Annotated in this window: 464 protein-coding genes, 3 tRNA genes, 1 other RNA gene, 1 riboswitch and 4 other annotated features (2 of these 473 cut by a window edge); of the genes, 338 read left to right on the top strand and 130 right to left on the bottom strand. The window is 49.1% G+C overall.

The features are described 5' to 3' along the window. The 7 genes from ACZ5FK_RS04350 to ACZ5FK_RS04320 form a co-directional block, all read left to right on the top strand. Positions 1-162 carry the end of a replication initiation and membrane attachment family protein gene (locus tag ACZ5FK_RS04350; RefSeq protein ID WP_464806687.1) on the top strand. 1,212 nt of this gene lie to the left of the window's left edge, so 162 of the gene's 1,374 nt are visible here — the last part of the coding sequence; its start codon lies beyond the left edge, outside the window; its stop codon occupies positions 160-162. Position 163: 1 nt separating this feature from the next. After that, positions 164-1,108: a primosomal protein DnaI gene (gene dnaI / locus ACZ5FK_RS04345; protein WP_464806686.1), complete on the top strand. Its 945-nt coding sequence runs from the start codon at positions 164-166 to the stop codon at positions 1,106-1,108. A gap of 345 nt (positions 1,109-1,453) precedes the next feature. Beyond that, positions 1,454-3,391 carry a threonine--tRNA ligase gene (gene thrS / locus ACZ5FK_RS04340; protein WP_464806685.1) on the top strand — a complete coding sequence of 646 codons (1,938 nt, stop codon included), beginning with the start codon at positions 1,454-1,456 and terminating at the stop codon, positions 3,389-3,391. 370 nt (positions 3,392-3,761) lie between these two features. Continuing rightward, on the top strand, positions 3,762-4,268 hold the full coding sequence (gene infC, locus ACZ5FK_RS04335) for a translation initiation factor IF-3 (RefSeq protein ID WP_464807358.1): 507 nt from the start codon (positions 3,762-3,764) through the stop codon (positions 4,266-4,268). Positions 4,269-4,300: 32 nt separating this feature from the next. Next, positions 4,301-4,501: a 50S ribosomal protein L35 gene (gene rpmI, locus ACZ5FK_RS04330; protein ID WP_464806684.1), complete on the top strand. Its 201-nt coding sequence runs from the start codon at positions 4,301-4,303 to the stop codon at positions 4,499-4,501. A gap of 54 nt (positions 4,502-4,555) precedes the next feature. After that, complete coding sequence (gene rplT, locus ACZ5FK_RS04325) at positions 4,556-4,915, top strand: 50S ribosomal protein L20 (protein WP_464806683.1); 360 nt, start codon at positions 4,556-4,558, stop codon at positions 4,913-4,915. A gap of 125 nt (positions 4,916-5,040) precedes the next feature. Next, positions 5,041-5,331: a DUF1294 domain-containing protein gene (locus ACZ5FK_RS04320; RefSeq protein WP_464806682.1), complete on the top strand. Its 291-nt coding sequence runs from the start codon at positions 5,041-5,043 to the stop codon at positions 5,329-5,331. A 12-nt stretch (positions 5,332-5,343) separates the two neighbouring features. On the opposite strand, the gene ACZ5FK_RS04315 is transcribed toward ACZ5FK_RS04320, so the two are convergent. Further along, the gene (locus ACZ5FK_RS04315; protein ID WP_464806681.1) at positions 5,344-5,730 is read right to left on the bottom strand and encodes a sigma-w pathway protein ysdB; all 387 of its coding nucleotides are present in this window, start codon (positions 5,728-5,730) and stop codon (positions 5,344-5,346) included. A 94-nt stretch (positions 5,731-5,824) separates the two neighbouring features. Here ACZ5FK_RS04315 and ACZ5FK_RS04310 point away from each other — a divergent pair, with 94 nt between their 5' ends. From ACZ5FK_RS04310 to ACZ5FK_RS04290, 5 genes are all read left to right on the top strand, one after another. Continuing rightward, positions 5,825-6,310: a dUTP diphosphatase gene (locus ACZ5FK_RS04310; protein WP_464806680.1), complete on the top strand. Its 486-nt coding sequence runs from the start codon at positions 5,825-5,827 to the stop codon at positions 6,308-6,310. Between the two features lie 86 nt (positions 6,311-6,396). After that, positions 6,397-6,888, top strand: coding sequence for a helix-turn-helix domain-containing protein (locus ACZ5FK_RS04305; RefSeq protein WP_464806679.1), 492 nt, complete (start codon positions 6,397-6,399; stop codon positions 6,886-6,888). Between the two features lie 133 nt (positions 6,889-7,021). Then, a complete protein-coding gene (locus ACZ5FK_RS04300; protein WP_464806678.1) occupies positions 7,022-8,008 on the top strand; it encodes a zinc-binding dehydrogenase in 987 nt (328 codons plus the stop codon). Between the two features lie 40 nt (positions 8,009-8,048). Continuing rightward, entirely contained in the window at positions 8,049-9,728 is a 1,680-nt protein-coding gene (locus ACZ5FK_RS04295; protein ID WP_464806677.1) for a formate--tetrahydrofolate ligase, read from the top strand. A 181-nt stretch (positions 9,729-9,909) separates the two neighbouring features. Further along, positions 9,910-11,403, top strand: coding sequence for a GGDEF domain-containing protein (locus ACZ5FK_RS04290; RefSeq protein WP_464806676.1), 1,494 nt, complete (start codon positions 9,910-9,912; stop codon positions 11,401-11,403). A gap of 45 nt (positions 11,404-11,448) precedes the next feature. Here the strand turns inward: ACZ5FK_RS04290 and ACZ5FK_RS04285 are convergent, their stop codons facing one another. Then, on the bottom strand, positions 11,449-13,146 hold the full coding sequence (locus ACZ5FK_RS04285; RefSeq protein ID WP_464806675.1) for a M3 family oligoendopeptidase: 1,698 nt from the start codon (positions 13,144-13,146) through the stop codon (positions 11,449-11,451). A 176-nt stretch (positions 13,147-13,322) separates the two neighbouring features. On the opposite strand from ACZ5FK_RS04285, the gene ACZ5FK_RS04280 reads away from it, so the two are divergent. After that, a complete protein-coding gene (locus ACZ5FK_RS04280; RefSeq protein WP_464806674.1) occupies positions 13,323-13,625 on the top strand; it encodes a DUF6509 family protein in 303 nt (100 codons plus the stop codon). A gap of 74 nt (positions 13,626-13,699) precedes the next feature. On the opposite strand, the gene ACZ5FK_RS04275 is transcribed toward ACZ5FK_RS04280, so the two are convergent. Further along, on the bottom strand, positions 13,700-15,388 hold the full coding sequence (locus ACZ5FK_RS04275; RefSeq protein ID WP_464806673.1) for a methyl-accepting chemotaxis protein: 1,689 nt from the start codon (positions 15,386-15,388) through the stop codon (positions 13,700-13,702). A gap of 366 nt (positions 15,389-15,754) precedes the next feature. Here ACZ5FK_RS04275 and ACZ5FK_RS04270 point away from each other — a divergent pair, with 366 nt between their 5' ends. Next, positions 15,755-16,738, top strand: coding sequence for an NAD(P)/FAD-dependent oxidoreductase (locus ACZ5FK_RS04270; protein ID WP_464806672.1), 984 nt, complete (start codon positions 15,755-15,757; stop codon positions 16,736-16,738). A gap of 61 nt (positions 16,739-16,799) precedes the next feature. Here ACZ5FK_RS04270 and ACZ5FK_RS04265 read toward each other — a convergent pair whose 3' ends face one another. Beyond that, positions 16,800-18,290, bottom strand: a complete 1,491-nt coding sequence (locus tag ACZ5FK_RS04265; protein ID WP_464806671.1) for a polysaccharide deacetylase family protein — start codon at positions 18,288-18,290, stop codon at positions 16,800-16,802. 384 nt (positions 18,291-18,674) lie between these two features. Here ACZ5FK_RS04265 and trhO point away from each other — a divergent pair, with 384 nt between their 5' ends. The 3 genes from trhO to ACZ5FK_RS04250 all read left to right on the top strand — a co-directional run bounded on the left by trhO (position 18,675) and on the right by ACZ5FK_RS04250 (position 22,241). Further along, positions 18,675-19,652: an oxygen-dependent tRNA uridine(34) hydroxylase TrhO gene (trhO, locus tag ACZ5FK_RS04260; RefSeq protein WP_464806670.1), complete on the top strand. Its 978-nt coding sequence runs from the start codon at positions 18,675-18,677 to the stop codon at positions 19,650-19,652. Between the two features lie 179 nt (positions 19,653-19,831). Beyond that, entirely contained in the window at positions 19,832-21,280 is a 1,449-nt protein-coding gene (locus ACZ5FK_RS04255) for a VWA domain-containing protein (protein ID WP_464806669.1), read from the top strand. Positions 21,281-21,422: 142 nt separating this feature from the next. Further along, positions 21,423-22,241, top strand: coding sequence for a DUF368 domain-containing protein (locus ACZ5FK_RS04250; protein ID WP_464806668.1), 819 nt, complete (start codon positions 21,423-21,425; stop codon positions 22,239-22,241). 59 nt (positions 22,242-22,300) lie between these two features. Here the strand turns inward: ACZ5FK_RS04250 and ACZ5FK_RS04245 are convergent, their stop codons facing one another. Further along, positions 22,301-22,642, bottom strand: a complete 342-nt coding sequence (locus tag ACZ5FK_RS04245) for a DUF5658 family protein (RefSeq protein WP_464806667.1) — start codon at positions 22,640-22,642, stop codon at positions 22,301-22,303. Positions 22,643-22,765: 123 nt separating this feature from the next. Between ACZ5FK_RS04245 and ACZ5FK_RS04240 the strand changes: the two genes are divergently transcribed. Further along, positions 22,766-23,287 carry a GNAT family N-acetyltransferase gene (locus tag ACZ5FK_RS04240; protein ID WP_464806666.1) on the top strand — a complete coding sequence of 174 codons (522 nt, stop codon included), beginning with the start codon at positions 22,766-22,768 and terminating at the stop codon, positions 23,285-23,287. A 115-nt stretch (positions 23,288-23,402) separates the two neighbouring features. Here ACZ5FK_RS04240 and ACZ5FK_RS04235 read toward each other — a convergent pair whose 3' ends face one another. Then, positions 23,403-24,890, bottom strand: coding sequence for a catalase (locus ACZ5FK_RS04235; RefSeq protein WP_464806665.1), 1,488 nt, complete (start codon positions 24,888-24,890; stop codon positions 23,403-23,405). Positions 24,891-25,211: 321 nt separating this feature from the next. Between ACZ5FK_RS04235 and ACZ5FK_RS04230 the strand changes: the two genes are divergently transcribed. From ACZ5FK_RS04230 to ACZ5FK_RS04215, 4 genes are all read left to right on the top strand, one after another. Further along, on the top strand, positions 25,212-26,966 hold the full coding sequence (locus ACZ5FK_RS04230) for an ABC transporter ATP-binding protein (RefSeq protein WP_464806664.1): 1,755 nt from the start codon (positions 25,212-25,214) through the stop codon (positions 26,964-26,966). A gap of 29 nt (positions 26,967-26,995) precedes the next feature. Further along, complete coding sequence (locus ACZ5FK_RS04225) at positions 26,996-28,738, top strand: ABC transporter ATP-binding protein (protein ID WP_464806663.1); 1,743 nt, start codon at positions 26,996-26,998, stop codon at positions 28,736-28,738. Positions 28,739-28,813: 75 nt separating this feature from the next. After that, positions 28,814-29,311 (top strand): hypothetical protein, encoded by a 498-nt coding sequence (locus ACZ5FK_RS04220; protein ID WP_464806662.1) that lies wholly within the window; start codon positions 28,814-28,816, stop codon positions 29,309-29,311. A gap of 176 nt (positions 29,312-29,487) precedes the next feature. Beyond that, positions 29,488-29,988 carry a hypothetical protein gene (locus tag ACZ5FK_RS04215; protein WP_464806661.1) on the top strand — a complete coding sequence of 167 codons (501 nt, stop codon included), beginning with the start codon at positions 29,488-29,490 and terminating at the stop codon, positions 29,986-29,988. Between the two features lie 149 nt (positions 29,989-30,137). Here ACZ5FK_RS04215 and ACZ5FK_RS04210 read toward each other — a convergent pair whose 3' ends face one another. Both ACZ5FK_RS04210 and asd read right to left on the bottom strand, forming a co-directional pair. Then, on the bottom strand, positions 30,138-30,629 hold the full coding sequence (locus tag ACZ5FK_RS04210) for a DedA family protein (RefSeq protein WP_464806660.1): 492 nt from the start codon (positions 30,627-30,629) through the stop codon (positions 30,138-30,140). Between the two features lie 39 nt (positions 30,630-30,668). After that, the gene (gene asd / locus ACZ5FK_RS04205) at positions 30,669-31,451 is read right to left on the bottom strand and encodes an archaetidylserine decarboxylase (RefSeq protein ID WP_464806659.1); all 783 of its coding nucleotides are present in this window, start codon (positions 31,449-31,451) and stop codon (positions 30,669-30,671) included. A gap of 53 nt (positions 31,452-31,504) precedes the next feature. Between asd and pssA the strand changes: the two genes are divergently transcribed. From pssA to recQ, 4 genes are all read left to right on the top strand, one after another. Then, a complete protein-coding gene (gene pssA, locus ACZ5FK_RS04200; RefSeq protein WP_464806658.1) occupies positions 31,505-32,038 on the top strand; it encodes a CDP-diacylglycerol--serine O-phosphatidyltransferase in 534 nt (177 codons plus the stop codon). 136 nt (positions 32,039-32,174) lie between these two features. Then, a tRNA-Ser gene (locus tag ACZ5FK_RS04195) sits at positions 32,175-32,265 on the top strand. A gap of 152 nt (positions 32,266-32,417) precedes the next feature. Continuing rightward, positions 32,418-32,831 (top strand): hemerythrin domain-containing protein, encoded by a 414-nt coding sequence (locus ACZ5FK_RS04190; protein ID WP_464806657.1) that lies wholly within the window; start codon positions 32,418-32,420, stop codon positions 32,829-32,831. A gap of 66 nt (positions 32,832-32,897) precedes the next feature. Beyond that, positions 32,898-34,673 (top strand): DNA helicase RecQ, encoded by a 1,776-nt coding sequence (gene recQ, locus ACZ5FK_RS04185; protein ID WP_464806656.1) that lies wholly within the window; start codon positions 32,898-32,900, stop codon positions 34,671-34,673. A 54-nt stretch (positions 34,674-34,727) separates the two neighbouring features. Here recQ and ACZ5FK_RS04180 read toward each other — a convergent pair whose 3' ends face one another. Further along, on the bottom strand, positions 34,728-35,879 hold the full coding sequence (locus tag ACZ5FK_RS04180; RefSeq protein WP_464806655.1) for an MFS transporter: 1,152 nt from the start codon (positions 35,877-35,879) through the stop codon (positions 34,728-34,730). A 166-nt stretch (positions 35,880-36,045) separates the two neighbouring features. On the opposite strand from ACZ5FK_RS04180, the gene ACZ5FK_RS04175 reads away from it, so the two are divergent. The 3 genes from ACZ5FK_RS04175 (at position 36,046) to argF (ending at position 39,396) form a co-directional block, all read left to right on the top strand. Further along, entirely contained in the window at positions 36,046-37,032 is a 987-nt protein-coding gene (locus ACZ5FK_RS04175) for a diaminopimelate dehydrogenase (RefSeq protein WP_464806654.1), read from the top strand. Between the two features lie 88 nt (positions 37,033-37,120). Beyond that, complete coding sequence (locus ACZ5FK_RS04170) at positions 37,121-38,209, top strand: M42 family metallopeptidase (protein WP_464806653.1); 1,089 nt, start codon at positions 37,121-37,123, stop codon at positions 38,207-38,209. A 221-nt stretch (positions 38,210-38,430) separates the two neighbouring features. Further along, entirely contained in the window at positions 38,431-39,396 is a 966-nt protein-coding gene (gene argF / locus ACZ5FK_RS04165) for an ornithine carbamoyltransferase (RefSeq protein WP_464806652.1), read from the top strand. 11 nt (positions 39,397-39,407) lie between these two features. Here argF and ACZ5FK_RS04160 read toward each other — a convergent pair whose 3' ends face one another. Together ACZ5FK_RS04160 and sspI are read right to left on the bottom strand one after the other, a co-directional pair. After that, entirely contained in the window at positions 39,408-39,704 is a 297-nt protein-coding gene (locus tag ACZ5FK_RS04160; protein ID WP_464806651.1) for a hypothetical protein, read from the bottom strand. 100 nt (positions 39,705-39,804) lie between these two features. Next, positions 39,805-40,020, bottom strand: a complete 216-nt coding sequence (gene sspI / locus ACZ5FK_RS04155) for a small acid-soluble spore protein SspI (protein ID WP_464806650.1) — start codon at positions 40,018-40,020, stop codon at positions 39,805-39,807. A gap of 90 nt (positions 40,021-40,110) precedes the next feature. Between sspI and ACZ5FK_RS04150 the strand changes: the two genes are divergently transcribed. The 3 genes from ACZ5FK_RS04150 (at position 40,111) to pheT (ending at position 44,699) form a co-directional block, all read left to right on the top strand. Beyond that, positions 40,111-40,884, top strand: a complete 774-nt coding sequence (locus ACZ5FK_RS04150) for a TrmH family RNA methyltransferase (RefSeq protein WP_464806649.1) — start codon at positions 40,111-40,113, stop codon at positions 40,882-40,884. Between the two features lie 82 nt (positions 40,885-40,966). Further along, positions 40,967-41,196: a binding site (T-box leader), on the top strand. 39 nt (positions 41,197-41,235) lie between these two features. Next, positions 41,236-42,273, top strand: coding sequence for a phenylalanine--tRNA ligase subunit alpha (gene pheS, locus ACZ5FK_RS04145; RefSeq protein WP_464806648.1), 1,038 nt, complete (start codon positions 41,236-41,238; stop codon positions 42,271-42,273). 14 nt (positions 42,274-42,287) lie between these two features. Continuing rightward, positions 42,288-44,699, top strand: a complete 2,412-nt coding sequence (pheT, locus tag ACZ5FK_RS04140; RefSeq protein ID WP_464806647.1) for a phenylalanine--tRNA ligase subunit beta — start codon at positions 42,288-42,290, stop codon at positions 44,697-44,699. 208 nt (positions 44,700-44,907) lie between these two features. Here pheT and ACZ5FK_RS04135 read toward each other — a convergent pair whose 3' ends face one another. Then, complete coding sequence (locus ACZ5FK_RS04135) at positions 44,908-45,471, bottom strand: hypothetical protein (protein WP_464806646.1); 564 nt, start codon at positions 45,469-45,471, stop codon at positions 44,908-44,910. Positions 45,472-45,515: 44 nt separating this feature from the next. Then, positions 45,516-46,454, bottom strand: coding sequence for a ribonuclease HIII (rnhC, locus tag ACZ5FK_RS04130; RefSeq protein WP_464806645.1), 939 nt, complete (start codon positions 46,452-46,454; stop codon positions 45,516-45,518). A gap of 213 nt (positions 46,455-46,667) precedes the next feature. Here rnhC and zapA point away from each other — a divergent pair, with 213 nt between their 5' ends. From zapA to uvrC, 12 genes are all read left to right on the top strand, one after another. After that, on the top strand, positions 46,668-46,928 hold the full coding sequence (zapA, locus tag ACZ5FK_RS04125) for a cell division protein ZapA (RefSeq protein ID WP_464806644.1): 261 nt from the start codon (positions 46,668-46,670) through the stop codon (positions 46,926-46,928). A gap of 9 nt (positions 46,929-46,937) precedes the next feature. Further along, entirely contained in the window at positions 46,938-47,477 is a 540-nt protein-coding gene (locus ACZ5FK_RS04120) for a CvpA family protein (RefSeq protein WP_464806643.1), read from the top strand. Positions 47,478-47,535: 58 nt separating this feature from the next. Next, positions 47,536-49,242 carry a DNA polymerase/3'-5' exonuclease PolX gene (gene polX / locus ACZ5FK_RS04115; protein WP_464806642.1) on the top strand — a complete coding sequence of 569 codons (1,707 nt, stop codon included), beginning with the start codon at positions 47,536-47,538 and terminating at the stop codon, positions 49,240-49,242. A gap of 16 nt (positions 49,243-49,258) precedes the next feature. After that, positions 49,259-51,613, top strand: coding sequence for an endonuclease MutS2 (locus ACZ5FK_RS04110; RefSeq protein WP_464806641.1), 2,355 nt, complete (start codon positions 49,259-49,261; stop codon positions 51,611-51,613). A gap of 66 nt (positions 51,614-51,679) precedes the next feature. Beyond that, positions 51,680-52,093, top strand: coding sequence for a DUF350 domain-containing protein (locus ACZ5FK_RS04105; RefSeq protein ID WP_464806640.1), 414 nt, complete (start codon positions 51,680-51,682; stop codon positions 52,091-52,093). 218 nt (positions 52,094-52,311) lie between these two features. Beyond that, positions 52,312-54,012 carry a long-chain-fatty-acid--CoA ligase gene (locus ACZ5FK_RS04100; protein ID WP_464806639.1) on the top strand — a complete coding sequence of 567 codons (1,701 nt, stop codon included), beginning with the start codon at positions 52,312-52,314 and terminating at the stop codon, positions 54,010-54,012. Positions 54,013-54,101: 89 nt separating this feature from the next. Continuing rightward, on the top strand, positions 54,102-54,683 hold the full coding sequence (locus ACZ5FK_RS04095; RefSeq protein WP_464806638.1) for a TetR/AcrR family transcriptional regulator: 582 nt from the start codon (positions 54,102-54,104) through the stop codon (positions 54,681-54,683). A 55-nt stretch (positions 54,684-54,738) separates the two neighbouring features. Further along, positions 54,739-55,512 carry an enoyl-CoA hydratase gene (locus tag ACZ5FK_RS04090; protein ID WP_464806637.1) on the top strand — a complete coding sequence of 258 codons (774 nt, stop codon included), beginning with the start codon at positions 54,739-54,741 and terminating at the stop codon, positions 55,510-55,512. A 23-nt stretch (positions 55,513-55,535) separates the two neighbouring features. Further along, positions 55,536-56,309, top strand: a complete 774-nt coding sequence (locus ACZ5FK_RS04085; RefSeq protein WP_464806636.1) for an electron transfer flavoprotein subunit beta/FixA family protein — start codon at positions 55,536-55,538, stop codon at positions 56,307-56,309. Positions 56,310-56,343: 34 nt separating this feature from the next. Further along, positions 56,344-57,318: an electron transfer flavoprotein subunit alpha/FixB family protein gene (locus tag ACZ5FK_RS04080; RefSeq protein ID WP_464806635.1), complete on the top strand. Its 975-nt coding sequence runs from the start codon at positions 56,344-56,346 to the stop codon at positions 57,316-57,318. 170 nt (positions 57,319-57,488) lie between these two features. Next, entirely contained in the window at positions 57,489-57,803 is a 315-nt protein-coding gene (gene trxA, locus ACZ5FK_RS04075) for a thioredoxin (protein ID WP_464806634.1), read from the top strand. A gap of 58 nt (positions 57,804-57,861) precedes the next feature. Continuing rightward, a complete protein-coding gene (gene uvrC, locus ACZ5FK_RS04070; RefSeq protein WP_464806633.1) occupies positions 57,862-59,658 on the top strand; it encodes an excinuclease ABC subunit UvrC in 1,797 nt (598 codons plus the stop codon). 58 nt (positions 59,659-59,716) lie between these two features. On the opposite strand, the gene ACZ5FK_RS04065 is transcribed toward uvrC, so the two are convergent. Further along, positions 59,717-60,139, bottom strand: coding sequence for a YslB family protein (locus ACZ5FK_RS04065; protein ID WP_464806632.1), 423 nt, complete (start codon positions 60,137-60,139; stop codon positions 59,717-59,719). 211 nt (positions 60,140-60,350) lie between these two features. Here ACZ5FK_RS04065 and ACZ5FK_RS04060 point away from each other — a divergent pair, with 211 nt between their 5' ends. From ACZ5FK_RS04060 to ACZ5FK_RS03950, 23 genes are all read left to right on the top strand, one after another. Beyond that, positions 60,351-60,962, top strand: a complete 612-nt coding sequence (locus ACZ5FK_RS04060; protein WP_464806631.1) for a succinate dehydrogenase cytochrome b558 subunit — start codon at positions 60,351-60,353, stop codon at positions 60,960-60,962. A 50-nt stretch (positions 60,963-61,012) separates the two neighbouring features. Further along, the gene (gene sdhA, locus ACZ5FK_RS04055) at positions 61,013-62,767 is read left to right on the top strand and encodes a succinate dehydrogenase flavoprotein subunit (protein WP_464806630.1); all 1,755 of its coding nucleotides are present in this window, start codon (positions 61,013-61,015) and stop codon (positions 62,765-62,767) included. A 6-nt stretch (positions 62,768-62,773) separates the two neighbouring features. After that, positions 62,774-63,571: a succinate dehydrogenase iron-sulfur subunit gene (sdhB, locus tag ACZ5FK_RS04050; protein WP_464806629.1), complete on the top strand. Its 798-nt coding sequence runs from the start codon at positions 62,774-62,776 to the stop codon at positions 63,569-63,571. A gap of 138 nt (positions 63,572-63,709) precedes the next feature. Next, on the top strand, positions 63,710-64,168 hold the full coding sequence (locus ACZ5FK_RS04045) for an acyl-CoA thioesterase (RefSeq protein WP_464806628.1): 459 nt from the start codon (positions 63,710-63,712) through the stop codon (positions 64,166-64,168). Between the two features lie 73 nt (positions 64,169-64,241). After that, positions 64,242-64,454: a helix-turn-helix domain-containing protein gene (locus ACZ5FK_RS04040; RefSeq protein WP_464807357.1), complete on the top strand. Its 213-nt coding sequence runs from the start codon at positions 64,242-64,244 to the stop codon at positions 64,452-64,454. Between the two features lie 161 nt (positions 64,455-64,615). Further along, positions 64,616-65,023, top strand: a complete 408-nt coding sequence (locus tag ACZ5FK_RS04035; RefSeq protein ID WP_464807356.1) for a MarR family winged helix-turn-helix transcriptional regulator — start codon at positions 64,616-64,618, stop codon at positions 65,021-65,023. 9 nt (positions 65,024-65,032) lie between these two features. Next, positions 65,033-65,848: a glutamate racemase gene (gene racE / locus ACZ5FK_RS04030; protein ID WP_464806627.1), complete on the top strand. Its 816-nt coding sequence runs from the start codon at positions 65,033-65,035 to the stop codon at positions 65,846-65,848. A gap of 75 nt (positions 65,849-65,923) precedes the next feature. Continuing rightward, positions 65,924-66,679 (top strand): ribonuclease PH, encoded by a 756-nt coding sequence (gene rph, locus ACZ5FK_RS04025; RefSeq protein WP_464806626.1) that lies wholly within the window; start codon positions 65,924-65,926, stop codon positions 66,677-66,679. Then, complete coding sequence (locus ACZ5FK_RS04020; RefSeq protein WP_464806625.1) at positions 66,679-67,284, top strand: XTP/dITP diphosphatase; 606 nt, start codon at positions 66,679-66,681, stop codon at positions 67,282-67,284. Before rph ends, ACZ5FK_RS04020 begins: the two co-directional genes overlap by 1 nt. Then, complete coding sequence (locus tag ACZ5FK_RS04015) at positions 67,263-67,775, top strand: metallophosphoesterase (RefSeq protein ID WP_464806624.1); 513 nt, start codon at positions 67,263-67,265, stop codon at positions 67,773-67,775. Before ACZ5FK_RS04020 ends, ACZ5FK_RS04015 begins: the two co-directional genes overlap by 22 nt. A gap of 77 nt (positions 67,776-67,852) precedes the next feature. After that, positions 67,853-67,926, top strand: a tRNA-Arg gene (locus ACZ5FK_RS04010). 539 nt (positions 67,927-68,465) lie between these two features. After that, complete coding sequence (locus ACZ5FK_RS04005) at positions 68,466-69,437, top strand: tetratricopeptide repeat protein (protein ID WP_464806623.1); 972 nt, start codon at positions 68,466-68,468, stop codon at positions 69,435-69,437. Between the two features lie 124 nt (positions 69,438-69,561). Further along, on the top strand, positions 69,562-70,848 hold the full coding sequence (gene tig, locus ACZ5FK_RS04000) for a trigger factor (RefSeq protein ID WP_464806622.1): 1,287 nt from the start codon (positions 69,562-69,564) through the stop codon (positions 70,846-70,848). Between the two features lie 186 nt (positions 70,849-71,034). After that, a complete protein-coding gene (gene clpX / locus ACZ5FK_RS03995) occupies positions 71,035-72,300 on the top strand; it encodes an ATP-dependent protease ATP-binding subunit ClpX (protein WP_464806621.1) in 1,266 nt (421 codons plus the stop codon). A gap of 119 nt (positions 72,301-72,419) precedes the next feature. Continuing rightward, positions 72,420-74,738 carry an endopeptidase La gene (gene lon / locus ACZ5FK_RS03990; protein ID WP_464806620.1) on the top strand — a complete coding sequence of 773 codons (2,319 nt, stop codon included), beginning with the start codon at positions 72,420-72,422 and terminating at the stop codon, positions 74,736-74,738. Next, a complete protein-coding gene (yihA, locus tag ACZ5FK_RS03985; RefSeq protein WP_464806619.1) occupies positions 74,735-75,316 on the top strand; it encodes a ribosome biogenesis GTP-binding protein YihA/YsxC in 582 nt (193 codons plus the stop codon). Before lon ends, yihA begins: the two co-directional genes overlap by 4 nt. A gap of 197 nt (positions 75,317-75,513) precedes the next feature. Then, the gene (gene hemA / locus ACZ5FK_RS03980; protein ID WP_464806618.1) at positions 75,514-76,854 is read left to right on the top strand and encodes a glutamyl-tRNA reductase; all 1,341 of its coding nucleotides are present in this window, start codon (positions 75,514-75,516) and stop codon (positions 76,852-76,854) included. Between the two features lie 89 nt (positions 76,855-76,943). Beyond that, entirely contained in the window at positions 76,944-77,774 is an 831-nt protein-coding gene (locus ACZ5FK_RS03975) for a cytochrome C assembly family protein (protein ID WP_464806617.1), read from the top strand. Positions 77,775-77,806: 32 nt separating this feature from the next. Continuing rightward, entirely contained in the window at positions 77,807-78,736 is a 930-nt protein-coding gene (gene hemC / locus ACZ5FK_RS03970) for a hydroxymethylbilane synthase (RefSeq protein WP_464806616.1), read from the top strand. Continuing rightward, positions 78,729-79,484, top strand: a complete 756-nt coding sequence (locus tag ACZ5FK_RS03965) for a uroporphyrinogen-III synthase (protein WP_464806615.1) — start codon at positions 78,729-78,731, stop codon at positions 79,482-79,484. Before hemC ends, ACZ5FK_RS03965 begins: the two co-directional genes overlap by 8 nt. A 6-nt stretch (positions 79,485-79,490) precedes the next feature. Continuing rightward, positions 79,491-80,471: a porphobilinogen synthase gene (hemB, locus tag ACZ5FK_RS03960; protein ID WP_464806614.1), complete on the top strand. Its 981-nt coding sequence runs from the start codon at positions 79,491-79,493 to the stop codon at positions 80,469-80,471. Beyond that, positions 80,472-81,764 (top strand): glutamate-1-semialdehyde 2,1-aminomutase, encoded by a 1,293-nt coding sequence (gene hemL / locus ACZ5FK_RS03955; protein ID WP_464806613.1) that lies wholly within the window; start codon positions 80,472-80,474, stop codon positions 81,762-81,764. Between the two features lie 125 nt (positions 81,765-81,889). Next, on the top strand, positions 81,890-82,729 hold the full coding sequence (locus ACZ5FK_RS03950; RefSeq protein ID WP_464806612.1) for a hypothetical protein: 840 nt from the start codon (positions 81,890-81,892) through the stop codon (positions 82,727-82,729). Here the strand turns inward: ACZ5FK_RS03950 and ACZ5FK_RS03945 are convergent. After that, positions 82,709-82,900: a hypothetical protein gene (locus ACZ5FK_RS03945; RefSeq protein WP_464806611.1), complete on the bottom strand. Its 192-nt coding sequence runs from the start codon at positions 82,898-82,900 to the stop codon at positions 82,709-82,711. The two genes, ACZ5FK_RS03950 and ACZ5FK_RS03945, sit on opposite strands and share 21 nt — an antisense overlap. 93 nt (positions 82,901-82,993) lie before the next feature. Beyond that, positions 82,994-83,215 (top strand) — a binding site (T-box leader). A 66-nt stretch (positions 83,216-83,281) separates the two neighbouring features. On the opposite strand from ACZ5FK_RS03945, the gene ACZ5FK_RS03940 reads away from it, so the two are divergent. Then, complete coding sequence (locus ACZ5FK_RS03940) at positions 83,282-85,924, top strand: valine--tRNA ligase (RefSeq protein ID WP_464806610.1); 2,643 nt, start codon at positions 83,282-83,284, stop codon at positions 85,922-85,924. 333 nt (positions 85,925-86,257) lie between these two features. On the opposite strand, the gene ACZ5FK_RS03935 is transcribed toward ACZ5FK_RS03940, so the two are convergent. Both ACZ5FK_RS03935 and ACZ5FK_RS03930 read right to left on the bottom strand, forming a co-directional pair. After that, positions 86,258-87,046 (bottom strand): ATP-grasp domain-containing protein, encoded by a 789-nt coding sequence (locus ACZ5FK_RS03935; protein ID WP_464806609.1) that lies wholly within the window; start codon positions 87,044-87,046, stop codon positions 86,258-86,260. Beyond that, positions 87,043-87,906 carry an ATP-grasp domain-containing protein gene (locus ACZ5FK_RS03930; RefSeq protein WP_464806608.1) on the bottom strand — a complete coding sequence of 288 codons (864 nt, stop codon included), beginning with the start codon at positions 87,904-87,906 and terminating at the stop codon, positions 87,043-87,045. Before ACZ5FK_RS03930 ends, ACZ5FK_RS03935 begins: the two co-directional genes overlap by 4 nt. Positions 87,907-87,969: 63 nt before the next feature. Here ACZ5FK_RS03930 and ACZ5FK_RS03925 point away from each other — a divergent pair, with 63 nt between their 5' ends. From ACZ5FK_RS03925 to ACZ5FK_RS03730, 40 genes are all read left to right on the top strand, one after another. After that, positions 87,970-89,202 carry a bifunctional folylpolyglutamate synthase/dihydrofolate synthase gene (locus tag ACZ5FK_RS03925; protein ID WP_464806607.1) on the top strand — a complete coding sequence of 411 codons (1,233 nt, stop codon included), beginning with the start codon at positions 87,970-87,972 and terminating at the stop codon, positions 89,200-89,202. Between the two features lie 666 nt (positions 89,203-89,868). Then, positions 89,869-91,008 carry a sensor domain-containing diguanylate cyclase gene (locus ACZ5FK_RS03920; RefSeq protein ID WP_464806606.1) on the top strand — a complete coding sequence of 380 codons (1,140 nt, stop codon included), beginning with the start codon at positions 89,869-89,871 and terminating at the stop codon, positions 91,006-91,008. A 12-nt stretch (positions 91,009-91,020) separates the two neighbouring features. Next, entirely contained in the window at positions 91,021-92,751 is a 1,731-nt protein-coding gene (locus ACZ5FK_RS03915; protein ID WP_464806605.1) for a sensor domain-containing diguanylate cyclase, read from the top strand. 132 nt (positions 92,752-92,883) lie between these two features. Then, positions 92,884-93,321, top strand: coding sequence for a type IV pilus modification PilV family protein (locus ACZ5FK_RS03910; RefSeq protein WP_464806604.1), 438 nt, complete (start codon positions 92,884-92,886; stop codon positions 93,319-93,321). A gap of 29 nt (positions 93,322-93,350) precedes the next feature. Continuing rightward, a complete protein-coding gene (locus ACZ5FK_RS03905) occupies positions 93,351-93,836 on the top strand; it encodes a prepilin-type N-terminal cleavage/methylation domain-containing protein (RefSeq protein WP_464806603.1) in 486 nt (161 codons plus the stop codon). 5 nt (positions 93,837-93,841) lie between these two features. Continuing rightward, complete coding sequence (locus ACZ5FK_RS03900) at positions 93,842-95,488, top strand: hypothetical protein (protein WP_464806602.1); 1,647 nt, start codon at positions 93,842-93,844, stop codon at positions 95,486-95,488. A 35-nt stretch (positions 95,489-95,523) separates the two neighbouring features. Then, on the top strand, positions 95,524-96,939 hold the full coding sequence (locus tag ACZ5FK_RS03895) for a hypothetical protein (protein WP_464806601.1): 1,416 nt from the start codon (positions 95,524-95,526) through the stop codon (positions 96,937-96,939). Between the two features lie 22 nt (positions 96,940-96,961). Continuing rightward, positions 96,962-98,620 (top strand): GspE/PulE family protein, encoded by a 1,659-nt coding sequence (locus ACZ5FK_RS03890; RefSeq protein WP_464806600.1) that lies wholly within the window; start codon positions 96,962-96,964, stop codon positions 98,618-98,620. Positions 98,621-98,630: 10 nt separating this feature from the next. Then, positions 98,631-99,671 (top strand): type IV pilus twitching motility protein PilT, encoded by a 1,041-nt coding sequence (locus ACZ5FK_RS03885; protein ID WP_464806599.1) that lies wholly within the window; start codon positions 98,631-98,633, stop codon positions 99,669-99,671. Continuing rightward, positions 99,671-100,882, top strand: a complete 1,212-nt coding sequence (locus ACZ5FK_RS03880; RefSeq protein ID WP_464806598.1) for a type II secretion system F family protein — start codon at positions 99,671-99,673, stop codon at positions 100,880-100,882. Before ACZ5FK_RS03885 ends, ACZ5FK_RS03880 begins: the two co-directional genes overlap by 1 nt. A 109-nt stretch (positions 100,883-100,991) precedes the next feature. After that, complete coding sequence (locus ACZ5FK_RS03875; protein WP_464806597.1) at positions 100,992-101,426, top strand: competence type IV pilus major pilin ComGC; 435 nt, start codon at positions 100,992-100,994, stop codon at positions 101,424-101,426. A 319-nt stretch (positions 101,427-101,745) separates the two neighbouring features. Continuing rightward, complete coding sequence (gene pilM, locus ACZ5FK_RS03870) at positions 101,746-102,702, top strand: type IV pilus biogenesis protein PilM (RefSeq protein WP_464806596.1); 957 nt, start codon at positions 101,746-101,748, stop codon at positions 102,700-102,702. Beyond that, positions 102,702-103,349, top strand: a complete 648-nt coding sequence (locus ACZ5FK_RS03865) for a PilN domain-containing protein (protein WP_464806595.1) — start codon at positions 102,702-102,704, stop codon at positions 103,347-103,349. The genes pilM and ACZ5FK_RS03865 overlap by 1 nt, the downstream gene beginning before the upstream one ends. Beyond that, a complete protein-coding gene (locus ACZ5FK_RS03860; protein WP_464806594.1) occupies positions 103,342-104,034 on the top strand; it encodes a pilus assembly protein PilO in 693 nt (230 codons plus the stop codon). The genes ACZ5FK_RS03865 and ACZ5FK_RS03860 overlap by 8 nt, the downstream gene beginning before the upstream one ends. Further along, entirely contained in the window at positions 104,031-104,783 is a 753-nt protein-coding gene (locus tag ACZ5FK_RS03855) for a prepilin peptidase (protein ID WP_464806593.1), read from the top strand. The genes ACZ5FK_RS03860 and ACZ5FK_RS03855 overlap by 4 nt, the downstream gene beginning before the upstream one ends. Positions 104,784-104,875: 92 nt before the next feature. Beyond that, positions 104,876-105,541 (top strand): hypothetical protein, encoded by a 666-nt coding sequence (locus ACZ5FK_RS03850; RefSeq protein WP_464806592.1) that lies wholly within the window; start codon positions 104,876-104,878, stop codon positions 105,539-105,541. Positions 105,542-105,651: 110 nt separating this feature from the next. Then, the gene (locus ACZ5FK_RS03845) at positions 105,652-106,239 is read left to right on the top strand and encodes a Maf family protein (protein WP_464807355.1); all 588 of its coding nucleotides are present in this window, start codon (positions 105,652-105,654) and stop codon (positions 106,237-106,239) included. A gap of 28 nt (positions 106,240-106,267) precedes the next feature. After that, positions 106,268-106,939, top strand: a complete 672-nt coding sequence (gene radC / locus ACZ5FK_RS03840) for a RadC family protein (RefSeq protein WP_464807354.1) — start codon at positions 106,268-106,270, stop codon at positions 106,937-106,939. Between the two features lie 89 nt (positions 106,940-107,028). Further along, positions 107,029-108,045: a rod shape-determining protein gene (locus ACZ5FK_RS03835; protein WP_464806591.1), complete on the top strand. Its 1,017-nt coding sequence runs from the start codon at positions 107,029-107,031 to the stop codon at positions 108,043-108,045. Positions 108,046-108,063: 18 nt separating this feature from the next. Continuing rightward, entirely contained in the window at positions 108,064-108,975 is a 912-nt protein-coding gene (mreC, locus tag ACZ5FK_RS03830; RefSeq protein ID WP_464806590.1) for a rod shape-determining protein MreC, read from the top strand. After that, complete coding sequence (mreD, locus tag ACZ5FK_RS03825; RefSeq protein ID WP_464806589.1) at positions 108,972-109,493, top strand: rod shape-determining protein MreD; 522 nt, start codon at positions 108,972-108,974, stop codon at positions 109,491-109,493. Before mreC ends, mreD begins: the two co-directional genes overlap by 4 nt. A 22-nt stretch (positions 109,494-109,515) precedes the next feature. After that, complete coding sequence (gene minC, locus ACZ5FK_RS03820; RefSeq protein WP_464806588.1) at positions 109,516-110,190, top strand: septum site-determining protein MinC; 675 nt, start codon at positions 109,516-109,518, stop codon at positions 110,188-110,190. 1 nt (position 110,191) lies between these two features. Beyond that, positions 110,192-110,989 carry a septum site-determining protein MinD gene (minD, locus tag ACZ5FK_RS03815; protein ID WP_464806587.1) on the top strand — a complete coding sequence of 266 codons (798 nt, stop codon included), beginning with the start codon at positions 110,192-110,194 and terminating at the stop codon, positions 110,987-110,989. Between the two features lie 1,073 nt (positions 110,990-112,062). Further along, the gene (locus tag ACZ5FK_RS03810; protein ID WP_464806586.1) at positions 112,063-112,620 is read left to right on the top strand and encodes a hypothetical protein; all 558 of its coding nucleotides are present in this window, start codon (positions 112,063-112,065) and stop codon (positions 112,618-112,620) included. Beyond that, positions 112,610-113,224, top strand: a complete 615-nt coding sequence (locus ACZ5FK_RS03805; protein WP_464806585.1) for a metalloprotease — start codon at positions 112,610-112,612, stop codon at positions 113,222-113,224. Before ACZ5FK_RS03810 ends, ACZ5FK_RS03805 begins: the two co-directional genes overlap by 11 nt. 39 nt (positions 113,225-113,263) lie before the next feature. Continuing rightward, positions 113,264-113,338: a sequence feature (ribosomal protein L21 leader region), on the top strand. Positions 113,339-113,351: 13 nt separating this feature from the next. Beyond that, the gene (gene rplU, locus ACZ5FK_RS03800) at positions 113,352-113,660 is read left to right on the top strand and encodes a 50S ribosomal protein L21 (RefSeq protein WP_464806584.1); all 309 of its coding nucleotides are present in this window, start codon (positions 113,352-113,354) and stop codon (positions 113,658-113,660) included. Between the two features lie 6 nt (positions 113,661-113,666). Then, on the top strand, positions 113,667-113,993 hold the full coding sequence (locus ACZ5FK_RS03795) for a ribosomal-processing cysteine protease Prp (protein ID WP_464806583.1): 327 nt from the start codon (positions 113,667-113,669) through the stop codon (positions 113,991-113,993). 13 nt (positions 113,994-114,006) lie between these two features. Next, the gene (gene rpmA / locus ACZ5FK_RS03790; RefSeq protein WP_464806582.1) at positions 114,007-114,297 is read left to right on the top strand and encodes a 50S ribosomal protein L27; all 291 of its coding nucleotides are present in this window, start codon (positions 114,007-114,009) and stop codon (positions 114,295-114,297) included. A 124-nt stretch (positions 114,298-114,421) separates the two neighbouring features. Beyond that, positions 114,422-114,940: a Spo0B domain-containing protein gene (locus tag ACZ5FK_RS03785; RefSeq protein WP_464806581.1), complete on the top strand. Its 519-nt coding sequence runs from the start codon at positions 114,422-114,424 to the stop codon at positions 114,938-114,940. Positions 114,941-114,952: 12 nt separating this feature from the next. Beyond that, positions 114,953-116,242: a GTPase ObgE gene (gene obgE / locus ACZ5FK_RS03780; RefSeq protein ID WP_464806580.1), complete on the top strand. Its 1,290-nt coding sequence runs from the start codon at positions 114,953-114,955 to the stop codon at positions 116,240-116,242. A gap of 23 nt (positions 116,243-116,265) precedes the next feature. After that, positions 116,266-116,721 (top strand): ACT domain-containing protein, encoded by a 456-nt coding sequence (locus ACZ5FK_RS03775; protein WP_464806579.1) that lies wholly within the window; start codon positions 116,266-116,268, stop codon positions 116,719-116,721. An 18-nt stretch (positions 116,722-116,739) separates the two neighbouring features. After that, the gene (pheA, locus tag ACZ5FK_RS03770) at positions 116,740-117,624 is read left to right on the top strand and encodes a prephenate dehydratase (protein WP_464806578.1); all 885 of its coding nucleotides are present in this window, start codon (positions 116,740-116,742) and stop codon (positions 117,622-117,624) included. Between the two features lie 149 nt (positions 117,625-117,773). Next, complete coding sequence (locus ACZ5FK_RS03765; RefSeq protein ID WP_464806577.1) at positions 117,774-118,868, top strand: LysM peptidoglycan-binding domain-containing protein; 1,095 nt, start codon at positions 117,774-117,776, stop codon at positions 118,866-118,868. After that, positions 118,837-119,754 carry a phosphotransferase gene (locus ACZ5FK_RS03760; protein WP_464806576.1) on the top strand — a complete coding sequence of 306 codons (918 nt, stop codon included), beginning with the start codon at positions 118,837-118,839 and terminating at the stop codon, positions 119,752-119,754. The genes ACZ5FK_RS03765 and ACZ5FK_RS03760 overlap by 32 nt, the downstream gene beginning before the upstream one ends. Before the next feature lie 166 nt (positions 119,755-119,920). Further along, positions 119,921-120,526, top strand: a complete 606-nt coding sequence (gene ruvA / locus ACZ5FK_RS03755) for a Holliday junction branch migration protein RuvA (RefSeq protein WP_464806575.1) — start codon at positions 119,921-119,923, stop codon at positions 120,524-120,526. Between the two features lie 22 nt (positions 120,527-120,548). Beyond that, a complete protein-coding gene (gene ruvB, locus ACZ5FK_RS03750) occupies positions 120,549-121,550 on the top strand; it encodes a Holliday junction branch migration DNA helicase RuvB (protein WP_464806574.1) in 1,002 nt (333 codons plus the stop codon). Positions 121,551-121,580: 30 nt separating this feature from the next. Next, on the top strand, positions 121,581-122,633 hold the full coding sequence (gene queA / locus ACZ5FK_RS03745) for a tRNA preQ1(34) S-adenosylmethionine ribosyltransferase-isomerase QueA (protein WP_464806573.1): 1,053 nt from the start codon (positions 121,581-121,583) through the stop codon (positions 122,631-122,633). Then, positions 122,633-123,772: a tRNA guanosine(34) transglycosylase Tgt gene (gene tgt, locus ACZ5FK_RS03740; protein ID WP_464806572.1), complete on the top strand. Its 1,140-nt coding sequence runs from the start codon at positions 122,633-122,635 to the stop codon at positions 123,770-123,772. The genes queA and tgt overlap by 1 nt, the downstream gene beginning before the upstream one ends. Positions 123,773-123,837: 65 nt before the next feature. Beyond that, a complete protein-coding gene (gene yajC, locus ACZ5FK_RS03735; protein WP_464807353.1) occupies positions 123,838-124,083 on the top strand; it encodes a preprotein translocase subunit YajC in 246 nt (81 codons plus the stop codon). Between the two features lie 130 nt (positions 124,084-124,213). Then, complete coding sequence (locus tag ACZ5FK_RS03730) at positions 124,214-124,855, top strand: DUF421 domain-containing protein (protein ID WP_464806571.1); 642 nt, start codon at positions 124,214-124,216, stop codon at positions 124,853-124,855. Here the strand turns inward: ACZ5FK_RS03730 and ACZ5FK_RS03725 are convergent. Continuing rightward, the gene (locus tag ACZ5FK_RS03725; protein ID WP_464806570.1) at positions 124,849-126,366 is read right to left on the bottom strand and encodes a putative polysaccharide biosynthesis protein; all 1,518 of its coding nucleotides are present in this window, start codon (positions 126,364-126,366) and stop codon (positions 124,849-124,851) included. The two genes, ACZ5FK_RS03730 and ACZ5FK_RS03725, sit on opposite strands and share 7 nt — an antisense overlap. A gap of 99 nt (positions 126,367-126,465) precedes the next feature. Here ACZ5FK_RS03725 and ACZ5FK_RS03720 point away from each other — a divergent pair, with 99 nt between their 5' ends. The 7 genes from ACZ5FK_RS03720 to dtd all read left to right on the top strand — a co-directional run bounded on the left by ACZ5FK_RS03720 (position 126,466) and on the right by dtd (position 135,628). Next, the gene (locus tag ACZ5FK_RS03720) at positions 126,466-126,768 is read left to right on the top strand and encodes a post-transcriptional regulator (RefSeq protein WP_464806569.1); all 303 of its coding nucleotides are present in this window, start codon (positions 126,466-126,468) and stop codon (positions 126,766-126,768) included. A 192-nt stretch (positions 126,769-126,960) separates the two neighbouring features. Beyond that, positions 126,961-129,231 (top strand): protein translocase subunit SecDF, encoded by a 2,271-nt coding sequence (secDF, locus tag ACZ5FK_RS03715; protein ID WP_464806568.1) that lies wholly within the window; start codon positions 126,961-126,963, stop codon positions 129,229-129,231. Between the two features lie 75 nt (positions 129,232-129,306). Next, positions 129,307-129,639: a LapA family protein gene (locus ACZ5FK_RS03710; RefSeq protein ID WP_464806567.1), complete on the top strand. Its 333-nt coding sequence runs from the start codon at positions 129,307-129,309 to the stop codon at positions 129,637-129,639. Positions 129,640-129,768: 129 nt separating this feature from the next. Further along, positions 129,769-132,096: a single-stranded-DNA-specific exonuclease RecJ gene (recJ, locus tag ACZ5FK_RS03705; RefSeq protein WP_464806566.1), complete on the top strand. Its 2,328-nt coding sequence runs from the start codon at positions 129,769-129,771 to the stop codon at positions 132,094-132,096. Between the two features lie 149 nt (positions 132,097-132,245). Then, positions 132,246-132,758 (top strand): adenine phosphoribosyltransferase, encoded by a 513-nt coding sequence (locus ACZ5FK_RS03700; protein WP_464806565.1) that lies wholly within the window; start codon positions 132,246-132,248, stop codon positions 132,756-132,758. Positions 132,759-132,957: 199 nt separating this feature from the next. After that, entirely contained in the window at positions 132,958-135,153 is a 2,196-nt protein-coding gene (locus ACZ5FK_RS03695; RefSeq protein WP_464806564.1) for a RelA/SpoT family protein, read from the top strand. A gap of 34 nt (positions 135,154-135,187) precedes the next feature. Further along, on the top strand, positions 135,188-135,628 hold the full coding sequence (gene dtd, locus ACZ5FK_RS03690; RefSeq protein WP_464806563.1) for a D-aminoacyl-tRNA deacylase: 441 nt from the start codon (positions 135,188-135,190) through the stop codon (positions 135,626-135,628). Between the two features lie 51 nt (positions 135,629-135,679). Here dtd and ACZ5FK_RS03685 read toward each other — a convergent pair whose 3' ends face one another. Then, positions 135,680-137,224 (bottom strand): SH3 domain-containing protein, encoded by a 1,545-nt coding sequence (locus tag ACZ5FK_RS03685; RefSeq protein ID WP_464806562.1) that lies wholly within the window; start codon positions 137,222-137,224, stop codon positions 135,680-135,682. Positions 137,225-137,354: 130 nt separating this feature from the next. Then, positions 137,355-137,597: a binding site (T-box leader), on the top strand. 64 nt (positions 137,598-137,661) lie between these two features. Here ACZ5FK_RS03685 and hisS point away from each other — a divergent pair. The 5 genes from hisS to ACZ5FK_RS03660 all read left to right on the top strand — a co-directional run bounded on the left by hisS (position 137,662) and on the right by ACZ5FK_RS03660 (position 142,871). After that, complete coding sequence (gene hisS / locus ACZ5FK_RS03680) at positions 137,662-138,933, top strand: histidine--tRNA ligase (RefSeq protein ID WP_464806561.1); 1,272 nt, start codon at positions 137,662-137,664, stop codon at positions 138,931-138,933. Between the two features lie 15 nt (positions 138,934-138,948). Next, positions 138,949-140,718 carry an aspartate--tRNA ligase gene (gene aspS, locus ACZ5FK_RS03675; protein WP_464806560.1) on the top strand — a complete coding sequence of 590 codons (1,770 nt, stop codon included), beginning with the start codon at positions 138,949-138,951 and terminating at the stop codon, positions 140,716-140,718. Between the two features lie 68 nt (positions 140,719-140,786). Further along, a non-coding RNA gene (ssrS, locus tag ACZ5FK_RS03670) (6S RNA) lies at positions 140,787-140,967 on the top strand. Positions 140,968-141,036: 69 nt separating this feature from the next. Further along, positions 141,037-141,801 (top strand): tRNA threonylcarbamoyladenosine dehydratase, encoded by a 765-nt coding sequence (locus ACZ5FK_RS03665; RefSeq protein WP_464806559.1) that lies wholly within the window; start codon positions 141,037-141,039, stop codon positions 141,799-141,801. Positions 141,802-141,965: 164 nt separating this feature from the next. Next, positions 141,966-142,871, top strand: a complete 906-nt coding sequence (locus tag ACZ5FK_RS03660) for a chemotaxis protein (RefSeq protein ID WP_464806558.1) — start codon at positions 141,966-141,968, stop codon at positions 142,869-142,871. A 49-nt stretch (positions 142,872-142,920) separates the two neighbouring features. Here ACZ5FK_RS03660 and ACZ5FK_RS03655 read toward each other — a convergent pair whose 3' ends face one another. Further along, positions 142,921-144,204 carry a replication-associated recombination protein A gene (locus tag ACZ5FK_RS03655; protein WP_464806557.1) on the bottom strand — a complete coding sequence of 428 codons (1,284 nt, stop codon included), beginning with the start codon at positions 144,202-144,204 and terminating at the stop codon, positions 142,921-142,923. A 199-nt stretch (positions 144,205-144,403) separates the two neighbouring features. Here ACZ5FK_RS03655 and cymR point away from each other — a divergent pair, with 199 nt between their 5' ends. The 15 genes from cymR (at position 144,404) to mtnN (ending at position 159,132) form a co-directional block, all read left to right on the top strand. Next, entirely contained in the window at positions 144,404-144,826 is a 423-nt protein-coding gene (gene cymR / locus ACZ5FK_RS03650; protein WP_464806556.1) for a cysteine metabolism transcriptional regulator CymR, read from the top strand. Between the two features lie 24 nt (positions 144,827-144,850). Then, a complete protein-coding gene (locus ACZ5FK_RS03645) occupies positions 144,851-145,993 on the top strand; it encodes a cysteine desulfurase family protein (RefSeq protein ID WP_464806555.1) in 1,143 nt (380 codons plus the stop codon). Between the two features lie 19 nt (positions 145,994-146,012). Then, on the top strand, positions 146,013-147,134 hold the full coding sequence (gene mnmA, locus ACZ5FK_RS03640) for a tRNA 2-thiouridine(34) synthase MnmA (RefSeq protein WP_464806554.1): 1,122 nt from the start codon (positions 146,013-146,015) through the stop codon (positions 147,132-147,134). Between the two features lie 14 nt (positions 147,135-147,148). After that, a complete protein-coding gene (locus ACZ5FK_RS03635; RefSeq protein ID WP_464806553.1) occupies positions 147,149-147,820 on the top strand; it encodes a tetratricopeptide repeat protein in 672 nt (223 codons plus the stop codon). A 29-nt stretch (positions 147,821-147,849) separates the two neighbouring features. Continuing rightward, complete coding sequence (gene recD2, locus ACZ5FK_RS03630) at positions 147,850-150,333, top strand: SF1B family DNA helicase RecD2 (RefSeq protein ID WP_464806552.1); 2,484 nt, start codon at positions 147,850-147,852, stop codon at positions 150,331-150,333. Between the two features lie 313 nt (positions 150,334-150,646). Next, positions 150,647-153,283 (top strand): alanine--tRNA ligase, encoded by a 2,637-nt coding sequence (alaS, locus tag ACZ5FK_RS03625; RefSeq protein ID WP_464806551.1) that lies wholly within the window; start codon positions 150,647-150,649, stop codon positions 153,281-153,283. 125 nt (positions 153,284-153,408) lie between these two features. Beyond that, positions 153,409-153,681: an IreB family regulatory phosphoprotein gene (locus tag ACZ5FK_RS03620; protein ID WP_464806550.1), complete on the top strand. Its 273-nt coding sequence runs from the start codon at positions 153,409-153,411 to the stop codon at positions 153,679-153,681. Further along, complete coding sequence (gene ruvX / locus ACZ5FK_RS03615) at positions 153,678-154,097, top strand: Holliday junction resolvase RuvX (protein WP_464806549.1); 420 nt, start codon at positions 153,678-153,680, stop codon at positions 154,095-154,097. The genes ACZ5FK_RS03620 and ruvX overlap by 4 nt, the downstream gene beginning before the upstream one ends. A 9-nt stretch (positions 154,098-154,106) precedes the next feature. Continuing rightward, positions 154,107-154,400, top strand: a complete 294-nt coding sequence (locus tag ACZ5FK_RS03610; protein WP_464806548.1) for a DUF1292 domain-containing protein — start codon at positions 154,107-154,109, stop codon at positions 154,398-154,400. A 90-nt stretch (positions 154,401-154,490) separates the two neighbouring features. After that, complete coding sequence (mltG, locus tag ACZ5FK_RS03605; protein WP_464806547.1) at positions 154,491-155,624, top strand: endolytic transglycosylase MltG; 1,134 nt, start codon at positions 154,491-154,493, stop codon at positions 155,622-155,624. Between the two features lie 24 nt (positions 155,625-155,648). Next, a complete protein-coding gene (locus tag ACZ5FK_RS03600) occupies positions 155,649-156,284 on the top strand; it encodes an O-methyltransferase (RefSeq protein ID WP_464806546.1) in 636 nt (211 codons plus the stop codon). Between the two features lie 35 nt (positions 156,285-156,319). Further along, positions 156,320-156,958, top strand: a complete 639-nt coding sequence (gene udk, locus ACZ5FK_RS03595; protein WP_464806545.1) for a uridine kinase — start codon at positions 156,320-156,322, stop codon at positions 156,956-156,958. 112 nt (positions 156,959-157,070) lie between these two features. Continuing rightward, the gene (greA, locus tag ACZ5FK_RS03590; protein WP_464806544.1) at positions 157,071-157,547 is read left to right on the top strand and encodes a transcription elongation factor GreA; all 477 of its coding nucleotides are present in this window, start codon (positions 157,071-157,073) and stop codon (positions 157,545-157,547) included. A gap of 140 nt (positions 157,548-157,687) precedes the next feature. Beyond that, positions 157,688-158,425 carry a YrrS family protein gene (locus tag ACZ5FK_RS03585; protein WP_464806543.1) on the top strand — a complete coding sequence of 246 codons (738 nt, stop codon included), beginning with the start codon at positions 157,688-157,690 and terminating at the stop codon, positions 158,423-158,425. Positions 158,426-158,439: 14 nt separating this feature from the next. Continuing rightward, a complete protein-coding gene (mtnN, locus tag ACZ5FK_RS03580; protein ID WP_464806542.1) occupies positions 158,440-159,132 on the top strand; it encodes a 5'-methylthioadenosine/S-adenosylhomocysteine nucleosidase in 693 nt (230 codons plus the stop codon). 276 nt (positions 159,133-159,408) lie between these two features. Here mtnN and sigK read toward each other — a convergent pair whose 3' ends face one another. Beyond that, on the bottom strand, positions 159,409-160,110 hold the full coding sequence (gene sigK / locus ACZ5FK_RS03575; RefSeq protein WP_464806541.1) for an RNA polymerase sporulation sigma factor SigK: 702 nt from the start codon (positions 160,108-160,110) through the stop codon (positions 159,409-159,411). A gap of 203 nt (positions 160,111-160,313) precedes the next feature. Here sigK and ACZ5FK_RS03570 point away from each other — a divergent pair, with 203 nt between their 5' ends. The 11 genes from ACZ5FK_RS03570 to ACZ5FK_RS03520 all read left to right on the top strand — a co-directional run bounded on the left by ACZ5FK_RS03570 (position 160,314) and on the right by ACZ5FK_RS03520 (position 168,897). Then, a complete protein-coding gene (locus tag ACZ5FK_RS03570) occupies positions 160,314-160,829 on the top strand; it encodes a YqeG family HAD IIIA-type phosphatase (protein WP_464806540.1) in 516 nt (171 codons plus the stop codon). Positions 160,830-160,832: 3 nt separating this feature from the next. After that, positions 160,833-161,933: a ribosome biogenesis GTPase YqeH gene (gene yqeH, locus ACZ5FK_RS03565; RefSeq protein ID WP_464806539.1), complete on the top strand. Its 1,101-nt coding sequence runs from the start codon at positions 160,833-160,835 to the stop codon at positions 161,931-161,933. Positions 161,934-161,950: 17 nt separating this feature from the next. After that, positions 161,951-162,781 carry a shikimate dehydrogenase gene (aroE, locus tag ACZ5FK_RS03560; RefSeq protein WP_464806538.1) on the top strand — a complete coding sequence of 277 codons (831 nt, stop codon included), beginning with the start codon at positions 161,951-161,953 and terminating at the stop codon, positions 162,779-162,781. Then, positions 162,775-163,062 (top strand): ribosome assembly RNA-binding protein YhbY, encoded by a 288-nt coding sequence (gene yhbY / locus ACZ5FK_RS03555; protein WP_464806537.1) that lies wholly within the window; start codon positions 162,775-162,777, stop codon positions 163,060-163,062. Before aroE ends, yhbY begins: the two co-directional genes overlap by 7 nt. Positions 163,063-163,073: 11 nt before the next feature. Then, a complete protein-coding gene (locus ACZ5FK_RS03550; protein WP_464806536.1) occupies positions 163,074-163,643 on the top strand; it encodes a nicotinate-nucleotide adenylyltransferase in 570 nt (189 codons plus the stop codon). Continuing rightward, positions 163,633-164,199 carry a bis(5'-nucleosyl)-tetraphosphatase (symmetrical) YqeK gene (yqeK, locus tag ACZ5FK_RS03545; RefSeq protein WP_464806535.1) on the top strand — a complete coding sequence of 189 codons (567 nt, stop codon included), beginning with the start codon at positions 163,633-163,635 and terminating at the stop codon, positions 164,197-164,199. The genes ACZ5FK_RS03550 and yqeK overlap by 11 nt, the downstream gene beginning before the upstream one ends. 20 nt (positions 164,200-164,219) lie before the next feature. After that, positions 164,220-164,567 carry a ribosome silencing factor gene (gene rsfS, locus ACZ5FK_RS03540; RefSeq protein ID WP_464807352.1) on the top strand — a complete coding sequence of 116 codons (348 nt, stop codon included), beginning with the start codon at positions 164,220-164,222 and terminating at the stop codon, positions 164,565-164,567. Continuing rightward, on the top strand, positions 164,564-165,307 hold the full coding sequence (locus ACZ5FK_RS03535; RefSeq protein WP_464806534.1) for a class I SAM-dependent DNA methyltransferase: 744 nt from the start codon (positions 164,564-164,566) through the stop codon (positions 165,305-165,307). The genes rsfS and ACZ5FK_RS03535 overlap by 4 nt, the downstream gene beginning before the upstream one ends. Before the next feature lie 215 nt (positions 165,308-165,522). Next, the gene (locus ACZ5FK_RS03530; RefSeq protein WP_464806533.1) at positions 165,523-166,020 is read left to right on the top strand and encodes a helix-hairpin-helix domain-containing protein; all 498 of its coding nucleotides are present in this window, start codon (positions 165,523-165,525) and stop codon (positions 166,018-166,020) included. A gap of 19 nt (positions 166,021-166,039) precedes the next feature. Next, positions 166,040-166,609 (top strand): ComE operon protein 2, encoded by a 570-nt coding sequence (locus tag ACZ5FK_RS03525; RefSeq protein ID WP_464806532.1) that lies wholly within the window; start codon positions 166,040-166,042, stop codon positions 166,607-166,609. Positions 166,610-166,830: 221 nt separating this feature from the next. Next, positions 166,831-168,897, top strand: coding sequence for a DNA internalization-related competence protein ComEC/Rec2 (locus ACZ5FK_RS03520; protein ID WP_464806531.1), 2,067 nt, complete (start codon positions 166,831-166,833; stop codon positions 168,895-168,897). A gap of 52 nt (positions 168,898-168,949) precedes the next feature. Here the strand turns inward: ACZ5FK_RS03520 and ACZ5FK_RS03515 are convergent, their stop codons facing one another. Next, positions 168,950-169,084 (bottom strand): YqzM family protein, encoded by a 135-nt coding sequence (locus ACZ5FK_RS03515; RefSeq protein ID WP_464806530.1) that lies wholly within the window; start codon positions 169,082-169,084, stop codon positions 168,950-168,952. Between the two features lie 153 nt (positions 169,085-169,237). Between ACZ5FK_RS03515 and holA the strand changes: the two genes are divergently transcribed. After that, the gene (gene holA / locus ACZ5FK_RS03510) at positions 169,238-170,263 is read left to right on the top strand and encodes a DNA polymerase III subunit delta (RefSeq protein WP_464806529.1); all 1,026 of its coding nucleotides are present in this window, start codon (positions 169,238-169,240) and stop codon (positions 170,261-170,263) included. Positions 170,264-170,321: 58 nt separating this feature from the next. Here holA and rpsT read toward each other — a convergent pair whose 3' ends face one another. Then, the gene (rpsT, locus tag ACZ5FK_RS03505; RefSeq protein WP_464806528.1) at positions 170,322-170,573 is read right to left on the bottom strand and encodes a 30S ribosomal protein S20; all 252 of its coding nucleotides are present in this window, start codon (positions 170,571-170,573) and stop codon (positions 170,322-170,324) included. A 163-nt stretch (positions 170,574-170,736) separates the two neighbouring features. Between rpsT and gpr the strand changes: the two genes are divergently transcribed. The 25 genes from gpr (at position 170,737) to recO (ending at position 195,756) form a co-directional block, all read left to right on the top strand. Beyond that, a complete protein-coding gene (gpr, locus tag ACZ5FK_RS03500; protein WP_464806527.1) occupies positions 170,737-171,780 on the top strand; it encodes a GPR endopeptidase in 1,044 nt (347 codons plus the stop codon). A gap of 43 nt (positions 171,781-171,823) precedes the next feature. Continuing rightward, positions 171,824-172,657: a stage II sporulation protein P gene (gene spoIIP / locus ACZ5FK_RS03495; RefSeq protein ID WP_464806526.1), complete on the top strand. Its 834-nt coding sequence runs from the start codon at positions 171,824-171,826 to the stop codon at positions 172,655-172,657. 119 nt (positions 172,658-172,776) lie between these two features. Then, the gene (gene lepA / locus ACZ5FK_RS03490; protein ID WP_464806525.1) at positions 172,777-174,600 is read left to right on the top strand and encodes a translation elongation factor 4; all 1,824 of its coding nucleotides are present in this window, start codon (positions 172,777-172,779) and stop codon (positions 174,598-174,600) included. A 218-nt stretch (positions 174,601-174,818) separates the two neighbouring features. Continuing rightward, positions 174,819-175,952, top strand: coding sequence for a radical SAM family heme chaperone HemW (gene hemW / locus ACZ5FK_RS03485; protein WP_464806524.1), 1,134 nt, complete (start codon positions 174,819-174,821; stop codon positions 175,950-175,952). Between the two features lie 94 nt (positions 175,953-176,046). Further along, entirely contained in the window at positions 176,047-177,114 is a 1,068-nt protein-coding gene (hrcA, locus tag ACZ5FK_RS03480; protein ID WP_464806523.1) for a heat-inducible transcriptional repressor HrcA, read from the top strand. Continuing rightward, on the top strand, positions 177,114-177,698 hold the full coding sequence (gene grpE / locus ACZ5FK_RS03475; RefSeq protein ID WP_464806522.1) for a nucleotide exchange factor GrpE: 585 nt from the start codon (positions 177,114-177,116) through the stop codon (positions 177,696-177,698). The genes hrcA and grpE overlap by 1 nt, the downstream gene beginning before the upstream one ends. A gap of 73 nt (positions 177,699-177,771) precedes the next feature. Beyond that, positions 177,772-179,601 carry a molecular chaperone DnaK gene (gene dnaK / locus ACZ5FK_RS03470; RefSeq protein ID WP_464806521.1) on the top strand — a complete coding sequence of 610 codons (1,830 nt, stop codon included), beginning with the start codon at positions 177,772-177,774 and terminating at the stop codon, positions 179,599-179,601. Between the two features lie 206 nt (positions 179,602-179,807). After that, complete coding sequence (gene dnaJ, locus ACZ5FK_RS03465; protein ID WP_464806520.1) at positions 179,808-180,953, top strand: molecular chaperone DnaJ; 1,146 nt, start codon at positions 179,808-179,810, stop codon at positions 180,951-180,953. 14 nt (positions 180,954-180,967) lie between these two features. Further along, the gene (gene prmA / locus ACZ5FK_RS03460) at positions 180,968-181,912 is read left to right on the top strand and encodes a 50S ribosomal protein L11 methyltransferase (RefSeq protein WP_464806519.1); all 945 of its coding nucleotides are present in this window, start codon (positions 180,968-180,970) and stop codon (positions 181,910-181,912) included. Positions 181,913-181,915: 3 nt separating this feature from the next. After that, on the top strand, positions 181,916-182,665 hold the full coding sequence (locus tag ACZ5FK_RS03455) for a 16S rRNA (uracil(1498)-N(3))-methyltransferase (RefSeq protein ID WP_464806518.1): 750 nt from the start codon (positions 181,916-181,918) through the stop codon (positions 182,663-182,665). A 16-nt stretch (positions 182,666-182,681) separates the two neighbouring features. Continuing rightward, positions 182,682-184,022: a tRNA (N(6)-L-threonylcarbamoyladenosine(37)-C(2))-methylthiotransferase MtaB gene (gene mtaB, locus ACZ5FK_RS03450; RefSeq protein ID WP_464806517.1), complete on the top strand. Its 1,341-nt coding sequence runs from the start codon at positions 182,682-182,684 to the stop codon at positions 184,020-184,022. Positions 184,023-184,128: 106 nt separating this feature from the next. Next, the gene (gene deoC / locus ACZ5FK_RS03445) at positions 184,129-184,800 is read left to right on the top strand and encodes a deoxyribose-phosphate aldolase (RefSeq protein ID WP_464806516.1); all 672 of its coding nucleotides are present in this window, start codon (positions 184,129-184,131) and stop codon (positions 184,798-184,800) included. Positions 184,801-184,940: 140 nt separating this feature from the next. Beyond that, positions 184,941-185,114: a 30S ribosomal protein S21 gene (gene rpsU / locus ACZ5FK_RS03440; RefSeq protein ID WP_076757758.1), complete on the top strand. Its 174-nt coding sequence runs from the start codon at positions 184,941-184,943 to the stop codon at positions 185,112-185,114. A gap of 182 nt (positions 185,115-185,296) precedes the next feature. After that, entirely contained in the window at positions 185,297-186,643 is a 1,347-nt protein-coding gene (locus tag ACZ5FK_RS03435) for an NfeD family protein (RefSeq protein WP_464807351.1), read from the top strand. Then, the gene (floA, locus tag ACZ5FK_RS03430) at positions 186,643-187,653 is read left to right on the top strand and encodes a flotillin-like protein FloA (RefSeq protein ID WP_464807350.1); all 1,011 of its coding nucleotides are present in this window, start codon (positions 186,643-186,645) and stop codon (positions 187,651-187,653) included. Before ACZ5FK_RS03435 ends, floA begins: the two co-directional genes overlap by 1 nt. 37 nt (positions 187,654-187,690) lie before the next feature. Continuing rightward, positions 187,691-188,227: a hypothetical protein gene (locus tag ACZ5FK_RS03425; RefSeq protein WP_464806515.1), complete on the top strand. Its 537-nt coding sequence runs from the start codon at positions 187,691-187,693 to the stop codon at positions 188,225-188,227. A 48-nt stretch (positions 188,228-188,275) separates the two neighbouring features. Beyond that, a complete protein-coding gene (locus ACZ5FK_RS03420) occupies positions 188,276-188,524 on the top strand; it encodes a hypothetical protein (protein WP_464806514.1) in 249 nt (82 codons plus the stop codon). Then, on the top strand, positions 188,521-189,606 hold the full coding sequence (locus ACZ5FK_RS03415; RefSeq protein ID WP_464806513.1) for a sporulation protein YqfD: 1,086 nt from the start codon (positions 188,521-188,523) through the stop codon (positions 189,604-189,606). The genes ACZ5FK_RS03420 and ACZ5FK_RS03415 overlap by 4 nt, the downstream gene beginning before the upstream one ends. Before the next feature lie 16 nt (positions 189,607-189,622). Continuing rightward, complete coding sequence (locus ACZ5FK_RS03410; RefSeq protein ID WP_464807349.1) at positions 189,623-190,567, top strand: PhoH family protein; 945 nt, start codon at positions 189,623-189,625, stop codon at positions 190,565-190,567. Between the two features lie 82 nt (positions 190,568-190,649). Next, on the top strand, positions 190,650-192,776 hold the full coding sequence (locus ACZ5FK_RS03405) for an HD family phosphohydrolase (RefSeq protein ID WP_464807348.1): 2,127 nt from the start codon (positions 190,650-190,652) through the stop codon (positions 192,774-192,776). Positions 192,777-192,797: 21 nt separating this feature from the next. Further along, the gene (gene ybeY / locus ACZ5FK_RS03400; RefSeq protein WP_464806512.1) at positions 192,798-193,268 is read left to right on the top strand and encodes an rRNA maturation RNase YbeY; all 471 of its coding nucleotides are present in this window, start codon (positions 192,798-192,800) and stop codon (positions 193,266-193,268) included. Beyond that, positions 193,265-193,627: a diacylglycerol kinase family protein gene (locus ACZ5FK_RS03395; protein ID WP_464806511.1), complete on the top strand. Its 363-nt coding sequence runs from the start codon at positions 193,265-193,267 to the stop codon at positions 193,625-193,627. The genes ybeY and ACZ5FK_RS03395 overlap by 4 nt, the downstream gene beginning before the upstream one ends. Before the next feature lie 18 nt (positions 193,628-193,645). Continuing rightward, positions 193,646-194,056: a cytidine deaminase gene (locus tag ACZ5FK_RS03390; RefSeq protein WP_464806510.1), complete on the top strand. Its 411-nt coding sequence runs from the start codon at positions 193,646-193,648 to the stop codon at positions 194,054-194,056. Next, positions 194,040-194,954 (top strand): GTPase Era, encoded by a 915-nt coding sequence (gene era / locus ACZ5FK_RS03385; RefSeq protein ID WP_464806509.1) that lies wholly within the window; start codon positions 194,040-194,042, stop codon positions 194,952-194,954. Before ACZ5FK_RS03390 ends, era begins: the two co-directional genes overlap by 17 nt. Before the next feature lie 16 nt (positions 194,955-194,970). Beyond that, positions 194,971-195,756, top strand: coding sequence for a DNA repair protein RecO (gene recO / locus ACZ5FK_RS03380; RefSeq protein ID WP_464806508.1), 786 nt, complete (start codon positions 194,971-194,973; stop codon positions 195,754-195,756). 33 nt (positions 195,757-195,789) lie between these two features. Here the strand turns inward: recO and ACZ5FK_RS03375 are convergent, their stop codons facing one another. Continuing rightward, on the bottom strand, positions 195,790-197,169 hold the full coding sequence (locus tag ACZ5FK_RS03375) for a glycine--tRNA ligase (protein WP_464806507.1): 1,380 nt from the start codon (positions 197,167-197,169) through the stop codon (positions 195,790-195,792). Positions 197,170-197,562: 393 nt separating this feature from the next. On the opposite strand from ACZ5FK_RS03375, the gene ACZ5FK_RS03370 reads away from it, so the two are divergent. From ACZ5FK_RS03370 to ACZ5FK_RS03330, 9 genes are all read left to right on the top strand, one after another. Then, on the top strand, positions 197,563-198,201 hold the full coding sequence (locus tag ACZ5FK_RS03370; RefSeq protein WP_464806506.1) for a helix-turn-helix transcriptional regulator: 639 nt from the start codon (positions 197,563-197,565) through the stop codon (positions 198,199-198,201). A gap of 27 nt (positions 198,202-198,228) precedes the next feature. Beyond that, entirely contained in the window at positions 198,229-199,053 is an 825-nt protein-coding gene (locus ACZ5FK_RS03365) for a pyruvate, water dikinase regulatory protein (RefSeq protein WP_464806505.1), read from the top strand. 227 nt (positions 199,054-199,280) lie between these two features. Further along, positions 199,281-201,092 carry a DNA primase gene (gene dnaG, locus ACZ5FK_RS03360; protein ID WP_464806504.1) on the top strand — a complete coding sequence of 604 codons (1,812 nt, stop codon included), beginning with the start codon at positions 199,281-199,283 and terminating at the stop codon, positions 201,090-201,092. A 35-nt stretch (positions 201,093-201,127) separates the two neighbouring features. Continuing rightward, complete coding sequence (gene rpoD / locus ACZ5FK_RS03355) at positions 201,128-202,315, top strand: RNA polymerase sigma factor RpoD (protein ID WP_464806503.1); 1,188 nt, start codon at positions 201,128-201,130, stop codon at positions 202,313-202,315. 93 nt (positions 202,316-202,408) lie between these two features. Then, entirely contained in the window at positions 202,409-202,960 is a 552-nt protein-coding gene (locus ACZ5FK_RS03350) for a hypothetical protein (protein WP_464806502.1), read from the top strand. 193 nt (positions 202,961-203,153) lie between these two features. Continuing rightward, positions 203,154-204,299: an acyl-CoA dehydrogenase family protein gene (locus tag ACZ5FK_RS03345; protein ID WP_464806501.1), complete on the top strand. Its 1,146-nt coding sequence runs from the start codon at positions 203,154-203,156 to the stop codon at positions 204,297-204,299. Between the two features lie 197 nt (positions 204,300-204,496). Then, positions 204,497-204,871, top strand: coding sequence for a cytochrome c550 (gene cccA / locus ACZ5FK_RS03340; RefSeq protein ID WP_464806500.1), 375 nt, complete (start codon positions 204,497-204,499; stop codon positions 204,869-204,871). A 126-nt stretch (positions 204,872-204,997) separates the two neighbouring features. Continuing rightward, on the top strand, positions 204,998-205,696 hold the full coding sequence (locus ACZ5FK_RS03335) for a tRNA (adenine(22)-N(1))-methyltransferase (RefSeq protein WP_464806499.1): 699 nt from the start codon (positions 204,998-205,000) through the stop codon (positions 205,694-205,696). Further along, positions 205,693-206,811, top strand: a complete 1,119-nt coding sequence (locus ACZ5FK_RS03330; RefSeq protein WP_464806498.1) for a Nif3-like dinuclear metal center hexameric protein — start codon at positions 205,693-205,695, stop codon at positions 206,809-206,811. The genes ACZ5FK_RS03335 and ACZ5FK_RS03330 overlap by 4 nt, the downstream gene beginning before the upstream one ends. 45 nt (positions 206,812-206,856) lie before the next feature. On the opposite strand, the gene ACZ5FK_RS03325 is transcribed toward ACZ5FK_RS03330, so the two are convergent. Next, positions 206,857-207,834: a 4-hydroxy-3-methylbut-2-enyl diphosphate reductase gene (locus ACZ5FK_RS03325; RefSeq protein ID WP_464806497.1), complete on the bottom strand. Its 978-nt coding sequence runs from the start codon at positions 207,832-207,834 to the stop codon at positions 206,857-206,859. A gap of 64 nt (positions 207,835-207,898) precedes the next feature. Continuing rightward, a complete protein-coding gene (vrrA, locus tag ACZ5FK_RS03320) occupies positions 207,899-208,396 on the bottom strand; it encodes a VrrA/YqfQ family protein (protein WP_464806496.1) in 498 nt (165 codons plus the stop codon). 111 nt (positions 208,397-208,507) lie between these two features. Between vrrA and ACZ5FK_RS03315 the strand changes: the two genes are divergently transcribed. Together ACZ5FK_RS03315 and ACZ5FK_RS03310 are read left to right on the top strand one after the other, a co-directional pair. Continuing rightward, positions 208,508-209,806 (top strand): DEAD/DEAH box helicase, encoded by a 1,299-nt coding sequence (locus ACZ5FK_RS03315; protein WP_464806495.1) that lies wholly within the window; start codon positions 208,508-208,510, stop codon positions 209,804-209,806. After that, positions 209,803-210,690: a deoxyribonuclease IV gene (locus tag ACZ5FK_RS03310; protein WP_464806494.1), complete on the top strand. Its 888-nt coding sequence runs from the start codon at positions 209,803-209,805 to the stop codon at positions 210,688-210,690. The genes ACZ5FK_RS03315 and ACZ5FK_RS03310 overlap by 4 nt, the downstream gene beginning before the upstream one ends. 46 nt (positions 210,691-210,736) lie before the next feature. Here the strand turns inward: ACZ5FK_RS03310 and ACZ5FK_RS03305 are convergent, their stop codons facing one another. Next, positions 210,737-210,979 (bottom strand): hypothetical protein, encoded by a 243-nt coding sequence (locus ACZ5FK_RS03305; RefSeq protein WP_464806493.1) that lies wholly within the window; start codon positions 210,977-210,979, stop codon positions 210,737-210,739. Between the two features lie 133 nt (positions 210,980-211,112). Between ACZ5FK_RS03305 and ACZ5FK_RS03300 the strand changes: the two genes are divergently transcribed. From ACZ5FK_RS03300 to ACZ5FK_RS03290, 3 genes are read left to right on the top strand one after another with little or no spacing between them, the layout of a single operon-like run. Continuing rightward, positions 211,113-211,886, top strand: coding sequence for a metal ABC transporter ATP-binding protein (locus ACZ5FK_RS03300; RefSeq protein WP_464806492.1), 774 nt, complete (start codon positions 211,113-211,115; stop codon positions 211,884-211,886). Continuing rightward, the gene (locus ACZ5FK_RS03295) at positions 211,883-212,749 is read left to right on the top strand and encodes a metal ABC transporter permease (protein ID WP_464806491.1); all 867 of its coding nucleotides are present in this window, start codon (positions 211,883-211,885) and stop codon (positions 212,747-212,749) included. Before ACZ5FK_RS03300 ends, ACZ5FK_RS03295 begins: the two co-directional genes overlap by 4 nt. Beyond that, positions 212,746-213,162: a Fur family transcriptional regulator gene (locus tag ACZ5FK_RS03290; RefSeq protein ID WP_464806490.1), complete on the top strand. Its 417-nt coding sequence runs from the start codon at positions 212,746-212,748 to the stop codon at positions 213,160-213,162. Before ACZ5FK_RS03295 ends, ACZ5FK_RS03290 begins: the two co-directional genes overlap by 4 nt. Before the next feature lie 38 nt (positions 213,163-213,200). On the opposite strand, the gene ACZ5FK_RS03285 is transcribed toward ACZ5FK_RS03290, so the two are convergent. The 4 genes from ACZ5FK_RS03285 to ACZ5FK_RS03270 all read right to left on the bottom strand — a co-directional run bounded on the left by ACZ5FK_RS03285 (position 213,201) and on the right by ACZ5FK_RS03270 (position 215,877). Continuing rightward, on the bottom strand, positions 213,201-213,785 hold the full coding sequence (locus ACZ5FK_RS03285) for a 5' nucleotidase, NT5C type (RefSeq protein ID WP_464806489.1): 585 nt from the start codon (positions 213,783-213,785) through the stop codon (positions 213,201-213,203). Next, complete coding sequence (gene ispG, locus ACZ5FK_RS03280; protein WP_464806488.1) at positions 213,782-214,906, bottom strand: flavodoxin-dependent (E)-4-hydroxy-3-methylbut-2-enyl-diphosphate synthase; 1,125 nt, start codon at positions 214,904-214,906, stop codon at positions 213,782-213,784. The genes ACZ5FK_RS03285 and ispG overlap by 4 nt, the downstream gene beginning before the upstream one ends. 90 nt (positions 214,907-214,996) lie before the next feature. Further along, positions 214,997-215,323 carry a tail protein X gene (locus ACZ5FK_RS03275; protein WP_464806487.1) on the bottom strand — a complete coding sequence of 109 codons (327 nt, stop codon included), beginning with the start codon at positions 215,321-215,323 and terminating at the stop codon, positions 214,997-214,999. Between the two features lie 50 nt (positions 215,324-215,373). Then, on the bottom strand, positions 215,374-215,877 hold the full coding sequence (locus ACZ5FK_RS03270; RefSeq protein WP_464806486.1) for a DUF1189 family protein: 504 nt from the start codon (positions 215,875-215,877) through the stop codon (positions 215,374-215,376). Positions 215,878-216,105: 228 nt separating this feature from the next. On the opposite strand from ACZ5FK_RS03270, the gene ACZ5FK_RS03265 reads away from it, so the two are divergent. From ACZ5FK_RS03265 to ACZ5FK_RS03250, 4 genes are all read left to right on the top strand, one after another. Continuing rightward, a complete protein-coding gene (locus tag ACZ5FK_RS03265; protein WP_464806485.1) occupies positions 216,106-217,737 on the top strand; it encodes a Na/Pi cotransporter family protein in 1,632 nt (543 codons plus the stop codon). Between the two features lie 19 nt (positions 217,738-217,756). Beyond that, positions 217,757-218,242 (top strand): DUF456 domain-containing protein, encoded by a 486-nt coding sequence (locus ACZ5FK_RS03260; RefSeq protein WP_464806484.1) that lies wholly within the window; start codon positions 217,757-217,759, stop codon positions 218,240-218,242. A gap of 84 nt (positions 218,243-218,326) precedes the next feature. Beyond that, positions 218,327-218,935 carry a superoxide dismutase SodA gene (gene sodA, locus ACZ5FK_RS03255; protein ID WP_464806483.1) on the top strand — a complete coding sequence of 203 codons (609 nt, stop codon included), beginning with the start codon at positions 218,327-218,329 and terminating at the stop codon, positions 218,933-218,935. A gap of 110 nt (positions 218,936-219,045) precedes the next feature. Then, positions 219,046-221,217, top strand: coding sequence for a peptidoglycan D,D-transpeptidase FtsI family protein (locus ACZ5FK_RS03250; RefSeq protein WP_464806482.1), 2,172 nt, complete (start codon positions 219,046-219,048; stop codon positions 221,215-221,217). A gap of 51 nt (positions 221,218-221,268) precedes the next feature. Here ACZ5FK_RS03250 and ACZ5FK_RS03245 read toward each other — a convergent pair whose 3' ends face one another. Both ACZ5FK_RS03245 and ACZ5FK_RS03240 read right to left on the bottom strand, forming a co-directional pair. Beyond that, positions 221,269-221,733, bottom strand: a complete 465-nt coding sequence (locus ACZ5FK_RS03245) for a hypothetical protein (protein ID WP_464806481.1) — start codon at positions 221,731-221,733, stop codon at positions 221,269-221,271. Beyond that, positions 221,730-222,089 carry a hypothetical protein gene (locus ACZ5FK_RS03240; RefSeq protein WP_464806480.1) on the bottom strand — a complete coding sequence of 120 codons (360 nt, stop codon included), beginning with the start codon at positions 222,087-222,089 and terminating at the stop codon, positions 221,730-221,732. The genes ACZ5FK_RS03245 and ACZ5FK_RS03240 overlap by 4 nt, the downstream gene beginning before the upstream one ends. Positions 222,090-222,293: 204 nt before the next feature. Here ACZ5FK_RS03240 and rpmG point away from each other — a divergent pair, with 204 nt between their 5' ends. The 5 genes from rpmG to ACZ5FK_RS03215 all read left to right on the top strand — a co-directional run bounded on the left by rpmG (position 222,294) and on the right by ACZ5FK_RS03215 (position 226,454). Next, entirely contained in the window at positions 222,294-222,443 is a 150-nt protein-coding gene (gene rpmG, locus ACZ5FK_RS03235) for a 50S ribosomal protein L33 (protein WP_060210366.1), read from the top strand. A gap of 61 nt (positions 222,444-222,504) precedes the next feature. Further along, positions 222,505-223,095 (top strand): 5-formyltetrahydrofolate cyclo-ligase, encoded by a 591-nt coding sequence (locus ACZ5FK_RS03230; RefSeq protein WP_464806479.1) that lies wholly within the window; start codon positions 222,505-222,507, stop codon positions 223,093-223,095. Then, positions 223,079-223,267, top strand: coding sequence for a YqgQ family protein (locus ACZ5FK_RS03225; protein WP_464806478.1), 189 nt, complete (start codon positions 223,079-223,081; stop codon positions 223,265-223,267). Before ACZ5FK_RS03230 ends, ACZ5FK_RS03225 begins: the two co-directional genes overlap by 17 nt. A 176-nt stretch (positions 223,268-223,443) precedes the next feature. After that, positions 223,444-225,333, top strand: a complete 1,890-nt coding sequence (locus ACZ5FK_RS03220) for an LTA synthase family protein (RefSeq protein WP_464806477.1) — start codon at positions 223,444-223,446, stop codon at positions 225,331-225,333. Positions 225,334-225,404: 71 nt separating this feature from the next. Further along, positions 225,405-226,454, top strand: a complete 1,050-nt coding sequence (locus ACZ5FK_RS03215; protein WP_464806476.1) for a YqgU-like beta propeller domain-containing protein — start codon at positions 225,405-225,407, stop codon at positions 226,452-226,454. Positions 226,455-226,498: 44 nt separating this feature from the next. On the opposite strand, the gene ACZ5FK_RS03210 is transcribed toward ACZ5FK_RS03215, so the two are convergent. Beyond that, on the bottom strand, positions 226,499-226,678 hold the full coding sequence (locus ACZ5FK_RS03210; protein WP_464806475.1) for a DUF2759 domain-containing protein: 180 nt from the start codon (positions 226,676-226,678) through the stop codon (positions 226,499-226,501). Positions 226,679-226,835: 157 nt separating this feature from the next. Here ACZ5FK_RS03210 and ACZ5FK_RS03205 point away from each other — a divergent pair, with 157 nt between their 5' ends. After that, on the top strand, positions 226,836-227,471 hold the full coding sequence (locus ACZ5FK_RS03205; RefSeq protein WP_464806474.1) for an MBL fold metallo-hydrolase: 636 nt from the start codon (positions 226,836-226,838) through the stop codon (positions 227,469-227,471). A 51-nt stretch (positions 227,472-227,522) separates the two neighbouring features. Here ACZ5FK_RS03205 and ACZ5FK_RS03200 read toward each other — a convergent pair whose 3' ends face one another. Then, positions 227,523-227,765, bottom strand: a complete 243-nt coding sequence (locus ACZ5FK_RS03200; RefSeq protein ID WP_464806473.1) for a DUF2626 family protein — start codon at positions 227,763-227,765, stop codon at positions 227,523-227,525. 292 nt (positions 227,766-228,057) lie between these two features. Between ACZ5FK_RS03200 and comGA the strand changes: the two genes are divergently transcribed. The 10 genes from comGA (at position 228,058) to gcvPB (ending at position 236,643) form a co-directional block, all read left to right on the top strand. Beyond that, positions 228,058-229,056, top strand: a complete 999-nt coding sequence (comGA, locus tag ACZ5FK_RS03195) for a competence type IV pilus ATPase ComGA (RefSeq protein WP_464806472.1) — start codon at positions 228,058-228,060, stop codon at positions 229,054-229,056. Continuing rightward, the gene (comGB, locus tag ACZ5FK_RS03190; protein ID WP_464806471.1) at positions 229,053-230,102 is read left to right on the top strand and encodes a competence type IV pilus assembly protein ComGB; all 1,050 of its coding nucleotides are present in this window, start codon (positions 229,053-229,055) and stop codon (positions 230,100-230,102) included. Before comGA ends, comGB begins: the two co-directional genes overlap by 4 nt. 13 nt (positions 230,103-230,115) lie before the next feature. Continuing rightward, positions 230,116-230,445, top strand: coding sequence for a competence type IV pilus major pilin ComGC (gene comGC, locus ACZ5FK_RS03185; protein ID WP_464806470.1), 330 nt, complete (start codon positions 230,116-230,118; stop codon positions 230,443-230,445). Beyond that, positions 230,429-230,884: a prepilin-type N-terminal cleavage/methylation domain-containing protein gene (locus tag ACZ5FK_RS03180; protein ID WP_464806469.1), complete on the top strand. Its 456-nt coding sequence runs from the start codon at positions 230,429-230,431 to the stop codon at positions 230,882-230,884. The genes comGC and ACZ5FK_RS03180 overlap by 17 nt, the downstream gene beginning before the upstream one ends. Next, complete coding sequence (locus ACZ5FK_RS03175) at positions 230,874-231,167, top strand: hypothetical protein (protein WP_464806468.1); 294 nt, start codon at positions 230,874-230,876, stop codon at positions 231,165-231,167. Before ACZ5FK_RS03180 ends, ACZ5FK_RS03175 begins: the two co-directional genes overlap by 11 nt. Continuing rightward, positions 231,152-231,595, top strand: a complete 444-nt coding sequence (comGF, locus tag ACZ5FK_RS03170) for a competence type IV pilus minor pilin ComGF (RefSeq protein ID WP_464806467.1) — start codon at positions 231,152-231,154, stop codon at positions 231,593-231,595. Before ACZ5FK_RS03175 ends, comGF begins: the two co-directional genes overlap by 16 nt. 161 nt (positions 231,596-231,756) lie before the next feature. Next, entirely contained in the window at positions 231,757-232,281 is a 525-nt protein-coding gene (locus ACZ5FK_RS03165; protein WP_464806466.1) for a shikimate kinase, read from the top strand. A gap of 175 nt (positions 232,282-232,456) precedes the next feature. Continuing rightward, positions 232,457-232,549, top strand: a riboswitch (glycine riboswitch). Positions 232,550-232,695: 146 nt separating this feature from the next. Next, a complete protein-coding gene (gene gcvT / locus ACZ5FK_RS03160; RefSeq protein WP_464806465.1) occupies positions 232,696-233,796 on the top strand; it encodes a glycine cleavage system aminomethyltransferase GcvT in 1,101 nt (366 codons plus the stop codon). 20 nt (positions 233,797-233,816) lie between these two features. After that, entirely contained in the window at positions 233,817-235,166 is a 1,350-nt protein-coding gene (gene gcvPA, locus ACZ5FK_RS03155) for an aminomethyl-transferring glycine dehydrogenase subunit GcvPA (RefSeq protein ID WP_464806464.1), read from the top strand. Then, positions 235,159-236,643 carry an aminomethyl-transferring glycine dehydrogenase subunit GcvPB gene (gene gcvPB / locus ACZ5FK_RS03150; protein WP_464806463.1) on the top strand — a complete coding sequence of 495 codons (1,485 nt, stop codon included), beginning with the start codon at positions 235,159-235,161 and terminating at the stop codon, positions 236,641-236,643. Before gcvPA ends, gcvPB begins: the two co-directional genes overlap by 8 nt. Before the next feature lie 83 nt (positions 236,644-236,726). Here the strand turns inward: gcvPB and ACZ5FK_RS03145 are convergent, their stop codons facing one another. Then, positions 236,727-237,056, bottom strand: coding sequence for a rhodanese-like domain-containing protein (locus ACZ5FK_RS03145; protein ID WP_464807347.1), 330 nt, complete (start codon positions 237,054-237,056; stop codon positions 236,727-236,729). A gap of 157 nt (positions 237,057-237,213) precedes the next feature. Here ACZ5FK_RS03145 and ACZ5FK_RS03140 point away from each other — a divergent pair, with 157 nt between their 5' ends. Further along, on the top strand, positions 237,214-238,050 hold the full coding sequence (locus ACZ5FK_RS03140; protein WP_464806462.1) for a lipoate--protein ligase family protein: 837 nt from the start codon (positions 237,214-237,216) through the stop codon (positions 238,048-238,050). A 44-nt stretch (positions 238,051-238,094) separates the two neighbouring features. Here ACZ5FK_RS03140 and ACZ5FK_RS03135 read toward each other — a convergent pair whose 3' ends face one another. After that, on the bottom strand, positions 238,095-239,084 hold the full coding sequence (locus ACZ5FK_RS03135; protein ID WP_464806461.1) for a DUF1385 domain-containing protein: 990 nt from the start codon (positions 239,082-239,084) through the stop codon (positions 238,095-238,097). Between the two features lie 163 nt (positions 239,085-239,247). On the opposite strand from ACZ5FK_RS03135, the gene ACZ5FK_RS03130 reads away from it, so the two are divergent. The 26 genes from ACZ5FK_RS03130 to ACZ5FK_RS03005 all read left to right on the top strand — a co-directional run bounded on the left by ACZ5FK_RS03130 (position 239,248) and on the right by ACZ5FK_RS03005 (position 260,810). Further along, the gene (locus tag ACZ5FK_RS03130) at positions 239,248-239,676 is read left to right on the top strand and encodes a hypothetical protein (RefSeq protein WP_464806460.1); all 429 of its coding nucleotides are present in this window, start codon (positions 239,248-239,250) and stop codon (positions 239,674-239,676) included. Positions 239,677-239,738: 62 nt separating this feature from the next. Next, positions 239,739-240,185, top strand: a complete 447-nt coding sequence (aroQ, locus tag ACZ5FK_RS03125) for a type II 3-dehydroquinate dehydratase (RefSeq protein WP_464806459.1) — start codon at positions 239,739-239,741, stop codon at positions 240,183-240,185. Continuing rightward, positions 240,182-241,240 carry a M24 family metallopeptidase gene (locus ACZ5FK_RS03120; RefSeq protein WP_464806458.1) on the top strand — a complete coding sequence of 353 codons (1,059 nt, stop codon included), beginning with the start codon at positions 240,182-240,184 and terminating at the stop codon, positions 241,238-241,240. Before aroQ ends, ACZ5FK_RS03120 begins: the two co-directional genes overlap by 4 nt. Positions 241,241-241,262: 22 nt before the next feature. Then, on the top strand, positions 241,263-241,820 hold the full coding sequence (gene efp / locus ACZ5FK_RS03115) for an elongation factor P (RefSeq protein WP_464806457.1): 558 nt from the start codon (positions 241,263-241,265) through the stop codon (positions 241,818-241,820). 121 nt (positions 241,821-241,941) lie between these two features. Next, the gene (locus tag ACZ5FK_RS03110) at positions 241,942-242,151 is read left to right on the top strand and encodes a SpoIIIAC/SpoIIIAD family protein (RefSeq protein ID WP_464806456.1); all 210 of its coding nucleotides are present in this window, start codon (positions 241,942-241,944) and stop codon (positions 242,149-242,151) included. Continuing rightward, positions 242,130-242,528, top strand: coding sequence for a SpoIIIAC/SpoIIIAD family protein (locus tag ACZ5FK_RS03105; protein ID WP_464806455.1), 399 nt, complete (start codon positions 242,130-242,132; stop codon positions 242,526-242,528). The genes ACZ5FK_RS03110 and ACZ5FK_RS03105 overlap by 22 nt, the downstream gene beginning before the upstream one ends. Positions 242,529-242,542: 14 nt before the next feature. Beyond that, positions 242,543-243,442 (top strand): stage III sporulation protein AE, encoded by a 900-nt coding sequence (locus ACZ5FK_RS03100; RefSeq protein ID WP_464806454.1) that lies wholly within the window; start codon positions 242,543-242,545, stop codon positions 243,440-243,442. Positions 243,443-243,455: 13 nt separating this feature from the next. Then, positions 243,456-243,623 carry a hypothetical protein gene (locus ACZ5FK_RS03095; RefSeq protein WP_464806453.1) on the top strand — a complete coding sequence of 56 codons (168 nt, stop codon included), beginning with the start codon at positions 243,456-243,458 and terminating at the stop codon, positions 243,621-243,623. Positions 243,624-243,687: 64 nt separating this feature from the next. Further along, the gene (locus tag ACZ5FK_RS03090) at positions 243,688-244,095 is read left to right on the top strand and encodes a hypothetical protein (protein ID WP_464806452.1); all 408 of its coding nucleotides are present in this window, start codon (positions 243,688-243,690) and stop codon (positions 244,093-244,095) included. Then, complete coding sequence (locus tag ACZ5FK_RS03085; RefSeq protein WP_464806451.1) at positions 244,082-244,618, top strand: SpoIIIAH-like family protein; 537 nt, start codon at positions 244,082-244,084, stop codon at positions 244,616-244,618. The genes ACZ5FK_RS03090 and ACZ5FK_RS03085 overlap by 14 nt, the downstream gene beginning before the upstream one ends. Before the next feature lie 144 nt (positions 244,619-244,762). Continuing rightward, positions 244,763-245,290, top strand: coding sequence for an acetyl-CoA carboxylase biotin carboxyl carrier protein (gene accB, locus ACZ5FK_RS03080; protein ID WP_464806450.1), 528 nt, complete (start codon positions 244,763-244,765; stop codon positions 245,288-245,290). A gap of 13 nt (positions 245,291-245,303) precedes the next feature. Continuing rightward, complete coding sequence (gene accC / locus ACZ5FK_RS03075) at positions 245,304-246,650, top strand: acetyl-CoA carboxylase biotin carboxylase subunit (protein WP_464806449.1); 1,347 nt, start codon at positions 245,304-245,306, stop codon at positions 246,648-246,650. 58 nt (positions 246,651-246,708) lie between these two features. Beyond that, the gene (locus ACZ5FK_RS03070; protein WP_464806448.1) at positions 246,709-247,110 is read left to right on the top strand and encodes an Asp23/Gls24 family envelope stress response protein; all 402 of its coding nucleotides are present in this window, start codon (positions 246,709-246,711) and stop codon (positions 247,108-247,110) included. Positions 247,111-247,258: 148 nt separating this feature from the next. After that, on the top strand, positions 247,259-247,651 hold the full coding sequence (nusB, locus tag ACZ5FK_RS03065) for a transcription antitermination factor NusB (RefSeq protein ID WP_464806447.1): 393 nt from the start codon (positions 247,259-247,261) through the stop codon (positions 247,649-247,651). A gap of 65 nt (positions 247,652-247,716) precedes the next feature. Next, entirely contained in the window at positions 247,717-248,577 is an 861-nt protein-coding gene (gene folD / locus ACZ5FK_RS03060) for a bifunctional methylenetetrahydrofolate dehydrogenase/methenyltetrahydrofolate cyclohydrolase FolD (protein ID WP_464806446.1), read from the top strand. A 97-nt stretch (positions 248,578-248,674) separates the two neighbouring features. After that, positions 248,675-250,030 carry an exodeoxyribonuclease VII large subunit gene (xseA, locus tag ACZ5FK_RS03055; protein ID WP_464806445.1) on the top strand — a complete coding sequence of 452 codons (1,356 nt, stop codon included), beginning with the start codon at positions 248,675-248,677 and terminating at the stop codon, positions 250,028-250,030. After that, positions 250,031-250,273, top strand: coding sequence for an exodeoxyribonuclease VII small subunit (locus ACZ5FK_RS03050; RefSeq protein ID WP_464806444.1), 243 nt, complete (start codon positions 250,031-250,033; stop codon positions 250,271-250,273). Continuing rightward, on the top strand, positions 250,266-251,150 hold the full coding sequence (locus tag ACZ5FK_RS03045; RefSeq protein WP_464806443.1) for a polyprenyl synthetase family protein: 885 nt from the start codon (positions 250,266-250,268) through the stop codon (positions 251,148-251,150). Before ACZ5FK_RS03050 ends, ACZ5FK_RS03045 begins: the two co-directional genes overlap by 8 nt. Before the next feature lie 106 nt (positions 251,151-251,256). Next, a complete protein-coding gene (dxs, locus tag ACZ5FK_RS03040; RefSeq protein WP_464806442.1) occupies positions 251,257-253,158 on the top strand; it encodes a 1-deoxy-D-xylulose-5-phosphate synthase in 1,902 nt (633 codons plus the stop codon). Further along, on the top strand, positions 253,155-253,985 hold the full coding sequence (locus ACZ5FK_RS03035; RefSeq protein WP_464806441.1) for a TlyA family RNA methyltransferase: 831 nt from the start codon (positions 253,155-253,157) through the stop codon (positions 253,983-253,985). The genes dxs and ACZ5FK_RS03035 overlap by 4 nt, the downstream gene beginning before the upstream one ends. A gap of 59 nt (positions 253,986-254,044) precedes the next feature. Continuing rightward, on the top strand, positions 254,045-254,494 hold the full coding sequence (gene ahrC / locus ACZ5FK_RS03030) for a transcriptional regulator AhrC/ArgR (RefSeq protein ID WP_464806440.1): 450 nt from the start codon (positions 254,045-254,047) through the stop codon (positions 254,492-254,494). A gap of 44 nt (positions 254,495-254,538) precedes the next feature. Beyond that, positions 254,539-256,242 (top strand): DNA repair protein RecN, encoded by a 1,704-nt coding sequence (recN, locus tag ACZ5FK_RS03025; RefSeq protein WP_464806439.1) that lies wholly within the window; start codon positions 254,539-254,541, stop codon positions 256,240-256,242. Positions 256,243-256,429: 187 nt separating this feature from the next. Then, on the top strand, positions 256,430-257,392 hold the full coding sequence (locus tag ACZ5FK_RS03020; RefSeq protein ID WP_464806438.1) for a SpoIVB peptidase S55 domain-containing protein: 963 nt from the start codon (positions 256,430-256,432) through the stop codon (positions 257,390-257,392). Between the two features lie 197 nt (positions 257,393-257,589). After that, positions 257,590-258,387: a sporulation transcription factor Spo0A gene (spo0A, locus tag ACZ5FK_RS03015; protein ID WP_464806437.1), complete on the top strand. Its 798-nt coding sequence runs from the start codon at positions 257,590-257,592 to the stop codon at positions 258,385-258,387. A gap of 151 nt (positions 258,388-258,538) precedes the next feature. Continuing rightward, a complete protein-coding gene (locus tag ACZ5FK_RS03010) occupies positions 258,539-260,110 on the top strand; it encodes a DUF342 domain-containing protein (RefSeq protein ID WP_464806436.1) in 1,572 nt (523 codons plus the stop codon). After that, positions 260,103-260,810 (top strand): glycerophosphodiester phosphodiesterase, encoded by a 708-nt coding sequence (locus ACZ5FK_RS03005; protein WP_464806435.1) that lies wholly within the window; start codon positions 260,103-260,105, stop codon positions 260,808-260,810. Before ACZ5FK_RS03010 ends, ACZ5FK_RS03005 begins: the two co-directional genes overlap by 8 nt. 55 nt (positions 260,811-260,865) lie before the next feature. Here ACZ5FK_RS03005 and ACZ5FK_RS03000 read toward each other — a convergent pair whose 3' ends face one another. After that, entirely contained in the window at positions 260,866-261,102 is a 237-nt protein-coding gene (locus tag ACZ5FK_RS03000) for a DUF2627 domain-containing protein (protein WP_464806434.1), read from the bottom strand. Between the two features lie 126 nt (positions 261,103-261,228). Here ACZ5FK_RS03000 and ACZ5FK_RS02995 point away from each other — a divergent pair, with 126 nt between their 5' ends. The 12 genes from ACZ5FK_RS02995 (at position 261,229) to ACZ5FK_RS02940 (ending at position 276,813) form a co-directional block, all read left to right on the top strand. Next, the gene (locus tag ACZ5FK_RS02995; protein WP_464806433.1) at positions 261,229-263,244 is read left to right on the top strand and encodes a sigma 54-interacting transcriptional regulator; all 2,016 of its coding nucleotides are present in this window, start codon (positions 261,229-261,231) and stop codon (positions 263,242-263,244) included. Between the two features lie 16 nt (positions 263,245-263,260). Further along, on the top strand, positions 263,261-264,172 hold the full coding sequence (yqiS, locus tag ACZ5FK_RS02990) for a phosphate butyryltransferase (RefSeq protein WP_464806432.1): 912 nt from the start codon (positions 263,261-263,263) through the stop codon (positions 264,170-264,172). 24 nt (positions 264,173-264,196) lie between these two features. After that, a complete protein-coding gene (gene bcd / locus ACZ5FK_RS02985; RefSeq protein WP_464806431.1) occupies positions 264,197-265,294 on the top strand; it encodes a branched-chain amino acid dehydrogenase in 1,098 nt (365 codons plus the stop codon). 33 nt (positions 265,295-265,327) lie between these two features. After that, on the top strand, positions 265,328-266,410 hold the full coding sequence (buk, locus tag ACZ5FK_RS02980; protein ID WP_464806430.1) for a butyrate kinase: 1,083 nt from the start codon (positions 265,328-265,330) through the stop codon (positions 266,408-266,410). A gap of 27 nt (positions 266,411-266,437) precedes the next feature. Then, on the top strand, positions 266,438-267,865 hold the full coding sequence (lpdA, locus tag ACZ5FK_RS02975) for a dihydrolipoyl dehydrogenase (protein WP_464806429.1): 1,428 nt from the start codon (positions 266,438-266,440) through the stop codon (positions 267,863-267,865). Positions 267,866-267,911: 46 nt separating this feature from the next. Beyond that, positions 267,912-268,919, top strand: coding sequence for a thiamine pyrophosphate-dependent dehydrogenase E1 component subunit alpha (locus ACZ5FK_RS02970; protein ID WP_464806428.1), 1,008 nt, complete (start codon positions 267,912-267,914; stop codon positions 268,917-268,919). Continuing rightward, positions 268,919-269,902 (top strand): alpha-ketoacid dehydrogenase subunit beta, encoded by a 984-nt coding sequence (locus ACZ5FK_RS02965; protein ID WP_464806427.1) that lies wholly within the window; start codon positions 268,919-268,921, stop codon positions 269,900-269,902. The genes ACZ5FK_RS02970 and ACZ5FK_RS02965 overlap by 1 nt, the downstream gene beginning before the upstream one ends. Before the next feature lie 21 nt (positions 269,903-269,923). Continuing rightward, positions 269,924-271,246, top strand: a complete 1,323-nt coding sequence (locus ACZ5FK_RS02960; protein WP_464806426.1) for a dihydrolipoamide acetyltransferase family protein — start codon at positions 269,924-269,926, stop codon at positions 271,244-271,246. A 149-nt stretch (positions 271,247-271,395) separates the two neighbouring features. Then, the gene (locus ACZ5FK_RS02955) at positions 271,396-273,078 is read left to right on the top strand and encodes a methylmalonyl-CoA mutase family protein (RefSeq protein WP_464806425.1); all 1,683 of its coding nucleotides are present in this window, start codon (positions 271,396-271,398) and stop codon (positions 273,076-273,078) included. Then, positions 273,065-275,221 carry a methylmalonyl-CoA mutase gene (gene scpA / locus ACZ5FK_RS02950; protein ID WP_464806424.1) on the top strand — a complete coding sequence of 719 codons (2,157 nt, stop codon included), beginning with the start codon at positions 273,065-273,067 and terminating at the stop codon, positions 275,219-275,221. Before ACZ5FK_RS02955 ends, scpA begins: the two co-directional genes overlap by 14 nt. Positions 275,222-275,241: 20 nt before the next feature. Next, entirely contained in the window at positions 275,242-276,297 is a 1,056-nt protein-coding gene (gene meaB / locus ACZ5FK_RS02945; protein WP_464807346.1) for a methylmalonyl Co-A mutase-associated GTPase MeaB, read from the top strand. A 75-nt stretch (positions 276,298-276,372) separates the two neighbouring features. Beyond that, positions 276,373-276,813 carry a BrxA/BrxB family bacilliredoxin gene (locus tag ACZ5FK_RS02940; protein ID WP_464806423.1) on the top strand — a complete coding sequence of 147 codons (441 nt, stop codon included), beginning with the start codon at positions 276,373-276,375 and terminating at the stop codon, positions 276,811-276,813. 56 nt (positions 276,814-276,869) lie between these two features. Here ACZ5FK_RS02940 and prli42 read toward each other — a convergent pair whose 3' ends face one another. After that, positions 276,870-276,965, bottom strand: coding sequence for a stressosome-associated protein Prli42 (gene prli42, locus ACZ5FK_RS02935; protein WP_464806422.1), 96 nt, complete (start codon positions 276,963-276,965; stop codon positions 276,870-276,872). 114 nt (positions 276,966-277,079) lie between these two features. Here prli42 and mce point away from each other — a divergent pair, with 114 nt between their 5' ends. Genes mce through rnz form a run of 6 tightly spaced genes read left to right on the top strand, consistent with a single transcriptional unit; the run spans position 277,080 to position 282,865 of the window. Continuing rightward, positions 277,080-277,493, top strand: coding sequence for a methylmalonyl-CoA epimerase (mce, locus tag ACZ5FK_RS02930; protein WP_464806421.1), 414 nt, complete (start codon positions 277,080-277,082; stop codon positions 277,491-277,493). Position 277,494: 1 nt separating this feature from the next. Beyond that, entirely contained in the window at positions 277,495-279,042 is a 1,548-nt protein-coding gene (locus tag ACZ5FK_RS02925; RefSeq protein WP_464806420.1) for an acyl-CoA carboxylase subunit beta, read from the top strand. 23 nt (positions 279,043-279,065) lie between these two features. Beyond that, the gene (locus ACZ5FK_RS02920) at positions 279,066-280,199 is read left to right on the top strand and encodes a M20/M25/M40 family metallo-hydrolase (RefSeq protein WP_464806419.1); all 1,134 of its coding nucleotides are present in this window, start codon (positions 279,066-279,068) and stop codon (positions 280,197-280,199) included. A 2-nt stretch (positions 280,200-280,201) separates the two neighbouring features. Then, a complete protein-coding gene (locus tag ACZ5FK_RS02915; protein WP_464806418.1) occupies positions 280,202-280,678 on the top strand; it encodes a chemotaxis protein CheW in 477 nt (158 codons plus the stop codon). Between the two features lie 39 nt (positions 280,679-280,717). After that, the gene (locus ACZ5FK_RS02910; protein ID WP_464806417.1) at positions 280,718-281,920 is read left to right on the top strand and encodes a DNA polymerase IV; all 1,203 of its coding nucleotides are present in this window, start codon (positions 280,718-280,720) and stop codon (positions 281,918-281,920) included. A 3-nt stretch (positions 281,921-281,923) separates the two neighbouring features. Next, positions 281,924-282,865 (top strand): ribonuclease Z, encoded by a 942-nt coding sequence (gene rnz, locus ACZ5FK_RS02905; protein WP_464806416.1) that lies wholly within the window; start codon positions 281,924-281,926, stop codon positions 282,863-282,865. 91 nt (positions 282,866-282,956) lie between these two features. Here the strand turns inward: rnz and namA are convergent, their stop codons facing one another. The 4 genes from namA to ACZ5FK_RS02885 all read right to left on the bottom strand — a co-directional run bounded on the left by namA (position 282,957) and on the right by ACZ5FK_RS02885 (position 287,422). Further along, positions 282,957-283,913 carry an NADPH dehydrogenase NamA gene (gene namA / locus ACZ5FK_RS02900; protein ID WP_464807345.1) on the bottom strand — a complete coding sequence of 319 codons (957 nt, stop codon included), beginning with the start codon at positions 283,911-283,913 and terminating at the stop codon, positions 282,957-282,959. A gap of 113 nt (positions 283,914-284,026) precedes the next feature. Beyond that, positions 284,027-284,836: a pyrroline-5-carboxylate reductase gene (proC, locus tag ACZ5FK_RS02895; protein ID WP_464806415.1), complete on the bottom strand. Its 810-nt coding sequence runs from the start codon at positions 284,834-284,836 to the stop codon at positions 284,027-284,029. Between the two features lie 316 nt (positions 284,837-285,152). Continuing rightward, a complete protein-coding gene (locus tag ACZ5FK_RS02890; protein ID WP_464806414.1) occupies positions 285,153-286,286 on the bottom strand; it encodes a hypothetical protein in 1,134 nt (377 codons plus the stop codon). Then, the gene (locus ACZ5FK_RS02885; RefSeq protein ID WP_464806413.1) at positions 286,283-287,422 is read right to left on the bottom strand and encodes an SPFH domain-containing protein; all 1,140 of its coding nucleotides are present in this window, start codon (positions 287,420-287,422) and stop codon (positions 286,283-286,285) included. Before ACZ5FK_RS02885 ends, ACZ5FK_RS02890 begins: the two co-directional genes overlap by 4 nt. 162 nt (positions 287,423-287,584) lie before the next feature. On the opposite strand from ACZ5FK_RS02885, the gene ACZ5FK_RS02880 reads away from it, so the two are divergent. From ACZ5FK_RS02880 to ACZ5FK_RS02850, 7 genes are all read left to right on the top strand, one after another. Beyond that, positions 287,585-288,529, top strand: a complete 945-nt coding sequence (locus tag ACZ5FK_RS02880) for an MBL fold metallo-hydrolase (protein ID WP_464806412.1) — start codon at positions 287,585-287,587, stop codon at positions 288,527-288,529. Beyond that, complete coding sequence (locus ACZ5FK_RS02875) at positions 288,516-289,274, top strand: SDR family NAD(P)-dependent oxidoreductase (RefSeq protein WP_464806411.1); 759 nt, start codon at positions 288,516-288,518, stop codon at positions 289,272-289,274. The genes ACZ5FK_RS02880 and ACZ5FK_RS02875 overlap by 14 nt, the downstream gene beginning before the upstream one ends. Positions 289,275-289,416: 142 nt before the next feature. Next, the gene (locus tag ACZ5FK_RS02870; RefSeq protein ID WP_464806410.1) at positions 289,417-290,517 is read left to right on the top strand and encodes a PfkB family carbohydrate kinase; all 1,101 of its coding nucleotides are present in this window, start codon (positions 289,417-289,419) and stop codon (positions 290,515-290,517) included. After that, entirely contained in the window at positions 290,514-291,422 is a 909-nt protein-coding gene (locus ACZ5FK_RS02865; RefSeq protein WP_464806409.1) for a pseudouridine-5'-phosphate glycosidase, read from the top strand. Before ACZ5FK_RS02870 ends, ACZ5FK_RS02865 begins: the two co-directional genes overlap by 4 nt. A 167-nt stretch (positions 291,423-291,589) precedes the next feature. Then, on the top strand, positions 291,590-292,279 hold the full coding sequence (locus ACZ5FK_RS02860) for a YwaF family protein (protein WP_464806408.1): 690 nt from the start codon (positions 291,590-291,592) through the stop codon (positions 292,277-292,279). A gap of 57 nt (positions 292,280-292,336) precedes the next feature. Further along, positions 292,337-292,519 carry a hypothetical protein gene (locus ACZ5FK_RS02855; protein WP_464806407.1) on the top strand — a complete coding sequence of 61 codons (183 nt, stop codon included), beginning with the start codon at positions 292,337-292,339 and terminating at the stop codon, positions 292,517-292,519. Between the two features lie 79 nt (positions 292,520-292,598). Further along, the gene (locus ACZ5FK_RS02850) at positions 292,599-293,024 is read left to right on the top strand and encodes a glycerate kinase (RefSeq protein ID WP_464806406.1); all 426 of its coding nucleotides are present in this window, start codon (positions 292,599-292,601) and stop codon (positions 293,022-293,024) included. A gap of 53 nt (positions 293,025-293,077) precedes the next feature. Here the strand turns inward: ACZ5FK_RS02850 and ACZ5FK_RS02845 are convergent, their stop codons facing one another. Continuing rightward, positions 293,078-293,260: a KGG domain-containing protein gene (locus tag ACZ5FK_RS02845; protein ID WP_464806405.1), complete on the bottom strand. Its 183-nt coding sequence runs from the start codon at positions 293,258-293,260 to the stop codon at positions 293,078-293,080. A 253-nt stretch (positions 293,261-293,513) separates the two neighbouring features. Here ACZ5FK_RS02845 and ACZ5FK_RS02840 point away from each other — a divergent pair, with 253 nt between their 5' ends. Next, positions 293,514-294,155 carry a TetR/AcrR family transcriptional regulator gene (locus ACZ5FK_RS02840; protein WP_464806404.1) on the top strand — a complete coding sequence of 214 codons (642 nt, stop codon included), beginning with the start codon at positions 293,514-293,516 and terminating at the stop codon, positions 294,153-294,155. A gap of 114 nt (positions 294,156-294,269) precedes the next feature. On the opposite strand, the gene ACZ5FK_RS02835 is transcribed toward ACZ5FK_RS02840, so the two are convergent. The 3 genes from ACZ5FK_RS02835 to ACZ5FK_RS02825 form a co-directional block, all read right to left on the bottom strand. Beyond that, on the bottom strand, positions 294,270-294,725 hold the full coding sequence (locus ACZ5FK_RS02835) for a CoxG family protein (protein ID WP_464806403.1): 456 nt from the start codon (positions 294,723-294,725) through the stop codon (positions 294,270-294,272). A 29-nt stretch (positions 294,726-294,754) separates the two neighbouring features. Continuing rightward, entirely contained in the window at positions 294,755-296,422 is a 1,668-nt protein-coding gene (locus ACZ5FK_RS02830; RefSeq protein WP_464806402.1) for an FAD-binding protein, read from the bottom strand. A gap of 469 nt (positions 296,423-296,891) precedes the next feature. After that, entirely contained in the window at positions 296,892-297,722 is an 831-nt protein-coding gene (locus tag ACZ5FK_RS02825) for an STAS domain-containing protein (protein ID WP_464806401.1), read from the bottom strand. 174 nt (positions 297,723-297,896) lie between these two features. Here ACZ5FK_RS02825 and ACZ5FK_RS02820 point away from each other — a divergent pair, with 174 nt between their 5' ends. From ACZ5FK_RS02820 to ACZ5FK_RS02805, 4 genes are all read left to right on the top strand, one after another. Next, positions 297,897-298,352 carry a DIP1984 family protein gene (locus ACZ5FK_RS02820; RefSeq protein WP_464806400.1) on the top strand — a complete coding sequence of 152 codons (456 nt, stop codon included), beginning with the start codon at positions 297,897-297,899 and terminating at the stop codon, positions 298,350-298,352. A gap of 488 nt (positions 298,353-298,840) precedes the next feature. Next, positions 298,841-300,877 (top strand): catalase, encoded by a 2,037-nt coding sequence (locus ACZ5FK_RS02815; RefSeq protein WP_464806399.1) that lies wholly within the window; start codon positions 298,841-298,843, stop codon positions 300,875-300,877. Positions 300,878-301,145: 268 nt separating this feature from the next. Beyond that, complete coding sequence (locus ACZ5FK_RS02810; RefSeq protein WP_464806398.1) at positions 301,146-302,654, top strand: malate:quinone oxidoreductase; 1,509 nt, start codon at positions 301,146-301,148, stop codon at positions 302,652-302,654. A 250-nt stretch (positions 302,655-302,904) separates the two neighbouring features. Next, positions 302,905-303,243 (top strand): hypothetical protein, encoded by a 339-nt coding sequence (locus tag ACZ5FK_RS02805; RefSeq protein ID WP_464806397.1) that lies wholly within the window; start codon positions 302,905-302,907, stop codon positions 303,241-303,243. Position 303,244: 1 nt separating this feature from the next. Here the strand turns inward: ACZ5FK_RS02805 and ACZ5FK_RS02800 are convergent, their stop codons facing one another. After that, positions 303,245-304,162: a catalase gene (locus tag ACZ5FK_RS02800; RefSeq protein ID WP_464806396.1), complete on the bottom strand. Its 918-nt coding sequence runs from the start codon at positions 304,160-304,162 to the stop codon at positions 303,245-303,247. 131 nt (positions 304,163-304,293) lie between these two features. Between ACZ5FK_RS02800 and ACZ5FK_RS02795 the strand changes: the two genes are divergently transcribed. The 3 genes from ACZ5FK_RS02795 (at position 304,294) to ACZ5FK_RS02785 (ending at position 305,940) form a co-directional block, all read left to right on the top strand. Beyond that, positions 304,294-304,515, top strand: coding sequence for a DUF2829 domain-containing protein (locus tag ACZ5FK_RS02795; RefSeq protein ID WP_464806395.1), 222 nt, complete (start codon positions 304,294-304,296; stop codon positions 304,513-304,515). Positions 304,516-304,526: 11 nt separating this feature from the next. Further along, on the top strand, positions 304,527-305,285 hold the full coding sequence (locus ACZ5FK_RS02790) for a 3-oxoacyl-ACP reductase (protein ID WP_464806394.1): 759 nt from the start codon (positions 304,527-304,529) through the stop codon (positions 305,283-305,285). A 145-nt stretch (positions 305,286-305,430) separates the two neighbouring features. After that, positions 305,431-305,940, top strand: coding sequence for a QueT transporter family protein (locus ACZ5FK_RS02785; RefSeq protein WP_464806393.1), 510 nt, complete (start codon positions 305,431-305,433; stop codon positions 305,938-305,940). Between the two features lie 76 nt (positions 305,941-306,016). Here the strand turns inward: ACZ5FK_RS02785 and ACZ5FK_RS02780 are convergent, their stop codons facing one another. Then, positions 306,017-306,184: a hypothetical protein gene (locus tag ACZ5FK_RS02780; protein ID WP_464806392.1), complete on the bottom strand. Its 168-nt coding sequence runs from the start codon at positions 306,182-306,184 to the stop codon at positions 306,017-306,019. A gap of 134 nt (positions 306,185-306,318) precedes the next feature. Beyond that, positions 306,319-308,028: an ABC transporter ATP-binding protein gene (locus ACZ5FK_RS02775; protein WP_464806391.1), complete on the bottom strand. Its 1,710-nt coding sequence runs from the start codon at positions 308,026-308,028 to the stop codon at positions 306,319-306,321. Positions 308,029-308,364: 336 nt separating this feature from the next. Between ACZ5FK_RS02775 and ACZ5FK_RS02770 the strand changes: the two genes are divergently transcribed. The 3 genes from ACZ5FK_RS02770 (at position 308,365) to ACZ5FK_RS02760 (ending at position 310,156) form a co-directional block, all read left to right on the top strand. After that, entirely contained in the window at positions 308,365-308,877 is a 513-nt protein-coding gene (locus ACZ5FK_RS02770) for a DUF2512 family protein (protein WP_464806390.1), read from the top strand. Between the two features lie 109 nt (positions 308,878-308,986). Next, the gene (locus tag ACZ5FK_RS02765; RefSeq protein WP_464806389.1) at positions 308,987-309,157 is read left to right on the top strand and encodes a hypothetical protein; all 171 of its coding nucleotides are present in this window, start codon (positions 308,987-308,989) and stop codon (positions 309,155-309,157) included. 144 nt (positions 309,158-309,301) lie between these two features. Then, positions 309,302-310,156 carry a YitT family protein gene (locus tag ACZ5FK_RS02760; protein ID WP_464806388.1) on the top strand — a complete coding sequence of 285 codons (855 nt, stop codon included), beginning with the start codon at positions 309,302-309,304 and terminating at the stop codon, positions 310,154-310,156. Positions 310,157-310,282: 126 nt separating this feature from the next. On the opposite strand, the gene ACZ5FK_RS02755 is transcribed toward ACZ5FK_RS02760, so the two are convergent. Both ACZ5FK_RS02755 and ACZ5FK_RS02750 read right to left on the bottom strand, forming a co-directional pair. Then, entirely contained in the window at positions 310,283-311,737 is a 1,455-nt protein-coding gene (locus ACZ5FK_RS02755; RefSeq protein WP_464805533.1) for an IS1182 family transposase, read from the bottom strand. A gap of 286 nt (positions 311,738-312,023) precedes the next feature. Continuing rightward, positions 312,024-313,010, bottom strand: coding sequence for an LCP family protein (locus ACZ5FK_RS02750; protein WP_464806387.1), 987 nt, complete (start codon positions 313,008-313,010; stop codon positions 312,024-312,026). A 184-nt stretch (positions 313,011-313,194) separates the two neighbouring features. Between ACZ5FK_RS02750 and ACZ5FK_RS02745 the strand changes: the two genes are divergently transcribed. Both ACZ5FK_RS02745 and ACZ5FK_RS02740 read left to right on the top strand, forming a co-directional pair. Then, on the top strand, positions 313,195-313,518 hold the full coding sequence (locus ACZ5FK_RS02745) for a hypothetical protein (RefSeq protein ID WP_464806386.1): 324 nt from the start codon (positions 313,195-313,197) through the stop codon (positions 313,516-313,518). An 18-nt stretch (positions 313,519-313,536) separates the two neighbouring features. Beyond that, entirely contained in the window at positions 313,537-314,622 is a 1,086-nt protein-coding gene (locus ACZ5FK_RS02740) for a mechanosensitive ion channel family protein (protein ID WP_464806385.1), read from the top strand. Here the strand turns inward: ACZ5FK_RS02740 and ACZ5FK_RS02735 are convergent. Beyond that, positions 314,600-314,788 (bottom strand): hypothetical protein, encoded by a 189-nt coding sequence (locus ACZ5FK_RS02735; RefSeq protein WP_464806384.1) that lies wholly within the window; start codon positions 314,786-314,788, stop codon positions 314,600-314,602. The genes ACZ5FK_RS02740 and ACZ5FK_RS02735 overlap by 23 nt on opposite strands. 133 nt (positions 314,789-314,921) lie before the next feature. Between ACZ5FK_RS02735 and hprK the strand changes: the two genes are divergently transcribed. Then, a complete protein-coding gene (gene hprK, locus ACZ5FK_RS02730) occupies positions 314,922-315,842 on the top strand; it encodes an HPr(Ser) kinase/phosphatase (protein WP_464806383.1) in 921 nt (306 codons plus the stop codon). Positions 315,843-315,892: 50 nt separating this feature from the next. Here hprK and ACZ5FK_RS02725 read toward each other — a convergent pair whose 3' ends face one another. Further along, positions 315,893-316,564, bottom strand: coding sequence for a hypothetical protein (locus tag ACZ5FK_RS02725; protein WP_464806382.1), 672 nt, complete (start codon positions 316,562-316,564; stop codon positions 315,893-315,895). A 52-nt stretch (positions 316,565-316,616) separates the two neighbouring features. Further along, positions 316,617-316,994 (bottom strand): SLAP domain-containing protein, encoded by a 378-nt coding sequence (locus ACZ5FK_RS02720; protein WP_464806381.1) that lies wholly within the window; start codon positions 316,992-316,994, stop codon positions 316,617-316,619. 100 nt (positions 316,995-317,094) lie between these two features. Between ACZ5FK_RS02720 and ACZ5FK_RS02715 the strand changes: the two genes are divergently transcribed. From ACZ5FK_RS02715 to ACZ5FK_RS02705, 3 genes are all read left to right on the top strand, one after another. Then, on the top strand, positions 317,095-317,757 hold the full coding sequence (locus ACZ5FK_RS02715; RefSeq protein ID WP_464806380.1) for an MOSC domain-containing protein: 663 nt from the start codon (positions 317,095-317,097) through the stop codon (positions 317,755-317,757). Between the two features lie 385 nt (positions 317,758-318,142). Then, positions 318,143-319,945 (top strand): glutamine--fructose-6-phosphate transaminase (isomerizing), encoded by a 1,803-nt coding sequence (glmS, locus tag ACZ5FK_RS02710; protein WP_464806379.1) that lies wholly within the window; start codon positions 318,143-318,145, stop codon positions 319,943-319,945. A 257-nt stretch (positions 319,946-320,202) separates the two neighbouring features. Then, entirely contained in the window at positions 320,203-321,303 is a 1,101-nt protein-coding gene (locus ACZ5FK_RS02705; protein ID WP_464806378.1) for a DUF4145 domain-containing protein, read from the top strand. Positions 321,304-321,421: 118 nt separating this feature from the next. Here the strand turns inward: ACZ5FK_RS02705 and ACZ5FK_RS02700 are convergent, their stop codons facing one another. From ACZ5FK_RS02700 to ACZ5FK_RS02685, 4 genes are all read right to left on the bottom strand, one after another. Then, complete coding sequence (locus tag ACZ5FK_RS02700) at positions 321,422-321,847, bottom strand: hypothetical protein (RefSeq protein WP_464806377.1); 426 nt, start codon at positions 321,845-321,847, stop codon at positions 321,422-321,424. Between the two features lie 25 nt (positions 321,848-321,872). Beyond that, entirely contained in the window at positions 321,873-322,067 is a 195-nt protein-coding gene (locus ACZ5FK_RS02695; RefSeq protein WP_464806376.1) for a helix-turn-helix transcriptional regulator, read from the bottom strand. Positions 322,068-322,196: 129 nt separating this feature from the next. Beyond that, the gene (locus ACZ5FK_RS02690; protein ID WP_464806375.1) at positions 322,197-322,295 is read right to left on the bottom strand and encodes a multicopper oxidase domain-containing protein; all 99 of its coding nucleotides are present in this window, start codon (positions 322,293-322,295) and stop codon (positions 322,197-322,199) included. A 418-nt stretch (positions 322,296-322,713) separates the two neighbouring features. Further along, complete coding sequence (locus tag ACZ5FK_RS02685) at positions 322,714-324,210, bottom strand: glycine betaine uptake BCCT transporter (RefSeq protein ID WP_464806374.1); 1,497 nt, start codon at positions 324,208-324,210, stop codon at positions 322,714-322,716. Positions 324,211-324,375: 165 nt separating this feature from the next. Here ACZ5FK_RS02685 and ACZ5FK_RS02680 point away from each other — a divergent pair, with 165 nt between their 5' ends. Beyond that, positions 324,376-324,912 carry a D-glycero-alpha-D-manno-heptose-1,7-bisphosphate 7-phosphatase gene (locus tag ACZ5FK_RS02680; RefSeq protein WP_464806373.1) on the top strand — a complete coding sequence of 179 codons (537 nt, stop codon included), beginning with the start codon at positions 324,376-324,378 and terminating at the stop codon, positions 324,910-324,912. 223 nt (positions 324,913-325,135) lie between these two features. Continuing rightward, the gene (locus ACZ5FK_RS02675) at positions 325,136-325,525 is read left to right on the top strand and encodes a four-helix bundle copper-binding protein (RefSeq protein WP_464806372.1); all 390 of its coding nucleotides are present in this window, start codon (positions 325,136-325,138) and stop codon (positions 325,523-325,525) included. A gap of 263 nt (positions 325,526-325,788) precedes the next feature. Here ACZ5FK_RS02675 and ACZ5FK_RS02670 read toward each other — a convergent pair whose 3' ends face one another. After that, positions 325,789-326,076, bottom strand: a complete 288-nt coding sequence (locus ACZ5FK_RS02670) for a DUF2653 family protein (protein WP_464806371.1) — start codon at positions 326,074-326,076, stop codon at positions 325,789-325,791. Beyond that, the gene (locus ACZ5FK_RS02665; protein WP_464806370.1) at positions 326,064-326,504 is read right to left on the bottom strand and encodes a hypothetical protein; all 441 of its coding nucleotides are present in this window, start codon (positions 326,502-326,504) and stop codon (positions 326,064-326,066) included. Before ACZ5FK_RS02665 ends, ACZ5FK_RS02670 begins: the two co-directional genes overlap by 13 nt. A 712-nt stretch (positions 326,505-327,216) precedes the next feature. Between ACZ5FK_RS02665 and thrS (ACZ5FK_RS02660) the strand changes: the two genes are divergently transcribed. Beyond that, positions 327,217-328,413, top strand: a complete 1,197-nt coding sequence (gene thrS, locus ACZ5FK_RS02660; RefSeq protein WP_464806369.1) for a threonine--tRNA ligase — start codon at positions 327,217-327,219, stop codon at positions 328,411-328,413. 130 nt (positions 328,414-328,543) lie between these two features. On the opposite strand, the gene ACZ5FK_RS02655 is transcribed toward thrS (ACZ5FK_RS02660), so the two are convergent. The 9 genes from ACZ5FK_RS02655 to ACZ5FK_RS02615 form a co-directional block, all read right to left on the bottom strand. After that, a complete protein-coding gene (locus ACZ5FK_RS02655; protein WP_464806368.1) occupies positions 328,544-329,758 on the bottom strand; it encodes an MFS transporter in 1,215 nt (404 codons plus the stop codon). A gap of 153 nt (positions 329,759-329,911) precedes the next feature. After that, entirely contained in the window at positions 329,912-330,202 is a 291-nt protein-coding gene (qoxD, locus tag ACZ5FK_RS02650; RefSeq protein ID WP_464806367.1) for a cytochrome aa3 quinol oxidase subunit IV, read from the bottom strand. Position 330,203: 1 nt separating this feature from the next. After that, positions 330,204-330,800 (bottom strand): cytochrome aa3 quinol oxidase subunit III, encoded by a 597-nt coding sequence (gene qoxC, locus ACZ5FK_RS02645; protein WP_464806366.1) that lies wholly within the window; start codon positions 330,798-330,800, stop codon positions 330,204-330,206. Next, positions 330,797-332,743, bottom strand: coding sequence for a cytochrome aa3 quinol oxidase subunit I (gene qoxB, locus ACZ5FK_RS02640; RefSeq protein ID WP_464806365.1), 1,947 nt, complete (start codon positions 332,741-332,743; stop codon positions 330,797-330,799). The genes qoxC and qoxB overlap by 4 nt, the downstream gene beginning before the upstream one ends. 44 nt (positions 332,744-332,787) lie before the next feature. Beyond that, on the bottom strand, positions 332,788-333,675 hold the full coding sequence (gene qoxA, locus ACZ5FK_RS02635) for a cytochrome aa3 quinol oxidase subunit II (protein ID WP_464806364.1): 888 nt from the start codon (positions 333,673-333,675) through the stop codon (positions 332,788-332,790). 366 nt (positions 333,676-334,041) lie between these two features. Then, a complete protein-coding gene (gene glnA, locus ACZ5FK_RS02630) occupies positions 334,042-335,376 on the bottom strand; it encodes a type I glutamate--ammonia ligase (RefSeq protein WP_464806363.1) in 1,335 nt (444 codons plus the stop codon). A 144-nt stretch (positions 335,377-335,520) separates the two neighbouring features. Continuing rightward, complete coding sequence (locus tag ACZ5FK_RS02625; RefSeq protein WP_464806362.1) at positions 335,521-335,676, bottom strand: DUF1540 domain-containing protein; 156 nt, start codon at positions 335,674-335,676, stop codon at positions 335,521-335,523. 162 nt (positions 335,677-335,838) lie between these two features. Further along, positions 335,839-336,051, bottom strand: a complete 213-nt coding sequence (locus ACZ5FK_RS02620; protein WP_464807344.1) for an alpha/beta-type small acid-soluble spore protein — start codon at positions 336,049-336,051, stop codon at positions 335,839-335,841. 102 nt (positions 336,052-336,153) lie between these two features. Next, positions 336,154-336,975, bottom strand: coding sequence for a S1C family serine protease (locus tag ACZ5FK_RS02615; RefSeq protein WP_464806361.1), 822 nt, complete (start codon positions 336,973-336,975; stop codon positions 336,154-336,156). Positions 336,976-337,089: 114 nt separating this feature from the next. Here ACZ5FK_RS02615 and ACZ5FK_RS02610 point away from each other — a divergent pair, with 114 nt between their 5' ends. The 3 genes from ACZ5FK_RS02610 to ACZ5FK_RS02600 all read left to right on the top strand — a co-directional run bounded on the left by ACZ5FK_RS02610 (position 337,090) and on the right by ACZ5FK_RS02600 (position 338,613). Continuing rightward, positions 337,090-337,392: a YunC family protein gene (locus ACZ5FK_RS02610; RefSeq protein WP_464806360.1), complete on the top strand. Its 303-nt coding sequence runs from the start codon at positions 337,090-337,092 to the stop codon at positions 337,390-337,392. Between the two features lie 229 nt (positions 337,393-337,621). Next, on the top strand, positions 337,622-338,047 hold the full coding sequence (locus tag ACZ5FK_RS02605) for a DUF948 domain-containing protein (RefSeq protein ID WP_464806359.1): 426 nt from the start codon (positions 337,622-337,624) through the stop codon (positions 338,045-338,047). 14 nt (positions 338,048-338,061) lie between these two features. Further along, positions 338,062-338,613 (top strand): DUF948 domain-containing protein, encoded by a 552-nt coding sequence (locus ACZ5FK_RS02600; protein WP_464806358.1) that lies wholly within the window; start codon positions 338,062-338,064, stop codon positions 338,611-338,613. A 61-nt stretch (positions 338,614-338,674) separates the two neighbouring features. Here the strand turns inward: ACZ5FK_RS02600 and ACZ5FK_RS02595 are convergent, their stop codons facing one another. Beyond that, positions 338,675-339,133 (bottom strand): DUF948 domain-containing protein, encoded by a 459-nt coding sequence (locus tag ACZ5FK_RS02595; RefSeq protein WP_464806357.1) that lies wholly within the window; start codon positions 339,131-339,133, stop codon positions 338,675-338,677. 6 nt (positions 339,134-339,139) lie between these two features. Next, positions 339,140-339,652, bottom strand: coding sequence for a DUF948 domain-containing protein (locus tag ACZ5FK_RS02590; protein WP_464806356.1), 513 nt, complete (start codon positions 339,650-339,652; stop codon positions 339,140-339,142). 243 nt (positions 339,653-339,895) lie between these two features. Here ACZ5FK_RS02590 and ACZ5FK_RS02585 point away from each other — a divergent pair, with 243 nt between their 5' ends. Then, positions 339,896-341,350 (top strand): alanine/glycine:cation symporter family protein, encoded by a 1,455-nt coding sequence (locus ACZ5FK_RS02585; protein WP_464806355.1) that lies wholly within the window; start codon positions 339,896-339,898, stop codon positions 341,348-341,350. A 39-nt stretch (positions 341,351-341,389) separates the two neighbouring features. Here ACZ5FK_RS02585 and ACZ5FK_RS02580 read toward each other — a convergent pair whose 3' ends face one another. The 4 genes from ACZ5FK_RS02580 to ACZ5FK_RS02565 form a co-directional block, all read right to left on the bottom strand. Beyond that, entirely contained in the window at positions 341,390-342,358 is a 969-nt protein-coding gene (locus ACZ5FK_RS02580; RefSeq protein WP_464806354.1) for a polysaccharide deacetylase family protein, read from the bottom strand. Positions 342,359-342,516: 158 nt separating this feature from the next. After that, positions 342,517-343,803, bottom strand: coding sequence for an L-lactate MFS transporter (locus ACZ5FK_RS02575; protein WP_464806353.1), 1,287 nt, complete (start codon positions 343,801-343,803; stop codon positions 342,517-342,519). A gap of 232 nt (positions 343,804-344,035) precedes the next feature. Beyond that, positions 344,036-344,824, bottom strand: a complete 789-nt coding sequence (gene fdhD, locus ACZ5FK_RS02570; RefSeq protein WP_464806352.1) for a formate dehydrogenase accessory sulfurtransferase FdhD — start codon at positions 344,822-344,824, stop codon at positions 344,036-344,038. 1 nt (position 344,825) lies between these two features. Next, positions 344,826-345,176 carry a Na-translocating system protein MpsC family protein gene (locus ACZ5FK_RS02565; protein WP_464806351.1) on the bottom strand — a complete coding sequence of 117 codons (351 nt, stop codon included), beginning with the start codon at positions 345,174-345,176 and terminating at the stop codon, positions 344,826-344,828. A 294-nt stretch (positions 345,177-345,470) separates the two neighbouring features. Between ACZ5FK_RS02565 and fdhF the strand changes: the two genes are divergently transcribed. Continuing rightward, entirely contained in the window at positions 345,471-348,407 is a 2,937-nt protein-coding gene (gene fdhF, locus ACZ5FK_RS02560; protein WP_464806350.1) for a formate dehydrogenase subunit alpha, read from the top strand. 6 nt (positions 348,408-348,413) lie between these two features. After that, positions 348,414-348,896, top strand: coding sequence for a helical membrane plugin domain-containing protein (locus ACZ5FK_RS02555; protein WP_464806349.1), 483 nt, complete (start codon positions 348,414-348,416; stop codon positions 348,894-348,896). 41 nt (positions 348,897-348,937) lie between these two features. On the opposite strand, the gene ACZ5FK_RS02550 is transcribed toward ACZ5FK_RS02555, so the two are convergent. Together ACZ5FK_RS02550 and ACZ5FK_RS02545 are read right to left on the bottom strand one after the other, a co-directional pair. Then, on the bottom strand, positions 348,938-349,789 hold the full coding sequence (locus tag ACZ5FK_RS02550) for an MBL fold metallo-hydrolase (protein WP_464806348.1): 852 nt from the start codon (positions 349,787-349,789) through the stop codon (positions 348,938-348,940). 48 nt (positions 349,790-349,837) lie between these two features. After that, positions 349,838-350,029 (bottom strand): hypothetical protein, encoded by a 192-nt coding sequence (locus ACZ5FK_RS02545; RefSeq protein ID WP_464806347.1) that lies wholly within the window; start codon positions 350,027-350,029, stop codon positions 349,838-349,840. Between the two features lie 156 nt (positions 350,030-350,185). On the opposite strand from ACZ5FK_RS02545, the gene ACZ5FK_RS02540 reads away from it, so the two are divergent. After that, positions 350,186-350,935: a polysaccharide deacetylase family protein gene (locus ACZ5FK_RS02540; protein WP_464806346.1), complete on the top strand. Its 750-nt coding sequence runs from the start codon at positions 350,186-350,188 to the stop codon at positions 350,933-350,935. Positions 350,936-350,980: 45 nt separating this feature from the next. On the opposite strand, the gene ACZ5FK_RS02535 is transcribed toward ACZ5FK_RS02540, so the two are convergent. Next, positions 350,981-351,053 (bottom strand) — tRNA-Arg (locus ACZ5FK_RS02535). 115 nt (positions 351,054-351,168) lie between these two features. Continuing rightward, positions 351,169-351,429, bottom strand: coding sequence for a hypothetical protein (locus tag ACZ5FK_RS02530; RefSeq protein ID WP_464806345.1), 261 nt, complete (start codon positions 351,427-351,429; stop codon positions 351,169-351,171). Between the two features lie 177 nt (positions 351,430-351,606). Between ACZ5FK_RS02530 and ACZ5FK_RS02525 the strand changes: the two genes are divergently transcribed. The 7 genes from ACZ5FK_RS02525 (at position 351,607) to ACZ5FK_RS02495 (ending at position 356,938) form a co-directional block, all read left to right on the top strand. Then, the gene (locus ACZ5FK_RS02525) at positions 351,607-352,383 is read left to right on the top strand and encodes an amino acid ABC transporter substrate-binding protein (protein WP_464806344.1); all 777 of its coding nucleotides are present in this window, start codon (positions 351,607-351,609) and stop codon (positions 352,381-352,383) included. Positions 352,384-352,450: 67 nt separating this feature from the next. Further along, positions 352,451-353,110 carry an amino acid ABC transporter permease gene (locus ACZ5FK_RS02520; protein ID WP_464806343.1) on the top strand — a complete coding sequence of 220 codons (660 nt, stop codon included), beginning with the start codon at positions 352,451-352,453 and terminating at the stop codon, positions 353,108-353,110. 17 nt (positions 353,111-353,127) lie between these two features. Further along, the gene (locus ACZ5FK_RS02515; protein ID WP_464806342.1) at positions 353,128-353,886 is read left to right on the top strand and encodes an amino acid ABC transporter ATP-binding protein; all 759 of its coding nucleotides are present in this window, start codon (positions 353,128-353,130) and stop codon (positions 353,884-353,886) included. Between the two features lie 95 nt (positions 353,887-353,981). Further along, a complete protein-coding gene (locus ACZ5FK_RS02510) occupies positions 353,982-354,878 on the top strand; it encodes a carbon-nitrogen hydrolase family protein (protein ID WP_464806341.1) in 897 nt (298 codons plus the stop codon). Further along, on the top strand, positions 354,862-355,533 hold the full coding sequence (locus ACZ5FK_RS02505; RefSeq protein WP_464806340.1) for a GNAT family N-acetyltransferase: 672 nt from the start codon (positions 354,862-354,864) through the stop codon (positions 355,531-355,533). The genes ACZ5FK_RS02510 and ACZ5FK_RS02505 overlap by 17 nt, the downstream gene beginning before the upstream one ends. Positions 355,534-355,554: 21 nt before the next feature. Further along, positions 355,555-356,226: a GNAT family N-acetyltransferase gene (locus tag ACZ5FK_RS02500; protein ID WP_464806339.1), complete on the top strand. Its 672-nt coding sequence runs from the start codon at positions 355,555-355,557 to the stop codon at positions 356,224-356,226. A 157-nt stretch (positions 356,227-356,383) separates the two neighbouring features. Then, positions 356,384-356,938: a DUF420 domain-containing protein gene (locus ACZ5FK_RS02495; RefSeq protein WP_464806338.1), complete on the top strand. Its 555-nt coding sequence runs from the start codon at positions 356,384-356,386 to the stop codon at positions 356,936-356,938. Positions 356,939-357,222: 284 nt separating this feature from the next. On the opposite strand, the gene ACZ5FK_RS02490 is transcribed toward ACZ5FK_RS02495, so the two are convergent. Further along, positions 357,223-357,705 carry a general stress protein gene (locus ACZ5FK_RS02490; protein WP_464806337.1) on the bottom strand — a complete coding sequence of 161 codons (483 nt, stop codon included), beginning with the start codon at positions 357,703-357,705 and terminating at the stop codon, positions 357,223-357,225. 212 nt (positions 357,706-357,917) lie between these two features. On the opposite strand from ACZ5FK_RS02490, the gene ACZ5FK_RS02485 reads away from it, so the two are divergent. Then, entirely contained in the window at positions 357,918-359,219 is a 1,302-nt protein-coding gene (locus ACZ5FK_RS02485) for a purine/pyrimidine permease (protein WP_464806336.1), read from the top strand. A 34-nt stretch (positions 359,220-359,253) separates the two neighbouring features. Here ACZ5FK_RS02485 and mnmH read toward each other — a convergent pair whose 3' ends face one another. Both mnmH and selD read right to left on the bottom strand, forming a co-directional pair. Beyond that, positions 359,254-360,300 carry a tRNA 2-selenouridine(34) synthase MnmH gene (gene mnmH, locus ACZ5FK_RS02480; protein ID WP_464806335.1) on the bottom strand — a complete coding sequence of 349 codons (1,047 nt, stop codon included), beginning with the start codon at positions 360,298-360,300 and terminating at the stop codon, positions 359,254-359,256. Positions 360,301-360,321: 21 nt separating this feature from the next. Next, the gene (gene selD / locus ACZ5FK_RS02475) at positions 360,322-361,371 is read right to left on the bottom strand and encodes a selenide, water dikinase SelD (protein WP_464806334.1); all 1,050 of its coding nucleotides are present in this window, start codon (positions 361,369-361,371) and stop codon (positions 360,322-360,324) included. A gap of 162 nt (positions 361,372-361,533) precedes the next feature. On the opposite strand from selD, the gene ACZ5FK_RS02470 reads away from it, so the two are divergent. Together ACZ5FK_RS02470 and dacB are read left to right on the top strand one after the other, a co-directional pair. Next, a complete protein-coding gene (locus ACZ5FK_RS02470) occupies positions 361,534-362,952 on the top strand; it encodes an NAD-dependent succinate-semialdehyde dehydrogenase (protein ID WP_464806333.1) in 1,419 nt (472 codons plus the stop codon). A 144-nt stretch (positions 362,953-363,096) separates the two neighbouring features. Continuing rightward, a complete protein-coding gene (gene dacB / locus ACZ5FK_RS02465) occupies positions 363,097-364,575 on the top strand; it encodes a D-alanyl-D-alanine carboxypeptidase/D-alanyl-D-alanine endopeptidase (protein WP_464806332.1) in 1,479 nt (492 codons plus the stop codon). 128 nt (positions 364,576-364,703) lie between these two features. Here dacB and ilvA read toward each other — a convergent pair whose 3' ends face one another. Together ilvA and ACZ5FK_RS02455 are read right to left on the bottom strand one after the other, a co-directional pair. Next, positions 364,704-365,975: a threonine ammonia-lyase IlvA gene (gene ilvA, locus ACZ5FK_RS02460; RefSeq protein ID WP_464806331.1), complete on the bottom strand. Its 1,272-nt coding sequence runs from the start codon at positions 365,973-365,975 to the stop codon at positions 364,704-364,706. 149 nt (positions 365,976-366,124) lie between these two features. After that, positions 366,125-367,021 (bottom strand): diacylglycerol/lipid kinase family protein, encoded by an 897-nt coding sequence (locus ACZ5FK_RS02455; RefSeq protein WP_464806330.1) that lies wholly within the window; start codon positions 367,019-367,021, stop codon positions 366,125-366,127. 383 nt (positions 367,022-367,404) lie between these two features. On the opposite strand from ACZ5FK_RS02455, the gene ACZ5FK_RS02450 reads away from it, so the two are divergent. From ACZ5FK_RS02450 to ACZ5FK_RS02440, 3 genes are all read left to right on the top strand, one after another. Continuing rightward, positions 367,405-368,847 (top strand): amidase, encoded by a 1,443-nt coding sequence (locus tag ACZ5FK_RS02450; RefSeq protein ID WP_464806329.1) that lies wholly within the window; start codon positions 367,405-367,407, stop codon positions 368,845-368,847. Between the two features lie 192 nt (positions 368,848-369,039). Further along, a complete protein-coding gene (locus ACZ5FK_RS02445; RefSeq protein WP_464806328.1) occupies positions 369,040-370,752 on the top strand; it encodes a methyl-accepting chemotaxis protein in 1,713 nt (570 codons plus the stop codon). A gap of 151 nt (positions 370,753-370,903) precedes the next feature. Beyond that, the gene (locus tag ACZ5FK_RS02440) at positions 370,904-371,878 is read left to right on the top strand and encodes a proline dehydrogenase family protein (protein WP_464806327.1); all 975 of its coding nucleotides are present in this window, start codon (positions 370,904-370,906) and stop codon (positions 371,876-371,878) included. A 39-nt stretch (positions 371,879-371,917) separates the two neighbouring features. On the opposite strand, the gene ACZ5FK_RS02435 is transcribed toward ACZ5FK_RS02440, so the two are convergent. Both ACZ5FK_RS02435 and ACZ5FK_RS02430 read right to left on the bottom strand, forming a co-directional pair. Next, complete coding sequence (locus tag ACZ5FK_RS02435) at positions 371,918-372,931, bottom strand: DUF1646 family protein (RefSeq protein WP_464807343.1); 1,014 nt, start codon at positions 372,929-372,931, stop codon at positions 371,918-371,920. 113 nt (positions 372,932-373,044) lie between these two features. Further along, positions 373,045-374,535 (bottom strand): peptide MFS transporter, encoded by a 1,491-nt coding sequence (locus ACZ5FK_RS02430; RefSeq protein ID WP_464806326.1) that lies wholly within the window; start codon positions 374,533-374,535, stop codon positions 373,045-373,047. 517 nt (positions 374,536-375,052) lie between these two features. On the opposite strand from ACZ5FK_RS02430, the gene ACZ5FK_RS02425 reads away from it, so the two are divergent. The 7 genes from ACZ5FK_RS02425 (at position 375,053) to ACZ5FK_RS02395 (ending at position 381,745) form a co-directional block, all read left to right on the top strand. After that, entirely contained in the window at positions 375,053-376,933 is a 1,881-nt protein-coding gene (locus ACZ5FK_RS02425) for an ABC-F family ATP-binding cassette domain-containing protein (RefSeq protein ID WP_464806325.1), read from the top strand. Positions 376,934-376,947: 14 nt separating this feature from the next. Next, on the top strand, positions 376,948-378,069 hold the full coding sequence (locus ACZ5FK_RS02420; RefSeq protein WP_464806324.1) for a conserved virulence factor C family protein: 1,122 nt from the start codon (positions 376,948-376,950) through the stop codon (positions 378,067-378,069). A gap of 33 nt (positions 378,070-378,102) precedes the next feature. Continuing rightward, positions 378,103-378,540 (top strand): BrxA/BrxB family bacilliredoxin, encoded by a 438-nt coding sequence (locus tag ACZ5FK_RS02415; protein WP_464806323.1) that lies wholly within the window; start codon positions 378,103-378,105, stop codon positions 378,538-378,540. Beyond that, positions 378,537-379,316, top strand: coding sequence for a class I SAM-dependent methyltransferase (locus tag ACZ5FK_RS02410; protein ID WP_464807342.1), 780 nt, complete (start codon positions 378,537-378,539; stop codon positions 379,314-379,316). The genes ACZ5FK_RS02415 and ACZ5FK_RS02410 overlap by 4 nt, the downstream gene beginning before the upstream one ends. A 278-nt stretch (positions 379,317-379,594) precedes the next feature. Then, positions 379,595-380,197 (top strand): YpjP family protein, encoded by a 603-nt coding sequence (locus ACZ5FK_RS02405; protein ID WP_464806322.1) that lies wholly within the window; start codon positions 379,595-379,597, stop codon positions 380,195-380,197. Between the two features lie 98 nt (positions 380,198-380,295). Beyond that, positions 380,296-381,237, top strand: a complete 942-nt coding sequence (locus ACZ5FK_RS02400; protein ID WP_464806321.1) for a thymidylate synthase — start codon at positions 380,296-380,298, stop codon at positions 381,235-381,237. Positions 381,238-381,253: 16 nt separating this feature from the next. After that, complete coding sequence (locus tag ACZ5FK_RS02395) at positions 381,254-381,745, top strand: dihydrofolate reductase (protein ID WP_464806320.1); 492 nt, start codon at positions 381,254-381,256, stop codon at positions 381,743-381,745. Here ACZ5FK_RS02395 and trhA read toward each other — a convergent pair. Further along, the gene (trhA, locus tag ACZ5FK_RS02390) at positions 381,736-382,371 is read right to left on the bottom strand and encodes a PAQR family membrane homeostasis protein TrhA (protein ID WP_464806319.1); all 636 of its coding nucleotides are present in this window, start codon (positions 382,369-382,371) and stop codon (positions 381,736-381,738) included. The two genes, ACZ5FK_RS02395 and trhA, sit on opposite strands and share 10 nt — an antisense overlap. A 72-nt stretch (positions 382,372-382,443) precedes the next feature. Between trhA and ACZ5FK_RS02385 the strand changes: the two genes are divergently transcribed. The 10 genes from ACZ5FK_RS02385 to ACZ5FK_RS02340 all read left to right on the top strand — a co-directional run bounded on the left by ACZ5FK_RS02385 (position 382,444) and on the right by ACZ5FK_RS02340 (position 390,295). Continuing rightward, complete coding sequence (locus ACZ5FK_RS02385) at positions 382,444-383,283, top strand: DegV family protein (protein WP_464806318.1); 840 nt, start codon at positions 382,444-382,446, stop codon at positions 383,281-383,283. Between the two features lie 42 nt (positions 383,284-383,325). Next, positions 383,326-384,147: a GDSL-type esterase/lipase family protein gene (locus ACZ5FK_RS02380; RefSeq protein WP_464806317.1), complete on the top strand. Its 822-nt coding sequence runs from the start codon at positions 383,326-383,328 to the stop codon at positions 384,145-384,147. 6 nt (positions 384,148-384,153) lie between these two features. Further along, a complete protein-coding gene (locus ACZ5FK_RS02375; protein ID WP_464806316.1) occupies positions 384,154-384,729 on the top strand; it encodes a YpmS family protein in 576 nt (191 codons plus the stop codon). A gap of 14 nt (positions 384,730-384,743) precedes the next feature. Beyond that, positions 384,744-385,274, top strand: a complete 531-nt coding sequence (gene msrA, locus ACZ5FK_RS02370) for a peptide-methionine (S)-S-oxide reductase MsrA (RefSeq protein ID WP_464806315.1) — start codon at positions 384,744-384,746, stop codon at positions 385,272-385,274. Further along, positions 385,271-385,696 (top strand): peptide-methionine (R)-S-oxide reductase MsrB, encoded by a 426-nt coding sequence (gene msrB, locus ACZ5FK_RS02365; protein ID WP_464806314.1) that lies wholly within the window; start codon positions 385,271-385,273, stop codon positions 385,694-385,696. Before msrA (ACZ5FK_RS02370) ends, msrB begins: the two co-directional genes overlap by 4 nt. Positions 385,697-385,708: 12 nt before the next feature. Beyond that, positions 385,709-385,930, top strand: a complete 222-nt coding sequence (locus ACZ5FK_RS02360) for a YozE family protein (protein ID WP_464806313.1) — start codon at positions 385,709-385,711, stop codon at positions 385,928-385,930. A gap of 73 nt (positions 385,931-386,003) precedes the next feature. After that, positions 386,004-386,705, top strand: a complete 702-nt coding sequence (gene deoD, locus ACZ5FK_RS02355) for a purine-nucleoside phosphorylase (RefSeq protein WP_464806312.1) — start codon at positions 386,004-386,006, stop codon at positions 386,703-386,705. Between the two features lie 118 nt (positions 386,706-386,823). Further along, on the top strand, positions 386,824-388,329 hold the full coding sequence (locus tag ACZ5FK_RS02350) for a lmo1851 family serine protease (RefSeq protein WP_464806311.1): 1,506 nt from the start codon (positions 386,824-386,826) through the stop codon (positions 388,327-388,329). Positions 388,330-388,386: 57 nt separating this feature from the next. After that, positions 388,387-389,295 carry a CobW family GTP-binding protein gene (locus ACZ5FK_RS02345; RefSeq protein WP_464806310.1) on the top strand — a complete coding sequence of 303 codons (909 nt, stop codon included), beginning with the start codon at positions 388,387-388,389 and terminating at the stop codon, positions 389,293-389,295. A 184-nt stretch (positions 389,296-389,479) separates the two neighbouring features. After that, entirely contained in the window at positions 389,480-390,295 is an 816-nt protein-coding gene (locus tag ACZ5FK_RS02340) for a CAP domain-containing protein (RefSeq protein WP_464806309.1), read from the top strand. 32 nt (positions 390,296-390,327) lie between these two features. Here the strand turns inward: ACZ5FK_RS02340 and ACZ5FK_RS02335 are convergent, their stop codons facing one another. Continuing rightward, complete coding sequence (locus tag ACZ5FK_RS02335) at positions 390,328-391,686, bottom strand: MATE family efflux transporter (protein WP_464806308.1); 1,359 nt, start codon at positions 391,684-391,686, stop codon at positions 390,328-390,330. Between the two features lie 156 nt (positions 391,687-391,842). On the opposite strand from ACZ5FK_RS02335, the gene ACZ5FK_RS02330 reads away from it, so the two are divergent. From ACZ5FK_RS02330 to ACZ5FK_RS02305, 6 genes are all read left to right on the top strand, one after another. Continuing rightward, a complete protein-coding gene (locus ACZ5FK_RS02330) occupies positions 391,843-392,919 on the top strand; it encodes an undecaprenyldiphospho-muramoylpentapeptide beta-N-acetylglucosaminyltransferase (RefSeq protein WP_464806307.1) in 1,077 nt (358 codons plus the stop codon). 254 nt (positions 392,920-393,173) lie between these two features. Continuing rightward, positions 393,174-395,984 carry a 2-oxoglutarate dehydrogenase E1 component gene (locus tag ACZ5FK_RS02325; protein WP_464806306.1) on the top strand — a complete coding sequence of 937 codons (2,811 nt, stop codon included), beginning with the start codon at positions 393,174-393,176 and terminating at the stop codon, positions 395,982-395,984. 99 nt (positions 395,985-396,083) lie between these two features. Further along, positions 396,084-397,328: a 2-oxoglutarate dehydrogenase complex dihydrolipoyllysine-residue succinyltransferase gene (gene odhB, locus ACZ5FK_RS02320; protein WP_464806305.1), complete on the top strand. Its 1,245-nt coding sequence runs from the start codon at positions 396,084-396,086 to the stop codon at positions 397,326-397,328. A gap of 69 nt (positions 397,329-397,397) precedes the next feature. Then, a complete protein-coding gene (locus ACZ5FK_RS02315; RefSeq protein ID WP_464806304.1) occupies positions 397,398-397,595 on the top strand; it encodes a DUF6501 family protein in 198 nt (65 codons plus the stop codon). A gap of 84 nt (positions 397,596-397,679) precedes the next feature. Continuing rightward, positions 397,680-398,573 (top strand): ATP-binding protein, encoded by an 894-nt coding sequence (locus ACZ5FK_RS02310; protein WP_464806303.1) that lies wholly within the window; start codon positions 397,680-397,682, stop codon positions 398,571-398,573. Then, positions 398,570-400,462: a vWA domain-containing protein gene (locus tag ACZ5FK_RS02305; protein WP_464806302.1), complete on the top strand. Its 1,893-nt coding sequence runs from the start codon at positions 398,570-398,572 to the stop codon at positions 400,460-400,462. Before ACZ5FK_RS02310 ends, ACZ5FK_RS02305 begins: the two co-directional genes overlap by 4 nt. Positions 400,463-400,478: 16 nt before the next feature. Here the strand turns inward: ACZ5FK_RS02305 and ACZ5FK_RS02300 are convergent, their stop codons facing one another. Beyond that, on the bottom strand, positions 400,479-401,684 hold the full coding sequence (locus ACZ5FK_RS02300; RefSeq protein WP_464806301.1) for a toxic anion resistance protein: 1,206 nt from the start codon (positions 401,682-401,684) through the stop codon (positions 400,479-400,481). Continuing rightward, positions 401,671-402,333, bottom strand: coding sequence for a 5-bromo-4-chloroindolyl phosphate hydrolysis family protein (locus ACZ5FK_RS02295; RefSeq protein ID WP_464806300.1), 663 nt, complete (start codon positions 402,331-402,333; stop codon positions 401,671-401,673). Before ACZ5FK_RS02295 ends, ACZ5FK_RS02300 begins: the two co-directional genes overlap by 14 nt. Positions 402,334-402,564: 231 nt before the next feature. On the opposite strand from ACZ5FK_RS02295, the gene ACZ5FK_RS02290 reads away from it, so the two are divergent. After that, the gene (locus ACZ5FK_RS02290) at positions 402,565-402,870 is read left to right on the top strand and encodes a DUF1033 family protein (RefSeq protein WP_464806299.1); all 306 of its coding nucleotides are present in this window, start codon (positions 402,565-402,567) and stop codon (positions 402,868-402,870) included. A 194-nt stretch (positions 402,871-403,064) separates the two neighbouring features. Further along, complete coding sequence (locus ACZ5FK_RS02285; protein WP_464806298.1) at positions 403,065-403,265, top strand: cold-shock protein; 201 nt, start codon at positions 403,065-403,067, stop codon at positions 403,263-403,265. A gap of 43 nt (positions 403,266-403,308) precedes the next feature. Here ACZ5FK_RS02285 and ACZ5FK_RS02280 read toward each other — a convergent pair whose 3' ends face one another. The 5 genes from ACZ5FK_RS02280 to ACZ5FK_RS02260 all read right to left on the bottom strand — a co-directional run bounded on the left by ACZ5FK_RS02280 (position 403,309) and on the right by ACZ5FK_RS02260 (position 406,889). Next, a complete protein-coding gene (locus ACZ5FK_RS02280) occupies positions 403,309-403,980 on the bottom strand; it encodes a hypothetical protein (protein ID WP_464806297.1) in 672 nt (223 codons plus the stop codon). A 98-nt stretch (positions 403,981-404,078) separates the two neighbouring features. Further along, positions 404,079-405,692, bottom strand: a complete 1,614-nt coding sequence (locus ACZ5FK_RS02275) for an ABC-F family ATP-binding cassette domain-containing protein (RefSeq protein ID WP_464806296.1) — start codon at positions 405,690-405,692, stop codon at positions 404,079-404,081. A gap of 103 nt (positions 405,693-405,795) precedes the next feature. Beyond that, positions 405,796-406,050, bottom strand: coding sequence for a hypothetical protein (locus ACZ5FK_RS02270; RefSeq protein WP_464806295.1), 255 nt, complete (start codon positions 406,048-406,050; stop codon positions 405,796-405,798). A 99-nt stretch (positions 406,051-406,149) separates the two neighbouring features. Beyond that, positions 406,150-406,683: a peptide-methionine (S)-S-oxide reductase MsrA gene (msrA, locus tag ACZ5FK_RS02265; RefSeq protein ID WP_464806294.1), complete on the bottom strand. Its 534-nt coding sequence runs from the start codon at positions 406,681-406,683 to the stop codon at positions 406,150-406,152. A gap of 104 nt (positions 406,684-406,787) precedes the next feature. Beyond that, the gene (locus tag ACZ5FK_RS02260; RefSeq protein ID WP_464806293.1) at positions 406,788-406,889 is read right to left on the bottom strand and encodes a YjcZ family sporulation protein; all 102 of its coding nucleotides are present in this window, start codon (positions 406,887-406,889) and stop codon (positions 406,788-406,790) included. A 156-nt stretch (positions 406,890-407,045) separates the two neighbouring features. Here ACZ5FK_RS02260 and ACZ5FK_RS02255 point away from each other — a divergent pair, with 156 nt between their 5' ends. Further along, the gene (locus ACZ5FK_RS02255; protein ID WP_464806292.1) at positions 407,046-408,005 is read left to right on the top strand and encodes an LCP family protein; all 960 of its coding nucleotides are present in this window, start codon (positions 407,046-407,048) and stop codon (positions 408,003-408,005) included. Positions 408,006-408,016: 11 nt separating this feature from the next. Next, positions 408,017-409,228, top strand: coding sequence for an AI-2E family transporter (locus ACZ5FK_RS02250; RefSeq protein WP_464806291.1), 1,212 nt, complete (start codon positions 408,017-408,019; stop codon positions 409,226-409,228). 256 nt (positions 409,229-409,484) lie between these two features. On the opposite strand, the gene ACZ5FK_RS02245 is transcribed toward ACZ5FK_RS02250, so the two are convergent. Beyond that, positions 409,485-410,435, bottom strand: a complete 951-nt coding sequence (locus ACZ5FK_RS02245; RefSeq protein WP_464806290.1) for a substrate-binding domain-containing protein — start codon at positions 410,433-410,435, stop codon at positions 409,485-409,487. A 201-nt stretch (positions 410,436-410,636) separates the two neighbouring features. Between ACZ5FK_RS02245 and modA the strand changes: the two genes are divergently transcribed. Genes modA through ACZ5FK_RS02230 form a run of 3 tightly spaced genes read left to right on the top strand, consistent with a single transcriptional unit; the run spans position 410,637 to position 412,789 of the window. Continuing rightward, a complete protein-coding gene (gene modA, locus ACZ5FK_RS02240) occupies positions 410,637-411,416 on the top strand; it encodes a molybdate ABC transporter substrate-binding protein (protein WP_464806289.1) in 780 nt (259 codons plus the stop codon). Between the two features lie 22 nt (positions 411,417-411,438). Further along, the gene (gene modB, locus ACZ5FK_RS02235; protein ID WP_464806288.1) at positions 411,439-412,131 is read left to right on the top strand and encodes a molybdate ABC transporter permease subunit; all 693 of its coding nucleotides are present in this window, start codon (positions 411,439-411,441) and stop codon (positions 412,129-412,131) included. A 4-nt stretch (positions 412,132-412,135) separates the two neighbouring features. Further along, entirely contained in the window at positions 412,136-412,789 is a 654-nt protein-coding gene (locus ACZ5FK_RS02230) for an ATP-binding cassette domain-containing protein (protein WP_464806287.1), read from the top strand. Between the two features lie 50 nt (positions 412,790-412,839). Here ACZ5FK_RS02230 and ACZ5FK_RS02225 read toward each other — a convergent pair whose 3' ends face one another. Then, positions 412,840-413,241, bottom strand: coding sequence for a hypothetical protein (locus ACZ5FK_RS02225; RefSeq protein ID WP_464806286.1), 402 nt, complete (start codon positions 413,239-413,241; stop codon positions 412,840-412,842). A 191-nt stretch (positions 413,242-413,432) separates the two neighbouring features. Between ACZ5FK_RS02225 and fni the strand changes: the two genes are divergently transcribed. Beyond that, complete coding sequence (fni, locus tag ACZ5FK_RS02220; protein ID WP_464806285.1) at positions 413,433-414,461, top strand: type 2 isopentenyl-diphosphate Delta-isomerase; 1,029 nt, start codon at positions 413,433-413,435, stop codon at positions 414,459-414,461. A gap of 613 nt (positions 414,462-415,074) precedes the next feature. Here fni and ACZ5FK_RS02215 read toward each other — a convergent pair. From ACZ5FK_RS02215 to ACZ5FK_RS02205, 3 genes are read right to left on the bottom strand one after another with little or no spacing between them, the layout of a single operon-like run. Further along, entirely contained in the window at positions 415,075-415,971 is an 897-nt protein-coding gene (locus ACZ5FK_RS02215; RefSeq protein ID WP_464806284.1) for an ATP-binding cassette domain-containing protein, read from the bottom strand. 24 nt (positions 415,972-415,995) lie between these two features. Continuing rightward, a complete protein-coding gene (locus tag ACZ5FK_RS02210) occupies positions 415,996-417,189 on the bottom strand; it encodes a hypothetical protein (protein WP_464806283.1) in 1,194 nt (397 codons plus the stop codon). Next, the gene (locus tag ACZ5FK_RS02205; RefSeq protein ID WP_464806282.1) at positions 417,189-418,337 is read right to left on the bottom strand and encodes a hypothetical protein; all 1,149 of its coding nucleotides are present in this window, start codon (positions 418,335-418,337) and stop codon (positions 417,189-417,191) included. The genes ACZ5FK_RS02210 and ACZ5FK_RS02205 overlap by 1 nt, the downstream gene beginning before the upstream one ends. A 425-nt stretch (positions 418,338-418,762) precedes the next feature. On the opposite strand from ACZ5FK_RS02205, the gene ACZ5FK_RS02200 reads away from it, so the two are divergent. After that, positions 418,763-419,901 (top strand): IS3 family transposase gene (locus ACZ5FK_RS02200; RefSeq protein ID WP_464805248.1). Its coding sequence is split into 2 segments (ribosomal slippage): positions 418,763-418,988 and positions 418,988-419,901, totalling 1,140 coding nucleotides; the frame shifts between segments, so codons are not numbered across the junction. A gap of 460 nt (positions 419,902-420,361) precedes the next feature. Here ACZ5FK_RS02200 and ACZ5FK_RS02195 read toward each other — a convergent pair. The 8 genes from ACZ5FK_RS02195 to parE form a co-directional block, all read right to left on the bottom strand. Then, complete coding sequence (locus ACZ5FK_RS02195; protein ID WP_464806281.1) at positions 420,362-421,276, bottom strand: hypothetical protein; 915 nt, start codon at positions 421,274-421,276, stop codon at positions 420,362-420,364. 264 nt (positions 421,277-421,540) lie between these two features. After that, a protein-coding gene (locus tag ACZ5FK_RS02190; protein WP_464805249.1) for an IS3 family transposase occupies positions 421,541-422,676 on the bottom strand; the annotation gives its coding sequence in 2 pieces (ribosomal slippage) (positions 421,541-422,391 and positions 422,391-422,676; 1,137 coding nt in all). A gap of 539 nt (positions 422,677-423,215) precedes the next feature. Continuing rightward, a complete protein-coding gene (locus tag ACZ5FK_RS02185) occupies positions 423,216-424,220 on the bottom strand; it encodes an ATP-binding protein (protein ID WP_464806280.1) in 1,005 nt (334 codons plus the stop codon). Between the two features lie 24 nt (positions 424,221-424,244). Then, positions 424,245-426,155 (bottom strand): hypothetical protein, encoded by a 1,911-nt coding sequence (locus tag ACZ5FK_RS02180; RefSeq protein WP_464806279.1) that lies wholly within the window; start codon positions 426,153-426,155, stop codon positions 424,245-424,247. Beyond that, a complete protein-coding gene (locus ACZ5FK_RS02175) occupies positions 426,136-426,795 on the bottom strand; it encodes a TnsA endonuclease N-terminal domain-containing protein (RefSeq protein WP_464806278.1) in 660 nt (219 codons plus the stop codon). Before ACZ5FK_RS02175 ends, ACZ5FK_RS02180 begins: the two co-directional genes overlap by 20 nt. Before the next feature lie 243 nt (positions 426,796-427,038). Further along, positions 427,039-428,268, bottom strand: a complete 1,230-nt coding sequence (locus ACZ5FK_RS02170) for an MFS transporter (RefSeq protein ID WP_464806277.1) — start codon at positions 428,266-428,268, stop codon at positions 427,039-427,041. A gap of 96 nt (positions 428,269-428,364) precedes the next feature. Further along, positions 428,365-430,794: a DNA topoisomerase IV subunit A gene (gene parC / locus ACZ5FK_RS02165; protein ID WP_464806276.1), complete on the bottom strand. Its 2,430-nt coding sequence runs from the start codon at positions 430,792-430,794 to the stop codon at positions 428,365-428,367. Then, positions 430,791-432,734 carry a DNA topoisomerase IV subunit B gene (gene parE / locus ACZ5FK_RS02160; protein ID WP_464807341.1) on the bottom strand — a complete coding sequence of 648 codons (1,944 nt, stop codon included), beginning with the start codon at positions 432,732-432,734 and terminating at the stop codon, positions 430,791-430,793. The genes parC and parE overlap by 4 nt, the downstream gene beginning before the upstream one ends. A gap of 250 nt (positions 432,735-432,984) precedes the next feature. Here parE and plsY point away from each other — a divergent pair, with 250 nt between their 5' ends. The 3 genes from plsY to ACZ5FK_RS02145 all read left to right on the top strand — a co-directional run bounded on the left by plsY (position 432,985) and on the right by ACZ5FK_RS02145 (position 435,469). Next, complete coding sequence (gene plsY, locus ACZ5FK_RS02155; protein WP_464806275.1) at positions 432,985-433,587, top strand: glycerol-3-phosphate 1-O-acyltransferase PlsY; 603 nt, start codon at positions 432,985-432,987, stop codon at positions 433,585-433,587. A 34-nt stretch (positions 433,588-433,621) separates the two neighbouring features. Beyond that, entirely contained in the window at positions 433,622-433,915 is a 294-nt protein-coding gene (locus ACZ5FK_RS02150) for a HesB/YadR/YfhF family protein (RefSeq protein WP_464806274.1), read from the top strand. A 192-nt stretch (positions 433,916-434,107) separates the two neighbouring features. Continuing rightward, a complete protein-coding gene (locus ACZ5FK_RS02145; RefSeq protein WP_464806273.1) occupies positions 434,108-435,469 on the top strand; it encodes an NlpC/P60 family protein in 1,362 nt (453 codons plus the stop codon). A gap of 30 nt (positions 435,470-435,499) precedes the next feature. On the opposite strand, the gene ACZ5FK_RS02140 is transcribed toward ACZ5FK_RS02145, so the two are convergent. From ACZ5FK_RS02140 to ACZ5FK_RS02125, 4 genes are all read right to left on the bottom strand, one after another. Next, a complete protein-coding gene (locus tag ACZ5FK_RS02140) occupies positions 435,500-436,882 on the bottom strand; it encodes a Mur ligase family protein (protein WP_464806272.1) in 1,383 nt (460 codons plus the stop codon). 5 nt (positions 436,883-436,887) lie between these two features. Next, the gene (locus ACZ5FK_RS02135; RefSeq protein ID WP_464806271.1) at positions 436,888-437,913 is read right to left on the bottom strand and encodes a YheC/YheD family protein; all 1,026 of its coding nucleotides are present in this window, start codon (positions 437,911-437,913) and stop codon (positions 436,888-436,890) included. Between the two features lie 33 nt (positions 437,914-437,946). After that, positions 437,947-438,381 carry a hypothetical protein gene (locus ACZ5FK_RS02130; RefSeq protein ID WP_464806270.1) on the bottom strand — a complete coding sequence of 145 codons (435 nt, stop codon included), beginning with the start codon at positions 438,379-438,381 and terminating at the stop codon, positions 437,947-437,949. A 100-nt stretch (positions 438,382-438,481) separates the two neighbouring features. Beyond that, complete coding sequence (locus tag ACZ5FK_RS02125) at positions 438,482-439,861, bottom strand: Mur ligase family protein (protein ID WP_464806269.1); 1,380 nt, start codon at positions 439,859-439,861, stop codon at positions 438,482-438,484. Between the two features lie 184 nt (positions 439,862-440,045). Between ACZ5FK_RS02125 and ACZ5FK_RS02120 the strand changes: the two genes are divergently transcribed. Continuing rightward, a complete protein-coding gene (locus tag ACZ5FK_RS02120; protein ID WP_464806268.1) occupies positions 440,046-441,269 on the top strand; it encodes an ATP-grasp domain-containing protein in 1,224 nt (407 codons plus the stop codon). Positions 441,270-441,533: 264 nt separating this feature from the next. Here ACZ5FK_RS02120 and ACZ5FK_RS02115 read toward each other — a convergent pair whose 3' ends face one another. From ACZ5FK_RS02115 to acnA, 6 genes are all read right to left on the bottom strand, one after another. Next, positions 441,534-443,702 (bottom strand): YheC/YheD family protein, encoded by a 2,169-nt coding sequence (locus ACZ5FK_RS02115; protein WP_464806267.1) that lies wholly within the window; start codon positions 443,700-443,702, stop codon positions 441,534-441,536. Between the two features lie 94 nt (positions 443,703-443,796). Further along, positions 443,797-444,198, bottom strand: a complete 402-nt coding sequence (locus tag ACZ5FK_RS02110; protein WP_464806266.1) for a hypothetical protein — start codon at positions 444,196-444,198, stop codon at positions 443,797-443,799. Positions 444,199-444,212: 14 nt separating this feature from the next. Continuing rightward, entirely contained in the window at positions 444,213-445,403 is a 1,191-nt protein-coding gene (locus ACZ5FK_RS02105; protein WP_464806265.1) for an ATP-grasp domain-containing protein, read from the bottom strand. A 121-nt stretch (positions 445,404-445,524) separates the two neighbouring features. Further along, positions 445,525-445,824, bottom strand: coding sequence for a hypothetical protein (locus ACZ5FK_RS02100; protein WP_464806264.1), 300 nt, complete (start codon positions 445,822-445,824; stop codon positions 445,525-445,527). After that, positions 445,824-446,249 (bottom strand): acyl-CoA thioesterase, encoded by a 426-nt coding sequence (locus ACZ5FK_RS02095; RefSeq protein ID WP_464806263.1) that lies wholly within the window; start codon positions 446,247-446,249, stop codon positions 445,824-445,826. The genes ACZ5FK_RS02100 and ACZ5FK_RS02095 overlap by 1 nt, the downstream gene beginning before the upstream one ends. Positions 446,250-446,349: 100 nt before the next feature. After that, positions 446,350-449,064, bottom strand: a complete 2,715-nt coding sequence (gene acnA / locus ACZ5FK_RS02090) for an aconitate hydratase AcnA (protein WP_464806262.1) — start codon at positions 449,062-449,064, stop codon at positions 446,350-446,352. A gap of 340 nt (positions 449,065-449,404) precedes the next feature. Here acnA and ACZ5FK_RS02085 point away from each other — a divergent pair, with 340 nt between their 5' ends. Beyond that, a complete protein-coding gene (locus tag ACZ5FK_RS02085; protein ID WP_464806261.1) occupies positions 449,405-449,950 on the top strand; it encodes a cysteine hydrolase family protein in 546 nt (181 codons plus the stop codon). A gap of 39 nt (positions 449,951-449,989) precedes the next feature. Here ACZ5FK_RS02085 and ACZ5FK_RS02080 read toward each other — a convergent pair whose 3' ends face one another. Both ACZ5FK_RS02080 and ACZ5FK_RS02075 read right to left on the bottom strand, forming a co-directional pair. Then, positions 449,990-451,591, bottom strand: a complete 1,602-nt coding sequence (locus ACZ5FK_RS02080; protein ID WP_464806260.1) for a M56 family metallopeptidase — start codon at positions 451,589-451,591, stop codon at positions 449,990-449,992. Beyond that, positions 451,588-451,971 carry a BlaI/MecI/CopY family transcriptional regulator gene (locus ACZ5FK_RS02075; protein ID WP_464806259.1) on the bottom strand — a complete coding sequence of 128 codons (384 nt, stop codon included), beginning with the start codon at positions 451,969-451,971 and terminating at the stop codon, positions 451,588-451,590. Before ACZ5FK_RS02075 ends, ACZ5FK_RS02080 begins: the two co-directional genes overlap by 4 nt. Before the next feature lie 242 nt (positions 451,972-452,213). Here ACZ5FK_RS02075 and ACZ5FK_RS02070 point away from each other — a divergent pair, with 242 nt between their 5' ends. After that, entirely contained in the window at positions 452,214-452,468 is a 255-nt protein-coding gene (locus ACZ5FK_RS02070; protein ID WP_464806258.1) for a GlsB/YeaQ/YmgE family stress response membrane protein, read from the top strand. A 38-nt stretch (positions 452,469-452,506) separates the two neighbouring features. Here ACZ5FK_RS02070 and ACZ5FK_RS02065 read toward each other — a convergent pair whose 3' ends face one another. Then, on the bottom strand, positions 452,507-453,172 hold the full coding sequence (locus ACZ5FK_RS02065; RefSeq protein ID WP_464806257.1) for a lytic transglycosylase domain-containing protein: 666 nt from the start codon (positions 453,170-453,172) through the stop codon (positions 452,507-452,509). 17 nt (positions 453,173-453,189) lie between these two features. Then, complete coding sequence (locus tag ACZ5FK_RS02060) at positions 453,190-453,789, bottom strand: SCO family protein (protein WP_464806256.1); 600 nt, start codon at positions 453,787-453,789, stop codon at positions 453,190-453,192. Between the two features lie 204 nt (positions 453,790-453,993). Between ACZ5FK_RS02060 and ACZ5FK_RS02055 the strand changes: the two genes are divergently transcribed. Next, positions 453,994-454,404, top strand: coding sequence for a DUF2621 domain-containing protein (locus tag ACZ5FK_RS02055; protein ID WP_464807340.1), 411 nt, complete (start codon positions 453,994-453,996; stop codon positions 454,402-454,404). A gap of 46 nt (positions 454,405-454,450) precedes the next feature. On the opposite strand, the gene ACZ5FK_RS02050 is transcribed toward ACZ5FK_RS02055, so the two are convergent. From ACZ5FK_RS02050 to ACZ5FK_RS02025, 6 genes are all read right to left on the bottom strand, one after another. Beyond that, positions 454,451-454,978, bottom strand: a complete 528-nt coding sequence (locus ACZ5FK_RS02050) for a CcdC family protein (protein ID WP_464806255.1) — start codon at positions 454,976-454,978, stop codon at positions 454,451-454,453. Continuing rightward, complete coding sequence (locus ACZ5FK_RS02045; protein ID WP_464806254.1) at positions 454,965-455,300, bottom strand: thioredoxin family protein; 336 nt, start codon at positions 455,298-455,300, stop codon at positions 454,965-454,967. The genes ACZ5FK_RS02050 and ACZ5FK_RS02045 overlap by 14 nt, the downstream gene beginning before the upstream one ends. 20 nt (positions 455,301-455,320) lie before the next feature. Continuing rightward, positions 455,321-456,031 carry a cytochrome c biogenesis CcdA family protein gene (locus tag ACZ5FK_RS02040; protein ID WP_464807339.1) on the bottom strand — a complete coding sequence of 237 codons (711 nt, stop codon included), beginning with the start codon at positions 456,029-456,031 and terminating at the stop codon, positions 455,321-455,323. A 556-nt stretch (positions 456,032-456,587) separates the two neighbouring features. Next, on the bottom strand, positions 456,588-458,381 hold the full coding sequence (locus ACZ5FK_RS02035) for an ABC transporter ATP-binding protein (protein WP_464806253.1): 1,794 nt from the start codon (positions 458,379-458,381) through the stop codon (positions 456,588-456,590). After that, the gene (locus ACZ5FK_RS02030) at positions 458,381-460,135 is read right to left on the bottom strand and encodes an ABC transporter ATP-binding protein (RefSeq protein WP_464806252.1); all 1,755 of its coding nucleotides are present in this window, start codon (positions 460,133-460,135) and stop codon (positions 458,381-458,383) included. Before ACZ5FK_RS02030 ends, ACZ5FK_RS02035 begins: the two co-directional genes overlap by 1 nt. 87 nt (positions 460,136-460,222) lie before the next feature. After that, a complete protein-coding gene (locus ACZ5FK_RS02025; protein ID WP_464806251.1) occupies positions 460,223-460,555 on the bottom strand; it encodes a YolD-like family protein in 333 nt (110 codons plus the stop codon). Positions 460,556-460,653: 98 nt separating this feature from the next. On the opposite strand from ACZ5FK_RS02025, the gene ACZ5FK_RS02020 reads away from it, so the two are divergent. Beyond that, positions 460,654-460,836: a hypothetical protein gene (locus tag ACZ5FK_RS02020; RefSeq protein WP_464806250.1), complete on the top strand. Its 183-nt coding sequence runs from the start codon at positions 460,654-460,656 to the stop codon at positions 460,834-460,836. A gap of 153 nt (positions 460,837-460,989) precedes the next feature. Here the strand turns inward: ACZ5FK_RS02020 and ACZ5FK_RS02015 are convergent, their stop codons facing one another. Further along, on the bottom strand, positions 460,990-461,373 hold the 3' portion of the coding sequence (locus tag ACZ5FK_RS02015; protein ID WP_464806249.1) for a Y-family DNA polymerase. Its footprint extends 867 nt past the window's final position; the window shows 384 of its 1,251 coding nt (coding positions 868-1,251); its start codon lies beyond the right edge, outside the window; its stop codon occupies positions 460,990-460,992.

The raw sequence follows: 461,373 nt of genomic DNA, 5'->3' as shown, positions 1-461,373 counted from the left end.
AAACCGGTCCGCGAAGAGAAAGTGCCTGAATGGTTCAATGACAAGAAAGAGCCGGGTGCGAATGGCAAGAAACAGGAAACTGCCGAATCCAGCACGGCAATAGAGGAACGGCGTCAGGAATTGCTTGCAAAACTGAACGCCATGAAGAGTGAGGTGAAATAATATGGAGCCGATTGGAAATACGATGAAACGGGTCATCAATGCCCCAGCTCTTGCGGAACGGTATGACCGGCTGCGAAATGAAATCCTTGAAGACGAAGGCGTGCAGCGGTTTTTAGATGACAACTCGCAGACTGTCGATAAACAGGTTGTCGACAGAAGTCTAGGAAAACTGTATGAATACGTCACCGCTTCGCATAAATGCGGTAAATGTCCGAATCTGGACGATTGCATCAATGTCATGAAAGGGTTTGAACCGAAGCTTGTATTTACCGGCAGCTTCATCGACCTTGACTATATCAAATGCCCGAACAAGCAGGTTGACGATGAAAAGCGGCAAGTAGCCAGAATGATTGAAAGTATGCATATGCCGAAGGATGTCTTGGCAGCGCGCCTTCATGATATCGATCTTCTGCACGATGACAGCAGACTGAATGTCGTCGATGCTGCCGCACGCTTCGTCAATGAATATGTGGAAACCGGTGAGCTTCCGGCAAAAGGGTTATATATACACGGACCGTTCGGCACAGGAAAATCCTATATTCTCGGTGCTCTTGCGAACGAGCTAGCAAATCGGCAAGTGCGCACAGTCATCGTCTATATTCCTGAGTTCCTCAGGGAGATGAAACAGTCCATCCAAGATCAGACGTTGAACGAGAAGATCGATTTTGTAAAGAAGGCGCCTGTCCTCATGCTTGACGATTTTGGTGCAGAATCGATGTCGGCATGGTCGCGGGATGAAGTGCTTGGCACCATTCTTCAATATCGCATGGCCGAAGGATTGCCGACATTCTTCACGTCCAATTTCACGCCGGATGAATTGCAGCATCATCTGACGTACTCCCAGCGCGGCGAAAAAGAGGAAGTGAAAGCCGCCAGACTGATGGAACGGATTCGGACTGTCAGTGTGCCGATTGTACTTCGCGGAAAAAACAGGAGACGGAACTAATCGACAAGAACCCTTGATTTTCGCTGATGGATTCCTTATACTAATGAATAATCACTTAATACGAAATGCATGGAAGAGGACAACTTGCGACTTATCACCTTACAGAGAACGGGGTCATCGGCTGGAAGCCCCGCAGGATTGATATTCGCTTGACCGCCTTGGAGCAGCAGCGGTGAACATCAGTAACCGTTGACGGTACCGGCCCGTTAGCCGATCGAGAGCTTCGTCTTTCTGTGTAATGCGGGAGGAAGGAAGAAGGGTGGAACCACGAGCTGCAGCTTCGTCCCTTTATAGGGACGGGGCTTTTTTGCGTTCCGGAAAATTACTGAAAAGGAGTGTCGTACTATGTCTGAACAAATCGCATTAAAATTCCCTGATGGGGCTGTTAAGGAATTCCCGAAAGGCACAACGACAGAAGAAGTGGCCGGGTCCATCAGTCCTGGCCTTAAAAAGAGCGCACTTGCCGGTAAAATCGGCGACAAGCTGATCGACTTGAAAACACCGATTGAAGAGGATGGAGACATTGCGATCATCACACCACAATCACCGGAAGCGCTTGAAATTTTGCGTCATAGTACTGCCCACCTTCTTGCGCAGGCTGTAAAGCGCAAATTCCCGGATGCGAAGCTTGGGATTGGTCCGGTCATTGATAACGGGTTCTATTATGATATTGATTCGCCGGTTCCGATCACTGCAGAGGACCTGCCGGAACTCGAGAAGGAAATGAAAAAGATCATCGGCGAAAACTTGCCGGTCGTCCGCCACGACGTCTCCCGCGTGGAAGCGGAGAAACGGTTCAAGGAGATTGACGATCCTTATAAAATTGAACTTCTGGAAGCCATTCCGGAAGGGGAGCAGGTATCCATCTATGAGCAAGGCGAATTCTTTGACCTGTGCCGCGGCGTCCATGTCCCATCCACCGGGAAACTGAAGGAGTTTAAGCTGCTCAGCATCGCGGGTGCCTACTGGCGAGGCGACTCGGACAACAAAATGCTCCAGCGGATCTATGGAACTGCCTTCTTCAAGAAAGACGAGCTGCAGGAACATCTCCGCCTTCTGGAAGAGGCGAAAGAGCGCGATCACCGGAAAATCGGCAAGGAGCTCCAGCTCTTCACAAACTCGCAGAAAGTCGGACAGGGACTTCCGCTCTGGCTCCCGAAAGGCGCAACAATCCGCCGCGTGATCGAGCGCTACATCGTCGACAAAGAAGAGAAGCTCGGCTACGACCACGTCTATACGCCGGTTCTCGGCAGCGTCGAATTATATAAGACATCCGGCCACTGGGATCACTACCAGGATGGCATGTTCCCGGTCATGAGCATGGACAATGAGGACCTGGTGCTGCGTCCCATGAACTGCCCGCACCATATGATGATCTATAAGAACGGCATCCACTCATACCGGAATTTGCCGATCCGGATTGCTGAGCTTGGCACTATGCACCGCTATGAGATGTCTGGAGCCCTTTCCGGCCTTCAGCGTGTCCGCGGCATGACGTTGAATGATGCGCATATCTTTGTCCGGCCGGATCAGATCAAAGAGGAATTCCAGCGCACTGTCCAGCTGATCATCGATGTCTACAAAGATTTCAATATCGATGATTACTCCTTCCGGCTCTCTTACCGTGACCCGGAAGATACAGAGAAGTACTATGATGACGATGAAATGTGGGAAAAGGCGCAAAGCATGCTGAAAGAAGCGATGGACGACATGGGGCTCGAATATGTCGAGGCGGACGGCGAAGCTGCATTCTACGGTCCGAAACTTGACGTGCAAGTGAAGACAGCGATTGGCATGGAAGAGACTCTGTCAACAGTCCAGCTTGACTTCCTGCTGCCTGAGCGCTTCGATCTCACTTATATCGGAGAAGATGGCAAACAGCACCGTCCGGTCGTCATCCACCGCGGAGTCGTTTCCACTATGGAACGGTTCGTCGCTTTCTTGATTGAAGAATATAAAGGCGCATTCCCGGCATGGCTCGCACCGGTCCAAGTGGAAGTCATCCCTGTCTCGCCGGAAGCCCATTTCGACTATGCCATTGAAGTGCGCGAGAAACTCGTCAATGCAGGATTCCGTGTCGATCTCGATAGCCGTGACGAAAAAATCGGCTACAAGATCCGCGAAGCGCAAGTCCAAAAAGTGCCATTCATGCTCGTTCTCGGCGACAAAGAAGTCGAATCTGGTGAAGTGAATGTCCGGAAATACGGCGAACAGAATTCTGAAAGCATGCCTTTCGAGGACTTCCTCGCGCAGCTGCGGGATGTTGTGGAGAATAAGAAGTAACAATGAAGGCAAGCGATTAAAAAGAGCGCCAACTTGAATTAGAGTAGATTATGAAATAAACAATTGACCTTTAAAAAGAATCGTGGTACTATTAATAAGGTTAATGAATACAGGTTGTGGTGGAAGAAGAGGCTGCCCGCTTCTCACCTGAACGACGCTATCCTAGCTGTTGTCAGGTAAGACACAAAGTGAACGTGCCGCGCATGCGGATGCGCGTACACATATGCGGGCAGACGATCGGTTCTCCGGTTTGTCTGCCCCTTTTTTGTGCCGGCCCTTCCGGCGCTTTTCCGAAGCCTGTTCAGGCGGCAAACCCAAAATCGTGTATTCGCGAGACAATATCCGGAGGTGGATTACTATTAGCAAAGACATGTACGTAAACGAAGGCATCCGTGCCCGCGAGCTTCGCCTGATTGACCACAACGGTGATCAGCTTGGAATCAAATCGCGCAACGAAGCGCTTGATATCGCAGCCCGTGCGAATCTGGACCTCGTCCTTGTCGCTCCGCAAGCCAAGCCCCCAGTAGCTCGTGTAATGGACTATGGGAAATTCAAGTTCGAACAGCAGAAGAAAGAGCGTGAAGTCAGACGTAACCAAAAGGTCATCAACATCAAAGAAGTGCGGCTCAGCCCTACGATTGATGAACATGACTTCCAGACGAAGCTTCGCAACGGCATCAAATTCTTGCAAGCTGGCGACAAAGTGAAGGCATCCATCCGTTTCCGCGGACGTGCGATCACGCACAAGGAAATCGGGCAGCGGGTACTTGACCGTTTCGCTGAAGCATGCAAGGAAGTTTCTACGGTTGAGGTCAAGCCAAAGATGGAAGGACGGAGCATGTTCCTTATACTTGCACCGACCGTAGACAAGAAGTAACGAACGATTGAACGATTTAGGAGGAACAGATCATGCCAAAAATGAAAACTCACCGCGGATCCGCAAAACGTTTTAAGAAAACTGCATCCGGTAAAGTGAAACGCGGCCGTGCTTACACTAGTCACCTTTTCGCGAACAAGTCGACAAAAGCGAAGCGTCATCTTCGCAAAGCAGCACTTGTCTCTTCCGGCGACTATAAACGCATCCGTGAAATGATCACATACATGAAGTAAGACTCCCTAAGCGGGAACCAACATTTTTAGAGGAATCTCAGGAGGTAATGAACTATGCCACGCGTAAAAGGTGGAACAGTGACGCGCAAGCGCCGTAACCGAGTATTGAAACTAGCTAAAGGCTATTTTGGATCGAAACATAGACTATACAAAGTCGCAAACCAGCAGGTCATGAAGTCTTGGAACTATGCATACCGTGACCGCCGCCAGAAGAAACGCGACTTCCGCAAACTTTGGATCGCTCGTATCAATGCAGCTGCACGCATGAACGGCCTTTCTTACAGCACAATGATGCACGGCCTTAAAGTGGCTGGCGTTGACGTGAACCGTAAGATGCTTGCAGATCTTGCAGTAACAGATGCTGCTGCATTCGCTCAGCTTGCAGATACAGCTAAGAAATCTGTAGCAAAATAATAATTTTGCCTAACAAAAGCGCCTTCCCCCGGCTAGCCGGATGGAAGGCGCTTTTGTCGTAGATGATAAAAATTTTCCTTTCGCACCCGCCTTATAAACAGTACTATAGGAAAGGGGGGATATGTATGGAAGAATTATTACTGACATGGATTGCATTCTGTTCCATTTGGACATTTTTTTTGATGGGTTACGACAAACGGCAGGCGAAACGAAAGAAGAGAAGGACTCCGGAAAAGACACTTTGGCTGTTTGCCATAGCCGGCGGCGGGATCGGTGCATATTTTGGAATGCAGATGTTCCGCCACAAGACATTGCACACGTCTTTCCGGGTCGGTTTCCTGATGCTCGCTTTACTAGACCTCGCGTTGATATTCTACCTAGCCGGTTTTTTTATGCCAGGCCGCCTCAATAGTTGAGGCCCGCTCGGCTTACGGGTTTTTCATCAATGTCTCAATTGGATTCTTCCAGTTGATCTCGGCATTTGGATAATTGGATTTGATTTCGGCTTCAAGAAAACGAAAGTCGTCTTTCGTGAATCCTTGAAGTTTTGATTCATCCTTCACCCATGCAAAGATGGAGACGACATCAAAGGAATCGGCAGTCGTTCCGAGATACTTCTCCCCTTCAAACAGGGCGCCTTTATATGTGATGAAAAAGTTTTTCCTGACATTCTTCACGTCATCATAGAAATAATATTGTTCCTGCTCAAACGCATCATCAAGCTTGCGCTTCGGATCCGTCAAATAGCGGATCCCGCGATAAAATAGATAGATGATCAATAAGATGACGACAGCTCGAATCAATAGCATTACCATGGCTTGCAACCCCTTATGCATAGAAGTAGTCCCTCTTATACGGATGAGAGGGAAGTTTGGTTTCAAGATAAATTAAAATTCCGGAGGTTTTATTATGGAACTGACATCTTTATTCGAAAAACAGCGTGAACTGGATGCATATATCCAATCTAACCATGAACCTAGCGCTAACCGATTTTTAGATAAAGGACTTGCCTTGCTTGTAGAACTGGCGGAACTCGCGAATGAGACGCGGTGCTTCAAGTTTTGGAGCCATAAAGGTCCGTCGCCCGCTCATATTATAAAAGAGGAATATGTGGATTCCATCCATTTCCTTCTGTCGCTGGGAATTGAAAAGGGATTTGACGATATGAAAGAATGGCCGGCAGGTGAACAGGAAGGAACTTTAACAGAAATCTTCCTCAAAACGAATAAAGCAATCCATCTATTTCTGGAGAATCCGACGTTGGAAAATTATGAAGACGTGTGGATATATTATGGTGCTATAGCTTCAAAATTATCTTTTTCTGCCGATGATATAGAGGAAGCATACTGGAAGAAAAACAAGAAGAATTACATACGCCAACAGGAAGGATACTAATTACTTAATAGAAAAATAAATTAAGATTGACAGACAGGCCTAATTGAAAATATGATATAGGTATGTAAATAGGAGGAGGCATCACCGTGAACGAATGGAGTAAAGAAGACTTTGGTATTAGGCTGAAGGCTTTACGTGAGCAAAGGGGATTATCGATGATGGCATTCGGGTCTGCAATCGGTACTTCTGCAAGCCGTATTAAAGACTGGGAGAAAGGAAAGAATGCTCCGTCAGCCGCGTGGATTGCAAAAATTTCGGAACGATTCAATGTATCGACAGATGAATTGATCTTAGGCGATCCGCGGACTTCCAAGGCTTTTACCGGTAATACCGCATCCACCGACTCGTTGTATGAGCGGTTGCGTGAGCAATTGGCGATTGATAAGGAAGAAGAGTCGGCTTCTGACGCTACGGTTGCCCTTTACACGCAAATCGACGCTGAAAATAAGGAGCGCTACCGGAGCGGCAGAGGAAGAAGGCTCGCGGAACGAGAACTTCTTTCGTTAGTTGTCGATTTGCCGAAAAAAGATTTATTGGAACTTGTTGAATTAGCGAAGATTAAGAAGCGCTGGTTGTGATTTTACGAACTGTCCTTTCTCCCATCAGGGAAGAAAAGACAGTTTTTTTGCTAATTACAACAATATGAAATTGGCAGACGATGAGGTATGATAGGGATAGGATGAGGATCTATATAAGAAAGGGGATGTGGCTGTGAAAGCGTACATACACGGAAAAGACGGACTTCATGTGGAAGAGGTCGCTGAACCTGAAGCACGCCGGGGGGAAGTGGTAGTCGCACTCAAGGCAGCGGGACTGAACAGGCGAGATCTGTATATACCTGCACGGAGAGGGTCCTCCCAAGAAACGCTAGTTCTCGGATCGGACGGGGCGGGAATCGTTGAGTCGGTCGGGGAAGAAGTGAGTGGCTGGAAAGCGGGTGATGAAGTCATTATCAACCCGTCTCTCAATTGGTTCGAAAAAAGTGATGCGCCTCCGGATGGGTTCGATATTCTAGGGATGCCGGACGACGGAACATTTGCCGAAAAGATCGCCATCTCAGCTGAACAGCTTGAAAGGAAGCCGGCAAATTTGGACTGGAAGGAAGCTTCTGTCGTTGCGCTGTCTGCGCTGACCGGGTACCGCGCGATGTTCACGCAGGGGGGTCTCCAGCAAGGCCAGACCGTGTTTATTCCTGGGGCGGGAAGCGGAGTGGCCACGTATTTGATCCAGTTCGCAAAGAAGGCTGGCGCCCGTGTGATTGTTACGTCAAGAAGTGAAGAAAAACGGCAGCGCGCTTTGAAAATCGGAGCAGACCGGGCCATTGACACATCTTCCGATTGGCCTCGCGATCTGAAAGACGAAAAAATCGATCTGGTCATCGAAAGTGTTGGACGGGCGACATTCAACCGTTCGCTTGATGTGCTGAAAAAGGGAGGCCGTATCGTTGTTTTCGGAGCAACGACGGAAGACCATGTGGATTTGAATCTGCGTTCTTTTTTCTATGGCCAGTACAAACTGTTCGGCTCAACGATGGGGAGCCGGGAAGAGCTGCGGGAAATGCTGAAGTTCATGGAAGCACATTCGATCCGCCCCATTCTGGATCGGGCATATCCTCTTGAAAAGGCAGAGGAGGCATTCGAACGCCTTCAGCAGAACGAACAGTTCGGTAAGATTGCGCTTGTAATGCCGGAAGCATAAGAAATTACTATAAAGTCACAGTGGAAGGGTGGAAATGGGAATGACTGAAAAAACGATGCCATTGACTGATTTGACAATCGCTTCCCAAGCGATCATGAAACCGATTGCAGAAATAGCGGAAGAGGCGGGAATCCCGGCAGATGCGGTGGAGCCGTATGGCCGTTACAAAGCAAAAATCGATATCAACAAACTAGGAACGAAGACAGCTGCTGGAAAAGTCGTGCTTGTCACAGCGACAAGCCCGACACCGGCGGGAGAGGGTAAATCGACAGTGACAGTTGGTCTAGCCGATGCTTTAGGCAGGCTTGGCGAAAGATCCATGGTGGCACTCCGGGAGCCGTCCCTAGGGCCAGTAATGGGCATCAAAGGCGGGGCAGCCGGCGGCGGTTATGCCCAAGTTCTCCCGATGGAAGAGATCAATCTTCACTTCAATGGCGATATTCACGCGATCACCACTGCGAATAACGCCCTCAGTGCGCTGATCGACAACCATATCCATCAAGGGAACAAGTTGAACATAGATCCTCGTCGGATCACCTGGAAGCGCGCACTGGATATGAATGACCGGGCTCTCCGTCATGTGACAGTCGGGCTTGGAGGCCCAGCCCAAGGCGTTCCGCGTGAAGATGGATTTGATATCACCGTCGCTTCCGAAATCATGGCCGTATTCTGTCTTGCGACAAGCCTGCAAGACCTGAAGATGAAGCTATCCCAAATGGTCATCGGCTATACGTATGACAAGGAAGCGGTCACAGTAAGGGATCTTGGCGTGGAAGGGGCTCTTGCGCTGCTGCTGAAAGAGGCGTTCAAGCCTAATCTTGTGCAGACGATCGAAGGAACACCTGCATTGATCCATGGCGGTCCTTTCGCGAATATTGCGCACGGGTGCAATTCACTCATCGCGACAAATACTGCCCGGCAGCTTGCGGATGTCGTCGTGACGGAAGCTGGTTTCGGATCTGATCTGGGTGCAGAGAAATTCATGGATATCAAGGCGAGGAAAGGAGGCTTTGCGCCTGACGCAGTAGTCCTCGTCACTACAGTGCGAGCGCTGAAAATGCATGGAGGTGTCGCAAAGCAAGACCTCGCCTCGGAGAATGTCAAAGCGCTTGAATCGGGAATCGTCAATTTGGAAAAGCATCTTGAGACAGTCAGGACATTCGGCGTTCAGCCTGTCGTCGCTCTGAACCGTTTCATCACAGATTCGAAAGCGGAGCTGGACTATATCCTTTCTTGGTGCAAGGTGCGAGGGGTCAGAGCTGCTTTGACAGATGTCTGGGGGCAAGGCGGCCAAGGCGGACTCGATCTAGCCAAAGAAGTGATGGCCATTCTGGAGGAGCCGAATGATTTTGCGCCGATCTATGAAGTGGAGCAGCCGGTTCTTGATAAGATCACTGCCATTGTACAGAAGGTATATGGCGGGAGTGGCATCATCCTAACGGATAAGGCAGTAAAAGACTTGAAGGCGATTGAACAGAACGGCTGGGACCTTTTGCCGGTCTGTATGGCGAAGACCCAGTATTCCTTCTCGGATGATCCGAAGAAGCTCGGACGCCCATCCGATTTCAGCATTACCATCCGGGAGATCATCCCGAAACTTGGAGCGGGCTTCCTTGTATGCCTGACAGGCGATATTATGACGATGCCGGGACTGCCAAAACAGCCTGCTGCGCTCAATATGGGAATCGATGAGAACGGCAATGCGGTTGGCTTGATGTAACAGTGAAATAGGAAAAGAGGTGCGCGAGTAATTGGCGCACTTTTTTTCTGCACTTTCATGGCGATTTTGTGAAGTGTTATGCCGTTTTGCAACGTAATAGGTCCATATGCATAGTGTTACTCCTTCAATTGGTCTATAATGGAATTTGAATACATAGTTCATTGTTAGGGGAGATGGAAGTTTGGCGAGGAATTTCAGGACAAAACTGACTGTGATCCTCATCCTGTTCTCATTATTGCTTTCCTTTATCATCGCTGCGTTCGATTACAAGAAACTACGGGAAAACGTCCTGCTTGGACAAGCGACCCAAATCGCGATGGCGGAAGATAAAATCATCGGCAGCCTTTCGGCCATTGACAAAGCATACGGCCTGTTTGAGGATGATATGGCTGGGATGATGAAGGATATATCTTTGAGACTGGTTGATCAGTATGAAAAACAGAATGACTTCTCATTATGGGATTTTGAAAAGCTCAGCAGCGACACGGGATTGGATATTTTCATTCTGGACGATCAGAACACTGTAATTTACAGCAACTTGAGTTACGATGTCGGACTGGACTTCAATGAATGCTGCAGCAAGTTTGCCAAGCTCTTGGATGAGAGAAGGAATGGGGATGCTTTCAGCCATGACGGCATGGATATCCAATCAAAGACAGGAGAAATTAAAAAGTTTAGCTACATGCCGACTCCTGATCATGCTTATCTAATTGAATTGGCCGTTTCGCTGGAAGACCAGGACATCTTCAAGACATTCAATTTTTTGGGCGAGAGCCGGAAGCTTGTAACCGAGTATGACATCATTGAAAACATCAGTGTATACAATTCAGGGGGATTTTTACTTGGCCATCGTACTCAGAACTTTGACCATAAGAAAATAGAAGAACCTTTCCTCTCCATGTTCAAGGAAGTGAATTCAAGCGGGATTCCGCAAGAGATGCCAGTTACAAAAGATGGCCATGATTTGACATATCGATACATACCTTATAAAGCGGAAGAGAAAAGGGGCTACTCGACAAACCGGGTTGTGGAAATTGTCTACAACAACTCGGCGCTGGAAGGCTTGCTGAACTCCTATAAAAACCAGTTCATTTCCCAGCTCGCAATCATCCTTGCAGCATCGGTCTTTCTATCGTTTGTAATCGGGAAACTTGTCGCACAGCCGATACATCTTGCCTTCCATGACAGCATGACCGGCCTGAGGAACCGGGCGGCGTTCGAGGCCGAATTCAACCGTGCAAGAAAGCGCGGCACACCTATGGCATTGCTGATGATCGACCTGGATAATTTCAAAAACGTGAATGATAAGCTTGGTCATCGGGAAGGTGACCGAATCTTGAAGCTGGCAGCCTTGTCTATTGAGGAGGTTGCGTGTCATCCGCATGTTGCAGCCCGCGTGGGAGGAGATGAATTCTTGATACTTCTCAAAACGGGAGAAGATGACGTTGTGCGGAAAAAAGCAGAAGCAATCCTTTACGAGGCAAATGAGCGATTGAAGGAGTTTACGGCGGCCAATGATATCGGTCTTTCCGTCAGCATCGGCGTCGCCCATGCAGAACAAGGTGATGACTTCGCAACGTTATATGAAAAGGCGGATAAGGCGCTTTATATATCAAAGGAAAACGGTAAAAACAGGTTTAGTATCTTTCATAAAGACCAATGTGTAACGATGTAAAAGATGCCATGCTGATCCGGACGGCGGACAGCATGGCATTTTCTTTTAAAGTGCTTTGTCGTCTACATTATCAAGCCAAGTGCGTGCCGCCCCGACGACTGATTCCACGCAGCCATCTTCGAACGGGGAAATGAGATTCGCTTCCTTGACGAGTTCTGTAAAGGATTTGGATCCGCCAAGTCTGCAAAGATGCAAATAATCTTTCCATGCATCTTCCCGGTCCTCCAGGGAGCGTTTCCAGAATTGGAATGCGCAGATCTGGGCAAGTGTATAGTCGATATAATAGAACGGGGACTCGTAAATATGTCCTTGACGCTGCCAGACGCCGCCTGCCTCGAGATACGGGATGCCGTCATAGTCGCGCTTCGGCAAGTAGGTCTTCTCCAGATCCTTCCACGCGGCTTTCCGCTCATCCGGCGTCATTTCCGGATTCTCATAGACGATATGCTGGAATTCATCGACTGCCACGCCGTATGGCAAGAAGAGAAGACCGCTTGAGAGGTGGGCGAATTTGTATTTCTCCGTCTCCTCTTTAAAGAACAGTTCCATCCAAGGCCATGTGAAGAATTCCATGCTCATCGAGTGGATTTCCGCACCTTCATGGGTAGGCCACATGTACTCAGGAATGCCGATGTTCCGGCTGGAATAGACTTGGAACGCATGGCCCGCTTCATGTGTCAGCACGTCGATATCTCCGGACGTCCCATTAAAGTTCGAGAAGATGAAAGGCGAATCATAGTTATCGATGAATGTGCAGTAGCCGCCCGATTCCTTCCCTTTTTTCGCTTCCAGGTCAAGCAGATGCTTGTCAGTCATGTATTTGAAGAACTCAGCCGTTTCGGGCGACAGTTCGTCATACATTTTTTTGCCGTTTTCAAGAATCCAGTCGGCGGATCCTTTCGGCTTTGCATTCCCCGACAGGAAATTCAGTGACTGATCATAGAATTTCAGCGAGTCCACGCCAATCCGCTCTGCCTGGCGGTCATACAGCTGATTGGCTAGCGGCACAAGATGATCCCGCACCTGATCCCGGAAGTTCTTGACCATCGAAGCATCGTATCCGATCCGGTTCATCCGTGCGTAGCCTAGTTCCACGAAGTTTCTGAAGCCGAGCTTCGTTGCGATTTCATGGCGCAATTTCACAAGATCATCATAGATGCGGTCGAATTGTTCGCCATGGCCTTCATAGAACGAATAGTTCGCTTCCATGGCCGCTTTTCGAACATCACGGTATGTCGATTCCATGTAAGGTCCGAGCTGTGCGAGTGTCAGTGTCTTGCCGTCAAATTCGATCTGCGCGGAGGCGACTAGCTTCGCATATTCGGATGTCAATTTGTTTTCCTTCTGCAAGAGCGGGAGCACTTCCGGCGAAAATGACTTGATGGCGTTATCCGCAAGGGCGAAAAGCTGGGAGCCCCATTTTTCCTCCAATTGCTTGCGGAACGGTGTTGAGACAAGCTCCTTGTAATAGGCCGTCTCCAGCTCCTGGAATTCTGGGCTGATATGGTCGAAATAATCACGTTCCGCCTGATAGAATTCATCGTTTGTATCAATCGAAGCACGGATATAGACAAGGTTTGCCTGTGTCGAGTAATCGCTTCCAATTGCGTTGATCTTCTCCATTACATCATTCTGTTCTTCGTATGATTGTGCGTTGCGGAACTGTTCCAGCAATGCATGGAACTCTTTCTTCACGTCATCCATTTCAGGACGGGTGTATTGGTATTCTTCAAATGTCAGCATGGACGCATCCCCCGTATTGTCATAATGTTATACTCCTTTCTTATTGTTCACCAACTTCAATGAAATTGCAAAAGAAAAATGTCACCGGCTGCGTATTTCTGCGTTCTGCAATTTACGGCTGTTTCGTGTACGATAGGGGAAGGTGAATACTATACGATAGGTGAGGCGGTTACAGTATGAACATAACGGAATATACAGTCGAAAAACTGGTGGATCCAACAGGGATTCTGAGCGGGGAGAGATATGAGTTCCACCTGTACGTCATGATGGATGAAGAGGATGAACTATATGATGAAAAAGGGACCGGACTTCGGGTGCTCTATTCCGTCGATCGTCCGGAACCGGGCAGGATTGCATCCTATCACTTCTTTGACCGGGCGACAGGCAAAGTGCTCGATTTTGAACTGGAAGAGGATGAAGAAGCGGAAGTCTTGATGTTTTGCACGTCACATGCCGGCGAGGCGGAAGACCAGGAGTAATGCTGCTTATATCAAAAGAAAGCGTACAGGAGATGGCCGTTCCGCCCTATACCTGTACGCTTTTTCATATCAGATTAAAATGTGAACCGGCTGACTTCTTTTTGCAAGTTTTCCGCTAGATTGGCAAGCACTTGTGAACTTGAGGATATTTCCTCGTTCACTGCAAGCTGTTCTTCCGTCGCGGCCCCCGTCTCTTGGGCAGTGGAGGCGGCCGATTCAGCTAGGGAACGCAACTGTTCCGATGATCCGTTGATAGATTTTGTCATCGTCCGGATTTGCTCGAGTGCTGCAGAGACGCTATTGACATTACCGCCTACCTCATGCACAGCGTTCTCTATCTGCTTGAAAATTTGATTGGAGTCGGTTGCTTTCGCTTGGCCGCTCTCCACGCTGGCACTGCCTTCTTCTATTGCGACTACAGCCTTTTTGGTTGCCAGCTGGATGGAACCGATCATCTTTTCAATATCGATGGCAGAAGTCTTAGACTGCTCCGCCAGCTTTCGGACTTCCTCCGCTACTACGGCAAAACCTTTCCCGTGTTCACCCGCACGTGCCGCTTCTATTGCTGCATTCAGTGCAAGCAAGTTTGTCTGATCGGAGATGGCGGTGATCAGTGATGTCACATTCTGGATTTCAACAGATTGCTTTGCCATCGTGCGGATCATCTCCGCTGCTTCCTGGATCGTGTTATGGATTTGCCCCATCTGCCCCGACATTTCGCTCATCGTATCAGAACCGGCTTCCACATAGGAAATGACCGACCGCATGGAAGTGAGCATCTTATCATTATTGGCCGAAATCTCATCCACGTCATGGGATAAAGCCCCGACTGAATCGGCTGATTCGTTGACGAGATGTGTCTGCTGTTCGCTTTCTCTCATATTCTTTTCAGATGCGGCCGCGACCATTTCACTCGATGCGAGGCTTTCTTCAGCACTTGCGGATAATTGTTCAGCCTGGGCAGCCAGCTGCTGGGATGAAAGACGGATCTGCTCGAGCAGCTGCCTCAAGTCGATATTCATCTTATTAAGCGCTTCTGCCATATCACCGATTTCATCATTGCTTGTGACCTTCACTTCCCTCACGGCCAGGTCCCCTGCTGCGATTTTTTGCAATGTCATTGTCATCGCTTTTACCGGCATGCCGATTTTCCGGTTGATCAAATATGTAACGATGATGGATAGAATGATGGCTGCTGCAATCAAAGAGAAGATGATGATTTTGATGACTGAAGTCATTTGCGCGAGTTCCTCGCGTGCATTCTTCATCTCAAGGAGCTGCCGCTGTTTCAGCTCATTCGCTTTATCCATCATCAAGCTGTTCAAACCGCTTGCTTCGCGGAGTGCTACCCGGTTTTGTGCATCGTTGCTCCGCATAAGCATATAGCTGATCGATTCCACCATTCCGCTGAATTCCTCATGCATGGCGATAATTTCTTCGACAAGCCCATTATCTTTATCCTTTTGAAAGGCTTTCTGCATTTCGCTGATTAGCTGTTCGGCTTGAGCAGTTGAATCATCCCGCATGGCTACGAAATCGCTCGTTTTGAACATGACGTATCCGCTGATTGCATTGTATCGGTCTTTTTGGGCAATGATCAGTTCATCCGCCAGATTCACCTTATGCATTCGATCGTCAAGCATCCGGTTGAATTCGGTGTTCATTTTTACAGTGGATAGGTAAGCTGCTGTTCCCAGCAATAACATGAGCAGTAAAAGGATTGAAAAACCGGCCCAAATCTTTTTTGATACAGAAAATCTCATATGCATTCTCCCCCAGTGTTGCGACTTTTCTCATATCTAAAAGTACTTAAATACTATTATACGTATTTGGGGAAATAATACTATAGGTAAAATTAAAAAAAATATCCGGTTGGGTGAGGACATCTGAATTACCATTAGAATTGACCCGCTTGTAGCAGTCAGAAGGAAATTACGCAAGTTTTGATTGGCTTACTTCCTTTTTCGGTGATGTTAAGTAAAGCGTTAAAAGGGGAAAAAACCAATGAATATGAAGGCGGATTATGTGTATTTTATTGAAAAATGATAGATAATGTGTAGAGTAGGAAAGAGACGGATGGCACTTCTATCCGGCCTCTGAATAGACTAACGAAAATGGAGTGTTCATAGATGACCAATGAAGTTGTCGATATTACGATTATTGGCGGAGGGCCGACTGGTCTTTTCGCATCGTTCTATGCAGGTATGCGTGAAATGTCAGTGAAAATCATCGATAGTCTGCCGCAGCTCGGCGGACAGTTGATTGAACTGTATCCGGATAAATATATTTATGATGTCGGTGGATTCCCGAAAATTCTGGCGAAAGACTTGGTGGCCAATCTTGTGACACAGGCTCACTATTCGAACCCTGAAATCCATCTTGGCGAAACGGCGGTCTCCTTGGAGCGTGACGGCGACCATTTCGTCCTTACGACGGACAAAGGAGTTCATTTGACTCGCACGATCTTGCTGACAGCCGGCATTGGTGCATTCCAGCCGCGTAAAATCGGCTTGGCGGAAGAGGCCGATTTTGAGGAGAAGACGCTGCACTATGGCATTAAAGATCTGTCGATGTTCAAAGATCAGAAAGTCTTAGTATGCGGAGGCGGCGACTCTGCGGTGGACTGGGCGCTGATGCTCGAGGATATAGCTGGAGAAGTCTCGCTTGTCCATCGCCGGGAACGGTTTACAGCGCATGAGACGAGTGTCAATCAATTGATGGATTCAAAAGTGAATGTGCTCACATCCCGCTCGGTTAAGTCGATCAACGGGGAAGAGGGCATTGTCCGTGATGTGGTCATTGCGCAGAAAGACGGCACAGAAGAGATCGTGGAAATCGATCATGTCATTGTCAACTATGGCAACATCTCTTCACTCGGACCGATCAAGGAGTGGGGTCTTGAGATGGACCGCAATTCCGTGCTGGTGAATTCCCGGATGGAGACAAATATTGAAGGGATTTATGCGGCAGGGGACATCACGAATTATGATGGTAAAGTGAAGCTGATTGCTGTTGGCCTCGGCGAAGCTCCGATTGCCGTCAATCATGCAAAAGCACATATCGACCCGAAAGCGCGCTTGCAGCCGCTTCATAGTACAAGTGTATTCAGCTAAACAGAAAAAGCGACGGAAAACAAGTTGGTTTCCCGTCGCTTTTTTCTATGTCTTTTTCTCATCAATCAAGCTCTGAAACTGTCACGAATGTATAGCCTTGACTCTCCAAATAAGAGAGCACATCATCGAGTCCATCCGCGGTCGCCTGATGGATATCATGCAGGAGAATGATGCTTCCGTCTCTTGTATGTTCTTTCACTTTGGAGAGAATCTGAGATGGATCGTGGTTTTTCCAGTCTTGTGTGTCAACGTTCCAAAGGATGACCGGCAAGTCAGACAAGCTTCGCACCCGCTCATTGACTGCACCGTACGGCGGACGGAATACAGTCGCTTTTCCGCCTGTGACTTGTTCAATGATCGCAGATGTATTTTTGATTTCCCTGAGGATCCGGTCGCTTTTCAATTTAGGCAAGCTGGCGTGATTCCATGTATGGTTCCCGAGTTCATGGCCCGCTTCTTTTACGGACTTAGCTATGTCTGGATAGTATTCTACCCGGCTGCCGAGCATGAAGAATGTAGCTTTCGCATTATGCTTCTCTAATGTCGCGAGGATTTGCGGCGTCACTTTCGGGTCCGGGCCGTCATCAAATGTCAACGCGACCTTCTTGGTGGTATCCTCATTAGTATCCGTCTCTTCAGCAGACTCTTCATTTGTCTGTTTGTTTTCGTGCGTTGGTTTTTCCTTTTCAACAATCTCATCCGCCGACTCGTTCTCGCCGCCCGTCTCTCCAGTCTTCTGTTGTTCTATAAGGGGGCGATAAGCGCTTTCCAGCAGACTTTCTAGCGATTGGAGTGGCAGTGAAATAATAGCCGGTCCATTTTTGGCATCCATTACGATAGAAGGATGAAGGTAAAAGATCATCTCCTCATCGGTAATGGCATAGTCACTGAAATTTTTCCATACAGGGGAGAGGTGTATATTCATCTTATCCTCTGACAACTTACCGGAAATCGACTGATCCGCCCGCAGTGCTTCTTCCACTAGAGTAGATACTGTTTTCAAATGTTGAGGATTCCGTCCGAATACATCTGCAATGGACGGCATCGCGCCGGTCACAGGGTCCAAATGGAACGAGCGGATTGTAAATGTAAAGGTGCTGTCACTGAAGTTGCTGCTTGTGACAATGACGAAAGAATATTGTCCGGAATGTTGTTTCATCGTCTCAAAGGAGATATTCAGTTCACCAGTGCCATCGGGCTTTTTGTCTTTAAGAATTGCCATCGAGTTTAGGAACTTATTACGTTGACCGCTAATATAAGTTTCCACTTCCTTATTGAATTCCGCATGCTCGCTTTGCGGGTATTGGATGGCGTATGGCATCTCCGCCTCGTTCGATGTCTCGGTAACGATCTTAATCCCTTTATAGGAGGAATTGGTCGACTTGACCTTTGCGGCGGCAGTCTTATGTACGCTTTGCGGGGCTTCAGCCGTTTCATGCGCCGGCCCGGTGGAAGCAATTATGTATATTGCGGCGATTGTCAATGAAATGATGGCGATTGAAAATGCGAAATCGATCCAGCGCATCCGCATTTTCCGCCGATGTTTTCTCATACTTTCATTCTCCTTTTCTTTATTCTAATAGGTAGACGGGCAAGCGTGTCGAATAGTTTCGAAATGGTGATATGTATTCAAACTATTTTTTGCATGAAAGTAGTTTTATCTAGTAAATTCACCAATCAACTGTTATTCATTATACCGCATACGAACCTCATAGAGTGAAAAAGATAGGAGCGAGCGAAAGAATATTACAGGGAATTTTGAGAGCGGAATCCAGCATAAGCCTCTTTTAAAAATGCGTCAAATGTGCTATACTGTTTGACGGCCTGGATCTTGCAAATGCAGGTTAGCTGTTATGTGTTTACAATCGAATATTGTTAAACCGAACCGGCTGTTATCCCTATTGCAAAGAGAATAAACAGAAGGTGGTTACACGTGATGGAAAAAGGAAATTACCGAGTATTATTGTTTTACAAGTACGTGGAAATTGAAGATCCCGAGACATTTGCCGCAGAACATTTGGCATTCTGCAAAGAACTCGGATTGAAAGGCCGTATTTTGGTCGGCGCGGAAGGCATCAATGGCACTTGTTCGGGTACTGTCGAACAGACGGATGCGTACATGGCGAAAATGCATGCCGATGAGCGGTTCCATGACCTTTGGTTCAAGATCGACGAGGCGGATGGACATGCATTCAAGAAGATGCACGTACGCCACCGTGAGGAAATTGTAAATCTTAGCCTTGCGGATGATATCAATCCAAATGAATTGACCGGAGAATACTTGAACCCTGAAGAATTTTATAAGCAAATGCAAGATGAAAATACAATTGTCCTTGATGCACGGAATGATTATGAATATGATCTCGGCCATTTCCGCGGTGCCATCCGTCCGGATATCGAGACATTCCGCGAACTTCCGGAATGGATCGAAGAGAACCGTGAGATGTTCGAAGGCAAGAAGATTCTCGCGTATTGTACAGGCGGAATCCGCTGCGAGAAATTCACAGGCTGGCTGAAACGTGAAGGTTTCGACGATGTTGCGCACTTGCATGGCGGCATTGTCTCTTACGGGAAAGACCCTGTCGTGAAGGGTCAGCTATGGGATGGCCAGTGCTATGTATTCGATGAAAGGATCTCTGTCCCGATCAACCATGTAGAGCATGTCGTTGTCGGAAAAGACCATTTCGACGGCACGCCTTGTGAACGGTACGTCAACTGTGCGAACCCTGAATGCAATGCGAAAATCCTTTGCTCCGAGGAAAATGAAGAGCTATATATGAGAAGCTGCTCAGATGAATGCCGCACGCATCCTAGAAACCGGTACATGGTCGAGCATAACCTCTCCCGTGAGGAATTCAATGCAAGACTTGAAATGATTGAGAAACACCGCGAGCAATCTTCGGCAACTGTATAAGTGAGTGAGAAAGCATCGATGCAAATGGCATCGGTGCTTTTTTTGAGGACTTTGCTCACTAATACATCCTAGTTAACTGGGAATACACTTGTAGATTCGGGTCATATTTTGGTGGATCAGAAACTCTTTCTGTGTTGCCTCGTATACAACTTATGACGATCAAACAGGAGGGGACTGGCATGAAAATGAGGATGGCAATGCTTCTCTTCGCCACTTGCCTGGCGGCAGCAGGCTGTTCAAATGACGGAAAGGGCGAAGCGGAGGAGACGAATCCTGCAGCTGAACAGGAAACGAAAGAAACGGATGCTGCATCGGCAAATTCGCTGGAGAAGGAGGAGGCCGGCAAAGAGGAGGCGGCTGTTGAAACCCTCTCTTTACCTGCTAGGGAGCGAGCAAATTCAGCGGAGGAACTAGCGGAGTTTCCGCCGGGAGAACTGACGGAGGAATTCTCGCTTGAACGTGAAACGTCCATGTGGATCGGCAAGGAAGTACATTCTGACATACGCAGCCAATTTTTAGAGCAGATGGAGCCGATCACCGCAGAGACTTCGGATCCTGAGGAGCTATATGGCGCTCTGCTTCATTTCCTTGCAGGAGCGAGATATGAGGAGTCGGTCAAACCGCTGCTTGAATATACGCCGAATTTCAAGGAGCCGATTTTGCCGGAACCATATGAAATTACGGAAGACGGGAAGCCGTCTGAAACACCGAAAAATGCGGTCATTCTGCTGGATGCGAGTTCCAGTATGCTGCTCATGGCGGACGGCAGGCTGAAAATGGAAACGGCGAAGAATGCAGTGAAAGGATTCGCACAGACGATAGGCAGTGAAAGTGATGTCTCGCTGTATGTGTATGGCCATGCAGGCACCCAGAACAAATCCGATAAAGAGCTGTCCTGCACGACGATCGATGAAGTGTATCCGCTGAATAAATATGTGGAAAAGGACTTCGACAAAGCCGTGAACGATGTGAAAGCGGCCGGCTGGACACCTCTTGCTGGAGCCATCCGGAAAGCCCATGAAGATCATGAAGGGACAGATGACGACATCACGTTGTACATTGTCAGTGATGGAGCCGAAACATGTGACGGAGACCCTGTCGAAGAAGCAAAGAAGTTTGCGGAACTGTCTGCAGACCGGCATGTGAACGTGATTGGCTTCCAGGTGGATTCCACCGCGGAAAGCCAGTTGAAAGCAGTGGCGGAAGCGGGGAACGGAACGTATCTGGCAGCGGATACACTGGATGAGATGTCGACAGGTATATCGAAGATGTGGATTCCATCCGAACTTGATCTGGTAGGGCTGATGTATACGAAGGCGGATGCATGGCCGAAAACTATGGCGCTCGATGAAGTACGCCGGATGCATGATTCAGCAAATAGCACGGTCCGCATCGAAAGCGACCGGCTGGAAGGGGCAGCGAATCTGCTGGAGCGGGAAAAAATGATCGATACGGAGACGAAAGAAAAGCTTTTGGCGATCATTGAAGAACACCGATCCGCATACAAGGGAATGGTGGATGGCCTGAAAGAAGAGAAGAGGCGAATGATCGATGATGAGATTCAGCGCATTGATTCGAAAATCGACGATTATATCGAGCGGATGCGCAATCTGAAGAAAGGTAAATAGTTGTAAGGACGCCAAGCACGACGTAGAGTGAGCTTGGCGTTTTCCACTTGCTGAAAACGGACAACAACAAAATATACCTTCTTCCCGCTTTCAGATGGTATACTACAAAGAGTGAAATTCAGCATTGGAGGATTTAGAACGGATGGAATGGAAAAATATATACCGCGGCCTCTTAATGGGGATCAGCGATTTGATACCAGGCGTGAGCGGGGGTACAATCGCCTTCATACTTGGCATCTATGACCGGCTGCTGGATTCGATCAGCGGCTTCTTCAGCCGGAATTGGAAAAAGCATATCGGCTTCCTGCTGCCGCTTGCGATTGGCATCGGCTTGACACTAGTCTTCTTCAGCAAGGTGATCGCCTATTTACTGAAAAACTACGAACAGCCGACACAATTCTTTTTCCTTGGCCTCATCATCGGCATCCTGCCGTTCATATCCAAGCAGGCAGGTGTACGCAGGAATTTCAAAGCTGGACATTATCTGCTGCTTCTCATTGTCGGGGCCTTGCTCGCAATGACAGCATTCATTAAACCGGCAGACTCAGCCGTCATTACGTCTCTCAATGCTTCGAACGCACTCGGCCTCTTTTTTGCCGGGTGGGCAGGCAGCATGGCGATGCTCTTGCCGGGAATCAGCGGCTCTTTCATCCTGCTGTTGCTGGGCGTCTATCCGACGGCCATCAATGCGCTGTCGACATTGAACCTCCCATTAATAGCGGTCATCGGTGCTGGCGTGGCAGTCGGGTTCATTGTGAGCAGTAAAGCAATTTCGTATTTGCTGCATCATTTCACGCATGTGATGTTCGCCATTATCATTGGCCTGATCCTCGGGTCGGTATTTGTCATTTATCCTGGCGTCCCGGAAAGCGGTACCCCGTTTGTCATGAGTATCGTCGCGCTGATCACAGGGCTGATCGTCGCAAATATGTTCAGCATTTCTGAACCTGCAGGCAAGTGAATGGGAATGAGAAAGGCGCACGTTTCATATTACTTGAAACGGCGCCTTTTTAGTTTGATTCATGCAAGCTGGAGAGCCAGAAGCACAATCCAGGTGATATGGTACACGACGACAACTACATATATAAGCAGGGCAGAAGTCAGCAGGATATGCAGAAGGGTCCGGTGGGGCATCTTTGTCACTAAAATCAAGAGAATAACGGGCAATGAAAACTTAATGAAATAGAATCCGAAAACGTTAGCTTCATACAGATATCGCATAATTGGATTCAATTCATAAATAAATCCCTGGCGCAAGCCTAGGTCCGTAAAGATCGCGTCAATCAAGCTTAAACATAATAGAAGAAAACTGGCGTGCCACAATCTGTTTCTTGTATGGGGCAATGTTTTGGCTGTTTCCATCAACTCACACTCCCTGCATGATTCACTTTACACATACGCCTCGGATAGTTAGAATGTGGAGAAATCACATTATTTATTCATCTATCGCATGAAAAAAGTTTCTGGATGAATGGGGGGATCAACATGGCACTGCAAATGAGAAAACCTGCTTTGAAATATGAACAAGCATATAAATCATTTCACGAGGAATGGAAGAGAGGCGGCGAAATCTATACACCATCCTTCATTAGGCGGGATGATAATGATTTTGAACACTTGGTGAAACGTTGTTCAGATGCGGAAATGGGGATCGGTCTGCCGGAAGGATGGCTGCCGTATTCAACCTATTGGCTCATGGAAGAGGAGACGGTTATCGTTGGCGCAGTCATCCTGCGCCATGGATTGACGGAAGAGCTGTACAAGTCGGAAGGCCATATCAGCCTTGGGATCAGACCTGGCGAGAGAGGGAAGGGGTATGGTTCGATGATGGTGAAAAGGTCTCTGGAGGAACTTGGAAAGTTGCGGATCGATCGTGCGCTTGTTGTTTGCGAGGCAGGAAATACTGTCTCGGAAAGGATGATAGTACGTGCGGGCGGCATGCGAGATGTCGATTTTACAGAAGAGGATGGAACAGTACTCAAGAGATATTGGATCAGCACTTCCTGACAACTGAGATTGTTATTATGTTATGCGTGTTCAGCCTCTTTTTTGACGCTACACGGTACGTATGCAAAACAAGCAGCAGCCACTCGAAATGAGCGGCTGCTGCTTTTAATATATATTACCCGACGGGCTGTTCTTCTAGTACGTCATCCATAGAGATGTTCATCGCTTTTGCGACGCCTTCCCCATATGCAGGATCCGCTTGGAAACAATGGCAGATATGGCGCTTCTTGATCTCGATTGGCGCATCCCCCATATTGCGCGCCGTGTTGCCAAAGAGCCTTTCCTTCTCCTCATCACTCATTAAATTGAAGAGTTTCCCGGGTTGTGTGAAGTAGTCGCTGTCATCTTCGCGGAAATCCCAGTGAGCGGCATCGCCATAGATTGTAAGCGGCGGCTCTTTGAAATCAGGCTGCTCTGTCCACTCGCCGAAGCTGTTCGGCTCGTAGGATGTCCGGCTGCCGTGGTTTCCATCGACACGCATCGCACCGTCCCGGTGGAAGCTGTGGAACGGGCACTTCGGAGCATTCACGGGAATTTGGTGGTGATTCACGCCAAGACGGTAGCGCTGTGCATCTCCATAGGAGAAGAGACGGGCCTGCAGCATCTTATCTGGTGAGAAGCCGATGCCTGGTACAACATTTGCAGGTGTAAATGCTGCTTGTTCCACTTCTGCAAAATAGTTGTCCGGGTTGCGGTTCAGCTCGAATTCGCCCACTTCAATCAATGGGAATTCGTCTTTGTACCACACTTTCGTCAAATCGAACGGGTTGTACGGCATATTTTGCGCCTGCTCTTCAGTCATCACTTGGATATACATCTTCCATTTCGGGAAATCCCCGTTGTCAATGCTGTCAAGAAGATCGCGCTGGTGCGTCTCGCGATCCGTTCCGATCAATTGCACTGCTTCTTCGTCCGTCAAATTCTCGATTCCCTGCTGCGAACGGAAATGGAATTTTACCCACACGCGTTCATTGTCGGCATTGATCATGCTGTACGTATGGCTTCCGAAACCGTGCATATGACGGTATGTCTTCGGAATCCCGCGATCGCTCATGACAATGGTGACCTGGTGGAGCGCTTCGGGAAGGGACGTCCAGAAATCCCAGTTGTTTGTCGCGCTGCGCATATTCGTGCGCGGATCACGTTTGACGGCATGGTTCAGATCCGGGAACTGCATGGGATCTCGGAAGAAGAAGACGGGCGTATTATTGCCCACCAGATCCCAGTTGCCCTGCTCTGTATAGAACTTCAAGGCGAACCCGCGGATATCACGCTCGGCGTCTGCCGCTCCGCGCTCGCCGGCAACCGTGGAAAAACGTGCAAACATCTCTGTCTTCTTACCGACTTCGGAGAAGAGTTTTGCTTTCGTATACTTTGTAATGTCATTTGTGACAGTGAATGTTCCATAAGCGCCAGATCCTTTTGCGTGCATGCGGCGTTCCGGAATCACTTCCCGGTCAAAATGAGCAAGTTTCTCAATCAGCCAGACATCTTGCAGAAGAACCGGGCCGCGGGGGCCCGCAGTCATGGAATTCTGATTGTCCACAACAGGAGCACCAGCCGCTGTCGTTAATTTTTGAGAACGATTATCATTGATTGTCATTGTCAAAGCCCTCCTTTGGTAGATGAAACGTTATGTTCCACTACACTATAGCAAACAAGAAAGCATTTTACTAGATATTTGTTTAGAATCATTATCGAAAAGTAATCTTTATCAAGAAATCATCATTATTCGACAAGGATTTTCTTTGGATGACAAAGAGGAACCTGCACGAAAAAAGAACAAGGGACCGAATCGTCATCGAAATGGACGCAATCAGCATATCGTCTTGCGGGTGAAAGCGCTTTTCGATAAATTCAATATAAGTTATTCGTGTTTTTTCAGAAATATTGAACTGTTGCTTAAACGAGTGGGGGGAAATTAATGGCTTCAATTATTAGAAAAAAAGACAAACGAGCCGAGAAAGGGATTTGGAAAGCGTATCTTCGGCTGATGTTCAAAGCGAAGCTGCCATGGGGATGGATGATCTTCGTTACCGTACTCTATTTGATATCCACAACACTTTCTTTACTATTCCCGGATTTCGCTTCAAAAGTAGCTACTGGTGTGCTAAAACCTGAAATCATAACCGGTTTGCTCATTATTATCACAGCCGATGTGCTCTTTTCGGGTATTTTGCGTTTCTTCAATAAGCTACTCATCATTAAAATCGATGTCCGTTACAGGTCATTGGTATGGGAACGGCTAGTTCGCTCGCCGCTTCGTTTCTTTGACAGTATGAAGCCGAATACGATGATCAGCCGGATCACGACAGATGCGGCGACAATCAGTATGGTGCTTGGATCACAACTGCCATCCATGCTTGCGCTGATTTACGGTACGGTTGGTATCGTAGCAGTCATATTCAGCTATAATTGGCGTCTCGCGGTGCCTGTTGTAGTATTCTACGTTCCACTTTACTTGCTGTTCAACTATTACTACGGTAAATGGAGTTATCGTACATATAAAGAGACCTATAATAGACTGTCCACCTTAACTCAGTTCCTCTCAGAACGTCTAGTGAGTGTGCCGCTGATCAAAACTTTCGTCACTGAAAAGAAAGAAGACGAGCTGGGTCAGCAAAACCTGACCTACTACTTCAAGGCGAACTTGCGCAGGCACTTAGTCATGTGGGTAGAAAATCCGATCGGATCCCTTTTGAACTTGGCGGCGGATATCATGATGATCGTATATGGTGGTTATCTCGTTAAAGCCGGTTATATCACCATTCAGGAATGGGTTGCGTTCTTCATGTATATCGGAATGCTGTGGGGCATGCTCACTTCGTACCTCATGATGTATATGGAACTGAAGAAAAGCCAAGGAGCTACCGACCGGATTGCGTTGCTCATGGAAGGTGAATTGGAGAAGTATGATCGTGAAAAAGGCATCAGCAAGCTGGAAGATGATATCGTTTTCAAGGAAGTTGCTTTCAGCTATGATGATAAGCCTGTTTTGGGACATGTCAATTTCACAATTCCTAAAGGAAAAATGACAGCGCTTGTCGGACCGAGCGGCAGCGGAAAGTCGACGATCTTCTCGTTGCTCCAGCAATTTTACAATCCATCAGATGGTGTGATTTCGGTAGGCGGTACGCCAATCTCCGAATACCATCTAAAAGATTGGCGGAACCTGTTTGCGATTGTTGCGCAGGACAGCCCGATGATTACCGGCACGATCCGTGAGAACATTTTATACGGCGTAGACCGGGAAGTATCTGATCTGGAGCTGGCGCAAGCAGCTGAAAAAGCGAACGCTTTAGACTTCATTAAGAAATTCAAGGCCGGCTTTGATATGTATGTCGGCGAAAGTGGATCAAACTTATCTGGCGGCCAGCGCCAGAGAATCGCGATTGCACGGGCTATCCTGCGGGATTCGGATATCTTGCTGCTTGATGAGGCGACAGCAAGCCTTGACAGCCAGTCAGAACGGGTTGTACAGGATGCTATGGATACATTGATGAAGGGCAGGACGACTGTTGTCATCTCTCATGATCTGTCAAATGTCAAACACGCCGATCAGATTGTCGTGCTCTGCGGTGGAACGATTGATGGTACCGGCACACATGAACAATTGATGAAGTCGAACGAGTTGTACCGCAATCTGGTGAGACTTCACACCGGGCCGAACGCAGGCTGATACTTGCGACCGCAAAAGGGGGCAATTATATGGAACAGACAAAAAAGAGGGGTTGGAAAGAGTTTTTTGGGCTGATTTTCAAATCAAAGCTGCCCTGGACTTTATACATCCTTGGGACATTATTCACAATTGGTTCAACCGCTATTTCCTTGGCGATGCCGAAATACGTAGGATCGCTTTTTGAAGGTAACATTTTCGACGACACTGTCGTCCGGAATTATATCCTTCTGAGTATTTCATCCACCATTGTCATTGCGATTGCAACATTGTTCTTCTCAATAACTCCAGCAGTCACAAAGCGTAATGTGCAAAGGACTGTCTGGACGAAAATCATTAATATGAAAATGAAGGATTATTCACGGCAGCCTTCCCAGCAATTGATCAGCCGTGTAACGGAAGACCCGCGTTTCATTGATAATGTCCTGCAATGGCTGAAGACGGTATTGACGTCGACCATATCATTAGTCGGCTCATATCTGATCATGTACAGCATGAATCCAAAGCTGACATTTGCATTATTGCCGGTCGTTCCATATATCTTGATCGTCTCGGCGATAGTCGGACACTTTACACAAAAGACACAAGCGGGCGTTCAGGCGCAATTTTCAGGAATAACGGCTTTCTTCGCTGAGCGCTTGCCCCGTATTAAGATGTTAAAGTCTTTTACTAAAGAAGAAGAGGAAATGGAAAATGGCCGGGCCGTATTGGTCGAGCAATATAAGGCTGAAAGAAAGAGGGCGGTTGTCGACCTGTATGCCGAACCTTTGATGCAAAGTACGAGAGCGATTGTAATTGGAATTGTTCTGGTGTACGGAAGTTACTTGCAATCAATCGGAGAGTTAAAGGTCAGCCAGGTCATATCTTTCTATCTGTATGTCCAGTTCATTCATACTCACGTGCTTCAATACGGTCTGTTCTGGCAAAACCTGAAGGCTTCTAAAGGAGCTTCGGATAAGATTGCCGACATTCTGGACTCGGAAAGTGAGAAACTTGAACGGGAACAGCCGATCAAAGATGAGGCGTACCATGATATCTCCTTTGAGAATGTATCATTTGGCTATGGCGAAGAGCCGGTTCTTACGCACCTGAATTTCACGATACCAGCAGGTAAAACGACTGCCCTTGTAGGGCCAAGCGGATGCGGTAAATCGACTACGTTTAAATTGATAGAACGTTTCTACGAGCCGGATGCAGGCAGTATGAAAATTGGTAATCTGGATACGAAAAATATCCATTTGGATGATTGGAGACGTTCCATCGCTTCCGTTTCTCAATCAAGCCCGTTGCTATCCGGTTCAATTCGGGATAATATCACTTATGGGCTTGATCGGGAAGTGACGATTGAAGAATTGCGCAATGCTGCACAGCTGGCAGATGCACTTACATTCATTGAAGAATTCCCGGAAGGTTTTGAGACGGAAGTCGGGGAGTTCGGTACTAAATTGTCGGGCGGCCAAAGACAGCGGATTGCTATTGCCCGTGCATTTATACAGGATGCACCGATCTTACTTCTCGACGAAGCAACTTCCAGTCTGGATGCCGAATCTGAAGATCGGATCGAAAAGTCGTTGAAAATTTTGATGGAAGGCAGAACGACAGTCATCATCTCGCACGACATGAATTTCATACGCGAGTCAGATCAGATTGTCGTCATCGACCAAGGATCCGTCAATGGGGTCGGTACACATAAGGAACTTTACGAAACGAATGAGTTGTATAACATTCTTGTGACCATCCAATCAGACAAAGATAATAATTTGTCTCACATTTGATCCAGGGCAGTTATTGGATGCCCGATTTTAGGGGCATCCAGTTTCTCAATATAAAAATTTCAGGAGGTAACGAAAATGAAAAAATGGATGATGTTGTTAATGGTTCTTGTTCTCAGCACTGCGCTCGCAGCTTGCGGAGATGACAATGAGAAGGCAGGAGACAATAACACTGGAAACGGAACGGATAAGACAGAAGGTAATTCAACAGATACGGACGCAGGTGCTGAATCCTCGGATATCACCCTTGACAATGAGATGTTCCAAAAGAATGAAAAAGGTTTTGAAATGAAAGACCTAGGACCAGATCAGGAAGAACAGCTTTTGCTTGATGTTGTGGAAGATCGCCGTGTAGAAATCAATGGAGAAGACATGCTTCCTCTTCAAATGTTCGAAGTGGAGCCTGATAGTGAATTTCTAGATGATGCTCATAAAAATGGCGAATGGGTAATGGAATACGAAGGTGAACGCGCTCCTTTGCCAGTCAAAGTGGTAGGGGATAACTATTTGTTCTTCCTAGGTGAGGGACACCCTGATTTCGACAAAGTGATGGAAGCATTGGATGAATTGAATTAATCAGAAAAACGGGGCGGAGACGCTCCGTTTTCTTTTGAGCAAAAAACCTATTAAACTGATAGAGTTACATAACATTGAATCCGGACTTTCTTTTCTGTATAATTTAATATATAGTAACAGCAGAATACGATTGTGTTTTTGACGGGAAGCGCTAGGGCAGGTAGGTGGATTGGCTTATGGATAATTTCTTATTTCTTTTAAGCGGGCTGAAAATTACTGTGCAGCTTTGTACGGGCATCCTGATCGGCTTGACATTAGCAGGTGCATCACCGGCCAGACGGTTGAAATGGTTTTTTTTCATCTCGGCTGCTGCTGGGTTATCGGTTTCTGCTATGCAGCAATTCCTGAATCCAGGTATTCCTGCAGCGCTTGGATACCTGCTGGTGTTTCCTTTTCTGCCACTCCTGCTTCGAATCTCGTACAGGCAGTCATCGATTGCCATGCTTCTTGCGATGTTTTACGATTTATTGATCGTCTCCCTTGTGGGATATAATCTCTTCGATGTAATGCTTGTCCATAACGGAATATCGATGGACATCGGAGCGCAAATCTCCATTGACTTGTTTATCAGCTTGACCAATATCTTTATAGCCATTGTGCTTGTTTCGAGATCTGCCGCTCTGTTTCCGGCATCTTTGTTCGAGCTGCCGCTTGGCTACGGTAGAACTGGAGGGTGATCAAACGCAAATTCCGCTGAGCCGGACCAATTACAATGAGCTCAAAGCGCTGCTTCAAGCAGAGGCGGGCGGACTTGCGATCCATTGATGTGAAAGTGCACGTATAAAAGCCGCCTCAGAAGAGTCGACACTCTTCCGAGGCGGCTTTGTCATTGCCAGAACGGCAATCTGAACAAGTAGCCGATCGTCAAGCAGATGATCGAAGAAACAGTGGTGCCGATTGAGGCGAATAGCAGATATCGTTTCATGTCCATACCGCTGGAGCCGGACAAGTAGCAAATCAAATGGCGCATGCCGGGTACAAAGTAGCCCAGCGTCACTGCCCAAGGACCGTATTTTTCAAACCAGTGATCGACTTTCCTGAGCCGTTTGGGCGAAAGGCTGACCCATTTGCCGTACTTATGAAGCAGTGGCTGGCCTACTTTCCGCCCAATCGTGTATGTGAATACGGTTCCCGACATCACACCGACAATCGTAATTCCCATGGCAAGAAGGTAATTGAACAACCCGATGGACGACAGATGACCGACAAAAGCGACCACCACTTCATCAGGCACCGGCAAGCCGAAAATGCCGAGTGCGAGAAAGAGAAACACAGCATAGTAGCCGTAGTGAAAAAAGAATTCTTGAAATTGCAACATACACGTTCCCCATTTATTGTATATTCTAAAGATGTGACGTCAAGAAATGTTCCAATGGCCGACAGCTTCTCCTACGCGCACTTCGGTGCCTGGCTGTAAAGAGGGATGGAATCCTTTGTGTCCCTCGACAAACAGGATGACGGTAGAGCCGAAAGAAAAGAAACCGAACTCCTCGCCTTTCTTGCATTCCTTAGAGGAATCACGGATTTGGATGCTATTGACGTTCAGCGCACCGACTTTGACGATGGCAATCTTTCCGTGATCCGTGTCCATTTCCGAAATTAGCCGCTGGTTCGTCGCAAACGGCCTGTCGCCAAGACGCTGTCCCAGGTCATTGACAGGAAATGATACGCCGCCAAGCGCATACCTTGTTATAAGAGTTCCGTCGATCGGATAGTGGAAATGGTGATAATGGCTCGGTGATAAATAAAAAATATAGTAGAAACCGCTTTTATAGGCCGATGCCACCTTTTCATCGCCGAGAATGTCGTTTATACTATAAAGATGATCTTTGATTAAAAATGATTGATCATCTTGGATTCTGCCGCATGCGCTCAGGCAGCCGTCCACAGGAGAGACGAGCGCATTCGGAGATGAATCGACGGGGCGGATGCCCTCTTTCAAGTTCCGTGTGAAGTAGGCTTGCAGGCTTTCGTATGTTTCCAAGGGGTATTCTGCTTCCCCCTCATTAATACGATATGCTGACGCAAACGGACGTATCAGCGGTTTGCTTACTTTCGAGCCGGATATAAATTTGAGCAGTGAGGAAGAGACAGGATGGCCTGTCAGTTCCACGAAATATTTAAATAGAGTCCGTTTCATTGGATCGTCTCCTATGCGTATGAAATAAAAATTGAATAGTAGGAGGAACAAAAATGTTTTTATCAAGATACCTTGATTATACTAAAATCAAAGCCCAACTTGCTAATGCCATTACATTGATGAACCTTAGCCTTGGTGTCATCGCTATCATTCTTATAACAAAAGACCTCAGCCATATGAGCCTTGTCTTCATTTTCCTGGCAGCGCTGTTCGACCGGTTTGACGGGATGGTGGCGCGCCACTTCCACGCGGAATCCCTTTTCGGCAAGGAGCTCGATTCTTTGAGCGATTTGATCTCATTCGGTGTGGCTCCTGCGCTGCTGATCTATCATACCGACCTTTCCGCAATGCTGTGGGTCGGAATGGCAGCGACGATCTTCTTCATTATAACAGGTGCAGTGCGTCTTGCGCGTTATAATGTGAAGGAATTTGATGGAGCATTTGTCGGAGTGCCGATCACTGCGGCAGGTGTAATCCTTACGTTGAGCTATTTCCTCAGCCCGTATGTCGGTCCTGCGTTCTTCGTCTTTCTGATGGGGATCCTCGGTGTGCTGATGGTGAGCAACATCCGGATTGCAAAAGTGTAATTGGAAAGTGGAAGGCGCGCAGCAAGTTGCTGCGTGTCTTTTCTATGGTATGGAAGGAAGGATCAGGCCATAAAAAAATCTGTTTCCCTGTTTACAAGCTTTCCGATTTTGTGTATACTGTTTATTGTTCCATTACGGAGATGTACCCAAGAGGCTGAAGGGGACTGACTCGAAATCAGTTAGGGCGTTCACGCGCCGCGGGGGTTCAAATCCTCTCATCTCCGCCATACATAGAATATTTAAACGACAGTGCCAAAAGAAGTCCGCTTCTTCAGGCGCTGTCTTTTTATATACCACAATGCCGGTCCCTTTCAGTTTATCGATTCCCTTTCTTCTGGTATTCTAGTAGGTAGAAGAACGAGGACAAGGAGTGGTGGGAATGTCAGGACCTGCATTAAAACAATTGCAAGCGCACCGAGCCATCCATGATGGCGGACTATCAGGAGCTGTCGAGAAGACGGACCAGCTGATCGGATTCCTGGAGAAAGGGGACCGGGATCTAGCGGACCGGGCGGCAGATGCGTTAGTCGATTACTGGAAGACGCGCGTCATCAGCCATGCAGACGCAGAGGAGCAGGGGTTCTACCGGGAAGTCGAACAGGAGAATCCGGAGCTCCGGGATGCGGTCATCCAATTGACACGGGACCACGACCTGCTTCGGATCATTGTTGCAGATATCGAGGATCTTCGTGAGAAAGAGGGACTCAGTCCATCTGTTCTCCAGAAGTTCTATGCGTTGCTTGTCGTCAATGAAATCCATAGCCGGGATGAAGAACGGATGCTGTTGGAATGATAGGGAATTACGGACGTAAAGCGCCTTGGCGGGTGCTTTTTCCATGTGTAGAAGGGGGTGTGGACATTGGATGAGGCGCTGCAAGCCCTGAATACGTACTTTGGCTATCCCGGTTTCCGGACAGGTCAGGAGCAGGTGATCCGGAATGTGCTTGCCGGGAATGATACGCTTTGCGTCATGCCGACAGGAGGCGGGAAATCGATCTGCTATCAGGTGCCGGCTCTCGTCTCGGAAGGCACCGTCCTTGTCATATCCCCGCTGATCTCGTTGATGAAAGACCAAGTTGACGCTCTGTACCAGCTTGGAATTCCAGCTGCATACATCAACAGCACTTTGTCATCTGAAGAGTATTTCGGGATCATGGACAATGCGCTGGAAGGGAAATACCGGCTGCTCTATATTGCTCCTGAGCGGTTTGATTCCCCTTCATTTACCGAGCAGGTGGCCAAAATGGATATTTCCATGATTGCGATTGATGAAGCACACTGTATCTCTCAGTGGGGCCACGATTTTCGGCCGAGCTACCGGATGATCAACCGGGTCATTCCGTTATTTCAGAAACGGCCGGTCGTACTAGCGCTGACCGCGACGGCGACGCCTGCTGTACGTGATGATATTTGCAGCCAGCTCGACATTGATGAAGAGAACACGGTTATGACAGGATTTGAAAGAAGCAACCTGACCTTCTCGGTGATAAAGGGGCAGGACCGCGACCGATTCGTCAAAGACTATGTGATGAAAAACAAGGAAGAGGCAGGCATCATCTATGCGGCGACGCGGAAAGCGGTCGATCAGCTGCACCTGATGCTGAACCGATCGGGAATCAAGGCTGAGAAATATCATGCTGGCCTATCGGATGTGGAGCGGCAGACTGGGCAAGAACGGTTCCTGATGGACGAAGCGACAGTGATGGTCGCGACGAACGCTTTCGGGATGGGGATCGATAAAAGCAATATCAGGTATGTGATTCACTATCAGATGCCGAAGAACATGGAGAGCTACTATCAGGAAGCGGGTCGTGCCGGCCGTGACGGTCTCGATAGCGAATGTACATTGCTTTTCTCCTCGCAGGATGTCATTACCCAGCGGTTCCTGATCGATCAGTCGCAAGATGCGGGACGGATGCCGGCAGAACTCGAGAAGCTCCAGTCGATGATCGATTATTGCCATACGGAATCTTGTCTGCAGAAATTCATCATTTCCTACTTTGGCGAAACAGAAGCGTCCGATTGCGGAAGATGCGCGAACTGTACGGATACGCGGGAGAAGAATGATGTGACTGTGGATGTGCAAAAAGTGCTGTCATGCGTGATCCGGATGGGACAAAGGTTTGGCAAGACGCTCATTGCGCAGGTGCTGACAGGCTCGAAAAACAAAAAAGTGCTGGAATTCGGTTTTGACAAACTGTCCACATATGGATTGCTGAAAGACCGGAACACAAAAGACATCTCCGATTTCATCGAATTCATCATCTCCGAAAATTATCTCGGCGTCGAAAATGGGCAATTTCCGATCATCTATGTCACAGAGCGCGGAAAGGATGTCCTGACCGGAAAGGTGACTGTCTACAGAAAGGCTGCCGTCGTGGTGACAAAACAGATCGCGGCGGAAGATCCGCTGTTCAATAGGCTGCGTTCCTTACGCCTGGAACTGGCACAGGAAGCAGGCGTCCCTCCGTTTGTCGTTTTCTCGGACAAGACGCTGCGCGACATGGCCGCCAAAATGCCGAAAACAGAAGAAGAGTTTCTTGAAGTCAACGGCGTGGGTGCTGCGAAGCTTGAACGCTACGGCGACGCATTCATCGAAGCGATCAAATCATTTCGAGCGGAAACAGTCGGATAAATTGTTATAAACGAAAAGACAGAGGTCTCAAGGAACCTCTGTCTTTTTGCCTTCTCATATTGGTTTCGTGACACGCCTTGCTCTCATGCCGAAAATGGTGTAAATGGAGACTGCCAGCAAGATGAACCCTGTTACCATGAATCCTCCTTTGAATGACAGATCCAAGTACCCGATGACACTTGAGCCCGCGACTACGCCAATTGAGAAGAATGCATAGAAATAGCCGTATGCCTTCCCGCGGTATTCGGGTTCCGACGAATCGATGAGCAGCGAATTGATTGACGGAAACAGGAATGAAAAGCCGACCCCGTAACAAGCCATGGCAGCAAACAGCAGGCTGAGTTCCTCCACCTGGCTGAGGAACAAAAGGCTGACCGCCATCATCAGCATACCGAAAGCGAGCGTGACCATCGGCGCCGCCCTGTCAAAAATCCGGTTAATGGGAAGCAGGAAAATGAGGATCGCTACAATGCCGAATGTGCTCAGCAAAATACCGCTCATTTTCGTGTCATAGCCGAGCGCCTCCACTTTCAGAGGCAGGATCAGTGCAAGCACTCCTTGGGAGAACATTAGGAAAAAGGCGCCTGCAAATGCCCGCACCATGCCAGGGTTCTGAAATAGCTGCCGGACGCGGAACTGGACGGCATCCGCTTTTTCCTTCTTCTGATACGTGAAAGAACGAAGCAGGAAAAATGCAGCTGCTGCCAGTATGAACATAATGACCCCGTTCACCGCCATGATGAACGGCGCGCCGGTTTTCGCAGCAACGATACCGCTGTAGGCAGGCCCTATGATTGCGGCCATCCCGACAAACGCACCAGACACAGCGACGCTGCGTCCGCGCTTTGACTTTTCCGCACGGTTTGCAAGGAATGTGAACGCGGCAGGCACAATCAGCCCTTCCATGAAACCGTGGATAAAACGGACGCCGAGTAATATGTAGGGCCCATCTGCAATCATGTAAAGAAGCAGCGCAATGCCTGAAGCAAAAAGGCCCGTCAATAGAACAAGGAACGGCCCCCGCTTATCTGTCACGAAACCGGAGATGACGTTGCCGATTGTATTGGAAAGGGAATACATGCCGACCACGAGTCCGGTGACAAAAGAGCTTGCGCCGAGCATGGAGGCGAACGGGCTCATGATCGGTAGCTGTGAAAACAGATCGAAAAAGGAGAAGAAGACAATCAAGTAAACAAAAAATCGCATGTGAAAGCCTCACTTTGACTAGATATCATTAGTACTACTCTACCATCTTTTCGATAGTTCGGGGAATGAATTGTTCCTGCGGAATTAGAATATGCATGTTGTCTCATCATGTATTCACGCGCTACAATGTAAGAAGTAAATGAATTGCTAGAGGATGGTGTCAATTATGGAAAAGAGAATTAGAGTCGGAATTGCCGGCTACGGGAATTTGGGAAGAGGCGTGGAGGCTGCCATCTCTTTGAATGATGATATGGAGCTGATCAGTGTATTCACAAGAAGGGATCCCCGGTCGGTCGAGCTGCTTGATCAAACCGTACCGGTCCGCGCGCTCGCTGAAGCCTCATCGTTCACAGATGAAATTGACGTCATGATCCTGTGCGGCGGCTCCAAGAATGACTTGCCGGAGCAAACGCCTCAGCTGTCTTCACTTTTCAATACGATTGACAGTTTTGATACGCACGCGAAAATCCCCGAGCATTTTGCGGCAGTAGATGAAACTGCGAAAAAGGCGGGGAAAGTCGCAATCATTTCGGCCGGCTGGGACCCAGGCCTCTTCTCCGTCAACAGGCTTATGGGCGAAGCCATCCTGCCTGCGGGTGAGACGTATACATTCTGGGGAAAAGGACTAAGCCAAGGACATTCCGATGCGCTGCGCCGAATTGAAGGGGTCAAAGGGGCAGTCCAATATACGATTCCGGTGGATACCGCAGTCGATCGTGTCCGCAGCGGCGAACAGCCTGAACTCAGCACCCGTGAAAAACATACCCGGGAATGTTTCGTTGTCCTTGAAGAGGGGGCCGATGCGAAAAAGATCGAGCAGGACATCATCGCAATGCCTGATTATTTTTCTGACTACGACACCACTGTCAACTTCATAACCGAAGAAGAGCTTACAAGGAACCACTCCGCAATGCCTCATGGCGGGTTTGTCATCCGCAGCGGAAAGACAGCTGAACAGAATGGTCACGTGATGGAATTTTCGCTGTCGCTGGACAGCAATCCGGAATTCACGTCGAGTGTGCTTGTTGCGTATGCACGCGCGGCATACCGCTTGCATGAAAAAGGGGAATCAGGCGCCAAGACGGTCTTTGATATCGCTCCGGGTCTTCTATCGCAAAAGAGCGCCGCTGAACTTCGCAAAGAGCTTTTATGAAAATTTGTAAAAGGTTTGCGAATCGTTATGAAAAAAGGCGAGTTTGGATTATACTAGTTCTGTAAATTTATTTTGGGGGTCGAAATAATTGGCGAAATTAGATGAAACAGTAACTATGCTGAAAGATCTCACAGACGCAAAGGGAATTCCCGGCAACGAGCGGGAACCGCGCGAAGTGATGAAAAAGTATATCGAGCCGTATGCGGATGAAATTGAATACGATGGCCTCGGTTCTTTGATCGCGAAGAAAACGGGCAAGGAAGACGGCCCTCGCATCATGGTGACAGGCCACTTGGATGAAGTGGGCTTCATGGTGACAAAAATTGACGACAAAGGGTTCATCTCCTTCCAGACGGTCGGCGGATGGTGGTCCCAAGTGATGCTCGCGCAGCGCGTTACGATCGTGACACGCAAAGGGGACACTGTGACAGGCGTCATCGGTTCAAAGCCGCCGCATATCCTCACTGCAGAAGCTCGCAAGAAGCCGGTCGACATTAAAGACATGTTCATCGATGTCGGTGCGGAAACTAAAGAAGAAGTGATGGAATGGGGCATCCTCCCAGGAGATATGGTCGTTCCGCATTTTGAATTCACTGTGATGAATAACGACAAGTATCTGCTTGCGAAAGCATGGGATAACCGAATCGGCTGTGCGATCGCTATAGACGTCATGAAGAAGTTGAAAGACGAAAACCACCCGAACGTCGTATTCGGTGTGGGCGCTGTTCAGGAAGAGGTCGGACTTCGCGGCGCGAAGACGGCTGCTGCGACAGTCAAACCCGATATCGGCTTTGCGGTCGATGTAGGGGTTGCCGGTGATACGCCAGGCGTTACATCGAAAGAAGCGATGGGGAAAATGGGCGATGGCCCGCAAATCCTGTTGTTCGATGCTTCGATGGTTTCGCATAAAGGCCTCCGGGACCTTGTCGTCGATACAGCTGAAGAGAATGGCATCCCGTACCAATTCGAGGCGATTCCTGGCGGCGGCACGGATGCAGGTTCCATCCACCTGAGCAACAACGGCGTTCCATCTCTCGCCATCTGTATCGCAACCCGCTATATCCATAGCCACGCGGCGATGCTGCACCGGGATGATTATGAAAATGCTGTAAAACTCATCGTCGAAGTCATCAAGAAGCTTGACCGCGACACTGTGAACCGCATCACATTTGAATAATTTGAGGAAGGGATTGCACTGACTCTAGTGCAATCCCTTTTTTTTTGATTAACCGGCTGCTAATGAGGGTAGATGGGTAGTTGCAACGGTAAACGGCCTTCCAACGGGTCCGGTCAATATATGGATATAAAAAATATTTATAATAATTCATTTGACTTCATAAATATTCATATATATACTGAACTACACAAACCATCTTAAAGGAATGGAGAGGGTTCATAATGGTACGATTACACAAGAGTGTTCCTGATGTCGAAAGTAATTTAAAGGGGTGCGATATGCTGTCGCTGCTCGATTATACAAGTGAGGAGATTGCATACTTATTGCAAAAAGCCTATGACATGAAACGGGCGGCTTTAAAAGGGGTGCTTCCCCCGCTGCTTGCGGGGAAGACGCTCGGGATGATTTTCGAGAAGCATTCGACTCGCACGCGGATTTCTTTTGAAGTGAGCATGATCCAGCTGGGAGGGCAGGCAATGTTCATGAATTCCCGTGATCTGCAAATCGGCAGAGGGGAGTCTGTCCACGACACAGGGCATGTGCTAAGCGAGTATCTGGACGGCATCATGATTCGGGCGAACTCCCATCAAATGGTGAAGGAACTGGCGGAACATGCGTCCATCCCGGTCATCAACGGGCTGACAGACCTTTATCATCCATGTCAGGCTCTTGCTGATCTGCTGACTGTCAAAGAAGAGAAGGGAAGCCTTGCAGGATTGAAGCTGGCGTATGTAGGAGATGGAAACAATGTGGCGCATTCGCTCATTATCGCGGCGGCCCATATGGGGATGCATGTGTCGGTTGCAACGCCGAAAGGCTATGAATGCAACGGGTATATCCTGGAGAAAGCGAAGTTGCTTGCGAGCAGGAATAGCGGCAGCATCCTGGCAATGCATGATCCGGCAATGGCAGCGGAAGGAGCCGATGTAATCTACACCGATGTGTGGGCGTCGATGGGGCAGGAGGCTGAGACAGAGAAACGGCTTGCTGATTTTGCCGGCTTCCAGATCAATGAAGATCTCGTCTCCCTCGCGAAGCCGGACTATATGTTCCTGCATTGCCTGCCAGCGCATCGCGAAGAGGAAGTGGCGGCTTCTGTCATAGACGGACCGAATTCGTTTGTGTTCCAGCAGGCGGGCAACCGGCTTCACGCCCAAAAGGCGGTTCTTGCAGTCCTGCTTGGTTGACAAAATCCTCTTCAAAAAGGATTATACCCTTTCAAAAAAGGGGCTGCTGTGACCAGAATGGCAGCAAATGTCGCTATCCAAAAGTATCCTGAGTAGATGCGGGGGCCAGGATTCTTCCTCCAAGCTGTTTTTGCGATAGTGGAAACGCTATAACACAAATAAGTTATGCCGAACCAGTTGACCCAGACGTTTCCTGTGAAAGCGATATTCCTTGCCTCTAGTGCGGGCTGTAAAATATATATTGTGATGGCGAGTCCGATGGCAAGGTAGATGCAAACTTTCATCATAGTTGCCGCAATATCTCTCATTATGTCTCTGCACTCCTTTGGGGTATATTTCCATTAGCATAACATAGAAAAAAGGGCTTTTCAAAGCGGCGATTGACTCGCTTTGAAAAGGCCCTTTTTCTCATTGCTGCATTGTGAATGATTGTGCAATCTGCTGCGTCATCCGTTCTTTCTCCTGTTCATCAGAACGATTCCACAGGTTTTCAAAAAACACGCCTAAACCAGGAAGAAGTTGTTCCTCTCCCTTTGTCATTGCGTCGTCTACGATGCCTCTGATCTCCGCTGCGCTGTTATTCTGCATGTTTGCGGAAATCGCTTGTCGTATTTGAAAATTCATAGTTACCAGCCTCCTGCCCGTATTGTGTGCAAACCATCGCTAATCATACCCATTTTTGCTACACTGAAAAGAAAAAGGCGGGCATTTAAGATGAAACGTATTGAATCAAGACAGAATGCATTAGTGAAACATTGGATCAAACTGAGCACGACGCGTAAAGAACGAGAGAAAACAGGAGAATTCATCGTGGAAGGGTTCCATTTGGTAGAAGAGGCTCTTAAATCAGAAGGAACTGTCCTGCATCTGATTGTCAGGGACGATCTGTCGCTGCCGGCTTCTTTCCCCCTGGAAGGTGTGCAGCTCATTGAAATACCATCGCAAATCGCGAAGGATCTGGCGGAAACAGAGCAAACGCAGGGAATCTTTGCCCATTGCAAGCAGCAGGCTTATGACGAGGCGTCGTTCAGCGATTGGAAAAAGATACTATTGATCGACTCGGTACAAGATCCAGGGAATGTGGGAACGATGATACGGACGGCAGATGCTGCAGGAATGGATGCCGTCATCCTCGGGAAAGGTTCTGCAGATCTATATAATCCGAAAACGCTCCGATCCTCGCAAGGCTCGCATTTTCATCTGCCCGTTGTCAAAGGGGATCTTGAAGAATGGACGGACCGCGTCAAACGGGATGGCTTGCGCCTGATCGGGACAGGCCTGACAGACTCGGTTGATTATGGAAGTGTCGAATGTGCTGGTCCCTTTGCATTGCTTGTTGGAAATGAGGGGAGCGGGGTTGATCCGCTGCTGCTTGGCAAAGCGGATGATATCGTAAAAATACCTCTTCATGGGAAAGCGGAATCTTTGAATGTGGCGGTCGCGACCGGCATTCTGCTCTATGCGTATGCTGCTTCCGGAAGCAGATAAAGGGAGTTTGGATTTATCACGTGATTACCCCTAGTATTGCCCGAACGTTGCAGGTTATGTATAATACAACTAGAATAATGATTGAAAAGCGATGACCGGGAAAAGTAGATGGCAAATGGGCTGACAGGGAATCCGCACCTTGACTGGAAGTGCGGGTGGGCGCATGGCGATTGAAATTCACCCCGCGAGCTGCCGCCGGGACCAGGAAACTGTAAAGGCGTGCCGGGCATGGACCGTTATCCAGAATGAAGTGATTATGCGCGTTTTGCATAATAATCAGGGTGGTACCGCGAACTCGTCCTCGTCCCTTTTATAGGGGCGGGGCTTTTTTATTTTGAAAGGAGAATGGCAATGGAACTTGAGTTGCAGCAATTGAAGGAAGAAGCGCTGGCGAAGATCGCTGACAGCGCCGATGTGAAAGCGTTGAATGATGTCCGGGTCGCCTACCTCGGTAAAAAGGGGCCGATCACGGATCTCTTGAAAGGCATGGGCAAACTGCCTGCTGAAGAACGGCCGAAGATGGGTGCGCTTGTCAATGTCGTCCGTGAAGAAGTGACGAACGCCCTGGAAACACGGATGGCGTTGCTGGAAGAGGAAGCGATCAATGCGAAACTTGCGAAAGAAGCGATAGATGTAACACTTCCAGGCCGGCCCGTTAGGACTGGCAATCACCATCCTCTCACGCGCGTGGTGGAAGAGATCGAGGATTTCTTCATCAGCATGGGGTATGAAATCGCTGAAGGGCCTGAAGTCGAGAAGGATTATTACAATTTTGAGGCGTTGAACTTGCCGAAAGGCCATCCGGCGCGCGATATGCAGGACTCCTTCTACATCACCGAAGACGTCCTTCTCCGCACGCACACATCCCCTGTCCAGGCACGTACAATGGAGGCGAAAAAAGGTGATGCCATCAAGATCATCTGCCCGGGCAAAGTGTACCGGCGGGATAACGACGACGCCACGCATTCCCATCAGTTCACTCAAATTGAAGGCCTCGTCGTTGGCGAGGATATCCGCATGAGCGATTTGAAAGGGACGCTTGATCTGTTCGCGAAGAAGATGTTCGGCGCTGACCGTGAAATCCGCTTGCGCCCAAGCTTCTTCCCGTTCACGGAACCGTCTGTTGAAATGGATATCTCCTGCTTCAAATGCGGAGGCAGCGGATGTAATGTCTGCAAGAAGACAGGCTGGATTGAAATTCTTGGGGCGGGTATGGTCCATCCGAACGTTCTGGAGATGGCTGGATATGATCCGGCGGTATTCACAGGGTTCGCTTTCGGAATGGGTCCTGAGCGGATTGCGATGCTGCGGTACGGCGTTGAGGACATCCGCCATTTCTATACGAATGATGAGCGGTTCTTATCACAATTCCATCAGGCGGAAGCGTAAGGAGGAGAAGGTCAATGTTAGTATCATTAAATTGGTTGAATGATTATGTGAACATACATGGGATCGAACCTGCCGATCTCGCTGAAAAAATTACGAGGGCGGGAATTGAAGTCGATTCCATTATGGATCGCGGCCTAGGGATGACAAATGTCGTCGTCGGCCACGTGAAGGAGTGCGTCAAGCATCCGGAAGCGGACAAGCTCAATATTTGCCAGGTGGATGTCGGCGAGGAAACGGTGCAGATCATCTGCGGGGCGCCCAATGTCGCAGCTGGCCAGAATGTTATCGTTGCGCGTCCAGGTGCTGTTCTGCCTGGAGGCATGAAAATCAAAAAAGCAAAGCTTCGCGGCGAGGAGTCGTGCGGCATGATTTGCTCGCTGCAGGAACTCGGCATTGAAGGGAAGCTCGTTCCGAAAGCGTATGCGGAAGGGATCTATGTCCTGCCAGCTGGCTCGCTCCCGGGCGAAAACGCTTTGCCTTTGCTTGGGCTTGACGATACTGTCCTGGAATTTGATCTCACACCGAACCGGTCAGACGCCCTCAGCATGCTTGGGGTTGCCTATGAAGTGGCGGCCATCCTGTCCCAAGGGATCGCCCTGCCTGAAATCACACTTACAGAAAGCGATGAGAAGGCGGAAGACGTGCTGAAACTCCGTGTCGAAGCGGAGAAAGACAATCCGATGTATGTGGCGAAAGTCGTGAAGAACGTCAAGGTCGCTGAATCACCGATGTGGCTGCAAAACCATCTGATGGCTGCAGGCGTCCGCCCATTGAACAATGTCGTCGATATCACAAACTTTGTTTTGATGGAGTACGGCCAGCCTTTGCATGCTTTTGATTATGACCGGCTTGAGACGGGCGAAATTGTCGTCAGACATGCAGAAGCCGGGGAGAAGATGACGACGCTTGATGACGTGGATCGTGAACTGAAAAGCCATCATCTTGTCATCACGAACGGCAAAGAGCCGGTCGCACTTGCAGGCGTCATGGGCGGTGCGAACTCCGAAGTGCATGATGGCACGACAACTGTTGTAATCGAATCCGCTTACTTCGCGCCAGGCTCCGTGCGGCAGACATCGAAAGACGTCGGACTCCGAAGTGATGCGAGCAGCCGTTTCGAGAAAGGCGTCGATCCGAACCGTGTTCAGGAAGCGGCAGACCGCGCCGCGCAGTTGATCGCTGAGATCGCAGGCGGGGAAGTGCTTGCGGGTTCTGTCGTATTCGATCAGCTTGAAAAGACTCCGGAAAGGATCATCGTCTCGCCGGATTATATCAATAGCCGGCTTGGCATGAAAATTTCTATGGATGAAATGATGACGATTTTAAAGCGCCTGCGAATTCCAACGGATGCTGTGAATGGCCAACTCGTCATTGATGCGCCGACAAGACGCCAGGATTTGAGGATCAAAGAGGACATCATCGAAGAGATCGCTCGGATGCATGGCTATGATGAAATCCCGATGACATTGCCCGTGACCGAATCGAAACCGGGAGGCTTGACGCCGTACCAGGCGAAGCGCCGCATCGTCAGGAATTTCCTTGAAGGAGCCGGGCTGTATCAAGCGATCACCTACTCTTTGACATCAAGTGGACAGGCGCAAGCCTTCGCACTGGAAACTGCAGAAACGACCCGTCTTCTCATGCCGATGAGTGAAGAGCGGAGCACACTGCGGCAAAGTCTGATCCCGCATTTGCTTGAAGCGGTCACATACAATGTGGCGCGCCGCACGGATTCGGTCGCCTTGTACGAAACGGGCTCTGTCTTCCTTGGCACAGAAGAGGATGGATTGCCGAAGGAAGTCGAGCATTTGGCAGTCGCGATGACAGGTAAATGGGTGGATCATGCATGGCAAGGAGAAACGAAAAAAGTTGATTTCTTCGTTCTGAAGGGGATTGTCGAAACGCTCATCCACCGGCTTGGCCTGTCGAGTGAGCTGTCGTTTGCAAAAGCGGAAATTGCAGGTCTCCACCCTGGCCGTACAGCCGACATCTTCCTCGGCGAAAAGCGCATCGGTTTCCTTGGACAGCTGCATCCTTCCGAGATGAAGCAGCGTGACTTGAAAGAGACGTATGTCTTGGAGATGAATCTAGCAGAGGTTCTGACAGCGGATACTGACGAACTCGTCTACAAGCAAGTACCGCGATTCCCGTCCATCAGCCGCGATATCGCGCTCGTCGTAGAGAGTGGAAAAGCTGCCGGTGAACTGGAGCAGATCATCCGGAAAGCAGGCGGCAAGCTCCTGAAAGGCGTAAAGCTGTTCGATCTGTATGAAGGGGAGAACGTCGAGGAAGGAAAGAAATCCATCGCCTTCTCGCTTACCTACTTCGATCCGGAGCGCACACTCACTGATGATGAAGTCGTGAAAGCGCATGACAAAGTGCTTGCGGCACTGACAACAGAAGCGGACGCACAGCTCCGCGGATAAAAGAAACGGCTGTCCAGAAAAGTATAAATTTTATTGCAACGATGCTGAAGAAATACTTTTCAAGAGGATGTAGAAAATCGCCAGAAACGGCCGACTCCTGCGGGAACAGCACGAGTCTCAAGACCCCGCAGCGAAGCGAGGAGGCTTGAGCCGTGCCCGCGGAAAGCGTGCCGGTTCTGGCGATTTTCGTCTTTAGGACAACCCATTTTCATTTCACCTGGAAACCGATCGTCGATTGCATGTCATATTCTACTGCCATGTCACCCGGGGCAACGCCTGCAAGGAAACGGGCGCGGCCATTCATGACATATTCGCCTTGCGGAAGGCCGCCGCCATGATCGACGATGGACTGGACGAAAGCGGCATACTCCGCTGAATCACGGTCGCTGAACCCTCCTGCAAACCTGTAAGTCTCCCTGTAAGGTTCTCCTTTTTTAAGCGTTGTGACCAGCAGCGGATCATCCATCGCATAATCGATTTCATACCCACGCGTCTTTTCCGTAATCGGGAAATAGAAGGGAGAGGCGCTGTGGGAGATATCGATGGAATCCTCTTCTCCTATGTATAGGAGCTCCCCGTATATCGCAGGCACTTCAAATTCTCCATAGGACGGCCTTTCGGACACAAGGCGGAAAATAAAATCCCCTTGCTGCACTTCGGCTGTCTGACTGATAACTTCCTTGACCGTGGAAGTGCTCACGGTTTTCTCTGACCAGGCATCGCAGCCGCAAAGCAGCATGAACAGGATTGCAAGGAAAGCGATTTTCTTCATGATCAACACCTCTTTCAAAGTAGTACGTTTTGAGAGAGGGGAGGTTACCTGTATTTCTTCTCGGCAAGTCTTTTTGCTTTGCTTGTATTAGCGAAGTGATGTTTCGTCATGCTTCGAAGGAAGTCATCTCCCTTAGCGAGCAGGATCTTCGCAGCCGCCTCATCGACTTTTGGCCCCGCCCCTTTCGGAAGCGGAAAGCCTGCGATGCGGCTGAGCCGATCCATCTCTTCAAGGAATGCGAAGCGGGCGATGATCGACGCGGCTGCAACAGCAACGTGCAGCCCTTCCGCTTTAGTGGAAAACAGTACATTTTCACGGATGATCTCCTTTTGTGCTTTTACGTGATTGTAATAGACCCCTCTTTCTGCAAATTGGTCGATTAGGATATAATTCGGCTGTTCGCCGCCTAGCTTTTTCAGCACTTGACGGATCGCCTGGTTATGAAGAAGAGCTTTGATTTTCCCGGCGGAATATCCTTTGCCCTGCACTTCGTTGTATTTCACGTTAGGCAGCGTCAGGACGCTATGCACAAGGGCTGCCTTCAAATCAGGAGCAATCTTGCGCATATACTCATCATTCAGCAGTTTGGAATCTTTGACACCAAGTTCCTGGACGAGCGGAATCTGCTCCTTGCGTACATAACAGGCGCAGACAGTGACTGGTCCAAAGAAATCGCCGGTCCCCGTCTCGTCAGATCCGATGACAGACAGGGTGGCAAGGTCTTCCGGCAATGTTTCACCGGCCGGCTTTTTCGCTGTTACACGGGCAGCTGATACCACCCCTCCTCCCCACTTTGCCGCTTCCCGCGCTGAGCCGGCTCCTTGGAACAGCACTTTTCCTGATTTATAAGCAGTGACCGCGACATCCGGCAATTTGGCTGCAAACACGACGCCCGGCGCTTTACGGTCGACCTGGTGGCCCGCGTAATGAGATGCGACCTTTTTAAGGCCATCTGCATCCGTTGTAATGACTTGTTGGCTCATTGAAACACCCTTCCCCTCGTTGTACTGCTATTGTACAATACAATCACTAGGCTTAAACCATGAAAATAGCGGGTATGCATCATTGCGGCCGGGCGGGGAGTACGGCCACGCGAATCGGCGGCTATTTTTTTCACAATGAAAACAGTTTCATGGTATGATGGAGCATAGGGTTCCCGCGGTCAGGGAGCAAATCAGGCATAGGAGGTCGGTTCCATGGCAGACGAGCAGAAAACTCGGGTTTCGGTTGATATTTTCGGACAGACGTATACGATCGTCGGCGGCGAACCGAGCAGCCATGTCCGGCTCGTCGCTTCGATGGTCGATGACAGGATGCGGGAGATCAGCGAGCGCAATCCATATTTGGACAGCGCAAAAATCGCGGTGCTTACCGCAGTCAACACAGTCCATGATTATTTGAAACTGAAAGAGAAAATTGAACAACTGGAAGAAGAATTGAATAAGTTGAAGGGTTGACGGTCTTTTATGTTAGATTTACTTATCGTATTCCTCCTCCTAGGAGGGCTGATTACAGGATTCAGGCGCGGCCTGATTGTTCAGGTGATCCATATGGCGGGTTTTCTCATCGCCCTTATTGTAGCTTACATATATTACAAACCGCTTGCGGAAAAATTTGTCCTCTGGGTGCCTTATCCGGGTGTAACGGCAAATCTAAAGATAGGCTGGGCAGTGGAGCAGCTTGATCTTGACGAGACATTTTATCGGCTTCTTGCTTTCGTCCTCATCTTCCTTGTCGTCAAGTTCGCTTTGCAGCTGATCGCATCCATGTTTGATTTCCTGAAGTTCATGCCGATTCTCGGATTCGCTTTCCGTTTTGCCGGAGCTGCACTCGGGTTTGTAGAGTTCTATATTGTGATTTTCCTGCTGCTCTATGTCGCTGCGATGATTCCGGTAGATATGGTGCAGACGACCATCCATAATTCCATCTTGGCGAATGCGATGTTCGACCATACGCCGATCATTTCAGAAACGGTGAAGAAATGGTGGTATATTTATAAAAACTGATTGCTTCCCCTTTTTAAGAGGGAAGCTTTTTTTACAGTGATGCAGAGGAGGGGTTACCATGAATAAAAAGACGATCATCAGGACATTTGAAAAGATTGCGCTCTATATGGAACTTCTAGGGGAGAACCCGTTCAAGGTCGGGGCATTCCGGAAAGCTGCAAATGTGCTCGAGCTCGATCCGCGCAGCCTGTCTGAGATGGACGATATCCTGAAACTGAAAGGGATTGGAAAAGGGACAGGCGCTGTCATCACCGACCTGCTCGAGAAAGGGGAATCCGATCTTCTGAAAGAGCTGGAGGAAACGGTTCCGAAAGGGTTGATCCCCTTGCTTAAAGTTCCGGGACTTGGCGGAAAACGGATCGCCAAGCTGCGGGAGGCGCTCGGAATCGATTCTGTGGAATCGTTAAAGGAAGCGTGTGAAACGCATGAAGTGAGCAAGCTTCCCGGCTTCGGAAAGAAAACGGAAGAAAAACTGCTGAATGAATTGAAGCAGATCGGCATGAAAAAGGAGAAACTGCCTGTATGGCAGATCGAAAGTTTCGTTCAGAGCGTTCAAGAAGAGCTTGCCGCAATTCCGGAGATCAAACGTTACCAGGTCGCCGGAAGCTTCAGAAGGGTCGAAGAGGAGAGCAGCGACCTGGATTTCATCATTGTGACAGACGAGCCTGGAATTGTGCGAGAGAAGATCCAGCATGCATTGCCGATTGAGGAAATCATTGCGGCAGGAGACTCCAAACTGTCCATCACGCTCGATTTCGCGGAGCTTGTAGATGCGGATTTCAGGTTCGTAGCGGAAGACCAATTTGCGACCGCTCTGCACCATTTTACAGGATCCAAAGAGCATAACGTGCGGATGCGACAGCTTGCGAAGTCGAAAGGCCAGAAAATCAGTGAATATGGCGTCGAATCGGAAGATGGTTCGGTTCGCACTTTTGAAACGGAAGAACAGTTCTTTGCCCATTTCGGATTGCCATTCATCCCGCCGGCGTTGCGTATGGATGGGACGGAAATCGACAAGGCGGATCAAATCTCCGGTATCATAATGCCTGATGATATCCGCGGGGATTTCCATATGCATACGACCTGGTCGGACGGAGGTTATTCCATCCGTGAAATGGTGGAGGCTTGCCGGGAAAAAGGGTATTCACATATGGTGATCACAGACCATACCCACTACCTGAAAGTAGCAAACGGCCTTACGCCGGAACGGCTGCGGCAGCAGATCAAGGAAATCAGGGAATTGAACGAGGAATATGACGATATCGAAGTGTTCGCGGGAACGGAGATGGACATCCTGCCGGACGGAAGCCTTGATTTCGAAGATGAATTGCTGGCAGAACTTGATTTTGTCATCGCCTCGATCCACTCGAATTTCAGCCAGCCGCGGGAGAAAATCATGAAAAGGCTGCATTCCGCCATATCGAATCCTCATGTCGACATGATCGCGCATCCGACTGGGCGAATTGTCGGGCAGCGGGAAGGCTATGATCCTGACGTGCTCCAGCTCATCGAATGGGCGAAGGAATACGGTAAGGTGCTGGAAATGAACGGAAGCCCTCACCGTTTTGATTTGAATTATCATTATTTGGCGAAGGCTCAGGAGGCCGGCGTCCATATCGCCATCAACACAGATGCCCATGCCATCAATCAGCTCGAATACATGCAGATGGGTGTGCAGTACGGCCAGAAAGCCTGGCTGAAAAAAGAGACGGTCATCAATACATGGCCGCTCGAACGATTCATCCGTGAAATAGTGCGGAAATGAAAGGAAGTGCAGGACATTGGAAAACCGTGTCTTGAAAACTCTCGAATTTGATAAAATCCGTGCCATCGTGGCGACGCACTGTACGTCGTCCGCCGGCAGGGCTTATATAGAAAAACTTGTCCCGAGCAGCGAATACGGAGAGGTCGCCCGTCTTCTTGAAGAGACGGACGAGGGACTTGCCATCCTCCGGATCCGCGGCAACGTGCCGATGGGAGGGATCAGCGACGTCAAACCCCATGCGAAACGGGCGCAGATCGGCGGCATGCTCAGCGCATATGAATTGATGGAGATCGCAAATACGATCCGGGCAAGCCGTGTCCTTCGTCAATTCATCGAAGCGGTGCATGAAGACGGTGAAATCGAAATACCCCACTTCCTGGGGAAAAAGGAAGCTATGCCGGTCCTTACCGGTCTTGAGCACGAGATCAATCACGCAATCGATGATAACGGCTATGTGATGGACAGTGCCTCATCTGCCCTCCGGTCCATCCGGCAGAGCCTGCGCACGCAGGAAAGCAGGGTGCGTGAGAAGCTTGAGGGGTACACAAGGGGCCGGAATGCGGCGAAGATGCTGTCGGACTCGATTGTCACCATCCGGAACGACCGCTTCGTCATCCCCGTCAAAGCGGAATATCGTTCTCATTTCGGCGGTGTCGTCCATGATTCCTCTTCATCCGGCCAGACGCTTTTCATCGAGCCGGACGCAGTCGTGCAGGCGAATAATGAAATCAGAGCCTTGAAATCAAAGGAACATGACGAGATTGAAAAGATCCTGATCGCACTTTCCGCGGATGTGCAGGAAGTCGCCCATGATCTGTTTCTACTTGTAGATGTGCTCTCGGAAATCGATGTAATCTTAGCGAAGGCGAAGTATGGCACTGCGAATAAATGCTCGAAGCCTGCAGTGAACGAAGAAGGCTATATCCGGCTTGTGAAGGCCCGCCATCCGCTCCTTCCGATGGAAGATGCTGTCGCGAACACGATCGAATTCGGCAAGGAGATCACGACGATTGTCATCACGGGTCCGAATACAGGCGGAAAGACGGTGACACTCAAAACGGTCGGCTTGTGCACGCTCATGGCGCAGGCGGGTCTGCCAATTCCTGCGCTCGATGGCTCGGAAATCGCCGTCTTTGACTCAGTCTACGCGGATATCGGTGACGAGCAGTCCATCGAGCAGAGTCTCAGTACCTTCTCGTCCCATATGGTCAATATCACTGACATCCTGAATAAATTCGATTCCCGGTCTCTACTCATCTTTGACGAGCTCGGATCTGGAACTGATCCACAGGAAGGGGCGGCGCTCGCGATTGCGATCCTTGACGAAGTACATGGCACAGGAGCACGAGTCATGGCGACCACGCATTATCCAGAACTGAAAGCGTACGGCTACAACCGTCCGGGTGTCGCGAATGCAAGTGTGGAATTCGATATCGACACACTCAGCCCGACGTATCGTCTTCTGATCGGCGTGCCAGGGCGGAGCAACGCGTTCGAGATCTCCAAACGCCTCGGGCTCGGCGGGCATATCATCGACCGTGCGAAAGGCTTTACGGGCTCCGATCGCGGAGAGGTCGATTCGATGATCGCTTCCCTTGAATCGAGCCGGGTACAGTCAGAGAAAGACGCGGAACGGACACATGAGCTCCTGCAGGAGACCGAGTCGCTGAAAAAGGAGCTGGAAAGCAAGCTTTCCGAATACGAAGAGCTGAAAGACAAGCTGGTTGACCAGGCGAAGGAGAAGGCGAAGAAAATCGTTGAGGACGCAAGGCGGGAGTCCGAAGCTGTCATTTCCGATTTGCGGGCACTGCGCCTGAACGCTGGCGCAAGTGTGAAAGAACACGAGCTGATCGAAGCGAGAAAACGACTGGAAGGCGCTGCCCCAGCAGAGAAAAAGAAGGCGGTGAAGGCGAAGACCGGTCCTCGGCCTCTCGCGGTCGGCGACGAAGTCAAAGTCATCACTTATGGCCAGAAGGGCACGCTTCTTGAAAAGGTTTCCGATAAGGAATGGGTGGTCCAGATCGGAATCCTGAAAATGCGGCTTGATGAATCCGTGCTGGAATACAGCAAACCAGAGAAGATGAAGGAGCCGGTTTCATCCGCATCACTGCGCGGCAGGGATTCCTATGTGAAACTGGAGCTTGATCTTAGAGGGGAAAGATATGAAGATGCCATCCAACGTACGGAAAAATATCTGGATGACGCACTCCTGTCCAATTACCATCAAGTATCGATCATCCACGGTAAAGGGACAGGTGCTTTAAGACAAGGAATCCAGACCTACTTGAAGAGCCACCCGCGCGTTAAAAGCTTCCGTTTCGGCGAAGCAGGAGAAGGCGGGCATGGCGTAACTGTTGTGGAATTAAAATAAAGTGAAACCTTTTTTCGTCAGCGCCGTATAAGGTAGGATGATTGAACGGTAAAGGAGCAGTCCAACATGTCGAAAACTGGTTTTTGGAGCCACCCGCTCGTGGAGACCGCCGGCTATTTCAGTGTCGTTGTCCTCTGTCTCATCCTCGCGATGGTCCTGTTCGAACTAGTGACCAAATATCGGAACTGGGAGGAAATCCGGAAAGGGAATGTGGCTGTTGCCCTTGCGACCGGCGGAAAGATATTCGGTGTCGCTAATATTTTCCGCTATTCCATTGAGCAGCATAACTCGTTGCCGCAGATGATCGGATGGGGGTTATATGGCTTCGTCCTATTGATCTTCGCCTATTTCCTTTTCGAATTCCTGACACCCAAATTCCACATTGACAAAGAGATAGAGAAGGACAACCGCTCTGTCGGCTTCATCTCGCTGACCATTTCTGTAGGTCTTTCATTTGTCATCGGAGCCAGCATCTCATAGGAGCGAAAGCAATGGAAAAACTATCGAAAATATTGATTGTCGTCTGCGTCGTATTCATACTCGTAGGAGTCTACTGGATGCTCAAACATACGCCTTGACCCGTCGCCGGGCAAGGCATTTTTTCTGTCCGCGCAAAATATATTGATTGAAAGCGTATTCATTTACAGATATAATTGATTAAATAGGGAATTTTCTAAGAATAAAAGGGGGTTTTCATGATGACAGCAAGGCCTTGGCTGGATCTTTATCCACCCGAGATTGCGAAGACGATCGACTATGACCGGATTCCGATCCAGGAATTTCTGACAAATTCTGCGGAGAAGTATCCGGAAAAAGCGGCGATCCATTTCATGGGGAAGGAAATTACGTTCAAGGAATTCCATGAGTCGGCGCTCAAATTCGCAAACTACCTGATTTCGCTAGGCATCGAAAAGGGGGACCGGGTGGGGATCATGCTGCCGAACTGCCCGCAAAGCGCTATCGCTTATTACGGCATACTGTATGCTGGAGGGATCGTCGTCCAGACGAATCCGCTCTATACGGAGAGGGAACTGGCCTATCAAATGGCGGATTCAGGAGCGAAAGCTATTATCGGGCTGGATATCTTATACCCGCGCATCACAAAAGTGTTAGGTGAGACATCTCTTGAGAATGTGATCATCACGGGAATCAAAGATTATTTGCCATTCCCTAAAAACGTGATCTATCCGTTCATCCAAAAAAGGGAGCATGGCATTTCGGTAAAAGTCGAGCACCGGGGCGTCAATCATCTGTTCACCGAAATCATGAAGTCGGCAAAGGCGGAGCCTATCGAGTACGATTTCAATTATGATACGGATGTTGCGCTTCTCCAATATACAGGAGGGACGACCGGACCGCCAAAAGGCGTCATGCTGACCCATAAGAACCTTATCTCCAATACGCAGATGTGCCGAGAATGGCTGTACCGGTGCAAAGATGGAGAAGAGACGGTCATGGGCATCCTGCCATTTTTCCATGTATACGGGATGACGACAGTCCTGATTCTTTCTGTTATGCTTGGAAATAAGATGGTCCTCGTGCCGAAGTTCGATTTTGAAACGGCTCTTAAGACAATCGACAAACAGAAACCGACGCTATTTCCGGGCGCTCCAACCATCTATATCGGTCTGCTGAATCATCCGAAGCTTGCTAGTTTCGATCTGTCTTCGATCAAGGCCTGCATCAGCGGTTCCGCCGCGCTGCCAGTCGAAATCCAGGAAAAGTTCGAGAGAATCACGGGCGGCAAGCTTGTTGAAGGTTACGGCCTCACGGAAACGTCTCCGGTCGCCATTGCGAACTTCGTTTGGGACGGTGAGCGAGTGAAAGGCTCGATCGGTGTTCCTTGGCCTGATACCGACGCATGCATACTTGGACCTTCAGGAACTGAACCGCTGGCGCCGGGTGAAGTCGGGGAAATCGCTGTAAAAGGGCCGCAAGTGATGGAAGGGTACTGGAACCGGCCTGAAGAGACAGCCGGAACGTTCCGGGACGGCTGGCTGCTGACGGGGGACCTCGGTTATATGGATGAAAAAGGATACTTCTATGTAGTGGACCGCAAGAAAGACATGATCATCGCAAGCGGGTTCAACATTTATCCCCGCGAAATCGAGGAAGTCCTCTATGAACATGACGCGATTCAAGAATGTGTCGTTGCAGGTGTGCCCGATCCGTACCGCGGAGAAACAGTGAAAGCATATATTGTCCTGAAAGAAGGAAAAACGGCCACCGAGGAAGAACTGAATGAGTACTGCAGAAAGCATCTCGCAGCTTATAAGGTTCCAAGGAAATATGAATTCCGCAGTGAACTGCCGAAGACGGCGGTCGGTAAAATCCTGAGACGCGCACTTGTGGAAGAGGAGAAACAGAAAGCCGGAAAAGAAGTGCAGCCGGCTGGTTGAAATGCTTGACGGAAATTGAATAAACGATTAATATGGAAATATGAATGAACCATCATTCATATTTCCTTTTTCGTGGTGGTGATAAATAATTGAAGCGGGATAAACCGAAATACAAACAGATCATCGATGCGGCGGTCGTCGTTATCGCAGAGAATGGTTACCACCAGGCGCAAGTTTCTAAGATTGCCAAAGAGGCAGGTGTTGCGGACGGGACCATCTATCTTTATTTCAAAAATAAAGAGGACATCCTCATTTCCGTATTCCGTGAGAAGATGGGCATCTTCGTACATAAGCTCGAGGAAATTCTGAAGAGGGAAATATCGGCATCGGAAAAGCTGCTCAAAATGATTGAAAACCACTTCAAGGTCATCCATGACGACCGGCACCTCGCCATCGTCACGCAGCTTGAATTGCGACAATCAAACAAAGAGTTGAGATTCCGGATCAACGAGGTGCTGAAAGAGTATCTTGGACTGCTCGATTCCATCCTGAAAGAAGGAACGGAGAGCGGGGAGTTCGATCCGCAGCTCGATATCCGGCTCGGACGGCAGATGGTATTCGGCACAATCGATGAGACGATCACCTCATGGGTGATGAATGAGCAAAAATATGATCTTATGAAACTTGCCCCGGAAGTGCATCGTCTACTGATGAACGGAATGAAAGCGTAATCATCCTTGAAATGGTATGATAATGTAGAGTCATAGATGGGAAGGACGGGAGATTATGGAGTATATCAACGTACAACATGATGAAGGGGTCGCTGTGCTGACAATTGACCGCCCCCCTGCGAATGCACTTGCAAGCGGCGTCATCAAGGAAATCGGCGAAGCAGTCGAAAATCTCCGGGAAGACAATTCCGTGCGGGTCATCGTTCTCAAGGGAGAGGGTAGGTTCTTCTCAGCTGGAGCTGATATCAAGGAATTCACATCTGTCACATCCGGGGAAGCGTTCTCCAAACTTTCCGCTGAAGGACAGGAAGTCTTCGAAAAGATTGAGAGCTTCCCGAAACCAGTCATCGCTTCCATTCATGGAGCGGCGCTGGGAGGGGGCCTTGAACTCGCCATGAGCTGTCATATCAGGCTCGTCACTGAAAAGGCGAAGCTCGGCTTGCCAGAACTTCAGCTTGGCCTGATTCCAGGCTTTGCAGGCACCCAGCGTCTGCCTCGCTATGTCGGTTTTGCAAAGGCGGCCGAGATGCTGCTGACAAGCGATCCGGTGTCCGGGGAAGAAGCAGTGCGGCTTGGTCTTGCAAACCACGCCTATCCGGAAGAGGAACTTTCCGGCAAGACGATGGAGCTGGCAAAGAAAATTGCGGGGAAAAGCCCGGTGGCGATGAAAGCCGCACTGCGTATGCTCCAGTATGCGAAACATGAGGCGTACTATGAGGGAGTGAAGGCAGAAGCGGATTCGTTCGGTGAGGTCTTTGTCTCCGAAGACGCCAAAGAGGGGATCCAGGCGTTTATTGAAAAAAGGGAACCTGATTTTAAAGGGAAATAATACTAGCCAGGGAGGTCTGTAAAATGAACATTTACGCATTAGTGAAACGTACATTTGACACAGAGGAGAAAATTTCGGTAACAAACGGAAAAATCGCCGAAGATGGCGCGGAATTCATCATCAATCCGTACGATGAGTATGCGGTTGAAGAAGCGATCCAGCTGCGTGACGCGCACGGCGGCGAAGTGACAGTCATCACAATCGGCGATGAGGAAGCGGAAAAGCAGCTTCGTACAGCGCTTGCAATGGGGGCTGACAAAGCGGTCCTCATCAATACGGAAGATGATCTTGATGAAATGGATGAATTCACAGTCGCCAAAATCCTGGCGGAGTATTTGAAAGATAAAGAAGCCGATATCATCCTTGCAGGCAACGTAGCGATTGACGGCGGCTCCGGACAGGTCGGTCCCCGTGTCGCTGAGCTTCTCGGCATCAATTATGTAACAACGATCACAAATCTGGAGGTCGATGGCACGAACGTGAAAATCGTCCGTGACGTCGAAGGGGATTCTGAGAAGATCGAGACGTCCCTTCCGTTGCTGATCACTGCGCAGCAAGGCTTGAACGAACCGCGTTACCCATCCTTGCCGGGCATCATGAAAGCGAAGAAGAAGCCGCTTGAAGAACTTGAACTCGATGATCTTGATATCGATGAGGATGACGTGGAAGCGAAGACGGAGACAATCGAAGTCTTCTTGCCGCCTGCAAAATCAGCAGGACGCGTCCTTGAAGGGGATCTTGGCGATCAAGTGAAAGAGCTGGTAGACTTGCTGAACAAAGAAGCGAAAGTTCTATAATCGTATTTTCATATCGTAATAGGAGGGACTCTATATGTCTAAAAAGGTATTAGTACTCGGAGAAGCCCGTGAAGGGGCTTTACGTAATGTATCGTACGAAGCGGTCGCTGCGGCAAAAAAAGTGTCCGGAGGCGGAGAAGTTGTCGGCGTTCTGATCGGAGATTCGGTGCAATCGCTTGCCGGCGACATGATCGCATACGGAGCAGATCGCGTCATCACGGTGGAGCATCCGCATCTTAAACATTATACATCTGACGGTTACGGCCAGGCGTTCATGGCTGTCTACGACCAAGAGAAGCCTGAAGCGATCGTCTTTGGCCATACAGCGAACGGAAAAGATCTTTCGCCGAAGATTGCCAGCAAGATCGGCTCTGGACTGATCTCAGATGTCACTTCGATCGAAGGAGAAGGGGACGATTCGGTATTCATCCGTCCGATCTACTCCGGTAAAGCGTTCGAAAAGGTGCAGAATAAGGAAGGTTTGCTGTTCTTCACAATCCGTCCGAACAATATCGAGCCGCTTGAAAAAGACGACAGCCGGACTGGCGACGTTTCTTCCGTCTCAGCTGATATCACTAACCTTCGTACAATCATCAGTGACGTTGTCCGTAAATCGACGGAAGGCGTGGATCTTTCCGAAGCGAAAGTCATCGTAGCTGGAGGACGTGGCGTAAAGAGTGCGGAAGGCTTCGAACCTCTCGAAGAACTCGCGAAGCTTCTCGGCGGCGCAGTCGGCGCTTCCCGCGGAGCGTGTGATGCAGATTACTGCGATTACTCCCTGCAGATCGGACAGACGGGTAAAGTCGTCACTCCTGACCTTTATATCGCAGCGGGTATCTCTGGAGCGATCCAGCACTTGGCCGGCATGTCGAACTCCAAGGTGATCGTCGCGATTAACAAGGACCCTGAAGCGAACATCTTCAAAGTGGCCGACTATGGCATTGTCGGCGATCTGTTCGAGGTTATCCCGATGATGATCGAAGAGATCAAAAAAGTGAAGACGAACTGATTTCAAAAATGAAAGGCTGCCCGAAGAGCTAGGAAAACTAGCCTCTGCGGCAGCCTTTTCGATTGATCAGTGTCTGACGGGTTTTCATGTGTAAGCATAACTTTAGCCCCTGATATTAGGGCATGCTATAATTCAGACAGAGTTGTATATTTAAAAGGAGGAATTTGAACATGGCTATCATTCACGCAACTGATGCGGACTTCAAAGATCAAACAAAAGAAGGTCTCGTTCTTGTGGACTTCTGGGCTACTTGGTGCGGACCATGCAAAATGATCGCTCCGGTTCTTGAGGAACTTGACGGCGATCTGGATGGCAAGGCGAAAATCGTGAAAGTGGATGTCGATGAAAACCAATCGACTGCCGGAGAATACGGCATCATGTCGATTCCGACTCTTGTCCTTTTCAAAGACGGAGAAATCGTCGACAAAGCTGTCGGTTTCCAGCCGAAAGAGCAGCTTGCTGAAATGATTGAAAAACACGCGTAATGACAACAGGGAACCGGGAACCTTCAGAGGGACCCGGTTTTTTAATAGGTGAGAGACTATGAATGAATTAATAGAACAGAAACTTGCACTGCTTCCGGACTTGCCGGGCTGCTATCTCATGAAGGACCGGCAAGGGACTATCATCTACGTAGGGAAGGCGAAGGTGCTGAAGAACCGGGTCCGCAGCTATTTCACCGGCAGCCACGATGCGAAGACGCAGCGGCTTGTCGGTGAAATTGAGGATTTTGAGTATATTGTCACCTCTTCCAATATTGAAGCGCTCATACTTGAGCTGAACCTCATCAAAAAGCATGACCCGAAATATAACATCATGCTGAAAGACGACAAGACATACCCATATTTGAAAATCACATCAGAACGAAATCCGAAGCTGATCGTCACCCGGCTGCTGAAAAAGGACAAAGGGAAGTATTTCGGACCTTATCCGAACGCCACTGCCGCGCATGAGACGAAGAAATTGCTGGATCGCCTATATCCATACCGCAAATGCCACACCTTGCCGGACAGGGTCTGCCTCTACTACCATCTCGGCCAATGTCTCGCTCCATGCGTGAATGAGGTTTCACCGGAAACATATAAGGAGATGGTAGACAGTATAACGAGATTTCTGAATGGCGGTTACAAGGAAGTGAAGGCGGAGCTGACCGAAAAGATGAATACAGCCGCTGAAAACCTTGAGTTTGAGCGTGCGAAGGAATACCGCGATCAAATCGTCAATATCGAGGCTGTCATGGAAAAGCAGACGATGATGATGAACGACTTTACAGACCGGGATGTCTTTGGCTATGCGGTGGAAAAAGGCTGGATGTGTGTCCAAGTATTTTTCGTGCGTCAAGGCAAACTGATCGAACGGGACGTATCGATTTTTCCGCTGTATCAAGACCCGGAAGATGAATTCCTCACCTTCATTGGGCAGTTCTATGGGAAATCAGGCCATCTCCTGCCAAAGGAAGTACTGCTCCCGGAACGTACGGATCTTTCGATCATCGATCAGCTACTTGAGACATCCGTGCATATTCCGCAACGTGGGAAAAAGAAGGACCTTGTCAAATTGGCGACGAAGAACGCAGGCATTTCACTGCGCGAGAAGTTCCAGCTGATCGACCGCCAGGAACAGCGGACAATCGGGGCATGCGAGGATTTGGGCGATGCGATGAATATCTATCCGCCATTCCGCATCGAAGCTTTCGACAACTCCCATACGGGGGGCGTCGATCCCGTATCCGCGATGGTTTCGTTTGTTGACGGAAAGCCGAACCGCAAAGATTACCGAAAGTATAAAACGAGGACGGCCGCTGCCCATGATGATTACGGCGCCATGCGTGAAGTGGTGCGCCGAAGATACACACGTGTATTGAAAGAGGATTTGCCTCTGCCTGATCTTATCATCATCGATGGAGGAAAAGGGCAGATGGAAATCGCGAGGGAAGTGATCGAGGATGAACTCGGACTATCCATACCGATCGCGGGATTAGCGAAAGATGAGAAGCACCAGACCGCTCAGCTCCTCTACGGGACGCCTCCAGAAATCGTTCCGCTGAAAAAGACGAGTGAAGCCTTCTATCTCTTGCAGCGGATCCAGGATGAAGTCCACCGTTTTGTCATCACATTCCACAGAAAGCGGCGCGATGCGGGATCGCTGACCTCTTCGCTCGATAATATACCGGGAGTCGGGGAGAAGCGGAAGAAGCAGCTGCTGAAACACTTCGGCTCCGTCAAGAAGATCAAAGCGGCCAGCATGGAGACGCTGAGGGAAGCCGGGCTGCCCGCAAACACTGCCAAAGCTGTGTTCGACCACTTCCATGCGGAAAATAGTGAAGGCGGCGGCTCCTGAGCAGGAGCTGCACCGCCTTTCCCGCAGCAGGCCTCTTAGGCCCGCTGAATATGTTTGATTATACTTTTGTCTTTGCATCCCATTTGACGATGAACCGTATCTGTTCGCGATCCGGCTCCTTTTCTCCATAGCATTCTGTCAGGAAACCATTCAATTTCTGGAACTGTTCAGCTATGAATCCGGCTTCGAGCTGATAGGAACGGTTTTCCACAAGCACTTTGTCGATGGGGCCCAGTATGAACTCCGTTCCATCTTTTTGCGGCTTACTATTTACATTCATCAGAAGAGGCCCCCAGCCAGCTTCTGAAAAGAAGCCTGGCAGCTCATCGCTGCTGAAGATCGGAAACTTGCGGGCGATGTCCTTGCCTGCCCAGTACAAGATGTCATCTTCGTGCTTGCCGAGGATGGAGGGAAGGACGTGGTCACGCAAAAGATCGTAGCCGAGGCGTGTCGGTGTTTCGTATGTAAGGTTCGTGTCCACTAGCATGCAATCCTTTCGCTGAAATCTCGTTGTAAGTGAGCAAGGTCTTTGGCAGGGGCTAAAAAGTCCACATCGCCTTGACCTCCTCATATGTGAGGAGTACAATGATACATGTTATTATATTGTACCATGAAGGGCCAAGCCGTTAAAGGCTATCCGGCAATGCCGGACAACTTTCGGCCGACCCAAAAAATAAGGGAGGGTAAAAGACTTGTCGAGAGAATCAGATTTTTACGTGCGCAGACTGCATTCATTGCTCGGAGTCATTCCAGTCGGGATTTTCGTGACCCAGCACTTGATCGTCAACCATTTTGCAACGCACGGTGAAGAAGCATTCAACAAAGCATCCAACTTTATGGGGAACTTGCCGTTCGTCACCTTCTTGGAATGGTTTATCATTTATATCCCTTTGATGTTCCATGCGTTCTACGGCATCTACATAGCATTCACTGCCAAACCAAATGTACAGCGCTATGGGACATTCCGTAACTGGATGTTCCTTCTTCAACGTATCACTGGCGTGTTCCTGGTCATCTTCATCGCATGGCATGTGTATGAGACGCGGATCCAGAAAGCGCTTGGCACCGAAGTGGACTTCGACATGATGGCGAACATCCTATCGAACCCGTTCATGGTTGCGTTCTATATCGCCGGAATCCTCTCCGCGACGTTCCACCTGGCGAACGGACTATGGTCATTCTGCGTTTCTTGGGGACTTACACAATCTCCTCGTTCGCAGACAGTTGTTTCTTACGTAACAATCATCGCGTTCCTTGTGCTTTCGGTCATCGGAGTTCAAGCATTGCTTGCATTCGTGGTCTGAGGACAGAAGGAAATATAGTGAATATGTAAAATTTGAGGAGTGAAAAAATAATGGCTAAAGGCAGATTGATTGTCGTTGGTGGCGGTCTTGCCGGCTTGATGGCGACCATAAAAGCGGCAGAAGAAGGAGTCGCAGTCGACTTATTCTCGCTTGTTCCGGTTAAACGCTCCCACTCCGTATGCGCGCAAGGCGGCATTAACGGAGCAGTAAATACAAAAGGGGAAGGCGACTCGCCGGATATCCACTTTGACGATACAGTATACGGAGGGGACTTCCTTGCGAACCAGCCGCCGGTAAAAGCGATGGCGGAAGCGGCTCCTGGCATTATCCGTTTGATGGACCGCATGGGTGTCATGTTCAACCGTACGCCGGAAGGTCTTCTGGATTTCCGTCGTTTCGGGGGAACACTCCACCACCGTACGGCTTTCGCCGGTGCGACAACAGGGCAGCAGCTTCTGTATGCGCTGGATGAGCAAGTGCGCCGCCACGAAGTGGATGGGCTAGTCCAAAAGTATGAACACTGGGAATTCCTCGGTATCATCATGGATGACGAAGGCATTTGCCGAGGCATCAAAGCGCAGAACCTGAAAACGATGGAAATCAAAGCGTTCCCTGGCGACGCGGTCATCATGGCGACTGGCGGACCTGGGATCATCTTCGGTAAATCGACGAACTCTGTCATCAATACAGGATCGGCAGCATCGATTGTTTATCAGCAGGGCGCAAAATATGCGAACGGTGAATTTATCCAGATCCACCCGACAGCAATCCCTGGAGACGATAAACTCCGTCTCATGAGTGAGTCTGCGCGTGGTGAAGGCGGACGTATCTGGACATATAAAGACGGGAAACCTTGGTACTTCCTTGAAGAAAAATATCCCGATTACGGAAATCTTGTGCCACGTGACATCGCGACACGTGAAATTTTTGATGTCTGCGTAAACCAGAAGCTCGGCATCAACGGCGAGAACATGGTATACCTGGACCTTTCCCATAAAGATCCGCACGAGCTTGATGTCAAGCTGGGCGGCATCATTGAAATCTATGAGAAATTCACGGGCGAAGACCCGCATAAAGTGCCGATGAAGATCTTCCCGGCAGTCCACTATTCAATGGGCGGACTATGGGTCGATTATGAACAGCACACAAGCATTCCTGGATTGTTCGCTGCAGGCGAGTGTGACTATTCACAGCACGGAGCGAACCGTCTTGGAGCGAACTCCCTCCTTTCCGCCATTTACGGCGGTATGGTAGCTGGCCCTGAAGCTGTCAAATATATGAGGGGCGTTAAACGCTCTGCGGATGATCTTCCTTCATCCCTATTTGAAACGGCTATTAAGGACGAGCAGCAGAAATGGGAAGCGACACTCAAGATGGATGGAACTGAGAACGCGTATGTCTTGCACCGCGAGCTTGGCGAAATCATGACAGAGAACGTTACGGTGGTCCGTTTCAATGACAAGCTTCAGAAGACGGATGAGAAAATCCAAGAGCTTCTTGAACGTTATGAAAACATCAATATCACGGATACACAGCAATGGTCAAACCAAGGCGCGACATTCACGCGTCAGCTGAAAAACATGTTATACTTGGCACGTGTCATCACTCTGGGAGCATTGAACCGGAACGAGAGCCGAGGCGCTCATTACAAGCCTGATTTTCCGAACCGTGACGATGAGAACTTCCTGAAGACGACAATCGCGGAATTCGACGGGAAGTCTGCGCCGATCCTTTCTTATGAAGACGTGGATGTTTCGTTGATTCCTCCGCGGGAGCGCAACTATTCCAAGAAGAAGGAGGATTGACGGTAAATGAGTGAGCAAACAGCTGTCAAAGAAGCGGCAGTCAGCAAAAAGACTGTACGCTTTGAAATACAACGTCAAGATACCCCGGATTCCCAGCCATACTGGGAAAAATTCGAGGTTCCCTATAAGGCGAACATGAACGTCATTTCCGCTTTGATGGAAATTCGCCGGAATCCGGTGAATGCGGAAGGCAAGAAAACGACGCCTGTCAACTGGGACATGAACTGCCTCGAAGAGGTGTGCGGAGCGTGTTCAATGGTCATCAACGGACGTCCGCGCCAGTCTTGTACGGCGCTGATCGACCAATTGACGCAGCCGATCAAGCTCGAACCGATGCGTACATTCCCAGTTGTGCGTGACCTTGTAGTCGACCGTGAATTCATGTTTGATTCGTTGAAACGGATCAAGGCTTGGGTTCCGATCGATGGCACGTATGACCTGGGCGACGGACCGCGTATGCCTGAGCGCAAACGCCAGTGGGCATATGAATTGTCGAAATGCATGACTTGCGGCGTATGTCTTGAGGCATGCCCGAACGTCAATGACAAAACGAACTTCATCGGACCTGCATTGTTGTCACAAGTCCGTCTGTTCAACTCCCACCCGACAGGTGCGATGAACAAAGACGAGCGTCTCGCGACAATCATGGCGGACGGCGGAATCGGCGAATGCGGCAACTCGCAAAACTGCGTTGTCGCTTGTCCAAAAGGTATTCCGCTTACAACGTCCATTGCAGCGATGAACCGTGCGACAAACATCCAGATGTTCAAAAACTTCTTCGGAAGCGACCATATGGTGGACTAATTAGTCTACAGAGCCCTCTCCACATGCAGTGGAGGGGGTTTTTAGTTACACCGGGAAACTCTTCTGTCGTTTCTGACAATCATCTGCTATACTAAGAGAATGAATGTTCATTCATTATTAGTGAGGGGGAGAAATCATATGAAGACAAGCTATATTGGGGAAGATCCGCAAAAATGGGAGGCGGAATTTGATTTTTATGTGCCGGTCACTGTCCGTTTTTCCGAAACGGATATGTATGGGCATTTGAATAACACAGTGACGTTCGCGTATTTTGAGTATGCACGCATCGAATATTTAAAGACAATCGGGGAGATGGAAGACTGGCTTGATCCGAAGGGCACAACAATTCCAGTCGTCGCTGATCTTGTATGTGATTACAGGAAGCAAGTGTTCTTCGATGAAACGTTATCAGTCTACGTGAAAGCGGCTTCAATCGGTACGAGTTCTGTTGATATCCATTACATGTCGAAAAATGCCAAAGGTGAGATCGTGTTCACCGGAAGAGGGACAATTGTCCAAGTGAGCAGGGAAACGGGAAAACCTGCCAAATGGACTGATGAACAGAAATCACATTTCATGAAGAAAGTCTCCATCTAGCCGGCACAGCTCTTATCCTCTTCACATATTGTAAAGTGAACGTGGATAGGAGGGGCGCGTCTTGACAGGAGAAATGAACAACCGTTCTTTGCTGACAGCAAGGGAACGAGAAATCTTCGACCTTCTGGTGGAAGATCATACGACGAAAGAGATCGCAGGACGGCTCGGCATCAGCGAAAAGACAGTACGGAACCACATATCGAATACGATTCAGAAACTCGGTGTTTCCGGCAGGGCTCAAGCGATTGTCGAATTGTTGCGGTTAGGGGAACTGAAATTGAACTAATGCAAGCATGTTTAGGCAGGCCGATTGACCAAGATTACGAAAAATGTTGCGCTTGCCGTAAAAAAAGGCGACAATAGGAACACAGTATTGTTTTGTGGGAGCTGGTAAACGTGACAGGTCACGAACATCTACGTCCGAATGTAACGGATGATGTCGCCCGTATGGAAAAAGAGCTGCGATACATCTCAGCCATCATCAAGCACCAGGGGCGCAAATTACTTAGCAATTATACGATCACACCACCACAATTCGTCGCGCTGCAATGGCTGTTTGAGCATGGCGATATGACAATCGGTGAATTGTCGACGAAAATGTATTTGGCATTCAGTACGACAACGGATCTTGTCGATCGGATGGAAAACAATCATCTTGTGAAACGGTTCCGCGATGAGCAGGATCGCAGGGTAGTCCGCATCCACTTGCTGAGCGAAGGTGAACGGGTCATTGAGGAAGTCATCAATAAGCGGCAGGATTATTTAAATTCTGTGCTTGTCGATTTCTCGCCGGAAGAACTGAACGAGTTTTCAAGATTATTGACAAAACTGCATGAAGAAATGCTGAAGGATTGAGGGGTTCGCGTGGAAGCACCAATCGGAGTGATCGATTCGGGTGTCGGCGGTCTGACTGTCGTAAAAGAAATGCTCAGCCGCCTGCCCGGCGAACCGATCGTATATATAGGCGATGACGCCCGCTGTCCTTATGGTCCGAGGCCTGCAGCGGAAGTCATCCAGTTTACACATGAAATGGCGGAAACACTTGCGGACATGGGGATTAAGATGCTTGTCGTCGCATGCAATACCGCCACTGCGGCTGCGCTCGACTCGTTGCGGGCATCTTTTTCATTCCCCGTCGTCGGTGTGATCGAGCCTGGTGCGAGAGCAGCGGTAAATGAGTCGAAAACAAGCGAGATCGCCGTTTTAGGAACTGTCGGTACCGTGAAGAGCAACGCATATGTGGATGCCGTACTGGCACTGTCACCTCGCGCTTCCGTCATTCAGCTTGCTTGTCCTGATTTTGTGCCGATTGTTGAAAGCGGCAAATATAAGTCGGCGGCAGCATCCGAAATCATAGGCCGGACTTTGCGGCCTTTTGCGTCCGAAAGCTTTGATACGGTTATTTTGGGATGCACCCATTATCCTCTTTTGGAAGATCATATCAGAGCGAATTTGCCGCAAGGGACAACTATCGTATCTTCTGCCGTCGAAACTGTATTGGACGTAGAGCGGCAACTCGCGGCTGGCGGTTTAAACAGCATGTTAAGCAAGGCTTCTGGCCATGTATTCTATACAACAGGCAATGTGGAGGAATTCCGTTCTGTCGTCACAGATTGGCTATCTTCCGAAATGCCCGATGTCAGGCCTATAAAATTGCGGATGACCGGACACCCTTTATAGGGGGTCCGGTGTTTTGGATTGACGAAAAGGATTGTGATAAGATGAATGCTGTACATAACGACGGAGGTGACCGCCATGAGACATGACGGAAGAACGGAAGAGATGCTTAGGCCAATTACAATCGAGACGGATTACCTGATCCATCCGGAAGGTTCCGTACTGATTACGGTAGGCAATACGAAAGTGATCTGCACGGCATCCATCGAGGAACGTGTTCCGCCCTTTCTCAGAGGGAGCGGAACAGGCTGGGTGACAGCGGAGTACTCTATGCTGCCGCGGGCGACAGGCCAGCGGACACAGCGTGAGTCGTCCAGAGGGAAAGTGGGAGGACGCACAATGGAAATCCAGCGCCTGATTGGCCGTGCAATGCGTGCTGTCATCGATCTGCCGGCGCTTGGCGAGCGGACGATCTGGATCGACTGCGATGTCATCCAGGCGGACGGAGGCACGCGAACCGCTTCCATTACGGGTGCATATGTCGCAATGACAATGGCGGTCGCGAGATACGCAATGCAAAAAGGGCTGGCGGTATTTCCAATCAGTGATTACCTGGCTGCAACAAGTGTCGGGAAATCCGAAGAAGGCAGCCTGATTTTGGATCTTGATTATATCGAAGATTCTTCCGCCGCGGTTGACATGAATATCGTCATGACCGGATCCGGAGAATTCGTTGAAATGCAGGGGACTGGCGAAGAAGCCACGTTCACGCGGGACGAGATGAACGCCATGCTCAATCTTGCTGAAACGGGCATTCGTCAATTGGTCGATCTTCAACAGGAAGCGCTTGGCGACATGGCAGACTTGATTGGCCGAAAAGGGGAGGAAGCGTAATGAAAGAGATTGTAATCGCAACCAATAACAAAGGCAAAGCGAAGGATTTCGAAGCCCTTCTGAACCCCCTTGGCATACAAGTGCTGACACTTGCCGATCTGGAGCAGGACATCGATGTCGAAGAGACAGGAACGACTTTCGAGGAAAACGCAATCCTGAAAGCCGAGACGGTTGCAGCTATTTTAGGCAAGACGGTCATTGCAGACGACAGCGGGCTGGAAGTCGATAAGCTGGGCGGTGCGCCAGGCGTCTATTCCGCACGCTACGCAGGCCTTGCGAAGAATGATGACGCGAATATCGATAAACTGCTGAACGCGCTCTCCGGTGTCCCTGAAGAAGATCGTACAGCACGCTTTAGATGCGTGCTCGCCGTCGCAGGACCGGGCCTTGCGACAAAGACATTCTCAGGCAGCTGTGAGGGCAGGATCCTGACGGATAGGAAAGGGACAAACGGCTTCGGCTATGACCCTGTATTTTACGTGCCGGCGGAAGGGAAGGCGATGGCGGAATTGACGCCTGATGAAAAAGGGGCCATTTCGCATCGTGGCATGGCCATACGTGAACTTGAAAAGAGCCTGCCTGAATGGGTCTCAAAAGAGTCATGAAAATTGTCGTCATCAGTGATTCCCATGGAGACACGGAAACGGTTCAAGCCGTTTCCGCCATCTCTGCGGACGCTGTATTCCATCTTGGCGATAGCGAGCTCCAGGCGGATGATCCGCTTCTTCAAAACGTGATCCGGGTTGGAGGAAATTGTGATAGGGATGTACGCTTTCCGAAGAAAGCTGTCAAAGAAGTCGGGAACAAGCGCATCCTTGCAGTACATGGTCATGAGCATGACTGCAAACGGACACTGCTGCCTCTTCAGTACGCAGCGCTTGAGGAACAGGCAGACATCATCCTGTTCGGCCACTCGCATCTCTATGGTGCAGAGATGAAAGACGGGATCCTCTTCCTGAATCCAGGCAGCACAATCCTTCCCAGGGGCGGTAATCGCCCGACATATGCGGTCATCGAATGGGGACAGGACGCAACCGTCTCATTTTACACACCTGAACATGAATTGGTCGACAGCTTCCATATCAAGAACTTTTGAAAAAAAGCCGTTGACTTTTCAAGTTGGCACACCTATAATTAAATTTGTCCTTGGAGCTCTCTAGCAGCCAAGTACATGTCTCAGTAGCTCAGCTGGATAGAGCACACGCCTTCTAAGCGTGCGGTCGCAGGTTCGAATCCTGCCTGGGACGTATATATGCAAATAAAACCCCTTACTAAAATAGTAGGGGTTTTTCTTATTATATAGATAGATAAATTTTATGGCGATCATCAGTGAGCCCCCGATTATCGCCAGTAGTTCCCTCTATTTATTATGTAAGTTTCCCTGTTCCTCATCAAACTCCAAAATATCGACGAAGCACTCGATTGCCGCGTTGATAAATTGGTCATATTGGTAAGGTGAAGTTATGTATGCCGAGGCGCGTTCCATTAATTCTGCATCTATAAGAAGCGGACGCTCCTTTGAAAAGACTAATGACTTATAACGAATATTTGGCTTGTGATTCTTCTTGCTATTGTCTACGACTAGTTTTAACTGGACCATACATACCAACCCCATTGAATATTAGTAAGCTAAATGATTTTTGTAATATGATTGTAACATGCAATTATTGCCCTTTGAAGTGGAAGATGGTGGGAAGTATCTTGTCACTAAATGTGCAGGCATAATTCATTTCCGGTTGGAAAATGCTATATGGTATAGTGTAAGGTAAGGAAAGTGGGTGATCGTTTGAGGCGAAAATATGGAAGGCTTCTGAAAAAAGGGAATCTCGTCGTATTCCCGGGAACCTATGACCGGCTTGTGGAGGCAGGTCTTGCTGCGGTTGACGAGGAACGGTTTGACGAGGCGGTCGATCTTTTCGACCAGGCGATTATGTTGAATCCGGACAGCCAGGACTTCCTTGGTCCTTACGCGATTGCTTTATATGAACAGCGGGATTTCATCCGCGCGAAGGAGATATCCGCCCGTTTGCTCCATAGCGGGACTGCGGACTATTTGTCGGCGATGGAGCTGTATCTTGCTGTGAGCATCCAGCTGCAGCATTATGAAGAGGTGCGTGAGACGATCGATACCCTTCTAGAGGAAGGGATTGTTCCGGAGCATATGGTGAAAAAGTTCAACTATCTTCTGGAATTGAACGACCGCCTTTCGTTGCGCTATGACGAGCGGGAACCGGAGCCCTCGGAGGAGAAGTTCTCGTTCGAAGAATTCCTATCAATCGGCACGGAAATGCAGCAGGCGATGCTGGCGTCACTTGAAAATAGCGAACTGGAGGAAATGATCCCTGTCTTGCTGAAAATCGTTACGGGAGAGAGCTTTTCACCGGTTGTGATGACTTTCGCTTTATTGCTGTTGAAACAGTCTGGCTATGATGAACAGGTCGAGATCCACAAGTTCGGCAGAATCATTACGGTTATTCCGTCGCAGCTTGCCATGCCGGGAGAGGATGAGACGATCCTTGCTGTCGACCGTCTTCTTGAAGATACGTTTGAGAAAGACCCGTCGAAATTAGAAATGGCCAGAGCCATCCTTCGTAAATTCGGCATCGTCGCCTATCCGTTTTCATGGAACGGATATAGCCTTCTGGAAATCTCCACGGCCTATGAACAATACATAGATCATCTGATGACAGGATGTAAGATGCCTGAGACGGACCTGCATCAATTCATCCGGGAAGTCGATATGGAACTGGAAGGCTGAACCTCGGCGGAAGAGCACTAAAAATGTTGAAAGATAAGAAGACTATGATATACTGTAATGGTTGTAAATGACGTATATACGTGCGAAATATGCAATGTCCATAATGATTCGGAGGTATTTTTCAATGTCTGTTAAATGGGAAAAAGAAGAGGGGAACAAAGGTACCCTCACAGTTGAAATCGCTGCTGAAAAATTCGACGCGGCACTTGATCAAGCATTCAAAAAGGTAGTAAAACAAGTTCAGGCACCTGGTTTCCGTAAAGGGAAGATGCCGCGTAAAATGTTCGAACGCATGTATGGCGTAGAGGCGCTCTACAATGACGCACTCGACATCGTATTGCCGGAAGCATATGTAAACGCGCTTGACGAAGCGGACGTAGAGCCGATCGCTCAGCCGGACATCGATGTAGAGCAAGTGGAACAAGGCAAGCCGGTCATCTTCAAGGCGCATATCCAGCTCAAGCCTGAAGTGAAGCTTGGCGAGTACAAAGGACTTGAAGTCAAGCGTCAGGACGCTGAAGTCACTGACGAAGAGATCGAAGAGCAGCTAAAGGACCGCCAAAAAGCATTTGCTGAAATGGTGATCAAAGAAGACGGTGCCATCGAAAACGGCGACACTGTCAACCTTGATTTCGAAGGATTCTCTGAAGGCGAAGCGTTTGAAGGCGGAAAAGCGGAAGGATACGATCTTGAAATCGGATCCGGATCGTTCATCCCAGGCTTCGAAGAGCAGATGGTCGGCCTTAAACAAGGCGAAGAGAAAGACATCGAGTTGACGTTCCCTGAAGAATACCACGCAGCTGAACTTGCTGGTAAGCCTGCAGTGTTCAAAGTGAAAGTCAACGAAATCAAGACAAAGGAAATTCCTGAACTTGATGACGAACTTGCAAGTGAAATCGACGAAGAAGTGAAGTCACTTGACGAGCTTCGCACGAAAATGAAAGAACAGACAACGGAAGAAAAGAAATCCGCTGCTGAAACAGCCCTTCGCGACGACCTCGTCGAAGCAGCTGCTCGCAACGCAGAAATCGAAATTCCGGATGTTATGATCGAAAGTGAAATCGACCGCATGATGGAAGATTTCGGACGACGCCTTCAGATGCAAGGCATGAACCTTGACCTATACTACCAGTTCTCCGGCCAGGATGAAGCTGCGCTCCGCACTCAAATGAAAGACGACGCACTAAGCCGTGTCCGTGTTTCCTTGACGCTTGAAGCGATTGCTAAAGCTGAGGATATCCAAGTATCCGAAGAGGAAATCAACGAAGAACTTCAAAAGATGTCCGACCAGTTCGGCATGGAAATCGACCAGATCAAACAAACACTCGGCGGAACAGACGTCCTTGAAAACGATCTTCGCTTCAACAAGACGGTTGAGTTCCTTGTAGAGAACGCAAAAGTCACTGAATAATCATGTGTGTAAGCAGCATACTTACGTTAGGATCTGTATGTTGGCTTGCCGGCAGGTATCATACATGCAAATAAGACAAGGTACGGAAGACCGTACCTTGTTTTTCATACAGACAGAAAACAATCCAAATTAGTTGATTAAATCGGGGGAATCTTGTAAGATTGTCACTTGATAGGGGTGAGCTTGATGTTCAAATTTAATGATGAAAAAGATAACTTAAGTTGTTCTTTCTGCGGGAAGACACAAGACCAGGTACGTAAATTAGTCGCTGGTCAAGGTGTATATATTTGTGATGAATGTGTCGAATTATGTGCTGAAATCGTGGAAGAAGAAGTCGGTCTTGACGAAGATTTCGAACTGAAAGACGTTCCGAAACCGCGTGAGATCCAAAATATCCTCGATGAATATATCATCGGCCAGGACCGTGCGAAAAAATCGCTTGCGGTCGCTGTCTATAACCACTACAAGCGTGTCAATACGAACAGCAAGATCGACGAAGTGGAAATCGCCAAATCGAACATCGTGCTCATCGGACCGACAGGCAGTGGTAAGACGTTGCTCGCTCAGACGCTTGCGCGCATTTTGAACGTCCCGTTCGCGATTGCGGATGCGACATCACTTACGGAAGCCGGTTATGTAGGGGAAGATGTCGAGAACATCCTTCTCAAACTGATCCAGGCTGCCGATTTCGATATCGAACGTGCTGAAAAAGGGATCATCTATATCGATGAAATCGATAAAGTGGCCCGTAAAGCGGAAAACGCATCGATTACGCGTGACGTGTCTGGTGAAGGCGTCCAGCAAGCATTGCTGAAGATCCTGGAAGGGACGGTTGCAAGTGTTCCGCCGCAAGGAGGACGCAAACATCCTCATCAGGAATTCCTTCAAATCGATACGACGAATATCCTGTTCATCGTCGGCGGAGCATTCGACGGCATCGAAGATATCATTAAGCGCCGGACTGGACGAAAAGTGATTGGTTTCGGCACCGATGAGGAGAAAGAGGCGAAAAAAGAAGGGTCTGTGCTTGCGCAGCTTATCCCTGAAGATCTTCAAAAGTTCGGCCTCATTCCGGAATTCATCGGACGTCTGCCTGTCATCGCGACACTCGAGCAGCTCAATGAGGATACGCTGTATCAAATCCTCACTGTTCCTAAAAACGCGATCGTCAAGCAATACCAGAAGATGGTTGAGATGGATGGCGTTGAGTTGAAGTTTGAAGATGATGCGCTGATTGAGATCGCAAAAGAAGCGATCGAGCGGAAGACGGGAGCACGTGGACTCCGTTCCATCATCGAAAACATCATGCTCGATATCATGTATGAACTTCCATCGCTTGATGAAGTGACGGAATGTGTCATCACAAAAGACGCAGTTCTTGGCAAAGGGAATCCGCTTTTATTCCGCGAAGACGGCTCCCAGCTAGAACTGGATCAAGAAAAAACCGCATAAGTTCAGGGAGGAGAGGCTGACTCCGAAGATGCGAATCATTCGCTCGTCGGTTGTCGGCTTTTTCCACCTTATATGAATGAGGAAAGTTGGATATACATAACTATGGAGGTGACTTCCGTATGCCATCAAAGGAAAATATACCTGTATTGCCCCTGCGCGGAATGCTCGTCTATCCGGGGATGATTTTACATATTGACATCGGGAGAGAGCGCTCCGTTTTCGCAATCGAGCATTCGATTGCAAATGACCATCTCATCCTTCTCGTCGCGCAGCGTGATATCGCGCTAGAAAATCCGGAGGCGGATGATCTGTATGGGATCGGAACGCTTGCGACAGTCAAATCGCTGACCCAGCTGCCGAACGGCACACACCGCGTTCTCATCGAAGGCTTGGAACGTGCGAGGTGGTCGGATTATCGCGAAGCGGATTTATATCCGGTGGTCGACGTTCAAGGATTGCCGGATGACGAGACGCGTGACGCAGAGAGCGAAGCGCTGATGCGCACCCTTATGTCTTATTTTAAAAAGTTTGCAAAAGTGTCACGCCGTGTCTCGAAGGAGTCGCTAGTTTCATTCGAACAGATTGAAGAACCAGGAAGGCTTGCTGATACGGTCGCATCCCATATGCCGATCAATGTGACGACGAAGCAGGAAATCTTGGAGATGCTCGATGTGAAGGAACGGCTCGAGTGGATGATCAGTAAACTCCACAACGAGCAGGAAGTGATGAATCTCGAACAGAAGATTGCTGAGCGTGTACGGGAAGCGATGGAGCGCACCCAGAAGGAATTTTATTTGCGTGAGCAGATGAAGGCGATCCAAACAGAGCTCGGAGACAAAGATGGCAAAGGGCTTGAGGTAGCTGAACTGAAGGAACGGATCGAAGGCGCCTCCATGCCTGAAAGTGCCCAGGAAGCAGCGCTCCGCGAACTGGACCGCTATGAAAAGATCCCGTCCGCCTCTGCAGAAAGCGGCATTATCCGTAACTATATCGAATGGCTCGTGACGCTTCCTTGGTCTATCGCATCAAAAGATCAGCTGGATATCAAACGGTCGGAGGAAATACTCGACCGTGACCATGAAGGCCTTGAAAAAGTGAAGGAACGGATTCTGGAATATTTGGCAGTCCGCCAAGTGACGAAATCGCTCAGAGGACCGATCCTCTGCCTGGACGGACCGCCAGGAGTCGGGAAAACGTCCCTCGCCCGCTCAATCGCTGAATCACTCGGGCGTAAGTTTGTACGCATCTCGTTAGGCGGAGTGCGGGATGAGTCCGAAATCCGCGGTCACCGCCGGACATATGTCGGTGCGATGCCAGGCCGGATCATCCAAGGCATGAAGAAGGCGGGCACGATCAATCCAGTCTTCCTGCTCGACGAGATTGACAAGATGTCGAATGATTTTCGGGGCGATCCGTCTTCCGCGATGCTCGAAGTGCTTGATCCTGAGCAGAACAGCACGTTCAGCGATCATTATATCGAGGAGCCATATGACCTCTCGAATGTACTGTTCATTGCAACGTCGAATGATCTGAGTTCCATCCCGGGACCATTGCGCGACCGGATGGAGATCATCTCGATCGCCGGATATACAGAGCATGAGAAACAGGTGATTGCAAAAAATCACTTGATTCCAAAGCAGCTGAAAGAGCATGGATTGACGAAATCCCAAGTGAAAGTGACCGATGAAGCGATCATCGACGTCGTCCGTTATTATACCCGGGAGGCGGGTGTACGGAATCTGGAACGGGAAATTGCGAGGATCTGCCGCAAAGCTGCGCGGATGATCGTCTCCGGCGAGCGGAAGAGCATCACGGTGAATCCGAAGATGATTGAGACGCTCCTGGGCAAGCGGAAGTTCAAGCACGGCCAGGCGGAAGAGGAGAATCAGATCGGCGTAGCTACCGGCCTTGCTTATACCGTCGTCGGAGGGGATACGCTGCAGATTGAAGTTTCCTTGTCACCGGGAAAGGGTAAGCTCATTTTGACAGGCAAGTTAGGCGATGTCATGAAGGAGTCCGCACAGACCGCCATGTCCTATGTGCGTTCAAAAGCAGACGATTTTGGCATCGACGAAGATTTCCATGAAACGAAAGATATTCATATACATGTTCCGGAAGGTGCCGTGCCGAAAGACGGTCCATCTGCCGGAATTGCGATCGCAACAGCGCTTGTTTCTGCACTGACACGGCGGAGAATCCGCCGTGAAGTCGGCATGACGGGTGAAATTACACTTCGCGGACGGGTTCTTCCGATTGGCGGCGTAAAAGAGAAGACGCTCGGCGCGCACCGCGCTGGCATCACGACGATCATTCTTCCTGCCGAAAATGAGCGGGACATCGAGGACATCCCGAAAAGCGTACGCGAAGAGCTTACGTTCCACCTCGTGTCAGATGCGGAGGAAGTGCTGAAGATCGCTTTGGAGGCGAAAGAGAAATGAAAGTCAATAAGGCGGAAATAGTGATAAGTGCTGTAAAACCGGAGCAATATCCGGAAGATGGTTTTCCGGAATTCGCGCTAGCCGGCCGTTCAAATGTCGGCAAGTCATCTTTCATCAACAAGATGATTGGCCGCAAGAGCCTTGCGCGCACCTCCTCAAAACCAGGGAAGACGCAGACGCTCAATTTTTATAAGATCGAAGAACAATTATTTTTCGTGGATGTTCCGGGATATGGCTATGCGAAAGTGTCAAAGTCAGAACGCGAAGCATGGGGCAAAATGATCGAACGGTACTTGACGGGCCGGGAACAGCTGCGTGCCGTCATCCAGATCATCGACTTGCGCCATCCTCCGACTGAAGATGACCGGCTCATGTACGATTTCATCGTCCATTACAATCTGCCTGCCATCATCATTGCGACAAAGGCGGATAAGATTCCGAAAGGGAAATGGGCAAAGCATGCTAAAGTGATCAAGGAATCGCTCGGCATGCGCATAGACGATCCGCTCATCGTCTTCTCCTCAGAGAAAGGCATCGGCATGGAAGATGCCTGGCGGGAGATCGAAAGCAGGATGTAATGATGGAAGAGGTCCGGTAGGCTTTGCCTTTCCGGACCTTTATCGTAGTACTGCCGATTATCATGTAATAATCATTTTAAAAATAGCCTGTAAACCATTGGAATTCATAGCTTGTTCACAATTGATCCCTGAAATTCAGGGAGCCATATGTTATAATAGGAAGCGTGAATTAGAACGTGAGAGGTGTGAAGGACCTTATGCATACAATCGTAGTAGGCGTCAACCACCGGACGGCCCCAGTCGAAATTCGGGAGAAGCTTTCCTTCACGGAAGCTGAACTGCCTGAGGCGATGCGTAAATTGCAGCAAGAAAAAAGCATACTTGAGAATATCATCGTATCGACATGTAACCGTACAGAACTTTATGCAGTGGCGGATCAACTCCATACAGGGAGATATTACGTCAAGCGGTTTCTCGCGGATTGGTTCGGCCTTACGATCGATGAGTTGTCTCCGCACCTTTTCATTTATGAAAATGAAGATGCCTATGAGCATCTGATGCGGGTCTCAGCTGGCATCGATTCGATGGTTCTCGGCGAGACGCAGATCCTGGGGCAGGTGCGTACCAGCTTCCTGAAAGCACAAGAGATCGGGACGACCGGCACGATTTTCAATGAGCTGTTCAAGCAGGCAATCACGCTTGCGAAGCGTGCACACTCGGAGACGGCCATCGGTGAAAATGCGGTGTCTGTATCCTATGCAGCCGTGGAGCTTGGGAAGAAGATCTTCGGTTCTTTGAAAGACAAACATGTCGTGATCCTTGGAGCAGGGAAGATGGGAGAACTCGCCATCAAGAACCTGCACAGTAACGGGGCGGCAAAAGTGACGGTTGTCAATAGGACATTGTCAAAAGCGGAAGAGCTTGCCGGACCGTTTGGCGGTTCCGCAAAATCGATGCAGGAATTGCAGTGCACGCTGCTGGAAGCTGATATTCTGATCAGCTCAACAGGCGCCCAGAACTTCGTCATCGATGTTGAGCTTATGAAGCTTGTGGATAAATTGCGCAAGGGGAGACCGCTGTTCATGATCGATATTGCAGTTCCCCGCGACCTCGATCCGCGCATCGGCGATTTGCCGAATGTCTTCCTGTATGATATTGACGACATGCAGGATATCGTGGAAGCGAATCTTGCGGAACGTAAGAAGGCGGCGGATGAGATCGGCGTCATGATTAAACAGGAGATTGTACTTTTCAAGGAGTGGGTAGCAACGCTTGGCGTCGTGCCGATCATTTCCTCTCTCCGTGAAAAGGCGCTCGGCATACAGGCAGAAGCGATGGCGAGCATCGAGAACAAGATGCCGAACCTGACAGACCGGGAACGCAAACTGCTGAACAAACATACGAAATCGATTGTCAATCAGCTTTTGAAGGAACCGATCCTGCAAGCGAAGGAACTGGCAACCGACCCGGATGCGCTTGAGAAGCTTGCGCTGTTCGAGCAGATTTTCGGGCTTGCAGACCGAAAGCAGGAAGTAGTTCAAATACAGAAGGAAACAAAAACGGAAAATCCGAAGCTGGCGCCAGGACTTTCCTATTAAGGCTCGGGCGGCCTTCCTGTCTGCTCTTACAGCAGGCAGGCGGGCTGCATCCGGCCATATTTCTTTTTAGGAAAGGCAGAGACGGCATCATGGCTGAAATGACGTTGGCAAGATTCCATGAAGTGATTGTCATCCTGTATGCGGTGAGCCTTGTATTCTACTTCCTGGATTACTTGAATAAGGATACGATTGCCCATCGGAGCGCATTTTGGATCTTGTCGGCTGTTTATATAATGCAGAGCGGTTTTCTGCTCACTCAAATCATTGAAACTAAAAGATTCCCGGTGCTCTCCTTGTTTGAAGGCATCTATTTTTTTGCCTGGCTTTTGATCACACTGTCGATCATCCTGCATCTGTTTTATAAAGTCGGCTTCGCCGTCTTTTTCCTGAATGTGATCGGTTTCATCTTCATGGTGATCTACACATTCGCGCCGTACCGGCTGGAGCAGTCGCCGATCGGGGAATCACTTATCTCTGAATTGCTTTTCATCCATATCACCTTCGCGATTCTGTCTTACGCGGCGTTTGCCATGTCAGCCGTGTTCGCGATTTTATATTTGCTCGTTTATAATGTGTTAAAACGGAAGAAGTGGACGAAACAATTTGTCCGGCTGCCTTCGTTGAATCAGGCATGGATGGGGATGAAAGCGTCCGTGTTCATCGGCATTCCGCTTTTATTCATCAGCCTGGTGCTGGGCCTCCAATGGGCGATTGTGGCGCTGCCGGAATGGACGGTGCTTGACACGAAAATTATCGGCTCCTTTTTCCTGATTTTGCTTTATAGTCTTGTATTAGTTTTGCAGAGCCGTGGCAGACTGAAAGCGAATGATTATGCCTGGGCGAACGTGTTCGCATTTTTGATCGTACTCGTCAATTTCTTCCTCGGCAGCAGATTATCCCAGTTTCATTTCTGGGTCTGAGAGACATCCTCCATGGAAAGGAATGTGTTTAATTGAGAAAAATCGTTGTGGGTTCAAGACGGAGTAAACTTGCGCTTACGCAGACAAACTGGTTCATCGACCAGATGAAGGCAGCCGGCGCGCCGTTTGACTTTGAAGTGAAAGAGATCGTGACGAAAGGCGACCAAATCGTCGATGTCATGCTGTCAAAAGTGGGCGGCAAAGGGCTATTTGTCAAAGAGATCGAACAGGCGCTATTTAATAAAGAAATCGATTTTGCGGTACATAGCATGAAAGATATGCCGGCACGCTTGCCTGAAGGGCTGACGATCGGCTGCATCCCGAAGCGTGAGGATGCACGGGACGCCTTCATATCGAAAGGGCATGTCTTGTTCAGCGACTTGCCAGAAGGGGCTGTCGTCGGGACATCCAGCCTGCGCCGCAGCTCCCAGCTGCTGCTCATGCGGCCAGATCTTGAAATTAAATGGATTCGTGGAAATATAGATACTCGCCTGAAGAAAATGCAGGACGGCGAATACGATGCGATCATCCTGGCTGCCGCTGGACTTAAGCGGATGGGCTGGAGCGATGATATTGTGACGGAATTCCTGCCGCTTGAAAATTGCATCCCAGCTGTCGGCCAAGGAGCACTTGCTATTGAATGCCGGATTGATGACGATGAGCTTCTATCGGAACTGGCGAAACTGACAGATCAAAAGACGTGGAAAGAGGTCGAGGCGGAGCGTGTATTCCTTGCGGAGATGGATGGTTCCTGCCAGGTTCCGATTGCAGGGTTTGCGGTGACAGATGGTGAACAGACTGAGCTGACAGGCTTCATCGCCTCCCCTGACGCGCAGCAAGTGTTTAAAGAGACTGTCCGCAATGTAAGTCCGGCTGAAGCTGGCAAAGCTGTCGCGGCCAAGCTGAAAGTGCAGGGAGCTTCCGAGGTCATCGAGAAAGTGAAGGCGGACATGGATGCGTGACGTTCTTCCGCTAACCGGGGAAACGGTCATTTTCACCGGAACGAAGAAATCGCATGAAGCATTCGAGCTTGTCGAGACGTATGGAGGCACGCCTTTCCATGCGCCTTTGATCGAGACATCCGAACTGATTGCAGCTGATGATCAGGCGTGCTTGCGTGCTGCTGATGCGTACGACTGGGTTATTTTCACGAGCCAGTCTGCCGTCCGGTCATTCGGGGCTAAGATGGAGAGGGAGGGGATGCGCGCAGACCGCTTCTCCTCCAAGATTGCAGCTGTCGGAACGAAGACGGCAGAGGCGCTTGACCGGCTCGGTTTCCATGTCAGCTTTATTCCGACACGCTTTAGCGCGGATACATTCGTCCAAGAATTCAAACCGGATGGCGGCCGGAAGCTGGATGTCCTGTTTATTCGGGGAACACTTGCGGGTTCTTTGATCCGTGAGGAACTGCCATTCTCGGTCGATGAATGGACCGTCTATAAGACAGAGCCTTGCCTTGATTCGATAGGCAGATTAATTCCGAAGATTACGTCCGGAGAGCCTGTCTCCGTCCTGTTTGCGAGCCCATCTGCTGTCCGCGTCTTTGCGGAACACGTGGCGCCCCAGGCTGGATTTACCGGCTATACAATCGGTGCGATCGGCCATGTGACAGAGAAGGCGCTCCTTGAGGAAGGGGCGGCTGTCCATGCCATGCCGGACACCTATACATTACCCGAACTCGTCAATGCATTGGCGAAAACGAAAGGATGATACATGATGGACAATTTGCAATTCAGACGGAACCGCCGTTTGCGCACTTCTTCGGCGCTCCGCAGCATGGTGCGTGAAACGGAACTGAAGAAAGAGGATTTCATCTATCCGATTTTCGTAGCGGAAGGGGAGAACATCAAAAACCCGATCGCTTCGATGCCGGGTGTCTTCCAGTTTTCCCTTGATAAGCTTGGCGAGGAGCTCGATGAAGTCGTTTCACTTGGCATCCCGTCGGTCATCCTGTTCGGCATTCCGGCGGAAAAGGACGCTGTCGGCTCCGGGGCATACCACGATCACGGAATCGTCCAGGAAGGCATCCGCTTTGCGAAAGACCGTCATCCTGAGTTGATCGTCATTGCGGATACATGCCTGTGCGAGTACACAGATCATGGCCATTGCGGTGTCGTCGAAGGCGAGAAGGTGCTAAACGACCCATCGCTAGACTTGTTAGCGAAGACGGCAGTTGCCCAGGCGAAAGCCGGCGCCGATATCATCGCTCCGTCCAATATGATGGACGGATTTGTAGCGGCGATCCGGAAAGGCCTTGACGAAGCGGGATTTGAGGATATCCCGATCATGTCGTATGCCGTGAAATATGCTTCCGCCTACTACGGCCCGTTCCGGGACGCTGCGGAATCCGCGCCGCAATTCGGCGATCGGAAAACGTATCAAATGGATTATGCGAATCGTCTTGAAGCGCTCCGCGAAGCGGAGTCTGATGTGATGGAAGGCGCTGACTTCATCATCGTGAAACCTGCGTTATCGTATATGGACATCATCCGTGACGTAAAGAACAATGTTCTCCTTCCTGTCGTTGCCTATAACGTCAGCGGTGAATATGCCATGGTGAAAGCGGCCGCGCAGAACGGCTGGGTTGATGAGAAACAGATTGTACTTGAGACACTGACTAGTATGAAGCGTGCTGGCGCGGATATCATCATGACCTACCACGCGAAAGACGCAGCACGCTGGCTGGAGGGAAAGTAAATGGCTAGATCTTACGAGAAATCGAAAAGAGCATTCGCAGAAGCGGTCGACCTATTGCCGGGCGGCGTCAACTCGCCGGTCCGTGCATTCAAATCGGTGAACATGGACCCGATTTTCATGGAAAGCGGCAAGGGAGCTATCATCAAAGATATCGATGGCAATGAATACATCGATTACGTCCTGTCATGGGGGCCCCTTATTTTAGGGCATACAGACCCAGATGTAGTTGCAGGCATCAAGCGCGTAGCGGAAACAGGGACGAGCTTCGGCGCGCCTACACTTCTTGAAAACGAACTTGCAAAGATCGTCATCGACCGGGTGCCGTCAATCGAAATGGTGCGCATGGTCTCCTCCGGAACAGAAGCGACGATGAGTGCGCTTAGGCTCGCGCGCGGCTATACGGGTCGCAGCAAGATCTTGAAATTCGAAGGCTGCTACCATGGCCATGGCGATTCCCTTCTCATCAAAGCGGGTTCTGGCGTTGCGACGCTCGGTCTTCCGGACAGCCCCGGCGTTCCGGAAGGTGTTGCGAAAAACACGATCACCGTTCCGTACAATGACCTTGAGAGCGTCAAAGTGGCATTTGAACAGTACGGCGACGACCTTGCTGGTGTCATCGTAGAGCCGGTCGCGGGCAATATGGGCGTCGTCCCGCCTCAGCCGGGTTTCCTTGAAGGCTTGCGTGAACTCACAGAGAAGAACGGAACGCTGCTCATTTTCGATGAAGTGATGACAGGATTCCGCGTCGGCTACACTTGCGCGCAAGGCTACTTCGGCGTCACGCCTGATCTCACTTGCCTCGGTAAAGTGATCGGCGGAGGTCTTCCGGTCGGCGCATACGGCGGCAAGCGGGAAGTTATGGAACATATCGCTCCGGCAGGAACTGTCTATCAGGCGGGCACCTTGTCCGGCAATCCGCTTGCGATGACTGCGGGAATTGAAACGCTTAAAAAGCTGACCCCGGCTTCCTATGAATACTTTATGAAGCTCGGCGACCAGCTGGAAGCAGGGTTCCGCGAGGCGGCGAAGAAATACAATATCCCGCACACCGTCAACCGTGCAGGATCGATGATCGGCTTCTTCTTCACGAATGAGGATGTCGTTGATTACGATAAAGCAAAGACATCCGATCTGACATTGTTCGCGGAGTACTACCGCTTGATGGCAGAGGAAGGCATCTTCCTTCCGCCTTCGCAGTTCGAAGGAATGTTCCTGTCGACTGCGCATACGGAAGAGCTCATTGCGAAGACTGTGGATGCGTTCCACAAAGTATTTGAGAAATTGGCGAAATAATTTGCAGGCTCCCGTGAAAATGGGAGCCTTTTTAGTATGTAATAAGAGATGCATGGATCCGGCTAGTCTACTTCCTCCCTCGTGAGCATAGGATGACAAAGGAAAAGAGCGAGGGAGGGAGTCCATTGCGGAATTTACAATGGAAGATGGAAGAACTGTTTTATTTCCCGGGACATATCGGTGTTCCGGATGGTGCGCAGTCCGTTAAGGTGAAAGCGGGATTCACGGAGAAACGTACGAATGACGGTGTCCGGCTGACGGGTATCTATCATATTGCCGCAAACGTCAACTTCAAGGAAGGAGAGCGGGCGGAAGAGCAGCCGGAGAGCGCTTTGTATATCGACGACGTTGAACTGGATGGCACGTCAGGGTATTTTGAATATGCGGTGCCTCTTCATATCGATCTGCCTCCGGAAGTCGGAAACCCGATCCATATACAGGCGAAGGGGGCGGCGGCTGAAGCGGATGAGAACGGTGCGCTGAAGCTCTCGTGGAATGTCGATTGTGTATACGGAGACGCGGTGGCACAGGCAAAACCCGAATCGTCAAGCTTGGCGGCTGTAAAGACTGATGCAGCTCTTGATGCAGTGGTTAAAGCAGAGGCTCAACCTGTACAAAAGAAAGAAGCTGAAATTGCGAAGGAGGCTGCTGCTCAAGACACTGCTGTCGCGGAGAATACTAAACAACAAGAAGCAGCTGAAGCGTCACCAGTTGCCGAGGCTTCAGCACCTGCAGAGCCTGTCCAAGAAATTGCCATGGAAGCGGCAGAGGAAGCCTACGATGAAACAGTAGCACTGGAATCGACCTCCAGTTACATGGCGGCTGCCGAGACGCCAGCGATGTCGCATGTCGCAACGTATGACAGCTCGCCAGCGGATAATGGGGACGATATGCTGTCATACATCGCGTGCCTGGAAGATGAATGGACGACGACCACCTTCCGTTCAAATGATGTTTTTGTATAACAGGAAGGCGATTCCGACAAGGACGCAGAGAAGCAGGAAGTCGCCTGTCGTCGGAACGAACAGCAGCCGGAGCAACTGGAAGCAGCAGATCGGGATGATGATGCCTTTGCAGTAGAACCTGCATTTCCTGAGCCAAGGCGGCAGCAAGTATGGGTTATAGCCTCTTCGCATAAGAGCACTCCTTTCATATGATAGGTGAAGGCCGGAATGCCGGATCCATATTGACGTACCAATGCCTATCAGGTACAATATGGACAGCTGCATATTGATGCGTTGATCGGGTTTGAAGCAGACTGGACCATCCAAGAGAGGGCTCGCGCGGTGAGAGAGCCTATGGACGTTTGCCGAATGTCGCCCGGGAGCAGTTTTCGTGAAAAGTTATAAGTAGCGAAAGCCGGTTAGAAGCCGTTATCAGATGTTGAGGTGCATGGTTTCTTCATGCACGAATAAAGGTGGTACCGCGAATAATACTCCTTCGTCCTTTTTATGGCGAAGGGGTTTTTTTATTTTTCGGGTACTATCCGCATCTGACATTACAAAGGAGGAAATGGCATGACAGACAAACTTACGATGCCGACGAAATACGATCCGAACGCGATCGAGGCAGGCCGCTATGAATGGTGGCTTGAAGGTGAATTTTTCAAGGCGAATCCGGAAAGTGGGAAAGAGCCGTATACGATCGTCATCCCGCCGCCGAACGTGACAGGCAAGCTTCACCTCGGGCATGCTTGGGATACGACGCTTCAAGACATCCTGATCCGGATGAAGCGGATGCAAGGGTACGACGCGCTCTGGCTGCCGGGCATGGACCATGCGGGCATCGCGACACAGGCGAAAGTCGAAGAGAAGCTCCGCGCAGATGGCAAGACGCGCTATGATTTAGGCCGTGAAAAGTTCCTTGAAGAGACTTGGAAATGGAAAGAGGAATATGCCAGCCATATCCGCGCGCAGTGGGCGAAGCTCGGCCTCGCGCTCGATTATTCCCGTGAGCGGTTTACGCTTGACGAGGGACTTTCAAAAGCGGTCCGCGAAGTGTTCGTCAAGCTATATGAGAATGGGCTCATTTACCGCGGCGAATACATCATCAACTGGGATCCGGCTACAAAAACTGCCATCTCGGATATCGAAGTCATCCACAAAGATGTGCAGGGTGCATTCTATCATATGCGCTACCCACTCGCAGACGGAACTGGCAGCATTGAAATCGCGACAACGCGTCCTGAGACAATGCTTGGAGATACAGCGGTCGCCGTCCATCCGGAAGACGAACGCTATAAGCATCTGATCGGAAAGACAGTGAAGCTGCCGATTGTCGGACGCGAAATTCCGATCATTGCAGATGATTATGTCGATATGGAATTCGGAAGCGGTGCGGTGAAAATCACGCCGGCACATGACCCGAACGACTTTGAGATCGGCAATCGCCACGACTTGCCTCGCGTCCTCGTCATGAACGAAGACGGCACGATGAATGCGAAAGCGGGCAAGTATGAAGGGATGGACCGGTTTGATTGCCGGAAACAGATCGTCAAGGACCTCCAGGATATGGGTATCCTCTTCAAGATCGAAGACCACTTGCACGCAGTCGGGCATTCCGAGCGGAGCGGCGCGGTCGTCGAACCGTATTTGTCGACACAATGGTTCGTCAAGATGGCTCCGCTTGCAAAAGAAGCGATTGATCTCCAAAAAGGCGAAGGGAAAGTGAACTTCGTGCCGGAGCGTTTCGAGAAGACATATTTGAACTGGATGGAGAACCTGCATGACTGGTGCATCTCCCGCCAGCTCTGGTGGGGCCACCGAATTCCGGCCTGGTACCATAAGGAGACCGGTGAAGTGTATGTAGGCCATGAAGCGCCTGCAGATATCGAGAACTGGAACCAGGACAACGACGTCCTTGACACATGGTTCTCCTCCGCGCTGTGGCCATTCTCGACAATGGGCTGGCCCGATGCGGACAATGAAGAATTCAAGAAGTACTATCCGACAAACACACTCGTCACAGGCTACGATATCATCTATTTCTGGGTATCCCGCATGATTTTCCAAGGGATCGAGTTCACAGGGCAGCGTCCGTTCAAAGACGTTCTCATCCACGGCCTCGTGCGTGCGGAGGACGGACGGAAGATGTCCAAGTCGCTCGGCAACGGTGTCGACCCGATGGATGTCATCGACCAGTACGGCGCGGATGCGCTCCGTTACTTCCTCGCGACAGGATCATCGCCTGGCCAGGATCTCCGGTACTCTACGGAAAAGGTCGAAGCGATCTGGAACTTTGCGAATAAAATCTGGAACGCCTCACGCTTTGCGCTCATGAACATGGAAGGCATGACATTTGACGAGATCGATCTGACTGGCGAGAAATCCGTTGCGGATGCATGGATCCTGACCCGCTTGAACGAAACGATCGAGCAGGTGACTAGATTGTCTGACAAGTATGAGTTCGGTGAAGTCGGCCGTGCGCTCTACAATTTCATCTGGGATGACCTGTGCGACTGGTACATCGAGATGGCGAAGCTGCCGCTCTATGGCGAAGACGAAGCGGCGAAGAAGACGACGCGTTCCGTTCTTGCTTACGTACTCGATAACACGATGCGCCTCTTGCATCCGCTCATGCCGTTCATCACGGAAGAAATCTGGCAGAACCTTCCGCATGAAGGGGAGTCGATCACGACGGCTGCATGGCCAGTAGTAGACAGCGCGCTGACGGACGAGAAGAAAGCGGAGCATATGAAGCTTCTCACAGAACTCATTCATGCGGTACGTAACATCCGCGCTGAAGTGAACACGCCAATGAGCAAGAAAGTGCCGCTCTATCTGTCCGCGAAAGACGAAGAGACAGTAGGGGTGCTGGAAGCGAACCGCGCGTACATCGAACGCTTCTGCAATCCGGAAGGGCTTCAAATCGGAGTCGGCATCTCAGCACCAGGCAAGTCGATGTCCGCTGTCATATCGGGCGCAGAGCTGTTCATGCCGCTAGAAGGGCTGATCGATATCGGTGAAGAGATCCAGCGGCTCGAAAAGGAACTCGACAAGTGGAACGGCGAAGTGAAACGCGTTCAAGGCAAGCTTTCGAACGAACGCTTCGTCTCGAAAGCGCCGGAAGCCGTCGTAGCGGAAGAACGCGCTAAGGAACAGGATTATCTGGAGAAGAAAGCGGCCGTCGAACGCCGGATCGCTGAATTGAAAGACATGTAATAGATTGAATTGCCGCCCGGAATGGCTGAAAGAGCCGCGCCGGGCGGTTTTTTGGCTTGTCGAGAGGAACGCCCGTGGCCGTGCGCCTATTTACCGCCGCTGAACGCCCGTTTAGCCACTTCGAACGCCCTTTCAGCCACATTGGACGCCCATTTACCGCCACGGACGCCCTTTTAGCCACATTGGACGCCTATTTACCGCCCCGAGCGCCCGTTCAGCCATGCCGAACGCCTATTTACCGTCCAGAGCGCCCATTTAGCCACATGGAACGCCTCTTTATCCATTTCCAATAACAAAAAGACGCCAGCCATGACAGCTGGACGCCTTTAACACTCACTTCCATAATTCTTTTAAGATATGCTCCATGAGCAGACCGGCGACGGAAAAGCCGTGTGTCGCGTATAACGACCGGGCGCCGACGGGATCTTCGATTTCATTTAGCAGCCACCCGCCTCCGGACGGCAGGAAGTCGATGCCGATATAGTCGCTGCGCAGTGCTTCCGCGATACGCACAGCGTATGCAGCCAGTTCAGCAGGTGGTTCAAACGCCTCCACTTGTCCGCCAAGCGTGTAATTGGACTTGAAAGAATCACACCCCGTCCGCTTCACCGCGCCGACCACTTCTGTGCCGATCATGAAAACGCGGACGTCGGTGGATTTCGATTCGATATAGGGCTGGACGAGCAGCGGATGTCCTGGCAGCTGCTCTGCCGCTTGGTTCAACTCGGATTCATCCGTGCAAAGGAACACTTCGCCGCCGCCATGGCCGTTTGCGGTCTTGATGACAAACGGAAACGGGGGATGACCGGTTTCCGTCCATTTCCGCGTCGGAATCGCAGGGACGCCAAGCATGCTTGCCAGCTGGAATGTTTTCAGTTTGTCATTCGCCGCCTCGTTGACAGATGCCCGGTTGAACAGGCGGAACCCCCGGCTCTCGAACTTGCGGGCAAGCTGGGCATCGCGGCTGCGGTAGATCATGAAGTCCGCGTCTTGATCGGGCACTTCCTCATCCACTCGCAATGAAAGCGAAATGCCAAGCCTAGCTGACTGCTCCTTCAAGTCGCCAATAAAACCGATGTTTCGTTTAGCTTCTGCAGAAGGATAATAAACATGGCCCTTCATTTCAATACCTCGAGAATATATGCGATCATCCGGTCCGCCACATTGATGCCGGTGACATTGTAAATATTGCGGATATGCGCTGCGGCATTCACTTCGCAGACGAGCGGCCCGTTTTCTCCATACAGCAGATCGACGCCGGCAAATTCTGCACCGACCGCCTTTGCCGCCTTGAGTGCGATCTCTTCCTGCTCCTTAGAAAGATCAATGATGCTGGCGACTCCGCCGTTCGTTATATTAGCCCGGAAATCCGTCTCCGACTCACGGTGCATCGCCGCAATGATTTCGCCCCCCACAATATTCACCCGGATATCACGTCCGCGGCTTTCCTCAATAAATTGCTGGAACACATAATCGACCCCTCGCAGTTCCTCCACTTTTTCGAAAAACTGCTCCTCATTCTCTATCAGATACACTTTCATCCCGAAGGAACCGTGGCCTTCTTTAATGATCAACGGCAAGCCGAAACGCTGCAGCACACGCTCGTAATAGCCAGACTCCAAGATGGTGAACTTCGGATAGACTTTCGGCGCGATGACTGTCTCTGGCATAGGAATGCCTGCAGCCGCCAGCTTCAAATATTGTTTCGCTTTGTTGTCGCATGTCTCGATCACCTCCGGATCGTTGAAAACCGGAATGCCGAGTTGCTTTAAATATGTCGCTAGCAGAATATCCTTGTCCAGGAAGACAACGAAATCCGGCAGCTCTGCTGGCAATCCGGCTAGATCCATCATCACCTCATAGTTTTTCCTAATGAACGCCCGCGCGCCTGCCCGTTCAGCCGCCTCAGCAACTAGCTCCGCCTGATCCGAAAATTTATCACTCGTCAAACTTCCATTATAGATGACCCAACAACTTCTCATAGTAGACCCCTCCGGCCGTGATATACTTACGCTAACACGATTTTATCATATGGAGGGATTCAATTGATTCCGAAGTTGGATGAATATAAGGAACGTTTTCAAATAAAAAGTGAGGACTCGATCAAGCCGGGGCTGGAAGCGATGGAAAAAGCGCTCCGTCTTCTGGGGCATCCCGAAAAAGGGCTGCCGGTCATCCATGTGGCAGGGACAAACGGAAAAGGCTCCACTGTCGCTTTCATGGAAGCCATCTTGCAGTCACACGGCTTCACGACAGGCGTTTTTTCTTCGCCGGCCCTCATCGATCTGCATGACCAGATCCGACTGAACGGCAAACCGTCGTCAAAAGAGGAAATGGATGCGTCATTCAGGCATCTGGCAGAAGCGGGCATAAGCGGGATGCTGACGGATTTCGAACTGCTGACGGCTGCCGCCTTTTGCACATTCAAGAGGAATGCGCCGGATTATATACTGCTCGAATGCGGCATGGGCGGCACGCTCGACAGTACGAATGTCGTGACACCGCTTGTGTCGGTCATCACTTCAGTCGCACTGGATCATGTTGGATTTCTTGGTTCTACAGTAGGTGAGATCGCATCCCATAAGGCAGGCATCATCAAAGAGGGAGTTCCTGTCGCGACAGGCATATTGCCGGAAGAGGCGTCATTAGTTGTAGAAGCGAAGGCAAGAGCGGAAAAAAGTCCGCTGTATGTATACGGTAAAGATTTCATCATGAAACAGGAGGAAAGGTTTACTGAAACTTTCAAGGGGAATAGAGAGTTTGTACTACATGATAGAAGGATGAAAGGCCCTCATCAGGCGATCAATGCCGCAGTCGCAATCAAGGCCCTGTTGCTCGCGGGAATCAAGCTGGAAGAGTCTTATGTAACAGAGGCAGTCTCAATGACCCAGCTCCCTTTCCGCTTCCAGCAAGTGAGCAAAAATGTCTTCTTTGACGGGGCACATAACCCGGCCGCCGCGAGAATGCTGACCGAAACCATTCAAACGGAATTTCCCGGTGAGAAGGTGGACTTTGTGATCGGCATGCTGAAGACTAAAGACATGCAGCATACTCTCGAAGAACTGATGCCAGTCGCCGCATCCTTTACATTCATTGATTACCCCCACCCGGATGCTGCCTCAGCTGAACAGATGTCGTTAATATGTCGCCATTCCAAGAAAAGAGTGACAACTTACACGGATGATACTATAATACTAAGTAACGAAAACGGAAGAAAGAAAATAGTTGCAGGATCACTATACCTAATAAGTAGCCTTTTAGACTATCATGATCTATAATAAGGATACAAAAGACTATGTGTAATGATTTGGAAATGTTGTAAAATTGATTTGGACAATTTATTGTTTTTCAGGTATTCGATGAAATGGGGGGCGACATAATTGGGAAAAAGGGCTAAGGGGCTGGCTGTGCTTTTTGCTGCCTGGCTGTTAATTGTTCCTTTTGGTTTTATTTATACAATGAAACATTTCGCTCCTCAAGAAATCGATCCCTTTCGCTTGGCACTCTATATATGCCTAGCAATACTTGCCACCATCCTTGCCGTGAAATTCAACGGAAAACCAATCTCTCTCACTACTTGGGTGACAATGTCGGTCTTTTTGGAGTATGGGTTATTTTACGAAATGCTAATTATGCAGCTTTCCCTGTTTGTAATATTGTTCACGCAAAGGAACAATACAGGGGTAGTCAAACGCTTTGCAGTAAATTCGACTATGCTTTTTGTCGCTTCAATACTATCAGCGGCAGCTTTTTATTTGGCGGGCGGTAAAATCGGCAACCATAATTTCTGGCTCGTTATTTTTACTATGACGGTTTATCGTTTAGTACAGACCTTTATTAATCTCATGTACTTAAAAGTATACTTCAAATTGTCGGGATCCCAGCATAGTTATAGCATACGGGATGATGCCTTTGAATACGCAAGTATCATCCTGCTCCTCCCAATGTCCCTGACACTATACTTCCTGCTCGATACGATTGGAAATAGTGCATTTGCTTTGATTGGAATTCCATATGCAGTAACGGTTCTGATCATACGTTCCTACAGCAGATCGGAACGCGTGAACAGCGAATTGAAGGAAGCAGGCGTAATTGGAAATGAACTCGCGGGTTTGTCTGATGAACAAGAGATACATGATGAGCTGCTTGAAAGAACGAGCAAACTTTTCCATGCAGATTATGCTTATTTATATAAGAATGAAGATGGGTGGCTTGAACGCTGCCGCGGTTACGAACTAGGCAAGTTTATCGATAGCCGTTTTGGCCCTTTTACACCCGGCGAAGAAATCTCCAGGATGGTTGTGAAAGAGAAAAGGGCAATACTGTTCAACAATCGCCAGGAATGGGGCAAGGTAAGCTTACCAGGGGCCCAAGCTGAAGTAGAAAGCATCCTTTGCATTCCAATCGAACAGAATGCGGAAGTTGCATTCGTACTATTGCTCGGTGCGAAAAGAAGAAACGCATTCAAAGAGTACCAGTTGAAAATCCTTGATATGCTCAGCTCTTATTTCATTGTCTCACTCACAAAGGCAAGCCTTATGAAGGATGCAATCATGAAGAGCGAGAAATGTGCACTTACTAAGCTGTATAATTATAAGTTTCTTGAAGAACGGCTTGTTTCCGAGATGGAGAAAGTGCTTGAGGGGCACACGGATACACTTTCAGTGGTCATGCTGGATATCGATCACTTTAAGAAGGTGAACGACTCATACGGCCATCAGAGCGGCAATGATATCCTCGCTTCTTTTGCAAAGCTGCTCGAAAAAGCGTTGCCGGAAGGGGCGACAGTAGGACGCTATGGAGGAGAGGAGTTCCTGTTTCTGCTGCCTGGTTTCACAAAGGACAAAGCTCTCGACTTTGCTGAGAAAATGCGGAAACTGATCAGGCGGACACCATTTTCCATTCTGCCTGATTTGGACGGACAGTTGAAACAGATTGACGCCTATATCACTTCGAGCATCGGCGTCTCAACAGCACCGGATGATACCGATGAAGCGATGACGCTGCTCAGGAACGCAGACCGAGCTCTCTACATTGGAGCAAAGCAGGCAGGAAGGGATCGTGTCGCTGAATACATCAGATAAGGAGGGGTGGGAATGAAGCTCTCAAAAGGGCAAAAATTAACGATATTGGCTGCTTGGATGTTGCTTGTTCCTGCGCTCCTTTATATTGCGATAACATATTTTCCGGTTGGGGCCTTAAAACCTATCGATCTTACAATCAATCTTATTATTTTTGCAGTGATTATGGCGATGCCGATCCGTATGAGCAGTGTCTCGTTGACGCTTGAACGCTGGGTGCTCTTCTATGTATTCTTCCATTATGGAACAATTGTAGAAATGTTGTTCATCCAGCTGGGGATGTTGCTAATATTATTCAGCGACAAATCTTCCTCTGCTAAATTGACAAGGTTCGCTTCAAACTCATTGATATTTGCCATCGTTTCCGTCACAAGCGCCTCAGCTTATTACTTTCTTGGCGGTACCTTGATGGAACAGAGCGTCGGAAAGCTTGTCGCCTTAGGCTTTGTGTATGCCTCTGTCTATTCGATAGTAAACAATCTTTTATTGCTAGGCTATTTCAAATTCATCAATCACAAGCCGATCGGTTTCGGAGATTCATTCCTGAAGGACTACTGGATCACCATATTGCTGCTCCCATTCGCCATTATCCTTTGTTTCCTAGTAGAACCGCTGCAAAACAAAACGTTCTTTCTGATCGGCATCCCGTTCATCCTCGTTCTGCTCGCCACGCGCAAGTTCGTGAAAGAGGAAAGATTGAACGATGTCCTCACCTCAGGAACTGCAATTGGCCATCAATTGGCAGGAAACTTATTGGTACGTGATGTGCTGGATGCGTTCATTAAGAAACTTGGAACAGCGATTCCGTACACGAATGCCTATATCGTGGATTTACGAGCCGGAGGACAAGAACTTGTCCTATTGAAAGCCGTGGAAGGCGGGGTAGCTGTCAAGGAACCATCCTGTTTTAATTTCCCTGTGAATTGGTCAGAAAATGATGGAATTGACAGCGAGTCGGCGAATGTTTATTCACATCGCAAAAGCATTGAGCTTCTAAAGGGCTATACTTTTTCCTTGTCCACCCAAAGCGTGATGACTGTTCCGCTAAAGCGGGGAACTACGACAGAAGGATTCCTTTTCCTAACGTCGGATGAAAAATATACATTCACCGAATTACACTTGAAAACGGCAGAGCTATTAGGCGGGTATGTAACCGCCGCAATCGACAAGGCGAAATACTATGAAAAGACGATTGAAAAGAGCGAGCGTTGCGGACTTACAGGTCTCCATAATTTCCGATATCTAGAAAGACAAATTGAAAAAGAGACCACTAGATTTAAAAAACAAGACATATGCACTTTAGCTGCCATCATGATGGACATCGACCATTTCAAGTCGATTAACGACACATACGGCCATCAAAGCGGCAACGATCTGCTTTGCGCCTTTGCGGGCCTCCTTCGGAAATATGCAAAACATGATATGACATTAGCGCGATATGGTGGAGAAGAGTTTGTTCTCCTGCTGCCCGGTATGGACAAAAATCAGGCATTCAAAATGGCGGAAGATATCCGGAAAGAGGTGGAAGGGACTCTGTTCCGTGTAATTCCTGACCTCGGCGACAAGCGGGAGCCGATCGATGTGCGCATGACCATCAGTGCAGGTGTCGCTTCGGTGCCGGAAGATACGGAAAATCCAAAAGATGTACTTCGTAATGCAGACCGTGCGCTTTATATCGGAGGGAAACAGGCTGGACGGAATCGGGTTGGGGTGTATGGGGAAGAACAGATATATCTTGCGCAATAAAGGCTGGCGGCTGCCAGTCTTTTTTAATACTCTTTGAATAATAGTTGAATCGTCACAATACATTTCTATGCTATTCGTAATAAGAATGATAGAATTGAGAATAAAATGAGAGGCGAGGAGGTGACAAGAGTCGTGAATAGTCATATAGTGACATTAAAAAACGAACAGGGGCTGACTCTTGTAGAAATCCTTGCAGCTTTGGTTATTTTGGGAATCGTTTTCGTTGGTTTTATGACGGTTTTTCCGCAGATGACGAGTTTTAATACAAGAACAGAAAGTAAACTAGACTCTATGAATGAGGCAAGAAATATACTAGAGAGAATAAGGGGCAATTCTCTTCCCGAAGAGTGCAAGGAGAAAGATGGAATATGTACAATTTACTATGAGGTTTTGGATAAAGACCAAAAGGAAAAGTACAACGTTAAGTTAGATTACGTAACTAAACCCGACTTATACCCACTCGCTGATGCGCCCGAACAAACCACTTTGCATCAAGTTCACATTCAAGTCTTTGATGCTGTTGATAATAAAGTCCCTATAAGTGAAACATTTGGCTATGTGCATGATTAAGACAAATAAGAAGGGATCGAGGAAAGAGCATGTCAAAAAAAGAATCCGGCATGACTTTAATAGAGGTATTAGCCGCACTGGTTTTGTCTTCTTTAGTCATCCTTCTTATCTGGACAACAGTTGCAGTTAGTATGAAATACAATATAGTCGAAACAAGAAAATTACACATGCAGCAAGAGGCGAACTTTATTATTACTGATTTGCAGCGCATTCACAGAGGAGATTATATATGCTATGAAGTAAAAGATGAAGGAAATGGAAGATGGAGAATTATAGAATGTGAGACAAGAAAAACAATATCACACTATGAAAGCGACGAATACATATATACTCTTTCGGTCAACACTGGTAAAATTTATACAAAATGGATTGAAGGAGACGCCAATAAGAAAAGTGCTTATCTTCCCTCTTACCCATTGACTGTACGAATAACATCTAGGTCAGGTACTAAAGCCAATGTTGAAGTTGATACAACTATTTCAAGATATGACGAGCGAATTATGAATGAGAGGTGATTCCGATGTATGTTAAAAAAAATGAGAGAGGTTATGCATTGCTAATTGTACTTTTCTTGATTGTTTTCATACTAGTAATCACATCTGTATTTGTTAGGGGGTCCTTAAGTAATGCTAAACAAGAAATAAAAGTTGACCGTAAACAGGTATCCGTGATGCTAGCTGAAATGGGAGTTGACTATTACACGAACTTATATAACAATCACTTCCTGAGTGTAAGACAAGCAATATGGGATGAAGAATTCAGGAAATTCACAGAAGAAAGGACAAGTATTCTCAACGACAAAACAAAGAAAGATAAAGAAAAAGCAATTAAGGAAAGAGCGGACTATTATAGAGGACAGGTATATAAACAAATACTACAAGAGCTAAACACAGTTAATACGTCGTCACCAAATGCTTTATTTAATGTTGAAAAAAAAATGTCAATATCTAACTTTTATACTTCAGACGAGCTTTACATTAAAATTAGTGGTTCAATTGTCGGAATGTATAAAAATAACGTCAATTCCTATCTGGATATGAATTTGTTATTATTTATTCCTGACATGCTTAAACCTAAGGGAAACGGAACAACAGTTGATGATGAACCAATTATTAATTTTACTCCCGTAGATAAGATATCTGTGCCTCAAGTGAAAGAAAACAGCAACTGTGCGAAGAACAAACAATACCAACAAATGAATAATGTAGATATTAAGTGTTTAAGTTCGAATTTTGTTGGTGAACAGATACAGCAAAATAATTATGTTTCAATATCCAGTAATTTCAACTTCCAGTCGAAACAATTACAGCAAAATTATCAAAGTATTAGTCTAAACTCTTTAGGAACTTTTACTTCAGAACAAATTAGCAGTAACGGATCTGTTAATATCTTGGCGGGAGGAAAGCTTATCTCTAAACAAATACAACAAAATAAAGGAGTGAGCATTCATACGAATGAGGACTTTAACTCTGAACAAATAACTCAAAATACCATGTATCTCAGTATTACCGCGCTTGACGACATTAAAACAAAGCAAATACAACAAAATAATAATACAAACATAAAAACCAATGGAAACTTTGAATCTGAGCAAATACAGCAGAATAAAGGATTCATCACAATCGAAGCAGGAGCAAATTTCAAGTCCAAACAGATCGAACAAAACACTAATTTGAAGATAACATCAAAAGGCAACTTCAGTTCTGAGCAAATACAACAAAATAAAGGAGTAAATAATATTAAGGTTGGCGGAGAGTTTAAATCCAAACAAATCCAGCAAAACAGCAATATGAAAGTCGAAGTTAATGGCAAATTTGAATCAGAACAAATTAAACAGAATAACAATCTAACGATAGTAGCTAATGGTAACTTTTCTTCAAAGGAGATTGAGCAAAATGATAAGTTAAACCTGATAGTAGCAGGTGATTTAAATGCTGAAAAACTTAAAATAAGGTCTAACAGTCGGGTATGTGTTGGTGGTAATCTCGCTGTTAAATCAATAGAAAAAGACTCGACAAGTGTAATATATACAATCAAAGGAAATGGGGTAAATAACAAGAATGTTACGTTAATTGATAAAGAAAAATGGAAAGAGAAATGCGGGTCTAATATTCAGTCTGCAACTGAATTTGATTGGAAAGGACCATCTGTTCAAGTGGACTATTAAACTTTAATTAAGTCTATTAAGAAGCGGGGATGAGCATGAAGAGAATAATACTGATTACTACCTCTTTGGCAATAATATTATTATTTTTATCGACTGTTACTTTTGCGGCTGATTTTCGTTTTAAGAGAAGTTTTCAACATCACACGCTGGCAGGCCCGTATGATGTTTCTGGATTGACTGCCAATGAAGCAAAAGAAAAGCTGGCCAGTGATGTCACGGCATTACATGATGAGCTGGATTTGCAAATCGCTTACTTAGATAAAGCAATAAAAGTACCAAAAGAAATCGTTGCATTCAATGTAGAAAAAACTATAGAAGAAGCAGAGTCTGGTAAGGAAAATCCATTATACGCGACTATATCTCCGGAAGGCCTTGAAATGCTGATCGACCAGCAGTTTGACCCGCTCATGCTCTCAGACACTTCCATCCTATCTATTAAAGAGGGCATTGAGAAAGAGATGCAGAGTGGTGTGTTTCCCCAAGTTGTTCATCTGACTGATTATATAATCGCTGCAGATCAAAGGAAAGAGGTTGTGGCAGAGTCTATCATACCTGTTGACGGCTTATCTGCAGCATTGGCAGAAGCTGCTCATGTCTTGGACGGCTGGCGGATTGATGCTCATCAACTATTCTCGTTAACCAACGTTCTTGACGAGGGGATTCTGGCTCAGATGACAGACGAGGAACTGACCGTGCTTGCTTCAGGGCTTTACAGAGCTGTCCTGCAGACTAATTTCGTTATTGAAGAGCGGGCGATCAGCAATGAACTTCCTCTTGGAATCGATCCGGGTTTTGAGGCGGCGGTCAATCGTCGGGTTGGTATAGGTTTTTCTTACAGGAATCCAAATAAAGCTGTTTATACGTTGCATGCTGACGTATCTGGAGGTAAATTGCATATTTCGATTGAAGGCCTGCCGTTCATCCATACGTATGAACCGTATATTGAGCGATTGGATACCTTCCCGGCAAGGACAGTGAAACAGTTCAGCGCCTTTATCGGAACTGGCCAAGTCAATGTGAAAGAACAAGGACAAGACGGGCTGGAGGCGATTGTCCAGCGCTATGTACTGGAAAAGGGGTCAATTGTTGACACTGAATCGATATCAAAAGATTTTTATGCTCCTATGCCGCGCATAGAATTGCATCCGCTGCAAGACGAACGAAGCAGCGACTCTTCGCAAGGATCATCGCTAGATCCGAATAACAATCCTAATGATGACGACGGTTCCGCAATGGACCCAGGGGTTACGGCTCCACCAGCTGCAACTGGTGATGGAGTAAGCGGAAATGACGATAACGCGAATGAAGCAGATGGACAAGGGTCAACTTCGGCCGGCAGTTCGTCTGGTGTAGGTTCAAGTAATGATGCTAACACCGGCACAGAAAATACAGGCACTGATGCTGATAAAGCGCCGATCTATGATAAAAGCGGAATGCCGATAAAAAAGTGAAGAAAAGGTTGGTGATCGACTGATGGCGACCAAACGTAAACGGCTGGGGGACCTCCTTGTAGAAGCGGGCCTTATTACTGATGAACAGCTCGGAACGGCACTTGCAGAAAAGCCGCGCGAACAGAAACTCGGGGATGCCCTTTTGCAGCGCGGCTATATTACGGAACAGCAGTTGATCGAAGTGCTCGAGTTCCAGCTCGGCATTCCGCATGTCAATTTGTTCCGCTATCCGTTCGATCCGAAGCTATTTAATATTGTGCCTAAGGAATTCGCGAAGCGAAATCTGATTGTTCCGCTGAAAGCAGAAGGAGATCGGCTGTTTGTTGCGATGTCCGATCCGATGGATTATCTGTCAATCGACGACTTGCGCTTATCCACCGGCTTCCATATCGAGACGGCCATTGCTTCAAAAGACGATATTTTACGGACGATTTCCAAGTACTATGAGGACGAATTGCTGGAAGACTTTATGATCGAGCAGCCGGAGGATACACGGGAACAGCAGGATGAATTGACGGATCTGGACTCGCCGATCGTCCGGCTTGTGAACCAGATACTGACTTCCGCGATCACCCAGAAAGCGAGTGATATCCATATTGACCCTCAGGAGCATCAGGTCGTCATCCGTTTGAGGATTGATGGCATGCTGCATACGGAGCGGTATTTGCCGAAGCATATGCAGGCGATGCTGACTGCGCGGATCAAAATCATGGCACGTCTTGATATCACGGAGCAGCGTGTTCCGCAGGATGGACGCATTAAAGTGAACATCGATTTTCGGCCGATCGACCTCCGGGTTTCCACGCTTCCGACAGTTTTCGGAGAGAAGATTGTCATGCGTATTCTTGACTTGAGCAGTTCGCTGAACGACCTCGGGAAACTTGGATTCAGTGATTTGAACCTGCAACGGTTTTTACATGAAATCGAGCGTCCGAATGGGATTGTCCTGATTTCTGGTCCGACAGGTTCGGGTAAGTCCTCGACACTATACGCAGCGCTCAACAAGCTGAATCAGGAAGAAGTGAATATCATCACAGTCGAAGATCCTGTAGAGTACCAGCTGGAAGGGATCAATCAAATCCAAGTGAATCCACAAGTTGGTCTTACATTTGCGGCAGGATTGCGGTCCATTTTGCGGCAGGATCCCGATATCGTCATGGTCGGTGAAATCCGGGACCGCGATACGGTCGAGATTGCGATCAGGGCCTCGCTTACAGGCCACCTCGTCTTAAGCACCATCCATACGAATGATTCAATCGCTTCAGTGACGCGCCTTCTCGATATGGGCGTCGAGCCGTTTCTAGTCACTGCGTCAGTCAATGCGATTGTCGCCCAGCGCCTGATCCGCCGGGTTTGCCGTGACTGCGGAAGACCGATGCCTGCGTCGAACCGGGAGAAAGAGATTTTTGCAAAGCGCGGTAAAACGATTGAAACGGTTGTGCGCGGACCGGGCTGCGCGGTATGCAATATGACCGGGTACCGGGGACGGATCGCCATCCATGAAGTCTTGATTTTGACCGATGCCATGCGGGAAGTGATCAATAACGGCGGTTCGCCTGCACAATTGCGGGAGATCGCCATACAAAACGGCACCGTCTTCCTGATCGATGACGGTCTCGAAAAAGTGAAACAAGGCATCACGACAACTGAGGAAGTTTTACGAGTTTCACTGACGGAATAGGGGTAAGGATATGGAAGAGACAATCGATGGTTTATTGACAAAAGCATTTGAACTTGGCGCATCGGACATCCATTTGACCGTAGGCGTGCCGCCGGTGTTTCGTGTTCATGGCGATTTAAAACGCTACGGGACTGCAGAAGTGGACGGTGATTTTACGGGAATGGTCGCTAAGATGACCGTGCCAGGGAAACTGTACGAGGAGTTCAAGGAAAGCGGGCAGATCGACTATTCCTATGAGGTGCCGGGTGTCTCGCGTTTCCGCGTCAATGCGTTCCAGCAGCGCGGAGATGTATCCATTGCATTCCGGACAATACCGACGAAAATCCCGTCGATAGACGATCTGCAGATGCCGGGTACGCTTAAACAGCTGGCTGGAACCGCACAAGGGCTCATTCTAGTGACAGGTCCTACCGGCTCCGGTAAGTCCACGACGCTTGCTGCGATGCTCAGGTATATCAACGAGACGATGCGCAAGCATATTATCACTTTGGAAGACCCGATTGAGTACGTCCACTCGCATGGGACTTCGCTCATCGATCAGCGGGAGGTCGGGTTTGATACCGATTCCTTCGCTGCAGGGCTCCGTGCGTCGCTCAGGCAAGACCCGGATGTCATCCTGGTCGGTGAAATGCGGGATCTGGAAACGATCTCTACTGCCATTACAGCAGCAGAAACAGGCCATCTCGTGTTTGCAACCTTGCATACATGGAGTGCGGCATCCACGATTGACCGGATCATCGATGTCTTTCCGCATGGCCAGCAGTCTCAGATAAGGGTCCAGCTCGCTGGGGTATTGACCGCCGTCCTGTCCCAGCGTCTCTTTCAGACAGCAGACAGGAAAGGGAGACGTGCAGCTACAGAGCTGATGATCAATAACCCGGCAATTGCCAATCTGATCCGTTCAGAGAAAGTGCATCAGATCTCGAATGTCATCCAGACGAATCGGGCGATGGGCATGCATATGATGTCAACGTCAGTGAAGCAGCTTCTTGACCAAGGCATTATATCCTATGATGTAGCCATGCCGTATCTTGAAGGTGATGATTCCTAATGGCACGTTTCAAATATGAAGGTCGCGATGCACAGCAAATACGGACGGGCATCATTACGGCGGGTAATAAGCGGGAAGCCGCCATCAAGCTAAAAAGCCAGGGGATCCGGGTGAAGAACTTGCAGGAAGTTGCGGAAACTGCATTGACAAAAGATATTCAACTCGGGAAACCAGTGAAGCGCGCACAGTTCATCATGTTCCTTCGGCAGTTCTCCACGCTTCTCCGCGCCGGCGTTACAATCGTAGAATCGATCCGCATCTTATCCCTGCAAGTAGAGGGGAAGATGTTTCAAAAAATCCTTGTCTCGATCGGAGATGATTTGCGGGGCGGAGGATCCTTGTCTGCAGCGCTTGCAAAGCATCCGAAAGCGTTTGAACCGCTTGTCATCAATATGATTGAAGCGGGGGAGATGTCAGGAACCGTCGATGACTCGCTTGACCGGCTTGCGGACCATTATGAGAAAGCACACCGGACGAAGCAGAAAGTGCTGTCTGCTTTGTCATATCCGATCGTTGTCGGCATTGTCGCAATTGGCGTCGTCATTTTCCTGCTTACATTCGTTGTACCAATGTTCGTCGACCTGTTTGCGAGTGTCGGCGGGGAACTTCCATGGCTGACTCAATTTGTATTGAAGGCAAGTGACTTCATGGTCGACTACTGGTACTTGTTCATCTTGTTTGCGGCTGCCATTTTTGTTGCAATCGCCATGATGAGGGCGAACCCAAACGGAAAGTTCCTACTCGATACATTCCTATTGCGGCTGCCAATCTTCGGGGATATCATGAAGAAATCTTCACTTGCTACGTTGACGCGGACGCTTAGTTCGTTGTTCTCTAGTTCCGTGCCAATCTTGCAGTCTCTAGCAATGACGGAGCGGATTGTCGAGAACGAAGTCATTTCCCGCGTCATCGCCCAGTCAAGGGAAACCTTGCAGCGTGGCGGGTCGCTAACAGAACCGATGCTCGGCCACTGGGCATTCCCGCCATTGATTCCGCATATGATTGCGATCGGAGAACAGACCGGATCTCTCGATACAATGTTGGCAAAAGTCGCGGATTTTTATGAGAAAGAAGTCGACGCAGCAACAGACAGGCTGAAAGCGTTGATTGAACCATTGATGATTGTTTTACTGGCGGGAATAGTCGGGACTATAGTCTTGTCCATTTTACTGCCGATGTTTAGTATTTTTACACAGATTGATAACTTGTAAGACTATGAAAAAGAGTTAGAAAGAAACATAGGATAATAGTTTTAATTAGAATAGGAATTTGGTATGCTGAATATATACTAGAACTGATCTTTCAAAGGAGGAAGTTAGAATGAAGAAATTTTTGCAGAAGCGTTTGAAGAACGAAAAAGGCTTAACGCTTGTTGAGCTCTTGGCGGTTATTGTTATTTTGGGGATTATTGCTGCGATTGCGGTACCTTCGATTGGAGGAATTATTGACAATACAAGAATAAAAGCAGCAAATGCAGATGCACAAAATATAATTTCAGCCGGAAATTTGTATTTTGCTGATAATCCTGATAAGGAATCAGTTTCACTTGCAGACTTAAAGACTGAAAAATATATCGATGATTCTGGAACTTTTAAAGGTACGGCAACAGTTAACAAGGTTTCGGGTGGCAATACAATTACCGGTGATGCAACTTGGAAGACTGGAAAAACAGTCAAATATACTGCTGCTTCAATAGCAGATATTAATGCAGCTGGTTCAAAAGGAACTTCAGGAAAAGTGGACGTAACAAGATAAAATAAAGGAATGATGTTGTCAATAAAGATAACATCATTCCTTTAATGCTTTATGTAGGGCGTTCAGTAGGTATTATTGCAAGTACTTATAAGTGAATTCATCTTGGTTTCTATAAAACTAGTATATCTGTTTGTTTTATCTAAATAACTATAACTTATGACACTTTCCTGGTAATACTTCTATTGGATCTATGAAGTAGAGATATGTCTGTAGAGTCAAACATTAGAATTTATTCCCCATCCCTTTCCCCATCCCTCCCCATTTGCTATACTCATACTATCAACCTACTAACTTTCAATTTCCCTCAGGAGCTGACACAATGTCCATTTTTTCGCGACGTCCCAAAACGGTCTCGCTGACGATTGATGAAGAGGCCATCCGATACATAAAACTGAAATCAGCAGATCCTCTCGTCATCGAACAGGCGGAGGAGGTGCTGGTTCCCCCGAACACGATTGTCGAGGGGAAGATTGTCGATGCCGAAACGCTCACTGTCCTGCTGGAAGGCTTTGTGAAAGAGTGGGGCATCGCAAAGCGTGACGTGAGGTTCCTCTCCCCTGATACATATGTGCTCATCCGGAAAGTGGCGTATCCGAATGATGTGGAACTTGATGAACTGAAAAGCCATTTCTTCATTGAAATCGGTTCGACGATTTATTTGCCGTTTGATGATCCGGTGTTCGATGTCGTTCCTTATACACCGTCAACAGAGACGAACGAGGCTATTTTAATTGCATCAAAAGAGAGCGTCCTGAATGTTTACGAGAATGTACTGGAGGCGGCCAAGCTAAAGCCGGCGGTCTGTGATATCAGCCCGCTTGCGCTGTATCGCCTGGCGCACCGGCTTTATCAGTATGACGGCTCTGAACATGTGATGCTCGTGGATCTCGGCGCGGGGAAGATGACTGTCTCTATTTTCCACGATCATTATCCGCTTTTCGTGCGCCCGGTGGATCTTGAGCAGACCGCAGATTTGTCTGTCATCGGCACTGAGGAGGAAGGAGCTCCTGCCATTACTCCTTCTTCCATCGTCATGGAGCTTGAGAAACTGATGAATTTTTATCGGTACAATATGCTGAATGGCGCTGCGTCAATCACGCATTTGCTGATAAATGGCGAGTACGGCCGGATGGATGGGCTGCTGGCGCTTGCCCGAGAGCGTTTTAGCGTTCAGGCAAATAGCTTTAGCGAGACGCCTTTGACGCTTTCTGACGGCCAGCCGCTTCCTGCCCGCTTCCATCGCACATTAGGCCTCGCGCTGAAAGAGGTGCGCTGATGTTAGTCGATATTAACTTATTGCCTGAAAGAGAAAGGGAACGGTCGCAGCTTGTCGTCGGTGCTATCGCCATTCTGGCAGGCGCCTTGCTTGTCTATCTCATTTTCTCGATGCTTGCAGGCCGGCTTGAGGCGGACACCGAGCAGCTGGACAAGCAGATCATTACGCTTCAAGAGGAACAGCAAGCCCTTCAGGATGAGCGGCCCACCGGAATGATTGGACAGCGGACGGATCTTGCCGCAACTGTCCAGTTTGCCGAAGCGAATCGGTACGAGACGCTGCCGCTCATCCGCGATATGGTGGCATTGCTTCCGGAACGCGGCTTTTTCCAGGAGTTCGAATTCGAACAGCCCCATAACGCAACGGTCATGATCCAGTTCGATGATAAGCAGGAGGCCTCTTTCTATCTGGCGCGTCTGCTTGCAAGCGAGTCGGTCACTTCCGCCGCACTGGAGTCGGTCGTAGCTGTACCGCTCGAGTCGGATGATGGAAAACTACACTCTTACGAGATACCGAGATATGAAGCTACATATGTAATCGAATTCGCCGATAGTCGATCTGCTGAAATTGAAAATACAGGCGAGCCGCTTGATACGATGCCTGCTGGCGAAGAATTGACGGACGAAGGGGAGGGTGCGGATGAGTAGGTTCTCGAAACGGCAGAAAGAGCAGGCTTTGGTCGCACTTGCCGCTGTTTTCTTTATTGCACTTTCCCTCTATTCCTATTTCCGTATATACACACCTGCTAAAGATGCAAATGAAAATGCCCTCAGCACAATGACGAATGAGCGGAACGTGCTATTTGCACTGGAGAAGCAACAGGCGAAAATCGAGACATCCGCTACGTCCAGCTCCCGGCCGCTTCAGCAAAAAGTTCCCGTAAAACCACTGGATGATCTGATTCTGCTGCAAGTGAATAAGGCAGAGGTGAAATCAGGGACGATTGTTGAGGAAGTGAATTTTGAGCGGGAGGCATTAGTCATCGATCCGCCATCTGAAGAAGCCGGCCCCATGCAGTCGGTCGTGACGGAAGTGAAGCTTCATGCAGGCAACTATGCACAGCTTGACCGGTTTATAGAAGAAATTGAATCGATGGAACGGATCTTCATTGTCGACGCGCTTGAATTTGAAGTGCCCGAAGAGCTGCAGACGGTATTAGAAGATGAGGACCGGACCCTGAAACTGGCCGTCCGTTTTCATGCCCTCTACCGTCCGGATTTAACGGATCTTGCTGACGAGGCCCCTAAAGTCGATCCGCCGAGACCTGCAGAGAAAGACGATCCAACTCCGTTCAACTCTTCGGCTGGCATTGGGGAGGGGAATGAAGATTGACCACCGTCTATGTCATCCTCTTCTTCCTCTACGGCCTCCTCTTCGGCTCCTTCTTCAACGTCGTCGGCCTGCGGCTGCCGAAGAAGGAGTCGATCGTCCATCCGCCTTCGCATTGCACGAACTGCGGAAGGCGGCTTGGCGTCCTTGACTTGGTTCCTGTGCTGTCGTACGTGTTTCTCCGCGGCAAGTGCCGCGGGTGCGGGAGCCGGATCAGTGCGGTCTATCCGCTGATGGAGCTGATCACCGGCGTGCTGTTTGCGTTTTCGTTCTATCATTTCAGCTGGAGCGCCGAACTGCTTGTCGCGATCCTGCTCATGTCGATGCTCGTCATTATTACTGTTTCGGACCTAGCCTATATGATCATCCCCGACAAGATTACATTGCCGTTCGCAGCGGTATTCCTAGTCGCCCGCTTTTTCATTCCGCTGGATCCTTGGTGGGACAGCGTGCTTGGCGGCGCGGTAGGCTTCAGTATTTTATTCCTGATTGCAGTGTTGTCGAAAGGCGGCATGGGCGGCGGAGATATCAAGCTGTTTCTGGCGATCGGTTTCGCAATCGGTACGGTACATACACTCTTGACACTGTTCCTCGCCGCTTTGATTGGTTCCGTTATCGGGGTCCTCGTTTTGAAAAAGTCCGGTAAAGGGCGGAAGACGCCGGTGCCGTTTGGGCCAGCGATAGCGCTAGGTGCGGTCATTTCCTATTTTTTCGGGGCCGATCTTGTCGATTGGTACGTGAACCTCTTGTAAATGCTCGATAAGTTTTCAAGGACAAGACGACACATGTCTTGTTCTTTTTCATATGCCGTTTGATATGGTATGTAAAAACGGGGTGGACGGGCATGAATTTTAAGAAGCGTTATTCGAGAATAACCGTACTCATGGCGGTTCTGCATGGCGTCATTATAGGGGTCGCTGCAGTCGCTGTTGTCGGATTTGTCCTAACGATGGCGGGCAAGGGAAAGGACAAGGAGACCGCGGGCGAGGAAGTCGCGGCGCAAGGTCCGCCTCCTGTCGAAGCAAAAGCGGATGGGAGCGGTGGAGGCGGAGGGACCGGTGAAACGCTGACGCTTTACGCCAAGCAGCATGGCGTCTTTTCCTCAGCGGAATCGGCGTCCGGTTTCATCGCCCAAGACCCGGCGCTTGCGAAGGCGGCGGTCATCCAGGCCGGCAGCCAGTATTATGTCTGGAGTGCGATTGGCCTGAAAGAGTCGGAAATCGATGCGGACGCAGCGCAGGATACGTTCCGCAAGCCGTTCAAAGTGGCGGCGGGCGCTTGTAATGCACCTGGCTCTGGAAAACTGGCCGAGCTGCTGAAGGAGACGGACGCGGGTAAAATTAAAGATTTGGCGACTGGCGGAAAAGCCGCCGCAGGAGATACAAAAGCGGCCGAGTTCGCGCGCAACATCGCTGCTGTCATGGCGTTTACCAATGATCTGCAGCTGATCCGCCTGCATCTGTTATCATATTATTCACACGAGGATGACTGTGCGATAATCTCATTTTAAATGCGGAAACCATATTAAATCGGCGTTATCGCGTTTTCATGACAATTTTCATTCCTTCCCTTCTGGCGTATGATGTGGGGAAGGAGGTCATGCATATGTTTTTTGAATCAATTTTTCCATTCATCTTAGCGTCATCTTCACCAAGGAGGAAGGAACTGCTCGAGACGCTCGGCTTTGAATTCAGCATCCTGCCAAGTGATATTGACGAGGACATCGGGCTGCCGGGAGATGACTTTGGGGCATTCGCAGAAAAGCTGGCACGCGCGAAAGCGGAGGCGGTCGCAAGCGGCAGAGAAGATTCTGTTGTGATCGGGGCAGATACGATTGTCGTGAAGGACGGCCGTATTTTCCATAAGCCGAAAGATGCCCAGAAGGCGATTGATACCCTTTCCCATTTCTCAGGCGCGTCACATTCCGTCTATACGGGGGTTGCGGTCATCCACGAAGGGAAAACAGACTCGTTTGCCGTAGAAACCAAAGTGTTCTTCCGAAAGCCTGATGACGAATTGATCAAGGCCTACGTCGCTACCGGAGATCCGATGGACAAGGCAGGGGCATACGGCATCCAGACAGCTGGCGCGCTGCTTGTCGATAAAATTGAAGGCGATTACTACAATGTCGTCGGCCTGCCTGTTGCGGAGCTCGCTTCCCGCCTTCGCAAGCTCGGTCTCATCACCTTGAAAGCGGGTGAGGCTTGAATTGACGGTTACAACGAAGCCGCAGATGATGATCCGGGATGTCCATCAAGCGGACAGGCCTCGTGAGCGGCTCATCCGCCAGGGGGCGGGCAGCCTGTCGAACCAGGAACTGATTGCCATACTGCTGCGGACGGGGACGAAAGAGGAGTCTGTCTTGATGCTGGCGAACCGTATCCTGAAATCGTTCGATAAGATCCAGGACCTGAAGGACGCGACAATCGAGGAGATGACATCCGTCAAAGGGGTCGGACAAGCGAAAGCGGTCCAAGTGCTGGCAGCTGTCGAAATCGGCAAGCGGCTCTATCGCCAGCATTCCGAAGGCAGATATGCGATCCGCTCACCGGAAGACGCCGCCGCGTACTTGATGACGGATATGTCCTCTTTGGCCCAGGAGCATTTCGTCGCACTCTTTCTGAACGTGAAAAACGAAGTCCTGCATAAACAGACGGTATTTATTGGGAGCCTGAATTCGTCGATCGTCCATCCTCGGGAGATTTTCCGCGAGGCGGTGAAACGGTCTGCGGCGTCCATCATTTGTGCGCATAATCATCCGTCCGGCAACCCTTCGCCGTCTCCTGAGGACATCGAAGTGACGCGCCGGTTGGTCGAAGCGGGATCCATCATCGGCATCGAAGTGCTCGACCATGTCATCATTGGTGACCATCGTTTCATCAGCCTAAAAGAGAAAGGGTATATGTGACACTGTGATTTTGATCTGCTATCCGTTATAATGTGAGTTATGATTTCAACAAGACCTAGCTAACGGTCGTGCAGAAAGGAAGAACGTATGTGTTTGGAATAGGATCAAGAGATGTCGGGATCGACCTCGGCACAGCTAATACATTGGTATTCATCAAAGGGAAAGGGATCGTGCTCAGGGAACCGTCCGTTGTAGCGAAGAATACGGTGACGAATGATATCGTCGCGGTCGGAAGTGCAGCGAAGAACATGATCGGCCGTACGCCGGGCAGCATCATCGCAACTCGTCCGATGAAAGACGGCGTCATCGCGGATTTTGAGACGACAACTGCAATGATCGAACATTACATGAAAGAAGCGACAAAAGCGGCGGGCAGCGCGTGGAAGAAGCCGAATGTCATGATTTGCGTACCATATGGCATCACATCCGTCGAACAGCGTGCAGTCATCGATGCGGCGCGACAGGCGGGAGCGAAAGACGCGTTCACGATCGAAGAGCCGTTTGCTGCTGCGATCGGTGCAAATCTGCCAGTTTGGGAACCTACGGGCAGCATGGTCGTCGATATAGGTGGTGGTACGACAGAAGTCGCAGTCATCTCCCTCGGCGGCATCGTGACGAGCGAATCGATCCGCGTCGGCGGGGACTCGATGGATGGCGCAATCATCAGTTACATACGCAAGACATACAACCTGACGATCGGTGAACGGACAGCCGAAGCGATCAAGATTGAAATCGGCTCCGCACGTGTTTCGAACAAGGCGGAGAAGATGGAAATCCGTGGCCGTGACTTATTGACAGGTCTTCCGAAGACACTTGAAGTGAATTCGGATGAAATCGTCGAAGCGCTCCGCGAATCGATCGCTCAGATCATCGAAGGCGTCAAGAAGACTCTCGAAGCGACTCCGCCGGAACTGTCCGCGGACGTCATGGAGCGGGGAATCGTCCTTACTGGGGGCGGCGCACTGCTCGCAAACCTCGACAAAGTCATCTCCGACGAGACGAATATGCCTGTATTCATTGCGGAAGATCCGCTTGATTGCGTAGCGATCGGGACAGGCAAGGCGCTCGACAACATCGACGTCATCAAGAAGATGCAAGCTAGGTAATAGGGGAGGATAGTTGCAATGCCGCGCTTTTTTTCGAATAAACGATTGATATTACTGCTTGTGGGCGTCATCGTGCTTGTGGCATTGATTTCATTCTCCTTGAAGGATCGGCAGCATGCCAACATCCCTGAACAGATCGTGAAAGATGTCGTCGGCTTCGGACAGTCACTGTTTTCGAAGCCGGCGCATTCCATTACAGGGATGATCGACAGAGTTGACGGGATACTCAATACATATGAAGAGAACAAACAACTGAAATCTAGATTGCAAGAATACGCGGCGAACAAATCGCAGCTCACTGACCTCCAGGCGGAGAATAAGAGGCTCCGGAACGAACTTGGCAAGGTGGATGACCTCAGAAGTTACAACCCGATCCATGCGACCGTCATCTCGCGGAATCCCGATCAATGGGAAGAGAAGATCATTGTCGATAAAGGGTCGACGAGTGGTGTCGAACTCAATATGGCGGTTATGACGGCGGACGGCCTGATCGGGAAAGTGGTCCTTGTAACAAAAACGACGTCGACGGTCGAACTGCTGTCGACAGAGAACCGGAATTTCCGGGTGGCTGCTGTCATTCCTGGCGATACATCGATCTTCGGACTGATTGAAGGCTATGACACGGAGCGCCGCGAATTGATCATGAAACGGATCGATTCGAGCTTTGATGTGAAGGAAGGAACAAAGGTGCAGTCATCAGGACTCGGCGGCATATTCCCGAAAGGCCTTTATATCGGCGAAGTGACGGAAGTGTCGACGGATGATTATGGACTGACGAAACTGGCATACATCCGGCCAGCTGCGGATTTCTCTCTGCTTGACCATGTCATGATTGCAAAACGGAACTCGGTTATGGACAAGACTGGGACGGATTCATCCAATCCGGCAAATTCAGCTGACGAAGAGGAAGAGGGGGAGGATGAATCATGAAACGGTTCATCATCCCTCTCATTGCACTTATTTTATTTTTCCTCGAGCCTGTATTCAGCCTCTTCTCGCCGATTGAGGTCAAAGGGCTTGAATATGTGCTAGTTCCGCGTTTTGTCATCGTGTATCTTATTTTCACAGCTGTTTATTACAACCGGAAACGGGCAATCGTGATCGGTTTCGTACTTGGTCTCTTGTATGATATGTATCATATTGATATTATTGGAGTATATACGTTTTTATATCCGCTGGTCTGCTATCTCGGTGCGCTGCTCATACGCCAGATCCATCGCCATATCGCCACCGTGATGTTTTTATCTGTAGTTCTGATTATTATTCTGGAATTGCTATCGTATTTCTTTGCCAGTCTCATAGCTTTGACATCAATTGGGCTGGAGGAGTTCATCGCCAGAAGGCTCGTACCGACGACAATCGCAAACAGCGTCTATATCGGAATGTTCGGGTGGCTGTTTAAAAATGTGATGACCCGAATCGGACTTGAAGAACAGGCCGGATCATAACAACAAACTGTGGGGGACGGAAATGACTACGAAACAACAGTATGTAACGATAAAAGGGACAAAAGACGGCCTTGTCCTCCGGCTTGACGATAAATGCGCATATTCGGAAATGATCGAGGAGCTCAGACGTAAAGTGAGCGAGAACAATTTGGATGGTGTGGCGGAAGTGAAATTGCACACGGGGAACCGGTATTGTTCGGACGAGGAATTGAAGGAGATCATGGCCATCGTCCAGGAATCTCCACATCTCCGCGTTTCTAAAGTACAGAGTGACGTCATCTCGGTCGATGAATGCAACCGGAGGATTGTCGAAAGGCAGTCGGAGACGTACATAGGAATCGTCCGCTCGGGACAAGTGATCGAAGCGGAAGGCGACCTCGTCGTGATCGGCGATGTGAATCCGAACGGCAAAGTGCTCGCTGCAGGCAGCATCTATGTGCTGGGCCGGCTGAAAGGCATGGCGCATGCCGGCGCGAACGGTAATAAGGACGCGGTCATCGCGGCCTCGTGGCTTGAAGCGACGCATCTCATCATTGCCGATCAGATGGAAACGATGACTGACGAACTGACAATCCTTTCGGAACAGCCTGAAATGGAATGTGCCTATCTCCATTCGAACGGCTTCATCGCGATCGACCGTTTGCAGGAACTGCGGATCATAAGGCCTAATCTGTCGACTTTCAAAGGAGGAAGCTGATGTGGGGGAAGCAATAGTTATAACATCTGGTAAAGGCGGTGTCGGGAAGACGACAACATCTGCGAACCTTGGCACCGCTCTGGCCCTGCAAGGCAAAAAAGTGTGCCTCGTGGATACGGATATCGGCCTACGGAACCTGGATGTCATCCTCGGTCTCGAAAACCGCATCATCTATGATCTCGTCGATGTCATCAAAGGCCGCTGTAAAATACACCAGGCGCTCGTGAAGGACAAGCGGTTTGAAGACGGCCTCTATTTATTGCCGGCCGCCCAGACAACCGATAAGAACGCCATCTCGCCTGAAGAAATGAAGCAGCTGGTCACGGAACTGAAACGGGAATACGATTATATTCTGATCGACTGCCCGGCAGGAATCGAACAGGGCTATAAAAATGCGGTCGCAGGCGCGGACCGTGCGATCGTCGTCACGACGCCTGAAATCTCAGCCGTCCGCGACGCCGACCGGATCATCGGGCTGCTCGAAGCGGAAGATATCGAGCCGCCGAAACTGATCATCAACCGCATCAAGAGCCAGCTTGTAAGCAAAGGCGACGCTTTAGATGTAAATGAAATCACGACCCATCTGTCTATCGACCTGCTCGGCATCGTGCTGGACGACGAAAACGTCATCGCCTCCTCCAACAAAGGGGAGCCTGTCGTCATGGATCCGTCCAACCCGGCCGCGATCGGCTACCGCAACATCGCGAGGCGCATCCTCGGCGAATCGGTGCCGCTCATGTCGCTCGATACAGGAAGACCCGGCTTTTTCGGCAAACTGAAATCGCTATTTGCAAAATGATGATCTTCCGGCACCTGCCGGAAGGTTTTTTATATGGATTGCAAGTTTGTCAGTGGGCAAGTAAGCAATAATGGCTTGATAGGAAGCAATCAGCGGCAGTACGAAGCAGCCACCTGCCCGAAGCAAGCAACCAGCCTGCCGTGCGAAGCAATTAGCTGCCCGAAGCAAGCAACCCGTCTTCCAAACGAAGCAATTAGTCGGGGTGGGCATACGGCTGCCTGGGCGAACGGCGCAAAGAATGCTGAAAAGCAGCCGTCTAACTTCGAAATCTCCTCATCATGCGAGGATTATAGATAGATTGTCAACTTGGTAAGGAGCAAGTAAGCAATATAGGCCTCATAGGAAGCAACCGCCCGCAGTACGAAGCAATCACCTGCTCGAAGTAAGCAACCAGCCTGACGAACGAAGCAATCACACATCAATTCGGTGCAACACCGGCCCAAAACGAAGCAATCAGCCGCGGCCAGCATACGGCTCCCTAGGAGAACGGCGCCAGGAATGCTGAAAAGCAGCCGTTTAATTCGGAATCTCATCGTCACACGAGGATTCTAGATAGATTGCCAACTTGGCCGTGTGCAAGTAAGCAATAACGGCCTGATAGGAAGCAATCATCCGCAGTACGAAGCAATCACCTGCCCAAAGCAAGCAACCAGCCTGCCGATCGAGGCAATAACACATCAATTCGGCGCAACACCGGCCCGAAACGAAGCAATCATCCGCGGTGGGCATACGGCTCCCTGGGAGAACGGCGCCAGGAATGCCGAAAAGCAGTTGTCTAACTTCGAAATCTCATCGTCACGCGAGGATTATAGATAGATTGCCAGCCTGGCAGTGGAAAAGTAAGCAACACCGGCCCAAAACGAAGCAATCAGCCGCCATCAGCACTGGGGTGCATAGACGAACTGCACAAAGAAAATACCGAACCTCCTAAGATCCGTACGCCGCAAAGCGGCTGCAAACAGCTGCATAAACCTCACAGCCTCCCACTCTGCCGCCTTCGAAACTTCCTCTGGATCCGCCTATACTAATCTGCCTGTCCGCGTCATATACTGGGGCAAAAGGTGGTGCGGCGGATGAAATGGAAAACAAAATGGATGGCGGCTATCGTGCTCTCGATCGGAGTTATCGGCGTCGCGAAGCTCGAAGAGGCCGGGATTGTGCGGAAGCCGGTGACGCAATATGTGACGACCGGAAAAGATTTTATTGTGATGAAAAAGTGGGTTGCTTCGTGGATTGATAAAGATGAGGGGAATGCTATCACAGTTGCGGCTGACCCAGCGTTCGTCACGCCGTTTGCGTCATATGAATCGATGCAGCCGTATGAGAACGGCGTCATCGTCTCCTATACAAATCCGATGACAATCGAGGCGCGCGGGAACGGACTTGTTGTGTTTACAGGGTTTACCCGGCAGTCGGGGCGGACGATGACGGTTCTGTATGATGACGGTGATGAAGTGACGTACGGGTTTGTCGGGCCGATCGCGAAGCTGCCGTATACGTCTGTGAAAAAAGGGGACAGCCTTGCAGTCATGCAAGAAGAGACGATGTATCTGCAAGTGAAGAGGGAAGGCGTCTTGCTTGATGCCGCCATGCTGGCGACGTATTTTTCAGGTGGAACAAGTGCAGATTAGGCTCCATCCTATTTTGCTGCCATTCTTTCTATTCCTGGCCTTCACAGGCGGCCTATCCATGTATGTGCTTGTTTTTGTCTCGCTTCTCGTTCATGAGGCGGGGCATTTGTTTGCGGCGAAGCTGACGGGGATGCGCGTGCGTTCGTGCACGATTTTGCCGTACGGCGGTGAACTGTTCATCAGCGGACGCCATCTCCATTCGAAGTGGGAAAGGCTGGCTGTTGCGCTGGGAGGCCCTTTCATGACGGGTATCCTTTATATCACGGCTCTGCTGCTGGCCTTCCCGGGATCTGAGGAACTGGTGAGGATCCAAGCGGCCATCCTCCTGATCAATATGCTGCCGATCTTGCCGCTTGACGGCGGACAGGCCCTTTGCGCGCTGCTGGAAACGGCTGAAAAGAGACATGCCATCAAGTCTCTTTTTTTAGTTGGTTCGATTGCCGCCTTGCTTGCCATGACGATATTCCTGCTGAGCGGACTGCCGCAGACGGCGCTTTTCCTCTGCCTGGCCCTGTTTCTGCTCTTTCAGAACATCGGCTCCTACCGATACCGGAAATATGAATATGCATATGAGCGTCTTACAGAAAAACAGTTGACTCCTTGACGGATGCATGGTAGTATTTTAATGTTATTGATTGTAGCACCCGTGCTACAACCGCACTGATAAGGTACAAGCATCCAGAGAGGATCACCTTGGAGGGCGAGTCTGAGTCTATAGAGGAGGTGCAAGTATGTACGCAATTATTGAAACTGGCGGTAAGCAAATCAAGGTTGAGCAAGGCCAAGAGGTATACATCGAGAAATTGGTCGGTGACGCTGAAGAAACAGTGACATTCGACAAAGTTCTTTTCGTAGGTGGCGATAACGTGAAAGTTGGTGCTCCATTCGTGGAAGGCGCGACTGTCACTGGTAAAATCGTGAAACAAGGCCGCGGCAAGAAGATCACTGTCTTCAAATACAAGCCGAAAAAGAACTACCACAAAAAGCAAGGTCATCGTCAGCCTTACACGAAAGTTGTCATCGAAGGCATCAACGCGTAAGACGCCATGATCAACATCATCATTCGTGAAACGATGCCAGGCCGGATTGCATCTTTTGAGATGGAGGGCCACGCGGATTTTGCGGAGTATGGGAAAGATCTTGTTTGTGCGGGCGCATCTGCGGTCTCTTTCGGAGCCGTCAATGCGATCATCGCACTCACTGGCATCACTCCCCATATCGAGCAAGGATCCGGCGGAGGCTATCTGCGGGTCGACATACCGGAAACGGATAAGGACTCCGACATCCAGCTGATCCTAAGGGCGATGGTTGTTTCATTACAAACGATTGAGCAAGATTACGGGAACCATATACAGATTACGTTTGAGCAGTAAGGAGGTGGATTTCATGCTACGTTTGGATCTTCAGTTTTTCGCATCGAAAAAAGGAGTAGGTTCTACAAAGAACGGTCGTGACTCCGAATCGAAACGTCTTGGCGCTAAGCGTGCCGATGGACAATTCGTATCTGGCGGATCAATCTTGTACCGTCAACGCGGAACAAAAATTCACCCAGGTGAAAACGTTGGCCGCGGCGGTGACGATACACTATTCGCGAAAGTCGATGGCGTCGTTCGTTTTGAGCGTTTTGGCCGCGACAAGAAAAAAGTGAGCGTATACCCTGAAGCTCAGGAAGCTTAATGTACACGCAAACGGGACTGCATCTTACATGCAGTCCCGTTTTTTAATTGCTGAAAGCGGATGATGCATTTAAGACGGTTCTAGTGATATACTCAAACATATGACCAGATGGGCGGTGACCGTTGTGTCTGAGAACTTGACAGTCGTCGGTGCGCTGAAATACGCCCGGCATGATTTTTTGAATGAACTCCAATTGGTCCTCATGCATCTGGACCTTGGTAATACGAGCAGGGCCAAACAAGTAATCCAAGACGCGACAGAACGGTACAAGCAAGCGTCGATGCTTGAAAATCTTCGCATGCCCGAAGCCGAGACATGGCTGCAGACCGTTGAATGGCGCCATTCCGTATTCACAAAGCGTCTTGCATGCTCGCTTGTCCCGCGAAACAGGAAAGCTGACAGCGGACAGGTGGCCGCTTTTCTGGAAGATGCCGTCAAGCAGCTGATCGGTGAACTGGATCCTTATGAAGAGTATGAAATGAATATTGCCGTCACGGACGATGGAGAGGGCTGGCAAATCCGTTTGCAGCTTCCTGCCCTGCCAGGTGAAAAGAAGGTATTAATCCCGGCACCCACGCCCGGCTTTGAAGCCGCGGAGTCAATCGAGGATGGCTGCTGGGTACTCACAGTCCGCGGACGATAGGAGGAAGAAAATATGTTTGTCGATCACGTGAAAGTATATGTAAAAGGCGGCGACGGCGGCGACGGTATGGTTGCGTTCCGCCGCGAAAAATATGTGGCGTACGGAGGCCCTGCCGGCGGAGACGGAGGCAGAGGCGGCAATGTCGTGTTCATCGTGGATGAAGGCTTGCGTACATTGATGGACTTCAGATATCAGCGGCATTTCAAGGCGCCGCGCGGAGAGCATGGCATGAGCAAGAATAAGCATGGCCGTGGCGGTGAGGATCTTGTTGTAAAAGTTCCGCCGGGCACGGTCGTCAAGGACGCGGAGACTGATCAAATCATTGCGGATCTCGTCGAGGATGGCCAAACGGCTGTCATCGCGCGAGGAGGACGCGGAGGACGCGGCAACTCGCGGTTTGCTACGCCTCAGAATTCAGCTCCGGAACTTTCGGAGAAAGGCGAGCCGGGTGTTGAGCGCGAAGTGATCCTGGAGCTTAAAGTGCTTGCGGACGCAGGACTTGTCGGATTCCCGAGCGTCGGCAAGTCAACGCTGCTTTCTGTCGTTTCCGCAGCGAAGCCGAAGATTGCCGATTATCATTTCACGACGCTTGTTCCGAATCTTGGCATGGTCGAGACGGAGGATGGGCGTACATTTGTCCTTGCAGATCTTCCCGGCTTGATCGAAGGGGCGCATGAAGGGGTCGGTCTCGGCCATCAGTTCCTCCGCCATATCGAAAGGACACGCGTCATCATCCATGTCATCGACATGTCTGCAATGGAAGGCCGTGATCCGTATGAGGATTATCAGACGATCAACGAGGAGCTGGAGCAATACAATCTGCGTCTTACAGAGCGTCCTCAATTGATTGTCGCAAATAAGATGGATATGCCCGATTCGGAAGAGAACTTGCGGGTGTTCAAGGAGAAACTCGGCGACGAAACGATTCCTGTGTTTCCGATCTCTGCTATTACACGGCAAGGATTGGACGGGCTGTTATTCAAAGTGGCTGACCTTCTTGAGACGACACCTGAATTTCCGCTTCATGAGATTGCTGAAGAGGAAGAGCATTCCGTCTTGTACAAGCATGAGGCCGAGACGCCTGACTTTGAAATCAGCCGTGCTGATGATGGCGCCTATGTGCTTTCAGGCTATACGATCGAGCGGCTGTTCCGCATGACGGACTTCAATTTCGATCAATCCGTCCGCAAATTCGCACGCCAGATGCGCGGCATGGGCGTCGATGATGCGCTGCGTGAACGAGGAGCCGAGAACGGCGATATCGTCCGGATCCTCGATTTCGAATTTGAATTCATTGAATAGGGCTTGTCAAGGGGGTCATGATGATGAAGCCGTTTGGCGAAGGAAGATTTTATCTCGTCCGGGAAGACGTGCTGACAGAGTCGATGCAGAAGATGCTGGAGGCGAAACGTCTTCTTGCGTCGGGTGAAGAAAAGACCATTCAGGACGCAACAAGGCGGGTCGGCCTGTCGAGGAGCGCTTTTTACAAATATAAAGATACCGTCTTTCCGTTTGAGTCGATCGCCCGCGAACGGGTGCTTACTATCTTTATCCAGCTGGAAGACGTAAAAGGCTCACTCGCAACGATCATGCGGATCATCTCAGAAGCAAAGTGCAATGTGCTCACCATCCATCAGACGATTCCCATCCAAGGCCGTGCCAATATCACGCTTTCTCTTGACGTCACCGAAATGCCGATCAAGATGGACGAATTCATGCACGCGTTAAACGCGCCTGTATTCGTGGAATCGGTCCATCTTGTCAGCTCTGGCGCTTTGTAGAAAAGGGAGGGGAAAGAAGTGGGAGATTCCAATTACACGCCGCTTGTCGCTTATTTAGGGCCAGAGGCGTCATTTACACATGTGGCCGCCGTGGATTTGTTCGGGAATGAGGGCCTGATTGCACAGCCGACCATTCCCGATTGCATTGAAGCGGTCGCGGAGGGGCGCGTCAGCTATGCGATTGTGCCGCTCGAGAATGCGCTGGAAGGGTCGGTCCCATTGACGATCGATTACCTGTTCCACAGCAGCGATCTGTATATCAACGCGGAGACCGAAGCGCCGATCGAGCAGCATCTTATGGTGAATGAAGCACGGAAAGATGCACCGGAAACAATCGAATCCGTCCATTCGCATCCGCACGCGCTGGCGCAATGCCATAAGTACTTGCAATATACACGGCGGGGGACGCCGCTGATCCAGACGACATCGACAGCGGCAGCTGCAAAATTCGTCGCGGAACATCCTGAAGAGCCGATTGCCGCTATCGCGAACCGGCTTGCTGCTGAAACATACGGCTTACATATCGTGGAAGAAAACATCCATGACTTCCGGTTGAACCATACCCGTTTCGTCGTCCTTTCCACAAGAAAAGGAAAACTCGAGACGGAAGGCCATTCAAACACTGCCAAAACGACACTCATGGTCAAATTGCCGGAAGATGACCGGTCCGGTATATTGCATAAGATCCTGTCCGTCTTCGCCTGGCGCCGTCTTAATTTAAGTAAAATCGAGTCGCGGCCGATGAAGACGGGTCTTGGAAACTATTTTTTCATCATTGATGTGCTGGAAGACGAAACACATCCGATGATGACATGGGCTCTCGAGGAGCTGGCCGCCTTGAAATGCGACGTGCGCTCATTCGGTTCCTATTATACGTATAAGCAGAAGCCGTCAGGAGAATGATCCTGATGGCTTTTTAGACTTCCGCCATTCCGCATATTCGCCCATCCCTCGTCGTATACATAGTAAAAGAGGATGCCCTTGCTGAGATAGGCGTCACATCAGCGGGCGTTCGTTCATACGATGGATTGATGGAAGGGGGATTTTTTGTAGTGGATGTCCATGTTGTCGTTAAAGGTGATACATTATGGAAAATTGCAAGACAGTACGGTATCCCTTTTGAAGACTTAAAGAGGGTGAACGCACATTTGGCGAATCCCGACTATATCGTGCCGGGCATGAAAATCTTCTTGCCTGCGCGTACAGAAAAGCCGGGACAGATGAAACCGCCTGCCAAAGGGGAGCATGTAAAGCCGCTGCCAAGTCCAGAGAAGCCGCCGCAGGCAAAACCGCCGCAGATGGAAGTTCCGAAGCCGAAGCCTCCTCAGGCGAAACCGCCGGAAATGAAGCCGCCACAGCCGCCGCAGGTTCCGCAAAAGCCTGTCAAACCGGTGCCGATTCCGCCGCAAATGGAGTTGCCAAAACCGCCGGCAGTCCAAGCGCCGCCGACAATGCCGAAACCGCCATCGATCCAGGCGCCGCCAATTGTTAAGCCGATGCCGAAACCACCTCAGCCGAAGCCGCCGCAAATGGAAATGCCGCCACAGCAGCCGCCGTCCGCACCGCCGATCATGCAGCAGCCGCCGATGCATATTCAGATGCCGCCGCCAATCCAAGTGCCGGTTCCGTACCCGGTGCCGCATTACATTCCGGTGCCGTGCGGCTGCATGCCGATGCATGAATCCGGTCATCATCACATGCCTTCTTTTGATCATCATTTTAAAATGGATGAGGAATCCACAATCTGTCCTGGGCAAGCACCAGGAGGCTTGCCTCCGCAATATCCGGTCACCGGAGATTGGCAGATGCCCGAAACCAAGCCGATGGAGCAGATGCCTGTAAAGGACTGGAAAGAATCGTCGATGTACCGCCATGCGGATGAGGAGGATGTACATTGTCCGCCTGAGCAGGGGTATATTCCGCAGATGGTGTCGCCTGCCATGCAGCCGGGCCAGTTCGGTCCAGTGTATCCGATGAATCCGCAGCCATATCATTTCGGCTGCAGTCCGAACTGTGACTGCGGTTGCGGACAGCAGCAATGGAATCCGTGCGGCCATCAGCATATGATGATGCCGGCCATGCCTCAATACGGCCACTACCCACAAGGTTTCCCGCATGCAGGCATGCACGGATACGGTTACTATTGAGCGGCATATGATGCCGAATGAACAGGTTAAGCAGATTAAAGAGAATGTCTGGAAGGTGGAAGGGAAGGAAGGCTCTTTTTCCGTAAAGCAATACCGTTCAAATTCAACAGCGTATAAAGTGAAATCGGTGCATGAGGTGCTGGAGCAGCTGAAATTTCCTCACATTGTCCCGCTCTCTCCTTCGGGCGACCGGCTGATTGTCAAACAGCGCTGGCTGGAAGGGGCGAAATCGGTAAATTTCAAACGGCGGGCTGATCGGACAGATTCGCTGGCTGCACTTTGCCAACTGCATGAAACGGGAGACTTGTATGATTGGCAGGCGAGTCCCTTTCTGCACCGATATCCGCTGGTGGATAAATGGGAAATGCGTCTCGGTCGTTTTATTGACAGCAGGACGCTGCTCGAGCCTATGCTTGGCAGGAAGTCTGTTGACGAGATCATTTTTTATGCAACTGAAGCCCTGCCGGCCGTGAAGCAGGGGAGATGGATGGAGGGCCGGCAGACACTGCTGCATGGGGACGTGGTGCATCATAATATCATGAGGGATTCGGACGGAATCATCCGGTTCATCGACTTCGACCTCGCCTGCCTTGGGCCTCCCGGGCTGGAACTTGCCCTCTGGTGCCACAGGGTCCTGCCGCATGTCGATTATAATATTGCATTTCTCTCGGCTGAGCAGGACGCCGTCGGGAAGCTCGATGACAGAGCCAAAGCGATGCTTCTATATCCGAATGAACTGCTCCGGGAATGGCTGCACCTCTTATCAATGCCGGAGCAGTCAAGAAGCAGGCTCGCTGGACAGCTTGTTCCGTTCACAGAACATGCGCTGTCCAGCTGGCCGGGTCTCTGGTATGAAGTCGAACAGAGCATTTCGGGATCAGGTTGAAATAGCAACAGGAAAAGCCGCTGTCCAAGCGGTTTTTTCTGTTTGTCCGTAATCTGCCCGCCAAGCAGAATGCCGCAAATGCGGATTCGGAGTCTTGGCAGCACAACGATAGGTAGAAAACCCGTTCGTATGCTATAATCGGTATATGAAATAGGGGGAGAGTTTGTTGTACGATTACATAAAAGGCATTGTGACACGTGTGACGCCCGAATATATCGCTCTGGAACAAGGGGGGATCGGCTATCAGGTAATGACGCCGAATCCGTATGCATTCCATTTGACCGGAGAGCCTGAGCAGGTGTTCACGTATTTGCATATCAGGGAAGATGCACACCATCTGCTCGGGTTCAAGACGCTCGAGCAGCGGGAACTGTTCCGGAAACTGATCACCGTTTCGGGTATTGGGCCTAAAGGGGCACTAGCGATATTGGCAAGCGGCATCCCATCTCACGTTGTGAGCGCGATTGAAAGGGAAGATGAATCATTCCTCGTGAAATTCCCGGGTGTCGGGAAGAAGACGGCGCGGCAGATGATCCTTGATCTGAAAGGGAAATTGCATGACCTGTTCGACGAGATCGAAATGCCGGATGACGAGCCGTCGCTGCTGAAGGTAGCGGAGAACGATGAGCTGGAAGAAGCCCTTCTAGCCCTGGAGGCCCTCGGTTATTCCGCACGTGAAATCTCGAAAGTCCGTCCGCATCTCGAGAAAGAGGAACACGATACGGAAGGCTATATGAAACTTGCACTTCAGTTATTGCTGAAGCAGAAATAATTAGGAAGGGGGGATCCGCCGAATGGATAGGGTCGTTTCAAGTGAACATTCCAATTTTGACGAGGGTTTCGAGCAATCGCTGCGTCCGCAGACATTAAGCCAATATATCGGACAGGAGAAGGCGAAGGAGAATCTTGGCATCTTCATCGAAGCGGCAAGGGGCCGGAATGAAAGTCTGGACCATGTCCTGTTGTATGGTCCGCCGGGTCTTGGAAAGACGACGCTCGCTTCCGTCATTGCAAATGAGATGGGCGTCAATGTCCGGATGACTAGCGGGCCTGCGATTGAGCGGCCGGGCGATTTGGCTGCAGTCGTTTCGTCGCTTGAACCGGGTGACGTCCTGTTCATCGACGAGATCCATAGGCTGAACCGGGCGATCGAGGAAGTGCTCTATCCGGCGATGGAAGATTTCTGTCTAGACATCGTCGTTGGGAAAGGGCCGGCTGCAAAATCGATCCGCCTCGACCTGCCCCCTTTCACCCTCATCGGAGCGACAACACGCGCTGGTTCCCTTTCAGCCCCGCTGCGTGACAGGTTCGGTGTTCCGCTGCGTTTAGAATATTACGGAACGGACCCTCTCCGGGAGATCATCGTCCGAAGCGCCGGTCTTTTCGATGTAGCGATTGACGAAGAGGCGGCGCTTGAAATCGCCAGGCGATCCAGGGGGACGCCGCGGATTGCGAACCGCCTGCTGCGCCGGGTGCGCGACTATGCCCAGGTGCGCGGCAACGGAAGCATCACGTCAGCCATCGCGAAGGAAGCGCTTGAGATGCTGCAGGTTGACTCTCATGGACTTGACCATATCGACCATAAGCTGCTGCATGGCATGATCGGACGGTTTCGCGGCGGCCCTGTCGGCCTCGATACGATCGCTGCGAGCATCGGAGAGGAGTCGGTGACGATCGAGGATGTCTATGAGCCATACCTCCTTCAGATCGGCTTTATCCAGCGGACGCCGAGGGGCAGGATCGCGACTGGATTGGCGTACGAACATTTAGGCTATGCTTACCCTGAAGAAGGGTGACAGGATACTTATATAAGGAGTCTTGACGTTATGGATGTAAATGAATTTGATTTTGAACTGCCGGAGGAACTGATCGCCCAAACACCGCTTGCGGACAGGACAGCGAGCCGCCTTATGCTGCTCGATAAGGAATCAGGGAAGATTGAACATAGAACATTCCGTGATATTGTCCAGGAGCTGAATGCCGGCGACGTCATCGTGCTGAACGATACAAAAGTGCTTCCTGCGAGGCTGATCGGTACAAAAGACGAAACAGGCGCCTCCATTGAGGTCCTCTTGCTGAAAGAGACGGGCAATGATGAGTGGGAAACGCTCGTCAAACCTGCCAAACGGGTGAAGCCGGGGACCGTCGTCACATTCGGTGACGGGCGGCTGAAAGCGGAGTGTACAGAGGTGCTGGAGCAGGGAGGCCGCATTTTCAAATTCTCCTATGAAGGGATCTTCTACGAGATTTTGGATTCGCTTGGCCAGATGCCGCTCCCGCCGTATATAACGGAGTCTCTCGAAGACCAATCGCGCTATCAGACCGTCTTTGCGAAGGAACGCGGTTCTGCCGCCGCGCCGACTGCCGGCCTTCATTTCACGCAGGAGATCCTGCAGGAGATCAGGGATAAGGGCGTTGGGGTCGAATTCATCACACTGCATGTCGGTCTTGGCACATTCCGGCCGGTCAGCAGCGATACGATCGAGGACCATACGATGCACTCTGAGTATTACCAGGTGACAAAAGATGCTGCAGATGCGATCAACAGCGCCAAGGAACGGGGCGGCCGCGTCTACGCGGTCGGGACGACTTCCGCCAGGACGCTTGAAACGATTGCGAGCGCGAACGGCGGCAAAATTGTGCCCGCAAGCGGATGGACATCAATCTTCATCTATCCCGGCTATGAATTCAGCATTTTGGATGGCCTTCTGACTAACTTCCATCTGCCGAAATCGACGCTGATCATGCTTGTCTCAGCGCTAGCTTCAAAGGAAATCATCTTGAACGCCTACAATGAAGCGGTCCGCGAGCGATACCGGTTCTTCAGCTTCGGCGATGCGATGTTCATCAGACCTCCTAAAAGAAAGGACCAGCTATAATGCCAGCTATCACATACGAACATATTAAAACTTGTAAGCAGACCGGCGCGCGTCTTGGCATTGTCCATACGCCGCACGGCTCGTTTGAAACACCGACATTCATGCCGGTCGGAACACTGGCGACCGTCAAGACGATGTCGCCAGAAGAATTGAAGCAGATGGGCGCAGGCATCATCCTGAGCAACACGTACCATCTATGGCTCCGCCCGGGACACGAAATTATCAAGGAAGCGGGCGGCCTCCACAAATTCATGAACTGGGACCGTCCCATCCTGACCGATTCCGGCGGCTTCCAGGTATTCTCCCTGAGCGATTTCCGGAAAATCGAGGAGGAAGGCGTCCATTTCAGGCACCACTTGAATGGCAGTAAGCTCTTCCTGAGCCCCGAGAAGGCGATGGAGATCCAGAATGCGCTCGGCTCGGACATCATGATGGCATTTGATGAATGTCCGCCATACCCTGCGACATATGATTATATGAAGTCTAGCGTCGAGCGGACATCCCGCTGGGCGGAGCGCTGCCTTACGGCTCACGCTCGTCCGGAGGATCAGGGACTGTTCGGAATCGTGCAAGGCGGCGAGTTCGAGGAGCTTCGGAAACAGAGCGCACGTGACCTTGTCTCACTCGACTTCCCCGGCTACGCGATCGGCGGCCTTTCTGTCGGTGAACCGAAAGACGTCATGAACCGCGTGCTCGAATTTACGACGCCGCTTCTTCCGGCGGACAAGCCGCGGTATCTGATGGGTGTCGGCTCACCGGATTCGCTCATCGACGGCGCCATCCGAGGCGTAGATATGTTCGACTGCGTCCTGCCGACCCGGATTGCCCGCAATGGCACGCTCATGACGAGCCAGGGACGGCTTGTCGTCAAGAATGCCGCTTACGAACGGGATTTCGGCCCGCTTGACCCGGAATGCGACTGCTATGCATGCAAAAACTACAGCCGTGCATACATCCGCCATCTGGTGCGGGCTAATGAAACCTTCGGACTCCGCCTGACGTCTTATCATAATCTGTACTTTTTGCTTCGGCTGATGGAAAAAGTGCGGAACGCAATCCGAGAAGACCGTCTCGGCGACTTCAGGGAAGAGTTTTTTGAGCAGTATGGATTCAACAAACCAAATGCAAAAAACTTTTGAATCTTGTATAATGACTAATGAGTAGAGGGGGGATAGTTTTGGATGGACAATACAGCGGCATCATCATGCTTGTCGTGATGTTTGCAATCATGTGGTTCTTGCTGATCCGGCCTGCGCAGAAGAGACAGAAGCAGACGCGGACGATGCAGGACGCATTGAAACGAGGAGACAAAGTCATTACGATCGGCGGTCTTCATGGAACAATCGATGCAGTGGATGAAACATCCGTGTTCTTGAAAGTGAATGACGGTTCCACTTTGCAATTTGATAAACAGGCAGTTGGACGAGTTATCGAATCTGCCCAAGCGTGAAACTGAAAATGCCGCGGCTTGCATACAATGCAAGCTGCGGCATTTTTTATGGATACAGGCGGGCAGACAAAATGATGGTATAAGGGCATCTGCTGCTCGGGCATCCTTCATAAAGAGAGGAGGAGGCTACATGGGCGATTTGCTGCAGACCGGGTTCCGGACTGTATTCTTATATGTTTTAATTTTGATCGTACTCCGGCTGATGGGCAAAAGGGAGGTCGGGGAGTTAAGTGTCATTGATGTGGTCGTCTTCATCATCATGGCAGAGGTCGCCGTATTTGCTCTGGAATCACCTGATCAGCCTCTGATCGAGTCGATTATCCCGATCCTCATCCTTCTCGTCATCCAGCTGCTGACGTCATACCTTTCGATGAAAAGCAAAAAGTTCAGGGATGTGGTAGATGGCGATCCGACGGTCATCATCCAGGATGGACGAATTATGGAAGAGGAAATGCGGAAACAGCGCTATAACCTCGATGATCTATTCCAGCAGCTCCGTGAACAGCAAGTTGGTTCTGTCACGGATGTGACTCATGCCTTTCTCGAGCCTTCAGGCAATCTGTCAATCTTCACGAAAGAGAAGACACCGCCCGTCCTCGCCCTCATTTCAGATGGCGTCATCCAGGAACGGCATATCGAAAACATCGGAAAAGACAAAGACTGGCTGCTGTCGGAATTACAAGCGGCCGGCGTGGAAGATGCCGGCCATGTCTTTTACTGCTCCTATGAGAAAGGGAAGCTGCATTTCCAGCTGAAAGATGCTTATCAGTGAATTTTGACAAGACGGCCGATCATCTTGAAATCATTCTTTTTCACCTGTCCGAACAGCAGAAGGATCAACAGCAGGAAGCCTGTAGTGATGAGGCATTCCGACAGTAAATTGAAGTTGCCGACCGGAATGAAGATCGGCCGCATTACAGCTGTCATGATGAATGATACGTAGGGCAGCGCGAACATCGTGAATCCTGCTGCAGCGGCTTTGTTCCTGCGGAGAGTCGCGATATGCAGGAAAGAGGTGATCAGGACACCGAATCCGATTGCAAGGATTGCCCCGGTCACAGCCAGGCCAGGTTGTGAAGCGAGGACGAACATGACACCGAGCTTTGCGATCCCTCCGTATACCGAATTCATCATGCCGGCCTTCGCTTCCCCGGTCGCCTGTAAAATGGAATATAGCGGGCTCTGGATGTAGTAGAAGAAGAAGACTGGTGCGAGCAGCGCCATGTACTCGGATCCGTTCGTTACATGAAAGAGCTTTTCAGCTAGCGCCTGTCCGTGGACATAGAACACAGCGGCTGCGAACGCCCCTGTCAAAGCGGAAAGGCGGAGGGCCAAATGTACGCGCTCCTTCAGTTTATCCCGGTTGCTTGAAGCGGCGGCTCCGCTCACAGCTGGCACAAGGACAACAGACAAGGCGTAAGGAATGAACGACGGAAACAGAAGCAAAGGGATCAGCACCCCTGAGATGACGCCGTACAGCGAGGTGGCGGCGACTGCCCCAATACCTGCGAGTGACAGGGCGCGCAAGAAGATGATCGGTTCCAGAAACCATGTGAACGTGCCGAATAGCCTGCTGCCGGATGAAGGCAGGGCAATCGAGAGGAGAGGCTCCATCGGGAACCGTTCTCTCGTTTTGTTCGTGTTCTTCTCTTTCCGTTTGTGCTGAGAGTATTTGTAGAACAGGTAGAGGACGGACAGGGCTTCTGCAATCAGTGTGATGCCCATAGCATAAGCGGCGTTCATCGCATTATTTCCGTCGACCAGCATCTTCTGCAAAAGCCAAGTGATCAGCACGATGCGGCAGATCTGCTCGATGATTTGCGACCATGCCGTCTCTTCAATCCGGACGATCCCTTGGAAGTACCCGCGGATCAGGCCGCCGATTGCAGCGATCGGGATGATGGCGATTGCGACATAGAGAGCTGTCGAGGTGGCGCTATTGCCTAATAAAGTCGTGGACAAAAAGGGCACGAAAAGGACGGAAGCCGGGATGAAAACGACGCCCGCTAAAATCGTGATCACCGTAGCGGTTTTCATGACCGCAGGCAGTTTTGCAGTTTCGCCTTTCGCTTTCAATTCCGCGATCACTTTGGCCACAGCAATCGGGACGCCCAGCTGGACGAGGGAAAGGAAAAAGATAAATGCCGGATACGCAGTCATGTAGATGCCGACCGCCTCTTCACCGGCGACTCTCATAAATTGGATCCGATAGACAAAGCCGAGCAGCTTTGTCATGAGGGCGGCAATCATTAGGATGGCTGTGCCGCGTATGAATGTAGACATTGTCCAAACATCTCCTTCTCATTTCCAATCAATTCGTATAAACTGAATGTATGCGTGTGGATGAGCGTTTACGACTGTATAGGAAGGGACTGTTCGAGGATGGCAATGGAATTCAAGGAACTCTACGATCATGCGTTTCCGGCAATCGAGAGCAAAAAGGCCGAGCTTCATTTGTACGGGTATGATTCTGTGAAAGAATCCGATATTTGGATATTCTGCCTGCGGAAAAAGTGGCGGAAGAGAGACGTGGGGGCTATGCGAATCCATGAGATCATAGGCGATATCCTGTCACTTACGCCTGCTGAATTCATGACGTATACGCAGATAGAGGAACAGCGGGGGTCCGATTGGTTTTCTGATTTAAACCAGGAAGAGCTTCAGCTGCTTCTCGGTAAAAAATAATGAAAAATGCTGTAATCGTCGATTTGACATTTGCAAAACACTGTCTCATAATTGGAGTGTTGTATTTGCCTTTCTGCTAAATGGCATCGAACAAGCTGTGCCAGCAGCAGACAATGGGCAATCGCACACTGCATTCATTAACTGTACATAGCTAGATTCGCGCTGTTCCACGTACAGAGGGGGAATACCAACATGAAGAGAAGAGGACGCGTTGTCGCGTTTCTATTATTGCTAGTGTTATTCGGCTCGTTGATCGGAACGACAACGAAGCCAATTTTGAAGGATGTAAACCTGGGGCTTGACTTGCAAGGCGGATTTGAAGTCTTGTACCAAGTCGAACCGCTTAAAGACGGTGATAAAATAACGGAGGATGCCGTCAATGACACGCAGCGTGCATTATCAAACCGTGTCAACGTTCTAGGTGTCAGCGAGCCGAGCATCCAAATCGAATCCGGCAACCGGATCCGCGTACAGCTTGCGGGTGTAGCGGACCAGGAGTCTGCACGTGAGTTGCTTTCAACGCAAGCCAACCTTACGTTCCGCGACGTCAACGACAATCTGCTGCTTGACGGAACGGATTTGAAAGAAGGGAAAGCGAAGGCGAACTTCGGCCAAAATGGCAACCCTGTCGTCACACTGGAGATGAAGGACCCGAATAAGTTCGGCGAAGTTACGTCAAAAGTTTCCAAAATGGGACCAGGCAATAACTTGATGGTGATCTGGCTCGATTTTGAGGAAGGGAAGGACTCCTTCAAGGAAGAATCGGCTAAGCCGAATCCTAAGTTCATCTCCGCACCTCAAGTCAGACAGACAATCCAATCTCCTAACGTAGAAATTTCAGGAAGTTTCACAGTCGATGAAACGAAAAACCTTGCAGGAATTCTGAATGCGGGTGCACTTCCGGTCAAATTGAAGGAAATCTATTCCACTTCGGTCGGCGCACAGTTTGGGGAACAGGCGCTGGATAAGACGATTGTCGCAGGCATCATCGGCATCTCGCTCATTTTCCTGTTCATGTTCCTTTATTACCGCATTCCAGGTCTTGTTGCGGTCATCACGCTATCCATCTATATCTATCTGATCTTGTTAGTGTTCACACTTATCAACGGGGTGCTCACCCTGCCAGGCATTGCGGCGCTTATGCTCGGGGTCGGTATGGCAGTTGACGCGAACATCCTGACGTATGAGCGGATCAGGGAGGAGCTGCGGGTCGGAAAATCCATCAAGACGGCGTTTGCAATGGGGTCCAAGTCATCGTTCACTGCCATCCTTGATGCGAACGTCACGACATTGCTTGCGGCTGTCGTCCTGTTCATCTTCGGGACAAGCTCTGTTAAAGGGTTCGCGACAATGCTCATCATCAGCATTATCGTCAGCTTCCTGACAGCTGTCTGGGGATCCCGTCTATTGCTCGGCCTGCTTGTGCACAGCGGCATGTTTGATGGGAAAACGTCATTCTTCGGCATTCCGAAAAAGCGCGTCCATGCACCGGAAGAGAATGTGGACACGCTTGATCTTACGACAAAGTTCGACCGGTTCGATTTTGTTCATGCAAGAAAACGATTCTATGCAATTTCCATCGTATTGATCGTCGCGGGCATAGTAGTGCTCGGCGTCTTCAAACTGAACCTTGGCATCGACTTCTCCAGTGGTACGCGTGTTGAAGTCCTTTCTGACAGCCCGCTTACAACAGAACAGCTGAAAGCGGATCTTGAAAAGATTGGTCACCCGACAGATGATATCGTCATTTCCGGCGATACGAAAAACATCGGTGTCGCACGCTACAAACAGGAGTTCAGCCAGGACCAGGTCAATAAATTCAAAGCGGACGTCAAGAAAGACTACGGCCACGAGCCGAACGTCTCGACAGTCTCCTCACAGGTCGGAAAAGAACTCGTGAAAAATGCCCTCCAAGCGCTTCTTTACGCCGCGCTTGGCATCATCATCTATGTCGCACTGCGGTTCGAATGGCGGATGGGTGTTTCATCCATCATAGGATTGATCCATGATGCATTCTTCATGGTCGCCGTCTTCAGCATCACGCGGCTCGAAGTCGACATCACATTCATCGCGGCTGTGCTGACGATTGTCGGTTATTCCATCAATGATACGATCGTCACCTTCGACCGGATCCGGGAGAACATGAACAAGGTTGGACATATCGATGATGAAAACCATCTGGCAGATATCGTCAACAAATCCTTGCGTCAGACGCTCGGGCGTTCCGTCAACACGGTGCTCACCGTTATCTTTGTCGTCGTTGCATTGATCTTCCTTGGCGCTGAATCGATCCGTCCTTTCTCGATCGCCCTCTTGATCGGTTTGTTCGCGGGTACGTATTCGTCCATCTATATCTCGGCTCAGATCTGGTACGATCTGAAAAAACGGGAAATCAAGAAAGCTGGAAAGATCGATGTACGGAAAGAGAAGAAGCAATGGGGTTCGGACGAGCCTGTCGTGTAATGGCTTATCGAAGATTCAAACAGGGTATACGCTACTGTATACCCTGTTTTTATTTTTCAGAGGAGGCCTGACCTTATGAAAACGCAATGGGCTCTTATATTAGGAATCATTTTCGCGATCATCATCGCGGTATTTGCCGTGCTGAATGTAAGCAGCGTCGAAGTGAACTATTTGTTTGGCACATCGGATTGGCCGCTCATCCTTGTCATCCTCTTTTCTGCATTGCTGGGAGCAGCCATCAGCGGCTTTGCGGCCATGTTCCGGACGATCCGGCTGAACCGCAGAATCAGCGAACTCCAGAAAGAGATGACAATGAAGGAAAACCAGATCGCCGCCCAGCAAAATGAATTGAGTGAACACGGACATCCGGAGCAGCCCCGTCCGTTGAATGATGCCGATCTCCCGTGAGGCAAATAGGAAAGTGAACAGCGCTGTGCTGTTCGCTTTTTTAATGGCAAGTACTTGTATGGCGGGCAGATCATTGAAGCGACCCTCTCCTTCCGATATAATGTAGAGGAGATAAGGAAGTGATCCGTTTTGATTGAATCGATGAAAAATTGGACGGTGCGCCGTCCGGATGAACAGATTGTCAGCCAATTGACCGATGCACTTGGAATCCCTTCGATCCATGCGAAAATCCTCGCATCCAGAGGGATAACGGCTCCAGAAGAAGCACGGTCCTTTTTACATATGGATGAAACCTGCCTCCATGATCCATATATGCTCCACGATATGGAAAAAGCGGTCACCCGCATACGGAAGGCTGTTGAAAACAAAGAGAAAATCGTCGTATATGGCGATTACGATGCGGATGGCGTAACGAGTGTCACTGTCCTGACGACAGCGATCGAACGTCTAGGCGGGCACGTGGAATTTGCAATCCCAGACCGCTTCAAACACGGTTACGGACCGAACTCCGAGCTGTTCGGTGAATTGAAGGAGCAGGGGGCCGACCTGATCATCACCGTCGATAACGGGATTTCAGGCATCGAACAGATCGCCTATGCCAAATCACTCGGCATGGACATCATTGTGACAGACCACCATGAGATCGGAGAACAGCTTCCAAAAGCGGATGCGGTCATCCATCCTCGTCATCCTGAAGGGAACTATCCATTCGGTGAACTGGCGGGCGTCGGCGTGGCATTCAAAGTGGCATGTGCGCTGCTGGGCGAAGTGCCCGCTGATCTGTATGAGATCGCTGCGATCGGAACAGTGGCGGATCTTGTACCGCTGAGGGACGAGAACCGGTTCATCGTAAAAGAGGGGATCCGCCGTTTGCGCACGACAAGCCGCCCGGCGGTCAAAGCACTCATGAAAGTGGCGGGAAGCGAGCAGAAGGCCGTATCGGAAGAGACGATCGGCTTTGTCATCGGACCGCGCTTGAATGCCCCGGGCCGGCTGGGGAGCGCTGCGCCGGCTGTACAGCTTTTGAAGACGGAAGACCAAGCGGAAGCCTTTGCGCTTGCAGAGGAGCTGGACGCTCTCAACAAGGAACGGCAGGCGCTTGTTGCGGAAATCGCGAAAGAAGCGGAACAGATGATGGACGTGCTGTACGGTGACATGCTTCCTTTTGTCATTGTGCTAGACGGAGAAGGGTGGAATCCGGGGGTTGTCGGCATTGTCGCGTCCCGTTTGACGGAGAAATTCTACCGGCCGGCGATCATCCTTTCCCGCGACGAAGCGACGGGTCTTGCGAAAGGGTCTGCCCGAAGCATCGAAGGATTCGATCTCTACAAGGAGCTGTCTAAGAACGCGGATATCCTGCCGCATTTCGGCGGTCATACAATGGCGGCGGGCATGACACTGAATGCAGATGATGTTGCAGTGCTGCGTGAGCGGCTGAATGAACAGGGCAAGCACGCACTGTCAGCAGACCTCCTGATCCCCCGCCTGGAGATCGATGTGCCGGTCGCCATGGAAGAAGTGTCGGTCGAAACGATCGAATCAATGGAGCTTCTCCGGCCATTCGGCATTTCATTTGAAAAACCTGTTTACCTGCTAGAGGGTGTGGAAGCTCCGGCAGTCAGGAAAATAGGCACATCAAAAAACCACCTGAAGATGGATCTGGCGGATGGTGAATGCCGCCTGGACGCAATCGGTTTTGGCGTCGGGGAAATTGCGGACGAAATCAGTCCTGCTGTGAAGATTTCCATTGCAGGGGACTTGCAAGTGAATGAATGGAACGGCAGAAAAAAACCGCAGCTCCTGATCGAGGATCTTCTCTGCGAAGAATGGCAGCTGTTCGATCTGAGGGGGATCCGAGAGCCTGCAAGATGGCTGCCGCAAGTACCAAGGAAGCAATCAGCCTTTATTGCGTTCCAAGAAAAGACCGCACATCTTTTCCAGCACTCATTGAAAGAGGAGACCATCTATGTGCTTGGAAGGGATGAACTGCCGGAATCCGATTATCTTGTCCTTCTGGATTTGCCGGACAGCGGTGAGGCAATTGGCGTGTTGATGGAGGACATGCGGCCCAAGCGGATTTATGCCCATTTTCACGTCGATGAGTCCAAGTATTTCGAGGGGATACCAGACCGGAAGACGTTCGGGTGGTACTACAGCTTCTTGAAGAAACGCGGCAGTTTTGCGATTAAACAGCAGGCGGAGCAGCTGTCGAAACATAAAGGGTGGAAAACCGACTCAATTTATTTCATGACAAAGGTGTTTTTTGAACTTGGATTTGTTATGATAGAGAATGGTGTTGTTTCCGTATGCGAAACGGATGGCAAACGGGATCTCGAGGAAGCGCCTTCCTATCAGGAAAGGAAACGGCAGATCGAGATGGAACGGAAGCTTCTTTATGCGCCTTACACGGAATTGAAACAGTGGTTCGATTTGCAGGCAACTGTTCAGCACGTATAATGATTAGATGGATCGATTCATGCAAATTGCCTGCTTGCGTCAGCGGTATGATCGGCAGGCGTCACCCGGCGCCAGTTATTTGGCCCCGTACGGCATACCGTGCGGATAGGGATTGCTGAAGCGATCATGTCGATTTGGGAGGAACAATGATGGACTTACGTGAATTCGTTACAACTGTCCCTGATTATCCGAAGCCTGGAATCAGCTTCAAGGATATCACGACAATTATGGATAATGGAAAGGCTTACAAATATGCGACAGACCAGATCGTCGAATATGCGAAGGAAGTCGGCACCGACATCATCGTCGGTCCTGAAGCCCGCGGTTTCATCATCGGCTGTCCTGTTGCCTACGCGCTGGAAGTCGGCTTCGCGCCGGTGCGCAAGCCGGGCAAACTGCCTCGCGAGACCATCGCTGTCGAGTATGATTTGGAATATGGAAAAGATTCATTGACCATCCACCATGATGCCATCAAACCGGGCCAGCGTGTCCTGATCGTCGACGATCTGCTTGCGACAGGCGGCACAGTCGGCGCGACAGTGGAACTGGTTGAAAAACTGGGCGGCGTCGTAGCAGGCTGCGCGTTCCTCATCGAGCTGTCATACTTGAACGGCCGCGAACGCCTTAATGGCTACGATATCCGCACTTTAATCCAATATTAATGTTGAATGAAGACCCTCCGCGACGTTGCGGAGGGTCTTTTAATGTTATGCCGCATGACGAGCCGGCCAGCTAACCGGCGCCGCCTTGCGGCCAATCTGCAAAATATACGAAGAATCGACACTTTACATTCACATCTGTTTATACATACAATAGGAATACGATTATTTTTTTGGCGAATCGCATGAAAGGGGAAGCAAAATGGCGAAAAACCGTGACATGACAGCTGAAGATGTTTTTGAATTGGTCGCCTCCTATATGAACGATGAGCATGTCACGTTCGTCAAGAAGGCGTATGAGGCGGCGCTGGCTGCCCATGAAGGCCAGTTCAGAAGTTCCGGGGAACCGTACATCCTCCATCCGATCCAAGTCGCGGGCATCCTGGCCGAGTTGCAGATGGACCCGTCAACGGTCGCAGCCGGTTTTCTGCATGACGTCGTGGAGGACACGAATGTCAGCAGGGAGGACATCATACGCGACTTCGGAGAAGAAACGGCATTGCTCGTGGATGGCGTCACAAAACTCGAGAAGTTGAAGTTCAGGTCAAAAGAAGAAAAACAAGCCGAAAACCACAGGAAAATGTTTATCGCGATGGCGCAGGACATCCGTGTCATTCTGATCAAACTGGCGGACCGGCTTCATAATATGAGGACACTCAAACATGTGCCCGAGGAGAAACAGCGGAGGGTAGCGGCGGAAACGCTTGACATATTCGCACCGCTCGCCCATCGGCTTGGTATTTCCACAATCAAATGGGAGCTCGAGGATACTGCACTCCGGTATTTGAATCCGCAGCAATATTACCGGATCGTCAATTTGATGAAACGGAAACGGACGGAGCGGGAGAATTATCTGGAGAATGTCATGGAGATCATCCGGGAAGAAATCAAAGAGATGGGGATCGAGGCTGAACTATCCGGACGGCCGAAGCATTTATACTCGATTTATCGGAAAATGGTGCTCCAACAGAAGGAATTCAATGAAATCTATGACTTGCTGGCGGTCCGCATCATTGTAAGCAGCATCAAAGATTGCTATGCGGTGCTAGGCATCATCCACACATTATGGAAGCCGATGCCGGGCCGCTTTAAAGATTATATAGCGATGCCGAAGCAGAACTTATATCAGTCGATCCATACGACGGTTGTCGGCCCGGCCGGAGATCCGCTGGAAGTGCAGATCCGGACGGCAGATATGCATAAGATCGCCGAGTATGGGGTCGCGGCGCACTGGGCGTACAAGGAAGGCAAGTCGGTTGCAGAAGTCCCGTCGAATATTGATAATAAATTGACTTGGTTCAGGCAGATCCTCGAGTTCCAGAATGAATCTTCCAATGCGGAAGAGTTCATGGAGTCGCTGAAATTCGATCTGTTTTCCGATATGGTGTATGTATTTACGCCGGACGGGGATGTCATCGAGATCCCGAAAGGTTCGGTACCGATCGATTTTGCATACCGTGTCCACTCGGAAGTCGGCAACCGGACGATCGGTGCGAAAGTGAACGGGAAGATGGTTCCGCTCGATACCGAATTATTCACAGGCGATATTGTGGAAATCTTGACGTCAAAGCAATCGTTTGGCCCGAGCCGGGACTGGCTGAAAATCGCAAATACTTCGCAGGCGCGCAATAAAATCCGCCAGTTTTTCAAGAAGCAGCTTCGTGAGGAGAATATCATCAAAGGCCGGGAACTTGTCGAGAAGGAGATCAAGTTCCAGGAATACGATGTGAAAGAGGTCCTCACCCAGGAGAACATCCAAAAGGCGATCGAGAAGTTCAGTTTCACGTCGGAAGAGGATATGTATGCAGCCATCGGATCGAGCGGCATCACAGCCCAGCAAGTCGTCAACCGGCTTGCCGAGAAATTGCGCCGTCAGCGGGAACGCCAGGACACGATCGACAAGATTGTCTCTGAGATGAACACCGTGCAGAATCAGCCGGCAACGGAATCGGGCGTAATTGTCAAGGATATCGACAATATGCTCATCCGTCTTTCCAAATGCTGCAATCCGATTCCAGGCGACGAGATTGTCGGATTCATTACAAAAGGCCGGGGCGTTTCTGTTCACCGCACCGACTGCCCGAACGTGCATCATGCAGAAGAGGAAGACCGCCTGATGGATGTGGAATGGGGGATTGCCCCTACTAATTCCAAGAAGGAGTTCCAGGTGGATATCGAAATTTCGGCATTCGACAGGCAAGGTTTGCTGAATGAAGTGATGATGGTGGTAGCGGATACGAAGACGCCGATGGTCGCTGTGAGCGGAAAGGCGGATCGGGATAAGATCGCCCGCATCAATATGACGATCAAGATCACTGATAGCACGCATTTGCAGCGGATTGTCGATCGGATTAAGCAGATTGGGGAAATCTATTCCGTCCAGCGGACTATCCATTGATACAGCGAAAACGTCAGCCAGGAAGGTGTTAGAGATGAGGGTATTATTACAGCGCTCCGGACCTGCTTCCGTGAAAGTCGATGGCAGCGTGACCGGATCGATTAAGAAAGGGTATGTCCTCCTTGTCGGCATCACGCATGGGGATTCCGAGGATGATGCCAAATATATCGCGAAAAAGATCGCAGGACTCCGGCTCTGGGAGGATGAGGACGGCAAGATGAACCGCTCCATTGATGAAGTGGAAGGTTCCATCCTCTCCGTGTCCCAGTTCACGCTCTATGGAGACGTTAGAAAAGGGCGCAGGCCGAGCTTTATCGAAGCGGCGCGGCCGGAAGCCGCTAAACCGCTCTGGGAGTATTTTAACCGTTGCCTGGAGGAAGAAGGCCTATCCGTTCAGACAGGGATTTTCGGTGCGATGATGGATGTCGAACTCGTTAACGACGGGCCTGTCACCATTATGGTCGAATCGAAATGACAAAACGCCTTCTCATCCCATTCGGGGTGAGAAGGCGTTTTCCTGCTGATATCACTTTGCATCAAAATAGTCGAGCAGACCTTGGTAAATACCGAGTGTAGCCTGTTCTCTAAAGACCTCTGTCGTCAGGATGCTCTCCTCTGACGGATTTGACAGGAATCCGAGTTCAATGAGGATGGCATCCTGCATATTTTCACGGAGAACAAGATAGTTAGCCGGCTGGACGCCCCTGTTCCGCAGCGGTACTGATGAGCCGAGACTTCCGTTGATTGCGTCGGCAAGTGGTTTTTGGCCGTTCTTTGTATAATAGGTCGTGAAGCCGGTGATGCTGCTGTCGGGATTGGCGTCGTAGTGCAGGCTGATGAATGCGTCTGCTTGATACTGATGCCCGGTAGCCACGCGTTTCCGCAGCGAGACGTATGTATCCGAGTCGCGAGTCATGACCACGTCGGCTCCGCCGGCCCTCAGTTTGTCAGAAAGAAGTTCAGCCGTCATGAGGGTGAGGATTTTCTCATCTGTCCCCCTGGCACCGGTCGTTCCGCGGTCATTTCCGCCGTGCCCGGCATCTATTACGATTGTCAATCCGTTCAACGTACCCGGCATACGTTCTTTTTTCTTCTTTTCTTGCTGAACCGAGCTTGCGCCTGTATGCCTGCCGTCCTCCGAAACGACCCATTTTGCGACGTACGCAGATGGACCGCCCGGCATCTCGATCTCATACCAGTCCCCGGCATCCGCGATCACATTGAATCTCTCGCCTGCATTGGCACGCTTGACGATCTCAGATGATGTGCCAGCCGCCTGCCGGATGTTTGTACCGTCGGTGACAACGGTCACTTGCTTGTCCTTTTTCGTCCCGGCCGCCTCTTGTCGAACTTCTGACTGTCCGGAAAACGTGCCATGGAAAGAATAGACCCATCCTTCCTTCTTGCCGCCGAGCGACAACTTCACCCAATTGCCTTTGATCTCCAGAACATCAAATGTCTCGTTCTTATGGATCATACCGACCTTTTTCGAAGATTGGTCCGGATGCTTTCGCACATTGAGCGCGTCCACACCGACCGAAAAGCGTTTCGGCTCCTGCTTAGTCTGAGCGGAGACGGGAATGACATCTTCTGTTTTCGATATTTCGGTTATGTATTGCCGGTGGACCCAGCCTTTCGTCCCGTTCCATGTAATCTCCGCCCAATCACCGTCAATCCTGGATTGGACAGCCTCGTCGCCCGCATTCATCCGGCCGATGACAGCGGAACCGATCATAGGCGATGTCCGGACGTTCAAGCGATCTACTTTCGATACGATCGCTTTCTCGGATACGGTTTTCCCTTCAGCCGAAATGGTGAGCCAGGAAGCGATCCAGCCTTCCTGTCCGTTCCAATCGATTCCGAGCCAGTCGCCCTTCACCGCTTTATAGGTGACAGTCTCGCCCCTTTTCAGGGAACCGATGACCGGATACGTCAGCCCTGGACCGGAGCGGATATTCAATGAGTCCGTTCCAATTGTCGCTGTTGTCCCTTCTGCCTGGATCTGCTGCAGCGGGCTGAGCACCATGACCAGCACCATAAGGAGTGCTGTCCATTTTATTCGTTCTGGCAATCTGCAACACTTCCTCCCTTGTCCTTTTCCTTATTGTAGAAGGTAAGACGGCCGGTTTGCAAGCCGATGATGAAAAAAGGTTGACACTTTGGCGGGGTTTGATTAACATAATCAATAATCGAAGAAACCTTTGCAACCGATGACATGGCAAGTAGCGTTATCACTGGCTGAAAAGAGAGGGGAGGACGTGGCTGAAATCCTTCCTGCTGACCGGATACACGCGAACAACACCATCGAGGTTCCATGCTGAAACGGGGATCCCCCTCTTACTAGGCATGGACGGAGCCGGCCGTTACCCGGACACGAGTGGGCGCGGTAGCTAGCGCCAATTTGGGTGGAACCGCGGAAGCTTATGAAAGCTCTCGTCCCTTCTATAGGAGGGATGAGGGCTTTTTTCGTTGTTTACAGGAAAAGGTGGACTGGAAAGGGGAAGTCAAATGAATCTCAAAGTGCCAAGAGGAACACAGGACATACTGCCGGAGCAGTCGTGGAAATGGCAGCGTGTAGAATCGATCATCCGTGATGTATGTGACGTATACCGCTATAAGGAAATCCGCACACCGATTTTTGAGCAAACCGAATTGTTTCTCAGAACTGTGGGAGATACTACTGACATCGTCCAAAAGGAAATGTATACATTCACAGACCGCGGCGACCGTTCGATGACTCTGCGTCCTGAAGGAACAGCGCCTGTCGTCCGTTCGTTTGTCGAAAATAAGATGTTCGGCATACCGGATCAGCCGGTAAAGCTCTATTATCAGGGGCCGATGTTCCGCTATGAACGCCAGCAGGCTGGCCGGTACCGCCAGTTCGTCCAATTCGGAGTGGAGGCGATCGGCAGCGATGATCCAGCGATCGATGCGGAGGTCATCTCCCTAGCTCTTGAAGTGTACAAACGAGCTGGCCTGACGGACTTGAAGCTTGTGCTCAACTCGCTTGGCGATGCAGAATCGAGGAAGGCGCACCGGGAGGCGCTCGTCTCTCATTTCGAGCCGAATATCGGCGAATTCTGCGGGGATTGCCAGAAACGGCTTGAGAAAAATCCGCTCCGCATCCTTGATTGCAAAGTGGACCGGGAGCATCCTTTGATGGCGGCAGCCCCTTCGCTCGCCGATTACCTGAATGAGCCGTCCCGGCGTTATTTCGATCAGGTGAAGGGCTTTTTGGATGATGCGGGGATCGTCTACGAAATCGATCCGAATCTCGTCCGCGGCCTTGATTATTACAATCACACCGCGTTTGAGATCATGAGCACATCGAAAGGATTCGGAGCGATCACAACACTATGCGGCGGCGGCAGGTATAATGGTCTTGCAGAAGAGATCGGCGGTCCTGCTTCTCCGGGAATCGGATTCGGCATGAGCATCGAGCGTTTGCTTCTTGCGCTCGAAGCGGAAGGCAAGTCATTCGAACATGCGCCTGAACTTGATGTGTATGTCGTTACCCTAGGGGAAGAGGCGCACAGGAAAGGGTTCAAGCTGGTGCAAGAGCTTCGAAGAGCAGGCGTGAAAGCGGATATGGATTACATGGACCGGAAAATGAAAGCCCAGATGAAATCGGCAGACCGCTTTGACGCGGAAATCGTCCTCATCATAGGTGAAGATGAAGTGACCGAAGGAATTGTCCAGTTGAAACATATGACGGACGGAACACAGGAAAAAATCCAAGATGGACAAATAGTCGGGAAGATACAACAATCGTTGAGATAAGGAAGGTTGATTGAAATGCGACGGACAGCTTATTGTGGAGAATTGACGGAACAGGAAATTGGCAGGAAGGTGACATTGCAAGGATGGGTCCAAAAAAGACGTGACCTCGGAGGGCTGATCTTTATCGATATGCGCGACCGGACGGGGATCGTGCAAGTCGTCTTCAATCCGGACATTTCAAAAGAGGCGCTATCCATTGCGGATTCAGTGCGGAGCGAATTTGTCATCGAACTGACAGGAACAGTGGTGGAGCGGGAAGAAAAGCAGAAAAACGATAAATTGAAGACGGGTGGAATCGAAGTCCAGGCGGAATCGGTTGAAATCATCAATGACGCAAAGACACCTCCGTTTGTCATCGACGATGCGTCGGACGTCAACGAAGAGATCCGGCTGAAATACCGCTACCTGGATCTTCGGAGACCGCATCTGGCGAATGTCTTCAAAATGCGTTCAGACATCACGAAGACTGTGCGGAATTTCCTTGACGATGAAGGGTTCCTTGAAGTGGAAACCCCGATTTTGACAAAATCCACTCCGGAAGGCGCGCGCGACTATCTTGTGCCGAGCCGCGTGCATGACGGGGAATTCTATGCGCTGCCTCAATCGCCGCAGCTGTTCAAGCAGATGCTGATGGTATCCGGGTTTGACCGCTATTACCAGATCGCCCGCTGTTTCCGCGACGAAGATCTCAGGGCGGACCGCCAGCCGGAATTCACACAGATCGATATGGAGATGAGTTTCATGTCGATCGATGATATTATCGAGCTGAACGAGAGGCTCATGAAAAAAGTGATGAAGGATGTCAAAGGCATTGACATCGAGACACCGTTTAAGCGCATGCCGTACGATGAAGCGATGGGCCGTTTCGGTTCTGATAAGCCGGATACACGGTTCGGAATGGAATTGACAGATGTTTCCGGTCTCGTCAAAGACTCGGCTTTCAAAGTGTTTGCATCTGCGGTCGAATCGGGCGGCCAGGTGAAACTGATCAATGTGAAGGGAAGTGCAGACCGCTTCTCAAGGAAAGATATCGATGCGCTAGGAGAGTTCGCCTCCCGCTATGGCGCAAAGGGACTGGCCTGGCTGAAGGTCGATGCGGAAGGCGTGAAGGGGCCGATCGCGAAATTCTTTGAGGGCGAAGCGGCTGGATCGCTAGTTGCCGCGGCCGGCGCGGAAGACGGAGACTTGCTCTTGTTCGTAGCGGACAAACGGCAAGTCGTCGCCGATAGTCTTGGCGCGCTCCGTCTGAAGCTTGGTAAGGACCTGGGCCTGATCGACGAATCCAAATTCAACTTCCTGTGGGTCACAGACTGGCCGCTCTTTGAATACGACGAAGAAGAAGGACGTTATTATGCGGCGCATCACCCGTTCACCATGCCGGCTGATGTGGAAATGCTGGAGACAGACCCGGCAAACGTCAAGGCGCAGGCATATGACCTTGTGTTGAACGGCTACGAACTTGGCGGAGGATCGCTCCGCATCTATAAACGCGACGTTCAGGAGAAAATGCTCAAAGCGCTAGGCTTCAGCATGGAAGAGGCACGCAGCCAATTCGGCTTCCTGCTTGATGCGTTCGAGTACGGGACACCTCCGCACGGCGGCATCGCGTTCGGACTTGACCGTATTGTCATGCTCCTATCCGGCTCAACCAATCTCCGCGATACGATCGCATTCCCGAAAACGGCCAGCGCCAGCTGCCTGCTCACGGATGCGCCAAGCCCTGTCGCTGAAACGCAGCTTGCGGAGCTCGGAATCGACATCCGTGGAAAAGAGGAAATACAGTAAAGGTTCCGAGTTTTCCTGAAGGTTTTTTCTTGAACGGAAAATGAAAGTGTGATAGGATACAATTAATACGAATCCTGGAGTGTTCGTTAATGGCTATCAGTTTTGACCGAACATATTGATCGTAGGGAGACTCAATTCCGGCTTGGATGGCATGCCCTCTAAAGGGACGTCAGAAGGGATGGATTGGACACCCACCTGCAGAGTGCGGGTTCAAAGCGATTAAGCCATGACGGCACATTCGGGATTCGTCAACTTTACTTAAATTCCCCTCTTGCCTACAAGGCCGGAGGGGTTTTCAAATAGAAGGGCGGAGTCAGTTTGAAGCACCAATTCTCCAGAAACGAGCTCGCAATCGGCAGAGAGGGGCTCGATTTGATAAAAGGCAAAACCGTCGCAATCCTTGGAGTCGGAGGCGTCGGTTCATTCGCAGCGGAAGCATGCGCCCGTAGCGGTGTCGGCCGGATCATCCTAGTCGATAAGGACGATGTCGATATTACAAATGTCAACCGGCAGCTAGTCGCGACCCTTTCGACAATCGGCCGCTTAAAAGTTGATGTCATGATGGAACGGATCCACGACGTCAACACTGAATGTGAAGTGATTCCGCTCCATATGTTCTATACCGAAGAGACGTATGAGAAATTTTTCAGCTATCATCCAGATTACGTCATCGATGCATCTGATACGATCAGCTATAAAGTGCATCTCATAAAGGAGTGCCTCGAGAGGGGAATCAAGATCATCTCAAGCATGGGTGCCGCGAATAAGATGGATCCGACACGGTTCAAAATTGCAGACATTTCGAAGACGCATACCGATCCTGTAGCGAAAGTCATCCGGCACCGTTTGAAAAAAGAAGGCATCAAAAAAGGCGTGCCTGTCGTCTTCTCAGATGAGAGCCCGATTGTCATCCGGGAAGATGTGGTAGGTGCGGTCGGCAATCCGGATGCTGCCATCCGCAAAGCGAAAATGCCGCCAAGCTCCAATGCCTTCGTCCCATCCGCCGCGGGCCTTATATGCGCCAGCTGGGTGATCAATGACATGGTGAAAGACATTCCGATTGAACGTGTTAACAGCAAATGACGTATCAGCGTGCGGATTCCCGCACGCTTTTTCTTATTCTTTATAAAAATATTCAGCAGTTCGCCATATTTCATATAGCATGGTGCATTTGAACCATGTATAATAGTAGTAAATAGAGTGTAAGTCCGACATAGTTTGCGGGCTTAGCAGAGGGTGAGGACAATATGAAGCAACATGATGGTATTTTGCTTGAAAGTGGAACGAACGAGCTTGAAATCGTTGAATTTGAAATGGGGCATAACCGGTTCGGGATTAATGTGATCAAAGTGAAAGAGATCATTTTACCTACTCCGCTTGCACCGATCCCACACTCCCATCCGGCCATCGAAGGCATTATCCAGCTGCGCGGGGAAGTGATGCCGGTCATCAGTATGGAGAGGGTCATGGGCCTGCCTGAGACAATCGGTAAAAACGAAGGAAAATATATCGTCACCGCTTTCAACAAGCAGCAGGTTGTCTTCCATGTCCATGAAGTAAGCCAGATCCACAGGGTTTCCTGGAATCAGATCGAAAAACCGGCAGATTTGTACTCCGGAGATTCTGCCCAGGTGATTGGCGTCATCAAACGGGAAGCAGACATGCTTCTCCTTCTCGATTTTGAAAAGATTGTCATGGAGATCAACCCGGACAGCGGCATCCGTATCGAGGAACTCAAGAAGCTAGGCAAACGTGAACGATCCGATAAACGGGTATTGGTTGCAGAAGATTCGCCTTTGCTTCGTAAGTTATTGAACGATACGCTTGCGGAAGCAGGATACGGCAATGTCGAGTTTTTTGAGAATGGAAAAGACGCTCTCCATTACTTGGAAAGCATCACAGAGGAAGGAAAAGACGTGACGAAGGAGATTCAGCTCGTCATCACCGATATTGAAATGCCGCAGATGGACGGGCATCACCTGACAAAGCGCATCCGGGCGAACAGCAAGCTGGCGGCATTGCCTGTCATCATCTTTTCATCATTGATCACCGACGAATTGAAACATAAAGGGATCAGTGTCGGCGCGAATGATCAGGTGAGCAAACCTGAAATCACTGAACTTGTCTTGAAAATGGACGAGCATATCCTATAAACAGACAGGGTTGCTGATCGGCTTTTCGGTCGATCGGCAACCCTGTTTCTCATTTTTTCCGGAATTCCTTTAGCCGCTCATAAATGGCGGCCATCTTCTTCTCTTCTCCCGCAAGCACCGGCTCGTAAAATTCGGTCTTTCGGAGGTTTTCCGGCAGATAATCCTGATTGACCCAGCCTCCGAATGAGCCGATCGGGGTATCGTGGGGATATTGATAGCCGACATGGCCAAGTTCCGCAGCCCCAGCATAATGGGCATCGCGCAGATGCGGCGGGATTTCGGCGGCCTGGCCCGTGTGGAGCTGTTTCGATGCGGCATCGATCGCTTTGTAGGCAGAGTTCGATTTCGAGGCGAGACACATTTCAATGACTGCGTTCGCAAGCGGTATCCTTGCTTCCGGCATGCCGAGCCGGATGGCGGCGTCTGTCGCGGCTGCGACATGCGGGCCTACAGAAGGGTCCGCAAGGCCGACATCTTCATATGCCATGACAAGCAGCCTCCGGGTGACGGCGATCAGATCGCCTGTTTCCAGCAGGCTTGCCAAGTAATAAAGTGCGGCGTTTGCATCGCTCCCCCGGACGGATTTCTGCAAAGCGGACAATAAATTATAGTGATGCGAGCCCTTCTTGTCACCGAGAAGGGCTGAGCGCCCGACGAGGTTGTCAATGAGCCAGTCCTCGACGATGATCTTGCCATCTTCCTCGTCACTTGCTGAAACGACTGATTCCAGGACCGTCAGCGCTTTTCTCGCATCCCCTCCTACGCCTCCTGCAATCCGGGCGATCTGATCATCCGTTATTTCAATTGCCTGCCTGCCAAGCCCGCGGTCCTTGTCATCCAGCGCGCGGCGCAGCAACTGTTCGACATCTTCTTGCTGAAGGCTCTTCAGCTCAAGTATTTCGCCGCAGCGTGACCGGATGGCCGGATTGACATCATGGAAAGGATTCTCCGTCGTCGCCCCGATCAGTACGATCGAGCCGTTTTCGACATGGGGGAGCAGCGTGTCCTGCTGGAGTTTATTGAACCGATGGATCTCGTCGAGGAACAGGATCACTTTTCCTGTGATCCTCGATTCGTTCACGACATCCTCTACGTCTTTCTTCCCGGAAACTGTGGCGTTCAAGGCGATGAACGGCAAATCCGCGGTGCCCGCGATTGCATGGGCGAGAGAAGTCTTGCCGATGCCCGGCTTCCCGTATAGAAGCATGGAAGGGACATGGCCTTTCTTCACCATTCTGTATAATGGGGTCCTCTCCCCGATGATGTCCCGCTGCCCAGCGATTTCGTCGATGGTCCGAGGCCTCATCCGAAAGGCTAGTGGTTCGTTGTTCATTTCATCACTCCTCAAACATCCGTTCCACTCATTATACAGGAGGTGCCGGCTGAAGTCATATGGAGGAAGCGGCAGGCCATATATGCTATACTATTTGAAGCATTTTATCTTGCAGGCAAGGTCCTGCGGCCACTAGCCGGCCGCCGGGCGTGAAAAAAAGTGACGCAGCAGGCGTACTTGATAAAAAGGACGATGTGCAATGAGGATTTCTACAAAAGGCAGATACGGGCTGACGATTGTCGTGGAGCTCGGCAGGAAATATGGAGAAGGCGCTCCGATGCCTCTCCGGAAGATCGCGGAAGAGCAGAATCTTTCGGAAGCCTATCTGGAACAGCTCATCCCGCCGCTGCGCAACAGCGGGATTGTCAAAAGCGTACGCGGTGCGTATGGCGGCTATAAACTGGCGAAACCGCCAAAGGACATCACGGCAGGAGATGTTATCCGACTGCTGGAAGGACCGATACAGCTAGTCGAAGAGATTGATGAAGACGATGTGCCGCAGCAGGAGTTATGGCATCGCATCGGAGAAGCGATCCGAGGGGTGCTCGACAATACGACTATCGAAGATCTCATCGACCCAAAAAGGCCTGCGGAACCGGAAGGCTATATGTTTTACATTTAATTCAGATGCAAAAGGAGAAATCCGATGGAAACGATATATTTGGATCATGCGGCGACTACGCCTGCCCGTCCGGAAGTGATGCAGGCCTATATGGAAGCGATGGAATCGGTGTTCGGAAACCCTTCAAGCATCCATCAATATGGCAGGAGCGCGCGGAAATTGGTGGATTCCGCCCGAAAAACGATTGCACAGTCAATCAATGCGGAGCCATCCGAAATCATCTTCACTTCCGGCGGTACGGAAGCTGATAATATCGCTCTTTTCGGCACAGCGCGTGCGATGAGGGAAAAAGGCGATCATATCATCACGACTGTGATTGAACATCATGCGGTATTGAATTCATGCAAGGAGCTGGAACGGCAAGGTTTTAAAGTGACCTATCTGCCGGTTGACGAAAACGGCAGGATTACTGCCCGCCAGGTGGAAGAGGCGCTGACAGACCGGACCGTCCTTGTAACTGTCATGTACGGCAATAATGAAATAGGAACGATTCAGCCGATCAAGGAAATCGGCGAACTTTTGAAAACCCATCAGGCGATGTTCCATACGGATGCCGTCCAGGCTTATGGAATCGTTAATTTGGATGTGAAGAACTTGGAAGTCGATCTGCTGTCGGCCTCCGCTCATAAATTGAACGGGCCGAAAGGGATCGGGTTCTTGTACCAGCGGAAAGGCGCGAATACTTCACCCCTCCAATATGGCGGAGAGCAGGAGAGGAAGCGCCGGGCCGGAACGGAGAACGTGCCTGCGATGGCGGGTTTTGCGAAGGCTGTCGAGCTTGCGAAAGAAAGTCTTGCTGAAAACCAGTCCCGCTACCACAGATATGCAGAGATTGTCACCAGCGTGCTGGATGATCAGTCGGTGGATTACGAAGTGAATGCGGAGCTGGCGGAAAGGCTTCCCCATGTCCTGAACATCAGCTTTGCTGGAACGGACATCGAATCCCTTCTTGTCAATCTGGACATGGAAGGGATCGCTGTCTCGAGCGGTTCCGCCTGCACAGCGGGCTCCCTGGATCCTTCCCATGTGCTCGTTGCCACATGCGGAAAAGGGTCGCCGAAATTGAGGAATTCAGTACGCATCAGTTTTGGCTATGGACTTGATGAGAACGTGGTCCGGGAAGCTGCCGGACGGATTGCCTCTATCGTTAAAAGGCTTGCGAATTGAAACATAAAGGATGAAAACAATGACTACTCATAAACCAATTGAACAAACAAGGGTCGTTGTCGGCATGTCAGGCGGAGTCGACTCGTCTGTCGCGGCACTTCTTTTGAAGGAGCAGGGCTATGATGTAATCGGCATCTTCATGAAAAACTGGGATGATACCGATGAATTCGGCGTCTGCACAGCGACTGAAGACTACGAAGACGTCATCAGTGTCTGCAATGAAATCGGCATCCCGTATTATGCCGTCAATTTTGAACAGCAATATTGGGATAAGGTGTTCACCTATTTCCTTGATGAATATAAAGCGGGCCGCACGCCGAATCCCGATGTCATGTGCAACAAGGAGATCAAATTCAAGGCGTTCCTGGACCATGCGATGAGCCTCGGAGCGGATTACCTTGCGACAGGCCACTACGCCCGCATTGCGCGCACGGAAGACGGGGTCGCTATGCTTCGCGGCAAGGATGCCAACAAGGATCAGACCTATTTCCTGAACCAGCTGACGCAGGAGCAGCTCGATAAAGTGCTGTTTCCGATCGGCGAGCTTGAGAAAAGTGAAGTGAGGAAACGGGCGGAAGAGGCGGGCCTTGCTACAGCGAAGAAAAAGGATTCCACCGGCATCTGCTTCATCGGTGAGCGGAACTTCAAGGAATTTCTCGGCCAGTACTTGCCTGCCCAGCCGGGTCCGATGAAGACGATGGATGGCGAAACCGTCGGGAAACATGACGGACTTATGTATTACACGATCGGCCAGCGCCACGGCCTTGGCATCGGCGGAGCGGGTGAGCCGTGGTTCGTCATCGGCAAAGATCTGAATGACAATACTCTCCTGGTCGGTCAGGGGTTCCATAATGATGCTCTCTATTCGGATAGCCTGACAGCTGTGAACGTAAGCTTTGCGACAGCACGGGAACTTCCTGCTTCTTTCAAATGCACGGCGAAATTCCGATACCGCCAGCCGGATACGGGCGTCACTGTCGAACTGCTCGGCGAAGGCCGTGCTGCTGTCTCGTTTGATACGCCGGTGCGTGCAATCACGCCAGGACAGGCGGTCGTTTTCTATGACGGCGAGGAATGCCTCGGCGGAGGGACGATCGATACGGTCATCAAAGATGGGAAAGAACTTGATTACGTCGGGTAAGGAGTGGAAGATAGATGGATTATAACGCCATGGGCATCGAAGCCCTGCAAGAAGGGAATTACGAGAAAGCGATCGAGTCGTTCGTCAAAGCGGCAGAAGAGGATACCGAGAACCCTGTCGGCTATATCAATCTTGGGAATGTTTTCACTGCTGCGGGGGATGCGGAAAGGGCAGAGAAGTTCTTTCAGAAAGCGCTGACGCTGGACGCGGAGGCAGGAGCGGCTTTGTATGGCCTGGCGAACCTTTACTATAACAGCGAGCGGTACGAAGAAGCTGCGAAGCTGTACGAGAAGGCGATCCGCAGCGGCATGGAAACGGCAGCAGATCCGTATTTCATGCTGGCGAAAAGCCTGGAACGCTCCGGCAATGATAAGCTGTCGCTGCCGTATATGCAGCGTGCTTCGGAACTTGCGCCGGAAGATGTGGAGATCCAGCTCGCATATGGGATTCTGCTGGCGAAACTGGAAGTCTTCGAACCTGCTGCAGATGTGTTGGAAAAAGTCGCCTTGATGGATCCGGAGAACGCGGATGCCCATTACAACCTGGGCCTAGTCTACGCGGTTTCAACGGACCGGGCAGATGAAGCCGCCTCCCACCTGGAGAGGGCATTCACTATTGAACCTGAGCATGTCCAGGCCAGGTATATATATGACATGATCAAACTGGGCAATGAAAACGGAAAGTGAAATCTGTAACGACGGGACGGTGAAGAGCATTGGATGGATTGGCAGGAAATGAAGGAAAAGAGGAACTGTTTATCGTCGGCCGCCCTGTCGTCACTATTTTTCATAATCCCAAAAGTCTTTTCACCATCGCAAAGCTGAAGATCACAAAGACGAACTCCGGCTATGCTTCGAAAGAAATCGTTGTAAAAGGCAGTTTTCCGGAACTGACGGAGAATGAGGAATACAGGTTCACGGGACGCTTGATCAACCACCCGTCGTATGGCGAACAGTTCGATTGCGTGACATTTTCGAAGGAGATGCCGGAAACGGAAGATGGCCTCGTCCATTATTTATCGGGTGACCTGTTTCCTGGAATCGGCCGGAAGACGGCCATCCAAATCGTCAAGACGCTCGGAAAAGATGCGATCCGCAAAATTGTGGAAGATCCGGCGGCTCTGGATGCAGTCCCAAAACTTTCGGATGAACGGAAAGAGATCGTTTCGAGTGTTCTTCAGCAGAACCTCGGCCTTGAGAGGACGATCGTCCAGCTGAACGAATGGGGATTCGGCCCGCAGCTCGCCATGCGGATCTACCAGACGTACCGGGATGAGACTCTGCAAATGCTGCAGGAGAATCCTTACAGGCTGATCGAAGACGTGGAGGGGATCGGCTTCCAGCGGGCTGATGACCTTGGCAGGCAGCTCGGGATGACAGGCAATCACCCAGACCGTATAAAAGCGGCCGTCCTCCACTTCATCAACCAGGCCGTCCAATCGGCGGGGCATGTCTATCTGCTTGCTGATGCTGTGCTGCCAGACGTCAAGCGGATGCTTGAAACGAGCCAGCCCCAAAGAATCGAATTTAACGATATTTCGCAATCCATCATCCATCTCGTCGAGGAAGGGAAGCTATGTGCGGAAGAGAGGAAGCTGTATATCCCGTCCCTCTATTTCTCTGAAATCGGCATTGCATCCAAGCTTGAGAAGATCATGGATAATGATGCGAAAGACAGATTTCCCGCTTCGGAAATCCGAAAAGCGATCGGCGAAGCAGAGGAACGGCTCGGCGTGACATACGCAGAGACACAAGCCGCCGCCATCCAGACTGCGATGAATTCACCCGCCATGATTTTGACCGGCGGACCCGGCACCGGCAAGACGACAGTCATCCGGGGCCTTGTGGAAGTGTATGCTGAGCTGCACGGCCTCCCGCTCGACCCAAAAGAATACGCAAAGAAGCAGGAGCCGTTCCCGATCGTGCTGGCAGCACCGACAGGGAGGGCGGCGAAAAGGATGTCCGAATCGACCGGACTCCCAGCAATGACAATCCACCGTCTTCTCGGTTTCACAGGACAAGAGGATGATGATGCAGAGGGACGGGAAGTTGAAGGAAGGCTTGTCATCATCGATGAGATGTCAATGGTCGATACATGGCTTGCCCATCAGCTACTGAAGGCGCTTCCCGCGGATATACAAGTGCTGTTTGTCGGCGACCAGGATCAACTGCCGCCGGTCGGGCCCGGCCAAGTGCTCCGAGATATGCTGGCATCAGGCAAGCTTCCCGTCATTGAACTGACGGATATCTACCGGCAGAGCGCCGGGTCGACGATCATTGAGATGGCCCATATGATCAAACGGTCCGATTGGCGGGACGATATCATTAAAAAGACATCCGACCGCTCGTTTATACGGGCGGATGCCGAGCAGATCAAGAGTGTGGTTGAGCAAGTTTTGAAAAATGCCCTGGCGAAAGGGCATTCCATCAAGGATATTCAAGTACTTGCGCCGATGTATAAAGGGCCGGCAGGGATTGATGTCTTGAATAAGATGATCCAGGAGATGGTCAATCCTCCCGGCCCCGACCGGAAAGAGATCGTCTTCGGGGAGGTCACGTACCGGATCGGCGACAAGGTGCTGCAGCTGGTAAACCAGCCGGAGAGCAATGTGTTCAACGGAGATATGGGAGAAGTCATCGCTATTTTGCGCGCGAAAGAGACCGTCGAGAAGAAGGATATGCTTGTCGTCTCTTTTGATGGCATAGAAGTGACATATGAACGCAACGATCTGAACCAGATTACCCTCGCGTATTGCTGTTCTATCCATAAATCGCAAGGCAGCGAATTCTCGACTGTCATCATGCCGGTCGTCCGCAGCTACCGGAAAATGCTTCGCCGGAATCTCCTGTATACGGGCATCACACGGGCAAAGAACTTTTTGATCTTATGCGGTGAACCGAAGGAGTTCAAAGACGGCATCCAGCGGACGGACGAGCTGGAAAGGCAGACGACGCTGAAAAAAAGGCTGCAGGGCGACCTGCCGGAAGAAGCGGCTGAACCTTCAGCAGGCAATCGGGCGGGAGCGGCGGACAAAAGCCCAGGACCGGACGAAAAGGCCGCGGCCCGTCTGGAAGAAGTTCCGGGGGATACGGAAGCCGAGGGTCCACGGAGCCTTTCTGCAGACAATATCCTGCTCATCGACCCGCTGATTGGCATGCATGGCGTTACGCCGTACGACTTTTTGGAGGCGGCCGATTGACAGGCGGAGTTTTTTTACCTATAATCCAAACTATCATATATGCAACACGATGACGGAGACAGTACGCATCTCTTCCATGCCCAGAGAGGAACCCCTTCAGGCTGAAACGGTTTCCATGGAAAATGACGGAACGCTACTCCCGAGTGCAACTGATCATTGCCGTTTGCCGCGTTAAGGCCTTCTGAGATGCCGGCGGGACACGTGCCGGCGAATTAGGGTGGTACCGCGAATCTACACTTCGTCCCTTCCAAGGGGGCGGAGTTTTTTTATTTTCCGGAATATGCGGCCGGTAAAAAAACGGAGGTAAATACAGATGAAGAGATTGACTGCTGCACAAATCAGGCAACTGTTTTTGGACTATTTTAAAGAACATGGGCATAACCAGGAGCCTTCCGCTCCGCTCGTGCCGATTGACGATCCGTCACTTCTGTGGATCAACAGCGGAGTCGCTACGCTGAAAAAGTATTTTGATGGACGGGTGATCCCGGAAAATCCCCGGATCGTCAACGCACAAAAGTCGATCCGGACGAACGATATCGAAAATGTCGGCAAGACAGCGCGCCATCACACATTTTTCGAGATGCTCGGCAACTTTTCAATCGGAGATTATTTCAAAGAGGAAGCGATTGAACGTGCATGGGAATTCCTCACGGATGAAAAATGGATCGGATTCGATCCGGAAAAACTGTCTGTGACCGTCCATCCGGAGGACGAGGAGGCATACGGCATCTGGAAGGACAAGATCGGCGTGCCGGAAGAGCGGATCATCCGCCTGGAGGGCAACTTCTGGGATATCGGTGAAGGCCCGAGCGGTCCGAATTCGGAGATTTTCTATGACCGCGGTCCTTCTTATGGAGACGATTTTTCGGATCCTGAGCTGTATCCAGGCGGCGAGAACGAACGATATCTTGAAATCTGGAACTTGGTATTCTCCGAATTCAACCATAACCCGGATCATACGTATACTCCGCTCCCTAAGAAGAACATCGATACGGGGATGGGCCTCGAGCGGATGGCGTCTGTCATCCAGGACGTGCCGACAAACTTTGACACGGATCTCTTCATGCCGATCATCCATTCCGTCGAGAAGGCATCTGGAGAGACATACGGCAAAGATTCAGGGAAGGATACGGCATTCAAAGTGATCGCCGACCATATCCGGACCGTCGCATTTGCAATCGGGGACGGGGCGCTTCCTTCCAATGAAGGGCGCGGCTATGTCCTTCGCAGATTGCTGAGACGTGCGGTGCGCTATGCGAAACAGCTAGGCATCCAGCGCCCGTTCATGTATGAACTGGTTCCGGTCGTCGGCGACATCATGAAGGATTTCTACCCGCAAGTCGCGGAAAAACAAGACTTTATCATGAAAGTGATCAAAAACGAGGAAGAGCGGTTCCATGAGACGCTGCATGAGGGACTGTCCATCCTCTCAGGTGTCATCGAAAAAGCGAAGGAATCAGGTGAAGCGGTCGTCTCCGGAGCAGATGCGTTCCGTCTTTATGATACGTACGGCTTCCCGTTTGAACTTACTGAGGAATATGCGGAAGAAGCGGGCGTCACTGTCGACCTCAAAGGCTTTGAAACGGAAATGGAAAACCAGCGGAGCCGCGCACGTGCTGCCCGCCAGGACGTGGACAGCATGCATGTCCAGTCGGAAGTTCTCGGCGGATTGCACCAGGAGAGCCGGTTCATCGGCTATGGCCAACTGGAATGCGATGCTGAAATCCTGGCTCTCCTTCAAGGCGGACAGCTGGTGCAGCAGGCTTCCGAAGGGGATGAAGTGCAATTCATCCTCGACAAGACACCGTTTTACGCAGAAAGCGGCGGCCAGATCGCTGACAGAGGGATCATTACCAACGAGTCGTTTATCGCGGATATCAAAGATGTCCAGAAAGCGCCGAACGGCCAGAACCTCCACACGGCGACCATCCGCTCGGGCGAGATGCATGCAGGAGATGCAGTGCATGCGAAAGTAGAGAAAGATTCCCGTAAATTGACGATCAAAAATCATACAGCGACGCATCTTCTCCATAAGGCGCTGAAAGAGGTCCTTGGCGAGCATGTCAACCAAGCGGGCTCGTATGTCGGCCCTGACCGTCTCCGTTTCGACTTCTCGCATTTCGGGCAGATAACTGATGAAGAGCTTGAGACGATCGAACGGAAGGTGAATGAGAGGATCTGGGAGGACATCACTGTCGACATTGCCCAGAAACCGATTGACGAGGCGAAGCAGATGGGCGCGATGGCTTTATTTGGTGAAAAATATGGCGATATTGTAAGAGTCGTTTCGGTCGGAGATTATTCCATTGAGTTATGCGGCGGGTGCCATGTCAGCACGACAGCTGAAATCGGGCTTTTCAAAATCGAGTCTGAGAGCGGAATCGGAGCCGGCACGCGCCGGATCGAAGCTGTTACAGGCAAACAGGCATACGTTTCATTCAAGAAAGAAGAAGGGCTTCTTGAAGAGGCGGCACATCTGATGAAAGCGAACCCGAAGGATATCGTATCGAAGACGGGTGCTCTCCTTGCCGACCTTAAAGAGATGCAGCGCGAAAACGAATCCCTCTCAGCGAAGCTAGGAAACAGCCAGCTGGACGGCATCCTTGCGTCCAAGCAGGAGATCGAAGGCACAGCAGTGATTGCGGCGAAAGCGGATGTGAAAGACAATAACGGTCTGCGCCAGATGATCGACGAACTGAAACAGAAGATCGGCAGCGGTGTTGTCGTCCTTGGTACTAGTGTGGACGGAAAAGTGATGCTGGCAGCAGGTGTGACAGATGATTTGAAAAAAGGGAACTTGCATGCAGGCAAAATCGTCAATCACGTAGCATCCATTTGTGGAGGAAAGGGCGGCGGCCGGCCTGATATGGCTATGGCCGGAGCGAAGGACGCTTCTAAACTTGATGAAGCATTACAATCCGTGTATGATTATGTCAAATCGGAAAACTGATCGTCACGAGCAGCAAGTGGCGGCTCATATGTGAGATTGATTCGGAAATGGCATGTCGGGTATAATGGATACGGGAATCATATCCGGCTCCTAGAAACGGATGATTGGAAAGCGGGGTGTCGATTATGAATCCATACGACAAGACGATGAAATTCAACTTCCCTGAAGAATCGATGGAGCAGGAAGTGAAACAGGTCATGCTGCATGTTCACAAAGCGCTTCATGACAAAGGCTATAATCCGATCAATCAGATTGTCGGCTATCTCCTTTCAGGCGACCCAGCCTACATTCCTAGGCATGAGGATGCGCGCAACATGATTCGGAAGTTGGAAAGGGACGAGATCCTTGAAGAGCTTGTCAAATTCTATATCCGTGAAAACGGAGACCGCGAATCATGAGGACGATGGGACTGGATGTCGGATCCAAGACGGTCGGCGTCGCGGTCAGCGACGCCTTCGGCTGGACTGCGCAAGGCATCGAGACTGTCGCAATTGATGAAAGTGCCGGCCTTTTTGGAATCGACAGGATACGCGAATTGGCATCCAAGTATGAAGTCAGCGCTTTTGTCGTAGGCTACCCAAAGAACATGAACAATACGGTGGGACCCCGCGGGGAGGCATCGGAAAAGTATGCCGAATTGCTGAAAGATGAATTTGGCTTTCCGGTCACCCTATGGGATGAGAGACTCACGACAATGGCGGCCGAACGCATGCTGATCGATGCGGATGTGAGCCGCAAAAAACGCAAGGCTGTCATCGATAAGATGGCGGCAGTCATGATACTTCAAGGGTATCTTGATTCAAAAAATAGATGAGGTGATGTAATGGAACACGGACAGGAAACAATGACAATCGTAGACGAGCATGGGGACGAGCATGTATGTGAAGTGATCTTCACGTTTGACTCCGAAGATTTCGGAAAATCGTACGTCCTATATCATATCCTAGGCGAAAATGAGAATGTGGATGACGATGAAGAAATCGAAATCCATGCGTCAGCTTTCATCCCTTCGGAGAATGAGGAAGACGGAGAGCTTATGCCGATCGAATCGGATGAAGAGTGGGATATGATCGAAGAGATGCTGAACACATTCCTTGCTGAGGAAGACGAAGAATAATCATACATGCACGGGACGGAATGGTGCTCGCCATTCCGTCTTTCTTGTGATTGTTTGTGAAACCGTGCACGAAAAGAGGTGGCATGTTGGATGGGGAATGAGAACAGAGGCGGGAAAAAGGACGTCATGTTCGACCGGATGACGGAACATAAGAAAGAAGCGAAGATTGTCAGACGCATTGTTTTTGCAGTTGCACTTATTGTTCTTTTGATCGGACTCATCGGCGGACGTTCGGTCTACAAATACATAGTCGAATCGCTGCAGCCCGTCGATCCGGACTCCGAAAAAGTCATTGAAGTGGAGATTCCAATCGGTTCAGGTGTATCAGTGATCTCCAAAAAGCTGGAAGAGGCGGGTGTGATCAGGAATGCGCGCATCTTCAAATATTATGCAAAGTTCAAGAACGAATCGCAATTCCAGGCGGGGACATACGGCCTGACGAAGGCAATGACGCTGGATGAGCTGATCCAAAGTCTCAAGACGGGCAGGGTCTATCGTGAGCCGATATTCACGATGACTATACCGGAAGGGCTGACGCTTGATCAGATTGCGAAAATCGTCGAGAAGAAGACAGGCATCAAAGAACAGGATTTCATGGCCTATGTCGAAGATAAGAAGACGATTGAAGGTCTGATGGGCAAATATCCGAATCTGCTGACGGAAGAAATATTCAACGAAAATATAAAGCATCCGCTGGAGGGATATCTGTTCCCGGCGACCTATCCGTTCTATGAAGAGAAACCGACGCTTGAAACAGTTGTGACGGACATGCTTGACGCAACGGCTGCGAATATCACGCCGTATCTTGGGTATTTGGAGGAAAACAAAAAATCGGTCCACTGGCTCCTTACCTTCGCTTCGCTGCTCGAAAAGGAAGCGACAGCACAGGCGGACCGTGAGACAATTGCGAGTGTCTTCTACAACCGGCTTGAAAAGGGCATGCCGCTCCAGACTGATCCAACCGTGCTCTATTCTCTAGGCGTCCACAAAGACAGAGTGCTCTATTCGGACCTGGAAGTGCAAGACCCGTATAACACCTATCAGAACATGGGGCTGCCGCCAGGACCAATTGCAGGAAGCGGTCGTTCTTCCATCGAAGCTGTCATTGAACCGTCGCATACGGACTATTTATATTTCCTTGCGGATAAGCAAGGAGAAAACCATTTTGCAGAGACATATGACGAGCATCTGCGGAATCGGGCACTGTATCTTTCGGGAGATTGAATCGGATGATTGGAAGTGGGATGTATGAAGGACTATAATCAGTACATTGCTCATTTCAGCGGACCCGAAAATCCGCTGATAACCGAGATGGAAACATATGCGGAGCTAAATAGGGTTCCCATCATGGACCGCTCAGGCATCGATACATTCATCGGACTGCTGCGCATCCAAAAACCGGAGCATATCCTTGAGATCGGAAGCGCCATCGGCTATTCTGCGATCAGGATGGCTGAGGCTCTCAAAACAACGAGCATCACGACCATCGAACGTGACGAGGAAAGATATGCCCGGGCTGTCGAATACGTACAGAGAAGCGGCATGCAAAACCGTATACGGCTCATCCAGGGGGACGCACTTCTGCTTGAGGAGAGCGAACTGGAAGGCGGCTCGTTCGATGCGCTGTTCATCGACGCGGCGAAGGGGCAGTACCAGCGCTTTTTTGAGAAGTACTCAGCTTTCCTGAAGCCCGGCGGCATCGTTTATTGCGATAATATGTTCATGCATGGAGCGGTGCTCCTGGAAGATGCTGAATTGCCGAAACGCAACCGGACGATGATTCGCAATCTGAAGAGTTTCACCAGATGGGCGATGGAAAATGAAGCGTATGAAACTTTCCTGCTTCCTGTTGGGGACGGGATACTGATAGCAGTCAAGAAATAAAGAGAGAGGCATTCCTTGCTGAAGGAGGAAACGGGATGAAAGAAGGAAAACCTCTTGTGATCGGAATTGCAGGCGGTTCGGGTTCCGGGAAGACAAGTGTCACTAACCGGATCTATGACGTGTTCAAAGAGCACTCGGTCGTCGTGATTGAACAGGATTATTATTATAAGGACCAGTCGCATCTTGAATTTGAGGAGCGGCTTATGACGAACTATGATCACCCGCTCGCGTTTGATACCGATCTGCTGATCGAACATGTCGAAAAGCTGCTTGACCGCCAGCCGATCTCAAAGCCGGTCTATGATTACGCATTGCATACAAGGTCGGATAAAACGGTGCCGATCACGCCGAAAGACGTCATCATCCTGGAAGGGATTCTGGTGCTGGAGGATCCGCGGCTCCGAGAGCTGATGGATATCAAGCTGTTTGTCGATACGGATGCGGATCTCCGGATCATGCGCCGTCTTATGCGTGACATTAACGAACGGGGCCGGACGATCGAATCTGTTATCGAACAGTATCTGACAGTCGTGCGGCCGATGCATAACCAGTTCATCGAACCGACAAAAAGGTATGCTGATATCATTATTCCGGAAGGCGGGCACAATGAAGTGGCGATCGACCTGATGGTCACAAAAATAAAAACAATTCTTGAATCTGGAACCAAATTGTAATATGATGGATTCAGAATTTGACGTACTATTTTATATTTGAATGCTATGTCGCATACCTCTTGGAGGAGCGGCATAGTGTTTTTATGAACAGGATTATGAGGAGTGTTGTAAAATGGTTTCTGAAAAAAAATATCCAATGACAGCCGCTGGAAAAGCGAAGCTTGAAGAAGAACTTGATTATCTGAAAACGGTCAAACGGAAAGAAGTCGTAGAACGGATTAAAATCGCACGCAGCTTTGGCGACCTTTCCGAGAACTCTGAATACGATTCTGCAAAAGAGGATCAGGCGTTTGTAGAAGGCCGGATTTCCACAATCGAATCGATGATCCGCAATGCGGTGATCATCACAGAGGACGAGCTGACGAACGATGAAGTGCAGCTCGGGAAAACGGTTACATTTAAAGAATTGCCAGATGGCGAAGAAGAGACGTATACGATTGTAGGATCCGCGGAAGCGAACCCAATCGAAGGACTCATCTCAAATGACTCGCCAATTGCCAAAGGCTTGATCGGCAAAAAGAAAGGCGATGACGTGAAAATCATGACGCCTGGCGGAGAAATGGTCGTCACCATCATTGAAATCAAGTAATATATGAACTGAACGAAGCAGATGGAGGAGACGCAAGCGTTTCCATCCATCTGTTTTTGCATGTAGGCATTCAAGTGTGAAACCTCATGCAGAGTTATCAAGTCTTATAGACAATAGGTACTGGAAGGGAGAGACGGGACATGCCTGAGAGAGAACCTCAATTTTCGAGAGTAGGCCGAAAAAGGCAAAAAAACAAATCCAACCTTATATTGAATAGCCTGATTGGTATCGTTGTTGTGCTTATTATCATCGTTGGCGCCACTATTATCACAGGGGGGAATGACGATCAGGCGGACGGGGATAAGCAGTCCGCGATTGAAAAGAATGAGAAGACTGACAGCACTTCCGATAAAAATGCGGATTCTGAAGATACCGGGCAGAATGAGCCGGAAGGCGAAGGATCATTGAGCGAGGACCAGGATGATGACGGAGCTGCCATGAATCCCGAGGACGACAGTGAACTGTCTGGGGAATCGGGCAGCAATGATGAGAAACACGAAGTGGAGTCTCCGCAGCCAGAAGAAGGAGAACTCGTGAAGATTGAATCCCCTGATGATCCGGTTGTCAGCGAAACGGTCATCAATGAATCGTGGAAGCCGATTGGGACCGTGCAGACGGGGGAACATACTTCCCTATATGACGGCGAGTCCGATGATTGGAACGAAAAGAAGAAGGCGCTGGCCTATGCGACAGGATTGCCTGAGGACTCCATGATCTTCAAAAGGATCAAGAATGGAGGAAGCCCTCAGAAGTCAATTGGCATCGTCTCTTCCAGCGACGGCTCGGAAAAGTATCGGGTTTATCTCGAATGGGTTGACGGACAAGGCTGGAAACCTGTTAAAATGGATAAGTTGACCACATTGGATTTTGATTATTGAGCGGAGGGTAATGTATGAAAATCGGTATTATCGGTGCAATGGAGCAGGAAGTGGAATTGCTGCGAGAGCAGATGGAAAATAAGAAAGTGACCAACGTCGCGAACTGTGAATTCATCGAAGGTGATTTGGCCGGCCGCGATTGCGTGCTTGTCAAGAGCGGGATCGGAAAGGTGAATGCGGCAATAGCGACTACCTTGCTGCTGGAGCGCTATAAACCGGAAGCCGTCCTCAATACGGGCTCGGCTGGAGGTTTCCATGAAGACCTGGATATCGGTACAGTCGTCATCTCGGATGCGGTGAAACATCACGACGTGGATGCGACCGCTTTTGGCTATGAAATCGGACAAGTGCCGGGAATGCCGGCAGCTTACCAATCTGACGAAAAGCTTATGCGCATCGCCAAGGAAGCTGTCGAAGAGGTTGGCGAACATGCCCATTTTACAGGGCTCATCGCATCGGGTGATGTGTTTATGAGTGATCCATCGCGCGTAGAACTTGTCAGAGGCCAATTCGCTGATATGATTGCAGCTGAAATGGAAGCGGCGGCAGTCGCTCAAGTGTGCCACCAATTTGGCGTGCCGTTTGTCGTCATTCGGGCATTATCGGATATCGCAGGCAAGGAATCATCGGTGAGCTTCGATGAATTTTTGCCGATCGCCGCCAAACATTCTTCAGAAATAGTTGTGAAAGCGATATCGAAATTATAATACGGGTATGGTATGATATAGTGAAGCAACAATTGGTTAAAGGAGTGGATCTGCATGTTCTTCCTAATGACTGGAGTTTTCGTCGTAACTGCGGTAATCGCGGTCGTCATTATGCGCGAGGTAACGACAGATTAATTTTGTTATAGTGTACTGCCTGCCAAATGGTTCACCGCGATCCTTGGCGCATTTGATGAGGACACATCAACCCAAAAAGCGTTCCCGCACCGCATAGGTTATGCGGGAGGAACGCTTTTTTTGCCGCTTTTTTACGTTTGATCATTCGCTATATTCATGCTTGAATAACTGGTATAGTTTAACAATGGCCCGTTTCTCGATGCGCGAAACGTAGCTTCTTGATATGTTCAGCTGTTCTGCGATTTCTTTTTGCGTCATCGGCTGGTCGTCGAGCAGGCCGTACCTGCGCTGGATGATTTCCAGTTCCCGGCTGTCTAGTTTTCCTAGATGTCTGTAAAGCCGTTCGAATTGCTCTTTCTGTTCAACCGTTTCGATCGGCGCCTCGTCGTCCGTCTGCAATAGGTCCGCTATCTGCAGGGACTGGCCATCTTTGTCAGTGCCGATCGGATCGAAAAGGGAGACGTCCTTTTGCACTTTCTTCTGCGTCCTGAGGAACATGAGAATCTCATTCTCTATGCACCTGGCCGCATACGTGGCAAGTTTGGTCTTCCGGTCAGGTGTGAAGCTGTTCACCGCTTTCATCAAACCGATCGTCCCGATGGAAATGTAATCGTCGAGTTGTTCGTGTTTCGGATGGAACTTTTTCACGACGTGCGCAACCAGACGCATATTCCTCTCGATCAGTTCATCCCGGGCGCTTTCATCCCCTTCCGCAAGACGCCTAAGGCAATCGGCTTCTTCCGCTTTCGACAGAGGGCGCCGGAACGCCTGCCCGCGGATATAGCCGACCATCGCCGGAATTTCAAGCCACAGTTGGACTAGCGCCATGACGAATCCGCTCATTGGTCCACCTCCTGTGTCTAGTACAACAGCATATGCGTCCGATTTAGCGGATAACACTTGGAAGTGCGGGCAGTGCATCTTTCCGGCGATCCTGCTCGGCGACGGACGTACAATACGCGGCATTGTGATATAATCGTTGTAACCAGATTCCCGTAAATGCTCTAACGGGATGGTGTGTTATTTTCATATAGGGTGGAGATTGTTTGTATAACTTATTTTTACCAGATGAATATGTAAAGGACATCTTTCAGATCACTCCGGATACATTAAAGGAAAAAGGGATCAAAGGCATTGTGACCGACCTTGACAATACGCTTGTCGAATGGGATCGTCCCGAAGCGACCCCGGAAGTCCTCGAATGGATGCGTATGATGCGGGATGCGGGGCTGAAGGTGATCGTACTGTCGAACAACCATGAGCCGCGGGTCCGCGACTTTTGCCAGCCGGCAGGCATCCCATTCATCTTCGAAGGGAGAAAACCTCTTGGCAAGGGATTCAAGAAAGCGCTTGGCCAGCTGGGTCTTCCGAAAGACGAAGTCGTCATGGTCGGAGATCAATTGATGACGGACATTCTGGGCGGCAACCGGTTCGGGGTCCATACGATCCTTGTGGTGCCTGTGGCAAGCTCTGACGGCTTTTTTACTCGATTCAACCGCAAACTTGAAAGGAAGATCATGGCCCGCATGCGAAAACGCGGCCTGATCGATTGGGAGGAATAATCAGTGGAACAATTATTATGCATCGGCTGCGGCGTGCCGATTCAGACGGAGGACCCGAAAAAGGACGGATATGCGCCTGCTGCTTCGCTGGACAAGGAGACAATCCTTTGCCAGCGCTGTTTCCGGCTCCGCAACTATAATGAGTTGCAGCCGGTATCTTTGTCGGGAGACGATTTCCTTTCCATTCTGAATGGCATAGGGAGCAAGGATGGCCTTGTCGTGAAGATTGTTGACATCTTTGATTTTAACGGCAGCTGGATTCCCGGGCTTCACCGGTTTGTCGGCAATAAGGATATCATACTGGTCGGCAATAAGGCGGACCTGCTGCCGAAAGCTGTGAAGGAATCCAAGCTGAAAAACTGGATGCGGGAAGAGTCGCACAAACTCGGCCTCAAGCCGGCAGATATTCTCCTTGTCTCTGCCCATAAAGGCACAGGCATGCAGGAGGCTCTTCAGGTGATCGATGAAAGGCGGCGCGGTAAAGATGTCTACGTCGTGGGCTGCACGAATGTCGGCAAATCCACATTCATCAACAGGATCATCAAGAATGCGACCGGGGTAGGAGAGACGATTACGACCTCCCATTTTCCAGGAACGACACTTGATTTGATCGAGATTCCGCTTGACGACGGCAAGGCCATCTACGACACACCCGGCATCATCAATGACCATCAGATGGCACATTATTTGAGTGCTGAAGATCTGAAGGCCATCACGCCAAAGAAGGAATTGAAGCCGAAAGTCTATCAGTTGAACAGTGGGCAGACTCTGTTCATCGGCGGATTAGCCCGATTCGATTTTCTTCGGGGAGACCGGTCTTCCTTCACAGTGCACGCTGCGAACAGCTTGCCGATCCATCGGACAAAGCTTGAGAACGCAGACGCATTGTATGAAGAGCACCTCGGGGAACTGCTTTCTCCGCCTACTGGGGAATCGCTCGAAACGTTTCCGCCTCTCGTGCGGCATGAATTTTCGGTGAAGAAACCGAAGACAGACGTGGTCATATCCGGTCTCGGCTGGATCACTGTCCAGCACCCGGATGTGTCCATCTCAGTCCATGCTCCCCGGGGCGTCAATGTGGAATTGCGTCCTTCATTGATTTGAGAAAGGAGCGGGAGACGTTGAAAAAGTGGTTTGCGGTCATCGGAGATCCCATCGCACAGTCGATGTCTCCGTTCATGCATACGAAATGGTTTGAGGAAGCGGGCATGGATGCCGCATATATTCCGGTCCATGTCACGCAGGACAAGGTCGGGGAGGCGGTCCGCAGCCTGGCTGTATTAGGCTGCACCGGCTGGAATGTGACTGTGCCCCATAAGACAGCGATCATTCCGCATCTTGACAAAATCGACCCTTTCGCCGCAGCAATGGATGCGGTCAATACGGTTCATTTGCAGGACGGGGAGCTGCGCGGCTTTAATACGGACGGCATCGGCTTTGTCCGTTCCCTGGAAGAGCAATACGGGGAAGAAGGAAAGACCGGGGAAGTTCTCGTCATCGGCTCGGGCGGTGCTGCGAAAGGGATTGCCCATGCACTGCGCGAGAGCGGGTACGGCCCGATCACCATAACGAACAGGACGCCTGGCAAAGCAGAAATGCTCGCGCAAGAACTTGGCGCTTCAGCGATCCCTCTTCAGGCGGCGGAAACCCGGATTGGCAGCTACCGTCTAATTGTTCAGACGACATCCGTCGGCATGAATTATTCGGATGCAGGAATGCCGCTTGACCCATCTGGTGTGCAAAGCGGGACGATTGTCTGCGACATCATCTACAATCCGCTGGAAACGGAATTTCTCATGCGTGCGCAAAGCAGCGGCGCCAAGACATTGAACGGACTCGGGATGTTCGTCCACCAAGGGGCTCTTGCCTTCGAAACGTGGACCGGGGTCAAACCGGACACATCCCGCATGATTCGTGTATTAACAGAAAAGCTCGGAGGGAAAACATGCTAACAGGTAAACAGAAAAGTTATTTACGAAGCGAAGCGCATCATCTACAACCGATTTTCCAAATTGGGAAAGGCGGTTTGACCGATGCGATCATCAAACAGATCGAAGAGGCGCTGGAAGCCCGCGAACTGATTAAAGTGAGCATCTTGCAGAACTGCGACGAGGACAAGACCGACATCGCAGAAAGGCTTGAGGACGCGGGAGTCGAAGTCGCGCAGGTGATCGGCAAGATCCTTGTTCTATATAAAGAGTCGAAGGAAAAGAAACGGATCGAACTGCCGTAAGGGGGATTCGCATGAAACGGATTGGAATACTCGGCGGTACGTTCAATCCGCCGCACGCCGGTCACCTCATCGTCGCAAATGAAGTGCTTCATGCACTCTCCCTCGATGAGGTGCGCCTGATGCCCGCCTCCATTCCGCCTCATAAAGCAAAGCCGCAAGACGCCACGCCTGCGCAGCGTCTGCATATGGCGGCGCTTGCGACAGAAGGTGCTGACAGGATCTCCGTCTCGCCGTTCGAGGTGGAGCGGGGCGGCATCTCGTACACATATGACACGATGGAAGCGATGGTAAAGGCCGAGCCGGATTCCGAGTTCCACTTCATCATCGGCGGAGACATGATCGATATGCTGCCGAAGTGGCACCGGATCGATGAACTGATGAGACTGGTGAATTTCGTGGGAGTCCAGCGGCCCGGGACATTGGCAGAGACGGATTATCCAATCAGGATGGTCGGAATCCCGCAGATCGATCTGTCGTCCACATTGGTCCGGGAGAGGATCCGGGCAGGCGGGACTGTTACATTCCTCATCCCCGAATCCGTCGAAACGTTCATCCGTGAGGAGGGATTGTATGTTGAGTAAACGGCTTGAAGAGGAAGTGGAAAAGCGCCTTCCTCAAGGACGCGCGGCCCATGTGCTCAGGGTGCGTGATACCGCACTGGAACTTGCGGAGCAATATGGCGTCGATCAAGAGAAGGCTGAAATCGCTGCACTTTGCCATGATATTGCGAAAGCGATGGATCCTGGCAGCCTGCGGACCATTCTCACCGAAAACAACATGGATGAGCGCTATCTCGCATTTCATCATGAATTATGGCATGCCCCGGTTGGCGCATTTATCGCACAGCATGAATTCGGCATCAAGGATGAAGACATACTGAATGCAATACGATTCCATACGACGGGCAGGCGCGGAATGTCGCCGCTCGAGAAGCTCATTTATGTGTCCGACCTAATTGAGCCGGGACGCACTTTTCCGGGGCTGAAGGAACTGCAGGCTGCAGCCGGGCGTTCGCTGGATGAAGGCATGCGTGACAGTATAGCGCATACCATCGCTTATCTGGTCAGCAAGCGGAGCGCCATCTTTCCGGATTCCTTTGAATGCTACAATGAATACGCCGGGATACCCAACTATTAAGACATCATGAAAGGATGGAAATTATGCCAACATTATTAGAAACAGCATATAAAGCCGTAGATGACAAGCGCGGAGAGGATATCGTCGTCCTGAACATGGAAGGGATTTCGCTAATCGCAGATCAATTCATTATCACTCACGCCAATTCAGAGCGCCAAGTGCAGGCAATCGCACGGGAAGTCGCTGACAAGGCGTCAGAGAACGGCTATGAAGTGAAGCGGGTGGAAGGGCTGGATAATGGAAAATGGGTCCTTGTAGACCTGGGAGACGTTGTCGTCCATGTCTTCCACCGGGATGAACGGGACTATTACAACTTGGAAAAGCTTTGGGGCGACGCTCCGGCGCTTGATATGGCCGATCATCAATGACGGTGAGCTACAAAAGCTTCGCAGCCGTCTATGATGAATTGATGAGCGACATTCCGTATGACCGTTATGTCGAGCTCATTGAGGAAGCTTGCGGACAGCCGTTGAAAGGGCTGCGTCTGCTTGACGTCGGCTGCGGAACCGGGCTGCTGTCCGCGAAGCTGGCAAAGCGCGGGGCGGACGTGACGGGGATCGATTTGTCCCCGGATATGCTGAAGGTCGCCGAACGCCGGGCGGCCTCGCTAGGTTTCGAGATTAACTTCCATGTGCAGCCGATGCAGGAGCTTGATATGCCTGCGGAATTCGACGCGGCTGTCATCTCGATCGATTCCCTGAATTATGTGCAAGCGGAAGAGGACGTCGCAGAGACGTTCAAAAGGATCCACTCCGCGCTGAAACCGGGCGGTGTCCTGTTGTTCGACGTCCATTCGACTTTCAAGACCGATGTCATCTTCATGGAAGGCCCTTTTGTTTTTGACAACGGGGGCATATCGTATATATGGCAGGCGGAAGAAGGCGATGAGGAACATTCCGTCTACTCGGAGATCGCTTTTTTTGTGCGGGAACCGGGCGGTCTGTACAGACGGTTTGACGAAGTCCACTATCAGCGGACATTCGATGTGTTTACATATGTTGAGTTGCTGTCGGAAGCAGGCTTCACCGTGGAACGGATCTTTGCGGATTGGGAAGACGAACCGCCGGCTGAAGAAAGTGAGCGTATTTTCTTCCAAGTTAGAAAGTAGGCTTTGCGCTAAATGGGAAAGTGGGCTATAGTGGAGATGTCTCCATATGGATGCCAGGATGAAAGGGGAAGATTCCGTTTTTATCTAAAGTATCCGGCAAGTGGCGCAAACTTTTAACCCCATTAGCAGCAATCCTGATCATTTCCGCGATTGTGTTCTTTCCCCGAGGACAGGCCGGCAACGACACGCTGGCAAGCGGACAACTCCCATTTGAAATGAAACCTGGCTTAGAGCTGCCAGCTGAACCGGAACCGGCTGACGAACCACCACAGCCGGAGCCGATCATGGTCGACGTGAAAGGTGCGGTACTGCATCCAGGTGTGTATATATTATCTGAAGGCGACAGGCTCATCGATGCGATCAATAGTGCAGGAGGCTATAAGCCGGATGCCGATACGAGATCGATCAACCATGCGATGAGACTGAAGGATGAATTTGTCATCTATGTTCCGCTTGAAGGTGAAGTGCCGGAAGAGATGCCGGAGCTGCTCACAGGCATTCCTGCGGACAAGGAAGACGGCAAAGTGAATATCAACACAGCGATGGAAGCGGAATTGACATCGATTCCCGGAATCGGGCCGTCGAAGGCCGCCGCAATCATCGCCCATCGGGAAGAGAACGGCCCGTTTGACCGTCCCGAATCACTGATGGATGTCTCGGGCATCGGGCAAAAGACATTCGAAAAGCTCGAGCCATTCATCTCTGTAAAGTAATCAGAATGGAGGCAACCATATGGAGCGGATCACATGGGACCAATTTTTCATGGCACAGTGCCATCTGCTGGCGGTGCGAAGCACATGCACCCGGCTGTCTGTCGGTGCGACCATCGTGCGGGATAACCGGATTATCGCAGGCGGATACAACGGATCCATCTCGGGCGGCGATCATTGCATCGATCATGGATGCTATGTCGTTGGCAACCACTGCGTACGGACAATCCATGCGGAAATGAATGCCCTTCTGCAATGCTCTAAATACGGCATACCTGCTGAAGGCTCGTCATTGTACGTCACGCATTTCCCGTGCCTGCAATGTTCCAAGGCGATCATACAGTCCGGAGTGCGCCATGTGTATTATGCGAAAGACTATAAGAATGATGAGTATGCGCTAAAACTGTTCGCGCAGTCTGGCGTATCTGTCCAGCATATTCCATTCGATCCGGGTGCCATCGATTTCAGGATGGAGGAGAAAAGCAGCCTGATCGAAGAGCTGCTCGGAAAACTTTCAGCCGGCGGCACAACCCCTGAAGAATTGGCCCAGCTTAAACAAAGGGCTGATGGATTATTTGGCAAAACTTACTGAAAAGCAGACCTGTCTATATCGCTATACCGGTCGCAGTATCGGCGTTCGCCGCATACGGGCCGGTTCATCTATTATGGATCAATGCCCTGCTTCTTCCCATCTTCCTTTTGCGGAAGGATGATCTCCTTACTCCCCTGCTGGCGATTATCGCTGCGACTATTTCTTTTTTCCACTTCCAGACCTACATCCAGACCATCCTTGAAGCACCGGATTCCCATACCTTGACAGCCAGGTTCACGGATACTGTCAAAGTTGACGGAGCGAAAGTGAAAGGCTTCGCTAAAACTGAGGACGGCTTGACAATCTATATTTCCTACACACTCCATGATGAATTAGAAAAAGACCACTTTCTGGCAATGCATATACCGGCCTACTCTTTTACATTTTCAGGTGCATACGGCGAGCCGCCGGGTCCAGCCCATGACTATTCATTCAATATGGAAGCTTATCTGAGGATGAACGGTGCGGAACGGATCTTTGAGGCGGACGAAATCCTGTCCTTCTCGGAAGCTGCCGGCGTGAGAGTTACGCTGTCAAAATGGAGGCGGAAGGTCAAGGAGCATATTGCAAGCACATTTCCAAAGCCGCTGATCACAGAAGCGGAAGCGCTTATTATCGGGGACCGGAGCGGGATGGATGAGCAGCTTGCGGACGATTACCGGACGCTTGGCATCACGCACTTATTCGCGATATCTGGTTTGCATGTCGGTCTGCTTGCGTTCCTCTTGCGCCTCGTCCTCGTACGCATGCGGGTGCGGATTGAGACCGCGGATACGCTGCTCATAATCCTTCTGCCGATCTATGCTGTGCTTGCAGGCGGTGCACCGTCCGTTTGGCGTGCAGTGACCGTCACTGTCCTTTTGCTGCTTGCTTCGTCAGGACGTATTAAGATGCGGGCAGATGATGCGCTTTCGATGGTGGCGGCAGGCACGATTGTGCTGCAGCCGTTCATCGTCTTCCAGCCGGGCTTTCAGCTCAGCTATCTCGCCGCTTTCGCACTTGTGTATTCGTCTGGTATCATCCTGCGGAACCGATCTGCTCTGCTCGCTTCGTTTCTAGTCACTTCAATCACACAGATCGCCTTATATCCAGTGCTGCTGTATCATTTCCATGAGCTGTCAATCTCATCTTTCTTTGTGAATCTATTGTATGTCCCTCTCTATTCGGCTTTCATTCTGCCTATGAATATAGTTCTGTTGCTGCTTTCGGTCATGTTGCCGCAGGTAAGCGGCCTTCTATTTTCCGTCTACACGCCTGTGCGTGTTTGGCTCGGTGAGTTGACGACGTTCTTGGCTTCTTTACCGTATCAGCTTTGGACGCCGGGCAAACCGCCAGCGAGCCTCGCCGTTCTTGCGGTCATCGGTATGTTCCTGTTCTTCATCCTGCTTGAGAGAAAGGGAAAATGGCACCTTGCCTTGGCTTGCCTTCTAGTGCCGGCGCTGTCCATGCAACTCCGGCCGTATGCTGATCCGGCGCTCTATGTCACCTTCCTTGACGTAGGCCAGGGGGACGGAATTGTCATTGAACTGCCGCACCGGAAAGCGGTATATATGATAGATACGGGGGGAAGGGTCCAGTTCTGGGACAATGATTGGAAATCTCCTGAACAGCCATTTGAGATCGGAAGGCGCATCGTAGTTCCGTTCCTGAGGGGGAAAGGCATCCAGGCGGTCGATAAGATGCTCCTCACCCATGCGGATAGCGACCATATGGAAGCGGCTGATGAAGTGATGGAGGAAGTGCGTGTGAGGGAGATCCATATTCCGCCCGGCAGTGAAAAAGAGAAAACGATGGATCCAGTGCTTGCGATTGCAAAAGAGCAGAAGATCCCTATCATTTTCGGAATGGAAGGGCTCGGCTGGACTAAAGAGGGATTCGGGTTCACATACGTGGCGCCTGCTGAAGGGGAATATGAAGGAAATGACAGCTCGCTTGTGCTGTTCATGGTGCAGGATGGCCTGTCATTCCTTTTCACAGGGGATTTGGAGACGGAAGGGGAGCAGCGCTTCGTCCGTGAGTATGGAAACATGGACTTCGGAAAAGTTGTCCTCAAAGCGGGCCACCATGGCAGCAGGACCTCGAGCACAGACGGCTTTGTCGAGGCGGTTGCTCCTGTCATCTCTGTCATTTCCGCAGGCAAGAACAACCGATACGGCCACCCTCACCCAGACGTCTTGGAGACATTCAAGAAACATGGCATCCCGGTCATATCGACTGCCGAAAGCGGTTCCATCACGTTCAAGGTCAAAAATGGCGATTTTCAGCTGCATACATCAAGGGGGCAATAAAAACAGGCAGCTCCCGTTAAACGTGCCGGGTGCTGCCTGCTTTTCGCTTGTATTAGCGTGCGACGAAGTCGACGATTGTAGCAATAACGAAAATTGCGGAGAAAGCTACGAAAGATACTACAAATCCGACTCCTGAATCGATCAAATCATTGCGTTTTGACTGTACGTCTTTTTCAAACTCATTCATTGCTACACCTCCTGATTCCTTTCTAGTATAGTTGAATGGTGATAAAAAATCCATCCCAATCCGTATTTGTGCGGACGCTTTGCACAAACGACACAAATTGTCCATACATCATGGGTACTGTCGGGTATAATAGAGAGAGTGAGGAGGGATCGCATGGCGAATGCAGAATGGAAAAGGATCGGAGCAGGTGACGTGGAATCCGTCTACTTGGTGAGCGGTCCTGAACGCCATATTTTTGACGAAACGGTGAACAGGCTGATCGAAGCGATGCCTGATATAGAAGAAGATATGGTAATCAGATACGATCTGGAAGAAACGCCTGTTGAGGTTGTGCTTGAAGAGGCGGATACACTTCCATTTCTTGAAGAGCGGAAACTTGTAATTGCTGCGAACGCTTCATTCCTCAAAGCTCCTGATAAATCGAAAGAGAAGATCATACATAATATAGATCTGCTGCAAAAATGGCTGGCCGATCCGTCTCCGACGGCGGTCGTTGTCTTCCATGCGCCATATGAAAAATTGGATGGCCGGCTAAAGATCACGAAAACGATGAATGAGAAAGCGGCTGTCATCGAGGCATCCCGTCTGTCAGGACGCGACCTGACAGCTTGGATCCAGCAAGAGGCAAGCGCTTTTGGGGTCAAAATGGAGAGCGCACCGGCACAGCTGCTTGCGGACTGGGCAGGGGATGATCTGGTTATGCTGTCGAACGAGATTTCCAAGCTCGCCACATATCTCGGAGGAACCGGCGAAGTCACAGAAAAAACGATTGAACTGCTTGTTCCACGCACACCGGAGATGGATGTCTTCCGGCTGACGGATGCTTATTTGACAGGCAATGTAGAGGCGTCCATTTCAATTTACAGGGATCTCTTGCGTAACGGGGAAGAGCCGATCATGCTGACATCGCTCATTTCCGGGCAAATACGGCTGATGATTCATGTGACATCGCTGCGGAAAAAAGGCTATCACGCCCAGCAGATCGCTAAAATGCTGAATGTCCATCCATATCGCGTGAAATTGATGCTGGAAAACCGCAAGATCCCGTCCGCTGATAGGCTGCATCTGCTGCTGTCAAAACTTGCAGACATCGATTACCGGCTCAAGTCGGAAGGCGGCCGCAGAGAACGGATCCTTGAATTATTCTTCATGGAGCCGATCACTTCCTCGTCTTTGTAAAACGAAAAGGGCTGTCCCAATTGTCTGAGACAACGGGGACAGCCCTATTTTGCACTCATTATTGAGCTTTCTTTGTAAGACGAGCTTTTTGACGAGCTGCTGTGTTTTTGTGGATCAGGCCTTTGCGGGCAGCTGTGTCCAATTTTTTCACCGCGTCCTTCAAAAGTTCAGGAGCGTTCTCTTCTTTATTCAATAGCGCGAGGTCAGCTTTACGTACAGCAGTACGCATTGCAGACTTGACTTGAGAGTTTTGCTCGTTTGCAGCAGCGCTCTGTTTTACACGCTTGATAGCACCTTTAATGTTTGGCATTCCATTCACCTCCAATTTCAGGTAAGACAAGAGCTATTCCAAGTAGATACGGATTCTCTTTACAACATTAACATTTTAGCAAACACCCCGCCGGAACGCAATAAAAATATGCAAAGAATATTTCCTTTACACGACGAGCAAACTGTTTTTGAGGTGAATGAAAATGGGACAATTCGATTTTTACCGTACAGACCTTGTAGTGGAAAACGAGGAAATGGTACGGCATCAGACTGATTCCGAAAAAGACAAGCTGCAAAAGACGGACGATGTGGTATTCAACGAGACCCGCCACGGCAGCATTATGCTCACTAAAGTGAAGATCTTGCCTGAAGCGGAAGAGCGGATCGGTAAGAAAACAGGGACATATATCACTCTTACTTCCCCGAGCCTCCCGCCTGGCGATAAAGATGGCATTTCTGATATGACCGCCATGCTGATGGATCAGCTGGATGAGCTGCTCAAAGAACATAAGCTGCCCCAAGACGCTAAACTATTGTTCATAGGCCTTGGCAACAGGGAAGTGACACCTGATGCTGTTGGTCCGATGACAATGGATCGCATGACAGCGATCGTGCCGGATTATTTCTCGGAGGAAGGCGCCGAAGTATTCGTGTACGCACCCGGCGTCACCATCCAAACGGGCCTTGAGACGGCAGAATTCGTGCGCGCGATGGCCGACCAGATCAAACCTGATTTGCTCATCGTGGTGGATGCACTGGCTGCACGCGACAGTGCAAGGCTCTGCAGGACAATCCAAATGACTGATACGGGAATTCATCCAGGGTCAGGCGTTGGCAACAGCCGTAAAGAGCTCTCGAAAGAGACGCTTGGAGTGCCGGTGATTGCCATCGGGATTCCGACTGTCGTGGATGGCCCCGTCCTGATCGCCGATGCAATCGATACGATGTTCACATATATCGCTTCGAAAATCGAGGATGAGTCACGGCCATCTTCCAAACTGACGGTCTCCAATTGGCTATATGAAGCAAATGAGAATGCTGACCGCTCAAAACTCATCCCGATTTTCGGCGACTGGTCAAGCTGGCCGCACGAGGATCGTGTGCAGCTTTTCGAAGAAGTGCTCTCCAACCGTGAATTGAATACATTTATCTCCCCTAAAGAGATCGATGCATGGGTCGCCATGTATGCAGACTGTTTAGCTGATTCATTTTTCGGCTGGATCGATAACTTGAAAGCAAGTCATTGACGCATATCCCCCCGCATATAGTTGGAAAACGGGGGGATGTCTTTTGAAAAAATCACTGCAAATCTGGTTCACTGCGATACTCGCTCTCTTCCTATTCCCGATCATCATTCAATTCCTGCCATCTGAGACTCCAACACAAGCGCCAAAACTCATCAAGGACAATGCGTATATCGTCTATGCCGCAAATATCATGGAAGAAGAGGGTTCAGCTGCTGAAGAAGACGCAGCAGAAGAACCTGCTGCGCCTAGCGGGTCCGCAAATGTCCTGCTCTATTTCACGCATTCCGAAGAAGCGTATGAACCGGTGACAAAAGCGGCGGGAGGGAAAGCGACTGCTTCCCATCAAACGGAAAACATCATGAAAATGGGAGAAAAACTGAAAAGCCAATTACTCGTGAATGGGATCAACGCCACCACGCTGGATGTCCACAACGGCCTCGAAATGAAGAAGAAGGGCATCCATTACAGCAAGGCGTACCAAGCAATCCGTCCATATGTAAAGGAAGCGATCAGCGGACAGCCGTATGATCTGGTCATCGATATGCACCGCGATTCATTAGGCCATGACCGTACGACAATCTCCCATGAGGGGAAGGATTACGCAAAAGTGGCATTCGTCATAGGAACAGAGCATCCTGCATATGCCCAAAACCTTGAAATGGCAAAAAGGATCCGAAATAGCATGGAAACCATCGTTCCGGGAATCACCAGGGAAATCATCAAAAAAGGAGGCCCGGGCGTAGATGGTAAATACAATCAGGACCTGGACCCAGCCGTTATTCTCGTCGAACTTGGCGGGATCGGCAATACGGAAGATGAACTGAATCGTACGATCGCCATCATCGCTGAAGCGATCAATGGAGTTCTGAACGAATAAGCAAGACAGGGCCGGCCACACTGCGAACCGGCTCTTTTCTTTCGGCAAGAAAGTATTAGTAACATGTTGTGCAGTTATTTGCTATAATGCTTGTAGCTTAAATAGGAGTGAACTGCACAATGAATCATGAGGAAAGATTGGCACGCCAGAAGAACATACGGAACTTTTCGATCATCGCGCATATCGACCATGGGAAGTCGACACTGGCCGATCGGATCTTGGAGAAGACAGAGACTCTCAGTTCCCGTGAAATGAAATCCCAATTACTTGATTCGATGGATCTGGAACGCGAACGCGGCATCACGATCAAGCTGAACGCGGTCCAATTGAAGTATACGGCGAAAAACGGCGAGGATTATACAATGCATCTGATCGATACGCCGGGACACGTCGATTTCACATATGAAGTATCACGCAGTCTCGCAGCATGTGAAGGGGCGATCCTTGTCGTCGACTCTGCACAAGGAATCGAGGCGCAAACACTTGCGAACGTTTACTTGGCTCTTGATAACGACCTTGAGATTTTACCGGTGATCAATAAGATCGACTTGCCGGCAGCAGATCCGGAGCGGGTGAAGCAGGAAATCGAGGATGTCATCGGCCTTGATGCATCAGAAGCTGTTCTCGCTTCCGCGAAAGCCGGGATCGGAATCGAGGAAATACTTGAGCAGATCGTCGAAAAGGTGCCTGCGCCGGAAGGAGACCCGGAAGCTCCGCTTAAAGCGCTCATTTTCGACTCTCACTACGACCAATATAAAGGCGTTATCGTCAACATCCGGATCGTCGAGGGAACGGTCCGGCCGGGCGACTCCATCCGCATGATGGCGACGGGCAAGGAATTCGAGGTTCTGGAGACTGGCGTTTTCACGCCGCATATTTCCCAGCGCGATGAACTGACTGTCGGGGACGTAGGATTCCTTTCAGCATCCATCAAGAACGTCGGGGACACGCGCGTCGGGGATACGATCACGTCTGTCAATAACCCTGCCAGCGAACCGCTGCCCGGGTACCGGAAGATGAATCCGATGGTTTTCTGCGGCTTGTATCCGATCGATTCCAACCGGTATGTCGATCTTCGGGAAGCGCTCGAGAAACTGCAGTTGAATGACGCGGCGCTCGAGTTTGAAGCAGAGACTTCCCAGGCGCTAGGTTTCGGTTACCGATGCGGCTTCCTTGGATTGCTGCATATGGAAATCATCCAGGAGCGGATCGAGCGGGAATTCAAAATAGACCTGATCACAACGGCGCCAAGCGTTATTTACAACGTCGTCATGACGGACGGTTCCGAATTGAAAGTGGACAACCCGTCCATGATGCCGGCAGCACAGAAGATCGACCACGTGGAAGAGCCATACGTCAAAGCGTCCATCATGGTTCCGAATGATTATGTTGGATCGGTCATGGAGCTATGCCAGCGCAAGCGGGGGAACTTCGTAACGATGGACTATATCGACGCATCACGTGTCAACATCATCTATGAACTGCCGCTTGCGGAAATCGTCTATGACTTCTTCGATCAGCTGAAATCGAGCACAAAAGGATACGCTTCGTTAGACTATGAACTGATCGGCTATAAACAGTCCAAGCTAGTCAAAATGGATATCCTCCTCAATGGCGAGCAGGTGGATGCCCTCAGCTTCATCGTCCACCGTGACTTCGGCTACGAACGCGGAAAAGCGATTGTCGAGAAATTGAAATCGCTCATCCCTCGTCAGCAGTTCGAAGTGCCGGTCCAGGCGGCGATCGGCCAAAAAATTGTCGCACGCTCGACAATCAAATCGATCGGTAAAAACGTCCTGGCAAAATGTTACGGCGGGGACATCTCGCGGAAGCGGAAGCTTCTTGAGAAGCAAAAAGAAGGAAAGAAGCGGATGAAACAAGTCGGTTCCGTTGAAGTTCCGCAAGAGGCGTTTATGGCTGTATTGCGAATGGACGAGGAATAAGCACGGGCGAGGGGAAGGGCTTCCCTCGCCTTTTAACGTTCAGCATTGGCAGGCGAAGCCGGATTGCTCCGGCTGCTAAACGGATCGTACGCCTTGCCAAACCAACCGCTTCCTTAACCACCCATCACACTGCACTGTCACACCTGCCAGTATCGTTTGCGGTTTTGGCGGTGTTACAATAAACAGGGTCTTGTTTTTAATCGAAAGGAGGCAGTCCAATGCGTGGAGTTTACATCCATATCCCATTCTGCCATCAAATTTGCCATTACTGTGATTTCAATAAAGTCTTTTTCAAAAATCAGCCTGTCGACGAATACATTGAATCGATCGGACAGGAGTTTACCATAATGGAGAACGAAGGAATCTCTTTTGACCAGGTCGAGACTGTTTTTCTTGGGGGCGGAACACCGACGTCATTATCCGCCGCTCAATTGAAACGATTGCTGGAGATCATCCGAATGCATGTCAACACTGATCACCTGAAGGAGTTCTCGACCGAAGCGAACCCGGATGAACTGACGAAGGAGAAACTGCAAGTCCTCTTTGAGGGAGGAGTCCGGAGGTTGAGCATCGGCGTGCAGTCTTTCGATGAGGAACTGCTCCGTAGAATTGGAAGGACCCACGGCGGGGACGATGCGGAGCGCGTCATTGAAATGGCGAGGCAGACCGGCTTCCGTGATATGAGCATAGACTTGATCTACGCGCTGCCCGGCCAGACGGAAAAGGTATGGGAGCATACGCTGGATAAGGCGCTTGCACTGGACCTGCCCCATTACTCCGCCTATTCGCTCATCATCGAGCCGAAGACCGTGTTTTATAACCTGATGAATAAAGGCAGGCTGCCGCTGCCAGGGGAAGATGCTGAAGCGGCCATGTTCGGTATGGTGATCGACCGCATGGAATCGCGTGGTCTTCATCAATATGAAATCAGTAATTTCGCGATGCCCGGGCATGAATCTATCCATAATAAGATCTATTGGGAAAATGATGAGTACGCAGGAATCGGCGCTGGAGCACATGGGTATGTGGGCGGCGTCAGATATTCGAATATCGGGCCTTTGAAGAGATATATGAAAAAAACAGCGAACGGTGAACGCCCTGTCGCTGACAGTCATACTGTCACAGAGAAAGAGGCGATGGAAGAGGAAATGTTCCTTGGCCTCCGCAAGATTTCAGGGGTTTCCGAAGCATTTTTCGAAAAGAAATTTGGCAGACAGCTGGCCGGTATATACGGTAATGAGTTAGAGAAACTCATAGACGAAGGATTGATTGAGCGGTCCGGCGGGAATTACAAATTGACCAGACCTGGGGTTTTCCGGGGCAATGAAGTGTTCCAGCGGTTCCTTCTGTAAAACGAGCCGAATCGTTGACACGCCCGTTAGGATTTGATAAATTAAATGAAGTATTAGCACTCATAAACAAAGAGTGCTAACAGGAGTGATGAACATGTTGACAAACAGGCAATTGCTGATCTTGCAACTAACGGTTAACGATTTCATCGAATCCGCACAACCTGTCGGCTCAAGGCAGTTATCGAAAAAACCCGAAGCGCCTTTCAGTCCGGCAACCATCCGAAATGATATGGCGGACCTTGAAGAACTAGGTTATCTGGAAAAGCCCCATACGTCGTCAGGCAGGGTCCCTTCCGAAAAAGGATACCGGTTCTACGTCGATCATTTATTGAAACCTGAAAAACTGAATCTGGAAGACTCTTTGCAGCTGCGGTCCATTTTCAAAAATCGCGTCATGGAGACAGAGGAACTGATCCGCAACTCTGCGGTCATCCTGTCCGAACTGACAACGTACACGGCAGTACTGCTTGGGCCTGATGTCACTGCCCACTCGGTCAAACGGTTTTCCATCGTCCCTCTCGCTGACACGAAAGCGGTCGCGATCATTGTCACTGATGGCGGGCATGTGGAGAACAGGGTGTTTGACGTACCGGAAGGCATGACAGCATCCGATATCGAGAAGATGGTGAACATCTTGAACGAGCGCCTGGTGGGTACGCCGCTCAGCCTTCTGCAGAAGAAGCTGGCAAGCGAAGCGAGCCTGCTGTTTGAGAGGCATGTCCATAATGCCAGCCAGGTGTTCGCCTCCTTGCAAAAAGCGACGGAAGTCAAACCGGAGGAGCGGCTGTTCTTCGGCGGCAAGATGAACATGCTGAAACAGCCGGAGTTCCACGATATACAGAAAATGAAAATGTTCTACGAGCTGCTTGAAAACGGGATGCCGGCAATGGCATTATTCCAGGATGAAACGAAAGGGATCCATGTCCGTATCGGTTCCGAGCTGAACAATGACGCAATGGAAGACTGCAGTGTCATCACGGCGAGTTATTCCGCGGGCGGCAATACGTCCGGATCCATTGCGATCATCGGCCCGAAACGGATGGATTACAGCAGGGTGATCACGCTGCTTGATATTATTAGCGGGGATTTGTCCACCGCCCTTGCAAGTCTTACTGCCGGCAGCGGCACATCCGCTGAATCACCCGATAGGAGGAATGGATAATGACTGAAGAAGAAAAAGGACTTGAGACGGAAAACCTTGAGCAAGAGGAGCAGGCTGAAGGGAATTCTGCAGAAGCTGAACAGGAAGCTGCTGGAAGTACAGACAGCACACAGACTGAAGATCCTTCAGGCGAAGCTTCAGAGATTGAAACATTGAAAGCGAAGCTTGACGAGGAAGAAACGAGAAGGCTGCGCATGCACGCTGATTTTGAAAACTATAAGCGGCGTGCCAACCTTGACCGCGAAGCGGCTGAAAAATACAAGGCGCAAAGCCTTATGGTGAATCTGCTGCCGGTCCTTGATAACTTTGAACGTGCGCTATCCGTCGAGGTGAAGTCAGAGGAAAGCCAGTCCTTATTGACGGGGATGGAAATGATCCACCGAAGTCTGCTGGAAGCAATGAAATCGGAAGGACTCGTCGAAATCGAGGCCGAAGGAAAGGAATTCGACCCGAATTTCCACCAGGCCGTCATGACTGGGCAAGATGAGGAAAAACCGTCTGGAACCGTGCTTGATGAACTTCAGAAAGGGTATATGTTGAAAGATCGTGTCCTGCGGCCATCGATGGTCAAGGTGAACGAATGATACACTGGTTTTTGAAGAGGAATTAGCCATTGGTGAAAGTCGGAATGTCGCATATATTAGGAGGAATTTTAGTATGAGTAAAATTATCGGTATTGACTTAGGGACAACAAACTCTGTAGTAGCAGTATTTGAAGGCGGCGAAGCAAAAGTCATTCCAAACCCGGAAGGCAACCGCACAACCCCTTCAGTCGTAGCATTCAAGAATGGCGAGCGGCTCGTAGGTGAAGTCGCGAAGCGCCAGGCGATCACAAACCCGAATACGATCATGTCCGTGAAGCGCCATATGGGTACGGATTACAAAGAGCATGCGGATGGCAAGGAATATACACCTCAAGAAGTTTCCGCTATGATCCTCCAATACATGAAAGGGTACGCGGAAGACTATCTTGGCGAAAAAGTATCCAAAGCGGTTATCACTGTTCCTGCTTACTTCAATGACGCACAGCGCCAGGCGACAAAAGATGCAGGCACGATCGCGGGCCTTGAAGTTGAGCGGATCATCAACGAACCGACAGCTGCAGCCCTCGCTTATGGCATGGACAAGACGGAAGAGGATCAGACTATCCTCGTGTACGACCTTGGCGGCGGTACATTCGACGTTTCCATCCTTGAACTTGGCGAAGGCGTATTCCAGGTGCAGGCTACAGCGGGCGACAACAAGCTTGGCGGAGATGACTTCGATAATGTCATCATCGACTATCTTGTCCAGGAATTCCGCAAAGAGCACGGCATCGACCTCTCTAAAGACAAAATGGCGATGCAACGCTTGAAAGATGCTGCTGAGAAAGCGAAAAAAGATCTTTCCGGCGTGACGAACTCACAGATCTCATTGCCGTTCATCACAGCTGGAGATGCTGGCCCGCTCCACCTAGAAGTGTCGCTTTCCCGCGCTAAATTCGATGAGTTGACTGCTCATCTCGTAGAACGCTCGATGGTTCCGACTCGCCAGGCGCTAAAAGATGCCGGCTTGTCCCCATCTGAAATCGACCGTGTCATCCTGGTCGGCGGTTCTACGCGGATCCCTGCGGTTCAGGAAGCGATCAAGAAAGAAATCGGAAAAGAGCCATACAAAGGCGTGAATCCGGATGAAGTCGTAGCGATGGGTGCGGCAATCCAAGGATCCATCATCACGGGTGATGTGAAAGACGTCGTTCTTCTGGACGTAACTCCTCTATCTCTCGGTATCGAGACAATGGGCGGGGTCTTCACGAAGCTGATCGACCGGAATACGACAATCCCGACAAGCAAATCACAAGTCTTCTCGACAGCAGCGGACAACCAGCCGGCTGTTGACATCCATGTCCTTCAGGGTGAACGCCCGATGGCAGCTGATAACAAGACTTTGGGACGCTTCCAGTTGACTGACATTCCGCCAGCTCCACGAGGCATCCCGCAAATCGAAGTGACATTCGATATCGATAAAAACGGTATCGTTACCGTCAAAGCGAAAGATCTTGGCACACAGAAAGAGCAGAACATCACTATCCAATCGAGCTCCGGCCTTTCGGATGACGAGATCGATCGCATGGTGAAAGATGCTGAATCACACGCGGAGGAAGACAAACGCCGCAAAGAGGAAGCTGACCTGAAAAACGAAGCGGATCAGCTCGTCTTCATGGCAGAAAAGACGTTGAAAGACCTTGAAGGCAAAGTGGATGAAGCAGAAGTGAAGAAAGCGGAAGAAGCGAAGGATGAGTTGAAAGCTGCCATTGAAAGCGGCGACCTGGATGATATGCGATCCAAGAAGGAAAAACTTGAAGAGATCGTTCAGCAGCTATCCGTCAAACTTTACGAACAAGCACAGGCGGCATCACAGGCTCAAGGCGAATCAGCCGACGGCCAGCAAGATGATGGCGTAGTCGATGCTGATTTCGAAGAAGTGGACGATAACAAGAAAAACTGACAGTGACAGCTTGCATGAGAAAGTCAAAGTCCGAACTTTCGGCTTTGGCTTTTTCGTTTGTGCAGGTATCATGCGAACGGGAAGAAAGTGCAACGATCCATATTAATTAGTAACGCACTTCCTCTTCGCATGGTACACTAGAACGTATGTAAATACGGGCTGGCGAGCCCTGATATCACCATGTCAGAGTTTGGGAGAGTGGAATGATGAGTAAGCGTGATTATTATGAAGTGCTTGGCGTGCCGAAAACGGCCTCAAAAGAAGAGATTCGCAAGGCATACCGGAAATTATCCAAGCAATATCACCCCGATCTAAATAAGGAAGCGGGAGCCGAAGAGAAATTCAAAGAAATTACTGAAGCTTTCGAAGTGCTGAGCGATGAAACGAAACGTTCGCAATATGATCAATACGGCCATGCAGATCCGAATCAAGGATTTGGAGGCTTCGGAGGCGGCGGATTCGGCGGCTTTGGCGGAGGCGGAGCGGACAGTTTCGGTTTTGAAGATATATTCAGCACGTTCTTCGGGGGCGGATCGAGGCGCCGTGACCCGAATGCGCCGCGTAAAGGCGATGATCTGCAATACACCATGACAATCGATTTCATGGATGCGGTCTTCGGAAAAGAGACTGAAATAGAAGTGCCCCGTGAAGAAGAATGCGACCGATGCCATGGCACAGGAGCCAAAAAAGGCACATCCGTACAAACATGTCCGGAATGTGGAGGGGCAGGGCAGATCTCTGTCACGCAAAATACGCCGCTTGGCCAGATGGTCAGCCAGCGCACATGCCCGACATGTCACGGAACCGGCAAAATCATTCCTGAGAAATGCGAGAAATGCCACGGTGCAGGACGCGTGACAAAACGGGCGAAGATCAAAGTGACGGTTCCTGCAGGCATCGACGACGGGCAGCGCCTGCGCGTCGCAGGCAAAGGGGAAGCCGGTATCAACGGCGGACCGGCAGGCGATTTGTACATCATTTTCCGGGTGAAAGCTCACGAAAAGTTCATCCGTGAGGAAGATGATATTTACTTGGAGCTTCCGCTTACGTTCCCTCAAGTGGCGCTCGGCGATGAAATCCAAGTGCCGACAATCCACGGGAACGTCAAATTGAAGATCCCGGCTGGCACACAAACAGGCACCAACTTCCGTCTTCGCGGCAAAGGCGTGAAAAATGTGCACGGCCACGGCACAGGCGACCAGCACGTCATCGTGAAGGTCGTGACGCCGAAAAAGATGACGGAAAAACAGAAAGAGCTGCTTAGGGAATTCGCATCGATCGATGGCGGTGCACCTGACGAGTACTCCAGTTCACTATTTGATAAAATCAAGCGGACGATTAAAGGCGACTGAAAGGATGAACGATGATGAAATGGTCTGAGATTTCCATCCATACGACAAACGAGGCGACAGAAGCGGTTGCAAACATCCTGCATGAGGCGGGTGCAAGCGGAGTAGTCATCGAAGATTCCAATGAACCGGATCGGGAACATGAAGACCGTTTCGGCGAAATTTACGATCTGGATCGAAGTGACTACCCTGAAGAAGGGGTCATCGTAAAAGCTTATTTGCCCGTCAACAGCTTTTTGATCGAGACTGTCGCGGAAATCAAAGAATCGATCTCCAATCTTTCAAAGTTCGGCATCGAGACGGGTGCTGGCACGATCCGCACAAATGAAGTGGATGAAGAGGACTGGGCGACGTCCTGGAAGAAATACTACCATCCCGTCAAAATTTCCAACCGGTTCACGATCGTGCCGACATGGGAGGAATATGAACCCGTCGACTCTGACGGGCTGATCATTGAACTTGACCCGGGCATGGCGTTCGGTACGGGCACGCACCCGACAACAGTCCTTTGCCTGCAGGCACTTGAAAAGTATGTAAAGGAAGGCAGCGAAGTGATTGATGTCGGCACTGGATCAGGCGTGCTTGCGATCGGAGCCGCGATGCTCGGGGCTTCCAAAGTATATGCGCTTGACCTTGACGAAGTGGCAGTCCAGGCGGCAAGGGAGAATATTTCCATTAACGGCGCAGAAGACACGGTGACAGTCTCGCACGGCAACCTCCTGGAAGCGGTTGAAGGTCCTGCGGATATCATTGTCGCGAATATTCTTGCCGAAGTCATCCTCACCTTCACAGGCGACGCCCATTCCCAGCTGAAAGAAGGCGGACTCTTCATCACTTCCGGCATCATTTCCCAAAAACGCGACCAAGTCAGGGATGACCTCATAGAAAAAGGATTCGAGATTGTCGAGACTGTACTCATGGAAGACTGGGTTGCCATCATCGCCCGCAAGGAAGGGGCGTAAGGCGTGCAGCGCTATTTTTTAAAGCGCCCTTTTGATGACTGCGGCAAGGCGGCAATCGAGGGCGATGACGGAAAGCATATTGCACGAGTCATGCGAATGGAAGAAGGGGACCAGGTGATTGCGGTAAGCGACGGGGAAGCGTTCGCTGCCCGTATAGACAGGATTGGCACGGATGAAGTCCTGATCAGCAAAATCGCTGATCAGCAACCACCTCTTCCCGCTAACGAGATGCCTGTGCGCGTTGCAATCGCAAGCGGCCTGCCGAAAGGCGATAAGCTGGACCTGATCGTGCAAAAAGGGACGGAGCTGGGGATGGCGTCCCTCATCCCGTTTGAAGCGGAACGTTCCGTCGTCAAATGGGATGCGAAAAAAGGGGATAAAAAGACAGAACGGCTGCGCAAGATTGCGAAAGAAGCAGCTGAACAATGCCACCGGACGGCAATTCCGGAGATCTCCTCCCCTCTGTCATTCTGTCAGCTTATTGAAACCGCAAAAGAATTCGACATCCTCCTTGTTGCGGATGAGGAGGATGCAAAGAGTTCTGAACCGAATAAGATTGCAGACAGGCTGAAAAACGTGTATCATAGACAATCGATACTTATCGTTTTCGGGCCGGAAGGCGGACTCTCAAGGAAAGAAGCGGAACTACTTGCGGCAGCAGGTTTCCTTTCCGTCTCGCTCGGGCCGCGCATCTTGCGGACCGAAACGGCGCCGTTATATGCGTTGTCCGCCATGTCTTACGAATTTGAATGAAAGAGGTGAGCAGCTGATGTCTTCGGTCGCTTTCCATACATTAGGCTGCAAAGTGAATCATTACGAAACAGAAGCGATCTGGCAGCTTTTCAAGGAAGCCGGATACGATCGCGCTGATTTCGAAAAAAATGCTGACGTCTACGTCATTAATACATGCACGGTGACCAATACGGGAGATAAGAAAAGCCGTCAGGTCATCCGCAGGGCGGTCCGTCAGAATCCTGATGCGGTCATCTGCGTCACAGGCTGCTATGCCCAGACATCGCCCGCTGAAATCATGGCGATTCCAGGTGTGGATATTGTCGTCGGCACGCAAGACCGCACCAAGCTTCTCGGTTTGATCGATGAATACCGCACCATGCGCCAGCCGATCAATGCGGTCCGCAACATCATGAAGAACCGGGTATACGAGGAGCTCGATGTACCGGCGTTTACCGACCGGACCCGTGCGTCCCTAAAGATTCAGGAAGGCTGCAACAACTTCTGCACCTTCTGCATCATCCCTTGGGCGCGGGGACTTATGCGTTCGAGAGATCCTGAGGAAGTGATCCGCCAGGCGCAGCAGCTAGTAGATGCCGGCTACCTGGAGATTGTGCTTACAGGCATCCATACGGGCGGCTACGGCGAGGACTTGAAAGAGTACAATCTTGCCCGCCTGCTCCGTGATCTGGAAACGAAAGTGAAAGGCCTGAAACGTCTTCGCATCAGTTCAATCGAGGCAAGCCAGCTGACCGATGAAGTCATCGAAGTTCTTAAGGAATCCGAAATCGTCGTGCGGCATCTCCATATTCCGATCCAGTCCGGTTCCAATACCGTGCTCAAACGGATGCGCCGCAAATATACGATGGAATTCTTTGCAGAACGTCTCGACCGTCTTCGGGAAGCCCTTCCTCACCTTGCAATCACATCTGATGTGATTGTCGGGTTCCCTGGTGAAACAGAAGAGGAATTCATGGATACGTACAACTTCATCCGTAATCACCGTTTCTCCGAGCTGCATGTCTTCCCATATTCCAAGCGGACAGGCACGCCTGCCGCGCGGATGGAAGATCAGATTGACGAGGAAGTGAAGAACGAGCGGGTCCACAGGCTCATCGAGCTGAATGACCAGCTTGCGAAACAATATGCCTCGGAATTCGAAGGGGAAGTCCTTGAAGTGATTCCGGAAGAGAAGTACAAGCTGGACCCAAGCAGCGGGCTGTATGAAGGATATACGGACAACTACTTGAAGGTCGTCTTCCCCGCTGATGAATCAATGGTAGGAAAGCTTGTGAAAGTGAAAGTTGTAAAAGCCGGCTACCCGTACAATGAAGGTCAGTTTGTGCGAGTGATCGATCAGGAAGAAGCGCTTGTATAAATGATGAAGCTGTCTCCCCGGCCGCGGGAGGCAGCTTTTTCGTGCATCGTCAACTGTTGTTTGCTATAGTTGAGGAGGTACATACAACTGCAGGGAGGAATGGAACGTGAGCACGAATTTTGCCTCATATATTGACCATACATTGCTGAAGGCGGATGCAAGGAAGCAGGAGATCGAGACACTCTGTGCGGAAGCGAAGGAATACAACTTCGCATCTGTTTGCGTCAATCCTGCATGGGTTGAAATGGCAAGCGCTGAGCTGAAAGGGACGGACGTCAAAGTTTGCACAGTCATCGGTTTCCCTCTCGGCGAAACGACATCCAAGGTAAAAGCCTTCGAAACGGAGGATGCAATCCAGGGCGGTGCCGAGGAAGTCGATATGGTCATTAACATAGGAGCGCTTAAGAGCGGCCTGGATAATCTCGTCAAAGAGGATATCGAAGCTGTCGTCAAAGCGGCGGAAGGTAAAGCGATCGTCAAAGTCATCATCGAAACTGCCTTGCTCACTGATGAGGAAAAACGAAAGGCATGTGAATTATCCCGTGCGGCTGGAGCAGACTTCGTCAAAACATCAACAGGCTTTTCGACTGGCGGTGCGACGGAAGAGGATGTCAAGCTGATGCGAGGAGTAGTCGGGCCTGAGATGGGTGTCAAAGCTTCAGGCGGCGTCCGGAGCCTGGAAGATATGAAAAAGATGATAGCCGCAGGCGCGACACGCATCGGTGCGAGCTCAGGCGTACAGATCATGAATGGACTCAAAGCGGAATCTGATTATTGATTCCTCGAGATTGTTCCTGTTCAATATGATGGAATCTCGTAAAAGTTTTTTGTTGACCATACAGAAATTGTACGGTATAATTTTTCAGTACAAGGGCATCCGCCCTGTATGAAGTGTGCTCGGAGGGAGGGACAAGAGATATGACGAAAACTGTCGTTCGTAAAAATGAATCGCTCGAAGATGCTCTTCGCCGCTTCAAACGTACTGTATCCAAAAGTGGTACTATACAAGAGGTAAGAAAGCGTGAATATTACGAGAAACCAAGCGTAAAGCGGAAGAAGAAATCCGAAGCTGCCCGTAAACGCAAATACTGATTTCCCTTTAGGGCTCCTTTTGGGAACTTAACTTAACAATTACATGTAAACCGGATTGCTGAAAAAGGCAATCCGGTTTATTTACGCATAAAGCACTTTTTGCTGTTCTACGATTTCTTTTGTGAGAAATGAAACTTCCGGGTATTTCAAACGTATAAGAGATATAATTGAAGCAGGAAGAGGTGAAACGATTGCTGAGAAGAATGAAAGTGTTTGTATTGTTGTCGTTCTTCGTTCTCGCAGCCGCCATGCCTTTTGTACAGGCTGACGCGGATACGGTGAAAGTATATAAGGTTCCGGTTGACGACGATGTGGAGAAAGGGCTGTATGCCTTCCTGGACCGTTCTTTTAAAGAGGCAAGGGAAGCCGGTGCGGAAGCGGTGGTGCTGGAGGTCAACACACTCGGGGGATTCATTGATGCTGCCGGGCAGATCGGCAAGCTGCTGGACAGCCAGCAAGAGGAGATGGAGATCATCGCCTACGTAAACGACCGGGCCATAAGCGCGGGAGCTTATATCGCACTCCATGCTGATAAGATCTATATGGCGCCAGCAGGCAAAATGGGAGCCGGCCAGGCCGTGACTGGTGAGGGCACTGCTGCAGATGCAAAGATGCACAGTTTCTGGGTCGCCGAGATGTCGGGAGTTGCGGATGCCAAGGGCCGGGATGAAAGAATTGCAAAAGCCATGGCAGAGCCTGACATCGACCTCCCGGAGTACGATGCTCCTAAAGGCAAACTGCTGACGCTGACAGCGAAAACTGCTCTGGATGCGGGATATAGTGACGGGACGGTCCGTTCATTCTCTGAGGTGCTTGACAAGTCGGGTTACTCGGATGCCGAGGTCGTGTCCACAAAAGTGACGATCGCAGAGTCGATTGCCCGCTTGATCACCAATCCGGTCGTCGTTCCGATCCTGCTCTCGATTGCCGGGCTCGGACTTGTCGTCGAGCTCTATTCACCGGGATTCGGGGTCGCAGGGGCTATGGGACTTGTGTCGCTGGCGCTGTTTTTCTTCGGCCACCTGGTGGCAGGCCTTGCCGGTTATGAATCAATCCTGCTCTTTATTATCGGAGCCGGTCTGATCGTGCTCGAAATCTTCCTTTCTGGGGGCATCGCCGGGGTCATCGGCGCTGTCGCTATTGTGGCAAGTATCATTTTGGCGGGTGGCAACCCTATGTATATGGCGCTATCAGTGTTCATTGCAATTGCCATCGCGGTCATAGGAATGGTGATCATTATGAAATTCTTCGGAAGAAAATTGCACCTTCTCAATAAGATGGTGCTCATGGACGCAACGGACACGGAAAGCGGTTACGTATCAAATGTCAATCGCACCGATCTGCTTGGACAGATTGCTGTCACCGTGACCCCTCTCCGTCCTGCCGGAACAGTCAGGCTGAACGGGGAGCGGATCGACGTCGTCTCGGAAGGAAGCTATATCGGCAAAGGGAAAGATGTTATGATAGTGAAAACGGAAGGTTCCCGCATCGTTGTGCGGGAATGTCAGGAAAAGGGGGAAAATAAGTGATGGAGATTTTTGGAGGATTAGGAGCAATCGGCCTTGCTATTGCGGCTATTGTCATCATCATCGTACTCGCTGTGTTCTTTACGATGGTACCGGTGGCGCTGTGGATTTCCGCGATGGCGGCAGGAGTGCGCGTCAGCATTTTCACATTGATCGGGATGAGATTGCGCCGGGTTATCCCGAGCCGCGTCGTCAATCCGCTCATCAAAGCGCATAAAGCAGGTCTCACCGTCAGCATCAACCAACTGGAAAGCCATTATCTTGCAGGTGGTAATGTGGACCGTGTCGTCAACGCGCTGATTGCCGCGCACCGCGCGAACATCGAATTGACATTCGAGCGGGCTGCCGCAATCGACCTTGCTGGACGGGATGTCCTTGAGGCAGTACAAATGTCAGTTAATCCAAAAGTAATTGAAACGCCATTCATTGCGGGTGTTGCCATGAATGGTATCGAAGTGAAAGCGAAAGCGCGTATCACCGTACGTGCAAACATCGACCGTCTAGTTGGTGGAGCCGGAGAAGACACAGTCGTCGCACGTGTCGGCGAAGGTATCGTCTCCACGATCGGTTCTTCCGTGGACCATGCGAAAGTATTGGAGAATCCTGATTTGATCTCCCAGACAGTGCTAGCAAAAGGCCTCGATTCCGGGACAGCATTCGAAATTCTCTCGATCGATATCGCGGACGTTGATATCGGCAAGAATATCGGAGCGGAACTTCAGACGGAACAGGCGCTTGCGGATAAGAACATCGCACAAGCGAAAGCGGAAGAACGCCGCGCGATGGCTGTTGCGAACGAACAAGAGATGAAAGCGAAAGTACAAGAGATGCGTGCGAAAGTGGTCGGCGCGGAAGCGGAAGTGCCGCTTGCCATGGCGGAAGCGCTACGCACGGGCAATATCGGGATCATGGATTACATGAATTACAAGAACATCCAGGCGGATACGGGAATGCGCGACTCCATCAGCAAAATTGGCGGAGATCAGCAAAAGCCGGAGCAGACGAAAGAATGACGGTCTAGCACCCAGTTCCCGGAAAGGGGATGTATGAATGGAATCGCTGATTATCGTTGTCATCATGGCGATCATAAGCGCCGTTTTTGGCGGCGCTAAAAAGTCGCAGGAAAAGCAGGGTCAACAGCAAAAAAGACCGCCTGCTGCGGGGCCGAAGCCGTTCATGGAACAGCCGCGGCAGCCGGATCCGTTTAAAAAACTGAAAGAGATGTCCCAGGAGATGTATAAGGAAATCCAGCGGGAATTCCAAGAACCTCCTGAAGAGCCGCCAAGCCGCCAGCAGCCAGTCAGCCCTCCTCCGCGAAAAGAGCCCTCGCGAGAAAGGACGACTGCTGCGCCAAGGCCTGCAAGGAAGCCTGTGCAGGAACTGAAGCATGACCATCCCCAGCCTGCGCTGGATGCGATTAAAGCAGAGATGGAGCAGCAGCGGAAAGGACGATTGACGGCCCACGGCGGTAAACGACGCCAGCTGGATATGGAAGATGCGCAAGGTCTTATGCCTAGAACGGAAGAGGATCTATTGAAAGGGATCATCTTTTCGGAGATATTGGGACCGCCAAAAGCAAAACGTTAATCATCAGCCCCCTATTCTCGTCATACCATGAGAATAGGGGGTTTAGCCATGCGAAAATTATTCAAGATGGATCCTTCCGTCCTGATCGATAACTATTCCTCCATCCGGATCACCGGGCCATGCAGCCTTTTGAGGCTCAGCCCCGCTTCGTGCGCGATCAGGACTGGAGACTATGTGATTGATGTGGCCGGTAATGATCTCCATATCGAAACTCTTTCAGAAGAAGTGGCGGTTCTGCACGTAAGTTCTGTCGAGCTGATTTCCATCAGGCCCGCAGAAGAAGGAGCCCGGCCATGAAGCGCGGAAAATATGAGGTGACCTTGCGGGGGAATGGAGAAAATGCATTCCTTGCGAAACTTGCCTCTTCCGGCATCAAGGTGGTCTCCCTCTACAAAAGCGGAGATGGATCCTGCTTTGTCACGGACCGGAAAGGGATAAGCTTCATCCGTAAGAACAGAAGGGGATACCGTCTGCGGGTGACGATCGAGAGGATTGGAGAGGAATCAGTCGAGAGCCGGCTGTTTTCATCCGGTTTCTTTCTCGTCGCCTGTTTGATACCGGTTTTGGCGTCCCTGTTCCTATGGAAAGTGGAAGTCGATTCGCAAATGCCGGAAGTGGCTGAGCGGATTGAGGATAAGCTCTCAAAAGCTTCCATTACCAAGCTGCGGCCATTGTTCATGCTGCCTGACGAAGGGGAGATCCGCCAGCTCATCATGGCAGACGAACCGGAACTGTCCTGGGTGCGCTTCAACCGTTCAGGCACGACGTTACGCATCATTCCGATGATGTCCCCGCGAACAGGAGAGAAAGTGATTAAGGAGGAGGCTCTTTCGCATCTCTATGCACGTACAGGGGGCGTTATCACGAGCTTCAGGCTGAGCCGGGGAGAACGGGTCGCCCACCTACATCAGACGGTCAAGAAGGGCGATATGCTTGCGACAGGCATACTAGTGCAAGGGGATAAGACGGCGGTCGTCGGGGCGGACGGTGAAGTGTATGCAGATTATTGGTCCGAATATAATTTTTCGTTGCCGCGGGAGATCGACATGCAATTGATGGGGGAAGAGATTGTCGATTTCACATGGCGCTTGCCTTGGGACAAAAAGAAGGATAACCGGATAACCTTCCAATCGCCGCTTACAGTCAAGCAAAAACGCATGGACGAGAAGAGCCGCATCACCTTAACGGAGGGCATGGAAGAAACCATCATCCTGCCATTGCTCAAAAACAAGATCCAGCTGGAATCCTCCCCAAGTCTCACCATAAAAGATGAAAACATTTTACATGTGTCGTTCGATAATGATAAAGTTAGTGGGACTATATTGTTTTTAATGAATGACAATATTGCTGTAAAAAGACCGATATCCCAAGGAGACTGAAAAATTGAGCGAACAAATGATTCAACTTCATCTCGAGGAACCGAACGAAGCTATCATGCTGCTCGGCATATCCGACCAAAATATGAAATTGATTGAAGAGAATTTGGGCATCGCCATCTTGACCCGCGGGGAAACCATCTCACTTGCTGGCGAGGAACAGGCGATAATCCTCGGAAAGTCATTGCTTGAAGAATTGCTGAAAGTCATCCGGAAAGGAATCAACATAAACTTGCGCGATGTTTCGACGGCAATCGAAATGGCGAAAAGCGGAACACTTGAGTATTTTGCAGGATTGTATGATGAGGAGATCGCACGCAGCGCGAAAGGGAAAGCGATCCGGGCGAAGACGATCGGCCAGCGTGAATATGTACAGGCGATCCGTCGCAATGATCTGGTTTTCGCAATCGGGCCTGCAGGTACCGGGAAAACGTACCTTGCTGTCGTCCTGGCTGTTCAGGCGCTTAAGAACAGTTCCGTGAAACGGATCATCTTGACGAGACCTGCGGTGGAAGCTGGAGAAAGTCTTGGCTTCCTGCCTGGTGACCTGAAGGAGAAAGTCGATCCATACTTACGTCCCCTTTACGACGCACTGAATGATGTCCTCGGCGCCGAACAGACAGCACGCCTTCTGGAGAGAGGCGTCATAGAGATCGCTCCGCTAGCATACATGCGCGGACGGACTCTTGACGATGCGTTTGTCATTCTGGACGAGGCTCAGAACACAACAAAGGCACAGATGAAAATGTTCCTGACCAGACTCGGATTCGGGTCGAAAATGGTGATTACCGGGGATAAGACACAGATCGATCTGCCGCGGGGCGTTGAATCTGGACTCATCGCCGCTGAAATGATCTTGAAACGTGTCGGCGACATCCATTTCCAATTCCTTGAGCAAGCGGATGTCGTGCGTCATCCACTAGTTGCAAAAATTATTGATGCATATGAAAATGAGCAGTCATAATACATGACTGCTTTTTGTCTAACTTCCTGACGAATTGTGGCGGCAGCTATAGAAAAAAGGGAGAAAGGGACAGGGGGGAGTCATCTTGCGTTCCATTGTTAAACGCCTGAAACAGCTGAAGTTCACATATCTTGCACTATTCGTCATCATTATATCGTCTTTCATCCTGTACGCGTTCATGTACAGTGATGTGAAGCAGGAGACGTATGAACTGTCCGCATTCCAGATCTCACCGACGACGCTCAGGTCGCTCAAGACGGTCGAGGATACGGAAAAGACCGAGCAGGAAAGGGAGCGGGTAGCGAGGGAAGCGGCTCCCGTATATCAATTCTCGGAAGAGGTTGCGAAAACCAGAAAAGCGATTGCCGGAGACCTGTTTGATATCATCCTTGAGGCGAAGAAGCAGGAAGGGACAGGCGAGACAGACCCGGACAAGCCTGCTCCAAGTAACAAAGAGCGCCTGAAGCAGGTCCGCGAGAAGCTGTCGAAACTTGAAGAGGAAGAACCGAATCTCCGGCTGACGGATGAGGCGATTCTGAGTCTTCTTAGTGAGAATGCTGTCACTCTGGAAAAGATGAGAACAACAATTGTCAGTATGATCGGGGATGAACTCGCAAAACCGGTGAGGACCGGCGACCTGTCCACCGTCCGGTATGAAGTTGAACGTAAAATCAGGCTATCTGATTCCATACCGCCCAATGAATTGCAGACTGCCATCACCATCGCCCGCTCTTTGATCGTAGAGTCCGAGAAAGTGAACGAGGAGCTGACCGAAAAACGGATTGAGCAGGAGAAAAATGCGGTGGAACCGACCCGGATCCTGCAAGGACAAGTAATCGTACGTGAAGGGCAGTTCATCGACCAGGAGACCTACCGGCAGCTGGAACTGACCGGGCTGCTGACCAATCAGTCGTCGACCAAACCGCTGATCGCCCTGGCATTATTCGTCCTATTCATCTCTGCCATCATCTTTTTGCATTTCAGGACATCTGATGCTGACAGTGGCGTCAAGAAGAAATGGCTGCTGATCGTCTACTCGATTTTTTTCATTCTTATCATACTGATGAAACTGATTGGAATGATCGATAAGGAATTCGACGTGCAAGTCGCTTTCCTTTTCCCGACAGCACTCGCCCCGCTCCTTGTCAAACTGCTGACAAATGAGCGTCTCGCTTTACTGATGACATTTATCACAGCAGCTGCAGCCGGCATTATGCTGCAAGAAGGGTATGCTGCAATCATGCAGATGGAGATCGCCCTCTATATTCTGATGAGCGGGCTCATCAGCCTGTACTTCCTCGGTGATAATGGAAGAAGGTCGAACATCCTGCGGACCAGCATCGCAGTCGCTGTATCGAATATGCTTTTTATCGCATTCTATCTTTTGATGACCCAATCGACATATAACCTGACGGAATGGCTCTTCTATTTTAGTGCGGGGCTCGCATCGGGGATATTATCGGGGGCATTGACAATCGGTCTTATGCCGTTTTTTGAATCTGCATTCGGCCTTTTGTCCGATATGAGGCTCATCGAGCTTTCAAATCCAAATCATCCGCTACTGAAAAAAGTGCTGACAGAAGCACCAGGTACATACCATCACAGCGTCATGGTGGCAAATCTTGCGGATGCGGCTTGCGAATCCGTGGGAGCCAATGGCCTTCTCGCCAGAGTCGGCTGTTACTACCATGATATCGGCAAGACGGTCAGGCCAGGGTTTTTCATTGAAAACCAGCATGGAGGAGTGAATCCGCATGATTCATTGCCCCCTGAAAAAAGTCGTGATATCATTATTTCCCATGCTGTTGACGGAGCTGAAATGCTGAAGAAGCATAAGATGCCGAAAGAGATCGTCGACATAGCAATGCAGCACCATGGGACGAGCTTTCTGAAATTCTTCTTTGTGAAAGCGAGGGAGACTGAAGGGTCGGCGAACGAAGATGACTTCAGATATCCAGGACCCAAACCGCAAACGAAGGAGATTGCTATCATTTCAATAGCGGACAGTGTCGAAGCAGCCGTCAGGTCAATGAAAGAGCCGACGCCGGAAAAGGTCGCCGGACTCGTGAAGTCGATCATCAACGATAAATTGAGTGATGGGCAATTTGATGAATGCGATCTTTCAGTCCGCGAACTGAAGACTGTGGAAAAAGTCATTTGTGAAACGCTTAACGGTATTTTTCACAGCCGGATCGAATATCCAGAATGACCCGAAAGGATGACAGGACTAATGCTTGAATTTTATTTTGAAGATGAAACGGGCAGCACAACAGATGAGACGGAGCAGCTGATCCGCGGACTGCTGTCACATGCCGCAAAAATGGAGAAGTTGGAGGGCAACCCTGAAGTGTCCATCACATTCATGGATGACAGCGCGATACAGGAAGTGAATAAGGAGTACCGCGGAAAGGATGCTCCAACGGATGTGATCTCCTTTGCTTTGGAGGAAATGGGAGAAGGGGAAGTAGCGATCGTCCAGGAAGAAGGGATGCCGACCGCGCTTGGTGATATCATTATCTCTCTTGAGACGGCGAAACGTCAGGCGGCCGAATATGGTCATGATGAAAGCCGCGAAATCGGCTTCCTGGCGCTTCACGGTTTCCTGCATCTGCTCGGCTATGACCATATGGACGAGCAGGAGGAGAGAGTGATGTTCGGCCGGCAGGAAGAGATCCTCTCCTCCTACGGGCTCCAAAGATGAATTTCATCCGCAGTCTCGGCAAGTCGTTCGTCTACGCATGGAGAGGCATTGTCCACGGAGCCAGGCGGGAACGGAATGTCCAAATCCATTTGGCCGCCGCTGCCTCCGTACTGGCTGCTGGCATCTTGACAGGCCTCTCCCGCACCGAATGGATGATCGTGCTCATCCTTTTTGGCGGGATGATCTCTCTTGAACTGATGAACACGGCGATTGAACGGGTTGTGGATCTTGTGACGGATGAATACAAAACACTTGCGAGACAGGCGAAGGACACCGCTGCAGGAGCGGTTCTTGTATTCGCCATTATGAGTGCCATCATCGGCGGCCTTCTGTTCATACCTAAATGGTTTTTCAACTAATCAACTGAGGTGATACATATGGAAAAAGAACAATTGATCAATGAAGCGAAAGAGGCACGCAAGAAAGCGTATGTGCCTTATTCCAAATTTGCGGTCGGCGCAGCGCTCCTCACGGATGACGGCAAAGTCTACCAGGGATGCAATATAGAGAATTCGGCATACAGCATGACGAACTGCGCAGAACGCACAGCATTTTTCAAAGCGATTTCAGAAGGGGATACAACTTTCAAGGCACTGGCCGTTACTGGCAATACTGAACATCCTATTTCGCCATGCGGGGCATGCCGCCAGGTGATCGCTGAATTCTGCGATCCGTCCATGCCTGTGTATTTGACGAATCTGGAAGGAGCCGTCCAGGAAACGACAGTGGCAGAGCTGCTGCCAGGAGCATTCACGAAGGAGGACATGGATTATGGAGCAGGAGAATAATGGATTCAAGTCCGGCTTCATTTCCATCATCGGCCGGCCGAATGTAGGAAAGTCGACATTCCTTAACAGGGTGGTCGGCCAGAAAATCGCCATCATGAGCGATAAGCCGCAGACGACCCGGAACAAAGTGCAGGGGGTTGTTACGACTGACGCCTCCCAGCTTATCTTCATCGATACTCCCGGAATCCATAAGCCGAAGCATAAGCTGGGGGATTTCATGGTGAAGACAGCCCGCAATACGCTGAAAGAAGTGGATGTCATCATGTTCATGGTGAATGCGGACGAGCCTGTCGGGGGCGGCGACCGGTTCATCATCGATCTCCTGAAGGGAACGGAGACACCGGTGTTCCTCGTCATCAACAAGATTGACCTTGTTCATCCGGACGACCTCCTTACTATCATCGAATCGTACACGAAGGAATATGACTTTGCCGAAATCGTCCCTCTGTCAGCACTGAACGGAAATAATGTCGAGCGGCTGATGGAGACGCTGCAAACATACTTGCCGGAAGGGCCGAAATATTATCCGGATGATCAAGTGACTGATCATCCGGAACGTTTTATCATCTCCGAATTGATCCGCGAGAAAGTTCTTCATCTGACGCGGGAGGAGATCCCCCACTCTGTCGCTGTTGCCATTGAGAAGATCGCGCCGAATGAAGAGAAGAGCCTCGTCGACATCATGGCGACAATCGTTGTCGAGCGTGATTCCCAAAAGGGGATTGTCATCGGCAAACGCGGTGCTCTTCTGAAAGAGATCGGCACAAAAGCGCGCCATGATATCGAAATGCTTCTCGGCTCGAAAGTCTATTTGGAACTTTGGGTGAAAGTGCAAAAAGATTGGCGGAACAAGCCGGGGCAGCTCCGGGAGTTCGGTTTCCGGGAAGACGAATATTAAGCGGGGGTGATGGCTGGTGATGCACAAATGGGAAGGGATTGTCCTAAAGAGCATCCCATACGGCGAAACGAATAAAATCGTCACTCTTTTCACGAAAGAAACAGGCAAGATAACCGCGATGGCACGGGGTGCGAAGAAACCTGCCAGCCGTTTAGCCGCCATCACTCAGACGTTCACATACGGCTCCTATCTTGTCCGTTCGGGAAAGGGAATGGGATCCATTGAGCAAGGGGAAACGATCGATTCCATGCGGCATATCCGGGAAGACCTGGAAGCGACCTCCTATGCGAGCTATATCGTCGAATTGATCGACAAGCTTACGGAAGACCGGAGGGGCGAACCAGGGGTCTATCGTCTGTTGCACGCGGCACTCCATGCGATCAATGAGAAATATGATCCCGAAGCGATTTCCTTGTTTGTGGAGTGGAAGATGCTGCCGGTCGCAGGCATCCATCCCGTCCTGCACCAGTGCGCAAATTGCGGATCGACAGAAGGCGAGTTCGCTTTTTCATTTCAGGAAATCGGCTTTCTCTGCCATCAGTGTTTCCACACTGATCCGTATATCGTCCGTATTTCGCCTACACAGCTGCGTCTCATCCGTACATTTTATTCTGTGCCGATCGATCAGGTCGGTTCATTGGAATTAAAAAAAACGACAAAACAGTTCATGAAGAAATTAGTGCGCACCATCTATGATGAACAGGTCGGACTGCGCTTGAAGTCAAGGTCGTTCCTCGACCAGCTGGAACGGACGCCGGAACTGTCGGTGAAACGCGAAAAACCGGAACCGGAAGGTGATTGACCTTCCAGTTCCGGTTTTTAATTATATGGACTATTATAAAGTAAGTCGCTCAGCGATGTAGGACTGTACATCTTCGATCGGCATGCGGACTTGTTCCATCGAATCACGATGGCGGACAGTCACTTGCCGGTCTTCTTCGGAATCAAAATCATATGTGATGCAGAACGGCGTACCGATCTCATCTTGGCGGCGGTACCGTCTGCCGATTGATTGGGAATCATCATACTGGACTGCAAAGTGCTTGCTTAGTTCAGCAAATACGCCTTCCGCGCCTTCTGCTAGTTTTTTGGATAGCGGAAGCACAGCGGCTTTCACCGGAGCCAGCGCCGGGTGGAATCGTAGAACTGTGCGTGTATCGCCATCGTCAAGCTGTTCCTCATCGAATGCGTCACAGAGGAAAGCGAGAGTCACGCGGTCAGCACCTACGGAAGGCTCGATGCAATACGGGATGAATTTTTCGTTTGTGATCGGATCCTGATAATTGAAGTCCTCGCCTGAATGTTCCATATGGCGCTTCAAATCGAAGTCCGTCCGGTTCGCAACACCCCATAGTTCGCCCCAGCCGAACGGGAATTTATATTCGATATCGACAGTACCCTTTGAATAGTGGGACAGCTCCTCTTCGCCATGTTCGCGCAAACGGATGCTATCTTCTTTCAAGTTCAGATTAAGCAGCCATTGTTTGCAGAACTCGCGCCAATACGAATACCATTCCATATCCTCGCCAGGTTTGCAGAAGAACTCAAGTTCCATCTGTTCGAACTCGCGGGTCCTGAAAGTGAAGTTGCCGGGAGTGATCTCGTTCCGGAAACTCTTGCCGATCTGGGCAATGCCGAACGGAAGCCGTTTGCGCATCGACCGCTGGACATTTTTAAAATTGACGAAGATGCCCTGCGCCGTTTCAGGACGAAGGAATATTTCGTTTGCGGAAGAATCTGTCACGCCTTGGCTTGTTTTGAACATCAAGTTGAATTGACGGATTCCTGTAAAATCCTTTTCGCCGCACGATGGGCATGCGATATCATATTCCTTGATCAATTCTTCCATTTTATCAAACGGCAGGCCATCAACGACCATTTCGACCCCTTTTGCCTCAAGCGCATCTTCTATCAGCTTGTCCGCTCGGTGGCGCGATTTACACTTCTTGCAGTCGATCATCGGATCATTGAAGTTTCCGATATGGCCCGACGCCTCCCATACTTTCGGATTCATCAGGATGGCCGCATCGAGTCCGACGTTATGCTTGGACTCCTGCACAAACTTCTGCCACCATGCTTTTTTGACATTGTTTTTCAGTTCGATGCCTAGCGGGCCGTAATCCCATGTGTTCGCAAGTCCGCCGTAAATATCCGATCCAGGAAAAACGAATCCCCGCTGTTTTGATAAATTGACAATCTGATCCATCGATAACATATGGTTCCCTCCAAATAGAGTAATGACGTCCGGGGCAGGGGAGCGCATAATAAAAACACCCATCCCCGGACAAAATAGTCCGGGGACGGGTGCTGTAAGACCCGCGGTTCCACCCCGATTGGCCGTCTGCATTTTTGCAGACCGCCCGCTCTTGTTCGTTCCTTGCGGCTCCAGGCTGCCGTTTCATGCCGGTGCGGGCTTTCACTGTCCCCGCTCGCTTTGTGGCATTACTTATAGACCTTTCCTCACCGTTCAATTATGTGTACAAGTGTAGCATGATTCATATCCCGAGGCAATCCCTGCCCTGTTTTTCGGGCCGGCTTCATGATGTGTTAGGATTTCGTCTGTTAAAATGCTATACTAGAAAAGACTTATAATTGAACGCGCAGGACGGTGATCGAGTTGGAACTGAATAAGCGCCAGAATGAAATTTTGGATATAGTGAAATCGGAAGGGCCGATCACCGGGGAGCAAATTGCAGAACGGCTGCACCTCGCCAGAGCGACCATCCGGCCTGACCTCGCCATTTTGACAATGGCCGGTTATTTGGATGCAAGGCCGAGGGTCGGTTATTTTTATTCAGGGAAAAAGCCTGCTCAATCAGTCGCCGATGGAATGATCGGAATGAAAGTAGGCGATTTTCAGTCAAGGCCCGTCGTCGTTACAGAGAACATTTCTGTGTATGATGCGATCTGTCAGATGTTTCTAGAAGATGTCGGCACGTTATTTGTTATTGATAAAGATGCCCGGCTATCCGGAGTGCTCTCACGAAAAGATCTGCTCCGTACAAGTCTTGGCAATAACGATTTAGATAAGATCCCTGTCCATGTCATCATGACTCGCATGCCGAACATCACCTACTGTAAAAAACAGGATACATTGCTGTTCGCTGCGAAAAAGATGATTGAACAGCAAATTGACGCGCTGCCAGTCATTGTGGAGACAGATAAGGGACTTGAGGTCACCGGCCGGATCACGAAAACGAATATCACTTCTGTTTTCGTATCTCTTGCCGAGGACCATGAATTGTAACAGCTCATAACCATGGGAGTGAATCATATGGAAACTATTACATTGTTCATTGTTTCCGACTCGGTCGGGGAGACGGCAGACTTGGTTGCCAAAGCCGCCGCCAGCCAATTTACGCATGATCTTGAAACCGTCTCGGTGAAACGGTTTTCTCATATCGAAGACGAATCACAACTACAGGAGATTGCCATCCTGGCGAAACGGCAGAATGCAATCATCATCTATACATTGGTCAAAGGGTGTATGCGGAAAAAAATCTTGGAGGAGTGCAAAGTGCACAACTTGAAGTGTGTGGATCTTCTTGGCCCTGTCGTCGATCAGATCGGGGAGGTGCTTGGAGAACGCCCTTTTGAGGAGCCAGGACTCGTCCGGCAGCTTGATGATGATTACTTCAAAAAAATTGAAGCAGTTGAATTCGCCGTGAAATATGACGATGGCCGTGATCCGCGAGGCGTCATGAAAGCGGATATCGTCCTTGTCGGTGTCTCAAGGACATCAAAGACCCCTTTGTCCCAGTACTTGGCAAACCGCCGATTTAAAGTGGCGAATGTCCCTCTTGTCCCAGAAGTGGAACCGCCGTCGGAACTTTTTTCAATTGATCCGGAAAAGTGTTATGGCTTAGTGATCACGCCTGAGAAACTGAATTCCATCAGGAAAGAAAGACTGATCACGCTCGGGCTGAAGGACGACGCGAACTACGCCCGCATAGAACGCATCAATCAGGAGATTGCCCATTTCAATGATGTAGTCAGCAAGATCGGCTGTAAAGTCATTGATGTGACCAATCGCGCTGTCGAAGAGACGGCGAATGTCATATTGAGTGATATGGCGGCGAAAGGAAGAAGTTATAAATAAGAATATCAATTCCATAGTATTTCGAAGAAGAACCATCCGGGCAAAAAGGTTGGTTCTTCTTTTGCGGATTGTGTACAATAATAAATTGGCGACCCGGCCATAATAGCCGGCTGTCCGTGAATGTAATAGGCATCTCTGAAAATAGTTCAGACAGCAAGAAAATATTTTGTCGAATAAGCAGGATTTATGAATTTCATCTCGAATTCAGATGACAGAGGGAAATGGTGATGAACATGTCGAAAATCCCAGAGGAGACAATTGAGGAAGTCCGCTCGAAGACGGATATTGTAGACTTGGTCGGCGAATACGTCCAACTGACTAAGCGGGGGAGGAATTGGTTTGGCCTCTGCCCGTTCCACGGAGAAAGCACGCCATCCTTCTCCGTATCCGAAGACAAGAGCCTATTTCATTGCTTCGGCTGCGGAGCGAGCGGCAACTCGATCACCTTTGTCATGGATATCGAAAACCTCTCGTTTACAGATGCCGTCATAAAGCTTGCAGAACGGAGCTCAATTGAGGTCTCCCTTCCTGAAGGGGGCGGGCGTGAAAGCAGGCAAAAGAATCTGCATCAGCCGATGCAGGAAGCTCATGCACTTGCGGCAAGTTTTTACAGCCATCTTTTACTGAACACGGTGGAGGGGGAATCAGCTCTTCAGTATTTGGAGAAAAGAGGATTTACGAGGGAACGTATCGAAGAATATGGCATCGGCTGGTCGCTTAATGAGATGGATGCACTCACGCGTCTTTTGGAGCGCAAGGAATTTGATATGAAGGAAATGGAACAAGCGGGCCTCTGTATTATGAAAAATGATGGTACAGGCTACTTTGACAGGTTCCGGGGACGTATTATGTTCCCCTTACATGACGATAATGGGAACATCGTCGGCTTTTCCGCAAGGATATTGGCTGATTCCAAAGAGGAAGCGAAGTACTTGAACAGCCCCGAGACTCCGATTTTTGAGAAAAGCAAATTACTTTACAATTTCCACAGAGCTCGTCTTAACGTTCGGAAAACGGGTAAAGTAATAGTGTTTGAAGGATTCATGGATACGATTGCGGCAGAACGGGCGGGCGTCATGAACAGTGTCGCCGTCATGGGGACGTCGCTGTCTGAAATACATCTAATGAAACTGAAAAGGATTGCAAACCAGCTGATCATCTGTTGCGATGGAGATAATGCAGGATGGAATGCCGCCAAGCGCTTTGCTCTTTTAGCAATGGAAAAGGGACTGGATGTAAAAGTTGCTGTCCTGCCGGGCAAGATGGATCCCGATGAGTACATTTCAGTCCATGGAGAAGAGGCGTTCCGGGAGAAAGTTTTAGGGAATCCCCTGTCGTACATGTCATTCATCCTTGCCTATTCAAAGCGAGGAAAGAACCTGGGGCATGAGAACGACGTCCTGCAATACATTCACGAAGTGTTTGAGGACCTGGCGCAAAGGATTTCCCCGGTTGAACGGGACATGCTTTTGCGGCAATTGGAAGCAGATACGGGTGTATCTTCCGAAGCGCTGAATGAACAGCTTATGAAGAAAACCGGGAAACTTGCAAAGGCTGCAAAAGAAACGCAGCCAGAGCAGCCGCATTTGGCGGTGGAGAGGACTAGGAAAGATACTGGAGCTGATCGGGCAGAACGGATTTTGCTCTCCCATTTGCTCTACGATGGACATTTGTTTGACCGGCTTCGTGATGAGGGGACGGAAGTTTTTATCCGCGATGAATATAATGCCATTTTCATCCGGCTTGCCGGATTTTACGAGCAGCACGGGGAACCGGACTTCCATCGGTTCGCTGAAGCATTGGATGACCGGGAATTGCGTAAGATTGTCATGGAAGCTGCCATGATGGACCGTGATCCCGACCATGCTGAACAAGAGGCTCTGGATTGCCGGAAACATTTGGAGAAGCAGCGGGTCATCCGGAAGATAGAATCGATGATCAGCGAGTCAAGAGAAGCAGAAAAAGTGAACGATCATACCCGGGCGCTGGAGCTGGCCAGGGATATTATACAGCTCCGGAAATCATTATCGGCATTGTAAGCCAAATTCCGGTGTACTAAGGAGGAACGGGTATAATGGATGAAAAAAAGCGATCTGGAGAGATGGAAAACGATATGACGTTGGAAGAGATGAAAGCAAGTTTGCTGGAGACAGGGAAGAAGTCCGGAGAATTGACCCTCGAGGAAGTGACGGATAAACTTTCCGCCTTTGAAATGGAACCGGAACAATTTGAGGAATTTCTAGATCAGATCGAAGCTCAGGGCATTGAAATGGATCGGAAAGATGAAGAAGAAGCGGAACCTGGAAAAGCGGCTGCGGATGATGAGCAGTTCGACCTGAATGACTTGAGCGTACCGCCGGGCGTCAAGATCAATGACCCCGTCCGTATGTATTTGAAAGAGATCGGGCGTGTGGATCTTTTGACAGGTGACCAGGAAGTGAAGCTTGCGATCGCCATCCAGGAGGGCATGGAAGCAGAAGAGAAGCTGGAGGCCCTGGGAAAACCGGATGCATCCCTTCAGAAGACGATTTACGCGGGTGAAAATGCCAAGAAAAAGTTAGCTGAAGCGAACTTGCGGCTTGTCGTCAGTATTGCGAAACGGTACGTCGGCCGGGGCATGCTGTTCCTCGATTTGATCCAAGAGGGAAATATGGGCCTGATCAAAGCGGTTGAGAAATTCGACCATACGAAGGGATTCAAATTCAGTACGTACGCCACATGGTGGATCCGCCAGGCGATCACACGCGCCATTGCGGACCAGGCACGGACTATCCGGATTCCAGTCCATATGGTTGAAACGATCAACAAACTTATTCGTGTCCAGCGGCAGCTGCTCCAAGATCTCGGACGTGAGCCATCCCCTGAGGAAATTGGTGAAGAGATGGATCTTACAGCAGATAAAGTGCGTGAGATCCTGAAAATTGCCCAGGAACCCGTTTCCCTGGAAACCCCGATCGGTGAAGAGGACGATTCCCATCTTGGTGATTTCATTGAGGACTCGGAAGCGCAATCCCCTTCTGATCATGCGGCCTATGAATTGCTGAAAGAACAGTTGGAGGATGTCCTGGACACACTGACGGACCGGGAAGAGAATGTGCTTCGGCTTCGCTTCGGCCTGGATGACGGCAGGACCCGTACACTGGAAGAAGTCGGAAAGGTTTTCGGCGTCACTAGGGAACGGATTCGCCAAATTGAGGCAAAAGCGCTGCGAAAGCTTCGCCATCCGTCCCGCAGCAAACGTCTGAAAGACTTTCTTGAATAATACTACTTAATGCATCGGCAGGTAGCCGATGCATTTTGCGTACATACCGGCTTCGAACATAGGCCAAATTGATTCACGAAAGGTGAACATGGGATGAACCATAACCGGAAACAGATGATCATTACCGAGATAAAATACTGGAAGAGAAATAAACTGCTGCCTGAACATTACTGTGATTTTCTCATCACACTTTATGCCGGTGGAGAAGAAGAACGTATTCCGGATGAAGATTCGGTTCTTGTTAAAGAACGAAAAGGGAACAACAAACAGCTGATTCTGCTCAGCATCGCAGCGGCAGTTATATTCGGCACTATGTTTTTGCTCGATTCCTATCCAGGCTGGACTCTTTCACTAGCAGCGGGGCTCATAACGCTGCTGCTCGTGGTGCCCGCTGTCCGCAAGGTGAACAGCGGCGCTTTGGTTGCGACCTGCTATATATTGGCCGCATTCCTGCTGCTAGGCATTTCATTGAAAGTCTGGATGGCATTTTTTGACGATCAGACAATGATGCTTGTCGGCCTGCTCGTCATGAATTGCGCACTTTGGCTGTTTGCCGGCCGCATGCTAAAGTTGCTCTATTTCACAATTTCCGGAGCGGCCGGACTTCTGCTCGTCACCGGATTCATTTTTATGACGATGCGATAATAATACTTGCCGGCATCTTAAACTTTTGGAGAACGCTCTTAATAGGCTGCTTTCATAGGAAGATAGCCTATTTTGGCGTTTTTATATTTTTTTACGAAAAGTTTCTATTTCCCTAGTTGATGAATAGTTGAGAATGTACCGTTCAATTCGTTATACTATGAATGTAAGCGTTCACAACAAGGGGGAGAACCAGATGAATTTTGATTTGACAGATGAGCAGTTAATGATCAAACGGACAATGTGGGAATTTGCGGACCAGGTTGTCGCTCCAGGAGCCATTGACAGGGACCGTACAAATGAATTTCCAGTGGAAATCTTTAAACAGCTTGCTGATATGGGAATGATGGGATTGCCGTTTCCTGAAAAGTACGGCGGTGCCGGCGCAGATACAATCAGTTTCGCGATTGTCACAGAAGAATTGAGCCGTGCCTGCGCTTCTACAGGAATCACGTACTCTGCACATATTTCTCTTGGCGGAGCGCCGCTTAATCTATTTGGCACGGAAGAGCAAAAGGAGAAGTATTTGACGCCGATTTGCACAGGTGAGTCATTTGGTGCGTTCGGCCTCACGGAGCCGAATGCGGGCTCGGATGCAGGGGGAACCCAGACGACCGCGAAGGAAGAGGGAGACCAGTACATCATAAACGGTTCAAAAGTATATATAACAAATGCAAGTTATGCCAAACACCTAGCATTGACGGCGATCACCGGAATGAAAGATGGAAGGAAGGAAATCAGTGCCATCATCGTGCCGACCGATGCTGACGGTTTCACTATCATCGATAATTATGAAAAAATGGGGCTGCATGCTTCCAATACAACAGAGCTCGTCCTCGAAAATGTCAAAGTCCCGAAAGAGAATCTTCTTGGTAAGGAAGGCGAAGGTTTCCGTCAGTTCCTCGTAACACTGGATGGAGGAAGGATCGGAATCGGAGCGATGGCAGTCGGGATTGCACAGGCAGCGTACGACCGGGCATTTAATTATTCCAAAGAGCGCAAGCAATTTGGCAAGTCGCTTTCTGAATTCCAGGTGACACAATTCAAGCTGGCAGATATGGCGTTAAAGATCGAGCTTGCGCGGAACATGGTCTATAAGGCAGCGTGGCTGAAGGATCAGGGACGCAAGTTTACGAAAGAGGCGGCGATGTGCAAGCTGTACGCTTCTGAAATCGCTATGGAAGTCGCTGATCAGGCTATTCAGATCCATGGAGGCTACGGCTATATGCGCGAATATGAAGTGGAACGCTATATGCGTGATGCGAAGCTGCTAGAAATCGGTGAAGGGACTTCCGAAGTGCAGCGGATGGTCATCGCACGCCAGCTTGGCGTCATGCGATAATGCATGAGAGGACAGCCGTATCCATCGTTAAATTGAATGATTCGAAAACGAATGAAAAACATAGAAAGTTTGTCGAAATTGTCACAAACGGTGATTTGTTTATGGATAACTCTTTCAGTTTTCCCGCGGATACAGTACAATGTTAAGTGTGCACTGTATATAGTACAGAATAGATCCTGGTGAAGGAGGGTAATTCATTGAAAAACAATCCCGTAATACCTTATATTCTGATTTTTGCTCTTGGACTAGGACTCATTTTCTTTATGTCCCTTCATGGCATCGATCAGAAAAAAGAGATTGCCGGACCTGAAGAGGAAGGGAATCAAACCGAGCCAGCAGGTTCTGAAGCGGAAGATTTCGATCCGGAAAGCTTCACACAAGGAAAGTGCATCGGTTGCCACGGTGGAGATTTAACTGGCGGCATCGGCCCTAACCTTCATGGCCTGTCGGATGATAAAGACACGATCCATGACATCATTAAGAACGGCCAAGGCCAAATGCCAGCATTCGGCGGCCAGATCTCTGATGACCAGATCGATCAATTGGCAGACTACATCCTATCACTTAAATGAGAAAAGGCCGTCCGTATGACAAATCATACTGGACGGCTTTTTTACGTTCCAAACTGCTGCAGCATGACGTCTAAGTGCAAATAGGCAGGGCTTGGGGTACAATGAAATCGGAAAGGTGGAGTCCAGTTGAATCCATTGAAATTATCGGAGCGTTTGAATACGGTCGCATCATTTGTCCAAAGTGGTTCCGTACTAGCGGATATTGGCAGCGACCATGCGTACTTGCCTTGTTACTTGGCAAAACAAAATAAGATTACACTGGCGATTGCCGGAGAAGTTGCGAAAGGTCCTTATGAATCGGCAGTGCGCAACGTAAGGAAAGAGAAACTCGAAAATCGTATTGTTGTCCGGCTGGCGGATGGTTTAGACGCCATCCAAGACACAGACCAGGTAGACACAGTCTCAATCGCCGGGATGGGCGGTACACTGATCGCCTCCATTTTGGAAAAAGGCAAAGCGAAACTGAAGAATGTGCGAAGGATTATCACACAACCTAATATCCACTCGGTCGCCATCCGAAAATGGGGAGCTGAGAATGGGTGGGCTGTTTGGGATGAAGCGATTTTGAAAGAGGATGGCAAGCTATATGAGGTAGTGATCCTTGAAAAAGGGGATAGTTCCTACTCCGATTTGGAATTGCTTGTGGGCCCTAAGCTTCTAGCTGAAAAAAACGAGATATTTATCGAAAAGTGGCGAAGGGAAATCGAGGAATGGGAGCGCGTGCTTGAATCACTGGAAAAAGCGGAGACCACTAATGAGATAGAACAGAAAAAAGATCATTTGAGGACGTTAATCACAATTGTAGGGAAGGTGCTTCCAACGTGAAAAAAGTGAATGGCCATGAGATCATTTCATTATTTGAACAGTGGGCCCCCAAGCGGTTCGCAGAAGATTGGGATCCTGTAGGGCTGCATATCGGCAGACTGAACAGGGAGACTTCGAAAGTGCTTGTCACCCTGGATGTGAACGAAGAGGTTGTACAGGAGGCGGTAAGAACAGGAGCCAACTTGATCATTGCCCATCACCCGCCTATTTTTAGACCGATGAAGTTCATCTTGACCGATACGCCGCAAGGAAGGCTGGTCGAAACCTGCATTAAGAATGATATATCCGTTTATGCGGCACATACAAATCTTGATGTGGCGCCAGGGGGTGTGAATGATCTGCTTGCCGATCGGTTAGGCCTGCAGGGAACGGAAGTGATGACTCCTACATATTCGGATGCCCTCTATAAGCTCGCGGTGTTCTGTCCGGTCGACCACGCGGATCACTTACGTGAAGCGTTGGCAAAAGCCGGGGCGGGTGCCATCGGTGATTATGCGGGCTGCAGTTTCACGTCCGCAGGCATCGGACGTTTCACTCCGGTGGAAGGTGCAGATCCATTTATCGGATCAGTAGGAAAAATGGAGAAAGTGGAAGAAGAACGGATTGAAGTTGTCATGCCTGGTTCCATACGTTCAAGTGTCCTTAAAGCGATGCTAAAAGCCCATCCGTATGAAGAGCCTGCATACGATTTCTTCGTGCTTGATCAGCGGACGAATGAGTATGGTCTTGGCCGTGTTGGATCGCTAAAGGCCAGCATGCCGCTCGGTCAATTTGCTGATCTCGTGAAAAAGGCGCTCGATGTGCCGGCCGTCCGTTTTGTCGGAGATATGGACAAACCGATAAAAAAAGTCGCGGTATTAGGAGGGAGCGGCTCGAAATTTATCCGTGATGCGGCACGGAAAGGCGCGGATGTCTTTGTTACAGGGGATATGGATTTTCATTCAGCGCAGGATGCAGAGTCCCTCAATCTTGCTATCATCGACCCTGGACATCATGTAGAGAAGGTGATGAGTGCTGGCGTCGCTGGCCATATGCAAAAGCTGTGTGAGGAAAAAGGGTATGACGTCACTTTCCTGGCATCCGAAATTGACACGGAGCCATTTACGTTTACATGAAAACCAAAAAACGGAGGAACCAATCAGTTCCTCCGTTGCTTTTGCTCATAATGTGGCGTATGGCTCAATCCGTTTAACAGGCTCCGGATTTTTAATCTTCGGCAAAATCTTCTCAAGTTTGAACTTCCGCTCAGGATGATGTGTCGAAGGATCTTCCGGGTCGAATGCATCCAGGAATGCAATCACTTCCCGAACGACAATTGTCGGCGTCGAGGCGCCGGCCGTCACTGCAACTGTTTCGGCCCCTTTCAGCCACTCTATATCGATTTCCGATACGTCTGAAACACGGTATGCAGGAGTGCCTGCAATTTCAACGGACACTTGGGTCAGCCGATTTGAATTGTTGCTTTTCGGATCGCCGACAACGATCAATACATCCGCTTCTCCCGCCTGTTCTGCCACGGCTTCCTGTCTGACTTGGGTAGCCATGCAGATTTCCTTGTGAACTTCAATATGCGGGAATTTCTCTTTGAGAGCATCCATGATATGTGCGACGTCCCATTGGCTCATCGTCGTTTGATTGGTGACTAGCAACTTATCGTTCGTCAGCGTCATCTGATCGACATCTTCAAGAGATTCGATTAGGTGGACAGCATGCGGAGCGATTCCGATGGCGCCTTCGGGTTCGGGATGATACTTCTTGCCGATGTAGATGATATCATACCCTTCAGCGACTTTCTCTTCAATCAGGTGATGGGTAACGGATACATCCGGACAAGTTGCGTCGATGGAAACAAGGCCCTTCTTGCGTGCCAGCTCGCGAACTTCCGGCGAAACGCCATGAGCAGTGAATATGACGGTTCCTGTCTCGACCTTATTGAGAATGTCCAGGCGGTCTTTTCCGTCAAGGGTGATGATTCCATCCTCTTCAAAAGCATCGGTGACATGTTTATTATGAACAATCATGCCCAAGATATAAATGGGCCTTGGTAAGGACTTGTCGAGTGCCGCATTCCTTGCGATCACCATTGCATCGACAACCCCGTAGCAATAGCCTCTCGGGGATATCTTCAAAACTTTCATCTGAAACTCACTCCTCTAAAGTGATCTACATCCATTATAGATGCAGTGAGGAAGAGTTTCAAACTTATAATGCCGGCGGCTGGAAGATTCGCGGCACTGACGGTCCGGGTACTTGCGGCTTTGCTGCATTTGCTGCGGCTGATGCGCCGGCGCTCAGTCCGGCTGATGTCCCCGCATTTGCAGCAGTGGCACCCCCTGAAGGCAGTGATTGAAAACCTTTATACAGCTTCCACATAGCCGGCAAATTTTGCAGCATTGGTGCGAATTGCTGTACGAGCGGTGCGAATTGCTGTGCCGTATTCATGAAACGGTTTGCCGTCTGCATATACATTTCGATTTTTGATCCGCCTTGCTGCTGCTGGGGGAATTGACCGCCGCCTCCCGCGCCAGGCGGAAAACCTTGCATGCCGGGACCGAATGCTGAACGTCCTTGCGGCATCTGAGGACTTCCCATTTGCGGATTCGGGGGTTGCATATTTGGCGGTCCGAAACCCGGTTGTCTCATCGGCTGGAGCGGCTGTCCCGATTGCCGTGCGAACGGATAGAAGGATTGGTATCTCATCATGAACCCCTTTCTTTATAGTTGTTTTGCGCCTCGCGCTATATAGTATGCGAAATTACCTTACGACGGAACGAAAATCTGCTACAATAGAATGACGTTAGGAGGATTTCAATGTCCAAGTATACAGATTATCAATTTAAGCCCTTTTTGCGGGATGCGATCGAGCGTCTTGGTTTCAAAGAACCAACGCCGATTCAAAAAGAGATGATTCCGCTGATCTTGAAAGGGACCAGTGCAATCGGACAAGCCCACACCGGTACAGGCAAATCCCACAGTTTCCTAATCCCGATCGTGGAACGGGCGGATGAGGAAAATAACAGTGTGCAGGCAGTCATCGCTGCACCGACGAGGGAACTCGCTGCGCAATTGTCGACAGAGTTGAATAAATTGACGGAAGGGACAGGCATCAGATCTGCACTTTTGATCGGAGGAACGGATAAACAGCGCTCCATCGGGAAGCTGCAATCGGCTATTCCTCATATCGTCATAGGCACTCCCGGCCGATTACGCGACCTTGCCGAAACCGGATCACTGCCTCTCCATACAGCAAGTATCCTTGTCATTGATGAGGCGGATCTTGCATTCGATATGGGCTTCATCGAGGACATTGATCAATTTGCCTCCCGTATGCCGGATCACTTGGAGATGTATGTATTCTCTGCAACTATACCTGAAAGATTAAAACCGTTTTTAGCGAAATATCTAAGCAATCCAGTCCATATACAAATCGGCAAGCAAAAACCGCTTACAGAAGGCATGCGCTATTCATTGGTACCTGTGCGGAGTGCAAGCCGGAAAAAGAAGCTGCTGGCAGTGATGGAAGCCATAAACCCGTATTTGGCGATCATCTTTACGAATACAAAGCAGCATGCAGATGAAATTGCAGCTTTTCTCGCTGAAAATGGCGTCAAGGCTGGCAGGATCCATGGAGACTTGACTCCGCGTGAACGTACGCGGATGATGAAGCAGGTGCGCGATCTGGAGTTCCAATATATCGTGGCGACCGACTTGGCCGCTCGCGGAATTGATATCCCGGGTGTCAGCCATGTGATCAACTATGAACTGCCAGACGATCTCGAGTTCTTTATCCACAGAGTCGGAAGGACAGCGAGAGCGGGCCTTGAAGGCATCGCCATCACTCTTTACGAACCATCCGAGGACGATAAGATCGTTCAAATCGAGAAGATGGGCATTCCTTTCATCCATGAGGACGTGAAGAACGGCGAGTGGCAAGAAGTGAAGGAAAGGCATGCACGCCAGAAACGGGTTAAGGAAACGGATGAACTTGACCGTAAAGCTGCTTCATTTGTCCGCAAACCTGATAAGGTCAAGCCGGGTTATAAAAAGAAAATGACCCGTGAGATGGAAAGCTTCAAGAAGAGGGAAAGGAGATTGAACCGGAAAAAATGAGTGATGTCTTGTTAGGTTCCCATGTATCAATGAGCGGCAAGGATATGCTGCTCGGCTCCAGCATCGAGGCGGCGAGTTATGGGGCGGGCACGTTCATGATCTATACGGGCGCCCCGCAGAATACCCGCCGCAAACCCATTGAGGAACTCAATATTGAAGCGGGCCACCGCCATATGAAGGAAAATGGATTGTCGAACATCGTCGTTCATGCACCCTATATTATTAATATCGGAAATACAACGAAGCCCGAGACATTCAGGCTTGGCGTCGACTTTCTCCAAAAGGAGATCGAGCGGACAGCGGCAATCGGTGCGGATCAGATCGTCTTGCACCCAGGTGCCCATGTGGGTGCTGGAGCTGACGCTGGAATTGCGAAGATCATCGAAGGGCTGAATGAGGTTCTTACAGATGACACAGAGGTCAGGATCGCTCTGGAGACGATGGCGGGAAAAGGCAGTGAATGCGGCCGTTCGTTTAATGAACTTGCCAAAATCATTGATGGCGTGAAGAATAATGAGCGGCTGTCAATTTGCTTCGATACTTGCCACGTGCACGATGCAGGCTATGATATTGTCAATGACTTCGATGGCGTGCTTGACGAATTCGACCGGATCATAGGCAAAGACCGGATATCTGTCATCCATGTGAATGACAGCAAGAATGAGCGTGGAGCGGGGAAAGATCGGCATGAAAACATCGGTTACGGCCATATCGGTTTTGAACCGCTATGCTATATTGTCCACCATCCCGAATTCCTCTCCATCCCTAAAATATTGGAGACACCATTTATCGGTGACGATCCAAAAAAGAAAAAATCACCATATAAACGTGAAATTGAAATGCTCACATCTAAGACGTTCCAGAATGAACCTCTAGAAGTGTAAAAGAACGGCGGTCCCGCGGGAAACAGGGGGCCGTCGTCATTTTTTGTCACTCTAACATCTGTAAATATTGCTTTACTAATTCATCGCCTTTTTTCTCTCCTACTGCTTCTTTCACTTTGGCGATAAAACTTTCCGGCACACCGGAGAACAGCCAGTGGAAGGACACTTCTTCCAAAAGCGGACGCAGCTTCCGGATTTCCCCGATAGAAAGATGAACACCGTATTGTGCCGCTATTTCGCGTGCTTCCTCATCACTGCTCATCTTTATTTGATGGATGAACTGTAACATGGTCAATCATCACCATTCCTTCTTGAAAAGTTGTCTTCATTGCTGAAATCCGCTATACTTAGAAAGGTTGAAGCGTAACGGTTACGTTTAAGAGAGCCGATTCATGGCCTATCAGAAGGGCGGATTTCTCCCTATGGAAAAGAAGATTATTGAATGTACAGATGTCAGTTTCACGTACGGACAATCTAATGTCCTGTCACATATATCCCTTACAGTAAAGGAAGGGGAGTTTTGGGCTTTGATCGGCCCAAATGGTTCCGGCAAGTCTACTTTGTTAAAACTGATCTTAGGCTTATTAAAGCCGACGCATGGCTCTGTAAAGTTATTCGGAGAACCCGCCTCGTCGTTTAAGCAGCGGGAAAGGATCGGGTATGTTTCCCAAAAATCGAATGCATTCAATTCGGGATTTCCCGCAACGGTGCTCGAAGTCGTCCGAAGCGGCTTGACAAGAAAAGCAGGGCTGTTCAAGCGCTTTACACAGGAAGACACTGAATCTGCCATGAAAGCACTCCGGACAGTGGAGATGGAATCCTTCAGCACGAGAGCGATCGGTGAGCTGTCTGGAGGCCAGCAGCAGCGGGTGTTCATTGCCCGTGCCCTTGCAGCAGATCCCGACCTTCTTATCATGGATGAGCCGACTGTCGGGATTGATCAGCAAAATATCGCATCGTTCTACTCTATGCTGGAAACGCTCAATCGTGATTATGGAATTGCAATCCTTCTCGTGTCACATGAAATTGATATTGTCACTGGTCTTGCATCTCACGTTGCATGCCTGAACCGCACTATTCATTTTCATGGGATGCAGGAAGAGTATTATAAACTCGGGGACCGTGAAATTTCGAACTGGTACGGGCATCCCGTCAGGCGAATCCACCATGGATCCGGTGAGGGGGATCAATCATGATACATGCAGTGCTAACGTATGACTTCCTGCAGAACGCAGTTTTATCCGGTCTGATTATCGGATTGATTGCTCCTCTTCTTGGATTATTCATCGTCGTCAGAAGGCTATCGCTCATTGCGGATGCGCTGAGCCACGTTGCGCTTGCAGGCATTGCGGGAAGCTTATATATGAGCCAGCAATTTATCGTAATATCATCGCTCAATCCGGTCTATTTAGGTATGGGAGCGGCTGCGGTCGGATCTCTTTTGATCGAGAGGCTTCGTTCCGCTTATCGCCATTTTGAAGAATTGGCGATCCCGATCATATTGTCCGCAGGCATAGGCCTGGGCGCCATATTCATTTCTCTAGCGAAAGGATTCAGCACTGATTTGGTCGGATATTTATTCGGTTCTGTTTCAGCGGTCAGCCGTCAGGACTTGCTGGTCGTCTTGGTGATTGCGATTATCGTAGTCTTGTTCGTCCGGCTATTCTATAAAGAGCTCTTCGCGATTTCATTCGACCCTGAATATGCGAAAATTTCCGGTGTCCATGGAAAGCTTATTCAGGTGGCATTCATGATCATTGTCGCTCTTGTCATCGGTGCATCGATGAGGATTGTCGGGATCCTGCTTGTTTCCTCTCTTATGACATTGCCGGTCGCCTCTGCAATCCAACTGGCTAAAAGCTTTAAAGGTGCGATGTTCTATTCCATTGCAATCGGTGAGTTTTCCGTTATTTCCGGACTAGTGGCAGCTTATTATCTCGATATTGCCCCCGGCGGTACAATTGTCATCATCTCAGTACTTGTGCTGCTGTTCGTCTTATTGCTGAAAAAAATCCGTAATTTTGATGGCTTTAAACAAAGGGGAGGGGATCTGGCATGACACTCGACGAAGCATGGCGCATCCTGGCCGCTAATCAATTTAAACGGACAAAAAATCGAGAGACCATCCTAACGTATTTCTCGAAGCATGATAAATATATATCCGCGATGGAAGTGCGTAATTTTATGGCTCAGGACAATCCGGGCATCAGCTATGATACGATTTATAGAAATCTGGCGACCTTTTCGGAGCTTGGCATTCTGGAGGAGACGGAGCTTGGCGGTGAGTTGCATTTTCGCATGCAATGCGAAGCGGGGGTCCATCACCATCACCTGATCTGCACATCATGCGGTACATCGCGAAGCATTCCCTATTGCCCGATGTCAACGGTGAGCGGGGACTTCGGCGGTTTCGAGGTTGAGGGACATAAATTTGAAATATACGGCAAGTGTCCAAGCTGCCGGAAGAATTGAAAAAGGTGCGAACCCCTTGAACGGAGGTTCGCACCTTTTTAATTTGTCAGCTCACGGACAGGGAACAGCTTACGGATCCACTCGTCGGCTTCCGTCCAGCTTGTTACACGGATAACACCGTCCGGGATGCTCTTCCGGTTGTAAGGGGTATCGAATAGGAGGACGGGTATTCCAAGTTCCTCATGGATGTTGACCGCGTTATCATGCTTGTCTTCGAAAAAGCAATCGACACGGAATGACTTTGCCGCTTCGATCTTATGATGGCTGCCGATCAGCTCAATATGATCGTAAGGGATTTCTTCCCGGGCAAACCATTCTGCTGTACAGTCCTGAACCGAGGAACCGCGGGCGGAAATATAGTAGAGCTCATACGCATCATGCCAGGAATCCAGTATCTCTTTCACTTTTTCCTGGGCAGGTGAAGTCCTGTAGATCTCCTCTTCCGCTGTCAAATACCAATCGAAGAATTCCTTCTCATCCACGTCAAATGCCTTCGTCAGATCATACTCCGTAATATCATCGAGGCATAGATTGCATCCGAATCTGGAGTTGATATGCGGCAGGAGGGACGTGGGGCACGTCACCGTCCCGTCGATATCAATGCCGAACCGATATTTTCTCATTCAGCCGCTCCGCCTTGAAGAAGTAATTCCTCTTGGCGTTTTTTCTCGAAATACTCTTCGGCAAGTTTATCGATCTCTATCTTCAATTCATCGACCATTGTCTCTTCAGGCACTTTCCGGACTGTTTTCCCTTTCATGAATAGAAGGCCTTCCCCGCGTGCACCTGCAATTCCGATATCGGCTTCCCGTGCTTCGCCCGGACCGTTTACGGCGCAGCCGAGTACCGCGACTTTAATCGGCGCTTTAATTGTTGAAATATATTCTTCCACCTCATTCGCAATGGAGATGAGATCGATTTCGATCCGTCCGCATGTCGGGCAAGAAATGAGCGTCGCCGCATTCGAGGACAAACCGAATACCTTCAGCAGCTCTCTGGCAACCTTCACTTCTTGAACGGGATCCGCGCTCAATGAAACGCGGAGCGTGTTACCGATGCCCGCAGAGAGAAGGGCGCCAAGACCAGCGGCACTTTTGATGGATCCGGCGAATAATGTGCCGGATTCAGTGATGCCGAGATGCAGCGGATAATCGAATGCCGCTGCTGCCTTCTTGTATGCTTCGATCGCAAGGTTCACATCGGAAGCTTTCAGGGACACGATAATATCATGGAAGTCGAGATCCTCGAGGATCTTAATATGATGAAGGGCACTTTCGACCATGCCGTCCGCTGTCGGGTATCCGTATTTCTTCAGGATATGCTTTTCAAGAGATCCGGCATTTACACCGATCCGGATAGGAATGCCTTTCTCCTTTGCAGCGCGCACAACCGCCTCGACCTTTTCTTGGCGGCCGATGTTGCCGGGATTGATGCGGATCTTATCCGCTCCTTGTTCAATGGCGATCAATGCTAATTTATAATCAAAATGGATATCGACGACTAAAGGGATGTTGATACGTTCTTTGATGGCGCCGATGGAATAAGCGGCGCGCTCGTCAGGGCAAGCGACACGCACAACTTGGCAGCCCGCTTCTTCAAGGCGAAGAATTTCCGCGACTGTGGCTTCGACATCATGTGTCTTAGTCGTTGCCATGCTTTGGATGAACAGCTCGTCACTGCCGCCGATCGTCAAGTTGCCGACTTTGACAGGACGCGTCTTTGATCTGTGTATCATTTCACTCATGTAAATTCTCTCCTTAAAATCTCGTATCTGCGTAACCATTTTATCAATCAATCGGACAAAAGGAAAGGAACAGGTACTTGATTGTGAATATCATTCGCACTGACTGATGGTTTGACGGGGAACAGGCAATTTGACTTCAAGCCCGCCGATCATCTTCTGGTTCTGCAGATGGGGGTTCAATTCGTAGAACGACGAAAGCCGTTCCATGAATGTCTGGCCTGGATCAGGGTATAGGGAGAGCAGCGACTCGATCGTGTCGCCGTCGACTGTTCTAACCGTTATGCTTTTCAGCTTCTGCTCAGGACAGGACGTTTCAGTTTCAAAAAAGGATGCCATAGGGATTGTCCCATTTGTCAAGTCCTCTTTTACGATATGGAAAACGATGAATAAGAGTAGGGCGATCAGTAGAGTCCTCATTGCGGCATCCTCCTTTTTCCGCCACTCTATGCGGAGCCGGAGGCATCTATTCATCTATTCATCTTTGGATAATAGCGCAGTGCCAGTATCATATAGATGAGGTGGACCGCTGAAGACAGGTACAGCCCGATCCCTTCAAGCATGGGGATGAAGTCAAGCGCAAGCGTCATAAGGAGCGGAAATGTGATGGAGACGGCTGCCGTCCTCCAGACATGGCGGTATTCCGCGCGCCTTTTCATCAATTTCACGATCAGCAGGCCGATTGCCGCGAAAATGCTGACTCGCACAAAAATATAAAACGTCGAGATGACGACCTGGAAAACAAACGCAATCGGATAAATCAGGATGCCGATCGTCCTGCTGTATTCGATCAAGTCGGGGGACGCTTCAAATAGGGTTACATCCCCGAAGAGAAACCTGATGAATGACACAGCCGCGAACAGCCAGACGAACAAGAAGACATAGCTGATCACTTTGCCGATCGGCAGCAGACGGAACGCCGCAAGTTTCTTCGGTTCCCTGAAAGACGCCGCGAACAATTGCCGGTATTTCATCGGAGGGCCTCCTTTCTATTGACCGGTGTCCGGCAAGTTTGCACATACCATCTAGTCTACCACTTACAAGCAGACATTTGAGTTAGTATATTTTCGACAGAATGATGACAAATAGGAAGCCGATTGTTAAGGATATGTAAAGATTCCGCGGCTTCTATTTACAATCCATTCATAATCAAAAATAATGGGAGCGATACATATAATCAAAACATGGAGGTAGACCATTCGATGGGTGTTAATTGGCAAGAACTGATCTTCCAATTCGTCGGCGGACTTGGAATTTTCCTGTTCGCAATCAAGTATATGGGGGATGGCCTTCAAAAGGCGGCAGGGGACAGGCTCCGCTCCATTTTGGACCGCTTTACGACAAACCCGTTCATGGGTGTGCTGAGCGGGATACTAGTGACCGTTCTGATCCAGTCGAGCTCAGGGACCACAGTCATCACTGTGGGCCTTGTCAGTGCCGGATTCATGACCCTGCGCCAGGCGATCGGCGTCATTATGGGCGCTAACATCGGTACGACGGTGACCGCATTCATCATCGGGCTTGACGTCGGTGCGTATGCATTGCCGATCATGGCAGTCGGTGCGTTCCTCATTTTCTTCATCAACAAAAGTTCGGTTAAAAGCATCGGCGAAGTCGTGTTCGGCTTTGGGGGGCTCTTCCTTGGGCTTGAGCTCATGAGCAACGGGATGAAGCCGCTAAGTTCGTTGCAGGCATTTTCGGACTTTACCATGTCGATGAGTGAACATCCTGTGCTTGGAGTGCTTGCAGGCACCGTGTTCACAGTCGTCGTCCAAAGTTCAAGTGCGACTGTCGGGATCCTGCAGGGACTATATTCGGAACATCTGATTCCGCTTGAAGGCGCACTGCCGGTCCTGTTCGGGGATAATATCGGCACGACGATCACTGCGATCCTTGCTGCGCTTGGCGCGTCCGTCGCAGCACGCCGGGCCGCTGCTACGCATGTGCTGTTCAATGTCGTTGGCACCCTTGTCTTCATGCTGCTCCTGCATCCGTTCACGCTGTATGTCGAATGGATCAGTCATGTGCTGAATATCGAGCAGAAAATGCAGATTGCGTTCGCCCATGGCTCGTTCAACGTCGCGAATACGATCATCCAATTTCCGCTGATCGGCATGTGGGCATTCGTGGTCACCAAACTGATCCCAGGCAAGGATGTGGCTATTGAATATAAGCCGAAGCACCTGGACCCGAATTTCATCACCCAGTCGCCGGCTGTCGCAATTGGACAAGCGAAGGAAGAGATCATCCGGATGGGGGATTTCGCTGTGCAGGGGCTCGGAGAGACGTTCGAATACTTGAAGACGAGCAACAAGAAGCATGCGGTAAATGCCTATCAGATTGAAGACGCGATCAATAACCTCGACCGCAAGATCACTGATTATCTTGTCGACATATCAGCTGTCAATATATCCCCTGTTGAATCGGCGCGGCATGTCATGCTGATGGATGCGGTCCGTGATATCGAGCGGATCGGCGATCATTTCGAGAATATCATCGAATTGATCGATTACCGGGAGATAAATAAAGTGAAGCTTACGGATGACGCGATGGAGGACTTGTCCGAGATGTTCACGCTCACCATAGGGACAGTTGAAAAAGCGATGAATTCCTTGGATATGAACGACAGCCAGCTCGCGCGGGCAGTAGCGGAACAGGAAGACCTGATCGATAAGATGGAACGCAGATTCCGGAAGAACCATATCGTCCGGCTGAATGGCGGCCAATGCACCGCACAGGCTGGCATCGTATTTGTGGATATCGTCAGCAACTTGGAACGGATCGGGGACCATGCGGTGAATATCGCCGAAGCTGTGCTTGGAAAACGCATTTAAAATTGGAGGGTGATGCAGAATGGAATGGCTCGCCTGGATCCTTGCGATCCTTTGCTTTATCATAGCTTTCATAGGCCTGGTCTATCCGATCATTCCGTCCGTCGTTTTTATCATTCTTGGGTTTCTGGCATACGGCTTTACAATCGGCTTTGACGGGATGAACTGGTTCTTTTGGGTGGTAGAAGTCCTGTTTGTCGTGCTTCTGTTTTTTGCAGATACACTTGGCAATATTGTAGGCGTAAAAAAGTTCGGCGGTTCGAAGGCCGGCATGTGGGGGAGCACGATCGGTCTTCTGGCCGGACCTTTTGTCATCCCCGCTGCAGGCATTCTCATCGGCCCTTTTCTCGGCGCGGTTATCGCGGAACTGCTGATATCGCGTTCCGGTTTCAAGCAGGCCGTCCGGACGGGAATCGGTTCGCTGGTCGGTTTTTTCACTTCCATCTTTGCTAAAGGCGGAGTTATGCTCCTTATGATTGCCATTTTTGTCTGGTTCGTCCTTAGATAGTTCATTTCAATTGATTGGGATTCTTTAATTTGATAATGTTGAATACGAAGGATAAATAATCAATCAATTTAGGAGGAATGGACAATGGCTTATGAATTACCAGAACTGCCATACGCTTATGATGCGTTAGAGCCGCATATCGACAAGGAAACAATGAACATCCACCACACGAAACACCACAACACATACGTGACAAACGTAAACAAAGCGCTTGAAGGGCATTCGGATCTTGCTTCTAAATCCGTTGAAGACTTGATCTCCGACATGGATGCGATTCCAGAGGATATTCGTACTGCAGTCCGCAACAACGGCGGAGGCCATGCGAACCACTCATTCTTCTGGCAAATCCTTTCACCGAACGGCGGCGGAAAGCCGACTGGCGCGCTTGCAGAAGCGATCGACAAGAAATTCGGCGGCTTTGACGCATTCAAAGAAGAATTTGCGAAGGCAGCTACAACTCGTTTCGGTTCCGGCTGGGCTTGGCTAGTCCTGAACAACGGAGAACTCGAGATCACGTCAACACCTAATCAGGACAGCCCTCTCATGGAAGGCAAGACGCCTCTACTAGGACTTGACGTTTGGGAGCACGCGTACTACTTGAACTACCAGAACAAACGCCCTGATTACATCAATGCGTTCTGGAACGTAGTGAACTGGGAAGAAGTTGCAAAACGCTACGAAGAGAATAAATAATGCAACCCGGCATACATCTTGTTCGTCAAGATGTATGTTTTTTAGTTTATATAATGATATAATGATGCGTGGCCGGAAGAGGTCCGGCAACTATGGAAAGGAGGAGAAAGATGAGTAAGCAGATGCGCAAAGCGGATCAGGCGAAAGTAAGACAGCGGAAACATGTCGCATTCCGTATGAATTTCCTGTTTTTTTCGATCTTCGTCCTGTTTTCCATCCTGATCCTCCGGTTGGGCTATTTGCAGATTGTCAAAGGTGATGACTACAGACGTGAGCTCGAAAAGAAAGAGGAAATAGCCGTTAACACCAGTGTCCCCAGAGGCCGGATCTATGACCGGATGGGGAAGGTGCTTGTGGACAACGAGCCTAAAAACGCCATTACATATACGAAAACGACATCAACGACATCAGCGGAGATGCTGGAGATCGCAAAGAAGCTCGCAGATTTGATCGAGCAAGATACGAAAAGGGTCACACTCGGCGACAAGCGAGACTTTTGGATATTGATGCATCCTGATGAAGCGGCGGCAAAAGTGCCCGCTTCTGAGATCGCCAAAATTAGAAAAGCGGATGAAAAACTGACCGAAAAAGATATACAGCGGAAAGTCAACGGTCTGACGCGGGAGAGGATCACGGAAGAGGAGCTTGATTCCTTTACGAAGGAAGACCTAGAGATTCTCGCGATATATAGGGAGATGATGTCTGGCTACGCCTATTCGCCGCAGATCATAAAAAGCGGCGATGTATCTGAACGGGAATTTGCTGCCGTGTCTGAACGGCTGAGCGACCTGCCTGGCGTCAATACGACGACGGACTGGGAGCGCGTGAAACTGAGCGACAGCACATATATCGGCTCTACAACGACACCGGTTCAGGGGATTCCGAGAAGCCATCTCGACTACTTCCTGGCACGAGGTTATTCAAGGAATGACCGCGTCGGCAGCAGTTATCTTGAACAATATTATGAGGAACTGCTGAAAGGCCAGAAAGCGGTCGCGAAAAACATCAAAGATCGGACAGGTAAAGTGGTGGAAACGAAGACGGTGCGCGAAGGGGAACCGGGTAAAGATCTTGTCCTTTCCGTGGATAGCGAACTTCAAGAGTCACTTGAGACTCTAGTATCCGATACCTTGTTAAGGGAAAAGAAGCGCAGTACGGCGGGGCTTCTCGATCGTGCTTTCCTCGTCATGATGAATCCGAATAACGGAGAAGTCTTAGCTCTTGTCGGAAAAAAGCTCGTCAAAGATGAACAGACCGGAAAGTGGGAAATCCGCGATTATGCATTCGGAACATTCACTTCCGCATACGAAGTAGGTTCGACAGTCAAACTTGCGACTGTGCTCACTGGCTACAGCGAAGGGGTGCTGAACGTCGGGGAGGTAAAGATTGATGAACCGATCTACATCGGCACTACGGTAAAACGATCCCTATTCAACCAGTATGGACGTGTCGCAATCAACGATATCACCGCTCTCGGCAGATCCTCGAACGTGTATATGTTCCGGATCGCCATGGACCTCGGCGAAGCGAATTATCGTCCGCACAAACCGCTGCCGATCAACATTGCAGGCTTTGACCGGCTGCGGGAGTCCTATGCCTCATTCGGACTCGGTGCGAAGACGGGGATCGACCTGCCAGGGGAATATGCTGGGTATCCAGGCACTGAGACGATCACAGGTAAACTTCTTGACTTTGCGATCGGCCAGTTCGATACGTATACGCCGCTTCAGATGGCGCAATATGTCTCGACCGTTGCGAATGGCGGATACCGGGTGGCGCCGAAAATGCTGAAAGAGATACGGGAACCGTCACCTGACGGCAAGACGCTCGGACCGCTGATTCAAGAAACGGATATAAAAGTGCTGAATCGGATCAAAAACACAGACCGGGAAATTGAGCAAGTGAAGAAGGGTATGCATTACACGTACCATGGCCAGGGAGGAACGGCGCGCGGCCTGTTTGATGGCGTTAATTACACGGTAGCCGGAAAGACAGGAACAGCACAGTCGGCCTACTACGACGGTACAGACCGAAGCCTGTATGGCACAAAGACGGTGAACCTCACCCATATCGGTTTTGCGCCGGAAGAGAATCCGGAAGTTGCATTCTCGATTGTCATTCCAAACATCTCCACAGATCGAAGCAACTATCCGCATCCATCCAATGAAATCGCGAGAGCTGCGATGGATATCTATTTCAACTTGCAGAAGAAACGTGAAAAAGAGATCCGCTCCGATTCGACCGAACCTGAAATCAATCGTGTATCTGACTCGAAAGAGTGACCATGATAAAAGAGCGCCTCGTCCTGAACTTCATCTGGACTGGCGCTCTTTTCATTTCGTTTTCGTAATGAGGGAAGCGATCGTTTTAAGATCCATTGAGGAATCGACCTCATACTCACCGACTTGCAGGCGTCCTGCCAGTCCGTTGTCCGACAGGTACTTATCGAACTCGGATGCCTTCGGAATGACGCCTGCCCGTTCGAGCTGGGAGGAGATGGTCGTCGAAACTTCACCCTGCCGGATCGACAAGATCGTTTTGACGATCGGTTCTTTTCCAGCGCCCTTCGACTGGTCGCTTTCCGTTTCAATCTTCGCTTCAGACTTGTCAGCGGAAGATATTGTCTGCGCGGCGGCAAGTTCACGTTTTACGTTTTGCAGCTCTTCTGTCAGCCTGCTTACTTGGTCTTTATAAGATGCCTCGCTTGCCGGATCCGCCTTGCCGGCAGGAGCGAAATGAAGGATCCCTGCGGCGATAAGACAGCCGATGCCAATCGAACGCAATACATCACGGATCATACGCGTGCCCCTTTTTGCTGCAGCACATCAATTACTTCAGCGGGAGGAAGGGAGGAACGGGCGGAAATATCCTCGATCGGATAACCCTGAGCGTGCAGGGAGAGGATCTGGTTCACTATGATTTCATGCACAGGTTTCCGCCCGGTCTTTCCGGCGGCCGGAAGATCCGGCAGCGCGCCGATCATAAGCTCCTCTTCAACCGCTTTCAGCCGTTTTTTCAGTAGGTTGGTCTCTTGGTGGAGGCTGATGGAAATATTTTCGAGCTCTTCCTCCTGAGACTTCGAGGAACGGTTGAAAAAGAATGATAAAATGACACAGACGACTCCTATAGTAAGAAGTATGAGAGGTAAGTCCATTCTTGCATGCCTCCGGTCGGATATTGTTTCGGGCGGCAGACAATCTGCCGCAGCTTCTATTGCCTCTATCGTACCATATGGATGGCGTTAATGAAATTTCAAACTTTCTTCTGGACAAATGGATTGAATATGGTACAATGACATAGTCGTATAAATCATGCTCATGTTTTATCTATAAGTTTGTGATGAGTGGGAGGGACTACAATGCGCGTAAATATTACACTTGCTTGCACTGAATGTGGAGAGCGTAATTATATTACTAAAAAGAACAAGCGTAACAATCCGGAACGTCTTGAAATGAAAAAGTATTGCTCACGTGAAAAGAAACAGACTTTGCACCGTGAAACGAAATAATTGCTCAGGCCAAAACCTTCACGGGTTTTGGTTTTTTATTTTGAAAAGGGGGAATATGATGGTGAGTAAGTCACTGCAGCGCAAGCAGGTGCTTGCTATGTTAAGAAGCATGGACATCAACGAACACGCCGACGCTTCCTTGCGGATCGTCAAACGCTTTTTGCAGTCGGAGGAATACCTATCTTCCCGAACAATCGGAATCACGATATCACGGTTTCCAGAGGTAGATACGAGGCCGCTGATTGAAGCTGCATGGAAGAGCGGCAAAAGGATTGTTGTGCCGAGATGCTATCCTGCTGAGCGAAAGATGGACTTCAGGGAAATAACATCATACAATAGTTTGGAAACGGTCTATATGGATCTTCTCGAACCGATACTCTCTGCCACGGTATCTGTGCCGCAGGAAGAGATCGATCTGCAGGTTGTACCCGGGGTAGCGTTCTCGGCTGCAGGATATAGGGTCGGTTTTGGAGGAGGTTATTATGACCGGTATTTGTCGTGTTATAAGGGAGCTAAGATCTCTCTTGCGTTTGATTGTCAGACCGGGTTCCAAGTCCCTTTTGAACCACATGATATCCCGGTAGAAAGGATCTTCACAGAGCATCGGGTGATCGAATGCAGGATGGTGGACGAAAATGAAAACTTATTATGATGTACTCCAATTCCTGAAAGGCTACGGAACATTCATATACACAGGGGACCGGAAAGCGGATCTTGAATTGATGATAGCTGATACGCGGGAGATGTATGAGAACGGACTTATTGTAAAAGAGGATTATCTAAAGGCGATTATGATTTTAAAAGCTGAAATTAGGGAACTTTGACCTATTATACATGCGACTTCTGGTCTTATACTGGCTGTATATGAAACTTTTTGTCATCTCATCCGTCTAATAGATATGTATCGAACGAACTGAAATAATAACTGATTGGATCATGTGAATTGATGGTCCGGATGCTTGCGGGTTTACTTCATCGAGATTGGAAAGGAAGATTGCGAATGAAAAAAAGGTCATTACCCAAACATTCCGTACTCCTGATTGCCGTCGTCGCAACTTGGATTACCACATATGTCGGCTACCATACAAGCTTCAGCATGAAAATCGATAATGTTATGCAGGAGTTCATCCTGTTTATGAACCCACTCAGCTTTCTGTTATTTGTCTATGGAATCGCATTTTTCATCAAGAGCACAAAGCGGCGCAATGCGTATATCTTTGCTGTCAGCCTGATCACCTCGATCCTTATGTTCAGCAATGCCGTGTTTTACCGGTTTTTTAGTGATTTCATCACACTTCCTTTGTTATTCCAGACAAGCAACTTTGGCGATTTGTCGTCATCAGTGACCGCAAACTTGCATTGGACGGATATTTTCTTCTTTACAGACACGATTATCGTCCTGTTAGCCATCAAATTGCTTCCGGTCAAAGAACAGTCTATATCTTCCCGGAAAATGGGCAGGAAATTATACTTTGTTGTGGCAGCGACCATCCTTATGGTCAACCTCGGCCTGTCTGAGGCGCAGCGTCCGCAACTATTGACACGGAGTTTTGACCGTGAACTGCTTGTGAAAAACATTGGCACATACAATTACCATATCTATGACTTGTTCATCCAGTCGAAGACGCATGCGCAGCGGGCTTTGGCGGACGGCAGTGAATTGACAGAAGTAGGAAACTATATTAGCGCCAACTATGCTGAGCCGGATCCTGAAATGTTCGGAATTGCAAAAGGCCGGAATGTCATCATGGTCTCGCTTGAGTCGCTTCAAAATTTTGTCATAAACAATGAAATGGATGGCCATGTCATCACACCGTTCCTTAATGAGCTTACGAAAGATCCGGACACTTTCTATTTCAACAATTTTTATCATCAAACAGGACTCGGCAAGACATCCGATTCGGAGTTCATCCTGGAGAATTCGCTATACGGCCGCAATGGGGGTGCCGTGTTCTTTACAAACAGCGGTAACACATACCATTCCCTCTCTGAGCGGCTTGGCCAAAACGGTTACTTCACAAGCGTCATGCATGCGAACAACCGCAGTTTCTGGAACCGGGATATCATGTATCAAGCCCTCGGAGTCCAGAAATTCTATGATGTGGAAAGCTATACGATTGGTGAGGGGCAAGCCGTGAACTGGGGAATGAAGGATATCCCTTATTTTGAGCAATCGGTTGAACTGATGAAAGATATGCCGAAGCCATTCGCGACACGGATGATCACATTGACGAACCACCATCCATTCGACTTGGATGAAGAGGATATGCTGATTCCTGCATATACCTCCAATTCCAAAACGCTGAATAAGTATTTCCAAAGCGTCCGGTACATGGATGAAGCAGTGAAGACGTTCTTCGATGACTTGAAGAAGAGCGGTCTTTACGACAACTCGATCATCATCATGTATGGCGATCACTATGGGATTTCGGAAAACCACAATAAAGCGATGGGTATGTATTTAAATAAGGAAATCACACCTTTTGACAATGTGGAGTTACAGAAAGTGCCGATGTTCGTGCATATCCCTGGCTTCGGAAAAGGCAAAGTGATGGATGAACTTGCGGGACAAATGGATCTCCGTCCTACCATTCTTCATCTTTTAGGAATTGATACAAAAGAAGATATGCAGTTAGGTGCGGACGTCTTTTCGAAAGACCACGAGCCGTTTGTCATTTTCCGCGATGGTCGTTTTGTAACCGATGACGCCATCTATGCACACGAAGTATGTTACGATATCCACACGGGTGAACCGACTGACGCGTCGGTATGTGAGCCGTATGAGGAACGGGTAAATACGGAACTCAATTACTCGGATACGATCATCAACGGTGACTTGCTCCGTTTCACGGAAGAGGGGAAACGGGAAGCTCAATCGAAAGATAAGTAAAAAACCTATGTCTGCACGGGAAATTCCACCGTGCAGATTTTTTATATCATTGCCGGAGGAGGGCGGCTTTCTTGAGGAGAATAATCGTTGTAATAATCTTGTTGATGGTTCTGGCAGGCTGCTCAGAGGAAGAACCGCCTTCCGTCCAGCCTGATGTTGAACATATCCCGCCGAAAGAAGAGGAGACATTACAGCTGTTGCATATGCCTGAAGATCAATCCCATTACATCATAGGCTGGCAGTCGGATGAGAGCATTGCGTATGTCAAGGGGCATGATGTAATGTCCTTCAATCTAACTACAGGCGAGTCAAATATGATCTATACGGAAGCCACTGTCATTACGGATGCCCTTATTCATCCGGACAAACAATACATATTGCTTCATACTGGTGAAAGTGCCGACTCTGCGACCATCAAAATCATATCCATGGATGGCGTATTGCAAGACACCGTTGAACTTGCTTCGAATGAAGTCGAATTCGCCTGGAATGAAGACAACGACGACCAATTACTGTTCACTGCCTTCCAGGACGATTGGACATTCGATTTATTCCTTTATAATCGGGAGAAACAGGAGCTGGATCTCCTGGACCTGGATGATCCGTTTCCTAGCTGGCTTGGTGACAATCAAATCATTGCAACTGCAGAAGACAGAAATCTTGTCCTCCACATAGCGGATGATGGTCAACTCGAGGTGCAGATGGAAATGGAACAGACTCCGTATGTAGTAGTGGGCGGCAGAATGGTGACCATGCATGCAATTGGTAAGGGAACTGCCCATATGGGAGTCAGACATCCTGGCGGAGAAGAAGAATGGGGGTGGGAAATGCCAGTACAAGAAGGGCTTTACTCGGGTGCTGTTTTCCCAAGTCTGGCATCGATTGGAGACGATCGCCTTGTAGCAGGGATCGTAAACGAGGAGACATCGGGCGAAGTTCAATCCTCCATGCGGCTTGTGCTTCTTGAGGGAGGCGAAATGAGAGACGTAATGGACGGAATAGAGCCAGGCCCGCTTATTTGTTCCCCGTCTGGTGACAGATGTCTTGCGGGCTATGAAGGTGATTTGCTGATCGACATTCCGAAGAAGCGGAAAATCAGTTGGATCGTAAGCGGAAATTAAAAAAACATCTCCCGAAATGGGAGATGTTTTTTGGCTCGTCCGAATCAGTGAAGCTTCGGCGGATATCCTTGATAGATGATCGTTGCCACTGTGAATGCACCGAAAATGACGACAGCCACAAGATTGAATAGGATGCTTAAAATATTACGCTCTTTAAATCCCTGCACAGTACCGACCACTGCCAAAATAGCGACGAGGCCGAAAATAACCATTAATAGGTTCATGTAGTAGACACTCCTTTCTGAACGAAAAAATGAATGCCGATTAGCAATATTCCTTTTCTATTGTACTGTTTAATCGCCCTTTTGTCGAGGTTAATTCATGACGATTGTTTGAATTCGGCGCTTCTCTTCATTATGATGGGAAAAGGAGGTGGGAATTATGCTGAATGTGACAACATATCCGCTTGGACCTATTCAGACGAATTGCTATATCATCGACAATGGCAGTGAATGTCTCATCATTGATCCGGGCGATGAAGCCGGAAGATTAATCCGCATGCTTGAAAGGGACGGTTTGAGACCGCTTGCAATCCTGCTGACCCATGCGCATTTCGATCATATCGGCGGAGTCGAAGAGGTTCGAAATCATTTTACCATACCTGTCCATATCCACGAAGCAGAGTCTGACTGGCTGCAAACACCGGAACTGAACGGGTCGGCCAGATATCCCGGACTGCCTTTGATCAGCGGCAGACCGGCAGATCACTTAGTGCAGGCGGAAGGAGAAGCGGAAATCGGTCCTTTCCGTTATGAGATAAGACATACACCAGGCCATTCGCCGGGCAGCTTGACATATGTCTTTCCTGATGGCGGTTTCGCAATTGTCGGCGACACCCTATTTCGGCAAAGCATTGGCCGGACTGATCTGCCAGGCGGGGATACGGAGACGCTTCTCGAGTCTATCCATAATCGGCTATTGACCCTGGATGATGAATTTATACTTTACCCCGGACACGGGCCATCAACCACTCCAGGTGACGAGAAGGACACCAATCCATTTCTTAATGGCTTTTAACGACAAATAAAAAAACAGCCGAGAGGGCTGTTTTTTTGTTTCCGCATTTCCTTATTCGGCCATGCCTGGTACGTGGATGAATGTTGCATAATAGCTGAATCCGACCATGAAAATCATCAAGTACGCTCCGAACATGTACATGTACATACGCTCTGTCAGGTTCAAGTATCCAAGCAGCAGGAAGAAAACTGTGCTCGCAACAAAAATGAGCGATGCGGGCATCATGCCGCCGACAAAAAACATTACTGCGAAAACTCCTGTCCAAAAACCACATAGCTTGAACATGTTATCCATACGTGCGTCCCTCCTTACCATAAAACAATACAATGATCTCACACTCATTATAAATGATTGCATTTGCAAATGTAAACTTATATCCGTAAGTCTTGTGACAAAACAATGGACAAATGGTGAAACTGATGAGAATTCATGTTTTGAACGGAAAAGGTCTGTCTCGTTACCATTTTGCGAGGAAATCACATATGAAAATTCGAACTTGGCGGAACCTATTCACAATTTGATGCATTCATGTATACTTGGATATAGGCGGAAAACGGCCTTCCGCGCAAGGAAAGAGGGGTGTGGCATGAATAACGACGAAAATATGGTCGAGCTCAAATGTTTCCGTCTTTTAGAAGATGGCATCAGTCAAGATGCTACAGATATTCATCTTGTCCCAAAAATGAAAGGGTACGACGTGTTATTCAAGGTCGGTGTGAAACTGAGAAGGTCCGCAACAATCCCCGAACAACTGGCGGGCCGCATGATTTCCTTCTTTAAGTTCCTCTCCTCGCTCGATATAAGCGATCGGCGAAAACCCCAAAGCGGTTCATTCCATAAACGATTTTCCGATGATAATTATTCTTTCCGCGTTTCGACCATTCCATCCTTCCATATGAAAGAAAGTGTTGTCATCCGTCTGCAGAAGCATGACCGTATTGTACCGCTCAATGAGTTATGCCTGGATGCCAGGTGGGCTGAACAGCTTCGAAGGGCTGTCGCACAGCCGCAAGGTCTGCTGATGGCTACGGGTCCTACAGGCAGCGGGAAAACGACAACCATCTATTCACTGACAGCTCATTGTGTAAACGAACTGGACCGGCATGTCATCACGTTAGAAGATCCAGTAGAGAATGACCAGTCACATCTCTTGCAGATTCAAGTGAATGAACGGTCAGGCATGACGTATGCAGCTGGACTGAAAGCGATTTTACGCCATTCCCCTGATGTCATCATGATCGGTGAAATACGTGATGCCGAGACCGCTAAGACGGCCGTCCAGGCGGCGCTGACAGGCCATTTGGTCATTACATCCGTTCATGCAAAGAACCCAGTCGGCTGCTTTTACAGAATGGCGGATTTTGGTGTCACCATGGAAGAATTGCGGCAGACGGTCATCTGCGTTTCCGCGCAGCGGCTCATCCCTCGTGAAAACGGATCGCTGGGTGCGGTATTTGAAATTCTTGATGGGGGTTTGCTGGAAAAGGTGAAACATGATTTGTCAAATGGCGAACATGTAGAACTTCCAAAGAATCTTTCCTTAGAGTCTGCAATGCGAAAATATTCTTTGGTGAAGACACTATGAGTCTGTTCAAAAAAATGATTCCTCAAAAAGACGTAGTGGTCCAGAAAAAGTATTCGTTTTTAAAGAGGCTTGCTGAATTGCTTCGGGAAGGATATACATTCCACGACAGCCTGGTCATATTGATGCCGCATTATATGAAGCAATATGAGCCTATGCTGGATATGGCGGAAAGGGCTCTCCGCGGAGGCTTGAATGTGACACAGATTCTCGAAACACTCGGTTTTAAAAGGTCACACCTCCTGTCGATTGCTGTGGCGGAAGTGGATGGGACATTAACAGATTCGCTGGACTCATTGGCGGACCGTCTAAAACGAAAAGAGGAACGCGCCAAAAAGATTAAAGGGCTGCTTCTATATCCTGCAGTCCTGTTTGTTTTCATGGCGGTCCTGCTGCTTGTTTTCCGCCAGTATTTCCTGCCCAATCTGCAAATGCTTGCGTTCTCGCGGAAAGCTGAAGAAGGGATAGCTTCCCTTCTCCCCGTCCTCGTTTCCAGGCTTCCAGACCTGTTCCTCGGGATTATCGGCTTAGGTATAGGATTTTCCACAATTAGCATATTCCTTTACCGGAGCTGGCCGTCCGATAAAAAGATAAAGATCCTAGGTGCAGTGCCGTTTGCCGGAGCCTATTATATCAAGCTGAAAACGATGGAATTCTCCAGTGAATTGGGTTCGCTTCTCGGCTCAGGCCTGCCTATTCAAAGTGCGCTTGATATCTTGGAAGACCAGCAGCTGGATGATGTCATCGGACGGATTGCCGAAACATTGAAACACCATATTATTCACGGCGTGCCGCTTGAGCAGGCGGTTGTCCTGACGGAAGGACTGGTGAAAGGACTGCAGCCTTTTGTGAAGCACGGAGCTGATACAGGCCATCTGGCGAAAGAGTTGCTCCTTTATAGCGATCAGCTTAACGAAGAGATCGAGGCGGCGCTGTCAAAATGGATTTCCTTTGTCCAGCCCGCGCTCTTCAGCCTGCTGGCGGTCTGTATACTGGCTGCCTATCTTGCGATGCTGCTGCCGGTATATGGATTAATCGATACGATGTAAGGAGGATAACATGATGAAATGGTGCAACGAGAAAGGATTCACACTGATAGAAATGATGATCGTTTTACTGATCATCTCCGTACTCGTCCTGATTGCAATACCGAATGTGACCAAGCATTCCAAATCGATTGATGAAAAAGGATGCAGCGCGTTCGTTAAAATGGTCGAAGGACAAGTGGAAGCTTATAAAATGGATAAAAAAACACCTCCCAGCCTGATAGATCTGGAAAATGAAGGATACCTGCCAAAAGAATCAAAATGCCCCGATGGAAGTGAGATAGCGATAGACGCTGACGGCAAAGTGACCGCCGAGGGGTTGAATAAGAGTGCGGACCCAAACTAATAACAGGAATGAGTCCGGTTTTACATTCCTTGAGTTATTAATTGTACTGACGGTTGTTTCTGTAATCTCGGCTGTCATGCTGCCGCTCGCAGGAAGGATCTATGCTGAACAATCGGACGATCATGATCTGGAGGCATTCATCGCATCCGTCTATCATATGCAGGCGCATTCAATGGCGAATAATGTGATGACGTTTATGCAGACGCAGCGGGATGGTAAGACGTATATCGTCAAGGTGGGCCAAGGTTCCAGTGATGTATTGTCGAAGGTCGACTTTCCGGATGGCATGCGCATAGCGAGTTTCGGTTCGATGGAGCAGCTCGCTTTCAATAATGGGCAGATCTACCGTCCGGGAGCTATTATAATGCAGCAGAGGAGCCGGGTCGTAGAGCTTCGGTTCCAAATGCAGCATGGAAGGATATTGATCTATGAACGATAACGGATACTCATGGCCAGAGGCGATGCTTGTATTGTTCATCATAATGGTCATTTTTGGCACGCTGCTGCCACTTGGCTCCAAAATGACTTCAAGCCTGTCCGCTAAAAAAATAGGAATGCTCGCTTCCCGTGCCGCATATCAAGGGTCTATCCAACATGCGGCGTACGGGTTAATGGGAGGAGAGACCGAGACAGATGGCATGCGGTTCAGCTGGCAGGTCGAGGGGCGGTCCATATGTGTTGAATATAATGGTGATGGTGCTGTCCTATGCTTCGGCGAGTGAAAAATGAGAAAGGGTACACGCTTGCCGAATCATTGTTTCAGCTGCTGATCATGACACTGTTCCTGCATCTCTTTGTGCTATTCTTTTACTGGAAACAATCTTTGGGCAAGGAATTTATGGATGTCTCATTAATGGAATGGGAGCTGTTTTCAGCTGAACTTCAGAAACTGCTCGAAGAAGTGAGCGAAATCGAAGTGGTTCCTCACGGAAATGCCCTCCGCTTTGTCAACGAAAGAGGGGTGATTGAGGTGGAGAAGAGTGGAAATGTTATCCGGAAGAGGGTGGACGGCACGGGCCATGTTCCCCTTTATACAGGGGTTGAGCAAGTGCTGTTCACGTTCGATGAATACTCCGTCTGGCTGCGCGTCACAGACTTGAAAGGCGTTTCAAGGGAAAGGGGGTTTGCATTTGGGCTTGTTACGGAATGAAAGAGGGGCGATGTTCGCTGCGGTTCTTCCTTTCCTATTTTTCGTAAGCCTCTTTCTTTTCACCCTCGTTTCATGGCATAGTAGTTTATACAGGACATATGATTCCCTCGAGCGATATTACGAGAAGGAATTAATTAAGATGTTGAACAAGGTGGAGGAACATGAAACGAGTCTATTTAGTCGGATTCATGGGCAGTGGGAAGAGTGTGATCGGGAAACGGCTGGCATCACTTGCTAATATGCCGATTTACGACATGGATACGGAAATCGTGAAAAAGATGGAGATGACCATTCCTGAAATTTTTGAGACGTATGGGGAGGAGAAATTCAGGGAGCTCGAAACTGAATACTTGCGGCAGTATTCGGATGAGTGGGCGATTGTAGCGACAGGCGGAGGCGTCGCGATGAAGGCGGAAAATCGGCGGCTTATGAGGGAAACGGGTATTGTCTTTTTCCTGAATGCGCCTTTTAGGGATATTTGGCGCAGAATCGCTACGGACAAAAACCGTCCGATTGTTCAAAAGTCAACCAGGCAGGAGCTTGAAACACTCTATTATCGCAGGAAGCCTCTTTACTTGGAAAGTGCCCATTTCAAAGTGCAGACGGCCCACCGGTCCATTCAGGAAATCGCGGACTATATCAATTTTCAAATTACAAGAATGAAAGGCTGTTCAGAGAAGGATTAAATACATTTCACTCTCGAAAAACGAACATTAATATACTTCTTCAAGTAAACGTTCGTTAAAAACGGCTCAACTTAAAAGTGTTTGCCTATTTGTATCCGAAATGTTAAGATGTAAGGCGAAAGGGCTTTATTCGTCGGATTTTTTACATTTTACATGGTGCAGCTAAATATAGCGGATGATTGATCGGGGAGAGCACGCATGGGGCGTCGCCGAAGGAGCAAGTAACGGAAGTTATGAATCTCTCAGGTAAAAAGACCCGATCAGGACGCGTCTCTGGAGAGTGCCGGCTACGCGCCGGCCACCAAAGGGGTAAACCGCAAGGTCAAACTCTCAGGTACAAGGACAGAGGTTCTCTTACATGATAAGGGGACGTCTGTCTTTTTTTATACTAATTGACTAGGAGAGGATCTTTTTATGGTTCAGACGCTAAAACGCACCGCACTCTTTGATACATACGGAGAGTATGGTGGAAAGACAATCGACTTCGGCGGCTGGGAGCTGCCGGTACAGTTTTCAGGGATCAAAGCCGAACATGAGGCTGTTCGGTCACGGGCGGGCCTTTTTGATGTATCCCATATGGGAGAAGTATTTGTGACAGGTGAAGGCGCGCTTGATTTTCTTCAGCGGATCTCTACGAATGATGTTTCAAAGTTGAAAGACGGCCAAGCGCAATATACAGTCATGTGCTATGAGAATGGCGGGACTATCGACGATCTTCTCATTTATAAACGTGGGGAAGGAAGCTACCTTCTTGTTGTCAACGCGGCCAATATTGAAAAAGACGTTGACTGGATGAAAAAGCATGCAACCGAAAATGTGTTGATCGAAGATAAATCAGACGAGTATGGGTTGCTTGCATTGCAAGGACCTAAAGCTGAGACCATTTTGCAGAAATTGACGGATGAACCACTTAATGAAATCAAATTTTTCCGTTTTAAGGAGAATGTGAATGTAGATGGACACGAAGTCCTCATTTCACGCACTGGGTACACAGGAGAGGATGGTTTCGAGATTTACGGTTCACCGGAAGCAGTCAAAGCACTGTGGCCAGCCATCTTGAAGGCTGGAGAAGAAGAAGGCGTGGAGGCATGCGGCCTGGGCGCACGTGATACATTGCGCTTTGAAGCGGGATTGCCGCTTTATGGGCAAGAACTGTCCCAGGACATCTCTCCGCTGGAAGCGGGACTCGGATTTGTCGTGAAGTTGAACAAAGAAGCAGATTTCATCGGCAAAAGTGCACTCGCCTCCCAAAAAGAGAATGGACCTTCCCGCAAGTTGGCCGGAATCGAAATGGTGGATAAAGGTATCCCGCGTACAGGTTATAAAGTGTTTGCGGGCGGCAAGGAAATCGGATTTGTGACAACGGGTACACAATCACCGACCTTAAAAAAGAACATCGGTTTTGTATTGATTGACGCAGCACTTGCTGAAATTGGGACGGAAGTGGAAGTGGAAGTCCGCAACAAGATGCTAAAAGCGAATATCATTGCAACACCATTTTATAAAAGATCATAAAAGAAGAGGGGACATGGGCTATGAAGCATCGTTATCTTCCTATGACTGAGACCGACCGCCAGGAAATGCTGGACGCGATCGGCATCGAAACAGTGGATGAATTGTTTGAAAGTATTCCTGAAGAAGTCCGCTTTAAAGGCGAATTGAAGATCAAAGAAGCAAAATCGGAAACTGAGTTGAAAAAGGAGCTCGAAGCACTTGCGGCGAAAAATGCGGATTCCCTGCATTTCGCTTCTTTCCTCGGTGCTGGCGTCTATGACCACTTTAAACCGGTCATCGTCGATCATGTCATTTCCCGATCAGAATTTTACACGGCATATACGCCGTATCAGCCGGAGATCTCCCAAGGGGAATTGCAGGCGATTTTCGAATTCCAGACAATGATTTGCGAGTTGACAGGTATGGACTTGGCAAACTCCTCCATGTACGATGGCGGAACGGCTCTTGCTGAAGCGGGCATGCTCGCGGCAGGCCATACACGCAGGAAGAAGCTTCTCATCTCGGAAACAGTCCATCCGGAATCAAGGGACGTTGTCGAGGCATATGCATCAGGGCAATCTATCGAGGTCGTGACGATCCCGCAAAAAGATGGGAAGACCGATATCGATGAACTGAAGAATATGATTGATGGCGATACTGCCGCGGTCCTTGTCCAGTATCCTAACTTCTTCGGCCAGATCGAAGACATAGGAGCGGCTGGGGAAATTGCTCATGAAAAAGGCGGCTTGTTCATCGTCTCGTCAAATCCTTTGGCGCTTGGCGTATTGACGCCTCCGGGCGAGCTTGGAGCGGATATAACGGTCGGGGATGCACAGCCGTTCGGAATCCCGGAGCAGTTTGGCGGTCCGCATTGCGGATATTTCGCAACAACTACAAAACTCATGCGGAAAGTGCCAGGCCGTCTTGTCGGTGAAACGACAGATGAAGAAGGCCGCCGCGGATATGTGCTGACGCTGCAAGCTCGTGAACAGCACATCCGGCGCGATAAGGCGACCTCCAATATCTGTTCGAACCAGGCACTGAACGCACTTGCTGCTTCCGTTGCCATGACAGCTCTCGGAAAAAAAGGTGTCAAAGAAATGGCGTATCAGAACATCGTGAAAACGCGCTATGCAAAAGAAGCTTTCGAGAAAGCCGGTTTCGAAGTGAAATTTGCCGATGGACCGCATTTTAACGAAATTGTCGTGAATGCGAAGAAACCGGTCAAAGAAGTGAATGCGAAGCTGCTTGAAAAAGGGATGATCGGCGGTTATGATCTCGGCTTGACGTATAAGTCCCTTGATAACCATGCTTTGATCGCGGTCACGGAACAACGTACAAAAGAAGAAATCGATGCGCTTGTGCAGGAAATGGAGGCCCTTCATGCATAATTCAAATCAACCGCTTATTTTTGAAATTTCGAAAGAAGGCCGCATCGGCTACAGCTTGCCGGAGCTTGATGTTCCGGAGCTTGATCTGGCCGAACTTTTGCCAGGCGAATATATGCGTAAGCAGGAAGCAGAGCTGCCGGAAGTTTCGGAGCTTGATATCATGCGTCATTACACAGCGCTGTCCAACCGGAATCACGGCGTCGATACAGGATTCTATCCGCTTGGGTCTTGCACTATGAAGTACAACCCGAAAATCAATGAAGCAGTCGCACGCATGTCCGGATTTGCAAATATCCATCCACTCCAGGATGAGTCGACTGTGCAGGGCGCGATGGAAATGATGTATGACCTGCAGGAACATCTGTCTGAAATCACTGGCATGGATGAAGTCACTTTGCAGCCGGCAGCCGGTGCGCATGGTGAGTGGACGGCGCTTATGATGATCCGTGCATTCCATGAATCGAATGGTGACTTCAACCGGACGAAAGTGCTTGTCCCGGATTCCGCGCACGGTACCAATCCGGCTTCCGCAGCGGTTGCAGGGTTTGATACCGTTACTGTCAAATCGGGAGAAGACGGTCTTGTCGACATAGAGGACTTGAAATCAAAAGTCGGACCGGATACAGCTGCACTCATGCTCACCAATCCAAATACGCTCGGCCTTTTTGAAAAAGAGATCCTTGAAATGGCGAAAATCGTCCACGGAGTCGGCGGCAAACTGTATTATGACGGGGCGAACCTGAACGCTGTCATGGCAAAATCGCGGCCTGGTGACATGGGCTTTGATGCGGTCCACCTGAACTTGCATAAAACATTCACTGGCCCGCATGGTGGGGGCGGACCAGGTTCCGGTCCGGTCGGCGTTACAGCAGAGCTTGCGCCGTTCCTTCCGAAACCTGTGCTGATCAAAGAAGGGGACCGCTATACGTTCGATTATAACCGTGAGCAGTCGATCGGCCGGGTCAAGCCGTTTTACGGAAACTTCGGCATCTACCTGCGCGCTTACACATACATCCGCTCCATGGGTCCGGATGGCTTGAAGGCTGTGACAGAGTATGCCGTTCTGAATGCGAATTATATGATGCGAAGACTCGAACCGTATTTCGACCTTCCTTACAAACAGCATTGCATGCATGAGTTTGTCTTATCAGGCCGCCGCCAAAAGAAACTTGGCGTCCGTACGCTTGATATGGCAAAAAGGCTGCTGGACTTCGGCTTCCATCCGCCGACAATCTACTTCCCGCTCAATGTCGAAGAGGGAATGATGATTGAACCGACGGAAACGGAATCAAAGGAAACACTGGATTCGTTCATCGAGGCGATGATCCAAATTGCTAAAGAAGTGGATGAGACGCCTGAGATCGTCCAAGAAGCGCCTCACACGACAGTCGTCAATCGTTTAGATGAGACAAAAGCGGCACGCCAGCCTGTTCTTCGCTACAAGAAATCAGAAGAACAACAGCCCGTACACGCTTGACTAGCAGGAGGGGCGGCCGCCTCTCCTGCCGAAAAGTAAAAAAAACAAGTTCTCCCGATAGGGAAGAACTTGTTTTTATTTGCTTATTTGCTTCTGATTTTGCCTGTCCAAGTGCGGAATCCGCTTTGTAGATGGAAGAGCTGGGTATACCCTTTTTTCTTGAGAAACAATGCAGCACGTGCACTCTTGCCGCCATTCTGGTCGTACAGATAGACAGGCTTGTCAGGGCGGATTTCTTTGAATCGCTGGCGGAACTGCGAATATGGGATATTGCGCGCTCCGAGAATATGACCTGAATCGAACTCTTTGGGCTCTCTCACATCAATGAGCTGAGCTTTTCGGTAACCGGCAATGAACTCATCCTGCGTCAGATGTGTAACGGATTTCCGGACACGGAGCATCGTTACAACCATGTAAATGACGAGAATGAGGAGAACTGCCAACAGAATGTATAACTGCACTTCAATTTTCCCCTTTCTACCTATAGTTCTATTATAAAGATTACATGGCACTTGTTCAACGGGAATGATAAAATGAATTCCGTCAGCACTTGGAAAGGGGCTTGGATCAGTGGAGAAGAAGGTTTGGCATTTTGTGAATTCCGGGAAATGTTCCCCTTCGTACAATATGGCGCTCGATGAAGCATTGCTCGAATGGCATAGCGAAGGGAAGATAGGACCGGTGCTCAGATTCTATGAATGGGAACCGGCGACGTTATCGATCGGTTATTTTCAAAGCGTAGAGAAAGAGATTGACATGGAAGCGGTTGAACGTTACGGCCTTGGTTTTGTCAGAAGGCCGACGGGCGGCAGAGGAGTCCTGCATGAGCACGAACTTACATATAGCGTCATTGTGACGGAAGACTATCCCGGCATGCCAGAGACAGTGACAGAGGCGTACCGGGTGATCTCAGGCGGTCTGCTGGAAGGGTTCCGGAATCTTGGCCTGCAGGCGGAGTTTTCCGTACCGATGACCGAGGAGCAGAATGAGCGGCTCCGCAAACCGAAAAGCGCGGTATGCTTTGACGCACCGAGCTGGTATGAATTAGTGGTGGAAGGGAAGAAAGTCGCCGGAAGCGCGCAGACACGCCAAAAAGGGGTAATCCTGCAACATGGCGCCATTCTGCTTCACTTGGATGAAGAGAAGCTTGTGTCCCTGTTCAAATTTGAGACAGATGAGTCTCGTCAGCGAATGAGACGAAGTCTACCCAATAAAGCCGTCGCGATAGATCGCCTTGCGGGGAGAACGATAACCGCGAAGGAATGCGTGCCCGCTTTTTCGGAAGGGTTTGAGAAGGCGCTGGACATGACGCTGGTGCCGCTCGAGCTATCCACGGAGCAGTTGGCGTATGTAAAAGAGATCGAGCAACGGAAATATGCGAACGATGAATGGACTTACAAAAAATGAAAAACTGTCCGAAGTGAACTCTTGTTTCACTTCGGACAGTTTTTTTAGCCTGCCTGGACAGCTTGGCTTGGTGTGCTTTGCTGATCGGCCCTTTGGATATCGACATTATCAATGCCGACTTCTTCAATTTCGAGCAGTTTATTGAAAGAGGCGATGGCGACTTCCACTTGGTCGTCGTCCGGTTCTTTCGTTGTAAGCAGCTGGAGCCAAAGGCCAGGGTAGCCAAGGAACTTCAACACAGGAATATCTCTGAGCATATTCGTGAACTGGAGGACCTCAAATGAGATGCCCAGCACAACCGGGATCAGCAGGATCCGGTTGACGATGCGGAACCAGAACGGGTCCGCTGGCACGAAGAAGTAAAGGAACATCCCGACAATCACTGTGAACAGAAGGAAACTGCTGCCGCAGCGATAATGGAGCCTGGATTGCGCTTGAACATTTTCCACAGTGAGAGGCAGACCTTTTTCATACGCATTGATCACCTTATGCTCTGCGCCGTGGTATTTGAATACCCGCTTGATGAGCGGAGTCATGGATATGAGCGACACATACGTGAGCAGCAGCACAAGCTTGAAAAACGTCTCAATGAGCACCTGGGCTGTCCTTCCCTCGGCAATCGGTTCAAATAGCTTGGCAAGGAAGACAGGAACTAGTGTGAATGCAAATTTACCGAATAGGAAAGAGAGAATGCCGGCTGCTGCAACTCCAAGTACAAGCGCAAACTTTCCGGACGACTCTTCTTCTTCCGCTTTCACTTCCTCGCCCGGATCGACGCCATACCGCTCCTGGGCAAAATTCAAATGCCGTGAGCCAAGGCCAGCCGACTCGATCAAAGCGACAATTCCCCGGATAAAAGGGATTTTCTTAAGTTTTTGCGCTAGAGGCTTCTTTTCTTTGGGGACATAATAATAATCTATCGAATCGTCTTTCCGCCTGATTGCCGTCACTGTATGATCCCGGCTGCCGAACATGACGCCTTCAAGCAGCGCCTGTCCGCCGTAAGCAGGGGCGGATTGCTGTTTGTTTGCCATGGAAAGGGAACACCTTCTTTTCTCCTGGATACTGACGGCCAGGCCGTCAGTTCTTATTCCCCTATTGTACTAAAAAACAGCGCTGGCAACCACCAATAGGTTTAAATTTCTTCTGTTACCCTCACACTTCCTACTAAACGCAACTGTACTTGGAGGTACTTTTATGAAAATGAAAACAATGTTACTTACCGTTCTATTCGCTTCACTCGCTACGGTGCTTAGCTTGAAATTTTTACAGATCTTTCACTTTATCAAATGGTCGCCGATCGGCTGGGCTGATCGATGGCTTTTATTCGGCTCTTCACATGCCTTGTGGAAATGGACCATATTATTCATCGGCATCTTTATCATCAATGCCATTTTCTACTTCATCATCGGGCTGACAAGCAATATTCCCCCGACAGTGACCTCTATTATTATCGGTCTGATCGTGCCGCTTGCAATCGAGTGGGTCATCCAAGTGCCGGGTACGATGCGTGAAGCCTTTGGTGCCACGTCTTGGCCGTTTGTCGCCGTCCTTGCTGTCATAGTTCGTTTTATCACCGGAACAGCAGTCTATATGAAGAAACTTCCGGAACATACTGCGAAATAAGTTGCGACTATCGAACGATATGATAAAATGAGAAAGAAAAAGATGAGGGGAATGGTACGTCTGTGAAAGTGCTTGTCCTAAATGGGCCAAATTTGAACCGGCTTGGAAAAAGGGAACCCGGCATTTATGGAACGGTTACATTGTCTGATGTGGAAAGCCGTCTTCGCGATGCAGCTGAGAGATCACTTGTTGAAATCACGTTTTTCCAGTCAAACCACGAAGGAGCCCTTATCGATCGCATCCATCAGGCGGATGATGAGGCGCTGGACGGCATCATCTTCAATCCGGGGGCTTTTACGCATTACAGCATCGCTCTCCGGGATGCGGTCGCATCCGTGCGTGTGCCGGTCATCGAGGTCCATATTTCTAACATACATAGCCGGGAAGAATTTCGGCAAGTTTCCATGATCGCGCCGGTCTCGATTGGCCAAATGTCAGGCTTTGGCGTAGATGGATATGAACTAGCCCTGCAGGCGTTCCTTCTCCGAGGGAGAGGGGTACGAATATGAAACTAGGTAAACTAAGGGAACAGCTGAAGGAAAAAGGGATTGACGGCCTTCTTGTAACAAACCCGTTTAATCGCAGGTATATCACAGGATTCACTGGTTCAGCGGGCGTTGCGGTCATTTCGCAGAATGACGCCGTTTTCATTACGGATTTCCGCTACACCGAGCAAGCTGCGAAGCAAGTGCAAGGATTCCGGATTGTCAAACATGAAAAGACGATCGTGGAAGAAGTAGCTGAACAAGTCAAGCAGATGGGCCTCAACACACTCGGTTTTGAAAAAGACGACTTGACATTTGGCATGTATGAGCTTTATAAAGAGAAAGTCCATTCTGACCTTACGCCGGTTTCCGGTTTGATCGAAAAAATCCGAATCATTAAGACTGAGGATGAGATCGAGATCCTGAAACAGGCGGCTAAAATCGCCGATGATGCATTCGAACATATTTGCACATTCATCAAGCCGGGCGTGACTGAACTGGATGTCTCGAACGAACTCGAAATGTATATGAGAAAGCTTGGGGCGACTTCTTCATCGTTTGATATCATCGTCGCTTCCGGTGAGCGTGGAGCGTTGCCGCATGGCGTGGCGACAGATAAGGTCATCGAATCAGGGGAACTTGTCACGCTCGATTATGGCGCACTTTACAATGGCTACATTTCGGACATCACACGCACTGTAGCAGTTGGTGAGCCTTCCGACCAGATGAAGGAGATTTACGAAGTGACAAGAGCCGCGCAGCAAATGGCTTTGGAACAGATCAAACCGGGTATGACAGGTATAGAAGCGGATGCGATCGCCCGCGATTACATCAAGTCAAAAGGATATGGAGACGCATTCGGCCACTCGACCGGCCACGGAATCGGCCTTGAAGTGCACGAAGCGCCTGGCCTCTCTTTCCGCTCTGAGACGATCCTAGAGCCTAATATGGCTGTCACCGTGGAACCAGGCATCTACCTGCCAGGAATCGGCGGCGTCCGGATCGAAGATGATATCCTCATCACGGAGACAGGCAACGAGCGCCTGACGCACTCACCAAAAGAATTACGCATCTTATAATGTTCAAATTGGAGGAACCATCATGATTTCAGTTAACGAATTCAAAACAGGCCTTACGATCGAAGTGGATGGCGACATCTGGCGCGTCATCGACTTCCAACATGTCAAACCTGGAAAGGGAGCTGCGTTTGTGCGCTCCAAGCTTCGGAACTTGCGCTCCGGAAACGTCAATGAAAAGACATTCCGTGCTGGAGAGAAAGTGGAGAAGGCTCAGATCGACAACCGCCGCATGCAATATCTGTATGCAAATGGGGACGACCATGTTTTCATGGACAACGAATCATACGAGCAGATCGAACTTCCTTCCAAGCAGATCGAGGAAGAATTGAAATACTTGAAAGAGAACATGGAAGTCCATATCATCTCTTACAAGGATGAAGTGCTCGGCGTCGAGCTTCCTTCCACGGTTGTCCTGGAAGTCATCGAGACGGAACCGGGCATCAAAGGCGACACCGCTAGCGGCGGCTCCAAGCCTGCGAAGATGGAGACCGGTCTGACTGTGCAAGTGCCATTCTTCGTCAATACTGGCGACAAATTGATCATCAATACAGAAGAGGGAGAATACGTCTCCCGCGCATAATTTGTGAACCATGCGCAGCCCCGCATTCCTGAATCAGGAATGCGGGGTTTTTGCCGTCCCGGCTTTTTCCATCATAAACCGGCAGCCCTTTTCATACGTTAATGCAGGAGGGGGAACCCGATTGGAATTGAATGATCTGCTTCGTATTGCGGGGATAGGGCTTGTCATCGGTGTGCTGCATATCTTCTTTGAACAGACGGGCAAGAAGGAATTCTCCTTTTTCCTCTTTTTCATTGCATATATATATATCGCCGCTGAAATGCTTCGGTTTCTCAGAATTTTCTTCTCTGAAATCGCGGAATTCTTCAGATGGCTGTCGCTGTCAATGTAATGATGGCCCTGTTCCAGGTTGTTGCCGTGTTCCTTCTGCTGCTTGTCATCACTTATGCCGCACCCGGATTGAAACCGATCCTATTCGCTTTCATGTTCTTTGTGCTACTGCTCTTTATGTTCATTACCGTACTCTTGCCGTTCGGCCAGGGGATCAATGAGTTGTTCGGACGAATGCCCGGCCCTTATGTGAAGCTTCTTGTCGGCAGTGTGCTCCTGTTCATCCTGACCGAAGCGATTGCCCTTCATATCCGGGAGGAAGGGTATGCTTCTTTCGCATTCCTCGCGCAGCTTGCCGGCCGCGTCATGATCCTATCGCTTTGGCTTCCGCAATTGTCCGGAATGATCGGCATCCTATCCAAACTAATTACGAAATGATCGGAAGAAGGCCTATGCTGTCTATTATCCAATCCATAGCAGGATCCGTACTATCCGCATTTCTGATCGTCATCTTTGCCACGTTCCTCGTGCTGCTGCTCGATTTTTTGTTTCCGGCAGCCAAAAAATGGACGAGGCTCATGCTGTTCATCATCGCTGTCTCTATCGTACTTCAGCCGGCCTTTGAACAATTCGTCTTTATCCGTGATGTCACGCGCTCGATTGCAATGGCATTCATCGGCATCTATCCGGTGCTTGCGGCGAGCTTCGTCATCTCTGGCGGGGCGTTCAGCCTTCTCAATTTCCAGCCGGCGATGCTGCTGTTTGCGAACGGCGTTGTCGTCCTGTCGGAGAAAGTGCTGATTCCGATCCTTGCAACTGCGCTTTTGCTGGATATCCTGTCTCGCCTGCAGCCGGCCATGCCATTCTCTAAAATGTCGGACTTGCTGCGGACGACCCTGCTGGGGGCGGCTTCCGCGAGTGTGGCAGCATATGCAATCTTCATCACGACAGGAGGAACGATATCCTGGGCGATGTCCGGGGTCACGAGCGAGCCGATCAAAGAGCTGATCCGGCAAAACATTCCGCTGATCGGCGGTCTTCTGACAGACAGCATCGGAGCGGTCAGCTCTTACACATCGGGTGCGAGCATCTTCATCGGCGGCTGGCTCATCATCACGGTCTGGACAGTCGCGCTGCTACCGACACTCAAAACGCTTATCATCGGGTTTTTATACAGATGGACAGCGGCGCTGATCGAACCGTTCGCGAACGAAGATCTGACTGGTGTCCTCGATGATATCGGGAAATCGATGTTCGTCTTATGCGCAGTCTCCTTCCTCGTTGCGTTTGCATTCATTTACACTGCAATCTTTTCAATCATACTGATCAAACTGATGGCGGTCGCCAGATGAGGAGGAAGAGTGCATGATGGACTTCCTGCTTGGCGTCATCCTCCTTAGCGTCTTGTCCGTGGTGCTTCCTTTACTGGCACCCGAGGAATACGAAGATCTGATAATGGATTTAATGAAACTGGCGATGGGAATATGGATCATCCGATCATTTGCCTCATTTTTTGGTCATAGCTTGTTCTAACCGAGCATATTGTGAACCATAGATGACAACCCATATCCGGCTTAACGAAATGAATGGTGATCACATGAAGAATCCGAAGAGAACAACAATCCCGCTGCTCGTTGGCACGCTCGTCGTCATCGTCATCATCTTCATCAACACGGCGTCAGGATCGTTTGGGGGGGAAGGGGAGATGCGGGAATACGCGGAGCTGGAACAGGCTCTCATGCAAATGGAAGGCGTCGGGGAAGTCATCGTCTACTTCCATTATGGCCAGGGGGCTTCCCAAGATCCGCTCTCCGATTTATTAACAAGCCGTACAAGCAAGACGGGCGGTACACTTCAAGGGATTTTCGTCGTAGCGGAAGGCGCTGGGGATATACATTTGAGGAACAGGCTCGTACGGATCCTCTCATCGGTGCTCCAGCTTCCTGAACATCGGATCGTCATCGAAGAAATGAAGAAAAGGGGGACTCAAAATGAAAGCGAATAAGCGAACAGTGTGGTTTTTAACTTTACTCAGCCTGGTGGCGGTCATTTCGATCTATTATCTGAACCGGCAAGCGCCGATGCAGTTTGACGGCATCGCGATCTTCGGTGATAAGGACTCAGAGCAGGTCACGATCACAGGAAGCGACAATGAAACAAAACCGGTCTTTGCGGAGTCGGTCCTATTCGAAGAAATGCGGATGGAAGTCATGGATCAGCGCAGCAAATTGAAAGAGCAGCTCACAGCAAAGACATTTTCTCCGGATTTCTCGGTAGACGAGAAGAATGAAGCCTATAACGCCCTTGAGGAACTGACAAAACGGACTTCCAATGAAAATCTGATGGAAATGCAGATCAGAGCGCTCGGCTACCCGGAAGTTTTTGTGCGCTCGGAAGACGGAAGAGTGGAAGTGACAGTTCTTTCCGAGGACGGACATTCCAAACAGCTGGCAGATCAGATCTCCCAATATATCATGGCGAGCTGGGAAGATGCACGCACAGTCAAAGTCGATTTCAAAGGCAACTGAGAATAGAAGGAAATCTGGTGAAAAGACCCGGGACGATCGGGTCTTTTTTTAATTGACCCCCTTATCTATTTCTTTCTTACAGAAAAACGTCTAAAATAGTGGGGAAGGCAAGTATACAATAAAACGAGTCAGGAGAATCGAGTCATGTTGAAAATTCAAGAAATTCGCGAAATCATTAAATTGATCGATCAATCCTCCATCGAAAAATTCACATTCGAATCGGAAGGCACAAAAATTAAATTGGAGAAGGCTGGAGCCAATAAAAATAATGTCCAGACCGCATCTTTAGAAACAACGCTCCCTGCAGCGGCACCTGTGCAAGCGCCGTCAAACGTGCAGCAGCCGGCTCCGCAGCCAGAAGCTTCCGAACAGCCAAAAACTGAGGAACCTAAGGCAGAAGCGCAGCCGGCAGCTAAACTGGAAGATGAATCATTGCATAAGATCATCTCCCCGATGGTCGGCACCTTCTACAAAGCGTCCTCTCCGGACACGCCTGCATACGTGCAAAAAGGCGACACGGTCAAAGCGGATTCCATCGTCTGCATCGTAGAGGCGATGAAGCTGTTCAACGAGATCGAGGCCGAGGTTTCCGGCGAAATCGTAGAGATTCTTGTGGAAGACGGGCAACTCGTAGAATATGGCCAACCTCTCTTCCTCGTTAAAACGAATTAAGGAGGGGAAGGCAATGAAAAAAGTACTTATCGCGAACCGCGGGGAAATTGCGGTCCGGATCATCCGTGCATGCAAGGAACTTGGAATCGGCACGGTCGCTGTGTATTCGGAAGCGGACGCTGATGCGCTTCACGTTGAAATGGCGGACGAAGCATATTGCATCGGTCCAAAACTTTCGAAAGACAGCTACTTGAACTTTTCCAATGTGATCAGCGTAGCGAAATTGACCGGCTGTGACGGCATTCACCCGGGCTATGGATTTTTGGCCGAAAATGCGAGTTTCGCGGAACTTTGCGAAGAAGTGAATATTGAATTCATCGGTCCGACTGCCGAGGCGATTGCGAGAATGGGGACGAAAGACGTCGCCCGCGATACGATGCAGCAGGCGGGTGTACCGATTGTACCAGGTTCGGACGGCATCGTGGCAGATGAGACAGAAGGCCTCAAGGTAGCGAAAGAGATCGGCTTCCCGGTCATCATCAAAGCGACCGCTGGCGGCGGCGGGAAAGGGATCCGCGTCGCGCGCAATGAGGACGAGCTCGTCAAAGGCATCAAAATCACCCAAAAGGAAGCCGCCGCAGCTTTCGGCAATCCAGGCGTCTACCTGGAAAAGTTCATCGAGGAATTCCGTCATGTCGAAGTGCAGGTTCTTGCTGACAAGTACGGCAACACCATCTATCTTGGGGAACGTGATTGTTCAATCCAGCGCCGCATGCAGAAGCTCGTCGAGGAAGCACCGTCTCCAGCCCTTACTCCGGAGCTGCGTGCCGAGATGGGCGAAGCGGCGGTCAAAGCCGCACAGGCGGTCAATTACAGAGGTGCAGGCACAGTAGAATTCATTTTTGATCATATCAATAAGAAATTTTACTTCATGGAGATGAATACCCGGATCCAGGTGGAGCATCCGGTGACGGAAATGATTACCGGCATCGATCTCATTAAACAGCAATTGCTTGTCGCAAGCGGCGAGACGCTCAGCATCAAACAAGAGGACATCAAGCTGAACGGCTGGTCTATCGAATGCCGGATCAACGCGGAAAACCCGGCTAAGAATTTCATGCCGTCCCCTGGCCCTATCTCGATGTACATGGCTCCGGGCGGATACGGTGTCCGCGTAGACTCGGCTGCGTATCCGGGTTACACGATCCCGCCGTACTATGACTCGATGGTCGCAAAGCTCATCGTTCACGGGGACACCCGCGAAGAAGCTGTCTCCCGTATGAAGCGCGCGCTTGGTGAATTCATTATCGAAGGGGTTCATACGACAATCCCGTTCCATTTGAACTTGATGGACCACGAAGTTTTCAAGTCGGGAGATTTCGATACGAAGTTCTTAGAGCGGTATGATGTGATGAAGTGAACGGGCATGCCCGGCCCCTTGTCCACTGGCAGAATGTAAAACGAGGAGGGAACTCGATATGGCTGATAAGTCGAATCCTTCATTTGTCGGTACGGACCACGCGGGCAATGAACCGCTTGGCCGTGTACAGCTTGCTCCGGAAGTTTTGGAAGTCATCGTAGGGATAGCGACGAATGAAGTGGAAGGCGTAGCAACGATGAAAGGGAATTTCGCGACAGGTGTCGCAGAAAAATTCGGTAAGGTAATGCACGGCAAAGGCGTCAAGACGGAATGGGCGAATGAAGAACTGACCATCGACATCTACTGTGTTGTCGAATATGGCCGCCCGGTGCCGGAAGTCGCCCTCGACATTCAAAAACAAGTGCGGCATGCCATCTACCATATGACTTCACTTGAAACTAAGGAAGTGAACATCCATATTACCGGCATTGATTTTGATGCTGTCTCGGATGCGAAGTGATTGGTCTTGCGCAGCAGCCGGCAAAATATGGCCGGAACCGGAAAGCATCGTCTTCGGATGATGCTTTTCGGCTTGTTATGCTATATGAAACCGTGCGGAATATGCTATGATTAAGCCCGAGATATACAGTAGTGGAGGAGAAAACCATATGAAACGACGAGAAGCGCGCGAGAAAGCCATCCAAACCTTGTTTCAGCTCGACAGCGGAGCTATGGATGTGACCGAGGCGATCGGGTATGTGATGGACCACGAAGAGGATGGTCCGCTTACTATCGACCCATTTTATGAGAAACTGGTACGCGGTACGGTTGAACACATGAATGAGATTGACAAGGAGCTTGCGGGCAACCTTTCCAACTGGTCTCTTGAACGCCTTCCGAAAATTGAGCGCACCGTCTTGCGGATGGCATTATTCGAAATGCGTTATATCGATGATGTTCCGGAAAAAGTCGCCCTTAACGAGGCAATCGAGCTATGTAAGCTGTACGGCGATGAGAAATCTGGCCGTTTCGTCAACGGTGTGCTTTCAAAATTCAGCTGATAATACTATTTTCCAACTTAGCGAAACGTGATTGATCAAGACTGACAGTGTCTGGAGGAATGAAGATGACTGGCAAGATAATTGATGGACGTGCAATCGGAAAAGAAATCAGAAGTGAAATAAAGCAGCAGACAGGCAAGCTAAGTGAGCAAGGCTGCCAGCCGGGACTTGCGGTCATCCTGGTCGGGGAGGATCCAGCTTCGGCAACCTACGTGAAAAACAAGGAGAAATCGAGTGTCGAGGCAGGCATGAAGTCTGTATTGATCAAACTGCCAAGCGATGTATCTGCAGATGAATTGCTTCAGAAAGTGGAGGACTTGAACAATGATGATTCCATCCATGGCATCCTTGTCCAGCTGCCTTTGCCTCCCCATATTGATGAAAATCTCGTAATTGGGGCGATTTCACCCGCGAAAGACGTGGACGGTTTCCATCCAGTCAATGTTGGCAAGATGATGGTCGGCCAAGAGACATTCCTTCCATGTACACCGCATGGCATCATGGAACTCTTGAACCGCTCCCATGTTGACGTTTCGGGCAAGCATGCCGTCGTCATCGGACGCAGCAATATTGTCGGAAAGCCAATGGGACAGCTGTTGCTTCAAAAAAATGCAACTGTCACCTATTGCCATTCGAAGACTGAGGACCTCGCCAGCTTTACAAAACAGGCGGATATTTTGATTGTCGCGATTGGAATACCGAAATTCATAAAACAAGAACATTTGAAAAAAGGAGCCGTCGTCATAGATGTCGGAATGAACCGGGATGAAAACGGCAAGCTATGCGGGGATGTCGATTTCGATGAAGCGGTTCAGGTGGCGGATGCCATCACGCCAGTGCCTGGTGGAGTCGGTCCTATGACCATCACAATGCTTCTTAAAAACACATTGATCAGCGCGGAACGGGCATGCGGATCCAATTCATGACGCATCTTGTGTCTGGATGAGGATTGGATAGGGACGCTGCAGAGTTCCGACTGCAACGGAGTGCTGCAGCCAGCCGCTTATGAAGGGGGGACGCGTAATGCAAGAACAGACATACTTAACCGTGCAAGCACTGACAAAATACATACGACGAAAATTTGACGCAGACCCGCATTTGAGGAATGTCCTGATCAAAGGGGAACTATCCAATGTCAAACTCCATCCGAGCGGACATATTTATTTCACGCTGAAAGATGATAAAAGCAGGATCCAATCCGCTATGTTCCGTTCAAACGCGTCCCAGCTGAAATTCAAACCTGAAGAAGGCATGAACGTCCTGATCACCGGTGATGTCAATGTGTACGAGGCGACTGGCCAATACCAATTGTATGTTACAACGATGGAACCGGACGGAGTCGGCTCCCTTTTCCTTGCGTTCGAACAATTGAAAGCGACTCTTGGCAAAGAAGGGCTTTTTGATATGCGATGGAAACAGCCTCTTCCCGAACTTCCGTCCAAAATAGGAGTGATCACGGCTGAATCCGGCGCCGCAATCCGTGATATCTGTTCCACCATAGCAAGAAGATATCCGCTGGCTGATATCCTTCTATTCCCCGCAGTGGTCCAGGGACCGAAAGCCGCGCCATCGATTGTGAAAGCGATCAAACAAGCGGAGGAACACGGATCGATAGACGTCCTCATTGTTGGACGAGGGGGAGGTTCCATTGAAGATTTATGGGCTTTCAACGAAGAGATGGTCGCGCGGGCGATATTTTCTACCCGAATCCCGGTCATCAGTGCAGTAGGACATGAAACGGATACGACAATAGCGGATTTTGTTGCGGATAGGAGAGCGCCAACACCTACAGCGGCGGCTGAAATGGCCGTCCCTTCGAAAGAGGAATTGTTTGAAAGGATATTGGAACGGAAACGGTCCCTTTACATATCTTTCTCCAATCAGATCAAACACGAACGGAAGCGGCTGTCGGCTGCCCGTTCATCCTACCCGCTGCAGTATCCGGAGAGGCTGTACCGTCCCTTTATCGAGCGGCTTGGCTCGATGGAAGACAGGTTAGTCCGAAACGGAGCCGACATGACAGCGCGCAGGGGAGATGATTTGCAGCGGCTTGACAGAATGCTCGCCTTTTATTCACCAGAGAGGCGCATCGGGGAAGGAAGCCAGGCGATTGACCGGCTGGCGATGAGGATGACTAGAGCTGCAGGCCACGCGATCCGTGCTAAAAAAGATCGATTCACCTCTGCTTTGCGGATGATGCAGGCCCTCAATCCGTTATCTGTCATGGAGCGAGGCTTTTCAATCACATACAAAGGACATGACGTTATCCGATCAGTACAGGAGCTGGAGGAAGGGGAACGCATCCAGATCCGTCTCCAGGATGGTGTCGCGGAAGCGGATGTTCATGCGATAAGTCGAAACGAGAAGGGGGCTGATTGAATGGATACAGAAAATCTCCGTTTTGAAGAAGCGATGCGGCAGCTTGAGGAAATCGTCCAGAAGCTTGAGACTGGCGACGTGCCGCTTGAAGATGCGATCGCCTTATATAAACAAGGGATGAATTTATCAAAATACTGCCACGGCAAGCTGCAGGACGCTGAAAAGCAGCTGATTTCCGTCATAGATCAAGACGGGCAGCAAAAGCCGTTCCAACCGGAAAAAGGGGATAATTCCAATGACTGAACAATTGCAAGCGTTTATTGAGGAACGTCTTCCTCAGATAGATGAAGCCATGCTTTCCATGCTGGAAGAAGAAGGCGTGCCGCCAGTTCTGAAGGAATCAATGGCCTATTCGATACAAGCGGGCGGCAAACGGATCCGCCCGCTTCTTGTTCTGGCGGTCCTATCGGACATGGGCGTCCATAACAAGGATGCTGTCACCGTCGCCTGTGCAGTTGAAATGATTCATACATACTCTCTGATTCATGACGATCTGCCGAGCATGGACGATGACGATTTCAGGCGAGGCAAGCCGACCAATCATAAAGTGTATGGCGACGCTGTCGCGATATTGGCAGGAGATGCCTTGCAAGCGCTTGCCTTCAAGCAACTGTCTACGCTGACTGACACGGAACCAGTGAAAGTGCTTGAAATCATCCGCCATCTCGCAGACAGTTCGGGTCCTGCCGGCATGGTAGGCGGACAAGTGCTTGACATTGAAGGCGAACAGAAATCATTGACGCTGGAGGAGATGGAAAACGTCCACTCTCTGAAAACTGGGGCTCTCCTTTCATTTTGCATAGAAGCAGGGGCGATACTTGCTGGCGCAAATGAATCCGAGACCGCTTCCTTTAAAGAATATGCACGAAATATCGGCCTTGCGTTCCAAATCCAGGACGATATACTCGATGTCACATCGACGACAGAGAAATTAGGCAAAACGGCTGGCAGTGATGCGGAACGGGATAAATCGACATACCCAGCTTTGCTGGGACTGGACGGTGCGAAAGAACGGCTGGCGGAACATCACCGCCTGGCCGTCGAATCAATCTCATTCTTGCCCGATGAGCGTCCGCTTCTCGCCCAATTTGCGGACTACATCGTGAAGCGGGACGCCTGAAAACCGTCTGAATGGGTCAAACTGTTGTAATGGGGACCCTTCTTGGTATAATGAAGAAAGCACTGCGAGTATTGTGGCAATCAATTTATGAAGGTGCGTGATATTGATGGATCTAACTAAAATTAAAAATCCATCTTTCGTTAAGAATCTGAATCAAGAGCAGCTCCAGGAGCTAGCATCAGATATACGTAAATTCCTCATCGAACACTTATCAGTGACTGGTGGGCATATAGGGCCAAATCTTGGAGTCGTGGAATTGACAATCATGCTCCATCGTATGTTCAACAGCCCTGAAGATAAGATCATTTGGGATGTCGGCCACCAAGCCTATGTCCACAAAATCCTGACCGGCCGTGCCGGTGATTTCACAACCCTTAGGCAATTCAAGGGGTTGAGCGGCTTTCCGAAAATGCTGGAGAGCGAACATGACGTATGGGAGACAGGACATAGTTCCACATCCCTTTCCGCCGCGATGGGCATGGCCGCTGCGCGCGACATGCAAAAGGGCGGCAATTATGTCATCCCGGTCATCGGAGATGGAGCTCTTACAGGGGGCATGGCCCTTGAAGCGTTGAACCATATCGGTCACACAAAGACCAATATGACGGTCATCCTGAATGATAACGAAATGTCGATCGCCCCGAATGTAGGCGCTCTCCATGCTGTGCTTGGAAAGCTGCGGACAGCGGGTAAATACAATTCCGTCAAGGACGAGCTGGAATTCATCTTGAAAAAGATACCTGCTGTCGGTGGCAAAGTCGCATCTGCAGCTGAACGGGTCAAAGACAGCCTGAAATATCTACTCGTTTCCGGCGTCTTCTTTGAAGAGCTCGGCTTTACCTATCTAGGACCTATAGACGGCCATGATTTTAATGACCTTGAACGAAATCTTCAGTACGCGAAAAAGATGGAAGGCCCTGTCCTTCTTCACGTCATCACGAAGAAAGGGAAAGGATACCGGCCAGCTGAAGACGATAAGATCGGAACTTGGCATGGTACAGGACCTTATAAGATTGAAACCGGTGATTTCGTAAAGTCCGCATCCAAAGCGCCAGCCTGGAGCAGCCTTGTGTCCGAAACAGTTCGCAAACTGGCCAGAAAAGACCGGAGGATCGCGGCAATTACGCCAGCCATGCCGGTCGGCTCGAAACTTGAAGGGTTCGCCGCAGAATTTCCGGACCGTTTCTTTGATGTCGGAATTGCAGAACAGCATGCGGCTACCATGGCAGCGGGACTTGCGACACAAGGTATGAAACCGTTCCTTGCTATTTATTCGACCTTCCTTCAGAGGGCGTATGACCAGGTGCTGCACGATATCGCCCGGCAGAACCTGAATGTCTTCATCGGCATCGACCGGGCAGGCCTCGTCGGGGCAGATGGCGAGACGCATCAGGGTGTATTCGATATCGCGTTCCTTCGCCACCTGCCGAACCTTGTCATCATGATGCCGAAAGATGAGAACGAAGGGCAGCATATGGTGAAAACGGCGATCGACTATGATCAGGGGCCGATTGCAATGCGCTATCCACGCGGCAACGGACTCGGTGTTCCGATGGATGAAACGCTGCATGATATCCCGATCGGCACTTGGGAAGTACTCCGAAGAGGGACCGACGGATCGATCCTTACGTTCGGTACGACGATTCCGATGGCTCTTGAAGCCGCGGACAAGCTATCGGAGAAAGGTCTTGAAATCGAAGTGGTCAATGCGCGTTTCATCAAACCGCTCGATACAGCGATGCTCGACCGCATTTTTGCAAACGGGAAACCTGTAGTCACCGTGGAAGAAGCTGTACTCGCAGGAGGCTTCGGAAGCGCTGTCATCGAATATGCAAACGATAAACTTGAAAAAATTCCTCCAATCGAAAGAATGGGTATACCTGACCACTTCATTGAACATGGGAGCGTAGATAAATTGCTCGAAGAAATCGGCATGACTGCGGATCACCTTGCTTCTATGATGAAAACGTCCATAGAGAAACAGCGGACGGAAAGGGAAACGGTATGACGAAAGAACCGAAGGAACGGGTCGATGTCCTCCTCGTCCAGCGCGGATTGTCAGAAACGCGGGAACAGGCGAAACGGTCCATCATGGCAGGTCTTGTCTATTCAGGAGACCTGCGTCTTGATAAACCTGGGGAGAAGATCGCCCTTTCTTCGCCGCTCGTCATCAAAGGGAATGCGCTGAAATATGTGAGCCGCGGCGGCCTCAAACTGGAAAAGGCGCTAGAGGTCTTCGATGTGAGCGTAGATGGAAAAAACGTCCTGGATATCGGCTCTTCGACAGGAGGATTCACCGATTGTGCATTGCAGAATGGGGCAGCCCACTGCTATGCTCTTGATGTGGGTACAAATCAGCTCGCCTGGAAGATCCGGCAAGATCCACGGGTGACCGTGATGGAGAAGACTAACTTCCGGCATGTGGAAGCGGGGCAGTTTACAATGGGTACCCCTTCATTTGCGACAATTGATGTTTCCTTCATCTCTTTATCACTTATTTTCCCAAACTTGAAGTTGATTCTGGAAGAAGACGGCGATGTGATCGCTTTGGTCAAACCCCAGTTTGAAGCGGGCAAGGAAAAGGTGGGCAAAAAAGGGATCGTCAGGGACAAGGCTGTCCACCTGGAAGTGCTTCAGCGGGTTGCAGCCATGGCGGTCGAACAAGGGTTCACTCTGAAAGGCATTTCCTTTTCCCCTGTTACAGGCGGGGAAGGGAATATTGAATTCCTCTTCCATCTGCAGTCCGTCAAAGAAGCCGGCAATCCGTTTACGTCAGATGATTTTAAAGCATTGATCGCAAGCAGCCATGAGGAACTGACAGAACGCGCAAAATAATGCGCGTTTTTCAATGCAAATATAGAGAACTATATCTTTTTTTCAACGGAGTGATAGGATTGAATAAAGGACAGCGGCACATCCGCATCCGTGATATCATCACGGCCCAGGAAGTCGAGACACAGGACCAGCTCGTCGAAAAGCTAAAAAGTGCAGGCGTGGATGTCACACAGGCGACTGTGTCACGTGATATCAAAGAACTGCATCTTATCAAAGTGCCGCTACAAGACGGCCGTTATAAATACAGCCTGCCGCAAGTGAATAAATTCAACACAGAAGACAAACTCCGCCGTATGCTTTCGGATGCTTTTATCAGCATTGACAACGCGGGTCATTTTATTGTTTTGAAGACAATGCCGGGAAACGCCCATGCCGTCGGTTCGTTGATCGATAATCTGCCGTGGGAAGACATGCTCGGAAGCATCTGCGGTGATGATACATGCATGATCATTTGCCGAAATGAGCAAGTCGCGGCAGAAGTGAAGGAGAAGCTTCTCGCGATGATCTAGGTGTAAATGCCTGGCATCTCAAACGCGAAAGGGGGAAGACTTCAATGTTACGTGAATTATCTATTCGCAATTTCGCCATTATTGATCATCTTGAAGTGACATTTGAGGATGGTCTTACTGTATTGACGGGAGAGACCGGTGCGGGGAAATCCATAATCATTGATGCCGTCCAGCTGCTTGCAGGCGGAAGGGGATCGCAGGAATTCATCCGCCACGGAGCCCGGAAAGCTGAACTGGAAGGGCTGTTTACAGTCGAGGAGGCTAACCATCCTGTGCTTGAGAAGCTGCAGGAGTTCGGCATAGAACATGATGAGGGTACGCTGATATTGAGGAGAGACGTCAACAGCAACGGCAAATCCACTTGCCGTGTCAATGGAAAGCTGGTGACAATCGGCATCCTGCGTGAAATCGGCTCCCAGCTCATTGATATCCATGGACAGCATGATAATCAGGAACTGATGCTGGAAAAACGGCACATCAATCTTCTTGACCAATTTGCGGGGGAATCGCTTCGCCTTGCGATGGCAAGTTACACGGAGCTATATGATTCCTATATCAAGCTGAAACGGAAGCTCGATAATATGGCGGAAAATGATCAGCAAGCCGCTCAGCGGATCGATCTGTATACGTTTCAGTTAAACGAAATTGATGCAGCGTCTCTTGTTATTGGCGAAGAGGAGGAGCTGGAAGATGAGAAGCGCAAACTCCAGCACTTCAACCGCTTGTTCGAGCGACTGAATACGGCGTACGATTCCATAAGTGCTGACAATCATGCTCTTGACTGGGTCGGTTCCGCCATGAGCGATCTGGAAGACGCAGCTTCTATCGATACATCGCTTGGCGCCTACTCGGAATCAGTCGCCACAAGTTTTTATACGCTTCAAGATACAGCACATGAGCTGAAGAGTATTATTGATGGGATGGAATTTGATCCAGGCCGTCTGGATATCGTGGAAAGCCGATTAGCTTTACTTGTCTCTTTAAAAAGAAAATACGGCGCATCAGTTGAAGATATAATGATTTACAGAGATAAAATTGCCGATGAACTTGACCGTCTCCTGAATAGGGATGAACGCCTGGGAGAAGAGCAGGATAAATTCGAGCAGATCAAACAAGACTTGGACGTAGAGGCGAATGAGTTGTCCGTTATTCGCAAAGAAGCCGCAGAACGGTTAAAATCAAGCATCGCGGAGCAGCTGAAAGAGCTTTATATGGAAAAGTCGACATTTGATGTTCAGATCTTGCGTAAAGCGAACGGTGCATTTGATGCAAACGGATATGATGAAGTGGCCTTTTACATCTCAACCAACGTAGGGGAGCCGCTGAAGCCGCTTGTAAAAATCGCTTCTGGCGGAGAGTTATCCCGTGTCATGCTTGCGCTTAAGACAATATTTTCTAAACACCAGGGAGTCACATCGATCATTTTTGACGAGGTGGATACGGGGGTCAGTGGCCGGGTTGCCCAAGCGATTGCTGAAAAGATCGCAATGATTGCGACCCATTCCCAAGTGCTATGCATTTCGCATCTTCCGCAAGTCGCGGCGATGGCGGATCATCACTACCTGATCAAAAAAGATGTAAAAGATGACAGGACGCTGACAGACATAAATGAAATAACAGGCATGGACCGCATTAAAGAATTGTCAAGGATGCTGTCTGGCGCTGAGATCACGGAATTGACATTGCAGCATGCAGATGAATTGCTGAAGCTGGCGGAAAACAGGAAAAAAATATTCCGGCTTGCGTAGTTGGCGTACATACATTTTAGTATGTGCGTTTTTTATGTTTCAGACCATGTATGGTTGCAGCGAAAGGCCAGGATGTATTTTCCAAATCTATATACAGCACTGCAGTAAGCCGCTTTTGCTCGATTTACCTCTTATAACATTTCGGTGAACGGACATACCATTAGTACGTTAAATGAGGAGGTGAACTATGGAGCGGAATAGACGAAGTATGCTGACCGCAGTGCTGGCCGCGTTTTTCATTTTATTGCCGTTTGGACATGAGGCTGCAGCGGGCAGCGAATCAGTGATCCCGATGGGGCAATCCATTGGAATCCAAATGGATCTGACAGGTGTTTTCGTCACGAATGATGTGTCAGTCGGCGACAATGTCTGGCTCAGGGCTGGCGATTCGGTCCAAAAACTGGACGGCAAAGAGATAAAGGCGCTTAAGGATCTTGAGACAATTTTGCCTGAAGTGCAAAAAGATCAAGTACGCGTGATCGTTTCAAGCGGCGGTGAAGAAAACGCATTAGTGGCAGACACGAATGCCTTTAAACGTATCCTTCCGTTTCTGAAAGACCGGACGGAAGGGACAGGGACCTTAACATATGTGGATCCTCAGAAAGGGACGTATGGAGCACTAGGACATCAAATCGTCGACAGCTCATTAAAGTCTCCACCCTCCTTCAAGAATGGAGCCATCTATCTTTCAGAAATTGAACAGATCAAGAAAAGTTTGCCGGGCACTCCAGGATATAAGATTTCTTCAATTGTGAAGGACGAAGATTATTTGGGAACAATCCGATCGAATGGCGTGTACGGCATTTTTGGCGCATGGAATAGCGCTTACCAGAAAGTTTTAGCCGAACCGCTTGAGATTATGCAGCCAGCGGAACTAACTGTCGGCAATGCAGAGATCTATACGACGGTAAAAGGGACCGAAGTGGAATCCTTCCAAATCGAAATCACGAAAGTGGAGCCTGAACAATTCCAATTTATCTTGACGGATACCGCTTTATTGACGAAAACTGGAGGAATCCTCCAAGGTATGAGTGGCAGTCCGGTAATTCAAGATGGAAAATTTGTTGGGGCCGTCACCCATATGTTCGTCGATGAGCCGAAGAAGGGTGCTGGTCTCTTCCTGGTCACCATGCGCGGTGGCGAAAAATAAAACGAAAACATGAAGCCGATCCGATAAGGATTCGGCTTCATGTTTTTTATGTTCAGCGAAGTTAGTCGAAATATAGGGAAACCGTAATTCATAAGTTTCATTTTTTAGTTTTAGAAAGGAATTCCAGCGGTTTTGTCGAAAATCCTTTAAGAACAGTCGATAAACTATAAGAAGGTAAATTATTGGAGGTTAAAGGAATGGAAAAGGTGAAAATCGCAATTGCTGACGATAACAAGGAACTCGTCCGCACCATGCAGGCTTTTTTGGAACAGCAGCAGGAATTCGAAGTCATCTGGACGGCGCATAATGGAAAAGTCTGTTTATCGATGCTGAGCGAAAAGAAACCCGATATCTTGTTGCTTGATATCATCATGCCGCATCTTGACGGGATTGCTGTCCTGGAGACAATTCAGTCGGATTATAACTTATCGGGAATGCATGTCATCATGTTAACTGCATTCGGACAGGAAGATGTCATGAGCCAGGCGGCGAGTCTCGGGGCATCCTATTTCATGTTGAAGCCGTTTGAACTTGACCGGCTCGTCACGCAGATCTTCCAAGTGGCGGGGACAAATAAGCCCGTCGGCCAGCAGCTTCAAATGAAAACCCAAACAGTATCCGAAGAAGGGGTAATGAACCAGAAGATGCTTGATACGACAATCACCTCCATCATCAAAGAAATCGGAGTCCCAGCTCATATAAAGGGGTATGCCTTCCTCCGCGAAGCAATCCAGATGGTCTATACGGATGTTGAGCTTTTGGGCTCAGTTACAAAAATCCTATATCCAGATATCGCTGAGAAATATAAAACAACACCATCACGCGTCGAGCGGGCGATCCGGCATGCGATCGAAGTGGCGTGGAACCGTGGAAATTACGATGTCATCTCAAAAACATTTGGCTATACGGTACATCACTTAAAGAGCAAGCCGACGAATTCAGAATTCATTGCAATGATCGCCGATAAAATCCGAATTGAACATATGGCTTGCTAATACTGCTCAAAGCTCTGTTTTACGCATCGCGGCGTGAAGGGGAGCTTTTCTTTTTGGCAAGGTTCCTGCTAGCATCATTGCATCCTTCCGCCTATCCAAATAGTCGTATAAATAGACTATAATGAAAAGAGCGATAGGAGGTGGAGCTGTCATGCTTGTCCAAAATGATTTTTTTGATGTGTACATCACAGAGGAACAAATAGTGTTCCTTCGTTTAAAAAAAGGCGGCTACCCGATGAAATCCTTCGACCTGATCACAAGGCAGCACCCTCGTTTGAAGATTGAATCGTTTCCTGCTCTTAGGAAAGCGCTTACGGAAGTCGGGGAAGAGCATCAAATCGGAATATACATCCCGGAAATTGAAATTGACATATCACCAGATAAATTAAAAGCGGAAATCACCTTCAATGTGACGTTGGAGGATTTCCTATCCCGACGCGAAGAGATCCTAGCGCAAGCTTCTTACGAACTAGACGAAAGAGGGATCGCTTTCGGCAGGCAAGACCTAAGCGAAGTCACTTTCCTGCCTGGATCAGCCATCACAGCTGCTGTTGGCCGTGAACCGTTACGAGGGGAAGATGCCGTCATTACCTATATCGAAAAGCCGGAACGGAAACCCTTGATCAAGGAAGACGGTTCTGCAGATTATTATGATATGAATTTTGTGACCCCGATCGAGCAAGGACAATGGCTTGGTGAAAAAGTGCCTCCGCAAGAAGGGATCCCAGGAATTGATGTGTTCGGGCACGAAATACCAGCCCAGCGGGGAAGTGATGCGTTCCTTGAATACGACAGGAAGTCCGTCTTTGAAGTGCAGGAGGGCCAAAAAATTGTTCTGAGGGCAAGCCGGGGCGGGGCGCTTGACTTTATTGAAGGAAATCTTGTGAGTGTCAACCCTCAGCTCGTCATTAATGGTGATGTCGGACCCGAAACAGGTTCCATCACGTTTGACGGTGCCGTCCGGGTAATGGGAACAGTGCTTGCTGGTTATTCTGTCAAAGCTACTGGAGACATTTCAATCGAAGGAAGTGAAGGAGTCACCAATTCAAAGGAGATCTGCTCGTCTGATGGAGATCTGTATATCAAAGGCGGCGTGTTTGGCGGGGGAATGTCGATTATTGAGGCGAAAGGCGATATTTATATCAAACATGCAAATGACTGTAAAATGTTCGCCCAAACCATTCATGTAGGCCTTTATATTTTCGGATCCCATGTTGTTGCAGAAAGAGTGGCTGTGGATACCAATCAAGGTAAAATTATCGGCGGCCGCATCGAAGCGCTGTATAGTATCGAATGCGCATATGCCGGCAATCAGCACGAACGGCTGACACATCTCTCAGCATCCGGGATTGACAAGGACTTGATCTACAAAGAGATCCAGCATCTAGCTATAGAATTGAAAGAGGTTCAAGGGACAACGAGCCAGCTGGAGAAACATGTTTCGAAATTCGAAGGGGTCAATCCAGCTGGTTTGAAAGCTGAACAAAGGGACGCGTTGGAAAAAATGCAGGAATCGATTGGCGCGGCTTATGAGAAAATGTTCGAACTCGACAGGGAAATCCAGCATGGAATGAGAAAGATGCGAGATGCCGAGCCTCCGAAGATTTTTATTTCTAAAGAGGCCTATCCTGGAGTTGTGCTGTCTATAGGACAAAAATCGACCACTCTTACTAAAATTGCAACCGGAACATTCGAAATGATAGATGATGTGCTCAATGTCTAGACCTCTCGTCTTTGCGCATCGCGGTGCTTCGGCCAAATGTTTCGAGAATACGCTGGCGGCTTTTCAGAAAGCTGCAGACGTGCAGGCGGACGGTATTGAACTTGATGTACAACTGACTTCTGATGGTGTTCCTGTTGTACTGCATGACCCGACTTTGCAAAGGGTTGCAGGGAAACCGATTGAAGTTTCCCGGCTGACCTGGGAAGAACTTACGCTTATCCGGGTTGGCAAGCGGTTCGGAAGGCGTTTGTTCGGCAGCAAAATCCCGTCGCTGCAGGAAGCGGTCTCTTTTTGTCTGTTGCACCACTTGGCACTCAATATTGAGTTAAAAGAAGGGGTGGCGGAGAGGCCGGACTCTCTTCCGGCAATCCTTCACTTAGCAAATTTGCTGGATGAAGTGCATATTTCTTCGTTCGACTACTGCCTTCTTGAGCAGGTAAAGGAACTTGATCAAGCAATGGAGACGGCTCTCTTGCTGAAAAAGAAGCAGCTGGAATCTGTAAGGGAAGGTGTATTTACGGCGGCGGACAGTCTGCACTTCCATAAACGCCTATGGAAGGACGGTGCGAGGGATATTCTGATCAGCAGCGGCAAGCCGCTCCGTATGTACGGGGTCAATGGGAAGGAGGGGTTCATTCCGGATGCAAAATCGTTCGTATCCGGCTGGATCACCGATTATCCTGAACGTTTTTTGGAATAGATTGAAAAGGACATGACAAGCAAAAGCTTGTCATGTCCTTTTTCAGTACGTTAGATCATTTATCTTTGAAGCGCTCTGCTACCCGTCCCTTCCGACGATCCCGTCGAAGCAAAAAACCGGCGAAAAACCCTAGTCCTGCCGCAAACAACAAAAAACCGACGAGGAATTGAAGCCAAATAAAAGGGAATGGCTTAAAAAGAATACCGAAAAGAGAATCTCTCATCAATTTTATGCCTGTAGCAGCTGCAATTCCGGGAATGAGAAGGACGATAAATGCCGCTAATCGGGCCATTATGAACAACTCCTTACCGAGTTCAATTTTACAGCGTCAACAATTATTGTCAAGGTGCGAAGAATGGTGTATGATGAATATGGATTTGCAAAAGATTGCATTCATATTAAAGGAGTTTGAACATCCTTGCAAAACGTTCTTATCGTCGGGGCTGGCGAAGGAGGCTCCGTCTTATTGGATCTATTGGACAGATCGGAACTCATGACCGTAAAGGCCATTGTCGATAAAGACGCAAACGCTCCTGGGCTCGTCTCCGCAAAACAAAAAGGTATTTCTTGCGGATCCGACTGGACGGAGTTCCTTGCAGAAGACATTCAAATTGTATTCGATGTCACAGGAGACCGTGCTGTGTTTCCGGAGCTGATGAAAAAGAAAGCGGAAGGTACACTGATCATACCTGGAACAGTCGCAAATCTTCTCGTCCGTTCGCTGGAAGAGAACAATCGGTTTTTTGACCAGATCAAAAACCAGATACATAAACAGCGGCTGATCTTCGATTCACTCGATGAAGGGATGATTGGGATCAATAAGTCCGGAGCTATTGATTTCATCAATGAAAGCGCTTGCAGGATGCTTGGTGTGCTCGCGGGGAATGCTATCGGCAGGCCGATTGCCGAACTGATTCCCGATAGTAAACTCGTCCGGGTATTCGAAACGGGCGAACCGGAATTGAATAACGAACTCACACTTCCGAACGGGCTTAAAATTGTCAGTTCCCGTTTTCCGATCCTTACTGAAAAAGGAGAAAGGATTGGGGCGTTTGCCGTTTTCAAGGATATTTCGGAAGCTGTAAAACTGGCGGAAGAAATTACCGATTTGCGGCAAGTGAAAACGCTTCTGGAAGCGATCATCCATTCGAGCGATGATGCGATTTCTGTAGTCGATGAAAAAGGGAACGGCATTCTGGTGAATCCGGCATATACGCGAATCACCGGGCTTTCAGAAGACGAAGTGATCGGAAAACCTGCGACCGTCGATATCAACGAAGGTGAAAGTATCCATATGAAAGTACTGGAGACAGGTAAGCCGGTCCGTGGCGTGAATATGCGGATCGGGGAAGGAAACCGTGATGTGATTGTCAATGTTGCTCCGATCATCGTCGGGAAAGATCTAATCGGAAGTGTCGGGGTGATCCATGATATCACTGAAATGCGATCACTGATGCGGGAACTTGATTGGGCGCATTCAATCATCCGCAAGCTTGAATCGACGTATACGTTTTCAGACATTAACGGAACTTCATCTGAAATCATCCTTGCGGTTGAACAGGCGAAAGTCGCATCGAAATCCGAAGTGCCCGTTCTCCTCAGAGGCGAGCAGGGTGCGGGCAAAGAGTTGTTCGCCCATGTAATCCACTCTGGCGGAAAGCGGAAAGAGAAAGAATTCATCCGGGTGAATTGCAGTGTAATCGATCCGGATCTTATGGAAACGGAACTGTTTGGCAATGCCGAGGAAACACATTCCGGCTTGCCCGAAGAAGGGTTGCTCGCAGGGAGCGGTACTCTATTCCTCGATGAAGTGACGGACTTGCCGGAATATGTCCAGGCTGAACTTGTCCGCTGCTTAAGAGAAGGAATATGCAGAAACGGGAAAAAAATTGCCGTCCGCCTGATAGCAGGTAGCTCCATGAACCTTGAAAAGGCGATGGCTGATGGTTTCTTCAATGAAGAGCTCTATTACCAATTGAATCGGCTTTCCATCCACATACCGCCGCTCCGTGCTCGTAAAGAAGATATACCGGAGATCGCAGGACGCCTGCTCGGAAAGCTGAACCAGGAATTCGGGATGAGCGTGGAGCAAATTTCGGAAGGCGCTTTGGAGAGCCTCTGTCAATACGATTGGCCTGGTAATGTGCGGGAGCTTGAAAATGTCCTGAGCAGGGCGATGATCTATATGAAATCAGGAACGACGGTCATAGAAGAAAACGACATCCGAAAATCACTGTTTTCAAATACCGCCAAACAGGAGACCGAGAAATTGCCTGAAAAGAGTACTCTCGCCTCCATTATGGACGAATATGAAAAATCTGTGCTTGGAAAGGTGCTTGAAGAAAACGGAGGCAACAAATCACTTGCCGCAAGACGGTTAGGCATTTCCCTTCGTTCCCTTTATTACAAGCTGGAAAAGCACAAATTGATATGAGAGGGGGATCCCGGCAGTGCAGACTTTGGATTCACTTCTAGAAAAGGCAGTTTGCCCAGATGCAAGACCAGTTGTTGCGGTAGCCGCGGCAACTGATCCAGAGGTACTCGGAGCCGTTCACCTGGCACTTGAAAAGGAACTTGCGTCATTTCTCCTTTTTGGCGATGAAACGGAAATCACGCGGCTGATCGATGCAGCCTTCACAGAACTAAAGCAAAACGATTCAGTGAAGATATTGGACAGCAAAAGTGACAAGGAAGCAGCGGAGAAGGCCGTGAAAGCTGTTTCCGCAGGAAAGGCGCATGTTCTTATGAAAGGGAACTTGCCGACCGCCGTGATCCTGCGGGAAGTTCTCCATAAGGAATATGGATTGCGCAAGGAGAAAACTTTGTCACATGTTGCCGCGTTCGAAGTGCAAGGGTATGACCGGCTGCTGTTCGTAACGGATGCAGCCATGAATATTGCGCCAGATCTTACGGAGAAAGCGCAAATTGCGCGGAACGCGGTACGGGTAGCCCATGCATGCGGAGTTGATAAGCCGATTGTTGCACCGCTTGCCGCAATTGAAACTGTCAATCCTGCCATGCAGCCTACAATGGATGCAGCAGCACTGGTCGTCATGAACCAGCGAGGCCAAATCACAGATTGCATCATCGATGGCCCGCTTGCTCTCGATAATGCGGTTTCCGTTGAAGCGGCAAGCCATAAAGGGATTGAAAGCGTTACAGCAGGAAATGCCGATATTCTTCTTGTCCCGGACATCGAGGCTGGAAACATCCTCTATAAATCACTGATGTACTTTGCGAACGCAAAAGTCGGCGCTGTCATTGAAGGGGCCAGAGCACCCATTGTGCTTACATCGCGTTCGGATAGTATGGAAAGTAAACTGTACTCACTTGCACTGGCGATTCTTTGCTCAATAAAATAAACACCATCTTAGGAGGAATTACAAATGGAACTATTCAAGTATATGGAAAACAGCGATTACGAACAACTTGTCATCTGCCAAGATAAGACATCCGGACTTAAAGCGATCATCGCGATTCACGATACAACTCTCGGACCTGCGCTTGGCGGTACGCGCATGTGGACTTATGCTTCGGAAGAAGAAGCGATCGAGGACGCACTTCGCCTTGCAAAAGGCATGACATATAAGAATGCGGCAGCAGGCCTTAACCTTGGAGGCGGAAAGACAGTCATCATGGGAGATCCGAAGAAAGACAAGAACCCTGAGCTGTTCCGTGCATTCGGACGTTTCATCGAAGGCTTGAACGGCCGTTATATCACTGCTGAGGATGTTGGTACAACTGAAGAGGATATGAACCTCATCCACCTTGAGACGGATTATGTAACAGGCGTCTCCGCTGAATTCGGTTCTTCGGGCAATCCGTCCCCGGTAACGGCATTCGGCGTATATCGCGGCATGAAAGCGGCTGCGAAAGAAGCGTTCGGCAGTGATTCCCTAGAAGGGAAGACTATTGCGGTACAAGGCGTAGGAAATGTCGCTTATACACTTTGCGAGTACTTGCATGAAGAAGGCGCGAAATTGATTGTCACAGACATTAACAAAGAAGCTGTCCAGCGTGCAGTGGATGCATTTGGCGCGGAAGCTGTTGAAGTCGACGAAATCTATTCACAAGAAGCGGACATCTTCGCTCCATGTGCCCTTGGTGCCATTATCAACGATGAAACGATTCCACAATTGAAAGCAAAAGTCATTGCGGGATCAGCAAACAACCAATTGAAGAATCCAGAACATGGCGATCAGATCCATGAAATGGGTATCGTCTATGCGCCGGACTATGTCATCAACTCAGGGGGCGTCATCAATGTTGCCGATGAGCTTGACGGCTATAATCATGACCGTGCTATGAAGCGTGTAGCAGGCATCTATGAGACGATCGAGCAGATTTTTGCAATTTCGAAACGTGATGGCGTGCCATCGTACGTAGCGGCAGACCGCCTTGCGGAAGAGCGTATCGCACGAGTAGCTAAATCGCGAAGCCAATTCTTGCAAACGGAAAAAAGCGTTTTATCACGCAGAAAATAAAAAAAGCAGTCAAGCACAAAGGACGGTATGGGCATGCCAGAACAAAATTATCATGTCCTGGTGATCAATCCAGGATCCACATCAACGAAAATTGGCGTCTATGCCGCCGGAACTCTTGTAATGGAAAATACTATGCGGCATCCAGCAGAAGTGATTGCACGCTATCCTTCCATTATTGATCAATACGCATTCAGAAAGGAAGCCATTCTCGCAGCACTTGAAGAAAACGGCATTGAAACATCGAGCCTAGATGCGGTTTGCGGACGGGGCGGCCTGCTCCGCCCCATATCCGGCGGGACATATGCGGTTAACGAAGAGATGATCGCTGATTTGCGCAAAGGATATTCAGGGCAGCACGCTTCGAATCTCGGGGGCATTTTGGCTGATGAAATCGCATCGGAATTGTCCATCCCGGCGTTCATTGTCGATCCGGTCGTCGTGGATGAAATGCAGCCGGTTGCCCGCATTTCCGGATTTCCGCTAATTGAACGGAAATCGATCTTCCATGCCCTGAACCAGAAGGCAGTCGCAAGGCGGTACGCCAAACAGGCGGGAAAGCGCTATGATGAGCTGCGTCTGATCGTGGTGCATATGGGCGGCGGTATAACCGTCGGCGTCCATGAATATGGCCGTGTCGTAGATGTCAACAACGGTCTGCATGGTGACGGTCCTTTCAGTCCAGAGCGCGCGGGGACAGTTCCGGCTGGAGATTTGATCGACTTATGTTATTCCGGCATGCATTATAAGGATGAGCTGATGACGAAACTCGTCGGCAAAGGAGGCCTTGTCGGCTATCTAGGCACAAACGATGCGGTAGCTGTTGAAAAACGCATTGCAAAAGGTGACGAACAGGCAGCCCTCGTTTATGAGGCCATGGCGTACCAGGTTGCAAAAGAGATTGGCAGTGCGGCCGCTGTACTAGGCGGGAAAGTGGATGCGATCCTGCTGACAGGCGGACTTGCGTACGGTAAAGACTATATCGACTCGATCATTGAACGAATCGGCTGGATTGCGGAGGTCGCCGTTTTCCCTGGTGAAGACGAACTCCAGGCGCTGGCGGAAGGAGCCATGCGGGTCCTTTCCGGTGAAGAACAAGCAAAAACCTATCCATCGTGATGGATAGTCGAAGGAGGCCATCTATCTATGGCACAGGAATATGACGTAGTGATCCTCGGCGGAGGCACAGGTGGATATGTAGCTGCAATCAGATCAGCTCAACTCGGCTTGAAAACTGCTCTTGTCGAAAGAGAGAATCTAGGCGGAACTTGCCTGCATAAAGGATGCATACCGAGCAAGGCATTGCTGAAAAGTGCGGAAGTATACCGTCTCGCGAAAGAAGAGGCAGCCGGTTACGGAGTAGATACATCAGGTGCCACACTTAATTTCGCCCGGGTCCAGGAACGCAAAGGGAAAATTATTGAGCAGCTGCATAATGGCGTGAAGGCTCTTATGAAAAAAGGAAAGATCGATGTATATGAAGGGACAGGACGCATGCTTGGCCCATCCATCTTTTCACCGATGCCGGGGACAATCTCGGTCGAGATGAACAACGGTGAAGAGAATGAGATGCTGATCCTTAAGAACCTTGTCATTGCAACAGGTTCGCGTCCGCGCACCTTGCCCGGCCTGGAACTTGATGAGAAACAGATCATGTCGAGCGACGGTGCCCTTCAGATGGAGAGCTTGCCGAAGTCGATCATCATTGTCGGCGGCGGCGTCATCGGAATCGAATGGGCATCGATGCTGCATGATTTCGGTGTGGAAGTGACTGTCATTGAATATGCCGATCGGATTCTGCCTACCGAAGACGCGGATATCTCTAAGGAAATGAAAAAACTCCTTACAAAGAAAGGGATCAACTTTGCGGTCGGAGCGAAAGTGATGCCGGAAACGCTTCAGAAAGCGGAAGGTTCTGTAACAATTTCTGCAGATATCAATGGCGAAACAAAGGAATTCACAGCAGAAAAAATGCTTGTTTCCGTAGGGCGGCAGGCGAACATCGAAGGCATCGGACTTGAGAATACGGAAATTGAAACTGAAAAAGGCTACATCAAAACAAAGCCGACCTACCAGACGAAAGAGAGCCATATTTATGCGATCGGCGATTGTATAGGCGGCCTCCAGCTCGCACATGTCGCTTCACACGAAGGGATTGCAGCTGTTGAGCATATCGCAGGACATGATGCGCATCCGCTTGATTATGTCAACATTTCTCGTTGCATCTACTCGAGTCCCGAGGCGGCAAGCGTCGGCCTCACGGAAGCACAGGCGAAAGAGCGCGGCTTTGAATTGAAAGTCGGCAAATTCCCGTTCGCTGCGATCGGCAAGGCACTCGTCAATGGGAATGCCGATGGTTTTGTGAAAATCATTGCAGACAAGAACGCGGATGACATACTCGGTGTACATATGATCGGGGCGCATGTCACAGATTTGATCTCAGAGGCAGGTCTTGCCATGGTTCTGGATGCAACTCCGTGGGAGGTCGCTATGACTGTGCATCCTCACCCATCTTTATCCGAAATTATGGGAGAAGCGGCGCTGGCCGTTGACGGAAAAGCGATCCATATGTAAGCAATGCCGGAAAATCGGCATCAGTTAGAAGGGGGATATTGAAAAAATGGCTAAATCTCGTCATGAAGAGCTTGGACTTTCTAATGAAGACGTTCTTCACATGTATGAAACAATGCTCATGGCTCGCAGGCTTGATGAGCGTATGTGGCTTCTGAACCGTGCAGGAAAGATTCCGTTCGTCATCTCTTGCCAGGGGCAGGAAGCGGCACAAATCGGCGCAGCATTCGCGCTTGACAATAAAAAGGACTGGATTGCTCCTTACTACCGTGATATGGGTGTCGTCCTGCATTTCGGCATGACGCCAAAAGATCTTATGCTCTCTGCATTCGCAAAAGCGGAAGACCCGAACTCCGGCGGTCGGCAGATGCCAGGCCACTTCGGTCAACGGAAAAACCGGATCTTGACCGGATCCTCGCCTGTTACGACCCAATTGCCTCATGCAGTAGGAGCAGCGCTTGCAGCGAAAATGAAAGGCGAAGATTTCATCACATTCGTGACACTTGGCGAAGGTTCTTCCAACCAAGGTGATTTCCATGAAGGAATGAACTTTGCAGGCGTCCATAAATTGCCGACTGTCGTCATGGTTGAAAACAATAAGTATGCGATTTCCGTACCTTTGGAAAAGCAGCTTGCGTGCGAGCATGTGGCAGACCGGGCTGTAGGTTATGGCATGCCGGGTGTCACGGTGGACGGAACAGATCCGCTGGAAGTGTACAAAGTCGTGAAAGAAGCGGCTGACCGTGCACGAAGCGGCGAAGGCCCAAGCCTTGTGGAAGCGGTGTGCTACCGTCTGACAGCTCATTCCTCCGACGATGACCACCGTCTATATCGGGATCCTGAGGAGCTGGCGGAAGAACGTAAGCTGGACCCGCTTCCAAAATTCGCGGTCTATTTGAAAGAAGCCGGAGTGATGGATGAAGAGAAAGCGAAGGAAATTGATGACAGAGTCATGAAATCCGTCAACGAGGCGACAGAATATGCGGAGCAGGCGCCGTATGCGGAACCTGACTATGCGCTTCTCCATGTATATAAAGAGGAAGGGGGAGACAAGTGATGGCAGTCCTTTCATATATTGATGCGATCACCCTCGCGATGAAGGAAGAGATGGAGCGGGACGAGAATGTCTTTGTTCTAGGGGAAGATGTCGGCCGCAAGGGGGGCGTCTTCAAAGCGACGACAGGTCTGTATGACCAATTTGGCGAATACCGTGCGCTTGACACGCCGCTTGCAGAATCTGCGATTGCCGGTGTTGCAATCGGTGCAGCCATGTACGGCATGCGGCCTATCGCCGAGATGCAGTTCGCAGACTTCATCATGCCTGCTGTCAATCAGATTGTCTCCGAAGCGGCAAAGATCCGTTACCGTTCCAATAATGACTGGTCTTGCCCGCTGACAATCCGTGCCCCATTTGGAGGCGGTATCCACGGAGCACTGTACCACTCGCAGTCTGTTGAAGCTATGTTCGCCAGCACACCTGGACTCAAAGTCGTCATCCCATCGACACCATATGACGCGAAAGGTCTTTTAAAAGCGGCAATCCGCGACGACGATCCGGTTCTATTCTTCGAGCATAAACGTGCATACCGGCTTATCAAAGGCGAAGTGCCTGAGGAGGAGTATGTCCTGCCAATCGGCAAAGCCGATGTGAAACGCGAGGGCGAAGATATTACAATCATCACCTACGGACTTTGCGTCCACTTCGCATTGCAGGCAGCTGAGCGCCTGGCGGAAGATGGGATTTCCGCGCATATCCTCGATCTGCGGACAGTTTATCCACTCGACAAGGAAGCGATCATCGAAGCTGCATCCAAGACAGGAAAAGTGCTCCTCGTGACAGAAGACAATCTGGAAGGAAGCATTATGAGCGAAGTATCCGCCATCATCGCGGAACATTGCCTGTTCGATCTGGATGCACCGATCAAACGTCTTGCCGGCCCGGATATCCCTGCTATGCCTTACGCTCCGACAATGGAGAAATTCTTCATGGTGAATCCGGACAAAGTTGAAAAGGCTGCCCGCGAACTAGCGGAATTCTAAACCGGAAGGAGTCCGATCCAAATGGCTGTTGAAAATATTGAGATGCCGAAACTCGGTGAAAGCGTCACCGAAGGCACAATTGAAAAATGGCTCGTCGCACCAGGCGACCATGTAAATAAATACGATCCGCTTGCTGAAGTCAATACAGATAAAGTGACAGCGGAAATCCCTTCATCTTTCGAAGGGACAATTAAGGAAATCATCGTTAAAGAGGGAGAAACCGTTGAAGTCGGCGTCATTGTCTGCACGATCGAAACGGAGGGCGGCGGTGAAGCAAAGCCAGAAGCTGCTCCTGCCAAGGAAGAGCCAGCTAACGAAATGCCGGCAGCAGGATCTAAAAAGCCAGCCTCTCCTTTGAAACAGCAGAAAGGGGCGGCTTCGGGACGCTTCTCCCCAGCCGTCTTGCGCCTGGCTCAAGAAAATGATATCGATCTTTCACTTGTTTCAGGTTCTGGAAAAGACGGTCGCATCACGCGGAAAGATCTGATGCAAATCATTGAAAGCGGTGAAATTCCGGCTGCTCCAGCGCAAGAGGAATCTTCGTCCAGCTCTTCGTCCAGCTCAACAGCGCAACCGGTCCAAAGTGCTGCACCGGCTGCAAGTCCTGCGAAGAAGGAAGCTGCGCCGGTTCCAGTGTCTCCGGGAGATGTGGAAATTCCTGTAACAGGCGTCCGCCGTGCAATCGCTGCAAATATGCTGCGTTCGAAACACGAGGCGCCGCATGCATGGACGATGGTGGAAGTGGATGTGACCAATCTGGTCAGCTACCGCGATTCACTAAAAGGAAATTTCAAACAGAAGGAAGGCTTCAACCTGACCTACTTCGCATTCTTCGTGAAAGCGGTCGCGCAAGCGCTTAAGGAATTCCCGATGATGAATTCCATGTGGGCGGGTGACAAGATCATCCAGAAGAAAGACATCAACATCTCAATTGCTGTTGCGACGGAAGACGCCCTCTACGTGCCAGTCATCAAGCATGCCGATGAATTGACGATCAAAGGGATCGGACGTGAGATCAATGAGCTGGCAACTAAGGTGCGCACAGGTAAGCTGAAGTCGGACGAGATGCAGGGAGGAACATTCACTGTCAATAATACAGGGTCATTCGGTTCTGTACAGTCAATGGGGATCATCAACTACCCGCAAGCCGCAATTCTGCAGGTGGAATCGATCGTCAAGCGTCCTGTCGTCATGGAAGGCGGCATGATCGGCGTACGGGATATGGTCAATCTTTGCTTATCTCTTGACCACCGCGTACTCGATGGGCTTATCGCTGGACAATTCCTTGCTCGAGTCAAAGGAATTCTTGAAAATACCACAAAAGATAACACATCGATCTATTAAGCAGAAAAATCCCCATGGCAATCATCGTCATGGGGATTTTTCATAGATCCTCTTCCGATAAGGGCGCAAGTCATGTAAACTAGTGAATATAATTATACTTTTCTGAGATAAAAGAGAAGATAAAAATACATTGCAGGAGGAATCCCAAATTGCCGGTACATATGATGAAAAATGCGAAGTTTCCTGAAGGCGACCTCGGCAAGTGGAAAGATCTTGTGGAGCAATCATTGAAAGGGCAATCGTTCAATACACTGATCACCCCAACTTGGGAAGGGATCGAGCTGCAGCCATTATATACAGAGCCGTATGATTCCACGCAATCCGAATCCATCCGGGAAGGAAAGAAGACGGCTGGCTGGACAGTTGCACAGCAAACGTTCGCGCAAAGTGGAACCGAATTCGTACAACAGCTTGAAGAGTCTTTAAGACAAGGCAATGAGTCGATCGTCTATAGCGGAATGCAACCGTTCGAATGGACAGATCAGGACCTTGTTGCGCTCGCTAAATTATTATTGCAATATCCTTTTCAGTTCACGGAAATGGAAAAAGACGATCCCATCTGGAAAGCGCTCGATTTCATTGAACATGCGGACCGGCATAAAGCACGCGGCATCGTGCAGGCAGGCGACTGGATCGTACCGCCGGGTTACCAGCATATCAGGACCAATGGAGCGGATGTCAGAAAGGTTCACTACGAGGGAGCAGACGCGGTTACTGAATTAGCTGCCGCCCTTTCCATAGCTGCAGGCAAGGCAGAAAAGGCAGAATCATTCAGCGCGTTTTCCTCTGGGTTTTATGTGCATTTCTCAATTGATACACACTTTTTCATGGAGATCGCTAAACTGCGGGCATTCCGGCTGTTATGGAAAGCGTTTGCAAGTGCGTATGGGGAAGAAGCACAACCTATTCCGGTTCTTGCGGAGACATCTTTGCGCTCCTATTCAAAAATCGATCCCTATGTCAACCTTCTGCGTGCGGGCAATGAGGCTTTCTCCGCCATACTCGGCGGGGCAGATTCGATCACAGTCCATCCGCATGATATGTTGACGGGACCTTCGACAAGTTCAATCCGGTATGCACGCAATATCCAATTCGTATTGAGAGATGAGACACATATTGAAAAAGTCGATGACCCTGCGGCTGGCTCTTATTTCCTCGAGAGGCTGACAGAGCAGTTAGTGGAACAGGCGTGGGATAGATTCCTCGCAATTGAACAAGCCGGAGGATATGAACAATATTTTGCGGCTACTAGCCTCCAAGATTCATGGAAATCAAGAGAAGAACGGATCAGGAAAGCAGAAACGCCGCTCGTCGGTACGAATATGTATGCAGATGCTTCCTCTTACCCGCTTATGGATGATCCCGGCAATCCGGCAGTGAGACGTTTCGCGGAGCCTTTCGAAGATATACGATCGAAATTCGCAGCTGCCCGGCCTGAAGTTGTGCTTCTCATGTTCGGTGATTTGAAACATGTGAAACCGAGAGCTGATTTCGTCAGCGGTTTCCTAATGACCGGCGGGCTGGAAAGCGAATGGAGCCCTCTATTCCAAGATGCTGCTGAAGCAGTCCAGTGGCTCGCGGACAAAAAGCCGGATTATGCAGTGATCTGTGCTCCCGCCGGCTTGGCAGAACAAGTCATTGGTCAGGTCCTCGAAGAAAAGCCAGCCGGTATCATGCTTGATGCAGCAGGCGCTTATGATCGAGATCTGATGGACGCATGGGTAGCTGCAGGTCTTAACGGATTCATAACAAAGGGGCAGGACCGGATTGCGAAACTCCAGGACATCTATGACAACTGGAAAGGGGGAGGCATGCACAATGAAAAGGCCTGACTTTAAAACAGTAGACATCCAAAAGTCCATGCATTTGTCCATGAAAGGTTCCGAACACTCAGAGGCATTCCTGACAAATGAAGGAATCGAAGTGAAGCGCAACTATTCCGAAGAGGATATCAAAGAGGCGGAGCATTTGAGGGACTTGCCTGGAATCGCCCCAAACACGAGAGGGCCGTATCCGACAATGTATGTCGCCCGCCCATGGACTGTCCGTCAGTATGCTGGGTTCTCAACTGCTGAAGAGAGTAACGCTTTTTATCGCAGGAATCTTGCGATGGGACAAAAAGGCCTCTCTGTCGCATTCGATCTTGCTACGCATAGAGGCTATGATTCCGATCATCCCCGCGTCAAAGGGGACGTTGGTAAAGCGGGTGTAGCGATAGATTCGGTTGAAGATATGAAGATCCTTTTTGACGGCATCCCTCTTGACCAAATGTCTGTTTCGATGACGATGAACGGGGCAGTGCTTCCCGTCATGGCATTTTATATTGTAGCGGCTGAAGAGCAGGGAGTTCGGCCAGAGCAGCTTGCCGGCACAATCCAGAATGATATTTTAAAAGAATATATGGTGCGAAATACGTACATTTTCCCACCCGAAATGTCGATGCGGATCATCGCTGACATTTTCGCCTATACATCCAAGCATATGCCGAAATTCAACTCGATTTCGATTTCAGGCTATCATATGCAGGAGGCGGGTGCGACGGCAGATATCGAACTTGCCTATACGCTTGCGGACGGTCTTGAATACGTGCGGACAGGGCTCGCTGCCGGGATTGACGTCGATTCATTCGCACCGCGGCTCTCCTTCTTCTGGGCGATTGGCATGAATTATTTCATGGAGATTGCAAAGATGCGGGCGGCACGTCGGATCTGGGCGCAAATGATGCAGACGTTTAATCCGGAAAACCCAAAATCACTTGCGCTTCGCACCCATTCCCAGACATCCGGCTGGAGCCTGACGGAGCAAGATCCGTTTAACAATGTGACCCGGACGCTGATCGAAGCGAACGCCGCTGCCATGGGCCATACCCAGTCGCTTCACACGAATGCGCTCGATGAAGCGATTGCCTTGCCGACAGACTTCTCTGCCCGCATCGCAAGGAATACACAGTTATTCCTGCAGGAGGAGACACTCATGACGAAGACGATCGATCCGTGGGGAGGCTCTTTCTACGTCGAGTCGCTGACGCAGCAACTGATGGAAAAGGCTTGGGAGCTGATTCAGGAGATAGAAGAACTCGGCGGCATGGCGAAAGCGATCGAGACGGGTTTGCCGAAAATGAAGATCGAAGAAGCGGCAGCCAAACGTCAAGCGAAGATCGATTCGAAAACGGAGACGATCATCGGGGTGAATAAATACCGGCTGGAGCAAGAGGAGCCGATCGATATTTTAGATATTGACAATACAGCGGTCCGCCATAAACAGATCGAACGGATCAACCGTATGAAAGGAAGCAGGGATGAGGAGGCAGTGCTGAGAAGCCTCGAAGCCATCACTGAGGCGGCGCGCAGCGGCACGGGGAACCTGCTCGCATTGTCTGTCAATGCTGCCCGCGAGCGTGCGACAATCGGCGAAATCTCGGATGCAATTGAAAAGGTGTCGGGACGGCATAAAGCTGTCATCCGGTCAGTGAGCGGGGTCTACAGCTCCAACTTCTCGAATCAGGAAGAAATTGATGAAGTGAAGGGAATGGCTGAAGAGTTCCTTGAAAATGAAGGCCGCCGTCCGCGCATCCTTATCGCGAAAATGGGGCAGGACGGACATGACAGGGGGGCGAAAGTGATTGCTTCGTCGTTTGCCGATCTTGGCTTCGATGTCGATATCGGTCCTCTGTTCCAGACGCCCGAGGAGACAGCGAGGCAGGCGGTCGAGAACGACGTCCACGTAGTTGGTGTCAGTTCGCTCGCTGCTGGGCATAAAACACTTGTCCCTGAACTCCGCGATGAACTTGCGAAGCTTGGACGGCCGGACATCCTCATTGTTGTCGGCGGTGTCATTCCTGCACAGGACTATACGTTTCTCCGCGAAAATGGGGCGAGCGCCATCTTTGGACCAGGAACAGTCATACCAGTCGCTGCACAGAAAGTGATCGAAGATATATATAGGAAGCTCGGCTACGAGGAAGTGATCGAGTGAATGAAAAAAAAGAGGGCACGATGTCCGTCATGGGCGGCATTGAATCCAATCATGACGGAATGACGGCGTCTCCGCGAAAAAGATTCCGGAAAAAGAACCGTGAAGAGGATACCGGCCGGCTTACGCGTGAGATCCATACCGGTTCACGGCTGCATATGGCGAAGGGGATTACGCTGCTTGAAAGCATCAACCTGGCTGATAAGCGGGCTGGCCAGGAACTGTTGCGCGAGCTGCTGCCTGCAACAGGTCGCAGCATACGCATCGGCATAACGGGTGTCCCTGGTGCGGGGAAAAGTACATTCATCGAAGCGTTCGGGCTAATGCTGGCGGAAGCAGGCCACCAGGTCGCGGTCCTTGCGATCGATCCAAGCTCCACTGTGACAGGCGGCAGCATCCTCGGTGACAAAACGAGGATGGAGCAGCTCGCTAAGCATCCTAAGGCGTTCATCCGTCCCTCCCCTTCCGCCGGGACCCTTGGCGGTGTGCATAAGAAGACACGCGAGACAATGCTTCTTTGTGAAGCGGCGGGCTATGATATCATCCTCGTCGAGACGGTCGGAGTCGGACAAAGCGAAACTGTCGTGCGCGGCATGGTCGATTTTTTCCTTCTTCTCGTCCTGACCGGTGCGGGGGATGAATTGCAAGGGATGAAGAAAGGGATCATGGAGCTTGCGGATGGCATTATCGTCCATAAGGCGGACGGAGATAATGAGAGACTCGCGAAAAAAACGGTCCGTGAATATAAACAGATTCTTCACTTCCTGCAACCTTCAACGCCCGGCTGGACAACAAAAGCGCTGCCGGTCTCTTCGCTCAAAAATACCGGCCTGCAAGATGCATGGAATATGATTCTCTCATTCAGTGAGCAGATGAAAGAGAGCGGTGTATGGGAAAAGAGAAGGCAAGCGCAGACGAGAGACTGGTTCCAGTCGGCGATCGAGGACCGGCTGCTTGATATCTTTTATTCGGAAGAGGGACGGAAGGAAGAGGTCAGCCGGCTGGAAAGACGGCTGCTGCAAGGCGAAATCACCGTTGCCGGCGCGATTGAAGAACTTTTCAAAGAGGACGGCAGCTAGCCGGGAGTACGGCTTTTGCAAGATGACCCGTCAACTGCTATGATTACCGTATAAGATGAAAGGGGAGTACGACATATGACAATGAATTTCAATTTCTATATGGACGATATAACAAATCAGGCCCGTTCTGAAATGGAAGCAAGCGGATACGAGCAGCTCCGGACTCCGGAAGATGTGGAAGAGGCTTTCAAACGCCCGGGAACAACTCTTGTAATGGTGAATTCGGTCTGCGGCTGCGCAGGTGGCATTGCACGCCCGGCGGCTGCGCATGCCGTGCATTATGACAAGCGTCCGACGCATCTTGTCACAGTGTTCGCAGGACAAGACAAGGAAGCGACAGCACAGGCGCGCATGCATTTCGGCGATTATCATCTTCCATCTTCCCCATCTTTTGCTTTGCTGAAAGACGGAGAGCTTGTGGCTGAAGTCGGCCGGCATGAAATCGAAGGGCATGATCCGATGTCTGTCGTCACGAATCTGCAAAGCAAGTTCGAGGAATTCTGCGAGGAAGTCTGATAAACGAAAAGTCCAACCAGGCCTTCGGGCACGGTTGGACTTTTTCATTTCTCATTTCAGAGTAACAGGCTCAGGCCAAAAGCGAGGGTTGAGGCGAGCATGGCAGCGACCATCATATAGACGACAAACTTCTGGATTTTTTTATTGCTCATCAGGCGATTCTCCTTACGCTATAAACTAACTCTATTTTACCAGAAAGCCAGCGAAACTCAACATGTAGCGGATTCGCTTTGTTCGCGTTACAATAAGAAGAGGGAGGGATGGAAGTGGAAAAAGTGGACCATATCGGCATAGCGGTGAAAAGCATCGATTCGGTGCTGGACCATTACATACATACATTAGGCCTGCAGCTGATCGGCATTGAAGAGGTCGAGAGCCAACAGGTGAAAGTGGCATTTCTGGACGCGGGGAATATAAAGCTTGAGCTGCTGGAGCCGATGAGCGAAAACAGCACCATCCATACGTTCATTGAAAAGAAGGGCGAAGGCATCCATCATATCGCATTCGGCGTTGCCGGAATTGAAGAACGGATGGCCGGGCTGAAAGAAAAAGGAGTGCGTCTTTTGTCCGACGAGCCGAAACCTGGCGCCGGCGGAGCACAGGTAGCCTTCCTGCATCCGAAAGATTCTTTCGGCGTCCTTTACGAGCTGTGCGATAAAAGTGGCAAAGGGGATCAGTAAAATGGATATATACGATAAAATAAATGAACTGTATGACAAAAAACGTGAAATTGAGCTGGGGGGCGGAGATGAACGCATTGAAAAGCAACATGAAAAAGGAAAACTGACGGCTCGTGAGCGGATTGACCTTCTGCTTGATGAAGGATCATTCGTGGAACTGAATCCGTTTGTCATCCACCGCACGAGAGATTTCGGGATGGACAAGTTGATTGGGCCGGGAGATGGGGTCGTGACGGGATACGGAAAGATTGATGGCCGCCCGGTTTACTTATTCTCGCAAGATTTCACCGTTTTCGGAGGAGCGCTTGGTGAGATGCATGCAATGAAGATTGCGAACGTCATGGATCTTGCTGCGAAAAACGGCGCGCCGTTCATCGGCCTGAATGATTCCGGCGGTGCCCGCATTCAGGAAGGGGTTGTATCGCTTGACGGTTATGGAGATATATTTTACCGAAATGCGATATACTCAGGAGTCATTCCGCAAATATCCGTCATCCTTGGACCCTGTGCAGGTGGAGCCGTCTATTCACCAGCGATCACCGATTTTGTTTTCATGACGGATAAAACAAGCCAGATGTTCATCACAGGACCGAAAGTGATCGAGACTGTGACAGGCGAAAAAATCAGCTCTGAAGACCTCGGCGGTTCGAAAGTGCATAACTCGATCAGCGGTAATGCGCATTTCCGGGGGGAGAGCGAAACGGAGGTCCTTAAACAGGTCCGTCAACTTCTATCCTATTTGCCGCAAAACAACGAAGAGAAAGTACCGCGCCAAGAGACGGGCGAAGGGGATGACTACCGTCCGGACCTTGCAGATGTAGTGCCCTTTGAAACAATCCGCCCGTATGATGTGCGGAATGTCATCAGTCAAATAGTGGACGAGGGTACTTTCCTTGAGGTGCAGCCTGAGTTTGCAAGAAATGCGGTTGTCGGGTTCGCCAGGATGAAAGGCGAGACGGTTGGCCTAATCTGCAACCAGCCGAAAGTGATGGCGGGCGGACTTGATATCGATTCTTCCGATAAAATTGCCAGATTCATCCGGACGTGCGATTCCTTTAATATACCGCTCATCACATTTGAGGATGTCACAGGTTTCTTCCCGGGCGTCAAGCAGGAGCACGGCGGCATCATCCGCCATGGCGCAAAGATCTTGTATGCCTATTCCGAAGCGACTGTGCCTAAGATCACCGTCATTCTGCGAAAAGCGTTCGGCGGCGCGTATGTCGCTCTGAATTCCAAAGCGATCGGCGCCGATATCGTGTATGCATGGCCGAACGCAGAAATCGCGGTCATGGGTGCAGAAGGTGCTGCCAATATCATCTTCGCACGGGAGATCGCTTCAAGTGACGACCCGGACACAACCCGCGCGCAGAAGATCGAGGAATACCGGACAAAATTCGCGAATCCATATGTCGCTGCTTCGCACGGTATGGTAGATGACGTCATCGATCCGCGGGAAACCCGCATCAAGTTGCTGCAGGCGCTTGATATGATGAGAGGCAAAAAAGAGGAACGGCCAAAGAAGAAACACGGGAACATCCCGCTTTAATTTGAAGAATGGAGTGAATAGACATGAATGAAAAAAGGTTGCTAGATGAATTTTTCGAGCTTGTCCAGATTGATTCCGAGACGAAACATGAAGGAACGATCGTTCACGTTCTGAAAGAAAAGATGGAAACGCTTGGTTTTAAGGTGACTGAAGATGATTCTGCTGCGCGCACCGGACACGGAGCGGGCAATTTGGTAGCCAATCTGAACGGGACAGCAGAGGGCGCCGATCCGATCTATTTTACGTGTCATATGGACACCGTCGTGCCGGGTAAGGGAATTAAGCCTGAACTTCGTGAAGACGGTTATATCTATTCGGATGGCACAACAATTCTAGGGGCAGACGACAAAGCGGGCCTTGCTGCTCTGTTTGAGATGGTCCGTGTGCTTAAAGAAAATAACATCCAGCATGGCGACATCCAATTCATCATCACAGCGGGTGAGGAAAGTGGTCTTGTCGGCGCAAAAGAACTGGACCCGGATGTCTTGAAGGCGAAATATGGATATGCGGTCGACAGCGACGGAAAAGTCGGCGGCATTGTAACAGCTGCTCCGTATCAGGCAAAACTTTGGACGACCATTCACGGGAAAACCGCTCATGCCGGCGTAGCTCCTGAAAAGGGTGTTTCCGCTATCAACATAGCTGCCAAGTCTGTTTCCCGGATGACTCTAGGAAGAATTGATTCGGAAACTACAGCTAATATCGGACGCTTTGAAGGCGGACAGGCGACGAATATTGTCTGTGATGAGGTCCATATTCTAGCAGAAGCCCGTTCCATCAACGAAGAAAAATTGGACAGACAGACAGCCCATATGGTGGATACGTTTAAACGGACGGCGGAAGAAATGGGCGGCAGTGCAGAAACCGAAGTGAAACTAATGTATCCTGGATTCCATTTTGGGGAGGATGCCGAAGTCGTCAAAGTTGCAATGCAGGCGATTGAAGCGGTCGGCCGCAAGCCGGAACTGATGACTAGCGGAGGCGGCAGCGACGGTAATGTATTCAACGGAATGGGCGTTCCGACGGTTACCTTATCGGTTGGATATGAAGAGATCCATACGAAAAACGAGCGTATGCCGGTAGAGGAACTGAACAAACTTGCCGAACTGCTTGTAGAGATTGTCAAAACAGCAGCGACCCGCGGAAAGAAGGGCTGAATATGGCGGATATGAAAGCGGTCATCGTCCGATGCGGCAATGAAGAGTACGCATTGCCGGTCGATTCGGTCGTATCAATCGAAAAAATGGAAAAAGTGAATCCCATCCCACACCTCCCGGATTATATGCTCGGCCTTATGCGGGCACGCGGCGAATTGACGCCAATCCTGGATTTTGAAAAAATCCTATACGGTAAGCATGCCGACGATCTGAATGAAGTGAGGGTTGTGATCGTGCAGACCGCTCAGCTTCATATCGGACTTGTTGTGCTGGAAGCGAAAGAAATTGTGGATATACCGGAAAGCAGCTTGACGACATCCGGGCTGATGGCGTATTCGCGGACGCCTTATTTCACAGCTGTCGCAAGCCTGGGCGACAGGATGATCACAGTCGTCGATCCACATAAGCTGTCGGAATCGTTGTCGGGAATGGATGAAATTGGAGAGTTTGTTCATGCGCAGGCTGCCGCGGAACAGTAAAAACAGAGCGTGGCTCATGCCCCGAGGGGATGAATCGCAGTGAGTGGTAAAACAAATGCACGGGTGATCCTTCATCTGGACATGAACAGCTTTTTCGCATCCGTCGAGCAGGCGCATGACCCTTCACTCAAAGGTCTGCCGCTTGCGGTTGCAGGAAATCCAAAAGAACGCCGGGGCATCCTCGTAACTTGTTCATACGAAGCGCGGGCGTACGGCGTCTACACGACAATGTCGGTAGGAGAGGCAAGACGGCTATGCCCCGATCTTGTCATCGTACCGCCCGACAGAGAGAAGTACCGGGAAGCTTCTGCTGCGGTTTTCACTATATTGAGATCCTACACCGATCTAGTGGAGCCGGTATCGATCGATGAAGCGTACATCGATATTACCGATATCGGCGGTTTGACAGATGCTGTATCCATTGCAGAGGAATTGCAGCAGAGGATACTCAGGGAACTGGATTTGCCCTGCTCAATTGGAATTGCGCCAAATAAGTTCTTGGCAAAGACTGCGTCAGATATGAAGAAACCAATGGGAATCACGATTTTGCGCAAGAGGGACGTCCCTCGGCTGCTTTGGCCGCTGCCTGTGATTGAAATGCATGGAATCGGGGAAAGCACTGAAAAGCGGCTGCAATCTATCGGTATCCAGACAATCGGTGATCTGGCACAAGCGGATGAAACGATTGTAAAAATCAAGCTCGGTAAAAATGGCCTCCGGTTGCACAGACGGGCGAACGGCATAGATCATAGACCAGTTGATCCGGCTTCGGCGGAGGAGCGAAAAAGTGTCGGCAGTTCAACTACGCTGCCGATCGATGAGACGGATGAGGAGGCATGCCTGCAGGTGCTGGGAAAACTTGCTTCGCAAGTGGCAGGGCGTCTCCAGCGCAATGAATTGGCGGCGATCTCGATATCCATCCAGATACGGACGTCTGACTGGCGCAACCAATCACGAAGCCGCTCACTGCTGAATCCCGTATATGACACCGAAGCGATTTATCCGGTAGCTGCAGAATTGTTCCGGAAAAATTGGGAAGGAGATCCTGTCCGTCTGCTCGGGATCACAGCTTCGAGTGTAGTGCCGATCAGCGATTTATATGAGCAGCTGTCATTTGATACATTCGAACGGCATGCAAAGGAAGTGCAAATGGAAGAACTGGTCTCGGATTTGGATAAGAAATTCGGAGAAGGAAAAGTGAAATGGGGCGCAGGATCCCGGCTGGGCCCGAAGGAGGGATAACGAGTGGAAATCACATTTTTAGGAACCGGCGCAGGCATGCCGTCCAAACAGAGGAACACCTCATCGCTCGTCATCAGCCTGGCAGCCGAGGAAGAAGGATACTGGATGTTTGATTGCGGTGAAGCGACGCAGCACCAATTATTGCACACGCCGCTCAAACCCCGCAAAATCAACAAAATCTTCATTTCGCATTTACACGGTGACCACATTTTCGGATTGCCTGGTTTTCTCGGTTCCCGGTCATTCCTTGGAGGGGATGAGCCGCTGGATCTTTACGGACCTAAAGGGCTGCAAGATTGGCTGAAAGTCACGTTCCGCTTGACGAAAACCCATCTTTCATATGAACTGAATGTCCATGAGATTGAAGAAGGTGTCATTTATGAAAATGAAAACTTCACTGTCACCGCTTTAGAACTGGCCCATGTCATACCAAGCTACGGTTTTCGTATAGAGCAGAAACCGCTCGCAGGCAAGCTGCTGATCGATCAGGCGCTTGCTGAAGGAGTTCCAAAGGGTCCGCTGCTGCAACAGTTGAAAGACGGGGAAGATGTGGAACTTCCTGATGGCCGGATTGTCAGAAGTGCGGACGTAACCGGTCCCCGTCAGCCCGGTTTCGTTATTGCGGTTCTCGGAGACACGAGTTATACAGAACAGGCAGTGGCTTTAGCGAAAAACGCAGACGTTCTGATCCATGAGGTGACGTTCGAAGAGGGGACAGAAGGGGCGAAGGAATTTGGCCATTCTACTGTCACGGAGGCCGCAGAGGTGGCGCGCAAGGCAGGCGTAAAAACACTGATCGGCAATCATGTCAGTTCCCGTTACATGCCAAGCGACATGAAACGGCTTCTTGGACAGGGACAATCGATTTTCCCCAATTTATTTATTGCAGATGACCTTTCTAAGTATGAACTGAAAAACGGTACCATACAGGAAATAACTGATTAACAGTCCGCCCTATTGCGCACGAGGGGCGGATTGTTTGGCGTTAAGAAAACCGTCTGCCCAGGAGGGGGAGACGGTTTCAATCAGGATCGGCTCAAAACGTCCAACCGCGCTCGTATTGCTTAAGGGACGGAATTTCTGTATGCAGCTCTTTCGCCGCCCTGTAAGGCCAGTAGGGATCCCTCAGCAATTCACGGGCGAGCAGGATCAGGTCGGCGCGTCCATTCCTCAATATCTCTTCTGCTTGCACACCTGTTGTGATCAGGCCGACTGCACCCGTTGGAATATCCGCTTCCCGACGGATCTCCTCTGCATAGGGGACTTGATATCCGGGAAACGGATCAATCGACGCTGGCACATTCGCCCCTGAACTGACGTCGATCAGATCCACTCCCTGTGTTTTCATCCAGCGGGCCATTTGGATATAGTCACGCGGTGTCATGCCGCCTTCTGCATAATCGTTCGCCGATATTCGGACAAATAATGGACCGTCCCAAATGGAGCGTACCGCATCAATGGTCTCCCGTAAAATCCGATACCTGTTCTCGCTTGGTCCTCCGTATTCGTCTGTCCTTTTGTTCGTCAGCGGTGACAGAAACTCATTCAGCAAGTAGCCGTGGGCGGCATGAAGTTCGATCACATCGAAGCCTGCCTCTTTCGACCGGGCAGCAGCTTCTTTAAATGCCTGGACAGTCCGCTCTATATCGTTTTGTGACATTTCTGCCGGTGTCTTGTATTTGTCATTGAATGGAATGCCGCTCGGTGCAAAGATTGGCCCGTCGACAGTCGCCTTGCGTCCCGCATGTGCGAGCTGGATACCAGTTTTCGCACCATTCTCCTTCATACGGGCAACCAATTCAGCAAGGCCTTTTGTATGGCCATCACTCCAGATGCCAAGATCTTCTGCTGTAATCCGCCCTTCCGGCAGGACAGCTGTCGCTTCAACAATGATCAGCCCCACCTGGCCTGCTGCGCGAGAAGCATAATGGACATCATGGAAACTTGTTGATTTCCCGTCTTCTCCGCAGGAATACATACACATCGGGGCCATGACGATCCGATTCTTCAAAGTTACGCCGCGCACTGTATAGGGCTCGAATAACAATGCCACATTTATCGCCTCCATTAATTACATTTCGATTCAAGTATAGCAAAGGGAAGACTTCAAGACTTCGTGCCAAGCTCACGGGATCTCGCTGCCGCTGCGCTAAGGCATTCAGCAATCGCCTCTTTGAACAATCGCCTTTCCAGCACGTTGAGCCCCGCCTCCGTCGTTCCGCCCGGACTCGTCACATTCCGTCTCAGTTCATCAGGCTCGGTGCCTGTCGCCCTCAGCATGAAGGCGGCGCCTTCGATCGTCTGTACGATCAATTCACGTGCCGTTTCCTTATGCAGACCATTATTAATTGCCGCCGCTTCAAGAGCTTCCGCCAAATAATATATGTAGGCTGGTCCGCTGCCGGAAAGGGCAGTGACGGCATGAAGATCATCCTCTTTCACCTCTTTGACGATGCCGATCGCACCGAGCAGATGCAGAATTTCCTCACGCAAACTGTCAGTCACAGTCTCGTTCATGGCAACAGCGCTTGCCGATTTGCCAATGGCGGCTGATGTATTCGGCATGCAGCGCGCGACAGGCCGCATGCCAAGCCCATCTTCAATCGCAGTGATCGGAACGCCAGCTATGACCGACAAGGCAGCAGCTGTGGGACCTACATAATTGGAAATGTCCTGCATCGCTTGCCGGATATCTTTCGGTTTCGTTGCCAGCACGATGAGATCAGCTTCACCGAGCGCACGCCTCTCCTTGCAGACAATCGATAACCCGTATTTCTGCTGCAGATTTTGTAATCTATCATCATCCGCCTTATTCATGACAAAAATGCGTTCCGGCATGACAACCTTATGAGTCACGATGCCAGCAATTATAGCCTCCGCCATCGATCCAGCCCCGACAAACACAATCTTCTCCATCTCGTCTCCATCCTTCCATTACTATTCAAATAGAAAAAAGGCGTTCCCATCCTCAATACAAAGGACGGAAAACGCCTGTTCCCGCGGTACCACCAATGATTCTGCAGGCCAATCCGCCTACAGCGCTCATTCTCCCGTAACGAGGGAGGCACGGCCGTTTTTGAGGCGGCAGCTCCAAAGCAGGTTCGAGTCGCGAGAGGGATACCCGGTTTGCAGCCATGAACGGGCTCTCTGAAATCCATCGCATCTCTACTGGTCTTCATCAATGCTTGATTATTAGAAAAATTATGGCATGCCATTTCTTGAAAGTCAACCTTTAAAATGAATCACCAAATATGATAAAAAGAAGGGCGATAACAGCGGCGACAAGCACGATCACTGTTATTTTCCATGGGCTGACAGGCGCTTTGCCACTCACCTTTCCGGTCTGGCCATTGACCAGGAAGCGGTATACTTTCGACTTGTAATTGAATGATGAGATCCAAAGCGGCAGCAGTACATGTTTGTACGTGATGTCCCTATGCTGCGTCGATACCTCGGAAATCCGGACTTCGTCGCCGATCTCTTTGCGCAAAATCGAATTGTCGATGCGCCGGCCAATCAATCCCTTGGCGTCCTGCCATCCGACATTCAGAGGAATGGAGTACCGTTCAGCCAGGAATCCGGACATATACTCCGTCCTGTAATCGACAAGCTCCTCAAGTCGGAAGGGCTCCACTTTATCCATCAGTCCGGAAGCGACATTGCGTGAGGCTTTGACAAGTACGTCATCGAAGAACTCAGAATGTCTCCCGTGCTTCGTCCGCCATCTGATCTTCCGGACTTGTTCGGTCACTTCCTTCGGTTTGCCGTCTTCCATGATGGTTCTTGTCTCGGTCACATAATAATATGTCCCGATCTGGACGGTGTAAGCGGAATGGGTCTGTGCATCAAATGTCCAGTAGGGGATATAGGCGCCCTTAATCCGCTGCAGCTCGTAAGATCGCTTCAGATCATTCGGTGCAAGATACCGTTTCCTGATCCATATCTTGAATTTCTCTGCCGCCTCCTTCTCACCGATCTTGAACGGGACGAGAAGGGAAGGCCGAATGCCGGCATCCGTATCGGAAAGAACGATGTGGCTGGAACCGCAAAACGAACAGAAATCAGCGGCAGCATCCCTTTCGAGCACTGTTTCCGCCCCGCAGCCGTCGCAACGGAAGACACGGCGGCTGTTGCCGAAGTCGATATCCTCCTGCCTGAGACCCGTATGAAAATCGAGCTCGACAGCATTGTTCCGCGTCTCCTCGATTTCAACCCGGGACCCGCAGAAGGGACATTTCAATTGGCCTGTGGCTGGTTCAAAAACAGTATTGCCGCCGCATGAGTCACATAGCCGGACGTCTGTTTCTTCCTGCAGGCTCAGTTCCTCTCCGAGCTCCCCGCCAGGCCGATCCACCTTCTCTGTCATGCATCGAGGCCTCCTCCGCACTCACCGCAGAACTTGGAAGCTAGGGAGTTTTTCGCCCCGCAATCAGGACATATTTTTTCTGTCGCTTGTTTCGCGCCGCATTCACCGCAAAATCTTGAATCCTTATTGATCATCGCTTGGCAGCTGATGCATGGAACTTTTTCAGCTTGGAGCGACTTGCCGCACTCCGGGCAGAATTTTGCCGTAGCACGGATCTGCTCTCCGCAATGCGGACATGGTTTCTTAGCCGCAGCTTGCGTTTCCGTCTGCTGCGCAGGGGAAGCGAATGCACCGGCCATCACTTGGCCGAGCGCAGCTCCAGTGCCAAGACTCGCTCCTGCCCCGACAAGACCGTTCCCTTCGTTCTTCGCGATGTCCCGGATCGCTTCAGCCGCCTGATATTGCTGGTATTGTCCCATGTTTCCGAGGACGCCCATCGTCGTTCTCGTATCCATCGCCTGCTCGACCTCTTTTGGCAGAGAAAGGTTCTCGATGAACAAAGAGGTGATATCGAGGCCGAACGATGCGAACCGGTCTTTCATCTTCACAAGCGCACCATTGCTTAACTCATCATAATTCATCGCCAGATCGAGTGCAGCGATGCGCGATTCACCAATCAGATCCGTCAGGCCCGACAGGATCATCTTCTTCAAGTGGCCTTCAATCGTATCGGTGTCATAAGCGCCATTTGTCCCGAACACCTCTTTTAGGAACTGGGAAGGGTCTTCGACTTTATAGGAATAAATCCCGTATCCACGCAGCCGGATCATCCCGAAATCAGCGTCCCTCATCATGATGGGATTGGAAGTGCCCCATTTTCGGTCGATGAACTGTTTCGTATTGACAAAATAGACTTCCGCTTTGAAAGGCGAGTCGAAGCCAGTCTTCCATGATTTTAATTTTGTCAGTATCGGCATGTTCTGTGTATACAGCAAATGGTGTCCGGGCAGAAACACGTCAGCGATCTCACCCTCGTTGACAAATATGGCTGCTTGCGATTCCCGGACAATCAGTTTCGCACCCATTTTAATTTCGTTGTTTTGCACAGGAAAGCGGTACACCATCCGGTCTGTGCTCTCGTCTGTCCATTCGATGACTTCAATGAATTGGCTTTTCAAAAAATCAAAGATCCCCACTCTCAGCGCCCCTTTTCACGACTGGATTTTCTGTTAGTATATCATATTACGAAAATGGGTCTCTGAAAGTTTCAGAAAGCGTCGCCGGATGACGTTCTGCTGTAAACGTTGTACAATGGACTGAATAGTGATTCAGTCCAGCTGTTTGAAGGAGTTTTGAAAATGATCCATAAAATTGTAATCCCGACACCATTCGCTGTCGGGGATGTCAATGCCTATTTGCTGAAGGGGGATGCCTTGTCGCTGATCGACGCAGGTCCGAAAACCGAAGCTGCATATGAAGCACTCAAATACGGGATTGCGCAGGCCGGTTATTCATTTGCGGATATCGAACAAGTCATTCTGACGCACCATCATCCGGACCACGCTGGCTGGGTCGATGCCTTCGGCCATGCGAGCATCATCGGCCACCCATACAATGACTTTTGGCTGCGCCGTGATGAAGATTTCATGGCATTCCATGACCGTTTCTATATGGAACGCCTCCTTGAAGAGGGGGTTCCTGAAAGGTACTTAAGCTGGGTGGACAAGATGAAGCGGCCCCTTGCCGTTATGGGAAGCCGCCCGCTCGACCGGATGATCGGTGAGGGAGAGGAACTTCCGGGCCATCCCGGCTGGCATGTGCTCGAAACACTTGGCCACGCACAAAGCCACCTTGCCTTCTGGAATGAGGAGGAGGGCAAACTGATCGGCGGTGATGTTGTGCTTGACAAGGTTTCTTCAAATCCTCTCATTGAACCGCCGATGAATCCGAAAGACAGCAGGCCAAAATCTCTTCTGCAATACAATGAGTCGCTCGAGCGCATTGCGGCAATGCCTGTTAAGATCATCTATTCAGGGCATGGGGACGAAGTGCGTGACGTGCAGCCGCTCATCAAAACCCGTCTCGCGAAACAGAAAGAACGTGCAGGTAAAGTGCACGGCATGCTGGCAGGAGGCAAGAAAACGATCTTCCAACTGACTCAGGAATTATTTCCACTAGTATATGAGAAAGAACTAGGCCTGACCTTATCTGAAACCATCGGCCAAATCGATTTTCTGCTTGACCGGGAAATGATCCGTGAAAAGGAAGATGAATCTGGAGTTTTGCAATATGAACAGGCGTAAGAGAGTTTTGATCACCGGGGCAACGAGCGGCCTTGGCAAAAGCATTGCGATGAAACTGCTTGCCGAGCCCGACCGCTTCATTGTGCAAGGTGTCGGAAGGGCGCCAGATGCGCTGTTTGATCTTCAAAATGAAGGGGCTGCTGTTTTCCCTGCTGACGTGACTGACATAAACCAGATGGATGCAGTACTGGAACAGACGGGCATACCTGATATCGTGATCCTTTCTGCGGGCATGGGAAGATTCACTCCGGTGCATGAGATGGAGGACGATGAGATCAGGCAGACGATGGACGTCAATGTAATTTCACAGATGCTGCTCATCAATAGGCTGCTGCCGAGCATGATCGCTAGGGGAAGCGGTCATTTGATTTTTATCGGATCGCAGGCCGGCAAAGTGGCAACACCGAAATCAGCTGTGTATGCGGCGACAAAGCATGCGCTTATCGGGTATGTCAACGCGCTCAGGATGGAGACGGCGGAGCTTGGCATCCACGTCACTATCATCCATCCCGGACCGATCGACACCCCTTTCCTCGACCACGCAGACGAAACTGGCAGCTACCGCAAGTCGCTCGGCAGGCATCTGCTAACTGTCGATACGGTGTCGGACGCCTGTATCAAGGTGATTGATAAACCGGTCCGTGAAGTGGATCTTCCAAAATATATGGGGATTTCGAGCAAACTGTATCAACTTGCTCCTGGACTAGTGGAGAAAGTGGGGAAGAAGTATTTTACAAAGAAATAAAAGCAGGCTGCTTGGGAACCCGTTTCCTGAGCGGCCTTTTTGGTAAGGAATTCTGTGAAAAATTAGACATGGGCAGAAACACTTGTACATTTCGTTACAACTGTTTATAATGTAAACAAATGTTTAAGGAGGCCGGATATCCGTGAATGAAAGAGAACGGCTTATATTTGAGCTGATCCGGAAGAATCCATTTCTATCCCAGCAAGAGATCGCTGACAGCCTGCAGATGTCACGGCCTGCAGTCGCAAACGTGATATCCGGGCTCATGAAACGCGGTGCGATTACTGGCAGAGCTTATGTGATTCCCGAGTCGAAGAGGATTGTCTGTATTGGCGGCGCCAATGTCGACAGGAAGTTCCACTTGAAAAAAACTGTCCAGTTCGGAACTTCGAATCCATCGACGCTCTCTGTAGCAATCGGCGGAGTAGCAAGGAATATCGGCGAAAACTTAGGAAGACTTGGCCATAAAGTCCAGCTTCTCAGCACCGCAGGACCCGATGCGGACTGGGATCTTATCCATGGCCACTCATCGCCATTCATCGACTTGTCAGCTGTGCAGCTGCTTGCCGGGCATTCGACGGGTTCCTACTCCGCAGTAATTGAGCAAAACGGGGAACTTGCCATCGCCATGGCGACGATGGACGTCTACAGCGAACTATCGCCTGACTATATCCGGACGAATGAGCGTCATCTCGCTGGCGCCGCCATGATTGTCATTGACTTGAACTGTCCGAAAGAGACCGTGGAAACTGTTAAAGAAATTGCGCAAACTTACAGGGTTCCTCTGTCGATCGCCCCGGTGTCGTCACCTAAAATGGTGAATATGCCTGAGTCGCTTGAAGGAATCACATGGTTCATCTGTAATGAGGATGAAGCAGAGACGCTGACAGGCATCCGGATTGATTCGCGTGAAGCGTGGGAACTTGCTGTCCGTAAGCTGCTTGATGCGGGAGTGGGACACGCGGTCATCACGAGGGGAGCAAAAGGCGTGATGTCCGGGAACCGAGGACATGAAGAGGTCCGCCACTTCGAAGCAGTCCCGGATGTACCGGTGCAAGACGTTACCGGTGCAGGTGACGCTTTCATTGCGGCACTGCTGCATGGCGTAGTATCCGGCTGGGAGCCGGTCGACTGCATTCACGCGGGTCGTGTGAATGCCGCGAAAACGCTTGCCGGCAGACATACAGTACGCCCGGAACTTAGTGAAATTCAACTTGAAAATGATATGGAGGAATACAGATGAAACAATTTATTTCATACTCAAAAGAAGTTGCCGACGCTTTACATGAAGGAAAACCAGTTGTCGCCCTGGAATCGACTATCATTTCTCACGGAATGCCGTATCCGCTCAATGTGCAGACCGCGCGTGAGGTGGAGCAGATCATCCGTGACGGCGGTGCTGTACCTGCTACCATCGCATTGATTGACGGTGAGATCAAGATCGGCTTATCAGATGAAGAGCTTGAACTGTTTGGAAATAGTAAAAACGTAGCGAAAGCATCCCGCCGAGATCTTCCCTATCTTCTTGCAACAAAGCAGCTAGGTGCGACGACTGTAGCAGCGACAATGATCTGTGCTGATCTCGCAGGCATCCGGATTTTCGTGACAGGCGGAATCGGCGGCGTCCATCGTGGAGCTGAGACGACGATGGATATTTCCGCTGACCTTGAAGAACTCGCCCAGACGGACGTGGCTGTAGTGTGTGCGGGTGCGAAGTCCATCCTCGATATCGGCTTGACACTTGAATACCTTGAAACAAAAGGGGTGCCTGTCATCGGGTACAAGACGGAAGAGCTTCCAGCATTCTATACACGTAAAAGCGGCTTTCCGATCAATTTCCGTGCGGATGAGCCGGCAACTGTTGCGGATACACTGCGCGTAAAATGGGAACTTGGATTAAAGGGCGGCGCGGTCATTGCAAATCCTATCCCTGAACAAGATGAACTTGCACCTGAACTGATCAATGGCATCATTGAAAAGGCGATCCAGGAAGCGAATGAAAATGGCATTACAGGAAAAGATACGACTCCGTTCCTGCTAGCGAAAGTGAAGGAACTTACAGAAGGCAAGAGCCTTGATGCAAATATTGCACTTGTGAAGCATAACGCTGTAATCGGTGCGCAAATCGCGGTTGCATATTATAAATGATGAAGTTAGCCCCTTAATGTGGATGGCTCCTGGCGTTTCACGCGTCTTCCGGAGCTTGACCGGCAGGGGCTTTTTTATATGCGTCATCAGTTTGCTGCTGGCGATGGGGGTGAATATGATAGACTTATATGAATCATACTTGCGGTACAGGGGAGGGGAGCTGGATTATGCCTAAGGAATTTGTCTTGTTTTCGGCAAGCCATATCAGCGCCATGATTGTTGCCTTCATCGCCGTGACGGCACTGTTTTTCACAAGAAGGAGATTGCGCTGTCTTGGCTGCAAATTGGTTTTCTTTGAACGGACAGCAGCTTGCTTTTTGCTGGCCTTGGAAGTCTCTTATCATGTTTGGATGTGGACTACAGGACGCTGGCGTCTGATCGATTCGCTTCCTCTTGAATTATGCAGCATCGCGTTGCTCGTCACAATCGCACTATTATGGACGGGAGATCGCCGAATGGCTGATTTTGTCTTGTTCGCTGGAATTGGCGGAGCCATTCAAGCCCTTGTAACGCCGGTGCTGGGCATCGATTTTCCTCACTTTCGCTTTTTCCATTTCTTCCTCACCCACACGGGCATCATATTGACGGGCTTGTACTACGTATGGATAAAAGGACATCAGCCGTCTTTGAAAGGCATCTGGCGTGCATTTTTATACCTGAACGTCCTAGCTGCCGCCATCATGCTGGTCAATAAGCTGGCGGGCGGGAACTATATGTTCTTGGATCATAAACCTTCCAGTGGAAGTCTGCTTGATTACTTAGGACCTTATCCTTGGTATATCGGGTCTCTGGAAATAGTCGCTTTGGCAACCTTCTTGTTGATCTGGCTTGCCCTTCGGAAAAGTTCACAGAATTGACTGGACGCATAAGCGGATGGATGCTAAAATTTAGTAACTATGGAGGTGCACAATCATATGGCACATAATGAGAAGACGGGCAAAATCAGCTTGAAAGACGCTGTGCGACAGCAACTGGAAGCCAAAAAGAACAAAGCGGGGGGCAACCGAACTGCCGAAAACCCGTTCCAGCAAGCTCCGAAAATGAAAAGCCAGCAGACTAAGAAAGTGAGTCAATCCCGCAGGAAAATGGGCGTCTGACGACAAAGCGACACATACCGTACGTGCGGTAGGTGTTGTTTTTTTATACGTTAATAAACTGTTGAGGGAGGAGGCTAGTATGAAAATCATTTTAGCACCGGATTCATTTAAAGGCAGCTTGTCGGCCGTGGTGGCGTCCTATGCAATGAAAGAAGGCATATCGGCAATGGTTCTTGAACTGGCTGGGTTCTATGATCACTTACAGAAGACGGATCTTATTATTACGGGCGAGGGAAAATCGGACGTACAGACTATATCAGGTAAAGCTCCGTTTGGAGTCGCTTTAGCTGGAGCGAAGGAAGAAAAACCTGTTTTACTCATATCGGGGAGCATCGAGGAGAAGGATTTTCACAGGCTGCAGCCCTTTTTCTTCGGTCTGCACAGCCTGACCGAAGGCGGTGTTTCCGTTGAAACTGCAAAGAGGGATGCTTACTTCAGGCTTGCCCAAAAAACACGGCAAGTCGTGGAGGGACATATAACTCAAAAACTTACAGGGAAATATTAAAAAAGACTGCCAGATTTCCTTTTCGGAAACCTGGCAGTCTTTTATATCACTATTTATTTGTTGTTTTTATCGTTTTTCAGTTCATCGTTCTGGCGTGCACGCGCTTCGCCGCCTTTATGGCCGATTTCTTCATAGAATTCGTGTCCATGCGTGCGTGCTGTTGCTTCGCCGCCTTTACGTCCTGCTTCTTCTAGAGACATTTTACCTTGGTTGTTTTTGTTGTTGTCTTTTGCCATGTTAAATCTCTCCTCGTGTTTTGTATTTTTCTTACATGGTTTGTATGGCCTCCTCACAAAATCTTAAACCTTCATTTCATCGGACAATTGTAATATAAGATGCTGGTAGGTAAGATAGGAGTAAATGCTTCCATAGGTTTCTACTATTTTCTTGTTGACTAAGCGGTTCCACTTAACAGCCGCAGCGATGAAAAAGAGAGTATCCCATACGGTAGACAGAGTACATAACCAAAAGAAGGGGGAGGGGACCCACGTGACATTCAAAGAAAGAAGAACTGAAGAAATCCTGCAAGCTGCTTACTGCGTGTTTGTCGAGAAGGGGTTCGAGTGGGCAACCATGCAAGACGTGGCGGATGCTGCAGGTCTTGGCGTCGCTACAGTGTTCCGTTACTTTCCAAAGAAAAATAAACTGATCATCGCTGTAATCGTCAAGATCTTAAAAGAGCGGCTGCCCTCATTTGAAAAAATCCGGCATAGTGAAGGGACTTGCTATGATAAAATTGAAATGCTGCTGAATCACTACATTAAAGTGAGTGAATCGCATGTGCAGAACGATATGAAGCTGCTCGAAGCATTCGAAACTTACGCGGCTTATGCAAAAGAACCTATTGAGGATATCAGTGAGTATCACCAGGCATATGCGGAAATCACAAATGTCATCAAAGCGTTGATCGAGGAAGGGAAAAATGATGGTTCCATCAGATCCGATATGGCGAACCGCGATGTGCTTGGCGCCATCTCGAATGTCATGGGTGTTTTCACAAGGAAATTGTCGTTCTTCGAAAGTGTCCGAATGGGTGAAATGGTGATTTTGCCGGTTGAGCAGGCAGTGATTGTGAAGACAATCTTGCTTGATTACTTGAAGCCGCCGTATGAGCAGGAAGCGGGGGAGTAACAACGAGAACTGCACTGACATGCAAAATGCTGATATACATAAGGGCTTGTACTATCCAAAGAAACTAGATAAAGAGGGAAATCCGAAAATATCCCGGATCTCCCTCTTTTTTATTTATACAGTTACGCCTTCAATTTCATTGATCTTGTCGGCGATCGCAATCGTCAATTGCTCAGCAGTTTCAGGTACAAAGTTCTTAAGGATTGAATTGATCATAGCGCCCATCATGCCGCCAGCTGTAATATCAAGATGGCCGGTCATACGAGTTGCTGTGTCGGATACCTTTTCAGCTTCAAAATAGCCGCCGCCGGTAAAGTTATCAGACAAGCCTTTTAAGTCGAATGTCACCTTGGAAGGCTCGATCCATTCTTTGATGTCGATTTGGAGCTTGACTGTCTTCTTCATAAAGCCAAGGTCTCCTTTGAATTTCCAAGTGGATTGTTTCTCGCTTAGGATTTCATGCTCGATGTAACCAGGTACAAGTGGGGCCCAGTTGTTCATGTCGCTGACAAAGTTCCAGATGTTTTCGATTGGTACTTGAAGTTCTACTGTATGTGTTCCGTTTGGCATATTAGTTCACGCTTTCTATTGTATTTTAATTATAGAGCAAGAAGCTCTGCATCACGTATTTCCCGAGATTCCTTTGCGCCGACTTCCTTGCCGACGATATAACCCATTGTCATAGCGGGTCCGATTGTACCGCCTGCGCTAGTATAGACAGGGCCGAGGATACCCATTGCAGCATTTCCAGCCGCATAAAGGCCATCGATTGCTTGTCCGCGAAGGCTCATCACTTCGCCTTTTTCATTGATGCGCGGACCGCCATTGGTGCCAAGAGCGCCAAGATGGACAGGAACTGCATAGAATGGCCCTTTTTCAATCTTGCCAAGGTTCGCGTCAGCACAGCCGCCGCCACCCAAGATATTCTCGAAGTGAGTCGTGCCGCGGTGGAAATCTTCGTCCACCCCTTTTTCAACATGTTCGTTCCAGCGCTTCACAGATGCTTCCAGTCCGTCCGGGTTTACGCCGATCTTCTCCGCAAGCTCCCGCAAGGATTCAGCTTGATCCACCCAGTCAGGCGCATCTTCGCCAGGCATCATCGTAATGATTATCGTAGCATCTTTAAGCTGCTGGTCGAAAATCATCCAGTTCGGCGCTTCGTTCGGGTATTCAAGTGCGACCGGATCGAAGTTGAAGAATGTACGCGGAAGGTCGTTATAGGTAGTTCCTTCGTGCGCAAAACGTTTGCCGTGTTTGTTGACGATGATGGAGTTTGGACCCATACGGCCGCCGCCCGTCTGATTCATGACATGGTCTTCGTATTCGAATGTAGGGTCCTGCATTGTCGGGTAATACCAAGCTTCCGCCATATTGCCTAGTGCAGCTCCCGCTTCCATCGCCATGATCAATCCATCGCCATCGTTTCCAGGAGGGGACATTGGATGCGTAATATGGCCCTTTAGGAATGTCTTGACCAATTCCTGATTCCATTCAAATCCGCCAGATGCCAGTACTACGCCTTTGCGAGCGCCGATAAAGATCTTTTCACCCTCTTTTTCAGCGACGACACCAATTACTTTTCCTTCGTCATCCATGACAAGCTCTTTGCCAGGCGTATTTATCTGGATATCGATGCCGCGGTCAAGTGACGCTTTCAAAAGAGCGGCTATCAAAGAACGCCCCATGGTGACAATGTTATTTTCCATGCGCTCCGCGACTTTCATGAAGTCGATTCCGCCGACAGCTCCGCCTTCAGCAAGCGTGAGCGGAGGGAACACCGGGTTTTGGCGGACAAGGGCTCCCCATTCGCCTACATCGTTTAGATTGAAAGGTTCCGGGTCAAGCGACCGTGTACCGTTTTTATATGCTTCCGGGAGGTGACCGTAGTATTCGGAATATCCTTCCGGTGTCTTGAAACGAAGTGGTGTATTCTCATGCAAGTAGTCAATCATGACATGTCCGGTATCAACAAATAGATCGATGAATTTTGGATCCGGCTCCTTACCTTGTGTGAGACGCTTAATAAAAGTGATTGCTGATTCGCGGTCATCTTCCATTCCTGCTTCTTTCATGTAGCGGTTCAATGGAATCCAGGGAACACCGCCGGAAAATGCTGTCGTCCCGCCAATTTGGTGCGTTTTTTCTAGCATCAGCACTTCAGCGCCTTGATCTGCTGCCAACACAGCGGATACGAATGCGGCTCCTCCTGTACCTAGAACAACAACATCGACTTCTTGGTCCCATTGTGCAGGTTTTTTAGCTGGCATTGCTCTTTCCCCCGTTTCTATGTGTATGTAATAAATAGATTTGAAAAATGATAGTGTTGCTATCATTAGGTACAGTTTACTGCACATACATTCCAATATGCAACAAGAATTTGATATATATTACCTAGTTTAATTTAAGTATATAGTAATATTGTTTTGTGGTTTATTATTTAAAAATTTATGCGTTTCATTGCAAATGCAGACTGAATACTATTTATAAAGCACTGATGCTAAAAAAATCACAAAAAATAATAGTCGGAAAAAAATAATAGGATGATCGGCGGCTAAATAAAAAAGTCATCGAAGGGGCTGGCCAGAAAGAATAAATTTCATTCTAAGGATAGTAAACAAACACTGTAAAATAGAAAACGCAGCATCGCAAATGGAAAAAACCTATAACCGAATGAGGACGGTTATAGGCGGGATGATACTTATATGTACTTTCTTTCTGCTTTGTGCTGAAGGTTGTTCATTTGTGAATGATATGCGGACTGAGTGCGTGTTCCAATGATGCATAAATCGATATTTTGTCGAATGATAGGCCGAGTTGTATGGCAGTTTGTGCGATCTCAGGCCGAATTCCGCATAAAGTAACATCAACGCCGATCAGCGCCAAGGAATCATGAAGCAAAAACAGCTGCTGGGCAACCATCGTATCGATCATAACAACGCCCGAAAGATCGATATAGAGCCTGTCCAGTTTTTTGGCATCGCACTGAAGCAATGTCTCTTCCAAGATATATGTCGCTCGGTCCGTATCGATATCGCCGATCAGCGGAAGCAGTCCAGTGTTCGCTGTAATCTTGATGACAGGGGAGCTGAGTTCATTGATCAGTTCCTGATGGCTCGTCAGCCGCTCCTTGGCAGATTTATCATATACTTGCATGAACCAGAGGGTGACTTTATCGAATGTCTTTAGAATCATCCCTTTCCATTCATCGATCTGATGTTTGGACACTTCATGTAATTCGGCGAATCTCTCAACAACCGCAAAATACTGGTCCCTTGTTCGATAGAACTCATGCATGATGGCATTCATAGGGGTGAGCTGGTGGCTTTCATCATTCGCGACGGCATGCACCCACGCCTCCATCTCCTGATAGAAGGCAGCCTTCTCTTCCTTGAACATTTGGAAGAAACGAAGGTGGAACGCCTTGTTCTGTTCTTTTAAGACACGGATTTTCTCCTCGTCCGTCACTCCATAGACACCTGTCTTATGTGAAAGGTTATGGTACCATTCCTCCGTCAAGTCGGAAGCCTGATCTATAAGGAATTCATAAAGTTCATTGGTCATCACCATCGATATGCCTCCTTCCTCTACTGCAAATCTGCTCTACTTTCTACTACTGTATTACAAATCATGCGGTTTGGCTATGATTTGTACAAATTTTATGTATAATATTGCGTTGGATTCCTCTTTGAACTAAGATGGGTATATTACCAAAGAAGATTTTTATAGAAAGGGGCCTTGTCTATGAAACTTGCAGAAGCATTGATTGCCCGGTCGGATTATCAAAAACGGATTGAGCAGCTCAAAGTCCGCATCAGCAATAACTTGAAAGTGCAGGAAGGAGAGGAACCGGCCGAAAACCCAAGTGAATTGCTCTACGAACTGGACATGGTCTTAAAAGAATTGACGATCCTCATCAAGCGCATCAACAGGACCAACTGCAAGGTGATGTTCGATGAAAAGCGGACGCTTTCGGATGCACTGACTGAACGGGATCAAATATGGAATCAGCGTTTGATCCTTTCCAAGATTGCTGAGCAGGCCTCCATCCGGACTGACCGTTTTAGCCGTATGGAAATCAAAACAATTAGCATTCTCGACGTGAAGGCCATCCAAAAGCAAGTAGATGACTTGTCAAAAATGTTTCGGGAACTGGATACGAAAATTCAGGGACTGAATTGGACTGTTGAATTAGAATAAGTGGACGTCGGTAGCTGGCCAATCACAAAGGTGAGTGCACACCCGCCAACAGGGAAAGTTGGACTTACTGGCAGGCGGAAAGGGCTACGCCAATCGGTTCAAATCCGTCATGAACAACTGAGGCCCAGTAAAGTGACAATAGTACAAATAGATTGTAACAGTTATGACCATGCACTAATTTGTGCGGCCGGCGAGGGTGGGTAAGGGGATTGTCCATAACCCAAAAACCGTGTAATCAAGCACGGTTTTTTTCTTCGAAAGTATGGGATTGCCCCCGATCTTTTAAGTGTGCTGTCATATTTCATTCAAAAGGAACAGGCTGTTTAAAACCAGGCTCCAAAAGAGCTTGGTTTTTTGACGTTTATTTACAGTTTCACAGTCTCATTGAATGACGTTACCGATAGATAGTTTACTAGCCTGGATTCTAGGGAACAAGGGTATCGATTGTTTGAAATCAAGATGAAAAATGCTGAAAGGGTGAATGTGGTATGGATTCTGAAAAAAATCGCAAAGATGAACAGCTGGAGCAGTATCGAAAGGCGAATGCCGGCAAGCCGATGACTGACGAAAGTGGCATGAAGGTCGCGAACGATCAGAAGACACTCCGAGCGGGGAAACGCGGCCCGCTTTTAATGCAGGATTTTCATTTCTATAAGAAACAGTCGCATTTCAACCGGGAGCGTATCCCGGAAAAAGTGGTGCATGCACGCGGATTCGGTGCATACGGTGAGTTCGAGTTGTATGAGTCTATGAAAGAGTACACGGTTGCCGGTTTCCTGCAGGAGCCAGGGACAAAGACGCCGGTATTTACCCGCTTCTCCAATTTCATCGGAAACCGCGGCTCCAAGGATACCGCCGTGGATATCCGTGGATTTGCCGTCAAATTCTATACGCAAGAAGGGAACTACGATTCACTTTCCCTGCAATTCCCTGTATTCATCATATCTGATGCTATGAAATTCATGGATGTAACGCATGCGGCAAAGCCGAATCCGAGAACCCATATTCCGCAGGCGACTGTCGCACACGATAATTTCTGGGATTATGTCGTCAGCAATCCGGAAGCAACCCATATGGTCATGTGGCTGATGTCAATGCGCGGCCGCCCAAGAAGCTGGCGCATGATGGAAGGATATCCAATCAACACTTTCCGTTTCATTAATGAGAAGGGCAAATCGACTTTCGTCCGTTTCGTCTGGAAACCGAAACTTGGCGTTCACTCTCTGTTGCTTGATGAAGCGAATGTGATTGGCGGCGTGGATCCAGATTTCCATAGAAAGGACCTGGTCGAAGCGATTGGCAGCGGCTCTTTTCCGGAGTATGAGCTGGGGGTCCAGCTGATCGATGAGAAAGACCAATTCAACTATGAATTCGACATTTTGGATGATACGAAATTTTGGCCGGAAGAGGAAATACCGGTTAAGATCATCGGCAAGATGACATTAAACCGCCTAATGGATAACTTTTTCGCGGAGGAGGAGCAGTCTGCCTTCAATCCGTCGAATCTTGTCCCGGGAATTGAATTCACTAACGATCCTGTCCTTCAAGGCAGATCGTTTGCCTACCGCGATACCGAGCTGTATCGCCAGCATTCGCCTAATTTCGAAGAACTGCCGGTAAACCGTCCGATCTCCGAATCAGCAAGCAATTTACGGGATGGTTATCTAAAGTATCCGATCGATACGGACCCTGTCCATTATCATAATAATTCTGTAGCGGGAAATACGCCTGAAGAGACATCTCCTGAAGAAGGAGGTTACGAAAATTACCCAGAGCAAGTAGAAGGCCAAGTGACAAGGGAGCACCCGAGCGAGTCATTCCAGGATTATTATACGCAAGCGCGTATATTCTGGAACAGCTTATCGATGCCTGAGAAGCAAGATCTGATCGAATCGTTCAGCTTTCACCTTGGAAAGGTGATGGATCCTGAAATTCGCCAGAAAAATGTGGAGCTGTTCGCAAATGTAGATAAGCAAATGGCATCAATGATTGCAGAAAACATCGGTGTTGAACCTCCGCAAACAGACAACGTGGAAATTGATAAAGAGTACGCATCCCTTAGCCAGCTGAATTCTCCACATTCCGCGATGACTCAAAAGGTTGCTGTTCTGATCGGTAATGGGTTTGACGGCAAGGAAGTGTCAGAAGTACTGGACGCCTTCAAAGAAAACGGCGTCATGCCGGAGCTGGTTTCAGACAAGCTCGGCACAGTGAAAGGGAAGGATGGCAGTGAACTTCAAATCGATAAGTCATTCATCACTGTACACCCTGCTCTTTACGATGCAATTTATGTCGTCGGAGGAGAAACCGCTGAGCAGATGAAGTTCGACCAGTATGTATCGGACTACGTGAAAATGCATTATATGCACATGAAACCGATTGGCCTATCTGCCGATGCGGAGTCATACTTGATGAAGTCTGAAGGAAATAACTTGGATGGTGTCGTGCAGGCTGATGGCAATTCAGATTTCGCCGTGCAGTTTGTGGAGTCACTTGCGAAGAAGAGATTCTGGGACCGTACCTGAAGTGCGTGTCAGCTAGAGAATGGCCTCCTCCGCTTCAAGCGGAAGGGGGCCTTTATGTATTGGAATAAAAACACTGTACCCAGAATCTTTGCTTTAAACAAGCATACCTTGCTTTCATCTTAAAAAATATATGTTATAATCGATAAGTGATTGAAAGATAATTTTTTTAGTAATATGGATACAGAAAAGGGTTGCAACGCCAGATGGTCATTGCAAAGTGGGGCGCCTGGATCCTTTCTGCAAATTCTACATAGTAAGGATGTTATATATGAACAGCAGAGAAAACAGTACTAATACAGATGTCATCCTCATCGGTGCAGGAATCATGAGTGCGACACTGGGAACGCTGCTCAAGGAATTGTCGCCCGATTGGAACATCAAATTGTTTGAGAAGCTGGACAAGCCGGGAGAAGAGAGTTCCAATGAGTGGAATAATGCGGGTACAGGCCACTCAGCATTGTGCGAATTGAACTACACACCGGAAAGATCGGATGGCACAATCGACATTTCAAAGGCGGTAAGTGTCAATGAGCAATTCCAAGTATCGCGTCAATTTTGGGCGCATCTCATCGAACAGGGGCTTATCAGCAATCCTGAGCAGTTCATCAAGCCGATCCCTCACATGAGCCTTGTCGAAGGTGAAAGCGATGTCACGTATTTGAAGAAGCGATACGAGGCACTGAAAGATCATCCTCTGTTTCAAGGGATGGAATTCTCTGATGATCCAGAGAAGATGAAGGAATGGATTCCATTAATCATGGAAGGCCGCAAAGAACATCATCCGATGGCAGCTACCAAAATCGATTCTGGCACAGATGTCAACTTCGGCGCCCTCACACGGATCTTGATGGAGCATTTGACAAAGGAAGGCGTCTCCGTCAATTACAAGCATAGTGTGAAAGATATCCGCAGAACAGCTGAAGGATTATGGGAAGTAAAAGTGATTGATGAAGAAGGCGGCAAGATCGAGTTCCATACTGCGAAGTTCCTATTCATCGGGGCAGGCGGTGCAAGCTTGCCGTTACTTCAGAAAACTGGAATTCCAGAATCTAAGCATATTGGCGGTTTCCCGGTCAGCGGGTTGTTCCTCGTCTGCAAAAACCCTGAGATTGCGGAACAGCATCATGCCAAAGTATACGGCAAAGCAAAAGTGGGCGCACCGCCAATGTCTGTACCTCACCTCGATACGAGATATATCGACGGCAAGAAATCGCTCTTGTTCGGTCCGTTTGCCGGCTTCACACCGAAGTTCCTGAAGACAGGTTCCTATATGGATCTTATCAATTCAGTTAAACCGAACAACGTATTTACGATGCTTGCTGCTGGCGCAAAAGAGATGCCATTGACGAAATATCTTATCCAGCAAGTCCTTTTATCGAACGACAAGCGAATAGAGGAATTGCGTGAATTCATCCCGACCGCTAAAAGCGAGGACTGGGAGGTTGTGGTGGCAGGCCAGCGTGTGCAGGTCATCAAAGATACCGAGACTGGCGGGAAAGGGACACTTCAGTTTGGTACTGAGGTTGTAACAGCTGCCGACGGTTCTGTTGCGGCACTGCTTGGCGCTTCTCCAGGCGCTTCTACGGCGGTTCAGGTCATGCTGAATGTTCTCAACAATTGTTTCCCGGATCATATGAAAGAATGGGAACCTAAAATCAAAGAGATGGTTCCTTCATATGGAAAGAAACTATCGGAGAATCCAGAGATGTTCAAGGATATTTTCGCTTCTACATCGAGAGCGCTCGGCCTTGCTGAAAAAGCTACATCAAATGAATAAGAGTACGCCGGTCTCCATGCGCAAAATGGAAACCGGCGTTTTTTTAAATAAATCATTCCCCCTTCAATCACCTCGCTGCCATATATACGCACAAGCCAGTAGGCGGTTTCAATTATACAATACTTCTGTACATTCAAACTATGAGTTATACTATTGACAAAGAACCATGCATGCCGTGGGAGAATTTGAGCCTTCCCATTGCATATATTCAAAGGCAGGGCCATGAACCTTGCGGGAGAGGAGAGTTTTTATGGATCAAAAACAGCCATCCATATATGTTGAATCGCCTGTAAAAACAGTATTCAAGAAATTTGGGAATGCCCGTGATGTATCGCTCGTATTCGGCGATCCAGTGGAAGTCGGCCTCAAGAAAGTGATCCCTGTTGCAAAATTGCATTACGCAGGAGGGGGCGGGGGTGATGGGAAAGGTGCGGATGGAGGAGGAGGAAGAATTTCGGTCAAACCGATCGGCGTCTTTGAAGTGTCGCCCAGCGAGACGAAATTCAAGCCTGCGAAAAGTCCAGGACGGCTCGCGGTTCTCATGCTTCTAGCCGCCCTGGCGTCTTTGCTGTTTATGAGCAGAAAGTGATTCATTGGCCTGGCAGCCAATCCTCGCTTGATCTCCGCCCGGATGATTCAGCATACACGGGGGACCGGAATCTAAGGATCGGATCGTCCGAACATTCCAGTCCCTCTACTTCTGCGGTTGGATCGAACACGAAAGATTCGGCCTCATCATCCCGTTTCATGCGCAACACCAGTTCACCAGCATAGACGATCGGGCGGTCATCGGGCCACTTTTGGCTTGGATCATCTATCGGATCCTTGGGAGAAGCGAGCTGCATGACCAGCCTGAAACGCACCGGTCCAGTGCGCACTCGGTCGAGCAATTCCTTTTCAAGATCTTTTCCACTTGAATGGCCGACTTTTTCCTCACCGTCAACCGGTTCAAAGCGGAAGCGGACCGCTTGCTTTTCTCCTTGTCCATTCACTAGATAGTAGGAATGAAGCGCATGATATGTTTCTGCTGCAAAACTTGTGGGCGGTTTCAGCTTCTTCAAGATGGCGGGGATCGTGCGGAATTCCGGGTCACGGCGGAGTATGCGCCATTTCTCCCGAACCGACAGCAACCCTTTCGTCATAACTTGCAGTAGCCGAATGAAAGCTTCAGGGGTTTTTGTGACGAATACCGATACATTTGCCATCGTCAGGTTTGTTAATTGCCCATCGGTTGATTGGAACTGAACCGCCATGCCTTTAATCGGAGATAACAGTTCATTAGGATCCGGTGAGGGCCAGCTATGCGAGAAACGGACGACGGCGGACACCTGGCTGTTTAAATGGAATGCAGCCGAATAGGCGGAAGCTTGCGCGCTTGGCAAGAACTCTGCATCAAACCCCATCCCCTTCGTATGAGCGCGCCGGTAGCCTGGATATTTTCCAGCCATGTTCTCGATCGTATCAACGGCTTCTTTTGCTGAAACCTTTCTATTATCATCATTTTGCATACCGTTCACCTTGCTTTCCATTCTGTTTAATATTCTATACCCTAACAGCGAGCATCCATACTTCATGCCAATATGCTATACTGAAAGGAAAAAAGGCTTCCAAATGCCTGTAGTTGAGAGGATTGGTTTATATGCAATTTGAAGAAATCCTACCCCAATTAAAAGAAGGGGCAAAAGTGATACGTAACGGATGGGGCGGCGCTGAGCTGTATGTGAAGCTCGTGGATGGCGGGGAAATTGACGGCAAGAAGCTGAATCCCTATTTTGTCATTGACGTAGATGGAGAAGGATATACGATGTTCACGCCGACCGTCTGTGATCTGCTTGCGGAGGATTGGAAACTCGTCGATTGAAGGAGAACAATATGAGATCGGATGAATTTGAAAGCAAGACCGTCTTCATTACTGGCGCTGCCTCGGGGATAGGACAAGCCCAAGCACGGGCTTTTTTGAATAGCGGAGCTGCCGTATACGGTTTTGATGTGAATGAGGAGGGGCTGGCTGGGCTGAAGGCGGAATACCCTTGTTCCTTTGCTTATTTTGCAGGCTCCGTAACGGACCGGCAAGCTGTCGCGATGGCCGCCGAGCAAGCGCGAGATGTCTATGGAAACATTCACATACTGGCCAATACAGCAGGCTTGCTCGACGGATATGCAAAGACGCTTGAGACCGATGAAGCTCTGTGGAATCGGATCATGGATACAAATGTGAAAGGGATGTATTATGTGACCAATGAAGTCCTGCCCCAAATGCTTGCGGAGAATAGGGGCGGTGCCATCATTAATATGGCATCTGTCGCAGGACTCGTAGCTGGAGGCGGCGGGGCGGCCTATACCGCATCCAAACATGCCGTCATCGGCTATACGAAACAGCTTTCGCTGGATTACAGCAGGGAAGGTATCCGCGCAAACGCAATTGCTCCAGGCGCCATTGAAACGCCGATGAACGCTGCTGATTTTGCGGGAGACGGCTCAGTGGCGAAGTGGGTCGCCAAAGAGACGCCTGCGGGCAGGTGGGCAAAACCGGAGGAAGTTGCGCAGCTGACCTTATTTTTGGCTAGCTCTGCTTCAAATTATATTACGGGAGCTGTCATTCCAATTGATGGCGGTTGGATTGTGAAATGATATGTTCAAAGTAATCCTTTTCTGATATACTTACCAGGCAGGCAAATCAGCCTGCACTGCGGCACTTCGTCCGGATCAGCTCCGGCATCCTTTGGCCGCAGTTATTACTAAAATAGCAAATGCTATTTTACAAAGGAGAATGTGCATGAGCACACGTACAATAACATCACCTTCCAGGTCTGCTGTCAGCGAGATGGCGAAGGTATCCATTGTTGCAGCGCTGTATGTAGCGGTGACGCTTTTATTCGCAGTTGTCAGCTTTGGCGCCGTCCAAATCAGGCTGTCGGAAATGTTCAATTATCTTGCTTTGTTCAACAAGCGGTATGTGGCAGCAATAACAATCGGTGTCATAATCGCTAACTTCATGTCGCCGACGTGGATTCTTGATGTGCCGATTGGAGGAGCGGCGACATTCCTTGTTCTGCTCTTGTCAAGACTCGCAACGAGACATATTCAACGTCTTTGGTTGAAGTTTGCCGTCACGGCAGTCATTTTTGCATGTTCGATGTTCACAGTAGCTGGACAATTGACAATAATGCACGGAGCCCCTTTCTTTATCACTTGGGTAACAGTCGCAGCGGGAGAGCTCGCTTCGATGGCGGTAGGCGGCTTTCTGATATATGCAGTTCAGAAGAAGATGGATTTATCAAAATAATGGAATGAAAAAAGAGTTCGCTTGTATAGGCGGACTCCTTTTTTTATATGGTGGGGATTTCACATGTGGCGATGGGTCAGTTGCAGTATTCTTCGGGTTCCACTTCGATCAGTTCCAGAGCAGTCTGCAGAAGATGCATGTCGTCGAGGATCACAGTTTTCAAAGTAGTGGGGGCAACGTGGTATTCATCAGCGAGAAGCTGGAGTTGTCTTGTTAGCATAAACTGTTCGCGCTCTATCTGCATACGCACAACCTCCTTCTAGCCTACAATACCCATGATGCTCGGTGGACAAACTTGGAAACGAGTGTTAAAAGTGTTTAGAAGGAAGAAAAGCAGCCACGCATCTCGAAGGTGCCATGGCTGCTTTTCTTGGTTTGTCAATGCTGATTGGCATGGAGTCTTGCGAACATGCCGCCGTACTCGACGAGTTCATCATATGTGCCTTCTTCCGAGATGCCATCCGGAGTGACGACGATGACCCGGTCTGCATTCCGGATGGTCGTCAAGCGGTGGGCGATGACAAGAGTCGTCCGGTTTTCAGACAGCTCCTCAAGTGATTCCTGTATAAGGCGCTCGGTTTCCGTATCAAGTGCAGAAGTCGCTTCATCGAGTATGAGGATCGGCGGATTCTTCAGGAACATCCTTGCAATCGCAAGTCGCTGTTTTTGGCCGCCTGAGAGCATCAATCCCCGTTCGCCGATCTGGGTTTCGTACCCATCCGGAAGGTTCGAGACGAACTCCTCAAGATGTGCACGCTTTGCCGCCATGAAGATCTCTTCGTCAGTTGCGGCGAGATCCCCGTATGCGATATTCTCTTTGATCGTACCGGTGAACAGGAACACGTCCTGCTGCACGATGCCGATCTGGCTTCGCAGCGATTTTTGCGTCATCTTCCGAATATCAAGTCCGTCAATCTCAATTGATCCTTCATCAACATCATAAAAGCGTGGGATCAGAGAGCAGATTGTCGTTTTTCCTGCACCTGATGGGCCGACAAATGCGACTGTCTGGCCGGCATTTATGGACAGGCTAATCTTATTGAGCGCAGGCTTCTTCCCCTTATAGCCGAAGGAGACGTCCGATAACTTGATGTCGCCGTTTAAATGGGGAACATCAATTGCGTCTTTCGCATCTTTGATCTCCGGTTCCTGGTCCATAAGCTCGCGGAACCTAGTAAAGCCGGCCATGCCTTTCGGATACATCTCCAGTAACGCGCTGATTTTATCGATCGGCTTGACAAGTATGTTGATGAACAATATGAAACTCACCAGTTCCCCGTATGTAAGCTTGCCGGTCGTCGCAAACCAGGCGCCGACTACGAGCACGACGAGGGTCATAAGGCGCGTTGCCATATAAATCGAGGAAGATGTCCAAGACATGACTTTATAGGCGACGAGTTTTGCTAGACGGAAGTTTTCATTGTCACGGTTAAAACGTTTCATTTCAAAATCTTCATTTGTAAATGATTTTACAACACGTGATCCGGAGACGGAATCTTCAACCCGTCCATTCACTTCCGCGATTTTACCATACATATTATGCCATGCAGCATTCATCCGCTTATTGCAATAGGTGACAATGACAATCAGGACGGGTACCATGACGAGCGTGATGAGGGCAAGTTCAGGGTTGATCGTATACATAAGGCCGAAAGCACCCACGATAGTCATGATTGCGATAAATGCATCCTCAGGTCCGTGGTGGGCGAACTCTCCTATATCGAACAAGTCGGTCGTGATCCTGGTCATAATATGACCGGTCTTCGTATTGTCGAAAAAACGGAAAGACTGTTTTTGTACATGGTCGAACAATTCTCGTCTCATATCGGTCTCGATATTAATGCCAAGCTTATGGCCGAGATAATTGACGAGATATTGCAAGAATGTGCTTACGCAGTAAATGAGCAACAGCATAATGCTGATCATCGTGATGCGTCCCCAATCGCCAGAAGGGAGCAGCTTATCGATGAACCACTGTACAGCTACAGGAAATGCAAGCTCTAGCAGGGCGACAAATACAGCGCTCGAGAAATCGATGATAAACAGTCTGCGGTGCGGTTTGTAGTATGAAAAGAATTGTTTTAGCATAATGGGTCCTTTCAATCTATTCGGTTATGATTTGCAACAATCTTTAGTATAACGCAACATAGGAAAGCATGCACTAAGCGAGAGGATAAACCATCAATTTCAAAACACGCAGCCCGGATTGTGACTAGTTAGAGGGGTGACACAGTGAGGAATCAAAACTGAACCCAAGTCGTACAGAGTTATATGGAAGAAGTGTTGACTGCCATAGGTATAACGCACATGACAGGTGAGATTGAAACAGAAATGTACAAGCACACGCATGGCATCGGCCATGGATAGGATTGAAACGGTTTGGACACGATAGATATAACATGTCTTTCAAGGAGTGCATCTGTCATGTATATCGGAACCGGTTCGTATATGAAAGGCTTTTTTGTCAAGTGGGTATTAACATTTTCAGCAGTATGGCTCATCCTATCGGGTATATTCGGGGCATCATTTTTCAGTTCTCTTTTTGTCAGCACAGCTGTTACTGTTGTCGGCTATGCTGGAGACGTATTTATCATGCCGTTCTTAGGCAATGTCCTTGCTGCCGTCGGTGACGTTGTTATTGCTTTCGGCATCACGTGGCTGTCTGGGATATTCCTTTTCGCTGGACTGCCTTCCCTCGTTCTGGCTTCTCTCGTCACAGCTCTAGGAATCGGCGTATTAGAACTCGTTTTCCATCGGTATATGGCGACAAGTGTGTTTGATCAAGAGAAGGAGAGCGACCCTCATCCGGCGAACCATCCTTATTTTGATTATGACCGTAATTTAAGGGCTGAGTTCGGTGAGGAGTTCGACCTGGAGGAGATGCGGAAAGAACATGAATTCCAGGAACGGAAGCGGAAAGAAAAGAAAGATGAATGATAGCGATTTCTTGCCGTACGGGTGAGTGTTGCGTTTGGCCCCCGACTCTTGTATGATGGAATGAGAATGATTACGGTTCTCAATTGTGGGTCGGGGAAGGATGATTACATTGTTTCGCATTATCATTGCTGCTATTTTGATCGGTATTGCTTTAGGATGTTCTGTCGGTTCTCTCGGGAATAGTCCATACTCCGGAGGGATGATGGCCGGGCTGCTTTCCATTGCCATGATTGGCGGAATTTCTGCCGTCTCCTATTGTAAAGTGAAAAAGGAAATATGACGTAATATACATCAGCGGCCGGCTGGTGTTTTTTTATATGCTTTTTTAGGGCAGACTGGAAATGGGACACAATGATCATGTTCAATTGTGCTTACATCATATACAATTTGTTCTGCTGTCTATTTTTACACATAGGAGGTACGTATGTTTTTTATTGAGGCGAAACGAATTGCCGTTGTTATATTTGGCTCACTGCTTGTAGCAGTCTCGCTGAACTTTTTCTTGATTAATGCGAACGTCTATGCAAGCGGATTTTCAGGTGCTGCGCAGCTTGTGTCAAGCATTTTTAGCGACCAGCTTGGATTGACGGTCAGCACAGGGATTTTACTATTGCTTTTCAATATCCCGGTGTTCATCCTTGGCTGGTTCAAGGTAGGGAAAGGATTTACCATTTATAGTATCGTATCGGTTCTCTTCACTACCTTGTTTTTAGAGCTGCTCCCTGTCTTATCGGTGTCTGACGATATCATCTTGAATGCGGTATTCGGAGGCGTCATTGCAGGGGTCGGTGTCGGAATCTCTCTGAAACTGGGCGCATCGACTGGCGGAATGGATATCGTTGCCATGGTGCTGTCAAGGCTTCAGGACAAACCGATCGGTGCCTATTATCTGATTTTGAATGGCGTCATCATTGTGCTTGCAGGCATCCTGTATAAACCGGAGAATGCCCTGTATACGATGGTCGCCCTCTATGTAACGACGACAGTGATTGATATGATCCATACGCGGCATGAGAAGGTGACAGCAATGATCATCACTCATCATGCGGAAGAGCTGCAAAAAGCGATACATGAGAAGATGGTGCGAGGCATCACGATATTACCGGCGACCGGTGCATATTCGAAAGAGACTAAAAACATGCTGTACCTGGTCGTTACACGCTATGAACTTTATGATTTGGAGAAGATCATCAAAGAGGTGGATCCAAAGGCGTTTACAAATGTTGTGCAGACTGTAGGGATTTTCGGTTTCTTCCGAAAAGAGGGGGAGACCGTATAAAAAAGAAGGCACCCGGTCACGAGGGCACTGAAAATCTTACGATTTCAAGAAGATTTCTCCTTAGAAACAAAAAAGAGGCGATTTCTGTTCGATTTTGAACAGAAATCGCCTCTTTTCTTCCTCTTATTATTGCACTTTCTCTGTTAAGAGCTTCAGGATCCGTTTCAGATTGACTGCGAATATCGTGGTCGCTGCCTGAACATCCATGCCAAATAAACCCGCGGATTTGGCCGTATGAAACCCATGGGCATGTTTCAGTTCACTATTTTTCGCTTCAATCTTATATCTTTCCCGCGCAAGTTTCTTAAAGTGTTCTGTCTCCTGGAAAGCAGCCTGTTCTACATGTTCCGCCGATTTGATGGATACGGAATAGGTCTTGCTTTTGGCCCCTTCCTTGTAACAGCCCTCTCGCATTGGACACGTCTTGCATTTTTCGATATCGAAATAGAACGTCATGGACTGGTTTTTCCCCTGGCCTTTTTTGCCAGTTCGTGCCTTCCGCGTCGCAAGATGTCCCGCCGGGCAGACAAACATACCGGCATCCTTGTTGAAATCAAACGCCTGTGTCCTGGTCCCGTTCAGAATCGGATTCAGTTTGGAGATCAATTGGATCTCTTCCTTCTGGGTATAGATCAGGTTATCTTTTCCTGAATATGCCGCGTCGCCAAGTACCGTGCTAATTTCCATGCCAGCCGTTCTGCTTTTTTCGATTAGTTCCTTTAGGTAGTGTCCATCGCTTTTTTCACCCGTCGTAATAGTTGCCGCCGTGATGATCCGTTCATCACACATCGCAAGATGCGTCTTATATCCAAAAAAGGAGGAATCCGCCGATTTATGGCCTACCCGTGCGTCTTGATCCCCGGAATATGCAAGGTGGTGTTGGGTATCCTCGACTATTTCCTTCAATGTGTTCAAACGCTCTTTGACAGCGGGCACCTCGGCGATTTGGGGTTCGTTCTCGAGTACGGTGATGACCTTCTCACAATAAGCCAATTCCTCGTCCATCTCCTGGGAAATTGGTTTCTCAGGAAACCTTTCTTTCATCGATTCATCGATTTTATAGACAGCTTTCCGCACATTCTTTGCTTTCTCTTGGAGGAACTCCCTCGGTGATTTTTGATTAAACCGAGCCTTTGTGTGGGTGGCATCCACAATCAAGGTCTTGCTTGTGATGAGCTTCTTATCCAGCGCAATCTCGACTGTCTTCCCGATCAGCATGTCTAATAGACCGACGTCCTGTAGACGCAGTCTGCGGAATTTCGTGAGTGAGCTTGGATCGATGACTTCATCTTCTGGCGCCATGCCTAGGAAATACTTGAAGGACATGTCGTATTTAGATCGTTCCACAAGATCGACATCAGACAGATCGTGGATCGCTTTTAACAGAAGATATTTGAACATACGGATGGGAGGAATCGCGTTCCGACCGTTATCGAGACAGTATTTAGTCTTCAGCTCATCAAGGATGAAAGAGAAATCGACCAGCTCATTGATTTGTCGAAGCATATTGTCTTTCGGCACAACGAGATCGTAGATCGCCATGTAGGGACTTAAGGGAAGGGTTTCTTGGTTTGAAATCATGAGACGCACCACCTGTGTTTTCTTACCATAAAGTATACAGGATTATTCTAGTGGATTGTAGTGGAAGGCGGCGACTCCAGCGGGAACAGCGCGAGCCGAAGACCCTGGACGGAGCGCAGCGAAGGAAGCGGCTGAGGCCGTGCCCGCGGAAAGCGTCCGCCTGGAACGGAAATCCACGGCGCCAAAGGGAAAAGCTCAGCAGGAAACGATAAATCGTTTCCTGCCGAGCTAAAAAGCAACTTGGGTACTTTTTCAGTGCCCTCCCGGTCACCGGTGTGCCTTCTTTTTATTTGCTTGTGGAGTCCTCTGCGGTTGTCGCCTGTGATTCGGAGGATTTAAGAAATTCATTGATAGCTTCAATGTTTTTATCAAAATCGATGTCAAGAACATCGCCGACTCTTGTGCCTCTTAGGTCTGTGAAAGAATTATCGACCGGGATGCGCAATGTCTGTACAGCTTCGGATTTGTTGTCCAAAAGCCCTTTGCCGATCGATAGCATCGTCTTTTTATCTATATTCGTATTCAGGTAGGCATCGGCTGTACCGAGCAGTTTTGGCAGGCTGACGAGACTGTGGATGCCGACCGCTTCATCCTTCAGCTTTGAAAGGACTTCCTGCTGTCGTGCCACACGTCCGAAATCACTCTGTGCATCATGGCGGAAACGGACATATCCAAGCAGCTGGTCACCGTGAAGGGTCTGTTTGCCCGGTTTCAATGTCATATAAATTCCGTGTTGCATCGTATATGGAATATCCACTTCAATTCCGTCCGGCGCAACCATATCGGCAATTTTAGGGAACCCCTTGAAATCGACGATTGCATAATAATGAACATCAAGCCCGAAATTCTCTTTCAGTGTTTGCCGGACGAGTTCGGGACCTCCGAACGAATAGGCTGCATTCATTTTCTGCATTCCATGTCCTGGTATCTCCACATACGTATCCCGCATGATGGAAATGAGCTTGACCTGCTCCGTTTTCTGATTGTAATTTGCGATAATCAGTGTATCTGCACGTCCATCTTCATCCTTACGGGCGTCTGAGCCGAGCAGCATGACATTAATCTCACCAAATTTAGGTTCCTCGCCTTCAAACAGTTCATCGAATTCTTCATCCTTAACATCGCTGTCAGAACCGCTTGCAAGGCCGGCGTTATATTGGGTCACCCAGTAAAGGACTCCTGCCCCGATAATCATTAGCACAACAAGGGAGAAGATCAGCCCTCTCCGTCTTCGTTTTTTTACACGTTGCTGATGTTGGTCACTTCGTTTCATGTAAATCACCTATTGTAAAAGATTTTATTCTGTTCCGATGATAAGACGGCGGATCGGTGTAAAGGTTCCTCAAGAAATGTATTATACCATTTCGGCTGCTGTCTATATAGTGTCCAAATGATGTTTATTCAGGAAGAGGCATAGGGAAGAGATAAGAAGACAGGTATGGAAAGGAGCACGTGCTATGAAACAGACTGCAGATTTAGATGAGTTCATGCAATTTTCGAGAGAGCAGATGTCGAAAGATGTGGATGGGGTATTGTATGTCAACCAATCGAACAAGAATCCGGAAGAGCCCTTGCCGAGCGACGAAGACACTGCTGGCAGAATCACTCTTCAAATGCTGCGATTTGTGCTCGAGACCGAAGGGGATGCAATGTATTTTGAGTTTCCTTTTTATGAAACTGCCCAGATTGAAGAATTGAATTCTCTGCTGACACCGGTTTATGAAAAATTTCCGAAACAGGTGATCTCCCTCTCGGAAATCGACCGGTTAGTAGCAGGTTAACCTGAGCGGCAGCTAACTATGTTATTACTTACCCTGCCAGTCGATATTTCATTCCTTAAAGAGATTTCCTTCAAGGAAATACTTACGTTTTTCGGCTGGCTGTTCGTCATATTTCTCGGAAAGTGGCTCGTTTTATTCGTCCTGGGAAGATTTCGTTCTTCTTGGATTCAAAGGCATATCGAGCCGCTAGTCCGTTCGCTGCTGAACTGGGCTTCGTTTTACGGTTCGATTCTGCTCTTTCTGTTCACGTTTTCCAAGAAGAAATGGCTGTTCACTCCATTTTACGAATCAAAAGGGGTGGGCGTCTCCCTGTTCCTTGTCATCATTGTCATTTTGGTCATAACATTTGCCAATCGCTTGGCAAACTCGTTCACGGACCACGTCATGCCGTATTTCTATGATGAATTCAAAGTGGCGCCAGGGATGCGCTATACATTTGACCGTATCATCTATTACGGCATGATGATCATCGCGCTCGTGATCAGTTTCCGAATGGTCGGCCTCAGCATCAAGACGTTCGGACTGTTATTCAGTGCGCTTGGCATCGGCATCGGATTCGGAATCCGGAACGTCGCCGCAAATTTCGTCTCGGGCATCATCATCCTTTTCGAGCGGCCTATAGAAGTGGGAGAGTTTGTGGAAATCGAAGGGAAAGTCGGACGCATTGAGCGCATTAAACTGCGTGCGACAGATGTAATCGTGGATAAGGAAGGCACGCTTGTCGTTCCCAACCAGTATTTCATTGAACAGATCATAAAGAGCCGAACAGGCTCTATCATCATGGCGGATGTGAAGCTGGAAGTGAAATATGAGATTGACAGTGAGCAAGTCGCCGAATTGCTGAAAGAGACGATGAGCAGAAATATTGTTCCTTTGGAGGGTGTCTTGCAGCTGCCTCCTCCTGATGTACGTTATACAAAACTCGGCAGTGACAGTCTGGATCTCATTGTCGAGGTGCCGGTCAAAGACCTGGAGGCGAAGCTGATGATTGAAAATAAGATGCGGCAAATTATCGCAAAACTAATCTATGAACACGGTATGGAGATTAAAGAGAGCCAGCAAGCAGAAAGCAGGGCGGGAATCAAATGGAAGCCTGATACCTGATTACCCGAAGCCCTCTAATTTGCAGCAGAAATATCATAAGACTGCCTGTTTTATTTTTTTTATCCATGAATGCGACAAAGCCAAGGCCGAACAGGATGCCTGACCAAAAGTTCTTTTTGATATGCCGCTCTCTGTTCTTAATGCGCTCCGGAGTGATTTTTCTCATTTCAAAACCTCCCTTGATGCTGTCGGTTGAAGTATCACCCGTATGCCTTCCTCATAATCAAATTTCAAATGTTCCGTATCGCGAGCGTATGGTATAATGTCGGCAAGTTGATGGAACGGAAGGTGACCGGACAGTGAAGACAGTGACAGTAGGAGAAATAGTGCAAAGGTTCGGATTCGAGGTGCTTGTCGGAGGCCATGAGCTCGGCCGGGTGCTGAAACACACAAAGGCAAGACGGCCGGGACTTGAATTCATGGGGATGTTTGATTTTATTACGAAGGAATATGTACAGATCCTCGGGACAAATGAAATCAACTATCTGCATACACTGACAGACGACGAGTGCAAGCACCGAATTGCGAATATCGTCAAGTATGAACCACCTTGCATCATCATCACGTCGAACCAGGAAGAACCCCTCGGATTACGGCGATATTGCACGGAATATCACATTCCTGTACTCCGGACATCCGACTCGATGAGTGCGCTCATCGGCAAGCTCGATGCATATGTCATTAAAAAGACGGCGCCAGAGATCGCCATACACGGTGTCTGTGTCAATGTGTCAGGCATCGGCATCTTGCTGCGCGGAAGATCCGGCGTCGGGAAAAGCGAGACGGCTCATACACTGATCGGGCGGGGGCACCGCTTGGTCGCAGATGATATCGTCGTCCTGAAGAAACTTAGTCCCCAGACACTTCTTGGTACACATGATGAAAAGAACAAGGAATTTCTCGCACTCCGCAGCATCGGCCTTCTGAATGTCGTACGAATGTACGGCCGCGCCGCTTTTCAGGAAGAGACGCGCATCGCATTAGATATTGAACTCACTGAGTGGCAGGAAAACGCGTTGAACAACGAACTGGAACTCGACACGAAATATAAATACTACATGGACGTCCCTGTCCCGCATATCCAAATCCAGCTCCAGCCGGGGCGTGACGTCGCCGGGCTCATCGAGGCGGCTGCGAACAACTGGTACTTGCAGCAGCAGGGATATAGCGCAGCCGAAGAGTTCATGAAACGGCTTGAAACTGAATTTGAGGGCGAATAAGGATCTTAGTAAAAAACGGACCAGCCGCAAAGTATGCGGTGGTCCGTTTTTCACTTTCCTGTTTCAAATGTTTTCAGCATGGCATCAAATCTCGCTCCATGGCCTTCCTGTGCTTCTAGAAACAATGTTTCAGTAATCAGCAAGCTGCTGCCCTTTCCGTCAGGCACAATGTATTCTGTGATGACAGGGCTATCCCATTCGCTTCCTTCACTCATATGCAAGCGTTCACCTTGTACAGGAGTCTCTGCTGATTCACTCTCCGGCAAAGAACCCGTCTCCTCTTTCCATGAAGCTTTTTCGCGTTCGAGAAGCGCTTCGGGCGGAACGCCGAACTGCGGTTCAATCCGTAAACTGACTTCGGGAACCGGCCGGATATCGCCCTCTGTTTCTAAGGGCAATGGCTTGATCAGTGTGCTGCCGTTTTCGTCCGAAACCTCGTACCTGGATTCATCCACGTACATGATGAATGAACTGCCTGGGGCAATATAGCGGGAGAGGAGTACTTTCTCTTCCATTCCTTCAATCGGCATCATAATCTCTTTTTCAACTGGATATGATTCGAATGGATTTTGAACTTCTTCCACCGTCCCAGCTTCCTCGGTTTCCTTTGCAGCCTCTTCCTTTGGCGATCTGGAAGAAGTGAACAATACAAACCCAATGATGCCGAAAAAGATGACTACAATAAATAGGATTAAAAGAGGCTGGTACTTTCTGATAAGCAAGACACCACCTTTATTTTTGCTTCACTCTTTCGTTTCACATGTAATCAGTATGTCAAACATCAAATTTTGAAATGGAAATAAATGAATCCTTGCAGAGGGAAGCACTGACGGATTGCGGCGGAAAGACAAATGACCAGGGCATCGCCGATTCAGCCGGGATTAAGAACGGCTCTTCAAAATCGCAGCTGGCAATAATCCTTCCTGAAGGTGCGAGAATCTTGACGCGTCTTTGGCCGAACTGCAGGGAGTCGTTTGATCCATTACAAAGGAAGGCAGTAGCTGCGATGCCGCCATCCCTCTTCGCGACGAGCCGGATCGGCACAGCTTGAAAATCTTTCACAGGGGCAATCTGTAAAAAAGTCTCCGCAAGTTTTGTTTTTTCCGCTTCATGCAGCACCTTCTCCCATACCGGATGCCAGAATAATTTCATTTTAGTCACCTCAAGATCCATTGTATCATTTGATTTCCCTCTACATGTTCAGCGAAATCCGGTATAGTGAATAAAATAGAACATGATGGAGGGGTTCGGGATGACTTGTGAACTGGTTCGTTTTGCAATCGGAAAACCGAAAAAGGTGGCATATGGGGACGGCAAAGAGATGGTGTCAGGCATCTGCAAGGAATCTGTGAAAGAGGCGTTATTATCGAAAGACGGATTTGTTGGGGATGGGGTCGGTGATCTGCGTTTTCATGGAGGCCCGGATCGGGCAGTCTGTGTATACCCCGAGGAACATTACGGTTATTGGGAAAAGCAGTTCGGCCATCCTCTTGAACCGAGTACATTCGGTGAGAATTTGACGGTGCGCGGCATGCTGGAAAAAGACGTCCATATTGGAGATATCTATCAAGTCGGGGAAGCCGTCATCCAGGTGACGCAGGGAAGGGTGCCATGCAGTACTATCACAAAAAGGACAGGTCTCAAAGATCTCATGAAAAAGATGATCCAGACGGGCTATACGGGTTACCTATGCCGTGTCCTCAGAGAAGGCAATGTTAGAAGCGACTCCCCAATTATTCTATTAGGCAGCCATCATGCGGGAATCACCATTCTATATTGCAATGAAATTTATTACAGGCATCCTAAAGATATCGACTCGATGGGGCGAATTCTAGCTGTCGACGAGCTGGCGGAGGAGTGGAAGCAGGATCTTCAACAAAGAATCGAAAAACAGGTCAGCAGTGCAAAGAGTTGATGGTTAGGGGCACTCTCGCCTGGGCACTATATAAGAAACCGGAAAGTTACGGTTTTATCTACCGTTTGACAAGAAAAGAGCAAGTTTTATATGATAAACGGGTCGGCCAGCAAGCCGGCCCGTTAAGGAGGATTGGACGGAACAAGGAAAACAATGATAGCGCCAGTGCTGGAAAAATAGGATTTTGAATTTCCAGCAGACGAGGTGGAGGAGTATCGAAACATTCGGCGGATGCCTCCCGATCGCGATGCCCGATTGTAACTTTCCCAAATGTAAAACATACAAGTGATTGGATGGACAAGCAGGGGAAAAGGCAAATGAACGCACAGCACACTTCGCAAAGACGAAGTGCGTTTTGACGTTTCTTCAAAAGGAGGAATATTCCATGTGTGGAATTGTCGGTTATATCGGAGAGCAGGATACAAAAGAGATCTTATTGAAAGGCCTTGAAAAGCTGGAATACCGCGGTTACGATTCGGCGGGCCTTGGCCTTCTTACGGAGAACGGCGTTAAAGTCATCAAAGAAAAAGGCAGGATCGCCGATTTACGGAAAGCCGTGGACCCGTCCCTTTCCGCAAAAACGGGAATCGGTCATACAAGATGGGCGACACACGGGATTCCTGACCAAAAAAACTCGCATCCTCATCAAAGCGCTTCAGGCAGATTCACGCTCGTACATAACGGTGTCATTGAAAACTATGTACAGCTGAAGAAGCAATACTTGCAAGGAGTCGAGATGAAATCTGACACCGACACGGAAGTCATTGTTCAGCTGGTCGAAGTTTTTGCAAATGAAGGACTCCAGCCGGAAGCAGCATTCCGGAAAGCACTGTCCTTGCTGCACGGTTCGTATGCGATAGCGATGCTCGACTCGAAAGACCAAGGGACGATATATGTCGCGAAAAACCGCAGCCCCCTCTTAGTGGGCGAAGGTGAAGGTTTCAATGTGGTGGCGTCTGACGCCATGGCGATGCTCCAGGTGACGGATCAGTTCATCGAGCTTCATGATGAAGAAGTCGTCATTTTGACAAAAGACGCAATTCGCATCATGACATTGGACGGTACGGCAGTTGAGCGGTCGCCATACACAGCAAAGCTGGATATGAGTGATATCGAGAAAGGTACGTACCCTCACTACATGCTCAAGGAAATTGATGAACAGCCCGGCGTCATGCGCAAGATCTTAACCGCCTATACAGACAAGGCGGAGAATCTTTCAATTGACCCATCAATTATCAGGGCGATCAAAGAAGCGGACCGGCTGTATATCATTGCGGCAGGTACTAGCTACCATGCAGGGTTGATCGGCAAACAGTATTTCGAGAAGTTGGCAGGTATACCTGTTGAAGTTCATATCTCAAGTGAATTCGGCTATAATATGCCAATCCTTTCAGAAAAACCACTCTTCCTTTTCATCACACAGTCCGGCGAAACGGCGGACAGCCGGCAGGTGCTGGTGAAGATTAAAAAAATGGGCTATCCATCCATCACGATGACAAACGTGCCAGGGTCGACACTGTCAAGGGAAGCGGACCATACGCTGCTGCTACACGCAGGTCCGGAGATCGCTGTCGCGTCTACAAAGGCATATACAGCGCAAGTCGCAGTACTCGCCATCGCGGCCTTTGTGACAGGTAAAGAGCTGGGCAAAGGAATGGAACTCGACGTGCGTCAAGAGCTTTCCATTGTCGCGAATGCAATCCAGACACTTGTCGATTCGAAAGAGGACATGGAGAGCATCGCGAAAGAGTATCTAGACAGCACTAGGAATGCCTTTTTCATCGGACGCAACCTTGATTATTATGTAAGCCTGGAAGGCGCCCTCAAATTAAAAGAGATCTCCTATATCCAAGCGGAAGGTTTTGCAGGCGGTGAATTGAAACATGGCACGATCGCATTGATCGAAGAGGGAACGCCTGTCTTTGCACTCGTGACCCAGGAAGCTGTCAGCCTTAACATCCGCGGGAATGTCAAGGAAGTCGTCGCTCGCGGCGCGCACCCCTGCATCATTTCCATGGAAGGCACGGAAGAAGAGGGCGACCGCCTAGTCCTTCCTCCGGTGCATGAGCTGCTGACGCCAATCGTGTCAGTCGTGCCGCTTCAGCTGATTGCCTATTATGCATCCTTGCAGCGCGGATGCGATGTGGATAAGCCGAGGAACCTGGCAAAGAGTGTGACAGTGGAATAAGAATGACATCAGATTACATCCGTTTGCTTAGCTAGCAGTTAAGTGAACGGGTGTTTATTTGTATATAAATGGCTTGAATCATACGTTTACTGGTAAAAGCAGCCTAATGATACGTAGATGCGCTGATTGTTTAACAGAGACCCTTGGTGGGGAAAATAGACAGCAAGGCTTTGCCGAGCAATCAGCTGTTTCCGTGTGCCATCACAGGCATGGCAGCAGCGTAAAATACAACGCAAATATGAGGAGACCTGCCGACCATGGAAAATAACCAAACGTATTTTTATCAATTTTTAGAGCCGATATCCAAGGATCTGTCCCAAATGGCCAGCGGGCTTGAAAAGACCATCTACTCTAGTCCGCAGACGATGTTGATGCATGCCCGCACATTTGTCGAAGCGATCCTTCAGCGCGTCATGATTGCTGAACATCTTTCCGGCGAACATGATCTTGGTCTCAAGGACAGGATCGACCTGCTTGAGAATAAAGGCTTTCTTAAAAAAGAAGTCATTGACGCACTGCACGAGGTAAGGATGAACGGCAATGCCGCAGCGCATGAAACCCGAAGTTTCCGTTATTCAGAGGCGCTCCTCTCTTGGGAGGCGATCTATGTCATCGTCCAGTGGTATATAAAACAGTATTGCCCGCAGGACGTGAAAGTTCCAGTTTATGAGGATCCCGAACCGAAGAAGGGTGATGAAACCGAAGTTTCCGAACTGGAAGCAAGACTGCGGAATATGGAAGCTCTCATCCGTTCCAACATTGAACAGCAAAAAGGGCTGACCGAGGAACTTGAAACGGCAGCAATTTCTGATTCGCCTGAAGACGCATTGCCGGGTCTTGCTTCAGTTCGTACTATCGTCTATAAAGACCGGAGCCTTGAAGTCCCGCATTTCTTGCGGGATGCATATCTTCTGCCCCAGCGGTTCGAGAAGTCGGAGCGGTTTCTCGCCATGCTGGGAGCAGAGCAGGAAGTAAGGGTTATGAGCGAACTCCCGAATAATCTGGAAGGCCTCCATGCGGACGCAGAAGGGTTTGAAGAATCGAGCGATGAAGAGCTTTTTTCAGAACTTAAACAGTTCATCGAAGAGGAGACAGCGCGGCGTGAAGTGGAGCTGGGCAACCCTGAGAAGCTTATCTTGTTTCATAAGAAGGATCATGTGATCATTACTGATAAATTGGCGAAAATCCCATTGACGAAAGAGGAATTCAAAGGCAGTCCAAGTCTCTTTGAGCAGCTCCACGAAGACCAGATTGAAAGGGTAGGCCAGCTCCCTAAAGACCTGGCCACGTTGACCAAATATGAAGATGTCAATTTTGATGCAGTGGAAAGCCTCTTTAAGCAATTAAAGAACCGCTGAATCTGCATTTGTTCGGATTAGCAGGCGAATGAATCTGCAGAATGATTAGGAAAGCCGATCCTTGCAATGTAAGGATCGGCTTTTCCGGTGTCTGCGCTACAGCTTATCTGATATTGGCTTAATACATTTTCTTATATGTCAGCATAAAAGCGATCAGTCCGCTGACCGGTATGAAAGCAATGCACAGCATGATTGCAAGGGGGGATATGGCTTCTATGAGCAGCAAGGACGCGACAGCTGCTGTGACGACAACCGAAATGACAAGAACAGTTGAAAATGCGATTTTATATGCTTCGCCGTTCAATTGTTTTTCCCTTTCATCATTCGGTGCTAAGTCTGGAATGATATTGCCGAAAAAGTTGATGCGTCCATTATTTCTTCGTTCGTGGCTTTTCTGCTCAATAAGTAACAGAATCAGCGCGATAAAAAATAAGGCGGAATACGGAATTGTTTGCTCCTGATTGACGAGAATCCCATAGTACATCAGGACAAATGAGATGATTAATAGAATGCGAAGCAGGATCGCGCGTGTAATTATGCTCATTATAGTTCCCCCCTCTCCTTCTAACTCATATCTTCTGAAAAATTTGCTCGATTGGCAGTCCGAAGGCTTCCGAAATATTCATGGCCAGAAGCAAGGAAGGCGTGTAGGAGCCCTTTTCCAATGCGACAATCGTTTGCCTTGTGACGCCTACTTTCCCGGCAAGTTCCTCCTGTGTCAAATTAAAACGCGCTCGCAGCTCTTTCACATGATTTTTGATCACTGCGACCACTCCTATTCTAAGTTCCATTGTTTGTAAGTATAATAAACCATACAAATTGTAAAGTCAAGTAGACATCTGATGGAGAAAAAAACAGGCATCCATTTCGGATGCCTGCCAGGTTTCCTTTCGTCAACAATCTGCATCTGCACAATCGCACTTTGGCTTAATGACTTCAAATGGACGCATCATGTCATTAACTTCATGCTCCCAAATGTGACAATAGAACACATATCGGACTTGCCCTAAGGGACGTAAGCAAAGAAGTCATCGCAAAAAAGAATTTTTGCCTCTGAGTGTCGAATGAAAGTTGATATGACAAATTCGATAGGAGCAGGAGGGAGTCGCTTGTTTCAGATTATTAGTGAGAATGCCACCTTACTCTTCATGTCTTTCATGGCTCTTGAACCGGACAGCCAATAAAAGATCATGGATAAAAGACATAAAACTGACTTTTATACAGACTGCATTTCTCTTTATCATCGCACCTGCTGTCGTGTATGCCATGCAGTTAAGTTAGATGAGAGGATAACCGTACTGGGGGTATCCGTGGTTTGTTGATGAACAGTAAAATATCATACAGTTTTTTAGAGCATAATTGCAAAATGACGCACTGCCGGTGAATATGGCAGTGCGTTCTTAGATTGTTCTATGTTTTTTTCCGTTTCTCTTTCTTCATTTCCATTTTCATCGATTTCAATAACGAGTAGACCATAAGTAAGATGATAATGGAAAACGGCAGGGCAGCGATGATAATTGTGTTTTGCAGAGCTGACAGGCCGCCGACGGAAAGCAGGATCAGCGCTATTCCAGATTGGATGATGCCCCATATCAATTTTACAGAGTTGGGTGGTGTAAGCGAGCCGTATGTTGACTGCATGCCGAGTACAAAAGTCGCGGAATCTGCTGATGTGATGAAAAAGGATGCGATCAGCAAGATGGCGAACAATGATGTGATTGTTGTCCATGGCAGAGCGCTGAACATCTCAAAAACCATTAATTCTGTTGATGTCGTTGCAAGGTCGGCTGTACCTGCCTTTTCTATTTCAATCGCCGTAGTGCCAAACGCCGCAAACCAGATGAAGCTGAGCAGGGCGGGGGCAAGCAGCACGACAGACATGAACTCGCGGATCGTCCGCCCTTTTGACACACGGGCGATGAACATGCTGACAAATGGTGCCCATGAGATCCACCAAGCCCAGTAAAAGATTGTCCAAGTATCGAGCCATTCCCGGTTCGTTTCGTTCAGCGGAGAGGTGTCGAGACTCATGCGGATCAGATTGGCAAAATATCCGCCGATCGAATCGGTGAACATATTCATGATCAGCAGAGTTGGACCAAGTACTATGACGAAAACAAGAAGCACAAGAGCGAGAACCAAGTTTGTGTTGGAAAGATAGCGGATGCCTTTGCTAAGGCCTGACCAAGCTGAAATCATAAACAGCACGGTCACGACTGAAATGATGATGAACTGGGAACCGGCACCAAGTGACATGCCGAATAAGTAATGAAGACCGGCATTGATCTGGACGGCTCCAAAACCTAGAGATGTGGCAACCCCAAACGCGGTAGCAAAGACGGCGAGAACATCAATCACAGCACCCCAGCGTCCTTTCATCCGATCGCCAAAAATAGGTATCAGCGTAGCGGATATCAAACCCGGCTGGTCCTTACGAAATTGAAAGTAAGCAAGTGCTAAAGCGACAATCCCATATAATGCCCACACGTGGATACCATAATGGAAAAACGTCTGCCGCATCGCTTCCTTGTAGGCGGCATCTGTATATGGTTCTTCTGTCGCCGGACTGACAGCAAAGTGGGAAAGCGGCTCAGCTGCCCCATAAAAGACAAGCCCGATCCCCATGCCTGCTGAAAATAGCATTGCAATCCAGGAGATGGTCGAGAATTGTGGACGGTCCGTATCTTTTCCAAGCCGTAATTTGCCATAGCGGCTGAAAATCAGGAAAATGCTGACGACAAGCAGCAAAGTTAACAGAAGCATATAATACCAGCCGAACGAAGTGGAGACAAACTGCTTCGCCACATTGGTCGCTGTTTCAAATCGATCCGGATCGATGACGCCATAACCGACCGCAAGGATGATTAACACAATGGTGCCATAGAAAACGCTGGATATTCGTTTCATCATCTTTACCCCTGTCCTGTATGTTAGCGGAACATATATGTATACGTTATTCTTAGGTGTGAAAGCCTTATGGAAGTATTCACGAAAAAGCCGTATTGTAAACGTCAACACATGACTCAGGATTTCCGTACTAGTATGATACGAAGAAACTGGAGGAGGGATATAATGAAAAAAGCGGTTTTTCTAGATAGGGATGGAGTCATTAACGAAGTGCTGACAGGCCGCGTGAAATTTGTGAACAAGCCAGATCAGCTCTATTTCTTGCCCGGTGTGCCGGAAGCAATCAGGCGATTAAATGAAGTTTTCGATCATGTTTTTGTCGTCACTAACCAAGGCGGTGTCGGGCTTGGCTTCATGAAAGAGGCTATGTTGAAATCAATCCATACGCATATGATCGAAGAATTGAAAAAAGAAGGAGCCGTCGTCCATGATGTGGCATACTGCCCGCATAAGCCGAAAGCTGGATGTGCCTGCAGAAAGCCTGGCAGCAAGATGATTGTGGACTTGGCGGAAAAGCATCATGTAGATCTATCGCACTCTTATATGGTCGGAGATACTGATACGGATATCATGGCGGGAAAGAAAGCCGGAACAAGAACTGTCTTTCTCGGCAGCTCAGACCCTTTAGCGGATGCTGTATTTCCGGATTTACGGAAAGCGGCAGATTGGATGATCAAGGATGTGAAGGACCTTTCTTTATAAATAAATTCATGTAGCCAAACTTCGCATATGCTTGTTTGTTTATAAATTCATCAAAAATCTCATTATAAATATAATCAGGGAAATCCATATCGATCACCAGCATTGCTCGCCTGGATGCCGGCGACATAAGAACAATATTTGCTCCCTTTGAAAATTGGACATCTCTAATAATCCGCCGTGCAAAACCGCCCGCATTTCACGATATAGCATTTGCTTTTCGAGGATGATTTGTTTTGTCATCGGCTTAAGAGGGAAGAATAGGGGAGAATCTTATGGAGGTGTTTACATGGAACCTAAATATGAAAGTGTATATAAGATGCTCTTGGACTGCATGGAAACATGCAATCATTGTTACGATGCATGCCTAAAAGAAGAAGATGTGAAAATGATGTCGGACTGCATCAGGCTTGACCGCGAATGTGCGGATATCTGTTCATTCACAGCTCAGTCCATTGTGCGCAGCAGCCCGGCTCTGTCCCATGTCTTCACACTTTGCGCGGCTGTTTGTGAACAGTGTGCGGAAGAGTGCGCAAAACACGAACATGAACATTGCAAACGCTGCGCAGAAGCATGCAGGAAATGTGCCGACGCATGCAGACAGTTCGCTGCCTGATAAAATAATGAAACATCCTGCTAATAACAGCCGAACGGAAACGCTTAAGATCAGCGTTTTCTGTTTGGCTGTTTACATTAAGGGGAGAAGCGCTCAGTAGTATGCTCAGCTTTTAGAAACCCGGAATTAGTGAGGGGAAATTGAAATCATTTCGATCACTCCTCGGCTCGGCCTGATCTTCACGGAAGCAGTTTAGATGTATAATATTATTATGTTAACTTAAGGAGTAAAAAAACGAGCCGAATGACAGGCTCGTTCTCAAATCAATGTATGGCTGCTAGTATGCCCTCGTTCCTGTCAAACAACAGCCGAATTCCTGCAGCATAGGGATCCTCTTCCAACATTTCCTCAATCCATAAGCGGATCGCCTGGATCATCTGGAAGGAAGTGAGAGAATAGGCCTCCCCAAGCATGAAGGCCTCTGCCGAAAATTCCTCGTCGTCATACGCAAGTTCCACTTCGACTTCTTCAGGCTTCACATCATAATTCTTGGCTGCATATAGGCAGATGGCGTTTACAATATCCTGTTCGGATAAAGTCAGCTCTGCCATGGTTTCATCTCATCCTTTTCTTTCTTTTCTTTGAATGCGACAAATATCCTGCGGATGATGCTGATGATAAACAAAATCGCCAGCATGTTAATCAAAAATCCGAGGATGGATCCGAGCATGCCCATGTTTGCAAATAAACTGCCGAACAATAATCCCGCTAATCCTCCCACGAACAGGCCGCGCATTAGCCCGCCGCCAAACGTGCTCTTTTTGCCGGATGCCGGTGTCGCCTGTTTGTTGACAGACGAGCGATCCTCTTTTTTCTTCTCAATTTTAGCCGGTTTGTTGAAATTGTTTGTGTTAAAGCTTTTCTTGCCCGATTTGTAGCCTTTTGCTTGCACGGTTGTCGCCTGATCGTGGAACAGGCTGCTGTAAGCCGGTGACATGATCAGCGTAATTGCCAGTAATGCCGAAACAAGTTTTTTCAATTTATTTCCCTCCTGTATAGGCAGCAAGGTGCCGTACTCTCAGTATAATAGATGCAAAGCGGAAGAGGAAAAGAAACGGATTTCGTTCAATAAATCGTCAGTAATCCGAAAACTTGACAAGATATTTGATTGGACGGTTGACAAAACGGAAAATGCATCATAGAATACAAAACAATCACTATACAGAGCGCAGATGAGGACAAGAATTAGCCGCAAACACTTTTACCAGAAAACAGGGCCATCGGATGGAAGCCTTGAAAAGTGCCGGTTCATTTACCGCCTCGGAGCTGACTTGGAGACCATTTCTATGAAACCAAGTCCGGGAAACCGTTATCGTTTTGAGCGTCATGCTTTTTTGGGCATGACGGAAACAGGGTGGCACCACGACCGCATTCGTCCCTTATATGGGGAGACGAATGCGGTTTTTTTAATTAAATATGATGTGTTGAGAAGGATATGTAGCACCCCGGAACTTTGCCAGAGAACAGGACCATGGCTGGAAGTCCTGAAAGCGAACGGATGGTATACCACCTTTGAACAGTTGCCGGGGAACGCATGTTTGCGTTGAAACGGCATCCGGAAGTCCCGCCGTTATGGGTTGAGCGCCATGTCTGTCCGGACATGGCGGAAGCAGGGTGGTACCACGGCCGCATTCGTCCCTTACATAGGGAGGGATGCGGCTTTTTTCATTCAAAAACAAGGAGGAATCAGTATGTCAGCAGAAATCATGGATCAGCAAAATCACCGGAAATTAGGGCAGGAACTAGGTTTATTCATGTCGTCGGAGGAAGCACCGGGCATGCCGTTTTATTTGCCGAAAGGAATGATTGTACGAAATGAGCTCGAGAAGTTCTGGCGGGAAAAGCATCGGACGGCGGGTTATGAGGAGATCAAAACACCGATCATGATGAAAAAGGAGTTGTGGGAGCAATCAGGGCACTGGGATCATTACCATGACAATATGTATTTCTCCCATGTCGACAATCAGCAGTATGCGCTGAAGCCGATGAACTGCCCGGGAGCCATGCTCATTTTCAATCATAAGCGGCGGAGCTACCGGGAACTGCCCATTCGGTATGCGGAGCTTGGACTGGTCCACCGCCATGAGTTATCAGGATCGCTTAACGGTCTGCTAAGAGTGCGTGCCTTTACGCAGGACGATGCGCATCTATTTGTCCGGAAAGATCAGATCGAGAAGGAGATTGATGGCGTGCTTGACTTGATTCATGATCTCTATTCGGAATTCGGATTCAAGTATGAAGTGGAATTGTCGACTCGGCCAGAAGATTACATGGGTTCCATCGAGCTATGGGATGAAGCGGAACAGTCTCTCAAAAATGTTCTGGAACAGCGGGGCATGGCTTTCCGGATCAATGAAGGGGACGGAGCTTTCTATGGGCCGAAAATCGATTTTCATATCCTCGATTCACTCGGCAGAAGCTGGCAGTGCGGAACAGTCCAGCTCGATTTCCAAATGCCTGAAAAGTTTAATTGCCGGTATATCAATGAACAAAATGGGCTGGAATTCCCGATCATCATCCACCGTGCTATATTCGGCTCGGTTGAACGATTTCTCGCAATTTTGATAGAACACTATGCTGGAGATTTTCCGTTATGGCTCGCTCCTGAACAAGTGAAGATCATTCCGATTGCAGACCGGCATGGCGCATATGCGATTGAGGTTCAGAACATGCTTGCAGAAAAAGGCATACGGGCTGTTGTCGATGACCGGACTGAAAAATTGGGGCTTAAGATCAGGGAGTCGGAGAAAGAGAAAGTACCGTATATGATGATTGTCGGCGATCAAGAAGTTGAAAACAGGCTTGTCTCGCTGCGAAAACGTAAAGCAGGTGACATGGGCCAACTGCAAATTGAAGAAGCCGCAGCAGAGTTAGCCAGAAGGAAGTAGGTGCATGGGAGAAAGAAAGTTAATTTTCCATACATTAGGTGGCATTTATCATTGGATATGTTGAAGCAAGGGAGCCTCAAGGAGTCCCTTGCTTCTGTGGAATGGGCAAAAACGGCAGCCTCTTTAACACTCAACAGGCTGTCTTCTGCCTGGAATAACGCAGTGAAACGAAGAAGAATACTGCAGCGCTTGCAAAACGCAGAGCAGAGTTGATATGCATTGCTGTATTGACCCCGAAATGGTCAAGGAGCCAAATGCCGATCTGCGGAGCAATAAATGCGACGAGTGACAAGAGCACATTGTAAGTCGTTATACAGTACGTTCGTATTTCTTCAGGAGATTGCTCAAGAAGCAGGTTAAAAAGAAGTAATACGACACCCGCCAGGAAGAAGCCGGAAGATGTCTGGATGAGCGTGATGTAATATAAATTCGTCGATAATACGGTTAGAAAGGGGGTTGTCGCCATACCGATAGCCGCAAAAACAAAGACGAGCGTATTGGAACGCTTTTCAGCCCACTTTTTCCATAATGGGAAGGAAAGGAACTGGGCAAGCATGCTGCCGACTGAGAACATGCTGATCCAAAATATAGTGGCGCCTACAATCCGAACGTGATAAATATTAAAGATTCCCCATGCCATCTGCCAGGCAAAATTAAAGAACAATGCGGCAATTAAAAAGGATACATAGTTGGAATGCCGGAAAATCGACCAGTCCATCATTTTCTTTTTCGACAGGATGCCATCTGACTGAACAGGCAGCAGACCTTCATCATGTTTTAGAAGCAGAAAAACTTCCAGGAGGCCGAAGCCGAGTGCGACGCCAAAAAGTATCTGATAAGCGGCAGCATTTGCTGATTCGTCTCTCATCAGAAGTCCGATAGTTAGAGTGGAGATGAGGCCGACAACTGTGAGAAGGCGGTTCCTATCACTGAAAAAAGAGCCCCTTCTGGATTCATCTACGAGCCCGCCGATGAAAGTCTGCCAGCCGATTGTCGCAACTGTATTCGGCAAGCTCATAAAGGCAAGGATGATTAAAAATGTCCAAGAACCCATATGATCCGGCAAATAAACGGTCAAAATGATGAGCAAGAACAGAAGTCTTGCCAGCAGCACACTCATAGCTACAATTTTTTTCTGAGCAGCCGCCTGGTTCAGCAAAATGGCTGCCGGAATCGTCATCAGCAGACCCATTAAGGGAGGCAAGGAACTGATCAGGCCGACTTGATAGTTGGTCGCACCTAAGATAGTGATCGCGAAAATGGGGAAGAAGTTATTCGAGAAATTCACCGCGATCGTGGAAGCCATACCGTGGTAAATGCTCATTTTTTCATTGTATGGGCGCATTGTGCATCTCCGTCTAGTAGAATTGTTCACTAGAATTATACGCATGGAATTTTGGGAAATAAAGCTTTTTTGAAAAAGAAGTCAAAACAATTTTAAGGAAAGAAAAAGGCATTCGATTCATGCAATCTTTGCATGAATCGAATGCCTTTTCAATTACATCATATCGTATCCCCACATCATCGCAAATAACGTGCCGAAAATTGTGACGACACCGACGAACAATGCATAGGACACATTCAGAAGAAGAGAACGTTTATCCTCATTCTCGCCTACATGCATGAAGAGGAAGAGCTGCAGGGCGGCCTGCATGACTGCGGTCACGCCAAGGATTGTCATGCCTGCAGCAAATGTCAGATGGAACTTCACTACAAGAAGTGCGATCAGTGAAAGGAGGAGCGATGAAACAAATCCAATCACGTGGGGGATAGGAAACAGCTGTTTCATGTCACATCATTCCTTTCATATAGACGAAACTGAAGATGAAGATCCAGACGACGTCCAAGAAGTGCCAGTACAGCGAGAAGATGAACGACTTGTTCGCCGTTTCGGGCGTGAATCCGCGTTTCTTCACTTGCAGCAAGATGGCGATTCCCCATAGCAGCCCGAATGTGACGTGGGCACCATGCGTGCCAAGCAATGTGAAAAGACCCGAAAGGAACGCACTTGTCTGCATCGTCGCACCTTCATGTACGTAAGTCACAAACTCCGTAATCTCTACACCGAGGAAGACGGCACCCAGAGCAAGCGTGATACCGAAGAACGACATCATCGCTGTCTTCTTGCCTAGCCGCATCGCATGGATGCCGAGTCCGATTGTGAAACTGCTCGTGAGCAGGACGACCGTCTCGATCATCACTGGCGTCAATTCGAAAATGTGACTGCCGGAAGGGCCGTTTCCTGTCCGGTTCACGAGCGTTAAATAGACAGCGAACAGCGTTGAGAACAAGACAATCTCCGCACCAAGGAAAATCCAGAAGCCTAGAACTTTCAAGCGGTTTTCCTCTGTGCTGTATTCAAGTGGCTTCGCATGATCTATATTCATGACTGTTCACCTCGCAATGCTTTTTCCGTGCGTTCGATTTCCTCAACGGAAATATAGTGTCCATGGTCTTTCTCAAATGTCCGATACGCCATCGTTCCAAGGATTGCAATCCCTGAAATGATCGCTGGAATCCACCAGCTGAACACCATGAAGAACCCGAAGAAGAAGAAGATGACGCCCATGACGAACGGCTGGCCGTTGTTATTCGGCATATGGATCGGCTCATAGGGACCCTCTTCAACTAGGGACCTGTTTTCTTTCTTTGCAAACCAGTAAGCATCGAGTTGATCGACAACAGGTGTCTTTGCGAAATTATACTCAGGAATAGGGCTAGGCGTGCTCCATTCAAGTGAACGTGCATCCCATGGATCTCCTGTTGTCTCACGAGGCATATGCCGGATGCTCCAATAAATGTTGTAGACAAGCAGGATGAACCCGATTGTAAGACCTACCGCGCCAACCATCGACAGCATGTTGAGCGGTCCAAAACCAGTGCTTTCGGAATACGTATACATCCGTCTTGTCATTCCGTTCAATCCAAGAATGAAGAGAGGGAAGAATGTCACGTTGAAGGAGACAGCGATAAACCAGAACGCCCATTTTCCAAGTCGTTCATTCAACTTGAAATTGAACACTTTCGGGAACCAGTAATGGTAGCCTGCAATGACCGCGAACACCGTTCCCGGAATGAGCACATAGTGGAAGTGGGCGACCAGGAACATCGTATTATGGTATTGATAGTCAGCACTCGCCATCGCGAGCATGACACCAGTGACTCCGCCGATCGTGAAAATCGGAATGAACGCGAGTGCATACATCATCGGCGTTGTGAAGCTGATTTTCCCTTTTCTCAAGGTGAACAGCCAGTTGAAAATCTTGACTCCTGTAGGTATTGCGATTGCCATGGTCGTGATCGAGAAGACGCTGTTGACCATGACGCCATGTCCCATTGTATAGAAGTGGTGCACCCATACAAGGAACGACAGCATGGAAATGGCGACCATGCTCATCACCATCGACTTATAGCCATACAAATTTTTACGGGCAAAAGTGGCAATGATCTCACTGTAAATACCGAATGCCGGCAATATGACGATATAGACTTCCGGATGGCCCCATACCCAGAACAAGTTCGCCCACAGCATATCCATACCGCCGTTTTGCATCGCAAAGAACTGCGTGCCGAACTGACGATCGAGCATCATAAGTGCAAGAGCGACAGTCAGGACAGGGAATGCGAAAATGATGATGACGCTTGTGATCAAGATCGACCATGTAAACATCGGCATCTTCATGAGCGTCATGCCCGGCGCGCGCATTTTCAGGATGGTGACAAGGAAGTTGATCCCTGTCATGAGCGTACCGATCCCTGCGATCTGCAAGGCAAGGGAGTAGAAGTTGTTGCCGACAGTCGGGCTGAACTCGATGCTGGCGAGCGGGAAGTATGCAGACCAGCCCGCATCCGGCGAACCGCCGATGACAAAGGAAATATTGAAAAGCATCGCTCCGAAGAAGAAGAGCCAGAAGCTGACTGCGTTCAGGCGCGGAAATGCGACATCACGTGCGCCGATCTGAAGCGGAATGACAACGTTCATTAGTCCAATGATGAACGGCATCGCCATGAAGAGGATCATGATGACCCCGTGTGTCGTAAAGATTTCATTGTAATGCTGGGCATCAAGCAGTCCATTATCAGGCTTCGCTGTCTGTGCACGCATAAGAAGCGCATCGACGCCTCCTCGGAACAGCATGAGGAGAGCGGCGATAATGTACATGATCCCAATTTTTTTATGGTCAACAGTCGTCAGCCAATTGTGCCACAAGTATCCCCATTTCTTAAAATAGGTGAGTCCTGCGACGATGCCTACAGAAACGAGTACAATCGCAACCATGGCACCATAAATCATCGGCTCGCCTGTGACGAAAAATTCATCCCATTTCATTGATGCAAACTCCTTTCAGGCAGGCGGCTGCCTGCCCATTCGTGTTAGTGGCTGTGGTTGTGCATATCCATGTCCATATCTCCTGAATCATGTCCGTTCATGTGATGGCCTTCGGGAGGCGGATTGAAGCCGAGATGTGTCGATGAGAACGTCTTCCGGCCGACAACGCCTGGTTCCAGCAGTTGATCAAACTCTTCCTCCGATAAAGCAGGGGCGGTCTCTTTTACGTCTTTCACCCATTCATCAAATTTAGAGCTGGTAAGGACTTCGGTTTCGAATTCCATATGAGCGAAATCTTTTCCGCTGAAATTTGAGTTTTTGCCCATATAGGAACCAGGTGTATCCGCAACCAGATGAATTTTTGTCACCATGTCACTCATTGCGTATTTCTGGCCTGCGAGTTGTGGAATCCAGAAACTTGTAATCGGTCCATAGGAATATAAACGGAACTCGACAGGGCGGTCTTCCGGTATATTCACGTAATTGACAGTTTCAATGCCTTCCTCCGGATAGCTGAAGTGCCATTTCCAGTTGGAGGAAGAAGCATAAATGACGAGAGGTTTGTCATTGTCATATCCGTCCGGTGTCGCCTCCGCTACGGTTGTAGAGCGCACTGTCACAACTGAAAGGACGATAACAATGATGACCGGCAAGATCGTCCAGGTGATCTCAAGCCATTTGCTGCCTTCTTCATGAGGCGGCTCATAATCGTCAGCCTGTTTTGAAGCCCTGTATTTAACAAGAACAACAGTGAATAAGAAATAAACGACAAGTAAAATACCTGCCATCATGATGATCGAAAAAATGATGGTGTCGGATAATGATTTCGCTTGTGGTCCTTTCGGGTCGAAGATGAGAAGCGAATGGTCGCATCCTGACAATATCATCACAAGCATCAGGAATAGTGTTGCGAGTAACCCTTTTGCCTTCAATGGGAGGTCCCTCCTCATAACATGAATGTAGGGAATTCACACTTGTTTAGTTATATTCAAATAGTTTATTGAGATGACTAACAGGAAGTTTTAGTAAGTGAATTCCCTCGTGAGACAAATCATATTCCTTTTGTCTAGAGAACACAACACGGAAGTAACGTTGTCACAAAAGGTTCTAATTCATGTTTTATATATTGGGTAGATTATTAATGGATAGAAAGGATACCAAATTATAGGGGTTATAAAATATGTAGTTATTGTGAAAAGTTATGTTTTAAATAGTTTATCGCTTGACAATTCATAAGGGTATTCCCTGATTACAAAAAAAAAAGTGAAGGATTCCAATTGGATTCCTTCACAATATCGTCAATATTGTTTCATATACCGTTCAATTTCCCACGGATGGACTGTAATCCGGTAGCTTTCCCATTCCACTTGTTTCGCTTCGCTGAAATTCAAGTAGATATGGCGGCCGAGCGCCTGGCGGACCACTTCGTCTTCCGAAAGGGCAAGAAGAGCGTGATCGAGATCTGTCGGCAAAGTGCCTATTCCATGTTCATCCAGTTCCTCAGGTCTCATCTCATAGATATTCCGGTCGACCGGATCACAAGGTTCGAGTTTGCGCTTAATACCGTCAAGACCAGCTTTTAAAATGACTGCCATTGCTAAATATGGATTCGCTGAAGAGTCGACCGAGCGGACTTCGATGCGGGTGCTCATGCCGCGTGAAGCAGGAATTCGGATCAATGGACTGCGGTTCTGCGCAGACCATGCGACATAGCAAGGCGCTTCATATCCGGGAACAAGCCGCTTGTAAGAATTGACGGTAGGATTAGTGATCGCTGTGAAACCGCGCACGTGGTCAAGCACCCCTGCCATGAATTGATAGGCTGTCGTGCTCAATTTCCGCTTGCCGGTCTCATCGTAAAATACGTTCTCTCCATCTTTGAAAAGGGAAATGTTGCAATGCATGCCTGAACCGCTGACACCGTAAATGGGTTTCGGCATGAAAGTGGCATGTAAGCCATGCTTGCGGGCGATAGTTTTGACAACAAGCTTGAATGTTTGGATGTTATCACAGGCTGTCAGGACATCCGCATATTTGAAGTCGATTTCATGCTGGCCTGGCGCCGCCTCGTGATGGGATGCTTCCACTTCAAAACCGAGCTCTTCCAATTCAAGTACAATATCACGCCGGCAATTTTCCCCGAGATCCATCGGTGCTAGATCGAAGTAGTCACCGTGATCATTCAGTTCCATTGTCGGCTGTCCATTTTCGTCAAGTTTAAACAGGAAAAATTCCGGCTCCGGTCCCAGGTTAAAGTCTGTAAAACCCATCTCCTTCATCTCTTCGATGATTCGTTTCAAATTACCTCGCGGATCGCCAGAAAATGGAGTGCCATCCGCCATGCTGACGTCACAGATGAGCCGAGCAACTTTACCTTTGCCCGACGGCCAAGGAAACACCATCCATGTATCGAGGTCGGGGATCAAGTACATATCCGATTCTTCAATGCGGACAAACCCTTCTATGGAAGAGCCGTCAAACATCATCTTATTATCAAGTGCTTTATCGATCTGGCTAACAGGGATTTCCACATTCTTAATAATCCCGAAAATGTCAGTGAATTGAAGACGGATAAAATTCACATTCTCTTCTTTAACGAATGTGCGGATCTCTTCCTTGGTGAATTTGCTCACGTGTTTACACTCCTTTGAGTTATAATGATTTATCATAATCGCATCATCTGCCATTTTCAAGAAAAATATGTGAGGACAAGAAAAAAGGAAGACGGCTTGCCGTATATAGGCTGCCATCTTCCAGAAGGGATTCAGAGGAAGGGATCATTCCTCCGGCTTGAACGTTTTGCAGTCGGTTTCTTCACTGTCGGCGGCGTGATTGCCATTTTGGCTGACGACATAAATGACGTCGGCATGGCATTTATTCCCGGAGCCCCAGTATGTGCAATTGTTCACTTCGCAAAGGATGCGTTGTTCCACTTCGTCCACCTCCTTCATATAGCTTGGCTTTAAGCGGAAGGATAATGTATGTATAAAAATGACCTCCGCTTGGGAGGTCATTTTCGTGCTTGCAATATTAAATTCCGGGTCGGATGCTTTTAATGCCTTGAATAATTCTGTACCTAGGCAGCAAACTACAGTTCATTCTGTCCCTTCGGCCAGCTGTTTCTGTGCAAGCATGATCATTTCCTTTACCATGTTGCCGCCAATCGGCCCGCCGATCGAACCAGCTTGCTTCGCTGTCAAATCACCGTTATACCCTTCGTGCAAGGGGATACCCAGTTCCTCAGCAATCTCAAATTTCATTTTTTTATTTTCGCTGTATTCCCGTAGTGCTTTAAGGCCCGGATCCATTTGGCCGGCAGGATGCTGTGCACCCGGTACTTGAATTTGTCTGTTGTTTCCCATGCGTAATTTCCCTCCTCTAGAAGGGTAGTCTGTCCAGCTCTAGAGGTTTCACTCGCCAAGATGTGTATACTTCTTTAGTAAATCACTAGGAATGAAAAGGCCCACTTTTCCATATTCATCGGTTTTCAATGTTGCAAAAATGATGCCGATTACGTTTCCGGCTTCATTGAAAACAGGACTCCCGCTATTGCCTTTATATACGGGTGCCTGGATCATCATGACTTCTTCCTTCCAATCACTCAGGAGAATCGGACCGATAATTTCACCTTCATTTGCAATACCTCGGAAACTGAGTGGATTGCCGATGAAGCGAATCTGTGATCCTGCCGAAAGAGCCGGCTGTTCTTCAAATGAGAGATAGGGGATCTGCTTCGCATCGATTTGCAATACAGCCAGGTCGATATCCGGCAAATCGTCCACAATTTGTGCCTCATATCTGCCGTCTTCCGGAAAGACGACCGTGACCGGGGCATCCCCTTCAATGACATGATGATTGGTGACGATCAATCCATCAGGTGAAATGGCGAACCCCGTCCCTTTGCCTTCATCCGTCACTACTGTGACAACCGCCTGTTTCCATAAGGCGATTTCCTCGCTTTTAGAAAGTTTGGCTGAGGTGATCAGAAAATCGATTGCTGGGATGGAGAACACCTGGAACAGGCCGACGAATGTGCTGATCGCAAGTACAAAGGCCATCATCCAAAAGAAGATCCTTGGGAACGGCCGCTTTGGCGGTTCATTTTTTCGAGCAGCAGCCTCACGCAATGCTTCTTCTCGGGCAGCTAGTGCCAATTCATTCATTTCCTCTTCAGTCAGATCCTCAAATAACGGATGGTCTTCCGCTTCTGTATGCTGCCGTTCAGTTTCCATATAATCACTTCCTCCAGGCAAGTACCTGTCTTCATTATACCAGTCTTAAAGAAGAATGCAGGTCACGGGAAGCGGATGAAGGCCATATGTATAGAAGGGAAAGGGGTCGATCATATGATTTTCATAGAGCCATTGCAGATTGATGGCAAACCGTTTACAGCGGTGACAGTCAAGCTGCCTAAGACGACGCTGCTCACGGTGTCGAACGACGTCGGCTATATTATGTGCGGCGCATTAGATGTTGGTTTGCTGAATGATGTGCTGGCTGACCGAAAGATTATCGCAGGCCGAGCGGTCGGAGTCAAGACGATTGAACAGCTTCTCGAAGCTCCTCTTGAATCGGTGACAATGGAAGCGGAAGAGAAGGGTATTTCTGCCGGCATGATCGGCAAGGATGCTTTATTGCTGATGAGCTGACTATACAAAAATGGCGAGGGCAGCACAGGCTGCCATCAGAAATACACAATATTGAAGGGGGAATAACAGAAGCCGTGCGGGTATGCTATGTGCGTACCGCACGGTTTTTCGTAGGATAAAATATACTTTCTTATGATTTCTACACAGAGCTGCTTGCTTTAGGAGCTTGGTCAACGCTTAAGTTAGGCTACAGATGGGTATAAAACGAGTAGGAAGGAGGAATGCGTGAATGCTCATACATATCGGTGTGTTCCTGATGGCGATTTCCTTTGCGATCGTCTCCATCTATCTCGCTAAGCTTCTGCTGAGAACATCGGGTGTGCTCAAGACAGCTGGAAAAAGTGCCACGCAGATGGAAGTCAGGATTGACAAGATGATCGGTGAGGTGGAAGAGACCTTATTTGCTGCCGAACGCACAGTAGATGATATGGAAGTGAAGCTCGATTCGGTGAGCGCTGTTTTTTATGTTGCACGGGATTTGAGCGATACCGGATCCGAACTGACGGATGGTGTCTCTGAACTTGCGGCAGGCTATCAGGATAAAGGCTTGAAAGGTACAAAACCGTTTGTCCGGACTATCCAAGGGGCGGAATTCGTTTTTAATCTCATGGATTCATGGAAACGCGGTACAAAAGAGAGCAAGATCATTCGATAGAAAGAGGGATGCTTATGCTGACAGGGATCGGAGTATTGCTGATCGGAATCGCTTTCGTCATTTTAGCGATATTCATTGCCCGGCTGCTGAATGAATTGGCTTCCGTGCTGAAAGGTGTTGATCGGACAGTCGAGGAGATGCCGAAGCAGATGAACCAATTACTCGGTGAAACTGGCAACCTGATTCATACGAGTACACAGACACTCGCAGATACGAACAAGAAACTGGAAGCTTTAACGCCGTTATTTGAAATTGTCGGCGATATCGGCAGTACAACACGCACCTACTCATCATCTCTGGTCGACTTCGTGGATTCGGCAAAAAAGAAAACGGAACTAGCGGATGAAGAGAAGAAAAACAAGACGATCGGCGGCGTCTATGGAATTACCGCGCTCAGCTATTATGCGGTCCGTAAGCAGAAGGATAAGAAATCAGAGCGATCCTTCCGGCCGCGCAACCTATATGCGCGTGGGGAAGAGACCGCATTTGACATTAACCGGATGAGATCCGAAGCGAAAGAAGCTGCAGCATCTGGCAAGTATATCAAAGATGATGAAAACGTATGAGGAAGCCAAGAGCTCCTCATATGTTTTTTTGTACATAAAGAGACGCATGAGAGAAAGCCTCTCATGCGTCTTTTTCGTTCTGGCTAATTTCTTTTACGGTCTGTTCCAGTTCTTTTCGTTCATTCAGGAAATAGATGAATCCTGCTAGACCTAGCAGCCCTTTGTATCGATTCTCCTCGGTGAACAGCCTCGCTCCTGTTGTCTTGCTTTTCCAGTTCTCCGCCTTGTCGAGAACGGAAGTTGTGAGCTGCCTGGATGCTTCTCCGATATCGCCGACAATACCGAAATATGGATCAATCTCATTGATCTGCTTGTTTACGTTTTGAAGTGCGGCATTCCCCGTATCCAGCAATGCTGCCGTTTTGATGGATACATCATCCACTGTTTTTGGCAGCTTAGAGGTAGTCTTCCTGACATCCTCTATTGTTTCGGTCAGTTTCATCATAGGTTTGATCAAAATTCCTACTAGCACCGCGAAAGCGATGCCGATGACAAGTACTCCAATTCCGAGCCAATCCATAATGCATCACCTCTTCGCTTGATTCGTAGTGTTTGCTTCAGGCATTTCCAGTTGTCTTGAGGGCGGGATGGTTCCAGTCTGCCACGATGATTGCGTCCGCTGGTCCTGGGACTTTCTCCGCTTCCAGACAGAGTAGACACGTGATGCCGTCTCCGTCAAAGCGGTCGCCTTCTCCATCAGATCGACGTATTTCCTAGGAGGGTTAGCAATCTCCTTGGACAGCTCGCCGAATGAATGATTCATCGTCTCGGTGGTCTTTCGCAAATTTGCAGCTGACTGGGTAAGCCCCTCTAGAGATTTGACCTTCTGATTGACATCCTCTGCAATCTCGTTAGTCTTGTTCATCAACCGCTCGGATTCGTCGGTCACTTTGTTGATTTTGGATTCCATCCGTTTAATCGTCTCTGTCATATCGCCCATCATTGTCTTTGCACTTTTCAGCGTCATGATGACAAAAATGGCGATCAAGAGCAGGGACAGCGCCGCAATGGCAGCGCTTACGTATAAAAGGACATTCATTTCCACAACTCCCATCTGGCCAATATGTAGTTGAATCCGGTCCGCTGGAAAGGACACTCCCTTTTATAGTACCACTAACCAATTGAACGTAAACCAAGACGAAAATGCTGCCGGGCTGCCGTTCCTCTCTCAGCCAGAAAGCTGAATGGGCAGCCGCGAGTGCGGAAAATTATAGGACGGGACGACCGTATATTGCATTCTGACCCTTCATATAGTGAAGCACTAGGAAAGGGGGAGCTAACCATGACGGAAATTGTATCCTGGTTGAATGATGTGTTATGGAGCACGCCGGTCATTTATATTTTGCTCGGCGTCGGTTTGGTCTTTTCTGTATTGACCCGCTTTTTGCAAGTCCGCCATATTAAAGAAATGATCCGTCTCATGTTCAAAGGAAAAGGGTCGGATGCGGGGATTTCGTCTTTCCAGGCAATGTCCATCGCATTGTCCGGCCGTGTCGGCACAGGCAATATTGCAGGGGTGGCGACGGCGATCTTCTATGGCGGGCCGGGAGCGGTATTCTGGATGTGGGCCATCGCTTTCATCGGTGCTGCGAGTGCTTACGTCGAGTCGACGCTTGCGCAGATTTACAAAGTGAAGCAAGACGGCCAGTATCGCGGGGGGCCGGCATATTTCATCGAGAAAGGGATCGGCTGGAAGTGGTTTGGCATTGCATTTGCCATTGCCGCACTTATCGCGATGTCGATCTTGATGCCTGGTGTCCAGTCCAACTCGATTGCTGCGGGCATGAACAATGCGTTCTCCATTCCTGAATGGGTAACCGGTGGAATCATTATTCTGCTTCTGGGATTCATCATCCTTGGCGGTGTCAAACGGATTGCGAACACTGCCCAGATCATTGTGCCATTCATGGCGCTCGGCTATATTCTCTTCTCGATTATCATTATTTTGATGAATATCACAGAATTGCCAGCTGTGCTCAGTCTCATTTTTAAGAGCGCATTTGCCATGGATTCCGCGTTCGGCGGCATCATCGGGATGGCGATCAGCTGGGGTGTCAAACGCGGCGTGTTCTCGAACGAGGCAGGGCAGGGTACAGGCGCCCATGCAGCAGCTGCTGCAGAAGTCTCGCATCCGGCAAAACAAGGCCTGGTTCAGGCATTCTCGGTCTATATTGACACGCTGCTCGTCTGTTCTGCAACCGCTTTCATGATTCTCTTTACAGGCGCATACAACACACAGGCGGAAGACGGAACTTTCATCGTGCAAAACCTGCAGGATGTTGAGTATGGTCCTGGTTATACACAGGCAGCGGTAGATACGGTCATGCCAGGATTTGGTGCAGGTTTTGTTGCAATTGCCTTGTTCTTCTTCGCTTTCACGACCATCATGGCTTACTACTATATTGCTGAGACGAATATCGCATACCTGTTCCGTAACCGCAATAGTAAGACCTTCATGTTTGTGCTGAAGCTCATCATCCTCTTGACGACATTCCTGGGAGCCGTTCGTACGGCAGACCTTGCCTGGGCACTCGGTGACGTAGGGCTCGGCATCATGGTATGGCTGAATGTGATTGCGATCGTGATACTTGCAAAACCGGCGCTCATTGCATTGAAAGATTATGAGAGACAGAAAAAACTGGGGCTGGACCCAGTGTTCAGGCCGTCAAAGCTGGGCATTAAGAATGCGGACTTCTGGGAGGAAAGGGAGAGGGAGGAATCGAAGCAAGGGAATTAAAGAGAAGCGCGGAACCGTCGATTCGGGACCGCGCTTTTCTCATGGCCTGAAATAGAGCTCATCTGTCGCAGGGCCGATCCGCTTTTCGCTTAGCAATTCGGAGACAGTGCCGATTTCCAGGCCCTTGTCTTCAAGACCTTGGATGATCGCATCAAGACCTTCTGCGGTCGGCTTTGTAGGATGCATAAGCATCATCGTCCCGTTCTCGCTTTTTGAAACAACACGTTTGACCATCTCTGTTGTGTCCGGCTGCTTCCAGTCAACAGTATCGACGGTCCAAAGAACGGTAAACATGCCAAGCTCCCGGGCGATTGCAATTGTCTTGTCGTTGAAGCTGCCGCTTGGCGGTCCAAACCAAAGCGGCCGGATGCCCAGTGTATTCTCTATGACATCACTTGTGTTTTTCAGTTCATCCCGCGTTTTTTCCGGAGAGGATTTTGCGAGGTCTGGATGAGTGTACGCATGATTTCCAATCTCATGCCCTTTAGCAAAGATCATTCTCGCCAGATCGGGATTTTTCTTTATCCAGCTGCCGTCCAGGAAAAACGTCGCCCGCACGTTCCGCGCTTCAAGAACCTCCAGGATCGGAGGCAGAAATTCGTCTCCCCACGCGACGTTGATCAGGAATGCAGCCATCTCCTTCTCCGGATTCCCTTTATAGATAGGAGAAGGCGGAAGGTCGGCAAGCTTGATGGCAGGAGGCAATTCTCTGAAGACGATAAGTGCTTCGTCAAAACGGTCCTTGTCCTTCATTCGTTCAAAACTTTTATCAATATCAATAGAAATGCCATTATGGCCGGGGATAGCTTTCCAGATAGGATCAATGACTGCATTTACGGGCTCAATCCGGTTCGTCTCTGCATATGACTGTATAATTTTCTTCAATTCACTGTCATCCGTATAGGAAGCAGTCACTTTTTCACCATTCCCATTTTTTTCTTTCATTGATACAGGTAGCGCGAAAAATACAAGGAACGCCAAGAAAGCAATGAATATGGAACGTTTCACAACTGTCACTCCTGCTTTTTTCTTAGCGTTCCCGGCTTTTGAAAAGTTATGCTCCTAGCAAACAAGGTGAATGTCTTCCGCGGGATGGATATTAAAAAAACCCACTGTCGGATGGAACCGAATGCGGGTTGATTGCATATGACTTTTTTATAAACTAATTACATGCTTTTTGCAGGCTTCACAATATTCTGTTCAAGTACTCCGTTCTGTGCTTTGATCCGCTTGATGTCAAATTGGATCAAGATCGAAATGACGAGTGCCACTGCGAATAGGCCTGCGAAGAAAAGGAGGCTGCTTTCATAGCTGCCCGTCGTATCTTTCATCCAGGCAGCGAACATAGGCCCGGCAACGCCGGCTGCCGACCATGCCGTCAAAATATAGCCGTGGATCGCGCCAAGCTGTTTTGTGCCGAAAATGTCTGCAATATAAGCAGGGATGCAAGAAAAACCTCCGCCGTAGCAGGTGTAAATGACCGCTAGCATGATCTGGAACAGAATGGCATGCGTCGTGAATGGCAGTATTGCAAATAATGCAACCTGGATTATGAAAAATGCCATATACGTATTCTGCCTGCCGATATAATCCGATATCGACGCCCAGCCCAGTCTTCCAAAGCCATTGAATAGGCCAAGAACTCCGACTAGCGCTGCGGCCTGGACGGTCGTCATGCCAATGCTTTCGATAGCGAGCGGTTTCGCTGCTGATAGAATGGCAATCCCGCATGTGACGTTGATGAACAGCATTAACCATAAGTAATAGAACCGCTTCGTTTTGACCGCTTCGTTTGCTGTCAGCTGGGCAAGGTCTTTCTTCGGTTCCACTTTGCCCGCTTCAACTTTCGCTTTGAAGCCGGCTGGAGCCCAGCCTTCTTCAGGCTTTTCAAGATAAAGCGAAGAGAGGATCATGACGATGAAATATGAAGCACCTAGTATGAAAAACGTGTTTGCAAGACCGACTGATTTGATGAGCGCTTCCATGATCGGACTGCTGATGGCAGCTGCGAAGCCGAACCCCATTATGGCCAGACCTGTCGCTAGTCCTCTGCGGTCAGGGAACCACTTGACCAACGTGGACACCGGCGTAATATACCCGACACCGAGTCCAATTCCGCCGAGTACCCCATAGAACAAATACAAGAGCGGAAGCGAGGAAGCGCTTACAGCGAACCCGGAACCGATGACGCCTGTTCCGAAACAAATCGCAGCGACAAGCCCCGCTTTCCGCGGGCCGTACTTTTCGACGAAATGGCCGAGGAATGCGGCCGATAAGCCAAGGAAGAGGATGGCGATGCTGAATGTGAGCTGTACTTGGCTCGTAGTCCAGCCGAATTTCTCGATCAGCGGATTTGTGAAGTTGCTCCAGGCATAGACAGAACCGATTGAAATGTGGATCCCTACAGCAGAGGCGGCGATCAACCATCTGTTCTTCGTTTTTCTCCCTTTCATTTGACAAGTCTCCTTTTTATGAATTTGGTGAGAATGAACAGAGAAATTCGATGGCGCATTCTAACAGGAGCTAAAAACTGATTCACTTCTCTGTCACATTTCCGCCATATTAGCACCAAAAAGAGACGCTGTCACTAAGTATTTTAAATTTATTGTATTTTGGGATTCTTACTGATATAGAATAAGCGGGTAAAATATTGGCGGCATCTATGTTGATCGCCATGAAAAAAATTTAGGATTTTATCCTGTTCGGCCAGGAATAGATATTGAACGAGCCTCCGCGGATGAAACCGACCGCCGTAATGCCGAGTTCGTCAGCAAGTTCAACTGCCAGTTCTGTAGGCGCTGATTTTGACAATACAACCTCACAGCCGATTTTCGAGACTTTCAGTAATATCTCAGAAGAAATCCTGCCGCTGAAAACAATGATTTTATCATCTACCGGTATATCATTACGAAGGCAATAGCCGTAGATCTTATCAAGTGCGTTATGCCTGCCGATATCCATCCGTGTAACAATGACGCCACTCTGATCGCATAGTGCAGCGATATGGACGCCGCCGGTTTTACGGAACAGATCGGCTCCCCGATCCATTTTCTCCATCAGGGCAAAACAGTCTTCCGCCCGGAGTTCGACGTTTTGCGTCTCAATTCGTTTAGAGGCGAGGGCATCGCTTGCAAAGACGAAGCCTTGCCGGCTCATCCCGCAGCATGAAGAGATATACCGTTTGTTGTGCAGCTGTTCATAAAAAGGGAACACTTTATCTGTCTCGACATGTACAGAACCGGTCTCCGCGTCGAAACGGATGGATGTCATATCGGCGAAGTTCACTATCACTTTTTCTGCGACGAGGAATCCCGCGACCATATCTTCCACGTATTCCGGAGTGCAGACAATCGTGATGAATTCAGTGCCGTTCAGCCGGACAGTGACTGGAAACTCCACAGCGACCTCATCCGGTTTTTCCTCGAACCTGCCGCCGTCATACCTTACAATCTGCCGCTGATTCATAAGCCGCATCTCATCCCTCCTCAAGGTTACGGTCAAACATGAATACGGATACAGCGATATCATCGTCAATCTTAATATCCGAAAACAAGTGGACAAATGTTGCCCCGATCGCCTCTTCAAGACCATCAGGCGGTGCGATGTCATACACTTCCTGGATCATCCGCGTCCTGGCGGCATGCACCATCTCCTTGCCTTCATGCGTTCCTGCGATGAATTTTTCAGTCGGTGTCAAGTTGCCGTAGAGCGTGGAGACGACCATGTTTTCCACTATAACTGAATGAATTCTTTCGGGGCCTTTGCCAAACAATTCTTTTCTAAGCTTGCGGATAATCGCATTGAATTCGTGGATCTTTTTTGTCATTTTATCACCACTTCTTTCAAAATTATTGAATGTTCACGAAATGGACAAAAGTTTGTTGTAAACGTCTTCATGTTAAGCTATAATCAGTTTACGAGGGTTCTGCTTGCAATGTACGCAGCGGAGCTATCGTCCCATTCATCTTAAATTCGGATTGGTTATTTAGCAAGACCTGCTACTAGACTATTCCACTATGAAACGCATGCGCAGTCATGGACTGGCGTATATTTTTCATAGTGGTTTTTTATTTGCTCGCTATGTGAAATTTATTTACTCAAAGAAAAGGAGAGGGGAACCATGTCAATCCGCATTAACGGAACAGCCTACCCGTTTGCAGCAGGCATGACGATCTTACAAGTGATCAACGAAGCCGGCTTACAACACCCTCAAATATGCTATCTTCCCGAGGTGGATCCGATCGAGACATGCGATACATGCATCGTGGAAGTGGACGGGAAACTGATGAGGGCCTGTTCGACAAAAGCGCTTAACGGTATGGACGTACGTACAGCATCAAGCAGGGCAAAGAAAGCACAGACCGAGGCGATGGACAGAATTCTCGGCAACCATCTGCTCTATTGCACCGTCTGCGACAACAACAACGGCAACTGTAAAATACATAACACAGTCGACATGATGGAAATTGAGCATCAGAAATATCCTTACACGCCAAAATGTCCTGAAACGCCAGTCGATCTGACGAATCCGTTCTACCGGTATGACCCAAACCAATGCATCGCATGCGGCCAATGTGTCGAGGCCTGCCAGAACCTGCAGGTCAACGAAACACTGTCGATCGACTGGGAGCGTGACCGCCCGATTGTCTTATGGGACGGAGGCGCGAAGATAAATGACTCATCCTGCGTCAGTTGCGGCCATTGTGTCACAGTATGCCCCTGCAACGCACTGATGGAAAAATCAATGCTCGGGGAAGCAGGCTTCATGACAGGGATGGATGACAGCATCCTTACTCCGATGATCAATCTCGTGAAAGATGTGGAGCCAGGTTACAGTGGCATCATGGCGGTATCGGATGCAGAAGCGGCAATGCGTGAAACCCGTACGAAAAAGACGAAGACGGTCTGCACGTTTTGCGGGGTCGGATGCTCGTTCGAGGTGTGGACGAAAGACCGAAAGATCCTGAAGATTCAGCCGGTTTCGGACGCCCCGGTCAATGCCATCTCGACTTGCGTAAAAGGGAAGTTCGGATGGGATTTTGTGAATAGCGAAGAGCGGCTTACAAAACCGCTGATCCGCAGAGGGGATGCGTTCGAAGAAGCCACGTGGGGAGAGGCGCTTGATCTTGTCGCGAAGAAGTTAGGCAGTATCCATGCCGAATATGGTGATAACAGTGTCGGGCTCATCTCGTCTTCCAAAATTACGAATGAAGAAAACTATGCGATTCAAAAGCTTGCCAGGCAAGTTTTCCGAACAAATAATGTCGACAATTGCTCCCGGTACTGTCAATCACCCGCGACGGATGGCCTATTCCGGACGGTCGGCATGGGCGGTGATGCCGGAACGATCAAAGATATCGCTAAAGCAGGTCTCGTCATCATTGTCGGGGCGAATCCAGCCGAAGGGCATCCAGTGCTTGCAACCCGTGTGAAGCGGGCACATAAACTGCATGGGCAGAAATTGATAGTCGCAGACTTGCGGAAACATGAGATGGCGGAGCGATCCGATATTTTCATCAGTCCGAAACAAGGCACTGACCAAGTATGGCTGATGGCCGTGGCGAAATACATGATCGATAACGGCTGGCATGACGAGCAGTTCATCCGGGAGAATGTGCTTCATTTTGACGAGCTGAAAGAAGTTCTTCGGACGTACACGATGGATTTTGCGGAGCATGTGACAGGCGTGCCGAAAGAGCAGCTGATCCGAACGGCCGAAATGATCCGTGATGCGGACGGCACTTGCATTTTATGGGGAATGGGCGTCACCCAGAATACAGGAGGATCGGACACGTCAGCTGCCATTTCAAATCTGCTGCTGCTGACAGGCAATTACCGCAGGCCGGGTGCTGGCGCTTATCCGCTGCGCGGACATAATAATGTCCAGGGGGCATGCGACATGGGCACGTTGCCTGGCTGGCTTCCAGGCTACCAGCATGTGACTGACAACGCTGCACGCCAGAAGTTTGAAAGGGCGTACGGAGTTCCGATCGGGGATAAACCGGGGATGGACAATATCCAAATGCTTCACGCAATCGATGCAGGAGACATGCGTGCGATGTATATTGTCGGGGAAGACATGGCACTTGTCGATTCAAATGCCAATCACGTTCATGATGTCCTGTCGAAGCTTGATTTCCTTGTCGTCCAAGACGTATTCTTCTCTAGAACTGCAAGGTACGCTGATGTCATCTTGCCGGCCGTCCCTTCGCTTGAGAAAGAAGGAACATTCACGAACACGGAGCGGAGAGTGCAGCGTCTTTATCAGGCATTGCCTGAACTTGGCGACGCGAAAGCGGACTGGTGGATCATCCAGGAAATCGCGAACCGTCTTGGTGCTGACTGGCAATACTCGCATCCTGGCGATATATTCGAGGAAATGGCGAGCCTGGCTCCTCTTTTTGGGGAAGCGGATTACAAGGCACTCGAAGGCTGGGGCAGCTTCTTCTGGGGCAGCCTGGAAGGGAAAAACACACCACTTCTATACACGGACGGCTTCAATTTCCCGGATAAAAAAGCAAGACTCGCACTTTCCGATTGGGTGGAGCCTGCCAGGTTCCCGGACGACTTCGATCTGCACATTAATAACGGAAGGATGCTCGAGCATTTCCATGAAGGGAATTTGACAAACAAATCGGATGGCATCCAGTCGAAGGTACCGGAGATTTTCGTGGAAGTATCGCCTGAACTTGCGAAGGAACGAGGAGTCGTCAGCGGTTCGACCGTCCGGCTCGTCTCGCCATATGGTGCACTGAGACTGCCTGCGCTAGTGACAGACCGCGTGAAAGGCAATGAACTGTTCCTGCCGATGAACTCAGTCGAAAAGGAATCGGCGATCAACTTCCTTACCGGTCCTGCTGTGGACCAGCGGACAAATACACCTGCCTATAAGCAGACGAAAGTGCGGATGGAAGTCATCAAGAAGGAAGGAAAGAACCCGCTTCCGGCATCAAATCCGCGTAACAAGAAGCGGCATCCTCAAGACGGCGTGGAAGTCCAGCGGAAATGGGCCCGTCCCGGATATGTGCCGCTCACAGATGAAAAAGGGAGAGGGTGAGGATGAATGGCAGCACCGATTACGACTATTCGCAGGCCTGTACTGACAAAAGAACAGCAAGAGGAAGCAAAGCTCGGGGAATTGCGGGCGCTTCTTGCCGAACAGGACGAGTCGCTGAAGAAAATTCTTTCTATTACAGATGAATTGAATGAAGCCGGCATTCTGGATGCCGTGAAAGCAATGGCCGAAGCGAGGGAAAAACTGGCGGGCATTGCGGTTGGCCAGGCATCGCGTGAACCTGTGACGAACATGATCAACAATATCATGAACGCTTCATCTCTATTGACCGCTGTCAACCCGGACATGACCGCCAAAATCTCTTCTAGCGTGCAAAGCGGATTAAATGAGGCCGAATTATATAGAGGGAACGGCGAGAAGGTAGGCATGTTCCAGCTTCTTTCTGCTCTTTCCGATCCGGACATCAATGAAGCAGTGAAATTCACCATGCATTTCCTGAAAGGGATGGGCAAGGAACTGAACCGGGATTAAATGAACAAGCAGCTTGCGATCCGTTCGCAAGCTGCTTTACTTCATTGATCGCCGTCTACATATTTACCATGATCCGGGACAGCGATTGATTGGAAATCTTCATTGAGCAAACGCAAATTTTCCTCAAGCCAGTTGCCGGAAACGGGAACGCCGTGCCCGGTGACCGCCACCATCGGATCAAGCGCCTGCAATATGCCGACAGAGCGTTCCGCTAGTTCCCAGTCAGGTGTCAAATAACGCGGCGGCCCACTGATTTCGCGTTCCTGTGTAATGACGTCAAACAGTTTCTCTTGTTTAACAGTGATGAACGCATCTCCGGCAATCATCGCATGGTCATCCGCGCGGAAAAGGGAGATATGCCCTTCGCTATGACCTGGAGTATGGATCCATTTCCAGTCCGGCATGAAGGGAACCGTATGATCTTGCGGCAATGGATGCGCCCTTGATCCGATATCGACACTTTCCGTAGGGAACATGAAAGACATCTTCGAGAACATGCCGCCCTCTACGGTGGGGTCCGGATTTGGATAATCTTTTTGCCCAGTAATATAGGGCATCTCAAGCGGATGCGCATATACCGGCACGGACTCCCATTCTTCAAGAAAATCTATCAGCCCGCCGATATGATCAAAATGGGCATGCGTAAGAATGATTGCCTGCGGCTTATTTCCGACGCCATACAGCTTCTCGGCCGCTTCTTTGATCATTTCTCCGGATTTCGGCATTCCCGCATCAATCAGCACCCATTCATTGCCGATTCCAGGGGCTCCGTAAAAAATCACATTGACGATCTGTACTGTCAAGCAATGCAGATCAGGCGTCACTTGGATTCCGACACCGCTTCCAACCGATGTGATCGGCTGATATCTTTCTGTTGAAGAACTGCGTTCCAATGCAAAAAACCTCCTTGACTGCCTGTTTGTATAGAAATATACCCCGAATCAGTCTTTTGTAACGTCTGGAACTCCATCCTGCTTCCTGACCGTTTCCTGGTACGAGCGCACCATCGCTTTCCGATAATCTCCAAGCGTATCAAATGGATGTGCGAACTCTTCATAATTTTTCATTCGAAGCTGTTCATGCTTCGGCAGCAGTTGCCGTTTGTCTTTTCTGGACAACTTTTTGTCTTCCATTCATATATCCTCCTTGCATCCAAAATTGCTTCCTTTATATAGAGTGCTCCTCGGAAGGATATTCATACGGCGGATTGGATGACGGAGGGTGAATCGTTTCGATGAAACAGCCTACACTAAAAGCAGGCGGACGATCAAGTTTGGAGGGGGAGAGACATGAAGAAAGCAGTGGCTTGTTGCGTGGCCTTAACGCTCCTCGTATGGATGGGACATTCAGCATTCGCAGATAAGGGCAGAAGATATTACGAGGAAGCGGGCCATGTGCTGTGGGAAATCAACACGGATGAAAAAATCATCGCCATCACATTTGACGACGGTCCCCATAGAAAATATACGCCTCAGCTGCTTGAATTGCTGGCTGCTTATGACGCAAAAGCGACGTTCTTTGTGGTAGGACAAAATGTTGAAAAACATCCCGATGTCATTATGCGCATGTATGAGGATGGCCACGAAGTTGCAATTCATACGTATTCGCATTCTTACCGGACAAACATCCCCGACTTGCTGAAAGAGATTAAGAAGACTAAGGAACTGATCTACAGCATTACTGGTGAGACACCGAAGCTATTTCGGCCAGTGGGCGGCGCTTACACCGAAAAGTCGATTGAAGCGGTTGCGCGAGAAGGGTATAAAGTTGTCCTATGGTCATGGCATCAGGATACAATGGATTGGAAAAATCCTGGAGTCCCCAACATCGTGGATAAAGTGCTGGAAGGCTCGCGGCCCGGCAATGTCGTCCTTTTCCATGACGGCGGCGAACGACGGGAACAGACGGTGCAAGCGATGCAAAAGATCCTTCCGGAATTGACGGAGCAAGGCTACCGGTTCGTGACCATCTCCGAGCTGCTGGCAATCCAGGAGACCATGCAGAAATCAGAAGAGCAGGAGCTGAAAGGGAAGAAATGAAAAAGCATCCACTTTAATGAGGTGGATGCTTTTCGTATTAGATGACGTCCCAGGCAGGAATCGAACCTGCGACCTACGGCTTAGGAGGCCGTCGCTCTATCCCCTGAGCTACTAGGACATAATAAAGGAAGACGACAGAGAAAATTATAATATAGATTTTATTAGAAATCAATATGTATGCTAAACATAAGAAAACTGTCCGACTATGCGCAATCGGACAGTGCAGCTCCTTATTACCGGTCTTCCCGTTTTTCTTTGATCACCGGCTCATTCGAAAACTCATCTTGATAAGCGCTGTTTCTGACAGGCGGCGGGTTCATGCCATTCGGTTCTTCCACCGCATCACTGTCACTGACAAAGCTTGGTACGTCTTTCAGCTGTTCAAGATCTGGATCCAACTCGTTCAAAATATAATCTTCTTGATGGATTGTATCCTCTTCTTCTCGGCGTCGATTGTCTTCTATCGATTTGCCATCGTTTAGAATTCTGGACATTTTGCATTCCTCCTTGTTTTTCTGAAGAATGATAAAACATATGTGTAGTATTCCCTCAAGATGAGAAACATAAACCTGAGGTCTTTTTAGGTTTAGAGGGTTCACAAACGGTAAAAAGAGTGTTATAGTATTAATACTTCACTACAGTAAAGTGATAAAGAAAGAGAGGAAATGAACATGAAAAAGGCTTACACAGCAGCACTGCTACTAATTCTTATAGTAGCACTAGCGGGCTGCGGCTCGAAAAACCCGTCAGCTGACGGTAAAGACGAATTGGTCATCGGAGTAGATGATAAATTCGCGCCGATGGGTTACCGAGATGAAAATAATGAGCTTGTCGGTTTTGATATTGACTATGCACGTGCGGCGGCTGAGGAAATGGGAATGACCGCGAAGTTCCAGCCGATCGACTGGAAGACAAAGGAGACGGAACTGAGCAGCGGCCGTATTGATCTTATATGGAATGGCTATACGATCACCGATGAACGGAAAGGCAAAGTGCTCTTCACAAAACCGTACCTGGAGAATGCCCAGGTTGTGGTGACACTTGCAGATTCCACTATCAAGACGCTTGATGACCTCAAAGGCAAAACGGTCGGCTTGCAGGGGCTCTCTTCAGCGGCTGATGCACTTGAAGCGAACCCGATCCACGAAGATGTGAAATCGGTTGTTGAATTTGCCGATAACGTCCTTGCATTAACAGACTTGAAGACAAAACGTGTGGATGCGGTCATCATCGATGAAGTCGTCATCGATTATTATATGTCGAAAGAAGAAGGGACATTCCAGCTTCTTGATGAGACACTTGCACCTGAACAATATGGAGTGGGGGTCAAAAAAGGGAATGACGAACTGCTTACAAAGCTGCAAACTGCGCTTGATACGTTAAATGGGAATGGAAAAGCAGCAGAAATTTCTTCGAAATGGTTCGGAGAGGACAAGGTTCTAAAATAACAGCAAATCCTGCTGGAACACCGCCTTCCATCTGCTGGAAGGTTCTTTCATTAAAGGAGTGTCTTGCATGACCATCGATTATTTATTATCCATACTGAAACCGATGCTGGAAGGGGCGCAGGCGACAATCCTGCTATTCCTCATTGCAATTATACTTTCAGTTCCGCTTGGCTTCCTGCTGACACTCGCTGTCCGCAGTTCCTTTAAACCGATCGCCTGGCTGGCAAATGGCTATATTTATATCATGCGCGGAACCCCGCTGCTTTTGCAGCTCTTATTTATCGTATTCGGCCTTCCGCTGATCCCTGGCATCGGCGAATATTTGGTACTCGACCGCTTTGTCGCTGCGAGCATCGGTTTCATTTTAAACTACGCCGCATATTTTGCCGAGATTTTCCGAGGCGGCTTGCTGGCGATCGACAAAGGACAATACGAGGCGGCTCAGGTGCTTGGCCTGTCAAAATCACAGACAACCGTGAAGATTATCCTCCCACAGATGTTCCGGATAGCGCTTCCCGCGGTAGCGAATGAATCGGTCACTCTCGTCAAGGATACGGCTCTTTTATACGCCGTAGCAGTTCCGGAACTCCTTCACTTCGCGCAGACAGCAGTGAATCGGGACTTCACCATTGTGCCATACCTACTTGCCGGTATCATCTACTTAGCAATCACACTTGCCTTGACGGCATTCTTCAAATGGCTTGAGAGACGACTGCGGTTTGATTGAAAGAAAGGGGCATTCCAATGAATTTCATTGAAGTAAAGGAATTGAAGAAATCGTTTGGATCACTGGATGTTTTGAAACGTATCTCTTTTGAGGTGGAACGGAACGAAGTCATCGCGGTGATCGGTCCATCCGGTTCGGGGAAAAGTACGATGCTCCGAAGCCTGGTCCGGCTGGAGGAAGCTGACGGAGGAACGATCACTGTAGATGGAAAGGATATTGTCCATGACGGGAAGTATGCAGAACCAAAGGAAATGAAACAGGCTTTGTCGAAAATGGGGATGGTATTCCAGCATTTTAACCTGTTTCCGCATCTTACGGTGACCGAGAATGTAGAACTTGCACCGCTTCTCCAGAAAAAGATGTCTCGGGGCAAATGCCGCGAGATGAGCCGGGAGTTTTTGCGAAAGGTCGGGCTTTCAGACAAAGCTGATGTCCATCCGGCTAAACTGTCTGGAGGACAGAAGCAGCGTGTTGCCATTGCCAGGGCTTTAATGATGGAACCCGAACTGCTGCTGTTCGATGAACCGACATCAGCACTCGATCCGGAACTCACGGGCGAAGTCCTTGCAGTGATGAAAGATCTAGCGAAAGAACATATGACTATGATTGTCGTCACTCATGAGATGAGTTTTGCAGAAGAGGTGGCAGATCGGGTTCTTTTCATGGATGGCGGCGAGATTGTCGAAACAGGCACGCCCCGCCAGCTTTTTGGCAATCCCCAGATGGAACGGACGAAAGCATTCCTTGCAAGGTCTTCCCGGAAAGCTTCTATATAATAACGGATAAGATCATAGGCGAAAAAAATGAATGACTTTCCCTTCCTTCTATATTATGATGTTGCTACAACAAATTAGAGCAGGGGGTTGATTCAATGAAACTTCGTGTTTCCGCCGTGCAGTATCACTTGCATTCCATCCGTTCCTTTGAGGAATTCGCGCTCCAGTGCGAACATTATATCCGCAATGCGCAGGAATATGAATCAGAATTCGTCCTGTTTCCAGAGTTTTTCACAACGCAATTGCTTTCTATCGGAGACGAAGGCGGGAGGGCGCTTACAATTGACGCGCTGCCTGGCTTCACTGATCAGTATGTATCACTGTTCCGAAGACTTGCGACCGAGTATAGCATGCATATAATTGGCGGCACTCATGTCATCCAGCGTGAGGGGCGCCTTTATAATGTCGCGCATCTCTTTTACCCCGATGGTTCAGTGGGAGAGCAGGCGAAGCTCCATATCACCCCGTTTGAGATAGAAGGATGGAATATGGCGGCGGGAAATGCACTGAATGTGTTCGATACCGAAAAAGGCAGGATCGCCATTCTGACATGTTATGATATCGAATTCCCGGAGATTGTCCGGATGATAAAAGCGGCTGGGGCTGATGTCATCTTCTGTCCTTCATGCACAGATGACCGGCACGGATTCCATCGGGTCCGCTATTCGAGCCATGCCCGGGCGATTGAAAACCAAGTGTATGTCGTGCTGACCGGGACGGTCGGTTCGCTGCCGACGGTCGATCTGATGCGTGCGAATTTTGGTCAGGCAGCGATCATTACCCCGAACGATATCCCGTTTCCGCCAAAAGGGCTCGCCGCGGAAGGTGAGCTGAACAATGATATGCTTGTAACCGCTGACCTTGATCTATCCCTCCTGCACGCTGTCCGGCAAAAGGGGTCCGTGACGACATGGCGCGACAGAAGAACGGATTTGTATACCGATTTTGGAGCACCATCGAAATGGAGTACAGGCAATGACGTACCGCAATGATTTTTTTGCCCCTCTAGACGGCAGCTTCATCCCGGTCACCATCCGGAATTATACCGCAATCGACATTGATGCGATGATCCGTCTGCAAGCTGCTTGTTTTCCGCCGCCATTTCCCGAGGACCTATGGTGGAACCGTGAGCAGCTGGAAAGTCATGTTTCCGTTTTTCCGGATGGCTCTCTTTGCGCTGAGCATGAGGGACGGATTATCGGTTCCATTACCGGATTGCTTGTTGATTCGGCGGAAATTGGCGAGGCGCATAAATGGGAAGAGGTCACCGATCAAGGCTATATTAGGAGGACCCATAAGCCTCAAGGGGATACTTTATATATCGTCGATATCTGCATCGACCCGGCATACCGAAAAGCGGGCATCGGCAAAGAGTTGATGCATGCGATGTATCATCTTGTCGTCCAAAAGAGGCTCGTGAAGCTGATCGGAGGAGGGCGGATGCCCGGCTATCACCAGCATGCCGGCGAAATGCAGGCGGATGAGTATGTGAGACAGGTGCTTGCAGGTAAACTGAAAGATCCAGTCATTACATTCCTTCTAAGATGTGGACGGTCGCCCGTAGGATTGTTAAAGGACTACCTGGAAGACGAGGAATCACATAACTATGCTGTTTTGATGGAATGGCGCAATCCATTCCTTCAGTAACTAGAAAAGGGGATTTGAAGAATGGACTATGTGCGCATCACTTCGATAGAAGATCCATTGTTTGCGAGATTGCATAAGCTGCTGGGTGACATTTTTCCTCCTGAGGAAGTTCTGGAGTTCAGCCTGTGGGAAGGACCTCTTGCAGATCCGGGCATCCGTGTGTTCGCAGCAGTTGTAGAAGGAGAGGTGGTCGGCGCGACTGAGTACCGCTATTATCCGGACTGGAACATCGCAATGACGGACTTCACCATCATAGGAAAGTCAGGGCATGGCATCGGAAGGTTCCTGGCGAAGAAACGGGAAGAAGATTTGAACCGCCTCGCTGCAGGTTATGGAAAAGAGCTATTTGGCATGTTTGCTGAGATTTATGATCCATATGAACGGGAGGATTTTGAATTTGGCGGTGTGATGGCGATGAATCCTTACGTACGCAGGGAAGTCCTTTCCCATCTCGGCTACAGGCGCCTTGATTTTCCGTATGTGCATCCTTCTTGGAAAAATGATGGAGAAGCGGTTGAGGGGCTGGATTTCTGTTTTATGCCGACGGATGACTCTGTCATGGAGATTCAGGCATCCATCATCATTGATTTTCTCCGTGAGTATTATAGTGTCCTTCCGAATAAACCAGTGCGCTGGATCGAAATGGTAGAAGGACTAGCGGAAAAGGGGTCGATCCGGCTCTTGCCGTTATAAACGTCTGAAAAGGGCTGGACTTGTTCCAGCTCTATTACGTTACTCGAAAGATGCAGTGAAGCTGCTGCTGAATTACGACATCCTTGTGAAAATTCACCAACCCCCCTAGATGCTGTGATACACTGTATAAATGAAGTAACCAGAGAGGGGTATACATATGCAGCGTCAGCCGGAAACCGGAATCGGTTCGTTCAAAAAGAAAAATTACAGACCTGCCATCATCATTATTTCTATTGTGTTGATCGGGGCAGTAGGAGTATTGTCCGGGTTGCCAGGTGTAGAAGGATTTGATGCATTCGACGTGACAATCCTGCCGCTTCTGAATGCGATTTTCAATACATTCACTTTCCTGTTTTTAGTTGCGGCACTGATTGCAATTAAAAAACGGAATATCATTGTACATAGACGCTTCATCTATGCGGCGCTTGTGACGACTACGTTGTTTCTAGTGACGTATGTGTCATTCCATTATTTATCGCCATCCACTTCCTTTGGCGGAGGCTCCGTTTTGGCCGGCATCTATTATTTTGTGCTGATCACTCATATTATACTGGCGGCAGCCATTGTCCCGCTTGTTCTAACGACTGTTGCAAGAGCGTGGAATATGGAAAACGACCGTCACCGCAAAATTGCGAGATGGACAATGCCGTTATGGCTGTATGTCAGTTTCACCGGCGTACTAGTCTATATCCTTATTTCCCCATACTATTGAAAAAGGGGCTGTCCAGAAAGTCAGTAAAAACTGAGTTTCTGTGACAGCCCTTTTCTTGTTGAATCAAAAGCCGTTCTGTGTTTTGCGGATTTCTCCTGCTTGGCCTCCAGAAGGCCAGCAAGGAGTTCGGCATTGTGGCGAAGGCCCATAACTTCATGAAAGTGGCTGGCTGCCGCCAACCGCTTTTAGGGGATACGGATAGGAAATCAAAAACAGGCGGAGAAAAACAATGCGATTTTCTCCATCTGTTTTATTTTAGGGACTAATTGGACAGGCCCTTTTAATTAAACAAGCGGGCGGTCTGGATAGTCTGCCTGACGGTCAAAGTCCGTATATTCACCATCAACGAGGACGAGGATTTTACCTTCGTTGAAATACTCGTTGTATCTCTGCGCCTCATCTTCCGGAATGCCCATGCCGATCAGTGCACCGGCGAGTCCGCCTACGCCAGCTCCTGCCGCTGCCCCGGTGATGCCTGCGACAATCGGTCCGGCAGCGATGATTGGACCTACGCCAGGGATTGCTAGTGCGCCGATACCCGCAAGTACGCCTCCGAGTCCGCCGAGCACGCCGCCTGTTGCTGCACCAGTCGCTGCACCGTCGGCAGCGTGTGTGCCCGTCTCTTCATGTATGTTGTCGACGTGATCACGGTCTTTACTAATAACCGAGATGTCATTTGAGCTGTATCCCTGCGCTTTCAGATCCTCGATTGCAGTAACTGCTTCCGCTTCCGTATCATAATATCCTACTACTCGTCTAGTCACCATAATGAATTCCTCCTTGACAAATAATTTATTTTCGATTCTGGTGTTAAAATACCCCTGCCTATGAATCTGAAACATTACAACATAATGACATCTCATTCAAATATACGGAAAGGTTTCGTATGTGAATTTGGCAGCCGGCTGCCTGAGACAACATACATAGGGGAACCATGGTATACTGGAGAACGGAATTTTACTGAATCAGAGGTGGTATGATGAAACAACTAGTTGGCGGTGTCCAATGGGCTATATTTCTAATTGCTTCCTCGATTGCGGCGCCGATCGCCATCGGGCATGTATTCGGCATGGACCCGGGCGAGACAGCGCTTTTCATTCAGCGGACGATGTTTGTTCTCGGGATAGCCTGCATCCTTCAGGCGTTCATCGGCCACCGGATGCCAATCAATGAGGGGCCAGCAGGATTGTGGTGGGGCATTTTCGTCGTATATGCCGGAATGGCAGGTACATTATATGCGACGAAAGCGGATGCGCTCAGTGCCCTGCAGAGCGGCTTGCTGTACAGCGGAGGACTGTTCATACTCTTTGCAGCTACTGGACTGGTCGGGAAGATGAAGGCGCTCTTCACGCCGGCTATCACATTTACGTACTTAATGCTGCTGATCCTGCAATTGAGCGGTACTTTCATAAACGGGATGTTCGGTATTGGCGGAGAAGGGGAGCCCATCGATCTGGCGGTGACCTTTTTGAGTCTCTTTATCGTCATCCTGATGTTCATCATGATGAACCACAAGACGGCGTGGATTTCCCGCTATTCTGTGTTGCTGGCAATCCTTTCAGGCTGGCTGTTATTCTTTTTTACAGGGAAAGCGCAAAGTCCTGTGCGCGAGGGGGATAGCTGGTTCGCTTTACCGCAAATACTTGTCTACGGCAGGCCGGTATGGGATCCGGGGATGCTAGTCACCGCCTTTTTCATCACCTTATTGCTGATTGCGAACATGATGGCTTCCATCCGTGTGATGGAAAGTCTATTAAAAAAGTCCTTTGGCATGGAAGTACAGGATCGCCTGCGGCAAGGGTCCTTCGTCTCCGGCTTCAACCACCTTCTGGCTGGGCTCTTTTCGGCGATTGGTCCTGTGCCGATTTCGGGTGCTGCAGGATTCGTAGGCACAACGCGCATGGCTGCGCTGCGGCCATTTATCATTGGCAGCGGACTCATTGTCATCATGACCCTATTCCCGCCAATCATGTCGCTGTTTGCAGCTCTTCCTGCCCCGGTCGCCTATGCGGTGACATTCGCCATCTTTTCGAAAATGGTGGAGATGGCATTTCATGAGCTTTCAGCCGATGAAGATCAGCAACAGGCCTACAAGGTCGCGGCAATTGGTTTGATGGTCGGTGTCGGTCTCATGTTCGTCCCCGCTGCAAGTCTTGCTTCGCTGCCAAGCCTGGTTGCGTCCATTCTGTCAAATGGGCTGATCTCAGGCACGATCATTGCCATTTGCATTGAACAGTTTTTGCACTGGCGGAAACGCCGGGCCGGCATTCCGCACGCATAAGAGAACCCCTGGAAATGGATATCCAGGGGTTCTCTTATTTTACATTCGAAGCGCAAATGGATTCATATACCTCAAGGATCTGATTGAGAGCCTCTTCGGTCGTATCTGCGAATATTTCAATATTCCTCTCGGGATTCCTGAAAGCGGAATGGTTGTACCGCGGATCGTAGTAGTGGATAAGAAGCATCTCAGTGGCTGCTTTGAAATCCTGTTGCTCTAAATGATCTTCGATAGCCAGCGCGATATCGGGCGGCAGCCTTTTTTTGATCATTTGGAAAGCCTCGAGGAACTGGTCCGGAGATTGCCACGGTTCATAATCCTCCAGTATGTTCGAAATCCGTTCGTCCATTGGCAAGTGGATAATAATCTGTTTGCCGGTCTCCTTCTTTTCCACAAAGAAGGGAGGGAGGAGCACTTTCCCCACACGTTTGCTTTCACCTTCGATAAAGACAAAGGGTTCTTTTTTCAGCTGTTCCATTTCAGTGACCAGTAAGGACTCGAACTTCTTCTGATTGTTCGGCGTGAGGCCGATCTGCCCGAAGATCGATCCGCGATGTCCCGCAAGCATCTCAAGATCGATGACAGGATAGCCGCGTTCGGACAATGTTCGCAGGATAGCGGTTTTTCCGGTCCCTGTATATCCATTCAAGACAATCAGCTCGGGAGGGAAGTCCTCCTTCTCCAGTTCCTTCACGACCCACTGCCTGTACGAACGGATGCCGCCTGTCAGCCGGGTTGTCTGGATGCCCATCAGGTCAAGAACAGTCGCTGCCGTCTTGCTCCGCATGCCGCCTCTCCAGCAGAAAACGGAGAAGGGCCCCTCAATCTTGCTGAACTCATCAATGAAGTCGGGCAGTTTTGCTGAAAAAATCTCAAGTCCGCGCTCTTTTGCCGCGTCTGGACTCACTTGTTTATATAGTGTCCCGATTTCCGCCCGCTCCTCATTTGTGAAGACGGGAATATTTAAACTTCCTGGTATCGTCGCTTCCTCGAACTCTTTCGGCGAACGGACATCTACCGTCGTATAGCGGCCGCGCGAGGCGCGATCCAGCAATTCATCAAGCGCTATTTCATGTACCATCCAATCACCTTCCAGTCTTTCTTACAGAATGCGGATCCGTTTTTCCTGTTCCTCGGTAATATCACCTATCCGTGAGGCTTCCACGCCATTTTCCCTTAATTTATCAAGCAGCTGTTCGGCGTCCGAAGAGTCAACTGCAATCAATAGTCCGCCTGAGGTAACAGCATCACAAAGGATCAGGCGGCTTATTTCATCCATCTGCTGCTTGAATGCTACATCATCCAGCACGTGCTTGTAGTTGTTCTTTGTTCCGCCGGGGATTCTTCCTGCTTCTGCAAGCTCTCTTGTGCGAGGGAGAACGGGCACTTGGTCTTCGTATATGCGGATGCCTGCATTACTCGCTTTCGCCATTTCGGTCGCATGGCCGAGCAGGCCGAATCCGGTGACGTCCGTCACTGCATGCACATTGAATTCCGCCATCGTGGCGGCAGCAGTTTTGTTTAGCGTTGTCATGACGGCGGTCACTTGTTTGATCTCCTCATCAGAGAGGGCACCTTGTTTAAGTGACGTCGTATAGATGCCAACTCCGATCGGTTTTGTCAATATCAGCACATCACCAGGCTTTGCACCCGCATTTGAGCGAACATTATCAGGATGTACAGTACCAGTCACTGCTAATCCGAATTTCGGTTCCGGGTCATCGATGGAATGGCCGCCCACTAAGGTGACACCCGCTTCCTGCAGTTTATCGGCAGCTCCGCGTAAAATATCGGTTAAAATTTGTTTGTCCAGCATAGATATCGGGAAAGCGACTATATTGAGCGCTGTCAGCGGCGTTCCGCCCATAGCATATACATCGCTGATTGCGTTCGTCGCTGCGATTTGTCCGAAATCGTATGGGTCGTCGACGATCGGGGTGAAAAAGTCGAGTGTCTGTACAATAGCGAGATCGTCCGTAAGCCGATAGACGCCTGCATCATCACTCGTATCCAGACCGACGAGCAAGTTCGGATCATGAGGTGCTTGAGGAAGTGTCCGGAGTACTTCGGAGAGGTCAGCGGGTCCAATTTTACACCCGCATCCGCCTTTCTTTGTCAACGACGTCAATTTTACAAGTTGTGAACTATCCATTACATTGCCTTCTTTCGTTGCGTAATACATACAGTTTACCATAGGTGAAAGACGATTTTTATGTATAAAGGCTTGATGTACTTACCCCCAAGGCTCTGGCAGTGCTTGCATGGATTCAGAATGGTACAGTTAAGAAAAGTGAGCAGAAGGAGGAGAAACGAAATGATGACATATCCGATGATTATCAACGGAGATAAAACAGGCCTTGAATTGCCTGTGATTCAAGTGGTGAACCCGGCTACTGGCGAGACGATCGCCACTGTTCCGGATGGTGGGGCAAAAGAGGCGACTGCCGCCGTAGATGCAGCCCATATCGCATTTGCGGAATGGTCGGCACTTTCGGCTTACGAGAGGAGCGAGCTGCTCCAAAGGTGGTATTTCCTTATACAGCAATACACGGATGATCTTGCGCAGACAATGACGGAGGAGCAGGGGAAACCTTTAGCGGAAGCCCGCGGGGAAATCGCGTATGCGAATGGGTTCATCGCCTGGTATGCAGAAGAAGCGAAGAGGGTGTACGGCGAGACGATCCCGGCGACTCAGCGGGATAAACGGATCTTCGTCCATAAGCAGCCGATCGGTGTAGCGGCCGTCATCACTCCGTGGAATTTTCCTGCTGCCATGATCACGAGGAAAGTTGCCCCCGCCCTCGCTGCAGGCTGCACTGTCGTCATCAAACCTGCCGAGCAGACACCGCTGACCGCGATAAAACTCGCGCAGCTCGCAATTGATGCGGGAATTCCGCGAGGTGTTGTCAATGTTGTGACAGGGGATGCTGCTGCAATCGGTGAAGCCTGGCAGATCGATAAGCGGGTCTCCATCCTGACATTCACCGGATCCACTGCAGTCGGCAAGCTCCTGATGCGTGGGGCGGCAGATACAGTGAAGAAATTGTCTTTGGAGCTTGGTGGCCATGCACCCGTCATCATCATGGATGACTGTGATATACAGAAGGCCGTCCAAGGCGTCATCGCAACGAAATTCCGCAATGCAGGACAGACATGCGTCTGTGCGAACCGTGTCTATGTCCATGCTGATATAGCCGATGAATTTTCCAAGGCGCTCACTGATGAAGTGAGGAAGCTGAAAGTCGGGAACGGCTTGGAGGAGGGGGTGAATATCGGGCCGCTGATTGACGAGGCGGCGATTATGAAAGTGAAGTCGCATGTCGAGGATGCAACAGCAAAAGGCGCAAAAGTGCTGACAGGCGGAACTGTCAAGGAAGGACTCTTCTTTGAGCCGACTGTTCTAAGCGGTGTAACAGATACTATGCTGTGCATGCATGAAGAGACATTCGGTCCCGTCCTTCCTATTGTCACTTTCCATTCTGAAGAGGAAGCGGTCCGCCGCGCGAATGATTCCGATTTCGGACTTGCCGCCTATGTATTCACAGAGAATCTCACAAGAGGCATCAGGATCACAGAGAAACTTGAATATGGAGTGATCGGCTTGAATGACGGGCTCCCGTCAACACCGCAAGCTCCTTTTGGCGGTTTTAAACAAAGCGGAATCGGCAGAGAGGGAGGCCGCTACGGAATCGAGGAGTATCTAGAAATAAAATACATTTCAGTAGGATTATAAATAAATCAAGAAAAGACACTCCTTAGTAAGGGGTGTCTTTTCTATTTATTTTATGTTTTAAAACAACAAAACATTCTATTAAACTATTTATCGAAAGCATGATTGATGATAAACTGTAAAGGAATGACAGAGAAGAAAGGGGAAATGAAAGTGCAACGAAAGGCATCAATGGTCTTCTTGTCGATTCTACTTGCTGTAAGCATGTTTATCCTGCCGGCTGGACAACAAATTCATGCGGAGGCAGCGTACGGCAATCTTGAGCAATCTATTAATGCCGTTTTGACAAGCGGTCAGATGAATTCCGTTAACAGCAGTGTCACCGTACGGAAAGCTTCGACTGGAGAAATAATCTATCAGGCGAATGCAGACAAAAAGATCACACCCGCATCCACCCTCAAGTTGCTGACATCTGCAGCGGCACTAGATACGCTCGGTGAAGAATACCGATTTACGACCGAAGTACTAACGGATGGCAAAATATCAGGTAGCGTGTTGGATGGGAACCTTTATGTGCGCGGACAAGGCGATCCTACATTATTGAAATCGGATCTGGACCAATTCGCTGCACAGCTGAAATCACTTGGCATCAAAACGGTGAAAGGAAATCTTGTCGGTGATGATTTTTGGTTCGATCAGGTGCGGCTTTCTCCAAGTATCAGCAAAAGCGACGAAAGCCATTACTATGCAGCTCAGATTGCAGGATTGACATTATCACCGAACAAAGATTACGACGCCGGCACAATCATTGTGCAAGCAGCCCCAACCAAAAAGGGGAAAACGGCAAAAGTGACCATGACACCGGAAACGGGCATCGTCAAAATCGTAAACCGCTCGAAAACCGTGCCGAAGGGGTATAAGAATACGTTATCCATCAAAAGGCAGCATGGAACGAACAACATTATCGTATCTGGCAATATACCGATCGGCAGCAGTAAAAAAGAATGGGTGACGGTCTCCAATCCGACCGCTTATACACTCGATGTCTTTAAAAGATCTCTTGCTGCGAAAGGCATCAAGTTTTCTCCATCGTCTGTTGTACGCCGGGGTGCAGCGCCGGACAGCGGACAAGTCCTGGCAGTCAAAAAATCGATGCCGCTTCGCGACTTGATGAAACCGTTCATGAAGCTGAGCAATAATACGCATGCCGAAATTCTTGCCAAAACTATGGGCCGTCATGTCTATAACGAAGGCAGCTGGAAGGCAGGGCTCCGTGTCATGCGTGAATTCGCAGGCTCGATCGGTCTTGACAGTACAGCTTGGAATTTCGAAGATGCTTCCGGCATGTCGCATGCGAATAAAGTTACCTCTGCCCAGTTGACTGAACTTCTTTTCCTTGTGCGTTCGGCGCCTTGGTATGGAAGTTTTGTACAAGGCCTGCCCGTTTCGGGGGCAAGTGATCGTCTTGTCGGCGGAACACTGAAAAACCGCTTGAAGACGGCGCTGGTCAAAGGAAAAATCGTCGCGAAAACAGGAAGCTTGAACCATGTGAATTCTCTTGCCGGATACGCAGAGACGCGTGATGGGGAGACATTGATCTTCAGTGTGCTGATGCAAGATCAGAAAACAAGCGCCATCCCGACGATTGATCGGATCGCAGCTGCTATTGCTGCTTCATCCAATTAAAAACGAATCTGGCACATAACTAGCTTCGAATAAAGAAAAAGTGAAATTGAACTCGTTCAATTTCACTTTTTCTCTTTTTATCTTTTACTCCTGGAATGCTGTTTCTTTGTTCTGCCCAACACCGATTTTTATATGAGAAGATCAAACAGCATATGATCTTTATTAATCTCTTTGAACGGGAATCCGTTCTCACGCATTCGTACAATCAGTCCGTCATAATCCTCTTTCCGTTTCACTTCAATGCCTACAAGGCCCGGACCGTTCTCTTTGTTGTTCTTCTTTGTATATTCGAATGTCGTTATATCATCGTCAGGCCCGAGTACGTGGTCAAGGAATTGACGCAGGGCACCGGCGCGCTGTGGAAAGTTGATGATAAAGTAATACAATAGGCCCTCATGGATAAGGGCTTTTTCTTTGATTTCCTGCATCCTGCCGATATCGTTATTTCCTCCGCTGACAATACAAACGACTGCTTTCCCTTTTATTTCGTCTTTATAAAAATCCAGAGCGGCGATCGGGAGTGCCCCAGCCGGTTCTGCAATGATTGCGTGCTCATTATAAAGGGAGAGGATCGCTGAGCATACTTTTCCCTCAGGGACGCTGATGATATCATCGACATACTCGCAGCACACTTCGTACGTCTTCTGGCCAGCGCATTTTACAGCGGCCCCATCGACGAACTTATCGATTTCCGGCAGAATGACTGGGTGTCCCTTACGGAAGGCCGCTTTCATACTGGCGGCGCCAGCCGGTTCAGCGCCGATCATTTTTGTTGAAGGCGACACATTTTTGATATAAGTGCTGACACCTGACATCAGCCCGCCGCCGCCGATACTTGCGAAGACAAAGTCTACTGGCCTGTCAATGTCATTCATAAGTTCGACAGCGACTGTCCCTTGCCCCGCAATGATGTCCACGTCGTCAAACGGATGGATGAAAAGCCGGTCCTCGCTCTCTGTGTACCGAATAGCCTGGTCATAAGCATCATCGAACGTATCACCGACAAGGATGATGTCAATCTGGCCGCGTCCGAACATCTCCACTTGGTTGATCTTTTGTTTCGGCGTCGTTTGCGGCATGAAAATGGAGCCCTTTATGCCAAGTTGCGCACAAGCGTACGCAACGCCTTGCGCGTGGTTGCCCGCACTTGCACAGACAACGCCTTTTTCCCGTGCGAGCGACTCGGTCCTTTTGATCTTATAGAAAGCGCCGCGCAGCTTAAACGAACGTACATGCTGCAGATCTTCACGTTTTATGTAGAGGTCGCAGCCATATAACTCTGACAGCCTTTCATTCCGTTGCAAAGGTGTATGGGCTACGATATCTTTCAATAACTGGTTCGCAATGAGGATGTCCTCCACTTGAACAAGTCCTTTTTTATTCAGCTGTACATTTGCCATTCCTCATTCCTCCAAGTCGGTTTTTAATATTCACCAATGGTAACACGGAATATCATGAAATGACATAGGTAAAGTCTAAATTATACGTGTATTTTCATCATATAAAACATTCGGTCTTATTGTAAGCGTTTTCTTTTTTAGTAAGAAAATCAAGTCAAAATAAGAGAGAGACGTCCCGTTTCTATGCCGATATGGATGATCCGGGAATGATATACCTCTCCGTCAACGACATAGGGAAGCACTCTCTCCGCTTCAATGCGAATGTCTTTTCCTGTAATATAGGTAACCTCCTTCTCCGCTATTTCTTTTCCTTTGACCAATTTAGGGAATAAGCGTGCCAGCACACGGAGGCGGCCCGCCTGCATAAGCATTGTGCAGGAAATCATACCGTCCGCCGGATCAGCTTGCGGGCAGATCGGAAGGCCGCCGCCGTACCAGCGAGTATTTCCGCAAGCGATCAACCACGTGCGTGGCGAGTCGATATGCCTGCCGTCGGTTAGGATGCGGCAGCCGAACGGTTTAAATGTAAGTAATCCAGTTATCGCGGCGATCACATAGGCTTTACTGCCAATTCCAACCCGATTCATAAACGGTTTATAGAAAGAGCGGTCTGCCTGTTCGGTAATATGGGCATCAGCGCCGACTCCTGCTACCGATAGGCCATACATCCCGTTAACGGTGAGCAGGTCAATTTGGCGTATGTCCCTTTTCAGTATGCTTTTGACGAAAGTAACCGGATCATAAGACAAATCAAAAGCACGCGCAATGTCATTTCCCGAGCCGACCGGTAAAAAAGCACAGGGCAGCCCATGAGCAGCAGCCGACTGGATGACAGTATGAAAGGTTCCATCTCCACCGATTATAATGATGCCAATAATATCAGTAATGCGGTCCATGCCTTGCATAAATTTTTGGCACGACAAAGCAGAGTCACTTGTGAAGGAGAAAAAGTCCACCTCCTCGTTCTTCAAAAGCTGTTCAACTGTTCTTTTGACGGCAGCTGCTTTTCCGCTGCCCGCGCGTTCGTTGCAAATGATTACATACACAGTAACACCTCGATGTCTCCCTGTATTTATGTTTATTCGGATAGCGGTCAGGGAACAATTCAGATAGGAACTATACTTCAATTCAGATAGGGAGTGGCATCAATGGATCATTGGAACAGACCAGACGGGCGGGGGCAATGGACAGCTTTCGGCATTTCACTTGCCATCATTGCCATCGTTATCATTTTAGGACTTATATGATGAAATATATCCGGATACCCGAAAAGCTTCTTGCTCAGCAAGAGGCTTTTTTTCTAGTAATAAATTGTTTCATTAAAGTGCAAGGGCGATGCATATAGTTGGAAGCAGTGAGATACATATTCATTCTAGTAGATTTATTGTATAATGAAAAGAGTGAAAACTTTTGAAAGAGGGTGGGCGGCTTGCTAGGGACGAAAGAGGTCCAAGTGGATATGACGGCAATTTTGAGCATGGATGCGACCGATCTTCGTAAGTTGATTGCAGATGGGATCATTTCTTCACGAATGGCGACCGAAGCGTATATATCTCACTTGAAAAAGGTGAACCCAGCTGTGAATTGCCTGGTGGAAGACCGTTTTGAAGCTGCGCTGGATGAGGCGGATGAGGCAGATTATGCAATCAGAGAGGGAAGAGGAACCGGCAAACTGTTTGGCGTACCGATCAGCATGAAAGAGGCGTTCGATGTGGCAGGGATGCAGACGACCGGCGGTTTGCAGCGAAGAAAAGGGCATATCGCCGGCGATGACGCTGAAATAGTGGAAAGCTTGAAGAGAGAAGGGGCCATCATCCTTGGCAAGACGAACACGCCGGAACTTTGCTTCTGTCAAGAGACGGACAATAAATTATATGGCAGGACAAATAATCCTCATGATCTGTCCAGAACCGCCGGCGGCTCAAGCGGCGGAGAAGGCGCTCTTATTGCAGCTGGCGGGGCAGCGGCCGGCATTGGATCGGATATAGGAGGTTCAATACGATTCCCTGCCCATTTCAATGGTGTTATCGGCTTTAAATCAGGAAATGGCCAAGTATCGCAAATGGGCAGCTATCCATTTGTCAAAGATAAGTGGCAGCAGCGTATGCTGGGTATCGGTCCAATGGTGAAGTCGGTCAGAGATGCAAAGCTGATCTATAATATAATCGCGTACGAAGCGGCTCCAGCGAAGGAACTGAAAAACTATTCCATCAACGTGTTCAGAATGGCGGGCTATCCGTTAACAGACGAGACAACCCGTCTTCTCAACGATATTTATGTCCTTGTGAAAGAGCGGTTTTCTGCTGAGCGGGATCCGGTTCCGTTTCTTGATGAAGCGGCACAAGTTTGGCAGGAGATCATGTCGATTGATGGAGGAGAAAGTACAGCGCGTGAAGCATATGGAGATTCTTCAATATCCCCGATCCGTTCCTATCTTTCTGAAAAGTTGCAAGGGCAAGCTGATATCCACCATTACCTGTCATGGGCTCTCTTTGGTGCCTCCTTATTTAAACCATCACCAAAACGGGTACAGGAAATCGGCTCTCTGCTAGAGGAAGCAGACAAATCGCTTCATGATTATCTGGACAACAGGATTGTAATCCTGCCTGTTTACCATCAGGCAGCACCAGCGCATGGAATGGTGTATAAAGAAATATTTTCAATCCGAAAGACTTTTCGTAAATACTTGCCATATGTAGCATATGCAAATACATGGGGTCTCCCATCACTGACGATTCCTGTAGGCAAAGACTCGTCAGGAATGCCAATCGGCGTGCAACTTATCAGCAGGAACGGCAACGAGGATGCATTATTCCAGCTTGGTGAAGTACTTGAGAGTAACTTTATGGGGTATGAGCGAGCTGATATATGATTTGATAAAGAAGGCGGTATCCTCTTAAAGGGGAACCGCTTTTATTATGTTTGTATAGCATTGAGCGGCTGAAGTCAATGGAATAGTTCATGGAAATGCAATAGTTTTTTTCTCCTATGCTCTATCCACAATGATAGTTTTAAAGTATGATAGATACTAGTGATTGAACAGAAGCTTAGGAGCTGATTCAAAATGAAATTGAGACATACCCTGACATTTCAACTAGGTCTGATCATTGCTGGCATATTGCTCGCGATGATGGCCATTACTTCAATTGCCACATACAAAACGGCATATGAAAAATTATATGATGCGGCTGGAGTGGAAGCATACGGCTGCGCGAATATCACCACGGGTCTGATCGCTTCAGATGATGTCGAGAAGGCGTCAGCAGGAGACCGTGAAGTAATCGTCAAAATAGGGAAAGAATTGAACTGGACAACCGAGCATAAACATATTTTCGATTCGCAATACATCATTGACTTCGAAGGCAACATCATTGCTCTGGACGACCATTTGAAAGCGGAAGGATTTGAGCCCGGGGACTCTGTGGAAATCGACAAACGGGCAATTGATGAGCTGATCAGCGAAAAACACCCGACCTACTCCTCTGCGCCAAATAACTTTGGAGGTAAGAAAAGATTGTCCGGCTACGCGCCAATTTTCAAAGACCACGATTCATCCAAAGAAGTGATCGCTGTCAGTGTCATAGATTTTGATGCAAGCATTGTCGCCGACAGGACTTGGGAAGTGGTACGGGGCGGTATCTTCATCAGTCTTATACCAGTATTGATAGCGGCTTTCATTACCGTGTTATTGATCAGAAGAAAGACAAAGCCGATTTCTAAAATGATTACGCACGCAAAAGAAGTGGCGCAAGGAAATTTGGCGATTCCGGATCTTCCTTATGCGAGCAAGGATGAGATAGGGGACCTCAGCCACACGCTGAACTCGATGACCGCGAACCTCAGGTCGATGATCAGCACTATGAAGGAGACATCTGATCAGTTGTCAGGTAATGCACAAAGCACTTCTGCAACTTTGCAGGAGATGGGAGAAGCCATGCATGCTGTTGCATCCAGCATGGAGGACATCGTTTCCGGGGTTAACGGAGGTACGCAGCATACGGAACATGCAGCAATCATCCTCTCTTCGCTAGCTGAAAGCTTGCAAGATACGAAAACACATGCGGACCGAACGTCTGTTGCTTCAGGAGATACTATGGAAATCGCCTCGTCGGGTGAACTCAGGGCGAAAGATATTAGTAATGATATGGAAAAGATCAAAACTTCCTCAGTGGAAACGGGCAAAGCTATTGAAGATCTGATTGGATCTGCAAACAGAATCGGACAGGTGACGACATCCATTGCGGCAATCGCCTCTCAAACCAACTTGCTAGCCTTGAATGCGTCAATCGAAGCCGCACGTGCAGGCGAGCATGGAAAAGGGTTTGCCGTCGTCGCGGAAGAAGTTCGTAAACTTGCCGAGCAGTCGAACGACGAAGTCGCGGAGGTGGAAAAACTCGTCCAAGATATCACATCAACGATTCACGAAGTTGTCACTTCCACTTCAGAAAGCACAAAACAGATCGAGAGGGGAACAGGTTCTGTCAAATCGACAGCCGACTCGCTTCATGAAATCGCAATGTCAGTCGCGTCGACAGTCCAGGATATCAACAAAATCTCGTCTCTGATGGCTGTCGAGACGGAGAAATCCGATGACGTAGTGCGTCATATTACGCAGTTGAAAGATATGATCTATGAGATTGAGCAAAAGACAAATAATGTTTCCGCGGCGACCGAGGAGACAGCCGCTTCCATTTCCGAAGTCAATCGGCGCTCTGAAGAAATGAAAAGCATGGCAGATGAACTGGACCGGATTGTCGGACGGTTCACGATATCATGAGTCCTTTATGCAACCATCCACTAGTCTCTTGCTGAAAAGCTGCTTATGGAATATTTGAAAATTATCAGCTGTAATGTTTTCTTGTTATGAAAAATAGTTGTTGTGGTATAATCTTAGTGGACATAAAACTAAATACCGAGGAGCAATGCACATGCTACTTAAAGACTTTTTTATCGGCCTATCTCAAAATCAATTTCTTAACAGTGCGGCGAAAAAATATGGCCTCCGCATGGGTGCACAAAATGTTGTAGCAGGTACGAATATTCCTGAAACGATTGAAAGCATAAAGGAATTGAATCGGCACGGCATCTCATGTACAGTCGACAATCTAGGTGAATTCGTCTATGAAAAGGAAGAGGCAACAGCGGCGAAAGACCAGATTCTCTCTGTGATCGAAGCGATCCATGAAAACGGTGTAGATGCTCATATTTCCCTGAAGCCATCCCAGCTTGGCCTCGATATCGATTTTGATTTCTGTAAGGAAAACCTGCGCGAAATCGTGTCGAAAGCGCATGAATACGGCATTTTTGTCAACTTCGATATGGAAGACCACAATCGTCTTCAGCCATCATATGACCTGTTGGATGAGCTCTCGAAAGACTATGACAACATCGGAACAGTCATCCAGGCGTATTTCTTCCGCGCAGAAGAAGATATGAAGAAACATAAGGATTTCCGCCTCCGAATCGTGAAAGGTGCATACAAGGAACCGGCCGAGTATGCATATCAGGATAAAGCGGAAATTGACCGGAACTTCGTGAAGTTGATCGAGTGGCATTTATTGAATGGCAAGTTTACATCCATCGCAACGCATGATCATAACGTCATCAATCATGTGAAGCAGTTTGTAAAAGACAATGACATTCCGCTCGATAAGTTCGAATTCCAAATGCTTTACGGTTTCCGTCGTGATATGCAGCTGGAACTTGCGAAGGAAGGCTATAATTTCTGCACATACGTGCCATTCGGCCAGGATTGGTATGGCTATTTCATGCGCCGTCTTGCAGAACGGCCTCAAAACGTCAATCTGATTGTGAAGCAAGTGTTCAATAAACGTACGAATACAGCAATCGGCATCGCGGCAGGTGCATTCCTGCTTGGCCGGTTGACGAAAAAGAAAAAGTAAAAAAAGGCTTTCTCCGAATTGGCTGGAGAAAGCCTTTTTTCACGTAGTCAGTATGATAATGAAATAGAAGAACATGCCGATCAAGCCGACAGGTACTCCGAACCGTGCCCACTCAGCGCTTGTAATGTTGAGTTTAGCCGCTGCAATAATATTTGGGATATTGCCCGGAATCAGCATGCCGCCGCTTACAAGCAATCCCAGCAGGACGGAACGCACAGTTGACAGATCCATCGCCGGACTGATCTCCGCGGCTGCAAGGGTCGCATTGTCGAGAACGGCAGAAATCATGTTGATCCAATAAAGTATCCCCGGGCCGAGTCCAAGAAGAAACCTCTCAATGAACGGTTCGAAACCAGCTCCGAGAAAAGTGAGCGCCATGACAAAAACGTACACCTTGACCCCCCGTATAATACTATCAAGGATCGGTTCCCGGGAAGGCGACCTCCTCCGTGTTATATGCTTTTTAGCTGGAGCAATCAGCACGGCCGCCACAATTCCTACTATAGCCACGCCAAGAAGGATATCCATGCCGATCAGCCGGAATAGGAAAAAGAAATCCCCGCCGAGCTTATTCGTCGCAATCGTGGACAATGGTTCTCCGATCGGTGTCAGTACCGCCCCGAGACCAATCGAGTAACAAGCCAGTACGACAAATCGTATCTCGGATTTGCGATCAAGGTCGAGGGAACCTGTAACCGCTGTAAGGATCACCGCAGCGATAATCGCGGTGATCATGCTGGAGAGCAAACCTAGGACAATGATCAGGAGCGGGAGGAAGAGCCGTTCCGGTAAGATTTGTCTTGCTGTAAATAGACCTTTTTCAAATAACCCGCTCTTCCAGCGATACAGCAGTCCGAAAATGATGACTGCAGCTGTGATGTGGATCGGCTCCCCGAGTGCTTTGAAAAGCAGGTGCCCGTCCAGGACGTCACTGAAAAGCGCGGCAGCAAGTCCCATGATCAAAAGAAAAATCTCCAAGTTTTTTTCCACTCTTTTGATAAGGAAGGGGGCCAGCAGAACAATGGCTAAGACGATGATCAGTGCAATAATGATGAATACCCCTCATTTCTTATTTGCTCATCTATTCTATTCCGCCGCACACCTTCATTATTAATAAAAAAAAGCATGGCGGAAAAGCGCCATGCTGTAAAGTGGTTGATATTGTCTTATCTGACTCCGCGCATAAAACGCTGGATAAATGGAGAAATGACGAACAGGATAATACCGAGAACGATTGCTACTACCCCGATTGCTCCGAAATACATCATTTCTGTCTGTGGAGTATACAGTTTCACCAACTGGGCGTTAAGCGCTTGCGCAGCGGCGTTCGAAAGGAACCATAAGCTCATTGTCTGTGCAGCAAAAGCAGCAGGCGCAAGCTTTGTCGTCGCGGATAAGCCGACAGGCGACAGGCAAAGTTCACCGATACAAACGAGCAGGATGCTAAGAACAAGCCACAGTGGGTTCACAAGTGCTTCTGTACCGCCGAAGTAGGCAGGAAGCAGGATGACGATGAATGAAAGACCGGCAAATAAAAGACCGATCGAGAATTTTTGCGGAATCGTCGGTTGCCGTTTTCCGAGCTTCATCCAAAGCCAAGCAAAGATCGGTGCACCCGTGATGATGAATAACGGGTTCAGTGACTGGAACCAAGCCGGCGAGATGTGGAAGCCCCAGAAGTCAAGCTGTGTCCGTTTATCCGCATAGTTCGCCAAGATGGTAGATCCTTGTTCTTGAATCGACCAGAACATGACTGCTGCAAGGAATAACGGAATGAATGCCAATATTCTCGAGCGTTCGTCTGCGGTCGTTTTTTTGCTTCGATACATGACAACGAAATAAGAAGCTGGAATCAAGAAACCAAGTATCCCGACAATTAAAATGAACGAGTTAAACGTCAACCATCCTTGTGGAATTGCGATGGCGGCCAAGATAGCGATTACAATGACAGCAATGGAAAAGATGGTGAGTATTTTTTTCTTTTCTTCTGGCTTCAATGGGTTTTTCACTTGAGTCCCAGCAAGTCCGAGATTCTTCTTCTTCGTTGCAACAAAGACAACCAAGCCTAAGAACATACCGACTGCTGCGGCGCCAAATCCGAGATGGAAACTTGTCTTCATCAGTTCACCAACGATAAGCGGTGAAATGAAAGCCCCCATGTTGATGCCCATATAGAAGATACTGAAACCTGCATCCCGGCGATCATCTTCAAGAGAATACACATCGCCGACGATACTTGATACGTTTGGTTTAAGCAAGCCTGTACCAATGACGATCAAGACCATGGAGACGAGGAAAAATCCTAGATTTCCCGGCATCGCAAGGACGATGTGTCCGAGCATGATGAAAATTCCTCCGAAAAATACGGCGCGGGAGGTACCTAGAATCCGGTCTGCCAGCCATCCGCCGATAATCCCTGACATATAGACAAGGGATCCATAAATCGATACGATCGACAGGGAAAGCTGCTCATCAAGGCCGAGTCCCCCTTTTGATACTTCGTAATACATATAAAAAAGTAGGATGGCTCTCATGCCATAATAAGAAAAACGCTCCCAAAACTCTGTAAAGAACAGAGTGAACAAGCCTTTAGGATGTCCGAAGAATCCTTTCTGAGGAACGCTTTCGACAATTTGCTCTTTTGTATACTGAGACATTTCATTTCCTCCTTCATAGGTTATCATTATAAAGGCAAACATTTTTATTTGTCAAAAATAATTTGTTTTAATTTCGTGTTCAAATAAGATGTTGTTTCATTAGCTTTTTTCTGTATTTTAATAATACGAAGAACGAAATAATATTATCGTTAGATAACTTAAAAATGACAGAACAACAAATGATAGTCTGTGCTCCTGTCCATCAGTATGACCGGTAGACGGCCTGTTGATTCGAAGAGGGGTCAGCTTACCAAGCGGCGGACGGCTGTTTAGGGAGCCGATCAATCTAATCCGTATGCCATAGTGAGCGACCGTTCAGCCGATTGAACGATCAAACTACAGCAGCAAGTGGCCATTCAGCCGCCAGAACAATCCGTTTAACAGCAGAGAACCGACGCTTGGCCCGGCAAACACCTTCGCGGATTTGCATTCATAGACGCACACTCTTTCAAAACAGACGGCAAATACGTTATCATAGAAGCATGCATACAGTGGAAATGGAAATGGATGTGGTTTTGTGGGTCAATTGATCATTGAAGGATTGACGAAAACGGTTGGTGAGAAGACGTTGTTCCGTGATGTGTCGTTCACCATTACGCAAGGTGATAAAGTCGGCCTGATCGGTATTAATGGAACTGGTAAATCGACGCTTCTCTCCATCATCGCAGGCAAAGAGCCCGCGGATGAAATGCGAATCGACCATCCGAACAAATATACGATCGCCTATTTGCCGCAAGAGCCGAGGCTTGATCCCGGTAAAACAGTCATTGAAACTGTTTTTACGAGTGATTCGCCGATTGTGCGGCTGAACTTAGATTATGAGCATGCGGTGACCGAGCTTGCCGTGGATTCTGCATCAAGCGTTAACCAGGAACGATTTTCTAGGATTCAATCAGAAATGGATGCAAAAGGCGGCTGGGACTTGAACACAAAGGCACGCATGATATTAACAAAGCTTGGAATCAGCACATTTGACAAAAAAGTCGGCGAATTATCAGGCGGTCAGCAAAAACGCGTTTCGCTCGCCAAAGTGCTGATCGAACCGTCTGATCTTCTTTTGCTGGATGAGCCGACGAACCATCTGGATATGGAGTCAATCGAGTGGCTGCAAGACTTCCTGAAATCAGAGCAGGGAGCTGTCCTTTTTATCACCCATGACCGGTACTTCTTGGATTCCGTATCAACGCATATTTATGAGCTTGCGGACCGGACGCTCTATTCCCACACGGGGAATTATGAAGCTTATCTCGAATCAAAATCGATCCGTATGGAAATGGCCCAGGCAACGGATGCCAAAATGCGCAACCGATACCGAAATGAACTGAAATGGGTGCGCCGCGGTGCCAAAGCGAGATCGACAAAGCAGAAAGCGAGGCTTGACCGCTTTGAAGAGCTTGAGGACAAGGTCAAGACAAAGGAAGCGCAAGGGGAACTTGATGTCAACCTGAAAACGTCCCGTCTCGGCAAGAAAGTGATCGAGATGGAGAATGTGTCGAAATCTTATGGGACCCAAAAAGTGATTGACGGGTTTTCATGCATTTTGCAGACAGGCGACCGCATTGCGATTGTCGGACCGAACGGCGAGGGCAAGTCTACACTGTTAAAACTATTCGCCGGAGAAGTCATGCCTGACGAGGGTGTCATAGAGACGGGGTCGACAGTCAAGGTCGCTCACTTCCATCAGCATATTCCTGAAATGGATGAAAACAAACGGATCATCGAGTACATCCGTGAAACGTCAAATGATATCGAGGATGCGGAAGGCGGCCGTATATCTGCTACGCAAATGCTGGAGCGTTTCCTGTTCCCGAGTTCCAGCCATGGCACGCCAATCGGAAAGCTGTCTGGCGGTGAACGGAAACGGCTGTACCTTCTCCGCTTATTGATGGAGCAGCCGAATGTCCTTCTACTGGATGAGCCTACTAATGATCTGGACATCGAAACACTTGCCGTTCTGGAGACTTATATCGATTCGTTTCCCGGCGTCGTCCTTGCAGTCTCTCATGATCGCTTCTTCCTTGATCGGATTTCGACTAAACTATGGGCGCTGAAAGGCGGCCAAATTGAAACAATCTACGCCCTCTATTCTGATTATTTGGCGATGAAAGAGATTGAAAAGAAGGAACCGGTTCTCAAGCAGCAGCCGAAGCAGCCGGCTCCGAAACCGACGAAGAAGCGGATGACATATGCTGAGAAACGGGATTGGGAAACGATCGAGCACGATATTGAAAAACTTGAGACAGCCATCTCCGAAGTTGAAGGGGAAATGGCGTCCTCTGGTTCCGACTACGAAAAGATCAACCGGTTGAATACGGAATTGGATGAATTGAATGCGAAATATGAAATGCTGATTGAGCGATGGACGTATTTGCAGGAAATTGCCGAATCAGGCGAATGAGGAGGTTTTCAATGATGAATATAGTTACAATTGAGCCGACACCGAGCCCGAACTCCATGAAGGTGGTTGTCGATACGGAGCTGCCCGAGCTCGTCAGCCACAATTATAGAAAAGCAGACGCAGAAAACGCACCGTATCCGATTTCCAAACTGCTTGAAATCGAAGGTGTAAAAGGGATCTATCATGTCATGAATTTCATGGCTGTCGAAAGGGTCGGGAATGTACCATGGGAATCCATCTTATCTGCTGTCCGTGCAGTATTCGGCGAAGATGCAGAGAAGCTGGAGGAGCAGGAAATAACGGCAGATGAGCATTACGGAGAAGTGTACGTCCATGTTCAGACGTATAAGGAGATACCGCTGCAAGTAAAGGTATTCGACAGCGAATCCGAAGAGCGGTTTGGTTTGAGCGAGCGTTTTAAAGCCGCGATGGAAAAAGTCCATAGCACAGAAGTCGAGAATTATATCCTTCTGCGCAAGTGGGCGGACTACGGCATCCGCTACGGCGACAAAAAAGAAATCGGAGCAACGGTTGTCCAGGAAGTGGAAGCCGCTTACCCAGATGAGAGGCTCGAGAAGCTGGTGGAACAGGCATTGGCACACCACTCAGAGCCGCAGCCAGAGAAACGGATTGTGAGCATTGAGGAATTTTCGACGGATGATTGGGAAAAACGGTTCCAGCTACTGGATCAGATGCCTGATCCGACAGTGAATGACTTGCCGCTTCTTAATAAAGCTCTGGAAGATGAAAAAATGTCAATCCGGAGGCTCGCCACAGTCTATCTTGGTATGATCGAAGATGAGGCGGTCGTGCCTTATGTGGAAAAGGCGCTGAATGATAAAAGCTGGGCGGTCAGAAGGACAGCTGGAGACTGCATGAGCGATCTTGGGTTTCCTGAGTTTGAGGAAGCTGCCGCAAAGGCCCTGAAAGATAAGAACAAGCTGGTCCGCTGGCGTGCTGCGATGTTCCTATTTGAAACAGGGACGGAAAAATCACTCCCTTCTTTGCATGAAGCTGAAAACGACCCTGAATTTGAAGTGAAACTGCAAATCCGGATGGCGATTGCAAGGATTGAAGAAGGCGAGGATGCCAAAGGTTCGATCTGGAAGCAGATGACCGAATTACGGAATGGCTGATGACAGAAAAACGATTTGAAAGGGGAACTACCGATGAACGCATATGATGAGTACATGAAAGGCATCGTGAAACCGATGCGTGAAGAGCTTGTACAAGCGGGTTTTACTGAGTTGACGACAGCTGAACAAGCGAAAGAGACGATGGATCAGATGGAAGGGACCGCGCTAATTGTGATTAATTCCGTATGTGGCTGCGCAGCCGGCCTTGCACGTCCCGCTATCAGGGAAGCTCTGCAGGATGCGGATCAAACACCGGATCATTTGCTGACTGTATTTGCAGGTCAGGACAAAGAGGCGACAGAAGTGATGCGCAGCTATTTCCCGGAAGTGCCTCCAAGCTCCCCTTCCATTGCTTTCTGGAAAGACCGCAGTCTTGCATATTTTATACCTCGCGAACAAATTGAGAATTTTGATGTAGAGCAGATCAAAGACCATATCGCAGGCGTTCTCAAACAAATTTGCGAAAAATGAAGGTGATAGCTACAACGGCCGGCCGCCCCGATCAAATGTCGATCCGCCTGGCGCAAGAGGCGGCTGACCATCTGGCGATCCCTTTTGTGGATCGTAAAAAACGATCGGTTGAGTCGATGCAAAATGAATATGGCGCGGGTATTTTAGTCGCGGGTAAAGATCGATATGAATATTTTAAGGATGCAGCTTCGGAGCCTTTTTTCTTCCATCCGAATTCGGCCGCGTTCCGGTTGAAGCGGCTGCTGAAAGGAGAGCGGGATCCTTTTATCGAAGCCTGTGGTTTGCAGCCGGGCCATTCATTTTTAGACTGTACGCTCGGACTGGCGTCTGACAGCATCATCGCCTCGTACATAACAGGGGCTGAGGGAAAGGTGACAGGAATTGAAGCAGATCCTGTCGTTTCCTTCATCACAAAACGTGGACTAAAGACGTTCCCGGCTAGTTCGGATGAGCTGAAAATGGCGATGGATCGTATTCTTGTCATCCAAAGTGAGGCAGTCGAGTTTCTGAAAAAAGAGGCGGATCATTGCTGGGATGTCGTTTATATCGATACGATGTTCAGTACACCGATCGAGGAATCGTCGAATTTCACTCCTTTGCGCAATGCTGGCTATCATTCCGAGCTCACTTATGAATGGCTGGCAGAAGCGAGCCGGGTGGCAAAGCGGCGGGTTGTCGTGAAAGACAGATATGACTCGGCAGTATTTGAGCGGCATAACATGAAGCGGGCCATCCGGCCGAACATCAAATTCCATTTTGGGGTGATGGAGATATGAAAAATGCCGTCCCAAGCGGGACGGCATTTTTTTAAGGTAGGCTCAGTGTGTAAAGTTCAGTGAGCTTAGATAGAGGATAAGTGCGAGCATTCCGATGCCTAGCCAAAGTTGAACGTCCATTTTTGCGATGACCTCCTTACTTGCGAGTACAAATCTTACTGGCTTTATTGTACAATGAAAAGGAGAAATATGAAACCTTTTCAAGCCTAAAGCGTTTAAGAGAGTATTGAACGGATGAAAAGAGACATTGTTTTGACAAAAAGAAACGGGTGAATGGGATGAAGAAGTACATACATAAGCTCCTGATCGCGTCGGTTGCTGTACTGACACTCGGCGTCATATCGCCAAACCATGAATTCTGGACGAATTTACAACCGAAGAGCGATGCGCGCGATACTAACCATGCCGGTGCGAATAATCTTCAAATCGGATTAGGGGATGATTCATACTTTGCTCCAGGCACGGCGCTGCTTGACCCTCCTGCCAGCGAAGAGGACTTATTATTTGCTGCTAGAGAGATGTCATATAAGAAATTCGGCTCCCGGATCGGCCCTGTCATCCAGAATGAATTTGATTCGATCATCTTTCCTAAAATCGAACAAGTCATCCAGTTGACTTTATCCGACAGCGACGGCCTTGTCAGCAGAAGGCTCGCCATCACTGAAACACCATCCGGAAACTATGCGGAGAAGATTTTTCATGTCCATGACAAGGACGCCGAAAAAGACTTGATCCGGTTCCATGTCCGTACAGAAAAAAGGCCGCAAGATGGATATTATTACAACTTCCACTATCACACGGCGAAAGATGATTTTGTTTTGCACTACTCGCTCGGTGATATCTTCTGGTCTAAAAACACTCCGCCAAAATGGCTGTCATAAGTATTGCTTAAACTTCATGCCGCTTCGCCGGAACGTTTTCGGTGAAGCGGTTTATTCGTTTTGCTATACTGGCAATAAAGTAAAGGGAGGCATCTGTTATGAAACAATATTTAGACCTGTGCACACATATCCTTGAAACAGGGAATGGTAAGGAAGACAGGACGGGGACCGGAACAATCAGCGTTTTCGGTTACCAGATGCGTTTTGACCTTTCAAAAGGTTTTCCCCTTCTGACAACAAAAAAAACAGCATTCAGGCTGATCGCCTCCGAACTTCTCTGGTTCCTTAAAGGGGATACGAACCTCCGCACGCTCATCAGTGACCGGAATCCGATCTGGGATGAATGGGGATTTGAAAAATGGGTAAAGAGCAATGAATATGACGGGCCGGATATGACGGATTTCGGGCGCCGCATCCAAGTGGATGAGAAATTTGCTTCAATTTACGATGCAGAGATGGCAGCCTATAAGGAGCGTGTGCTTTCAGACGATGATTTCGCCTCAAAATACGGAGATCTCGGTCCGATCTACGGCAAACAATGGAGATCATGGGATGCCGGAGCTGAGACGGTCGATCAAATTAAAAGTGTCATCGATAGCCTGAAATGCAATCCGGATTCCAGGCGGCATATCGTCACCGCGTGGAACCCTTCCGAGATGAGGGAAATGGCCTTGCCGCCATGCCATGCGCTCTTCCAGTTCTATGTAGCTGACGGGAAATTATCTTGCCAGCTGTATCAGCGAAGTGCTGATGTTTTCTTAGGCGTACCATACAATATCGCCTCGTACGCACTGCTTGTGCATCTGATTGCACGCGAATGCGGCTATGTACCTGGAGAATTCATCCATACACTCGGAGATGCGCATATTTACTCTAATCATATCGACCAGGTGAAGGAACAACTCGGACGGACGCCTAAACAGCTGCCTACCCTCCGGATCACGGAAGATGAAAAATCAATTTTCGACATGACGTATGAAGATATGTGGGTGGAAAACTACGATCCACATCCAAAAATCAAAGCACCAATCGCAGTATGACAAGGAGAGTGTTCACATGATTAGTCTATTGGTCGCCCATGACTTGAACCGGGTCATCGGGCTTGAGAACAGGATGCCATGGCATATACCTGAGGAGCTTGCCCACTTCAAGGAAGTGTCTATGGGAAAAGCGATCATCATGGGCCGTAAAACGTTTGAATCGATCGGTCGCCCGCTGCCCGGCAGGCTCAATATTGTGATGACGAGGGATGCATCCTATGAAGCGATTGGCGCCGCAGTCGTCCATAGCTTGGATGAAGCTATCAGTAAGGGCATGGATTATTCCGATGAGGTCATTGTGATCGGCGGAGCGGAGATCTTCGAAATGGCGATGGATGCGGCGGACCGGATGTATGTGACAGTGATCCGCAAGCAATTCGAAGGCGATACTTACTTCCCGGAGTATGGACAGGAATGGAAAATGGTCTCCGAATCCGAAGACCATTTCATGGAGGACACAACGCCTTTTTCTTATCTGATATTCGAGAAAGAGCAGGATCAGCAATAAAGCAGAACGCTGAAATACATGGAGGCGCAGCCGGCCAGAACGAATAGATGCCAGATCGCATGGTTGTACGGTATTTTTCGGATGGCATAGAAAGCTGCGCCGACCGTGTACAGAACGCCTCCCACAACGAGAAGTACGAATCCTTGGATAGGGATATTCTCGTACAGTGGTTTGATTCCAAAAAGTATGAGCCAGCCCATGACGATATAAAAGATTAAAGAAACAGCCTCAAACCGGTGGATGAAAAAGATCTTGAAAGCGATGCCAAGTAATGCAAGGCCCCAGATGATTCCGAAAAGCGTCCACCCGAGCGCTCCTTTGATCACCACAAGGACATAGGGTGTATAGGTGCCTGCGATCAATACATAAATCGCAGAATGATCGAATATCGCAAAGACTTTTTTATGCTTCTCCGGCATGCTGTGGAGCATGGTGCTCATTAGAAACAAAAGAAGGATGGACATCCCGAAAATGGTATAGCTGACGATGGCAATCGGCTCACCTTTTTTGATCCCTGAAAGGATCAGGAAAACTAGGGCGGGTATGCTGAACAGAAAGCCAACGCCATGTGTGACGGCGTTCCATAGTTCTTCCTTTTTACTTTTAAAATCGATGGCTTCGGACATATCAATACCTCCTCTTGATTTACTATACTAAAATAGAATGAGTTTCGCCAACAAGAAAGGGACGTGTGTTTCATGAAGAAAATACATATCGTGACGGATTCGACTGCAGATTTGGTAAGTGAGTATACAGATGAATATGATATTCACGTCGTTCCTCTCACTATCCACATCGACGGGAACACATATACTGACGGTGTCGATCTACAGCCGGGGTCGTTCCTCGAAATGATGCGGGAATCGAAGGAGCTGCCAAAAAGCTCCCAGCCTGCATCGGGTGTCTTTCAAGACCTGTATGACAGATTAGGCGCAGATGGAAGTGAAATCATCTCAATCCATATGACCGGAGGCATGAGCGGTACCGTAAAATCCGCCCAGGCAGCTGCGGAGATGAGCAGCTCATCTGTTACTGTCATAGACTCGATGTATATTTCGCATGCGCTCACTTTTCAGGTGTTGGAAGCGGCGAAAATGGCGAAAGCGGGAAGCAGCGTAAAGGAAATTGTAGATCGTCTTGAATCGGTCAGACGCAATACAAGATTGTTCGTCGTAGTCGATATTCTTGACAACCTAGTCAAAGGGGGGCGGATCGGCAAAGGGAAGGCGATGCTCGGCTCGCTTCTCAATATCAAGCCGATTGCCATCCTGCAAGAGGGTGTCTACACACCGATCTCCAAAGCGAGGAGCCATAAGCAGGCCGTCACCCAGCTTTTTAAGGCATTTACGGAAGAGACTGCAGGTAAAATCATCCGTTCAGTCGGGATATCGCACGCCAACGGCCTGGCAATGGCAGAGCCGTTGAAACGGCTCATCGAAGAGACAGGATTCAACGATGTGAAGTTATCGCTCACCACGCCAGTCATCAGCACCCATACCGGCGAGGGAGCGATCGGCTTCATGTATTATACGGATTAAGTATAAGAGAGATAAAAAAAGTAAACGACTGGGGGGCATTATTTGAAAAGGATTATCGCATCATTGGTACTCCTCGCATGTCTCATATCCGGCTGCACGCCGGCGGAGCAAGCGTCCCCGTCAACTTTTGAAAGGCGGAATCCGCCGGTTTTCAATGATTGGTTCATGCCGGATTATTTCATACCAGAGACAGTGCATGTAATTGGTCTCGGGGATTCGTTGACGCAAGGGGTAGGAGATGAGCGCAAGCGGGGCGGCTATTTCGGCCGCTTGACAGAGCGTATGGCTTCCTGGAAAGGCGTTAAGGACATTGATGAAGAGAATCTGGCGAAACGCGGAAGGCGAAGCGACCAGCTCATTAAGCAGCTTGAGAAGCCCGAAATCCAGGATGAGGTCAAAAAGGCGGATGTCATTTACATGACAATCGGCGGAAACGATATTATGAAGGTCGTCAAAGCGAATTTGTTTAATCTGCGGGCAAAGCCGTTCTACGAGGAACTGGGGGATTTCGAAAATAGGCTTGATGAAATATATAATATGATCCGCGGGTTGAACGGAGATGCGGTCATCGTTGTATCGGGTCTATATAATCCTCTTACACTCGTTACAGACGAGGAGAATGAATTTGATACGATACTGGAAGATTGGAATGAAGCGATAGAAATGCGTGCCATCATGGATGGAAAGACGTGTTATGTGCCGGTAAAGGATCTGTTCGTCACGAACGAGAACATGGTGTATCACACCGATTTCTTCCATCCAAATGCTGCTGGATACGATAACATGGCGGCACGGTATATCGGAACAATACAAAAATGCGGTTTGTCCGCTTTATCAGACGGGAAACTGGATATAGGGGAGTGAGGGCGCTTGAACTTTTGGAAGATCGCTTTTTTCACGCTGCTAGGCGGTTTGGCGGCAGTAATCATCGGGCTGATCTGGTACATCGGCAATGTGGGGGCTTCTGAGCCTCTTCCGCCAATCGAAAAAGCTGCACCATCAGGGAACCAGCTGACAGTACATGCCACGAAACAGGATCTGGAGGGGATTGCGAACACCTATATAGGCAAAGCTATCAAAGGGGAGCCGCTGCCTGTTACGATGAAGGTCGACGATGATGTCAGCCTGCTCTCGGAATTGACAGTATTCGGTTTCCAATTGCCTGTCATCATGCATTTCGATCCTGTTGTCAGAGAGGATGGCAACCTGATCTTAAAGCAGTCTTCCATGGAAATCGGCCCGCTCAATATTCCGCCTGAGACAGTATTGAAAGTACTGAAGCAATCTGTGGATTTACCCGGCTGGATGATTGTGCGTCCAAAAGAGGAAGAGATCTTCATCAACTTATCAGATCTCCCTGTTTCAGGAAATATCCAAGTGAAAGCGAAGACTTTCAATTTGGCGGACAATGATATCACGCTGGAGGTTACAATACCGAATGAATAAGGAGGAGATGCGGCATGGCACTTGAGACCGCGACTTTCGCAGGAGGATGCTTCTGGTGCATGGTGAAGCCATTCGACAGGTATGAGGGCGTAAAATCCGTTGTTTCCGGCTACACGGGCGGAGACCTTCCGAACCCGACGTATGAACAGGTCTGTTCAGAATCGACGGGCCATCGGGAAGCTGTAGAGATTACGTTCGACGACTCGGTGATCTCCTACAAGGAACTGGTCGATATCTTTTGGAGACAGATCGATCCGACCGATAGCGGCGGCCAGTTTTTTGATCGAGGGGAATCTTACAAAACCGCCATCTATTATCATTCATCCGAGCAGCGGGAAATTGCTGAGAAATCCAAAGAGGACTTGGAGAAGTCAGGTAAATTCGACCGGCCGATCATGACTGATATCAAGCCGGCTAAGCCCTTTTACAAGGCTGAGGAAGGACATCAGGATTACTATATGAAAAATCCTTCCCATTACAACCGGTATGCGGAAGGCTCAGGAAGAGAACGATACAAAAAAGAGACGTGGGGTGACGAATCATGAAGGAAGACCTAAGAGACCGCTTGACGGATATGCAGTATCATGTGACACAGGAGAAAGGCACCGAACCTCCTTTCAGGAATGAATACAATGATACATTCGAAGACGGCATCTATGTAGATGTAGTATCCGGGAAACCGCTGTTCAGTTCGAATGATAAATATGATGCAGGCTGCGGCTGGCCAAGTTTCACCAAGCCGATCGAGACGGAAGAGATCACGGAACACTTCGACGCAAGCCATGGCATGCGGCGGACGGAAGTGCGCAGCAAGACGGCCGACTCCCATCTTGGCCATGTGTTCCCGGACGGGCCCGGCCCAAAGGGGATGCGCTACTGCATCAATTCCGCCGCCCTCCGTTTCATCCCGAAAGAACGCCTGGATGCGGAAGGCTATGGAGAGTACAAAAAGTTATTTGAGAAGTGAGGAGGAGGACGGATGGATCGATCATTCTACCAATACGTCCTATCGCACCGCGGCGGCCCGAAGGAAGATCTGAAGGCCGTCTTTGCGGAAGCGATGTTCGAAGATCACAGCTTCCCGAAACAGGAGCGTTCGTTTGATCAGCTGTCCCGTTATCTTGAGGAAAAAGCGGACGAACGGATGCCCATCGCAGTTTTCGATGAGTTGTATGACTTATATCAAGACCATGTGCACTGAATGGTCCATCATTGCATAAAAGGCGGATAACTTGTATGATGGAAAGGAAAATCGGAAAGAGAGGCTATGTCACATGAGCATACATATCAATGCGCAAAAAGGCGATATCGCGGAAACAATCCTGCTTCCGGGCGATCCGCTCCGTGCGAAATATATCGCTGAAACTTTTTTGGAAGACGTTACGCAGTACAATGAAGTCCGTAACATGTTCGGCTTCACAGGGACTTACAAAGGCAAGCGCATCTCAGTTCAAGGCACCGGAATGGGTGTGCCTTCGATCTCCATCTACATAACTGAACTGATGCAGGAATTCGGCGTGCAAAAGTTGATCCGTGTTGGCACATGCGGAGCGATCCAGCGCGATGTTAAAGTCCGCGATGTCATCCTTGCTCAAAGTGCGACTACAAATTCACCAATCAACCGTACATTCTTTAACGGAGTTGACTATGCACCGACTGCCAATTTCGATCTCTTGCTGAAAGCGTATAATGCAGGTGTCGAAAAAGGCCTTCATCTACAAGTCGGCAATGTCTTTACAGAGGACTTCTTCTATAATGAACATGCCGAGCATGAAAAACTTGCTTCGTACGGCGTACTTGCCGTGGAAATGGAAACGGCAGCGCTTTATACGCTAGCTGCGAAATTTGGCCGTGAAGCCCTGTCTATTCTTACTGTAAGCGATCATATCCTTACAGGGGAAGTGACGTCTGCGGAAGAACGCCAGACAACTTTCAATGACATGATTGAAGTGGCACTCGACGCAGCCATTCAATAACACGCGCGAAGTGAAGTTCGAAGAAGGACCGCTTGCTAGCCAATCAGCGGTCCTTTTTTTGAACGCATGTTGAAAATAATTCCTATTGGACGAAAAGAAGGAAAGTGGGGGGAACCGCATGGAAGATCAAGAGAAACAGGCCCCTGTAGAAGAGGAAAAGAAGGACTATCAGCCGCCGGCAAGCCGGTATATTCGTTTGAAACCCTTCTCCTTGGTCATGCTTATATTCGGACTTGTCCTGGCGACAGCCGCTGTTACATTCTTTGCTCTTACGACCGGGGAGGAAAAGGTCGTTGAAGTCGTCAATCCCCAAACCGCAACGGCGACGGACCGCAAAGAATTCAAGAAACTCTATGACGCTTATGATGAAGTGAAAAAGAATTACTATGCAGATATTGAAGATACCGAACTGATCGACGGCGCGATCAACGGGATGATCGAATCACTCGGCGATCCATTCTCTGATTATCTGAATGAAAAAGAGGCAAAGCAGCTTAATGAGAGCATCTCTTCCAGCTTCGAAGGGATCGGCGCAGAAATCCAGGAAGCAGGCGGCTATATCAAAGTCGTTTCGCCTATCAAAAATTCACCTGCCGAACGTGCTGGCCTCTTGCCGAACGATATGATTCTTGCGGTTGACGGGAAAAGCATTCAAGGCATGTCTTCATCGGAAGCTGTTTTGCTTATCCGCGGGGAAAAGGGGACAAAAGTGACCCTTACCGTACGCCGGGGGGAGACGGCAGATCCGTTTGACGTGAAAATCGAACGGGACATCATTCCGATTGAAACCGTCTATGCTGAAATGCTCGATGACGGCATTGCCCATATCACTATCACCAGCTTCTCGGAACATACGTATGACGAAGTTCTCGAAGCCCTGGATGATATGGAATCGAAAGGCATGAAAGGCCTGGTGCTCGATGTCCGGCAAGATCCTGGCGGCATGCTCAGCACTGCTATCGACATTTCTGACCTATTTGTGCCGGAAGGGAAAAATATCTTCCAATACGAAGGGAAAGGGACCTCGCCTGAAGTCTATGTCGCTTCAGACGGCCGGAAAGTGAATGTGCCTGTGGCAATGCTTGTCGACGACGGAAGTGCATCCGCTTCTGAAATCCTTGCTGCTGCCTTGAAAGAATCAGCAGGCATTAAACTGGTCGGCATCAAGACATACGGCAAGGGGACTGTCCAGACACCAAAAGACATGAAGGACGGTTCGAACCTGAAGCTCACTACAGCGAAATGGCTGACACCGAATGGCAATTGGATCCATACGAAAGGCATCGAACCTGATGTCGAAGTGCCATACCCTTCATATGCCTCGCTGCCATATTTGGATCCTTCCGCAGAGATGAAGCCGGGAATGGTATCCCCGGCAGTGGAAGCGGCAGAGGAGATGCTGAAAGCGGTCGGATACGAACCGGGCGAGGTGGATGGACTATTTGATTCGAAGACAGAACAGGCCGTCAAAGAGCTGCAGAAAGACCTACAGCTGAAAGAGACAGGAATTCTGTCTGGTAATTCAACCCTCGGACTGATGGAATTACTTCGTGAAAAGATCAAAGAAGACGACCCGCAGCTCAACAAGGCGAAAGAAGTTGTACAGGAAGAATTGAAAAAATAAGCATAGCGCCCATTCCGACTGCGGACTGGGCGCTTATTGCTAGGAGGCGGATTTTACGTGATAGATGTCTATTTATTCAGCGGCTTTCTCGGCAGCGGGAAAACGACATTGCTATTGAATACAATCTCCCAATTGAAGGAAGCTGGCAAAAAACCTGCAGTGCTGATGAATGAAATCGGCGCACTTCCATTCGACTCGAACAGGGCGAGGGAAGATGGAGATGTCCCTCTTAAAGAGCTGCTCAGCGGCTGTATTTGCTGCACAGGCTCCGAAAAGACGGAAGCCCAGCTACAGAGCCTCCTTGCCGATTACGAGGGCATTGATGTCATATTGATCGAAACATCCGGGGCAGCACATCCCGTGGAGGCTCTTGATGCAGTCTATTCGCCTCTATTTGCCGACAAACTTGCAGTGAAGGGAATTGTAACAGTCGCTGACAGCGCCCGTTGGCTGAAACGTGATGAATTATCTCCGAGGATCCGTTCTTTATTCATCGAACAGATCCGGCATGCCCACCTGCTGATTGCAAATAAGGCGGATCTCCTGACAGACGGGGAGATGGCGCAAGTAACCGCTGAACTTACAAATTTGAATAGCAATGCGCCAATCATACAGACCATCAATGCCAAAGTTCCTTTTTCATTCATTGAACGTACATTGGATAGTGTGAAAGGAAAGACAAAAGATCCGCTAGTATCGGGAAAGGGACTGCCATTATCAACAAAGCTTCTGGCGTTTGAAGAACCAGTTGACAGGGATGATTTTGAGCGCTGGGTCCGTTCGTTGCCTGAGACGGTATATCGCATTAAAGGATATGTGCCTGTAAAAGGGGCGGAGAACCCTTATCTGTTCCAATACGCGTATGGCCTGACAAATTGGCTGCCTGAATACCTGAAGATGGAGCCCCGCATCGTCATTATCGGAGAGGGTGTAGAGGATATAGGATATGTTTCCCAGAAGCAGTGAATTCTAGAGGTGTCAACCCCTTCGAACTTGCAATAATTTGGGGGGTGTCCAAGAATCTCCAAAAAGTGCGCTTTCAAATCCCTTGTTTCACATAATTCCAGAGTAATTGGCCGTACTGGAAGATGCTGTCCATTCTCGCTTCCTTGCAACCGTTTATGATAGTTTGCGAAGGGAGGAGTTACAGATGAAAAAATCGATGGCAGTCATCTTACTCGGGTCGGCAATGCTAATGCCAGGCCACCATAATGCGGAGGCAGCTTATCAAAATAACGATGCAGACTCCGGATTGCAATCGAATGTCAGATACTATGTTTACCAAGGTACGGATGCATATCAATTCCCGAATCGCGAGGATGCGGATGCGTTCATCAAACAGTATATGGATCAATTGAACAGCTATTTCTCTAGTAATGGCCATATCAATAAACCGGTGACACCTCAAAAGCCGGGAGCTGGAACAAATGTGGAGAAGCCGCAAACGCCAAGTAAACCACAGGCTCCTATTCAAAAGCCAAGCAAGCCGCAAGCGCCTGATGTGAAACCGAATATTCCTGAGAACAATAATGGCCAAACGGCAGTGGAGAAGCCGAATCCGGCACCACAAGCACCGAGTGATGCTTCGCTTTCCGCAGTCGAGAAGGCTGTACTTGACCTGACTAACGTTGAGCGTCAAAAAGCTGGCTTGAAGCCTCTTCAAGCAGATGCTGCACTTATGAAATCAGCCCGTGCGAAATCTGCGGATATGGCATCTAAAAATTACTTCTCCCATACGAGTCCGACATACGGTTCTCCGTTCGACCAGATGAAATCGTTCGGGATCTCCTACCGTGCGGCGGCAGAGAATATCGCCATGGGCCAGCGTTCCCCTGAGGAAGTGGTCAAAGCATGGATGGAATCACCGGGTCACAGACAAAACATCCTGACGCCTGATTTTACACATATCGGCATTGGGTATGATGCGAACGGCAACTACTGGACACAGCAGTTCATTTCGAAGTGATATCTATTTAAAAAATGAAAAAAGGCTTTCCGTCAACGGGCGGAAAGCCTTTTTTCTGTGAGCAGTCTCTTTTGAACAATCCGCAGCCGGAAGCTTAGTACTACCGCGCCGACTGTGAGCCCGGCTATGAGGCCGACCCAATAGCCAAGCGGACCGAGCGTAGTGAACTGTGCCACTAAATATCCTGAAGGCAGTCCGATGAGCCAGAAGGAGACGATGCCCATGATGAATGCGACATTGACGTCCTTATAGCCCCTGAGTGCCCCTTGGATCGGTGCTTGCACTGCGTCGGACAATTGGAAGAAGGCAGCGAAGATAAAGAACTGCATGGCCAGCTTCACAATTGCCATGTCATTAGTGTAGAGCATTGCTATCTGCTCGCGGAAAGCGAGAAGGATTGCAATTGAAACAAAACTGAAAAGGATGGCGAGGACGACACCGATCTTTCCATATTGCTTGGAATCTTCCAGCCGGCCGCCGCCGACAGACTGCCCGACAAGGATGGTCGTACCCATCGAGATGCTGAGCGGCACCATGTATAGAAGTGACGTGAAATTGAGCGCAATCTGATGGGCTGATATCACTTCCGCCGTATATTTGCTCATGAAGAGAGTGACGACCGAGAAGATGCTTGTCTCAACAAAAATCGAGAGACCGATCGGCACACCAATCCACAAGATCTCCTTCATCTTCGTAAAAGAAGCACGCTCCCATCCTTTAAAGAGCAGTAGCTCCTCAAACGGTTTCCGCTTCCATGCGATCATCGCGGCGATTCCAAGAACTATCCAGTACGTGATGCCTGAAGCATACCCCGCACCCGCTCCTCCGAGCTCTGGAAATCCAAAATTCCCATAGATCAAAAGGTAGTTCAGGAAAATGTTGATCGGCGCGGATAATAAAATGATGAACATCGATACCCGGGTCGCGCCGAGTGCGTCAAAGAAAGAGCGGAAGACCGTATAGGCGAACAGCGGAAGCAGGCCGATGGTCATTCCTGTCAGATACGCTTTTGCGACTGATTGCACTTCGCTGTCAAGCGGCATGGAATTGATAGCGGGATAGACGGCGAACCGGATGACGAGAAATACTGCCGCAGCGAGAAGCACTGCGACATACAGGCCTTGATGGACATTTGGGCGGATGTCCTTCTCCCGGCCGCCGCCGGTCAATTGTGCAATGATAGGAGTGAGACCTAGCAGAATCCCTGACAGACCCGTATATACTGGCCCCCAAAAAGAGGAGCCGATTGTGACGCCTGCCAAATGGTATGTATCGTATCGCCCTGTCATAAGGATATCGAAGAACGTCATAAGGTACAGGGCGACTTGTGTGATGAGAATCGGGATGATGACTTTTGCAAAAATCCCGATCTTTCTCTCGTTCGCAGGCATATCGCAAATCCCCCTTTATTCATTTAACAGCATAGCACTATGATTATAGCATGATTTGTCTGCTATAATAACTGGGTAGGCAGAACGGGATCCCGTCCTGCCGCATAAGTTCCGCACGGAGCATATGATTTTCATATAGATGAGGTGAATGGCCACATGAAAAGGCCTGTAATTGTATTGACGGGCGGCGGTACGGCGGGGCATGTCTCCGTGAACGAAGCGCTGATCCCCGTATTTGCCGATAAAGGATATGAGGTCCATTATATCGGTTCGCATGATGGCATTGAGCTGGAATTGATCGGAGAAAGACATCCGGAAGTCGAGTATCATGCCATCCAGAGCGGCAAACTTAGGCGTTATTTTTCACTGAAAAACTTCACAGACCCATTTAAAGTGGGAGCTGGTGTCCTGCAGGCGTACAGCGTCCTCCGGAAACTCAAGCCGGATGTCGTCTTTTCGAAAGGCGGCTTCGTCTCAGTGCCGGTCGTCATGGCTGCGAAACTCGCCCGAATCCCTGTTGTCATCCATGAATCGGACGTCACACCGGGGCTTGCGAATAAACTAGCGCTTCCGATGTCAAATCATATCTTCACTGTATTCGAAGAGACGCTGCAGCATGTTCCGGGAGAAAAATCAACATGCACGGGACCTGTCATCCGTCCAGAGCTATTTAGCGGCAGCCGGACAGAGGGACTGCGTCTCACCGGCCTGCCCGGACAAAAGCCTGTCGTGCTCTTCATGGGCGGCAGCCAAGGATCTGTTTTGCTGAATGACTCGCTTCGGACCGGCATTGATAAGATTCTAGAAATGTTTGAAGTGATACACCTTTGTGGAAAAGGACATATGGACGAATCCCTTGCGGACCGCAAGGGGTATGCACAGTTCGAATATGCCACGGACAGTCTGCCGCATTTGCTGGCAGCCGCTGATCTCGCTGTATCGCGGGCGGGTTCGAATTCAATCTTCGAGCTTCTCGCCCTTCGGAAACCAATGCTGCTCATTCCGCTGTCTGCCGCGAAGAGCAGGGGGGATCAAATCCTGAATGCGAAGCTTTTCAAATCGCTCCGCATCGCAGAGGTCGTCACGGAGGAAGAGCTTGAAGGCCTGGAGATGCAAAGTCTTCTAGCCCGTCTTCTTGATGGAAAAGCCGAAATGGAAGAGGAAATGAAGAGACACTCAGAGATAAAAACTCCTGAGTCGATGGTCGATTTGATCCTGTCGTATAAAAATTAACTGGAAGACGCATGAAGGCTGATCCCTATGGACTCTTCGATAGTTGCAAGATTAGGGAAAGAAGTGTATCCTTGTTGACGGAATAAAGGTAGAGCTGCTACCCGGATCCGTCTTTCAGCAGATGGCATCTAAACTGATATTTATGCAATACTGCAGAGTTAACCCCTTTCGGTTAACGGTTTAGCATGGTACTATTAAGACGGATAAAAATAATAACCCAATATGCCTGTTGGCAAATGTGGAGGTCATTTTACATGTCGAACAATGTAGGTTCCCATCGTTCCCCATACGATGTTTTCTCGGGGCCGAACCTCGGGTATGTGATGGAGATGTACGAGAAATTCAAGTCTTCTCCCGAAGATGTCGACCCTCAGCTCGCTGAGATGTTTAAAAAATACGGAGCGCCGACTGTTCAGGGATTCCAGGAAGCAGTTTCAGCAGGTCCGGCAGCATCCGGAATTGATTTCACCAAAGCGCTGGCAGCATCGGAATTGCTTGAAGCGGTCCGTGCTTACGGTCATCTGGCTGCAGATATCTATCCGCTTCATGATCATCCGAGAGACTCATCACGTCTGGAAATTTCCAAATACGGTTTGACGGAAGACGACTTGCGGTCGCTGCCGGCATCCTTGTTCTTGAAAGAGGTCCCTTCTCATGTGGAGAACGGCTTGGATGCTTTTAACTTTTTGAAGGAACAGTATACTGGAAAAACAGCATACGAGTTTGCTCATCTGATTGATGAAGATGAACGCAAGTGGCTGCAATCCCGTATCGAAAGCGCAAATGCATCCGGTTTGACGGCAGAAGAGAAGAAAGAACTTCTTGAGCGGCTTACAAAAGTGGAAGGGTTTGAAAAATTCATCCACCGGACATTCGTCGGAGCAAAGCGCTTCTCAATTGAAGGACTGGATACACTTGTCGTCTTCCTTGATGAATTGATGAGGAAGTCAGAGGACGCCAATACGGAAAAAGTGCTGATCGGCATGGCACACCGGGGACGTTTGAATGTCCTTGCCCATATTCTCAATAAGCCATATGAGATGATGTTCGCTGAATTCGCAGGAGTGCCTTCGCTAGACTTCTTGCCTGAAGACGGCTCTGTCGTCACGTCACGCGGATGGTTCGGCGATGTGAAATACCACCTTGGGGCCCTTTATAAAGGGAAGTCCAGCGTGGAACGCTTCCTTGCGTATAACCCGTCTCATCTTGAAGTGGTCAACCCGGTCATCGCAGGCCAGACGCGCGCTGCCCAGGAAGATACGTCGAAACCGGGCATGCCTGAACAGGACATGAATGCGGCGTATGCAGTCATGATTCATGGGGACGCAGCATTCCCGGGCGAAGGCATCGCGCAAGAGACATTCAACTTCAGCCGGGTGCGCGGATACCGTACAGGCGGAACTGTTCATGTGATCGCGAACAATACGATCGGTTTCACGACGGAATCTTACGACTCCCGTTCGACCATGTATTCTTCTGATCCGGCAAAAGGATTTGAAGTGCCTGTCCTGCACGTGAACGCCGACGATCCGGAAGCGGTCATTTCAGCTGCCGCGCTTGCATTTGAATATAGACAAACATTCGGCAAGGATATTCTTGTCGATTTGATCGGATACCGCCGTTATGGGCACAATGAGATGGATGAGCCGCTTGTGACAAATCCGCTCATGTATCATGAGATCCATAAGCATCCGACTGTCCGCCAGCTTTATGGAGAGTCATTAGTCGGCGAAAACATTCTATCTAAAGAAGAGGTCGACAAGCTGGATTCGGATGTATTCGGCATCATGCAGGCTGCTTATGATAACGTGAAGAGTCATTCTGCTAATGCGAAGAAACCATCGAACGCGACTCCGGAAGCAGTGCTTCTTGGCATGCCGCGTGATCTGGAGACTGGTGTTGGGGAGGAGAGGCTCCGCCGCATGAACGAAGAGCTTCTTACATACCCAGATGACTTCCATGTGTTTGGCAAGCTTGACCGGATCTTGAAGCGCCGTGAAGAGCCGTTCAAAGGCAAAGGGAAGATCGATTGGGCGCACGCTGAACAACTTGCATTCGGATCTATTCTACAGGATGGCAATCCAATCAGGATTACCGGACAGGACGTGCAGCGCGGAACATTTGCGCACCGTCACCTTGTTTTGCATGACGAAAAGACAGGCGAGGAATTCGTTCCTCTTCATCATATCAGCGAATCTAACGCATCCTTCGTTGCGTACAATAGCCCGCTCACCGAGTTTGCTGTCGTCGGATACGAATTCGGCTATAATCTGGAGAAAGATAAGGCTCTTACGATCTGGGAGGCCCAGTATGGGGATTTCGCGAACATGGCGCAGGTGATGTTCGACCAGTTCGTATCATCCAGCTTCTCTAAATGGGGACAGCAGTCAGGTCTTGTCATCCTTCTTCCACACGGATATGAAGGCCAGGGCCCTGAGCACTCGAGTGCCCGGATTGAGCGCTACTTACAGCTATGCGCTGAAAACAACTGGACAGTGGCGAACATGTCTAGTGCAGCGAACTACTTCCATATCTTGCGCAGACAGGCGCAAGTACTCGGTACGGAAGCAGAGCGCCCGCTTGTGATCGCTTCACCGAAGTCTTTATTGCGTCATCCGCTTGTTGGAGCTGATGTATCGGATCTTTCTGAAGGTCATTTCAAAACGGTGCTTGAACAGCCGGGAACTGGCAAGAATCCGAAGAAAGTGAAGAAGATCCTGTTCGCCAGCGGCAAAATGGCAATCGATCTTGCGGAACAGGTGAAAGACGGAGAAGGATATGATCATCTTCATATCATCCGCGTGGAACAGCTCTATCCGTTCCCATCGGAAAAGATTGCTGAAATCCTCGAGCGCTACAAAGCTGCGAAGGAACTTGTCTGGGTGCAGGAGGAACCGAAGAATATGGGCTCCTGGTCATTCGCATATCCATACTTGCAAGAGCTCGCGGACGGAAGAGACATCTCTTATGTCGGTCGTATTCATCGCGCGAGTCCTTCCGAAGGTGACGGCGAATCGCATAAGAAGGAACAGTCCCGCATCATTGAGGAAGCCCTCAAGAATTAATCAGATTGTCTTCTGCCCTGCAAACAGGGAGACGATATATGTTGATGACGAATCAGCGTGAAGGCCGTGCAAAACGGAAATGAATAGGAGGAATTTATTGTGGCAGAGATCAGAGTACCTGAACTTGCGGAATCGATTACGGAAGGAACAATCGCGAAATGGCTGAAACAGCCAGGTGACCATGTGGACCAAGGCGAATTCATCGTTGAACTGGAAACAGATAAAGTCAACGTGGAAGTCATTTCCGAAGAAGCTGGCGTCATCCAGGAACTTCTTGCAGCTGAGGGCGATACAGTAGAAGTCGGCCAAGTGATCGCTGTTGTTGGAGCAGGCTCAGGCGCTCCAGCCCAATCAGCGGCACCTGCCCCTAAAGCGGAAGAAGCACCTGCTGCTAAACCGGCTGAAGAAGCGGCTCCTGCAGCTTCTGTCCAGGAGACTGCGGAGAACGCTTCCGGTGAACGTACTATTGCCAGCCCTGCAGCACGTAAACTTGCGCGGGAAAAAGGGATCGACCTCGCGTCTGTTTCCCCGGTAGATCCTATGGGCCGCGTACGTGCGCAAGACGTGCAGGCACATGGTAACGCTCCAAAAGCGGCACCGCAAAAACCGGCTGCTCCTGCAGCGGCTGCATCACCGGTGCAAGATGGCCGCGAAACGCGCGAGAAAATGACGCGCCGCCGCCAGACAATCGCGAAGCGTCTTCTTGAAGTGAAGCAATCGACTGCAATGCTTACAACATTCAACGAAATCGACATGACGGCTGTCATGGAACTGCGCAAACGTAAAAAGGATGAGTTCCTCGAAAAGTACGATGCACGTCTAGGCTTCATGTCCTTCTTTACGAAAGCGGTTGTTGCAGCACTCAAGAAATACCCATATGTCAACTCCGAAATTGACGGCGATGAATTGATCATGAAACATTATTATGATGTCGGCATCGCGGTTTCTACAGAAGGAGGACTTGTTGTACCGATCGTCCGTGATGCGGATCGCAAAAACTTCGCGGAAATCGAGAACTCGATTGCTGATCTCGCTTCAAAAGCGCGTGATAACAAATTGACTCTTGGTGATATGGCGGGCGGTTCATTCACAATCACGAATGGCGGCGTCTTCGGTTCCCTCTTCTCGACACCAATCCTGAATGGAACGCAAGTCGGTATCCTTGGAATGCATTCAATCGTGAAGCGGCCAGTGGCAGTCGGCGATAATATCGAAATCCGCCCGATGATGTACGTGGCACTTTCCTATGACCACCGCGTCATCGATGGTAAAGATTCTGTCGGTTTCTTGAAGATGGTCAAAGAATTGATCGAAAATCCGGAAGACCTATTGCTTGGATCATAATTGACACAGGCCTGACGGTCCGGCTGCGGCCGGGCCGTTTTTTGAAATCACATGAAAGGGGATGGCATCATGTCATTCATGGATTGGCTGACAGCACCAACCATCCGGACAGTCACCTGCACGCATGCGAATGCCGAAAAGTATGTAGTTACCAACATGCTGACACCAGGCAAAACATACGAAGTGAAAAATGAAACGGATGAATTCCTTTTCGTCGTTGACAATAGCGGGAAAGTCGGCGGTTACTACAAAACGTATTTTGAGTGAACCTACAGGCAGGCGGAGGATTTCCATTATCCTCCGCCTGTTCTTCATATGAACAACTAGAAACAACAGGCAGGAGGAAATTACATGAACCAGGTGATTGATCAGGAACGCAGCAAGAGAAAAAATGAGGTGTATGAGAAAGAAGATGAAGCTCTCATCCAGGAAGGCGGATATGTTTCGCCGGTTCCTCATATTTGGGATGATGTGCTCGCGGCAACCGTATTGAAACGTCCTGTTTTGTTGAAAGGGCCGACAGGTTCGGGGAAAACACGTTTCGCACAGAGCATCTCAGCATTTTATCGGCAACCGATGCAAAGCGTGAACTGTTCTGTAGATTTGGACGTCGAATCTCTGGTCGGTTTCAAAACGATTGTCACGAAGAACGGGGAGACCCATATCGAGTTTGTAGAAGGACCTGTCGTCAAAGCGATGAGGCGCGGTCATATCCTTTATATCGACGAGATCAATATGGCGAAACCTGAGACATTGCCGATTTTACACAGTGTCCTTGACCATAGGCGGATGTTCACAAATCCATTTACAGGGGAAGTGATCCATGCCCATCAAAATTTTACGGTGATTGCGGCAATCAATGAAGGATATGTCGGTACAAGCCCGATGAATGAGGCCCTGAAAAACCGGTTTGTCTCCTATTCGATCCCTTATCTTGACGGCGGCCAGCTGAAAATTCTATTGCAAGAAATGTTCCCCGATGCGGATGAGAAACAGCTAGCGGCTTGTCTCGCCATCCATGAAGATCTGAAAAAACAAGTAATCAATGGGTTGTTATCTGACGAGGCAGCTTCCGTCCGCAGTCTGATCGACGCGCTTGCCCTTTCCTCGTTGATGCCGCTATCTCGTTCTGTACGATACTCAATAGCGGAAAAGCTTGAAGATCCGCTGGAGCAGAAACTTGTCATGGAACTTGCTGCGACATGGATTCCTCGGGATATGGAGAAAGGCCTGTATGAAAATTGAAGCGCTTTATTCAATTCAACGATGAAAAGGTTGAAGCCAATGAACTTCTGCTATACGAACGTGTGAGCCGTGCGCTTGCTGATGCGCCGTTCCTTGAGCTGACCGAACGCAAGCTGATGGAATTCCGTCCGCTTGAGAGTATGATCTCCATGAGTGTCTTCTGGCGGCATCGTTCCGAGGAATTGACTCATTTGGGGCGACTGTCCGATGTCTATATTTTGACGGCTGGTTTCTGGAGACATTTCTCATTGAATGAATGGCTTGATTTTCGCCGGGAATATAGCAGCCATCCACTGCAGAGATTCGCCAGGGAGCTCCTGCTGCTGATCGAGGAATTTCGAATGATTGAGCTGGTGAGGAAAGAACGTCCCGGAACGGCGGCCGCTTTTCAAGCCCGGATTACGGCGATGCTCGGCTATCACCAAAATTCCAGGACCGTCAACATACAAAAACACTTTCTTGCAGATGCGCTGCTGAATAAACTATATATTTCTTTGCATGCCGGCCGATATGCAAGCGGTGATGAAGAGGGATGGGACTTGCCGCTTGAACGGATTGCCGCCGAACTTGAAAGGGCATATGAGGCAAAAAGTACATCGGACAGCGCCACTATTGCCATGCGGATCGTGACGCTTATCAGCCCTTCAATTCAATATGATCTCACTCATCAATATTATGTGCTTGCGGATTCTATTGATGAGGCATCCGCGGTTTTTCATTACCATGAAGGTATGAAGGATGCAGAGCCGGGAGATGAGAAGCCGAAGGAGACGATTGAGGAAGTATTCCGTTCATGGCACCGTGAGAACGCTGAGGAGTCGGGAGTCCATTTGGAATACGAGCTGGAGCATGGACGTTCAGGAAAGGGAACTGGCGCATCCGCCGCAGCTGGGCATGAAGAGGCAAACATCGAGGAGATCGGTCAAGGCGCTTCTAGAGGCGATAACAGCAGCAAGCGGCAAGACGATATAGAAAAACCCGAGCGGAAGGGCGAGCCGGCTGTTCGGGCGGCCGGGTCAGAGTTCGGCAGTGAACACCTGAATGTCGTATACGAAGAGAGAAAACAAAGCAATGTGCAAACAGGAGAAACGGAGTTCAAGCTGATTGCTTGGCGTGAAGAACAGCGGCCATTCGTCCGTGCGTTTGTCGATGAAATCAAAAAACGCATCGAGCAGAAAGTACAGTACAGGAGGGAAGGATTGCCGAAGGGCAGGCTGTCACCGAAACTGATTACAATGGTTGTCGATGAAAGGCCCAAACCGTTTTATCGCAAATCTGCCCCTTCCCCTGAACTCGATGCGGTGTTTGGCTTATTAGTCGACGGGTCCGCCTCCATGCTCGATAAACTGGAGGAGACGAAAAAAGCCGTCTTGCTGTTTCATGATGTGCTGCGGACGCTTGGGATTGAACATGAAATCTCCTCCTATTATGAAAATGCGGATGAGGCTTCTAAGGAAGTACAGCTGAATGTTTTTGACATGATGCACACTTTCGAAGAACGCAATGCGGACAGTGGACCGGCCATCTTGGGCTTTGAAGCGAACGACGATAACAGGGACGGGTTCGCGATCAGGTGGATGGCTAAGCGACTGATGAACCGCCGTGAAAAGCATAAGTTCCTTCTTGTTTTTTCGGACGGGGAACCGTCTGCCTTCGGTTATGACAGAAATGGCATCATTGATACTAGAGAAGCGGTCATGGAAGCGGAGAAGCAGGGTATCACAGTACTGCATCTATTTCTTCAGCAAGCAGATCCGACAGAAGACCAGAAACAAGTGTTCAGCCTGATGTTCGGCAATAAAAGTGCATCAGCCGGATCGGTTGAAAGTTTTGCAGAACAGACACTACGGCTGCTGCGCAAAGTGCTGACGCTTGTCATCAATCAATAAACACTAAAAAACCGCCTTATGAAGGGCGGTTTTGTGTTTTATCATGCACTGCGATCAGGCGCTGCTTGAGTTCCTCTTCCATACGGGCGATTTCGACCTCTGCGGCTTTCCGCTTAGCCCGGCCGTCCGCTTGTATGAGAAGTGTCTCTTCAATCGTCTGGATGAGGTTTTCTTGTGTCTTTTTCAGTGTATCAATCTCGATAATGCCTTTTTCGTTCTCTTTCGCCGTCTCGATGGAGTTCATCTTCAGCATCTCGGAATTCTTGAGCAGAAGATCATTTGTCGTCTTTGTCACCAGTTTTTGTGATTCGACTGCTTTCCGCTGGCGATTCAGCGTCAGTGCGATGGCAATCTGGTTTTTCCAAAGTGGAATCGATGTCATGATGGATGACTGGATCTTTTCTGCCAGCGTCTGGTTCGTCTGCTGGATCATCCGGATCTGCGGTGCACTTTGGATAGTGATTTGACGGGAAAGCTGCAAATCATACAGCCGTTTCTCAAGACGGTCCAAAAATTGACCCATGTCGTTCACTTCCTGGAATGCCATCTGATCGTTAGAAGCTTCTGCCTTCCTCCGCATCTCTGGGATGATGACATTTGCAATCTCATCACGTTTCAGTTCAGCTGCCGCGATATAGACATTGAGTGCTTGGAAGTATGTTTTATTTTGTTCATACAAATTGTCGAGCATATGCACGTCTTCGAGCAGCCCGCGCTTTGAATGTTCAAGCTGGACGCCGATCCGGTCAATCTGTGTGCTTAGTTTCTGGTATTTCGTCATCATTTCCTGTATTGACCGTGTCGCTTTGCTGAACAGTCGGCTGAGGCCTGATTTCTTTTTATCCGACAAGTCCTCTGGATCGATTTCTGACAGCTTATTCATCAAATCGCTCAGCACATCGCCGACAGGGCCGATGTCCTTGCTCTGTACGTGATCGAGCATCTTATGTGAGAACTTAGAGAGTTCGTTTTGCGCGTTCGCTCCGTAAGTGATGATTGATTCGTAGTTTCCGACAGGAATCTGTTCAGCAAGCTGTTTCGCTTTTTCCTGTTCCTCTGGGGACAGGCGCTCCATGAGAGTGACCTGCGCGGAAGGCGTGCTATCTTTTGTTTCCATCATCATTTCTTTCGGAAGAAGCGGTTCATTCATCGAAAATGGGTTATCCAACAAGTCATCGAATGACTTTACGTCTTCGTCTTGCATTGTTCTATTTTCTGTCATGCGGCAATTCCCCTTTCATATCAATCAGCGGTTTGTTTCGGTTCAACGTGACATCTACATAATCAAGCTCCAGTTGAAGCTTCTCGATATCAGTCACTAATGCACTCCGTAGATCTTGTTCAAGCTGTTTATTGACATCAGTCAGCGTCTCCCGGGTATGCTGGAGAGCGATCTGGAGTTCCTGGTCTTTCAGCGGCTGATTGACAAGCATGGCATACTTGCTCGTCAGCTCGACCGCAGAATCAAGATGGGAATAGAAAAATTTTTCAACGTGATAGAACTTCCGGGGGTTGCTCTTCACTATGCCGAGCACGCGCCGCGCCAAGTTGTTCATTTCGTATACTTGTTTGAATGCCTGGACCGATCTCACTTGTCCATACAGGCTGTTCAGTCTTCTGATCTTCATTTTTGCTTCTGCAATCTGGGTTTTGATGTGATTAAATTCGGATCTTGTCATTCCTAGTTTCTTTACATTCGAAGCGATTTGAAGCTGCTTGATTGAAAAAGAGCCTCCGAGGTAAAGGGCGATCATGATGCCGGTTGCCGCGAAGAAGTTCATACCTGCTCCGAGCAGCAAAATCAGCCATGTCCCGAAACTGACTGGTGCGGTGATGAAGTGTCTGATGAAAAATTGTTTGACCTCTTGCATAGTGCACCAAGGCCTCCTTTTGCATATATATGTCCTGACGGATAGATAGTATCATGTACGTTTTGGAGCGAAAAAAGTTTCATCGTCCTACTCCCATTATACCCGATTTTGAATAGGAACACATTTCTTTTGAATGTGCCCAAGCGCCGTCCATATCAATTGCTTGGAAAAGGAAAGGGCTTTTGCTAAAATGGGGTTCATTCACCGCAAACCGGAATGGAGGGGAATCCAATGTTCGAAGTTATATACATGAAAGCGGACTTTGAGCCTTGGTGGATGTTCGAAGAATGGCGAGAAAAAGTCAAAGAAGGCAAACAGTTTGACGAAAGGGAAGAGGCCCGAGCCTATTTCCAAACATTGTACAATCGGTTGAGTGATGAACATTCTTACAAGGAACAAAGAAAAAATTGCTTTTTTGCGTTTTGGACAGAGACAGAGCGGGTATATTGTGAAGGGTGTGATGAAAGCATACAATTGTTCCATGGAATCATATTGCTGAAAGACGGAGAACCCGCTGCCATTTTCCAATCAAAATAATTTCGAATATTTTATATTATTTTATTGAACTTTGAAATTGGTTATGGTATAGTAACAGTGATATGTTATTACCGGTTATGACGCATTCACGTATTACAAAAAGTGATCGGCGGCTCGGTACTTTTTGTAATATGTGAATTTTTCATCGCAAGAGTTCATGTATTAGCAAGTATTTATCATTTGGAGGTCGTAACATGAAACAAGGTACAGTTAAATGGTTCAACGCGGAAAAAGGCTTCGGTTTCATCGAAGTCGATGGGGAAGACGATGTATTCGTACACTTCTCTGCTATCCAAGGAGACGGGTTCAAGTCGTTGGATGAAGGCCAACACGTAGAATTCGAAGTTGTTGAAGGCAACCGTGGCCCACAAGCTGCGAATGTCGTGAAACTATAATTGAACCAAACAAAGAGGCATCTGCGGGCAGATGCCTCTTTTTTCATGGAGTTGAAACAGACTGCAGGGAAGAGGTGACGGTATATTCCGTGCCGTCCGCAGCTCTCATGACTGACTCGCGTTTCACTTCTCCGTAGCCTTCGACAAAGAATTTGCGAAGCAGGTGATCCGCGCCTGACGATTCGATGACAAATGCGTTGTCGAATGTCTTGTATGGGGTTTCAACCTGAACACCCGTCTCGACAATTTTCCATTGGCCGAATGTAGTGCCCACTTCAAATGGTTTCTGCAGATAGACGCCTACCGGGTTCATTGCCTTGATTTCTGCTAGGGTCGGGAAATCTTCATGCGTATCGACTGTATCGTAGCTGATCGTCGTAATTTGATCCTTGCCGATCTGGTATATATAGCGCGCCATGACGCCGCCATTATATTCATATGTGATGACATAGTCCTCATATGGTTTTGCTACATCAATCTCAAGATCCGCATACTGGTTGCCTTCCCCTTTAAAATTCGCTTCCGTTCCAGCTGGCAGGAAATAGTCGCTGAGGCCCTTGTCGACCTGTTTGATATTCGTTTGGTATGACATGTTTGACGGTTCCGTCGATTCACCGCTATTTCCGCTGTTGTTCATTGTGACCGGCCGTTTGCCGGAACAGGCGGACACGCTCAGCATAGCCATGACGACGAATAGAAGAAACAGCTTTTTCATCTTCCAACACTCCTTTTTCATAGAGTGCCCGCTGGAATATGATTTATCCGTAAAATGAAAAACCGCCCATCCCAAAGAAGGGGATGGACGGCGGACGGTCAGTTAGATACGGCAGTTTGCTTTTCTTTCCACTCGATGTATTCATCGTACGGCATCATCTTATCGAAAATTGTGCCGTCATCATGGATATCGATGATCCGGTTCGCAACAGTCTGGATGAACTGCTGGTCATGGGATGTGAAGATCATCGCGCCTTTGAATGCCATCAAGCCATTGTTGAGTGCCTGAATCGATTCTAGGTCAAGGTGGTTCATCGGCTCATCTAGCAAAAGGACGTTTGCACTTGTGAGCATCATCTTGGACAGCATGCAACGGACCTTTTCTCCTCCTGAGAGAACTGAAGGACTTTTCTTCACTTCCTCGCCAGAGAACAGCATCCGGCCCAGGAAACCGCGAAGAAACGTTTCAGTCTGGTCCTCTGGTGAATATTGACGGAGCCAATCGACAAGTGTCGGTTCTGTCGTCTCATCGAAGAACTCGCTGTTATCAATCGGGAAGTAGGCACGAGATGTTGTGACGCCCCATTTAATGCTTCCTTCATCTGGCGTGTCTTCCTCCGCCAATATTTCGAGAAGGGCTGTTTTAGCAAGAGGATTCCCAAGAAGGATAATCTTATCCTCTTTGCCCATCGTGAAGGTAGCGTCTTTCAAGAGGACTTTTCCATCCTTCGATTTGGAGACGCCAACCGCGGATAAGACATCGTTTCCGATCTCTCGGCCCATCTGGAAGTTGACGAACGGATAGCGGCGGGAGGAAGGACGGATATCATCCAGCTGGATCTTATCCAATGCCTTCTTCCGGGAAGTCGCTTGTTTCGATTTTGATGCGTTGGCGCTGAAACGGGCGACGAACGCTTGCAATTCTTTGATTTTCTCTTCTTTTTTCTTGTTCTGATCCTGAGCCATCTTCAGAGCGAGCTGGCTGGATTCATACCAGAAGTCGTAGTTTCCAGGGTATAGCTGGATTTTCGAGAAATCGAGATCGGCAATCTGCGTACAGACTTTATTCAAGAAGTGACGGTCGTGCGATACGACGATGACTGTGTTCTCAAAGTCGATCAGGAATTCTTCCAGCCAACGGATTGCTTTAAGGTCAAGGTGGTTGGTCGGCTCGTCAAGAAGAAGGACATCCGGCTTGCCGAACAGAGCTTGTGCAAGAAGGACCTTCACTTTGTCGGAACCTGTCAATTCACTCATTTTGACATGGTGGAGACTTTCCGGAATGCCTAGACCTTGCAAGAGGATGGCTGCTTCGGATTCCGCTTCCCATCCGTTCAGTTCAGCAAATTCACCCTCGAGTTCAGCAGCACGCATGCCGTCTTCATCCGAGAAATCCTCTTTCATGTAGATGGCATTCTTTTCGGTCATAATATCGTGCAGGCGCTTATGCCCTCGGATGACCGTGTCGAGCACTTCGTTTTCCTCGTACTCAAAGTGGTTCTGTTTCAAGACGGCAAGCCGCTCGTCTTTGTTCATGATGACATTTCCGGTCTGCGGCTCGATTTCACCGGAGAGCACTTTAAGGAAAGTCGATTTCCCCGCTCCGTTCGCTCCGATCAAACCATAGCAATGGCCTGGATTGAACTGTATATTCACATCTTCAAACAGCTTACGGTCGCCGAATTGAAGACTTACATTACTTACTGCTATCATAGCTGATCCTCCTAAATTCACAATGCTCCCATTATAGCAGAAATGCTGCACAAGGGAAACGGCGATGCCCTCTAAAACCTGGCTTTTCAATGAAAAATGAAAGTCAAGAAGGGATTGTCGATTTCTGCATCCGCTTTCGGTTCTTATACGCTTCAAGCATACCAAGTTCTTTATTCAGTAAATATTCCATACGGACGTAATCTTTGCGGGACGGATACGCCTCCGCATTGAGCCCTTTCATGGAGAATATGAAATAGTAGCCGGAGATCTGGCGGAACAGGACAACTGTATCCGGAAATTCATCAAATGTGCATTTGATCTGATATTTGCGCGCATACGCCCACTGGTCTATCTTCATGCCATCCATCCTTTCCGTTTTCATTATACATGGAAGGGTATGGAAAGCGCAAAAACGCAGTCTTTCATAAAAAAACACCGCACAGGCGGCGTTTTGGGCTTATTTCTCCCAGTGGCTTGCGATGAATTCATCCCGTCCTGATTTAGCACGGTCTTCCTCGTAGTGGTCCTTGTCCTTCTTATAATAATCCTGATGGTATTCCTCCGCCGGGTAAAATGTATCAGCCGGCCGGATGACCGTGACAATAGGTTTTTTGAAGCGGCCGCTTTTTTCAAGACGCTCTTTGCTGGATTCTGCCTGTTTGCGCTGTTCTTCTGTATGATAGAAAATCGCAGTTGAATAGGAATGGCCACGATCATGGAATTGGCCGCCCGCATCTGTCGGATCGATTTGCTGCCAATAGATTTCAAGCAGTTCATCATAAGGGAACAAAACCGGGTCAAACGTGATTTCGACGACTTCCAAGTGACCTGATTCGCCGCCTTTCACATCTTCATATGTAGGGTTCTCCAGATGACCGCCCATATAACCGCTCACTACGTCAATAATGCCGTCCCACTCCTTGAACGGTTTCACCATGCACCAGAAACAGCCTCCTGCAAAAGTGGCGCGCTGCGCTTGTTGTTGATCCATTTGTGCTTCCTCCTCTTTTTATGCCATTATACCATCTTCTTTGTGCCAACAAAAAACAAGAGAGCACAAAGCGCTCTCTTGCAGATCAGGTGACGCCTGGGGAATCAGCAATAATAGTATGCCCCGACGATAATTAGAAGGATAAACAGCACGACAATCAATGTAAAGGAACTTCCGTATCCTCCACCGCAAGATTCATATCCCATATGTGCACCTCCTCTTCTCTAACGTATGCAAGAGGCAGTTGAGTGAATGGACGTCTGTCCGGTGCAAAATGATATACTAAAGTGACAAGGAGAGGAACCAGGAACTATTCCACTCGTCCTAATAGAAAACACATAAATAGCGGAGGAATCAAACGAATGACAGATCAATACGAAGGACCGGTGCCGAGAAGAAGAAGAAGGCGCAAATTGCGTGTCGGCCGTGTCATTGTGACATTCCTTTTTTTCGGCATCCTGCTGACAGGCATCTACTCTTACTTTCAATACAATGCGGGACGCGCACTATCGCAGGGCAAACAGATTGATCCCGGTGAATTCAAAGGGGATATGATCGACCCAAAGCAGCCGTCCGTGGAAAATTTCCTGCTGCTCGGCATTGATAATGACGGCAGCGGCCGCTCCCGGACTGATACGATGATGGTATTGTCCTGGGATAAGAATGCGGGTGCACTGCGGCTCATTTCGCTCATGCGTGACATTTATGCCGAAATTCCAGGATACCAATCCTATAAGTTGAATACAGCGTATTACCTCGGCGGTGTACAACTCGCAAAGGATACGATCACCGGGATGTTCGGAATCCCGATCCATCATTATGCAATTGTCGATTTTGACAACTTTGAAGCGATCATCGATACGGCTTTTCCGAAGGGGATCGAGATCAACGTGGAGAAGGAGATGTCCGAAAAGATCGGCGTGACTCTGATGCCGGGCAAACAGAAGCTTGGCGGCAAGGAGCTGCTCGGCTTTGCACGGTTCCGCGCTGACAGTGAAGGGGACTTCGGCCGTGTAGCGCGGCAGCAGACGGTCATCAAAGCCGTCAAGGAAGAGGCGATCCGGCCAGGCATGCTGCCAAAGATACCAAAGCTCGCAGGAGCGGTATCCGGATTCGTCGAAACAGATATGAGCTCGACAGAGGAACTTTCACGCGCACTATCGCTGCTCATGAAGAGGGGGGCGTCCATCGAAACGATGACAATTCCGGTGGAAGGTTCGTATTCTTTCCAGACCTACAGCCATGCAGGCGCAGTCATTGAGCTTGATATCGAAAGGAACAAGGAAGCACTCTCTTCCTTTCTCAGCTCAGCCGATAAATAAAGTGAAGGTGGATGAAAATGAAAGACGGTAAACAATTGAACCGCGGCCGCGTCGTCGGATTCCTCGGCGGCCGCACTACGCTTTATGTGCTCGGCCTGTTCCTGCTCATCGGATTGATCATTCTTGTCTACAGCAAAGTGGCATTCATCTTTTATCCGATCAAAGTCTTCTTCTCGACAGTCGTTCTGCCGGTCATCCTGGCAACAATCGCATACTATATTCTCCGGCCGATCCTAAGGCTGCTTGAACGGATCCGTATTCCACGGATGTGGGGCATTCTGATACTATTCATTGGCGTGGCAGGGCTTATCACGCTGCTTGTCGTGCTGGTGTTTCCGTTTTTGCGGCTGCAGTTTACGAACCTGTCAGACGAATTCCCTTCATATTTCAGGCAGATGCTTCTGAACATCGATACGTTCTTACGGACTTCTGTGTTCCAGTCCTATTACAACGGACTTGATGTGAATATAAATGAGCTGCTTGATAAAGGGCTTGGCGAAGTCGGAAAGATGGTGACAGATGCGATTGGCGGGATCGCTTCAGGCGTGTCTTCGTTCATATCCGCGTTGACGGGGTTTGTGCTTGCAATCGTCACTGTGCCATTCATCCTCTTTTATCTGCTGAAAGACGGCGAGAAACTCCCCCAGCATATTTTAAAGCTGCTGCCGCCAAGATTCCGGAAGGACGCAGCTGCCATTTTCAAAGACGCGGACCATCAGATCAGTGCATATATCCAGGGGCAGATCCTTGTCGCGATCTGCATAGGCATCATGGTATCGATCGGATTCATGATCATTAAGATGAAGTACGCACCGCTGCTCGGAGTCCTTGCAATGTTCACGAGTGTTGTGCCATATCTAGGGCCGATCATCGCCATTACGCCCGCCATTATCATTGCAATTGTTACGTCGCCTTTCATGTTAGTGAAGCTTGCAGTGGTCTGGACGATTGTTCAGCTGATCGACGGAAAGTTCATTTCTCCGCAAATCATGGGGAAGTCACTCAAAATACATCCGATCACAATCATCTTTGTGCTTTTGTCGGCGGGGTCTTTATTCGGAGTGCCAGGCGTCATTCTAGGGATTCCCGGATACGCGCTTCTCAAAGTGATGATGACTCATCTGTACAAGCTGTATCGACTGAGGTATAACCAATTCGAAGCAGACGAAGCGATGCATTATGAATCGGATAGCCGGCAGTCTGCAAATAATAATCTTATGTAAACTTATCTAGTGAAATATAAAAACACTGACAAAGAATGAGAGAGAATGGGGCTGTCCAGAAAGTATAAATCATTATTAGGACCTTTTAAAAGATTCTTATGAGGATGTAGAAAATCGCCAGAAACGGCCGACTCCTGCGGGAACAGCACGAGTCCGAGACCCCGCAGCGAAGCGAGGAGGCTCGGGCCGTGCCCGCGGAAAGCGTGCCGGTTCTGGCGATTTTCGTCTTTTCGGACAACCTCCTGTTTTCAGTAGCTTAATTTGTTTCATAAAGAACTGTTCCGGTCTTGGTAAGGTCATATCCTTTTAGGGAAGCGAGTTCTTGCTGGAAGCCTGAAGACCTCAAAATATCCAGGACAAGTTCCCGCTGTGATTCATTATCGGCCGTTTTCTGCATGACCAAATCATACTGCTCGTCAATTAACGGGATGAATTCCGCACCTGTCATCTGTGCGGCCTTCTCGATGCCGATTCCGACATCCGCCAGGCCTGCTGCGATTTTCCCGGCGACCGCGATATGATTCATCTCCTCATCAGCATGCCCCTTGAGATCTGTCGCGCGGATTCCTTCCAGGCGCATCATCTCTTCAAACAGGATACGGGCGCCGGAGCCTTGTTCCCGGTTGACCATAGTCAGCCCTGGACGCCTGAAATCGCTCCACTCCCTAATTTTTTTCGGATTCCCTTTCTGAACGTAAAGACCTGCTTTTCTTGAAAGCAGATTCATGACAATGAATTGCCTGCCTGCCAGGATCCGTTTTACATATGGGATATTATACGTCCCCGTATCCCCGTCGAATAAGTGCATGCTGACGAGGTCGGCCTCCCCGCTGTACATGGCTACCAAGCTGTTCAAGCTGCCTGTATAGGAGCGGAGAGGGCGGAAGCCGGGCACCCGTTTTTCCATAGCGCTCGCGAGCAGGTCCAGGCTTAAATCCTGTCCGCTTATGATTGCAGGACGGGCGGGTTTCAGCATCATGCGGGGCGTCTCTTCTTCGCGTTTTGCTGTTTCTGGGCGAGACGCGCCGCCGCTTTTCATCCTCTCTTTATAGGCTTCGAAATCCACCTGATCAATGCGCATCTGCCTGCCGACGCGGTATGCCTCAATTTCCCCTTTTTTTATCAAATCATATACAGTGAGTTTGGAGACTTTTAGAAGTTCTGCGATTTCTTCTGTCGTATAGGAGATCGGCTGTTCATTCGTCATTTGGCTCACGTCCTTTATCCTCATTGCTATTAGTGTATCATGTATACATTTGTTTTTATAGGAAGTGATAAGAGAAGATGGATAGTGATAATGAAGTATATTTAATTATAACTAGATATAACTAGTTATCTTATGTTATAACTAGTTATAATTAATAGTAACTACATATAAGGAGGAGTGGGTAATAGGATGAAGGCTAAAATGACCCTGACATTTTTGATGGCCTTGCTTGTTCTTGCTGCATGTTCCAGTTCATCAGATAACAAGACAGCGGAAGCGGGCAAGTCAAACGAGAAGACAGCAGAGGTCTTTGTATCTGCAGCGGCCAGCCTGACCGATGCGCTGAATGAGATGAAAAGTGGTTATGAAAAAGAGAATGATATCAAGCTGACGTACAACTTTGCCAGCTCCGGCAAGCTTGCTGCGCAAATTGAACAAGGCGCTCCCGCGGATTTGTTCCTGTCCGCCAGCGAGAAGGATATGGACACGCTCGAAGGGAAGGGACTCCTCAAAGAGGGGACACGGGAGGATTTTACCCAGAATATACTTGTCCTGATCGTCAATGATAGCTCAACTTCCAATATAACGACTTTCGAAGACCTTGATCCTTCTGGAATCGATTATTTTGCAATCGGCGAACCGGAGAGCGTGCCTGCCGGCAGATACACGAAACAGACGCTTGAACATCTCGGCTTATGGGATGCGCTCGCAGGAAAATTGGTCCTCGGTTCCGATGTGAGGCAAGTTCTCACCCATGTCGAAATGGGAAATGCGGATTATGGAGTTGTTTATTCAAGCGACGCCGCCATTTCTGATAAAGTGAAAGTGGTTGCCACGTCCGATCCGAAGTGGCATGATCCGATTGTGTATCCTGGCGCGGTGATCGCGGATTCCGCTCATTCTGATGAAGCGCAGGCATTCTTCGACTATTTGCAAAGTGATGAGGGAAGAGAGATATTGGCGAAGTACGGTTTCCAGTAATCACTTGAAAGGGGATAGAACAATGCCACTAATGGATTATACTCCTTTGTTGCTGTCATTGAAAGTGGCGGCGATTTCTACGGCAGTCGTCTTCCTATCAGGCGTTTTTCTGGCCCACTTGTTTTCCAGGCGCCAATTCTTCGGTAAAGGCATCTTGGAATCCTTCTTCCTGCTGCCGCTTGTCCTGCCGCCGACTGTTGTAGGCTTCGGCCTCCTGATCCTGTTTGGAAAGCATGGATGGATTGGAAAACCACTTCTTGAATGGTTCGACATTCAGATTGTTTTCACATGGGTCGGTGCGGTCATCGCATCGGCTGTCGTCTCATTTCCGCTCATGTACCAAAGTGCGGCTGCGGCTTTCGAGAATATAGATGACCGGCTGGAAAAAGCAGCGAGGACGATGGGAGCTTCCGAGTGGCGGGTGTTCTGGACAGTCGCATTTCCACTTGCGTGGCCAGGTCTGCTGGCAGGACTTGTCCTGTCATTTGCAAGAGGCCTCGGTGAGTTCGGAGCTACACTCATGCTGGCCGGCTACATCCCAGGCAGGACAGATACCATTCCAATGGCGATCTATTTCGCGGTGGAATCAGGAAATATGGAAAAGGCGACCTTTTGGGTGATCATTATTGTGGCTCTCGGCTTCAGCACAATCATGTGGCTGAACTGGTGGAGCAAACGGAATATGAAGCGGTACGCTGGCGGGAAGGACAGGTGATAGGGTGTTAGAGGTCGATATTCAAAAGTCGCTTGCCCATTATGAACTGGATGTGCAGTTTGAGGCGGAAAGCGAAATTATCGTCCTGTTCGGCGCATCGGGAGCCGGCAAGACGACAGTGCTCAATTGTATCGCTGGACTGAACCATCCTGACCAGGGAATGATCCGGTTGGATGGTGAGACATTCTATAAAGGATCAGATCGAATTGTGCCGACGAGGAAGCGGAATACCGGTTATCTGTTCCAAGATTACGCACTTTTCCCTCATATGTCTGTGGAGAAGAATATTTGGTACGGTGTGAAGAAGGAAAGGAGAGAGGCGGCAAAAACGGCAATCCGCCAGCTTGTTGAGGTGCTCGGCATACCGCATCTTCTAAGGCGGTATCCGCACGAGATTTCGGGCGGCGAAAAACAGCGGGTCGCTCTTGCGCGAGCCCTTGCGACAGAGCCTTCGATATTGCTACTCGACGAACCGCTCTCTGCGCTGGACGAGAAGACGCGGGCCGAATGCCAGGATGAATTGCTTCGGCTCCACAGCATATGGAAGATCCCTTTCTTGATCGTCACTCACGATAAGAGCGAAGCGCAAAAACTCGGCGACCGCATATTGGTGATGGATCGAGGTACAATCGTGCAGGAAGAGATAATAGGTGTTTAAAAAAGACAGGCGGAGCATAAGCAAGTTCCGTCTGTCTTTTTTGCGCTTTATCACCAGCTTAGGGCCATGCGCAAAGTGCAGCAGCCATTCTCTGCATCGCTGTTGGAAAAATCAATCCGGATGCCATCCGGCGTATAACGCATATCGAATTTGACCGTTATGCCTGCCGAACGGATCAGGCGTTCCACTTCGGCCTGATTGGACTTTTGTGCCGCATCCATCAGCGACCGCGCAAAGTCATCGGACCCTGTCAATTTGCCGATAAACAGATCAGCCTGCCCCATGACCTCTTTGAAACGCCTGGCGGATATATGGAATTGCCTCGTATCCACCGCGGGAAACTGACCGCCTCCTTGCATAGGGGGAGCAGGCGTGGCGATATAGCCGGGATAGACTGGTGTGTACGAAAGCTGCGCGGGTCTGAAGCCATGTGGATAGGGTGAATAATACATAGGCTACCTCCGAACTCACTTCGATATAGCAGTATATGAAAGAATTCCGATTGTTGTGTAGGTGATACCCAGGATACATGTCGCATTTTGCATTTTAGCTGCAGGCGGCAAGTCGGGAAGGTGAAACCAAGTGGATTATGTCCTATACTTAATACATTAATCGGTGTCAATCGAGGAAGGCGGAAACTAGTGTGCCTGAAGCTATACATAAACGAAAAGCGGAGCATATCGATATCGTTCTTACGGAGCGGGTGACAGGGACAGATATAACAACAGGATTGGAAAGTATCTCGTTCGTGCATAATGCACTGCCTGAAATCGATTTCAATGAAATCCGCACGGAAACCGTCTTTTTGGACCGTCCGGTGAAAACACCATTTCTGATCAGTTCCATGACGGGCGGGGCGGCGCATGCGGAGGCGATCAACCGGAATTTAGCCGAAGCGGCAGAAGCGCAAGGCTGGGCGCTTGCCCTCGGCTCTATGCGTGCTTTCATAGAGAGTGAAAGCCACCGCGAATCATTCCTCATCCGGAAATTTGCGCCGTCTGTGCCGCTGATTGCGAATCTCGGTGCAGTGCAGCTTAATTATGGATTCGGCATCGAGGAATGCCGGAAAATAATCGAACTGTCGGAAGCTGATTTTCTCGTCCTTCATCTGAACAGCATACAGGAAGTGATCCAGACAGGCGGAGACACGAATTTTAAAGGGCTGCTCGTTAAGATTGAGCAATTATGCAGTCTTCTAGACGTGCCGGTCGGCATTAAGGAAGTCGGCTGGGGGATTGACGGCAGTGCTGCAAGGAAACTGGCAGATGCAGGCGTCTCATTCATCGATGTGGCAGGAGCCGGAGGAACGTCGTGGAGCCAGGTGGAAAAACACCGTACGCAGGACCCCGTCAAACGCAGCACAGCCGAGTCGTTCAGTGGCTGGGGCATTCCGACTGCCGATAGTATCCGCTCCGTCCGTCATTCTGTTCCAGGCAGTTTCGTCATCGCAAGCGGCGGCCTGAAAAATGGCTTGGATGCAGCAAAATCACTTGCAATCGGAGCTGACTTCGCAGGTTTCGGACGATCCATCCTGGCGGAAGCGACACAGTCAGCTGAAGATGTCGTGCAAGTTATGAAGACGAAAGAACTTGAACTGAGACTGGCGATGTTCGGGATCGGTGTAGAGTCGATCGATCAGCTACAATCGACAGACCGGGTGAAGATCAGCTGAAAGTGCCGTTTTTACGGATGATGAACAAATGTTCGTATGCAGGCAGAAAGTAACCAAAGCGGATGCCATGACTGGATCCTGGCATCCGTCATTATGTCATAATGCGGTCAACGACCATGTTTATAAGTAATTGCAAGAGAGTGAATGCGTGTTAAAACGATAGATCTGCAAGCTTAAAGCGACGGATAATGAAGTGCGAAAGGGCAATTGGAAAAATAGCCTCCATTTTCGCATTCTCTATTTTAGTTTACATAATATAAAAAGTTGAAAGTTGAGTATCATTTATAAGTATACTTAAAACATTGAGACGGAAGAGAAATTGTACAAGGATGTACAAGGACACCAAAGTCCGAACTATTTGGACATCAAAGTTCGGACTGTCACTATCTCTTAAATTTCTCTCGAAAATAATTTTCCAATTAAATTTCGATTTTATCTTTACTTTTATTCAGCTTTTATACATTCTGGTTACTTATAAATTATTGCAGTCAAGTGCTATTGATCAAATAAGAACGCAAATCCTTATTTCAGATATGCGCTCTATTTTCGTAAAGTCCACTTACTCTAAATAAGCATCGATTAGATTGCGAGGAGTTCAGCCGCCCATGTACTCTTAATAATACACACTATATCTATCCAATAAATCAAGTGGACCGATTTGCATCTTCACTTGGGCATGTGAGCTGATATGATTTTGTACTTTCAAGTACTGCTCCGGCGTGAATTGTTCAACATCCATAATGACACGCTCATTCGACAGCTCCTTGAACGTCAGCTCCGGAACGATTTGCTTCAGTTCCTCAACTATTTTATTGTTTTCCCTTGAACTGAATTTTAAGTATGTCTCTTCTGAAATAGCTTCCCTATAATCCCTGGCGTAAATAAATTCCCCGTCCTTCAGGAAGAAAATCCGATCTGCATACTTTTCAAGGTTCTCTAACAAGTGGGAGGCGATAATAATGATCTTGCCTTCTTTCTTTTTATCTTCAAGTAACTTTGATATCAATTCAACATTATCAGGATCCAATCCATTCATGACCTCATCCATCAGCATATACGGTGTATTTGCAACGATTTGCATTGCAAAACATAGCCGTTGCCTCATGCCAAGTGAGTATTGGTAGGTTTTTCGTTTCACGTAATGTGACATATTGAGACGTTCCACGACCTCATTCGGATCAATTGACGTTCGTCGCCACATTTGGCGATAAATGTTTAAGTGGTCAAGGCCATCCAAATGATTATATAAATCACTTTGATCAGGCATCATTGTGATCAATGAACGGATATGTGCCTCGATTTTCTTATTCGTATACTGAAGCTTATTATCGAAAACCACTTCCCCTTCATTCGGTACAAGATAATTCATCAAAACATTTAGCAATGTTGACTTCCCTGTTCCATTAGGAGCAACTAACCCAATAATCTCTCCAGGGTTTAACGTTATGTTCATGTCGTTGAGTACTTTTCGTTCTCCGAATTGGACAACAACATTATTCACTTGAATCATCGTGCTACCTCCCTCTCTACCCTCTTATATTGTCATTTTCTTTTTCTTTGTAACGAACCCAATAAGGATCACGATCAGGACTGCAGTCAAAAGAATTACGATAAAGCCCTTCTCAAATTCCAGTGATCCGATCGCTAGCAAATAGTTTCTATGACCGCTCAGTATTTCCCCGGTTTGAACATATGACGTAGGCAAGTAACTTAACCAATCGCTAATAATGCCTCCTCTTTGATAGTACGTAATTTCCAAAAAGAATAAGGCGCCGATTGTCAGATTGATATATTCATTTTTCAATAGTACGCTCATAAGGAGCACTAACCCAATAATCACAATGAACCATAACAGAATCATCACTAGATTTTGACTTAAAAACATTCCCATGGACATGCTTTCAAAAGTGCCTAAATTAAAATTCTTATACTCGTAGACGACTGCCGGCAGCTGTAAGCTCCCAAATCCATCCCTGAAACCGATAACGAGAAAAGCTGGTACCAATAGCAAGATGCTCGTTACTCCCCCTACCAAGGCAACAAAGCCTTTCATCATCATTCGTTTAAATGGTGTCATTGGAAAGCCATTCACGATACTTGGATGTTTTCGGTCTTTCAAGACGACATCGTTGCATAACAGCAGACACAAGATCAGTAAAACATATGGCAGGAAAGAATCCAACACCCTCTGAAGTGTTTGAAGGGCAGTTCGTTCTTCAAAAACATTCAAATTCAATGTATAGTCTCCAGCTGCATACTTGCCATATCTCTCGGCAGAGTAGCGAAAGGCGTAATGACCATCGTAAAAAGCAAACATATTTCCGTATGTATAGTACCCGGGTGTATAACGAAGTGAATCAAAATGGTTATGATAAATCTGTTCGTCTGAGTACAAGTACCATTCATTCGTTGCTTGCGCATATGCTCGTAAATCCCCGTCGGTTAAAGCAGTCAGCCTCTCACGGTCTAATCGATTCCATTCCGGATACACTTGATAGGCATATACAGTGAGGGGGTGGGTCCCTTCTGAAATAACCACATTATCCAGGAATTTCTGTCTATCGTTATACCTTGACTGCATTTCGCTCTTGTTGACTGTTTCAATCGGCTGATAAGTCGGTGAGATATAAACAGCATAATACAGACTGGCTACTACTACTATTGTGTAGAGAATTAAGTTTTTGCGATTATTGAAAAATGCAATAATTTCCCATTTAATATATTCCATTATGCCCTCCCACCCCCTGGAATTGCCGTATTCCTTTGGTTGATTTTGCTTCGATAGAACTGCCAATAAATAAATAGAAAGAGTAGAAGTATCGCAAGTACCAGCACAGCGTAACCGGTATTTAAAGTGATCAACTGATTCCCTGCATACTCCGCAGCCTGGCCGTCAATCACCGTGGAAAAGTTAAAGTAATTAAACGGTAAAAACCATAGCCAATCCCCCAACTTTGGAACCAAAGTCATCACTAAGAAGAAAAAGAAATGTGTAAAGATAACAATGTAAAGGTTTTTCAAATAATAATTTAATACGATAGAAATACATATTGCCAAAAGGGACAGGCACAGAAAATACAGAAATGCTACTCCAATGTACTGCCAAATAGGGATTGTAAAATAATCACCATTAAATATTGCAACTGGATACGATAGATCAATGCCGTATTTGATAGCGGCAACCGAGATTGTTATCGTCAAGGTGAAGAGCAGTAAAACGAAAACAAAGATAAAATAACTAAGAATTTTGGCGGTCAGCTTTGATGCCATTGTAATCGGATATCCTTTTACAAGTGATTTATGTTCCTCTTCATCCAACAAAATATCTGAAGAAAGGATACCTACTAACAAGTACCACCCATATCCTAGGACAAAAATCAAGAGGATGATAAAAGTTGGAAAGTTAGCATTATCTATTAACACTTTTTCATTTTGTGCTTCTATACTTGTGAAAAGAGCTTTCTCTAATTGATTTTGACGGTATGTAGGAATAAATTGAGATACCTCATTAAAGCCATCCATCGTGTAAACTTCATCTCTTACTTTTGTGAGATTAATCGCGCCCTTTATATAAGTGGCGTCATTATTAATCATATAGCCGAGTGTTCTATTGGCTAAATTGCTAGACTGGTTGATAAGATTTCGATAAAGCGGTGAAGCAACCTCTGGATCGGTTGCGTCTACCTTTCTAAATTGATCTAGAGCAGAATTTAAGGCAACAACCTCGGCTGCTGTTGTTGTTTTCAGTTCTCTGAATTGACTGTTCTGCAAAAAAATAAATGAGCCGATAATAAAAAGAATTAATACAAAGAATATCGATCTGAACTTTAAGTTCTTCCGTTCAACAAGAAACACAGTTTTCATATAGCTGAACATTCATATCCCCCTCGTTTTTTTATTTAGTTACTTCAGGCTTTCTGTAAAATCAGAATTTGGGACAAAATACACAATTGAAAGTATAACAGACAATTCAAAAAAAGAATACCCGATTGTATAATTTCGAAAATACTTTTTCCATATACCGTCCAAATCAATATCTCCAAAGGAATTAGTCCAACTGATCACCTCCCAAGAGAAGTGACCAAAGTTGTCAAATAGTTGTTCAGCATAATCGCCACAAAAAACAAAAAGCCACAAGGTTATAGTAAATAAACCTGCAACTTACATTCTTATTCATGAAACTATGTTCATACTATTTTAAAAAATCCGAATGAGTTAGATGCAAAAATGGAGCTAGTATAGATGTATGGACACAAGTTAGTTAAGTCTCTATCCTAAACAATAGAGAGGACGTGTCCGGAATGAAACAAAAACGTTACAACCACGAATTCAAACAAACAATCGTCGAACTCTACAGAGCTGGCACGCCTGTGAGTGATCTCAACCGCGAATATGGTGTATCTGAAGTGACCATTTACAAATGGATCAAAGCGCACTCCCCAATTGAAAATGGAGACGGTTTGACACCCGCTGAAATTGCGGAGATCCAAAAGGAAAATCTACGCCTCAAGCAGGAGGTAGACATTCTAAAAAAGGCTATGACCATATTCGCGAAAAAGTGACCGACCAAGAGATTATCGACCATATCGAACAGGAGAAAGAAAACCACCCTGTTCAAGTTTTGTGTGACGTGCTAGACATGCCAAGAAGTACGTACTATCAATCATTCCATAAAGTGAAATCCTCGTATGAAACGGAAAACGAGGCGATTTTAGAACGCATAAAAATCATACATGCGGAGAGTAAAGGCCGCTATGGTGCGCCTAAAATTCATCAACTTCTCAAAAAGGAAGGCTTCGCTGTCAGCGTAAAGCGTGTCCAGCGCCTTATGAAAACAGAAGGAATCCGATCTGTCATCACGAAGAAATACCGTCCAGCTTCATCGGGCAGCCAAGTAGAAGAACGCGACAATGTATTAGAACAAGATTTTAAAACGACGACCATCAATGAAAAATGGGTAGCCGATATTACGTATATCCACACACTGAGAGACGGTTGGTGCTACCTGGCCTCTGTATTGGATTTACATACGAAGAAAATCGTAGGTTATTCTTTTTCTAAATCCATGACAACAGAACTCGTCTTACAAGCATTAGCCAACGCAATTGATGTCCAGCAGCCTGAAGAGGGACTTATCCTTCATACCGATTTAGGCAGCCAATATACGAGCGAAGACTTTCAAAAAGCAGTAAAAGCAGCGAAAATGGAACACTCTTTCAGTCGAAAAGGCTGTCCGTATGACAACGCCTGCATCGAGTCTTTTCATGCCACATTAAAGAAGGAAGAAATCTATCAAACCACTTATCTAGATTTTGAAGCAGCACGAATTGCCCTCTTCCAGTACATTGAATCCTGGTATAACCGGAAACGAATCCATGGGGCGATTGATTACTTGACGCCGCAGCAACTCGAGGATCAGTGCAGACAGGTAGCTGCTTGATCGTTAGATGTCATGAGGTCTTCGATTCAACCTACCTACACATTTTTCAGGAACGACATCCATGGACTGTACTTCCTGTATCCAGCGAAAGCTGTCAAGTGCGGGCTTTCACTTGACTGGTTTCGCTGGATACAGGACCATCCATGAATGGATGCCGTCTCTGACAACGACTTAACATTTTTGTGTCCAGGATATTGACATAGATCCAAAATTTAATTCCCAAGGTTAATTTCATTAAGTTTAAGGTTTGCATAGTCTCACTCCCTTTCCATACTGTTAAGTAAATAAAGTCACATGGGTTATTTGAATTCAATTAAATGGCCCGTTTGCGGCATACTAACCAATTCCAAGCTTTCTAACTTATGAAACAAGTATACACTATTCAATAGTTAAATTGGGTGAAGTGTAAAATGCAATTTAAATATCTTCCAACTCCTACAGAGCTTTAGTAGATCATTCGTCAATATAAAATTAAAGGACCTTCTTTATTATTGTTTGGAATGATAAGAATAAACAATGATATATTATCGTCGTGAATCCAATACTGATTTGCAAACGAGGGGTCTTTGCACAAAGCAAGATAATGATCAAAGCGCTCAATTAAAATATTGTACAAAATAATATTTGATATATTTGTTATAATGCCGAATGGATAATCCTGCATGTTCTTTGATAGCTGCCAAAGTATGGCTTCAAGATGCTCTAAGCATTTGTATCGTGGATAAAACTGAAAATCATTCACCCACTCATGAGGGTGAAATTCTCTTGTCCTCCAACCCAACGGTCTATTTATTCGCCAAGTTTCAAGGCCAAAGCCATAGCATTCACTTTTCCATTCAATAAAAGCCTTTGAATAAATACAATTATCACTTGTTTTGTTATCCTGGAGATCATTTCTGATGCAATTCTTATGATTGAAGATTTTTTTATTTAAAATATACCTTTCGGCGGACTTAAAAATGGCTTTAGTTTGTAAAAAGTAGTCGAAATATAAACTCAAGTTGATTTCTCTATACGAAGGGCGTTTCTTTTCGTGTTCATTTATGAATTGCCGATATATTTTTTTATAGGAATAATTCCATTTAAATTTATCATCTGGGTCAAGATATCTTAATTCGTTATTATTACAATTTATGTTAACAATGTGTTCTTTTTTTGTATTTCCTTGACAATCAAAGAAAAGACGATTAAATAATTCAGGAAACTTTGAATAAATATTTGGTGCTCCACTGCTCAATTGGTAATCTTTTAATAGTACCTTCGGGTAGTAATATTCATTTTTATTCACATCTTTTTCTTGTATTTTCAACCACTTTCCAATAACTTTATTTTTAATTACTTTGCATTCTCCCCATTTGATCTTCATCTTTGGCAATGTATTATCTCCAATTATACAATTCTTGCAATGTTGGCAGCAAAAGGCTTCCTCGCTTTTACCGATATCATAGTGGATTGTCAACACTAAACCGCACAAAAGTTTTAAGGTCCTTGCCCATTTGATGTTGCGACTTGACAGCGAGCCTCTGCAGGCATGACTTTCCGGCCAGGACGCCAGATTCAAAGGTATCTGGCCAAGCCCCCAAGGCTATCATGCCTGCCCCTCACTGTAAAGTCGCAACGCCCCTTGCACGATATCCGCTTAGCTCCCTATGGCCGCCTTACGGTATTCCGTTGGCGTCAGATAATCAAGGGTGCCGTGTATGCGAAAATTGTTGTACCAGTTCACATAATCATCAAGTTCCAGATCCAATTGCTGCTGGCTTTCAAAACGCATTTGCTTGATAAATTCCGTCTTTACCACATTGAACATTGCCTCAGCGACCGCATTATCATAAGGGCATCCTTTCATACTCAGCGATCGCTTGATGTTGAATGTTTCCAGCACTTCGCTGATGAGTTGATTGTCAAATTCACTCCCACGGTCGGTGTGGAACAGTTGAATGGAATTGAGCGGACGATCAATACGTGACAAGGCTTTATAGACAAGCTGGGCATCCTTATGTGGACCGGCACTATAGCCGATGATTTCCCGGTTAAAAAGGTCGGTGAATAGACAAACATAATGCCACCTGTAGCCGACCCGGACGTAGGTAAGGTCGCTGACAACGACAGCCAGTTCCTCTTGCCCGTTAAACTCCCGGTTCAGAACGTTTTCCACTTTTTCTTCATTAGACTTGCTTTTATGCGGCTTGAATTGGGCGATCGTGTAATTTGAAACAAGCCCTTCCTCGTGCATGATCCGGCCAATCCGCCTTCTGGAGACAATATGACCTTTCTTTTTTAGTTCAACCTTAATCTTTCGAGTACCGAAGTTCTTTCGGCTCGTAAAGAAGATCTCACGGATCAGTTTCACCAGTTTTTGTTCATCTTCTTCTAGTTTCATTTGAGCTTCTGCCTGGATCCGGGCGTAATAGGTACTTCTTGAAATATTGAGGACGTCGCACATTGCTGATACCGAATAGAGGTGGGCGTTATTGCGGATCACATCTATTTTCGTCCCATGATCAGCGCTGCTTGCTTTAAAATATCGTTCTCCATCCGTAGCTGCTGGTTTTCTTTTCGGAGCTGAAGCAACTCATTCTCTTCCGGTGTCCGGTTATCTTTTTCCTTAAATGAGCCGGTGGTTGTAGACTGCTTCACCCATTTATCGAAAGCTGATGCGGTCAAATCGTATTCACGTATAATATCTGCTCTCGATTTACCATTTTCATAAAGTTGAACCATTTGTTTTTTAAACTCTTGCGTATATGTTCGTCTCAGTCTTTTTTCAGTCATTGTAGATCTCTCCGTTTCTGTTAGATGTATTCTACAAGACCTTAATTTTTCTGTCCAACTAAGTGTAGCCTATCCATAGTCCCTAAATATTTTACGACAGCAAGGGCAATTAACCTTCAATTTTTCTTCCGGATGAAAAGCACATCTATCGTAAAGTTTAATCTGATGAAAAAAACTATGGTATCCATCTTTCATACAAACCTCGCAAAATGACAATACGGGATAAAACATGGATCCTACGCGTTCCTTATCGGGAAAGACATGCAATGCTCCTTTAATACTTTCTTTATTGTATTCATGCAAGTCAAATCCAATATATTTCGCAGTCTTTACCTCACATAATGCTGTCATGTTAATTAATCCCCGTAAACCGTTACTTATAGTTTTCCCCTGCTGAACTTTGTGGTTTCCGGTTACACTAATCAATTCATTTCCGTTTAAAACATTAGCGAATTTGAATTTTTCGAGTATCCCCCACGTTGATTCATACCGTTGGACCCAGTTTACTTGCCACGTTGTAAAATACTTCCTCTCCCGGATCATGCTTGGAATTTCCTTCCGTGAGCTTCCCATTCGACATAACCAGTTCCAATTAAGGTTTCTTCCATTTGTTCCTTTTTAATATGATGAATGTCATATTCTTTATCTACAGTACCTGAACCATACTGCAACAAAATGTTTTCTATAAAAAGAACAAAATACTGCATAGGAATATCCAAATTATTTTTAATATGATTTTTCCGTCTTATGGATTGAATTGTATCCCAAATGTCAGGAGCAAGGTGTCCTAATCTAAAACCTTTGCTAAATGCTTCTGGAAAGTAAAAGCGTGTATAGCTCCAACCACTTTTGATAGGATACTCCGAATATTTGTCATAACCTGATAGACATATTTCAATATCATCGACATCTTTTAGACCTTTAAATTCATAATCCTGTGACATAAATCGACCGACCAATTGATATTTCCCGCTATCCCTGTACGCAGTTCTTTGGTACATAAGCTCAATTTGTCCGACTAAAAAGGTGATTAAATGTATATTTTGCAATGCTAAATCATTATACAAATCCATTAGCCAACGATATTCTAATTCAAATAAGTTTTGTGCATCATCTAAAAATAGAATGACTTTGTTTGAATTTGCGACTTCTGCTTGCTCGATTAATGCATTTAATAACCGTTTTCTCTTTAAATTTGGTTTTGAACCTATTAAAGCCAAATCATGTCGGATGCCAAATAAGAGGTCTTCAAAGAAAAAATTCTCAGTTGGATTCTTTCTCGTGCGACATGAAACATGATGTATCGGGAAATCGTTCCCCAATTCTTCTTGTAAAATTTTGATCACATAACTAACAGCCTTTGTTTTGCCTACTCTTGGATAGCCATAAATGACGGACCCGGGTATTCTGTTACGAATCCATTTGGAAACATACGTATACAATTTATTAATTTCATTTGTAGCTAAATAATAGTCACCAATTTCTATCGGGTGTGTATTCAATTCTACTAACGGCTTTGCATAAGGATCAATGTTATTTTGCATGGATAACACCTCTTTGCAATTGTATTAGAATTGTAATGTTTTTCGTAATTTGATAGTGGGTTTATTTGTCTTATGTTTGTTATTTTCTTCTTCATTTGTTTCCTTCATGACAGTTTCTTCGATTGGCTCAGATGAACTATCATATCTTTTGTTTTTGCTGTTTTGGTTTTTTTCAAAACTGGCCAGCTTGTTTCTCCCGTTTTTCGTGTTTGCATTAGACCTTAAATAATTATGATAAATTTCAATAGGATCCTCGCCTTGGGGAATATGAACCTCGCCACTGTTTTTAAGTTTATTGATAGCCTTCCTTTCCCTTAAACTATGCGGATGAATGCCCCACTTTCCTACAGCTGATAATATGCCTAACTCACTTCCGTTTTCTAAGTGGACTCTAATAAATCTTATATCGTCAACATTTACCAGTAATGTTACCTTCTTACCGATTAGGCTTGGCATATTAGATACAATTTCATTTGTGTATTTAACACCTTCATAGGTGACGAATGGACGTCTACCTCCCTTAATATCACCTCTTATAACTCTGCTAATTTTAGTTGTAAAGAATAAGAATTCATCGCGTTGATCTTCAGCTAATGTACTTACAGACATACCTCTGTCAATTCGTTGCTGCATCACTTGTAAGGGAGTTAGTTCAGACAGACTACTATGTGGGGTTGCGTTGTATTCGGCAATTAAAACATCTACAATGTCTTCAATATGCTCTACAGAGATTTGATACTTAACAGCAAGCTGCTCTGTGTTTTTTCTCCTACGCGGGTCGGTGGGGGCATTGCCTGTAGTGCTAATAATTCTATGGAATCCATTCGTTTCAAGTGTGTTAAAAAAACGTTCAATATGGGGCCTGCGAATGGGCGTCGCAACAGGTCCCATATTTATTGAGCATCCTACAAAATTATTTAGTTTGTCTTGCACGATTTTCGATATATTTGCTTTTGCATTGTCATAACAAAATTCATCCCAGATCCCAAACTTGGTTTCTTCAATCACGGACGATGGAAAACCTGAGTGTGCCGGATATTTTAAATCAGGAATTGCTAATTTTCTCGGCTCCCATGGTTTTATCGCATTCCGTATGCACATTAAAACGTCATCTGAGGAGTATTCTTTTTGAAGGCATAAATGGTAACCTAAAATGCAACGTGTAGCGACATCAATGATTGATAAAATCCAGATCCGGTTAATCGTATCTATGATTTCATCCCCTTCAAGTGTTTTATACTTTACTGCCAATGAAATATCTAATTTATGGCCATCGAACTCTACTCGCTCAAAGGGTCTATTTACCGTTGTTGATTGATATTGCGAGTAACCAACACCAGTATTCTTTGCAAGCATTGCTGCTTCATCACCATACCTTGCGGCTACGGCTATAAAGTGTTTATCTGATAATGAGTTAATGAATCGCTGTACCGATTTAAATGCTTTAGTTTTTGTGTTCAATGGATACTCGTCTAATCCGATTCCGGCTTTAAGGCAATTCCTAACAAATCGTTTATGAATATTTTTGAAGCTAATATTTCTCTCATACAATTCACCCTTTTTCACTACATTCAAAAAATCATTTTCTAAACTTTCTTTTAAACTTGGGTATTTATCTAATAGCTTTTCAAATGATGCGTTTAATGTATTTTTAACCCTTTGATATGGAATTAGTGCTCTATAACCAAAGGGTCGTCCATCTTCATGTGTCTCCAGGCATCTATGGAGTAATCTGTATAACTCACCTTTTCTAATTCCGTGCTCTTCACAAATTTGATCAATAGTTTTTTCCTTCTTAAAATACGCAATAACAGCGCCTTTTCTTCTCTTATACAGCTCCCTTTTAAGGGTGGGAAGATTATCCTCCAAGACGGTCGGCCAAATTGTTAAGTTGTGATAATCCATTTTCGAAAATCTATCGTGATCTTGTTTCATCTTTACACCACACCTCCGTTTTGGATCCGAAGTGTTTCTCCGATAAATCAGCACATATTTCTCCTCTAAATAAGAGGTAAGCTATATGTTCTAAAGTGACACGTCCATCTAACCTTAATTGTCCAGAAAGTTCAGACACCGCAATATGCGAGTCCACTTGAATCTGCTTAATCAGCCCTGCATGAATATCAAAATCAATTTTATCTTTGTGTTTTAGCAGTTTAATGATAAATTTGTAATTGGAGAGCAGAATTGCACTTTCTCTAATTTGACAATCTGTTAAAACCTTGTGTCTAATTTTGTTTACTTTGCACCATTCTTTTTGTATTCCTATTTGTTCAATTACCCTGGGTTTGGCTAAATCAATCTTGTATTTTACTTCAACAATTTCTTCATCACCATTATCATACAAAATCCACATATCCGGGATAGATGATCGAATCCTCGATTTAAACGGCAACTTGATTTCAAAAGGTTGTTCGCAAAAGCTAATTACATTGGGATTACACTCTGTTAATAACCAATTATCATATTCTAAATCACTGAATAAAAATACCTCTCTCTGCATTTTAATACTAAAGGATTTCCATCTATTGTTTCCAAATTTAGTAGACGCATTGTGTATAATAGGCTTATACATTTGTACACCTCCATAGTATTTACTATAAAAGGTCTTAACTTTGATGTCCAAAGAAACAGTTAGTCTTAACTTTGGTGTCCAAAAAGCTGGACACCAAAGTTAAGACTAAAATTGTAAAAATGCTATATTGGCAAGGTTTCATAACTGATAAATCAGTCCGAACTTTGATGTCCTTTTACAGAAATTTTAACCTGTTATGATACTTCATTTCAGGCTCATCATGGGAAAACCTGCAGCAAAAAGTCAGATGCTTTCTGCTGCGGGTTTTATAATTGGCTGCGGCTGTTCAAGTGAAATCTTCCGGCGTCTCATCTGCAAGAAAAATACGGCCGTCAATGTCAGACTAATAAGTCCGCACCCGATCATCATCGTCTGCAGGCCGATCAGATCCAAAAATGCCCCGGCTGACAACAAAACGACTTGGAATGCAATCCGTTCAAGCATATTCCGGAACGAGAAAAACCGTCCATGATACTCTTTCGGCATCTGTTTCTGGAAAATGACCATTGCCGTCGGAAAAAAGCAGCCGAGCGAAAATCCGAGCAACGCAAACGCACTAAGCGTCAAATAAAGATTTTCTGCGAAAAACAGCATAAACTCCGATACGGCAACGACTGTTGCAAAGAAAAATAAAATGACAGACGTCTTCCAATGTTTTGCAATCCATTTCACTGCGAAGGAACCGAGCATAAATGCAATCCCTTCACTTGTATAAACCAGTCCTTTGATCGACGATGATTGCTGGATTTCACTTAGATTGATGACGATCAAATTGAATGATCCGAGGAATAACAGCGGTATCAGCGTCATGACTAGCGTCATTCCGACTGCCGGATATTCTTTCAGCACTGGAAATACATCCATGAAGCCGCTCTTCTCCTGCCCTTTCCGTTTTAATCTGCCGCCTCCCTCCCCTTCATCCACTTGGAGGAACAAAGTGAACACTAGTAACGCTCCGTATGCTGCCATAGATATGATATAGAGTGAAGACAGCGACCAATAGACAAGCATTGCGCCTGCCAGCGCAGTGCCGGCGACTCGTGCGATGGTGGCGACATTCATATGCAGCCCATTCATCGTCAGCAGATCGCGTTCCTTGACGATCAGCGGAATGGTGGATTGCAGTGCCGGAAAATAGAACGTTGCCGCTAACTGGATGCCTACCACAAAGACGATCATCCAGGCGACTGACCCTGTCGACAGCGCTATCAGCATAAAAATGACGCTTAGCAGCCTGCCGATCCCAGCAAAGATCAAAACAGTCTTCTTGCGCGATTGATCGATGATCTTCCCTGCCAGCGGTCCTGCCAAAATACCGGCAAGCAAGCCGACCGACAAAATTAGCGCCTTTACAAAGTCCGAAGGCACCTTCTCCTGCATGAATTCAAGATTACCAATGATGCCGGTCCACAGGCCAAGACCAGCAATCATCTCTCCGGACAGGATGATCCATACATTTCGATTCCTCCACATCCCCATTCCCCTTATCTGTTATTTATTTCGATTCTCGAATTAGTATAATCAAAATAAATTAAAAAGTCACGGGCCTTTATGCCCGTGACTCCCCTGTTATTTCACTTCAGCCGCTTGTTCCTTAAGCAAGGCCGCCGCTTTCCCATCGACTTTCTCATCAGCTACAAAACTGCCGTTTGAATACCGGTCCACTAATCGGAACGTGCCAAGTTCGAGCGGAATCTTTTTACCGTCTTCCATGAGCAGATACAGACCGCTTCCCGCCTGGTCAAGGGACGTTCCGATGATCCGGTGCGGATTCGCTTTCAGTTCCTTCATGACGACGACACCCCGCTGTGCTCTTGCCGCCCGGTCAAGCTCAATGAGCGACATCCGTTTCACCGCGCCTCTCTGGGTGGCGATGACGACGGAAGAAGCTCCTTCCTGAAGCACTTCAAGCGATACAACATAGTCTCCATCCTTCAAATTGATGCCTTTCACGCCAGCTGTCCGCACGCCTGTTGGGGCGACTTCATCCAGCGAGAAGCGGAGCGCATACGCCTGATTCGTGAAAAGGACGATATCTTCTGTCCCCGCCACGATCCTGGCATCCAGGAGCCGGTCCCCTTTTTTCACATTCATCCCTTTGAAAGCCCTGGAATAACGCTGGACTTTAAAATCAGCAAGTTTTGACTGCTTCACATTGCCGCCTGAGGTGACTGTCAAAATGGAGGCCTCTGAATCGAATGAATCAACCCCGATTGCAGCGACAATCTCCTCTCCTTGGTCGAGCGAGATGATGCTCGATATGTGCTGGCCAAGATCCTTCCAGCGGATGTCGGGCAGTTCATATACCGGCTGGTACATATAGTTGCCGAAAGAAGTGAATAGCAGCAAGTGATGCTGGGTGTTCATGACCGTCTCCAGCAGGCTGTAATCCGATTCCTTCATGTCTTGACCGGTGCCGCCTGATGCACTGAACGAACGGATGCTCGTCCGCTTTACATATCCGTCTTTTGTGACGGAGACGACAACATCTTCACTTGGAACAAGAATATCAAGGTCCACCTTGATGCTCTCGATCTTTTCTTCTATGACAGATCTGCGAGGTTCTGCAAACTGCTTGCGAATTTCGAGCAACTCTTTCTTAATGACTGAAATCAGTTTACGTTCGCTCTTCAGAATGGCATCGAGCTGGTCGATCCGCTTTCGCAGATCTGCATCCTCTTTCTGCAGCTCGGTGATATCCGTGTTTGTCAGGCGGTAGAGCTGGAGGGAAACGATCGCTTCCGCCTGCACTTCTGTGAAGCCGAACTGTTTGATGATGTTATTTTTTGCATCCCGTTTATCTTTTGATGCCCGGATCGCAGCAATCACCTCATCGAGGATGGAGAGCGCCTTCATAAGCCCTTCTACGATATGCAGCCGTTCCTTCGCTTTTCGGATATCATATTCCGATCGGCGCGTAACAACGTCTTTCTGGTGTTCGATATACGCATCCAGAAGCATCGGAAGCGACATGAGCATCGGCCGCCGCTGCGCGATTGCAACCATGTTGAAGTTATAGGTGATCTGCAAATCCGTGTTTTTGAGAAGATATTGGATGATTGCATTCCCATCGATGTCTTTCTTCAATTCAATGACAATCCGCAGTCCTGTGCGGTCGGATTCGTCACGTACATCCGCGATGCCGTCCAGCTTGCGGTCAATACGTAATTCATCAATCTTCTTTACAAGATTCGCCTTATTGACGTCATAGGGAATCTCCGTCACGACGATATGGGATTTACCTGCCTTGAGAGGTTCAATCTCGTATTTCGCCCGGATGACAAATCTTCCTTTGCCTGTCTCATAAGCGGTTTTGATGCCGTCCGTCCCCTGGATAATGCCCCCGGTCGGGAAATCCGGTCCTTTCAGGACGGTCATCAGCTGATCGACGCCCACTTCCGGATCGTCCATGCGCATCAGGACAGCATCGATTACCTCGCTTAGCGCATGAGGCGGGATATCCGTCGCATAACCTGCCGAAATGCCTGTCGATCCGTTGACCAGAAGGTTCGGAAACCGGGAAGGCAGCACGGTCGGTTCCGGTTCGGTGTCATCAAAGTTCGGAATGAAATCCACGGTGTGCTTTCCGATATCGCGGAGCATTTCTCCTGCGATCGCGGAGAGCCTGGCCTCTGTATACCGCATAGCGGCGGCCGGGTCGCCGTCGACCGAGCCGTTATTGCCATGCATTTCCACCATGAGATGCCGCAGCTTCCAGTCCTGGCTCATCCGGACCATCGCATCGTACACGGACGTATCGCCATGCGGATGATAGTTGCCGATGACGTTACCGACCGTTTTCGCTGATTTCCGGAATGCTTTATCATGTGTATTGCCTTCATGGAACATTGCATATAAGATCCGCCGCTGCACCGGTTTAAGCCCGTCTCGGGCATCCGGCAGCGCGCGGTCCTGGATGATATATTTACTGTACCGTCCAAAACGGTCGCCGATCACTTCCTCGAGCGGAAGGTCTTGCAAACGTTCAGTCGCTGTCATTCAGAGTCCCCCTCATGAAGAAATTCATTCTCCAAGATGCTTTCGTCTTCCATGCCGAAATCGACGTTGCTTTCGATCCAGCGCCTGCGCGGCTCCACTTTATCACCCATGAGCGTCGTGACGCGCCGTTCGCTCTGCGTCGCATCCTCGATCGTGACGCGGATGAGCGTCCGTGATTCAGGATTCATCGTCGTATCCCACAGCTGGTCGGCGTTCATCTCACCAAGACCTTTATAACGCTGAAGCACATATCCTTTGCCGACTTTCTTGATCGCCGAATCGAGATCACTTTCTGTCCAGGCATACTCGATCTTCTCATTCTTGCCAGTCCCCCTGGACACTTTGTAGAGCGGCGGCAAGGCGATGTATACATGGCCCGCTTCGATCAGCGGCTTCATGTAACGGTAGAAGAACGTAAGGAGGAGCACCTGGATATGGGCGCCGTCCGTGTCGGCATCCGTCATGATGATCACTTTATCGTATGCGATATCTTCAATGTTGAAGTCAGCACCGACGCCGCCACCGATTGCATGGATGATCGTATTGATCTCCTCGTTTTTCATGATGTCCTCAAGCTTCGCCTTTTCGGTATTGATGACTTTTCCTCGAAGCGGCAAAATAGCCTGGAACGTCCGGTCTCGTCCTTGCTTTGCCGAACCGCCGGCCGAATCACCTTCTACGAGGTACAGTTCGTTCTTCGAAGCGTTCCGGGACTGGGCAGGCGTCAATTTGCCCGAAAGCAGCGTATCGGATTTTTTGCGTTTTTTTCCGGTCCTCGCGTCTTCCCGCGCTTTCCGTGCGGCTTCCCTCGCCTGCTGGGCACGGACCGCTTTGCGGATCAGATTTGCGCTCAGCTCCGCGTTCTCCTCCAGGAAGTACAAGAGCTGCTGGGAAATGATGCTGTCAGTCGCCGTACGTGCTTCGCTCGTCCCAAGTTTGCCTTTTGTCTGGCCCTCGAATTGAAGGATCTCCTCCGGTATACGTACGGAGACGACCGCAGCAATCCCTTCCCGGACATCAGAACCGTCCAGATTCTTGTCTTTATCCTTTAAGAGGCCGGTCTTCCGTGCATACTCATTGAAGACGCGCGTCATTGCCGTCTTAGCGCCTGTTTCATGTGTCCCGCCGTCTTTCGTTCGGACATTATTGACAAATGAAAGGATTGTCTCTGAATAGCCGTCGCTGAACTGGAAAGCGAATTCGACTTCGATGCCTTCAGCAACGCCTTCCAGATAAGCGACTTCATGCAAGACATCTTTTTCTTCATTGAGATATGATACGAACGCTTTGATGCCTGTTTCATAATGAAAAACTTCCTGTTTTTCAGGTTCTTCCTCTGAAAGAATTATTTTAAGCCCCTTCAGAAGGAACGCAGATTCACGCAGCCGTTCCGCAAGGGTATCGTACTGATATTTGATTGTAGAGAAGATCTCCGGGTCAGGTTTGAAGTGGATGAGTGTCCCTTTCTCTCTCGTGGTTCCGATCTCTTCGAGCGTCGTGGCAGGCTTTCCGCCGTCCACGAACCGCTGGCGGAATTTCTTGCCGTCCCTGAAAATGGTCACTTCCAGCCATTCGGACAGCGCATTGACGACAGAAGCGCCGACTCCATGCAAGCCGCCGCTCGTCTTATAGCCGCCTTGGCCGAATTTACCGCCGGCGTGAAGGACAGTGAAGATGACTTCCGTTGTCGGCTTTCCCATTTTATGCATCCCGGTCGGCATGCCGCGTCCGTAGTCGCGGACACTGACGCTGCCGTCCTTATGGAGTGTGACGTCAATTTCATGTCCGAAGCCTGCAAGCGCTTCATCGACCGCGTTATCAACAATTTCATAGACGAGATGATGCAGACCGCGTGAATCCGTCGACCCGATATACATGCCGGGACGTTTCCGGACCGCGTCTAAGCCTTCGAGTACGCTGATCGCATCGTCGTCATACATATACGTTTCTTTTGTCTTTGCCAAATTGCAACCCCCATCAAACGGATGTTCTCTTTTTACTTATCGTATCGCTTCCCGGAAAGCTTGTCAAATCAACGTTCCCGTAAGCTCGCCCATTAATTGTATAGAACAAACCGGCTTTATGCAATCGGATGATGGAAGAATCCCCCGTTCGCTGTGAAATGGCATTGTCCCGCTTAAACGGTTCTGCTACACTTACAATAACGCAAAACAATAAAGGGGATACGCTATGAAAATTGCAATTTTGCTAGGGTTGGCTTATTTGCTGGGCTCCATCCCTTCTGCACTTTGGATCGGGAAACTCTTTTATAAGATGGATATCCGCCAGCATGGCAGCGGGAATCTTGGTGCGACGAACACATTCCGTGTGCTCGGCAAAAAGGCCGGCATCGCAGTTACGCTCATGGATATTCTGAAAGGAACTGCGGCGGTCCTGTTATGTTCGCTTCCCTACTTCCAAGATGCGGGCATCCAGCCGCTCGTCGTCGGTTTCTTTGCTGTTCTTGGCCATATCTTCCCCATCTTCGCCAATTTTAAAGGCGGCAAGGCTGTCGCAACATCAGGCGGCGTTCTATTAGGCTATCATTGGCCAGTATTTTTACTCGTTTTACTCACATTCCTGCTCGCCTTGAAGCTGACAAAGATCGTATCGCTGTCGTCCATGATCGTCGCTGTAGTCGGCGTCATTTATGGGGCTGTCTTTTTTGCCGTCACTGGAGACTTCTATCTTCTTCTTATAATAGGTCTGATGGGGATTTTCATTTTCTACAGGCACCGGGCAAACATAGCCAGGATCAAAGCCGGAACCGAGCCAAAAGTGAAGTGGCTGTAATACAATAAGGCAAAGTGAAAGGTGGTGCTCCTGGATGAAAATCGTATTATCAGACGAGGCGCTTGACTGGTTCCGTGACGAAATGGATGCTAGAGCAGGTGATCATATCAAGTTTTTCGCCAGATACGGCGGTGCGAGCCCGCTCCATGAAGGTTTTTCCCTCGGTGTCATGAAAGAAGAGCCGGATGAAGCGGTCGTCCGGACGGAAAAAGACGGAATTGATTTCTATGTGGAGCAGCGGGATGTATGGTTTTTTGCAGGCCATGACTTGCACGTGAACTTTGACCCTGTGCTTCATGAATTGACGTATTCATACGAAAAGGCATGAGCCCATATTAGTCGGTGCATTTAATTTCCAATGCATGGAATGTAATACAACTGTAATGAAGCGGACGAGCCCCTTTACAAAGGGATTCGCCCGCTTCCTGCTTGATCGAGGAAATAATTCCCTTGTCGAACCGGAATTTTTCTATGGTACGGTAATGTCGTCAACAAAACAGACGACTGGGAGGAAGTTTTCATGAAGAAACAAGTTTGGACAGCAGCCCTTGCTGCCGCGTGCTGCGTCAGTGCAATCACCGTACCGGCTTTTCCGGCTGATCATGCTTCTGCCGCTGTGAATACTCAATCTGTCACTAGTGCAGACGCTAAAGCGGATCAATTGATCCAGACGGCAAAAAGCCTGATCGGCAAAGCGACATACAGCAATACTGAATACAAGGATACGTACCCATATAAATTCTCTTGCGCTTCTTTCCTTATGTATGTGTTCGAGAAAAACGGTGTCGATCTTGCCACGTATAATGAGGATTTCATGATACAGCAAGGAACGCCTGTTGCAAAAGGACAGTGGAAGAAAGGCGATCTGCTATTCTTCAAAGCGAAAAAAACCGGAACGGATCCGGATCATGTCGTCATGTATATCGGCGATAATAAGGTTATCCAGATGGCCGATCCAAAGCAGAATATCGTCATAACGGATATGGCAAGCAAACCGTATTACAGTGAAAACTACGTAGGTGCACGGCGGGTCATCCCCGCGCTATTACCGTCGAATAAGACGTTCGGAGACAGGATCGTTTCGAGTGCATTTGAGCTGAAGAGCAAAGCGACAATTGGAAATGTGACAAATGCCGCAGCTTCCCGCTTCACAAACACTTCGTTCATCAACCAGGTTTTCAGTGAAAACGGATCCAACCTTGGCGCATCTGACCTGAAGTCTCTAATGGCGAAAGGCACAACGGTTTCCCGCGCCCAAATGCAAAAAGGGGATCTAGTCTTTTTCAACAGCTCGACAGGTTCCAAGACTCCTAGCCTGGCTGCCATTTATGCAGGAGAACACCGGCTGATTGTTCCGTCATCAGGCAAAGTGCAGTCACGCGTCATGCTTGTCGACTATTATGACAATCATTTCATCACAGCAAAACGGTTAGGAAGCCAATCAGCTTCTTCACCTTCAGGCCAAGCTGGCAAACCTGTCGTGAAGCCATCTACAGAATCCGCGTCAAGCGGCGCTTCAATCGCTTCCTACGCGTCTTCTCTCGCGGGACATGCAAAGTTCGGCTATACGTACAGCGAAGGTTCGCTTACATTCACACCGGCCGGTTTTACGTATTTCGTATACAAAAAACACGGCATCGACTTGTCGACGAAACTTGCCGCGCAGCAAGCGAAAAAAGGGATTGCGGTCTCCAGGACATCACTTCAAGAAGGCGATCTGCTGCTGTTCTCTTCTGATGATAAAGGCAAGAATATTACGCGGACCGGCATATATGCAGGCAATAACAGATTCATCACCCTACGGGAAACCGGGGTTAAGTCGGAGAGCATGCTGTCGGCATGGGCAAAAGCAAACTTTGTCTCTGCCCGTCGCATCAAGTAATCAAGTGGAGGCAACGGCCTCCACTTTTTTTCATTCTCTCAGCTTCTTTGCGACATCGATCAGCCCTTTGCTGGACATCGGGCCTTTGATTAGAATGATTGTGTCTTTATCTAACTTTCCGGCAATCAGCTCTCGGACACGGTCCGCATTCGGGAGCATGCGGATATCTGCCATACTGCCGCTCGTTTTAGCCTGTCTTGCGATTTCAGCCGCCTTGCTGCCTACTGTGATCAGCATGTCGATCTGGTGGGAGGCAATCAGCTCACCGACTTCCTGATGATATTTCTTTTCATACGCCCCGAGACGGTTGATGTCGCCGACGACAAAAATGACTTTCTTCCCTTTTCCGATTTCTCCTACTACACGGAGGGCCGATTCGATAGATGTCGGATTGATTGTCCAGGTATCATCGATGATTGTGCATCCCCCGACTCCTCTAATCACTTGCAGATGCCTTTCCGGATTGCGGAACGTGGCTAGGCGCATGATTCCGTCTTCGATTGAATATCCCATCTCGCTGATTGCGGCAAGGGCAGCCAGTGCATTTGCCACTTGATGTTCGCCGAAACCTGGTACAAAAGCGGAATAGGTCCTGCCTTCATGGATCAAAGAAAAGGCCATGCCATCTGCTGTATAGCGGATATCGGATCCTTTGAATTCGCATGATTCATGGATACCGAAACGGATGATCCTCTTCCCTTTGAACGGAGCTAGCGACACTTTTTTCGTGTTTTCATCGTCGGCGTTCAAGATAAGTGTCCCACCGGGAGCGATGCCGCCGACTATTTCGCCTTTTGCACGGATATACCCTTGCAGGTTGCCGCACCCGTCCAGGTGATGGACACCGATATTGGTCAAGATTCCGATTGTCGGTTTGTAGATCAGGCACTGGTGTTTGATATTGCCGGTATTTCCGAGCCCATGCTCAAATACAGCCGCATCGGTCTTCTTGTCTATTTGCAGTAAGTATGGAAAGGAGCGTCGCGGCTCATTTTTGCTGCTCTCTGAGGCTGCGACTTTATTATCTTTTTCCAGCATATGTCTGATCATTTCCTTCACAGTCGTCTTGCCGCACGTGCCTGTCACAGTAGCGACAGGAATCGAGAACAGGCCGCGATAATAATCGATAAAGGCCCAATACGCCTGTACCAGGCTAGGTACACGGACAACCGTGATGCCGCTCCGTTTCTCGATCATCTCTTCAGCCAGATCAGTGATGACAAGCGACGGTGCTTTCTTCTCTAGACTTCCCCAGTCCACTTCAGTGCTTTTGTTGATAAAAAGCAATGTGTGTGTCCGCCTGTGTTCCTGTCGGCCGTAATAGACAGCATGATGGATCCTGAAATTTTCGTTTCCGTGAACAAGGATTCCGCCCAGTGATTTGCGCACGGTCTGTACATGTATCGGTTGCATCAGTTCTACCTCCCCTCTTTCGCAAGCCGGGTGCGCCTGCGCAGGATCTTTTCGTATATGTCACGGTCAGGCAAAGAACGGAACATGGAAATGTCAGGCATGAAGTTCCCTTCCAGGATGAACACGCTTCCGCACTGGGTGACGGCTATGTCAAAACCGATCAGATCCGGCTCGGGAAGTTCCTTTTCAAGCTGCCTGGAAGCAGTGATGCACAATCTTCCGATCCGGTCTTTTAATGAGGTCACGGACAGATGGGAAACCGTGGACTGGGCAAGGGCTTCTTCAAAAGAGAGCAGACGTTTTGCAACATTGGTGACAAAGAAGCGGTCTGCCGCTACTTTTGCGATTGATCCTGCCTGTACCCATCCGGACGGGGTCTTATGCATGAGTATGCGCAGATCGAACGGACTGCCATCGACTTCCGCAAGCCGTAACTTTCTCTGCACAATGTATGGCTTCCCTGCCATATACCGATCGGCGATCAGATCGTATGCTTCGTCGAATGAAAAGCAGAAATGCTCTTCATCCCAGCAGCGGACTTCATAATGTTCAGCTCCCCGCTTGATCAGCTCAATGATGCCTCTTCCTTCCTGGCCAACGCATGGTTTTAGAATGATTTCCCGGTATGCCTGAAGAAAAGAGGCTGCCTGTTTCCTCGTGCAATAGTCGGTCTCAGGCAAGTAAGGCAGGAGCCGGGTCCGCTCTTTTAATAGCAGATACTGAGTCCATTTGCTGTTGCGGAAATGCAATCGTTTGTTCTTTATCCGGATCTGCCTGTAACCGCCATGCAAGATGGTGAAGGTGACGGTGCGGCAATGGGGGAATCGCTTCACAGCAAGCGCCGCTTCTTCTCGCAGATAGGCGTTGACTGCAGACAGGCGTAGACGAGTAAAGATATCTCCTATTTTGGATAGTCTTCCGCCGGTGATTGAGGCAATCTTCCAAATCCCTTGTTCTTTTCCTTTCCGCATAGTGACGATGCGCTCCGCCTCATCTTTTCCTGTCCGGTGCCAGTCGAAATTCCAACCCATTCCGTCACCTCCCCTGTTTTCTTTTCCCCTGCCTTACATGCAGCCTAGCGCGACGACCGATCCTTGTTTGACATATGCAGGACCGAGCTGATCAAAAAAGCCGATAATCTCAAATTCCGTAACAATATCCGCCTTTTCTCCCGATGGAAGATCACTGAAGATTGCATGGAATGGATAGGTGGCGCCATTCACAACTCCCTCGCCGCGGATGCTGATGTGGCATCTATTGTTATTACCTTCACAAGTAATTGATGTAAACGCTGTGGCATGAAAAGTGAAATTGAATTTGCCTTTCGGATGGCTGTCTGTAAAAACCAGCGATAAAGTGGAGGCACCAGGTGAGGCCACGCACACATCAGCTGTATAATGCAGATTTCCGCAAACCATATAAGGCACCTTTTCAAAAGAGACTCGATTATTCTCGGATCTCGCATTCACTTTGACGCCACAAGGACAAACTGTTCCCATAGATATACCTCCTTTTTATATCGATACTATACGGTATGGAGACTCCCCATCGAATGCCGCGGTGTTTGTCCCATCCTTCCTTGGGAACTGCGAGATGCGGTCAGCCATCATCTTGCAGTGCTTTTGCGATCAGTCCGATCGATTTGCTGTACATATCCCCTTTTACCAGGACGACGGTGTCTTGATCGATGATCTGCCCAAGCAAATCGATTGCGCGCTGATGGCTGTTGAAAGCGAATATCACTTGTATACCTCCTCGGGCGATGGCTTGTTTCGCCATGATGGCCGCATGTTTGCCTACCGTCACCAGGCAATCGATGCCGCTTGCCGCCAGCATATCGCCCGCCTTTTTATGGATCGTATAGCCCCAGGAGCCTAGATCGGTGATCGTTCCGACAACTGCTACTTTCTTCTTTCCTCGCCCAAGTTCTCCGAGGACGCCGAGCGCCGCCTCAAGAGACGTTGTCGTAAGGCTCCATGTATCATCTATAAGCATTGAGCCGCTTTTTCCTCTTCTTATTTGCAGCTGTTTATTCAACGGTTTGTAAGTGGCGATCCGTGAGATGGCATGTTCCATCTTCACTCCTGCCTGTATCGATGCGGCAATCGCACAAAGTGCATTGCGCACTTGATGTTCACCGTACCCAGGCACAAAGGCTCGGTGCCTCCTTCCCTTTTCACGAAGGATGAACTGCATCCCGCCCTCCGCATAACTCACTTGTTCGGCCCTGTAGTCCGCTTGGACCCGCGTAGAGACGGAAATGATTTCTCTTGTGATTTTACTCTTTTCCAGATTTCCAATGACCGGATCATCCAAATTAAGAATCACTCGGCCGCCTGGAGAAACGGCCCCGAACATTTCGCATTTCGCTTCTATATAGCTCTCGATCGTCGTGCAGTAGTTTAAATGGTGGGTGCCGATATTTGTGATGATGCCGACAGTCGGCTTGAAAAATCGCGCGGCATTCAGAATATCCCCCGGTGCACCGACAGCCGTTTCAAAAACGGCCGCGTCCGTTTTGTCATCTATGCTCAGTAGATAATGAAGGTGTGCGGTTCGTGAGTTGTTGCTGCTGCTCGTGCCGACAATCTGCTTATCAGCTGAGAGAATATGCTTGATCATCTCCTTCGTCGTCGTCTTTCCGCTTGTGCCGGTAATAGCGATGACAGGGAGTTCAAAAAGATTCCGGTATGCGTCCACAAAGGTCCAATAGGCAAGGTCTGCATCAGGAACACGGATGATTGTAAGACCCTCAAGCCCACGGTTATCCCCCGCTTCCGTATCCGTGACGAGGACAAGGGGAAAAAAAGGACGAAGCCTTTCCCAATCGACAATATTGACCTTCGTGAATAAAAGGGTATGAGGTTGTTTCACTTGTTTGATTCGATAAGCGCCGTGCCTGATAATGATCTCTTCAGATCCTTGTTCGAGCGTGCCGCCAAGCATTCGTACGATGTCAGCTGCCGTAAGAGGCTTCATTTTTTCCTTCACTCCTTTCCCATGCCTTAGCATATGCGTAGCGCTTTCGCTCCGCTTGGACAGGTGCCTTAAAGATGCCCTCATTTAATGCTGCAGTTCCGGGGAAATGAACCATGGCAGCAGTGATGCATGTACATAGGATAGGAAGGAATGATGTTTTGCTTGTATATAAGGAGTGGGCTTGTTGAAAACTATCATATTCATCGGAACAAACAAATCGGGCTCCAGCCGCGAAGCGATCAAGGCGGCCGCAGAGCTTGGTTATTTTACGGTTTTGTTGACAAAGAACGAACGCCAGCTGATGCAGCGGGAAGAATATGAAGACGTACATGAAATGATCCTCTGCGATGTGGATGATAAAGGAGCGATGCGCCAAGCGACTCAAGCGCTCATCGACCGGGGACATGAAATTAACTTGATCGTCAGTTTTGTCGACTCCTACGTGCATGTGGCATCTGCGCTGCGAGACGAATACTGCAGCAATCTGACAGATACAGCATCACTGACGATCATGGAAAATAAGGCAAGTACACGTGATTTGCTTAAAAACGATCCTTTCACTCCTGAATATCATCTGGTCAGTCCGGAACTTATCGGGTGGTTTGATGAAGAGGATCTGAATTTCCCTTTGCCGGCCATTGTTAAATCACCGCATTCCACAGGGTCCAAGGATGTCATGCTCGCCGAGACACCCGATCAGCTGCTGAAGTTCATGGAAATTCTTTCGAAGAGGTGGCCTGGCGAGCCCGTCATTGTGGAAGAGTATGTCGTTGGTGAACAATATCTGGTGGAAGCGGTCGTCTATGAAGGAAAGGCGCAGATTGCGGGATTTCTGAAGCAGGAAGTGACCAAAGGCAAGCGGTTTATCATCACGGGATACGGAGTCATCACTGACATCCCTCCTCATTTGAAGGAGCCGATCGAGGAGATTTTAGAGACGATCGTCGAACGGTTCCACATCCAATACGGTTCCATGCACATTGAACTGCGCCAGACCAGCCGAGGCTGGAAGATGATTGAGATTAATCCGCGCATCTCTGGCGGTGCGATGAATAAAATGCTGCAAGCCGCTTTTGGATATAATCTGGTCAAAGAGACAATTAAACTGTACCTTGGGGAAGCTCCTGATTTGCTGCCGAAACAAAAGCGTCATGTCTATACCCATCATGTGATCGTCTCGAAAAAAGGCATCCTCGAACGGGTGACCGGAAAAGGAAGGGCCAGAAAGTCGGAAGGTGTCATCGAAGTGTATGTGAAACCGAGGAAAGGCACGCTGCTCATTCCCCCGCTTTCCATGGGACATCGATATGCCTATGTCATCGCAACCGGCGAAAACCTGAAAGAAGCCCGGTCGAATGCTGTTACGGCGGCTGGGGAAATCACATTTCACCTGGCGGAAGAGAAGTGAGAACACGCTTCTCTTCCGCCAGTTTGCCATTGCATCGATGCCTGCAGCCGCATGAATAATGGGGCTGTCCAGAAAGTATAGTACTTATTGCAAGGACTTGAAGAAATATTTTTCAAGAGGATATAGAAAATCGCCAGAAACGGCCGACTCCTGCGGGAACAGCACGAGTCTCAAGACCCCGCAGCGAAGCGAGGAGGCTTGAGCCGTGCCCACGGAAAGCGTGCCGGTTCTGGCGATTTTCGTCTTTGTGGACAACTCCGTTATTCATTTCCTGTAAGTCTGATCCAAAAACTTCACCGTATCAAACATATTCGTCTTGCTGGCTCCTTTTACAAGAATCGTATCGTCTTTTCGGACAAGTTTGGAGAGCAGTGCATGCAGCTTTTCCCGGTCTGTGAAATGATGGATGCGGCTGGCTGGAAAACCGGCTTTCCTGGCGGCTTCCCCGATTTCTTCCGTGCGGAATCCGTATGTGATCAAAACATCGATCCCTTGCTCCTGCACATATCTGCCGACCTTCTCATACTGCGCTTCCCGCAGATCCCCGAGTTCCCGCATTTGTCCGATGATGGCAATTTTACGCTGTCTTGCGATATTGACCAGAACATCAATTGCCGCCTTGACCCCTTCTGGATGGGAGTGGACCGTATCATCGATTACGGTCATATTGTCCTTGAGATCATAGATTGTCAGTCTGCGCGGCGGTTTTCGGAAGACAAGGCCGAGCTTGATGTCGATTTCAGAGAAGCCGAGCAGGCTGCACACGGCGACCGCATTCAGCGCATTATATACATGATGTTCGCCGAGGATCGGGATGAAGAGCTCTGTCTCCTTGCCGCCCAACCGCATTTTGAACGCCATCCCCCCGTCCACATACTTCACATCGTATGCTCTGAAATCAGCTTTTTTCCGGATACCCACCGTAATAATCTTCCCTTTGAAATTCTCAGTTTCTAGCATGCGTGAATTGTCATCGTCCGCATTTACGATTAAAATGCCATGCTGATCCATCCCATGGATGATCTCCGATTTCGCTTTGGCAATTCCGCGCGGATCGCCGCCAAAATTCCCGATATGCGCATGGCCTACGTTTGTCACAATGCTGATTGTCGGCTGAATGATGCTGCAATGCTCCGAGATGACACCCGGATATGCCATTCCGTATTCCAGTACAGCGGCATCTGTTTCCGGCGTGATAAGGGCCGCATGCTGTTTTGTATGTTCGGTCGTGTTCCAGTAATCCTTCGATTCAAACACATTCCATTTCTTTGAGAGGATGGAAGCGACGAATGCCTTTGTCGTCGTTTTCCCCGCGCTGCCTGTTATGCCTATGACCGGCATCCTATCCTTTTCTCCAAGAGAATTGCGTTTTGCCTGCCTGATCTTTTCCTGCACTTTTTTCATGTTCTTCGCCAAGTACATCGCATACCGGATGCCATTTTTCACGACGTCCAGCTCCAAATAGAATGCAGGCGGACAACCTGGCCGCCAGTTCACTTCATATATCCATAACTTTTGGTTCATGTCCATCCCTACATCGACTCCAATTTCATCGATCACTTCCCCGAATTTCACCATTTGCAGCTCATCCAGATGTCGGGCAAGCGAGAGGGAGAAATACTCGAGTCTTTTTCTGATATTGAATGCTTCACTGCCGAACTCCTGCTCCAGAAAAGGATCGAGATAGTTTGTAAAGCCGCCGTTATTTATGTTAGCAATAATAGAGCCTTGCGGAGCCACTCGAGGGTAGATGGTCGTGATCACCCATTCACCCTCTCCATTTTTTTGGACATGGAGACGGAAATCGAATGCCTGGCCCGACTTTGTCACCGATTCGATATATGGCTGGAGAATGTAGGAGCCTTCCTTACACTTCGTCTCCACAAGCTTCGCAAGCCTGTTTTCCGTGTAGGTGGACGTAGCTGAATCGACAGTGACACGGAAGGCGTTATCGTCTTTTTCAAAGAAGTAGATTCCTTTCCCTTTTCTGCCGTCAATCGGCTTGAAAACGACTTTCGGGAACGCTTCCATGAATTTGAACAGCTGTTCAGCACTTTTCACAGTTTCTGAAGGGATCAAGTAACCAGCAAAGTCTTTCGCTTCTTTCAGTCTTCTTGCCACGCTCCACTTATTTCCGATGGAATGTGTTGTAAACGGAATCTCTTTCTTTAATTTTTCAATGATTGATTTGGAACGGGCGAGCTTCTCAGGACTTCCAGCATTATAGATGACATCCGGAAACGGCATGATGCTTTCCCGCCACTTGCCGTTCTCGTATACTTGTCCGCGGATCGAGCGGTTCGTAAAATTCACGCCGCCTGGGGTAAAATAGTAGAATGTCGCCCCTTCTGCTTTTGCAACTGCTGCATACGCATATGATTTGATGACTGTTTCAGGATCTTTGCGATGATGCAGCATCCCAATGACTGTCATAACCCAACTCCCTTTCCTTTGAATGCATACTACTCTAATACATTCGAAGGAAAGGGAGCTTGCAACGGACAAGCGCATAGAAACGGCGTTTTCATCATGTTTTTATTTCATTGATCGGAAAGGGGCGGCCGATCGATTCGATTGGCAGCGGCTGTATACGGGTGAAACGGCAAGGCAGAAGAGAGATTGTGCTGCCGGTGCACCGGAGCGTATAGAATGTGTCAGGATCGGCTGCTGGTCTTCCCTCCATATCGACGGGTTCCAGCATTTCAAGAACCGCCAGGCCCGTTTGTTCATCCAGTTCCGAAAGCTTAAAAAAAGGTGTTCGGCCGTTTAAGTGAAACGCTTCAAATTTTCCGTTTCCTAGTACCAGTTCAAAAGGAATGGAATCATACGGTTTCAGTCTTTGGATGAATTTAGAACGGTCCAATCCGGCTAATGATTGCTGTTCTTTATACAATAGTCGCATCTCTTCACACATACGGCATCGCTGCATTCCATCCCTCCTTCCTAAATGATCGGTTCAATATGGAATACGATGCATTTTGCTGCGTTTACCGCATTGTCTTTTGCCTCTTTGGTGGTTTCACCGAAAGCGACCACATACCCGTATCTCCGGCCCATCGACAGAGGCGGCATAACGAGATCACCGTGCCGTGCTGTCACGATTGCGCTGCTGATTCCTGTGCAATCCTTTGCTTGCTGGATGCCGGTTGCACCAAGGAAATATCCATGTGTCTTTACCGTCAGGCAAGCCATATAAGATGGCCGCGCCTCTACTTTCTGCAATTCAGGCAGTTCCCCGACCATCATCCGGATCACTTCTGCTGGATAAACCACACCATAGCTCTCTTTAAGAAAGTCCATCATGGCATAGCCCGACATGCGAGGATTCACTTCGATGATCTTCCAGCCTGTTGATGAGTGGCGAAGTTCAATGTGAAACGCTGCTTCAAGGATTCCAAGCTTGCTGATAAGTGAATGGACCGCTTCGTCAAGGGATTGCCCTGTATCGCATGGTATCGGCATTCCGGCCCTATAGCCGGTTACAATAAATTCATTCTCTTCGTCAAATTCCTGTATGACAATCGCCATGAAGCGTACTTTTCCTTGCGCAACGAGTACTTCCACCAAGTACTGGGTGCCATCTATGTATGCTTCCACCATGCGTTGTCCGGCAGGCCGCAAGATGTGCCATGCCCGATCCAATTCGTTTTGGTCTCTTACGAGGAGTACATGGCGTGATGCCCGTGAGGCGGTGGCCTTCACAATCGCGGGAAACGAAGTGAAAGCTTCTTTGTGAAATGAATATGCCGGGTTGAGGGCTGACGTATTGAGCAACCTCCGTATTTCGGTTTTGTCCTCCATGATTTGAAGAGCATGTGCGGAGACTTTTGTGCCGCAAATCTCATTGGAAAGCCGGCCTGCCAGAGAAATATACGGGTCGATGAAACTGATGATCGCCTTTGCACCGGGCCCCTCGATTCGTGCCTCTTCCCTGATGACCTCCTCTGTCAGATCGGGAAGGACGCTTATTTTCATGCAGATCGTGTTGAGTTCGGGATCGCTGCGATATTTATTTCTCTTTGTAAGAAGGATGACAGCATAGCCCAGTTTTCGTGAGGCGATCATTGCATCCCTGGCTGGTCCAAAGCTGGACGTTTCGATGAAGATGATCGATTTCAGAAAGATCACTTCCATTCCGGTAAGGGCTATTGTAGTATATGTTTTTTCCCGGCTGGCAAGGTAGGCAAATGCCTGTAAATGAAAAGGACGAAAAACGAAGGACTGCCGCTAGGCGCGCCTCTTCATTTTTCGTCCTCTATGGATAAAACCGTGCAAGCTGATCGGCCTTTCCTTCGCAACGGAGAATTTCCATTTCCCGCTCTCCAAACAGATCGAAATGCGGATAATCCGCCCGATGATCGATCCATTCAGGTCTGAGTCCATACTTCTTGCCCCATTCGATTAACTTTTCCAGATCGGCACACCCCGCTTTTGTGACCGTTTTACACCCGGGAAACCGGTCATCAAGCCAATAATGGGTGAGAAAGGCGATGCGTCCCGCTGCAACTTCCTCTTTCCAGGCTACAAGTTCTGCCCGCTTAATGCCAAATGCCATCAGTCTTGCGCCTTCTGGATTTCTATATACTTCGCATCCCATGCTGGATCGACCTTGCGCAGCGGGACCGGCCGGAAATTATCTCTCTTCACAAGAATATGTTCGCTTGTCGCGGTAGCTGCGATGGTTCCATCTTCATGGAGAATTTCATACCCATAAACCGTGCGGAGCTTGCCATGCGACTCAATCCATGTACGCACAGTGGCTGCCTGTCCATATGTCATGGCGGCTTTGTATTGAATGGACAGATCGATCACGGGAGATAAATACCCTTTTTCTTCAAGACCAGCATACGTGAAGCCGAGTTTTTTGATTAAACTGGTCCGCCCGATTTCCATCCAGACCAGATAATTGGCATGGTAGACGACACCCATTTGATCCGTTTCCGCGTATCTCACTTCAATTTCTTTCTCTGCAATGAACAATCTGATCACCTCTTCCTTTCCATTATACAAAACACGGCTGCAATAATCCGTTTTCACCAATTGAAAAAGCGCCCGGCTGCCCGGACGCTTTTCAAGTGGATCAGTTTGTCTTCATTTTGTCGCGAAGAACCATTTGCAGGATTCCGCCGTGACGGTAGTAGTCGATTTCAACTTCAGAATCGAAACGGGCAAGCGCTTCGAATTCCGTCACTTTGCCGTCTTTGTCTGTCGCTGTCACTTTCAGGATATCACGCGGCTTCACACCTTCCGCGATGTTGACACTGATCTCCTCTTCGCCTGTCAGGCCAAGAGTTTCAGCATTTTCACCCTTCAGGAATTGAAGCGGAAGCACACCCATCATGACAAGGTTCGAACGGTGGATCCGCTCATAGCTTTCCGCGATGACTGTCTTGATGCCAAGCAAGGATGTACCTTTTGCAGCCCAGTCACGGGAAGAGCCCATGCCGTAGTCCTTGCCCGCAAGGATTGCAAGTCCAGTGCCGTCTTCTTGGTAACGCATTGCTGCGTCATAGATCGGGCAGATTTCCTTTGTTGGCCAGTAAGTTGTGTAGCCGCCTTCTGTGCCTTTTGCAATCTGGTTGCGGATCCGGATATTTGCGAATGTACCGCGCATCATCACTTCATGGTTACCACGGCGGGAACCGTAGGAGTTGAAGTAACGCGGCTCCACGCCATGTTCACGCAAGTATTTGCCTGCAGGTGTGTCTTTGCCGATCGCCCCTGCCGGTGAAATGTGGTCAGTCGTGATGGAATCGCCGAATTTACCGATGACACGAAGGCCAGATAGAGCCTGGATGTCGCTTGGTTCTTTCGAAAGTCCTTCGAAGAACGGCGGGTTCTGGATGTATGTCGAGTTCTCATCGAAATCGTACAAGGAATCGTCAGTTGTCTCAATGGCGTTCCAAGCTTCGTTTTCAGTGAAGACGCGCTCATATTCTTTACGGAACAATTCAGGAGTGACTGTCGATTTGACAGCTTCCTTCACTTCCTCAGTAGTTGGCCAGATGTCCTTGAAGTAGACGTCTGTACCGTCTTGTGCACGGCCGATCGGATCCTTTTCGAAGTCGATATCGACTGTTCCTGCAAGTGCATAAGCGACAACAAGCGGCGGAGATGCCAAATAGTTCGCTTTCACAAGCGGGTGGATGCGTCCTTCAAAGTTCCGGTTACCGGAAAGGACGGATGACACGAGCAAGTCGTTGTCAACAATCGTTTTCTCGATTTCAGGAAGCAGCGGGCCGGAGTTTCCGATACATGTCGTACAACCGTAACCGACAAGGCTGAAGCCGATCTTCTCCATGTATGGAAGAAGGCCTGAATCTTTCAGATAGCCTGTAACGACTTTCGATCCTGGTGCGAGCGAAGTCTTTACATATGCTGGAGGCATCAAGCCCTTTTCGACCGCTTTTTTCGCAACCAAGCCGGCTCCGAGCATAACGTACGGGTTCGATGTATTTGTACAAGACGTGATCGCTGCGATTGCAAGATCCCCTGTCTTCATGCCGACAGTGCGGCCATCCGCAAATTCAACTGTACCGCTCTTATCAAACTCTTTCGGGGAAAGGCCGAAACCTTGGTTCCCTTCTGGAGCCACGACAGAGTCATTGAATGATTTCTGAAGTTCGGACATCGGAATCAAGTCTTGCGGACGCTTAGGACCGGCCAAGTTCGGCTCGATCTTCGAAAGGTCAAGTTCAACTACGTCCGTATACTCAGGATGTTCTTTCTCCGGTGTGAAGAACATGTCGTTTTCTTCAAGATATTTCTTGACGACTTTGATATGGTCTTCATCACGGCCAGTGAGGCGCATGTAGTCAAGGGATTCCTCGTCTACCGGGAAGAAACCGCAAGTCGCGCCGTATTCAGGCGCCATGTTTGCGATTGTCGCACGGTCTGCAAGCGGCAATTTGGAAACGCCTGGTCCGAAGAACTCGACGAATTTGCCGACTACGCCGTGTGCACGAAGTGTTTGCGTCACTTTAAGCGCAAGGTCAGTCGCAGTTGTGCCGTTCGGAAGTTCGCCGACAAGTTTCACACCGACCACTTCAGGAATCGGGAAGTAAGATGGCTGTCCGAGCATGCCCGCTTCCGCTTCGATACCGCCGACACCCCATCCAAGAACACCGATTCCGTTGATCATTGTCGTATGGGAGTCTGTACCGACAAGCGTATCCGGATAGGTCTCGAATGTGCCGTCTTCGTTTTCTTTTTCGTGGACAACGCTTGCAAGGTACTCAAGGTTCACCTGGTGGACAATACCTGTTGCCGGCGGTACCGCACGGTAGTTATCATACGCTTTTTGCGCCCAGCTTAGGAACTGGTAGCGCTCAGCGTTCCGCTCGAACTCAAGCTCCATGTTTTTCTGAAGCGCATCCGCTGTGCCGTACGTATCAACCTGTACGGAGTGGTCAATGACGAGGTCGACAGGAATCTCAGGATTGATCTTATCCGGATCTCCGCCCATCTCTGCCATTGCCGAACGAAGAGATGCAAGATCGACGACAACCGGTACGCCGGTGAAGTCCTGAAGGATTACACGGGAAGGCTTGAACGGAACTTCCGCGTCCTTATCCGCATCTTTCCCCCATTTTGCCAAGTTTTCTACGTGTTCATCTTTGATCACATATCCGTCATGTTGGCGCAGGACGGATTCAAGCAGCACTCTGACTGAGTAAGGCAATTTTGAAATATTACCAATGCCAGCTTCTTCTAGTGCTTTCAGACGATAATAGTTATACGTCTTGCCGTTCAGCTCGAACGACTGCCGGCTATTGTGCAAGTTGCTTTTCGCCATTTGGTATTCCTCCTTTTTCTGCTGAAAAGGCCGTAAACGAGCATCTTTTCTCTACTCCATCATAGTACAGCAACGCTCATAAGTAAAATACTTTAAAATTATAGTCTTTCATAAGAAAAAGTGATTGCTTATGAGGATAGATTGTCCAGCTGCTACGACTTAAGGCCGTACTGCTTTGATTTTAAATGATATCGGTTACAAATTAAAGACATTGATATGAAATGCTTGTTCCTTGAGGCTCTTCTATGTGTCTTGACAACTGTCTTTAATTTATTCTTGGTTTATGGCATGATAAAAGAGACCGGGAGAAACCGGTGATTCAGAAAAGGAGTGGGATGGATTGAAAAAAGCTTTATTAGTCATCGACTACACAAATGATTTTGTCGCAGAAAACGGAGCCCTCACATGCGGCGAACCCGGCACGGCCCTTGAAGGCTATATTACATCATTGACCAAGTCGTTCCTGGATGAAAATGAATTCGTTATCATGCCAGTGGATGTTCACAAAGAAGCTGACCCTTATCATCCCGAGAGCCGATTGTTCCCACCGCATAATATAGAAGGAACCGCCGGCAGGGATTTATATGGAAGTCTAGGGCTTTTATATGAAGAACATAGAGAGGACATCCACTGGATGGATAAGACGCGATATAGCGCTTTTGCAGGTACGGACCTCGATATCCGGCTGAGAGCCCGCAACATCAAAGAAATCCATCTAGCGGGCGTTTGTACGGACATTTGCATTTTGCATACGGCAGTCGATGCCTACAATCTTGGCTATTCCATTGTGGTGCACGAAAAGGGTGTCGCCAGTTTCGATCCCGCAGGACATGAATGGGCGCTGCGTCACTTTGAGAATACGCTTGGGGCAGAAATCATCAGATGACAAAAAGGATGGCGGAGCAAGTTGCTTCGCCATCCTTTTTTAATTTCCTTGGAGATAAAGGCCTTTTCCTTCTTCCAGATCCTTTGCCAGATCATCCGAAATGATCGCCTTTCCGGTAATCCCATCCAGTCCATCCAGTGGTTTTCCTTCATTTACAGTCGTGTATTTCCCATCGTCCGCCGTTAACGCGACATAGGTGCCTTCCGCTCCGCCGCCGCCTTGCCAGACGACAAGGTCTTTATAGCCGTTTGTCATATGATCGCTTACGATGATCGGCGGCTGGATAAGAGTGAGCTCCTGGATAGTTTTGAGTCCCCCGTCCTTCTCCACGATAAGCGCAGTGCTTCCACCGCTCCCGCTTGTGTAAGGACCTACGACAAGGACAATTATATGTTCTTTGCTATCATCAGTCAGGTTGATATGGTTATAGTAATATCTTGTTGAATTCAAATCGTCCTTAGGAATATCCAGCTCCTTAATAATCAAATCCTCCAGTTCGGGGTATCTGTCTGCCTCTGACTGGATGCTCAAGATGTCGGCAGTTTCTTTGCTTGCACTGCCGTCTGTATTCCCGGTTCCGGCATCTGTGGTATTTTCTTCTGCCGGTAGATTCTTGTCGGGTTTTTGCGCAGGCTCTCCTGCATCACATGCTACAAGTGAACCGAGCAGTAAGCAAGAAACCGCGAATGCCCCTAATGTGCCAAATCCCCTTTTTTTCTTTTCGCTTTCCATCATTCGTAAAAAACGCTTTTTCATTAAACTGTGCCCTCCATTGTAATATGTAGTTAAACTGGATAAAGATGAATGGTGTCTTTCAGCAGTCTTTAAGATCGTTTCCATATAACGCTTCTTGAAGCGCTGCCCCTTGTCTCGCGTCACCGCTTCGTCGCAGACAAACTCGATTGTCTCATTGAATCTTGTTGCCATGAAGTGAACAAGCGGATTGAACCAATAGAGGCCCCGTACCAGCAGCATCAGCAGTTTCGCCTCGATGTCGTGCCGCTTGCAATGGATGGCTTCATGCCGGAGGATGACATACAGTTCTTCGGGCGAATAGCCCTCCCTTGGCAGTAAAATCGTCGGCTTGAACAAGCCATAGACCAATGGACCAGAGGATATATGACTTTGTCTAAGTGTTATATGGCGGCGGATATTCAGCTCTTCCCTCACTTGCTCTACTATCGCAAGGGCACTCGATGGCGCTTCAGAGGACCCGCGTCTGGCTTTTCTGATAAAAAGCAGGTAAGTGATCATTCCATGACAAAGGAACAGAATTGTACCGGTAAACCAGAGGAAGATCGCCCATTTTTTGTAGGAAATTACTGCTGGTTGAGTCCCATATGTCTGATCGGTATCTGTCACATCGGAAATCGGGCCAAATACTGCATGGGTGAACACTTCTTCTTGCCAGTTCAGCGCGTTCTGCACTAGCAGGTCTGTTTTGTGTGCGGCAGGCGTCTCCGGAAGTTGGACCGGGAACGGCAGAAGCAGTCTGACGGCTATCATCAGCCATGCGGCATGCTTCCACCTTGCGCTGTACCTTTTATCAACGAGGCGTGATAAAACCAGGACAATCAATATTGCAATTGACATCGTCAAACAGGCTTCCATCATAGCGGCTGCCAACTGTTCCACTGTCATTTCTGCCCATCCTCATCTGACAGTCTCTCCAATAGTTCCCTGAGTTCTTTCAGCTCGGCTTGATCAACTGCTTCTTTCTCATTCAAGTGGGCTACAAAGTTCGTTACGGAGCTTCCAAAAAAACGTTCCAATATGGTCTTGCTCTCATTCTTTGCATATTCCCCTTTGCTGATCAAAGGATAATAACGATTGCTCTTGCCGTCCTTTTCCATCCTCAGAAATCCTTTTGCCGTCAATCTGGACAGAAAAGATAGGATCGTTGTCGGAGCCAGCTGCTTTGTCCGCTGCATGCGTTCCTGAATATCATTGCGAGTAACTGCTTCTTCCGCTTCCCATATATGCAGCATGATCTCAAGTTCTGCATCCGGCAGTTTCTTCACTGTCCTTCCCCCCTTCCTCTACAGTTGTAGAATACATTCATATACTACATTTGTAGAAGTTGAAAGTCAACGCTTTTTTGCCGACTTTCTTTCTGGTTTGAAATGTTGGTGTACCAGCTTTCCATTCGTTACTTTTACTTTTACTTCCACAAAATATAAGCCGAAATGTTTGAGGTATCGATGAAACGGTTATTACAAATACTACAGAGGCAATCATCATAATTCAAAAGGAGATGAATGGAATGAGCTTTATTTGGTTCTTAATTATCGGAGGCATCATCGGTTGGTTAGCTGGTCTAATTTTAGGCAAGGATATTCCGGGCGGCATTATCGGTAATATCATCGCAGGTATTGTCGGGGCATGGATTGGCGGTACTTTGCTAGGTGATTGGGGTCCTAAGGTTTCGGACTTTTATATCTTGCCAGCATTGCTAGGTGCAATCATCCTGGTGTTTATTGTGAGCTTGATCTTGAAAGCTATGCGTCGTACAACTTGATAAAAAAGTTAAAAAACCCGCCGTTTTTCGGCGGGTTTTTACTCTTTCTGCGCAAGTCGCTGTGATTCGAATTCATTGAAAAAGAACAGCACATCCTCGACATATTTATCACTGTGATTGTAATGGAAGATCGCCTTCTCAATATTTCCGTCCGCTGCCCCATTCTTCGACAAGTAATTGGCAGCGCTGAAAATGGCATCCTCTATATCAAAGGGATCGGCAATGCCGTCACCGTTCGCATCCACTCCATAGCCTCCGAATTTAGCAATGACCGCTGGATCGGTTTTGTCCTTCTCAGGGATTTCCCCTTTCCCAAGACCCTCGCAGCCTGGATATTTCCAGCCGACAAAGGTGCATGGCATGAATTGCATATGTCCTTCCGCTCCTGCGGGGGACACAAGGGTCGACATTGTGGAAAAACGCGTTTCGACCCGGTGATGGGCTGCGAGCAGTGTCCACGGAACATGATATTCCTTCGCGGCTGCTTTGTAGATCGGGATATACTCGTCCGGCATGGCAAGCGCTGTGTGCTTGTCCTGGTATTCCAGCAGGCTGCTCGCCGACTTCTTCACAAGATCGGGGTTCTGAACCCCCATAAGGATGATGGCGGTCAGCGTGAAGAGGATTACCGCGACAGGCGCCAGCAAAATGATGAGAACCGCCTTCGCCTTCATCGATAATCCTCTATTCTTTTTCTTCTTCACGCTGTCACACCTTTCCTTTACTTGCCTTCTTTTATGAGTGCTTTCATATCACTGACGATTTCGTCATAGGGAACCGGTCCGCCCTGTCCGCTTCCCAGATAAGTCTTCACGACTTTGCCTTTCTGATTGACCAGTCCAAAGCGGCCGCCATGGATTACCTGGTCTGAATTCGGATCATCGATGACGGGCATCTTAAACGAGTTGGCCGAGAGATCCTCGATATCTTTCAGGTCATAGCCTGTCAGCATGATCCACTTGCTTTCATCCGGCACACCGAACGCTTCCAAGTATTGTTTCATCTTTTCCGGTGTATCGTGATCTGGATCGACACTGAAGGAGACGATCTTATAATCCTCCACGCCTTCCTTTTGAAGCTTCTCCTGCAAATCCGCCATGTTCATCATCATCGGCGGGCAGATGGAAGTACAATTGGTAAACACAAATTGAGCGAGCCATACAGTGCCGTCGAGTTCATCAGAAGAAAAGGGTACATCATTTTGATCGGTGAATTCAAAGGACTCAACTGGATAGGCATGGTCCGCCTTAAACCCGCTTCCGCAGGCGGAGAGCAGCATAACACCTAACAGGATTGCTGAAAATGCAATTGGTTTCTTCATAAACGGACTCCTCCATATTCATTCTAACATTATCATAGGTGATGATATCTATTCAAACAAGGCGGCATTCCCCGTAAGCCGTGGCGAAACCATGTCAATCGCCTGTATAAGGGCATTCATCTGCACATAGTTGATGAATTTTTTGCCGTTTCCATTTATAATGGGACTAGCGAGGGAGAGGTGAAGCAAGTGCAAGACTGGTTTATGTGGTTCATCTTCTTTTGGGGCTTCATTCTGATCGGCCTGTTTGCGATCGGCGGCTTTTTCATGTTCCGGAAATTCCTGAAAGTGTTCCCGAAAGAAGACGGCAAGTCGACGCTCGACTGGGAGGAGCATTTCGTGAACAAGTCGCTCCATCTATGGAACGACGAAGCGAAAAACATGTTGAATGAACTCGTCAGCCCTGTTCCTGAATTGTTCCGCGACGTGGCAAAGCAGAAAATCGCGTCAAAGATCGGCCAGATCGCGCTGGAAGACCGCGCGAAGACGATTGGTTTCGACCATATCATCCGCGGCTATATCATTGCGACGCCGAAACGCGACCATAAATTCCTGGTCAAGAAACTGACGTCCATGGAAGTTGACATGACACCGTATCAGCATCTTTTTGATTGAACAGATAAAAAGGCAGGCACCCCGGATTTCCGCGGGTGCCTGCTTTTTACGGTTCAAGTGCGGTGCTTCGCTTCCGGTAATTCGAATATTTGACGAGCATGCCGATCCGCCATGGCAATATCATGCTAAACGCGAGAATGAAGAACATGCCGCCAAGTTCACCGACGTCAATTGAACTGCTGAGTACCAGTTTAGCGACGAGCCGGATAATCAATAGCGTCAGGAGAATCACGAGGAACGCCTTTGACTTTTTAACGAACAGCTGCCCGTCCCTCTGTTCAAAATTCGTCGTCTTGATCAGAAATAACGAGAAGATCAGCCCGACACCCACCGCTTCCGCCACTTGCGGGAATGGCACACGAAATTCCTGGAACAGGAACATGAGGGCGCCCGTCGACATGAAAAGCGGCGGCAGGATGATCCGCTTCGGCGTGATCGGCCGTTTTGCCGCTTTGGTGCGTACGATGAACGCCATGATGCCCATGAACAGAAAAATGACTGTAGATCCGACTATCAGATAAACGGAAGGGATCTTATTGAATACAAAATCGATCCATTCCTCAAGCTTCAGCATCTTCGCCACCCCACTTCGCAAGCCGCTCCAGCCGCTGCTTCAGCTGTTCCATTTGTACAAAGCGGGCAAAACGGTCCACTTCCTTCCCCTCATGGAAAAGCAGGACGACAGGCGCAGTGAACAAGGATAGCTGGCCCGCCATTTCCGGCACACGGGCAGCATTCACTTGATAAAATGGGAATGGGACAGTTGCTTCTAGCGCTTCAACTTGCGGCGCAAGCCCCGCGCAGACGGAACAATGGTCCGTTTTCACGAACAGAAGGAGCCGGCGTTCGCTCTGCAGCACCGCCTCCCATTCCCCATATGATCCGATCTCTTTCATCGGCAGTTCCTCCCACTACATTAGAATCCTTGGAAATCCCCGAAAATCGGGCTTAGCAAGCTGGTCAAATACTGGATTCCGTCAAAGAACAACAATAGTCCAAAGACAATCATGACATAACCGCCGATTTTCATCATTAAATTGCTGTGGCGACGTATCCAGCCGAGCCGCGTAATGAAAAACGACAGCACGAAGAACGGAATCGCGAAACCAAGAACATACATCATCATATACAGCATGCTGGAACCCGGATTGGATGCCGCAAGCCCGATGATCGCTCCGATGATCGGTCCCATGCAAGGCTGCCACCCCGCAGAAAACGCCAGGCCGATCAATGCGGTTCCAAGATATCCCGACGGCCGGTTCTTGAACTGCAGCCGTTTTTCCTTCATAAGAAACTCAGGCTTGAATAATCCGATGACCATGAGGCCGAACAATACAATAAATATCGCCCCGATCTGGCGAATCAATTCTTTGTATTGTACAAAAAAACCGCCCACGAGCGACGTACTAAAGCCTAAAAGTACGAATATGACTGAAAATCCAAGCAGGAAAAACAGTGTATGTAACATGCCGTTCCGGCTCATCCGCCCCTTATCGGATTTCATCTCATCAATCGACATCCCGGTGATATAAGAGACAAATGCCGGATATAGCGGAAGGACGCACGGCGAAATAAAACTTAGGAAACCAGCGCCGAACGCCAGGAACACATTCAAATCAGTACCCATCATCCTCGTCCCTTCCTCTTTCTCTAACCCATCGTATCAAAAAACAGCACAAATGACGCCTAATTTACCTGTGAACAGTTTTTGAACACTCTAAAGCGGAGGGCGGCGCTCAGGGGCGACAGGCATAAGGCGAAGATGCGGAGTCGCGTTTTCTGCGACGCAGCAGCTTCGACTTATGACCCGAGCCCCTGCCGCCCGGAGCTGGATGCCTCTAAAGCGGAGGGTGGCAAGCATAAGGCAGACGTGAAAAAGAAGCAATACAAGCCGCATTATAAGCAATAGGCAAGCGAAAGTAAGCAACCTCCATGTTAAAAGCAGCAATCCCTGTGCGCTAGGAAGCAATGCCGCCTCCCTAAGAAGCAACCAGGAGCCGAAACGAAGCAATACATTCTCCGTCTGTGCGTCAGGCTCATTCATATGGCTGTCCACTTCTTCTGCAAACATTAAAATATGCACCTCAAACGGCTCAAACCGTCTGACTTAGGCCTATCCGCTACATTCACGCACACGAAAAAGGCAATCCCGTAACTTATCGGAATTGCCCTTTCCTCTATCATTACATTGCGTCTTCTGCCAGTCCGTTCTGAAGCTGGTACATCATATAATATAGGCCACGCTGCGCGAGCAGCTGCTGATGGTTGCCGCGTTCGACGATTTCGCCGTGGTGCAGGACCAGGATGAGTTCTGCGTCCTGGATTGTGCTGAGACGGTGGGCGATGGCGATGGTCGTACGCCCTTTCCGCATCTTTTCAAGGCTTGCCTGGATGGCGACTTCCGTCTCTGTGTCGATGTTGGCTGTCGCCTCATCGAGCACGAGGATTTTCGGATTGGTCGCGATGGTGCGGGCGAAGGCGACGAGCTGTCGCTGTCCGCTTGAGAAAGTGGAACCTCTCTCTGTCACTTTCTGCGCGTATTTATCCGGCAATTTCTCGATGAATTCATTCGCATGGACGAATTCCGCCGCTGCGCGCACATCTTCATCCGGCATTTCTTTGTTATGCAGGCGGATATTGCTTTCTATGTCGCCATAGAAAAGGAACGGATCCTGCAAGACGAGTCCGATCTTCTTGCGCAGTTCGTCTTGTGGATAATCCTTCAGGGAGACGCCATCAATAAGGATCTCTCCCCTGCCATATTCGTAGAAACGCATGAGCAGATTGATGATCGAACTCTTCCCGCTTCCGGTATGGCCAACAAGCGCAACCGTTTCCCCGGCGTTCGCTTTAAAAGAGATGTTCTTCAAGACGTCATTTTTGCCGTCATAGGAGAAGGTCACATCCTTGAATTCGATGACGCCATCCCTGATTGGCTGCTGCGTCGCACCTGTCTGCGCCGGCTCCATATCGGGATCGTCCATGAGCGTGAAGACACGCGAAGACGAGACGATCGCCTGCTGGAAGATCGACAGCCGCTGCATCACTTGCTGCACAGGCTGGAACAATCGTCCGATGAGCGTCGTGAAGGCGTAGATGACACCGACATCGACCGCATTTTCCAGCGACATGAAACCAAAATAGCCAAGGACGAAGACGATGGCAAATGCATACAGCAGATCGATGAATGGTCCGAGCAGGATGCTGTCGAATTTGATATTCCGCATGCCCGCTCTATAATGGCCTTCATTGATATTGTCAAATTCCTTCGCAAGCCGTTCTTCTTGCCGGAACGCCTGGATCATTCCCATTCCGGAGAGCGATTCCGCTATCTTTGCGTTCAATTGGCTGAGCCGCTCCCGGATATCCTGGTAGAAATCCGCGCTGTACATCCGGTATACCGAGATGACGATCAGGAACAAAGGCAGGAGTGCCATCGACATCAGCGCCAGTTTCACATCGAGTGAAAACAGCGCGATGAATACGCCGATGATGACGAAGAACGCCTGCAAGAATGTGACGACAACACTGACGAACATCTCTTTGATCGACTCGGTGTCGTTCGTCACCCGGGAAACGATGCTGCCCCCGGGGGTTTTGTCGAAGTAGCGCATGCCTAGACCTTGCACTTTCGAAAATACATCAATCCGCATCTGCTGGATGACTTTCAGCGCGATCTCCTGGAAACGGAGTGTCTGGAAATAGGATACGATGACAATGAACAGCTGAAGGCCGATATAGCTTGCGGCCAGGATTGCCACTTCCTTGCGCGGGAAGCTGAGCGGCGTCAAATAGTCATCGATGAATTTCTGGATGATAAGCGGGCCGACAATGCTTCCCGTGATCGTCAAGATGAGAAGAATCAGGGCGACTGTGATGCTCGCCTTATGCGGGATCGCATAGCGCATGAGCCGCTTGAACACAACCCATTGGTCTTTTGCTGTCATTTTCGGCTGTTGCTGTTTATCCACGGCCATCACTCCTCCCCTCCCTGTTCCACAAGCACTTCGAGCTGCTGGAGGTCATACATTTCTTTGTACTTCCCATTCAATTCAATCAATTCTTCATGCGTGCCGGCCTCGATGATCGTCCCTTCCTCCATGACGATAATCTTGTGGGCATGCTGGATGGCGCTTAAGCGGTGCGATGTGATGATGGTCGTTTCCCCTGTGCGCGTCTTCTTGAGCGCCTCAAGGATCGCCTCTTCGGTTTTTGCGTCGACTGCTGATAACGAATCATCCAGAATCAGCAGCTCAGGCTGCATGATCAGCGCGCGGGCAATGGAGATCCGCTGCTTTTGGCCTCCTGACAGCGAGACGCCCCGCTCTCCGACGATGGTCTCATAGCCTTCCGCAAACCCTTCGATATCATCATGAATGTAAGCGAGCCGGGCTGCTTTATAAATCTCTTCCCGGTCAATCGATGGATTGGTGAACGCTATATTCTCCGCGATGGTCGTCGAAAACAGGAAGTGATCTTGCGGCACGTACCCGATCGAACTTCTTAAGCTCTGCTGCTTATAATCGGAAATCGGATGCCCGCCATAGACGATGCTGCCATCATATCCTTCGAACTCCCGAAGAAGCAGCTTGAGGATCGCCGTCTTGCCGGACCCCGTCTTGCCGACGATGCCGAGCGTCTCTCCGCGTTTCAGCGTGAAATGCACATCGCGGAGCGCCGGAGTTTCATCTCCGGGGAATGTGAACCTGTCAATGTCGACATACAGGTTCCCTTCCGGCCGTTCACTGATAGCACCCGGGACGTCCTGGATTTCAGGCTCGACGGATAGCAGCTCGGTGATCCGGCTGTACGAGGCATTCCCGCGTTCCACGATATTGAACAGGAATCCAAATGCAAGCATCGGCCAAGTGAGAAGGCCCAGATATGTACTGAATGCGACCATATCTCCGATTGACATCTCACCCGCGATGATGAACCGTGTTCCGAAAACAAATGAAAGGATATAGGAAATTGCGAAAATTCCAGAGATGGTCGGATCGAAAAGCGCATCAATTTTCGCGACCCGCATATTCTTCTCCACTACATCTGACGATAAGTCCGTAAAATCCTTGATATCTTCTGTTTGCTGTCCGAACGTCTTAATGACTTTGATGCCTGAGATGCTCTCCTGCGTCTTGTCGTTCAGGCTGGAGAACGCTTCCTGTGCAAAACGGAATTTCCGGCGGAGAAGCCGGCCGTAATAGCTCGTCAGGAAAATCATGAACGGAAACGGGATCAGCGCGATCAATGTCAGCTTCCAGTTGATCGTCAGAGCCATTGTCAGGACGACGAAACCGCCGGTCGAAATGGAATCAACGAGCGTCAGGATCCCCATTCCTGCCGTCTGCTGCACTGCATTAATGTCGTTTGTCGCATGAGCCATCAAGTCCCCGACCCGGCGCTTCTGATAAAATGCAGGCGACATCCGCGTGAAATGGTTGAACAATCTCTCACGCATCGTCCGGGACAAAAGGACGGCGGAGCCGAAAATCATGACCCGCCAGTAATAGCGGAACACGTACATCAGAACGCCGGCCACCCCTAGGATGATGAGCCATTTCACAAGCATGGACGACGTGAGTTCGCTTTCCGTTATGGCGTCGACAATATAGCCGATGATCTTCGGAGGCAGCAGCTGCAGGATGGAGACGAATACAAGCGCCGCGATGCCGAGGGCGTATTGTTTCTTGCGCTGCTTGAAGAACCAGCTGAGTTGCAGTAATACTTTCAAAAGACTCCCCCTACTCTCTTCTCTCTTTCTATTGCCACTCAATAGTCTACCAAAAGACTGAACAAACGAAAAGGTACGAAACTTAAATTATTCGATTTCTGAAATACTTTTTATGTCGACAAATGGGATGAAGTGTGGTAGTCCATCTGCATCATGAACAGAGAATCCTTGCCTGATGGCATCGGTTCTTCCGATCGTACCGAGCACTCTGGCTACCTCCTGCCCCTTCCAGTATTCGATGGAGAGGGCATTTCCTTGTCCAGCCGCTTCCATGATCAGGTAATTCCACTCCTCCATTTGCTGCTCATCCGGCTCCAGGCGCGGAGGAAGCCGGTCCTCCTTCTGCCAGTCACGCAGTTCTGCAATATGCTCCGGCAGCATCATGGCGGTCCATTTCATGCGGCCCCTGTCTCTGATCATGAGGCATTCTCCTTTCGCTTTCATTTATCTGGAAGTCTATGTACACTGAGAGCAGTAAAGCGGATCTTCAATATCCGCTGTAAAGAAGGTGAATTTCCTTGGATGCAACCGTATTCATCCTCATAGTCATTTTCGCCCTTGTTATCGGATCGTTCGTCTTTTCCTGGATTGTGCGCAGTGCGCTGGATTCGTCTGAGATGATGAAGAAGATCGAGAAGCTGGAGCGCGATGTAGCGGAATTGCGGCGAAACGGCAATTCCGGTGAACGAGATGGCAAGTGATGCAGAAACAGGCTGAGGGACGCAGCCTGTACGCCGCGCCCTGCTTTCCTTTCCGCAAAGAACGCAGAAATGCGGCAAATCGAATCCCTTGTTATTCGACTGCCTGCATCCTATAGGTTCGAAGACAGCCGTCCGGCAGGTCCGGACGGCATTTCATTTGACATGGCCACCGAGCAGATGGGCTCGCTGCCTGGCGGTGCCGGCGTCTGTGTAGCTGGCGGCGCGCAGGATGGCGGTCGTGCCGTATTTTTTCCGGAGACTGTCCATGGCAGCCCCCAGTTTGCGGTTGCGCCACCGGTTTTCATCGAACAGGCTGAGCTGCATGGAGTATTCGTCTTCGAGGTTCGAAAGGCTGATGGCAAGCCGCCGGATCGGTCGTCCGTCGTGGAATTCGTCGAGCAGCCGGGTGCAGATGCGGTGCAGCACAAGCGTGTCGTTTGTCGATTCTGGCACGGACAGGGACCGGCTGAACCCGCCGCCAAGCGCATGCTTCGAATAGACGGCCGACAGATGCAGTGTGCGGCCCGCTTTTCCCGC

This window comes from Sporosarcina sp. GTC18466, from assembly GCF_055389225.1.
The sequence above is the reverse complement of the archived record's forward strand: the minus strand, read 5'-3'. Positions and strand labels throughout refer to the sequence as shown.

What these genes read in the sequence shown, in the direction of transcription:
- dnaI (WP_464806686.1), top strand. Translation starts at nt 164, where the DNA reads ATGGAGCCGATTGGAAATACGATGAAACGGGTCATCAATGCCCCAGCT.
- thrS (WP_464806685.1), top strand. Translation starts at nt 1,454, where the DNA reads ATGTCTGAACAAATCGCATTAAAATTCCCTGATGGGGCTGTTAAGGAA.
- infC (WP_464807358.1), top strand. Translation starts at nt 3,762, where the DNA reads ATGTACGTAAACGAAGGCATCCGTGCCCGCGAGCTTCGCCTGATTGAC.
- rpmI (WP_464806684.1), top strand. Translation starts at nt 4,301, where the DNA reads ATGCCAAAAATGAAAACTCACCGCGGATCCGCAAAACGTTTTAAGAAA.
- rplT (WP_464806683.1), top strand. Translation starts at nt 4,556, where the DNA reads ATGCCACGCGTAAAAGGTGGAACAGTGACGCGCAAGCGCCGTAACCGA.
- ACZ5FK_RS04320 (WP_464806682.1), top strand. Translation starts at nt 5,041, where the DNA reads ATGGAAGAATTATTACTGACATGGATTGCATTCTGTTCCATTTGGACA.
- ACZ5FK_RS04315 (WP_464806681.1), bottom strand. Translation starts at nt 5,730, where the DNA reads ATGGTAATGCTATTGATTCGAGCTGTCGTCATCTTATTGATCATCTAT.
- ACZ5FK_RS04310 (WP_464806680.1), top strand. Translation starts at nt 5,825, where the DNA reads ATGGAACTGACATCTTTATTCGAAAAACAGCGTGAACTGGATGCATAT.
- ACZ5FK_RS04295 (WP_464806677.1), top strand. Translation starts at nt 8,049, where the DNA reads ATGACTGAAAAAACGATGCCATTGACTGATTTGACAATCGCTTCCCAA.
- ACZ5FK_RS04285 (WP_464806675.1), bottom strand. Translation starts at nt 13,146, where the DNA reads ATGCTGACATTTGAAGAATACCAATACACCCGTCCTGAAATGGATGAC.
- ACZ5FK_RS04280 (WP_464806674.1), top strand. Translation starts at nt 13,323, where the DNA reads ATGAACATAACGGAATATACAGTCGAAAAACTGGTGGATCCAACAGGG.
- ACZ5FK_RS04275 (WP_464806673.1), bottom strand. Translation starts at nt 15,388, where the DNA reads ATGAGATTTTCTGTATCAAAAAAGATTTGGGCCGGTTTTTCAATCCTT.
- ACZ5FK_RS04270 (WP_464806672.1), top strand. Translation starts at nt 15,755, where the DNA reads ATGACCAATGAAGTTGTCGATATTACGATTATTGGCGGAGGGCCGACT.
- ACZ5FK_RS04265 (WP_464806671.1), bottom strand. Translation starts at nt 18,290, where the DNA reads ATGAGAAAACATCGGCGGAAAATGCGGATGCGCTGGATCGATTTCGCA.
- trhO (WP_464806670.1), top strand. Translation starts at nt 18,675, where the DNA reads ATGGAAAAAGGAAATTACCGAGTATTATTGTTTTACAAGTACGTGGAA.
- ACZ5FK_RS04255 (WP_464806669.1), top strand. Translation starts at nt 19,832, where the DNA reads ATGAAAATGAGGATGGCAATGCTTCTCTTCGCCACTTGCCTGGCGGCA.
- ACZ5FK_RS04250 (WP_464806668.1), top strand. Translation starts at nt 21,423, where the DNA reads ATGGAATGGAAAAATATATACCGCGGCCTCTTAATGGGGATCAGCGAT.
- ACZ5FK_RS04245 (WP_464806667.1), bottom strand. Translation starts at nt 22,642, where the DNA reads ATGGAAACAGCCAAAACATTGCCCCATACAAGAAACAGATTGTGGCAC.
- ACZ5FK_RS04240 (WP_464806666.1), top strand. Translation starts at nt 22,766, where the DNA reads ATGGCACTGCAAATGAGAAAACCTGCTTTGAAATATGAACAAGCATAT.
- ACZ5FK_RS04235 (WP_464806665.1), bottom strand. Translation starts at nt 24,890, where the DNA reads ATGACAATCAATGATAATCGTTCTCAAAAATTAACGACAGCGGCTGGT.
- ACZ5FK_RS04230 (WP_464806664.1), top strand. Translation starts at nt 25,212, where the DNA reads ATGGCTTCAATTATTAGAAAAAAAGACAAACGAGCCGAGAAAGGGATT.
- ACZ5FK_RS04225 (WP_464806663.1), top strand. Translation starts at nt 26,996, where the DNA reads ATGGAACAGACAAAAAAGAGGGGTTGGAAAGAGTTTTTTGGGCTGATT.
- ACZ5FK_RS04220 (WP_464806662.1), top strand. Translation starts at nt 28,814, where the DNA reads ATGAAAAAATGGATGATGTTGTTAATGGTTCTTGTTCTCAGCACTGCG.
- ACZ5FK_RS04215 (WP_464806661.1), top strand. Translation starts at nt 29,488, where the DNA reads ATGGATAATTTCTTATTTCTTTTAAGCGGGCTGAAAATTACTGTGCAG.
- ACZ5FK_RS04210 (WP_464806660.1), bottom strand. Translation starts at nt 30,629, where the DNA reads ATGTTGCAATTTCAAGAATTCTTTTTTCACTACGGCTACTATGCTGTG.
- asd (WP_464806659.1), bottom strand. Translation starts at nt 31,451, where the DNA reads ATGAAACGGACTCTATTTAAATATTTCGTGGAACTGACAGGCCATCCT.
- pssA (WP_464806658.1), top strand. Translation starts at nt 31,505, where the DNA reads ATGTTTTTATCAAGATACCTTGATTATACTAAAATCAAAGCCCAACTT.
- ACZ5FK_RS04190 (WP_464806657.1), top strand. Translation starts at nt 32,418, where the DNA reads ATGTCAGGACCTGCATTAAAACAATTGCAAGCGCACCGAGCCATCCAT.
- ACZ5FK_RS04180 (WP_464806655.1), bottom strand. Translation starts at nt 35,879, where the DNA reads ATGCGATTTTTTGTTTACTTGATTGTCTTCTTCTCCTTTTTCGATCTG.
- ACZ5FK_RS04175 (WP_464806654.1), top strand. Translation starts at nt 36,046, where the DNA reads ATGGAAAAGAGAATTAGAGTCGGAATTGCCGGCTACGGGAATTTGGGA.
- argF (WP_464806652.1), top strand. Translation starts at nt 38,431, where the DNA reads ATGGTACGATTACACAAGAGTGTTCCTGATGTCGAAAGTAATTTAAAG.
- ACZ5FK_RS04160 (WP_464806651.1), bottom strand. Translation starts at nt 39,704, where the DNA reads ATGAGAGATATTGCGGCAACTATGATGAAAGTTTGCATCTACCTTGCC.
- sspI (WP_464806650.1), bottom strand. Translation starts at nt 40,020, where the DNA reads ATGAATTTTCAAATACGACAAGCGATTTCCGCAAACATGCAGAATAAC.
- ACZ5FK_RS04150 (WP_464806649.1), top strand. Translation starts at nt 40,111, where the DNA reads ATGAAACGTATTGAATCAAGACAGAATGCATTAGTGAAACATTGGATC.
- pheS (WP_464806648.1), top strand. Translation starts at nt 41,236, where the DNA reads ATGGAACTTGAGTTGCAGCAATTGAAGGAAGAAGCGCTGGCGAAGATC.
- pheT (WP_464806647.1), top strand. Translation starts at nt 42,288, where the DNA reads ATGTTAGTATCATTAAATTGGTTGAATGATTATGTGAACATACATGGG.
- ACZ5FK_RS04135 (WP_464806646.1), bottom strand. Translation starts at nt 45,471, where the DNA reads ATGAAGAAAATCGCTTTCCTTGCAATCCTGTTCATGCTGCTTTGCGGC.
- rnhC (WP_464806645.1), bottom strand. Translation starts at nt 46,454, where the DNA reads ATGAGCCAACAAGTCATTACAACGGATGCAGATGGCCTTAAAAAGGTC.
- zapA (WP_464806644.1), top strand. Translation starts at nt 46,668, where the DNA reads ATGGCAGACGAGCAGAAAACTCGGGTTTCGGTTGATATTTTCGGACAG.
- ACZ5FK_RS04120 (WP_464806643.1), top strand. Translation starts at nt 46,938, where the DNA reads ATGTTAGATTTACTTATCGTATTCCTCCTCCTAGGAGGGCTGATTACA.
- polX (WP_464806642.1), top strand. Translation starts at nt 47,536, where the DNA reads ATGAATAAAAAGACGATCATCAGGACATTTGAAAAGATTGCGCTCTAT.
- ACZ5FK_RS04105 (WP_464806640.1), top strand. Translation starts at nt 51,680, where the DNA reads ATGTCGAAAACTGGTTTTTGGAGCCACCCGCTCGTGGAGACCGCCGGC.
- ACZ5FK_RS04100 (WP_464806639.1), top strand. Translation starts at nt 52,312, where the DNA reads ATGACAGCAAGGCCTTGGCTGGATCTTTATCCACCCGAGATTGCGAAG.
- ACZ5FK_RS04090 (WP_464806637.1), top strand. Translation starts at nt 54,739, where the DNA reads ATGGAGTATATCAACGTACAACATGATGAAGGGGTCGCTGTGCTGACA.
- ACZ5FK_RS04085 (WP_464806636.1), top strand. Translation starts at nt 55,536, where the DNA reads ATGAACATTTACGCATTAGTGAAACGTACATTTGACACAGAGGAGAAA.
- ACZ5FK_RS04080 (WP_464806635.1), top strand. Translation starts at nt 56,344, where the DNA reads ATGTCTAAAAAGGTATTAGTACTCGGAGAAGCCCGTGAAGGGGCTTTA.
- trxA (WP_464806634.1), top strand. Translation starts at nt 57,489, where the DNA reads ATGGCTATCATTCACGCAACTGATGCGGACTTCAAAGATCAAACAAAA.
- uvrC (WP_464806633.1), top strand. Translation starts at nt 57,862, where the DNA reads ATGAATGAATTAATAGAACAGAAACTTGCACTGCTTCCGGACTTGCCG.
- sdhA (WP_464806630.1), top strand. Translation starts at nt 61,013, where the DNA reads ATGGCTAAAGGCAGATTGATTGTCGTTGGTGGCGGTCTTGCCGGCTTG.
- sdhB (WP_464806629.1), top strand. Translation starts at nt 62,774, where the DNA reads ATGAGTGAGCAAACAGCTGTCAAAGAAGCGGCAGTCAGCAAAAAGACT.
- ACZ5FK_RS04045 (WP_464806628.1), top strand. Translation starts at nt 63,710, where the DNA reads ATGAAGACAAGCTATATTGGGGAAGATCCGCAAAAATGGGAGGCGGAA.
- ACZ5FK_RS04040 (WP_464807357.1), top strand. Translation starts at nt 64,242, where the DNA reads ATGAACAACCGTTCTTTGCTGACAGCAAGGGAACGAGAAATCTTCGAC.
- ACZ5FK_RS04035 (WP_464807356.1), top strand. Translation starts at nt 64,616, where the DNA reads ATGGAAAAAGAGCTGCGATACATCTCAGCCATCATCAAGCACCAGGGG.
- rph (WP_464806626.1), top strand. Translation starts at nt 65,924, where the DNA reads ATGAGACATGACGGAAGAACGGAAGAGATGCTTAGGCCAATTACAATC.
- ACZ5FK_RS04020 (WP_464806625.1), top strand. Translation starts at nt 66,679, where the DNA reads ATGAAAGAGATTGTAATCGCAACCAATAACAAAGGCAAAGCGAAGGAT.
- ACZ5FK_RS04015 (WP_464806624.1), top strand. Translation starts at nt 67,263, where the DNA reads ATGGGTCTCAAAAGAGTCATGAAAATTGTCGTCATCAGTGATTCCCAT.
- tig (WP_464806622.1), top strand. Translation starts at nt 69,562, where the DNA reads ATGTCTGTTAAATGGGAAAAAGAAGAGGGGAACAAAGGTACCCTCACA.
- clpX (WP_464806621.1), top strand. Translation starts at nt 71,035, where the DNA reads ATGTTCAAATTTAATGATGAAAAAGATAACTTAAGTTGTTCTTTCTGC.
- lon (WP_464806620.1), top strand. Translation starts at nt 72,420, where the DNA reads ATGCCATCAAAGGAAAATATACCTGTATTGCCCCTGCGCGGAATGCTC.
- yihA (WP_464806619.1), top strand. Translation starts at nt 74,735, where the DNA reads ATGAAAGTCAATAAGGCGGAAATAGTGATAAGTGCTGTAAAACCGGAG.
- hemA (WP_464806618.1), top strand. Translation starts at nt 75,514, where the DNA reads ATGCATACAATCGTAGTAGGCGTCAACCACCGGACGGCCCCAGTCGAA.
- ACZ5FK_RS03975 (WP_464806617.1), top strand. Translation starts at nt 76,944, where the DNA reads ATGGCTGAAATGACGTTGGCAAGATTCCATGAAGTGATTGTCATCCTG.
- ACZ5FK_RS03965 (WP_464806615.1), top strand. Translation starts at nt 78,729, where the DNA reads ATGCGTGACGTTCTTCCGCTAACCGGGGAAACGGTCATTTTCACCGGA.
- hemB (WP_464806614.1), top strand. Translation starts at nt 79,491, where the DNA reads ATGGACAATTTGCAATTCAGACGGAACCGCCGTTTGCGCACTTCTTCG.
- hemL (WP_464806613.1), top strand. Translation starts at nt 80,472, where the DNA reads ATGGCTAGATCTTACGAGAAATCGAAAAGAGCATTCGCAGAAGCGGTC.
- ACZ5FK_RS03945 (WP_464806611.1), bottom strand. Translation starts at nt 82,900, where the DNA reads ATGCGAAGAGGCTATAACCCATACTTGCTGCCGCCTTGGCTCAGGAAA.
- ACZ5FK_RS03940 (WP_464806610.1), top strand. Translation starts at nt 83,282, where the DNA reads ATGACAGACAAACTTACGATGCCGACGAAATACGATCCGAACGCGATC.
- ACZ5FK_RS03935 (WP_464806609.1), bottom strand. Translation starts at nt 87,046, where the DNA reads ATGAAGGGCCATGTTTATTATCCTTCTGCAGAAGCTAAACGAAACATC.
- ACZ5FK_RS03930 (WP_464806608.1), bottom strand. Translation starts at nt 87,906, where the DNA reads ATGAGAAGTTGTTGGGTCATCTATAATGGAAGTTTGACGAGTGATAAA.
- ACZ5FK_RS03920 (WP_464806606.1), top strand. Translation starts at nt 89,869, where the DNA reads ATGTCCCTGACACTATACTTCCTGCTCGATACGATTGGAAATAGTGCA.
- ACZ5FK_RS03915 (WP_464806605.1), top strand. Translation starts at nt 91,021, where the DNA reads ATGAAGCTCTCAAAAGGGCAAAAATTAACGATATTGGCTGCTTGGATG.
- ACZ5FK_RS03905 (WP_464806603.1), top strand. Translation starts at nt 93,351, where the DNA reads ATGTCAAAAAAAGAATCCGGCATGACTTTAATAGAGGTATTAGCCGCA.
- ACZ5FK_RS03900 (WP_464806602.1), top strand. Translation starts at nt 93,842, where the DNA reads ATGTATGTTAAAAAAAATGAGAGAGGTTATGCATTGCTAATTGTACTT.
- ACZ5FK_RS03895 (WP_464806601.1), top strand. Translation starts at nt 95,524, where the DNA reads ATGAAGAGAATAATACTGATTACTACCTCTTTGGCAATAATATTATTA.
- ACZ5FK_RS03890 (WP_464806600.1), top strand. Translation starts at nt 96,962, where the DNA reads ATGGCGACCAAACGTAAACGGCTGGGGGACCTCCTTGTAGAAGCGGGC.
- ACZ5FK_RS03885 (WP_464806599.1), top strand. Translation starts at nt 98,631, where the DNA reads ATGGAAGAGACAATCGATGGTTTATTGACAAAAGCATTTGAACTTGGC.
- ACZ5FK_RS03880 (WP_464806598.1), top strand. Translation starts at nt 99,671, where the DNA reads ATGGCACGTTTCAAATATGAAGGTCGCGATGCACAGCAAATACGGACG.
- ACZ5FK_RS03875 (WP_464806597.1), top strand. Translation starts at nt 100,992, where the DNA reads ATGAAGAAATTTTTGCAGAAGCGTTTGAAGAACGAAAAAGGCTTAACG.
- pilM (WP_464806596.1), top strand. Translation starts at nt 101,746, where the DNA reads ATGTCCATTTTTTCGCGACGTCCCAAAACGGTCTCGCTGACGATTGAT.
- ACZ5FK_RS03865 (WP_464806595.1), top strand. Translation starts at nt 102,702, where the DNA reads ATGTTAGTCGATATTAACTTATTGCCTGAAAGAGAAAGGGAACGGTCG.
- ACZ5FK_RS03860 (WP_464806594.1), top strand. Translation starts at nt 103,342, where the DNA reads ATGAGTAGGTTCTCGAAACGGCAGAAAGAGCAGGCTTTGGTCGCACTT.
- ACZ5FK_RS03850 (WP_464806592.1), top strand. Translation starts at nt 104,876, where the DNA reads ATGAATTTTAAGAAGCGTTATTCGAGAATAACCGTACTCATGGCGGTT.
- radC (WP_464807354.1), top strand. Translation starts at nt 106,268, where the DNA reads ATGATCCGGGATGTCCATCAAGCGGACAGGCCTCGTGAGCGGCTCATC.
- mreC (WP_464806590.1), top strand. Translation starts at nt 108,064, where the DNA reads ATGCCGCGCTTTTTTTCGAATAAACGATTGATATTACTGCTTGTGGGC.
- mreD (WP_464806589.1), top strand. Translation starts at nt 108,972, where the DNA reads ATGAAACGGTTCATCATCCCTCTCATTGCACTTATTTTATTTTTCCTC.
- minC (WP_464806588.1), top strand. Translation starts at nt 109,516, where the DNA reads ATGACTACGAAACAACAGTATGTAACGATAAAAGGGACAAAAGACGGC.
- ACZ5FK_RS03810 (WP_464806586.1), top strand. Translation starts at nt 112,063, where the DNA reads ATGAAATGGAAAACAAAATGGATGGCGGCTATCGTGCTCTCGATCGGA.
- rplU (WP_464806584.1), top strand. Translation starts at nt 113,352, where the DNA reads ATGTACGCAATTATTGAAACTGGCGGTAAGCAAATCAAGGTTGAGCAA.
- ACZ5FK_RS03795 (WP_464806583.1), top strand. Translation starts at nt 113,667, where the DNA reads ATGATCAACATCATCATTCGTGAAACGATGCCAGGCCGGATTGCATCT.
- rpmA (WP_464806582.1), top strand. Translation starts at nt 114,007, where the DNA reads ATGCTACGTTTGGATCTTCAGTTTTTCGCATCGAAAAAAGGAGTAGGT.
- obgE (WP_464806580.1), top strand. Translation starts at nt 114,953, where the DNA reads ATGTTTGTCGATCACGTGAAAGTATATGTAAAAGGCGGCGACGGCGGC.
- ACZ5FK_RS03775 (WP_464806579.1), top strand. Translation starts at nt 116,266, where the DNA reads ATGAAGCCGTTTGGCGAAGGAAGATTTTATCTCGTCCGGGAAGACGTG.
- ACZ5FK_RS03760 (WP_464806576.1), top strand. Translation starts at nt 118,837, where the DNA reads ATGCAGGCATGCACGGATACGGTTACTATTGAGCGGCATATGATGCCG.
- ruvB (WP_464806574.1), top strand. Translation starts at nt 120,549, where the DNA reads ATGGATAGGGTCGTTTCAAGTGAACATTCCAATTTTGACGAGGGTTTC.
- queA (WP_464806573.1), top strand. Translation starts at nt 121,581, where the DNA reads ATGGATGTAAATGAATTTGATTTTGAACTGCCGGAGGAACTGATCGCC.
- tgt (WP_464806572.1), top strand. Translation starts at nt 122,633, where the DNA reads ATGCCAGCTATCACATACGAACATATTAAAACTTGTAAGCAGACCGGC.
- yajC (WP_464807353.1), top strand. Translation starts at nt 123,838, where the DNA reads ATGCTTGTCGTGATGTTTGCAATCATGTGGTTCTTGCTGATCCGGCCT.
- ACZ5FK_RS03730 (WP_464806571.1), top strand. Translation starts at nt 124,214, where the DNA reads ATGGGCGATTTGCTGCAGACCGGGTTCCGGACTGTATTCTTATATGTT.
- ACZ5FK_RS03725 (WP_464806570.1), bottom strand. Translation starts at nt 126,366, where the DNA reads ATGTCTACATTCATACGCGGCACAGCCATCCTAATGATTGCCGCCCTC.
- ACZ5FK_RS03720 (WP_464806569.1), top strand. Translation starts at nt 126,466, where the DNA reads ATGGCAATGGAATTCAAGGAACTCTACGATCATGCGTTTCCGGCAATC.
- secDF (WP_464806568.1), top strand. Translation starts at nt 126,961, where the DNA reads ATGAAGAGAAGAGGACGCGTTGTCGCGTTTCTATTATTGCTAGTGTTA.
- ACZ5FK_RS03710 (WP_464806567.1), top strand. Translation starts at nt 129,307, where the DNA reads ATGAAAACGCAATGGGCTCTTATATTAGGAATCATTTTCGCGATCATC.
- ACZ5FK_RS03700 (WP_464806565.1), top strand. Translation starts at nt 132,246, where the DNA reads ATGGACTTACGTGAATTCGTTACAACTGTCCCTGATTATCCGAAGCCT.
- ACZ5FK_RS03695 (WP_464806564.1), top strand. Translation starts at nt 132,958, where the DNA reads ATGGCGAAAAACCGTGACATGACAGCTGAAGATGTTTTTGAATTGGTC.
- dtd (WP_464806563.1), top strand. Translation starts at nt 135,188, where the DNA reads ATGAGGGTATTATTACAGCGCTCCGGACCTGCTTCCGTGAAAGTCGAT.
- hisS (WP_464806561.1), top strand. Translation starts at nt 137,662, where the DNA reads ATGAATCTCAAAGTGCCAAGAGGAACACAGGACATACTGCCGGAGCAG.
- aspS (WP_464806560.1), top strand. Translation starts at nt 138,949, where the DNA reads ATGCGACGGACAGCTTATTGTGGAGAATTGACGGAACAGGAAATTGGC.
- ACZ5FK_RS03660 (WP_464806558.1), top strand. Translation starts at nt 141,966, where the DNA reads ATGAAGCAACATGATGGTATTTTGCTTGAAAGTGGAACGAACGAGCTT.
- ACZ5FK_RS03655 (WP_464806557.1), bottom strand. Translation starts at nt 144,204, where the DNA reads ATGAACAACGAACCACTAGCCTTTCGGATGAGGCCTCGGACCATCGAC.
- cymR (WP_464806556.1), top strand. Translation starts at nt 144,404, where the DNA reads ATGAGGATTTCTACAAAAGGCAGATACGGGCTGACGATTGTCGTGGAG.
- ACZ5FK_RS03645 (WP_464806555.1), top strand. Translation starts at nt 144,851, where the DNA reads ATGGAAACGATATATTTGGATCATGCGGCGACTACGCCTGCCCGTCCG.
- mnmA (WP_464806554.1), top strand. Translation starts at nt 146,013, where the DNA reads ATGACTACTCATAAACCAATTGAACAAACAAGGGTCGTTGTCGGCATG.
- ACZ5FK_RS03635 (WP_464806553.1), top strand. Translation starts at nt 147,149, where the DNA reads ATGGATTATAACGCCATGGGCATCGAAGCCCTGCAAGAAGGGAATTAC.
- alaS (WP_464806551.1), top strand. Translation starts at nt 150,647, where the DNA reads ATGAAGAGATTGACTGCTGCACAAATCAGGCAACTGTTTTTGGACTAT.
- ACZ5FK_RS03620 (WP_464806550.1), top strand. Translation starts at nt 153,409, where the DNA reads ATGAATCCATACGACAAGACGATGAAATTCAACTTCCCTGAAGAATCG.
- ruvX (WP_464806549.1), top strand. Translation starts at nt 153,678, where the DNA reads ATGAGGACGATGGGACTGGATGTCGGATCCAAGACGGTCGGCGTCGCG.
- ACZ5FK_RS03610 (WP_464806548.1), top strand. Translation starts at nt 154,107, where the DNA reads ATGGAACACGGACAGGAAACAATGACAATCGTAGACGAGCATGGGGAC.
- mltG (WP_464806547.1), top strand. Translation starts at nt 154,491, where the DNA reads ATGGGGAATGAGAACAGAGGCGGGAAAAAGGACGTCATGTTCGACCGG.
- ACZ5FK_RS03600 (WP_464806546.1), top strand. Translation starts at nt 155,649, where the DNA reads ATGAAGGACTATAATCAGTACATTGCTCATTTCAGCGGACCCGAAAAT.
- udk (WP_464806545.1), top strand. Translation starts at nt 156,320, where the DNA reads ATGAAAGAAGGAAAACCTCTTGTGATCGGAATTGCAGGCGGTTCGGGT.
- greA (WP_464806544.1), top strand. Translation starts at nt 157,071, where the DNA reads ATGGTTTCTGAAAAAAAATATCCAATGACAGCCGCTGGAAAAGCGAAG.
- ACZ5FK_RS03585 (WP_464806543.1), top strand. Translation starts at nt 157,688, where the DNA reads ATGCCTGAGAGAGAACCTCAATTTTCGAGAGTAGGCCGAAAAAGGCAA.
- mtnN (WP_464806542.1), top strand. Translation starts at nt 158,440, where the DNA reads ATGAAAATCGGTATTATCGGTGCAATGGAGCAGGAAGTGGAATTGCTG.
- sigK (WP_464806541.1), bottom strand. Translation starts at nt 160,110, where the DNA reads ATGAGCGGATTCGTCATGGCGCTAGTCCAACTGTGGCTTGAAATTCCG.
- yhbY (WP_464806537.1), top strand. Translation starts at nt 162,775, where the DNA reads ATGCTAACAGGTAAACAGAAAAGTTATTTACGAAGCGAAGCGCATCAT.
- ACZ5FK_RS03550 (WP_464806536.1), top strand. Translation starts at nt 163,074, where the DNA reads ATGAAACGGATTGGAATACTCGGCGGTACGTTCAATCCGCCGCACGCC.
- yqeK (WP_464806535.1), top strand. Translation starts at nt 163,633, where the DNA reads ATGTTGAGTAAACGGCTTGAAGAGGAAGTGGAAAAGCGCCTTCCTCAA.
- ACZ5FK_RS03535 (WP_464806534.1), top strand. Translation starts at nt 164,564, where the DNA reads ATGACGGTGAGCTACAAAAGCTTCGCAGCCGTCTATGATGAATTGATG.
- ACZ5FK_RS03530 (WP_464806533.1), top strand. Translation starts at nt 165,523, where the DNA reads ATGAAACCTGGCTTAGAGCTGCCAGCTGAACCGGAACCGGCTGACGAA.
- ACZ5FK_RS03525 (WP_464806532.1), top strand. Translation starts at nt 166,040, where the DNA reads ATGGAGCGGATCACATGGGACCAATTTTTCATGGCACAGTGCCATCTG.
- ACZ5FK_RS03515 (WP_464806530.1), bottom strand. Translation starts at nt 169,084, where the DNA reads ATGAATGAGTTTGAAAAAGACGTACAGTCAAAACGCAATGATTTGATC.
- holA (WP_464806529.1), top strand. Translation starts at nt 169,238, where the DNA reads ATGGCGAATGCAGAATGGAAAAGGATCGGAGCAGGTGACGTGGAATCC.
- rpsT (WP_464806528.1), bottom strand. Translation starts at nt 170,573, where the DNA reads ATGCCAAACATTAAAGGTGCTATCAAGCGTGTAAAACAGAGCGCTGCT.
- gpr (WP_464806527.1), top strand. Translation starts at nt 170,737, where the DNA reads ATGGGACAATTCGATTTTTACCGTACAGACCTTGTAGTGGAAAACGAG.
- lepA (WP_464806525.1), top strand. Translation starts at nt 172,777, where the DNA reads ATGAATCATGAGGAAAGATTGGCACGCCAGAAGAACATACGGAACTTT.
- hemW (WP_464806524.1), top strand. Translation starts at nt 174,819, where the DNA reads ATGCGTGGAGTTTACATCCATATCCCATTCTGCCATCAAATTTGCCAT.
- hrcA (WP_464806523.1), top strand. Translation starts at nt 176,047, where the DNA reads ATGTTGACAAACAGGCAATTGCTGATCTTGCAACTAACGGTTAACGAT.
- grpE (WP_464806522.1), top strand. Translation starts at nt 177,114, where the DNA reads ATGACTGAAGAAGAAAAAGGACTTGAGACGGAAAACCTTGAGCAAGAG.
- dnaK (WP_464806521.1), top strand. Translation starts at nt 177,772, where the DNA reads ATGAGTAAAATTATCGGTATTGACTTAGGGACAACAAACTCTGTAGTA.
- dnaJ (WP_464806520.1), top strand. Translation starts at nt 179,808, where the DNA reads ATGAGTAAGCGTGATTATTATGAAGTGCTTGGCGTGCCGAAAACGGCC.
- prmA (WP_464806519.1), top strand. Translation starts at nt 180,968, where the DNA reads ATGAAATGGTCTGAGATTTCCATCCATACGACAAACGAGGCGACAGAA.
- mtaB (WP_464806517.1), top strand. Translation starts at nt 182,682, where the DNA reads ATGTCTTCGGTCGCTTTCCATACATTAGGCTGCAAAGTGAATCATTAC.
- rpsU (WP_076757758.1), top strand. Translation starts at nt 184,941, where the DNA reads ATGACGAAAACTGTCGTTCGTAAAAATGAATCGCTCGAAGATGCTCTT.
- floA (WP_464807350.1), top strand. Translation starts at nt 186,643, where the DNA reads ATGGAGATTTTTGGAGGATTAGGAGCAATCGGCCTTGCTATTGCGGCT.
- ACZ5FK_RS03425 (WP_464806515.1), top strand. Translation starts at nt 187,691, where the DNA reads ATGGAATCGCTGATTATCGTTGTCATCATGGCGATCATAAGCGCCGTT.
- ACZ5FK_RS03420 (WP_464806514.1), top strand. Translation starts at nt 188,276, where the DNA reads ATGCGAAAATTATTCAAGATGGATCCTTCCGTCCTGATCGATAACTAT.
- ACZ5FK_RS03415 (WP_464806513.1), top strand. Translation starts at nt 188,521, where the DNA reads ATGAAGCGCGGAAAATATGAGGTGACCTTGCGGGGGAATGGAGAAAAT.
- ACZ5FK_RS03410 (WP_464807349.1), top strand. Translation starts at nt 189,623, where the DNA reads ATGATTCAACTTCATCTCGAGGAACCGAACGAAGCTATCATGCTGCTC.
- ybeY (WP_464806512.1), top strand. Translation starts at nt 192,798, where the DNA reads ATGCTTGAATTTTATTTTGAAGATGAAACGGGCAGCACAACAGATGAG.
- ACZ5FK_RS03395 (WP_464806511.1), top strand. Translation starts at nt 193,265, where the DNA reads ATGAATTTCATCCGCAGTCTCGGCAAGTCGTTCGTCTACGCATGGAGA.
- ACZ5FK_RS03390 (WP_464806510.1), top strand. Translation starts at nt 193,646, where the DNA reads ATGGAAAAAGAACAATTGATCAATGAAGCGAAAGAGGCACGCAAGAAA.
- era (WP_464806509.1), top strand. Translation starts at nt 194,040, where the DNA reads ATGGAGCAGGAGAATAATGGATTCAAGTCCGGCTTCATTTCCATCATC.
- ACZ5FK_RS03375 (WP_464806507.1), bottom strand. Translation starts at nt 197,169, where the DNA reads ATGTTATCGATGGATCAGATTGTCAATTTATCAAAACAGCGGGGATTC.
- ACZ5FK_RS03365 (WP_464806505.1), top strand. Translation starts at nt 198,229, where the DNA reads ATGGAAACTATTACATTGTTCATTGTTTCCGACTCGGTCGGGGAGACG.
- dnaG (WP_464806504.1), top strand. Translation starts at nt 199,281, where the DNA reads ATGAACATGTCGAAAATCCCAGAGGAGACAATTGAGGAAGTCCGCTCG.
- rpoD (WP_464806503.1), top strand. Translation starts at nt 201,128, where the DNA reads ATGGATGAAAAAAAGCGATCTGGAGAGATGGAAAACGATATGACGTTG.
- ACZ5FK_RS03350 (WP_464806502.1), top strand. Translation starts at nt 202,409, where the DNA reads ATGAACCATAACCGGAAACAGATGATCATTACCGAGATAAAATACTGG.
- ACZ5FK_RS03345 (WP_464806501.1), top strand. Translation starts at nt 203,154, where the DNA reads ATGAATTTTGATTTGACAGATGAGCAGTTAATGATCAAACGGACAATG.
- ACZ5FK_RS03325 (WP_464806497.1), bottom strand. Translation starts at nt 207,834, where the DNA reads ATGAAAGTTTTGAAGATATCCCCGAGAGGCTATTGCTACGGGGTTGTC.
- vrrA (WP_464806496.1), bottom strand. Translation starts at nt 208,396, where the DNA reads ATGAGATACCAATCCTTCTATCCGTTCGCACGGCAATCGGGACAGCCG.
- ACZ5FK_RS03315 (WP_464806495.1), top strand. Translation starts at nt 208,508, where the DNA reads ATGTCCAAGTATACAGATTATCAATTTAAGCCCTTTTTGCGGGATGCG.
- ACZ5FK_RS03310 (WP_464806494.1), top strand. Translation starts at nt 209,803, where the DNA reads ATGAGTGATGTCTTGTTAGGTTCCCATGTATCAATGAGCGGCAAGGAT.
- ACZ5FK_RS03305 (WP_464806493.1), bottom strand. Translation starts at nt 210,979, where the DNA reads ATGTTACAGTTCATCCATCAAATAAAGATGAGCAGTGATGAGGAAGCA.
- ACZ5FK_RS03300 (WP_464806492.1), top strand. Translation starts at nt 211,113, where the DNA reads ATGGAAAAGAAGATTATTGAATGTACAGATGTCAGTTTCACGTACGGA.
- ACZ5FK_RS03295 (WP_464806491.1), top strand. Translation starts at nt 211,883, where the DNA reads ATGATACATGCAGTGCTAACGTATGACTTCCTGCAGAACGCAGTTTTA.
- ACZ5FK_RS03290 (WP_464806490.1), top strand. Translation starts at nt 212,746, where the DNA reads ATGACACTCGACGAAGCATGGCGCATCCTGGCCGCTAATCAATTTAAA.
- ACZ5FK_RS03285 (WP_464806489.1), bottom strand. Translation starts at nt 213,785, where the DNA reads ATGAGAAAATATCGGTTCGGCATTGATATCGACGGGACGGTGACGTGC.
- ispG (WP_464806488.1), bottom strand. Translation starts at nt 214,906, where the DNA reads ATGAGTGAAATGATACACAGATCAAAGACGCGTCCTGTCAAAGTCGGC.
- ACZ5FK_RS03275 (WP_464806487.1), bottom strand. Translation starts at nt 215,323, where the DNA reads ATGAGGACTCTACTGATCGCCCTACTCTTATTCATCGTTTTCCATATC.
- ACZ5FK_RS03270 (WP_464806486.1), bottom strand. Translation starts at nt 215,877, where the DNA reads ATGAAATACCGGCAATTGTTCGCGGCGTCTTTCAGGGAACCGAAGAAA.
- ACZ5FK_RS03265 (WP_464806485.1), top strand. Translation starts at nt 216,106, where the DNA reads ATGGGTGTTAATTGGCAAGAACTGATCTTCCAATTCGTCGGCGGACTT.
- ACZ5FK_RS03260 (WP_464806484.1), top strand. Translation starts at nt 217,757, where the DNA reads ATGGAATGGCTCGCCTGGATCCTTGCGATCCTTTGCTTTATCATAGCT.
- sodA (WP_464806483.1), top strand. Translation starts at nt 218,327, where the DNA reads ATGGCTTATGAATTACCAGAACTGCCATACGCTTATGATGCGTTAGAG.
- ACZ5FK_RS03250 (WP_464806482.1), top strand. Translation starts at nt 219,046, where the DNA reads ATGAGTAAGCAGATGCGCAAAGCGGATCAGGCGAAAGTAAGACAGCGG.
- ACZ5FK_RS03245 (WP_464806481.1), bottom strand. Translation starts at nt 221,733, where the DNA reads ATGATCCGTGATGTATTGCGTTCGATTGGCATCGGCTGTCTTATCGCC.
- ACZ5FK_RS03240 (WP_464806480.1), bottom strand. Translation starts at nt 222,089, where the DNA reads ATGGACTTACCTCTCATACTTCTTACTATAGGAGTCGTCTGTGTCATT.
- rpmG (WP_060210366.1), top strand. Translation starts at nt 222,294, where the DNA reads ATGCGCGTAAATATTACACTTGCTTGCACTGAATGTGGAGAGCGTAAT.
- ACZ5FK_RS03225 (WP_464806478.1), top strand. Translation starts at nt 223,079, where the DNA reads ATGAAAACTTATTATGATGTACTCCAATTCCTGAAAGGCTACGGAACA.
- ACZ5FK_RS03220 (WP_464806477.1), top strand. Translation starts at nt 223,444, where the DNA reads ATGAAAAAAAGGTCATTACCCAAACATTCCGTACTCCTGATTGCCGTC.
- ACZ5FK_RS03210 (WP_464806475.1), bottom strand. Translation starts at nt 226,678, where the DNA reads ATGAACCTATTAATGGTTATTTTCGGCCTCGTCGCTATTTTGGCAGTG.
- ACZ5FK_RS03205 (WP_464806474.1), top strand. Translation starts at nt 226,836, where the DNA reads ATGCTGAATGTGACAACATATCCGCTTGGACCTATTCAGACGAATTGC.
- ACZ5FK_RS03200 (WP_464806473.1), bottom strand. Translation starts at nt 227,765, where the DNA reads ATGGATAACATGTTCAAGCTATGTGGTTTTTGGACAGGAGTTTTCGCA.
- comGA (WP_464806472.1), top strand. Translation starts at nt 228,058, where the DNA reads ATGAATAACGACGAAAATATGGTCGAGCTCAAATGTTTCCGTCTTTTA.
- comGB (WP_464806471.1), top strand. Translation starts at nt 229,053, where the DNA reads ATGAGTCTGTTCAAAAAAATGATTCCTCAAAAAGACGTAGTGGTCCAG.
- comGC (WP_464806470.1), top strand. Translation starts at nt 230,116, where the DNA reads ATGAAATGGTGCAACGAGAAAGGATTCACACTGATAGAAATGATGATC.
- ACZ5FK_RS03175 (WP_464806468.1), top strand. Translation starts at nt 230,874, where the DNA reads ATGAACGATAACGGATACTCATGGCCAGAGGCGATGCTTGTATTGTTC.
- comGF (WP_464806467.1), top strand. Translation starts at nt 231,152, where the DNA reads ATGCTTCGGCGAGTGAAAAATGAGAAAGGGTACACGCTTGCCGAATCA.
- ACZ5FK_RS03165 (WP_464806466.1), top strand. Translation starts at nt 231,757, where the DNA reads ATGAAACGAGTCTATTTAGTCGGATTCATGGGCAGTGGGAAGAGTGTG.
- gcvT (WP_464806465.1), top strand. Translation starts at nt 232,696, where the DNA reads ATGGTTCAGACGCTAAAACGCACCGCACTCTTTGATACATACGGAGAG.
- gcvPA (WP_464806464.1), top strand. Translation starts at nt 233,817, where the DNA reads ATGAAGCATCGTTATCTTCCTATGACTGAGACCGACCGCCAGGAAATG.
- gcvPB (WP_464806463.1), top strand. Translation starts at nt 235,159, where the DNA reads ATGCATAATTCAAATCAACCGCTTATTTTTGAAATTTCGAAAGAAGGC.
- ACZ5FK_RS03145 (WP_464807347.1), bottom strand. Translation starts at nt 237,056, where the DNA reads ATGGTTGTAACGATGCTCCGTGTCCGGAAATCCGTTACACATCTGACG.
- ACZ5FK_RS03135 (WP_464806461.1), bottom strand. Translation starts at nt 239,084, where the DNA reads ATGGCAAACAAACAGCAATCCGCCCCTGCTTACGGCGGACAGGCGCTG.
- ACZ5FK_RS03130 (WP_464806460.1), top strand. Translation starts at nt 239,248, where the DNA reads ATGAAAATGAAAACAATGTTACTTACCGTTCTATTCGCTTCACTCGCT.
- ACZ5FK_RS03120 (WP_464806458.1), top strand. Translation starts at nt 240,182, where the DNA reads ATGAAACTAGGTAAACTAAGGGAACAGCTGAAGGAAAAAGGGATTGAC.
- efp (WP_464806457.1), top strand. Translation starts at nt 241,263, where the DNA reads ATGATTTCAGTTAACGAATTCAAAACAGGCCTTACGATCGAAGTGGAT.
- ACZ5FK_RS03105 (WP_464806455.1), top strand. Translation starts at nt 242,130, where the DNA reads ATGGCTGTCGCTGTCAATGTAATGATGGCCCTGTTCCAGGTTGTTGCC.
- ACZ5FK_RS03100 (WP_464806454.1), top strand. Translation starts at nt 242,543, where the DNA reads ATGCTGTCTATTATCCAATCCATAGCAGGATCCGTACTATCCGCATTT.
- ACZ5FK_RS03095 (WP_464806453.1), top strand. Translation starts at nt 243,456, where the DNA reads ATGATGGACTTCCTGCTTGGCGTCATCCTCCTTAGCGTCTTGTCCGTG.
- ACZ5FK_RS03090 (WP_464806452.1), top strand. Translation starts at nt 243,688, where the DNA reads ATGAAGAATCCGAAGAGAACAACAATCCCGCTGCTCGTTGGCACGCTC.
- ACZ5FK_RS03085 (WP_464806451.1), top strand. Translation starts at nt 244,082, where the DNA reads ATGAAAGCGAATAAGCGAACAGTGTGGTTTTTAACTTTACTCAGCCTG.
- accB (WP_464806450.1), top strand. Translation starts at nt 244,763, where the DNA reads ATGTTGAAAATTCAAGAAATTCGCGAAATCATTAAATTGATCGATCAA.
- accC (WP_464806449.1), top strand. Translation starts at nt 245,304, where the DNA reads ATGAAAAAAGTACTTATCGCGAACCGCGGGGAAATTGCGGTCCGGATC.
- ACZ5FK_RS03070 (WP_464806448.1), top strand. Translation starts at nt 246,709, where the DNA reads ATGGCTGATAAGTCGAATCCTTCATTTGTCGGTACGGACCACGCGGGC.
- nusB (WP_464806447.1), top strand. Translation starts at nt 247,259, where the DNA reads ATGAAACGACGAGAAGCGCGCGAGAAAGCCATCCAAACCTTGTTTCAG.
- folD (WP_464806446.1), top strand. Translation starts at nt 247,717, where the DNA reads ATGACTGGCAAGATAATTGATGGACGTGCAATCGGAAAAGAAATCAGA.
- xseA (WP_464806445.1), top strand. Translation starts at nt 248,675, where the DNA reads ATGCAAGAACAGACATACTTAACCGTGCAAGCACTGACAAAATACATA.
- ACZ5FK_RS03050 (WP_464806444.1), top strand. Translation starts at nt 250,031, where the DNA reads ATGGATACAGAAAATCTCCGTTTTGAAGAAGCGATGCGGCAGCTTGAG.
- ACZ5FK_RS03045 (WP_464806443.1), top strand. Translation starts at nt 250,266, where the DNA reads ATGACTGAACAATTGCAAGCGTTTATTGAGGAACGTCTTCCTCAGATA.
- dxs (WP_464806442.1), top strand. Translation starts at nt 251,257, where the DNA reads ATGGATCTAACTAAAATTAAAAATCCATCTTTCGTTAAGAATCTGAAT.
- ACZ5FK_RS03035 (WP_464806441.1), top strand. Translation starts at nt 253,155, where the DNA reads ATGACGAAAGAACCGAAGGAACGGGTCGATGTCCTCCTCGTCCAGCGC.
- recN (WP_464806439.1), top strand. Translation starts at nt 254,539, where the DNA reads ATGTTACGTGAATTATCTATTCGCAATTTCGCCATTATTGATCATCTT.
- ACZ5FK_RS03020 (WP_464806438.1), top strand. Translation starts at nt 256,430, where the DNA reads ATGGAGCGGAATAGACGAAGTATGCTGACCGCAGTGCTGGCCGCGTTT.
- spo0A (WP_464806437.1), top strand. Translation starts at nt 257,590, where the DNA reads ATGGAAAAGGTGAAAATCGCAATTGCTGACGATAACAAGGAACTCGTC.
- ACZ5FK_RS03010 (WP_464806436.1), top strand. Translation starts at nt 258,539, where the DNA reads ATGCTTGTCCAAAATGATTTTTTTGATGTGTACATCACAGAGGAACAA.
- ACZ5FK_RS03005 (WP_464806435.1), top strand. Translation starts at nt 260,103, where the DNA reads ATGTCTAGACCTCTCGTCTTTGCGCATCGCGGTGCTTCGGCCAAATGT.
- ACZ5FK_RS03000 (WP_464806434.1), bottom strand. Translation starts at nt 261,102, where the DNA reads ATGGCCCGATTAGCGGCATTTATCGTCCTTCTCATTCCCGGAATTGCA.
- bcd (WP_464806431.1), top strand. Translation starts at nt 264,197, where the DNA reads ATGGAACTATTCAAGTATATGGAAAACAGCGATTACGAACAACTTGTC.
- buk (WP_464806430.1), top strand. Translation starts at nt 265,328, where the DNA reads ATGCCAGAACAAAATTATCATGTCCTGGTGATCAATCCAGGATCCACA.
- lpdA (WP_464806429.1), top strand. Translation starts at nt 266,438, where the DNA reads ATGGCACAGGAATATGACGTAGTGATCCTCGGCGGAGGCACAGGTGGA.
- ACZ5FK_RS02970 (WP_464806428.1), top strand. Translation starts at nt 267,912, where the DNA reads ATGGCTAAATCTCGTCATGAAGAGCTTGGACTTTCTAATGAAGACGTT.
- ACZ5FK_RS02965 (WP_464806427.1), top strand. Translation starts at nt 268,919, where the DNA reads ATGGCAGTCCTTTCATATATTGATGCGATCACCCTCGCGATGAAGGAA.
- ACZ5FK_RS02960 (WP_464806426.1), top strand. Translation starts at nt 269,924, where the DNA reads ATGGCTGTTGAAAATATTGAGATGCCGAAACTCGGTGAAAGCGTCACC.
- scpA (WP_464806424.1), top strand. Translation starts at nt 273,065, where the DNA reads ATGAAAAGGCCTGACTTTAAAACAGTAGACATCCAAAAGTCCATGCAT.
- meaB (WP_464807346.1), top strand. Translation starts at nt 275,242, where the DNA reads ATGTCCGTCATGGGCGGCATTGAATCCAATCATGACGGAATGACGGCG.
- ACZ5FK_RS02940 (WP_464806423.1), top strand. Translation starts at nt 276,373, where the DNA reads ATGACAATGAATTTCAATTTCTATATGGACGATATAACAAATCAGGCC.
- prli42 (WP_464806422.1), bottom strand. Translation starts at nt 276,965, where the DNA reads ATGAGCAATAAAAAAATCCAGAAGTTTGTCGTCTATATGATGGTCGCT.
- ACZ5FK_RS02925 (WP_464806420.1), top strand. Translation starts at nt 277,495, where the DNA reads ATGGATATATACGATAAAATAAATGAACTGTATGACAAAAAACGTGAA.
- ACZ5FK_RS02920 (WP_464806419.1), top strand. Translation starts at nt 279,066, where the DNA reads ATGAATGAAAAAAGGTTGCTAGATGAATTTTTCGAGCTTGTCCAGATT.
- ACZ5FK_RS02915 (WP_464806418.1), top strand. Translation starts at nt 280,202, where the DNA reads ATGGCGGATATGAAAGCGGTCATCGTCCGATGCGGCAATGAAGAGTAC.
- namA (WP_464807345.1), bottom strand. Translation starts at nt 283,913, where the DNA reads ATGGCCCCGATGTGTATGTATTCCTGCGGAGAAGACGGGAAATCAACA.
- proC (WP_464806415.1), bottom strand. Translation starts at nt 284,836, where the DNA reads ATGGAGAAGATTGTGTTTGTCGGGGCTGGATCGATGGCGGAGGCTATA.
- ACZ5FK_RS02890 (WP_464806414.1), bottom strand. Translation starts at nt 286,286, where the DNA reads ATGACAGAGAAGGTGGATCGGCCTGGCGGGGAGCTCGGAGAGGAACTG.
- ACZ5FK_RS02880 (WP_464806412.1), top strand. Translation starts at nt 287,585, where the DNA reads ATGATCCATAAAATTGTAATCCCGACACCATTCGCTGTCGGGGATGTC.
- ACZ5FK_RS02875 (WP_464806411.1), top strand. Translation starts at nt 288,516, where the DNA reads ATGAACAGGCGTAAGAGAGTTTTGATCACCGGGGCAACGAGCGGCCTT.
- ACZ5FK_RS02865 (WP_464806409.1), top strand. Translation starts at nt 290,514, where the DNA reads ATGAAACAATTTATTTCATACTCAAAAGAAGTTGCCGACGCTTTACAT.
- ACZ5FK_RS02860 (WP_464806408.1), top strand. Translation starts at nt 291,590, where the DNA reads ATGCCTAAGGAATTTGTCTTGTTTTCGGCAAGCCATATCAGCGCCATG.
- ACZ5FK_RS02855 (WP_464806407.1), top strand. Translation starts at nt 292,337, where the DNA reads ATGGCACATAATGAGAAGACGGGCAAAATCAGCTTGAAAGACGCTGTG.
- ACZ5FK_RS02850 (WP_464806406.1), top strand. Translation starts at nt 292,599, where the DNA reads ATGAAAATCATTTTAGCACCGGATTCATTTAAAGGCAGCTTGTCGGCC.
- ACZ5FK_RS02845 (WP_464806405.1), bottom strand. Translation starts at nt 293,260, where the DNA reads ATGGCAAAAGACAACAACAAAAACAACCAAGGTAAAATGTCTCTAGAA.
- ACZ5FK_RS02835 (WP_464806403.1), bottom strand. Translation starts at nt 294,725, where the DNA reads ATGCCAAACGGAACACATACAGTAGAACTTCAAGTACCAATCGAAAAC.
- ACZ5FK_RS02830 (WP_464806402.1), bottom strand. Translation starts at nt 296,422, where the DNA reads ATGCCAGCTAAAAAACCTGCACAATGGGACCAAGAAGTCGATGTTGTT.
- ACZ5FK_RS02825 (WP_464806401.1), bottom strand. Translation starts at nt 297,722, where the DNA reads ATGGTGATGACCAATGAACTTTATGAATTCCTTATAGATCAGGCTTCC.
- ACZ5FK_RS02820 (WP_464806400.1), top strand. Translation starts at nt 297,897, where the DNA reads ATGAAACTTGCAGAAGCATTGATTGCCCGGTCGGATTATCAAAAACGG.
- ACZ5FK_RS02815 (WP_464806399.1), top strand. Translation starts at nt 298,841, where the DNA reads ATGGATTCTGAAAAAAATCGCAAAGATGAACAGCTGGAGCAGTATCGA.
- ACZ5FK_RS02810 (WP_464806398.1), top strand. Translation starts at nt 301,146, where the DNA reads ATGAACAGCAGAGAAAACAGTACTAATACAGATGTCATCCTCATCGGT.
- ACZ5FK_RS02805 (WP_464806397.1), top strand. Translation starts at nt 302,905, where the DNA reads ATGGATCAAAAACAGCCATCCATATATGTTGAATCGCCTGTAAAAACA.
- ACZ5FK_RS02800 (WP_464806396.1), bottom strand. Translation starts at nt 304,162, where the DNA reads ATGCAAAATGATGATAATAGAAAGGTTTCAGCAAAAGAAGCCGTTGAT.
- ACZ5FK_RS02795 (WP_464806395.1), top strand. Translation starts at nt 304,294, where the DNA reads ATGCAATTTGAAGAAATCCTACCCCAATTAAAAGAAGGGGCAAAAGTG.
- ACZ5FK_RS02790 (WP_464806394.1), top strand. Translation starts at nt 304,527, where the DNA reads ATGAGATCGGATGAATTTGAAAGCAAGACCGTCTTCATTACTGGCGCT.
- ACZ5FK_RS02785 (WP_464806393.1), top strand. Translation starts at nt 305,431, where the DNA reads ATGAGCACACGTACAATAACATCACCTTCCAGGTCTGCTGTCAGCGAG.
- ACZ5FK_RS02780 (WP_464806392.1), bottom strand. Translation starts at nt 306,184, where the DNA reads ATGCAGATAGAGCGCGAACAGTTTATGCTAACAAGACAACTCCAGCTT.
- ACZ5FK_RS02775 (WP_464806391.1), bottom strand. Translation starts at nt 308,028, where the DNA reads ATGCTAAAACAATTCTTTTCATACTACAAACCGCACCGCAGACTGTTT.
- ACZ5FK_RS02770 (WP_464806390.1), top strand. Translation starts at nt 308,365, where the DNA reads ATGTATATCGGAACCGGTTCGTATATGAAAGGCTTTTTTGTCAAGTGG.
- ACZ5FK_RS02760 (WP_464806388.1), top strand. Translation starts at nt 309,302, where the DNA reads ATGTTTTTTATTGAGGCGAAACGAATTGCCGTTGTTATATTTGGCTCA.
- ACZ5FK_RS02755 (WP_464805533.1), bottom strand. Translation starts at nt 311,737, where the DNA reads ATGATTTCAAACCAAGAAACCCTTCCCTTAAGTCCCTACATGGCGATC.
- ACZ5FK_RS02750 (WP_464806387.1), bottom strand. Translation starts at nt 313,010, where the DNA reads ATGAAACGAAGTGACCAACATCAGCAACGTGTAAAAAAACGAAGACGG.
- ACZ5FK_RS02745 (WP_464806386.1), top strand. Translation starts at nt 313,195, where the DNA reads ATGAAACAGACTGCAGATTTAGATGAGTTCATGCAATTTTCGAGAGAG.
- ACZ5FK_RS02740 (WP_464806385.1), top strand. Translation starts at nt 313,537, where the DNA reads ATGTTATTACTTACCCTGCCAGTCGATATTTCATTCCTTAAAGAGATT.
- ACZ5FK_RS02735 (WP_464806384.1), bottom strand. Translation starts at nt 314,788, where the DNA reads ATGAGAAAAATCACTCCGGAGCGCATTAAGAACAGAGAGCGGCATATC.
- ACZ5FK_RS02720 (WP_464806381.1), bottom strand. Translation starts at nt 316,994, where the DNA reads ATGAAATTATTCTGGCATCCGGTATGGGAGAAGGTGCTGCATGAAGCG.
- ACZ5FK_RS02715 (WP_464806380.1), top strand. Translation starts at nt 317,095, where the DNA reads ATGACTTGTGAACTGGTTCGTTTTGCAATCGGAAAACCGAAAAAGGTG.
- glmS (WP_464806379.1), top strand. Translation starts at nt 318,143, where the DNA reads ATGTGTGGAATTGTCGGTTATATCGGAGAGCAGGATACAAAAGAGATC.
- ACZ5FK_RS02705 (WP_464806378.1), top strand. Translation starts at nt 320,203, where the DNA reads ATGGAAAATAACCAAACGTATTTTTATCAATTTTTAGAGCCGATATCC.
- ACZ5FK_RS02700 (WP_464806377.1), bottom strand. Translation starts at nt 321,847, where the DNA reads ATGAGCATAATTACACGCGCGATCCTGCTTCGCATTCTATTAATCATC.
- ACZ5FK_RS02685 (WP_464806374.1), bottom strand. Translation starts at nt 324,210, where the DNA reads ATGAAACGAATATCCAGCGTTTTCTATGGCACCATTGTGTTAATCATC.
- ACZ5FK_RS02680 (WP_464806373.1), top strand. Translation starts at nt 324,376, where the DNA reads ATGAAAAAAGCGGTTTTTCTAGATAGGGATGGAGTCATTAACGAAGTG.
- ACZ5FK_RS02675 (WP_464806372.1), top strand. Translation starts at nt 325,136, where the DNA reads ATGATTTGTTTTGTCATCGGCTTAAGAGGGAAGAATAGGGGAGAATCT.
- ACZ5FK_RS02670 (WP_464806371.1), bottom strand. Translation starts at nt 326,076, where the DNA reads ATGGCAGAGCTGACTTTATCCGAACAGGATATTGTAAACGCCATCTGC.
- thrS (WP_464806369.1), top strand. Translation starts at nt 327,217, where the DNA reads ATGTCAGCAGAAATCATGGATCAGCAAAATCACCGGAAATTAGGGCAG.
- ACZ5FK_RS02655 (WP_464806368.1), bottom strand. Translation starts at nt 329,758, where the DNA reads ATGCGCCCATACAATGAAAAAATGAGCATTTACCACGGTATGGCTTCC.
- qoxD (WP_464806367.1), bottom strand. Translation starts at nt 330,202, where the DNA reads ATGAAACAGCTGTTTCCTATCCCCCACGTGATTGGATTTGTTTCATCG.
- qoxC (WP_464806366.1), bottom strand. Translation starts at nt 330,800, where the DNA reads ATGAATATAGATCATGCGAAGCCACTTGAATACAGCACAGAGGAAAAC.
- qoxB (WP_464806365.1), bottom strand. Translation starts at nt 332,743, where the DNA reads ATGAAATGGGATGAATTTTTCGTCACAGGCGAGCCGATGATTTATGGT.
- ACZ5FK_RS02620 (WP_464807344.1), bottom strand. Translation starts at nt 336,051, where the DNA reads ATGGATCCGGGCCTTAAAGCACTACGGGAATACAGCGAAAATAAAAAA.
- ACZ5FK_RS02615 (WP_464806361.1), bottom strand. Translation starts at nt 336,975, where the DNA reads ATGGAAACTGAACGGCAGCATACAGAAGCGGAAGACCATCCGTTATTT.
- ACZ5FK_RS02610 (WP_464806360.1), top strand. Translation starts at nt 337,090, where the DNA reads ATGATTTTCATAGAGCCATTGCAGATTGATGGCAAACCGTTTACAGCG.
- ACZ5FK_RS02605 (WP_464806359.1), top strand. Translation starts at nt 337,622, where the DNA reads ATGCTCATACATATCGGTGTGTTCCTGATGGCGATTTCCTTTGCGATC.
- ACZ5FK_RS02600 (WP_464806358.1), top strand. Translation starts at nt 338,062, where the DNA reads ATGCTGACAGGGATCGGAGTATTGCTGATCGGAATCGCTTTCGTCATT.
- ACZ5FK_RS02595 (WP_464806357.1), bottom strand. Translation starts at nt 339,133, where the DNA reads ATGGATTGGCTCGGAATTGGAGTACTTGTCATCGGCATCGCTTTCGCG.
- ACZ5FK_RS02590 (WP_464806356.1), bottom strand. Translation starts at nt 339,652, where the DNA reads ATGAATGTCCTTTTATACGTAAGCGCTGCCATTGCGGCGCTGTCCCTG.
- ACZ5FK_RS02585 (WP_464806355.1), top strand. Translation starts at nt 339,896, where the DNA reads ATGACGGAAATTGTATCCTGGTTGAATGATGTGTTATGGAGCACGCCG.
- ACZ5FK_RS02575 (WP_464806353.1), bottom strand. Translation starts at nt 343,803, where the DNA reads ATGAAAGGGAGAAAAACGAAGAACAGATGGTTGATCGCCGCCTCTGCT.
- fdhD (WP_464806352.1), bottom strand. Translation starts at nt 344,824, where the DNA reads ATGCGGCTTATGAATCAGCGGCAGATTGTAAGGTATGACGGCGGCAGG.
- ACZ5FK_RS02565 (WP_464806351.1), bottom strand. Translation starts at nt 345,176, where the DNA reads ATGACAAAAAAGATCCACGAATTCAATGCGATTATCCGCAAGCTTAGA.
- fdhF (WP_464806350.1), top strand. Translation starts at nt 345,471, where the DNA reads ATGTCAATCCGCATTAACGGAACAGCCTACCCGTTTGCAGCAGGCATG.
- ACZ5FK_RS02555 (WP_464806349.1), top strand. Translation starts at nt 348,414, where the DNA reads ATGGCAGCACCGATTACGACTATTCGCAGGCCTGTACTGACAAAAGAA.
- ACZ5FK_RS02545 (WP_464806347.1), bottom strand. Translation starts at nt 350,029, where the DNA reads ATGGAAGACAAAAAGTTGTCCAGAAAAGACAAACGGCAACTGCTGCCG.
- ACZ5FK_RS02540 (WP_464806346.1), top strand. Translation starts at nt 350,186, where the DNA reads ATGAAGAAAGCAGTGGCTTGTTGCGTGGCCTTAACGCTCCTCGTATGG.
- ACZ5FK_RS02530 (WP_464806345.1), bottom strand. Translation starts at nt 351,429, where the DNA reads ATGTCCAGAATTCTAAACGATGGCAAATCGATAGAAGACAATCGACGC.
- ACZ5FK_RS02525 (WP_464806344.1), top strand. Translation starts at nt 351,607, where the DNA reads ATGAAAAAGGCTTACACAGCAGCACTGCTACTAATTCTTATAGTAGCA.
- ACZ5FK_RS02520 (WP_464806343.1), top strand. Translation starts at nt 352,451, where the DNA reads ATGACCATCGATTATTTATTATCCATACTGAAACCGATGCTGGAAGGG.
- ACZ5FK_RS02515 (WP_464806342.1), top strand. Translation starts at nt 353,128, where the DNA reads ATGAATTTCATTGAAGTAAAGGAATTGAAGAAATCGTTTGGATCACTG.
- ACZ5FK_RS02510 (WP_464806341.1), top strand. Translation starts at nt 353,982, where the DNA reads ATGAAACTTCGTGTTTCCGCCGTGCAGTATCACTTGCATTCCATCCGT.
- ACZ5FK_RS02505 (WP_464806340.1), top strand. Translation starts at nt 354,862, where the DNA reads ATGACGTACCGCAATGATTTTTTTGCCCCTCTAGACGGCAGCTTCATC.
- ACZ5FK_RS02500 (WP_464806339.1), top strand. Translation starts at nt 355,555, where the DNA reads ATGGACTATGTGCGCATCACTTCGATAGAAGATCCATTGTTTGCGAGA.
- ACZ5FK_RS02495 (WP_464806338.1), top strand. Translation starts at nt 356,384, where the DNA reads ATGCAGCGTCAGCCGGAAACCGGAATCGGTTCGTTCAAAAAGAAAAAT.
- ACZ5FK_RS02490 (WP_464806337.1), bottom strand. Translation starts at nt 357,705, where the DNA reads ATGGTGACTAGACGAGTAGTAGGATATTATGATACGGAAGCGGAAGCA.
- ACZ5FK_RS02485 (WP_464806336.1), top strand. Translation starts at nt 357,918, where the DNA reads ATGAAACAACTAGTTGGCGGTGTCCAATGGGCTATATTTCTAATTGCT.
- mnmH (WP_464806335.1), bottom strand. Translation starts at nt 360,300, where the DNA reads ATGGTACATGAAATAGCGCTTGATGAATTGCTGGATCGCGCCTCGCGC.
- selD (WP_464806334.1), bottom strand. Translation starts at nt 361,371, where the DNA reads ATGGATAGTTCACAACTTGTAAAATTGACGTCGTTGACAAAGAAAGGC.
- ACZ5FK_RS02470 (WP_464806333.1), top strand. Translation starts at nt 361,534, where the DNA reads ATGATGACATATCCGATGATTATCAACGGAGATAAAACAGGCCTTGAA.
- dacB (WP_464806332.1), top strand. Translation starts at nt 363,097, where the DNA reads ATGAAAGTGCAACGAAAGGCATCAATGGTCTTCTTGTCGATTCTACTT.
- ilvA (WP_464806331.1), bottom strand. Translation starts at nt 365,975, where the DNA reads ATGGCAAATGTACAGCTGAATAAAAAAGGACTTGTTCAAGTGGAGGAC.
- ACZ5FK_RS02445 (WP_464806328.1), top strand. Translation starts at nt 369,040, where the DNA reads ATGAAATTGAGACATACCCTGACATTTCAACTAGGTCTGATCATTGCT.
- ACZ5FK_RS02440 (WP_464806327.1), top strand. Translation starts at nt 370,904, where the DNA reads ATGCTACTTAAAGACTTTTTTATCGGCCTATCTCAAAATCAATTTCTT.
- ACZ5FK_RS02430 (WP_464806326.1), bottom strand. Translation starts at nt 374,535, where the DNA reads ATGTCTCAGTATACAAAAGAGCAAATTGTCGAAAGCGTTCCTCAGAAA.
- ACZ5FK_RS02420 (WP_464806324.1), top strand. Translation starts at nt 376,948, where the DNA reads ATGAATATAGTTACAATTGAGCCGACACCGAGCCCGAACTCCATGAAG.
- ACZ5FK_RS02415 (WP_464806323.1), top strand. Translation starts at nt 378,103, where the DNA reads ATGAACGCATATGATGAGTACATGAAAGGCATCGTGAAACCGATGCGT.
- ACZ5FK_RS02410 (WP_464807342.1), top strand. Translation starts at nt 378,537, where the DNA reads ATGAAGGTGATAGCTACAACGGCCGGCCGCCCCGATCAAATGTCGATC.
- ACZ5FK_RS02405 (WP_464806322.1), top strand. Translation starts at nt 379,595, where the DNA reads ATGAAGAAGTACATACATAAGCTCCTGATCGCGTCGGTTGCTGTACTG.
- ACZ5FK_RS02400 (WP_464806321.1), top strand. Translation starts at nt 380,296, where the DNA reads ATGAAACAATATTTAGACCTGTGCACACATATCCTTGAAACAGGGAAT.
- ACZ5FK_RS02395 (WP_464806320.1), top strand. Translation starts at nt 381,254, where the DNA reads ATGATTAGTCTATTGGTCGCCCATGACTTGAACCGGGTCATCGGGCTT.
- trhA (WP_464806319.1), bottom strand. Translation starts at nt 382,371, where the DNA reads ATGTCCGAAGCCATCGATTTTAAAAGTAAAAAGGAAGAACTATGGAAC.
- ACZ5FK_RS02385 (WP_464806318.1), top strand. Translation starts at nt 382,444, where the DNA reads ATGAAGAAAATACATATCGTGACGGATTCGACTGCAGATTTGGTAAGT.
- msrA (WP_464806315.1), top strand. Translation starts at nt 384,744, where the DNA reads ATGGCACTTGAGACCGCGACTTTCGCAGGAGGATGCTTCTGGTGCATG.
- msrB (WP_464806314.1), top strand. Translation starts at nt 385,271, where the DNA reads ATGAAGGAAGACCTAAGAGACCGCTTGACGGATATGCAGTATCATGTG.
- ACZ5FK_RS02360 (WP_464806313.1), top strand. Translation starts at nt 385,709, where the DNA reads ATGGATCGATCATTCTACCAATACGTCCTATCGCACCGCGGCGGCCCG.
- deoD (WP_464806312.1), top strand. Translation starts at nt 386,004, where the DNA reads ATGAGCATACATATCAATGCGCAAAAAGGCGATATCGCGGAAACAATC.
- ACZ5FK_RS02350 (WP_464806311.1), top strand. Translation starts at nt 386,824, where the DNA reads ATGGAAGATCAAGAGAAACAGGCCCCTGTAGAAGAGGAAAAGAAGGAC.
- ACZ5FK_RS02340 (WP_464806309.1), top strand. Translation starts at nt 389,480, where the DNA reads ATGAAAAAATCGATGGCAGTCATCTTACTCGGGTCGGCAATGCTAATG.
- ACZ5FK_RS02335 (WP_464806308.1), bottom strand. Translation starts at nt 391,686, where the DNA reads ATGCCTGCGAACGAGAGAAAGATCGGGATTTTTGCAAAAGTCATCATC.
- ACZ5FK_RS02330 (WP_464806307.1), top strand. Translation starts at nt 391,843, where the DNA reads ATGAAAAGGCCTGTAATTGTATTGACGGGCGGCGGTACGGCGGGGCAT.
- ACZ5FK_RS02325 (WP_464806306.1), top strand. Translation starts at nt 393,174, where the DNA reads ATGTCGAACAATGTAGGTTCCCATCGTTCCCCATACGATGTTTTCTCG.
- ACZ5FK_RS02315 (WP_464806304.1), top strand. Translation starts at nt 397,398, where the DNA reads ATGTCATTCATGGATTGGCTGACAGCACCAACCATCCGGACAGTCACC.
- ACZ5FK_RS02310 (WP_464806303.1), top strand. Translation starts at nt 397,680, where the DNA reads ATGAACCAGGTGATTGATCAGGAACGCAGCAAGAGAAAAAATGAGGTG.
- ACZ5FK_RS02300 (WP_464806301.1), bottom strand. Translation starts at nt 401,684, where the DNA reads ATGACAGAAAATAGAACAATGCAAGACGAAGACGTAAAGTCATTCGAT.
- ACZ5FK_RS02295 (WP_464806300.1), bottom strand. Translation starts at nt 402,333, where the DNA reads ATGCAAGAGGTCAAACAATTTTTCATCAGACACTTCATCACCGCACCA.
- ACZ5FK_RS02290 (WP_464806299.1), top strand. Translation starts at nt 402,565, where the DNA reads ATGTTCGAAGTTATATACATGAAAGCGGACTTTGAGCCTTGGTGGATG.
- ACZ5FK_RS02285 (WP_464806298.1), top strand. Translation starts at nt 403,065, where the DNA reads ATGAAACAAGGTACAGTTAAATGGTTCAACGCGGAAAAAGGCTTCGGT.
- ACZ5FK_RS02280 (WP_464806297.1), bottom strand. Translation starts at nt 403,980, where the DNA reads ATGAAAAAGCTGTTTCTTCTATTCGTCGTCATGGCTATGCTGAGCGTG.
- ACZ5FK_RS02275 (WP_464806296.1), bottom strand. Translation starts at nt 405,692, where the DNA reads ATGATAGCAGTAAGTAATGTAAGTCTTCAATTCGGCGACCGTAAGCTG.
- ACZ5FK_RS02270 (WP_464806295.1), bottom strand. Translation starts at nt 406,050, where the DNA reads ATGAAGATAGACCAGTGGGCGTATGCGCGCAAATATCAGATCAAATGC.
- msrA (WP_464806294.1), bottom strand. Translation starts at nt 406,683, where the DNA reads ATGGATCAACAACAAGCGCAGCGCGCCACTTTTGCAGGAGGCTGTTTC.
- ACZ5FK_RS02260 (WP_464806293.1), bottom strand. Translation starts at nt 406,889, where the DNA reads ATGGGATATGAATCTTGCGGTGGAGGATACGGAAGTTCCTTTACATTG.
- ACZ5FK_RS02255 (WP_464806292.1), top strand. Translation starts at nt 407,046, where the DNA reads ATGACAGATCAATACGAAGGACCGGTGCCGAGAAGAAGAAGAAGGCGC.
- ACZ5FK_RS02250 (WP_464806291.1), top strand. Translation starts at nt 408,017, where the DNA reads ATGAAAATGAAAGACGGTAAACAATTGAACCGCGGCCGCGTCGTCGGA.
- ACZ5FK_RS02245 (WP_464806290.1), bottom strand. Translation starts at nt 410,435, where the DNA reads ATGACGAATGAACAGCCGATCTCCTATACGACAGAAGAAATCGCAGAA.
- modA (WP_464806289.1), top strand. Translation starts at nt 410,637, where the DNA reads ATGACCCTGACATTTTTGATGGCCTTGCTTGTTCTTGCTGCATGTTCC.
- modB (WP_464806288.1), top strand. Translation starts at nt 411,439, where the DNA reads ATGCCACTAATGGATTATACTCCTTTGTTGCTGTCATTGAAAGTGGCG.
- ACZ5FK_RS02225 (WP_464806286.1), bottom strand. Translation starts at nt 413,241, where the DNA reads ATGTATTATTCACCCTATCCACATGGCTTCAGACCCGCGCAGCTTTCG.
- ACZ5FK_RS02215 (WP_464806284.1), bottom strand. Translation starts at nt 415,971, where the DNA reads ATGATTCAAGTGAATAATGTTGTTGTCCAATTCGGAGAACGAAAAGTA.
- ACZ5FK_RS02210 (WP_464806283.1), bottom strand. Translation starts at nt 417,189, where the DNA reads ATGGAATATATTAAATGGGAAATTATTGCATTTTTCAATAATCGCAAA.
- ACZ5FK_RS02205 (WP_464806282.1), bottom strand. Translation starts at nt 418,337, where the DNA reads ATGTTCAGCTATATGAAAACTGTGTTTCTTGTTGAACGGAAGAACTTA.
- ACZ5FK_RS02185 (WP_464806280.1), bottom strand. Translation starts at nt 424,220, where the DNA reads ATGCAAAATAACATTGATCCTTATGCAAAGCCGTTAGTAGAATTGAAT.
- ACZ5FK_RS02180 (WP_464806279.1), bottom strand. Translation starts at nt 426,155, where the DNA reads ATGAAACAAGATCACGATAGATTTTCGAAAATGGATTATCACAACTTA.
- ACZ5FK_RS02175 (WP_464806278.1), bottom strand. Translation starts at nt 426,795, where the DNA reads ATGTATAAGCCTATTATACACAATGCGTCTACTAAATTTGGAAACAAT.
- ACZ5FK_RS02170 (WP_464806277.1), bottom strand. Translation starts at nt 428,268, where the DNA reads ATGTGGAGGAATCGAAATGTATGGATCATCCTGTCCGGAGAGATGATT.
- parC (WP_464806276.1), bottom strand. Translation starts at nt 430,794, where the DNA reads ATGACAGCGACTGAACGTTTGCAAGACCTTCCGCTCGAGGAAGTGATC.
- parE (WP_464807341.1), bottom strand. Translation starts at nt 432,734, where the DNA reads ATGTATGACGACGATGCGATCAGCGTACTCGAAGGCTTAGACGCGGTC.
- plsY (WP_464806275.1), top strand. Translation starts at nt 432,985, where the DNA reads ATGAAAATTGCAATTTTGCTAGGGTTGGCTTATTTGCTGGGCTCCATC.
- ACZ5FK_RS02150 (WP_464806274.1), top strand. Translation starts at nt 433,622, where the DNA reads ATGAAAATCGTATTATCAGACGAGGCGCTTGACTGGTTCCGTGACGAA.
- ACZ5FK_RS02145 (WP_464806273.1), top strand. Translation starts at nt 434,108, where the DNA reads ATGAAGAAACAAGTTTGGACAGCAGCCCTTGCTGCCGCGTGCTGCGTC.
- ACZ5FK_RS02140 (WP_464806272.1), bottom strand. Translation starts at nt 436,882, where the DNA reads ATGCAACCGATACATGTACAGACCGTGCGCAAATCACTGGGCGGAATC.
- ACZ5FK_RS02135 (WP_464806271.1), bottom strand. Translation starts at nt 437,913, where the DNA reads ATGGGTTGGAATTTCGACTGGCACCGGACAGGAAAAGATGAGGCGGAG.
- ACZ5FK_RS02130 (WP_464806270.1), bottom strand. Translation starts at nt 438,381, where the DNA reads ATGGGAACAGTTTGTCCTTGTGGCGTCAAAGTGAATGCGAGATCCGAG.
- ACZ5FK_RS02125 (WP_464806269.1), bottom strand. Translation starts at nt 439,861, where the DNA reads ATGAAGCCTCTTACGGCAGCTGACATCGTACGAATGCTTGGCGGCACG.
- ACZ5FK_RS02115 (WP_464806267.1), bottom strand. Translation starts at nt 443,702, where the DNA reads ATGACAGTCATTGGGATGCTGCATCATCGCAAAGATCCTGAAACAGTC.
- ACZ5FK_RS02110 (WP_464806266.1), bottom strand. Translation starts at nt 444,198, where the DNA reads ATGCAGCGATGCCGTATGTGTGAAGAGATGCGACTATTGTATAAAGAA.
- ACZ5FK_RS02105 (WP_464806265.1), bottom strand. Translation starts at nt 445,403, where the DNA reads ATGGAAGTGATCTTTCTGAAATCGATCATCTTCATCGAAACGTCCAGC.
- ACZ5FK_RS02100 (WP_464806264.1), bottom strand. Translation starts at nt 445,824, where the DNA reads ATGGCATTTGGCATTAAGCGGGCAGAACTTGTAGCCTGGAAAGAGGAA.
- acnA (WP_464806262.1), bottom strand. Translation starts at nt 449,064, where the DNA reads ATGGCGAAAAGCAACTTGCACAATAGCCGGCAGTCGTTCGAGCTGAAC.
- ACZ5FK_RS02080 (WP_464806260.1), bottom strand. Translation starts at nt 451,591, where the DNA reads ATGACAGTGGAACAGTTGGCAGCCGCTATGATGGAAGCCTGTTTGACG.
- ACZ5FK_RS02070 (WP_464806258.1), top strand. Translation starts at nt 452,214, where the DNA reads ATGAGCTTTATTTGGTTCTTAATTATCGGAGGCATCATCGGTTGGTTA.
- ACZ5FK_RS02060 (WP_464806256.1), bottom strand. Translation starts at nt 453,789, where the DNA reads ATGAAGAAACCAATTGCATTTTCAGCAATCCTGTTAGGTGTTATGCTG.
- ACZ5FK_RS02055 (WP_464807340.1), top strand. Translation starts at nt 453,994, where the DNA reads ATGTGGTTCATCTTCTTTTGGGGCTTCATTCTGATCGGCCTGTTTGCG.
- ACZ5FK_RS02050 (WP_464806255.1), bottom strand. Translation starts at nt 454,978, where the DNA reads ATGCTGAAGCTTGAGGAATGGATCGATTTTGTATTCAATAAGATCCCT.
- ACZ5FK_RS02045 (WP_464806254.1), bottom strand. Translation starts at nt 455,300, where the DNA reads ATGAAAGAGATCGGATCATATGGGGAATGGGAGGCGGTGCTGCAGAGC.
- ACZ5FK_RS02040 (WP_464807339.1), bottom strand. Translation starts at nt 456,031, where the DNA reads ATGGGTACTGATTTGAATGTGTTCCTGGCGTTCGGCGCTGGTTTCCTA.
- ACZ5FK_RS02035 (WP_464806253.1), bottom strand. Translation starts at nt 458,381, where the DNA reads ATGGCCGTGGATAAACAGCAACAGCCGAAAATGACAGCAAAAGACCAA.
- ACZ5FK_RS02025 (WP_464806251.1), bottom strand. Translation starts at nt 460,555, where the DNA reads ATGATCAGAGACAGGGGCCGCATGAAATGGACCGCCATGATGCTGCCG.